At 55.5% G+C, this 461373-nt stretch carries 421 protein-coding genes, 8 tRNA genes, 1 pseudogene and 1 riboswitch (2 of these 431 cut by a window edge); of the genes and pseudogenes, 190 read left to right on the forward strand and 240 right to left on the reverse strand.

Annotation, left to right across the window (positions count from 1 at the left end):
- The 10 genes from J3362_RS05860 to J3362_RS05905 all read left to right on the forward strand — a co-directional run.
- A protein-coding gene (locus tag J3362_RS05860) for a DUF58 domain-containing protein (RefSeq protein ID WP_349518568.1) crosses the window boundary here: on the forward strand, positions 1-836 show its 3' portion. It extends 199 nt beyond the left edge of the window; the window shows 836 of its 1035 coding nt (coding positions 200-1035); its start codon lies beyond the left edge, outside the window; its stop codon occupies positions 834-836.
- A gap of 5 nt (positions 837-841) precedes the next feature.
- On the forward strand, positions 842-2908 hold the full coding sequence (locus J3362_RS05865; RefSeq protein WP_349519255.1) for a transglutaminase TgpA family protein: 2067 nt from the start codon (positions 842-844) through the stop codon (positions 2906-2908).
- Positions 2901-3932, forward strand: a complete 1032-nt coding sequence (locus J3362_RS05870) for a DNA polymerase III delta subunit-related protein (protein WP_349518570.1) — start codon at positions 2901-2903, stop codon at positions 3930-3932. Before J3362_RS05865 ends, J3362_RS05870 begins: the two co-directional genes overlap by 8 nt.
- Positions 3933-4047: 115 nt before the next feature.
- Positions 4048-4398: a PilZ domain-containing protein gene (locus tag J3362_RS05875; RefSeq protein ID WP_008171779.1), complete on the forward strand. Its 351-nt coding sequence runs from the start codon at positions 4048-4050 to the stop codon at positions 4396-4398.
- A 13-nt stretch (positions 4399-4411) separates the two neighbouring features.
- Complete coding sequence (locus J3362_RS05880; protein ID WP_349518571.1) at positions 4412-5362, forward strand: alpha/beta fold hydrolase; 951 nt, start codon at positions 4412-4414, stop codon at positions 5360-5362.
- Positions 5355-6272, forward strand: coding sequence for a DUF4892 domain-containing protein (locus J3362_RS05885; protein WP_502882408.1), 918 nt, complete (start codon positions 5355-5357; stop codon positions 6270-6272). Before J3362_RS05880 ends, J3362_RS05885 begins: the two co-directional genes overlap by 8 nt.
- A 2-nt stretch (positions 6273-6274) precedes the next feature.
- Positions 6275-7489, forward strand: a complete 1215-nt coding sequence (locus J3362_RS05890; protein WP_349518574.1) for a patatin-like phospholipase family protein — start codon at positions 6275-6277, stop codon at positions 7487-7489.
- 88 nt (positions 7490-7577) lie between these two features.
- Entirely contained in the window at positions 7578-8480 is a 903-nt protein-coding gene (gene prmB / locus J3362_RS05895) for a 50S ribosomal protein L3 N(5)-glutamine methyltransferase (protein ID WP_349518575.1), read from the forward strand.
- Between the two features lie 37 nt (positions 8481-8517).
- The gene (aroC, locus tag J3362_RS05900; RefSeq protein WP_349518577.1) at positions 8518-9642 is read left to right on the forward strand and encodes a chorismate synthase; all 1125 of its coding nucleotides are present in this window, start codon (positions 8518-8520) and stop codon (positions 9640-9642) included.
- Between the two features lie 161 nt (positions 9643-9803).
- Positions 9804-10967 carry an MFS transporter gene (locus J3362_RS05905; protein ID WP_349518578.1) on the forward strand — a complete coding sequence of 388 codons (1164 nt, stop codon included), beginning with the start codon at positions 9804-9806 and terminating at the stop codon, positions 10965-10967.
- A 3-nt stretch (positions 10968-10970) separates the two neighbouring features.
- On the opposite strand, the gene J3362_RS05910 is transcribed toward J3362_RS05905, so the two are convergent.
- Positions 10971-11843 (reverse strand): LysR family transcriptional regulator, encoded by an 873-nt coding sequence (locus J3362_RS05910; protein WP_349518579.1) that lies wholly within the window; start codon positions 11841-11843, stop codon positions 10971-10973.
- Positions 11844-12268: 425 nt separating this feature from the next.
- On the opposite strand from J3362_RS05910, the gene leuC reads away from it, so the two are divergent.
- The 20 genes from leuC to cobA all read left to right on the forward strand — a co-directional run bounded on the left by leuC (position 12269) and on the right by cobA (position 37406).
- Positions 12269-13687 (forward strand): 3-isopropylmalate dehydratase large subunit, encoded by a 1419-nt coding sequence (leuC, locus tag J3362_RS05915; protein WP_349518581.1) that lies wholly within the window; start codon positions 12269-12271, stop codon positions 13685-13687.
- A gap of 16 nt (positions 13688-13703) precedes the next feature.
- Complete coding sequence (gene leuD / locus J3362_RS05920) at positions 13704-14351, forward strand: 3-isopropylmalate dehydratase small subunit (RefSeq protein ID WP_349518582.1); 648 nt, start codon at positions 13704-13706, stop codon at positions 14349-14351.
- Between the two features lie 124 nt (positions 14352-14475).
- Positions 14476-15549, forward strand: a complete 1074-nt coding sequence (gene leuB, locus J3362_RS05925; RefSeq protein ID WP_349518584.1) for a 3-isopropylmalate dehydrogenase — start codon at positions 14476-14478, stop codon at positions 15547-15549.
- Positions 15550-15680: 131 nt separating this feature from the next.
- Positions 15681-16796 (forward strand): aspartate-semialdehyde dehydrogenase, encoded by a 1116-nt coding sequence (gene asd, locus J3362_RS05930; protein WP_349518585.1) that lies wholly within the window; start codon positions 15681-15683, stop codon positions 16794-16796.
- Positions 16797-17110: 314 nt separating this feature from the next.
- Positions 17111-20359, forward strand: a complete 3249-nt coding sequence (locus J3362_RS05935; RefSeq protein WP_349518586.1) for a FimV/HubP family polar landmark protein — start codon at positions 17111-17113, stop codon at positions 20357-20359.
- 107 nt (positions 20360-20466) lie between these two features.
- Positions 20467-21375 carry a tRNA pseudouridine(38-40) synthase TruA gene (gene truA, locus J3362_RS05940; RefSeq protein WP_349518587.1) on the forward strand — a complete coding sequence of 303 codons (909 nt, stop codon included), beginning with the start codon at positions 20467-20469 and terminating at the stop codon, positions 21373-21375.
- Complete coding sequence (locus J3362_RS05945) at positions 21372-22001, forward strand: phosphoribosylanthranilate isomerase (RefSeq protein ID WP_349518588.1); 630 nt, start codon at positions 21372-21374, stop codon at positions 21999-22001. Before truA ends, J3362_RS05945 begins: the two co-directional genes overlap by 4 nt.
- Positions 21994-23202: a tryptophan synthase subunit beta gene (gene trpB / locus J3362_RS05950; RefSeq protein ID WP_502882420.1), complete on the forward strand. Its 1209-nt coding sequence runs from the start codon at positions 21994-21996 to the stop codon at positions 23200-23202. Before J3362_RS05945 ends, trpB begins: the two co-directional genes overlap by 8 nt.
- 19 nt (positions 23203-23221) lie before the next feature.
- The gene (gene trpA / locus J3362_RS05955) at positions 23222-24034 is read left to right on the forward strand and encodes a tryptophan synthase subunit alpha (RefSeq protein WP_349518589.1); all 813 of its coding nucleotides are present in this window, start codon (positions 23222-23224) and stop codon (positions 24032-24034) included.
- Positions 24035-24080: 46 nt separating this feature from the next.
- Positions 24081-25007, forward strand: a complete 927-nt coding sequence (gene accD / locus J3362_RS05960; protein ID WP_349518591.1) for an acetyl-CoA carboxylase, carboxyltransferase subunit beta — start codon at positions 24081-24083, stop codon at positions 25005-25007.
- Complete coding sequence (gene folC, locus J3362_RS05965) at positions 24991-26313, forward strand: bifunctional tetrahydrofolate synthase/dihydrofolate synthase (protein ID WP_349518592.1); 1323 nt, start codon at positions 24991-24993, stop codon at positions 26311-26313. Before accD ends, folC begins: the two co-directional genes overlap by 17 nt.
- A 123-nt stretch (positions 26314-26436) precedes the next feature.
- Positions 26437-27114 carry an SPOR domain-containing protein gene (locus tag J3362_RS05970; protein WP_349518593.1) on the forward strand — a complete coding sequence of 226 codons (678 nt, stop codon included), beginning with the start codon at positions 26437-26439 and terminating at the stop codon, positions 27112-27114.
- Positions 27115-27205: 91 nt separating this feature from the next.
- Positions 27206-27775, forward strand: coding sequence for a CvpA family protein (locus tag J3362_RS05975; protein ID WP_008171742.1), 570 nt, complete (start codon positions 27206-27208; stop codon positions 27773-27775).
- Positions 27776-27809: 34 nt separating this feature from the next.
- Positions 27810-29336 carry an amidophosphoribosyltransferase gene (gene purF / locus J3362_RS05980; protein WP_349518594.1) on the forward strand — a complete coding sequence of 509 codons (1527 nt, stop codon included), beginning with the start codon at positions 27810-27812 and terminating at the stop codon, positions 29334-29336.
- A gap of 26 nt (positions 29337-29362) precedes the next feature.
- Positions 29363-30604, forward strand: coding sequence for an O-succinylhomoserine sulfhydrylase (locus J3362_RS05985; protein ID WP_349518595.1), 1242 nt, complete (start codon positions 29363-29365; stop codon positions 30602-30604).
- Between the two features lie 6 nt (positions 30605-30610).
- Positions 30611-33193 (forward strand): DNA translocase FtsK, encoded by a 2583-nt coding sequence (locus J3362_RS05990; protein ID WP_349518596.1) that lies wholly within the window; start codon positions 30611-30613, stop codon positions 33191-33193.
- Positions 33194-33205: 12 nt separating this feature from the next.
- Positions 33206-33853 (forward strand): outer membrane lipoprotein periplasmic chaperone LolA, encoded by a 648-nt coding sequence (lolA, locus tag J3362_RS05995; RefSeq protein ID WP_349518597.1) that lies wholly within the window; start codon positions 33206-33208, stop codon positions 33851-33853.
- Complete coding sequence (locus J3362_RS06000) at positions 33853-35190, forward strand: replication-associated recombination protein A (protein ID WP_349518598.1); 1338 nt, start codon at positions 33853-33855, stop codon at positions 35188-35190. The genes lolA and J3362_RS06000 overlap by 1 nt, the downstream gene beginning before the upstream one ends.
- Before the next feature lie 87 nt (positions 35191-35277).
- Positions 35278-36552: a serine--tRNA ligase gene (serS, locus tag J3362_RS06005; RefSeq protein ID WP_349518599.1), complete on the forward strand. Its 1275-nt coding sequence runs from the start codon at positions 35278-35280 to the stop codon at positions 36550-36552.
- The gene (gene cobA / locus J3362_RS06010) at positions 36549-37406 is read left to right on the forward strand and encodes a uroporphyrinogen-III C-methyltransferase (RefSeq protein WP_349518600.1); all 858 of its coding nucleotides are present in this window, start codon (positions 36549-36551) and stop codon (positions 37404-37406) included. The genes serS and cobA overlap by 4 nt, the downstream gene beginning before the upstream one ends.
- A gap of 27 nt (positions 37407-37433) precedes the next feature.
- On the opposite strand, the gene J3362_RS06015 is transcribed toward cobA, so the two are convergent.
- Positions 37434-38510 carry a 3-deoxy-7-phosphoheptulonate synthase gene (locus tag J3362_RS06015; protein WP_349518601.1) on the reverse strand — a complete coding sequence of 359 codons (1077 nt, stop codon included), beginning with the start codon at positions 38508-38510 and terminating at the stop codon, positions 37434-37436.
- 175 nt (positions 38511-38685) lie between these two features.
- Between J3362_RS06015 and J3362_RS06020 the strand changes: the two genes are divergently transcribed.
- Both J3362_RS06020 and J3362_RS06025 read left to right on the forward strand, forming a co-directional pair.
- Positions 38686-40509 carry a DUF1631 family protein gene (locus J3362_RS06020; RefSeq protein ID WP_502882409.1) on the forward strand — a complete coding sequence of 608 codons (1824 nt, stop codon included), beginning with the start codon at positions 38686-38688 and terminating at the stop codon, positions 40507-40509.
- A 25-nt stretch (positions 40510-40534) separates the two neighbouring features.
- Positions 40535-40939, forward strand: coding sequence for a PilZ domain-containing protein (locus tag J3362_RS06025; RefSeq protein ID WP_349518603.1), 405 nt, complete (start codon positions 40535-40537; stop codon positions 40937-40939).
- Positions 40940-41010: 71 nt separating this feature from the next.
- Here J3362_RS06025 and J3362_RS06030 read toward each other — a convergent pair whose 3' ends face one another.
- The 7 genes from J3362_RS06030 to gloB form a co-directional block, all read right to left on the reverse strand.
- Positions 41011-41796 carry an enoyl-ACP reductase FabI gene (locus J3362_RS06030; RefSeq protein ID WP_349518604.1) on the reverse strand — a complete coding sequence of 262 codons (786 nt, stop codon included), beginning with the start codon at positions 41794-41796 and terminating at the stop codon, positions 41011-41013.
- Positions 41797-41861: 65 nt separating this feature from the next.
- A complete protein-coding gene (locus J3362_RS06035; protein ID WP_349518605.1) occupies positions 41862-43466 on the reverse strand; it encodes an ABC transporter ATP-binding protein in 1605 nt (534 codons plus the stop codon).
- A gap of 1 nt (position 43467) precedes the next feature.
- Positions 43468-44496: an ABC transporter permease gene (locus J3362_RS06040; RefSeq protein ID WP_349518606.1), complete on the reverse strand. Its 1029-nt coding sequence runs from the start codon at positions 44494-44496 to the stop codon at positions 43468-43470.
- Entirely contained in the window at positions 44493-45578 is a 1086-nt protein-coding gene (locus J3362_RS06045; protein ID WP_088828310.1) for a microcin C ABC transporter permease YejB, read from the reverse strand. The genes J3362_RS06040 and J3362_RS06045 overlap by 4 nt, the downstream gene beginning before the upstream one ends.
- Before the next feature lie 15 nt (positions 45579-45593).
- The gene (locus J3362_RS06050; RefSeq protein ID WP_349518607.1) at positions 45594-47417 is read right to left on the reverse strand and encodes an extracellular solute-binding protein; all 1824 of its coding nucleotides are present in this window, start codon (positions 47415-47417) and stop codon (positions 45594-45596) included.
- A gap of 12 nt (positions 47418-47429) precedes the next feature.
- The gene (locus J3362_RS06055) at positions 47430-49130 is read right to left on the reverse strand and encodes a LysM peptidoglycan-binding domain-containing protein (protein ID WP_349518608.1); all 1701 of its coding nucleotides are present in this window, start codon (positions 49128-49130) and stop codon (positions 47430-47432) included.
- Positions 49131-49298: 168 nt separating this feature from the next.
- Positions 49299-50093 (reverse strand): hydroxyacylglutathione hydrolase, encoded by a 795-nt coding sequence (gene gloB, locus J3362_RS06060; RefSeq protein WP_349518609.1) that lies wholly within the window; start codon positions 50091-50093, stop codon positions 49299-49301.
- A 96-nt stretch (positions 50094-50189) separates the two neighbouring features.
- On the opposite strand from gloB, the gene J3362_RS06065 reads away from it, so the two are divergent.
- The 5 genes from J3362_RS06065 to J3362_RS06085 all read left to right on the forward strand — a co-directional run bounded on the left by J3362_RS06065 (position 50190) and on the right by J3362_RS06085 (position 54782).
- Positions 50190-50984, forward strand: a complete 795-nt coding sequence (locus tag J3362_RS06065) for a class I SAM-dependent methyltransferase (RefSeq protein WP_349518610.1) — start codon at positions 50190-50192, stop codon at positions 50982-50984.
- Positions 50985-51012: 28 nt separating this feature from the next.
- Positions 51013-51456 carry a ribonuclease HI gene (rnhA, locus tag J3362_RS06070; RefSeq protein ID WP_219120123.1) on the forward strand — a complete coding sequence of 148 codons (444 nt, stop codon included), beginning with the start codon at positions 51013-51015 and terminating at the stop codon, positions 51454-51456.
- A gap of 38 nt (positions 51457-51494) precedes the next feature.
- Positions 51495-52205: a DNA polymerase III subunit epsilon gene (gene dnaQ / locus J3362_RS06075; RefSeq protein ID WP_349518612.1), complete on the forward strand. Its 711-nt coding sequence runs from the start codon at positions 51495-51497 to the stop codon at positions 52203-52205.
- A gap of 218 nt (positions 52206-52423) precedes the next feature.
- Entirely contained in the window at positions 52424-54130 is a 1707-nt protein-coding gene (locus J3362_RS06080) for a FimL-related protein (protein ID WP_349518614.1), read from the forward strand.
- A gap of 4 nt (positions 54131-54134) precedes the next feature.
- A complete protein-coding gene (locus tag J3362_RS06085; protein WP_349518615.1) occupies positions 54135-54782 on the forward strand; it encodes a multidrug transporter in 648 nt (215 codons plus the stop codon).
- 61 nt (positions 54783-54843) lie between these two features.
- On the opposite strand, the gene J3362_RS06090 is transcribed toward J3362_RS06085, so the two are convergent.
- Complete coding sequence (locus J3362_RS06090) at positions 54844-55158, reverse strand: SCP2 sterol-binding domain-containing protein (RefSeq protein ID WP_008171697.1); 315 nt, start codon at positions 55156-55158, stop codon at positions 54844-54846.
- Positions 55159-55389: 231 nt separating this feature from the next.
- On the opposite strand from J3362_RS06090, the gene sohB reads away from it, so the two are divergent.
- Both sohB and J3362_RS06100 read left to right on the forward strand, forming a co-directional pair.
- A complete protein-coding gene (gene sohB / locus J3362_RS06095; RefSeq protein WP_349518616.1) occupies positions 55390-56451 on the forward strand; it encodes a protease SohB in 1062 nt (353 codons plus the stop codon).
- Between the two features lie 23 nt (positions 56452-56474).
- On the forward strand, positions 56475-57473 hold the full coding sequence (locus J3362_RS06100) for a YhdH/YhfP family quinone oxidoreductase (protein ID WP_349518618.1): 999 nt from the start codon (positions 56475-56477) through the stop codon (positions 57471-57473).
- 195 nt (positions 57474-57668) lie between these two features.
- On the opposite strand, the gene J3362_RS06105 is transcribed toward J3362_RS06100, so the two are convergent.
- From J3362_RS06105 to metH, 4 genes are all read right to left on the reverse strand, one after another.
- Positions 57669-58175 (reverse strand): DUF934 domain-containing protein, encoded by a 507-nt coding sequence (locus J3362_RS06105; RefSeq protein WP_349518620.1) that lies wholly within the window; start codon positions 58173-58175, stop codon positions 57669-57671.
- Positions 58168-59820 (reverse strand): nitrite/sulfite reductase, encoded by a 1653-nt coding sequence (locus tag J3362_RS06110; protein ID WP_349518622.1) that lies wholly within the window; start codon positions 59818-59820, stop codon positions 58168-58170. Before J3362_RS06110 ends, J3362_RS06105 begins: the two co-directional genes overlap by 8 nt.
- A gap of 358 nt (positions 59821-60178) precedes the next feature.
- Positions 60179-60415 carry a DUF2970 domain-containing protein gene (locus J3362_RS06115; RefSeq protein WP_349518624.1) on the reverse strand — a complete coding sequence of 79 codons (237 nt, stop codon included), beginning with the start codon at positions 60413-60415 and terminating at the stop codon, positions 60179-60181.
- A gap of 33 nt (positions 60416-60448) precedes the next feature.
- Complete coding sequence (gene metH / locus J3362_RS06120; protein WP_349518625.1) at positions 60449-64147, reverse strand: methionine synthase; 3699 nt, start codon at positions 64145-64147, stop codon at positions 60449-60451.
- A 232-nt stretch (positions 64148-64379) separates the two neighbouring features.
- Between metH and nfuA the strand changes: the two genes are divergently transcribed.
- The 3 genes from nfuA to J3362_RS06135 all read left to right on the forward strand — a co-directional run bounded on the left by nfuA (position 64380) and on the right by J3362_RS06135 (position 66797).
- Entirely contained in the window at positions 64380-64967 is a 588-nt protein-coding gene (nfuA, locus tag J3362_RS06125; protein ID WP_349518627.1) for a Fe-S biogenesis protein NfuA, read from the forward strand.
- A gap of 220 nt (positions 64968-65187) precedes the next feature.
- Positions 65188-66387 (forward strand): hypothetical protein, encoded by a 1200-nt coding sequence (locus tag J3362_RS06130; protein ID WP_349518628.1) that lies wholly within the window; start codon positions 65188-65190, stop codon positions 66385-66387.
- Between the two features lie 41 nt (positions 66388-66428).
- Positions 66429-66797 (forward strand): hypothetical protein, encoded by a 369-nt coding sequence (locus tag J3362_RS06135; RefSeq protein WP_349518630.1) that lies wholly within the window; start codon positions 66429-66431, stop codon positions 66795-66797.
- Here the strand turns inward: J3362_RS06135 and J3362_RS06140 are convergent.
- The 5 genes from J3362_RS06140 to J3362_RS06160 form a co-directional block, all read right to left on the reverse strand.
- Positions 66784-67110: a TusE/DsrC/DsvC family sulfur relay protein gene (locus J3362_RS06140; RefSeq protein ID WP_349518631.1), complete on the reverse strand. Its 327-nt coding sequence runs from the start codon at positions 67108-67110 to the stop codon at positions 66784-66786. The two genes, J3362_RS06135 and J3362_RS06140, sit on opposite strands and share 14 nt — an antisense overlap.
- Before the next feature lie 3 nt (positions 67111-67113).
- Positions 67114-67398 (reverse strand): sulfurtransferase complex subunit TusB, encoded by a 285-nt coding sequence (gene tusB / locus J3362_RS06145; RefSeq protein ID WP_349518633.1) that lies wholly within the window; start codon positions 67396-67398, stop codon positions 67114-67116.
- Positions 67399-67403: 5 nt separating this feature from the next.
- On the reverse strand, positions 67404-67754 hold the full coding sequence (locus J3362_RS06150; protein ID WP_349518635.1) for a DsrE family protein: 351 nt from the start codon (positions 67752-67754) through the stop codon (positions 67404-67406).
- A 2-nt stretch (positions 67755-67756) separates the two neighbouring features.
- Positions 67757-68161 (reverse strand): sulfurtransferase complex subunit TusD, encoded by a 405-nt coding sequence (gene tusD / locus J3362_RS06155; protein WP_349518637.1) that lies wholly within the window; start codon positions 68159-68161, stop codon positions 67757-67759.
- 103 nt (positions 68162-68264) lie between these two features.
- A complete protein-coding gene (locus J3362_RS06160) occupies positions 68265-68963 on the reverse strand; it encodes a Bax inhibitor-1/YccA family protein (protein WP_148607103.1) in 699 nt (232 codons plus the stop codon).
- 211 nt (positions 68964-69174) lie between these two features.
- On the opposite strand from J3362_RS06160, the gene J3362_RS06165 reads away from it, so the two are divergent.
- Together J3362_RS06165 and J3362_RS06170 are read left to right on the forward strand one after the other, a co-directional pair.
- Positions 69175-69265 (forward strand) — tRNA-Ser (locus J3362_RS06165).
- 136 nt (positions 69266-69401) lie between these two features.
- On the forward strand, positions 69402-69620 hold the full coding sequence (locus J3362_RS06170; protein WP_349518639.1) for a hypothetical protein: 219 nt from the start codon (positions 69402-69404) through the stop codon (positions 69618-69620).
- Positions 69621-69649: 29 nt separating this feature from the next.
- On the opposite strand, the gene hemH is transcribed toward J3362_RS06170, so the two are convergent.
- From hemH to J3362_RS06190, 4 genes are all read right to left on the reverse strand, one after another.
- On the reverse strand, positions 69650-70759 hold the full coding sequence (gene hemH, locus J3362_RS06175; protein WP_349518640.1) for a ferrochelatase: 1110 nt from the start codon (positions 70757-70759) through the stop codon (positions 69650-69652).
- A gap of 37 nt (positions 70760-70796) precedes the next feature.
- Positions 70797-71228, reverse strand: coding sequence for a protein tyrosine phosphatase family protein (locus tag J3362_RS06180; RefSeq protein ID WP_349518642.1), 432 nt, complete (start codon positions 71226-71228; stop codon positions 70797-70799).
- A gap of 97 nt (positions 71229-71325) precedes the next feature.
- Complete coding sequence (locus J3362_RS06185) at positions 71326-71751, reverse strand: DUF6691 family protein (RefSeq protein ID WP_349518644.1); 426 nt, start codon at positions 71749-71751, stop codon at positions 71326-71328.
- 4 nt (positions 71752-71755) lie between these two features.
- A complete protein-coding gene (locus J3362_RS06190; RefSeq protein ID WP_349518645.1) occupies positions 71756-72193 on the reverse strand; it encodes a YeeE/YedE family protein in 438 nt (145 codons plus the stop codon).
- A gap of 346 nt (positions 72194-72539) precedes the next feature.
- On the opposite strand from J3362_RS06190, the gene J3362_RS06195 reads away from it, so the two are divergent.
- Positions 72540-72953, forward strand: a complete 414-nt coding sequence (locus J3362_RS06195) for a phasin family protein (protein WP_349518647.1) — start codon at positions 72540-72542, stop codon at positions 72951-72953.
- A gap of 9 nt (positions 72954-72962) precedes the next feature.
- Here the strand turns inward: J3362_RS06195 and J3362_RS06200 are convergent, their stop codons facing one another.
- The 10 genes from J3362_RS06200 to J3362_RS06245 all read right to left on the reverse strand — a co-directional run bounded on the left by J3362_RS06200 (position 72963) and on the right by J3362_RS06245 (position 81388).
- Positions 72963-73592, reverse strand: a complete 630-nt coding sequence (locus J3362_RS06200; protein ID WP_349518649.1) for a TetR/AcrR family transcriptional regulator — start codon at positions 73590-73592, stop codon at positions 72963-72965.
- Between the two features lie 18 nt (positions 73593-73610).
- Positions 73611-74423, reverse strand: a complete 813-nt coding sequence (gene xthA / locus J3362_RS06205; protein ID WP_349518650.1) for an exodeoxyribonuclease III — start codon at positions 74421-74423, stop codon at positions 73611-73613.
- 81 nt (positions 74424-74504) lie between these two features.
- Positions 74505-75245 carry a hypothetical protein gene (locus J3362_RS06210; protein WP_349518652.1) on the reverse strand — a complete coding sequence of 247 codons (741 nt, stop codon included), beginning with the start codon at positions 75243-75245 and terminating at the stop codon, positions 74505-74507.
- On the reverse strand, positions 75242-75763 hold the full coding sequence (locus J3362_RS06215; RefSeq protein WP_349518653.1) for a DUF2878 domain-containing protein: 522 nt from the start codon (positions 75761-75763) through the stop codon (positions 75242-75244). The genes J3362_RS06210 and J3362_RS06215 overlap by 4 nt, the downstream gene beginning before the upstream one ends.
- On the reverse strand, positions 75760-77034 hold the full coding sequence (locus J3362_RS06220) for a class I SAM-dependent methyltransferase (protein WP_349518654.1): 1275 nt from the start codon (positions 77032-77034) through the stop codon (positions 75760-75762). The genes J3362_RS06215 and J3362_RS06220 overlap by 4 nt, the downstream gene beginning before the upstream one ends.
- Positions 77022-77906, reverse strand: coding sequence for a DUF1365 domain-containing protein (locus tag J3362_RS06225; protein WP_349518655.1), 885 nt, complete (start codon positions 77904-77906; stop codon positions 77022-77024). The genes J3362_RS06220 and J3362_RS06225 overlap by 13 nt, the downstream gene beginning before the upstream one ends.
- A gap of 2 nt (positions 77907-77908) precedes the next feature.
- Positions 77909-79174: an NAD(P)/FAD-dependent oxidoreductase gene (locus J3362_RS06230; protein WP_349518656.1), complete on the reverse strand. Its 1266-nt coding sequence runs from the start codon at positions 79172-79174 to the stop codon at positions 77909-77911.
- Positions 79171-79971 carry an SDR family NAD(P)-dependent oxidoreductase gene (locus tag J3362_RS06235; protein WP_349518657.1) on the reverse strand — a complete coding sequence of 267 codons (801 nt, stop codon included), beginning with the start codon at positions 79969-79971 and terminating at the stop codon, positions 79171-79173. Before J3362_RS06235 ends, J3362_RS06230 begins: the two co-directional genes overlap by 4 nt.
- Entirely contained in the window at positions 79968-80435 is a 468-nt protein-coding gene (locus J3362_RS06240; RefSeq protein WP_349518659.1) for a nuclear transport factor 2 family protein, read from the reverse strand. Before J3362_RS06240 ends, J3362_RS06235 begins: the two co-directional genes overlap by 4 nt.
- A complete protein-coding gene (locus tag J3362_RS06245; RefSeq protein WP_349518660.1) occupies positions 80432-81388 on the reverse strand; it encodes an acyl-CoA desaturase in 957 nt (318 codons plus the stop codon). The genes J3362_RS06240 and J3362_RS06245 overlap by 4 nt, the downstream gene beginning before the upstream one ends.
- 116 nt (positions 81389-81504) lie before the next feature.
- Here J3362_RS06245 and J3362_RS06250 point away from each other — a divergent pair, with 116 nt between their 5' ends.
- Positions 81505-82533 (forward strand): NAD(P)/FAD-dependent oxidoreductase, encoded by a 1029-nt coding sequence (locus tag J3362_RS06250; RefSeq protein WP_349518661.1) that lies wholly within the window; start codon positions 81505-81507, stop codon positions 82531-82533.
- Here the strand turns inward: J3362_RS06250 and J3362_RS06255 are convergent.
- Positions 82523-84007, reverse strand: a complete 1485-nt coding sequence (locus tag J3362_RS06255; protein ID WP_349518662.1) for an HD domain-containing protein — start codon at positions 84005-84007, stop codon at positions 82523-82525. The two genes, J3362_RS06250 and J3362_RS06255, sit on opposite strands and share 11 nt — an antisense overlap.
- Before the next feature lie 114 nt (positions 84008-84121).
- Here J3362_RS06255 and J3362_RS06260 point away from each other — a divergent pair, with 114 nt between their 5' ends.
- From J3362_RS06260 to J3362_RS06290, 7 genes are all read left to right on the forward strand, one after another.
- Positions 84122-85330 carry a PP2C family protein-serine/threonine phosphatase gene (locus J3362_RS06260; protein WP_349518663.1) on the forward strand — a complete coding sequence of 403 codons (1209 nt, stop codon included), beginning with the start codon at positions 84122-84124 and terminating at the stop codon, positions 85328-85330.
- A gap of 14 nt (positions 85331-85344) precedes the next feature.
- Positions 85345-85836 (forward strand): STAS domain-containing protein, encoded by a 492-nt coding sequence (locus J3362_RS06265; protein WP_008171643.1) that lies wholly within the window; start codon positions 85345-85347, stop codon positions 85834-85836.
- A 60-nt stretch (positions 85837-85896) separates the two neighbouring features.
- Positions 85897-86964, forward strand: coding sequence for an NAD(P)H-dependent glycerol-3-phosphate dehydrogenase (locus tag J3362_RS06270; protein WP_349518664.1), 1068 nt, complete (start codon positions 85897-85899; stop codon positions 86962-86964).
- 42 nt (positions 86965-87006) lie between these two features.
- Positions 87007-87456 carry a SixA phosphatase family protein gene (locus tag J3362_RS06275; protein WP_053115346.1) on the forward strand — a complete coding sequence of 150 codons (450 nt, stop codon included), beginning with the start codon at positions 87007-87009 and terminating at the stop codon, positions 87454-87456.
- A gap of 45 nt (positions 87457-87501) precedes the next feature.
- Positions 87502-88398 (forward strand): radical SAM protein, encoded by an 897-nt coding sequence (locus J3362_RS06280; protein ID WP_349518665.1) that lies wholly within the window; start codon positions 87502-87504, stop codon positions 88396-88398.
- A 24-nt stretch (positions 88399-88422) separates the two neighbouring features.
- Positions 88423-88989, forward strand: a complete 567-nt coding sequence (locus J3362_RS06285; protein ID WP_349518667.1) for a DUF1285 domain-containing protein — start codon at positions 88423-88425, stop codon at positions 88987-88989.
- Between the two features lie 198 nt (positions 88990-89187).
- Positions 89188-89649 (forward strand): FKBP-type peptidyl-prolyl cis-trans isomerase, encoded by a 462-nt coding sequence (locus J3362_RS06290; protein WP_148607078.1) that lies wholly within the window; start codon positions 89188-89190, stop codon positions 89647-89649.
- A 153-nt stretch (positions 89650-89802) separates the two neighbouring features.
- Here J3362_RS06290 and J3362_RS06295 read toward each other — a convergent pair whose 3' ends face one another.
- A complete protein-coding gene (locus tag J3362_RS06295; RefSeq protein ID WP_349518668.1) occupies positions 89803-91455 on the reverse strand; it encodes an electron transfer flavoprotein-ubiquinone oxidoreductase in 1653 nt (550 codons plus the stop codon).
- A 418-nt stretch (positions 91456-91873) separates the two neighbouring features.
- Here J3362_RS06295 and J3362_RS06300 point away from each other — a divergent pair, with 418 nt between their 5' ends.
- The 3 genes from J3362_RS06300 (at position 91874) to J3362_RS06310 (ending at position 94515) form a co-directional block, all read left to right on the forward strand.
- A complete protein-coding gene (locus J3362_RS06300; RefSeq protein ID WP_008171627.1) occupies positions 91874-92623 on the forward strand; it encodes an electron transfer flavoprotein subunit beta/FixA family protein in 750 nt (249 codons plus the stop codon).
- Complete coding sequence (locus tag J3362_RS06305; RefSeq protein WP_108018622.1) at positions 92624-93565, forward strand: electron transfer flavoprotein subunit alpha/FixB family protein; 942 nt, start codon at positions 92624-92626, stop codon at positions 93563-93565.
- Between the two features lie 110 nt (positions 93566-93675).
- A complete protein-coding gene (locus tag J3362_RS06310) occupies positions 93676-94515 on the forward strand; it encodes a putative RNA methyltransferase (RefSeq protein ID WP_349518669.1) in 840 nt (279 codons plus the stop codon).
- A 10-nt stretch (positions 94516-94525) separates the two neighbouring features.
- On the opposite strand, the gene J3362_RS06315 is transcribed toward J3362_RS06310, so the two are convergent.
- Both J3362_RS06315 and J3362_RS06320 read right to left on the reverse strand, forming a co-directional pair.
- Positions 94526-94999: a hypothetical protein gene (locus tag J3362_RS06315; RefSeq protein WP_349518670.1), complete on the reverse strand. Its 474-nt coding sequence runs from the start codon at positions 94997-94999 to the stop codon at positions 94526-94528.
- A 28-nt stretch (positions 95000-95027) separates the two neighbouring features.
- Positions 95028-95357, reverse strand: coding sequence for a hypothetical protein (locus tag J3362_RS06320; protein ID WP_349518671.1), 330 nt, complete (start codon positions 95355-95357; stop codon positions 95028-95030).
- A gap of 205 nt (positions 95358-95562) precedes the next feature.
- Between J3362_RS06320 and J3362_RS06325 the strand changes: the two genes are divergently transcribed.
- Both J3362_RS06325 and J3362_RS06330 read left to right on the forward strand, forming a co-directional pair.
- Positions 95563-95979 (forward strand): hypothetical protein, encoded by a 417-nt coding sequence (locus tag J3362_RS06325; protein ID WP_349518672.1) that lies wholly within the window; start codon positions 95563-95565, stop codon positions 95977-95979.
- Between the two features lie 57 nt (positions 95980-96036).
- A complete protein-coding gene (locus J3362_RS06330; protein WP_349518673.1) occupies positions 96037-97278 on the forward strand; it encodes a saccharopine dehydrogenase family protein in 1242 nt (413 codons plus the stop codon).
- On the opposite strand, the gene cydC is transcribed toward J3362_RS06330, so the two are convergent.
- Genes cydC through J3362_RS06350 form a run of 4 tightly spaced genes read right to left on the reverse strand, consistent with a single transcriptional unit; the run spans position 97275 to position 103043 of the window.
- A complete protein-coding gene (cydC, locus tag J3362_RS06335; protein WP_349518675.1) occupies positions 97275-98891 on the reverse strand; it encodes a thiol reductant ABC exporter subunit CydC in 1617 nt (538 codons plus the stop codon). The two genes, J3362_RS06330 and cydC, sit on opposite strands and share 4 nt — an antisense overlap.
- A complete protein-coding gene (gene cydD, locus J3362_RS06340; RefSeq protein ID WP_349518676.1) occupies positions 98884-100596 on the reverse strand; it encodes a thiol reductant ABC exporter subunit CydD in 1713 nt (570 codons plus the stop codon). The genes cydC and cydD overlap by 8 nt, the downstream gene beginning before the upstream one ends.
- Positions 100597-101598: a cytochrome d ubiquinol oxidase subunit II gene (gene cydB, locus J3362_RS06345; protein ID WP_349518678.1), complete on the reverse strand. Its 1002-nt coding sequence runs from the start codon at positions 101596-101598 to the stop codon at positions 100597-100599.
- Between the two features lie 2 nt (positions 101599-101600).
- A complete protein-coding gene (locus J3362_RS06350; protein ID WP_349518679.1) occupies positions 101601-103043 on the reverse strand; it encodes a cytochrome ubiquinol oxidase subunit I in 1443 nt (480 codons plus the stop codon).
- A gap of 183 nt (positions 103044-103226) precedes the next feature.
- Between J3362_RS06350 and J3362_RS06355 the strand changes: the two genes are divergently transcribed.
- From J3362_RS06355 to J3362_RS06370, 4 genes are all read left to right on the forward strand, one after another.
- A complete protein-coding gene (locus J3362_RS06355; protein WP_349518680.1) occupies positions 103227-103868 on the forward strand; it encodes a class I SAM-dependent methyltransferase in 642 nt (213 codons plus the stop codon).
- A gap of 75 nt (positions 103869-103943) precedes the next feature.
- Positions 103944-104030 (forward strand) — tRNA-Leu (locus J3362_RS06360).
- Positions 104031-104181: 151 nt separating this feature from the next.
- A complete protein-coding gene (locus tag J3362_RS06365; RefSeq protein ID WP_349518682.1) occupies positions 104182-105402 on the forward strand; it encodes a GmrSD restriction endonuclease domain-containing protein in 1221 nt (406 codons plus the stop codon).
- On the forward strand, positions 105399-107057 hold the full coding sequence (locus J3362_RS06370) for a cold shock domain-containing protein (protein ID WP_349518683.1): 1659 nt from the start codon (positions 105399-105401) through the stop codon (positions 107055-107057). Before J3362_RS06365 ends, J3362_RS06370 begins: the two co-directional genes overlap by 4 nt.
- A 199-nt stretch (positions 107058-107256) precedes the next feature.
- Here the strand turns inward: J3362_RS06370 and J3362_RS06375 are convergent, their stop codons facing one another.
- Positions 107257-107892, reverse strand: coding sequence for a hypothetical protein (locus tag J3362_RS06375; protein ID WP_349518685.1), 636 nt, complete (start codon positions 107890-107892; stop codon positions 107257-107259).
- Between the two features lie 247 nt (positions 107893-108139).
- Here J3362_RS06375 and J3362_RS06380 point away from each other — a divergent pair, with 247 nt between their 5' ends.
- Positions 108140-108502: a hypothetical protein gene (locus J3362_RS06380; RefSeq protein ID WP_349518686.1), complete on the forward strand. Its 363-nt coding sequence runs from the start codon at positions 108140-108142 to the stop codon at positions 108500-108502.
- Positions 108503-108540: 38 nt separating this feature from the next.
- Here J3362_RS06380 and J3362_RS06385 read toward each other — a convergent pair whose 3' ends face one another.
- From J3362_RS06385 to J3362_RS06395, 3 genes are read right to left on the reverse strand one after another with little or no spacing between them, the layout of a single operon-like run.
- On the reverse strand, positions 108541-109344 hold the full coding sequence (locus tag J3362_RS06385; protein ID WP_349518687.1) for an enoyl-CoA hydratase-related protein: 804 nt from the start codon (positions 109342-109344) through the stop codon (positions 108541-108543).
- A gap of 53 nt (positions 109345-109397) precedes the next feature.
- Complete coding sequence (locus tag J3362_RS06390; RefSeq protein ID WP_349518688.1) at positions 109398-110276, reverse strand: DMT family transporter; 879 nt, start codon at positions 110274-110276, stop codon at positions 109398-109400.
- 38 nt (positions 110277-110314) lie between these two features.
- Complete coding sequence (locus J3362_RS06395; protein WP_167450411.1) at positions 110315-110458, reverse strand: hypothetical protein; 144 nt, start codon at positions 110456-110458, stop codon at positions 110315-110317.
- Between the two features lie 188 nt (positions 110459-110646).
- Between J3362_RS06395 and J3362_RS06400 the strand changes: the two genes are divergently transcribed.
- The gene (locus J3362_RS06400) at positions 110647-111438 is read left to right on the forward strand and encodes an enoyl-CoA hydratase (protein ID WP_349518689.1); all 792 of its coding nucleotides are present in this window, start codon (positions 110647-110649) and stop codon (positions 111436-111438) included.
- Between the two features lie 25 nt (positions 111439-111463).
- Here the strand turns inward: J3362_RS06400 and J3362_RS06405 are convergent, their stop codons facing one another.
- The 3 genes from J3362_RS06405 to J3362_RS06415 are packed head-to-tail and all read right to left on the reverse strand — an operon-like array spanning position 111464 to position 113687.
- On the reverse strand, positions 111464-112015 hold the full coding sequence (locus J3362_RS06405; protein WP_349518690.1) for a DUF192 domain-containing protein: 552 nt from the start codon (positions 112013-112015) through the stop codon (positions 111464-111466).
- Positions 111979-112740: an ABC transporter permease gene (locus tag J3362_RS06410; RefSeq protein ID WP_349518692.1), complete on the reverse strand. Its 762-nt coding sequence runs from the start codon at positions 112738-112740 to the stop codon at positions 111979-111981. Before J3362_RS06410 ends, J3362_RS06405 begins: the two co-directional genes overlap by 37 nt.
- Before the next feature lie 26 nt (positions 112741-112766).
- Positions 112767-113687: an ABC transporter ATP-binding protein gene (locus tag J3362_RS06415; protein ID WP_008171591.1), complete on the reverse strand. Its 921-nt coding sequence runs from the start codon at positions 113685-113687 to the stop codon at positions 112767-112769.
- A 132-nt stretch (positions 113688-113819) separates the two neighbouring features.
- Here J3362_RS06415 and J3362_RS06420 point away from each other — a divergent pair, with 132 nt between their 5' ends.
- Both J3362_RS06420 and J3362_RS06425 read left to right on the forward strand, forming a co-directional pair.
- A complete protein-coding gene (locus J3362_RS06420; RefSeq protein ID WP_349518693.1) occupies positions 113820-114281 on the forward strand; it encodes a hypothetical protein in 462 nt (153 codons plus the stop codon).
- 89 nt (positions 114282-114370) lie between these two features.
- Complete coding sequence (locus J3362_RS06425) at positions 114371-114682, forward strand: hypothetical protein (protein ID WP_349518694.1); 312 nt, start codon at positions 114371-114373, stop codon at positions 114680-114682.
- On the opposite strand, the gene J3362_RS06430 is transcribed toward J3362_RS06425, so the two are convergent.
- From J3362_RS06430 to J3362_RS06445, 4 genes are all read right to left on the reverse strand, one after another.
- Positions 114675-115280 (reverse strand): hypothetical protein, encoded by a 606-nt coding sequence (locus J3362_RS06430; protein ID WP_349519257.1) that lies wholly within the window; start codon positions 115278-115280, stop codon positions 114675-114677. The two genes, J3362_RS06425 and J3362_RS06430, sit on opposite strands and share 8 nt — an antisense overlap.
- A 135-nt stretch (positions 115281-115415) precedes the next feature.
- The gene (locus J3362_RS06435) at positions 115416-116882 is read right to left on the reverse strand and encodes a PhnE/PtxC family ABC transporter permease (protein ID WP_349518695.1); all 1467 of its coding nucleotides are present in this window, start codon (positions 116880-116882) and stop codon (positions 115416-115418) included.
- A gap of 16 nt (positions 116883-116898) precedes the next feature.
- Positions 116899-117549 (reverse strand): phosphonate ABC transporter ATP-binding protein, encoded by a 651-nt coding sequence (locus J3362_RS06440; protein ID WP_349518696.1) that lies wholly within the window; start codon positions 117547-117549, stop codon positions 116899-116901.
- Positions 117549-118430 carry a putative selenate ABC transporter substrate-binding protein gene (locus tag J3362_RS06445; RefSeq protein ID WP_349518697.1) on the reverse strand — a complete coding sequence of 294 codons (882 nt, stop codon included), beginning with the start codon at positions 118428-118430 and terminating at the stop codon, positions 117549-117551. Before J3362_RS06445 ends, J3362_RS06440 begins: the two co-directional genes overlap by 1 nt.
- A gap of 177 nt (positions 118431-118607) precedes the next feature.
- Here J3362_RS06445 and senB point away from each other — a divergent pair, with 177 nt between their 5' ends.
- Entirely contained in the window at positions 118608-119594 is a 987-nt protein-coding gene (gene senB / locus J3362_RS06450; RefSeq protein ID WP_349518698.1) for a selenoneine biosynthesis selenosugar synthase SenB, read from the forward strand.
- On the opposite strand, the gene selD is transcribed toward senB, so the two are convergent.
- From selD to J3362_RS06470, 4 genes are all read right to left on the reverse strand, one after another.
- A complete protein-coding gene (gene selD / locus J3362_RS06455; RefSeq protein WP_349518699.1) occupies positions 119591-121867 on the reverse strand; it encodes a selenide, water dikinase SelD in 2277 nt (758 codons plus the stop codon). The genes senB and selD overlap by 4 nt on opposite strands.
- Entirely contained in the window at positions 121867-122535 is a 669-nt protein-coding gene (locus tag J3362_RS06460) for a helix-hairpin-helix domain-containing protein (protein WP_349518700.1), read from the reverse strand. The genes selD and J3362_RS06460 overlap by 1 nt, the downstream gene beginning before the upstream one ends.
- 40 nt (positions 122536-122575) lie before the next feature.
- Positions 122576-122974: a hypothetical protein gene (locus tag J3362_RS06465; protein ID WP_008171578.1), complete on the reverse strand. Its 399-nt coding sequence runs from the start codon at positions 122972-122974 to the stop codon at positions 122576-122578.
- A 172-nt stretch (positions 122975-123146) separates the two neighbouring features.
- Entirely contained in the window at positions 123147-124667 is a 1521-nt protein-coding gene (locus J3362_RS06470; protein ID WP_008171577.1) for a carbon-nitrogen hydrolase family protein, read from the reverse strand.
- A 147-nt stretch (positions 124668-124814) separates the two neighbouring features.
- Between J3362_RS06470 and J3362_RS06475 the strand changes: the two genes are divergently transcribed.
- Positions 124815-126701: a methyl-accepting chemotaxis protein gene (locus tag J3362_RS06475; RefSeq protein WP_349518702.1), complete on the forward strand. Its 1887-nt coding sequence runs from the start codon at positions 124815-124817 to the stop codon at positions 126699-126701.
- 14 nt (positions 126702-126715) lie between these two features.
- Here the strand turns inward: J3362_RS06475 and J3362_RS06480 are convergent, their stop codons facing one another.
- On the reverse strand, positions 126716-127669 hold the full coding sequence (locus tag J3362_RS06480; RefSeq protein WP_349518703.1) for a type 2 periplasmic-binding domain-containing protein: 954 nt from the start codon (positions 127667-127669) through the stop codon (positions 126716-126718).
- A gap of 186 nt (positions 127670-127855) precedes the next feature.
- Here J3362_RS06480 and J3362_RS06485 point away from each other — a divergent pair, with 186 nt between their 5' ends.
- Positions 127856-128410 carry a YiiD C-terminal domain-containing protein gene (locus tag J3362_RS06485; protein WP_041645218.1) on the forward strand — a complete coding sequence of 185 codons (555 nt, stop codon included), beginning with the start codon at positions 127856-127858 and terminating at the stop codon, positions 128408-128410.
- Between the two features lie 5 nt (positions 128411-128415).
- On the opposite strand, the gene recQ is transcribed toward J3362_RS06485, so the two are convergent.
- A complete protein-coding gene (gene recQ, locus J3362_RS06490; protein WP_349518705.1) occupies positions 128416-130284 on the reverse strand; it encodes a DNA helicase RecQ in 1869 nt (622 codons plus the stop codon).
- Between the two features lie 217 nt (positions 130285-130501).
- On the opposite strand from recQ, the gene J3362_RS06495 reads away from it, so the two are divergent.
- Positions 130502-131698: a lysophospholipid acyltransferase family protein gene (locus J3362_RS06495; RefSeq protein WP_349518706.1), complete on the forward strand. Its 1197-nt coding sequence runs from the start codon at positions 130502-130504 to the stop codon at positions 131696-131698.
- Between the two features lie 33 nt (positions 131699-131731).
- A complete protein-coding gene (locus J3362_RS06500) occupies positions 131732-132391 on the forward strand; it encodes an alpha/beta hydrolase (RefSeq protein WP_349518707.1) in 660 nt (219 codons plus the stop codon).
- Between the two features lie 19 nt (positions 132392-132410).
- On the opposite strand, the gene glgP (J3362_RS06505) is transcribed toward J3362_RS06500, so the two are convergent.
- From glgP (J3362_RS06505) to glgB, 3 genes are read right to left on the reverse strand one after another with little or no spacing between them, the layout of a single operon-like run.
- Entirely contained in the window at positions 132411-134963 is a 2553-nt protein-coding gene (gene glgP / locus J3362_RS06505; RefSeq protein ID WP_349518708.1) for an alpha-glucan family phosphorylase, read from the reverse strand.
- A 32-nt stretch (positions 134964-134995) separates the two neighbouring features.
- Positions 134996-136459 carry a glycogen synthase GlgA gene (glgA, locus tag J3362_RS06510; RefSeq protein ID WP_349518710.1) on the reverse strand — a complete coding sequence of 488 codons (1464 nt, stop codon included), beginning with the start codon at positions 136457-136459 and terminating at the stop codon, positions 134996-134998.
- The gene (gene glgB, locus J3362_RS06515; protein WP_349518712.1) at positions 136456-138342 is read right to left on the reverse strand and encodes a 1,4-alpha-glucan branching protein GlgB; all 1887 of its coding nucleotides are present in this window, start codon (positions 138340-138342) and stop codon (positions 136456-136458) included. Before glgB ends, glgA begins: the two co-directional genes overlap by 4 nt.
- Before the next feature lie 203 nt (positions 138343-138545).
- On the opposite strand from glgB, the gene glgC reads away from it, so the two are divergent.
- From glgC to glgP (J3362_RS06545), 6 genes are all read left to right on the forward strand, one after another.
- Positions 138546-139811 carry a glucose-1-phosphate adenylyltransferase gene (gene glgC / locus J3362_RS06520; RefSeq protein WP_349518713.1) on the forward strand — a complete coding sequence of 422 codons (1266 nt, stop codon included), beginning with the start codon at positions 138546-138548 and terminating at the stop codon, positions 139809-139811.
- A complete protein-coding gene (locus J3362_RS06525; protein WP_349518714.1) occupies positions 139801-141528 on the forward strand; it encodes a glycoside hydrolase family 57 protein in 1728 nt (575 codons plus the stop codon). Before glgC ends, J3362_RS06525 begins: the two co-directional genes overlap by 11 nt.
- Complete coding sequence (malQ, locus tag J3362_RS06530) at positions 141525-143018, forward strand: 4-alpha-glucanotransferase (RefSeq protein ID WP_349518715.1); 1494 nt, start codon at positions 141525-141527, stop codon at positions 143016-143018. The genes J3362_RS06525 and malQ overlap by 4 nt, the downstream gene beginning before the upstream one ends.
- Positions 143019-143118: 100 nt before the next feature.
- Positions 143119-143481, forward strand: a complete 363-nt coding sequence (locus J3362_RS06535; protein WP_349518716.1) for a PilZ domain-containing protein — start codon at positions 143119-143121, stop codon at positions 143479-143481.
- Positions 143482-143501: 20 nt separating this feature from the next.
- Positions 143502-144272, forward strand: a complete 771-nt coding sequence (locus J3362_RS06540; RefSeq protein WP_349518717.1) for an SDR family NAD(P)-dependent oxidoreductase — start codon at positions 143502-143504, stop codon at positions 144270-144272.
- A 30-nt stretch (positions 144273-144302) separates the two neighbouring features.
- Complete coding sequence (glgP, locus tag J3362_RS06545) at positions 144303-146837, forward strand: alpha-glucan family phosphorylase (protein ID WP_349518718.1); 2535 nt, start codon at positions 144303-144305, stop codon at positions 146835-146837.
- Between the two features lie 3 nt (positions 146838-146840).
- On the opposite strand, the gene J3362_RS06550 is transcribed toward glgP (J3362_RS06545), so the two are convergent.
- Entirely contained in the window at positions 146841-148253 is a 1413-nt protein-coding gene (locus J3362_RS06550) for a TrkH family potassium uptake protein (protein ID WP_349519258.1), read from the reverse strand.
- Between the two features lie 250 nt (positions 148254-148503).
- Between J3362_RS06550 and J3362_RS06555 the strand changes: the two genes are divergently transcribed.
- The 4 genes from J3362_RS06555 (at position 148504) to J3362_RS06570 (ending at position 152024) form a co-directional block, all read left to right on the forward strand.
- Positions 148504-149046, forward strand: coding sequence for a porin family protein (locus J3362_RS06555; RefSeq protein ID WP_349518719.1), 543 nt, complete (start codon positions 148504-148506; stop codon positions 149044-149046).
- A 23-nt stretch (positions 149047-149069) separates the two neighbouring features.
- Positions 149070-149645, forward strand: a complete 576-nt coding sequence (locus tag J3362_RS06560) for an acyl carrier protein phosphodiesterase (RefSeq protein ID WP_349518720.1) — start codon at positions 149070-149072, stop codon at positions 149643-149645.
- Positions 149642-150268 carry an ATP-dependent zinc protease family protein gene (locus J3362_RS06565; RefSeq protein WP_502882410.1) on the forward strand — a complete coding sequence of 209 codons (627 nt, stop codon included), beginning with the start codon at positions 149642-149644 and terminating at the stop codon, positions 150266-150268. The genes J3362_RS06560 and J3362_RS06565 overlap by 4 nt, the downstream gene beginning before the upstream one ends.
- A 295-nt stretch (positions 150269-150563) precedes the next feature.
- Positions 150564-152024, forward strand: a complete 1461-nt coding sequence (locus J3362_RS06570) for a TrkH family potassium uptake protein (protein ID WP_349518721.1) — start codon at positions 150564-150566, stop codon at positions 152022-152024.
- Positions 152025-152375: 351 nt separating this feature from the next.
- Here J3362_RS06570 and J3362_RS06575 read toward each other — a convergent pair whose 3' ends face one another.
- From J3362_RS06575 to J3362_RS06600, 6 genes are all read right to left on the reverse strand, one after another.
- Positions 152376-152726 carry a hypothetical protein gene (locus tag J3362_RS06575; RefSeq protein ID WP_349518723.1) on the reverse strand — a complete coding sequence of 117 codons (351 nt, stop codon included), beginning with the start codon at positions 152724-152726 and terminating at the stop codon, positions 152376-152378.
- Positions 152726-154381 carry a TniQ family protein gene (locus J3362_RS06580; protein WP_349518724.1) on the reverse strand — a complete coding sequence of 552 codons (1656 nt, stop codon included), beginning with the start codon at positions 154379-154381 and terminating at the stop codon, positions 152726-152728. Before J3362_RS06580 ends, J3362_RS06575 begins: the two co-directional genes overlap by 1 nt.
- Positions 154381-155301 carry a TniB family NTP-binding protein gene (locus J3362_RS06585; RefSeq protein WP_349518725.1) on the reverse strand — a complete coding sequence of 307 codons (921 nt, stop codon included), beginning with the start codon at positions 155299-155301 and terminating at the stop codon, positions 154381-154383. The genes J3362_RS06580 and J3362_RS06585 overlap by 1 nt, the downstream gene beginning before the upstream one ends.
- Positions 155298-157304 carry a TnsB C-terminal domain-containing protein gene (locus J3362_RS06590; protein WP_349518727.1) on the reverse strand — a complete coding sequence of 669 codons (2007 nt, stop codon included), beginning with the start codon at positions 157302-157304 and terminating at the stop codon, positions 155298-155300. Before J3362_RS06590 ends, J3362_RS06585 begins: the two co-directional genes overlap by 4 nt.
- Complete coding sequence (locus J3362_RS06595; RefSeq protein WP_349518729.1) at positions 157304-157921, reverse strand: TnsA endonuclease N-terminal domain-containing protein; 618 nt, start codon at positions 157919-157921, stop codon at positions 157304-157306. The genes J3362_RS06590 and J3362_RS06595 overlap by 1 nt, the downstream gene beginning before the upstream one ends.
- A gap of 881 nt (positions 157922-158802) precedes the next feature.
- On the reverse strand, positions 158803-159069 hold the full coding sequence (locus tag J3362_RS06600; RefSeq protein ID WP_349518730.1) for a type II toxin-antitoxin system Phd/YefM family antitoxin: 267 nt from the start codon (positions 159067-159069) through the stop codon (positions 158803-158805).
- Between the two features lie 361 nt (positions 159070-159430).
- Between J3362_RS06600 and J3362_RS06605 the strand changes: the two genes are divergently transcribed.
- From J3362_RS06605 to J3362_RS06640, 8 genes are all read left to right on the forward strand, one after another.
- A complete protein-coding gene (locus J3362_RS06605) occupies positions 159431-160072 on the forward strand; it encodes a hypothetical protein (RefSeq protein WP_349518732.1) in 642 nt (213 codons plus the stop codon).
- 65 nt (positions 160073-160137) lie between these two features.
- Positions 160138-161076 carry a ComEC/Rec2 family competence protein gene (locus J3362_RS06610; RefSeq protein ID WP_349518733.1) on the forward strand — a complete coding sequence of 313 codons (939 nt, stop codon included), beginning with the start codon at positions 160138-160140 and terminating at the stop codon, positions 161074-161076.
- Between the two features lie 3 nt (positions 161077-161079).
- Complete coding sequence (locus J3362_RS06615; RefSeq protein WP_349518734.1) at positions 161080-162234, forward strand: patatin-like phospholipase family protein; 1155 nt, start codon at positions 161080-161082, stop codon at positions 162232-162234.
- A gap of 89 nt (positions 162235-162323) precedes the next feature.
- The gene (locus J3362_RS06620; RefSeq protein WP_349518735.1) at positions 162324-162560 is read left to right on the forward strand and encodes a type II toxin-antitoxin system Phd/YefM family antitoxin; all 237 of its coding nucleotides are present in this window, start codon (positions 162324-162326) and stop codon (positions 162558-162560) included.
- A gap of 338 nt (positions 162561-162898) precedes the next feature.
- Positions 162899-163876 carry a DNA-processing protein DprA gene (locus J3362_RS06625; protein WP_349518737.1) on the forward strand — a complete coding sequence of 326 codons (978 nt, stop codon included), beginning with the start codon at positions 162899-162901 and terminating at the stop codon, positions 163874-163876.
- A gap of 39 nt (positions 163877-163915) precedes the next feature.
- Positions 163916-165052: a hypothetical protein gene (locus J3362_RS06630; protein WP_349518738.1), complete on the forward strand. Its 1137-nt coding sequence runs from the start codon at positions 163916-163918 to the stop codon at positions 165050-165052.
- A 127-nt stretch (positions 165053-165179) separates the two neighbouring features.
- On the forward strand, positions 165180-168092 hold the full coding sequence (locus J3362_RS06635) for a UvrD-helicase domain-containing protein (RefSeq protein ID WP_349518740.1): 2913 nt from the start codon (positions 165180-165182) through the stop codon (positions 168090-168092).
- A gap of 187 nt (positions 168093-168279) precedes the next feature.
- Positions 168280-168867 (forward strand): HNH endonuclease family protein, encoded by a 588-nt coding sequence (locus tag J3362_RS06640; protein WP_502882421.1) that lies wholly within the window; start codon positions 168280-168282, stop codon positions 168865-168867.
- Between the two features lie 685 nt (positions 168868-169552).
- Here J3362_RS06640 and J3362_RS06645 read toward each other — a convergent pair.
- Positions 169553-170830 (reverse strand): hypothetical protein, encoded by a 1278-nt coding sequence (locus J3362_RS06645; protein WP_349518741.1) that lies wholly within the window; start codon positions 170828-170830, stop codon positions 169553-169555.
- Between the two features lie 140 nt (positions 170831-170970).
- Positions 170971-171879 carry a helix-turn-helix transcriptional regulator gene (locus tag J3362_RS06650; protein ID WP_349518742.1) on the reverse strand — a complete coding sequence of 303 codons (909 nt, stop codon included), beginning with the start codon at positions 171877-171879 and terminating at the stop codon, positions 170971-170973.
- 115 nt (positions 171880-171994) lie between these two features.
- On the opposite strand from J3362_RS06650, the gene J3362_RS06655 reads away from it, so the two are divergent.
- The 6 genes from J3362_RS06655 to J3362_RS06680 all read left to right on the forward strand — a co-directional run bounded on the left by J3362_RS06655 (position 171995) and on the right by J3362_RS06680 (position 178499).
- A complete protein-coding gene (locus J3362_RS06655) occupies positions 171995-173083 on the forward strand; it encodes a CBASS cGAMP-activated phospholipase (RefSeq protein WP_349518743.1) in 1089 nt (362 codons plus the stop codon).
- Positions 173084-173128: 45 nt separating this feature from the next.
- Positions 173129-174163: a cyclic GMP-AMP synthase DncV-like nucleotidyltransferase gene (locus J3362_RS06660; protein WP_349518744.1), complete on the forward strand. Its 1035-nt coding sequence runs from the start codon at positions 173129-173131 to the stop codon at positions 174161-174163.
- 8 nt (positions 174164-174171) lie between these two features.
- The gene (locus tag J3362_RS06665; RefSeq protein ID WP_349518746.1) at positions 174172-175956 is read left to right on the forward strand and encodes a ThiF family adenylyltransferase; all 1785 of its coding nucleotides are present in this window, start codon (positions 174172-174174) and stop codon (positions 175954-175956) included.
- Positions 175953-176438, forward strand: a complete 486-nt coding sequence (locus J3362_RS06670) for a Mov34/MPN/PAD-1 family protein (RefSeq protein ID WP_349518747.1) — start codon at positions 175953-175955, stop codon at positions 176436-176438. Before J3362_RS06665 ends, J3362_RS06670 begins: the two co-directional genes overlap by 4 nt.
- 41 nt (positions 176439-176479) lie before the next feature.
- Positions 176480-177082: a recombinase family protein gene (locus J3362_RS06675; protein ID WP_349518749.1), complete on the forward strand. Its 603-nt coding sequence runs from the start codon at positions 176480-176482 to the stop codon at positions 177080-177082.
- 148 nt (positions 177083-177230) lie between these two features.
- On the forward strand, positions 177231-178499 hold the full coding sequence (locus tag J3362_RS06680; RefSeq protein WP_349518750.1) for a DNA-methyltransferase: 1269 nt from the start codon (positions 177231-177233) through the stop codon (positions 178497-178499).
- On the opposite strand, the gene J3362_RS06685 is transcribed toward J3362_RS06680, so the two are convergent.
- Complete coding sequence (locus tag J3362_RS06685) at positions 178456-179655, reverse strand: 5-methylcytosine restriction system specificity protein McrC (protein WP_349518752.1); 1200 nt, start codon at positions 179653-179655, stop codon at positions 178456-178458. The genes J3362_RS06680 and J3362_RS06685 overlap by 44 nt on opposite strands.
- On the reverse strand, positions 179648-181180 hold the full coding sequence (locus J3362_RS06690; RefSeq protein ID WP_349518753.1) for an AAA family ATPase: 1533 nt from the start codon (positions 181178-181180) through the stop codon (positions 179648-179650). Before J3362_RS06690 ends, J3362_RS06685 begins: the two co-directional genes overlap by 8 nt.
- A gap of 692 nt (positions 181181-181872) precedes the next feature.
- Here J3362_RS06690 and J3362_RS06695 point away from each other — a divergent pair.
- Complete coding sequence (locus J3362_RS06695) at positions 181873-182160, forward strand: hypothetical protein (RefSeq protein ID WP_349518754.1); 288 nt, start codon at positions 181873-181875, stop codon at positions 182158-182160.
- Between the two features lie 102 nt (positions 182161-182262).
- Positions 182263-183060, forward strand: a complete 798-nt coding sequence (locus J3362_RS06700) for a tyrosine-type recombinase/integrase (protein ID WP_349518756.1) — start codon at positions 182263-182265, stop codon at positions 183058-183060.
- An 89-nt stretch (positions 183061-183149) separates the two neighbouring features.
- On the opposite strand, the gene J3362_RS06705 is transcribed toward J3362_RS06700, so the two are convergent.
- The 4 genes from J3362_RS06705 to J3362_RS06720 all read right to left on the reverse strand — a co-directional run bounded on the left by J3362_RS06705 (position 183150) and on the right by J3362_RS06720 (position 192412).
- The gene (locus J3362_RS06705) at positions 183150-184184 is read right to left on the reverse strand and encodes a GIY-YIG nuclease family protein (protein WP_349518758.1); all 1035 of its coding nucleotides are present in this window, start codon (positions 184182-184184) and stop codon (positions 183150-183152) included.
- A gap of 357 nt (positions 184185-184541) precedes the next feature.
- Positions 184542-185219 carry an AVAST type 3 anti-phage protein Avs3b gene (avs3b, locus tag J3362_RS06710; protein ID WP_349518760.1) on the reverse strand — a complete coding sequence of 226 codons (678 nt, stop codon included), beginning with the start codon at positions 185217-185219 and terminating at the stop codon, positions 184542-184544.
- A complete protein-coding gene (locus J3362_RS06715; RefSeq protein ID WP_349518761.1) occupies positions 185194-191457 on the reverse strand; it encodes an ATP-binding protein in 6264 nt (2087 codons plus the stop codon). The genes avs3b and J3362_RS06715 overlap by 26 nt, the downstream gene beginning before the upstream one ends.
- Before the next feature lie 298 nt (positions 191458-191755).
- Positions 191756-192412, reverse strand: a complete 657-nt coding sequence (locus tag J3362_RS06720; RefSeq protein ID WP_349518762.1) for a tyrosine-type recombinase/integrase — start codon at positions 192410-192412, stop codon at positions 191756-191758.
- Positions 192413-192938: 526 nt separating this feature from the next.
- On the opposite strand from J3362_RS06720, the gene J3362_RS06725 reads away from it, so the two are divergent.
- The 6 genes from J3362_RS06725 (at position 192939) to J3362_RS06750 (ending at position 200132) form a co-directional block, all read left to right on the forward strand.
- A complete protein-coding gene (locus tag J3362_RS06725) occupies positions 192939-193616 on the forward strand; it encodes a hypothetical protein (protein WP_349518764.1) in 678 nt (225 codons plus the stop codon).
- Positions 193613-195529: a TnsB C-terminal domain-containing protein gene (locus J3362_RS06730; RefSeq protein ID WP_349518765.1), complete on the forward strand. Its 1917-nt coding sequence runs from the start codon at positions 193613-193615 to the stop codon at positions 195527-195529. Before J3362_RS06725 ends, J3362_RS06730 begins: the two co-directional genes overlap by 4 nt.
- Positions 195526-196491, forward strand: coding sequence for an ATP-binding protein (locus J3362_RS06735; protein WP_349518767.1), 966 nt, complete (start codon positions 195526-195528; stop codon positions 196489-196491). The genes J3362_RS06730 and J3362_RS06735 overlap by 4 nt, the downstream gene beginning before the upstream one ends.
- Positions 196492-197441: 950 nt before the next feature.
- A complete protein-coding gene (locus tag J3362_RS06740) occupies positions 197442-198092 on the forward strand; it encodes a hypothetical protein (protein ID WP_349518768.1) in 651 nt (216 codons plus the stop codon).
- A gap of 102 nt (positions 198093-198194) precedes the next feature.
- A complete protein-coding gene (locus J3362_RS06745) occupies positions 198195-199508 on the forward strand; it encodes a site-specific integrase (protein ID WP_349518769.1) in 1314 nt (437 codons plus the stop codon).
- A 3-nt stretch (positions 199509-199511) separates the two neighbouring features.
- Positions 199512-200132, forward strand: coding sequence for a hypothetical protein (locus tag J3362_RS06750; protein ID WP_349518771.1), 621 nt, complete (start codon positions 199512-199514; stop codon positions 200130-200132).
- Positions 200133-200383: 251 nt separating this feature from the next.
- Here J3362_RS06750 and J3362_RS06755 read toward each other — a convergent pair whose 3' ends face one another.
- From J3362_RS06755 to J3362_RS06785, 7 genes are all read right to left on the reverse strand, one after another.
- Positions 200384-200809, reverse strand: coding sequence for an anthrone oxygenase family protein (locus J3362_RS06755; protein ID WP_349518772.1), 426 nt, complete (start codon positions 200807-200809; stop codon positions 200384-200386).
- A gap of 546 nt (positions 200810-201355) precedes the next feature.
- Positions 201356-201649: a LysR substrate-binding domain-containing protein gene (locus J3362_RS06760; RefSeq protein ID WP_349518773.1), complete on the reverse strand. Its 294-nt coding sequence runs from the start codon at positions 201647-201649 to the stop codon at positions 201356-201358.
- A 339-nt stretch (positions 201650-201988) separates the two neighbouring features.
- A complete protein-coding gene (locus J3362_RS06765) occupies positions 201989-202678 on the reverse strand; it encodes a DUF1989 domain-containing protein (RefSeq protein ID WP_349518774.1) in 690 nt (229 codons plus the stop codon).
- A complete protein-coding gene (codB, locus tag J3362_RS06770; RefSeq protein WP_349518775.1) occupies positions 202675-203988 on the reverse strand; it encodes a cytosine permease in 1314 nt (437 codons plus the stop codon). The genes J3362_RS06765 and codB overlap by 4 nt, the downstream gene beginning before the upstream one ends.
- A 28-nt stretch (positions 203989-204016) precedes the next feature.
- Positions 204017-205189 carry an ABC transporter substrate-binding protein gene (locus J3362_RS06775; RefSeq protein ID WP_349518777.1) on the reverse strand — a complete coding sequence of 391 codons (1173 nt, stop codon included), beginning with the start codon at positions 205187-205189 and terminating at the stop codon, positions 204017-204019.
- A gap of 13 nt (positions 205190-205202) precedes the next feature.
- Positions 205203-206069: a polysaccharide deacetylase family protein gene (locus J3362_RS06780; RefSeq protein WP_349518778.1), complete on the reverse strand. Its 867-nt coding sequence runs from the start codon at positions 206067-206069 to the stop codon at positions 205203-205205.
- A 10-nt stretch (positions 206070-206079) separates the two neighbouring features.
- Positions 206080-207492 (reverse strand): amidase family protein, encoded by a 1413-nt coding sequence (locus J3362_RS06785; protein ID WP_349518779.1) that lies wholly within the window; start codon positions 207490-207492, stop codon positions 206080-206082.
- Between the two features lie 158 nt (positions 207493-207650).
- On the opposite strand from J3362_RS06785, the gene J3362_RS06790 reads away from it, so the two are divergent.
- Positions 207651-208649 carry a GntR family transcriptional regulator gene (locus tag J3362_RS06790; RefSeq protein ID WP_349518781.1) on the forward strand — a complete coding sequence of 333 codons (999 nt, stop codon included), beginning with the start codon at positions 207651-207653 and terminating at the stop codon, positions 208647-208649.
- A gap of 65 nt (positions 208650-208714) precedes the next feature.
- Here the strand turns inward: J3362_RS06790 and J3362_RS06795 are convergent, their stop codons facing one another.
- Both J3362_RS06795 and J3362_RS06800 read right to left on the reverse strand, forming a co-directional pair.
- Entirely contained in the window at positions 208715-209059 is a 345-nt protein-coding gene (locus J3362_RS06795) for a hypothetical protein (protein ID WP_349518782.1), read from the reverse strand.
- A 121-nt stretch (positions 209060-209180) separates the two neighbouring features.
- Complete coding sequence (locus J3362_RS06800; RefSeq protein ID WP_349518783.1) at positions 209181-210032, reverse strand: LysR family transcriptional regulator; 852 nt, start codon at positions 210030-210032, stop codon at positions 209181-209183.
- Between the two features lie 139 nt (positions 210033-210171).
- Between J3362_RS06800 and J3362_RS06805 the strand changes: the two genes are divergently transcribed.
- The 5 genes from J3362_RS06805 to J3362_RS06825 all read left to right on the forward strand — a co-directional run bounded on the left by J3362_RS06805 (position 210172) and on the right by J3362_RS06825 (position 213194).
- A complete protein-coding gene (locus J3362_RS06805) occupies positions 210172-210876 on the forward strand; it encodes an FMN-dependent NADH-azoreductase (RefSeq protein ID WP_349518785.1) in 705 nt (234 codons plus the stop codon).
- A 130-nt stretch (positions 210877-211006) separates the two neighbouring features.
- On the forward strand, positions 211007-211603 hold the full coding sequence (locus tag J3362_RS06810; RefSeq protein ID WP_349518786.1) for an RNA polymerase sigma factor: 597 nt from the start codon (positions 211007-211009) through the stop codon (positions 211601-211603).
- A 46-nt stretch (positions 211604-211649) separates the two neighbouring features.
- Complete coding sequence (locus J3362_RS06815) at positions 211650-212120, forward strand: nuclear transport factor 2 family protein (RefSeq protein WP_349518787.1); 471 nt, start codon at positions 211650-211652, stop codon at positions 212118-212120.
- Positions 212121-212146: 26 nt separating this feature from the next.
- Entirely contained in the window at positions 212147-212722 is a 576-nt protein-coding gene (locus J3362_RS06820) for an FMN-dependent NADH-azoreductase (protein ID WP_349518789.1), read from the forward strand.
- Positions 212715-213194, forward strand: a complete 480-nt coding sequence (locus J3362_RS06825) for a nucleoside deaminase (RefSeq protein WP_349518790.1) — start codon at positions 212715-212717, stop codon at positions 213192-213194. The genes J3362_RS06820 and J3362_RS06825 overlap by 8 nt, the downstream gene beginning before the upstream one ends.
- Here the strand turns inward: J3362_RS06825 and J3362_RS06830 are convergent.
- The gene (locus tag J3362_RS06830; protein WP_349518791.1) at positions 213191-214084 is read right to left on the reverse strand and encodes a LysR substrate-binding domain-containing protein; all 894 of its coding nucleotides are present in this window, start codon (positions 214082-214084) and stop codon (positions 213191-213193) included. The two genes, J3362_RS06825 and J3362_RS06830, sit on opposite strands and share 4 nt — an antisense overlap.
- A 109-nt stretch (positions 214085-214193) precedes the next feature.
- On the opposite strand from J3362_RS06830, the gene J3362_RS06835 reads away from it, so the two are divergent.
- Positions 214194-215069, forward strand: a complete 876-nt coding sequence (locus tag J3362_RS06835; RefSeq protein WP_349518792.1) for a PhzF family phenazine biosynthesis protein — start codon at positions 214194-214196, stop codon at positions 215067-215069.
- A gap of 165 nt (positions 215070-215234) precedes the next feature.
- A complete protein-coding gene (locus tag J3362_RS06840; RefSeq protein ID WP_167539881.1) occupies positions 215235-215378 on the forward strand; it encodes a hypothetical protein in 144 nt (47 codons plus the stop codon).
- A 115-nt stretch (positions 215379-215493) separates the two neighbouring features.
- Here the strand turns inward: J3362_RS06840 and J3362_RS06845 are convergent, their stop codons facing one another.
- The 4 genes from J3362_RS06845 to J3362_RS06860 form a co-directional block, all read right to left on the reverse strand.
- On the reverse strand, positions 215494-216252 hold the full coding sequence (locus J3362_RS06845) for a BUD32 family EKC/KEOPS complex subunit (RefSeq protein ID WP_349518793.1): 759 nt from the start codon (positions 216250-216252) through the stop codon (positions 215494-215496).
- 191 nt (positions 216253-216443) lie between these two features.
- Positions 216444-217397, reverse strand: coding sequence for a LysR family transcriptional regulator (locus tag J3362_RS06850; RefSeq protein WP_349518794.1), 954 nt, complete (start codon positions 217395-217397; stop codon positions 216444-216446).
- Positions 217398-217449: 52 nt separating this feature from the next.
- A complete protein-coding gene (trxA, locus tag J3362_RS06855) occupies positions 217450-217773 on the reverse strand; it encodes a thioredoxin (protein WP_349518796.1) in 324 nt (107 codons plus the stop codon).
- 117 nt (positions 217774-217890) lie between these two features.
- Positions 217891-218916: a lipid A-modifier LpxR family protein gene (locus J3362_RS06860; RefSeq protein WP_349518797.1), complete on the reverse strand. Its 1026-nt coding sequence runs from the start codon at positions 218914-218916 to the stop codon at positions 217891-217893.
- 292 nt (positions 218917-219208) lie between these two features.
- Here J3362_RS06860 and J3362_RS06865 point away from each other — a divergent pair, with 292 nt between their 5' ends.
- Positions 219209-219460 carry a hypothetical protein gene (locus J3362_RS06865; protein WP_349518798.1) on the forward strand — a complete coding sequence of 84 codons (252 nt, stop codon included), beginning with the start codon at positions 219209-219211 and terminating at the stop codon, positions 219458-219460.
- Between the two features lie 62 nt (positions 219461-219522).
- On the opposite strand, the gene J3362_RS06870 is transcribed toward J3362_RS06865, so the two are convergent.
- The 5 genes from J3362_RS06870 to J3362_RS06890 all read right to left on the reverse strand — a co-directional run bounded on the left by J3362_RS06870 (position 219523) and on the right by J3362_RS06890 (position 226195).
- The gene (locus tag J3362_RS06870) at positions 219523-220374 is read right to left on the reverse strand and encodes a PhzF family phenazine biosynthesis protein (protein WP_349518800.1); all 852 of its coding nucleotides are present in this window, start codon (positions 220372-220374) and stop codon (positions 219523-219525) included.
- A 45-nt stretch (positions 220375-220419) separates the two neighbouring features.
- Positions 220420-220821 carry a hypothetical protein gene (locus tag J3362_RS06875; protein WP_349518801.1) on the reverse strand — a complete coding sequence of 134 codons (402 nt, stop codon included), beginning with the start codon at positions 220819-220821 and terminating at the stop codon, positions 220420-220422.
- 32 nt (positions 220822-220853) lie between these two features.
- Positions 220854-222116 (reverse strand): DUF1302 family protein, encoded by a 1263-nt coding sequence (locus J3362_RS06880; protein ID WP_349518803.1) that lies wholly within the window; start codon positions 222114-222116, stop codon positions 220854-220856.
- A gap of 1 nt (position 222117) precedes the next feature.
- Positions 222118-225267: an outer membrane lipoprotein-sorting protein gene (locus J3362_RS06885; RefSeq protein WP_349518804.1), complete on the reverse strand. Its 3150-nt coding sequence runs from the start codon at positions 225265-225267 to the stop codon at positions 222118-222120.
- A 97-nt stretch (positions 225268-225364) separates the two neighbouring features.
- Positions 225365-226195 carry an alpha/beta fold hydrolase gene (locus J3362_RS06890; RefSeq protein ID WP_349518805.1) on the reverse strand — a complete coding sequence of 277 codons (831 nt, stop codon included), beginning with the start codon at positions 226193-226195 and terminating at the stop codon, positions 225365-225367.
- 244 nt (positions 226196-226439) lie between these two features.
- Between J3362_RS06890 and J3362_RS06895 the strand changes: the two genes are divergently transcribed.
- Genes J3362_RS06895 through nrtS form a run of 3 tightly spaced genes read left to right on the forward strand, consistent with a single transcriptional unit; the run spans position 226440 to position 228417 of the window.
- The gene (locus J3362_RS06895) at positions 226440-226733 is read left to right on the forward strand and encodes a glutaredoxin family protein (protein WP_349518806.1); all 294 of its coding nucleotides are present in this window, start codon (positions 226440-226442) and stop codon (positions 226731-226733) included.
- Positions 226734-226763: 30 nt separating this feature from the next.
- Entirely contained in the window at positions 226764-228185 is a 1422-nt protein-coding gene (locus J3362_RS06900; RefSeq protein ID WP_349518807.1) for a dihydrolipoyl dehydrogenase, read from the forward strand.
- Positions 228172-228417 carry a nitrate/nitrite transporter NrtS gene (nrtS, locus tag J3362_RS06905; RefSeq protein WP_349518809.1) on the forward strand — a complete coding sequence of 82 codons (246 nt, stop codon included), beginning with the start codon at positions 228172-228174 and terminating at the stop codon, positions 228415-228417. The genes J3362_RS06900 and nrtS overlap by 14 nt, the downstream gene beginning before the upstream one ends.
- Positions 228418-228443: 26 nt before the next feature.
- On the opposite strand, the gene J3362_RS06910 is transcribed toward nrtS, so the two are convergent.
- Complete coding sequence (locus J3362_RS06910) at positions 228444-228995, reverse strand: TetR/AcrR family transcriptional regulator (RefSeq protein ID WP_349518810.1); 552 nt, start codon at positions 228993-228995, stop codon at positions 228444-228446.
- Between the two features lie 207 nt (positions 228996-229202).
- On the opposite strand from J3362_RS06910, the gene J3362_RS06915 reads away from it, so the two are divergent.
- The 4 genes from J3362_RS06915 (at position 229203) to dsbG (ending at position 231718) form a co-directional block, all read left to right on the forward strand.
- Positions 229203-229799 carry an RNA polymerase sigma factor gene (locus tag J3362_RS06915; protein WP_349518811.1) on the forward strand — a complete coding sequence of 199 codons (597 nt, stop codon included), beginning with the start codon at positions 229203-229205 and terminating at the stop codon, positions 229797-229799.
- A 46-nt stretch (positions 229800-229845) separates the two neighbouring features.
- Positions 229846-230316, forward strand: a complete 471-nt coding sequence (locus tag J3362_RS06920; RefSeq protein WP_349518812.1) for a nuclear transport factor 2 family protein — start codon at positions 229846-229848, stop codon at positions 230314-230316.
- Between the two features lie 26 nt (positions 230317-230342).
- Positions 230343-230741 (forward strand): VOC family protein, encoded by a 399-nt coding sequence (locus J3362_RS06925; RefSeq protein ID WP_148606968.1) that lies wholly within the window; start codon positions 230343-230345, stop codon positions 230739-230741.
- 239 nt (positions 230742-230980) lie between these two features.
- The gene (dsbG, locus tag J3362_RS06930) at positions 230981-231718 is read left to right on the forward strand and encodes a thiol:disulfide interchange protein DsbG (protein ID WP_349518813.1); all 738 of its coding nucleotides are present in this window, start codon (positions 230981-230983) and stop codon (positions 231716-231718) included.
- Between the two features lie 68 nt (positions 231719-231786).
- Here the strand turns inward: dsbG and ccoG are convergent, their stop codons facing one another.
- Complete coding sequence (gene ccoG / locus J3362_RS06935; RefSeq protein WP_349518814.1) at positions 231787-233181, reverse strand: cytochrome c oxidase accessory protein CcoG; 1395 nt, start codon at positions 233179-233181, stop codon at positions 231787-231789.
- 114 nt (positions 233182-233295) lie between these two features.
- A complete protein-coding gene (locus tag J3362_RS06940; RefSeq protein ID WP_349519261.1) occupies positions 233296-234408 on the reverse strand; it encodes an aminotransferase-like domain-containing protein in 1113 nt (370 codons plus the stop codon).
- 66 nt (positions 234409-234474) lie between these two features.
- Here J3362_RS06940 and J3362_RS06945 point away from each other — a divergent pair, with 66 nt between their 5' ends.
- Positions 234475-234603 carry a hypothetical protein gene (locus J3362_RS06945; RefSeq protein ID WP_349519271.1) on the forward strand — a complete coding sequence of 43 codons (129 nt, stop codon included), beginning with the start codon at positions 234475-234477 and terminating at the stop codon, positions 234601-234603.
- Here J3362_RS06945 and J3362_RS06950 read toward each other — a convergent pair.
- The 7 genes and pseudogenes from J3362_RS06950 to J3362_RS06980 form a co-directional block, all read right to left on the reverse strand.
- Positions 234547-234696: pseudogene (locus J3362_RS06950) on the reverse strand (GntR family transcriptional regulator); the annotation flags it as partial. The gene J3362_RS06945 and the pseudogene J3362_RS06950 overlap by 57 nt on opposite strands.
- Positions 234697-234832: 136 nt before the next feature.
- Positions 234833-235171 (reverse strand): thioredoxin family protein, encoded by a 339-nt coding sequence (locus J3362_RS06955; protein ID WP_349518815.1) that lies wholly within the window; start codon positions 235169-235171, stop codon positions 234833-234835.
- A gap of 109 nt (positions 235172-235280) precedes the next feature.
- A complete protein-coding gene (locus J3362_RS06960) occupies positions 235281-235736 on the reverse strand; it encodes a DoxX family protein (RefSeq protein ID WP_349518816.1) in 456 nt (151 codons plus the stop codon).
- Positions 235737-235748: 12 nt separating this feature from the next.
- Entirely contained in the window at positions 235749-236498 is a 750-nt protein-coding gene (locus J3362_RS06965; RefSeq protein WP_349518817.1) for an HvfC/BufC family peptide modification chaperone, read from the reverse strand.
- Positions 236485-237396 (reverse strand): MbnB/TglH/ChrH family RiPP precursor modification enzyme, encoded by a 912-nt coding sequence (locus tag J3362_RS06970; protein ID WP_349518818.1) that lies wholly within the window; start codon positions 237394-237396, stop codon positions 236485-236487. Before J3362_RS06970 ends, J3362_RS06965 begins: the two co-directional genes overlap by 14 nt.
- A 5-nt stretch (positions 237397-237401) precedes the next feature.
- Entirely contained in the window at positions 237402-237686 is a 285-nt protein-coding gene (locus tag J3362_RS06975; RefSeq protein WP_349518819.1) for a BufA1 family periplasmic bufferin-type metallophore, read from the reverse strand.
- Positions 237687-237770: 84 nt separating this feature from the next.
- Positions 237771-238241, reverse strand: a complete 471-nt coding sequence (locus tag J3362_RS06980) for a YHS domain-containing (seleno)protein (protein ID WP_349518820.1) — start codon at positions 238239-238241, stop codon at positions 237771-237773.
- Positions 238242-238350: 109 nt separating this feature from the next.
- On the opposite strand from J3362_RS06980, the gene J3362_RS06985 reads away from it, so the two are divergent.
- Positions 238351-239220, forward strand: coding sequence for an AraC family transcriptional regulator (locus J3362_RS06985; RefSeq protein WP_349518822.1), 870 nt, complete (start codon positions 238351-238353; stop codon positions 239218-239220).
- Between the two features lie 76 nt (positions 239221-239296).
- Here J3362_RS06985 and J3362_RS06990 read toward each other — a convergent pair whose 3' ends face one another.
- Entirely contained in the window at positions 239297-239467 is a 171-nt protein-coding gene (locus J3362_RS06990) for a hypothetical protein (RefSeq protein WP_349518823.1), read from the reverse strand.
- Between the two features lie 76 nt (positions 239468-239543).
- Positions 239544-240524, reverse strand: a complete 981-nt coding sequence (locus tag J3362_RS06995) for a LysR family transcriptional regulator (protein ID WP_349518824.1) — start codon at positions 240522-240524, stop codon at positions 239544-239546.
- Positions 240525-240708: 184 nt separating this feature from the next.
- Between J3362_RS06995 and J3362_RS07000 the strand changes: the two genes are divergently transcribed.
- Complete coding sequence (locus tag J3362_RS07000; protein WP_349518825.1) at positions 240709-241173, forward strand: MarR family winged helix-turn-helix transcriptional regulator; 465 nt, start codon at positions 240709-240711, stop codon at positions 241171-241173.
- A 7-nt stretch (positions 241174-241180) separates the two neighbouring features.
- On the opposite strand, the gene J3362_RS07005 is transcribed toward J3362_RS07000, so the two are convergent.
- The 3 genes from J3362_RS07005 to J3362_RS07015 all read right to left on the reverse strand — a co-directional run bounded on the left by J3362_RS07005 (position 241181) and on the right by J3362_RS07015 (position 243831).
- Positions 241181-241750, reverse strand: coding sequence for a pyridoxamine 5'-phosphate oxidase family protein (locus J3362_RS07005; protein ID WP_349518826.1), 570 nt, complete (start codon positions 241748-241750; stop codon positions 241181-241183).
- Between the two features lie 125 nt (positions 241751-241875).
- Positions 241876-242718 (reverse strand): NmrA family NAD(P)-binding protein, encoded by an 843-nt coding sequence (locus tag J3362_RS07010; protein ID WP_349518828.1) that lies wholly within the window; start codon positions 242716-242718, stop codon positions 241876-241878.
- A gap of 111 nt (positions 242719-242829) precedes the next feature.
- The gene (locus tag J3362_RS07015) at positions 242830-243831 is read right to left on the reverse strand and encodes an AraC family transcriptional regulator (protein ID WP_349518829.1); all 1002 of its coding nucleotides are present in this window, start codon (positions 243829-243831) and stop codon (positions 242830-242832) included.
- Between the two features lie 151 nt (positions 243832-243982).
- Between J3362_RS07015 and J3362_RS07020 the strand changes: the two genes are divergently transcribed.
- Positions 243983-244144 (forward strand): hypothetical protein, encoded by a 162-nt coding sequence (locus J3362_RS07020; protein ID WP_349518830.1) that lies wholly within the window; start codon positions 243983-243985, stop codon positions 244142-244144.
- 129 nt (positions 244145-244273) lie between these two features.
- On the opposite strand, the gene J3362_RS07025 is transcribed toward J3362_RS07020, so the two are convergent.
- Positions 244274-245137, reverse strand: a complete 864-nt coding sequence (locus tag J3362_RS07025) for a LysR family transcriptional regulator (protein ID WP_349518831.1) — start codon at positions 245135-245137, stop codon at positions 244274-244276.
- Between the two features lie 115 nt (positions 245138-245252).
- On the opposite strand from J3362_RS07025, the gene J3362_RS07030 reads away from it, so the two are divergent.
- On the forward strand, positions 245253-245858 hold the full coding sequence (locus J3362_RS07030) for a LysE family translocator (RefSeq protein ID WP_349518832.1): 606 nt from the start codon (positions 245253-245255) through the stop codon (positions 245856-245858).
- Between the two features lie 222 nt (positions 245859-246080).
- Complete coding sequence (locus J3362_RS07035; RefSeq protein WP_349518833.1) at positions 246081-246215, forward strand: hypothetical protein; 135 nt, start codon at positions 246081-246083, stop codon at positions 246213-246215.
- A gap of 91 nt (positions 246216-246306) precedes the next feature.
- Here J3362_RS07035 and J3362_RS07040 read toward each other — a convergent pair whose 3' ends face one another.
- The 7 genes from J3362_RS07040 to cyoA are packed head-to-tail and all read right to left on the reverse strand — an operon-like array spanning position 246307 to position 252933.
- On the reverse strand, positions 246307-246843 hold the full coding sequence (locus tag J3362_RS07040; protein WP_349518834.1) for a response regulator transcription factor: 537 nt from the start codon (positions 246841-246843) through the stop codon (positions 246307-246309).
- 40 nt (positions 246844-246883) lie between these two features.
- Complete coding sequence (locus tag J3362_RS07045; RefSeq protein ID WP_349518836.1) at positions 246884-248167, reverse strand: ATP-binding protein; 1284 nt, start codon at positions 248165-248167, stop codon at positions 246884-246886.
- Positions 248168-248203: 36 nt separating this feature from the next.
- Entirely contained in the window at positions 248204-249025 is an 822-nt protein-coding gene (locus tag J3362_RS07050) for an SURF1 family protein (protein ID WP_349518837.1), read from the reverse strand.
- Positions 249026-249049: 24 nt separating this feature from the next.
- A complete protein-coding gene (gene cyoD / locus J3362_RS07055; protein ID WP_349518838.1) occupies positions 249050-249391 on the reverse strand; it encodes a cytochrome o ubiquinol oxidase subunit IV in 342 nt (113 codons plus the stop codon).
- A complete protein-coding gene (gene cyoC / locus J3362_RS07060) occupies positions 249391-250014 on the reverse strand; it encodes a cytochrome o ubiquinol oxidase subunit III (protein WP_502882411.1) in 624 nt (207 codons plus the stop codon). Before cyoC ends, cyoD begins: the two co-directional genes overlap by 1 nt.
- Before the next feature lies 1 nt (position 250015).
- On the reverse strand, positions 250016-252019 hold the full coding sequence (gene cyoB / locus J3362_RS07065; protein ID WP_349518839.1) for a cytochrome o ubiquinol oxidase subunit I: 2004 nt from the start codon (positions 252017-252019) through the stop codon (positions 250016-250018).
- A gap of 2 nt (positions 252020-252021) precedes the next feature.
- Positions 252022-252933, reverse strand: coding sequence for a ubiquinol oxidase subunit II (gene cyoA, locus J3362_RS07070; RefSeq protein WP_349518840.1), 912 nt, complete (start codon positions 252931-252933; stop codon positions 252022-252024).
- Between the two features lie 145 nt (positions 252934-253078).
- Between cyoA and J3362_RS07075 the strand changes: the two genes are divergently transcribed.
- Positions 253079-254395, forward strand: coding sequence for an MFS transporter (locus J3362_RS07075; RefSeq protein ID WP_349518841.1), 1317 nt, complete (start codon positions 253079-253081; stop codon positions 254393-254395).
- Between the two features lie 40 nt (positions 254396-254435).
- On the opposite strand, the gene J3362_RS07080 is transcribed toward J3362_RS07075, so the two are convergent.
- A complete protein-coding gene (locus J3362_RS07080; protein ID WP_349518842.1) occupies positions 254436-254846 on the reverse strand; it encodes an ACT domain-containing protein in 411 nt (136 codons plus the stop codon).
- Between the two features lie 261 nt (positions 254847-255107).
- A complete protein-coding gene (locus J3362_RS07085; protein ID WP_349518843.1) occupies positions 255108-255530 on the reverse strand; it encodes a PAS domain-containing protein in 423 nt (140 codons plus the stop codon).
- Positions 255531-255730: 200 nt separating this feature from the next.
- Between J3362_RS07085 and J3362_RS07090 the strand changes: the two genes are divergently transcribed.
- Complete coding sequence (locus tag J3362_RS07090; RefSeq protein WP_349518844.1) at positions 255731-256105, forward strand: hypothetical protein; 375 nt, start codon at positions 255731-255733, stop codon at positions 256103-256105.
- Between the two features lie 91 nt (positions 256106-256196).
- On the opposite strand, the gene J3362_RS07095 is transcribed toward J3362_RS07090, so the two are convergent.
- Genes J3362_RS07095 through J3362_RS07105 form a run of 3 tightly spaced genes read right to left on the reverse strand, consistent with a single transcriptional unit; the run spans position 256197 to position 259383 of the window.
- On the reverse strand, positions 256197-258422 hold the full coding sequence (locus tag J3362_RS07095; protein WP_349518845.1) for a PepSY domain-containing protein: 2226 nt from the start codon (positions 258420-258422) through the stop codon (positions 256197-256199).
- 22 nt (positions 258423-258444) lie between these two features.
- Positions 258445-258915, reverse strand: a complete 471-nt coding sequence (locus tag J3362_RS07100; protein WP_349518846.1) for a DUF2271 domain-containing protein — start codon at positions 258913-258915, stop codon at positions 258445-258447.
- Positions 258916-258972: 57 nt separating this feature from the next.
- On the reverse strand, positions 258973-259383 hold the full coding sequence (locus tag J3362_RS07105) for a PepSY domain-containing protein (RefSeq protein WP_349518847.1): 411 nt from the start codon (positions 259381-259383) through the stop codon (positions 258973-258975).
- A gap of 199 nt (positions 259384-259582) precedes the next feature.
- On the opposite strand from J3362_RS07105, the gene J3362_RS07110 reads away from it, so the two are divergent.
- Together J3362_RS07110 and J3362_RS07115 are read left to right on the forward strand one after the other, a co-directional pair.
- Positions 259583-260248: a response regulator gene (locus J3362_RS07110; protein WP_349518848.1), complete on the forward strand. Its 666-nt coding sequence runs from the start codon at positions 259583-259585 to the stop codon at positions 260246-260248.
- Positions 260238-261569, forward strand: coding sequence for an ATP-binding protein (locus J3362_RS07115; RefSeq protein ID WP_349518849.1), 1332 nt, complete (start codon positions 260238-260240; stop codon positions 261567-261569). Before J3362_RS07110 ends, J3362_RS07115 begins: the two co-directional genes overlap by 11 nt.
- A gap of 14 nt (positions 261570-261583) precedes the next feature.
- Here J3362_RS07115 and J3362_RS07120 read toward each other — a convergent pair whose 3' ends face one another.
- Positions 261584-263317 carry an isocitrate/isopropylmalate family dehydrogenase gene (locus tag J3362_RS07120; protein WP_349518850.1) on the reverse strand — a complete coding sequence of 578 codons (1734 nt, stop codon included), beginning with the start codon at positions 263315-263317 and terminating at the stop codon, positions 261584-261586.
- Positions 263318-263347: 30 nt separating this feature from the next.
- On the reverse strand, positions 263348-264817 hold the full coding sequence (locus tag J3362_RS07125) for a malate:quinone oxidoreductase (RefSeq protein ID WP_349518852.1): 1470 nt from the start codon (positions 264815-264817) through the stop codon (positions 263348-263350).
- Between the two features lie 276 nt (positions 264818-265093).
- Between J3362_RS07125 and J3362_RS07130 the strand changes: the two genes are divergently transcribed.
- The 6 genes from J3362_RS07130 (at position 265094) to J3362_RS07155 (ending at position 273828) form a co-directional block, all read left to right on the forward strand.
- Positions 265094-266278: a thiamine pyrophosphate-dependent dehydrogenase E1 component subunit alpha gene (locus tag J3362_RS07130; RefSeq protein WP_349518853.1), complete on the forward strand. Its 1185-nt coding sequence runs from the start codon at positions 265094-265096 to the stop codon at positions 266276-266278.
- 1 nt (position 266279) lies between these two features.
- Positions 266280-267257 (forward strand): alpha-ketoacid dehydrogenase subunit beta, encoded by a 978-nt coding sequence (locus J3362_RS07135; protein ID WP_349518854.1) that lies wholly within the window; start codon positions 266280-266282, stop codon positions 267255-267257.
- A gap of 26 nt (positions 267258-267283) precedes the next feature.
- On the forward strand, positions 267284-268894 hold the full coding sequence (locus J3362_RS07140) for a dihydrolipoyllysine-residue acetyltransferase (RefSeq protein WP_349518855.1): 1611 nt from the start codon (positions 267284-267286) through the stop codon (positions 268892-268894).
- A 9-nt stretch (positions 268895-268903) separates the two neighbouring features.
- Positions 268904-270748, forward strand: a complete 1845-nt coding sequence (locus J3362_RS07145; protein WP_349518856.1) for a protein kinase domain-containing protein — start codon at positions 268904-268906, stop codon at positions 270746-270748.
- Between the two features lie 213 nt (positions 270749-270961).
- Positions 270962-272827, forward strand: a complete 1866-nt coding sequence (locus J3362_RS07150) for a methyl-accepting chemotaxis protein (protein ID WP_349518857.1) — start codon at positions 270962-270964, stop codon at positions 272825-272827.
- Positions 272828-272943: 116 nt separating this feature from the next.
- A complete protein-coding gene (locus J3362_RS07155) occupies positions 272944-273828 on the forward strand; it encodes a peptidoglycan-binding domain-containing protein (protein ID WP_349518858.1) in 885 nt (294 codons plus the stop codon).
- A gap of 3 nt (positions 273829-273831) precedes the next feature.
- Here J3362_RS07155 and J3362_RS07160 read toward each other — a convergent pair whose 3' ends face one another.
- The 3 genes from J3362_RS07160 to J3362_RS07170 form a co-directional block, all read right to left on the reverse strand.
- On the reverse strand, positions 273832-274083 hold the full coding sequence (locus tag J3362_RS07160; RefSeq protein WP_008171147.1) for a hypothetical protein: 252 nt from the start codon (positions 274081-274083) through the stop codon (positions 273832-273834).
- 234 nt (positions 274084-274317) lie between these two features.
- Positions 274318-274470, reverse strand: coding sequence for a hypothetical protein (locus J3362_RS07165; RefSeq protein WP_008171150.1), 153 nt, complete (start codon positions 274468-274470; stop codon positions 274318-274320).
- A 169-nt stretch (positions 274471-274639) separates the two neighbouring features.
- Positions 274640-274891, reverse strand: a complete 252-nt coding sequence (locus J3362_RS07170) for an HP1242/YdcH family protein (RefSeq protein ID WP_349518859.1) — start codon at positions 274889-274891, stop codon at positions 274640-274642.
- 167 nt (positions 274892-275058) lie between these two features.
- Between J3362_RS07170 and J3362_RS07175 the strand changes: the two genes are divergently transcribed.
- Both J3362_RS07175 and J3362_RS07180 read left to right on the forward strand, forming a co-directional pair.
- Positions 275059-276027: a beta-ketoacyl-ACP synthase III gene (locus J3362_RS07175; RefSeq protein WP_349518861.1), complete on the forward strand. Its 969-nt coding sequence runs from the start codon at positions 275059-275061 to the stop codon at positions 276025-276027.
- A 148-nt stretch (positions 276028-276175) separates the two neighbouring features.
- Positions 276176-276448 (forward strand): YebG family protein, encoded by a 273-nt coding sequence (locus tag J3362_RS07180; RefSeq protein ID WP_349518863.1) that lies wholly within the window; start codon positions 276176-276178, stop codon positions 276446-276448.
- A gap of 30 nt (positions 276449-276478) precedes the next feature.
- Here J3362_RS07180 and J3362_RS07185 read toward each other — a convergent pair whose 3' ends face one another.
- Positions 276479-278935: a YbcC family protein gene (locus tag J3362_RS07185; RefSeq protein ID WP_349518864.1), complete on the reverse strand. Its 2457-nt coding sequence runs from the start codon at positions 278933-278935 to the stop codon at positions 276479-276481.
- Positions 278932-280551 carry an NADH-quinone oxidoreductase subunit L gene (locus tag J3362_RS07190; protein ID WP_349518865.1) on the reverse strand — a complete coding sequence of 540 codons (1620 nt, stop codon included), beginning with the start codon at positions 280549-280551 and terminating at the stop codon, positions 278932-278934. The genes J3362_RS07185 and J3362_RS07190 overlap by 4 nt, the downstream gene beginning before the upstream one ends.
- Before the next feature lie 100 nt (positions 280552-280651).
- Here J3362_RS07190 and J3362_RS07195 point away from each other — a divergent pair, with 100 nt between their 5' ends.
- The 4 genes from J3362_RS07195 to J3362_RS07210 all read left to right on the forward strand — a co-directional run bounded on the left by J3362_RS07195 (position 280652) and on the right by J3362_RS07210 (position 284901).
- Entirely contained in the window at positions 280652-281563 is a 912-nt protein-coding gene (locus J3362_RS07195; RefSeq protein WP_349518866.1) for a LysR family transcriptional regulator, read from the forward strand.
- Between the two features lie 84 nt (positions 281564-281647).
- Positions 281648-283144 carry a flavin-containing monooxygenase gene (locus tag J3362_RS07200; RefSeq protein WP_349519263.1) on the forward strand — a complete coding sequence of 499 codons (1497 nt, stop codon included), beginning with the start codon at positions 281648-281650 and terminating at the stop codon, positions 283142-283144.
- A gap of 80 nt (positions 283145-283224) precedes the next feature.
- Positions 283225-283902: a FadR/GntR family transcriptional regulator gene (locus J3362_RS07205; RefSeq protein WP_349518868.1), complete on the forward strand. Its 678-nt coding sequence runs from the start codon at positions 283225-283227 to the stop codon at positions 283900-283902.
- Between the two features lie 3 nt (positions 283903-283905).
- Positions 283906-284901: a bile acid:sodium symporter family protein gene (locus J3362_RS07210; RefSeq protein WP_349518870.1), complete on the forward strand. Its 996-nt coding sequence runs from the start codon at positions 283906-283908 to the stop codon at positions 284899-284901.
- A gap of 14 nt (positions 284902-284915) precedes the next feature.
- Here J3362_RS07210 and J3362_RS07215 read toward each other — a convergent pair whose 3' ends face one another.
- A complete protein-coding gene (locus J3362_RS07215; RefSeq protein WP_349518871.1) occupies positions 284916-285566 on the reverse strand; it encodes a J domain-containing protein in 651 nt (216 codons plus the stop codon).
- Between the two features lie 130 nt (positions 285567-285696).
- Between J3362_RS07215 and J3362_RS07220 the strand changes: the two genes are divergently transcribed.
- The 3 genes from J3362_RS07220 (at position 285697) to J3362_RS07230 (ending at position 290793) form a co-directional block, all read left to right on the forward strand.
- On the forward strand, positions 285697-287847 hold the full coding sequence (locus tag J3362_RS07220) for a TonB-dependent receptor plug domain-containing protein (RefSeq protein ID WP_349518872.1): 2151 nt from the start codon (positions 285697-285699) through the stop codon (positions 287845-287847).
- Positions 287848-288047: 200 nt separating this feature from the next.
- On the forward strand, positions 288048-288857 hold the full coding sequence (locus J3362_RS07225; RefSeq protein ID WP_349518874.1) for an ABC transporter substrate-binding protein: 810 nt from the start codon (positions 288048-288050) through the stop codon (positions 288855-288857).
- A complete protein-coding gene (locus J3362_RS07230; protein WP_349518876.1) occupies positions 288850-290793 on the forward strand; it encodes an ATP-binding protein in 1944 nt (647 codons plus the stop codon). Before J3362_RS07225 ends, J3362_RS07230 begins: the two co-directional genes overlap by 8 nt.
- Positions 290794-290831: 38 nt before the next feature.
- Here the strand turns inward: J3362_RS07230 and gorA are convergent, their stop codons facing one another.
- The 11 genes from gorA to gspE form a co-directional block, all read right to left on the reverse strand.
- Positions 290832-292193 carry a glutathione-disulfide reductase gene (gorA, locus tag J3362_RS07235; protein WP_349518878.1) on the reverse strand — a complete coding sequence of 454 codons (1362 nt, stop codon included), beginning with the start codon at positions 292191-292193 and terminating at the stop codon, positions 290832-290834.
- A 28-nt stretch (positions 292194-292221) separates the two neighbouring features.
- On the reverse strand, positions 292222-292893 hold the full coding sequence (locus J3362_RS07240) for a GNAT family N-acetyltransferase (RefSeq protein WP_349518880.1): 672 nt from the start codon (positions 292891-292893) through the stop codon (positions 292222-292224).
- A 56-nt stretch (positions 292894-292949) separates the two neighbouring features.
- Positions 292950-293480 carry a type II secretion system protein M gene (locus J3362_RS07245; protein WP_349518881.1) on the reverse strand — a complete coding sequence of 177 codons (531 nt, stop codon included), beginning with the start codon at positions 293478-293480 and terminating at the stop codon, positions 292950-292952.
- Positions 293481-293483: 3 nt separating this feature from the next.
- Positions 293484-294788, reverse strand: coding sequence for a type II secretion system protein GspL (gspL, locus tag J3362_RS07250; RefSeq protein ID WP_349518883.1), 1305 nt, complete (start codon positions 294786-294788; stop codon positions 293484-293486).
- Positions 294789-294790: 2 nt separating this feature from the next.
- Positions 294791-295795 (reverse strand): type II secretion system minor pseudopilin GspK, encoded by a 1005-nt coding sequence (gene gspK, locus J3362_RS07255; RefSeq protein WP_349519264.1) that lies wholly within the window; start codon positions 295793-295795, stop codon positions 294791-294793.
- A gap of 6 nt (positions 295796-295801) precedes the next feature.
- Positions 295802-296581: a type II secretion system minor pseudopilin GspJ gene (gene gspJ, locus J3362_RS07260; RefSeq protein ID WP_349518884.1), complete on the reverse strand. Its 780-nt coding sequence runs from the start codon at positions 296579-296581 to the stop codon at positions 295802-295804.
- Entirely contained in the window at positions 296578-296952 is a 375-nt protein-coding gene (gene gspI / locus J3362_RS07265) for a type II secretion system minor pseudopilin GspI (protein WP_338355042.1), read from the reverse strand. Before gspI ends, gspJ begins: the two co-directional genes overlap by 4 nt.
- Positions 296949-297479, reverse strand: a complete 531-nt coding sequence (gene gspH, locus J3362_RS07270; RefSeq protein WP_014576992.1) for a type II secretion system minor pseudopilin GspH — start codon at positions 297477-297479, stop codon at positions 296949-296951. The genes gspI and gspH overlap by 4 nt, the downstream gene beginning before the upstream one ends.
- 6 nt (positions 297480-297485) lie before the next feature.
- The gene (gspG, locus tag J3362_RS07275) at positions 297486-297938 is read right to left on the reverse strand and encodes a type II secretion system major pseudopilin GspG (RefSeq protein WP_349518887.1); all 453 of its coding nucleotides are present in this window, start codon (positions 297936-297938) and stop codon (positions 297486-297488) included.
- Positions 297939-298006: 68 nt separating this feature from the next.
- Positions 298007-299218 (reverse strand): type II secretion system inner membrane protein GspF, encoded by a 1212-nt coding sequence (gene gspF / locus J3362_RS07280; RefSeq protein WP_349518888.1) that lies wholly within the window; start codon positions 299216-299218, stop codon positions 298007-298009.
- A 3-nt stretch (positions 299219-299221) separates the two neighbouring features.
- Positions 299222-300730 (reverse strand): type II secretion system ATPase GspE, encoded by a 1509-nt coding sequence (gene gspE / locus J3362_RS07285; RefSeq protein ID WP_349518889.1) that lies wholly within the window; start codon positions 300728-300730, stop codon positions 299222-299224.
- 166 nt (positions 300731-300896) lie between these two features.
- On the opposite strand from gspE, the gene J3362_RS07290 reads away from it, so the two are divergent.
- The 5 genes from J3362_RS07290 (at position 300897) to J3362_RS07310 (ending at position 307120) form a co-directional block, all read left to right on the forward strand.
- Positions 300897-301547: a type II secretion system protein N gene (locus J3362_RS07290; protein ID WP_349518890.1), complete on the forward strand. Its 651-nt coding sequence runs from the start codon at positions 300897-300899 to the stop codon at positions 301545-301547.
- A gap of 8 nt (positions 301548-301555) precedes the next feature.
- Positions 301556-302218, forward strand: coding sequence for a transglutaminase-like cysteine peptidase (locus J3362_RS07295; RefSeq protein ID WP_008171198.1), 663 nt, complete (start codon positions 301556-301558; stop codon positions 302216-302218).
- Positions 302219-302341: 123 nt separating this feature from the next.
- Positions 302342-303946 carry an FAD-binding oxidoreductase gene (locus J3362_RS07300; RefSeq protein WP_349518892.1) on the forward strand — a complete coding sequence of 535 codons (1605 nt, stop codon included), beginning with the start codon at positions 302342-302344 and terminating at the stop codon, positions 303944-303946.
- 26 nt (positions 303947-303972) lie between these two features.
- Positions 303973-305571 (forward strand): glycerol-3-phosphate dehydrogenase/oxidase, encoded by a 1599-nt coding sequence (locus tag J3362_RS07305; protein ID WP_349518893.1) that lies wholly within the window; start codon positions 303973-303975, stop codon positions 305569-305571.
- Positions 305561-307120: an FGGY-family carbohydrate kinase gene (locus J3362_RS07310; RefSeq protein WP_349518894.1), complete on the forward strand. Its 1560-nt coding sequence runs from the start codon at positions 305561-305563 to the stop codon at positions 307118-307120. Before J3362_RS07305 ends, J3362_RS07310 begins: the two co-directional genes overlap by 11 nt.
- Here J3362_RS07310 and J3362_RS07315 read toward each other — a convergent pair.
- Complete coding sequence (locus tag J3362_RS07315) at positions 307101-308321, reverse strand: D-amino acid dehydrogenase (RefSeq protein WP_349518895.1); 1221 nt, start codon at positions 308319-308321, stop codon at positions 307101-307103. The genes J3362_RS07310 and J3362_RS07315 overlap by 20 nt on opposite strands.
- A gap of 163 nt (positions 308322-308484) precedes the next feature.
- Positions 308485-308577, reverse strand: a riboswitch (glycine riboswitch).
- Positions 308578-309147: 570 nt separating this feature from the next.
- On the opposite strand from J3362_RS07315, the gene J3362_RS07320 reads away from it, so the two are divergent.
- The 3 genes from J3362_RS07320 to J3362_RS07330 all read left to right on the forward strand — a co-directional run bounded on the left by J3362_RS07320 (position 309148) and on the right by J3362_RS07330 (position 314366).
- Positions 309148-310965 carry a hypothetical protein gene (locus J3362_RS07320; RefSeq protein WP_349518897.1) on the forward strand — a complete coding sequence of 606 codons (1818 nt, stop codon included), beginning with the start codon at positions 309148-309150 and terminating at the stop codon, positions 310963-310965.
- 91 nt (positions 310966-311056) lie between these two features.
- Positions 311057-312535: a DUF3336 domain-containing protein gene (locus J3362_RS07325; RefSeq protein WP_349518898.1), complete on the forward strand. Its 1479-nt coding sequence runs from the start codon at positions 311057-311059 to the stop codon at positions 312533-312535.
- A gap of 124 nt (positions 312536-312659) precedes the next feature.
- On the forward strand, positions 312660-314366 hold the full coding sequence (locus J3362_RS07330; RefSeq protein ID WP_349518900.1) for a putative bifunctional diguanylate cyclase/phosphodiesterase: 1707 nt from the start codon (positions 312660-312662) through the stop codon (positions 314364-314366).
- 11 nt (positions 314367-314377) lie between these two features.
- Here J3362_RS07330 and J3362_RS07335 read toward each other — a convergent pair whose 3' ends face one another.
- From J3362_RS07335 to J3362_RS07350, 4 genes are read right to left on the reverse strand one after another with little or no spacing between them, the layout of a single operon-like run.
- A complete protein-coding gene (locus J3362_RS07335) occupies positions 314378-315004 on the reverse strand; it encodes a condensin complex protein MksE (RefSeq protein ID WP_349518901.1) in 627 nt (208 codons plus the stop codon).
- Positions 314997-316397 (reverse strand): hypothetical protein, encoded by a 1401-nt coding sequence (locus tag J3362_RS07340; RefSeq protein WP_349518902.1) that lies wholly within the window; start codon positions 316395-316397, stop codon positions 314997-314999. Before J3362_RS07340 ends, J3362_RS07335 begins: the two co-directional genes overlap by 8 nt.
- Complete coding sequence (locus tag J3362_RS07345; protein WP_349518903.1) at positions 316390-319332, reverse strand: hypothetical protein; 2943 nt, start codon at positions 319330-319332, stop codon at positions 316390-316392. Before J3362_RS07345 ends, J3362_RS07340 begins: the two co-directional genes overlap by 8 nt.
- Positions 319325-320107, reverse strand: a complete 783-nt coding sequence (locus J3362_RS07350; RefSeq protein ID WP_349518905.1) for a hypothetical protein — start codon at positions 320105-320107, stop codon at positions 319325-319327. The genes J3362_RS07345 and J3362_RS07350 overlap by 8 nt, the downstream gene beginning before the upstream one ends.
- Positions 320108-320248: 141 nt before the next feature.
- Here J3362_RS07350 and J3362_RS07355 point away from each other — a divergent pair, with 141 nt between their 5' ends.
- Genes J3362_RS07355 through J3362_RS07365 form a run of 3 tightly spaced genes read left to right on the forward strand, consistent with a single transcriptional unit; the run spans position 320249 to position 322458 of the window.
- On the forward strand, positions 320249-320776 hold the full coding sequence (locus J3362_RS07355; protein WP_349518906.1) for a CIA30 family protein: 528 nt from the start codon (positions 320249-320251) through the stop codon (positions 320774-320776).
- A gap of 16 nt (positions 320777-320792) precedes the next feature.
- Complete coding sequence (locus J3362_RS07360; protein ID WP_349518908.1) at positions 320793-321635, forward strand: DNA glycosylase family protein; 843 nt, start codon at positions 320793-320795, stop codon at positions 321633-321635.
- 4 nt (positions 321636-321639) lie between these two features.
- A complete protein-coding gene (locus J3362_RS07365; protein WP_349518909.1) occupies positions 321640-322458 on the forward strand; it encodes an SDR family NAD(P)-dependent oxidoreductase in 819 nt (272 codons plus the stop codon).
- Here J3362_RS07365 and J3362_RS07370 read toward each other — a convergent pair.
- Positions 322445-323773 carry an NADH:flavin oxidoreductase/NADH oxidase family protein gene (locus J3362_RS07370; protein ID WP_349518910.1) on the reverse strand — a complete coding sequence of 443 codons (1329 nt, stop codon included), beginning with the start codon at positions 323771-323773 and terminating at the stop codon, positions 322445-322447. The two genes, J3362_RS07365 and J3362_RS07370, sit on opposite strands and share 14 nt — an antisense overlap.
- Before the next feature lie 172 nt (positions 323774-323945).
- Between J3362_RS07370 and J3362_RS07375 the strand changes: the two genes are divergently transcribed.
- A complete protein-coding gene (locus J3362_RS07375; RefSeq protein WP_349518913.1) occupies positions 323946-324203 on the forward strand; it encodes an HP1242/YdcH family protein in 258 nt (85 codons plus the stop codon).
- Positions 324204-324284: 81 nt separating this feature from the next.
- Here J3362_RS07375 and J3362_RS07380 read toward each other — a convergent pair whose 3' ends face one another.
- The 16 genes from J3362_RS07380 to J3362_RS07455 form a co-directional block, all read right to left on the reverse strand.
- Positions 324285-325379 carry a flavin monoamine oxidase family protein gene (locus J3362_RS07380; protein ID WP_349518915.1) on the reverse strand — a complete coding sequence of 365 codons (1095 nt, stop codon included), beginning with the start codon at positions 325377-325379 and terminating at the stop codon, positions 324285-324287.
- Between the two features lie 55 nt (positions 325380-325434).
- Entirely contained in the window at positions 325435-326013 is a 579-nt protein-coding gene (locus tag J3362_RS07385; protein ID WP_349518916.1) for an SOUL family heme-binding protein, read from the reverse strand.
- A gap of 183 nt (positions 326014-326196) precedes the next feature.
- Entirely contained in the window at positions 326197-327543 is a 1347-nt protein-coding gene (locus J3362_RS07390; protein WP_349518919.1) for a protein NO VEIN domain-containing protein, read from the reverse strand.
- The gene (locus J3362_RS07395; RefSeq protein WP_349518920.1) at positions 327501-327995 is read right to left on the reverse strand and encodes an HIT family protein; all 495 of its coding nucleotides are present in this window, start codon (positions 327993-327995) and stop codon (positions 327501-327503) included. The genes J3362_RS07390 and J3362_RS07395 overlap by 43 nt, the downstream gene beginning before the upstream one ends.
- Positions 327976-328596, reverse strand: a complete 621-nt coding sequence (locus tag J3362_RS07400) for a hypothetical protein (protein WP_349518921.1) — start codon at positions 328594-328596, stop codon at positions 327976-327978. Before J3362_RS07400 ends, J3362_RS07395 begins: the two co-directional genes overlap by 20 nt.
- A gap of 27 nt (positions 328597-328623) precedes the next feature.
- Positions 328624-330456, reverse strand: coding sequence for a DUF262 domain-containing protein (locus tag J3362_RS07405; protein ID WP_349518922.1), 1833 nt, complete (start codon positions 330454-330456; stop codon positions 328624-328626).
- Positions 330457-330525: 69 nt separating this feature from the next.
- Positions 330526-331485: a PIN domain-containing protein gene (locus J3362_RS07410; protein WP_349518923.1), complete on the reverse strand. Its 960-nt coding sequence runs from the start codon at positions 331483-331485 to the stop codon at positions 330526-330528.
- A 127-nt stretch (positions 331486-331612) separates the two neighbouring features.
- Positions 331613-334000 (reverse strand): EcoAI/FtnUII family type I restriction enzme subunit R, encoded by a 2388-nt coding sequence (gene hsdR, locus J3362_RS07415; RefSeq protein ID WP_349518924.1) that lies wholly within the window; start codon positions 333998-334000, stop codon positions 331613-331615.
- Entirely contained in the window at positions 333997-335220 is a 1224-nt protein-coding gene (locus J3362_RS07420) for a restriction endonuclease subunit S (RefSeq protein WP_349518925.1), read from the reverse strand. Before J3362_RS07420 ends, hsdR begins: the two co-directional genes overlap by 4 nt.
- Complete coding sequence (locus J3362_RS07425; protein WP_349518928.1) at positions 335217-336692, reverse strand: class I SAM-dependent DNA methyltransferase; 1476 nt, start codon at positions 336690-336692, stop codon at positions 335217-335219. Before J3362_RS07425 ends, J3362_RS07420 begins: the two co-directional genes overlap by 4 nt.
- Before the next feature lie 167 nt (positions 336693-336859).
- Complete coding sequence (locus J3362_RS07430; RefSeq protein WP_349518929.1) at positions 336860-339499, reverse strand: AAA family ATPase; 2640 nt, start codon at positions 339497-339499, stop codon at positions 336860-336862.
- Positions 339496-340620, reverse strand: coding sequence for a metallophosphoesterase family protein (locus J3362_RS07435; RefSeq protein WP_349518931.1), 1125 nt, complete (start codon positions 340618-340620; stop codon positions 339496-339498). The genes J3362_RS07430 and J3362_RS07435 overlap by 4 nt, the downstream gene beginning before the upstream one ends.
- Before the next feature lie 114 nt (positions 340621-340734).
- On the reverse strand, positions 340735-343626 hold the full coding sequence (gene fdhF / locus J3362_RS07440) for a formate dehydrogenase subunit alpha (RefSeq protein WP_349518933.1): 2892 nt from the start codon (positions 343624-343626) through the stop codon (positions 340735-340737).
- Positions 343627-343637: 11 nt separating this feature from the next.
- A complete protein-coding gene (locus J3362_RS07445) occupies positions 343638-345353 on the reverse strand; it encodes an NAD(P)H-dependent oxidoreductase subunit E (protein ID WP_349518935.1) in 1716 nt (571 codons plus the stop codon).
- A 168-nt stretch (positions 345354-345521) separates the two neighbouring features.
- Positions 345522-345595: transfer RNA gene (locus J3362_RS07450), tRNA-Cys, on the reverse strand.
- Between the two features lie 60 nt (positions 345596-345655).
- Positions 345656-345731, reverse strand: a tRNA-Gly gene (locus J3362_RS07455).
- 224 nt (positions 345732-345955) lie between these two features.
- On the opposite strand from J3362_RS07455, the gene J3362_RS07460 reads away from it, so the two are divergent.
- Genes J3362_RS07460 through J3362_RS07475 form a run of 4 tightly spaced genes read left to right on the forward strand, consistent with a single transcriptional unit; the run spans position 345956 to position 349549 of the window.
- A complete protein-coding gene (locus J3362_RS07460) occupies positions 345956-347122 on the forward strand; it encodes an MlaE family ABC transporter permease (protein ID WP_349518936.1) in 1167 nt (388 codons plus the stop codon).
- 2 nt (positions 347123-347124) lie between these two features.
- A complete protein-coding gene (locus tag J3362_RS07465) occupies positions 347125-347958 on the forward strand; it encodes an ABC transporter ATP-binding protein (protein WP_349519265.1) in 834 nt (277 codons plus the stop codon).
- Between the two features lie 2 nt (positions 347959-347960).
- Positions 347961-348899, forward strand: coding sequence for an MlaD family protein (locus J3362_RS07470; protein ID WP_349518937.1), 939 nt, complete (start codon positions 347961-347963; stop codon positions 348897-348899).
- Positions 348896-349549, forward strand: a complete 654-nt coding sequence (locus J3362_RS07475; protein ID WP_349518938.1) for an ABC-type transport auxiliary lipoprotein family protein — start codon at positions 348896-348898, stop codon at positions 349547-349549. Before J3362_RS07470 ends, J3362_RS07475 begins: the two co-directional genes overlap by 4 nt.
- Here J3362_RS07475 and pgsA read toward each other — a convergent pair.
- From pgsA to J3362_RS07500, 5 genes are all read right to left on the reverse strand, one after another.
- A complete protein-coding gene (gene pgsA / locus J3362_RS07480; protein WP_008174472.1) occupies positions 349482-350060 on the reverse strand; it encodes a CDP-diacylglycerol--glycerol-3-phosphate 3-phosphatidyltransferase in 579 nt (192 codons plus the stop codon). The genes J3362_RS07475 and pgsA overlap by 68 nt on opposite strands.
- A 7-nt stretch (positions 350061-350067) precedes the next feature.
- Positions 350068-351930, reverse strand: coding sequence for an excinuclease ABC subunit UvrC (uvrC, locus tag J3362_RS07485; protein WP_349518939.1), 1863 nt, complete (start codon positions 351928-351930; stop codon positions 350068-350070).
- Positions 351914-352576, reverse strand: a complete 663-nt coding sequence (gene uvrY, locus J3362_RS07490) for a UvrY/SirA/GacA family response regulator transcription factor (protein ID WP_349518940.1) — start codon at positions 352574-352576, stop codon at positions 351914-351916. Before uvrY ends, uvrC begins: the two co-directional genes overlap by 17 nt.
- A 99-nt stretch (positions 352577-352675) precedes the next feature.
- Positions 352676-352927 (reverse strand): hypothetical protein, encoded by a 252-nt coding sequence (locus tag J3362_RS07495; protein ID WP_349518942.1) that lies wholly within the window; start codon positions 352925-352927, stop codon positions 352676-352678.
- A gap of 84 nt (positions 352928-353011) precedes the next feature.
- The gene (locus tag J3362_RS07500; RefSeq protein ID WP_349518943.1) at positions 353012-354631 is read right to left on the reverse strand and encodes a methyl-accepting chemotaxis protein; all 1620 of its coding nucleotides are present in this window, start codon (positions 354629-354631) and stop codon (positions 353012-353014) included.
- A 168-nt stretch (positions 354632-354799) separates the two neighbouring features.
- Here J3362_RS07500 and J3362_RS07505 point away from each other — a divergent pair, with 168 nt between their 5' ends.
- Together J3362_RS07505 and J3362_RS07510 are read left to right on the forward strand one after the other, a co-directional pair.
- A complete protein-coding gene (locus J3362_RS07505; protein ID WP_349518945.1) occupies positions 354800-355504 on the forward strand; it encodes an AzlC family ABC transporter permease in 705 nt (234 codons plus the stop codon).
- Positions 355497-355826: a branched-chain amino acid transporter permease gene (locus J3362_RS07510; RefSeq protein ID WP_008174462.1), complete on the forward strand. Its 330-nt coding sequence runs from the start codon at positions 355497-355499 to the stop codon at positions 355824-355826. The genes J3362_RS07505 and J3362_RS07510 overlap by 8 nt, the downstream gene beginning before the upstream one ends.
- 11 nt (positions 355827-355837) lie before the next feature.
- Here the strand turns inward: J3362_RS07510 and J3362_RS07515 are convergent, their stop codons facing one another.
- Positions 355838-356242 (reverse strand): DUF1330 domain-containing protein, encoded by a 405-nt coding sequence (locus J3362_RS07515; protein WP_014576954.1) that lies wholly within the window; start codon positions 356240-356242, stop codon positions 355838-355840.
- Between the two features lie 161 nt (positions 356243-356403).
- Here J3362_RS07515 and J3362_RS07520 point away from each other — a divergent pair, with 161 nt between their 5' ends.
- The 3 genes from J3362_RS07520 (at position 356404) to J3362_RS07530 (ending at position 360295) form a co-directional block, all read left to right on the forward strand.
- Complete coding sequence (locus tag J3362_RS07520) at positions 356404-356865, forward strand: (2Fe-2S)-binding protein (RefSeq protein WP_008174459.1); 462 nt, start codon at positions 356404-356406, stop codon at positions 356863-356865.
- Positions 356862-359195 (forward strand): xanthine dehydrogenase family protein molybdopterin-binding subunit, encoded by a 2334-nt coding sequence (locus tag J3362_RS07525; protein WP_349518946.1) that lies wholly within the window; start codon positions 356862-356864, stop codon positions 359193-359195. The genes J3362_RS07520 and J3362_RS07525 overlap by 4 nt, the downstream gene beginning before the upstream one ends.
- Positions 359196-359347: 152 nt before the next feature.
- Positions 359348-360295 carry an AEC family transporter gene (locus tag J3362_RS07530; protein ID WP_108018901.1) on the forward strand — a complete coding sequence of 316 codons (948 nt, stop codon included), beginning with the start codon at positions 359348-359350 and terminating at the stop codon, positions 360293-360295.
- On the opposite strand, the gene J3362_RS07535 is transcribed toward J3362_RS07530, so the two are convergent.
- Positions 360292-361065: a fructosamine kinase family protein gene (locus tag J3362_RS07535; RefSeq protein ID WP_349518948.1), complete on the reverse strand. Its 774-nt coding sequence runs from the start codon at positions 361063-361065 to the stop codon at positions 360292-360294. The genes J3362_RS07530 and J3362_RS07535 overlap by 4 nt on opposite strands.
- 85 nt (positions 361066-361150) lie before the next feature.
- Between J3362_RS07535 and J3362_RS07540 the strand changes: the two genes are divergently transcribed.
- Both J3362_RS07540 and J3362_RS07545 read left to right on the forward strand, forming a co-directional pair.
- Positions 361151-361426 (forward strand): acylphosphatase, encoded by a 276-nt coding sequence (locus J3362_RS07540; RefSeq protein ID WP_349518949.1) that lies wholly within the window; start codon positions 361151-361153, stop codon positions 361424-361426.
- A 26-nt stretch (positions 361427-361452) separates the two neighbouring features.
- Positions 361453-362055 (forward strand): DUF938 domain-containing protein, encoded by a 603-nt coding sequence (locus J3362_RS07545; RefSeq protein ID WP_349518950.1) that lies wholly within the window; start codon positions 361453-361455, stop codon positions 362053-362055.
- Positions 362056-362144: 89 nt separating this feature from the next.
- On the opposite strand, the gene J3362_RS07550 is transcribed toward J3362_RS07545, so the two are convergent.
- Both J3362_RS07550 and J3362_RS07555 read right to left on the reverse strand, forming a co-directional pair.
- The gene (locus tag J3362_RS07550) at positions 362145-363575 is read right to left on the reverse strand and encodes a peroxidase family protein (protein WP_349518951.1); all 1431 of its coding nucleotides are present in this window, start codon (positions 363573-363575) and stop codon (positions 362145-362147) included.
- A 394-nt stretch (positions 363576-363969) separates the two neighbouring features.
- Positions 363970-364060 (reverse strand) — tRNA-Ser (locus tag J3362_RS07555).
- A gap of 205 nt (positions 364061-364265) precedes the next feature.
- On the opposite strand from J3362_RS07555, the gene J3362_RS07560 reads away from it, so the two are divergent.
- Together J3362_RS07560 and J3362_RS07565 are read left to right on the forward strand one after the other, a co-directional pair.
- Positions 364266-364796, forward strand: a complete 531-nt coding sequence (locus tag J3362_RS07560) for an isochorismatase family protein (RefSeq protein WP_349518953.1) — start codon at positions 364266-364268, stop codon at positions 364794-364796.
- Between the two features lie 66 nt (positions 364797-364862).
- Complete coding sequence (locus J3362_RS07565; protein ID WP_349518954.1) at positions 364863-365522, forward strand: cupin domain-containing protein; 660 nt, start codon at positions 364863-364865, stop codon at positions 365520-365522.
- Between the two features lie 28 nt (positions 365523-365550).
- On the opposite strand, the gene J3362_RS07570 is transcribed toward J3362_RS07565, so the two are convergent.
- From J3362_RS07570 to J3362_RS07595, 6 genes are all read right to left on the reverse strand, one after another.
- A complete protein-coding gene (locus J3362_RS07570) occupies positions 365551-365916 on the reverse strand; it encodes a DUF7352 domain-containing protein (RefSeq protein ID WP_349518956.1) in 366 nt (121 codons plus the stop codon).
- 110 nt (positions 365917-366026) lie between these two features.
- The gene (locus J3362_RS07575; RefSeq protein ID WP_349518957.1) at positions 366027-366926 is read right to left on the reverse strand and encodes a LysR family transcriptional regulator; all 900 of its coding nucleotides are present in this window, start codon (positions 366924-366926) and stop codon (positions 366027-366029) included.
- 20 nt (positions 366927-366946) lie between these two features.
- Positions 366947-367564: a flavin reductase family protein gene (locus J3362_RS07580; protein ID WP_349518959.1), complete on the reverse strand. Its 618-nt coding sequence runs from the start codon at positions 367562-367564 to the stop codon at positions 366947-366949.
- Positions 367564-368760 carry an MFS transporter gene (locus tag J3362_RS07585; RefSeq protein WP_349518960.1) on the reverse strand — a complete coding sequence of 399 codons (1197 nt, stop codon included), beginning with the start codon at positions 368758-368760 and terminating at the stop codon, positions 367564-367566. The genes J3362_RS07580 and J3362_RS07585 overlap by 1 nt, the downstream gene beginning before the upstream one ends.
- 3 nt (positions 368761-368763) lie before the next feature.
- Complete coding sequence (locus J3362_RS07590; RefSeq protein WP_349518961.1) at positions 368764-369591, reverse strand: CheR family methyltransferase; 828 nt, start codon at positions 369589-369591, stop codon at positions 368764-368766.
- A 37-nt stretch (positions 369592-369628) separates the two neighbouring features.
- Positions 369629-370558 (reverse strand): chemotaxis protein CheV, encoded by a 930-nt coding sequence (locus J3362_RS07595; RefSeq protein WP_349518963.1) that lies wholly within the window; start codon positions 370556-370558, stop codon positions 369629-369631.
- Between the two features lie 188 nt (positions 370559-370746).
- Between J3362_RS07595 and flgA the strand changes: the two genes are divergently transcribed.
- The 3 genes from flgA to J3362_RS07610 all read left to right on the forward strand — a co-directional run bounded on the left by flgA (position 370747) and on the right by J3362_RS07610 (position 372426).
- The gene (flgA, locus tag J3362_RS07600; RefSeq protein WP_349518964.1) at positions 370747-371448 is read left to right on the forward strand and encodes a flagellar basal body P-ring formation chaperone FlgA; all 702 of its coding nucleotides are present in this window, start codon (positions 370747-370749) and stop codon (positions 371446-371448) included.
- A 173-nt stretch (positions 371449-371621) separates the two neighbouring features.
- Positions 371622-371948, forward strand: coding sequence for a flagellar biosynthesis anti-sigma factor FlgM (flgM, locus tag J3362_RS07605; protein ID WP_008174429.1), 327 nt, complete (start codon positions 371622-371624; stop codon positions 371946-371948).
- Positions 371949-371955: 7 nt separating this feature from the next.
- Positions 371956-372426, forward strand: coding sequence for a flagella synthesis protein FlgN (locus J3362_RS07610; protein WP_008174427.1), 471 nt, complete (start codon positions 371956-371958; stop codon positions 372424-372426).
- Positions 372427-372464: 38 nt separating this feature from the next.
- Here J3362_RS07610 and J3362_RS07615 read toward each other — a convergent pair whose 3' ends face one another.
- Entirely contained in the window at positions 372465-373214 is a 750-nt protein-coding gene (locus tag J3362_RS07615; RefSeq protein WP_349518966.1) for a cyclic di-GMP-binding domain-containing protein, MshE-related, read from the reverse strand.
- A gap of 227 nt (positions 373215-373441) precedes the next feature.
- Here J3362_RS07615 and J3362_RS07620 point away from each other — a divergent pair, with 227 nt between their 5' ends.
- The 3 genes from J3362_RS07620 (at position 373442) to J3362_RS07630 (ending at position 376662) form a co-directional block, all read left to right on the forward strand.
- Complete coding sequence (locus J3362_RS07620; RefSeq protein ID WP_502882422.1) at positions 373442-374053, forward strand: peptidylprolyl isomerase; 612 nt, start codon at positions 373442-373444, stop codon at positions 374051-374053.
- 4 nt (positions 374054-374057) lie between these two features.
- Entirely contained in the window at positions 374058-375956 is a 1899-nt protein-coding gene (gene mnmC / locus J3362_RS07625; protein ID WP_349518967.1) for a bifunctional tRNA (5-methylaminomethyl-2-thiouridine)(34)-methyltransferase MnmC2/FAD-dependent 5-carboxymethylaminomethyl-2-thiouridine(34) oxidoreductase MnmC1, read from the forward strand.
- 73 nt (positions 375957-376029) lie between these two features.
- The gene (locus J3362_RS07630) at positions 376030-376662 is read left to right on the forward strand and encodes a CBS domain-containing protein (RefSeq protein ID WP_349518968.1); all 633 of its coding nucleotides are present in this window, start codon (positions 376030-376032) and stop codon (positions 376660-376662) included.
- Positions 376663-376674: 12 nt separating this feature from the next.
- On the opposite strand, the gene J3362_RS07635 is transcribed toward J3362_RS07630, so the two are convergent.
- The 5 genes from J3362_RS07635 to J3362_RS07655 form a co-directional block, all read right to left on the reverse strand.
- Positions 376675-379425, reverse strand: coding sequence for a hypothetical protein (locus tag J3362_RS07635; protein ID WP_349518970.1), 2751 nt, complete (start codon positions 379423-379425; stop codon positions 376675-376677).
- A 144-nt stretch (positions 379426-379569) separates the two neighbouring features.
- On the reverse strand, positions 379570-381606 hold the full coding sequence (gene ligA / locus J3362_RS07640) for an NAD-dependent DNA ligase LigA (RefSeq protein WP_349518971.1): 2037 nt from the start codon (positions 381604-381606) through the stop codon (positions 379570-379572).
- 73 nt (positions 381607-381679) lie between these two features.
- The gene (gene zipA / locus J3362_RS07645) at positions 381680-382693 is read right to left on the reverse strand and encodes a cell division protein ZipA (RefSeq protein WP_349518972.1); all 1014 of its coding nucleotides are present in this window, start codon (positions 382691-382693) and stop codon (positions 381680-381682) included.
- Positions 382694-382815: 122 nt separating this feature from the next.
- Positions 382816-386310 (reverse strand): chromosome segregation protein SMC, encoded by a 3495-nt coding sequence (gene smc, locus J3362_RS07650; protein ID WP_349518974.1) that lies wholly within the window; start codon positions 386308-386310, stop codon positions 382816-382818.
- Position 386311: 1 nt separating this feature from the next.
- Entirely contained in the window at positions 386312-386995 is a 684-nt protein-coding gene (locus tag J3362_RS07655) for a GntR family transcriptional regulator (protein ID WP_349518975.1), read from the reverse strand.
- 285 nt (positions 386996-387280) lie between these two features.
- Here J3362_RS07655 and J3362_RS07660 point away from each other — a divergent pair, with 285 nt between their 5' ends.
- Entirely contained in the window at positions 387281-388207 is a 927-nt protein-coding gene (locus J3362_RS07660) for a GGDEF domain-containing protein (protein ID WP_349518977.1), read from the forward strand.
- 3 nt (positions 388208-388210) lie between these two features.
- On the opposite strand, the gene rluB is transcribed toward J3362_RS07660, so the two are convergent.
- The 13 genes from rluB to sdhC form a co-directional block, all read right to left on the reverse strand.
- Positions 388211-389194 carry a 23S rRNA pseudouridine(2605) synthase RluB gene (gene rluB, locus J3362_RS07665; protein WP_349518978.1) on the reverse strand — a complete coding sequence of 328 codons (984 nt, stop codon included), beginning with the start codon at positions 389192-389194 and terminating at the stop codon, positions 388211-388213.
- A 39-nt stretch (positions 389195-389233) separates the two neighbouring features.
- Positions 389234-389872 (reverse strand): SMC-Scp complex subunit ScpB, encoded by a 639-nt coding sequence (gene scpB / locus J3362_RS07670; protein WP_349518980.1) that lies wholly within the window; start codon positions 389870-389872, stop codon positions 389234-389236.
- Positions 389873-389914: 42 nt separating this feature from the next.
- The gene (locus tag J3362_RS07675) at positions 389915-390748 is read right to left on the reverse strand and encodes a segregation and condensation protein A (RefSeq protein WP_349518981.1); all 834 of its coding nucleotides are present in this window, start codon (positions 390746-390748) and stop codon (positions 389915-389917) included.
- A gap of 59 nt (positions 390749-390807) precedes the next feature.
- Positions 390808-392022, reverse strand: coding sequence for a tryptophan--tRNA ligase (locus J3362_RS07680; protein WP_088828551.1), 1215 nt, complete (start codon positions 392020-392022; stop codon positions 390808-390810).
- A gap of 120 nt (positions 392023-392142) precedes the next feature.
- Entirely contained in the window at positions 392143-393015 is an 873-nt protein-coding gene (sucD, locus tag J3362_RS07685) for a succinate--CoA ligase subunit alpha (protein WP_349518983.1), read from the reverse strand.
- A complete protein-coding gene (gene sucC / locus J3362_RS07690; protein WP_088828553.1) occupies positions 393015-394181 on the reverse strand; it encodes an ADP-forming succinate--CoA ligase subunit beta in 1167 nt (388 codons plus the stop codon). Before sucC ends, sucD begins: the two co-directional genes overlap by 1 nt.
- 36 nt (positions 394182-394217) lie before the next feature.
- The gene (gene lpdA, locus J3362_RS07695; RefSeq protein ID WP_008174390.1) at positions 394218-395660 is read right to left on the reverse strand and encodes a dihydrolipoyl dehydrogenase; all 1443 of its coding nucleotides are present in this window, start codon (positions 395658-395660) and stop codon (positions 394218-394220) included.
- A 35-nt stretch (positions 395661-395695) separates the two neighbouring features.
- A complete protein-coding gene (gene odhB / locus J3362_RS07700; RefSeq protein WP_349518985.1) occupies positions 395696-396925 on the reverse strand; it encodes a 2-oxoglutarate dehydrogenase complex dihydrolipoyllysine-residue succinyltransferase in 1230 nt (409 codons plus the stop codon).
- 25 nt (positions 396926-396950) lie between these two features.
- Positions 396951-399788 carry a 2-oxoglutarate dehydrogenase E1 component gene (locus J3362_RS07705; RefSeq protein ID WP_349518986.1) on the reverse strand — a complete coding sequence of 946 codons (2838 nt, stop codon included), beginning with the start codon at positions 399786-399788 and terminating at the stop codon, positions 396951-396953.
- A 312-nt stretch (positions 399789-400100) separates the two neighbouring features.
- On the reverse strand, positions 400101-400805 hold the full coding sequence (locus J3362_RS07710; protein WP_008174383.1) for a succinate dehydrogenase iron-sulfur subunit: 705 nt from the start codon (positions 400803-400805) through the stop codon (positions 400101-400103).
- A gap of 14 nt (positions 400806-400819) precedes the next feature.
- Positions 400820-402592 carry a succinate dehydrogenase flavoprotein subunit gene (gene sdhA / locus J3362_RS07715; RefSeq protein WP_349518988.1) on the reverse strand — a complete coding sequence of 591 codons (1773 nt, stop codon included), beginning with the start codon at positions 402590-402592 and terminating at the stop codon, positions 400820-400822.
- Positions 402593-402595: 3 nt separating this feature from the next.
- On the reverse strand, positions 402596-402943 hold the full coding sequence (sdhD, locus tag J3362_RS07720) for a succinate dehydrogenase, hydrophobic membrane anchor protein (RefSeq protein WP_172408494.1): 348 nt from the start codon (positions 402941-402943) through the stop codon (positions 402596-402598).
- Positions 402934-403311 carry a succinate dehydrogenase, cytochrome b556 subunit gene (sdhC, locus tag J3362_RS07725; RefSeq protein ID WP_349518991.1) on the reverse strand — a complete coding sequence of 126 codons (378 nt, stop codon included), beginning with the start codon at positions 403309-403311 and terminating at the stop codon, positions 402934-402936. Before sdhC ends, sdhD begins: the two co-directional genes overlap by 10 nt.
- A 477-nt stretch (positions 403312-403788) precedes the next feature.
- Between sdhC and gltA the strand changes: the two genes are divergently transcribed.
- Positions 403789-405063 carry a citrate synthase gene (gltA, locus tag J3362_RS07730; RefSeq protein WP_349518992.1) on the forward strand — a complete coding sequence of 425 codons (1275 nt, stop codon included), beginning with the start codon at positions 403789-403791 and terminating at the stop codon, positions 405061-405063.
- Between the two features lie 116 nt (positions 405064-405179).
- A complete protein-coding gene (locus J3362_RS07735) occupies positions 405180-406052 on the forward strand; it encodes an NAD(P)-dependent oxidoreductase (RefSeq protein ID WP_349518994.1) in 873 nt (290 codons plus the stop codon).
- A 60-nt stretch (positions 406053-406112) separates the two neighbouring features.
- Here J3362_RS07735 and topA read toward each other — a convergent pair whose 3' ends face one another.
- From topA to fadB, 3 genes are all read right to left on the reverse strand, one after another.
- Complete coding sequence (gene topA / locus J3362_RS07740; RefSeq protein WP_349518995.1) at positions 406113-408755, reverse strand: type I DNA topoisomerase; 2643 nt, start codon at positions 408753-408755, stop codon at positions 406113-406115.
- Between the two features lie 272 nt (positions 408756-409027).
- Positions 409028-410203, reverse strand: coding sequence for an acetyl-CoA C-acyltransferase FadA (gene fadA, locus J3362_RS07745; protein ID WP_349518997.1), 1176 nt, complete (start codon positions 410201-410203; stop codon positions 409028-409030).
- Positions 410204-410236: 33 nt separating this feature from the next.
- Positions 410237-412384, reverse strand: coding sequence for a fatty acid oxidation complex subunit alpha FadB (gene fadB / locus J3362_RS07750; protein WP_349519000.1), 2148 nt, complete (start codon positions 412382-412384; stop codon positions 410237-410239).
- A 150-nt stretch (positions 412385-412534) separates the two neighbouring features.
- On the opposite strand from fadB, the gene J3362_RS07755 reads away from it, so the two are divergent.
- From J3362_RS07755 to J3362_RS07765, 3 genes are all read left to right on the forward strand, one after another.
- Entirely contained in the window at positions 412535-412750 is a 216-nt protein-coding gene (locus tag J3362_RS07755; RefSeq protein ID WP_349519002.1) for a hypothetical protein, read from the forward strand.
- A 70-nt stretch (positions 412751-412820) separates the two neighbouring features.
- Entirely contained in the window at positions 412821-413639 is an 819-nt protein-coding gene (locus J3362_RS07760; RefSeq protein WP_008174364.1) for a hypothetical protein, read from the forward strand.
- Positions 413640-413790: 151 nt separating this feature from the next.
- On the forward strand, positions 413791-414222 hold the full coding sequence (locus tag J3362_RS07765; RefSeq protein ID WP_008174363.1) for a universal stress protein: 432 nt from the start codon (positions 413791-413793) through the stop codon (positions 414220-414222).
- Between the two features lie 62 nt (positions 414223-414284).
- Here the strand turns inward: J3362_RS07765 and J3362_RS07770 are convergent, their stop codons facing one another.
- The 6 genes from J3362_RS07770 to J3362_RS07795 all read right to left on the reverse strand — a co-directional run bounded on the left by J3362_RS07770 (position 414285) and on the right by J3362_RS07795 (position 419439).
- Entirely contained in the window at positions 414285-414953 is a 669-nt protein-coding gene (locus J3362_RS07770; RefSeq protein ID WP_349519005.1) for a DUF6901 family protein, read from the reverse strand.
- Positions 414950-416902 (reverse strand): ATP-binding cassette domain-containing protein, encoded by a 1953-nt coding sequence (locus tag J3362_RS07775; protein ID WP_349519007.1) that lies wholly within the window; start codon positions 416900-416902, stop codon positions 414950-414952. The genes J3362_RS07770 and J3362_RS07775 overlap by 4 nt, the downstream gene beginning before the upstream one ends.
- A gap of 8 nt (positions 416903-416910) precedes the next feature.
- Positions 416911-417705, reverse strand: coding sequence for an MOSC domain-containing protein (locus tag J3362_RS07780; protein WP_349519009.1), 795 nt, complete (start codon positions 417703-417705; stop codon positions 416911-416913).
- Positions 417706-417840: 135 nt separating this feature from the next.
- Positions 417841-417916 (reverse strand) — tRNA-Gly (locus J3362_RS07785).
- 58 nt (positions 417917-417974) lie between these two features.
- A complete protein-coding gene (locus J3362_RS07790) occupies positions 417975-418691 on the reverse strand; it encodes a murein L,D-transpeptidase catalytic domain family protein (RefSeq protein WP_349519010.1) in 717 nt (238 codons plus the stop codon).
- Between the two features lie 145 nt (positions 418692-418836).
- Entirely contained in the window at positions 418837-419439 is a 603-nt protein-coding gene (locus J3362_RS07795) for a DUF924 family protein (RefSeq protein ID WP_349519011.1), read from the reverse strand.
- A 100-nt stretch (positions 419440-419539) separates the two neighbouring features.
- On the opposite strand from J3362_RS07795, the gene J3362_RS07800 reads away from it, so the two are divergent.
- From J3362_RS07800 to J3362_RS07810, 3 genes are all read left to right on the forward strand, one after another.
- Positions 419540-419914: a sirohydrochlorin chelatase gene (locus J3362_RS07800; RefSeq protein ID WP_349519012.1), complete on the forward strand. Its 375-nt coding sequence runs from the start codon at positions 419540-419542 to the stop codon at positions 419912-419914.
- A gap of 53 nt (positions 419915-419967) precedes the next feature.
- The gene (locus J3362_RS07805) at positions 419968-420894 is read left to right on the forward strand and encodes a TIGR01777 family oxidoreductase (protein WP_349519013.1); all 927 of its coding nucleotides are present in this window, start codon (positions 419968-419970) and stop codon (positions 420892-420894) included.
- A gap of 118 nt (positions 420895-421012) precedes the next feature.
- Positions 421013-421088: transfer RNA gene (locus tag J3362_RS07810), tRNA-Glu, on the forward strand.
- Between the two features lie 50 nt (positions 421089-421138).
- On the opposite strand, the gene ccoM is transcribed toward J3362_RS07810, so the two are convergent.
- The gene (gene ccoM / locus J3362_RS19810) at positions 421139-421291 is read right to left on the reverse strand and encodes a cytochrome c oxidase subunit CcoM (protein ID WP_502882412.1); all 153 of its coding nucleotides are present in this window, start codon (positions 421289-421291) and stop codon (positions 421139-421141) included.
- Positions 421292-421530: 239 nt separating this feature from the next.
- On the opposite strand from ccoM, the gene J3362_RS07820 reads away from it, so the two are divergent.
- From J3362_RS07820 to pta, 3 genes are read left to right on the forward strand one after another with little or no spacing between them, the layout of a single operon-like run.
- On the forward strand, positions 421531-423942 hold the full coding sequence (locus tag J3362_RS07820) for a bifunctional diguanylate cyclase/phosphodiesterase (RefSeq protein ID WP_349519014.1): 2412 nt from the start codon (positions 421531-421533) through the stop codon (positions 423940-423942).
- Between the two features lie 26 nt (positions 423943-423968).
- A complete protein-coding gene (locus J3362_RS07825) occupies positions 423969-425165 on the forward strand; it encodes an acetate/propionate family kinase (protein ID WP_349519015.1) in 1197 nt (398 codons plus the stop codon).
- Between the two features lie 27 nt (positions 425166-425192).
- Positions 425193-427355: a phosphate acetyltransferase gene (gene pta / locus J3362_RS07830; protein WP_349519016.1), complete on the forward strand. Its 2163-nt coding sequence runs from the start codon at positions 425193-425195 to the stop codon at positions 427353-427355.
- A gap of 21 nt (positions 427356-427376) precedes the next feature.
- Here pta and der read toward each other — a convergent pair whose 3' ends face one another.
- The 13 genes from der to trmJ all read right to left on the reverse strand — a co-directional run bounded on the left by der (position 427377) and on the right by trmJ (position 440013).
- Positions 427377-428798, reverse strand: coding sequence for a ribosome biogenesis GTPase Der (der, locus tag J3362_RS07835; protein WP_349519017.1), 1422 nt, complete (start codon positions 428796-428798; stop codon positions 427377-427379).
- A 9-nt stretch (positions 428799-428807) separates the two neighbouring features.
- Positions 428808-429980, reverse strand: coding sequence for an outer membrane protein assembly factor BamB (gene bamB, locus J3362_RS07840; RefSeq protein WP_349519018.1), 1173 nt, complete (start codon positions 429978-429980; stop codon positions 428808-428810).
- Positions 429980-430636: a YfgM family protein gene (locus J3362_RS07845; RefSeq protein WP_349519019.1), complete on the reverse strand. Its 657-nt coding sequence runs from the start codon at positions 430634-430636 to the stop codon at positions 429980-429982. Before J3362_RS07845 ends, bamB begins: the two co-directional genes overlap by 1 nt.
- Before the next feature lie 52 nt (positions 430637-430688).
- The gene (gene hisS, locus J3362_RS07850) at positions 430689-431969 is read right to left on the reverse strand and encodes a histidine--tRNA ligase (RefSeq protein ID WP_349519020.1); all 1281 of its coding nucleotides are present in this window, start codon (positions 431967-431969) and stop codon (positions 430689-430691) included.
- Positions 431970-432018: 49 nt separating this feature from the next.
- The gene (ispG, locus tag J3362_RS07855) at positions 432019-433137 is read right to left on the reverse strand and encodes a flavodoxin-dependent (E)-4-hydroxy-3-methylbut-2-enyl-diphosphate synthase (protein ID WP_349519021.1); all 1119 of its coding nucleotides are present in this window, start codon (positions 433135-433137) and stop codon (positions 432019-432021) included.
- A 35-nt stretch (positions 433138-433172) separates the two neighbouring features.
- Positions 433173-434126 carry a RodZ domain-containing protein gene (locus tag J3362_RS07860; RefSeq protein WP_349519022.1) on the reverse strand — a complete coding sequence of 318 codons (954 nt, stop codon included), beginning with the start codon at positions 434124-434126 and terminating at the stop codon, positions 433173-433175.
- Positions 434116-434889, reverse strand: coding sequence for a type IV pilus biogenesis/stability protein PilW (gene pilW, locus J3362_RS07865; protein ID WP_349519267.1), 774 nt, complete (start codon positions 434887-434889; stop codon positions 434116-434118). The genes J3362_RS07860 and pilW overlap by 11 nt, the downstream gene beginning before the upstream one ends.
- Before the next feature lie 74 nt (positions 434890-434963).
- Positions 434964-436076 carry a dual-specificity RNA methyltransferase RlmN gene (gene rlmN / locus J3362_RS07870; RefSeq protein ID WP_349519023.1) on the reverse strand — a complete coding sequence of 371 codons (1113 nt, stop codon included), beginning with the start codon at positions 436074-436076 and terminating at the stop codon, positions 434964-434966.
- 63 nt (positions 436077-436139) lie between these two features.
- Entirely contained in the window at positions 436140-436568 is a 429-nt protein-coding gene (gene ndk, locus J3362_RS07875) for a nucleoside-diphosphate kinase (protein WP_069184985.1), read from the reverse strand.
- Between the two features lie 68 nt (positions 436569-436636).
- Entirely contained in the window at positions 436637-437785 is a 1149-nt protein-coding gene (locus tag J3362_RS07880; protein WP_349519024.1) for an IscS subfamily cysteine desulfurase, read from the reverse strand.
- Positions 437786-437807: 22 nt separating this feature from the next.
- Entirely contained in the window at positions 437808-438305 is a 498-nt protein-coding gene (gene iscR / locus J3362_RS07885; protein ID WP_008174321.1) for a Fe-S cluster assembly transcriptional regulator IscR, read from the reverse strand.
- Between the two features lie 78 nt (positions 438306-438383).
- Positions 438384-439157 (reverse strand): serine O-acetyltransferase, encoded by a 774-nt coding sequence (cysE, locus tag J3362_RS07890; protein WP_349519025.1) that lies wholly within the window; start codon positions 439155-439157, stop codon positions 438384-438386.
- Positions 439150-440013, reverse strand: a complete 864-nt coding sequence (trmJ, locus tag J3362_RS07895) for a tRNA (cytosine(32)/uridine(32)-2'-O)-methyltransferase TrmJ (protein ID WP_014576900.1) — start codon at positions 440011-440013, stop codon at positions 439150-439152. Before trmJ ends, cysE begins: the two co-directional genes overlap by 8 nt.
- Before the next feature lie 183 nt (positions 440014-440196).
- On the opposite strand from trmJ, the gene J3362_RS07900 reads away from it, so the two are divergent.
- Entirely contained in the window at positions 440197-440997 is an 801-nt protein-coding gene (locus J3362_RS07900; RefSeq protein WP_053115017.1) for an inositol monophosphatase family protein, read from the forward strand.
- A gap of 84 nt (positions 440998-441081) precedes the next feature.
- Here the strand turns inward: J3362_RS07900 and secF are convergent, their stop codons facing one another.
- The 18 genes from secF to J3362_RS07990 form a co-directional block, all read right to left on the reverse strand.
- On the reverse strand, positions 441082-442035 hold the full coding sequence (gene secF / locus J3362_RS07905) for a protein translocase subunit SecF (protein ID WP_349519026.1): 954 nt from the start codon (positions 442033-442035) through the stop codon (positions 441082-441084).
- Entirely contained in the window at positions 442028-443902 is a 1875-nt protein-coding gene (gene secD, locus J3362_RS07910; protein WP_014576897.1) for a protein translocase subunit SecD, read from the reverse strand. The genes secF and secD overlap by 8 nt, the downstream gene beginning before the upstream one ends.
- A 95-nt stretch (positions 443903-443997) precedes the next feature.
- On the reverse strand, positions 443998-444360 hold the full coding sequence (gene yajC / locus J3362_RS07915; protein ID WP_349519027.1) for a preprotein translocase subunit YajC: 363 nt from the start codon (positions 444358-444360) through the stop codon (positions 443998-444000).
- Between the two features lie 29 nt (positions 444361-444389).
- Positions 444390-445511: a tRNA guanosine(34) transglycosylase Tgt gene (tgt, locus tag J3362_RS07920; RefSeq protein ID WP_053115568.1), complete on the reverse strand. Its 1122-nt coding sequence runs from the start codon at positions 445509-445511 to the stop codon at positions 444390-444392.
- 14 nt (positions 445512-445525) lie between these two features.
- Positions 445526-446629, reverse strand: coding sequence for a tRNA preQ1(34) S-adenosylmethionine ribosyltransferase-isomerase QueA (gene queA / locus J3362_RS07925; RefSeq protein WP_349519029.1), 1104 nt, complete (start codon positions 446627-446629; stop codon positions 445526-445528).
- A gap of 35 nt (positions 446630-446664) precedes the next feature.
- Positions 446665-446751 (reverse strand) — tRNA-Leu (locus tag J3362_RS07930).
- Between the two features lie 82 nt (positions 446752-446833).
- Positions 446834-448057 (reverse strand): flagellar hook-associated protein FlgL, encoded by a 1224-nt coding sequence (gene flgL / locus J3362_RS07935; protein WP_349519031.1) that lies wholly within the window; start codon positions 448055-448057, stop codon positions 446834-446836.
- 18 nt (positions 448058-448075) lie between these two features.
- A complete protein-coding gene (flgK, locus tag J3362_RS07940; RefSeq protein WP_349519032.1) occupies positions 448076-450106 on the reverse strand; it encodes a flagellar hook-associated protein FlgK in 2031 nt (676 codons plus the stop codon).
- Between the two features lie 5 nt (positions 450107-450111).
- Positions 450112-451098, reverse strand: a complete 987-nt coding sequence (flgJ, locus tag J3362_RS07945) for a flagellar assembly peptidoglycan hydrolase FlgJ (RefSeq protein WP_349519033.1) — start codon at positions 451096-451098, stop codon at positions 450112-450114.
- A gap of 8 nt (positions 451099-451106) precedes the next feature.
- A complete protein-coding gene (locus J3362_RS07950; RefSeq protein ID WP_349519034.1) occupies positions 451107-452204 on the reverse strand; it encodes a flagellar basal body P-ring protein FlgI in 1098 nt (365 codons plus the stop codon).
- Positions 452201-452845, reverse strand: coding sequence for a flagellar basal body L-ring protein FlgH (gene flgH / locus J3362_RS07955; protein WP_502882423.1), 645 nt, complete (start codon positions 452843-452845; stop codon positions 452201-452203). The genes J3362_RS07950 and flgH overlap by 4 nt, the downstream gene beginning before the upstream one ends.
- A 76-nt stretch (positions 452846-452921) precedes the next feature.
- Positions 452922-453710: a flagellar basal-body rod protein FlgG gene (flgG, locus tag J3362_RS07960; RefSeq protein ID WP_088828590.1), complete on the reverse strand. Its 789-nt coding sequence runs from the start codon at positions 453708-453710 to the stop codon at positions 452922-452924.
- Positions 453711-453792: 82 nt separating this feature from the next.
- The gene (locus J3362_RS07965) at positions 453793-454545 is read right to left on the reverse strand and encodes a flagellar basal body rod protein FlgF (RefSeq protein WP_349519036.1); all 753 of its coding nucleotides are present in this window, start codon (positions 454543-454545) and stop codon (positions 453793-453795) included.
- Positions 454546-454620: 75 nt separating this feature from the next.
- Complete coding sequence (locus J3362_RS07970; RefSeq protein WP_349519037.1) at positions 454621-456519, reverse strand: flagellar hook-basal body complex protein; 1899 nt, start codon at positions 456517-456519, stop codon at positions 454621-454623.
- A gap of 27 nt (positions 456520-456546) precedes the next feature.
- Positions 456547-457224: a flagellar hook assembly protein FlgD gene (locus tag J3362_RS07975; protein WP_088828593.1), complete on the reverse strand. Its 678-nt coding sequence runs from the start codon at positions 457222-457224 to the stop codon at positions 456547-456549.
- 18 nt (positions 457225-457242) lie between these two features.
- Positions 457243-457692, reverse strand: coding sequence for a flagellar basal body rod protein FlgC (gene flgC / locus J3362_RS07980; RefSeq protein WP_104320640.1), 450 nt, complete (start codon positions 457690-457692; stop codon positions 457243-457245).
- Between the two features lie 34 nt (positions 457693-457726).
- A complete protein-coding gene (gene flgB, locus J3362_RS07985; protein WP_349519038.1) occupies positions 457727-458125 on the reverse strand; it encodes a flagellar basal body rod protein FlgB in 399 nt (132 codons plus the stop codon).
- Positions 458126-458364: 239 nt separating this feature from the next.
- On the reverse strand, positions 458365-458916 hold the full coding sequence (locus J3362_RS07990) for a nitroreductase family protein (RefSeq protein WP_349519039.1): 552 nt from the start codon (positions 458914-458916) through the stop codon (positions 458365-458367).
- Between the two features lie 155 nt (positions 458917-459071).
- Here J3362_RS07990 and J3362_RS07995 point away from each other — a divergent pair, with 155 nt between their 5' ends.
- Together J3362_RS07995 and J3362_RS08000 are read left to right on the forward strand one after the other, a co-directional pair.
- Positions 459072-459383 carry an Mpo1-like protein gene (locus J3362_RS07995; protein ID WP_349519040.1) on the forward strand — a complete coding sequence of 104 codons (312 nt, stop codon included), beginning with the start codon at positions 459072-459074 and terminating at the stop codon, positions 459381-459383.
- Between the two features lies 1 nt (position 459384).
- Entirely contained in the window at positions 459385-460824 is a 1440-nt protein-coding gene (locus J3362_RS08000) for an adenylate/guanylate cyclase domain-containing protein (protein ID WP_349519041.1), read from the forward strand.
- A 30-nt stretch (positions 460825-460854) separates the two neighbouring features.
- On the opposite strand, the gene queF is transcribed toward J3362_RS08000, so the two are convergent.
- Positions 460855-461373 carry the 3' portion of an NADPH-dependent 7-cyano-7-deazaguanine reductase QueF gene (gene queF / locus J3362_RS08005; RefSeq protein ID WP_349519042.1) on the reverse strand. 300 nt of this gene lie beyond the right edge of the window, so only the last 519 of its 819 coding nucleotides appear in the window; its start codon lies off the right edge, out of view; it ends in the stop codon at positions 460855-460857.

Here is a 461373-nt window from a genome sequence, read left to right on the forward strand (position 1 = left end):
TTGGGGCGGTCTTTGTTGGCGCGATGCATCAAACCCATCGAAATCTGTCCGGCCTGGAGCTCACGCTGGTTCAGCCGGGAGAGGGCTTTGCCGGTGATGATATTCCGTTTCGATTCCGCCTGAAGGCAGGGCGAGATGACGCCATTGCCATCCTGCTTTCCTGCGAAGAGTCCGGCTTGGCCCCGGTTCACGTCCACTCGGGTCGTTCCCAGGATGTCACGCTTCCGGTTCATTCCGCTCATCGGGGGTATTTGCGGCCCGATCGGGTACGGATTGAAACGCGTTTTCCGTTCGGCCTCCTCAAGGCTTGGTCGTGGGTTCGGCCGGTGTCCGCCGGTGTGGTATTTCCAAGGCCGGTTCCAGCACCTGAGGCGTTCAGCACGGTAGAGGATGGTGAAGAGTCAGCAGAAGCACGATCCGTTGAAGGTAACGATCATGCCGATATCCGACCCTGGCGCGAAGGTGATCTCAGCCAGCGGGTACTCTGGAAACGATTCGCTCGAACCGGGCAAATGGTGGTGGCAGACTGGGAGGGTGAGCAGGGCAGTCCCTACTGGCTGGATTTCAATGCCTACCCCGGCGCAGACCATGAGTTACGGTTGAGTTACCTGGCCTTTCTGGTAAACGAGCGGGGCAAATGCGGTGTGCGCTTCGGGTTGAATCTTCCCGGGCAGATTATCGAGCCTGATTCGGGCCCGGCGCACGTAGCACGGTGCCTGCGCGTATTGGCAACCTGGGGTGAGGAGCGGCCCCGGGATGCCATGACCGAGCCCCATGGAACGCGCAGGAAGCCGATCGGAAACTCACCGCGGTATGCAGGGGAGGGGCAGGCTTGAGTTTCCTGGACAGCATTAGAGGCACCCAATCGGAAGAAGCGTCAGCGACCAATCTGCCTTCGAGAGCCCTGCTCTGGCTGATTGCCAGTTTTGCGTTGCTGCTGTCGCCACAGTGGGACCGGTTACCGCTCTGGCTGATTGCGGCCTGCGCAGTGTTGGCCGCCTGGCGCTGGTTGGCGCAATACGGAAGGGTAAGGCTCCCTGGCCGCCTGTTGCGCACGGGCATTATGCTGGTGCTGATCGGCGTCTATGTTGCAACGGTACAGGGTCGGTTCACGGTGGATACCGCCGCTTCGTTCTTTGTACTGGCGGTAGGTCTCAAGTGGCTGGAGACCCGTTCGGTCAGGGACTTCTACGTTCTTTTTTTCATTCTTGTCTATCTGGCCTCGGTAAATTTCCTGTTCCATCAGGAGATCCTATGGGCACTGGTCAACTTCACCGGTATAGCGCTGCTGCTGGTCGGGCTGCAAGTACTGAACGCACCGGAACTGCCCGGTGGTATGACTTCAGGCTGGCGCAGGCTGGGTGGAATGTTCCTCAAGACACTGCCAATCGTCGTTCTTTTATTCGTGTTTTTCCCGCGGATGTCGCCGCTGTGGAGTGTGCCGCTGGTGTCCGGTGAGGCCCGGACCGGGATCAGCGACACCATGAGGCCAGGGGATATTTCCAACCTTGCCCAGAGCAGTGAGAGGGCGTTCCGGGTAACCTTTGGCGGCGAGATGCCCGCCTACAGGGACAGATACTGGCGAGGGCTTATTCTCGACTACCTGGATGGAGAAACCTGGCGCCAGGGTCAACAAGAACCATTTCGGGCCCTGGGCCGCGTAGCGGTTGATGGTGGCATAGGAGAGCTTGAGCCAAACCAGTATGACGTGTTGTTGGAACCTACGGATCAGCGCTGGGCATTTGCCCTGGAAGGTTCCCTTGCGGTATCAGATAACGTGTTCGAAGACAGCGCGGATCTTTTCCGTTTCCGGCGGCCGGCTGACAGCCCGGTGCGTTACAGGCTGGCACTCGAGAGCGAGGCCTCTGTTGCCGAAACACAAAACGCAGTGGAACTGCGCCGCTATCTGCAACTGCCGCCGGAAGGCAACCCCAGAGCGCGCGACTTCGCAAGGGAACTTCGCCGCTCGATGGACGACGAACAGGTCGTTCGTACCCTGTTGCAGCGTTTTCGAGAACAGGAGTACTTTTACACTCTCAGACCCCCTGCCATGCCTGACGACGGCATCGATTCCCTGCTTTTCGACGAGAAGCGCGGTTTTTGCGCCCACTATGCTGGCGCAACCACCTTCGTGTTGCGCGCTGCCGGTATTCCCTCGCGCGTTGTCGTCGGCTACCAGGGGGGCGAAAACGGGGCGGGAGGCGATTACCTGATTGTGCGTCAGTATGATGCCCATGCCTGGGTTGAGGCCTACATTGACGGCCGCGGATGGGTGAGGATCGATCCGACGGCCGCCATTGCACCGGATAGGATTGAGTCAGGCCTGCGAGACGCGGTGGCAGAGGAGGGATCCTTCCTGGAAAACAACTGGACCTCGCCCCAGCGTTATGCGGATGTGGCCCTGGTGCAATGGGCGAGTCTTCAGCTGGATCGCATCAACTACCAGTGGCAGCGCTGGGTCGTCGGCTATCAGGGCCAGAGCCAGATGGATCTGATGTCCAGGTTGCCCGGTGGCTTCGGCATGCGCGAATTGGGTTACATGACGGCGGGTATCGTTGGTGCCGGATTGCTAATTGCTGGACTCATTTCCGCGTTGCAAACGCGCCGTGGAGAAAGGCGGGACGCGTTCCGGAGGGTGGTGGATACGTGGCACCGTCTGTGCGCGAGTGCAGGCGTGCCTGTCCGTCATGGTGAAACGCCGTCGGTTCTTGCATCAAGGCTGGCAAAAGCTGAACCGGCTGCAGGGGATTCTGCCAGGCTTTTTGCCCGGATGGTGAACAGCCATTACTATAGCGCTGGTAAAGACGACGAGGGCGTTGAGCAGTTGAAGCGAATGCGCCGCTTGCTTGCAACCATGAAGCGCCAACTGCGCAGATCCGGAACCCGCACAGGAAGGTCCAGTGACTGATATTGCCCAAGATATGCCCTGGCTGCGCCGTGCCTGGCAAACTGTTCAGAGCCGGGTCGCAGAAGACCGACTCCCACACGCTCTTATACTTGTTGGAGAGTGTGGTGTGGGTAAGCGGGCCTGGGCAGAGGCTGTCGGCGGGCTGCTGCTGTGCGATCAGCCATTGGGCCGGGAAGCGGGCCAGCCAATTGCCTGTGGCCGCTGTAAACAATGTGAACTTCTGGCAGCCGCCAGCCACCCGGATATCCGGATTTATGCGCCGGAAAAGTCCCGTATGGTCAAGGTGGATCAGGTCAGGGCTCTTTCGTCGTTTGCGGTGGCGTCTCCGCAGGTGGCCCACCATAAAGTGGCGATTATTGACCGGGCGGATCAGTTGAACATCAATGCGGCGAACGCGTTGCTCAAGACCCTTGAAGAGCCGCTGCCCGACGTGACCTTGATTCTGTTGCAGGAGAGCGGTCGTCCGGTGCTGCCTACCATCCGGTCCAGATGCCAGTCATTGACGGTTCCGGTGCCCGGTATCAGCGAAGCGAACCAGTGGCTCGCCAGTCGGGTAAAGAATCTTCCCGAAGAGGCACAACCGTCTGCAGATGTTCTGGCCAAAGCTTTGATGCTGGCGGGTAATGCACCCAGGTTGGCATTGGACTATGCAACAGGTGATTTCATCGGTTTGCGGGACACGGCCCTCGACCGCTTCAAGGATTTCATGAAGTCCAGGATTCCGGTCGGTGAGGCCGCCAGGGCGTTCAAATCCATGGGCCTGGAGGATACGCTTTGGTTGTTCGAAACCTGGGCGGCTGATCTGGCACGTTTGATAGTGGGAGGCAGTGCCCGGGACGCCGATGCCGCCGATATGCTCGGATTTCTGGCCAAAACGACGCCCGGCTGGCGGGCCCATGAGTTGCTCGATATGGTAAAGGAATCACGCGCAGCGGGTGTCTACAACGCCAGCCCCGAGCTGGAAGCCAGTCGTCTTCTGATCGCCTGGCAAAAGCTGATGCCGGTGAAACGCCCGGCGGCTTAGTGGATATCCCGGCAGAATTGCGTCTTTGGGGGCAACAACTGCTATGATTCCGGAATGAAAGGGATTTTCGGATCCCGATAACCGTTCAAAACGATCTAAGAGAAAGGTGTCAGTTATGGGGCCAGGTTTTGGTGCGCGCAGTGGCATACTCACCCTGACAATCAAGGATAAAGCAGTGCTCTACGCGGCATATATGCCTTATATCCGCCAGGGTGGACTGTTCATCCCGACCCAGAAACAGTATCAGCTGGGCGACGAAGTCTTCCTGCTTCTCAACCTGATGGACGAGCCTGAAAAAATTCCGGTCGCCGGCAAGGTAATCTGGATAACGCCCAAAGGTGCCCAGGGCAACCGCGCCGCGGGTATCGGTGTCCAGTTCAACGGTGATGATGAAACCGCCCGAACCAAGATTGAATCCTACCTGGCAGGCTCGCTGAGCTCCGATCGCCCCACCCATACAATGTGAAGGCGGAGCCTGGATGAGCGACATGTCGTTTCCCGCGGACACCCCCGGAAACCAGGTGAAGGACGGGAGCATTGAAAAACCCGCTCGGTCGTTCCGCGAGTCCGATTGGAAACTCCGGCACATCACCCTGGCCGGTCTTAGCTGGCCTGCCGCTGCTGATGCCCACGATAATACACCGATCATAATGCTGCATGGCTGGCTCGATAACAGCCTCACCTTTGTGAAGCTCGCACCGGAGCTGGCGCGACTCGGGCCCGTCTACGCGTTGGACTTTGCCGGGCATGGCCATTCCGGGCACCGCCCTGAGGGGCAGAGTTACCTCTTGATGGACTATGTGGCGGATCTGGCCGAACTGGTTGAACGTTATTTCCAGGAAACACCGGATGGCAGGATCAACCTGGTCGGGCACTCGCTTGGGGGTATTGTCGGAGCGCTCTACGCGGCCGCCTTTCCGGAGCGAATTCGAAACCTGGTGATGATCGACAGTCTGGGCGCATTGAGCCGTCCGGTTAAGGAAACCATTCCCCAGCTCCGAAAGGCTGTGAAAAAACGCATTGCCGGCTCCGGCCGCCAGGTTGTCTATCCGGATATCGCCACGGCCGCCAAAGCTCGGGAGGGCGGGCTGAGCCCGCTCAGCCCCGAGGCCGCGCTGACACTCATTCCGCGCAACATGAAACCCGAGGGAGAGGGCTACGTCTGGCAGACCGATCCAAGGTTACGGCACCCGTCTCCATTGATGATGACCGAAGAGCAGGTGCTGGCTTCGCTGTCTGCTATTGAAACCCGTGTGCTTTTTGTCAGAGCCGATGAAGGACTTCTTTCGTACAGAAAGGATCTGGATCAACGCGCTGACGCTATCGACAACCTCCAGATCGTAAACGTGCCGGGAGGTCACCATTGCCATCTGGATGGCGAGACCGGGCCGGCTGCAACAGCCATCAGACAATTCCTGGAAAATGAGTAATCGCTTGTTGAAAATACTGTTCACACGTTTCTTGGCTCCGATCCTCGGATTATTGGCACTGTCTTCCGGTGTGCAGTCTGCTCCGGAGGATATGCCCGAGGCCTATCAACAGTCGACGCTTGAAAATACGGTCTCGATTCAGTCGTCGGGACACCTGGTATTGTTCAGCCCCGTGCGGGAAGTCAATAACGAGATCCGCTCCGAGACCCTGGCCCGCTTGCCCGTGACCGGGGAAGGGCGCCTGTACCGGATTGCCCGAGACTCAAGTCGCGAGGAAGCGCGGGACCACTACCTGGGTCTGTTGCGCCAGAGAAACGCCCAGATTCTGTTTGAGTGCTCCAGTATCCGTTGTGGAAGAAGCAACGTCTGGGCAAACCAGATTTTCAATCAGGCTGTTCTGTATGGTCGCGATGCAACTCAGGATTATCTGGTGGCGGGCACCGTTGCCGAGGACGGCGCTCGTTGGCTTACCCTGATTTACACGGTGACTCGCGGCAACCTACGGGAGTACGTGTGGGTGGAGCACCTGCGGGTCGAATCCGGAGCGACGGTTCCCGGCTTTGGCACCATGGCCAACCGCGTTGAAGGGCCGATTATCGTTCCCTGGCAGGGCGGTGTAACCTACCGGTTCGACTGGCAAGCAACGGATCGTAGACGGGTGAATGATCTGGCCCGTGAAGAGGGAACGGTGGTTGCACTGGTGGGCTATTCTGTATTGGAAACTGATGAATCTTTCAGTGATGCGATGGAGCGTGCTCGCCAGGCTACCGAGTCGTTGTCGGAGGTTCTGTCCAAAACGGGTGTCTCCCGGGCTCAGCAGGAGATAATCGTTGTGGGGCCGGCAGGTGTCTTCACTGATCCAGACCGGCAGGGCGACCGGGTAGAAGTGGTAGTGATCTCGAGGCAATGATTATGGGCACATCAAAGGATGACGATAAGGATCCAAAGGACAAGCCCTCAGAGAAAGATCCGCAGGACAACGTCTCGAAGGTAATGAGTAGCTCGGATGTTTCCGCTACCCGTGCTCCGGCAAACCCGGAAAAAGTGGATAACCGGAACAAACCACGCAAGACTGTTGCTCTGGCTCTTGGTAGCGGTGGCGCCCGGGGCTATGCCCACATTGGCGCCATCGAAATCCTGGTAGAGCGCGGCTACGACATTGTCGCAATCTCTGGCTGTTCCATGGGAGCGTTGATTGGCGGCATGTTCGGCGCCGGCAAGATGCAAGACTACAAGGACTGGGTTACGGGTCTTGGCCAGTTTGATGTCCTGAAGCTGCTGGATGTCACCTTCAACTCGGTTGGGGCCATTCGCGGAGAAAAGATCTTTTCTGTCGTCCGGGAAATGCTTGGGGACACCCGGATTGAGGATCTGCCCATTTCCTTTACCGCCGTAGCTACGGATCTGCTTGCCCACAAGGAAATCTGGTTCCAGGAAGGTCCGTTGGATCAGGCCATACGCGCCTCTGTGGCGATTCCCAGCGTTGTCACGCCCCTGGTCCTCAATGGCCGGGTTCTGGTCGACGGAGCCTTGCTTAATCCGCTACCGATCATTCCGACCATCTCCTCCCACGCTGATATGATTGTGGCGGTCAACCTGAGTGGTGAGGATGACCGCAGACGCCGGATTCCGGATGCGGCATTTTCTCCTGTGGAGCATGAAAACAAGGACATGGACGAATGGGTGGACACGATTCGTGAAAAAGCATCGCGCTGGTTTGACTGGGATGCCCTGAAATCCCTGACTGCCCGGAAGCCGGACAACGGTGACAGCCCGGAAGAAAAGATCAGCCGGGCAGTGCACAAGAAAGAGCATCAAAAGCAGACGGAGAAGAAGCCGGCTGACAAGAAGAGCCAGGAAGAGCACGAAACCATCGACTGGGACAAGCTCGGGATCGGCAAATTCGATGTGATGAACCTCACCATCGAGACCATGCAGAGTGCGCTTGTGCAGTACAAGATCGCGGGCTACCCGCCGGATTTGCTGGTGAATATCCCGAAGAATGCCTGTCGGAGCTACGATTATCACAAGGCCCCGGAATTGATTCAGCTGGGCCGTGAGCGGATGGCTGCTGCGCTGGATCGCTTTGAAGAAAGCCGGAACAGCTCCGGGCCTCTGGCTATCTGAACAATTTGTTGGCGGGGGCGGGCTGCAGTCGAGCGGGTAAACAGCGTATAATCCCGCGCTAACACGCTCTTGCACAGGATGTACGTTAGTGACCAGCCCTATTGACGACCTTCACAGCGTTCGGGATTACCTCCGCTACGCCTCCTCTCGGTTTGCTGCTTCGCCGCTGTTTTTCGGGCATGGCACGGACAATGTCTGGGATGAAGCCGTTCAGCTGGTTATGCGTAGCCTGCACCTTCCCCTTGAAAACAACACTCTGTTCCTGGATGCCCGTCTAACGCGGGAAGAGCGGGAGCTGGTACTGGAAAGAATCGCCCGGCGCGTGGATGAGCGCATACCTCTGGCGTATCTGCTCGGTGAAGCCTGGTTTATGGGCATGCCTTTTCATGTTGACGAACGGGTGTTGGTACCGCGTTCACCCATTGGTGAACTGATCGAGAACGGCTTTCAGCCGTGGCTCGGAGACAAGACGGTGGAACGCATCCTTGATCTTTGCACCGGGAGCGGGTGCATTGGCATTGGTGCGGCATCTGTTTTCGGCGAGGCGGAAGTCGATCTGTCGGACATTTCTCCGGATGCACTTGAAGTGGCTGAATCCAATATCGACCTGCACGGAGTCCGAGAGCGGGTCCGTACCGTACAATCCGATGTCTTTGACAATATTGAAGGTCGCTACGACGTGATCGTTAGCAACCCGCCCTATGTGGATGCAGACGATCTCTCCAGCATGCCGGATGAGTACCGCCACGAACCTGAGCTGGGCCTTGCCGCCGGTAAAGACGGGCTCGACATCGCTCACAGAATCATTGCCAAAGCGGCCGAACATCTTACTCCTGGTGGACTACTGGTCGTGGAAGTCGGTAACAGCTGGGTTGCAATGGATGAGGCGTATCCGGATCTGCCACTGACCTGGCTGGAGTTCGAGAATGGGGGCGATGGCGTCTTTCTGATCACCGAGCCGGACCTGCGTCAGTGGCAGGCTTCCAGTTAAACTGAATTCTCATAAAAGCTGAACAAGATACTGAATTATGTCGGGAAACTCTTTCGGAAAACTGTTTACGGTTACCTCATTCGGCGAGAGCCACGGGCCTGCGCTGGGGTGCATCATTGATGGCTGCCCTCCGGGACTTGAGCTTTCGGAAGCGGACATGCAGCGGGACCTGGATCGCCGAAAGCCAGGCACATCCCGGCACACAACCCAGCGTCGTGAAGCCGACGAGGTGAGAATCCTGTCAGGCGTTTTCGAGGGTAAGACCACCGGAACGCCGATTGGCCTGCTGATTGAAAACACCGATCAGCGGTCCAAGGATTACTCAAAGATCTCCGAACAGTTTCGGCCGGCTCACGCTGATTACACCTACATGCACAAGTATGGTGTTCGCGACTATCGCGGCGGTGGTCGTTCGTCTGCCCGTGAGACCGCCATGCGGGTTGCTGCGGGTGCTGTTGCGAGAAAATTCCTTGAGCAGCGCCTGGGTATCCGGATTCGCGGCTATCTGTCGCAGCTGGGGCCCATCAAGGCCGAGAAACTGGATTGGGATCAGGTTCACCAGAACCCGTTCTTCTGCCCGGATGCGGACAAGGTTCCCGAGATGGAAGCTTATATGGATGCCCTGCGCAAGGAGGGGGATTCCATCGGTGCCCGGATCAACGTGGTTGCCGACGGTGTGCCACCGGGTCTCGGCGAGCCGATCTTTGACCGCCTGGATGCGGATCTTGCCCATGCACTTATGAGTATCAATGCGGTGAAGGGCGTCGAGATTGGCGCCGGTTTCGACTGCATTGATCAGAAGGGTACCGAGCATCGTGACGAAATGATGCCGGAAGGGTTCCTTTCAAATAATGCCGGTGGTGTGCTCGGAGGTATTTCCTCAGGGCAACCGATCTTGGCCAGTATCGCATTGAAGCCCACGTCGAGTTTGCGCTTGTCGGGTCGCAGTATTGATGTGAACGGCGATCCTTGTGAGGTTATTACCACTGGGCGGCATGATCCCTGTGTGGGGATCCGGGCGACGCCGATTGCCGAGGCGATGATGGCCATTGTGTTGATGGACCATTACCTGCGGCATCGTGGGCAGAATGCGGATGTTTCTGTTTCTACGCCGGTGATTGGGCAGCTCTGGCGGGGGCGGCCTCCCAAAAAACGCCCATAAATACCCCTGCGGGGTCCGGCCAGCAATCGTAGATTGCCGTCGTTCGGCTGTCGCATGAAGCTTCGCTTCATAGACGCTCGGCCTCACCCCTGTAGGGCCTGGTCGCGCCATCCTTGGCGCTCCACATTTTTGGGCAGTGAGTTCCGCCAAAACAGCCGGACTTGCGGGGTATTCCTATCTACTGGCGCCTCTCAAACCTCTATTTCTGGTTCTTCGCCCTCCTTGGCGGGCTCTTGCCGTATTGGTCCCTCTACCTTGAGGGCCAGGGCTTTTCCTACCTCCAGATCGCCACGCTCATGGCGACCATTCAGCTCACCAAAATCGTTGCTCCCAGTGTCTGGGGCTGGTTAGGGGACAAAACCGGCCAGCGGGTGCGTTTGGTGCGGTTCGGTGCCATTACCGGTTCACTGTTTTTTGCCGGTGTGTTCATGGAACCGGGGTTCTATGGCCTGCTGCTGGTCATGCTGGCGTTCACGTTTTTCTGGAATGCGATCTTGCCGCTGTATGAGGTGATCACGCTTCGAACCCTTGGCGAACAGAAAGAGAAATACGGGCGGGTTCGGCTCTGGGGCTCGGTGGGGTTCATCGGGGCGGTTGCGCTGGTCGGCGGTTTGCTGGAACTGGTGCCGATTCAGAATCTCCCGTGGTTGTTGCTTCCGGTGTTTGCGGGCATTGCGGTATCCGCATTTTTGGTGCCAGCGGAGCGGGGTGAGCGAAAGCCATCAGCGCCGAAAGGCAGTTTAAAGGCCATCGTCACGCACCCGGCAGTGGTGACGTTCTTTCTGATGAATTTCCTGCTGCAGGTTTCGCACGGAGCTTACTACACGTTCTTCAGTATCCATCTGGAGCAGCACGGATACGGCAAGCTGTCGATTGGTTTGCTGTGGTCGCTGGGCGTGTTTGCGGAGATCGCTTTGTTTCTGGTGATGCACCGGTTAACGCGCAATTTCACGGTTCGCCAGATTGCGATCGGCGCGCTTACGCTCACCATGATTCGATGGGTACTGATCGCAGAGCTGACGGATGTTGTCCTCGTCCTGCTGTTCGCCCAGCTGCTTCATGCAGCATCTTACGGTGCGCTGCATGCTATCTCTGTTCAGTACATTCAGGGTTTTTTCGGAAAACACCACCATGGTCAGGGCCAGGCCCTCTACAGCGGCCTCACTTTCGGTGCTGGCGGTGCGCTTGGTGCCTGGTTGTCGGGCTTCCTGGTAGACGGGTTTAGTACCTCGGCGGCTTTCTGGGGCGGTGCTGCCGCCATGGCTGTCGCAATCGTGATCACCTGGCGAGGCCTTCGGCCGCCGCCAGCCCATGGCGAGGGTTAAACCTCAGGCGCTTTCTTCTTCCTGCACGATGGTGAGTAACGCTTTGGCCGCGTTGCTGAGCTGCCGCCCGGATAACCCGATCCCCCCGAGGACACGAGAAACCGGCTTGCCCACATCCAGTACCGTAAGGCTGTCGTCAATCATGCGCAGGGGCAGCACACTCCAGCCCAGGCCCACACTGGTCATCATTTTGATGGTTTCCAGGTAGTTGGTTGGCATTTGCGGATTCAGGTGCAGATTCGCCTCAAGAAACAAGCGGCTCACAACCCGATAGGTTGCGGTGCTGGTGTCCGGCAAAAGTGCAGAGTGGTTTGCAAGATCGTGCAGGCCCGGGTTTGCCAAAGACGCCAGAGGATGCTCGGCACCCGCCACAAACACCATCTGGTCCGGCCATTGGGCAAACACATGAAAGCTCGGTTCCATGCTGTCGCTCAGTGTCACGAATGCCAACTCCGCATTACGTTTTCGCATCTGCTCATAGGCGGCATCGGATTCCATGAATTGCAGGTTGATGGATACCTGAGGGTATTCCCGTTTGAACCGTCGCAGCCAATTCGGCAAGTGGTGCAGGCCGATGTGATGGCTGGCGATGATCTGCAGTTCGCCTTCCACCTGCCTGGAATCCGGTGACAACGCCACCCGGGCATTGTGAATTTCATCGAGGATCCGACGTGCGTGGGGAAGCAAACGGCTGCCGGCATCGGTTAGACGAATCTGACGGTGGCTCCGATCGATCAGGCTGGTTCCAAGCTGGTTTTCGAGGGCGGCCAGGCGTTTCGAGATGGCCGGCTGTGTCAGGTGCAGGATTTCCGCGGCTTCTGAGAAGGAGCCCTGATCGACAATGGTCAAAAATGCCTTTAATGCGTTTGAGTCCATATCTGTGTTCCCGGATTTCGAAATATGGTGCAGGTCCCGGCTTGGAACAGCGTTTTCAAAACACGCCGACAAGCACATCCCTGTGGGCTCGAATCGGGCCATCCCTGGCCCTCTACGGTTTTGAAAACGCGGTTCCAACCCGCTCCCCAGAGTGTGGCGAATATCCACAGAGCATGGGGAGTATGGAGGGATGAGCCTCCCAAAACCGTGGAGCGCCAGGGATGGCGCGACCGAGCCCTACATGGATGTATTTACGGGCGTGTTTTGGGAGGCTTATCCCTCCATGCGACCTTCTCAGAATCTTAAAGTATTACCGTAAGGCATGCGATAGATAAAAAACATGAATTGAGGTTATCCGGTCGCAGGCGGTAAGATAGCGGTATCAAACGTCAGAACCAAAAACCCCCAGAGAGTGAGAGAGAACCATGGCGGGCAAGACCTTATACGATAAATTGTGGGACGATCATCTCGTCAAACAGCGCGATGACGGCTCCGCGTTGATCTATATCGATCGTCAGTTACTGCACGAAGTGACATCACCCCAGGCATTTGAAGGCCTGCGTCTGGCGAGGCGGAAGCCGTGGCGGATCGATGCCAACATTGCGACGCCGGACCACAACGTGCCTACCACGGATCGTGATCGTGGTGTCGAAGGTATTGTTGATCCGGTTTCCCGTATTCAGGTGGAAACGCTGGACAAGAACTGCGACGAGTTCGGAATTCTTGAGTTCAAGATCAAGGATCAGCGCCAAGGCATCGTGCACGTTATCGGGCCCGAGCAGGGCGCGACGTTGCCGGGCATGAGCATTGTTTGTGGCGATTCTCACACCTCGACCCACGGTGCCTTCGGTTGCCTCGCTCACGGTATTGGCACCAGTGAAGTTGAGCATGTGCTGGCCACCCAGTGCCTGGTGCAGCAGAAAATGAAGAACATGCTGGTGAAGGTTAATGGCAAGCTGGGTCCGGGCGTTACCGGCAAGGATGTCGTGTTGGCCATCATTGGCAAGATCGGGACTGCCGGTGGTACCGGGCACGCCATTGAGTTTGGTGGCGAAGCCATTCAGGGCCTGAGCATGGAAGGACGGATGACCATCTGCAACATGTCCATCGAGGCCGGTGCGCGGGTTGGTATGGTGGCGGTGGATGACACCACCATCGAGTACGTTCGTAATCGTCCGTTCGGGCCGAAGGGCGACCAGTGGGATGCAGCGGTTGATTACTGGCGAACCTTGCATAGCGATAGCGATGCTGTCTTCGACAAGGTTGTTGAGTTGGAAGGCTCGGAAATCCAGCCGCAGGTGAGTTGGGGTACGTCGCCTGAAATGGTGGCCGGAATTGATGGCAAGGTGCCCGATCCGGAACAGGAAGCCGATCCGATCAAGCGTGAAGGCATTGTTCGCGCTCTCAAGTACATGGGTTTGCAGCCCAATATGGCGATTACCGATATCAAGCTGGATCGTGTGTTCATTGGCTCCTGTACCAACAGCCGGATTGAGGATCTGCGCGAGGCCGCGGCCGTGGTGAAAGGGCGGAAGGTGTCGCCGATTCTGAAGCAGGCCATGGTGGTTCCCGGTTCCGGTCTGGTGAAAGCCCAGGCGGAGCAGGAAGGTCTCGACAAGATCTTTATCGAAGCCGGTCTTGAGTGGCGCGACCCGGGCTGTTCGATGTGTCTGGCCATGAACGCCGACAAGCTGGGGCAGGGGGAGCATTGTGCTTCCACGTCGAACCGGAACTTCGAGGGCCGTCAGGGCTTTGGCGGGCGTACCCACCTGGTAAGCCCGGCCATGGCTGCCGCTGCTGCGGTAAGCGGCCATTTCGTTGATGTCCGTGAGCTGATGAACTGATCCACAGGAGAGAACCATGCGCGCATTAAAGCACCACCAGGGCGTTGTCGCCCCCATGGACCGTTCCAACGTGGATACGGACATGATTATTCCCAAGCAGTTTCTGAAATCCATCAAGCGCACAGGCTTCGGCCCGAACCTGTTTGATGAACTGCGTTATATGGATGAAGGCAAGCCGGATCAGGATTCTTCTACCCGGCCGATCAATCCGGATTTTGTCCTGAATCAGGACCGTTACAAGAACGCCAGTGTGCTGTTGGCACGACGTAACTTTGGCTGTGGTTCAAGCCGGGAGCACGCGCCCTGGGCTCTGGAGGATTTCGGCTTCCGGGTGATTGTCGCTCCGAGCTTTGCCGATATTTTCTACAATAACTGCTTTAAGAATGGCTTGTTACCTATTGTTCTCCCTGAAGAAGTTGTTAATCAATTATTCCGGGAAGTGGAGCAGAACGAGGGCTATCAGTTAGCAGTCGATCTGGAAGCCAGGACCGTGACCACTCCGTCCGGTGAGACCTTCTCGTTTGAGGTGGATGATTTCCGTCGTCATTGTCTGCTGAACGGTCTAGACGATATTGGCGTCACACTGGAGGATGCTGAGCTGATCCGGTCATATGAAGAAAGCCGCCGGAAGACGGCGCCCTGGCTGTTTGGTGCCGGTGAGTGAATAGGCTGTCGGATTACGCTGGCGCTAATCCGACCTACCTGTGACTACGCAGGAATATAAGTAAACGTAGGTCGGATTAGCCCACGGCGTAATCCGACACAAAGGAATGGAACAAGGAAACAACATGTCCAGAACAATCCTGATGCTTCCCGGTGACGGCATCGGCCCGGAAATCGTCGCTGAAGCGGAAAAAGTACTTCGCAAGATCAATGATCAGTTCAATCTCGACCTGAGTTTTGAGTCTGGCCTGGTGGGCGGTGCGGCGATTGATGAAACCGACACACCGCTGCCGGATGAAACCCTCGAGAAGGCGACCAGAGCCGACGCGATTCTTCTGGGTGCGGTTGGCGGCCCGCAGTGGGACAGCCTGCCCATGGCCAAGCGCCCGGAGAAGGGGTTGCTGGGGTTGCGTTCCAACCTGGAACTGTTCGCCAACCTGCGCCCTGCAATTCTTTACCCGCAACTGGCCTCCGCCTCTTCCCTGAAGCCGGAAGTTGTTTCCGGTCTGGATATCATGATTGTCCGTGAGCTGACCGGCGGCATCTATTTTGGCCAGCCGCGCGGTGTGCGGGAGCTTGAGAGTGGGGAGCGCCAGGGTTACAACACCTACGCCTATACCGAATCGGAAATTCGTCGTATTGGGCGTGTGGCTTTTGAGGCAGCCCAGCAGCGGGGCAAGAAACTGTGCTCCGTAGATAAGGCCAATGTGCTGGAAGTGACTGTTCTGTGGCGGGAAATCATGAACGACCTGCGACGGGAATATCCGGACGTGGAGTTGTCCCATATGTACGTGGACAATGCCGCCATGCAGCTGGTTCGCGCACCCAAGCAGTTTGACGTGATTGTGACTGGCAACATGTTTGGTGATATTCTTTCGGACGAAGCGGCTATGCTCACCGGCTCCATTGGCATGTTGCCATCGGCGTCGCTGAACTCGGAAAAGCAGGGCATGTATGAGCCCTGCCACGGGTCTGCGCCGGATATTGCCGGGCAGGGCATTGCCAATCCGCTGGCCACTATCCTCAGTGCTGCAATGATGCTGCGGTACAGTCTGAATGAGGAAAAAGCCGCTGAAGCGATTGAAGCGGCGGTCAGCAAGGTCCTGGATCAGGGTCTGCGAACAGCGGACATCATGTCTGAGGGCGCAAAGAAAGTGTCCACCCGGGAAATGGGTGAGGCGGTTCTGGCTGCGCTGTAAAGAGGCCAGGCCCTGACAGGCGTATTTGAGACCCGACGGCAACGCGATGCAGTTGCCGCGGGATCATCCATCCTGTCCCTGCCAGCGATAAAGGCATGGGGCGGGCATAAAACGAGGTCTGAAGATCGCACATGAAGCGAGTTGGACTTGTAGGTTGGCGTGGCATGGTGGGCTCGGTCCTCATGCAACGCATGCGTGAAGAAAACGATTTCGCCGATATCGAACCGGTGTTTTTCACCACATCCCAGGCTGGCAAGCCTGCGCCGGACGTGGGAAAAGACGACGTTCCTCCTCTGCAGGACGCGTTTGACGTCGAGATTCTGAAAACCATGGATGTCATCGTGACCTGTCAGGGTGGCGACTACACCGGTGCGGTTTATCAGAAGCTCCGGGACGCGGGTTGGGAAGGCTATTGGATCGATGCAGCGTCCACGCTACGGATGGTAGACCACTCCGTGATTGTTCTGGATCCGGTCAACCGTAACGTGATTGATGCCGCGCTCGAGAAAGGCGTTAAAGACTACATCGGTGGTAACTGCACCGTGAGCCTGATGATGCTGGCCCTTGGTGGCCTGTTGGAGCAGGATCTGATCGAGTGGGTATCGCCCATGACCTATCAGGCGGCTTCCGGTTCCGGCGCCCAGAACATGCGCGAACTGTTGAACCAGATGGGCGACCTGAACAAGAGCGTCAAAACCGAGCTGGACGATCCTTCCTCCGCGATTCTGGAGATTGACCGCAAGGTAACCGAAACTATGCGTTCGGATGGCTTCCCGACCGAGCACTTCCAGGTGCCCCTGGCCGGCAGTCTTATCCCGTTCATCGACAAGCAGCTCGATAACGGCATGAGCAAGGAAGAGTGGAAGGCGGGCGTCGAGACCAACAAGATTCTTGGTCGCTCCGACAACCCGATTCCGATCGACGGTATCTGTGTGCGCATTGGCGCCATGCGCTCTCACAGTCAGGCGCTGACCATCAAGCTGAAGAAGGATCTCCCGGTTTCTGAAATCGAGTCGATCCTCGCTAAAGCCAATGACTGGGTAAAGGTGATCCCCAATGACCGTGACGCGACCATTGAGGAACTGACCCCGGCGAAGGTGACGGGTACTTTGAGCGTGCCCATCGGCCGTATCCGCAAGCTGACCATGGGTCCGGAATATATTTCTGCGTTTACCGTGGGTGATCAGCTCCTGTGGGGAGCCGCCGAGCCGCTGCGCCGTATGCTCCGGATCCTCCAGGAGCGTTAAAAATTGTTACACAGAGGCAATAAATGCCAACTGTGTCCGGTTTCGGTGAACCGGTGAAGGGGCGGAGGCTGATTTCAGTCTCCGCCCCTGTTATTTTCAAGAGGGCTAGGCAGTTCCGTGCGATTGATAAAAAAATGGTACAAGGACTGCCGCTGATTGATTGATAAAAGAGGTTTTATCAACAATACTTGCCGGACTGAAAATTAAAAAGAACACATAATAACGAGAATTATCCAGACGGAAGTCATCCAACCTCGTCCGATTCTGTTTGTAAAAGAGCAGTAACGAATAACGGAGACTGGAAAGGAAAAAGCATGAAGGTACGCAAGCTTGCGGTTGCCCTGGCTCTGGCGGGAGGGCTCGGATCCGGCGTCGCACAGGCCCTGGGGCTGGGTGAAATAGAACTTCAGTCCTATCTGAACGAGCCACTGGACGCAGAGATTGTTCTGCCCCAAAGCCGTGGCGTCAATCCAGCGGACGTGTTCGTCAATATTGCCTCGGAACAGGCATATGAGCGGGTGGGGCTGGATCGCAACCAGTTTCTCAGCAAGCTCAGGTTCCAGGTGGTCACAGGCAATGATGGCAGTCTCATTGTCAATGTCTCGTCCCGTGAACCACTGAGGGAACCGTACCTCAACTTCCTGCTTGAGTTGACCTGGCCAAACGGCCGGTTAATGCGGGAATACGCCGTGCTGGTGGACCCACCGGTATACGCGGAAGAGTCTGGCGTGCAGGAACAGGTCAGCACTCCAGCGGTCTCCACGTCTCAGACAACCAGTCAGCCGACGACCACTCGCAGCGCCGAATCAGTTCGTCGCCAGGCTCAGGCCGAGCGGTCGCTGGGTTCCGGATATCAGGCCGATACATTCGGGCCCACCGGACCCTCAGACACGCTGTGGACCATCGCGTCTCAGGTGCGTCCTGACAACAGTGTCTCGATGCAGCAGGTCATGCTGGCAATTCAGGACCTGAACCCGAATGCATTCATTGGCAATAACATCAATCGCCTGAAGCGTGGTGAAGTGCTGCGCGTCCCGTCTCCGGATCAGATCCAGAGTCGCACTCGCGCTGAAGCTACCCGCCTGGTTGCCCAGCAGAATCAGGAATTCCAGGCTCCCCAGCGCACAGTGGATGCAACCGCTGAGCAGCAGGCAGCGTCCGCGCCTCAGCAGCAGGCTGGCGCCGGAGGCGATGAGCTGAAACTGGTAGTCTCAGATGATGCCGGCAATGAGGCCAGCGAAAGTGGCTCCGCAGGCGGTGACAGCGAACTGCCGGGGGGCGTTGATGCCGGCACAGCGGTCGCGATGGAAGAGCTCGAGAGCGCTCGCCGGGAGAACGATGAGCTGAACAGTCGCGTGGAGGATCTGCAGGACCAGGTGCAGACTCTGCAGCGCCTGCTTGAACTCAAGAATACCCAGCTTGCTGAAATGCAGCAGACTGCCGGTGATGAAACGGCAGAGCAGGCTGCACCCGTTGAAAATCAGGTTTCCGGTGACGGGGCAGAGGCGTCTGTCCCCATGGACGATGCCGGTGAAGGTGATACGGCACCCGTCGATGCGGACATGATGGACGGTGAGGCTGGAGATGCAGAAGCTACGACTGAATCAGACGACATGGCCGAGTCCGAGGCCATGGTCGATGAAACTGATGCAATGGCCGGTTCCGGTCAGGCAACCGATGATCAGATGAGTGCCGATGCCGGTGACGCATCTGAACAGGCGGAAATGTCCGGATCGAATGAGCCGGCGGTTGCGGCTACCGATGATGCGGTTGAAGAGACTGCGGCGCCGGAGTCAGCCCCGACACAAACAGAGCAGTCCGCAGAGCCTGCGCCCAAGCCTGCCCAACAGGCTCCGGCTGCCGACAAAGGTTTCCCCGGCAACGTTATTGATGCCATAACCGGTAATCCGATGTATCAGATTGCGCTGGGTGGCGGTCTGATCGCTCTTCTGTTGCTTCTCCTGCTGCTTGCTCGCCGCAATGCAAACCGGGAAAAGGCGTTTTACGAACAGCTGAACAATGAAACCGACGAAGAAACGGATTCCTTTGATCTGAGCCTGGATGAAGAAGATCAGCAATCGGCGGCAGGCGACGCCCTGGCCGAGGCTGACTCTTACATTGCCTATGGCCAGCATGATCGGGCTGCGCAGGCTCTGGAAACCGCAATTTCCCGTGAGCCCAGTCGCACCGATCTGCGCCTGAAGCTGCTGGGTGTCTACGCCGATACCCAGGATCGCGATTCCTTCGAGAAACAATTCGGAGAGGTCGAGGCTCTGGACGATGAAGAAGCGCTGACCACCGCGAACGAGCTGCGCGCGCGGTTGGAAGAGGCGGAGTCGATGCCCAGTATTGATGACCTTGAGTCTCAGCTGCGTTCGGACTCGTTTGCAACTTCCTACGATTCTGAAGAAACCGGTGCTGAGTCAACTGGGGAGCAGGACAAGCCCCAATCTGATGAACTTCTCGCCGATCAGTTTGATTCCGAGAAAGAAGAGCCGGCCGAGAACGAATTTGGCGACTTTGATTCCGACCTTTCAGAGACTGACCTGTCTGATTTCGAGCTTGATGAGCTTGAAGATTCCGAGGCCAGCAAGGAGGACGCGTCTGACGAGGGCAAAGAGGAAAGCCGGGACGACATGATCGAATATGATCTGTCGGGTCTGGAGCTGGAATCGGACGAAGAAAAGCCTTCGACCGAAGACACCTCCGAGCTTGAGGAATCAAAAGACTGGGATCTGTCTTCGGAGTTCGAAGCGGACTCTGACAAGCCATCCGGCGCAGATCAGGAGCTCGACGATTCTGATGACGACCTTAGTCTTGATCTGGAAGAGGGTGATCTGGACGACGGAGACCTCGCGGAGGATCAGCTAGCAGGAAAGCCGGAAACCACATCCGAGGGAGTCTCGGAGCAGGGTGCTGATACTGACGGCGAATCCGATATTGATTCGCTGGACGAGTCATTCCTGGACGAGCTCGATGCGGAACTGGACAAGGTAGCCGGTGAAGAAGACGAGCTTGGTGGCAGTGAAATGGAAGAATCTTCGCTGGATGATCTGGAACTCGATGTCTCCGATGAAGACCTGGCCCTGATGGAAGAGTTTTCCGATTCGGCCGATTCAGCCAACCCTGAGGAGAGCGAAGAAGCGTCACTCGATGAAGAGCTTGGTCTTGAGGACACGCTCGGTGAGGGCGATGCAGAGGAAGCTGATCCTGAACAGACGGTTGAGGACGCAGAGGAGCTCGAGCAACTGGGTGTAACCGATGAGCTCGAAGACTCGGAGACACCTGAGAATGATCTCGATCTCCCAGTTGCGTCTGATGAGGTTTCCGATGAGTCGCGCAAATCGCAGGCTGCGGACATTGAGGAAAGCGAACTCGGTGACGAAGACGATTTCGACTTCCTGGCCGGAACCGATGAGGCCGCGACCAAGCTTGATCTCGCGCGGGCCTACATTGAGATGGGTGACGCTGATGGAGCTCGCGACATTCTGGAAGAAGTGTCCCTTGAAGGAAACGAAGATCAGAAAGCAGAGGCGCAAGACCTCCTTAAAAATCTGTCCTGATCCGTTATAATCGGCTCTGACAGGTAGCAAGCGCCGACCGCCGGGTATCTTCCCGGCAACAAGGTCGGCGCTTTGTTTTTATAGAACCACTCTCTTCGGATTTGCACTTGTTTCTCGAGACTCAGCAGCTCACCACCGATAACGCCGTAGGCGCGGGCCGCGTCGCACTTGCCTTCGAATATGACGGGCGTGGGTTTCATGGCTGGCAACTCCAGAAATCCGGTGTCCGATCGGTAGAAGCGGAACTGACGGCAGCGGTGGCAAAGGTTGCGGACCATTCAGTTGATCTGGTGTGTGCGGGCCGCACGGATGCCGGCGTGCACGCCAGCTATCAGATCGCCCATTTTGACACTCCGTCTGTTCGTAACCTGCGCTCCTGGGTTATGGGTATAAACACGGCTCTGCCCGAGGACATTTCTGTGCACTGGGCCGGAAATGGAGTCGGAGATTTCCACGCTCGATTTTCAGCGACCTATCGGCGTTACCGTTACATCGTTTACAACCATCCAGTACGCCCGGGTATACAGCGGGGCCAGGTAAGCTGGACCTTTCGCCCACTGGACGCCGATCGCATGCACGAGGCCGCTCAGGCATTGGCCGGAGAACATGATTTTTCCTCTTTCCGCGCGGCCGGGTGCCAGTCTCGAACACCGATTCGGTTTCTGGAACGTATTTCGGTAACCCGGAAGCGGGATTTTGTCGTAATAGACGTGCAGGCCAATGCGTTCTTGCATCACATGGTCAGGAATATCGCCGGTGCCTTGATGGCGGTTGGTTCGGGAAAGCAGCGACCGGAGTGGATTCATGAGATACTGGTGGCCAGAGATCGGACAGCTGCAGGTGTAACCGCGCCTCCCCATGGTCTGTATCTGGTCGATGTTGGGTACCCGGACGAATTCGGAATTCCCGCTGTCGAATGCGGCCCGGGCTTTCTGCGGCCCTGGTTTACCCGGGAAGAGAACAGTCCGTTCACCCCAACACACATCCATGTCAAACAGCGGGTTCCTAGCCAATGAGCGCCAGGGTCAAGATTTGCGGCCTTACCCGCCCCGAGGATATCGACGGGGCTGTTCAATTCGGCGCCGACGCCCTGGGTCTGGTCTTTTATGAGCCGAGTCCCCGATCAGTGTCGTTGGAGTTGGCCGCCGAGTTAGCCAAGCGTGTTCCGGCGCTCATGTCAGTGGTTGGATTGTTTGTTAATCCATCCAGGCAGGAAGTCGAGGCGGTTCTCGAGCGGGTGCCACTGGATTTGCTGCAGTTCCATGGCGACGAATCGGCGGATTTCTGTGCTGGTTTCGGCCGGCGCTGGATCAAAGCCATCCGGGTCCGTGAGGCGGGGCAGATTGAAGCCGCTTTCGAGGAGTTTCACAACGCATCCGGCCTGCTGGTTGATGCCTGGGATCCGGACCGGTATGGAGGCACAGGAAAATCGTTTAACTGGGATCTGATCCCTGATGACCGGCCGCTTCCGATCATATTGGCCGGGGGTTTGTCATCTGATAACGTATTCGCCGCTGTGAATCAGGTGAAACCTTGGGCTGTAGATGTCAGTGGCGGTGTTGAACAGGGCAAAGGCATCAAGGATATCCAGAAAATTTCTCATTTCATTAAAGAGGTTCACCGTGTCTGTAAAACTGACTGAAGAAATGCTGAGCGCACTGCCGGACGCGCGGGGTCACTTCGGGGCCTTTGGTGGGCGATTTGTTTCCGAGACTCTGATGGATTCCCTGATGACGCTTGAGAAAGAATACGCCCGCCTGAAGAAGGATCCGGAATTCCAGGCGCGGTTTGACAAGGAGCTGGCGGATTATGTTGGCCGGCCAACGCCCCTGTATTTCGCCGAACGTCTTAGCCGTGAAACCGGCGGCGCCCAGATCTGGCTCAAGCGTGAAGATCTTTGTCACACCGGTGCCCATAAGGTGAACAACACGATCGGCCAGGCGCTGCTTGCCAGTTTCCTCGGTAAAAAGCGGATCATTGCCGAAACAGGCGCGGGTCAGCACGGTGTTGCTACTGCTACTGTTTGTGCGCGTCTGGGCCTTGAATGCCATGTGTTCATGGGCGCAGAGGATGTCCAGCGACAGTCCCTGAACGTGTTCCGGATGAAGCTCCTGGGCGCGACGGTCCATGCAGTTCAGGGTGGCACCAAAACCCTCAAGGATGCCATGAACGATGCGATGCGTGACTGGGTGGCTCACGTGGACGACACCTTCTATATCATTGGCACCGTTGCTGGGCCGCATCCATATCCGCTTCTGGTCCGGGATTTCCAGTCGGTAATCGGTCGGGAAACCCGTCGTCAGGCGCTGGAGAAAACCGGCAAATTGCCGGATGCCCTGGTTGCCTGTGTGGGTGGTGGTTCCAACGCCATTGGCATGTTCTATCCGTTCCTTTCTGATGAGTCGGTACAGCTTTACGGTGTCGAGGCTGGCGGCCTGGGCATTGATACCGGCAAACACGCGGCACCGCTTTGTGCCGGTCGTCCGGGCGTGCTTCACGGTAACCGTACCTACCTGATGGAGGACGAGAATGGCCAGATCGCGAGTACTCACTCGGTGAGTGCCGGCCTGGACTATCCAGGAGTGGGTCCAGAGCACAGCTGGTTGAAGGATATTGGCCGTGCCAATTATGTGTCCGTTACCGATGACGAAGCGATGGAAGGATTCCGGAAATTGACTCGCGTTGAGGGTATTATGCCCGCGCTGGAAACGGCTCACGCTGTCGCTTATGCCATCAAGCTGGCGGCGACCATGGACAAAGACCAGACCGTTGTCATTAACGTTTCCGGGCGTGGCGACAAGGACATTAACACGGTTGCCAAGCTTGAAGGCATCGAGATCTGAAGAATTAACAGGAGCAGGCATGAGCCGAATTGAAGGGGTCCTCAAGGCCCTGAAAGGACAAGGTCGGAAGGCACTTATTCCCTATATTACCGCCGGTGACCCGCATCCCGATGTCACGGTAGATCTGATGCACACACTGGTTGAGGCGGGCGCGGATATTATCGAGCTTGGCGTGCCATTCTCCGACCCCATGGCAGACGGCCCGGTAATCCAGCTTGCCTGTGAGCGGGCGCTGGTGCACGGAACCTCGCTGAGACAGGTCATTGCCATAGTCAAGGAGTTCCGCAAGTCAGACGACGCCACTCCGGTGGTTTTGATGGGCTACCTGAACCCGATGGAAGCCATGGGCTACGAGCGTTTTGCAGATGCTGCCAAAGATGCTGGCGTCGACGGCATTCTGACCGTTGACTTGCCACCGGAGGAGGCCGACGAGGTTGCTCCGCTGTTTACCCAGCGAAATCTCGACGCCATCTTCCTGCTTTCGCCAACTACGACCGATGACCGGATCCGGGCAATCAGTGAGCACTCCTCCGGTTATGTGTACTATGTTTCTATCAAGGGTGTAACGGGATCTGCCACTATCAACGTGGAAGAGGTTGCTGCCAAGGTAAATCATATTCACGAATTGACAGCTCTCCCGGTCGGTGTTGGTTTCGGGATTCGTGACGCGGAAACTGCTGCAGCGGTCGGTCGGGTATCCGATGGTGTAATTGTTGGCAGCGTCCTGGTCGATACAATAGCCAGAAATCAGGCAGATACCGACCAGCTCAAGAGGGCATTGACGGATCTGCTCCACCCGATGCGTGAAGCACTGGACAGTCTCGCCTCCTGAATGAAGAGGAGGAGGGCAAACAGGCGTCAAAGGACAGGATGAGACCATGAGTAACTGGCTGGACAAGATCATGCCGAGCAAGATTCGCTCGGATTCCAAGCAGAGAACCGGAGTGCCAGAGGGGCTGTGGAAGAAGTGCCCCAAATGTGGCGCCTTTCTCTACAAGCCGGAACTTGAGAAAAACCTGGATGTTTGCCCCAAATGCAACCACCATCTGAGGGTCGCTGCCCGCCGTCGTCTGGACGTTTTTCTTGACCCGGAAGGGCGGGAAGAAATTGCCTCTGAGCTCGAGCCTTGGGATCGGCTTAAGTTCAAGGACAGTAAACGTTACAAGGACCGTCTGTCCCAGGCCCAGAAAGGTACCGGTGAGAAAGACGCACTAGTTGCCATGAAAGGCACAACGCTCGGTGTGCCCCTGGTTGCCTGTTCATTTGAGTTTGGCTTCCTGGGCGGCTCCATGGGTCAGGTGGTCGGCGAAAAATTCGTTCAGGCAGCTAACGTTGCCCTCAAGGAGCGAATTCCCCTGGTCTGTTTCTCGGCCAGTGGCGGTGCCAGGATGCAGGAAGCCATTCTTTCGCTGATGCAGATGTCTAAAACTGCCGCAGTGCTAGAGCGGATGAAGCTTGAGGGGATTCCCTACATTTCGGTAATGACAGATCCAGTATTCGGTGGCGTTTCTGCCAGCCTGGCTATGTTGGGCGATCTCAATATTGCCGAACCGAATGCATTGATTGGCTTTGCCGGCCCCCGTGTCATCGAGCAGACGGTTCGTGAAAAACTGCCGGAAGGTTTCCAGCGCAGTGAGTTCCTGCTGGAGCACGGCGCCATCGACATGATTCTGCATCGCCATCAACTGCGCGAGCGCATTGCCCATGTACTCGCCAAGTTTACCGGCCAGGAGCGCCCGGGAACTGAGGACCCGATCGAGTTTGAAGTCTCGGAGAAGCCCGAAACCGATGCCCCTGCCGAGTAACCCTGCAGATCAGCCCCCGGCACCGCCGGGGGCTGATGTCACTGTCGATCAGTGGCTTACCTATCTGGAAGCGATACACCCCACAGAGATTGATCTTGGACTGGACCGGGTCCTTGTGGTTCTGCGGCGGTTGTTCCGGCGAAAGCCGTCCGCCCGGATCATCACTGTGGCTGGCACTAACGGCAAAGGCAGCGCGGTTGCAGCTGTCGAGGCACTTTTACGCGCAGCTGGGCGCCGAACCGGCGCCTATACCTCGCCCCATCTACAGCGCTATAACGAACGTGTGCGGCTTAATGGTGAGGATATCTCCGACGACGCGCTTGTCAGGGCGTTCGAAGCCGTCGAAGAAGCACGCGGAAACGTCTCTCTCACCTATTTTGAATTCGGAACCCTTGCCGCTTTTGTGGCCTTTGCCGATGCCGGCCTCGATGACTGGGTGCTGGAAGTTGGCCTGGGTGGACGGCTGGATGCTGTCAATGTCCTGGATGCAGATTTTGCCATCCTGACATCGGTGGACATCGACCATGTTGCCTTCCTTGGCGACAATCGCGAAGTCATCGGGTTTGAAAAGGCCGGGGTCCTGAGGCCGGGCATCCCCTCGGTCTATGCCGATGCCGATCCGCCACGTTCGGTGCTTCAGCAGGCCACCGCGCAGAAAGTCAAACTTGCTTTACTGGGGCGTGATTATGAGCTGGTGCCGGAGCAGCAGGCAGGCTTTGATGCTCCGGCAGTGGTGCTTCGCCATAGAGGCCAGGCGGTTCGTCTGCCGGCCGGCCCCCTGCCGATCAAAAGTGTGGCAGCAGCCGTGGTCGCCATACGCGAGCTTGAACCGAACCTGTCGGTATCAGTCATTGAGCAGGTGCTTTCAGGTCTGAGCGTGCCCGGGCGTTTCGAGCGTGTTGGTTCCTCACCGGATATCTTCCTGGATGTTGGTCATAACCCCCACGCTGCCGGTTGGTTGTCCGGTCAGCTAAGTCAGCTAAAGTCTCCGGGCAGACAGGTGCATGGTGTTTATGGCGCCCTGGCGGACAAGGACGTGGCAGGTGTGGGCAGAGCCATGGTTGACGTAGTAGATGCTTGGTATCTGGCGAGCCTCAAAGTACCAAGAGGCCTGTCCGGTCGCGATCTGCAGGCAAGACTGGCCGATTCGGGCATCCAGGCGCCGGCGTTCGAATCCGTGCGGGAGGCGTTGGTTTCAGCATTGGACATGGCTGGCCCGAATGATCTTGTGGTTGTGTTCGGTTCTTTCTTCACAGTTGCGGAAGGACGCGAAATTCTGCTCGCAGGCAAGGTAGCCGGAAGCTAGGCAGGCCGTCTTAAACTTTGTCCATGGCTGTGCCCGACACTTTGAGTTCCGGTTGCCGTCCAGTTAGTATCTGCGCATGGGTGCCCGTCGGGGCGCAGTCATAACAGTTGGGAGCCTAACAACGTGGATGGACTGAAACAGAGAATAATCGGGGCGCTGGTACTTGTTTCCCTGGCGGTTATCTTTGTTCCTATGCTTTTCGATGAGCCTCATTCCGAGCGTACGTCCACGACCATCAAGATTCCGGAAGAGCCGCCTTTCCCTGAAGTGGAGGCGCCCGAATCGGAATTGGCGCCGGCGCCGTCTTACGGTCTTGAGTCCAGCGATAGCGACCTGGCAGCACCATCAAGCGCGCAGGGAGCAGATGAATCCCCTGGTTATCGCATCCTCGAAGAGGCTCCTGGCCAAGATTCAGTGCAGGACGCAACAGATTCGTCTGATGCTGGCCAGCCCGAGACCGACAAGGACAACGCTCAGGAGTCCGCCAACGAGCCGGCTGAGACGCCCGATCAAACGTCGGAGAACGCTGCCACAGAAACTGCCGAGTATGAACGGTCGCTGGAGGGCGCCTGGGTGGTGCAGTTGGGCAGCTTTGGCAATGCCGACAACGCCCGCCGTTTGAGGGATCAGGTCCGGGAAAAGGGCTATGGCTCGCATCTTCAAGAGGTTGTCCGCGGCGATACGACGCTTACACGAGTCTTCAGTGGGCCCTTTGCGTCAAAAACCGAGGCGGAATCTGCAAAAAGGGCGCTTGACGATGCCTTTGGTCTTAACAGTCTGGTGACCTCCGGCGAAAAATAACGCCCGGGGTCCGGTTTATGTGTGTCTTGCGGTTTGGCGAACCGGGGTTTCCTGATAGAATTCGCGCTTCCTTTTCTCCACCGGGTTTTCAATGGAAGCGCTGATCTGGATTGACTGGGTCATTATCGCCCTGATTACAGTTTCCACCCTCATCAGTCTGAAACGGGGCTTTGTACGGGAAGCTCTCTCGCTGGTGACCTGGGTGGGTGCGTTCATCCTGGCCAGAACCTTCCACCCCCAGATGCAGTCTCTGCTGGAAAGCACGGTTGAAACGCCGCTTGTCCGGCTTATCGCTGCTTTTGCCATACTTTTCTTTGGAACGCTCATCGTCGGTGCCATCATCAACAACATGATCGGACATCTGATTCGGGCCACCGGTTTGTCGGCTACCGATCGGGTGCTTGGTATGGGGTTTGGCCTTCTGCGGGGCGTGGTGGTGGTGATCGTTGCGATTGCATTTACCCGTTACACACCGCTGGCCCAGGATACCTGGTGGCGCACCTCGATCATTATTGATCGCCTGGCGGTGGTGGAAGACTGGTCCAGACGGACCCTGGGCGATGAATTTGCGCGCTTTCTTGGGCCAGCGCCCGAAAATGCGCCGGAACCGGATTCCGTTACAGAGCAGGAAGGCGTGGAACCCGCGTCCGTGTCCCGCTAACATTCAGTTTTAACACTCGGAGATACACTTATCCATGTGTGGCATTGTCGGCATCGTCAGTACTTCCAACGTCAATCAGTCGCTCTATGATGCGCTGACTGTACTTCAGCACCGGGGCCAGGACGCGGCGGGCATTGTTACTTTTCAGGATGAACGTTTTTACCTCCGCAAGGACAACGGGCTTGTACGGGATGTATTTCACACCCGCCACATGCGCCGCCTGGTCGGTAACGTTGGCATCGGGCATGTACGCTATCCCACTGCCGGCAGTTCCAGCTCCGCCGAAGCCCAGCCATTCTATGTAAACAGCCCCTATGGGATAACCCTGGCGCACAACGGCAACTTGACCAATGCCGATGACCTGAGTACGGATCTTTTCCGGACCGATCTGCGCCACATCAACACGAACTCCGACTCGGAAGTGCTGTTGAACGTTTTTGCTCATGAGTTGCAGAAGCTCGGAAAGCTGGATCCGACCAAGGATGAGATCTTTTCTGCGGTGAGCGCGGTTCACAAGCGCTGCCGGGGTGCCTACGCCGTCATTGCCATGATTACCGGCTATGGCATTGTTGGCTTCCGGGACCCGAATGGTATCCGGCCTGCCTGCTACGGTGAACGCACCGACGAGAATGGCCGCAAGGAATACATGATTGCCTCGGAAAGCGTTGCCCTTAGCGCAGCGGGCTACACCCTCGTGCGCGATATTGCCCCGGGCGAGGCGGTCTATATCGAAACTGACGGCACCCTCTATACCCGCCAGTGCGCCGAGCAGCCGCATCTGTACCCGTGTATTTTCGAGCACGTGTATTTTGCCCGGCCGGACTCCATTATTGACAAGGTGTCTGTTTACAAGGCTCGCCTGCGCATGGGCGAAACCCTGGCGGAAAAAGTGCTCCGCGAGACGCCGGATCACGATATCGACGTTGTTATGCCGATTCCGGACACGAGCCGAACGTCGGCCATGCAGATGGCGCATCGTCTGGGGGTGAAATTCCGGGAAGGCTTTATCAAAAACCGCTACATCGGCCGGACATTTATCATGCCTGGCCAGAAGATGCGCAAGAAATCGGTCCGACAGAAGCTCAACCCGATCGATCTGGAGTTTCGCGGTAAAAACGTGATGCTGGTGGATGATTCCATCGTTCGCGGTACCACCTGCAAGGAAATTGTCCAGATGGCGCGGGATGCTGGTGCCCGTAAGGTCTATTTTGCGTCTGCGGCGCCTCCCGTTCGCTATCCGAACGTTTATGGTATCGACATGCCCTCCGCCAGTGAGTTGATTGCCCATGGCCGCACCGTAGAGCAAATCCGGGAACTCATCGGTGCCGACTGGCTGCTCTATCAGGATCTGGAGGACCTCATAACCTGCGTCAGTGAAGTGAACGATGACATTGAGGGTTGGGAGTGCTCCGTGTTTACCGGCGATTATGTGACCGGTGATGTCGATGAAGCGTATCTGAGCCGCATTGACGGCTTGCGCAATGATGAAAAGCGATCCGAGAGTGCCGGTGGGGCTGACCGGGACAACGGTATTATTGACTTGCATAACGACGAAGACTGAACGCCGCTTTCAGGCAGGAGATGTAGATGACCTTTCGCCGCGAAGAAACTGTCTGGATCCCGGAGTCCGACCTGGACGGGATGTCCGTGGACACCCTGGCCGTGAGGGCAGGGCAGATCCGCACCGGGCAGCTTGAACACAGCGACGCGATATTCCCCACGTCCAGCTTCGTTTATGGCAGCGCGGCGCAGGCGGCGGCGCGATTTGGCGGCGAAGAGCCCGGCAACATTTACTCCCGGTTTACCAACCCTACGGTCCAGGCGTTTGAAGGTCGGATCGCGGCCATGGAAGGCGGTGAGCGTGCGGTCGCCACCGCCTCCGGTATGGCCGCCATACTTAGTACCTGCATGGCGCTGCTTCAGAGCGGCGATCATGTGATCTGCTCCCGGGGTGTATTTGGCACCACCAATGTGTTGTTCCAGAAATACATGGCACGTTTTGGGGTGGAAACCACGTTTGTCAGTCTGACCGATATGGAAGAATGGCAGGCATCGATCCGTCCCGAAACCCGGATGCTGTTTATTGAAACGCCGTCCAATCCGCTTTGTGAAGTGGCGGATATGGAGGTCCTGGGACAGCTGGCCCGAGACAACGACGCCCTGTTCGTGGTCGATAACTGCTTCTGCACACCGGTGCTCCAGCGTCCATTGCAGCAGGGCGCAGACATCGTGATTCACTCGGCGACCAAATATCTGGATGGTCAGGGTCGCTGCGTGGGCGGCGTCGTGGTCGGATCTGAGAAGATGATGGAAGAGATCTATGGCTTCCTGCGTTCGGCTGGCCCCACCATGAGCCCCTTCAACGCCTGGGTGTTTCAGAAGGGCCTGGAAACCTTACCAATTCGTATGCGCGCCCACTGTGACAATGCGTTAGAGTTGGCCCTGTGGCTGGAGCAACAGCCGGCAGTTGAACGTGTTTTCTACGCCGGGCTCCAGAGTCATCCGCAACACGAGCTGGCGAAAAAGCAGCAGACCGGATTTGGTGGTGTGCTGTCATTCCAGCTCAAGGGTGCACGGGAGGAGGCGTGGCGCTTCATCGATGGCACCCGGATGATCTCCATCACCGCAAACCTCGGTGACGTCAAGACCACGATCACTCACCCGGCCACAACCACTCACGGGCGACTATCCCCGGAGGATAAGGCACGAGCCGGGATCACGGAGAATCTGATCCGGATTTCCGTGGGGATCGAAGCCGTAGAAGACCTGAAAACCGATCTTGAACGGGGCTTTCAGGCGCTTCGGAACGAAAGCACCGATAACGTCTGAGCATTCATGGCCGAATCTGCAAAAGCGAAGAAAGCACCACAGGAACTGACAGAGAAGCAGCAGCGGTTTCGCCGGCTGGCCGCCCAGGGCGCTCGCGAAGGCGCCGTCATCGCGCTTATTGCCCTTTGCATCTACCTTTCCATGGCACTGGTTACTTTTAGCCCGTCAGATCCGGGCTGGGCGAGTATCGGTCATGACACCAGCGTGCAGAACTATGCGGGTCGCACCGGTGCCTGGCTAGCGAGCCTGTTCATGGATTTCTTCGGCCACGTTGCCTATCTGTTCCCGGTGATGATTGCCGGATACGCGTTGATGCTCATCCGTCGGCGTAACGAATCCCTGGATCTGCACTGGCCGTTGTTCATGATGCGCTTCGGTGGCTTTTTGCTGATTCTTCTCTCGGCAACCAGTCTGTTGTCGCTGTATTCCGTGTTTGGTCTGGGGGCGTCCTCGGGCGGTGTCCTTGGAACAGCTGTTGCCGACGCGATGGTGCGGTTTTTCAACCTGCCGGCCACAACCTTGCTGCTGATTGCCATTTTCCTGTTCGCGTTAACGGTTACCACTGGTCTTTCCTGGTTCTGGCTGATGGATCAGGTGGGCGGTTTGACCCTCAGAGCGGGCCTTGCCATCAAAGGCCTTTCCAAGGGCAAGCCCAAGTCGGAAAAACCAGAGCCCAAAGCCCAGCCCAAGACAGAGCCCCCCGTGGTCAAGGATCGCGTTCCGCCGTTTGAAAACACCGGTAAAAAAGCCGATCCCACCAGGCCACGTTGGTGGCATCGCATTCCCGGTTTCGGTCCGAAAAAACCGAAGCCAGCGAAGGCCGCGACGAGGCCGGAATCCGGACGGAAAGAGCCTGCACTCGATGGTCTTGCTGCCGAAATTGATCCGGAACCGGCCCGGCTCGAAAGTTTCAGCTCACGGGATGAGGGTGCGGTTGCGGAGGAGAAACCCTCCAGGCCCGAACCAGCCCCACAGCCAGCCGGGCGTTCTCTGAAGATCTCGCCCTTCAAGAAAGACGAACAGCCTGCCCAGTCGAAAGACAAGGGCAGTAAACAGCCCTCGCTGCTGGAAGACATTGAAAGCCCGATTCCGCCGATTTCTCTGCTGGACCCGCCTGAGGAACACAAAGAGAGAGGCTATTCCGAAGAATCCCTGGAACATATGTCACGGCTGCTGGAGGAAAAACTGGGGGATTTCGGGGTGTCAGTGGAAGTGGTCGAGGTCAATCCCGGCCCGGTTATTACCCGGTTCGAAATCAAACCTGCCCCGGGTGTGAAGGTTAGCAAGATTTCCAACCTCGCAAAGGATCTGGCCCGCTCCCTGGCCGTACTGAGCGTTCGGGTAGTCGAGGTGATTCCCGGCAAGTCTGTGGTCGGTATCGAGATTCCCAACGAAGAACGGGAAATGGTCCGGCTGAGTGAAGTGCTTGGCGCGCGGGTGTTCCAGGAGTCCAGCTCACCGCTGACCCTGGCACTGGGTAACGACATTGGCGGCAACCCGATGGTTGCCAATCTCTCTAAAATGCCGCACCTGCTGGTGGCGGGCACCACCGGTTCCGGTAAATCGGTCGGCGTCAATGCCATGCTGCTCAGCATGCTGCTGAAGGCAGGCCCGGAAGAGGTCCGCTTCATCATGGTGGACCCCAAGATGCTGGAGCTCAGCATCTATGATGGCATCCCGCATCTGCTGGCCCCGGTGGTCACCGACATGAAGGAGGCGGCCAATGCCTTGCGCTGGTGTGTGGCTGAAATGGAGCGCCGGTACAAGCTGATGGCCAGCCTCGGAGTCCGCAACCTCGCGGGCTACAACCGCAAGATCAAAGACGCCAGGGCTGCCGGCGAGCCGCTCATGGATCCGTTCTGGAAGCCGGATGAGTATCTCGCCAACGATGAGCAGGAACGGCCGGAGCTGGATACGCTGCCGTTCATCGTAGTGGTTATCGACGAATTCGCCGACATGATGATGATCGTCGGCAAAAAAGTTGAAGAGTTGATTGCCCGGATCGCGCAGAAAGCGCGGGCGGCCGGTATTCACCTGATTCTGGCTACCCAACGCCCTTCGGTGGATGTGATCACCGGCCTGATCAAGGCCAACATTCCCACCCGGATGTCGTTCCAGGTTTCGTCCAAGATTGATTCACGCACAGTACTGGATCAGGGCGGTGCCGAGCAGCTCTTGGGGCATGGTGACATGCTCTACCTGCCACCGGGCTCTGGCCTGCCGGTTCGGGTGCATGGGGCTTTTGTGGATGACGATGAAGTCCATCGCGTGGTCAGTGCCTGGAAAGCCCGGGGCGAGCCGGTGTATGTGGACGATGTTCTCAATGGTGCTGAAGGCGAGAGCCTGCCCGGGGTACCCAACCTGTCGGAAGGCGGTGGCGACAGCGAAGGTGACGCGCTCTACGACGAGGCGGTTGCCTTCGTTACCGAAGGTCGCCGCGTTTCGATTTCATCGGTACAGCGAAAATTCAAGATCGGGTACAACCGGGCGGCCAACCTGGTTGATGCCATGGAAGCATCCGGCGTAGTAAGCGCCGCAGGCCATAACGGGGCCCGGGAAGTTCTGGCACCGCCGCCACCCAGAGATTAGGAGTAACGAGTAATGCAACAGTCTTTTTTGAAATGCCTTGCAGCACTGATCATGGCGGCGTTTATTGTCAGCCCTGCAACTGCCAGTGAAGAAAGCGCGGGTTCAGACGAGCTGGCCTCGCTGCTGAAGGGTTACGAATCCTATCAGGCGGATTTTATCCAGATTGTGGTCAACGAGAATGGCAACAAGGTTCAGGAAACCCGTGGCTCACTGAAGGCCAAGCGCCCCGGGCTGTTTTACTGGGAGACCAGTGCGCCACTGTCGCAGTTTATTGTCAGTGATGGCGAAACTGTGGAAGTTTACGATCCGGACCTGGAACAAGTCACGATCCACAATCTCGACGATCGTGTGCAATCCACACCCGCGCTCTTGCTGAGCGGTGAGGTGGATAATCTGGAGGATACCTACAAGGTTTCCGGTCGCCAGATTGGCGACAACACCCGTGAATTTACCCTGGAGCCACGCAGCCCGGACTCCCTCTTCACGTCGCTCAGGCTGACGTTCTTCAAAGGTGAGCTCCAGGAGATGCGTATGCAGGATTCCCTGGCACAGCTTAGCGTACTGAGTTTCGACCGGATCAGGCTGAACGAACCGGTTGAAGCGGGTGCGTTCACCCTCGACTATCCGGAGGGTGTGGATATTATCCGGGACGGGGCCTGATGCAGGACAGCCTGTTTGCGGAATCTGCAGGCTTCCGCCCACTGGCCGCGAGAATGCGGCCGGCAAGCCTGGACGACTATGTGGGCCAGGCCCACCTCGTAGGGCCCGGCAAACCGCTGCGGCGCGCAGTCGAACAGGGCCAGCTTCACTCCATGATCCTCTGGGGGCCTCCCGGAGTCGGAAAAACCACCTTCGCCCAACTGCTGGCCAATGTCAGCGATCTCAGTTTCGAGACGGTTTCGGCTGTGCTGAGCGGTGTGAAAGAGATTCGGGCCGTTGTTGAGCGGGCACGTAATCGCAAGCAGTCACAGGGTCGGGACACACTGTTGTTCGTGGATGAAGTTCACCGCTTCAACAAAAGCCAGCAGGACGCGTTTCTCCCCCACATTGAAGACGGTACCTTCATCTTCGTTGGTGCCACCACTGAGAATCCCTCTTTCGAGCTTAACAGTGCGCTGCTCTCCAGAACACGCGTCTACGTGCTCAAGAACCTTGAGGAAGAGGACATCCTTCAGTTGTTACGCCGCGCGCTGACAGTTGATGAGGGTTTTGGTGGACGCCTGCGGGTTGATGAAGACGTGCTGACCCTGATGGCCGCAGCCTCTGGTGGCGATGCCCGCCGCGCCCTCAATATCCTGGAAGTGGCGGCTGATCTGGCAGAGCCGGATGAGGCCGGCACGGATCGGGTAACGGCGGATCAGCTTGAGCAGGTCATGCAGACCAGCCTGCGCCGGTTCGACAAGGGCGGTGATGTGTTTTATGACCAGATATCGGCTCTGCACAAATCGGTCCGTGGCTCAGATCCGGACGGCTCGCTTTATTGGCTGTGCCGGATGCTGGATGGCGGCTGTGATCCCCTCTATGTCGCCCGGCGTCTCGTGCGCATTGCCAGTGAAGACATTGGTAACGCCGATCCCCGTGCTCTGCAACTCAGCATGGAAGCGTGGGACGCCCAGGAGCGGTTGGGGTCTCCGGAAGGGGAGCTTGCACTGGCCCAGGCGGTGACCTACCTCGCTATGTCGCCCAAGAGCAATGCCGTCTATAACGCTTTCAACCGCTGTATGGCGGACATCCGCCAGGATCCGGACTACGAAGTTCCGGTACATCTGCGCAATGCGCCCACGAAGCTGATGAAGAGCATGGGCCACGGAGATACCTATCGGTATGCACACGATGAACCGGAGGCCTTCGCCGCCGGCGAGTCCTATCTGCCCGAAGCGATCCAACAGCGCCGGTACTACGAGCCCGTGAATCGTGGGCTGGAGATCAAGCTGGCGGAGAAGCGCCAGCGCCTGGATTCCCGCAACGCTGAAAGCCCCCGCAAACGCTATACCTGAGCCTCCTGCTGCGGTAGCCACGAGCGCCAGTGCAGGTATAATGGCCAGTCATTCAAAACATCGCTAACCGGAAGATTCAGGATAATCATGCTCGATCCCAAACGTGTCCGCACCCAGACAGAAGAGATCGCCCGTCGGCTGACCATCAAGAATTTCGAATTCGATACCGCCACCTTCGAGCAGCTTGAGGAACGCCGCCGCGCCCTTCAGGTAAGCACGGAAAACCTGCAGAGCGAGCAGAACAAACGGTCCAAATCGATCGGGAAAGCCAAGGCAGCCGGTGAGGACATCCAGCCGCTGCTGGATGAGGTGGAAGATCTTAAGAAAAAGAGGTCCGAAGCGGAAGACGAGCTCCGTTCGTTGCAGGAGGAGCTCAACGCTTTCCTGGCCGGAATTCCGAACCTTCCGGACGAAGATGTTCCTGCTGGTGAGAGTGAAGACGACAACGTCGAGATTCGAACCTGGGGCACGCCCAAGAGCTTTGATTTCGAGCCCAAAGACCACGTTGCTCTGGGTGAGGGTCTGAAAGGCCTGGACTTCGAGACCGCGACCCGCCTGGCCCATTCGCGCTTTGCTGTCATGCGCGGCCCGGTGGCCCGGCTGCACCGGGCGTTGGCCCAGTTCATGCTGGATCTGCATACTGGCGAACATGGCTATCTGGAGACCTACGTTCCCTATCTCGTCAATGCCGATAGTCTTTATGGAACCGGACAGCTGCCGAAGTTCGAGGAAGATCTGTTCAAAACTGAAGGCGAACATCCGCTTTACCTGATTCCCACGGCGGAAGTGCCCGCGACCAACCTGGTGTCGGACAGCATTCTTGATGCCAGTGACTTACCGCTGCAGATGGTCTGCCATACTCCTTGCTTTCGCAGTGAGGCCGGCTCCTACGGTCGGGATACCCGGGGCATGATCCGTCAGCACCAGTTCGACAAGGTCGAGTTGGTACAGGTCGTTCGTCCGGCCGATTCGGACGCCGCGCTGGAAGCCCTGACCGGTCATGCCGAAAAGGTACTGCAGTTGCTGGAGCTGCCGTACCGTGTGGTTTCGCTCTGCGGTGGCGACATGGGCTTTTCTGCGGCCAAAACTTACGATCTGGAAGTCTGGTTGCCGGGGCAGGACAAGTTCCGTGAAATTTCTTCCTGCTCGAATACCCGGGATTTCCAGGCACGGCGCATGCATGCACGCTGGCGTAACCCGGAAACCGGAAAGCCGGAACCCGTCCACACCCTGAACGGGTCGGGCCTGGCTGTTGGCCGTGCTCTGATTGCGGTCATGGAGAATTACCAGCAGGTTGACGGCAGTATTCTGGTTCCGGAGGTTCTCAAGCCGTATATGGGAGGCATCGATAGAATCCAATGAGTGATCAGCCAGAACGCGCACCAGGGAAGGGCGTTGGTGCAACCCCTGCACCAGTAAGGTACAGGGTGAACCCGGTCACCTCGAACCCGAACACATCCGCCGGAGAGGTGGCCCTTGTCGGGGCCGGGCCAGGAGATCCTGAACTGCTGACACTCAAGGCCTGGAGGCTGATCACGTCCGCCGAGGTGGTGCTCTACGATCGGCTGGTGTCGCCGGAAATACTGGCCATGATTCCAGACGCTGCCGAGATGATTCATGTTGGCAAGCAGCGGGCCAACCACACCTTGCCTCAGGACCAGATAAATCAACGATTGGTCGATCTGGCCAGGCAGGGTCGGAAGGTGGTCCGTCTCAAGGGCGGAGACCCGTTTATCTTCGGGCGCGGGGGCGAAGAAATTGAAACCTTGGCAGACGCCGGCGTACGCTTTCAGGTGGTGCCGGGTATAACCGCCGCTTCCGGCTGCGCCGCCTACGCAGGAATCCCGCTCACCCATCGGGATTATGCCCAGTCAGTCCGGTTCGTGACTGGCCACCTCAAGAACGATACCTGCGATCTTCCCTGGCGAGACTTTGTTCAGAACAACCAGACTCTGGTGTTCTACATGGGTCTCGTCGGATTGCCGATTATCTGCCGGCAACTGGTTGCGTATGGCATGTCCGAGGATATGCCTGTTGCGCTCGTTTCCAAGGGAACCACAAAGGAACAGCGTGTGGTTACAGGCAATCTCTGTAATATTGTAGAGAGGGTAGAAGCCGAAGCTGTTCAACCGCCGACGCTGGTCATAATCGGCCACGTAGTGGCGCTCAGGGAGCGGCTGGACTGGATAGGTGGGGTAATAAAAACGGGGAGCTGAGGCTCCCCGTTTGGTATCGGGCTCAGATCAGCCGATCTTGCGTTTGGGCAGTACGTCTTTCAGCTTGTCGCGCATATCCCGAATGGCCTTTTCCGTGGTCGGCCAGTCAATGCAGGCGTCTGTCACAGAGACGCCGTACTTCAGATCCGCAAGGTTCTCGGGGATCGATTGGTTACCCCAATTGATGTTGCTCTCCACCATCAGGCTCTGGATCGAGGTGTTACCTTCCAGGATCTGGTGGGTCACATCCTGCATGACCAGCGGCTGAATGGCCGGATCCTTGCTGGAGTTGGCATGGCTGCAGTCAATCATCATCGACTTGCGCAGGCCTGCTTTATCCAGCGCCTGTTCGCACAGGGCGACGCTTACCGAATCGTAGTTGGGTTTGCCACCGCCGCCGCGGAGAACAACGTGGCCGTAGTTATTACCCTTGGTGCGGATAATAGCCACCTGTCCCTGCTGGTCGATGCCCAGGAAGCTGTGGGGGTGAGAGACAGATTTCATCGCGTTGACCGCAACGTCGAGGCTGCCGTCGGTGCCGTTCTTGAAACCGATCGCCATGGACAGGCCGCTGCTCATTTCCCGGTGAGTCTGTGACTCGGTGGTACGGGCGCCGATGGCGGACCAGGCAATGGTGTCCTGCAAATACTGCGGGGAGATCGGATCAAGCGCTTCGGTGGCTGCGGGCAGGCCGAGCTCGTTGATATCCAGCAGTAGACGACGACCGATGTGAAGGCCCTGCTCAATATCAAAGGTGTCGTTCAGGTGCGGATCGTTGATCAGACCTTTCCAGCCAACGGTTGTGCGAGGCTTCTCGAAATAGACGCGCATAACGATCAGCAGGGTATCGCTGACTTCATCGGCAAGCTTCTTCAGGCGCGAGGCGTAATCTCTGGCGGCTTCAACATCGTGAATGGAGCAGGGGCCCACCACGACGAATAGCCGGTGGTCTGTACCATCCATGATGTCATAGATGGCCTGACGGCCCTTTGAAACGGTTTCTGCGGCCTTGTCGGAGAGCGGCATCTCCTTCTTCAGCGCTTCAGGAGTGATCAGTGCTTCCTGGCTCGCCACATTCAGATTCTCTAATTTGTTGCCCGACATGTTGTTCTGCTTCCCCGATTCTGATCTTTGCAGCCCTGGTGGACCATAGAATATGCCAACAGGGTTGCAGATTAACGCGAATAGCGCCGGTGCACGGTTGCGGTAAACCCCGGCGAGTTGGTTATACTGCGTTATTTACAGGGCCTTTTCAACGCTTCTTAGGTATGGGGAACGGATGTCGCAAAACAGGCAGAGACCGAAGGATGTGCCTTCCGTTGCAGCGGTTTCAGGCAAGATAGACGATGTCCTGGCCGGCATTCGTGTTCCTGACCTCCCATACCCGGCTGGCAAGCTCGAACCAGAGGCCGTCAGCGACTGGCGCCCCCTGCTCATTTCCTGCTGGTCGGAGCAGCGCGATGAGCGGGTGACCCATGTTATCCGCTCCGTTCATCTGGAGTGGTCGGCCCGGCAGGTGAACGCTGCCTATGTCGCTGACCGCATTATGGACGTCTTCCTGAAAACCAGCGGGCTGCACCCGAGTCTGGCCCGTCGGGTGGCAAGGCTCCGTTTTTATCTTGCCTGGCGTATGGATCTGGAGGGCAAGAAGGCGTTCAGCAAGGCGCTCCTGGAGTGGCTGGACAGCCTGCAGGAGTGGCGCGGCTGGAGTGATTCCGGAGGCCGCTCCTCCAAAGTTCTTCTGGATCAGCTTGATTCTCTGGTGATAGCGGTTTCTGCCAGTTTCGAATCCGGTAAGACGGATCCGGTAAACGAATTCTGTCATCGCTGGCAGGAAGACGCAGAGAAGAGGAATGCCCAGGTTGGAAAACTCCGCCAACGTCTACTGGAAACGGAGCAGGGTGCTGCCAAGCAGCGCAAGGCAGAACAGTCTTCCCGGGCATTGATCGGCCGTGCTCTCCAGGGGCGCAAACTGCCGCTTTCGATTGTCCGCTTTATCCTTGATCACTGGCAGGGTCTGCTGAAACAGTCGATCTGGGATTCCGGTCTCGACGGCGAGAATTTGCGACATGGCAGCAAGTTGCTGGAGTGGCTGGTCTGGATTGGTGATCCCTCGCTTTCCGACAAGGACCGTAACCGGCTCTATCACGTCGGCGAACAGATCGGTGATCGTATCCTCGACGTCTGGAAGCGGGTTTTTAACGACGCTCTGCCTGCAGAGTCTCTGTCGGGGATCGAGTCCGCCATGGTTTCCAGGCTCAGAGGGGAAGCACCGGACCTGGTGGAGGCTTTGCCGGCGGCGGGGAGCTTCCAGTGGGATAGCAACTGGCTGAGCTTCGAAGTACCCTCCGCGGAAGCGTTTGAACCCTATGAGGGGCAGTGGTTTGTCGAAGGCCAGGGTACCGGAGAGCAGCGACGTTATTTCTACGCGTTTCTGCCGGAATCCGCAGAAATTCTCTGGACCAACGGCGCCGGCGTAAAGCTGGGGCTGCAGACATGGGGGGAATTCCGGGCGGCACTGGAAAAGGAGCAGATCCGGCCCTTGCCGAAGCTCACACCGTTTGGAACGGTATTGGCAGAGACCGTCGAACTGCTTGCCCGCGTCTGCGAAAAACAGCGTCGGCAGAGGGAACAGGCCGCGGAAGCTGCCAGGCTGCGGGCCGAGGAATTGAGGCGCGAAAGAGAAGCTGCTGAGGCACGACGCAGGGCTGAGGAAGCGGAACGGGAAGCCGAGCTTGAACGTCAGCAACAGGCCGCTGAAGCGCAACGTATCGCCGATGAAAACGTTGAAAAGGAACGAATTCGGAAGGAAAGAACCCTGCTGGCCGAGAAGCAGGTGGATGCCATCAAGCTGGGTGGCTGGATTGTCGTCGAACCCGACGAAACGTCCGATGAACCGGCCCGTCTGAAACTGGCCGTGCGCATCAATGCGTCCAGAAAGCTGGTGTTTGTGGACCGCTTGGGCCTGAACCGGCGCGAGTTTCTCGAGGGTGCCCTGGTTGAAGGGATTGTCGAAGGCCGGATCCGGGTTTTGGGAACCTCCGCGGAATTCGACGATACCCTCAGCAGGGTGGTCGGGCGCATTCGCGTTGGCCGCAACTGATATTGCCGAAGCAGGAAAAACAACAATGGCAGATAACGACTATAGCTTTGGAACCCGGAATGAACCGCCTGTTGATCAGGATAATCGGGCCGATTACCGCCTTACGGCCCGAGCCAGGGCGATACTCGAGCTCGAGTCCGGCTTGCCGGAAGAAGCCTCGACCGAAGAACGGGAGCTTGTCTGCGGTATTCGTGATATTTCCACCAGTGGTCTTTGCCTGACCTCTGACGAGCCGCTTTCCCTGGGGGCGTTGCTGCCGGCGAGAGTATTTCTGGGTAACCATGCCCAGCCTTTCGGTCTGATGGTCGAAGTGGTCTGGTGTCGACCCAACGAATCGAGCTTTCTGGTGGGGGCGCGAATCATCGAGTCTGACGAAACCGCATACGTCGAGTGGGTGGAGGCCGTGGCCTCGGCGATGGCCCAGGATTGAATCTTTTCCGTGCAATCCAACGAAAAGAGCCGGCATAGCGCCGGCTCTTTTAGGTTCTGGGAAGGTAAGACTTACTCTTCCAGTTCACCCATTCCGGTAATGTTAAAGCCGCCGTCCACGTACATGATCTCGCCGGTAATACCGGAGGACATATCAGAGCCGAGGAATGCGGCAGCATTACCCACTTCGTCGATGGTAACGTTTCGACGCAGCGGGGCACGCCTGGCGTTTTCGGCCAGCATCTTACGGAAGCTCTTGATGCCAGAGGCGGCCAGGGTCTTGATCGGGCCGGCGGAAATGCCGTTCACCCGAATCCCGTCCCGGCCCAGGCTGGCGGCCATATAGCGCACGTTGGCTTCCAGGGAAGCCTTGGCCAGTCCCATCACGTTGTAGTTCTGCAGAACTTTCTCGGCGCCCAGGTAGCTCAGGGTAATCAGCGAACTGCCTTCGTGCATCATGCCGCGGGCACCCTTGGCCAGCGCGACAAAGCTGTAGGAGCTGATATCGTGGGCCATGCGGAAGCCGTCACGGGTGGTCACGTCCACGTAGTTGCCGTCCAGCTCGTGTCCAGGTGCATAGCCAACAGCATGAACAATGATGTCGATGTTGTCCCAGTGCTTGCCCAGCTCCTTGAAGACGTTTTCAATTTCTTCGTCGCTGGCGACATCGCAGGGGAAGGTCAGCTTGCTGCCCCATTGTTCGGCGAACTTCTCAACCCGTGGCTGAAGCTTTTCATTCTGGTAGGTAAACGCCAGTTCGGCACCTTCGCGGGCAAAGGCCTCGGCGATGCCGTAAGCGATGGACAGTTTGCTGGCTACGCCAACGATCAGTGCTTTCTTGCCACTGAGGATTCCCATGGGTCGTTCTCCCTGTGTTCCTGATTTGGGTGCATTATCCCTGAGTGCTCTGGCCGGGGTAACGCTCAAATAGTCGTAGTTGGTTTCTGGTAAAAGAACGCGGCATTCAGCAGCTCGCGGGTGTACTCCGCTTGTGGTGCATCAAAAATCCTGGCCGCATCACCATATTCCACGATCCGGCCATGTTGCAGCACCAGTAGCTTATGGCTCAGGGCGCGCACCACAGCCAGGTCATGGCTGATAAAGATATAGCTTAGACCATAACGGGTCTGGATATCCCTCAACAGTTCAATGACCTGCTTCTGTACGGTGCGGTCGAGGGCTGAAGTGGGTTCATCCAGGATGATCAGATCGGGCTGCAGCACCAGAGCCCGGGCGATGGCAATACGTTGGCGCTGGCCGCCAGAGAATTCGTGTGGGTACCGATGCCGTGCCTCCGGGTCCAGGCCAACGTCGGTCAGCGCGCGAATCACTTTGCTGTCATGTTCGGCTGCGTTGTCCGCGTCGTGGATCTCCAGACCTTCGCGGACAATTTCGGCAATGGACATTCTGGGACTCAGGCTGCCAAACGGATCCTGAAACACAATCTGCACGCGCTTTCGCCACGGCCTGAAATCCTTCTGGTCAAGAAACGCCAGCTCCTCGCCCCCGAGGCGGATACTCCCGGTACTGGCGGTAAGCTTGAGCAGTGCATGGCCGATGGTGGTCTTGCCGCTGCCGCTTTCCCCAACGATTCCCAGCGTTTCGCCGCGGTTAAGCTGGAAATCGGCGCCCTGCACGGCGTGAAAGGATTCCTTCACCTTGCCCAGAAGGCTCTTGCGTATCGGGAAACGCACGTCCAGTCGTTCAACAGCAAGTAACGGGTCTGCCGGTTTATCAAGCGGTAGGGGCGCTGCCGGGGGCTCAGCATCAAGAAGCTTTCGGGTATAGGCGTGTTGTGGGCTGGCAAACAGGGCGTCGGTATCGGCCTCCTCCACGAGTTTGCCATTTTCCATGACGGCCACCCGGTCGGCGTAACGGCGCACGATGGTCAGGTCATGGGTAATCAGTAGAATCGCCATCCCCAGTTTTTTCTGAAGGTCCCTAAGCAATTCGAGAACCTGTTTCTGGACGGTCACATCCAGTGCCGTCGTGGGCTCGTCCGCGATAAGGAGATCGGGTTCATTGGCCAGGGCCATGGCGATCATAACCCGCTGCTTTTGCCCCCCCGACAACTGGTGTGGGTAGGCGCCAAGCTTGCTTTCCGGGTTCTGTATCCCCACGAGTTGCAGCAGCTCCAGGCAGCGTTGTTTTGCCTGTGGCCCGCGCATTCCCTTGTGCAGTTCCAGGGTTTCGCCAATTTGCTTTTCCACGGTGTGTAGCGGGTTAAGAGATGTCATCGGCTCCTGGAATATCATCCCGATCTCCCGGCCGCGGATCTGGCGCATTCGTTTTTCGGTGGCGGCCAGAAGATCTTCATCACGGTACCGGATCTGCCCGCTGGGGTAACTCGCGTGCCGCGCATCCAGGAGGCGCAGAATCGACAGTGCCGAAATGGATTTTCCGGAGCCGCTCTCGCCCACCAGTGCAAGGGTCTCGCCTTCGCGGATTGCCAGTGACAGTGACTCGACGGCTGGAGATCCGTGATCAAAACAGATGGAAAGATCGGAGATCTGAAGCAATTGGCTCATATCAGCTCTTCCTCGGATCGAAGGCATCGCGCACGGCTTCACCCACGAACACCAGCAATGTGAGCATCAACGACAGCGATACGAAGGCGGATATGCCCAGCCAGGGCGCATGCAGGTTGGCCTTGCCCTGGGCAATCAATTCACCCAATGAGGGCGAGCCCGAGGGTAGGCCAAAGCCAAGGAAATCCAGGGAGGTCAGGCCTGTAATTGCCCCCGTCAGAATAAACGGGAGGAAGGTCAGCGTGGCAACCATGGCATTGGGGAGTATGTGCCGGAACATGATTTTGCGGTTGTCCAGGCCGAGTGCACGGGCAGCTTTGACGTATTCGAAGTTACGGGCCCGCAGGAATTCCGCACGTACCACATCCACCAGTCCCATCCAACTGAACAGCAGCATGATGCCCAGCAGCCACCAGAAGTTTGGCTGCACAATGCTCGAGAGAATGATTAGCAGATACAGTACCGGCAGGCCGGACCAGACTTCGATAAAACGCTGGCCCAGCAGATCAATCTTGCCGCCGTAAAAGCCCTGAATGGCGCCGACCACTACGCCAACAATGCAACTGGCGATTGTAAGGGTCAGGCCAAACAGCACCGAAATACGGAAACCATAGATCACCCGGGCTGCAACATCGCGACCCTGATCATCGGTCCCCAGCCAGTTCTCTGCACTCGGTGGCGCCGGTGACGGAACCTCAAGATCATAATTGATGGTGTTGTAGCTGAACCGGATCGGTGGCCAGACCATCCAACCATTGGCGCTGATTTCATCAGCGATAAAGGGGTCGCGATAATCGGCTTCCGTGGGCAGGAAACCACCGAAGGTTTCTTCCGGCACTGATTGGACGACCGGGAAATAGAGCTCCCCTTTATAGGACACGACCAGCGGCGAGTCGTTGGCAATCAGCTCAGCGACCAATGACAGGCCGAACAGGGCGAGAAAAATCCACAAAGACCAGAAACCCCGGCGGTTTTTCCGAAAGTTCCGCAGGCGCCGCTGTTGAATCGGAGTCAAAGACCGGAAACTCACGCACCCTCCCGGCTTTCAAAATCGATCCGCGGATCGACCAGGACATAGGTAATGTCGCTGATCAGCTTCAGGATGAGGCCCATCAGGGTGAATATGTACAGGGTGCCGAAGATCACGGGATAGTCGCGGTTCAGGGCTGCCTCGAAGCCGAGCAGCCCGAGCCCGTCGAGGGAGAAGATCACTTCAATCAGCAGGGAGCCGGTAAAGAACAGAGCGACAAGGACGCCGGGCAGGCTGGCAATCACGATCAGCATGGCATTGCGGAAAACGTGGCCATACAGCACTTCCTTCTGGTCCAGACCCTTGGCGCGGGCGGTTACCACGTACTGTTTTCCGATCTCATCCAGGAACGAATTCTTGGTAAGCAGGGTCAGGGTGGCAAAACCGCCAATCACATTTGCGGTGACGGGCAACGCCAGGTGCCAGAAGTAATCCCCGATTTTCTGATACCAGGTAAGCTCATCGAAATTCGAAGAGGTCAGGCCCCGGAGTGGGAACCAGTCGAAATAACTGCCGCCAGCAAACAGCACGATGAGCAGTATCGCGAACAGGAAGCCTGGAATGGCGTAGCCCACCACAATAGCTGAGCTGGTCCAGACATCGAACCTGGAGCCATCTGTAACGGCTTTCCGGATGCCCAGGGGGATGGAAATGAAATAGATGATCAGCGTTGACCAGAGACCCAGGGAGATGGAAACGGGCATTTTATCGAGAATCAGGTCGATGACGCTTTTTTCCCGGAAGAAGGAGTCACCGAAGTTGAAGGTGGCGTAATCGCCAAGCATCTTGAAGAAGCGTTCGTGAGCGGGTTTGTCGAAGCCGTACATGACTTCGATTTCTTTCAGAAGCTCATCGGGAATACCGCGGGAACCGCGTGTGTCGCCGGAAGAGTCCGCTACCTCGCCGCCAGTTCCACCGCCGGAAGCCCGGGCCAGGGCGCTGCCGCCGTGGCCTTCCATCTCCGCGATAAGCTGCTCAACCGGGCCACCGGGGGCCGCCTGAACAATCACAAAGTTGAGCAGCATGATTCCGATCAGGGTGGGAATGATCAGCGCCAGACGCCTGAGTATGTAGATGCCCATTTAGCGGCGTTTTCCTCAGGGCTTCGCCCACCAGTTGTCCAGATCGATGCCGTTCTTCGGCGTCTCGGCCGGACGTTGCAGATGGTTCCAGTAGGCGACGCGGTCGCTTCGCAGATGCCAGTGCGGAATCACATAGTGGTGGTGCAGCAGAACCCGGTCCAATGCCCGAACCCGGTAAACCAGTTCCTCACGGTTTGGCGCCTGAATGACCATGTTCACAAGCTCGTCGATCACCGGATCGCTCACGCCCATGTAGTTGCGCGAGCCTTTGGCATCCACGGTGGATGAATCCCAGTATTCCCGCTGTTCATTGCCCGGCGAATCCGACTGGCCGAACACCTGGGTGATCATGTCGAAATCGAATTCCCTCAGGCGCTGTATGTACTGGTTGCTGTCCACGAGGCGCACGGTCACATCGATACCGAGACGACCGAGGTTGTTCTTGAAGGGCAGAACCACCCGCTCGAAGCTCTTCTGGAACAGCAGGATCTCGAACGCCAGTGGTTCGCCGGTTTCGCCGTGTACCATTTTGCCATCTCGAATGACATAACCGGCGGACTTGAGCAGCTCCATAGCAGTTCTCAGGTTCTCGCGCAGGCCCTGCTGTCCTTCGGTGGTGGGTGGCTGGTATTCCTCGGTAAACACATCATCGGGTAACTGATCCCGGTAAGGTTCGAGTATGTCCAGTTCACGGCCTGTCGGAAGGCCCGAGGAAGCCAGGTCGCTGTTTGCGAAGTAGCTGTCAGTGCGGGTGTACTGGTCGAAAAAGAGGTTCTTGTTGGCCCACTGAAAGTCAAAACCATAGGCCAGCGCTTCACGAACCAGCGGGTCGGAAAACACCTTCCTGCGGGTGTTGAAGGCAAAACCCTGCATGCCTGAAGGTCGGTGGTGCTCTATGGCTTCCTTGATAATCGTGCCGTTTTCGAACCGATCCCCGGTGTAGGCCGTGGCCCAGTTCTTGGCGGAAGACTCCAGCCGAAAATCAAAACTGCCGGCCTTGAAGCCCTCCAGCGCCACGGTGTCATCGGTGTAATAATCGTAAGTAATCTGGTCGAAATTGAACCGTCCGTTCCGAACGCCAAGGTCCTTAGCCCAATAGTCTTCAACGCGTTCGTAGGTAATCGACCGACCGGCTTCGAAGTCACCAATACGGTAAGGGCCACTGCCCAACGGTGGGTTGAGGCCATTCTTGCCAAACTCCCGATCAGCCCAGTAGTGCTGGGGCAAAATGGGCATCTGGCCAAGGATCAGCGGTAGCTCCCGATTGCTGGTTTCCTTGAAGTCAAAACGTACCCGCTGAGGGCCCTCTATGGTCACCGATTTGACGTCAGCGTAGTAGTTCCGGAAGAAGGGGTGCCCCTGGGTAGTAAGGGTGTCGAAGGAGAATTTTACGTCCTCAGCGGTAATGGCTTCGCCGTCGTGGAACCGCGCCTGCTCCCTGATATTGAAAACCACATAGCTTCGGTCTTCAGGAGTCTCCAGGGATTCGGCAATCAGGCCATAGGCGGAAAAGGGCTCATCGTCCGACGACTCAAGGAGTGTGTCATACAGATAGTTGCTGATGCCTGCAGCGGCAACGCCCCGGATATCAAAAGGATTGAAAGAGTCGAAGCCGTTGGCAACAACCGCCATTTTCAGGGTGCCGCCTTTCGGGGCGTCCGGATTCACGTAATCGAAATGGCTGAACCCGGCGGGGTATTTGGTTTCGCCATGCATGGCAATGCCATGTGCTGGCATTGCCTCGTCGGCGACGGAAAACGGTGAGATGAGCGGTGTGGCAATAAGCGCCAGGGCTGAAAAAAACGACGTAAGGGATGAGGCTTTCCGTGTTCTTGTCATAAGTCTCGCACGTCAGGGACTGTTTCGGATATCAACGTAGAGTACCAGACTTTGCCCGGGTTGCAGATAACGGGCGGTATTCAGATCGTTCCAGCTTGCGATGTCCCGCACATTCACGGAAAACCTGCTGGCAATCCGGGCGAGGGAGTCGCCTTTGCGCACCCGGTAGCCCACTTTCCTGACCATTGCCTTGCCACGGCCACTGTTGGCCGCCATCACCGTTGGCTGGCTGGTCTTGGACCAGATAACCAGTTCCTTGCCGGGTATCAGCGGATCGCCGGGCGCCATGCCATTCCAGGCAGCAACTTCACGCACGGAAACCCGGTGCTCGCGGGCAATATCCCAGAAGGTATCGCCCTTGCGGACCGTGTAGCGAACCTTGTTTCCGTCCCGCTTCCGCTCCTGTTTGCGTTCAAGCCGCTGGGAGGCGCTCAGGGCATAGGCGTCGCTGCCCTTGGAGGCAGAGGGAATCATCAGGCGCTGGCCGATCCGTATCAGATCGCTGTCCAGATTGTTGACCTGCTGCAGCACTGACGGCGTTGTTGAGAATTTGCGGGAGATCGAATTAAGGCTGTCTCCGGATTTAACCTCATAGTTGCGCCAGGACACCCGTTGATTGGCTGGAATCTCGGCCAGGGCTGCGCGGAACGTTTCGGCATTCTGTACCGGAACGAGCAACCGGTGAGGACCATCCGGCGAAGTTGCCCAGCGATTGTAGGAGGGATTCAGGAGGTAGATCTCGTCGACATCTACCCCGGCCAGTTCCGCTGCCTGGGCAAGGTCGAGCTGGGAGCCGGTATCAACAACTTCGAAGTAGGGCTCGTCCTTCAGCGATGGCAGCTCGATGCCATAGGCCTCGGGATTGTCGAATATTTTCGCGAGAGCGATGAGTTTAGGGACGTAGTGTCTGGTTTCCCGGGGCAGGTGAAGAGACCAGAAGTCTGTCGGCTTGTTGGCATTCCGGTTGCGGCGCATGGCGCTGGAAACAGTGCCGCCGCCGCTATTGTAGGCGGCAAGGGCGAGCGTGTGGTCGCCATCAAACCGGTTTGCGAGGCGCTCAAGATAGGTCAGGGCGGCGTCGGTTGCGGCGATGACGTCCCGACGGTCATCGTGCCACCAGCTCTGTGTCAGACCAAAGTATTTTCCCGTGGAAGGAATGAATTGCCAGAGGCCGGCAGCGCGCCCATGGGAGTAGGCAAACGGATCGAACGCGCTCTCAACAACGGGGAGCAGGGCATATTCGGCAGGCAGCCCCCGCTTTTCGGTCTCGTTGACGATATAGTGAAGGTAGCGACTGCCGCGTTCCACAACCCGGTCAATATAACCGGGATGCCGGGCATACCAGTTCAACTGGTCCCGGACTCGTTCGTTGTCGATATCGTGATCCAGAACAAACCCCGATCGCAGTCTTGACCACAGATCCTGCTCAACCACCTCCGCCTCAGCGGTTTTCTGAACCGGATTGTCGAGCTTCTCCCTGGCATCCCTGGCAGCATCCTTTAGTTCCGGAGCAATAGCTTCGTCCAGCGGCTGGTCTCGGGCAGCATCGCGGTTTTCTCCGGTCTCGACCGCTTTCTTTAGCCCTTCATCGCCCGCGGCGACGGTAACTTCCTGAGTATTCAGCGGGCTTTGCTCGCCCTGGCTGATCAGGCTGGTGCAGCCACTGGCGAGGGCTCCGGCGAAAAACAAAAACGACAATCGTCTGGCCGACATAACAGCATCCGGGTACAGGTTGAGGCCGGATCCAGCATCTGAAAATCCGGCATATTGAACAATTTACGGTCACAATTTTGAAATGATTCTATGGGACCGCTTTAAAAGGGGTCAAGAAACCTCTCGTTACGGCTCTGAGAGGATTTGTTAAGTGCGTATCGCCAGGCGTCAGAAATTATCCTTGCCGTGGCGGATGGCCGCAAAAATGGCGTTCTCGGAATCGGCGGGCAGGCCCCGGCTTGAGCAATAGGTTCGGGCGGAGTCCACTACCGCCGGATCATCCCACCGCAGAAACGGATTGAGCCGTTTCTCGTTTTCGAGGATTGAAGGAACCGTCGGTTCTCCTGCATCGCGGGCGGCCTGACACTCCTGCTCGAACGCCCGGAGACCTTCGTCTTCCGGCAACCAGCTGCGGGCAAAACGCAGGTTCGCGAGGGTGTACTCATGGGCGCAGTAAACGGCGGCCTTGCCAGGCAGCGCCCGGAGAGTTTGAAGAGACTGACGCATCTGCTCCGGGGAGCCTTCGAACAGACGTCCGCATCCACAGACAAAAAGAGTATCGCCACAGAAGAGAACCGGCCGACCATTTACCTCGACGTCGGTGAAGAAGGCAATATGATCGAGAGTGTGGCCGGGAACGCCCAGGACCTGGAAGGTGATATCTTCCCAGATCACCTCATCACCGGGATGAACCAGGTTGGTACTGCCTTTATAGGGCGAATCCGCCGGGCCCGTCACCCTGCAATCCGGAAACCGGGAAACCAGGTCTTTGACACCGCCGACATGGTCGGGATGATGGTGGGTCACCAGAATAGTGTCCAGGGTCAGCCCGTTCTCGGCCAGATGGTCCAGAACCGGTTGTGCCTGGCCCGGGTCCACAATCAGCGCCCTGTCGCTGGCGGTGTCGGAAAGGCACCAGATATAGTTGTCACTGAAGGCGGGTATGGCGGAAATGGTCAGCATAGGGCCCCACATGTGCTTATCGAATGTGACTGATATGATAGAGCATTAAATACAAGGCCCCAACCATGGGAAAGGGCTTCCGGGAGTGGCGCATTGGTGAGTGAATCCGAGGCAGTTGATTATTCCGCCAGACATGAGAGCTTTGAGCGCTGGTTCCAGACCCCGCTTGGTCGGGCACTGTTGGCCGACCAGAGACGATTCGTCGATGCCGAGCTGCAGCGTCTGACAGGCGCCAGGCAGTTGCAGGTGGGTATCAGCCATCGGCTGCCATTGGCTACCGGCACGGATTTCTCCCAGAAGATCATGACAGCGCCAAGATGGTATCCCCATATTCCGGACGGGGTCGCCATCTGCGATGCCGACGAGCTGGCCTTTCCCGGTGATTCGATGGATCTTGTCGTGCTGCATCACACGGCCGATTTCTCTCCTTACCCTCACCAGGTGATTCGCGAGGCGGCGCGCGTACTCCGGGGAGAGGGCACGATGGCCCTGTTTGGTTTTAATCCTTTGAGCCTCTGGGGCGCGCGCAAACTGATCTCCAGGAGTAGCGAAGGCCCGTGGGGCGGTCGCTTCCTCTTGCGCGGACGCATGGAAGACTGGCTGCACTTGCTGGGCTTTAATGTCGAAGCGTCGATTACCCGGTTTTTCAGGCCACCACTGCAGCGCAGTGGTCGCAAGCCGACGAGCCGGATGGACAACCGTTTGTCCGGAAATCGACTCCTGCCAGTAGGCGCCTATTACTGTATCCTTGCCAAAAAACGCGTCCACGCCCGGTTGCCCAGGCGCCCCGTCTGGCGCCAAAGCAAGGTGATTGCTCTGCCGGGCACAGGTACCGTTGGCGCCTCCCGAGGTTGCAGTCGCAGTGGCTCGCCGATTAAAACACCGAAGTGAATCACCGAAAACCAAACCAGGAGGCTGAATGGCCGGCAAGGTAACCCTCTATACGGATGGCGCCTGCAAGGGCAACCCCGGGCCCGGCGGCTGGGGCGTGGTTTTGCGCTATGGCGACAATCGAAAGACCCTGCACGGCGGGGAGACGAATACCACGAACAACCGCATGGAGTTAATGGCAGCCATCCGTGGTCTGGAGGCCCTGAAGCGCCCGTGCGAGGTGGAGCTGTTTACGGATTCGCAGTACGTGCGTAAAGGCATTACGGAATGGATGGCAGGCTGGAAGCGGAACGGCTGGAAGACCTCCGCGAAAAAGCCCGTGAAGAACGAAGATCTCTGGCGCGAGCTGGATGCCGAAGTGGCCCGGCACGAGATTAACTGGCACTGGGTAAAAGGGCACTCTGGTGTTCCTGACAATGAGCTGGCGGATGAACTGGCCAATCGCGGCGTCGACGAGCTTTCCGGCGCATAGATTCAGAGCGCATAAATACAGATAACCAGGTACAGGCAATGAGACAGATCGTACTGGATACAGAAACCACGGGTATCGACCCGGCAGAGGGTCACCGGATCATCGAGATCGGTTGTGTTGAATTGATGGAGCGCCAGCTCACCGGCCGCAACTACCATGTCTATATCAACCCGGACCGGGAAGTAGAGGCTGAGGCGATCACCGTTCACGGCATCACCAACGAGTTCCTTGCCGACAAACCCCGTTTCGCGGAAATCGCCGATGAGTTCTTCGAGTTCATCAAGGGCGCCGAGCTGGTTATCCATAACGCTGCGTTCGATGTCGGCTTCATGGACTCGGAATTCGCCCGCCTCAAGCCGGTACGGAAAACCGCGGATCATTGCGGAATCGTGGACTCCCTCGCCATCGCAAGGGCCCGTCACCCGGGACAGAAGAACAACCTGGATGCGCTCTGCAAACGCTACGGTGTGGACAACAGCAACCGTGACCTCCACGGCGCCTTGCTGGATGCGGAGATCCTGGCCGACGTTTACCTGCTGCTCACTGGTGGCCAGACCGCGCTGTCACTGGACGCCGGATCCGAGAACGGTGGCGGTAACGGCGGCATTCGAAGGCTCCCTGCTGACAGAGCGCCCCTGTCGGTGGTTCGCGCTTCCAGTTCAGAGACCGAAGCCCACGAAGAGTTCATGTCCCTGCTCGAAAAACAGGCGGGCGAAACCGTGTGGGGTAAACTCCAGAGTCCGGAATGAGAACTGGGTCGGGCTGTACCAAATGTTACATTCCGCCTTTCTTGAGGTACTTGAGTTTTATGTTATAAGTAATGATAAGTTCGCCAGTTTTTTGCGAACTGGCTTTGGCCGGAAAAGGGGTTAACCGGCCCAGAACAAAAAGGCCTGGTACGCTACAGCCGGATCAGTGACCACCAAAGAGGATGCGGTAGTCTCCGCAACATTAACGGGAAGCGTTTATGGTTCAGTCGTCTCTCGCGACGAAATCGCAGTCGTTTGATTTGGTCAAAAGTGAAATAGAGCAGACCATCAAGCAGGCAGAATCCAGCCTTGAACGCTTTCAGGAAAACCGCGAAAGGGGTGAGGATCTCCAGAATTGTGTTGATTTCATCAACCAGTTGCGGGGCATTTTCATTCTGGTGGAGCTGCGGGGTGGAACCCTGCTGTGCCAGGAAGCGGTAACTATGGCCAACGACGTGCCCGTTGGCGCCAGTGACGACAAAAACATCCTTCTTACCACCCTGAACAGCGCTCTGTTCATTCTCCGGCGCTATGTCGAGTACTACCATCAACAGCGGGAAGACCATCCCGAGTTGTTGCTCCCCGTGATCAATGACCTCCGAGAGGCCCGCCGGGAAAAACCCTATCCCGAGTCCTGTTTTTTCGATGTCGATGTCAAAGAGAGGCCGGATTTTTGTGCCGGTTTGTCATTGCAGCCGTTTGAGGGCAATGAGGCCGATTACGAAGTTATGGCGCGTCGCATGCGCCTGACCTTCCAGGTGGCGCTTCTGGGAATTCTTCGCGACCGGAACGATGTGGTAAACAAGAAATTGATTGGGCGCGCGTCGAGAGGGCTTGCGCGCCTTTGTCAGGGCGCAGCCATGGGGCAGATGTGGTGCCTCGTCGGCATTGTTTCAGACACCATGCTTGATCGTGCAATGGTCTTTAACAAAGCCCGCAAGCGCATGTTCATGCGGATCGAGAAATACGCCCGGGAAGTGGTTTACGTGGGCAAGGTTGCCACGGGTAAAGACGCGCCGGATTCGCTGATCCGGGATCTGGTCTACCTGCTGTACCGCAGCGGTTCTGCCAACCCTGAAGTTACCGAGGTGTTGTCTGCTTACCATCTTGCGCCGTCGGATTTTCCGGATTCCATGCTGGAAGCCCATGCGCGCAGGTTATACGGTCCTGGCAGTGATGTCCTCAAATCCCTGTCAGAAGCCCTGCAGGATGAATTGAACCAGTTGAAAGACAAACTGGACATTATTGAGCGCGGCATCGAGCCGGATCTGGCGGAGCTGTCTTCCATTGCCGATGCCCTCGAACGACTGGCCAACACGCTGGTAATGCTCGACCTGAACAAACTGGCGGGCGTTTCAAGAGAAGAGGCGAGCAAACTGCGGGGTTGGGAAGCAGAATCTCGCTTGCCCGGTGATGATGAACTTTATCGACTTGCCGATTCCGTGCTGGGAATTGAAGATGCCGTCATGCAGATTGTGACCCGTGGCATCACCTCCGAAACCGATGCGCTGGCCGGCGGTGAACGCAAGCGGGAGGAGTCTGTATACCTTCGAGAGGCGCTCTATGTGGTGGCTGATGAAGCTCGTGGGGCATTGACCCTGGCAAAGCGCGCAATCACCGCTTTTATTGAATCCGACTACGACAAACTGCATCTTGCCAATCTGCCTGCAACCCTGCACAGCATCTGGGGTGGCCTGCAAATGGTGAATGATCCGGGAGCCGCCGGGGTTCTTGAGCGGGTTGCGGCTTCAATCCAGGAGCGCTTGCTGGATGCGAAGGAAGCGCCAGCCGCCCAGGTGCTCGAGGCGCTGGCGGACGCTCTGACTTCGCTGGAGTACTACATCGAGAGTATTGGCAAAACCGAAGACCGCAATGTAGATCTACTGAAACTGGCTGAATCGTCGCTGGACGATGTAGGTTTGTAGTTCCATGTCCCATACGCTCGCTACCATTGTACTGGCCGCTGCCGGCGCTGTGATGGTGATAGCGGGCCTGCTGTTTTTCAGGCATCCTCGTTGGTTGCTCACCTGGCTGAAAGGAATGGTGATTTTCGGTGTCATTCTGGCCGGGCTGTATGTCCTCGTTATCGCGGTAAATCTGACCAGCTACCAATCGCTGGTCGGTATGCAGACCGTGGCGAGCATCTCAACGCAACGACAGGCTGAGCAAATCTGGGAGGTCTCCCTCGAAAGCCAGGATGGTTTGTCTGTGGTGAGGACGCTCCAGGGTGACCAGTGGCAGATTGACGCCAGAATCATCCGGTTCAGCGGACCCTTCCGATGGCTTGATATCGCTCCCGGGTATCGGCTTGAGCAATTGAGCGGGCGTTATACGTCTCTTGAGCAGGAGCGGTCGGCCCCGAGGACAGTTATAGGGCTGTCTGAAGTGATCTGGCCGGACCTATGGCAGTGGGACCTTCAATTCAACTTGCCGTTTGTGGAGGCCGTGGACGGAAACATGACGTTCATGCCAATGCGGGATGGGGCTGTTTTCGAGGTAAAGCTATCCTTCTCGGGCCTGGTTGCTGTGCCGGTCAACGAGCAGGCGAGGGAGGCTGTGCAGTTCTGGAATCAATAGATTTCGTGGCATAAAAAAGCCTGCATCGAAACGCAGGCTTTTTTGTGCTTGCCGGGGGCAATCAGCCCATCTTGAACAGTTCGCCCAGCTTGGTTGCCAGCATCATATCGCCTTCGGCGCGCAGCTGACCTGCCATGAATGCCTGCATGCCGTCGGTCTCTCCAGAAACGATGCCCTGCAGGGTTTCGGAGTTCATGATCAGGGTAACAGAAGGATCGTCGTGGGCGCCTTCGTGCATTTTGCAGGTGCCGTCATTGATGACGAGGTGATAGGTCTTGTCGTCCTCGATGTCGAACTGGAATACCAGGTCCAGGCCTTGAGCTGCGTCTGCGTTGAAATTCTGTTCGAGTTGTTCAAATACCTGAGCTACAGACATTGTTTTACCCTTTTGATGGTTGTCTAGTCATGATCACGACGGCTTGATGTCCCTGGCTGCACGAGCCTGATCGGGTGCCCGGGTAGAGCCGACCTCGCAATCCGACTTTATGGTGAGTGGTCGGCCCTGTCAAGATCGATCGAACGCTTGTTTTAATTTTTTTGCTCTCCTTATCACCATAAATTCGGTAAGTTACACTCTTGTTCCCGCACACTGAGTTGGAGAAGCACTTTGGAGTTCCTGACAGAATACGGTTTGTTTTTGGCCAAGATCGTTACTTTCGTGATGGCGGCCCTGGTGGTGATCTCTGTCATCATGTCCGCGGCCCAGAAGGATCGGGGCGATCATGAGGGCGAGGGAGAACTCAAGATCCGGAAACTCAACGAGAAATACGAAAAGTTGCGTGAAACGATTCAGTCCCGGCTGATGTCTGATCACCAACGAAAGGTGTTCCAGAAGGCCCGGAAGAAGGCTCAGAAGGCGGAGAAAAAAGCGGCCAAGGCCGCGAAGAACACCGATGAGAAGGATGACAGTCGTGGTCGCGTCTATGTTCTGGATTTTGACGGCGATATCAAAGCCAGCGACACGGATCCGCTTCGCAGGGCGATTACAGCCGTGTTGAGTATTGCCGATCCGGAAAAAGACGAAGTTGTTGTCCGTCTGGAGAGTGGTGGTGGGCTGGTTCATTCCTATGGCCTTGCGGCCGCTCAGCTGGATCGAATTCGCAGCAAGGGTGTTCGCCTTACCGCCTGTGTTGACAAGGTCGCGGCCAGCGGTGGTTACATGATGGCCTGTGTTGCCGACCGGATCGTCGCCTCGCCGTTCGCCATTCTGGGGTCTATTGGCGTGGTTGCCCAACTCCCGAATTTCCACCGTTTTCTCAAAAAGAACGACGTGGACTTTGAAGTGCTGACCGCCGGCGAGCACAAACGCACTATGACCATTTTCGGTGAAAACACCGACAAAGGGCGTCAGAAATTCCTGGAAGATCTGGAAGACACCCACGGACTCTTTAAAGAGTATGTGAGCGAACGACGCCCTGATCTGGACATAGCCGCGGTTGCCAATGGCGATATCTGGTTTGGCAAGCGGGCTTTGGAGGTAAAACTGGTCGATGAGATCAAGACCTCCGACGAATATCTCATTGAAGCCTGCGACCGCGCAGACGTAGTCTCAGTGGCATACCAGCGCAAACGGACTCTTCCGGAAAAACTCGGATTGGCCACCAGTTCGGCGCTTGAACACACTGTCTGGAAAGTCCTGGGCGCCTTCCGCAACCAGAAGTTCCAGTAGACTACCGAAAGCGGAGAAGAATGATGACAACGAATTCCGAATTCAAAGCCTGGCGCGTTGAAGAGCAGAACGGTGAGTATGTCGGTTCCGAAAAATCGCTTAGTACTGGCGATTTATCCGATGGCGAGGTTCTGATCCGGGTCAGCCACTCCTCTCTCAACTACAAGGATGCGCTGTCGGCTTCCGGCAACAAGGGCGTTACCCGTTCTTTCCCTCATACACCAGGCATCGACGCCGCAGGTGAGGTCGTTGAATCTGCTACTGGCAAGCCGTCGGACGGCAGCCCCGTTATCGTGACGGGTTATGACCTGGGCATGAATACCGACGGTGGCTTTGGCGAATACATCCGCGTACCTGCAGGCTGGTGCGTTCCCATGCCCGAGGGGTGGAACGCCCGTACCGCGATGATCTATGGCACCGCTGGCCTCACGGCCGGTCTCTGTGTCCAGAAGCTTCTGACCATGGGGGCCAAGCCGGAGCAGGGAACAGTCGCTGTGTCTGGAGCCTCTGGTGCCGTTGGCACCGTTGCGGTTGAACTGCTTGCCAACCTTGGGTTCGACGTCGTCGCCATCAGCGGCAAGGCCGACCATGCGGACGATCTCAAGGCTCTTGGGGCAAAAGAAGTTGTGGGCCGTGAAACCCTGGCCGAGGAAAAGAAACCGCTCGTCAAACCGGCATTTGCCAACGCCGTAGATACGGTGGGTGGCGGCCCGTTGGCCGAACTGCTCAAGCAGATTAAGCCTGGTGGCTCAGTATCCTGTTGTGGTCTTGTAGCCGGTCCGGGCCTTCAGACCACCGTGCTGCCGTTTATCCTGCGAGGCGTGAATTTGCTGGGTGTGGATTCGGTAGAGATTCCGCTGGCGGAGAAAGAAGCCGTATGGAAGAAATTCGCCGGGGAGTGGGCGTGTCCGAAGACCGAGGCTGCCGCTCGTGATATCGGTCGTGGTGAGCTTGATGGGGCGCTGACGGCGTTTTTGAAAGGCGAATCAGCTGGAAAGATTGTTCTGGATCACTCCAAGTAATTCTTTCTGGCTGGTGCTGTTTGTCGGATTACGGCTTTGCCTAATCCGACCTACGATACTGTACTGAGAGATTTGTATAGAAGAGAGGGGATTCACCTTCCGAAACTGTGCGGAGCCCAAGCTTCACAGGGATGTGCCGCAAGGAGCGTGTTTTGGAAAGTGAATCCCCTCTCTTTGTACTCTAGAGTTTGATAACTAAGACGCACGACGCCGGAAGAGCGGAATGTCGGTGTCGGTCGCGGCCTGGTAGCCCTGACTGAAGAAGTTCAGGCACCTTTGGGCCTTGGTGATGTCCTTATCCGCACGCAGCACGTAGGCGTCAAACCCGCAGCGCTTCATGAACTGCAGCTGATCCAGCAGCACGTCGCCGATGGCCCGAAGCTCGTTCTCAAAGCCGAATCGCTCACGGAGTAGCCGGCCAATGCTATAACCCCTGCCATCACTGAATTTCGGAAAATTTACCGCAATTACCGGCAGCTCATTCACGCGACCATCCAGAATCTCCGGCTCATCGTGGCTGTCGAACCACACGCCAATATCCTGCCTTCCTGTGAAGTGCTCGTAACCGGCCAGCCACAGATCCGCCGGAATCAACGCCGGCTGATCCGCCGGAATATCCAGCGATTCGCCTTCGGCCGGGCGGGGGACGACAACCCAGTGGTCCTGACGGATACTGCCATCCGGTGAAATAACGTTAGGCATAAACCCGCTCCTTGAAAGGATCAATTCCGACACGACGATAAGTGTCCAGGAAGGTTTCTTCTTCCGTGCGCTTATCCACGTAGACATCAATGATTTTTGTAATCACCTGGGGCATCTCGTCCCGGGCAAACGACGGCCCCAGAATCTTGCCGATTGAGGCATCGTGATGGGACGAACCGCCAAGGCTGATCTGATAGAATTCCTGGCCTTTCTTGTCGACGCCAAGAACACCAATGTTGCCGACATGGTGGTGACCGCAGGCATTCATGCAGCCAGAGATGTTCAGATCGATATTGCCCAGGTCGTACAGGTAATCCAGATCATCGAACTGCCGCTGGATGGCCTCGGCCACCGGAATGGACTTGGCATTGGCCAGGGCGCAGTAATCACCGCCGGGGCAGCAGATAACGTCGGTCAGGGTATTCAGGTTCGCGGTACCGAAACCCATGGGCGTAATCGCCTGCCAGAGTTCAAACAGCCGATCCTGGCGCACATCGGCCAGCACCACGTTCTGTTGGTGAGTGACCCGGATTTCACCGAAGCTGAACTCGTCTGCCAGATCAGCAATCTGTTCAAGCTGCTTGTCACTGACATCGCCAGGAGGAGTGCCGGTTTTCTTCATCGTCAGGGAGACGATGGCATAGCCTGCCTTCTTGTGGGTGTCCACGTTGTGGGTCAGCCACTGGTCAAAGCCCCGGTTCTCAAACCGCTGGCTGGCCAGCAGGTCCGTGGCATTGTCGATAGCCGCGTAATCCGGTTCAGTAAAGTAGCCCTGGATACGTTGAATCGCCTCGGGCGTCAGCCGGGTCGGGGATTCCTTGATATGCTGCCACTCTGCTTCCACTTTTTCAGCAAAGCCCTCAGGGGTCAGAGCCTTCACCAGAATCTTGATCCGGGCCTTGAACTTGTTGTCGCGCCGACCGTATCGGTTATAGACGCGAAGCACGGCCTCCAGGTAGGTCAACAGATCCAGTTCCGGCAGGAAATCGCGAATTACCGGCCCGACCATGGGCGTACGGCCAAGACCACCGCCCACGTGTACCCGAAAACCGAGATCGCCGGCCTCGTTGCGTACCATCTGAAGCCCGATGTCGTGCACCTGGATGGCGGCTCGATCGGTTTGCTCGGAAGCGTTCACGGCAACCTTGAATTTCCGCGGCAGGAAGGCGAATTCCGGATGGAACGTGGACCACTGGCGAATGATTTCGCAGTAGGGCCGCGGATCCGCAATCTCGTCCGACTGAACACCGGAGAACTGGTCTGTGGTGGTATTACGAATGCAGTTGCCGCTGGTCTGGTTGGCGTGCATTTCCACTTCCGCGAGTTCCGCAAGAATGTCGGGAACGTCTTCCAGCGCCGGCCAGTTAAGCTGCACATTCTGGCGAGTGGTGAAGTGCGCATAGCCTTTGTCGTAGTCCCGGGTGATTCGCGCAAGCCGGCGAAGCTGGTCCGAGCGCATCATGCCGTAAGGAACACAGATCCTGAGCATGGGGGCAAGACGCTGAACGTACAGGCCGTTCTGCAGGCGAAGGGGAAGAAACTCGTCTTCAGCCAATTCTCCGGCCAGCGCTCTTTCGGTCTGGTCACGGAACTGGGCAACCCTCTCGGCAGCCATTTGCCGATCGTGTTCATCATATACGTACATAGTGGGAAGATCCTGCTTGAAAGCGACATATCCAGGCCGGCGGCCTTATATCTGACGGGAAGGATAACAGCGGGTTTTTATTCTTAAAATGATTATTTCAAAATATGTTTATCGACTCAGGCGATAAGCAGAAGGAACAAGGGACTGGACGAATATCAATTAACTGCTTAACTTGGAGGATGACGTTAGCAGTGCGCTGCTGCCGTGATAACAAGAAAAACACGAGACAAAAACTCGGAAAGAGGAACAGACATGAAAAAGACCGCACGTTCTGACAGTCAGGCCGATGCCGTTGCCGCCGTGCTGCTGGTGGTTCTTGCCGTGGCTTTCGCGGTGGTCTGGGTAGCTGGCCAGTAGTCTACTGGCTCGCCAGGACCAGATTTACAATAACGATCAGGCCCACAACAAAGCTGGCTGTGAACAGAATGCCGGCGATGATGTAAGGCCAGGGGCTATGGCTTGAGAAGTCCTCTTCCCGGCGCTTGTCGGACTGAACTCCGAACGCGCCGGCGAGTATGCTTTGCATGACTTTCAAGACGCCAGGTCCACGCGGCTTTCGTTCTTCCCGTTTTTCCGCTTCTGAAGATTCAGTCATACATCCGCCCCTGATCTGTGCTTCACCCGAAGCTTACTCTGCCGGATCGTACGCCAGGCTTGGCGCAAGCCAGCGTTCTGCCTCGGCCTTGGAAATGCCTTTGCGTTCAGCATAGTCCTCAACCTGGTCAGCGCCAATTTTCCCTACTGCAAAATACTTGGATTCCGGATGCGCAAAGTACCAGCCGGAGACGGCAGCGGTCGGGAACATGGCAAAGTGCTCGGTCAACTCGATGCCTGCGGTATCAGTGGCCTCGAGCAAATTGAACAGGGTTGCCTTCTCCGTGTGGTCCGGACACGCAGGGTAGCCGGGTGCCGGGCGTATTCCGCGGTACCTTTCCTTGATCAGGTCATCGTTGGCCAGCTTTTCATCGGCGGAATAGCCCCAGAACTCCAGGCGAACCCGCTCGTGCATCCGCTCGGCAAAAGCCTCTGCCAGACGGTCGGCCAACGCCTTCACCATGATCGCGTTATAGTCGTCGTTGGCGTCCTTGAACTCTACCGAGAATTCTTCAGCACCAATGCCGGTGGTCACCGCGAAACCGCCCACGTAGTCAACGGTGTCGGAGCCCTCAGGCGCCACAAAATCCGATAGCGCCATCATGGGTTTGCCCGGTGCCTTTTCATCCTGCTGACGGAGGTGGTGCAGGGTAGTCAGCTCCTCGGTGCGGGACTCGTCGGTGTAAAGCACGACATCGTCACCGCGGCGGTTGGCTGGCCAGAAACCGATGACGCCACGGGCAGAGACCCGCTTTTCATCAATCATCCGGTGCAGAATCTTCTGGGCATCGTCAAAGAGGTTGCGGGCCGCCTCACCACGCTTCGGGTCATCAAAAATGGCCGGGTACTTGCCGGAAATATCCCAGGACATGAAGAACGGCGTCCAGTCGATGTAGTCCACCAGCTCATTGAGGTCATATTCCTCGAACACCCGGATGCCGGCAAACGCCGGTTTCGGGGGCTGGTAGCCTTCGAATGAGATCTCCGGGGCGCGATCACGGGCTTCCTTCAGGGAAACCAGCTTGGTCCGGTCACCCCGGTTCTTCCGGCGTTCCCGGATCTCGTCGTATTCGGTACGGGCGGCTTCGACAAATGCCGGCTTAGCCGTCTTGCTGAGGAGTTGGGACGCCACATTCACGCAGCGGGATGCGTCCGATACGTAAAGGGCGATGTCGTTCTTGAACTGAGGTTCGATCTTCACCGCCGTGTGGGCTTTTGAGGTTGTCGCACCACCAATCATCAGCGGGATTTTGAAATCCAGTCTTTGCATCTCACGGGCTACGTGCACCATTTCGTCCAGGGACGGGGTGATCAGCCCACTGAGGCCGATAATGTCGACATCATGTTCTTTTGCCGCCGCAAGGATCTTGTCGCAGGGCACCATCACACCCAGGTCAATCACCTCGTAGTTGTTGCATTGCAGCACCACGCCCACGATGTTCTTGCCGATATCGTGGACATCGCCTTTCACCGTGGCCATGAGGATCTTGCCCTTGGCCTTCTGGTCTTCCGTCTTTTCAGCCTCAATATAGGGGATCAGGTGTGCCACGGCCTGTTTCATCACGCGGGCGCTCTTGACCACTTGGGGCAGGAACATCTTGCCATCGCCGAAGAGGTCGCCGACCACGTTCATGCCGTCCATCAACGGGCCTTCAATCACTTCGATGGGATGTGTGGCACGCTGGCGACAGGCTTCGGTGTCGTCCACGATGTAGGTGGTAATGCCTTTGACCAGTGCATGTTCCAGACGCTTTTCCACCGGCCATTCACGCCAGGCGAGGTCTTCCTCCTGGGTTTTGCCACCTTTGCCTTTGTAGCGCTCAGCAATTTCGAGCAGACGGTCGGTGGAATCAGCACGACGGTTAAGGACAACATCTTCCACCAGCTCCTTGAGCTCCGGATCAATCTCGTCGTAGATCACCAGCTGGCCGGGGTTCACGATGCCCATGTTCATACCGGCCTTGATGGCGTGGTAGAGGAACACCGAGTGGATCGCCTCCCGGACCACGTCATTACCCCGGAACGAGAAGGACACGTTACTCACGCCGCCAGAAATTGAGGCATGAGGCAGGTTTTTCCGAATCCAGCGAGTGGCGTTTATGAAGTCCACCGCGTAGTTGTTGTGTTCTTCGATGCCGGTGGCAATGGCGAAGATGTTCGGGTCGAAGATGATATCGCCCGGGTTGAAGCCGATCCCGGTCAGCACGTCGTAGGAACGCTTGCAGATCTCGGTCTTGCGTTCGTAGGTGTCTGCCTGCCCCTGTTCGTCAAAGGCCATCACCACGACGGCGGCACCGTAGCGCATGCAGTCTTTCGCACGTTTGACGAACTCTTCCTCGCCTTCCTTGAGACTGATGGAATTCACCACCGCCTTACCCTGGATGCAACGCAGGCCTGCCTCGATCACATCCCATTTGGAGGAGTCGATCATGATCGGCACCCGGGAAATATCCGGCTCCGAGGCAACCAGGTTCAGGAAGGTGACCATCACCTCCTTCGACTCCAGCATGCCCTCGTCCATGTTGATGTCGATGATCTGGGCACCGTTTTCAACCTGGTCCCGGGCAACGCTCAGGGCCTCTTCGTATTGCTCTTCCTTGATCAGGCGCAGGAAGCGCTTGGAGCCGGTGACGTTGGTTCGCTCCCCCACGTTGATAAACAGAACATTGTCATCCCCGGTAAATGGCTCCAGGCCAGACAGACGCAACGCTTTAGGGCGCTCGGGAATTTTCCGGGGTGGATGCTTGGCCACCGCCTGGGCAATCGCTTCAATATGGTCCGGTCGTGAGCCACAGCAGCCACCGATGATGTTCAGGAAACCGTCACGGGCAAAGCCTTCGATAATCTCGGCCATTTCCTCGGGCGTCTGATCGTATTCACCAAACTCGTTGGGGAGCCCGGCGTTGGGGTGGGCGCTGACATAGGTTTCTGCCTTGGCGGACAGCTCTTCCACATAAGGGCGCAGGGCGTCGGCACCCAACGCGCAGTTGAGGCCCACCGAGATGGGATTGGCGTGCGCTACGGAGTTCCAAAAGGCTTCGGTGGTCTGACCGGAAAGGGTTCGGCCGGAGGCATCGGTAATGGTGCCGGAAATCATGATCGGCAGGGTGGTGCCGCTGTCCTCAAAGTACTGCTGAGTGGCGTAAATCGCCGCCTTGGCGTTGAGGGTATCGAAAATGGTTTCGATCAGGATCAGGTCGCAGCCGCCTTCGACCAGGCCTCCGACTGCCTCGTAGTAGTTATCGACCAGGGTCTGGAAATCGACATTGCGGTAGCCGGGGTTATTTACATCCGGTGAAATGGAGGCCGTCCGCGATGTAGGCCCGACCGCTCCGGCGACAAATCGCGGCTTATCCGGGTTTTTCGCGGTGTATTCGTCGGCAATCTGCCGGGCCAGTTCAGCCGCGGCCACGTTCAGTTCCCTGGCAATCGATTCCAGCCCGTAATCCGCCTGGGAAAGCTGGGTGGAGTTGAAAGTGTTGGTCTCGATAATGTCCGCGCCGGCGTCAAGATAGTCTGCGTGGATGTTGCGGAGCAGGGCGGGCTGGGTCAGGTTCAGCAGGTCGTTGTTGCCCTGGACTTCGCGCTCGTAGTCGGCAAACCGATCGCCACGGAACGCCTTCTCGTCCAGCTTGAGATTCTGGATCATGGTGCCCATGCCGCCATCAAGGATCACAATGCGTTCCTGCAGGGCCTTGTGGAGCTGGTCGAGACGGGTGGTGCGATCGGTCATAGGTTTACTTCCGGATGTCGTTAAAAACGCGGTATTAAATTCAATGGCGCGGGATGATAGCAAAATTGCCACAGCCCGTCTTAGTACGAATGACGATTATCAATTGTCCACTGCAAATACCTGCCAATACGGGAAATTCATTACCTTCGTAAAGCCTGACTATTTTACTGGGTCTTTCATGTTCCGGCGAACTCCCTTAAAATGGATCCAAACTTTCAAACGGGTTGAAAACATGGCTCAGGTTACTGTGACAGATCCCGCTCGGGATTATCTTGCACAACTTATCGAAAAACAGGACGTGGAAGGCATGGGCGTACGTATCTTCGTGACCCAGCCCGGCACCAAAAACGCCGAAACCTGTCTGGCCTACTGCCCGCCCAACGAAGTAGTACCGACGGACGAGCAGGTAGATCTGGACAAGTTCACCCTGTATCTGGACCACAATTCCGTGCCCTTCCTCGAAGAGGCCTACGTGGATTACTCCAAGGACCAGATGGGGGGGCAGCTCACCATCAAGGCGCCGAACGCAAAAGTGCCCAAGATTGATGACGACGCACCCCTGCCGGATCGGGTGAACTATATCCTCGCTTCGGAGATCAACCCGAACCTGGCCGCTCATGGTGGCGAAGTATCTCTTGTCGAGATCGTCGACGAATCCGTGGCCGTACTGCGTTTCGGTGGTGGTTGCCAGGGTTGCTCGGCAGTCAGCCTGACCCTGAAGCAGGGCGTGGAATCAACCTTGAAAGAGCGGGTTCCGGAAATCACTGCAGTGCGTGATGTGACCGACCATTCTTATACCGAAAACGCCTACTACCAGTAAGTCCTTCCTGCCCGGTTTGCCGCGCCCTCCGGGGCGCGGTATCTATTCCGGCCTGCCGCATTACCGCCTTCGCCATGGCTGCTCGGCCAATGTTGTGACATTTCAATTACTTCATCATTTGTCGCATACACAGCAACTGCAGGCAGGTACTATCCTGTCTGTCCGTTAACGGCATTATCACCGCCTTAGAATGGATTACACTCTTCTACCGGGGTCAACCTTGTTCGACGTTGCGCTTCTTTCAGTGCCGCTCATGGCGGCCGTTGTTGGTTGGCTGACCAACTGGCTGGCCATCCAGATGTCCTTCTATCCGGTGCAGTTCATCGGGGTGGGGCTGATAGGGTGGCAGGGCGTTATTCCTCGCAAAGCGGAAAAGATGGCGCATATCTGCATCGACAGGACGCTTCAGCAGTTCGGCGACCTCAACGCTGTCTACCAGAAGCTTGAGCCGCAGCGCATCGTTGAGCAGGTGATTTCCCAGGTGACCCCGCGGATGGATGAGTACATCGATGAGGTAATGTACGAAATCCAGCCGGTCCTTTGGGACAACCTTCCGTTATTTGTCAGAAACCGGATTTATCAGTGGGCCCGTGAACAGCTGCCCTCCAGGGTAGAGGAGCTGGTGGAGGACTTTGGTGACGATCTGGACGAGTTGGTCGACCTCAAGGCTCTGCTCAGCCGCGAACTCGAAAAACATCCGGACATGATGAACCGGATTTTCCAGCAAGCCGGCGCGGTGGAGCTTCAGTCTGTGATCAACCGAGGTGCGGTTATCGGCGGCATTCTTGGTGCTGTCCTTGTGCCGTTATGGACCCGCTATCCGGAACCCTGGCTGCTGCCGCTGGGCGGCTTCGTGGTCGGTTTCGTGACCAACTGGATTGCCATCAACCTGATTTTCGCGCCGCTCAGGCCCCGACGAATCCTATTTTGGAAGGTCCAGGGTTTGTTTTTGCGAAGGCAGCCGGAAATCAGTGATGTCTGGGCCAGGCTGGTGGCGGAGGAACTGATTACTGTAGAGAAGGTTGCCGACGCCATGATCAACGGCAGCCACGGTGACAGAACCCGTGCGATTATCCAAAAACACCTTCGCCCCTTACTGGACAACTCTGTCATTATGAAGCTGACGGCGCAGGTCACCGTTGGCATGACAGGTTACACCGAGCTCAAGAAAGCCATGAACCAGAAGGCGGTACTGGCTACGCGTGACGTGTTCAGTGACCCGGCTTTTAACCGTGAGCGGGCACCTGTGGTAGCCGAAGTTCTGTCCGGACAGATGAAAGCGCTGAAACCCGATGAATTCCAGGACATCCTGCGCCCGGCGTTCCGGGAAGAAGAGGTCCAGTTGATGATTGTGGGCGGTATTTTTGGTGCCCTGGCAGGGTTACTCCAGTTCGTTTCCCTGAACTATCTGAATTTCTAGCCGGAATGAATCCCGTTATCGGGAGTACAAGGAGGAAGGCCATGCCTTTTTGGCTAACACTGACAATCCAGATTCTTGCAACCGTTGGCGCCGTGCTTGTCACTCTCTGGGGGTTCTGGCGTTTCGTGGTCCGTCCATACCTCGATGCCAGGGTGGCGGAACTGATTGAGGCCGGCCGTGAAATCGAACCGGCGGTGACTCGTGGCGTAAAAAAGGGTGTGGCAGATACCATCCGGGAACTGCCAGAAAGCGCCCTTGACGGCACCGTTAAAGAATCGACCCGCCAGTTCCTGAAATTTGGCTCTGGCCTGTTTGAGAACGGCCTGAGCAGCTTCCTTGGCAGTGCAGCCGACCTGGAACGCAACAGGCAGAAGGACGGCGCCGCCTCAAGGGACTCTAAAGACAGTTAGTTGGCCTTGGCAGCCCCGCAATCCTGCAGGCGGTCTTTGCAGGGGTGCCGGGAAACAGCTGCATCAGGTAGATACTGTTCCCCTTATCCTCGCCGAGCGCCTCTTTGACCGCCTTCACAAACAGGCGATTAGAGGGTGGCGACATTTCATGCTCTTCATAAAAAGTCCGAAGAAACGTTATGATTTCCCAGTGTTTTTCTGTGAGATCCACGTCGTCCTCGGCAGCGATGGCCGTCGCTACACTTTCGGTCCACGCCTGGGCGTCTTCAAGAAAGCCTTCGTTGTTTCGTTGTGGCATTGCATTACTGACCATGGTTTACCAACTGATTACCCGTTGTGCCTGCAATGAAAGCGTTACCATCTCCGCAAAGTCCACAGAACTGACGTTGCCACTCAGAACTCCAAGTCCGCGCGCCTTGACGTCCGGAGTGAGCGCAAAGACCTTGCTGGCGCCCGGCAGAAGGTTCCCGCGTGCCAGCAACAGCACGCCGTTGCCTGTCAGAAGAAGCCCGTCTTCCGCAGACATCATTTCAACGCACCGCGCGGCCCGGGGATGATCGGGGGATTTGTTCAATATGTGCAATGTCTGGATGTCAGTCATCTGAGCTAACCTGCAAATGCGGTGTGGTCATAGTCAGTGAGGAGATCGGCATCAGCATCTACCAGGGTGACACCTTCAATCAGCGAATGCTCATCGAGGCCGTAGGCAATGCAGGCAGCCCGATCAGCCAGGATCGCGTCAATGCCGAATATCGGTGCTGCAGCGAGATTCTTCTCCACAGACTTCTGTTCAATGCCTCCGGCGTGCTGAGCCTGTCTCAGCCAGTTAACGCCAGGCCCGGTGAATAGCAGGGATGCCGACTGGTCGAAGGCTGCCAGCGAAAACGCCATATCCAGTGCTTCCCGTCCGGTCCACGCGCCATAGGGAGGCTGGTCAATCATGATCAGTGTGCTCATGGTCAGTCTCCAGCGTGGAAATAAAGCGTGCGCGTGGATTTGATTCGTCCTTCGACCCATTCACCGAGGCCGGCGATTTCAAACGGGGCCCGAAGATTGGCCGAAGGCAATTCATAGCGATTCTGCTCGGTTTCGTTGACCAGGCCTCGACGCAGAGCCGAGGCAATGCATGCCACGCCGGGAATACTGTGCTGGGTGAGAAACCGCGACCATTCGTCTGGCCAGTGGGTTTCGTCAGACGGCGGCGCGCAGAGCGCGGAGGCCAGATGCACACCGTCACCGTAGAGGAACACCCGGTCAATGTGATGGCCAGCATCTACCGCTGCCTTCGCAAAGCCGAGAGCGGTCTGTGGCGCCTGAGACGAGTAGGGCGCGCCGGTAATTACCAGGGTAAAGGTTTCGGACATGGTTCCTGTTCGTTATAAGTCTGCCAGATAATAACTTTCAGTTTACCGAAAGCAAAAACCCCGGCAACTGCCGGGGTTTTCATGCGGCTTGTTCAGACTGTTATCAATCTTCGCCACTGAACGCAGACAGCAGGTGCAGCAGGCTGACGAACAGGTTGTAGATGGAGACATACAGGCCGACCGTGGCGATCACGTAGTTGCGTTCACCACCCTTGATGATCTGGCTGGTCTCGAACAGGATCATGATCGAGGCAAAGATCGTGAAGCCTGCGGATACTGCCAGATGCAGAACAGAACTCTCCATCAGGAAGGCCAGCAGCATGGCACCGATCAGCACAAACGCACCAGCAGTCAGGAAGCTGGACATGAAGCTGAAGTCTTTTTTGGTGATGATGGCCGTGGCAGACAAACCAACAAATGCCACCGCAGTCAGTGTAAGCGCCTGGGCGACAATTGAGGACGCGCCGGCAGCCACAAAGGCCCCAATGATCGGACCCAGGGTGTAACCCATGAAGCCGGTCAGAGCGAAAGTGGTCAGAATGCCCCAGGGGCTGTTCTTCAACTTATAGGTTGCGAACAGCAACCCAATGTATCCCACGATGGTGATCAGGAAGCCCGGGTGGGTTCCGTTCATGTTCAGGAATGCTGTCAGCGCCGAGAAGGCGAGTGTCATGCCAAGCAGCATATAGGTGTTGCGCAACACCTTCATTGCATCATCGCTGATGCCTGTGGTCGCGCGCTCCGTCTGGGGAGTCGAATAGGCTCCCTGAGAGTTCTGAACGCCGAATCGTCTGTCTTCCATTGTCATCTCCGTTTATAACGACTGGATACTGGTTCCCATAATAGTGTCAGATACGCAACTTTCAATCATTTACGACAGGAAACCGTCTCCCGGATTCCATTAAAAACCATTAATGTTGAAAAATGCGGCGGGTTTTATGCAGAGCGTTGACAGCACAGGCAATTCCGGTATCATGCTCACCGCTGTCGCAATGGCGGCGAATGGAAAAACCGGTGGGCTGGCAGAGTGGCTTAATGCAGCGGTCTTGAAAACCGCCGAAGGTTAGTAGCCTTCCCGGGGTTCGAATCCCTGGCCCACCGCCATTTTTCCTCTTACCTTTCTTTCTCCCGAATCTACTGTCTCCCTCGTGCTAATTTCCGGCGTAACGACGTGATTATCCCTACTTGGTTTGAAGCCTGTTAACCCTCATTATCTTAAACAGAGACCGAGAGGGGAGATATGGGCGAATTTCAGAATCATCAGTCATCTGATACCGGTTCGGCCGAGCGCCGGAACCGCAAGTTCTCCGTGTCCGCAAATCGGGGCAGCGCGAGCCATAAGGTGCGTTACGTGGAGGCCGGCGGGGCCGCCGTTGATACAGGCGAATGCACGTTCTGCCAGTCTGTACCGGATCTTTCAGAGGGCTTTGAAGGTAGGGAGGGAAACCGGGACAGCTGACGCAGCCCCGGCTATAAGTCGAGGGCGGATCAGAGATCCCGGCCCGGATAGATTGCTTCTTTCTGCTCGTCTGCCCGCTGCTGGCGAGCTGCCAGAGCCGCTGGCTCGTTCTTTGGTACCTGCCAACCTTCCAGATTCTCTTCGATCAGTTTCACCAGGGCTTCGATGTGCCCGGGTGTGGCGTTCAGCGCCGTGATGTAGCTGAACCCTTCACCGCCGGCCTCCATGAAGTACTCACGGTTTTCTTCGTCGATTTCCTCAATGGTTTCCAGGCAATCGGATGAAAAGCCGGGGCAGAATACGTCGATGGATTTGACGCCTTTGCCTGGCAGGGACTTCAGGGTTTCATCCGTGTAGGGCTTGAGCCACTCTTCCCTGCCAAAGCGAGATTGGAACGTGGTCATGTAGTCCTCTTTGCTCAGGCCCAGGCGTTCGGCCAGCAGCCGCGAGGTTTTGTGGCACTCACAGTGGTACGGGTCGCCCTTGGTCAGGTACTTCAGTGGCACCCCATGATAGGAGAACACCAATTTCTGGTTGCGTCCATGGTTTGCCCAATGTGCCTCGATATGGCGTGCCATGGCTTCGATGTAGGGCGGGTAATCCGGGTAGTGGGAAATAAACCGGAAATCCGGCAGCCAACGCCGCTTGGAGAAATCTTTGGCGATCGCATCGAAGGTAGAGGCCGAGGTTGATGCGGAGTATTGGGGATACAGCGGCAGAACCAGCAGTTTCCGTACGCCCTGTTCCTGCATCTCATCAAGAACCCGGGAAATTGAGGGGTTACCGTAGCGCATGGCAAAGCCGACGACCACATTAGGGCCGTACTTGCGTTTGAGTGCCTCTCGGATGCCCTCAGCCTGCTTTGCAGTGTGCAGCAGAAGGGGAGAGCCTTCCGGCTGCCAAACGCTGGAGTAAGCCTCTGCGCTTCGCTTTGGACGAATTCTCAGGATCACACCGTGAAGGATCAGCCACCAGAGAGGCCGCGGCAACTCGACCACCCGGGGGTCCGAGAGAAATTCAGCCAGGTAGCGACGGAGGGCCGAGGTTGTCGGTGCATCCGGGGTCCCCAGGTTGGTAACCAGCACTCCCAATCGGTCAGATTGGTTGTGGCTGAAATTCTCTGAACCTTTGTATTGCATGCAGTAGATCCTGAACGTTGGTTAGGCGGCAGCAGTGTCAGCCTTTGTCGGCGGCCTGCTGCGCCATTCTTGGTGCAAGGCCGGAAATGTCGTAACCGGCGTTGCGTGCTTTGGTAAAGATCTCATCGGCTGATGTGTTTCTGGCCGCGCTCAGTGCCCAGAGCACGGTGCAGCGGGTCCCGGAGCGACAGAATGCCAGTACGGGTTTTTCGGCGTCCCGGATCATCGGCGCGAAGCGGTTTACGTCGTCGTCAGTGATGTTGCCCGATTCCACAGGCATGTATACCCACTCAAGGCCCTGTTCCCTGGCTGCGGATTCGATATCGGCCATGGCAGGCTGGCCCGGCTCTTCGTGGTCAGGGCGATTTGCTACAAGCGTCTTGAAGCCCAGTTTCGCGGCTTCTGCCACGTCTTCAATGGAAATCTGTGGGGCCACCGAAATGTTGTCGTCGATCTTTCTGATATCCATGGATGTCATTCTCCGAATCGGGTAGTGGAGCTGCCGCCATGATCGCACAGCCCCCGGGCTGTGTCAGAATGGCGGCGGGTAAATTTACAGAAAATACTTACACTTTCGCACGGTTGCGCTCAATGACTTCGAAAATGCCCATGCCCGCAACCATGGCCGCAACGAACACCGCCGCCTTGGTTTCACCGGCACCGAGCGCGACCAGTCCCGGTCCGGGGCAGAAGCCGGCGATACCCCAGCCAACACCGAACATAAGACCGCCGAGTACCAATCGTTTATCGATGTGAGCACTGGTGGGTATTTTCATGTGGAACCCCAGGAAGGAAAGGGTGCGCTTGCGGGCAACGGCAAACGCGATCACGCCCACCATGATGGCGCCGCCCATCACAAACGCCAGTGAAGGATCCCAAAGGCCTGCGATATCAAGGAAGCCGAGCACCTTTTCAGGGTTGGCCATGCCGGAAACAATAAGCCCCATTCCGAAGACAAGGCCAGCAAACAGTGAAGCAAGAGAAAATTTCATGGCATCACACCCCCATCAGATGACGAATCACGTACACGGTGACAAATCCGGCAGCCATGAAGCTCATCGTGGCTGCCAGCGAGCGCAGCGATAGGCGTGACAGACCGCAAACCCCGTGTCCGCTGGTACAGCCGGAACCGTATCGGGTGCCGATTCCCACCAACAGCCCCGCAATAATGAGCGCGGGATAGCCGGCCTCAATTTCAATAGGGGGAAGTTCCGTTGCCAGTATCCAGACTGCCGGTGCACCGATCAGCCCGGCAAGGAAGGCCACGCGCCAGGCAATATCGCCTTTTGCCGGTGAAAGAAGCCCGCCAAGAATTCCACTGATGCCTGCAATCCGCCCGTTGAGAAGCAGAAAGCTGGCGGCAGCTATGCCCACCAGAATGCCACCCGCCAGCGCTGACCAGGGGGTGAAGTTACTCCACGCAATTTCAATCATCTGATACTCCGAATTTTAAAGACTGTCATTTTGGAATAAGCATATATCTTGGGGCAATAATACCAAAAAAAAGCCCGGCAAAGGATGCCGGGCAGAGGCGTGCGAGTAGTATCCATGAAAGACTTCCAGACAAACCGGCATCAGCAGGGACGCCGGTATTGGGAAGTATTGACTATATTTTGAACACTTCAAGCGAGACTCACTTTCGTTTGAAAACATTTTTTCATATTGGATGCGTCTTTATACTGCCGCCTTTCACTGCGCGGGTTCCAGGCCGACTGAAATCCGGGCAAAGCTGTAATACAATGGCGGTTAGAAAGAACCATCCGCACTCCCGAGGTTGTACATGTCTGACGAGAACGACAATAAGCCGGAGAATGATCCGCAACTGGCGGCAAAAATCAAGGGTTCAGCCCGCCAGATCTGGCTGGCCGGATTGGGCGCCTATACCAAAGCCGAGGAAGATACTGGCCGTTTCTTCGAGCGTCTCGTGCAGGAAGGTGAGCAGCTCGAGAACAAAACCCGTGGCGTCGTCGAAAAGCAGATGAAGTCCGTGGAGGATCGGGTTGAAGGGGTTCGGGAGCGAGCCACTGGCACCTGGGACCGGCTTGAGCACATGTTTGACGAACGGGTGTCCGGTGCCCTGAGACGCCTGGGCATACATCGCCGTGAAGAAATCGAATCTATGGAGCGGCGTATTGAAGCCCTTGAATCAGAACTTGCCCGCCTGCGGAAACGTGCCGGTGACGACGAAGAATAACGTTACGGCTCAGAGATAATCCCGGCTCATCAGCCGGGCTTCCTCCCGGTCGGCCGGCGCAAGGTAGGGCAGCACCAGGTGCATCATCTGGTAAACACCCCGACCCGGATCCACTGCCTCCCGGTCATCCAGGTGAGAGAGCGTATCGAAAGCGCTCCAATAACAAGCGGTTAGCGTTAACTGCTCACAAAGAGAATCAAGTTCTTCCTGCCCAATCGCCATAATGCCCTGGCGTCGAAAGCTCTCGCAAATCGTCTTGAAAGCCAGTCTTTTCTTTTTCTGGATGCGCTTGAATCGTACCTGCAGTTGATCGTACCGGGACAACACGTTAACCAGATCCTGATAGAGAAACCGGTAGCGGGCTACGGTCTCGAACAGCAGATGCAAAAAGAATCCCTGCTGGTCGAGGCTGATGTCGGCGTCTTCCGGAACCGCCAACAGGTCCACCATCTCGCGTTCGTACTGGTCGAAGATTTCCTCGACAATGTCGCCTTTGCTCTTGAAGTGGTAATAGAGGTTGCCCGGGCTGATATCCATCTCATCAGAGATCAGCAGGGTGGTGACATTGGGTTCGCCGACGGTGTTAAACAGCGCCAGGCTGGTCTGGAGGATACGGTCGCGGGTTTTGATTTTTTTCATATCGCGCCGGACCAGCCCCTAGAGCTCGAAGCTCGCCCAGACCGGACAGTGGTCGGACGGCCTTTCCATGGCTCGAATGTCGTAGGAAACACCCGCTTTCCGGGCTTTGGGCAGCAGGCTGTTACTGGCCATGATCAGATCAATCCGCAGACCACGCCTGGGGTCTCGTTCGAAACCCTTGCTGCGGTAGTCAAACCAGCTGAAGGTGTCCGCTTCATCGGGGTGAAGGTGCCGGAACACATCGGTATAACCGCGTGATTCAACCTGGCCCAGCCATTCCCGTTCCTCCGGCAGGAAAGAGCATTTGCCGGTTCGTAGCCAGCGTTTGGCGTTGTCGGCGCCGATACCAATGTCTTTGTCGGTTGGAGAGATGTTCATATCCCCCATGACCACCACGTGGCCGCCCGCTTTCTTGAGCGCGTCCAGGTAACGCATCAGATCCGCGTAGAACTTCTCCTTGGCAGGAAACTTCACCGGATGGTCACGGCTTTCACCCTGGGGAAAATAGCCGTTGATCACCGTCAGCTTTTCTCCATTGACGGTGAAATGGCCGGTAATCAGCCTACGCTGGGAATCCTCACCATCCCAGGGGTAGCCTTTGGTCACTTCTTCAGGCTCCGCTTTTGAGAGCAGGGCAACGCCATAGTGGGTTTTTTGCCCGTGGAAATGCACGTGGTAGCCAAGGTCCCGGATCGCTTCTACCGGAAAGTCGTCGTCCTGAACCTTGGTTTCCTGAAGGCCGATAAAATCCGGTGCGAGGGCGTCTATTACGGCTTTCAGCTGGTGCAGGCGGGTGCGGATACTGTTGACGTTGAAAGAAACGAACATCATTTCAAAATACTCTCCGGCGTTGATTCCCGTCGGAGTTTACCATACTGACCCCCGGGGTCTGCCTTGGCAGAGGCGACAGTTTCAGGGGGTCAGTTCACAATCCGGGGTAGTATTCACTTGATAGCGGATATGCGCGGTGTAGTTTTCATCCCGGTTTTTCCGGATATTGGTGAGGCCCAGATAGTCGGAAAGGGCACCAGAGTTGCTGTAACCCAGCACGATGGGGTCGACCAGGAAACGCAGGACCATGCCAGTGGGGCGTATCTGTACCACATGATCGGCATTCACCTGGTCGTTCTCGACCCGTTCCAGCACGAAACCGTAATGCTCGCCCCGGGTAGGCCCGAGAAACCGGAATTCAACCGGCTCGCCAGCCACAACACTCTGCCAATTCTGACGGACGAAGTTATCGAACCCGGCATCCACAACGGTATTTTCCGGGTATGTCACCTCGAATTGCTCTGAATCGCCGCCTGGCGTCTGCCAGTCGATCGCCAAAGTGTCCGTTGCAGGGTAAGTGATCTGCATTTCTTCACTGAATGTCGGCTGAACGAAATTTACGGACGGACGCAGCACTGAAACCTCGTATTCAAGGTCTTTGCGGGCGAACGACTCGTCCACGTCCGGTTTGAAGTAGGTCACCTCGTGTTGCCGGGGCCGAAACACGCCTTCCTCACAGGTGCCATCAACGGAGTGGCGCTCTTCGTAAATGACGCTGCCGTCTCCAGCGCTTGCGGTACCGATGAAACTGTAATCTGCGGCAGCGGCCGGCCATGAGGCTGCCAATAGCGCCACATAGGCGGAACAGGTAACGTGCTTCATCGAACCAGCTCCGGGTAAAGTGTTTTGCGGGCGAACAGCAGCAGCGGAAAAACAACCAGCCAGCCAAACCCGAGAGCAATCAGTGATGGCAACAGTTCAGGCAGCTGCACTGCGCCGAGCTGGCTCGCCGACCAATAGGCGAAGGGGCCGGCAAAGGGCGCAAGCACGAAGGGCAGCCAGGCTTTCTTGCTGATCCAGTCGAGGGAATGGCTCAGGGTCGTCATGAAGATGGCCCAGATGGCGACAAGCCACGGGGGAGTCAGCATCACCTGGCCGGAGCCGTCGTCCAGAATACCGGTCCGGAACCAAATGCCGTCCAGAATTGAGCCGACGACGGTTCCCAGGCCGATGAACTGAAGCTCGGTCATCCGGTTCTGGCTAACCAGGACAAAATGGAGCACCAGAAAGATCACTACGATGCCGGCGCCGATCAGCCCGGGATAAAACACGCAGGCAAACCAGCCCGCCTGGAACAGCAGGAAATTAAGAACGTTTCGGGCAGTCTCGGAGGCGATCATACGCTCACGATGTTCTCGCGTTTGTTGCCGGGCTTGGCGAACACCAGCTGCGCAACGCCAATGGCACGCTCGCTGAAGCCGGCTTCACAGTAGGCAAAGTAAAAGTGCCACAGGCGCCGGAATGCTTCGTCGTAACCCATCGACTCCAGCTTATCCCGCTGGGCCATGAAGCGGTCGCACCAGTCGTGAAGGGTCCGGGCATAGTGAAAGCCGGTATCCTCGGCATGGGTGAGTACCAGTTTGCTTTCCTTTCGAACCGATTCGAGGATTGCTCCGAAAGAGGGAATAAAACTTCCCGGAAAGATAAATCGCTGGATAAAATCCACGTTTTTCAAAGCTCTCTGGTACCGCTGCTCCGGCATGTTAATGGCCTGCACCAGAGCCAGCCCGTCGGGCTTCAACAGGGCATTTATCTGAGAAAAATAGCTGTCGAGAAACTGGGGACCAACGGCTTCAATCATCTCGATGGAAACAAGTTTGTCGAATTGCCCCTCGAGGTCCCGGTAATCGTCAAACAGGAGGGTAATCTGGTCCTCCAGCCCCTCTTTCTGGACTCGTTCTTTCGCCAACTCCAGCTGTTCTCTGGAAATGGTCGTCGTGGTGACATGACAGCCGTAGTGTTTGGCGGCATGGATCGCAAAGCCGCCCCAGCCAGTGCCGATTTCAACAACCTTGTCCCCGGGCTGGAGGTCCAGCTTCCGGCAGATGGTGTCCAGTTTGTGCACGGCCGCTTCTTCAAGGCTCGATTCGGCGCTGGGATAGATCGCCGACGAGTACATCATGGTTGGATCGAGGAATGTCTCGAACAGGTCATTGCCAAGATCGTAATGGGCGCTGATGTTCTTACGGGAGCCTTCCTTTGTGTTCCTGTTCAGCCAGTGCAGACCTTTCAGGGCGGGCTTGGTAACCCAACTGAACCGGTCTTCAAATTCGTTCATGCGGTCGACGTTGCGGGTAAAGAATCGGAGCAGGGCGACCAGATCGGGGGTTGACCAATCTCCGGCGACATACGCTTCCGCCGCGCCGACGCTTCCTCCGGTCAGCAGGTCCCGCCAGGTGCTGTGATCGTGGATAATCAGCTCTGCCGGCTGGTATTGGCTGGCGCCATCGCCGAATACCAGATCCTCGAATCCGGATTCCCGAACCGTCAGTTTGCCCTCGCCCAGCAAACGGAGCTGTTGAATCACCAGGGCACGTGCAAAACGGCTGATAGCCGGCAGGCTGCCCGACTCGGATTTGGTGTTTTCAACCGAAGTATTCAGGTTCTCCATGAACTTACCCTTCCACGAATCTTGTCATTGGTCTCGGAGCTGGTGACATCCAGCCCGGAATCATCGTGCCCACGGCGGTAGGCGGTATCGTCCTCGGAAAGCTTGTCGGGGTGGGTGTAGAACGGTGCCCCCTTGAGCTTGAGGCGGAGGGCGTGCCAGTAAATCCCTGCCACAACCTTGAATGCCTCAAGCGGAAACTTTCGAAGACTTATGTGCACATCTTTACGAGTGAGAGGGGTACGTTGGACTACCAGAGTGGCATCAAAATGCTTGCGGCCCTCTTCCAGAACATTCATGTGAATTCTCAGATCGGGGCCCCGGAAACTGAAAGTCCACTCGTAGTGCTGGTTCATGCCGTTGAAAGGCGACACATGAAAGCGTTTGCTGAAACCAAACTGTTCGGTGCGCCAGCCCGCCTGGTTCGGCTCTGCGCCCGTTGTTTCCAGGCAATAGGCATGACGGTCATGCCACGGGGTGTTGGTAATCTGGGCCACAATGACCTTTGGGACCACGCCATCCGCCGGACATTCCCCGGCCCGGTAGCAGAAATAGAAGCTGACCGGATTGAACACGTAACCAAAGTAGCGCGGATGGGTAATGAGCTCGACTTCGCCATCCGGGCGCCAGCCGGTGGCCCGTTCCACGTGGTCACGCACAGCGCCAGACAGGTCGACTGTCTCCGGACTGAAGTAATCCCTGCGCTTCAGAGACATCCAGTTGAAACGTTCCAGGGAAAATAGCGGGCTGATACCGGAAACCTGGTTCCACTCGTCGGTGTCGAGGGCCAGCATGCCGGTGCTGTAGCTGAATTCGTGCTGCACCGGGTACTTCCGCCTGTGCCGGACAGTACCCACCAGCCATTGGCTGTTCACGGTCAAAGCTCCACCCCGAATGCTTCGGTTACCCGCAGCGCGCTGCGAACGCCATCTTCATGGAATCCGTTGAACCAGTAGGCCCCACAGAAATGGGTGCGGTTTTGGTTACCGATTTCGTCGTAGCGTTCCTGGGCTGCCACCGCGTCCAGCGTGAATACCGGATGGGCGTACTCGAAGTGCTTGATCACCTTCTCAGGATCAATATCTCGGCTGCGATTGAGGGTCACACAGAAGGTTTCCGGGGCATCGTGGAAGTTCTGCAGGACGTTCATGTTGTAGGTGACAGAAACCGGTTCGGTGCTGTGGGTCGGGATGAAGTAGTTCCAGGCGGCCCAGGCCCGGCGATTGTCCGGTAACACGCTGCTGTCTGTATGAAGCACCACATCGTTGTTCTGGTAGGCCATGGCACCGAGTATGTCCCGTTCCTTGTCGGTCGCGTCAGCGAGCATGGCAAGGGCCTGGTCGCTGTGGCAGCCGAAAATCACCTGGTCAAAGTGGTGCTCCTCGCCCCTGACACTAACAGTTACACCATCCTTATGCCGGACAACCCTGTCGACAGGGCTGTTAAGATGCGTGCCATCACCCAGCCGATCCATCATTTTCTTAACGTACTGGGCAGACCCTCCGGAAATCACCCGCCAGGTGGGTCGGTCATCCACAGACAGCATGCCGTGATTGTTGAAAAACTGCAGGAAGAACCGGATTGGAAACTGTTCCAGCACAATTTCTGGTGCTGACCAGATAGCCGCACCCATCGGGACAATGTAGTAGTTCCTGAAATAGCGGGAGTACCCATTCCGGTTCAGGTATTCCCCCAATGTTTCTTCATTGTTGATGTTGCCGGCTTCAAGATCTGCACGGGTTTCTTTATTAAAGCGAAGAATCTCCCGCACCATCTTCAGGAACGGCAGGTTGAGCAGATTCTTTCGCTGGGCAAACAGGGTATTCAGGCTGGTGCCGTTGTACTGCAGGCCGGTGCTGCTGCAGTCCACGCTGAAGCTCATGTCGCTGATTTCCGACGGAACTCCCAGCCGCTCCATCAGTTTTATGAAATTCGGGTAGGTCCAGTCGTTGAATACGATGAAGCCGGTATTGACCGGCCAGGTGCGGCCACCGGCTTCGACCTGTTCGGTGTTGGTGTGACCGCCGGCATAGTCGCCCGCTTCAAAAACCTGAACATCGTGTTTCTCGGCCAGAAGCCAGGCAGCCGTGAGGCCGGAAACCCCCGCCCCAATGACAGCAATCCGCTGACGCTCACTACTCATCCATTGTTTTCCTGTTCGGTTTTGCTTTTACGAGCCATGGAGGCCGACATACGGTCGATCAAGGGCCGGGGAAGGGCGCCCAGCGCTTTCAACATCCAGGTGAAACGCTTGGGGAATGCAATCTCGTTCTTGCCACGCGCCAGACCACTGACAATGCGTTCCGCCGCATCCTCTGCCGAAACCAGAAAGGGCATTGGAAAATCGTTACGGTCGGTCAATGGTGTTTTGACGAATCCGGGGGAAACCACCACTACGTCGATCCCCTCGGCGGCAAGGTCTGCCCGGAGGGCATGGGCAAAATAGGTCAGGGCCGCCTTGGAAGCGCCGTAGCCTTCAGCCCGGCCAAAGGGGAACCACCAGGCGGAAGAGCTGACGATCACCAGGGTCGCCGGCTGTCCTTTGGCCCGGCTGCGCCTGAGGGCAGGCAAGGCAATATCGAGACATCGCGCCGTGCCAATCACGTTGGTGTGAATGTTCTTCTCGATAACGTCGCTGTTATAGCGCGCAATCTCCAGATATTCACAGGTGCCGGCGTTCAGTATCACCATATTCAGGTCGCCGTGGTTTTCCAGCGTTCCCGCAATGGCCTGGAGGTCTTCTTTGCTGGTGGTGTCTGCCGCCGCCGGTATAATCCGTTCTGGCGCTGCGGACGCCAATTCCTCCAGCGTCCCCTGGCGGCGGCCGGTAATCACAAGCCGGTGTCCACCGCGAGCCAGAGCACGGGTTACGGATTCGCCAATACCTGAGCTGGCTCCGGTAATCCAGATATTCGAGGTTTCCTGAAGTCGATCACTCATCCTGCCTGATCCTTGATCCAGCGAATGGCCCTGCCAATCACCGGCAGGTTTTCGTAGAGCATTTCCCCGGCGTCAAAGTAATCACGGTGGTAGCACACCATTCCGTTACGGATTTCGAGGTGGCTGATGCCCTGTACCTGAACTTCTCGGCCCTTGCGAAGGCGCTTGTGACTGAGGTGCATAACCCAGGGTATGGCGGCAAACTCACCCTGAACAACGGCTTCACCGAATTCAAAGCGACAGGAGATGACATTCGCATAGGCTCCGGCGAAATAGTGAGTCAGCTCATCCAGCCCCGTTACGGTGCTCAGTGGGTCCTGGAACCGGATGTCCTCACTGTAGACGCGGGAGAGCTTGTTCAGATTACCCTTATCGAGTTCGTTAAACAGCGCTCTGAAATTATCGAGCGTTGCCGGCACCGCGGAATTACGCGTACCCACTTCGATCTTTGAGGCGGTTGTCATTGCCTGCTCCTCCTCATTTTATCCAGTTCGCGTGTTTCTTCCTGAATGTGCTTGGGTATCGGGTTGAGCTCCCAGATGATGCCAAGCTTCGACATCAGCCATAGCCCATACCAGGTGATGTCAATTTCATACCACCGGAACCCCTGGCGAACAGATTGGGGCCAGCGGTGGTGATTGTTGTGCCATCCTTCGCCCAGGGTGAGCAAGGCGAGCCAGAAGTTGTTCCGGCTGTCGTCCGACGTTTCAAATCGACGTTTGCCCCAGACGTGGGACAGAGAATTGATGGATACCGTGGCGTGAAACAGCACGACGGTTGAAATGAAGAATCCCCAGACAAGCATTTGCAAGCCGTTGGTCCCCAACCCTGGAGCCCACGCGGCCAACGCCTCGCCCAGCGCGTAGATACCAACGGCAGCGAGAGCAGGTACCAACGCATCAAACCGGTTAATCAGCTTGAGTTCCGGGAATTTCAGCCAGTCCCGAATCCGACGCTCATCGGTCGCAAAGCCGGCGTCACAGGTGAACCAACCCATATGGGACCACCAGAAACCGCCCTGATGGGGCGAGTGAAGATCCTGAACATCATCGGAGTGCTGATGATGATGCCGGTGGTGGGCAGCCCACCAGAGCGGGCCTCGTTGGGCCGCGCTGGCGCCGAGCACCGCGAATACAAATTGGGCAGGCCGGCTGGTCTTGAACGTCTTGTGGGCAAAATAACGATGGTAGAATCCGGTAATCGCAAACATCCGCACGAGGAAGAAAGCAATCGCAAATCCGATGGCGAATGCACTTACGCCGGTGTAAAACGCCAGAAGGCAGGCGAGATGGAGCGCAATGAACGGAATAACGCGTAAAAAATTGAATGATCTGGACGTGGTGTCTATGTGATCCGAACCTGCTTCGGAATCGAACCACCTCAGAATGTTTGTAAGCCAATGCTGCATTCGGGTCATACCCTGATTGCCCTTTCTCTTTAATGGAATCTTGATCGCACACTCAGCCTTGTTGCCGCTGATGTTTCATGGAGAGTAGTACGATCTCACTACTGTAATTGGATGCACGATAAACCATGTTTAATCAAACCTTTGATTCGTCACTTATACGCCGTATCGCCATTGTCGGTTCAGGCCTCTCCGGGCTGACCGCCGCTATCCAGCTGCGCGGTCTCGGCCATGACGTCACGGTCTTCGAAAAAAGCCGGGGACCGGGTGGCAGGCTCGCTGCGAAGCGGGTAACCGGCGGATCAGCAGATATGGGCGCGCAGTACTTCACCTCCCGGAATCCGGATTTCCTGCCGTTTCTCCGTAAATTTGCCGGCCCTGAAAGCTTCGGACCCTGGGAAGGACGGTTTGGTTTCCAGACGAATGCTGATAAATGGGAATCCTTCCCGCAGGAGACCCGTTACGTCGGTATTCCCCGCATGACAGCGATTACCCGGGCCCTGTCCGGACACGCTCACGTTGTCACCGAGACACGCGTTGCCAGATTGGCCCGAAACGACCAGTCCTGGTCGCTCTTTTCTACTTCCGGTTCGCACCTCGGCGATTTTGATGCAGTTATCGTTACCGCGCCTCCGGCACAGGCCCGGGAGTTGCTGGCAGACAGCGGCCTCGACGCTCTGGCCTCCCATCTGGACGATCCGGTGAGCAGGGTCCTGCCGTGCTGGGCTATTGCAGCCCATTTTCCGGTGTCGCCCTGGAATCATCATGAAGGCATGCGCTGCCGACACCCGGCGTTGTTCTGGGTGGCCAACAATTCCAGCAAACCGGGCCGGGAGGATGCCGGCCAATGGTGGGTATTGCACGCCAGTCCGGCGTGGACGGAAGCGCATGTTGATACACCCGCCGACGACGTTGCAGAAAAGCTTATTGCTGCTTTTCAAGAGACCACCGGCTTTGATAGAGGCCCGGACGACGTTGTCACGCATCGGTGGCTTTACGCCCGCTCTGAAGGCGGTGACCAGCCAGGGCATTTGTGGTTCCCAGAGAACCGAATCGGGCTGGCAGGCGACTGGCTCAGTGGCGGCCGGGTAGAGGGCGCGTTCGACAGTGCCTGCGGACTGGTTGCCGAACTGACGACCGCTCCCACTACTCAGTGAGAGACTCCTGGCTACCGGTTGTCACATCGGGCCGGGTATAGAAATGCGTGATGGTGCCGTCATTGAACTTGCTGAAGAAGGCGCTGACATCGGTGATCTTCTTCAGCGACCGGGTGCGGTGGATGGGTTCGCGCACGAGCACCTTGATGCCGTTGAAGTTGTCCTGGATGTTCGAGAAGCGCGCCCGCATTGAGCAGGTCACTACCTGGGCAGGGCTGAGAGAAAGCTCTTCGGCCAACCATGTGCTGTGACGTTCGATCCCTCTGGCTGAGAGGTCTTCCCGGGTATCCAGGTGGTTCAGTTTTACCCGGTTTACAATGCAGAACGAGAAACTCTTCGGGTGCCTGCGGGCCACTTTCCGGAACGCCTCCCAAAAGAAGTTGTCGGTCAGTTCTGCAAAGTAGGCCATGTCGCTCAGGCAGGTATCCACCCATTCAAAGTTCTCCGGGTCATCGAGGACTTCGTTAATCGCTTCCCGAAGCAGCCAGTCAAAGCCCAGCGCTGTCTTGTGGGCGTAAACCTTTCGGTACATCTGGTGGCGACTGTAGACAAAGTCCTCGAGCGCCCCCAGCCCTTTCTGAGTTATGGCCAGCCCCAGCCAGGGTTCGGACACATCCCAGCCAAAACGCAGGTTGCTCAAAAGATGATCCAGATTAAAACCGCCGATGGTTACCGACGAGTGGAAGCCATCCCGCAGCATGTAATCGGCCCGGTCAGCGTCGATTTCGCCGGATACAATCGATGACAGCAGATCCATCACCAATCCGGGTATGTTATCGCTGAGCGGTGATCCCGCCGCGGCGTCTTCCCCCGCAATAAACGCCCAGAATGTGCGGGCATGACGACAGAACGTCTCACTGGGTTTGACGTCCGTCGTTTCCATGATGCCAATAACGTCCCGGGCGAAAAGCCCGGCACTTTCCAGATCAACCGCCATGAGCACATCGTGGGCAACACGCACCGAATAATGCTCGTGCTCCAGTTCATCGGGTTCTTCCGGGTGATAGGCGGAATAATCCACGCCGCGCCACAGATCCCGGAAGCGGCCGGGACGGGACATCAGTTCCCGAATGCGCTGGGCCTGGGTGAACTGATGGGAAAAACTTGAATGCCCGCTGTCATGCAGCAGGCAGCCCAACCGGATGGTTTTGGCCAGATAGTCGATGGCGTCAAGCTGGCTCAGGCTCAGGTCGGTTTGCTCGCTGAGCTGGCGCTCCCTGAGGTAGGCGTCGATCATCGAGCGGAACATGCGGGTGCCCACATGCATCACACCAATACTGTGCAGAAAGCGGGAATGGGTTGCGCCGGGAAAAACCAGGCTCAGGATGTCGTTCTGGCAGATGTTTCGCAGTCGTTGGAACAGCGGATGGTCAATCACCTGGATCTCGTGCCGGTAAAGCGGAATGCCTCCGTGAACCGGATCCATGATCAGCTTGTCATAGGCTCCGAGTAGATCGTTTACGGCACGTCGCATCAGGTGGAATCCTCCGATTTCATGAACTTGGCCTTGTTATATCACAGGGGCGTGCCAGAATAGGCTTAATCAAGCCAATTTATCGTTTATCGCTGGTAGTTTAGGGCAGTCGCCATGACCTCGCGCACCGAGCGCATACTTATAATAGACGCCGATGAAAAGGCCCGTACGGATCTCGCCCGTTACCTTGAAGCGAGGGGGTTCTACGTGACCGGCTACCGGGATCTCGCCAGCGCCAGAGCGCTCTTTGACGATAACATTCCCGATGTCATCTTTGCAGACCTGCCTCCGGAATCCATCAGGGATCTCGCTAACCGCCTGGAAGAAGCCGAAACATTCACGCCGATCGTCGCGTGTTCGTCCAGCGAGTCCAGCGCCGATGTGGTCAGCGCCCTCAGGGCCGGGGCGGCGGATTTTGTCCTCAAACCTTGCAACGACGACAAGGGCGCACTGGACGATGTTATCGGGAAATTATTCGACCGGGTCCGGGTCAACCGGCTGAATCAGCTTTACCGGCAGGAGCTTGAAGAGGCAAATCGGGACCTGCGGGATGGCATCGCCGAGCTGCGGGCGGACCAGCGCGCCGGTCGAAAGGTCCAGTTACGGATGCTTCCGGAGCACGAACAGGTGATGAGTGGCCTGCACGTGGACCACATGATCAAACCATCGCTTTACCTGAGCGGTGATTTTCTGGATTACTTCCGTATTTCCGACGACAAGGTGCTGGTGTACATCGCTGATGTCTCCGGCCATGGCGCCAGCTCCGCGTTTGTAACCGTACTGCTGAAAAACCTGACCAACCGATTGCAGCGGAACCTTCGCCGGGGCTCCAGTGAAGATATCCTGTACCCGGACCGATTCCTGGAACGCATCAATTCGGAGTTGCTGGATACCGGCCTCGGTAAACACGTAACCGTGTTCGTTGGCATTATTTCCCTGAGCGAACGTAAATTGAATTATGCAGTCGGAGCCCATTTTCCGATGCCCATCCTGTCTTTTGAAGGGGGGGAGGCCGCGTTCCTTGAAGGAAGCGGGCTTCCGGTAGGGCTTTTCGAAACGCCGGAATGGGAAGTGTACGAGGTTCCCCTGAACAAACCGTTTCATCTGACCCTGTTTTCGGATGGAATTCTGGAAGTTATCCGGGAAAAGGGGCTGGATGAAAAGGAGCGGACACTACTTGAACTCGTATCGGGAGGTCGTCACACTATCGCCTCTCTTAACGAGGCTCTGCATCTGGAACAGATCACAGAGCTGCCGGACGATATCGCTATCGTATCGGTAACTGATACCATGAACGGATCAGATAACACCCCGTCGAATTAGTGGCAGTGTGAAACATGGCTGGTTACAAGATCCTGCAAGCTGAAAAACAGGGCATCTATGTCCTGAAGTTTATTGGGGAAATCCGGCTGAACCTGTGTTCGACGCTGGACAATCTGGTTGAGTCCATCACCCAGGACCCGGAGTTCAAGACCGTGGTGATCGACCTGACCGAAACCGAGATTATCGACAGCACCACGCTCGGACTGCTTGCCAAGATCGCTATGGCGGCCCAGAAGCAGAGCAACTTCCTGCCCACACTTATTTCGACCAATCCCGACATTACCCGCATTATCACTTCCATGGGTTTCGACAAGATCTTTATCATCGTGCGAGAACCCGCGTCCCGAATTGAAGAGCTTGAAGAGATTCCCGTACTCAGGGCCAGCGAACAACAGGTTCGAGACAAGGTTCTCGATGCCCATAAAGTGCTGATGGGCCTGAACAGCCGAAACAGGGAAGAATTCAAGAATCTGGTGCGCGCTCTGGAATGTGAAGAGCCCGGTTAATTGCGCCCCCTTGGCGCGACTGTGCCGGTATCACACCTGATCTGACAGAACGGAAGAACTATGTCTGAACAATCGACGCCCCGGAACACTGACGCAGCCGTTCCAGTACACGATGTGGCGGTTCTGGGCGGTGGCAGTTTTGGTACTGCCATGGCCAAGGTGCTGGGTGAAAACGGTCACCGTGTTCATTTCTGGATGCGTGGCAAAGCCCAGGCCGAAGAAGTCCGCAGCACCCGAGTCAATAGCCGCTACATGCCAGGCATTGAGCTGACCGGTGACATTCAGCCCACCACAGACCTGGCGGACGCTGTCAGCAAGGCCGAGATCGTATTTGTTGCCATTCCGAGCAAGGCTTTTCGGGCCGTTATCCGCGAGAACAGCGACAAATTCCGCGACGAACAAATCGTTATCAGCCTCACCAAGGGGATTGAAGAGCACGGCTTCAAACTGATGAGCGAGATTCTCCAGGAGGAGATTCCCCGCTGTCGTATTGGCGTGCTCAGTGGCCCCAACCTGGCTGGTGAAATCGTAAACCGGGATCTGACCGCCACTGTAATTGCCGCCAAGGATCCAAATGTGCGCCGCTCGGTGCAGGACCTTCTGGGTTGTGAGTATTTTCGCGTTTACGCGAACGTGGATGTGTATGGTGTGGAACTCGCCGGGGCGCTGAAGAACATCTATGCAATTGTTGCAGGTCTTGCCTCCGCCCTGGAAATGGGTGAGAACGCCAAGGCCATGCTGATCACCCGCGGTCTTGCAGAGATGAGCCGGTTTGCCGTCAGCCTCGGCGCCAACCCAATGACATTTATGGGGCTGGCGGGTGTCGGTGATCTGATCGTGACCTGTACCTCATCCAAGAGCCGGAACTTTCGAGTGGGTTACGCCGTTGGCCAGGGCCAGAAACTGGACGATGCCGTGGCGGAGCTCGGGCAGGTGGCCGAGGGCATCTATACCCTGAAGCTCGTCAAGCAGAAAGCCGAGGCCATTGGGATCTATATGCCACTGGTTCGTGGGCTTTACGAGATCCTTTATGACAACGCTTCAATCAAGGCGGTCATCAATAGCCTCATGATGTCGGTCCAGAATTCCGACGTAGAATTTATACTGCCGCGGACCATCAGCCAGTAACAGGCCCGCTGAACCGGGACCAGGCCGGAAAGGAGAGAGCCCTTGCAACTGCTCATCATGCGCCATGGGGAAGCTGGCTGGCATACGCTGGATCAGGAACGTGAACTGACGGAGGCCGGCCGGCTCGGCGTGGCCGAGGTTGCCGCTCGCATCGCGGAGTCGCCCTGGCGACCGAAGCTGGTCTGGAGCAGCCCCTATGTGCGGGCCAGGCAAACGGCGGCGATCGTTTCCGAAATTCTCAATTGTCCAGTTGAAGAAAAGATGTTTATCACTCCGGACGACGACCCGGCAGCCTGCCTTGATGCATTGATTGAGCATCACGAATCACCCCTGTTAATCGTTTCCCACATGCCCCTGGTAGGAGGGCTTGCCACGCTTCTGGTTGACGCACACCGCCGGGGCATTCCTTTCATGACCTCCCAGGCCGTCATGCTGGATATGCCCGTGGTCGGCCCAGGGTGCGCTGACTTGAAAGCCCAGTTTCTGCCCTGATATTTCCAATAAGTCACTTCTGAATCCTCAAATCCGAGCCAGACTATGTACAGCTTTCCCATCGACTACGTGGAACCGGTCTTCCGGCCTCCCAGTGAAGCCAAGTCACTGATCCTGCCGGTCACCAACGGCTGCTCCTGGAATAAGTGCACGTTTTGCGAAATGTATACGCAACCGCAAAAGAAATTCCGGGCCCGCAAGCCTGAAGATGTGCTCCAGGACATCCGTAGTGCGGCTAGCAGCCTGGGTGGCGTGCGCCGGGTTTTCCTGGCAGACGGTGATGCCATGGTGCTTCCTACCCGTCGGTTGCTGGAGATTCTCGGCCAGCTCCGTGAGGCTTTTCCGGACCTTCAACGGGTTTCCAGTTACTGTTTGCCCCGTAATCTTGCAAAGAAGTCTGTGGAAGAACTGGCCGAGCTGAAAGAGGCCGGTCTTCAGATCCTCTATGTTGGTATGGAATCCGGCGACGATGAAATTCTGCGTCGGGTCAACAAGGGTGAAACTTGGGAATCCACCCGCTCGGCGTTGCTGAAGATTCGGGAGGCAGGTTTGACCAGTTCTGTGATGGTGCTGAACGGGTTGGGCGGTGAGAGTCTCTCAGGTCAGCATGCAATCAACACTGCCACGCTCTGCAATGAAACCCAGCCGGATTACCTGTCGACCCTCGTCGTCAGCTTTCCCCAGGGTGAGGAGCGTTTTCGGGAAGGCTTCGGTGATGATTTTGTCCCACTCTCACAGCAGGGACTTTTCGAGGAAATTCGTCTGTTCCTGGAACATCTGAAGCTGGATAAAACCATCTTTCGCAGCGACCACGCCTCGAACTACCTGGTGCTGAAAGGGACCCTTGGCCGCGACAAGCAGAAAATGCTGGACCAGGTTAACCTGGCCATCACCAATCCCGGCGCAGCCCCTTTGCGCGCGGAATGGATGCGCGGGTTGTAATTCACGGAACCGGGAGCCACGGTTATGAGTATGAATCCAGACAATCTTGCAAAGCAGGTGGAGGAAACCGTGAAGAGGCCCGGGAATCCACCCCTTGACCAGTGGGACCCCGAGCTGTCCGGGGATATGGATCTTCGCATCAGCCGTGATGGTCAGTGGATTTTCAAAGGGGAGCCGCTGGCTCGCGAAGCGATTGTGCGTCTGTTTTCCACCATTCTCCGCCGGGAAAGCGACGGCCAATACTATCTGGTGACGCCCGTTGAAAAGTGGCGAATACAGGTCGAGGATGCGCCGTTGCTCGCCCATTCCCTCACCGTGACTGGCGAGAGCGACCGACAGGTGATTTCCCTGACTACCAATGTTGGCGAAACGCTCGAGATCAGCCAGGAGCATCCACTGGAAGTGGGAACCTATCCTGATTCGGACGAACCCCGCCCCGTTGTGCAGGTTCGTCATGGAGTCGAAGCACGACTGGTAACTGCGGCCTATTACGACCTGGCACAGCATGTGGTCGAGCGAAACGAAGACGGTCACCCGGTTCTGGGCGTCTTTAGTCACGGAATTTTCTACAAAATCGGGCAGGGTGGTTGAAAACCGGTACCGCGGCCCCAGAATTACGGTAGAAAACGCATTAGCTCAGTTGTTAAACTGTGTTTTCATACTTGTTATGAGCCTGGCTCTCTAACGAGGCCCGGTGGTCGTTAGTCCCTCTGTGCAGTCTGGCTGTTCACGATCACTTTCGATTGCCTAAATCAATTAAACAGTCATTGCGACACGCAAGGAGATCACATGGCCCAACCTCGTGTTGTCACCATCCATTACACGCTCACCAACGATCAGGGAGAGCAGCTTGACTCCTCCCGTGTAGAAGGTCGCGAGCCTCTGTCTTATCTGGAAGGTGCACAGAACATTATCGGTGGACTGGAAAGTGCACTGAACGAAAAGAATGCAGGCGATCAGGTTAAGGTGTCTGTAGAACCTGGCGAAGGCTACGGCGAAGTCAACGAAGAGCTGATCCAACCGGTTCCTCGTTCTGCGTTTGAAGGCGTCGATACCATCGAGCCGGGCATGCAGTTCCAGGCGCAGACCCCGGGCGGCCCCCAGGTCGTTCGTGTGGTAGAAGTTGGCGACGAGACCGTCACCATCGACGCCAACCATCCGCTTGCCGGAGAGACTCTGCACTTCGACGTAGAAGTGGTAGAAGCTCGCGAAGCGACTGATGAAGAGCAAGAGCACGGCCACGCTCACTAAGCTTTTCTGAAGTGCTACAAAAACGGCTCCCGAGGGAGCCGTTTTTTTATGCCCGGAAATAATGATGTCGTATTAGGCGAAGCCGTAATCCGACATTCCGATAGCCCAAAAAAAACGGCCCACACGGGGCCGTTTTATCACCGGAAGCCGAACTTACATGTTCGGATAATTCGGGCCGCCGCCCCCTTCCGGAGTTACCCAGTTAATGTTCTGGGCAGGATCCTTGATGTCGCAGGTCTTGCAGTGAACACAGTTCTGGGCGTTGATCTGGAAGCGTTTGCCGCTTCCGTCGTCTTTCTCGACAACTTCATAAACACCAGCCGGGCAGTAGCGCTGCGCAGGCTCATCGTATTTAGGCAGGTTGTCGCGGATCGGAAGGTCCGGATCGGTCAGTTTCAGGTGAACCGGCTGATCTTCCTCGTGGTTGGTGTTCGAAATGAACACCGAGGACAGACGATCGAAGGTCAGGGTGTTGTCCGGCTTGGGATAGGTCACCTTCTTGCACTCCGCCGCCGGCTTGAGGGTGGCGTAGTCCGGAGTGGTGTCGTGGAAGGTGATCGGCAGGCTGCCACGCAGGATGTTCTGCTCGAAGAAGGCGATGGCACCGCCAACAATGTTGCCGAACTTGTGCATGGCCGGGCCGAAGTTACGCTCGGCGTAAAGCTCCTTGAACAGCCAGCTGTCTTCAAACTTCTTCTGGAAGCTGCTGATTTCTTCGCCGCTCTTGCCGTCCTTGAGTGCTTCGAAAACCGCCTCGGCGCCCAGCATGCCGGACTTCATGGCAGTATGGGAGCCCTTGATCTTGGAGCCGTTCAGGGTGCCTGCGTCACAGCCAAGCAGCAAACCACCCGGGAAGCTCATCTTGGGCAGAGCGTTGTAGCCACCTTTGGTGATTGCACGGGCGCCGTAGGATACGCGCTTGCCGCCTTCCAGGTGTTTCTTGATCTCCGGGTGATGCTTCAGGCGCTGAAATTCTTCAAACGGGCTCAGGTGCGGATTGCTGTAGGAAAGATCGGTGATCAGGCCCACGTACACCTGGCCATTTTCAAGGTGGTACAGGAAGGAACCACCGGTGGAGCCGGTTTCTTTCAGGGGCCAGCCAGTGGTATGAACCACCAGGCCCGGCTCGTGTTTGGCCGGATCAATATCCCACAGTTCCTTGATACCGATACCGTAGTGCTGCGGGTCCTTGCCTTCATCGAGCTTGAATTCGCTGATCAGGCGCTTGCCCAGGTGACCACGGCAGCCCTCGGTAAAGAGGGTGTACTTGGCACGCAGTTCCATGCCCGGCATGTAGCCGTCTTTTTCGGATCCGTCACGGGCAACGCCCATGTCGCCGGTAATGATGCCTTTCACCTGACCGTCTTCAACGATGGTCTCAGAGGCGGCGAAGCCGGGATACACTTCTACGCCCAGGCCCTCGGCCTGTTCGGCCAGCCAGCGGCAGAGGTTGCCAAGGCTGATGATGTAGTTGCCATGGTTGTGCATGTTCTTGGGCACAAACGCATTGGGGATCTTGGTGGCGCTTTCCTGGTTCTTGAGCAGGAAAATGTCGTCCCGGGTAACCGGCGTGTTGAGCGGAGCACCTTTCTCTTTCCAGTCCGGGAAGAGTTCGTTGAGGGCAGTAGGCTCGAATACAGTGCCTGCCAGAATGTGGGCGCCGATCTCAGAACCTTTCTCTACAACGCATACGGTGAGTTCCTCGCCAGCTTCCTGTGCCAGTTGCATGACACGGCACGCTGCCGACAGGCCCGCCGGGCCGCCGCCGACGATCAGAACATCAAATTCCATCGATTCGCGTTCCACGTTGGTCTCCTCAAACATCTTTAATGGATATTATGTGCCCGCAGGCCAATTATTCTGGGTCGCCATCATACCGGTAAAACTGCCTATAGACGACTGCCCAAAGCCGGTCTTGCCGACTTGCATAACCAAAAGGATACCGTATTTGAAGAATCAAACAAACGTTTGTTTGAAATTCGCTCTGTCCTTTGGCATTGTAAGAGCACACTGAAACATCGTGTGTTTTGAGTCGAAATCTAGTATCGTCTCATTGCCGTCCCCGGTCAATACCGGGGAATTGGCTGAAAGTTCAGTCCTGGCGCGTCGTTTGAGGCTATTGATTCTGCTGAGTGTTGCCTCCATCATTAGTGCGCATTGAATTCAGGCAGGCTCTGCGCGAGGACTGCAAGTCATAAACCCATCGTAGAAGAACGAGGAATCTATGAAGGTTCTGGTCGCTGTAAAACGAGTAATCGACTACAACGTAAAGGTGCGCGTCAAGCCGGACAACACCGGTGTTGACCTCGCCAACGTCAAGATGGCAATGAACCCGTTCTGCGAAATCGCGGTAGAAGAAGCCGTTCGCCTGAAAGAGAAGGGTGTTGCCAGTGAAATCGTGGTGGTATCCATTGGCCCGAAAGCCTCCCAGGAGCAGATCCGTACTGCGCTGGCGCTGGGTGCTGACCGTGGTATCCACGTCGAAACGGACGAGGAGGTTCAGTCTCTCGAAGCGGCCAAGCTGCTCAAGGCTGTTGTTGAGAAAGAAGAGCCGAAGCTGGTCATTCTTGGCAAGCAGTCCATCGATTCCGATAACAACCAGACTGGCCAGATGCTGGCCGCACTGACCGGCATGGGTCAGGGCACTTTCGCCTCCGAAGTGGTTGTTGAGGGCGACAAGGTTAACGTAACCCGTGAGGTAGACGGTGGTCTGATGACCGTTGCCCTGAACCTGCCTGCGGTTGTCACTACCGACCTGCGTCTGAACGAGCCGCGCTACGCTTCTCTGCCGAACATCATGAAGGCGAAGAAGAAGCCGCTGGACAACATGAGCCCGGCCGATCTGGGTGTCGACATCGCTCCGCGCCTTTCCACCCTGAAGGTTGAAGCGCCTGCTTCCCGTCAGGCGGGTGTGAAAGTGGCCGACGTTGCCGAGCTGGTCGATAAACTGAAGAACGAAGCGAAGGTGATCTAAATGAGCATCCTTGTAATTGCTGAACATGACAACAGCAGCCTGAAACAGGCTACCCTGAATGTTGTAGCGGCTGCCAAGGCCATCGGCGGAGACATCGACGTACTGGTTGCCGGTGAGAACTGTGGCGCCGTTGCTGAAGCAGCTGCCAAGGCCGAAGGCGTTAACAAGGTACTGGTTGCCGATAATGCCGCTTATGGTCACTTCCTGGGCGAAAACCTGGGTGAGCTGGTTGCCGAAGTAGGCAAGGGCTACAGCCACATCCTGGCCGCCGCTGGCACCGTAGGCAAAGACTTCATGCCACGTGTTGCTGCGCTGCTGGACGTTGCCCAGGTTTCCGACATCATGCGTGTGGAGTCCGAAGACACCTTCGTTCGCCCGATCTACGCTGGTAACGCCATTGCCACTGTTAAATCCAGTGACAGCATCAAAGTCGTCACTGTTCGGCCGACCGCGTTCGACCCGGTTGCTGCTGAAGGTGGCTCCGCTTCTGTCGAGCAACTGGACGTTGTCAAAGACGCTGGCCTGTCCCAGTTCGTTAGCGAAGAGCTGGCCAAGTCTGACCGCCCTGATCTGGCAAGTGCCGGTATCGTGGTTTCCGGTGGTCGCGGCATGCAAAACGGCGACAACTTCAAGATGCTTGAGCAGGTTGCCGATCTGATGGGTGCCGCCGTTGGCGCATCCCGTGCTGCTGTTGACGCCGGTTTCGTACCGAACGACATGCAGGTTGGCCAGACCGGTAAGATTGTTGCGCCGCAGCTGTACATCGCCGTGGGCATTTCCGGTGCCATCCAGCACCTGGCCGGTATGTCTGACTCCAAGGTGATCGTTGCGATCAACAAGGATGAAGAAGCGCCGATCTTCCAGGTTGCCGATTATGGTCTGGTAGCGGACCTGTTCGAAGCCGTTCCACAGCTTGAAGAAGAGCTGAAGAAAGTTCTGTAACTTTCTGCCTGGCTTGAGAAAAGGCACCTTCGGGTGCCTTTTTCTTTTGGGCGAAGCCAGAATACCTGCCATGATATCCAGCCCTGATTGTTGACCCGGATACGAAACCCATGACTACTAAGCCGTTTGATGCCTTAGCCTGCCCACTGGACGGCTGCGCGCTCGTGCCGGGCGAAAAGACCTGGCGGTGCGAGAATGGACACAGCTTTGATGTTGCGCGGCAGGGCTACGTGCATCTGTTACCCGTTCAAAAGAAACGTTCCCTGGACCCGGGTGATAGCAGGGAAATGGTTGCGGCAAGGCAACGATTTCTGAGTGCAGGGTTCTACACAAAGATCGCCGAGGCCGTGAGCGATCAGGTATTGCAGTGGCTCCCGAGCGAGGGCACTGGATCGATTCTGGACGCAGGCTCTGGCGAAGGTTACTACCTTCGACACCTCGCGAGCTTCGCTGGCGCCAGAGATGTTTCCATGATCGGAGTCGACATCTCCAAGTGGGCGGTTCTGGCCGCCGCCAAACGGGACAAACAGACCCGTTGGGTGGTCGGCAGCAATGCCAACCTGCCAATTCTGCCGGAATCCCTGGATCTCGTGCTTTGCCTGTTTGGTTTTCCGGTTTACAGCGAATTTGCGCGGGTGCTTAAGGCTGGCGGGAGGGTGATACAGGTGGATGCCGGTGCAGACCACCTTCGGGAGCTGCGTGAAATCATTTACCCCGAACTGAAACCGCCTGCAGGCACTGAGATTCCCGACCCCGAGGGTTTCCGGACCCTTGATTCAACCGTGGCAAGGTTCCCACTGAGCCTTCCGGACCAGGAAAGCATTGCCGATCTCCTGGCCATGACACCCCATCTTTATCGGGCCAGCTCGGAGGGCCTTGAGAAGGCTGCGGCGCTCGAATCACTGGAGGTAACGGTCGACGTGGTTCTGAAACGTCTGGAAAAGCGCTAACCGCTGAATTTCATTGACCGTCATCGGAACCCTGAGCCTTGTCGCGCTTGCGGGAAGCGAGCCGCTTTTCTGCTTTCCCTATGATCAGGGTATCAGCGAGGATGTGCAGGGCCTTGTTGGTCGTGCGCACGGTTTTGTAGATCTGTTGACTCGTCTGGTCATGGGTAGCCCGTGCTTTACGGGCAGTCTGTCGGAACTCCTCATCCTTCGAGAACAGATCAATCAGCCCGAAAGTCGTGTTCGAGATTGCCTTGTGGAGCTTTTCTACCGCGCTCGCGCCACCCGAAACCGAGTCCTCCAGCAACCGCGCCCGATTCCGGATTTCGAGAAGATCCATTCTGCTTTTCTGGATGGCACTGTGCGCCGACACACGATGGGAATTGAGAATCCGTGCTTCACGGCGACAAAGTAGCAGCTGCCAGTAGGCGATGCAGAATCCGCCAAAGGCCATTAGCAGCAACAATACGATTGCGGCCAGATTCATGAGAGGGCCCTCCAGTCACTCATTGCGATCACCGATACTCAATCTGCATATCCACGTCGATTTCGCGCTCTGTCATCTCTTCCTCGAGTTCTTTCATCACTTCCTGGTACACCATTTTGCGAACCATCACGGGAAGTTTGTCGGCAAGTACGCGGGCAGAGCGCGATTCACGCTTGGCAAGGGCAATCGGATCCAGTACCCGAAGCGTAATAACCAGCTCGGGTTCCTGCTCGGGATCTGCGATATCGTCGTTCTCCATCATTCGGGCGATCACTTTGCGCTGTTCAAGAACCTGCCAGCAGACGAAGCCACTGAACAGGACAAGCAGGATGCTCAAGACTGTTAAAAAGGTGATCAATTCGAACCTCCGGAAATCGTTTCGTGCACTGCCGCAGTGTGCCCTATGAAGTATGACAAACGATTGGCCGTGAAGACGGATTTCCCAGTGTAGCCGGGAAAGTAGAACGAGCGCTCAAAACTGTTAACATTGGTTGCAGTTGTTCAATGAGCTACGCAGAATCAACGGGTTAAGGCCGACTATTCATACCAACAGAGGATTGTTCATGGTTTGGTTCAAGGCGTTTGCAAGTGGTTTTCTCGCAACCCTGGTGTTTCATCAGGGTCTGTTCGCGCTGTTCTGGCTCGGGGGCATCGTGCCCGCAGCGCCCTTCAACCTGTCACCGGTGCCGCCGCTGGGTGTGCCCCAGGTTGTGTCACTGGCGTTCTTTGGTGGCCTTTGGGGCATGTTGTTGTGGCTGATTCTTGGGCGCCTGGCAGGGGTGAAGTTCTGGCTGGGGCATGTCATTGTAGGGGCTGTAGGTCCCACAGCAGTCGCCATGCTGGTGGTATTCCCCCTGAAAGGGCTTGATGTCTCGGCCCAGACCTGGGTGGGCGGCTTGCTCCTCAACGGTTTCTGGGGCCTGGGTGTTGCCGTATTCATGCGTCTGATGGGCGAGAAAACGGTTGCCGGGCTCCGCTGAAATACCATTGATTCGATATCAATTTCTGTTGTCATCACTGTTTACTAAGGAAGAGCAATGACCAAATCCGCAGAAACAGCCCATGATCTGGTGGTGTTCGGTGCCACCAGCTTCGTCGGCCAGATTCTTACCCGTTACTTGCTCGAGACCTACGGTGTAGGCCAATCGGTAAAGTGGGCGATTGCCGGACGCTCCGAGAGCAAGCTGAACACGCTGAAGAGTAACCTAGGCGACAAAGCCACGGATCTGCCGGTGATTCTTGCCGATGCCGCCGACGACGCAGCCCTCAAGTCCATGTGTGAGCAGACCCGCGTGATTATATCCACGGTCGGCCCTTATGCGCTTTACGGCGAGCCGCTGGTCAAGGCTTGCGTACAGACTGGCACGGACTACTGCGATCTCACCGGCGAAGTTCAATGGATTCGCAAGATGGTGGAGCGTTACGAGGCGGAGGCGAAAACCTCCGGAGCGCGAATTGTCCACTGCTGCGGTTTCGACTCGATTCCCTCTGACATGGGCGTCTGGTTCCTGCAGAATCAGGCGGAGCAGACCTTCGGTGCGCCTTGCCAGGATGTTCGCATGCGGGTCAAGACCGCCAAGGGCGAGTTCTCGGGCGGCACGGTTGCCTCCATGATGAATGTGGCGAAGGAAGCGGCGGCCGATCCGAAGCTGCGCAAGGAACTGGCCAATCCGTTCTCCATCTGCCCGCCGGAACATCGCTCCAAGGCCCGGCAGCCCAGCCTAAAGGGCGCCGAGTTTGATAAGACGTTCAACGCCTGGCTTGCTCCCTTCGTGATGGGTGCCATCAATACGCGGGTCGTGCATCGTTCCAACGCCATGCAGAACGCGCGGTACGGGAAGGAATTTACTTACGATGAAGCGATGATGACCGGTCGTGGCACCAAGGGCCGGCTGGCTGCTTATGCGATCACCGGTGGTCTCGCGGCATTCTTTACCGCTTCGGCCATCAAACCGACTCGCTGGCTGGTGGAGAAGTTTGTCCCTCAGCCGGGCGAAGGCCCCAGCCCCGAAGCCCAGAAAGCCGGGTTTTATGATCTGCGCTTTGTTGGTCGCACCGAGGACGGCAAGACCATCATCACCAAAGTGACCGGGGATCAGGATCCTGGCTACGGTTCCACCGGCAAGATGTTGGGCGAAGCGGGCATGTGCCTGGCGTTCGATATTCCGGCGGATCAGCCGGGTGGGTTCTGGACACCGTCTTCTCTGCTGGATGGCAAGCTGATGGACAGGCTTACCAGCAAGGCGGGACTGACGTTTGAGGTTCTCGAAACCCGCTAACCACTCAGGTAGATCACACGGTCGGTGCCCGGAAGGGCATCCGACCCGTGTGCGAGACTGACCACGGTTTTCCCTTCCAGAAGCGATTCCATCCGTTTTGCTATCCTCGACCGGGTCTCGGCATCCAGGCCAGTGAACGGCTCATCCAGTATGACCAGGGGAGCTGGATTCAGTAGCACCCGCGCCAGTGCCACTCTTCTTGCCTCGCCGCCTGAAAGCCTGCTTCCGGCGCTGCCCAGCCAGGTATCGAGTTGATCCGGTTCGGTGGCGAAGCGCTCAGCCAGTTCCATCTGCTCCAGCATGCTCCAGAGTTCCGTCTCCGAAGCCTCCGGAGAGCCCAGTAACAGGTTGGCCCGCAACGTGTCTTCAAACAGCACGGTTTTCTGGGTCAGGTAAACGCAATCCCTCCGCGCCAGGCTTCCCTGAGCAACCGGCAAAAGGCCTGCGAGCACATCGGCGAGTGAAGACTTTCCACTGCCGGAGTGGCCCAGAATACCGATGCGTTTGCCATTCTCAATCTCAAGATTGAAGCGCGTGAACAGCGGTGCGTAACCGGCGTGCTTCACCGCAATATTTTCTGCAAGAAGGGCGGTTTCCGGCGGTAACTCTTGCTTTTCGTTGACAGCCTGTCGTTCCTCTTCGCGGCAATCGCGGTTCAGACGCGCCGCGGAAGCGATGGTGGCTCCGAGCTTGCCAAAGGCATCAGGCAGCATGGCATAAACCTCAGCCAGTCCGAGCAGAGCGATGGGCAATAAAACCAGCACAGGCCCGGATAGCGTGCCCGCCTGGAACAGCGCAAAGCCCGCCCAGAGCGCCAGGACCGCAGAGAGATTTACCAGCAGATGGGTTCCGGCCAGATGCCAGCCCACGCGGGTGTCCGTTTTTGCCTGCTCTGAGGTTACCCGATGAGCCTGGCGCATGAGCCAGGCAGCATGTTTGCCAGTGCGACCGGCAGCAGTTAGTTCGGAGAAACCTTCAATATGTTCAATGACCGCCGTTCGCAATTCTTCCTGCCGGTCGCTTTGCCGTGCCGCAAGTTGCCAGGTTCTGAGGTAAACACCAACCGTTGCGACCGCCAGAGCAATCACAAGGAGCAGGCCTACCAGTACAGCAGTTCCAACATCAAACAGAATGGCTGCCAGCACCACCACCAGGAGGGTTACCAGGCCAGCCAGAGCCGTAGGCGCGATCAACCGGAGGTACAGGGTATCAAGGGCATCGACATCGCTGGTCAGGCGCGAGAGCCACTGGGCACCACTCAGCTCTCCCCGGCGTACGCGCGTGGCGCGGGACAACCGAGAGAACAGGTTCACGCGGATATCTGTAAGCAGTCTCAGAACCGTATCGTGGTTATATACCCGTTCCAGATACCGGAACACCGTACGGGAAACAGCGAAAAACCGGATAGCGCCACCGGGCACGTAAAGGTTGATAGTGGCCGCCACCCCGGCAGCCAGGAGCAATCCCACCAGCGCCGTTTTGGTAAGGAACCAGCCAGACACGGCCAACAGCGCAATGCCGGAGAGCAGGGTGGCGAAAATCAGGATACCACCTACCACCAAGCGTCCGGGCCGCTTGAAGATCAACTCCAGCCATGGTTTCAGCTCACGCATCCCGAACCTCCCCGCCGGATACCAGCAGAACCCGGTTTGCCAGGGTGAGCAACGCCTGGTGATGGGTGGAGAAGATCAGAGTTTTGCCGGCTACCGCCAGTTTGTGCAGCGCCTCCAGCACAAACACCTCACTGTCGCTGTCGAGGCCTGCGGTAGGTTCATCCAGCAGAATCAGGTCATAATCCGCCAGGAAAATACGTGCCAGGCTCAGCCGCCGAGCCTGTCCGCCGGAGAGACCCTGACCCTCTTCGGATACCGGGCTGTAGATACCCTGTTGGCGGCTGTCCAGCATGGAACCAAGGCCGACGTTGCGCAGGGCGGTTTCAATGGCAATATCGGAGGCATCTGGCGTAGTCAGCCTGAGGTTATCGGCCCAGGTACCCTGAACCAGGAAGCCTTTCTGCCCCAGCCAACCGAACCGGAAACTTCCCGCTGATTCGCCAAACAGGTGGAGCTCACCGGTATCCGGTGCCATAAAACCGGCCAGCAGATGCAGCAGGGTGGATTTGCCGCCGCCCGAGGGACCGGTCAGGGCAATCACTTCGCCTTTCTGAATGGTCAGCGAGAGATCCTGGATCACGGGCTGATCCGACCGAAAGCGTTTACTGACGGACCGTAACTCGATGCGATCATCCGCGCCCGCCACCGGCTTGCTATCCGTGGACGTGTCGAAGTGCGCTGGCGAACCAAGCCGTTCAAGAATTTCTGTGCCCGCGCCCATGGCTGCGGCGCGATCGTGATAATGCTGTGACAGCGTCCGTAAGGGCTGGAAGAACTCCGGGGCCAGCAACAGAATCAATAGCCCGGAAAACAGCGTGAGATCTTCGGACGGGCCATAGGTGATGTAGCCCAGCAAACCAAAACCGATGTAAATGGCGATAACGGCAATGGCCACTGAGGCAAAGAACTCCAGGACCGCGGACGAGAGAAACGCAATCCGCAGCGTTTTCATGGTAACGCGCCGATAGTGATCGGACCGTTTGCGAATGAGTTCTGCAGCACCCGTCGTCTGGCCAAACAACTGGAGGGTGGTTAGCCCGCGCACCTTGTCCAGAAACTGCCCGGAGAGGCGGCTGATGGTCTCAAAGTGCTGCTGGTTTAGCTTTTCCGCGCCCATGCCAACCAGCGCCATGAACAGCGGAATCAGCGGTGCAGACAACAGCAGGAAAATACCGGCCAGCCAGTCCAGCCAGAACACGAGAACGAGGATCAGCAGGGGCACGATCATCGATAGCGTCATTTGCGGCAGAAAACGGGCGAAATAACCGTGCAGTGCTTCCACGTGGTCAATCCATTCCCGGGCAAGGGTGCCTGCGGAGGATTGGCCCAGCTCTACCGGGCCGGTGGCCTGCCAGTGTTTGTAGAGCTGACGCCTGGCATCCCGCCGCACCTGTTCGCTGCAACGGGCAGCAAAACGCGTCTGAAAGCCTTGGCCAAGTGCCCGAACCACCAGTGCGAGAATCAGCGCAAGGAAGAGGGGAGTGAGGTCCGCGATCGGGACCTCGTCAATCACGCCCAGATGAATTATCCGGGCCAACAATACCATCTGGATGACGGTCGCTATGCCGGCCACTGTGCCCGCAGCAACAGCACTGCGGATCCAGAGGCGATTGCCGAGGGCAAGCTGCGCGAGCCAGCCTTTGACGGCTTTCTGGTCAGTGGCGGGGGAATCTCCCCCGCCATCATTGGCCAGAGGCTCCGCCACTCAGTGGTATCCCTCGCCGGCGCGCACCTTGCCGCGGAAGACCCAGTAGGTCCAGGCGGTGTACACCAGCACGATCGGGATCACGAACAGCAGGCCCAACAGCAGGAACAGCTGGGACTCGTAGGCAGACGCCGCCTCCCAGAGCGTGTAGTCCGGTGGAACCACATAAGGCCAGCGGCTTACCACCAGGCCCAGATAGGTGGTGATGAACAGCCCCATGGTAGCCACGAACGGCATACCGTCCTTACGATCACGAACTGCTCGGTAAATCTGGATGGCGCAAAGCAGTGTCAGAACCGGCAGAACCCAGATGATACTCAGGTTGGAGAACCAGCGTTCACGGACCATTTCGTCCACGAACGGCGTCCACACTCCAATGATGCCAAAGACAACCAGCACCGCCAGCAGCAACGGCAGGGTGATCTTGTAGGCCCACTGCTGCAGGTAACCCTCGGTTTTCATGATCAGCCAGGTGGAACCCAGCAGGGCGTAGCCTGCCAGCATCCCGAGTCCCGTGAGAACGGTGAATGGCGTCAGCCAGTCCAGCGCGCCGCCTACATAAACGCCGTTGGCGGTTTCGAAACCCTGGATATAGGCACCGACGACAGCGCCCTGGGCAAAGGACGCAACGGTTGAACCGCCCGCGAAAGCCCAGTTCCACAGATAGCGGGAGGTGCGGGCCTTGAACCGGAACTCGAACGCCACGCCCCGGAAAATCAGCCCGGCCAGCAGCAGGAACACACCAATGTACAGTGCCGGCAGGAAGATGGAATACACCATCGGGAACGCAGCAAGGAGGCCGGCACCACCCAGCACCAGCCAGGTTTCGTTGCCGTCCCACACCGGTGCCACCGAGTTCATCATGGTGTCTCGGGCTTCCTCGTTCGGGGCGAAAGGAAAGAGAATTCCGACGCCAAGATCGAAGCCGTCCATCAACACATACATGATGATGCCGAAGCCAATAATGAATGCCCAGATAAGAGGCAGATCAAACAGTTCCATAATCAGTGACCTCCCTGGTTTGCGGGCCTGGCAGTACCAACGGTATCGCCGGAGTTGTGATCGATTTCGAAAGGTACGTGTGCGGCAGAGAACGGACGCTTCGGCCGATCTGCCTCGTGCTCGTCTTCATCCTGGTCTTCGAGACCGACATACAGCACGCGCATCAGGTAATACACGCCGGCAGAGAACACCAGAGCGTACACAACGATATAGCCGATGAGTGTGAACAATGCCATGCCGCCCGTGAGCGAGGGAGTCAATGCCTCGGCCTGGGTCATCTGGCCGTACACCAGCCAGGGTGCGCGGCCTGTTTCAGTCACAAACCAGCCGGTCAGTACCGCAAAGAAGGGGGCAATACTCATGAACCGCATGCCCTGCAGGAACCAACTGGTGCGCCAGTAACGTCCTCCGGCCCGCAAAACCAGGCCGGTGACTGCGAAAGCGATCATCAGCAGGCCAATACCAACCATGATCCGGAAGGACCAGAACACGATCGCTACCGGCGGCTGCTCTTCAACGGCCACTTCGTTCAGGCCCGGGACCTCACCATCCCATTCATGGGTCAGGATGAAACTGGCCAGGCTGGGGATGCCGATCTCAAACAGGTTGCGCTGGTTTTCCTGGTCGGGAATGGCAAACAACAACAGAGGCACATTGCGGGAAGTTTCCCAGTTGCCTTCCATCGCTGACACCTTGGCCGGCTGGTGCTCCAGAGTGTTCAGGCCGTGGAAATCCCCCAGGACTGCCTGGGCAGGCGCAATGAACAGCAACAGCCAAAGGCACATAGAAAGTGCTTTCTTGTTGGCCTCAACCTCGCGACCGCGCAGCAGGTACCAGGCGCTGACGCCGGCCACGACAAAGCCGCCGGTAAGGAAAGAAGCCAGTGCCATGTGGGCGAAGCGATAGGGGAATGAGGGATTGAAAATCGCCTCGCTCCAGGAAGTGACGTAGAACACGCCGTCGCGAAGTTCGGTGCCGGCCGGAGTCTGCATCCAGCTGTTCGCCGAGAGAATCCAGAACGACGAAATGAAGGTGCCGGTGGCAACCATGATAGCGGCAAACAGGTGAACACCAGCGGGCACCTTGTCGCGACCAAACAGGAGCACGCCGAGGAACGCTGCCTCAAGGAAGAACGCCGTGACCACCTCATAACTCAATATAGGGCCAAGGAAATTGGCAGAGGCCTGGGCGAAGTTACTCCAGTTGGTTCCGAACTGGAACGACATCACGATGCCTGATACCACCCCCATGCCAAACACCACGGCAAACACCTTGGTCCAGAAGGCAGAGAGCTTCACCCACAACGGATTCTCGGTTTTGAAGGCGAGGCCCTCGAGTACCGCGATGTAGGAAGCGAGGCCGATGGTAAACACCGGAAAAATGGCGTGAAATGACACCACGAACGCGAACTGGATTCGCGATAAGATGAGAGGATCAAGTTCCATGGGAACCCTCCGGTAACGATCACATCATAACAAACGGGCCCAGCGAACCCGTTCAGCCGCTGCCTTAGCTCTGATTGTTATATTGTTATTACCGGCAGATGGTTACTATGCTACTAAATAAGCTAGCAGTTTCGATAGGGCCGATTGTCGCACCCTTGATTTAAAACAATTATGGTGATGCCGATGAGCTTTTACGAAGACAGAATACTGCCTCACATCATAGACCGGGCTTGCTCAATGGGCCAGGTGATGAAACTTCGTAGCCAGGTGGTTCCCCATGCCAAAGGTGTGGTTCTGGAAGTGGGCATGGGCTCCGCCATCAACATGGAGTTCTACAACGCCAACAACGTCGATATGGTGTACGGCCTGGAGCCCTCAGAAGGCATGCGTAGAAAGGCCCAGCCCAACCTCGCCAAAACTCCAATAAAGGTGGAATGGCTGGATCTGCCCGGGGAGAAAATCCCTCTGGACGACAACTCCGTGGACACCGTTCTGCTAACCTTCACGCTGTGCACCATCCCGGACTGGAACGCCGCTCTTCAACAGATGCGCCGAGTGCTCAAACCCGGCGGTGAGCTCCTGTTCCTGGAACACGGCGAATCGCCCCACGATGGCACGCGGAAATGGCAAAACCGCATCACGCCGGGCTGGAAAAAGCTGGCCGGCGGCTGCCACCTGAACCGACACATCGCAGACCTGATCCGTCACGCCGGCTTTGAAATCCAGGAACTTGAAAACCTCTACATCCCCAAGGCACCGAAAATCGCGGGATACATCTTTAAGGGCAGGGCGATCAACCCGCAAGAGACCAGCCCGGCAGCCTGATAGTGCGGGCAGAATCCGAATTGCGTTACCCCACGCAGACTTATACAATTCTGCGCGTCAAAACCTCCCCCGAATGCTCCGGTGGTGAAATTGGTAGACACAAGAGACTTAAAATCTCTCGACCGCAAGGTCGTGCCGGTTCGATTCCGGCCCGGAGCACCAAATATTTCAATGACATACGTGATTGTTTCTGTTTTAGAGAACGAAAGCGGAATTCAAAAACACAATGTAGTCGTTTCGAGGCTTCCTCGGGTTGACCCTCATTCCTCGTCCATCTACCTTAATCGCTTGTTCCACTAAATCTGGAAGTTACATGCACCTCCAAGGATCAGACCCCGATATTCAGACACTCATATCACGTATAAGATCGGAGAAGCTCGAGCTTCAGCCGGACTTTCAACGGGGTGAGGTTTGGACAACCGAAAAGAAACAGGCGTTGATTGATACGATTCTTCGAGGTTGGCATATACCTCCTATCCATATAGTGGTTGTTGAGGAGACGAAGAGGCAGCAGGTTTTAGATGGTCAGCAAAGACTGACTGCAATTAGGGATTTTGTGAACGATAGATATCCTTTTAATGGTTACTGCGATCCGCTCTCGAGAGAAATGCACGAATTGGATGGCCTTTTCTACTCGCAGCTGCCAGAGACTTACCGCAATGAATTTGACGATTATCCAATTCGCCAGTTCCTGATTACTGATTACGACATCGGTGAGCCAGGAGAGCTTTTTCACAGACTGAATCAGCAAGCCAGGTTAACGCCATCAGAGAAACGGAATGCGTTCTTTGGACCAGTGAGAGCGCAGGTAAAAGAGCTCGTTGCCTTTATGGACAAGCTTGGTCTCGACAAATCAACAATCGGGTTCTCGAATGCAAGGATGGCTTATGATGACGTGCTATCAAAATCATTAATATTCATGGAACGGAAAAGTATCAGAGAAAAGGTAACTGAGGCGAATGTAACAGAACGATACCGCAACCCAGATCCGTTCCCTGATGCGCTGATCTCAGAAATGAAAGAGGTTCTCTATAGTATTAACGAACAGTCTTTATTTTTTAACTCGAGGGTAAAGTTTAATAAAGCAACTCTGACATCTTGGATTCTATTTGTTTATAGGAATCTTGACCGAATTTACGACTCCGGAGAACTTGGCCGTTACATAATGGACTTCGAGTATGGTCGAATAATAAATAAAAAGCAGATTATGGATAGCAATGAAAATATTATTGCAACCGATGCGGCGCTTGCAATCGCAGAACAATACCAGCCCCTTATCACTATTTTTAACGACCGAGCTACGTCTAGAGTCGCGGATGCATCGTCAGTTGTTCTAAGGGATGCCGTTATCAATATAATTTTTAGCGATTATCAAAAAGTCGATGGTTTTAGAGGAAACGGTAAGCTTTCTCTTGATGAGAAGGACATGCTAAACCTTGTCGCAAATGAAATGAAGCGTCCGTCAGAATCAGATTTTCTCTCGTTAGTTAATCTCATTTCGAACTATTGGGGTGACTGGAGGGAGGTTGAATGAGGGTTGCTCGGAGTCAAGACTATTGGAAGAAGGCTCGACGCGGATGCTCCCAAAATACTCTCAGCCTGATAACTTTTTCCAATGTAGCAGGAATTGGTACGGGGTCATTGGAGTTCAAATCATCCATAAACGTTCTGTGTGGAAAGAATGGTCTTGGTAAATCTACTCTCTTAAAGGGAATTGCTGCCACTTTAAATTCTGACCTGAAAGTCCGCTTTCGCCGAACGGAATCTAGAATTCAGGCAGGGAAACTAAAGGCTTCCATTACAGATATTGAAGGGAATAACTCGGTTTATGATTTTAGCTGTGATTCCAATGATGCCCAAGTTGCTTATCTAGATACATCCGAAGCTTGCCAGATTTATCTTGATGCAATCAATTCTGAGAAAGACCTCGAAGGCGCAGTATCTCAAGTCGGTTTTGGCCCATTGGGTAATAATGATCAAAAGCAAATAAAGAGGATTCTGGGACGTGACTACACACAGATTGAGTACGCAGAGCTAGACGATATTAAAGATGAAGAGGTGATTCCCTATTTTCGTGTCACAAGGAGGGGAGTTGTATACGAATCGCCTAATATGGCACTCGGCGAATTATCAATCCTTTACCTGTGTTGGTTAATAAATCGAGAGCCCAGAGGCACAGTTTTTCTAATCGAAGAGCCGGAGAACTTTTTAACACCTCATGCTCAACGTTATGTATGTGACTATTTAGCTTTCTGCTGCGTCAGTAAAGGAAGTTGGTTTCTTATTAGCACTCATTCAGAGCACATCGTGGAGAGAGTCGGGCTCGATAATACACAGGTTTTGGTTGAGGGTGATAATTCTTACCCGGTAGTTATTAAAAGCCCTAGGCATAACTATGAATACTTGCAACATCTCGGTCTATCACCAAAAAAGAAGGGTATCATTTTAGTAGAGGACACTTCGGCCAGAATTGCCGTTAACACTGCATTTCAACATTTTGGTTCTTTTATAAAACACGACTATGAAGTGGTCAAGATCGGCGGAACAGCAGCAATCCATGCCATATTGAAAAACTTTCCAGAAAAATCTGAGTTCAACGTCGTTGGAATTTATGATGGCAATGAGCGGGAAAATTTTAAGTACGATGATGCTGTAGTATATAGTTTTCTACCGACTGATCTTTCCCCCGAGGAGGCACTTAAGGAGTTGGTCCTGAAAGATACTCCTGCAGCTGCTGATCATCTGCGCGTTCGATTTGAAGCGCTCAGAGATGCGCTTAGCGTCGTAGAAGGCGACGAGCCTCATGACTGGCTTGGTAACCTCTCGACTCTATTGGGTATGGATTACCCTGAGTGTCTGAAGGGGCTTTGTTCTCAATGGGTTGCTACAGAAGAGCAGGAATTCTCTGAAATTCTCAGGGTAATCGATTCGAGTGAATCAATGTATGGTTCGATGAGAGAGGCTCGCGAGAGGCCATCCGGTTCAATTAAATTTTATGATCGGAAAAAAGGCTTCGGTTTTATTCAATCTGATAGCCATGGGGATCTATTTTTCAGAAAATCTTCCATCAGCCCCGATACCAACGTTGGTTCCCTAGAGAGTGGAATTACGGTTGATTTTGACTTCGAGCTCTCCATCGATAAGCCCAACCATTGTGCGATAAACGTCTCACGGAGTGATCCAGAGTAATCAGTGGTTCAAGGTCAGACAACTGACAACTGAGTCCAGTTATTGGCAGAACTCCAAGGAGCCCGGTGAATACCGCAGTTTTCACGTTTTTCTACTGGCAAGGTGTCGATAGGGAAAGGGTCTATCCCGTTTGTTCACTTCCCGGGCCTCTGTAAGTCACGAAAGGGAGCCTAGGCATGAACTTTCCTTTGGCATTGGCTCACCAGCTAAAACTGTAGCCAAGCCCATATCCTCTAATTCCCTCCGCATCGGTGTATTCAAACGATAGGCGGTGATGGCGCATTGCCCAGGCAGCCAGGCCGATCTTGTAGTAGGGATCAGACCCTTCAAGTGTATTGTCATGAACGCCCAGCCTTAGCTCCAAGGTATCGGGTATGGCAAAAACGCGAAGCTCTGCTCCAAATACAGCTGCCATATCGCTATCTGAAAAACACCGAGTGTCGCCACATGCTTCAGCGTTGAATTCGCCGATACCTATTGTCGGGACGAGATCAACGTTTTCGCTGGCATCCAGAGGCACCCCCAGAAACAAAGTGCCAGAAGAAACCTCCACTTTCGAACGCTGCTTTTTCTCGTCGGCGCGAAGGAGCTGCGCTCCAATGAAGAAGTTCTGTGCGATTTGATAAGAACCAGTGAATTCGACAGCGTCGACCTTGTCGTAGGTTCCATCTGGGGTGGGAATGTCCGTCTTAAAATCGATGTAGCCATACTGAAACCCGATCTGTGTATAGCTGAAGGTCGGTCTAGTGAAGCCTTCGGGTAATCTATTGGTTTCAGCCGCGAGGTATGGTGATAGACAAACTGTGAGAACGACGCTTGGCAGAAACTGCTTCATAAAAAACTTAATACTCCAGGCTGGTTCGAGGTTGTATATATGTTCCACCCGAAATCAGAAAGATCGCCTAAGTGCCTATATTTTCGAAATATTCCAGGGCAGGCGCAAGAAAGATGGCAACATAACCTGAGAGATATCTTTTTTCAATCTCCATCCAAATTGATGACTCAAGCAGCGCAGTGATCGACGTTCCCACCCCCGGCGTAAGCTTTAACTCAATGCTTTCCGCACGAGGAGACAGAACGCCATGGCCGAAGTTGAAGCTATCGGTAAGCAAATCGCAGATTATGTGAACGATCCCATCGAGAAAGCCAAGAGGCTGATAGTAACGCCAGTGGGGCAGGCCAGAATGATTGTGTGTACGCCATCACCCGGCCAGGGTGCCTCGTCGGCGATTGAAGCGGCAAACAGTCTGCTTTCGGACGATGATCAGATAGCGCTGGTCGAAGATGTCAGTGAGCTGACAGATCCTGCGCAGGTGGTTTCCATCATCAATGATGGTGGTATCGAGACCGAAAAGGGGTTCCATGTGGCTTTCAGTCTTTCTGACGAGACGATTGCAAGGCAGGTGGAGAAAGAGCTCGACCTCAAGGTCTTTACGGGGCAATAGCCCCGTCTGTTGGATAGGCGGCCATTTGGCCGCTGCCACTATTTTTTCGACATTGCTTCCAACATCTTGTTAACCGCTTCCAGGTGCTCAGGCTCGTTGTGGCACATGCCCTGGAAGTTGGCGCACACATCCAAAAAATCCTTCAGCTCCATCCTCGGTGCCATTTTCATCAGGCGTTTGGTGAGGCGAGTGGCTTTCGGTGGCTGGCTGGCCATGCGGCTGGCCATGGCATTGGCGGCGGTTAACAGTTCGTCCGCTGGCACCACTTCCAGAACAATGCCGAGTTCCTTTGCTTCGGCTGCGTCTATTACACGGCCGGTGAGCGTTAGTTCGAAAGCGCGTTGGTAGCCGATCAGGCGCTGCATGAACCAGGCGCCGCCGTCACCCGGAATGATGCCCAGGTTGAGAAAGGTTTCGCCGAACTTGGCGCTTTCCGAGGCAATGCGGATATCCGCCATGTTGGCAAGATCGAAGCCGGCGCCGATGGCGGGACCGTTGACCGCGGCGATGATGGGCACTTCCACATTCTGCAGGGCCAGGGGAATGCGCTGGATGCCTTTGCGGTAGCGGTCAGCGCATTCGGCCACGTCACCGGCGAAGTCGCCACTGCGGTTGGCCATGTCCCGGATGTTGCCGCCGGCACTGAACGCAGAGCCCGCCCCGGTGACCACCAATACCGACACATCGTCGCACTGGTTCACCCATTCCGCGGTAGTCACGATGTCGTCGATCAGGTTTGAGCCAGTCAGCGCATTGCGCAGGTCGTGACGGTTCAGAGTAAGCGTGGCGACGCGGTTTTCGAGGGTCAACAGGGCATCGGTGAGCTGGGGTACGGTGGTCATTGTTGCGGTTCCTTGTTTTTGATCAGCGCGTATCTTCGCGCGTGGGAACCGGGTTAATCAACTGCCACCCGCGCTTTTCGGTACCGGCTTACTTCCGTCCAGCCATGCACCGCCAGGGCGGAGAATACAATAACGCCGCCTACCAGGCTGAGCTTTGGCGGTACTTCGCCGAGGAATAGCCAAACAAGGAAAGACCCGAACACGGTTTCCAGAAGCAACATCAGGCTGACCTCCGCCGCCGGAATATAGCGGGGGCCAATCTGGATCAGGATGCACGCAGTGGGCAGGAACACAAGACAGAGCAGGGCGATAAAGAAGAAATCACGGGCCGAGGGCATCTGCGCACCACCAAGCAATGCCGCAACACCTGCCAGCACCAGCGCGCCGAACATGAGCATGACACTCATATCGCTGTCGGGTTTGGAGCGCGCTACGTTGAGGTTGGAGGCCAGGGCAGTGGCGGCAACCACGGCCATCAGCAGGCCCAGCGGGTCGCCCTTGCCGAATTCTCCCACGGCCATGAAGGTGGCGCCGGTGACGCACACCAAAATGACTACCCAGGTGCGAAGAGGCAGCGTTTCTTTCCATACCGCCCAGGCAATCACGGCCGCGATGACCGGGGCGGTGTTCAGGATAACCAGCACATTGCCGGCGGCTGTGTTCTTCATGCCAACCACGAACCCGAGGGTACTGATGGCAAAGGCACCGGCACAGAACAGGCCTTTACGGCCGCATTTTCGAATTTCAGGCACCAGCCGGGAACGGTATCGCGCCCAGCTGATCACAAAAAAACTGATCGCCAGTAACAGGCCGCGCCAGAACAGAAAGACCACAGGTTCCACAGAGGTGATTTTCACCAGCAACGCATCGGGCACGATGAACAGCACGCCCAGAGCTGCGATGGTCAGTCCTTTGATTCTGGTAGTCTGCAACGTGGCTTCGCCTGTTCCGGTGTGGTGGTTCGGTTAATTTATGGGTTGTCCTGTTCCGGCAGCGGCTGGATGCTGTTGATGTCGCCGGTTGGTGTTGCTGGCTCGTCTTTTACGATTATGAAGACTGCTCCGCCGATAACCGCGATGGCGAAGATGGCTTTGAGGATCATCGATTTTGACATGCGTTATTCCTCTCTGCAGTTTTGGCTTCTACCAACACCCTATGGGCAGCAGAGGTCTATAACAACCGCAACGCCTTGAAAACTGAGCATCCTACAAAAGTCGCTTCGACAGTATAGACGCAGTCAGCAATACTCTGGGTAAGATTCCAGAATGCCCGGTGCAGCAACGATTCAAATGGAGTGTCCACATGACTGAACAAACACAAGAGCTGGTGCACAAGTACAGCGAAAATGGCATTACCACGCTTACACTGAACCAGCCGGAGAAGAAGAACAGCCTTTCCATGGCGATGCTCGAGGCGTTGTCTGAGGAGTTGGAGATCATCGCCTCCGATTCGGAAACGCGGGTTGTCGTCCTGGCGGCTCATGGCAACGTGTTTTGTGCCGGACACGACCTCCGGGAAGTGCGTGAGCAGTTTGATAGCCATGAATTCCAGCTGGCTCTGTTTAACCAGTGTAGCAAGGTGATGCAGCAGATCGTGAACCTGCCCCGGCCAGTCATTGCGCGGGTGGCGGGTGTTGCGACCGCCGCCGGCTGCCAGCTGGTGGCCAGCTGCGACCTGGCCGTGGCGGCCGATACCGCCCGGTTTGCGACGCCTGGCGTGAATATCGGGCTATTCTGTTCCACGCCGATGGTGGCGCTGTCCCGGAATGTGTCACGCAAGCACGCGATGGAAATGCTGCTGACAGGTGAGATGATTGGTGCCGTGAAAGCTGAACGCATCGGACTGGTCAATCAGATTGTTGATGAGCAGCACCTGGACGAAATGGTTTACAAGCTGGCGCGTACCATTGCCGACAAGTCTGGCCATACTCTGAAGATTGGTAAGGAAGCCTTCTACCGGCAACTGGAAATGCCGTTGGAGGACGCTTATGAGTACACCTCACAGGTGATGGCAGACAACATGATGGCGAACGATGCGCAGGAAGGTATCTGCGCATTTCTGGAGAAGCGCAAGCCAGAGTGGCAGGACAGCTGAACCGGCTGCTGAGACATTGCCCGGCCTAATTTGCCGGGCAATTGTCCTTTCCGATGGCAAGCCGGTCGCCCGTTCCGATTCCATGTTCCAGGAAAAAGCCGGCGTTCATCTCCACGGCCTCGATGAATGGCACACCGGCCGGGTAGGTGGGGCAACCGGAGCCGCTGGCCGAGGGGCAGGGCACCATCTTGCGAATGCTGCCAATCTTGCCATCCTCGTTCAGGTAGGCGATGTCGAGGGGAATCAGGGTCTTGTACATCCAGAACCCGTGGCTGGCTGATCTCGGCTCGCGGTATTTAAACAGCATCCCGGCATCGGCTGCCATGGACGTACGGCCCATCAGTCCTTTCTGGCGTTGCTCGGAAGTGCTGGCAATCTCGAGTTGCACTGGCACCATGCCCGACGCAGACACAAAGCAGGCCTCGACAACCGGCAGGCCGTCCTGAGGAGCCGCAATGCCTGAGGAGCAGCCGTAAATCAGCGAGCTGGCTGCGAGGAGGGCCCAGACTCCCGGCCCCCGAACAGGCCCTGATGTGAAGGTCACGAGCGCAACCGGTAGCCGGTCTTGAAAATCCACCAGATGCCCACCATGCAGGCCGTGAGGAACACGAGGGTCATCCCCACACTGATGGCAATATGAACATCAGACACGCCGTAAAACGCCCAGCGGAAACCGCTGATCAGGTAGACCACCGGATTGAACAGGCTCACCGTCTGCCAGACCTCTGGTAGCATGTCGATTGAATAGAAGGTTCCGCCAAGGAAAACCAGCGGTGTGACAATCATCATCGGCACGATCTGGAGTTTTTCGAATCCGTCGGCCCAGATGCCGATGATGAAACCGAACAGGCTGAAGGTCACCGAGGTGAGCACCAGGAAGGAGAGCATCCAGAAGGGGTGCAGTACGTCGTAGTCCACAAAAAACCTGGCGGTCGCCAGAATGATGAGTCCCAGGATAATCGACTTGGTGGCAGCAGCACCGACATAACCCAGCACCACTTCCACATAGGATACCGGTGCAGAGAGGACTTCATAGATGGTGCCCGAGAACTTGGGCATGTAGATGCCGAAGGAGGCGTTGGAAATGCTCTGCATCAGCAGCGACAGCATCACCAGGCCGGGGATGATGTAAGCGCCGTAGGCGATGTTGTCGATGTCGCCCATCCGCGAGCCGATGGCTGAGCCGAACACCACGAAATACAGGCAGGTGGAGATAACCGGCGAGAGCACACTTTGCATCACAGTGCGCTTCATGCGGGCCATTTCAAAATTGTAGATTGCGCGGATACCGTACAGGTTCATGCATTTCTCCAGAATAGCCGGCAGTTTTATTCGTGCACCAGGCCGACAAAAATCTCTTCAAGGGAGCTTTCCCGCGTTTGAAGGTCGCGGTATTCGATACCGAGATCGCCAAGCGTGCGGAGCAATCGGGTTACCCCTGCCTGCTCTCGCTGGGAATCGAAGGTGTATATCAGCTCGTAACCATCCTCTGACAGCTCTATCGGCTCGAGAGTCAGTTCACCGGGCACCTTGTCCAGTTTGTGCTGCAGCTGCAGTCGCAATTCTTTCTTGCCCAGTTTGGTCATCAACTGGGCCTTGTCCTCGACCAGAATGATTTCGCCACCGCGGATAACACCGATGCGATCCGCCATTTCCTCGGCTTCTTCGATGTAGTGGGTAGTCAGGATGATGGTCACGCCATGTTCCCGAAGTTTGCGCACCATTTCCCACATGTCCCGGCGCAGCTCAACGTCAACGCCGGCCGTGGGCTCATCGAGGAACAGTATCTGGGGCTCATGGGAAAGCGCCTTGGCAATCATCAGGCGGCGCTTCATGCCACCGGAGAGAGACATGATCCGGTTGTTGCGCTTGTCCCAGAGAGAAAGATCTTTAAGGACTTTCTCGATGTGCGCAGGTTTCGGCGCCTTGCCGAATAGCCCACGACTGAAGGAAACGGCATTCCAGACAGTCTCGAATGAATCGGTGTTGAGTTCCTGTGGCACCAGCCCGATGGTCTCGCGGGCCTTGCGGTAATCTTTGACAATGTCGTAACCGGCGGCCGTTACCTGTCCGGAGGAGGCATTGACGATACCGCAGATGATACTGATGAGCGTGGTCTTGCCGGCGCCATTGGGGCCGAGGAGGGCGAAGATCTCGCCACGGCGGATGTCCAGGTTGATGTCTTTCAGGGCCTGAAAACCGTCGCCATATACCTTGCTCAGGTGCTTTACGGAAATATCCGGCTGCACGGGCGTGTCCTGTGGTCAGAATGGGTCGAATTGAAGGCGCAGTATTTTCTCATGAGTAGCGCCAGTTTAGAAACCTTTGCCTCGGCCGGAGAAAACCCCATAATGCCGGCCAGGTTTGCTCGGGAAGCGGTTATGTTACGCGCTATTGCTGTTACAGGATTGATTCTGGCCGTGGTTGTTGCCGGTGTGTTCGGTTGGCGCCTGCTCGGAGACACTGGCGAAACGTTCGGCGGAGAAAGTCAGACCGTTCAGTGTGATCTGCTGGAAAGCGGTCCGTGCCAATGGTCAAATGGTTCCGGAGATTGGCAGGTTGCCCTCAACACCATGGGAGTGGGCGCTCAGGGCACCGAATACCAGCTAACCGTTGCTACACCGGAACGTCCGGAACGTTTTCTGGCTGTTCTCCGGGGCGAGTCCATGTACATGGGCGAGTACCCGGTGCCACTCGGCAAACAGGCGGAAAACCAGTACTCCGCCCGTTTCACAGCCCCGTTTTGCACGGTGGATGGCACAATGATCTGGCGCATTGATCTGCAACAGGGCCAGGAACCCATCGAAAATATTCCGGTTAAGCTGGTTTTTCAGGCCGAATAGCACCGGGACAGCTGAACCGGAAACCGGTCGGCTGACAACGGGCCGGGATTGTGTAAAATCATCTCATCGCCATTTGCAGGGACAACGTGATGGATTACGGAGATAGCGTTCAGAAGGTTCTGCTCAGAAAAATCCGCAAAGCCGAACAGGATCTGATTCAGCTAAAGCTGGATTACTGCCGGTTTGTTTTCGGCCTGACTCATCGCGCCAAAGTGCTGGCCGGCGGCGTAACCTATGTGGTTCGTTCCGTGGATGTAAACAGCATGGCCAATACGGATGATGGCGGCTTCAGCCGGCCTGAAATAACCGGAACCCGAGTGGACGAGCAGGATCATGCGGAACCCGTTGCCCTGGGTACCGACTGGGTACTTGAAACCGCAAACAGACAGGCTGCTAAATAAACGCGTTGGCAGTAATGGCGTCGTAAAGACTCGACGTGGGCGGTACGAAATGGTTGTATCGCCAGAACTCCGCACCCTCCAGACCCGCCCGGAAGCAAGCCAGGTAAACCGCACTGTCTGTTAATGTGCTGATTGCCTGAATCGCCTCCGGTTGCCGGATCCCCGTCTTTCGATTGATGGTCTGGGCAACAATTCCGGCCAGTGCCTCGGAATGCCGACTGCTTTTGTCGCTCAGGGCGCAGCCGGCACCGTACAGCCAAGCCGTGGCATAGGCTTTGACCGCATCGGGTGCGGTCGATAGCACCAGACCCTTTACACGGCAATCCCGCTCCTGGAGGCCCGCCAGAATGTGCAATCGGGTGATGAGCTCAGCCCGGTCCGGCGCAGCCTCAGTAACCGGCCTTCTGCTGGCGACCGGCCATTCGGAACCGTTTGGGGGCAGGTCGGTAGCCACCGTGTCCTTCGTTGCTGGCCAGATTTCCTGGCGACCGACTGCGATGGGTTCTGAACGCACCAGCGAGATAACCCGCACAGCCAGCAGGACAAGCAGCGCCAGCAGCCCGACCTGAATGAAGAGAATCAACCCGTTAACCATCATCACCAGAACTCTGAATGTTGCAATAGGTGATCAGAGTGTAACGGAATGTATCTGGACAATACCGCCAACCGGTCGCCAATTACCGGATTAGGGTTGGCCGAAATGACGGAACTGTGATGGGGATCGCAGTGCGGGCTAGCAGGTGGGCATGGTCTGCAAGGCCAGCTTGCGGCGAATATAGCGGCCGAGGGTATCAATGCCGATGTTCAGCAGTGCTGTGATGAGGATCAGCACCATAGCCCGGTCAAACCGTATGTTCTGGATGGCGCTGTCGACGTAGAAGCCCAGCGTGTAGATCCCAAGTATGCCGAGAATCGCGGTTTCCCGCATGATGATTTCCCACCGGTAAAACAGAAACGCCAGGAACGATCGATATACCCGCGGTACCAGCTCCCAGCTGTAGCGATTGAAGCCGGTCGGCGCATCGGGCCGCAGGCGAATGCCGTTGGTCTGGCGGCCAATCAGATGGCCGATGATCCCCCCATTGTGCAGCGCGAGCGCGACAACAGCTGGCAGCATTGAGGGACCCCAGAGCTGCAGCAGAATATAGGCGAGGATGTATTCCGGTGTCGAACGGGCTATGACCAGCAATATATGCCCCGATGTGCGCCGAACCGGGCCACCGAAGTGGTTGGAGATCAGAGGGAATGCCAGGAGCGTCAGGATGCCCGTTGCGACCAGAGCGATCTGGGTGAGTATCACGGTATTCCAGATGCCGGGCATGGCCTCGTTGACCATCAGATCGTTGAACCATGGGATCAGACCGGCGACCCCTTCATCATTTCGCAGTGGGCTGGGAACGATGTCCTCGGTAAAGAAACGAGCCACATTGCCCCAGACAATCGGCAGGCCATCGCCCAGAAAAAAAGGCGCTCCGAGAATATAGACGGGCAGAAGTTTGGGCCTGACCCAGAGGGGCATGGTGGCAATCAGCACGTAGAAGAGGATCAGCATGGCGCCAGCATCTGAATAGAGCCCCTGGGAGAACGAGGTTTCCAGATAGAAACCGAGTGTCGGCAGGCCCACGAACCCGAGGATAGCGCTGGAACGGAGGCCGCACTCCAACCGATAGGCCGTATAGGTACGAAGCTGAACCCAGCAATCGGGGATCTGGGTGTAAAGAAACGCCGCTATCGTACCGGTGCCGGGGGGCAACAACCGTCCGGGCTCCGGATCCGTCTCATCCAGGATTTCGGAATACACTTTGGCAAAGATCCCGGAGTAGGGAATGGCAATTGCCAGTACACCAGTCAGCGGATGAAAACCGAAAAACTGAAGGAAGATCAGGGCCCAGAACAGCTCATGGATAGCCCGGATGAACGCGCAAAAGATGCGAACGGGCAAGAAACGGTAAACCAGCGACAGCAGGAAACCGCAAACGCTGCCCAGGGCTACCCCGACAAACGCAAACGCAACGGTCCTCAGCAGGGCCGTCATCAGCCCTTCGCTGCTGAAGAAGTTGGGTGTCACAACGCCCAGGAAAAAGTTGCCAAGGTCCCGCCATGGGTTGGACGCAGTAATCGCGATGTCTGCGAACAACAGGCCGACTATGGCCACGGCAACGAAAATGAAGCTGGTGCGGACCGTTGGGGAAGAGAACATGAGCGTGGCCGTTTCCCTAATACAGCGACGTAATGTCGGTGGCCGACAGGCGCTCAGTGGATTCGTCCAGCGCAACCTGGCCGTCCTGAATGCCGACAATGCGACTGCAGTATTTCAACGCCATCTCGACATCGTGCAGTGCGATCACACTGGTCTGGAAACGTTTTTTCAGCAGTTCCATTACCAGATGCGCCATCGGTCCGTCGAGCGCTGAAATGGGCTCGTCCGCCAGGAGTACGGGCGCCTTACGATAGAGGGCACGTGCAATGGCGACACGCTGGCGCTGTCCACCGGAGAGCGACGCGGTGGGTAGCCACAGTTTTTCAGGCATACCCAGGGCCTTCAGCAGTTCACGCACTTCGTCGCGATTCTTTGAAAACGGGCGGATCAGGGTAAGGGTGTTGTACCAGGTGGAATGTTTATCCAGCTGCCCCATAAACACGTTGTGGAACACAGGCAGAGCATTCACCAGTCCCAGGTCCTGAGGAACGAGCGAGGACTCCCGGTTTACCCTTTCATGAATCAGCCGGATAAGCGTGGATTTTCCGGCACCACTCTTGCCCACGAGGGCAACCTGCTCTCCCTCTTTGACTTTCAGCGACAGCGGGCCAATGACCCGCTCGCCGCCAAAAGAGGCCGTGAGGCCTGAAAGATCAAACCCTGACATCAGTCCAGGATTCCAATCTCTTCCGCAGTTTTGCGAATGGGCTCATAGTCATCGTTGGAGGCCGGAATGAATCCGGACCGGGGGAAGCTCTCGAGCAGCGCCTGATCGTCGAGGTTGAGCAGGGCCTCGGTTACACGTTCCTTGAAGCCATCACCGAAGCGCTCGTTAACGTCACCACGAATTGTCCACTGGTAGTCCGGGTAGGGCGGTGTTTCCCAGATGACCTGAACGGCATCGGTATCGATGTTGCCGTCCGCCAGCTCTTTTTCCCAAACCTGGAAGTTCAGGGCGCCGACCTGGTAGGTGCCGGCCTCAACCAGGCGCAGGGTGCGCGTGTGGTTGCCGCTGAAACCAACCCGGGAGAAGAAGTCATCCGGCTGGGCGCCGAACACGTCCCGGATGTAGAACTCGGGCATAAGACGACCGGAAGTTGACCCTTTCGAGCCGAAGGTGAAGGTTTTGTCTTTCAGGTTGTCTTCCAGAGCGGAGAGCTCGTCGGCAGGCTCGATGCCGGTGCCGGTGCTGGTGTTGGCGATAAAGTAGGTCTGGAATGCTTCATCCTCGACACCCTGGGCGATGGCCTCGGAGCCGGGAACCAGCCGACGCGCCTGAACACCGGACAGCCCGCCAAACCAGGCCAGCTGAACCTGATTGTTACGGAACGCGGACACTGCGGCTGCGTAGGATTTAACCGGGATGTACCTTACTTCAACATCCAGTTCCTGGGAGAGATAATCGGCCACACCTTTGAATCTCTCGACCAGCTTGGTTTCGTCTTCATCGGGTATAGCGGTGAACACGAAGGTTTCAGCCGTGGCCGAAGCCGCGGTAAAACAGAAAAGACTGGAAACCATCAATTTCCGTATTAGATTAAGGGCCATTGGAGTTCCTTACTTTGCCAGACTGTGTGGAATGTGACTCACGGGAAGTCGGGGCTCCCCAGTGCCTTGCAGGATACCTTGATTTACGTTAACTCTGAACAGCTATACGGTTTGCGGGTTTAATTGGCTCAGGACCGAACATTCCGCTTTTCAATCACCTGGGTCACGGCCAAGACTATGCGCATCACAATGATCACACCCGCTCAGCCGGGTTCAAGAGCCGGAAACCGGGCTACGGCTGAGCGCTGGAAAACCCTGTTGGAGAATGCCGGCCATGCGGTGGACATCCTGACTGACTATGGCGGTGAGCCCTGCGACGCTTTTATCGCTCTCCATGCGTGGCGAAGCGTTGATGCCATCAGACAGTTTCGGACAACCTGGCCTGAAAGGCCCCTGATTGTTGCGCTGACCGGTACGGATATCTACCGCCATCAGCACGAGTTTCCGGAAGAGACCCGGTATTCCATGGAGGCCGCGGATGCCCTGATCGGCCTTCACAATCTTGTCGCCCACGATATTCCGACAGAGTTGGCTGACAAGCTCACGACAGTTTACCAGTCTGCAGACGGGCCGGAATCATATCCCGCGCCACGCGAGAATGCGCAAAAGAGGGAATTCGGGGTTTGTGTTATCGGCCATCTCCGAGAAGAAAAGGATTCACTCAGGGCGGCTTACGCAGCCCGCCTGTTGCCCGACGACTCCCGCATTCAGGTTGTCTGCGCTGGCAAAGCTTACAACGAAAATTGGCGCGCCAAAGCGGAACAGGAGATGGCGGGTAATCCTCGCTTCCAGTGGCTTGGGGAATTAGATAAAGGCGAAGCCCGGCAGTTGATGGCCGATAGCCAGGTAATGGTGATCAGCTCGGTGATGGAGGGTGGCGCGAACGTGGTATCCGAGGCCTGCCGTGCCGGTCTTCCGGTGATCGCCTCGGACATCCCCGGGAATGTTGGGCTGCTGGGCAACAATTATGCTGGCTATTTTCCGGTCGGGAAGGAGCGCGCCCTGGCTGATCTTCTCTACAGAATAGAGCAGGATCCGGAATTTCTGGGCACTCTCAAGGATCAAGTCAGTCAGCTTGCCGGGCATTTCATGCCGGAGAAAGAGCAGGCGGCGCTCGAGCAGGCGCTGCGCCAGGCGGTGCAACGCTGCCCAGAGCGGCACTAATCCCGCAGGGATATGGGCTCGATCGGTCCGGTCTCGTCCTGGGCGGTAATTCGCCCGATGATAGCAGTATGCGGGTAACCCAGGGCTTTGAGTTCCCGTATACATTCTTCCGCCTTGTCGGAAGAGACGCTTGCCAGCAGGCCGCCCGCCGTTTGCGGATCAAAGATCAACGGGTAGCGTGCATGGTTGACCCACTTTTCCTGATCCCGGATGCCGCGGCGCAACCGAATGTTGGCGGGTTGCAGCGAACTGAGGATCCCTGCTGCTGCTGTTTCCTCCGCGCCCGGAAGGATCGGGATGGCAGAAAGATCGAGCTCGGCATCCACACCCGAGGGTTTGGTCATTTCAACCAGATGCCCGAGGAGACCGAAGCCGGTAACGTCGGTACAGGCTTTTGAGCCAAATTTCCTGAGGCAGTCAGCGGCCGCTTTGTTGGACTGGACCATGGAAGCGAGGGCGGAATCGATCCAACGACCTTTGGCGGCGAGCTTTGCGTGAGCGGCGAACAGGGTGCCTGTGCCGATGGGCTTGGTGAGAATCAGGGCATCGCCGGCCTTCAAGCCACCTTTGCTCATGACTTCTTCAGGGTCGATCAAACCGTTGACTGCAAAGCCCAGGGCCAGTTCCTTGCCCTCTCCGGTGTGCCCGCCAACAAGCGCGCATCCTGCCTCGTTCAGCACTTCAACAGCACCAGACATCATCTGATAGACGACATCCTCAACCTTGGATTCAATGCCGTAAGGCACCGTGGCAACGGCCGTGGCACTCTGGGCTTCGGCGCCCATGGCAAAGACGTCACCGAGGCTATGATTGGCCGCCACCTTGCCGAAGATGTAGGGGTCGTCAATGAACGCACGGAAGAAATCCACGGTATGAACCACGGCTTTGCCGGGTGGTACTGTCAAAACGGCGGCGTCGTCCGGGGCGTGAAGGCCGATCAGGATATCGTCCCGCTCGATGGGCTTCAGCTCTCCCAGGGCACGAGAAAGAACGGTGCTGCCCACCTTGGCGCCACAACCACCACAACGCATGGCAACCGCCGAAATGGCCTGGGAGGCTTCCTCGGCATTCTGTGCGGCAGCCGTATCCGGAAGTTTGGATTCTTCCTCCATTGGAGGCAGATCATTGAACTTTTTCATGAAGCGGCGATCGATCCAGTCTTTCCAGCGCCAGACCCAGGCGCCGTCGAATTGCAGATCTCCCCGGGAGGCCACCGCGTATTTGTCCCCGGTGCTGATTAGCGCCAACCACTTTTTCTGAGGGTGAAAATCCTTCGGGTCCTTGCCGGTTGCAAACCGCTTGAGGTTGTCGGCGAGGGGAGGTCCCTGTCTTACCGCAAATACCCCCGCTTTTTCCCGGGGGTGGTTCATTACATTGGCGATGTCGCCGGCCGCGAAAATGCTGTCGTCGTTCTCCACCTGCAAGGTATCTCGTACTCTCAGGAACAGGCCATCATCGAGCGCCAGGCCTGTATCCTTGAGCCATTCCGGGCCACCAGCCCGGGTTACCCAGAGCACTTCGTCGGTTTGCAGGGTTTCGCCGGATTCGGTAATCAATAACCCTTCCTGAACCTTGCTGACTGGCGATCCCAGATGGACCTTCACACCACGATTCGACAGGGTTTTTCGGAAAACCTCACGCACCTTGGGATTGTGTGTTGGCAGAATTTCATCGGCGGCGTCAAAGAGGTGGAAATGCAACTGACCGGGATCTTTACCACGCTGTTTCAGTTCATTCTTCATGCGAAACTGCATGGCGAGCGTCAGCTCAACGCCACCGGCGCCGGCGCCAACAACCGCAACCGCCAGCGGCCCGTCGTGATTCTCGATACGGGAGAGCAGTGCAAGCCAGCGGTTGTTGAAGCCGGTGATCGGCTTCACCGGAACTGCGTGGTCAGAAGCGCCTTCCACTTCATTGACCCGCGGAGACGAGCCAATATTGATGGACAGTATGTCGTAGGGCACATCCGGGCGACCGCGGCAGATAACCCGCTTCCGATCCCGGTCGATGCCCATGGCTTCAGCCCTGTAAAAGCGTGCACCAGCGTATTCCGCCAGGCGGCTCAGATCGATGTGGACATCGTCGTAGCTATAGTGGCCTGCCACGTAGCCAGGCAGCATGCCGGAATAGGGGGTGTGGGTGTCGCGGCAGATCAGGGTCAGGCGCACGCCGGGGAGAGGGTTCATGGCGAACCGTTTAAGTACCCCGACGTGGCTGTGCCCGCCGCCAATCAGGACAATGTCCCGTAAAACAGGCTGGTCAGGCGTTCGCATCAGCCGATTTTCTTGGCTTCAGCGCTGAATTGGCTGTATCCCTTGACGTTTGAGAAGGCCTTCAGCTTTTCCTGGTCTTCTGCAGACGGATTGGCGATCTGGTCGATTGAGGTAATGCCAGCGTCCTTCATCTTCTTGGCGGTTGCCGGGCCGATACCCTTAACCAGCGTCAGGTCACTCTTGTCGACCGGCTTTGCAGCCTTGGCCGCTGGTGCTTTCTTGGCTGCAGGCTTTTTAGCAGCCGGCTTTTTCGACGCAGGCTTGCTGGTCGCGCCTTTGGCTTTGGAAGCTGTTTTGGCGGTTTTCTTCGGCGCTGATTTCTTGGCCGCTGTGCCGGCCTCTTTACTCACTTCATCTGTGAGTTTCTTGACCTCTTGACCCGCTTCCTTGGACGCTACGCCAAGCCGCTCGAGAATGCTGCTCTGCAGTTCATGGAACTCTTCCAGGCGACGCTCAAATTCTTCGTGGAAACGCTTCATCTCGCGATCGCGAAGCTCGTCGATTTCCTTGAGCAGTTTGCGGACAGGCTCCTGAACCTGGTTTTGCAGGCTGTCGAACTGCTTCAGCGCATCGTTCACCAGGCCTTCGATCTGGGAAGAAGTCTTTTCGAACTCCTTGTTGACCTTTTTAACGATTTTATCAACGTTCTGTTTGGCTTTCTTCGCCATGGAATGTCTCCTTACGGGCAGGTTTCAACGAAAATCAATATCAGGCCATCTGCCGGAAACCGGACATGGAGCCTGGGGAACGACGTGATTTGAGCGACTGTTTCTTGGATAGCACTTCCCGGATTCTGCGGAGCTTTTCCGCCAGCGACGAGCTGCCGTTGGAGTCGAGCTCTACAAAATCGATTGAATAGAAGAAATTGCTGCAGTGTTTTCTTCGTTCGGTCACCAGGCCGGCGAGCCCTTCCGCGCGGATTTTGTCGAACGGCATGTCCATCACGAGATCCAGCACCACGGTATCACCCGGGTTGAACACTTTGTCGGTTTTCATAACACAACCGTAGCCGTCCAGTTCATAGAGGGCGGCCTCGACAAGTTCCTTTCGAAAAAGGCCCTGTCTGACTCGGAATCGTGCGACAAGGTCCGGCAATGCTTCGTTCATGAATCGGGTTCTCTGGTGATTTCCGTATCCACAGCAACCTGTCTCATTGGGAGACAGGCTGGATATTGGTTAAACAATAGACACTGAATTTTAGTTTTGCAACGCCATCAGTGCCATACGATCGACCGCTAACGCAGTTATTTAACAATTTCACCTGGCTGATCGGGCCAGTTTACTTGGTCTTCAATTCATACATATCAACGCGGCGATCCTTCAGGTTGGTGACAGACCCCTCGTTACGCACCAGTTTCAGCTTTTCCAGGTCCATATCGGAGAACATGATCATCTCCGTATTCGGCGTGGTTTCCGCCATGACTGCATCGTGCGGGAAGGCAAAATCCGACGGTGAGAATACGGCAGACTGGGCGTACTGGACGTCCAGGTTCTCGACTTTCGGCAGGTTGCCAACGCTACCAGTGACTACCACATAGCATTCGTTTTCGATTGCGCGAGCCTGGGCGCACTGGCGAACCCTGAGGTAGCCGTTTTTGGTGTCGGTCCAGAACGGCACCATGATGATATCAACCTCCTGGCTGGCAGCAATACGGCCAAGTTCAGGGAATTCGATGTCATAGCAGATCATGATGGCAACCCGGCCGGCATCGGTCTCGAATACCTCAAACTGGTTGCCGCCCTCGATAACCCAGTCGCGGCGTTCGTGGGGCGTGATGTGAATCTTGCGCTGCTCATCAACACGACCGTCCCGGTGGCAGAGATAGGACACGTTATACACCCGATCGTTTTCGATCAGTGGCATGGAGCCGGTGATAATGTTGATGTTGTAGCTCACCGCCATTTCAGACATCTCTTCCCGGAACTGCTGGGTAAATCCGGCGAGGAAACGGATGGCCCGGGTCTGGTCCATCTGATCGGTAAGCCCCATCAGCGGCGCGTTGAAAAACTCCGGGAAGATAGCGAAGTCACTTTTGTAGTCAGACAAGGCATCCACGAAGTACTCAACCTGCTCGAGCACCTCCTCAACCGAGGTGAATTCACGCATCTGCCATTGCACAGCGCCCAGCCGTATCTGGGTTTTCTTGACGCTCAGAACCGGGGAAGGTGGGGTGTAGAGAATGTTCCGCCATTCCAGCAACGTCGCGTAGCCCTGGGATTTCTCATCCTCGGGCAGGTATTTGTGCATCAACCGCGTAACCTGGAAATCATTCGAAAGCTGGAAACTCAGAATCGGATCGTAGATTTCCTTGCGATCGACCCGCTGAATATACTCTTCGGGTGAATACTGTTCGGCGTATTTGAAGTAGCTCGGTATGCGCCCGCCCGCCAGGATGGCACGCAGGTTCATGGAGCGGCAGAGTTCTTTTCGCGCTTCGTAGAGTCGGCGACCCAGGCGGTAGCCCCGATAGTCCGGGTGGATAAAGACATCCAGCCCATAGAGCGAGTCACCATTGGCGTTGTGCCAGATCTTTTCGTTACGGAGGATCAGATCGTCGTAGGTATGCGGGTTGCTGAAACGCTCGTACTTAACGCAGACCGTCAGCGCAACCGCAATAAGCTGGCCACTTTCCTCAATGCAGATCTGGCCGTCGGGGAACTGCTCCACCAATGCCTTGATGGTGTCCTTCGGCCAGGAGCCTCCGATGTCGTCGTATACCCGATCCATAAGCTTCTGAAGCTGATCGTAGTCATCAAGCCTCAGGTTCCGGAGATTGAGGTGCAGTTCTTCATGGGCCATTCAGTTCGGCTCCCGTTCGTTATGGAATGAGGACAATCTCAGCGTCTGCGCCAATAATTAGAAAGTTTAACAGAAGCCGCTAAAGACTTCGCACCATGGGCCGAAACACACATTAACGAATATCAATTTATTGCTGAGGACTCGACCGTGCAGCTGACATTCGGGCAAAAGCTCCTGACTGCTTTCGGTATTCTGTTGCTGTTGGTTATGGGGGCTTTTACGCTCTCTGGCGATTTACGGCTACAAAACACCACAGAAACCTATGTGAACGCGTTGATTGACGACACCGTGCAGCAGAGCACGTCGAGCATCGCCGAGTGGCTCAATACCCGGCTGGTGATGACTGAAGCCACCGCAAAAGCCTTGGAGAATGCCGAGAACGACGAAGAGGCGCGGGTTATTCTTCAGGCTATTACCACCGGCGGCGGGTTCCGGGATGTCTATGTAGGGCGTACCGACGGCTACATGCTGATGAAATCACCCGAGGCGAATGCCACGCTGCCAGCGGATTACGATCCCCGCCAGCGCCCCTGGTACAAGAAGGCGATGAGCCTCGGCAGCGCCTCGTTCACCGAGCCGTATCAGGATGCCAGCACCAACGACATGATCATCTCCACACTTGCGCCCGTTAAGCGCGGTGACTACGAGGGCGTGGCCGGTGCTGATATAGGACTGGGCGCCATAGCAAAAACCCTGAGCACAGTCACCCTGGCGGACACCGGTTACGCCGCTTTGATCAATGAGCGGGGCACCATACTGTTCCACCCACGGCAAAACCTTGTCGGCAAGAACATCAGTGAGCTCATTGGCGGCAAGCCGGATCTTGGCGGGGATGCCCACGAATACACTAATGATGATGGCAACTGGGAGGCCAGTTTCCATCCGATCAGTGAAGCGCGCGGGGTACAGTGGTATCTGGGGACCTTTGTAAACGCGGACAAGATCAACGCACCGGTCCAGAGCGCCAGGATGACTGGATTGATCATGGCCGTGATCGGCCTGATCTTTTCTCTGGTGATCCTGCATCTGGGCATCAAGGTTCTGATGGCGCCGGTTCGCCGCTTGAACAAGGCCATGGCGGATATTGGCAGTGGTGATGCCGACCTGACCCAGCGCCTGGACGACAGTGCAAAAGATGAGTTCGGTGAGTTGGCCCGGAGCTTTAACCAGTTTGCCGAGAATATCCAGACGGTCGTCCGGGATGTCCAGAAGGGTAGCGCCGAACTCGGGGATAATGTCAGCTCGCTTAGAGATACCGCCAGTACCAGTCGTTCGAGCGTGGAAAGCCAACAGGCCGAGATCGACATGGTGGCGACGGCAATCAACGAGATGTCGGCCGCTGCCGGTGAGATCGCCCAGAACGCACAGCAAACCGCAGATGCCGCCAACACCGCGGATGCGGACAGCAGGGCTTCGCTGGAGACAGTCGCTGCCTCCCGGGACGCCGTACAGAAGCTCTCGAAGGAGATCAATGCAGCCGCGGAGGTCATCAACACGCTTGGCAAGGACGTTGCGTCCATCACGACGGTTCTTGAAGTTATTCAGGGTATTGCAGAGCAAACCAACCTGCTGGCATTGAATGCTGCCATTGAAGCGGCTCGGGCCGGTGAAGCAGGGCGAGGCTTCGCAGTTGTGGCAGACGAGGTACGCAACCTTGCCCAGCGTACTCAGTCCAGCACCGAGGAAATCAACAACATGATTGAGCGTCTGCAGAAGGGCGCCAATGATGCGGTCGATGTCATGAATGCCTCAACCGCGGTATCCAATGTCAGCATGGAAAAAGCCCAGGACGCCATGGAGGCTCTCAACCGGATTGCCGAGGCCATCACATCCATCAGCCAGATGACGTCGCAGATTGCCACAGCTTCCGAAGAACAGACGTCGGTTACCGAGGAATTGAACTCGTCGATTACCCGGATTGCGGATCAGGGCCAGGAAGCGGCCGCCGCGGCCACCGAAAACGATGTTTACAGCGGGCAGATTGAACGCATCGGCACCGCACTGAACCAGAACGTGTCGAGGTTCCGGGTGTAAGCGAAGGGCGACTGCTAGCGACTGAGGACTTCCAGTCGACGGCGCAGGTTCTCGAAGGTTTTGCGCCCAACGTAACGGGATTCTTCGCTCAGGTACGGGTTTTCGAGGGTAATGACCGTACGCTCGTCGAGATCAAGCTCTTTCACCGCGCGGGCGTAGTAGTGCCTGAGGAAATCATTGAAGCTGCCATCGAGGATGGCGCGTTCGATTCCCAACTGCAGGCGATGCGCGGTTTCCTGGTCTTCGGGACCGACAAAGAGATAAGACGGCATCGGGTAGGCGATCAACAGATCAGGCTCAATTATCAGATTGGGATCCTGCTCCAATTCCAGATCGTAAAGCACTTCGCTTACGCCCCTGGCAAAACACTCAAAGCGTTCATTACGCAACATTCCGAACAGTATTTCGTATCGGGAATGAGTGACCACCGGAATGCCGTTGGCTTCAAGCACCGGTGTGTCTGGCCAGTGGGCGCCCTGGCCAATCCGAATCTGACTGTCTCTCAAGTCATCCAGAGTCTTGATTCCCGCAAACCTGGGCAGGGATTCCGGCATGACCACGCAAACCCGAAAACCGAGCAACCCGCCATCGACCGGAAACGGTATGGCGGTCAGGGACTTCTCCCGTTCTGCGGAGGTAGCGACATTGGCAATGTCAACTAATCGTGACTGGCCATCTGTCAGTTCCCTCAGTACGCGGCCCTGGCTCAGCTCTTCACTTCTGATGATCTGAAATTCTCCGTACTCGGGCGTTTTCTTGAGAGCAAGCTCCACCAGGGCCCGGATGGCAGGGCTGTCGTAGTTCCGGTACCAGAGTACGTAACCGCGCACGGCTGCCTGCGACGCAGTGGTCGATGACGCTGCGGCTGAGAGGGGTCCCGCTGCCAGGCAGAAACCCAATAGCATCAGGCAAAGAACCAGTTTTCGGAACCGGTGGAAGACCAGGGAAGCGGGCAGAGAATATTCCAAATGAGAAATCCTTTCTTACTACTGGAAAAACCGGCTAACAAGTAGTCATGATTCAGGCACGCATCCTCACTTTAGAACAGAAACTCAAAAATAAATCGGACAACATCCAAAAAAATTGTAAAACCTTCTTGCGAGCACTGGAGTCCGTTGTAATCATCAGTTCCCAATCAATTTCGGAGCTTGGTAATGGCAATTATCGACAATCTCATCGGAGCGACCGGTCAATGGGTGGCAAGTACCGACCCCAAGGCCACATTGGCCAGCCCTCTGGCCTGGCTGAAGAAGACGGGCGGGTACGCTGCGGTGAACAAGATCATCGGTCTGTCGATTCCGTTTGCACCGCGGAACAACTTCAGCGTTGAGGAGGTCAGGCCAGGCTATGTAAGAGCGAAAATCCGCTTGAAAGGCAACAAAAACCACTTCGGCAGCCTTTATGCGGGCGCATACTTTCTGGTAGCCGAAATTCCCGGTGGCGTGCTGACCTTATTTGATCTGGGGCCTTCGTACACGCCGATTCTCAAGGAAATGACGTTGCAGTTTCTCCAACCAGCCAACAGCGATGTCACCGTAGAATTCACCCTGGATCCGGAAACCGTGGCAGCCATTCTTGCCGACGCTGACGAGACCGGGCGGGCGAAATTCTCCCTGGAAGGCAAACTGGTGGACGAAGAGGGCAATCATGTAGCGACCTCCATCGCCCATTACCGCGTGCGGAAGAAAGGGTTTAAAGCAGAGGCCTGAATAGTTTAGGCCTGTTCGAGACCAGCGATGGTTTGCAGGAAAATCTCGCCGTATTTCTCAAGCTTGGCGGCGCCCACGCCGCTGACTTCCGCCAATTCATCCAGGGTGCGTGGTTTGCGTTCCAGCATTCCAAACAGGGTAGTGTCATGGAAAATGACGTAGGGCGGCACGCCCTGTTTGTCAGCCAGCTCCTTGCGGCAGGCTCGAAGCGCCTCCCAGCCGGCCTTGTCGGTAATCTGTTCTGAGACCGGCGAACCCGACCGGCTGCCGTTTGCCCGGCCGGTTGTCTTCTTGATTTCCGGGTCCTTGCGCAGCTCAATGGTCTGACGTCCTTTCAGCAGTGGCCGACACTGCTCGGTCAACTGGAGCGCACCATAGCCTTCCGGATCTGCGCGGAGGTAACCATTGGCCACCAGTTGCCGGTAGACCGATTTCCACTCGTTGGCACTCAGTTCGGTTCCAATGCCGTAGGTTGACACCTGGTGGTGCCCGGATTGGAGAATCCGCTCGTTTTCCGAGCCTCGCAGAACATCAATCAGATAGGTGACGCCGAAACGCTGGCCCGTGCGGAACACGCAGGAAAGGGCTTTCTGGACGGCGACGGTTCCATCCCAGGTGTCCGGTGGATTCAGGCAGGTGTCGCAATTACCGCAGGGTTGCTCAAGCTCGTCCCCGAAATAGCGCAACAGCACCTGACGGCGGCAACTGGTGACCTCACAAAGGCCCAGCATCGCATCCAGCTTCTGCCGTTCCACGCGCTTGAAATGATCGTTACCCTGTGAGCTTTCCAGCATCTGGCGCAGTTTGATGACATCCTGCAGGCCATAAACCATCCAGGCCGTAGACGGCTTGCTGTCCCGCCCGGCCCGACCGGTTTCCTGATAGTAGGCTTCAAGGCTCTTCGGCAGATCCAGGTGGGCGACAAAGCGCACGTCCGGTTTATCGATACCCATGCCGAAGGCGATGGTGGCAACAATAATCACCCCGTCTTCACGCAGGAACCGCTCCTGGTGATGGGCACGCTGTTCCGAGGACAGGCCTGCATGATAGGGCAGAGCGGTATAGCCTTTCTGGGCCAGGGTTTTCGCGGTGGCGTCGACCTTGTTCCGGGACAGGCAGTAAACGATGCCGCAATCGCCCTCATGTTCCGCTTTAATAAAGTCCAGTAACTGCTTGTTCGCGTTTATTTTTGGCGCTATACGGTACTGAATGTTAGGGCGATCGAAGCCACTGACGAAGTGTCTTGCCTCTGTCAGTGACAGTCGTTCCGCAATCTCCTTTCGGGTACGCTCGTCGGCGGTTGCCGTCAGCGCAATGCGCGGAACGCCGGGAAACTGTTCTGCCAGCATGCTGAGCTGAAGGTAATCGGATCGGAAGTCGTGACCCCATTGGGACACACAATGGGCCTCGTCGATAGCGAACAGCGAGATGGAGGCGTCATAAAGCAATTCGATGGTGCGCGGCTGTATCAGTCTTTCAGGGGCGCAGTAGAGAAGGTCAAGCTCACCGGTCATGAGCGCGTATTCGGTCGCCCGGGCCTGCTCGAAATCCATGGTTGAATTCAGGAACGCAGCCCGGACCCCTAGCTCTTTCAGTGCTGCAACCTGGTCCTGCATCAGCGCAATCAGGGGTGAAATCACGATCGCAGTGCCCGAGCGAACGAGCGCCGGCACCTGATAGCAAAGAGATTTACCGCCGCCTGTTGGCATGAGCACAAGTGCATCGCGGCCTTCCGATACTTCCCGGATGATGTCACCCTGAAGCGGACGGAAGGATTCATAACCAAAGACTTCGTGCAGCACCTGTTCCGGATCACGGCCCGAGGTGGTTGGTCGCTCGGTGGAAAGCTGTTCGAAATCCTGATCAAGATACATAGAATAACCGGTTGCTCGGCCTGAAGCCGCTGTATTGATTCGGGTGGAGCGCCGGGTTTGGCGCAGGGGCGAATGATACCAGATTAACCCTGATGATTGGCCAGCAAACCCAAGTGCCGGGTGGAGGCAAAGTAGTGTAAGAAACGCTACAATACCGCGTTTTTGAACCACCATTTCACGCCATACTGTGACAGACACTGATAACAACAGGGCTTCCATGCAGGAATTTGATGCCATCCGTCCCTATTCGGACGAAGAAACCGGCGCTGCTATCAACCGCCTGGTCAACGATCAGGAATTTCTGGATATGGTCGGTCGCTTCAAGTCACCGACTCTCGCCCGCTGGGCGCCGGCCATGTTGCGTGTGTTTACCCGTCGCTGGTTAAACAGCCATTTTGGTCACTACACACGAGTCGATGATCTCCAGGCCGGGCTTTCCGGCTACGTGGGTGAGCTGGTTGAGAGCACAACCACTCGAGTAACAACCAGCGGGCTGGAGAACCTCGACAAGCGCGGCGCCTATCTGTTTATTTCGAACCATCGGGACATTGTTTTCGACCCCATGGTGGTGAACTACCAGCTGTTCCAGAATGGTTTTCACACCACCCGGATTGCCATTGGCGACAATCTGCTGGCCAACCGGGTGTTCGCTGAAATGATGCGACTGAACAAGAGCTTTGTGGTGCGTCGCAGCATGACAAGTCCCCGCGAGATGCGTGATGCCTACATCACGCTCTCCGGCTTTATCAACCACAGCATCGATACCAATCACAGCATCTGGATTGCCCAACGTGAGGGCCGGGCGAAGGACGGGCTGGATTTTACCGACCCCGCCATCATCAAGATGTTTTATATGAGCCGCAAAAAAAGCGGGCTCGGTTTTGACGAAGCCATGAATCGACTGCATGTGGTGCCAGTTTCCATTGCCTACGAGTACGATCCCTGCGATGCCGACAAAGCCCAGGAGCTGGAAACCCGGGCCCGGACCGGCAAATACATCAAGCGAGAGGGCGAGGATACCGAGCAGATCATGAAGGGACTGACCGGTTTCAAAGGGCACGTGCATGTGCACTTTGGTGCGCCCATCCATGATTCACCGGATAACCCGAAAGATCTGGCCACCCGTATAGATCGGGAAATGCATGCGAACTATCACCTGCATGCCTCAAACCTGGTGGCTTATCAGCAGCGTGGTCTTCATCCCCAGGCCCACGATACGCCGGATACCGTCAGCGATTCGGTGGTCACTGCTGAAACCTGGTCACCGGCGGAAATGGAAGCTGCTGAAGCCGAGATGGAGCGGAGACTGGAAGCCTGCGATCCGGCCATCCGGCCTTATCTGCTGGATATGTATGCCAATCCAGTGGTCACCGCGCTCGAGGCTAATGCCGAAAAATCCGGTTATTCCGAATAAACCGGCACATAATTTTCTGACATGAGGTAAACCGTGCAGGATCTTCAGTACATTGAGATTGAAACCGGGGAAAACCCGACAGCAGCCGTCATCTGGCTTCATGGCCTTGGTGCGAGCGGCCACGACTTCGAGCCCGTAGTGCCGGAACTGGGCCTGCCGGAAGATACAGCGGTGCGCTTCATCTTTCCCCATGCGCCCAATCTGCCTGTCACCATCAACGGTGGCATGTCCATGCCCGCCTGGTACGACATCAAGGCCATGGATATCGACCGTGTGGTGGATACGGAACAGTTGCGGGCGTCTGCCGATGCGGTAGCCAAACTGGTCGAGCAGCAAAAAGAAAAAGGCATCCCGTCGGAGCGTATTATCATCGCCGGATTCTCCCAGGGAGGCGCCGTTGCCTATGAACTGGGGCTCAGCTACCCGGAACGGTTTGGCGGTGTCCTGGCGCTTTCAACCTACTTCGCCACCGCGGACACGGTTCAACGCTCAGAGGCCAATGCCGATGTGCCGATCAGCGTGTATCACGGAACCTTCGATCCGATGGTGCCGGAATCACTGGGTGTGCGCAGTGTCGAAACCCTGAAGGAGATGGGCTACGACCCTTCGTACCAGACGTTCCCCATGGAACACAGTGTGTGCCTTGAGGAAATACAGGACATCGGGCGATTCATTCGCCGGCACCTGCTCTGAGGCACCGCCATGCCCCGGATCAGACCCAGAGCATGGCACCCATCTCCAGCGGATGCGTCAGTGATTCGTGATAGGGGTACATCCTGAGCCTGAGAGTCTGCAAGCCGGGATAGGGTGGTTGCACGCGGGTGGAGAACACGGTTCGCCCCTCCGCTTCACTTTCCTTATCCAGCAAGAAACTGTCGGGCCCCGGGCTGTTATGGGTGCCGGTACATTCTGGGCTGACCAGGCACTCCACCCGCACATCCTCCGCTGACAGGCCATTGAGCCTTGCCTCGACTCTGAGTTCTACGCCGCCATCATGGGGGCAGGCAGCTTCGACGCAGCCAACCACGTTTAATTCCACTCCCGGCCAGGCATGCTTGACCCTTGCCTTCCAGTCTGCCAGTTCGCTGGCAACCTCGCCGTTGTCGGCCATCAGAAAAGCACCCTGGGTTGATGCCGGCTGGTAATAGTTATTGACGTAATCCATCACCATACGCCGGGCGTTAAACCTTGGTGTGATCGACTTCATCGAAGCCTTGGAGCGCTGGACCCAGCCTTTTGAAAAGCCCTGGGAGGCGCGCTCGTAGTAGAGTGGAACCACTTCGAATTCGAGCAGATCGATCAGGTCCCGGGCCTCTTCCTCATTCCGGAATTCAGGGTCCAGTCCGGTATCCCTGGGAGGGATGCCCCAGCCATTCTTGCCGTCATAGCCTTCGCCCCACCAGCCGTCGAGCACGCTGAGATTAAGAGCACCATTGAGGGCTGCTTTCTCGCCGGAGGTGCCACTGGCCTCTTTCGGGTATTCCGGTGTGTTCAGCCACACATCGACGCCACTGAGCAGCCTGCGGGCCATGGCCTGGTCATAGTCCTCCAGGAGAATCAGGTGCCCCATCAACGAAGGGTGCATGGAAAGGTCGTGGATTACCTTGATCAGTTGCTGACCGGGTTTGTCCTTGGGATGGGCCTTGCCGGCAAATACCAGCACCACCGGGCGGTCCGGATCGGTCAGGATGCTTTCGAGGCGTTCCAGGTCCGAGAAGATCAGCGTCGCGCGTTTGTAGGTGGCGAACCTCCTGGCAAACCCGATAACCAGCGTGTCTTTTTCCGAGGAAACAAGCTGCCGGGTCATCCTGTCAGTGACGGAATGGCCGGTGCCGTTGCGTTTATGCTGGCGCTTGAGCCGCTGGACAATGTATTCGCCCATTTGCTGTTTCAGGGCCTTGTGAACGCTCCAGTAGTGATAGTCCGGGATCTGGTCGATAAACTTCCAGAATTCCGGGTTCCGGAGTTCACTTTTCCACGTGGGCGCCTGTATATCGAACAGGCTGGACCATTCCGGCGCCAGAAACGTCGGTACGTGCACACCGTTGGTAATGTACCCGATAGGGTTTTCTGCAGGCGGCACCTGGGGCCAGATATCGCCCTCCATCAACGAGGCGACACCACCGTGAATCCGGCTCACCCCGTTATGGAAACGAGAGCCGCGCAGGCCCAGACTGGTCATATTGAAACTGTCCCCACCGTCCTTCGAGCCCAAGGCAAACACCTGATCAAAATCCAGGGCAGATTCCTCGATATATCGCCCCAGGGCATGATGAACGAGGGAGCGGGGGAAGATGTCGTGGCCGGCCGGTACCGGTGTATGCGTTGTGAACAGCGTAGCGCCGGCAACGGCTTCAAGCGCGGCCTCGAAACTCAACCCGGAGACCATGGTGTGCCGGCAGCGTTCCAGAATCTGGAATGCGGCATGGCCCTCGTTGATATGCCAGACGGTCGGCTTGAGGTTCAGCGCCTCTACAACCCGGGTTCCGCCAATGCCTAGCAGCATTTCCTGGCTGATCCTTGTGGACTCGTCGCCACCGTAAAGCTGGAGCGTCAGATCCCGGTCTTCCGGGCCGTTTTCTTCGGTATTGCTGTCCAGCAGGTATAAGCGGATATGGCCGACGCGGGCTTCCCACACCCGTGCCACAACATCACGCCCGGGGAAGGGCACAGACACCTTGAGCACCTTGCCGTCTATCTCCACCGGTGTAATAGGCAATTCATCGCTGGAATGGGACTGGTAGCGTGCAATCTGCTGACCGTGGGCGTCGATACTCTGGATAAAGTAACCCTGCCGATACAACAGACCCACAGCCACAAAGGGCAGGGCCAGGTCACTGGCGGCCTTGCAGTGATCCCCGGCCAGGATGCCCAGGCCGCCGGAATAGATCGGAAAACTTTCGTGAAAGCCGAATTCGGCACAGAAATAAGCCACCAGAGCCTGCTCGGGGTCCAGTTTTTCCGTCACTTCCGGGCCGGGGCCAGCCTCCAGATAGGCATCGTAGCTGCTCAGCACTCGACGATACTCGGTCAGAAACGCCCGGTCTTCAGACGCTTCATCGAGTCGATCCTGGGCAACCCGACGCAGGAACAGCTTCGGGTTGTGCTCGACTTTCTTCCAGAGCGGTAAGTCAATACGGGCAAAAAGGCTGCGGACCCCGTGGTCCCAGCTGTAGAACAGATCGTTGGCAAGCTCTTCCAGTCGCTCCAGGGGTTCGGGAATCAGGGGATGAGCTTCAAGTCGGAATTCGGTTGCTTTATGCATGTTGGTTGCCTCCAGGCGGGCAAACGCTCGCACTAATCCAGCTGTTGTTGGTCACGTTCTTTGAGAATTCGCTGATAAAGATCACCATAGGTACGAGCCCGCTGCTTCCAGGAATAGTCGATTGCCATGCCATTTTCCTGCAATCGCCGCCATTGCTTACGCTTTTCAAAAACCTGTAGCGCGCGGTTTACGGCAGCCAGTAACGAATCGGCATTGGGACCGGCGAAAACGAATCCGTTGGCCTTGTCGATTCCAGCCTCCTGAGGATCCTGAACAGTGTCTGCCAGTCCGCCAACACCGTGCACCACCGGAATCGTGCCGTACCTGAGGCTGTACATCTGGTTGAGCCCACAGGGCTCGAATCTCGAGGGCATCAGGAACAGGTCACAGCCGGCCGTGATGCGATGGGAGAGCCCCTCGTTATAGCCCAACGTGAGAGACATTTGCCCCGGCCATTGCCGGGCCAGGAGTTTCAGTGGCTCCTCGTAACTGGCTTCGCCGGAGCCAAGAACTACAAACTGGCAGCCCTGTTCCAGCAAATGCGGCATCACCGAAACCAGCCAGTCCACACCTTTCTGTTCGACCAGTCGACCGATGAAGCCCAGTAGCGGGCCGCCGTTTACCTCCAGCCCAAGCTCGTGCTGCAGGCTGGCCTGGCACTGCGCCTTGTTCTTCAGGTGATCCCGGCCATAGTGGAAGGCCAGTTCAGGGTCATCCTCAGGATTCCAGACCCGGTTATCGATGCCGTTGAGAATGCCGGTGAGTGCGTCCTGCCGGTGCCGGAGCAAACCATCAAGTCCATGACCGAATTCCGGGGTCTGGATCTCGAGCGCATAGGTCGGGCTGACGGTGGTGATTCGGTCACTGAAAACGAGGCCGCCCTTGATGAATGAAAGCTGCCCGTAGAATTCAAGCTGCTCGAGGTTCCAGAGTGAATCAGGCAGACCCAGGGCACGGAAAGTCTCATGGGAGAACAGTCCCTGGTAGGCGAGGTTATGGATGGTAAACACAGTGCCGGGCCTGTCGTGGTAGGCCTCGAGAAATACCGGTATCAGCCCGGTTTGCCAGTCGTTGCAGTGCACCAGGTCCGGTCTCCAGGACAGGCCAGCTTCTCCCATGGCGATCATGGCGCCGACCCTTCCGAACAGCTCAAAACGATGGGCATTGTCCCACCAGTCTCTGCCTTCCTCGTTCTTGTAGGGGTTACCTGGGCGATCAAACAGTGGCGGACAGTCCACAAGCCATAGCGTGACAGCGGTGCCCGGCAGTCGGGTCTGCCAGAGGCTCACATTGTATTGCCCCAGCTGAAACCGCGCCTTCCTTCGGGAGCCTGCCTTTCTTGCCGCTTTCAAGGCATCGGGATAGCCCGGTAGAAGTATCTGTACGTCGTATTCCAGGCGGCAGAGCGCTTCCGGCAAACTTGCTGAAACGTCGGCAAGACCGCCGGTTTTCATCAATGGATAAACCTCACTGGTTGCAAACAGCACCCGGATCATAAAGCCGGCCTCAGAATGATCGCGCCCAGTGGTGGTAGCGTCAGCTCCACTGACCAGTCACGGTTCATCCAGGGCTGCTGATCTGCAGGCATGGGGTAGGGGTTACCGAGGTTGCTGCCACCATAGTATTCCGAATCGGAATTGAAAATTTCCCGCCAGTTGCCGCCTTGGGGTAGCCCGATCCGGTAATTGTGTCTGGGCATGGGGGTGAAATTGACCACAATCACCGAAGTTTCGCCCTTGCCCGTACGCAGGAAGCTGATCACTGATTGGGGGGAATCATGGCAGTCGATCCACTCGAAACCATTCGGCGTGAAGCAGGCACCGTGCAGGGAGACCTCCCGCCGGTATATGCCGTTCAGGTCCTGAACCAGCTTTTTGATTCCCTGATGCTCCGGGTAGGCCAGCAGCGACCAGTCCAGCTCCCGGGATTCACTCCATTCCCGTCGCTGCCCGAATTCACCGCCCATGAAAAGAAGTTTGGCGCCGGGGTAACTGAACATGTAGGTAAAAAGTACCCTCAAGGTAGCCCTCTGTTGCCATTCATCGCCGGTCATTTTGTTGATCAGGCTACCTTTACCGTGAACCACTTCGTCGTGGGAAAGCGGCAGCAGGAAATTCTCCGAGAAGGCGTAGAGCAGCCCAAAGGTCAGCTTGTCGTGATGATACTGACGATACACCGGATCCTGCGCCAGATAGTCCAGGGTGTCGTGCATCCAGCCCATGTTCCATTTCAGATTGAACCCGAGTCCGCCAATTTCCGGTGGCCGGGTTACACGTGGCCAGGAGGTCGATTCTTCCGCACAGACCAGCGTTCCCGGAAAGCGGCTCTGGCAGACCTGGTTCAGTTCACGCAGGAACTCAATGGCTTCCAGGTTTTCATGGCCTCCATGTACGTTAGGCTCCCACTCGCCTTCCTTGCGGGAGTAGTTGAGGTACAGCATGGAAGCCACGGCATCCACCCTGAGCCCGTCGATATGAAAGGCGTCCAGCCAGAACAGCGCGCTGCCGATCAGGAAGTTCCGCACCTCATGCCGACCATAGTTGTAGATGAGCGTGCCCCAGTCCTGATGACGCCCTTTGCGGGGATCTTCATGTTCATAAAGCGCGCTGCCATCAAACCGGGCAAGGGCGTGTTCATCGGTGGGGAAATGCCCCGGAACCCAGTCCAGGATTACACCAATGTTGTGACGATGGCATTGGTCTACGAGGTATCGGAGATCGTCCGGGCCGCCGAAACGACTGGTCGGAGCGTAGTAGCCGGTGGTCTGGTAGCCCCAGGACTCATCGAGGGGGTGTTCAGTCACCGGCAAAAGCTCAATGTGGGTGAAGCCCAGTTCGAGCACATAGGGAATGAGTTGGTCCGCCAGTTCCCGGTAGGTCAGCCATCGACCTGAACCGTGGTGTCGCCAGGAGGCCGCGTGAACCTCGTAGATGGAGATGGGCGAATCCTGCCAGTTCCAGCGACCCCGCCGGGCAAGCCAATCGCCATCGCCCCAGCCAAAATGCCCGCGCTCAGTTACTACGGCGGCAGTAGAAGGCCTCAGTTCGAAGGCTTGCCCGTAGGGATCTGTTTTCAGGAGCTGATGGCCTTTCTCAGTGGTAATGGCAAATTTGTAGAGGGCGCCGGTGCCAATGCCAGGAATAAAGCAGGACCAGACCCCCGTTTCAGCGTGCGGAGCCATTGGGTGGGAGCCAGAACTCCAGTGGTTGAAATCCCCGGCAACACTGACGGCGTTGGCATGGGGCGCCCAGACTGCAAACCGGACACCTTCCACACCTCGGTTCTTGCAGACATGGGCACCGAGCACATTGTAAATGTGCCAGTGGCGACCCTCGGAAAAAAGGTGGAGGTCGAATTCGCTGAGCGTTGGACTGTCCATAGACCGTGCTGTTCCTGACCAGATGAGGCGCTTTGAGCGTCCCTTCATTGGACGCGAAAGGGCCTGTTTAAAAAATGACCCAAAACAAGTTTACGTCATAATTCCGTGCTAGTGTTCTACTATAGTTTAAGGCGTCAAAAACGTGGCAAACCCTAGCGGTTAAACGACCGGTCACAGGGAAGGTTTTCTTCAGGGAAGCAGCTATGCAAACGGCCAAGCGTTTCGTCAGTCGTCTCACTCGTCAGACTCTTGCTCTGGTACTTGCCGGAGGGCGGGGATCCCGCCTCCATGATCTCACCAAATGGCGGGCCAAACCGGCGGTGCCCTTTGGCGGCAAGTTCCGGATTATCGATTTTCCCCTTTCGAACTGCATCAACTCCGGCATCGGGCAGGTTGGTGTGGTCACCCAGTACAAATCCCATTCCCTGATCCGCCATATCCAGCGGGGCTGGGGGTTTCTCCGGGGGGAACTGGATGAGTTCGTAGAGCTTTTACCTGCGCAACAGCGGATCGAGACTTCCTGGTATGAGGGAACGGCAGACGCTGTGCTTCAGAACCTCGACATCATTCGCAGCCACCGGCCGGAGTATGTGCTGATTCTTGCGGGTGATCACGTGTACAAGATGGACTACGGCACCATGCTGGCCCATCACGTGGAAAACGATGCCGATATCACCGTTGGCTGTATCGAAGTGCCGATCGATGAAGCCTCTGCGTTCGGCGTTATGTCCGTAGATGATGAGCTACGAGTCACGGAATTCGTAGAGAAGCCGGAGCAGCCTAAGCCGATGCCAGGCCAGCCCGGCAAGTCACTGGCTTCGATGGGTATTTACGTGTTCAACACCCAGGTGCTTTTTGATGAGTTGATGCGCGACCAGCAGTTGGACGGCGAATCTTCTCACGATTTCGGCAAGGACATCATTCCTTCCGTGATCAAACGCCTGCGTGTGGTCGCATTCCCGTTCCGCAATCCTGTTCAGAACAAGCCTGCCTACTGGCGGGACGTGGGCACCGTCGATGCACTCTGGCAGGCAAACCTCGAGCTGATCGGCATCAGCCCGGAGCTTAACCTCTACGATTCTCACTGGCCGATATGGACCTACCAGGAGCAACTGCCACCGGCGAAATTCGTGTTCGACGATGATGATCGGCGGGGGATGGCCGTGGATTCCATGATTGCGGGAGGCTGCATCGTGTCCGGCGCTCTGGTTAAACATTCCCTTCTATTCTCGCAAGTTAAGGTGCATTCTTTCAGTGAAATATCAGATTCGGTTATCTATCCGGATGTGGATATTGGCCGTCACTGCCACATCCGCAACGCGCTGATTGATCGAGGCTGCCGTATTCCCGAAGGCACGCGCATCGGGTTTGACGACGCCGAAGACCGGAAACGGTTTTATGTTTCCCCCAAAGGTATTGTGCTGATCACGCCCGAGATGCTCGGGCAGGATTACCCCCATGGCCTCTGACACAAAAACGCCGGTTGTCCTGTGCTGGCATATGCATCAGCCCTCATATCAGGATATGCGTACCAATCAGTTCCTGTTCCCCTGGGTGTACCTGCATACCATCAAGGATTACAGCGACATGGCCGCGCATCTGGAAGCGAATCCGGAGGCGCGAGCAGTGGTCAATTTCGCGCCCGTTCTGCTTGAGCAGATCGAAACCTACCTGATCCAGATAGAACGTTGGCGCCATGGTGCCGGAGAGATTGGTGACCCTCTGCTGTCCGCTTTGGTAGCGGAGAAACTTCCGGAAACCGGTACACCGGCGTTTCTGGGTCTGATGGAGAAGTCCCTGCGGGCCAATCGGGAGCGAATCATCAATCGTTATCCCGCCTACGCAAGGTTGGCAGAGTTGGCCGAACTCTACCGCGGGAAGCCGGAACTCCAGAGGTACATTTCTGGCCGTTTTCTGTCGGACCTGTTGGTCTGGTACCACTTGGGCTGGATGGGGGAGACCATCCGCCGAAAAAGCCACTGCATACAGAGTCTTCAGGAAAAAGGCCATAACTTCTCGATGGATGACCGGCGCGCACTGCTGGACGTGATTTTTGATGTGTTATCCGGCATCGGCCCCAGGTACCGTCATCTTGCCGAGAAAGGCCAGGTTGAACTCTCTGTCAGCCCCTATACCCATGCCATGCTGCCGTTGCTCATTGACCTGGCGTCCGCCCGCGAGGCCATGCCGGACATCGCCTTGCCGGCGCACAGCCATTATCCGGCTGGCGAGGAGCGGGCTGGCTGGCAGCTCAAACAAGCAAAGGCCGTATTCAAGCGGTTCTTCGGCGTTGAACCATCCGGCTGCTGGGCCTCCGAGGGCGGCCTCAGCCAGGCCACCCTGGGCTTGCTGGACCAACATCAATTCCGATGGACAGCAAGTGGGGATTCCGTGGTCCACAACAGTCTTAACCGCGCCAGGGCGACGAACCCGGAATTGCCCGATTACGGCATCCACCGGCCCTATACCTTTGGTGAATCGGCCACATCTGTGTTCTTTAGAGACGACGGCCTGTCCGACCTTATCGGGTTTACCTACGCGGACTGGCACGCCAAGGATGCCGTTGGCGACCTGGTGTATCACATGGAAAATATCGCCGGGCAGAGCAAAGGTAAGGCGCGCCCTGTGGTCTCCGTGATTATGGATGGCGAGAACGCCTGGGAATACTACCCGGAAAACGGGTTCCATTTTCTGGACGAGTTGTATCGGGTACTTGCAGACCATCCGAAACTGAAACTCACTACCTACAGTGACTTGGTCGCGACCCCAGTCGTTGAGCCGGTTCATCTGCCACACCTGGTGGCCGGCAGCTGGATTTACGGCACCTTTTCAACCTGGATTGGTGACCCGGACAAGAACAGGGCCTGGGATCTGCTCTGTGAAGCCAAAATCCACTTCGACCGGGTGATGGACAACGGCAGCCTCAATTCAGAGCAGAAAGCAGCCGCCATGCAGCAACTGGCGATTTGCGAAGGCTCCGACTGGTTCTGGTGGTTTGGCGACTACAACCCGGCCCAGATCGTTAGCGACTTCGAGCATCTTTACCGCCGCCACCTGGTAAACCTTTATGAAATGATCGGGTTCCCCGCACCGCCTTCGGTATTCCAGCAGCTTAGCCAGGGCAGCGGAGAGCCGGCTCGCGGCGGTACCATGCGACCGGGCCATGAGGCGGATAGTCCTGCATGACTTCAGCGAACGACAAGGATCTGTTCAGCGCTCGCAGGGCCGGTGTCCTGCTTCACCCGACCTGCCTGCCCGGAAGCCTTGGTGTTCTGGGCGCCGGTGCCCGCCGGTTCGTCAATTTTCTGGCAGACAGTGGCATCACTGTCTGGCAGACACTGCCTATTGGACCAACACACCGGGATCTCTCACCGTACCAATCCCTGAGTGCCCACGCAGGCAACCAGGATTTCATTGACCTCGCTGAACTGCTGCAGACTGGACTGCTGGCCGACGCTGAACTGGCCCAGCCCATCGGCGAATCCCGCCAGCAGCTGCTGGCTATTGCCGCTCGACGGTTTTACGAGGGCCAGGGCACAGGCCGGAAGGGCCTCGATCTGGCCGGATTTGACGCTTTCCGGGCAAGGAATGATTACTGGCTGGATGATTTCTGTCTGTTCTGCGCAATCCGGGAGGTTCAGGAGTCGCCAGGCTGGCTCCAGTGGCCAGAGCACTTCCGGGACCGGGAGCCCGTTGCCTTGCAGGCATTCGTCGACCAGAACCAGGCCAGACTGGCTCGCATCAGGTTTGAGCAGTTCCTCTTCAATCACCAGTGGCAGGCGCTCAGGGACTATGCAAGAAGCCGCGGTGTTTTGCTGTTTGGTGATATCCCCATTTTTGTCGCTCAGGACAGCGCCGATGTCTGGGCCAACCGACAGTTCTTCAAACTGGACGCCCGGGGCGAACCCACTGTGGTTGCCGGTGTCCCGCCGGACTATTTTTCCGCGGAGGGTCAGCACTGGGGCAATCCACTCTACAACTGGCAGGTCATGGCGGAAGATGGCTACCAGTGGTGGCTGCAACGGCTCGAAAGCCAGCGCCATCTGTTCGATCTGATCCGGATAGACCATTTTCGTGGGCTTCAGGCCTATTGGGAAATCCCGGCTGAGGCGCCTCAACCACGAAACGGCTACTGGGTTGCCGGCCCCTCTGACCATTTTTTGCAGGCCTGCTTCGACCGGTTCCCGGATTTGCCCCTGGTGGCCGAAAACCTCGGTATCATCAGCGACGATGTAGAAGAACTTCGCCATCGCTTCCGACTGCCAGGGATGACTGTGATGCAGTTTGGCTTTGACGGCAGCCCGAACAATCCACATCTGCTTCACAACCACCATCCCCGGGATCTTGTCTACACCGGCACCCACGATAACGATACAACACTGGGGTGGTACCGAAGCCTGGATGATCGTACCCGGCGCTATGTAAACGATTATCTGGCAACCAGTGGTGAGGGGATGCCATGGCCGTTGATTGAGGCGGCGTTCCGTTCGGTCTGCTCATTGGCCGTGGTGCCGATGCAGGATGTCCTCGGCCTTGGAACCGAGGCAAGGTTCAATACACCGGGCACCATTACAAATAACTGGACGTGGCAACTCGACTGGAATTTTCCCGAGAAAGACTTGTCGAAAACTATTGCTGAGGCGGTAAAGCGACATGGGCGCCTTCCTCCGGTCTGAGTATTTTTTGATCAGCATCAAAGAGGCGGGACCCAACCTTCGATATAACACACAAGCAGTATCAACATTTGGCGTTCTTGATGAGTCACGAGGGGGGAACATGGAACACAGACTCAGTAAACGCGTACAGGGAAAGCTTGGGCTGTTGGTATACAAGCGCGGGATGCCGGTTGCAACCGGGCTGATCCGCGATGCCTCCAAACGTGGTCTGTTCATTGCCACAGACTACACTGACGTTCAGTTAAACCAGACTGTGGAGCTGGAATTCCGCTTTCCGGATACGCAGGAGAAGCGGTTCCGTCGTCTGAAGGCCCACGTTGTCCGTAAGTCAGACAAAGGGCTGGGTGTCGATTTTGAAGGGGTTGAAAACGACAGTTTCACCATCTCCTCACTGATGCACTGGCTGAAAAGCCATAATATGCCCGTCAACTATTTTCCGGTTCGCCGGCAGCAAGCCTATTGAATTGATCAGGGAGATCTCTCATGGAACGGCTTAAAGGTAAGGTTGCTTTAGTCACCGGTGGCTCTGTCGGCATCGGAGCCGCAACCGCGATCCGTATGGCAGAGGAGGGCGCCGCGGTCGCCATACTGGATTGTCAGGACTCCGAAGGTAGAGCCCTTGCAAAAGAACTTGCAGATCGGGGTTTCAAGGCCGGTTACTGGCACTGTGACGTTAGTAAGGAGCAAGAGGTAAAGCAGGTTCTGGATGACGTTGCCAAAAACTTCGGAAGTCCGACAGTACTGGTCAACAACGCCGGAATCGCGGGTGCCAACAAGCCCACCCATGAGCTGACCGAGGAAGAGTGGGATCATGTGCAGGCTGTAAACGTCAAAGGTGTATTTTTCTGCACCAAGCACGCCATTCCCCTAATGAAAAAAGCGGGCGTTGGTAGCATTATCAACCTGTCTTCGATATACGGCCTGGTGAGTGCGCCGGATATTCCGCCATACCATGCCTCCAAGGGCGCTGTGCGGCTGATGTCGAAAACCGACGCCTTGTTGTATGCCACTGAAAACATTCGCTGCAATTCCATCCATCCCGGATTTATCTGGACCCCACTGGTTGAGGCTCATCTCAAAACCACAGGGCAAGACCCGGAAGAAGCCAGACAAGCGACAGCGGCAATGCATCCTGTCGGTCATATGGGCGAGCCGGATGATATTGCCTGGGGCGCTGTGTATCTCGCCTCGGACGAATCCAAGTTTGTGACCGGCAGCGAACTGGTGATTGATGGCGGTTATACCGCTCGATGATGTCCCGACCAACCTGAGCGGAGTTCAAATTTGACCCTGGCAGCCTACACCCCGCGGTCCTTGCCGGAATCCCTGAGCGGATTGTTCCAGTTGGCACTGGACCTGCGGTGGACCTGGCATCACGGTACCGATGAGCTCTGGCGCGCCCTTGATTCGGACATCTGGGACACCACCCGGAACGCGTGGCTGGTGTTGAACAGCGTGTCCGGGGAGCGGCTGGAAGAGCTGGCCGCAGACCCCGACTTTCAGCAGCGGTACCGTGAGCAGATCCACGCCCATCGGGCTTTTACAGAGGCTGCCACCTGGTATTCGTCCGATTGTCCGGGCGATCTGGGCGAGGGCGTTGCCTATTTCTGCATGGAATATGGTCTCAGCGAATCGCTGCCGCTCTACAGTGGTGGACTGGGCGTCCTGGCCGGCGATTTTCTGAAGGCGTCCAGCGATCTGGGTGCACCGGTAATGGCGGTGGGTCTGCTGTATCAGCAGGGCTACTTTCGCCAGGCCATCAGCACCGATGGCGAACAGCTGGAATTCTACCCTTACAACGATCCCACCATGCTGCCCGTCTCGCCTCTGCGGGATGCTGACGACCAGTGGGTGAGGGTGATGGTGCCTTTCCCGGGACGACACGTGCGCCTTCGGGCCTGGAAGGCCCAGGTGGGCCGGTGCGAGCTGTTGCTGCTCGATAGCAACGACCCCCGAAACGAACCGGGCGACCGCGGTATCACCAGCGAACTCTATACCGGCGACCCGGAAAAGCGCCTGCAACAGGAAATGGTATTGGGCATCGGTGGCTGGCGCCTGCTGGAACAACTGGGGAAATCACCCTCGCTCTGCCATCTGAATGAGGGCCACTGCGCCCTGGCGCTGATAGAGCGGGCTTTCAGTTGGCAGGATGGCCATGAAAGTGACTTCCAGACGGCTCGGACCGCAACCAGGGCGACCAATCTGTTTACCACGCACACTTCAGTTGCGTCCGGCTTTGATCATTTCTCCCGATCGCTATTGCGACTGTATCTGACACCCTGGCTTGAGGGCCGCGACCTGAATGTCGATCAATTGCTGGCATTGGGAAGCCAACCTTCCAACGCAGATAATCCGTCGACTGACCATAAACTCAACATGGCCTTGCTGGCCCTGAATATGAGCGGTCGGTTCAACGGTGTCAGCCGCATTCACCAGAAGGTCACCCAGACCATTTTTCAACCCTTCTTCCCGCGCTGGCCAGCCGAAGACATTCCGGCGGACTATGTGACCAATGGCATCCACACGCCGAGCTGGGATTCTCCGGAATCCGACGCCATCTGGACCCGGGCCTGTGGCAAGGATCGTTGGCTCAGGCCTCTCCAGAAGACCTGCCCGATGACAGACATCGCTGACGAAGCGTTATGGGAAATGAGGCGTCTGCAGCGCGCAAGGCTGATCACCTACCTCCGGCGAAGGCTTGCAAGCCAGCATTGCGAACAGAACCCCGGGAACAACCATGAAGCCGCGTGTGGTCTTTTGCTAGACCATGAAACCCTCACGTTGGGCTTTGCCCGACGGTTTACGGAATACAAGCGACCAGATCTCCTGCTCAAGGATCAGGAGCGCCTGCTCAAGCTGCTTGCCAGCCGCGATCGTCCCATGCAGATCGTGCTTGCGGGCAAGGCCCACCCCTACGATCTCCCGGGCAAAGACATCATCCGGCGCTGGAAGGCCTTCTCCCGGCGACCGGATGTCGAGGGGAAGGTGGTATTTATTGAAGACTACGATCTGGGCGTGGCCAACCAGCTTATCCAGGGCGTGGATGTATGGCTCAACTGCCCGAGACATCCGTGGGAAGCCTGCGGTACCAGTGGCATGAAGGTGCTCGTGAACGGGGGGCTCAACCTGTCACAGTATGATGGCTGGTGGGCGGAGGCATGGAACCAGGATGTGGGCTGGGCTATTCGCCCCGGCGCTACCTTTGACGAGCTGAGTGGATCAAACAATCACGACCACGATCTCTCAGACATGGAGGAGCTCTTTGCTTTACTGGAGAACGAGGTGATTCCGGGGTTCTACGATGTCGACAGCGAAGGTATTCCCCGGAAATGGGTCGGGCGTATGCGTGAGAGCATGGATCAACTGACGGCCGCCTATTCCGCCAACCGGATGGTGCGGGAATACGTCGAGCAGTTTTATCTACCTATGGCAGAGATGGGGAACCGGCGCAGCTTCGAGACTGCACGGGAGCTACTTGATGAGTACGGAGAAATTTCCAGGCACTGGTCCCGGTTGCGCTTCAACAGTTTCAATACAATCGAAGCTTCGGGAAGCCAGACTTTCACCGTGGAAGTCTATCTGGATGGAATTGACGAGCAGCGGATTGCGGCAGAGCTTGTGGCAGAGCACTCCGAGCATGGCCCAAGAACCATTACTGCCATGCAGATGAAGCATCCGCTGGGTGGTTCCCCTCATACCTATCTTTATGAATGCACAGTGCCTTCACGCCCCGAAGGACACTACACTCCAAGGCTGCGAGTGCGGGATGAACGGCTGAACCTTCCCCTGGAAAACCCCGCCATACTCTGGCTAAGGTAGGCCTCAGCTACGCCAGAACGCCGGCGAAAGAACGATCACCACGCTCAGTATCTCCAGACGTCCCATCAGCATACCCACAGACAGTACCCATTTTGCGGCATCGGGCAGCGGCCCGAAGTTACCTGCAGGGCCAATTATGTCCCCGAGGCCGGGGCCGACATTGGTCAGCGAGGTGAGGGCGCCGGACAGTGCCGTCACAAAGTCCAACTGCATGGCGGCCAGGGCAACCGTAATCAACAAGAGACAGAGCAGGAAGATAAACGTGTAGGCAATCATCGACGAGATAATCTCATCGCTCACTGCCCGGCCGTTGTAATTACGGGTAAGAACCGCCCGAGGGTGCAGCAGTCGCATCAACTGCTCTCGCAGAATGATCAGGGAAAGCTGGAATCGGAAGATTTTCATGCCGCCGGCAGTGGAACCGGAGCAGCCGCCCACGAACATCAGGAAAAAGAACAGCACGAACGCCAGGGGGCCCCAGGCCGAATAATCTTCGGAAGCATAGCCGGTGGTGGTTACCACAGAAGTGACGTTGAACAGGGTAGAGGCATAGTTATGGATGGGATCGAAGGGAACCGGTGACACCATCCAGCGGTAGAGGGTCAGAAGCAGCGGTACAAAAAACAGGATCGCGAGAAATAATCGCACCTGCTGATCCCGGAACAGAACGCCGTGTTGGCCATGCAGTTCACGCACAAACAGGAAGAAGGGCAGGCTGCCGATAATCATGAACAGCGTGGCTTCCATGAGGATCAGATCATTGAACTTGCCCATGGACAGATCCGAGGTGGAAAAGCCACCGGTGGCGATGCTGGTAAGACCATGATTGAAGGCATCGAAGAGCGTCATGCCAGAAAACCAGTAGGTAACCACCGCAATGATCGAAAACGCGAGATAGACCACCAGCAGGCCGCGGCTGAGCGTTTTCATTCTTGGCAGAGCCTTATCGGTCCATTCCGAAGACTCGGTGGCGAACAGCCGCATGCCGCCTACCCGCAAAAACGGGAGCACGGCAACGAACATACCGATAATTCCGATACCACCAATCCATTGCAGAATGGACCGCCAGAGCAATACATCCCTGTCCATGTTATCGAGGCCACTGAGCACCGTTGCGCCAGTGGTGGTAATGCCCGAGGCGCCTTCGAAAAAGGCGTCTGCGGCAGAAATGCCGAGGTCACTCAAATAGAAGGGAAGGGATGAAAACAGGGCAATAATGAACCACGAAGATACCGTGAGCACGAACATGTACCGGGGCTTGAGATCCCTCGGTTTGCGGAAGGTGGCAGCCATTCCCAGTATACCGAGGACCCAGACAATGGCGGCCGATTCCGCAAACGCCATGGCATTCGGCGCTTCAGAGCCCGCAAGCAGGATGACAGGTAATGTCATGAAAATGCTCAAAAGCACAAACATGACGCTGACAATGAAAATGACGGGGTAGAGATTTCTCAATGGATGCTCGAGCCAGCTGATACCGGGAGACGGCGTCAGAATACCTTTGGGGTCGGCCTTCCGCAAGGTAACACCGCGCGGATGCTGAAATTACCGGCGAATTAAATCGGTGTAAATAACGCGTAAATGCGGATCTTTCTGATGGCAAAACGCGTGAGTCTGGTGCAAGTTCAGCGATGTACACCGAACAATTCGGTTAAGGAGATAAAAAATGAAACACGTACGTTCAATTGCCGTTATCTTTGCCACCGGTATGGCTGCTGCAGGAACCGCGTCCGCCCAGGATATGTACAAGTCTGGCGTTGGCGGGCTCTACACAGGCCTGAACTACACTTTCATGAACCTTGAGAGCGGTAACGCGGATGCCGACGTAGGCACGCTGTCTGCCAAAGTTGGCGTGATGGCGACGCCGTATCTGGGCATCGAAGCGCGTGGCGGTTTTGGTGTGGATGATGACCGCATCGGCGGAGTCGATTATTCACTGGATAACTTTTTCGGCGGCTACGCCACGTTCAATCTGGCCAACGAATCACCTATTACGCCATACGCCATCCTCGGCTTCACCCGGGTTGAAATCGAAGCTTCTTCGTTTCTGGGCACAGCCACCGAGGATGAAACGGACGTGTCCTACGGCATCGGCATGAATATGGAATTTGCGCCGAACCTGTCCGGCAACCTCGAATACATGCGTTACTATGAAGACAGCGATGCCGAAATCGATGGTCTGGGCGTCGGCATTCAGTTCAACTTCTGAAACCAGGCCACCGGGGAGACTGTTTGAACCATCTGGCTCATGTATTTCTCGCGCCGGACTCACCTGAAGCCCGGGTGGGGAGCATCCTCGGTGACTTTACCCGGGGCGTCGATCTCTCGACGCTGCCGGACCCGGTGAAGCAGGGCGTCCGCCACCATCGGGCGGTCGACAGCTTCACCGACCAGCACCCCGACGTACTTGCCAGCAAACAGGTCTTCTCCCGTCAGCGTCGTCGATTTGCCGGCGTTGCGCTCGATATTCTCTATGACCATTTTCTTCTCAAACACTGGGACCGGTTCAGTGAAATTGAGCAAGAGGCGTTTATTCGCCGTATATACAACGAGTTGCAGCAGAAAGAACATCTAATGCCGGACAAAATGGCCAGAGTTACCCGAATGATGGTGTGGAACGACTGGTTCGGGGCTTATCAGGATCTTGAAAACATCGGGAAGGCACTGGACCGCGTTGCAGGGCGCATACGGTTCAGAAATGATTTCGCCGGTATGATCACGGAAATCCGCGCAAACCAGGAAGAACTGGAGCACAAATTTTTATCATTTTTCCCGGATTTACAGGAATTTGCAGGAGGTATTGAATGAGGTTTATGAAAACGGCGTTGTTGGCCACTACTTTGGCTTTGCCACCGGCTATCGCAGTTTCCGCTGAAAACGATGCCACCGGTGAAGGGCGGGCGCCGGAGACTCTGGGATACGTGGAATGGGTTGTCATGCAGGATACCAGTCTTCGTCTCAAGGCACGGCTTGATACGGGAGCAAAAACTTCATCGCTGCACGCGGTAAACGTTGAACCCTTTGAGAGGGATGGCGATGAGTGGGTCAGTTTTCAGATTCCGCTTGGCGACCACGAGGACCAGCCAACAGAGGGTGAATTGGACCATGAGGACGTGATCCTTGAATTTGAAAGACCGGTTGAGCGAACCGTTCTGATTAAAAGAAAAGGCGCGCCTTCGCAAAAACGTTACGTGGTAATGATGGATTTCTGCATCGCCGGGACCACCCATACCACCCAGTTTTCGCTCACGGACCGCAGCAAATTTTCCTATCCAGCACTGTTGGGACGCCGTTTCATGCGGGACGATAATATCCTGATCGATTCTGCGGACGCGTTTTTGGCAGAACGAGACTGCGAATACATGACCCTGGAAGAATTAGCTGCCAGACACGCAGAAGATGTGGTTGAGGAAACCGACCCGGATACTTGAAAGTAGATGCTGGTAGGTTAATCCTAATACACGAGAGCCGAGCTGCCCGGCGCGCATGGCTTCAACAGGGACCGGATTCACCTGGAACAGGTCAATCCGGTCCCGAAACAGCTTTCGGAAGTTTGCCAAATCAGATGTGGTGATGTCGGCATTAACCTCGCCACTTACTCACGCCATCGAAAAAAATACAGTAAACTTTCTCTTCCTTACGCCCTTCGACGCGAACATTGACGAAAGTAGGGCGTTTCTTCACCTCTGTCTTCAAATTAATCCGTAAAAGATCCAGGCATCTTCGATGATGGGATTGTTTAACATTTTACCAGTAATTCAGATACTTGGGTTCTTGCTCATCCTGCTCAGCTTTCTAATGACACTGCCGGTGAACCTGTCAATGTTCGGCGATACTCCAGACTGGCTGGCTTTCGTGAAATCAGCAAGTATCTGTTTTGGAGTTGGTTTGGTGTGCTTCCTTAGCGCCGGGGGTAAGCGGCGACATGCGTTGAAACAAAGACAGATGTTCATTCTCACGGTCTCGGCGTGGCTGTTCATTCCTCTGTTTTCAAGCCTTCCTTTACTACTCAGTGATCTTAACCTCACTGTGACTGACGCGTTTTTTGAGAGCATTTCGGGTGTCACAACCACCGGTTCCACTGTGTTGACCGGCATTGATCATCTGCCAGGTGATATTTTGCTTTGGCGTTCCATTATGCAGTGGATGGGGGGCATTGGAATTATTGGCATGGCCGTCGCCATTCTGCCATTCCTCAGAATCGGCGGAATGCGATTGTTCGCCACAGAATCCTCCGAATGGACCGAAAAAGCGGTGCCGCGAACAAATCGGCTGGCCAGAGGGCTGGTCTTCAGCTATCTCGCACTAACTTTCGGCTGCATACTGACGTATTGGCTTCTCGGCATGGACTTGTTCAACGCCATAAATCATGCCCTGACCACCGTTTCGACCGGAGGTTATTCGACTTCGGACAGCTCAATGGGCCAGTTTGATCAACTTTCCATTTTATTTGCCTCGAGCATTTTTATGATGTTGGGCGGCATCCCGTTTTTTCTGTTTGTAAGGCTGTTGAATGGCCAGGCGCAGCCTCTTCTTCGCGATCAACAGATTCATTTCTTTCTTAAATTTCTCCTTGTAATCGCTGTTCTTATTGCTTTCTATCAGGTCCTAAATGATGACGTGTTGCCTCTGGACGCTTTCGTTCATGCTTTATTTAACGTGACGTCGGTTGTAACAACCACTGGCTACGCTTCCCAGGATTACACGCTCTGGGGTCCCTTTGCGGTCGTTCTGTTTTTCTTCCTAACATTTGTTGGTGGCTGTTCCGGATCTACAAGTGGAGGCATGAAAATCTTTCGATTCCAGTTGTCCATGCTCTTATTGCGAGAGCAGGTGATAAGACTGCTTCATCCAAATGCAGTCATTGGAAGGCGCTACAATGGGCGAATCATCAGTGACGAAATCGTAGCCTCCAGCGTCGCATTTTCATTCATTTTTTTGGCAACACTGGCGGTAGTCGCTGCGATTCTTGCGGCCCTGGGGCTGGATCTTGTCACTAGCTTAACCGGTGCCGCGACCGCCTTGGCGAACGTAGGGCCGGGCCTTGGTGACATTATTGGCCCCGCTGGAAACTTCCAACCCTTACCGGATGCGGCGAAATGGGTATTAATGCTGGCGATGTTACTCGGGCGATTGGAGTTACTCAGCGTTTTTGTGATGTTTTCTCCGCAGTTCTGGAGAAGCTAGGTTCGAAAACGCTGGTGTCTTATATGATGTCGTGTAGGAAAAACTTTGAGTTGAAAGTCGCCGCTCTCCTAATTCAAAGGGTTACGAAAACTTCCAATTTTACTGACAGAAAAACTGCAACGTAATTTTGAAAGTATTCAGAAAATGCAGGCTAAAGATGGAAGTTCGTAAGTCATAAAGCATACAAGATACTGATAAATATGAAAAACCTGAAAACAGATTAGTAGAAAGTCTGATGGAAGTAAAACGGCAAATCGCTGGGCAGGATTGGTGTGGTGGTGTCGAGTTGATTATGCGGAAATTAAAGCGGTCGCTGAAGCAAGTTGGGGCAAGCCGATGATGGGCAGCATTTTATTTGAGGGGTGAAGTACTCCACGTATCAATGAGGTCATCGTATCCTGGATCATCCTGCAAACCCTCGCCGATCTCATCAAAGTTTACGTAGAATCTCGTCCGGCTATACCCGACATCTGTGATCACAAGAATCTGACTGTTCTTGTTCGCCATTTGGTCGAGGTTGGCAAACAACAGCTGCCTACCTTCAATGGCAAGCTTTTCATCGTAGACGAAAATTAGTGATTGAAATTGTTGAGAAGGACTTGGCAGCGACTGAACCCAATCTTTTGCGGCATTAAACAGGGATCGTCTGGAACGATAGTCCGACAGAGACACCACTTTTTTGTCGCGCCAATGATTTGCCACTATGCATTACTCCTCAGTGAAGATGACGAATGGGAAGGACGGGAGTGGAGCACCTTACTCAAATGTACAATTTGATGATCATCGAGAAGATCGGGATGAATTGATTTCACGACTTTGGATTGAACTCCCAAGATCGCAGCTTCTCTCCTGGTACTCCGAAATCGTGAGAGGAAACTCTTGATCGTCCTGATTTCAAATTGTGCTCCATGACCGGACCAACGCTTAGATGGCAGAAGCCCCATCTGAGAAACCTGATGCAGTGCATCGTCTGAAAGGCAGGTGATGTCTCGTACCTGTTGTCGAGTGAGCACCTCATCATCACTACGATTGTGGAATTCCTCTTCGCATCTTCGAACAAGCGAGGTCCGTTCTAGGTACACGCATTTCAGTGCCCCGTCATTTTTAACCGACGGAGCGATCCAGAACGGTAATTTTGCGTCGAATGCCCAAATCACTGCATCGATCATTGAAAAGCCGAATCGTTTTAGCACCTTCTGCGTTGAGTTCAGACTGAGGCCAGTAGAGGGGGCCTTCGGTTTTTCCGCCTTTTTGAAGAATTGCTCAACCTGTGCATTTAACGCTGCAAGGCTGTATACCCGGTCTCGAAGCACCGTCGAGTTTCCCAAACAGTCAATGATGCCAGTATCGACCAATCGATTGAGATCATGAACCGTGATACCCAACACTTCGCTCGCAGTAGTACTATCAGCCAGATCGTTAATAGTTCGGTTGTCGCGATACCGGCGATATTTGGGAAGGACCATGGCCCAAAGCTTCTCTGGATCAGGCCTCATGAAGTCAGTTCTTGGAAATATCGAACTTTCAATACCGGCTGCATCTTCATTTAACAGGTTGCGAATCCGAGTCTTTCTCAATCGATCGAGCTGCTCCCCGACAGCGGTTTGGCTTGAATTACTATCGACTGAAAAATCCGTCAAGAACTTCTCACTGAATTCCGGCGATGAAGCCAGAGCGTAAGCAGTTAGCATCACATCATGATGAGTTCTCGGATCGAATTTAATGTTTTTTTGGAGCCAAATTGAATGACCTTCTGGATTTATCGCATGCAAGTAGGCTCGGTAGACAGATTCGGGGCAGATGCTGGATTGCAGATTTGCGAGTAGCTCGTATGCGGCTGTCGAATTTGTTTCCTTGGCTTGCCATTCGTGCCCGCATTTTTTGCAGCCTTTAAAGAGAGACCTTTCCCACACGAAAGGACTCTGACAACTTGGACAGCAATTTAGAAGAGGAGAGTAGTGCACGGGACAAGCGAGATGATGTGCAATTTGCCATTCTTTGTTGAAGCGACCATGTTGCGCTACGCAATGCTCACACAGCCGAGGAGAACGAACTCTGACATCCTGGATCAGCCTGGATGAGCCGAGCGTAAACTGCGTTGCCGCAGACGAGGCCCATCCTGGAGAAAGCTCATGCGGCCCGATTCGCAATGCAGCCTCTAAGTGCTCCAGCCAACGCTGTCCAGACGTGGACTCGGCGTCCAAATATTTCGGAAGAGTCCACTCAAAGACATTTTTAGCAAACGTGGTATGGTTCTTATAGCCGTACCACGAAGCCAATCGCAACGTGAATCCTTGAATGTCCTCCTCGCTGCGGGGACGTGGCCTGTAAGGTAGAACGGTTTGAATGGGATCCATCACATCGCCCCCGTAATGCGTCGTAATTCCTGTGGCGTCAGGTCAAAAGGGTCCCTTGCGAATGGTGCGGACCCTTTCATCCGGCGGCTTCCCTGCCTCGCTAATCTGTGTGCCCGAGTGAAGTCTTTTAACGTCACCGCACTCTTACCATCATGAAACTCTACGAGCATTGTCATCAGGTCGGAAATTAGCCCCGGAACCCCCTTTGTAGCCAGAAAGATACGAAGCAACATGTTTCTTTCCAGAAGCGATGGACAACGGAACGGCAGGTTTTCCTCTATCAATTCCATGTAACAAGCGAAATCCTCCATCTCGTCATCCGTGGTGATAGAGAATGCATCAAGACTGTACGCTCCGTGCCATCGACGCTGAATCTGATCATCGGATCGGTCCATGAAGTCACAAACTTCTTCAATGCCCGCGAGCACCCAAGGCACATTGGTGTCATCCATCATTTGTTTGATGAAATGAATGATGTCTTCTGAATCTCGACTTCGCTTCAGAATGTCTTGAAATTCATCAAGTAATACCATTTGAACATCAAGATCTTTGAAGCTTTGTGCTAAGGAATCCGTGAGGTCCGCTTCCGTATCCCGGCCCTTGTAGGGTATCCCCATTGTGCTCAATACCCGCTGTTGCACCATCTTGGTCGTTGGCGCGCGTCCGAAACGTCCTTTGAAGTACACAATTGGCTTGGTGGTCCGGTCGGGGAATTCTTCATCCGGAAACTGCTTTTTGTAGGCCTTCAAGAGTGTGCTTTTACCAACGCCTGGGTCTCCGTAGATAACCGTTCCTCTGGCGTCAAAGCCGGAAGTCTTATGGCACATGCGCAGCGCATCCATTGCCACCTCAAAATCCGGATGGAGAATGATCGTGTTTTGAAGGTGAACAGTTTCAGGCTTCAGTCTTGGTCTATTCATGATGCGCTCCAGGTTTTAAAACGCTTCTTCCCGGACTTCTTCGGTTTCGAAGATGTTTCCGCTTCGGGGGCAGATACAGTGCTCTGTTGGTATACCTCAGTCATTTCAGCGGCTTTCGGGTTCAAATCGATGTTCGCTTCGTTTAGCTGGGCATTGAGTTCCATCGTAGATAGCGTCTTAAGTCCGGAGGGTGCTGGCTGGTTCCGCACTTTTTTGTCAGCTTTTCTTTTCTTTTGCCGGTCTTTAGCCCCTGCGATAACGGGGTTATTGTTATTAATGACATTTACTCTTGGGCCGTAAGACACCTTTTTCTTTCCAGCCATGTATTCCTCTTCGCTGGTGCCTTCGCGTAATGCTGGGAATTTCGATGGAACGACGATGTACTTTTTTTCAAATGGATCGTAAACCTGGATTTTTGAGATATCGTGAGTGCATCGCAGAAGATCGACACGACATTTACCATTAGGTTTTTGTAGCCGTAGGATCAGGTCTTGAAGTTCCCGGGAGTTATATTTGACCTCTTTGATGCCGACACCATCCTTCACTGTGGCGGCGTACGTGAGTTGGTTCGCAGCAAAGTTCATCAAGAAGTCCATGTTGTGGACTAGTTCCGGAGCGCCGTGATCTTGAATCCCCTCAAGCCATGCTTCATGAGGTGTTTTGCCGCCGAGTCCTCGATGCTGAGCCTGGTGGTACACGTCGACAATATACCTCGTCAAGCAGTATTCGAATTCCTGAACCGTCATGCATGCGTCTTTTGGGAGCTTATAGTCGACCAGATATTTTTCTGTCCTTTTCCGAGCGTATCCAGGAAGAAGTTCCATCAACTCGCCACGAAGGGTTCGGAAAAACCGTTCAATAAAGGGTTTGCGCCAAGGGCTGCGTGATGCAGTAGTTTCCCGATGCACTCCAAGGCCCCCGAGGAACATTGTCATGGATTTCGCAATCAGAGCGGTGCCTGGATCGACGACAACGGTGTCAATTTTGCCGCTCATTTCCCACTCATTAACTAGCTGGAAAGGGAAGCTATTCTTTGGCTTGAAACGCATTGCCATTTTCAGGCATTCAATGGCAGTTTCTCCGTCCTCTGAAGGCTTAGGCTTTACTTTATAGGAGTATCCAAGCACACACCGCGTATAGACATCTATTGCGATGAAGAGCACTACCATCCCAATGTAATCGCCTTTTTCATTCAGCAATCCCAAGTTGAGATGAACGGCATCGAGTTCTACGCGTTCCAAAGGTCTACGCGGCATGTAAACACCGTTTACCGTGCGTCCAGCCATCCGAGCCGCAGCGGCCCCCTCCTGCGACTGCAAGACCTCTAGCGGGTGAATAGTTTTTACGCGCTTTCGAAAGGTCTCGTACGTCGGAATGGTTTTGGGATCATAATTTCGGGACAGGCAACGAGCGTAAAATTGAGCGTAGGCACCCGTAATGGACATGTGGTTTCGGCACATGTAGTGCTCGTCGATCATCTCATCCATTAACTCCAGATAGACTTCGGCGACCTTGCTTGTGCGCTTCCGGTGCTCATGCTTGCGCACTAGGCTCAGTGGGTTTCGCCCAGATTCCTCAAAGCGTTGTCGCCAACGACGAATTTGCGATAGCGAAGGCGCTTTCTCTCGCGATGTTTCATCCTTTTCGCTTTTGGCCAACGAATCACCTCGTTGCTTCGCAACGATCTCAATGACCCGCCGTCTTTCCTTTTCGCTGTTCGGAAATTCAACATCAAGAAGAGGCTTGATATAGGCGAACTTTCGCTCGATTTCACGCACTTGTTTTTCTGAAAGAAATGGAAGACCAGTTGAGTCTGAGCCGGGTGGGTCTAAATCCGGCACAAGTCGGCCTTGGTTAACCGCAGTCTGTATAGCGCATTTTGGTACCGACTCCGTTTCCCCACCCTTGAATCGGAGGAGAAAGGCGTTACTGGCTTCTGATGCAATGGTCGCCTTCCGGTTTTCGTAGACGATGTTCGAGCCAAGTCGAAGAAAATTCTGCATCACTGACCCCTCCAGACGATGGAGTCATCATCTACGCGAACTTTTTTGTCGAATCTCAGCAGACCCTGCGCAAGTGCAGCGAACGCTGCGACCTTACTCAGACCTCGACAAAGCAATTGCCTGTGAATTTTCTGCAAGGCAGTCGGTTGACGTACGCCTTGAAACAGATCTAGTTCCTGATCATCGAATCCGTGCTCCAGAAACCGGTACAAGTACTTTAGATTTTGCCTGTAAGTGCAGCGGTGGGGTGCATCGGAGATTCTCAACTTTAAGGGAACACCCGTACCCTCAAAAAGGGCCGAGGCATGGAAGTGATGGTCTTCGATGAATTTTGGCGACTTTGCTTTGTTCTCGCTCTTTACCTCCTCGTACCAGAAACTTCCGTCTTGTGCTTTAACCAGAATGTCAGGTGTATACCTGGTCTTTCTTTTGCCACGATACAGCTGAAAGGAAATAGGCTGGGTCACATATCGTGAGATGGTTGGATCGAACTCCAACTCCAGCAATGCGCCTACCTCTACGTAACTTTCGCAAAACATCAATGAGCGGTTCTTCTTCGAGTAGAAGTTGATTGTTGGTTTGACCTGTGAAAAGCGGTCAAGATTTTTTCGTGCCATGTCTTTTTCTCCAGAATTTGGGAGAAGACTAGCGGCAGAAAACAGGGACGTCCATACTAGAAAATCTAATAACAAACCCTAAAAAATGCATATAAAACAGATATTTAATTTTTCTGATATTAATGAGGTACGATGGTTTTTGGACTACCTAAATGAATTTCAAAAGGAAAACTTCCACCCAATTAATAATAACCAAATTATTGGATATCACGTTTTGATATAACAAAAATTGTTCAGATATCGAATCAGTCATAGAAAATTTTTGTGAGCTGAGAAATGAAACAGGATTTAGCAGCAGACACAGTTATTGATAATTAGTTTTCGATTGATTGTGGGTATGGCGGCGAGCTAACCAACAAGCCGTTGTTGTGGGGAATCCTCGTCCAGGATCTAAAAGGGAGGTGGGTACCGGGCGTTTATTGCTGCACAAGCCTCGGCTCAATGACTGAGGGATCGGTTTTTTTCAGAGGAAGAACCGTCTTTACCGAGGCAAAGGCCCAGGCAGGCAGGTAACTGCCCCAGCGGAAGCTATCTACGCGCTTAGGGCAGGGCACTCGCCAGAGGAATTAGAAGTGATGGCCGACCTTCAAACACAGCTCTCGGATTCGCATTGACCGACGGAATAATCCATGAGCGATGATTGCTTCATTCAGAGGTACTGCCCATGCTATCGTTCTAGCATACACTGGTACTGAAAATCATGACTCGCTAGGATCAGGGGCCAGATTTCATAGACGTCGCGGGGAGAGGGAAGGAAATGGTTGGACCCAGAGTTATCTAATTTCAATGCCTTACGGTTTCGCAAAGATTCCCCAAGCTCACTTTGAACTTGGCAGCACTCTCAATGCGGATGGCCTAGGCGGTCTCAGCTCGGAGCCAACTTACGGTTGGCCTGGCTCGCCCACACTTTTTAGCCAAGAGTCAGTAAGTCCCAGTTTTTCTTTAAGAACTTCCGGATCCTCAACTTGAGCAAGGATTTTCAGACCGATTTCGAACTGCTCTGAACTCATCAAATAACCTACCTTTTCTCCTCTGTAGGTCACCTCTACCGTCGCATCTGAGAAGCAGCGTGTCGGATTGCGACGTAGATCGCTAATTGTCACTGTTTCCGGAACCGACAGGGGCGATTGTGATTGCTGCTTGGTCATTGAACTGGCTTCCTGGTTTCGAGTGGATGTCAATTTGAGCCGAAAGCCTCAGCGAGGCACATCATAAGCAATTCATCTCAAGGGTATAGCACAAAACCGGGGCCTCACATCGGAGTTCTCTTAGCCTTCCTCAATTGCAGTTGTTACGAAGGAACTAGCTGTTCCGTGTTTCGTCAATGACTCGTTCAAGCGACACCTGAATAATTATTTCAAGCCATACCGTGGCCGAGGGTGTGCATTATTGAAAATAATGAGTAGTCAGACTACGTTTAAAAATGACTACTGACCCGTACCCATGGACCTTTTGGTTCCACTCTCCATTCGCAGTGTTGAGTTATATCGTCTCAGGGAGTGAGATTTTATGACTTCCCATCGATTTTTGGCTTTTGTTGAGGACGCTTCTGCTTCAAGTTCTATCGCTGATGAATCCAGTGAGGCAGGGAGAGTCATTGAATTATATCGAAAAAACTTAGGACAAGAGCCGACTCATCTGGTGTGGCTAGATGGTATTGAAAAACCTTATTTTGAATCTTTGACATGGATTGACACCCCATGTGACTCCAATTCCCAATTAGATCGAGAGCAACGCAAAGATCATCTCAATTCCTTGGACCCAAATAAGTTATCCGTATTCTTGTTGGCCCTTCATAAGGACGATAACTCGGCATTTTTCGACGAGTTGGTTGAAACCGCCTGGCTTGAGGTCAGCATTTGTGATTCGCAAGAAACTGACAGTGTTCCGGGCCTCCAGTCGCCTGACTACGAGCTGGAAAGGATCGAGGAGGTTTGGATTGTTTTTGAAAGGCGTGTTGAAGGGAATGAGCTATCAAAATTAAGGAACGTTTTTAGCTTGGACCATCTGGCAGAGGCTGACTTTAATATTCATAAGCCAATTTATTATCAATTTACACCTTACCAGAATCTCAGAATTAATTTTTTTGAGATCAGTGTTGGGAATGAGACAGGCACGAATCATCCTGCCAATCGGCCGAGAGAGGTCTAGGCCCAGGACATTTTGCAGCTTACCCCGGATTGTGCTTTTCCATACAACATGGAGAAAACCAAATCATGCCGAGACACCACACCATCGTCACCTCGCTCGAATGTTTAATGCAATTGGACGGTGAGCTGCATGACCATCTCACTACGAACCTGGCGGATGGTCACATTACAGGTATTAGGCTTGTGGACGTGGGGCAAGGCGACTGCTTCGCAATCGTTGCCACAAGAGACGGCACCTCGTTCCCTCTAATGTATGTTGATTATGGAGGGGTAATGGATCATCCGGACCGAGAGAAAATTGAACGCACGAAACTTCGAATGCCTATAGACCACGAATTTGGTAACAGCGTTATCGTTCTCTCCCATTGGGATAAAGATCATTACTGGTCTGCCAAAAAGAAAAACACCGATGCAAAAAAGTCGATGTGGCTTGTTCCGAACCAATGGATTTCGCCCCAGGCCGCTAAGTTCTCTGCTGAGCTTGAAAATGCGTTCAGGTGGCCGGAGGATTATGAGGAGAAGCTTGTTGGAGTAAATCTTCGGGATCACACGCTTCTTATCAGGAAATGTGGTAGACACGACAAGGAGATTCCCTATGAAGATCGAAATTCAACCGGCCTGGCAGTTACGATTCACAATTATCAAGTAACTGAGTCGTCGCAAGTCGTCCTTCCTGGTGACTGCCCGCTACATCGAATACCTCACTTACCGAGTACTAGAATTTCACTACTTTCTGCACCTCACCATGGCTCTAAAAAAGGGTTGGGGGACTTCACAATTTGCTGCCGGATATACATGGATGCGGACTCATTGATGTTGGTTTCGTACGGAAAGAATCATTACGGACATCCGAACCCTTCTGTGATAGCAGTTTTCCCAGGACAAAACATCCCGAGTAATCAAGCCCGCCATTCTGACCAAGAGCCTCTGTACACAGAGATTGACTTATCCAATTATCTGCCTGCTTGGCCTGAAACAAGACATTGGCCTGACATCGGAAGGTGATTCATGGACGAACTTAAAATTGGTTTAGCGCTTTCAGGCGGCGGTTATAGGGCAACTCTGTTCTGTCTTGGCAGCCTCTGGCGTTTTAATGATGCTGGGTTGCTCCGCCGACTTGACACAATCACCAGTGTTTCCGGTGGGGCAATTACGGCGGGCTATCTTGCTTTGAGGTGGGACGATCTCGATTTTGAAGAAATAGGAAGTAAATCAGTAGCGACGAATTTCCAAGCAGTAATCGCGAAACCACTGATTCGATTCACACAGAACAACATCGACATTCCGTCAGCCATAAAAGGGATGATCTTGCCGACCAGTAGCGTTGGGGACCAACTTTTGAAGCAATATGAGTCGCTTCTATTCGGTGACACCAGGCTCGACAGTATTCTCAACGAGAGAGCACCTCAGTTCGTGTTTTACGCGACAAACTACGACACGGGCGTCAGTGTCCGAATAAGTAAAGAGTGTCTCAGGGACTGGCGTCTCGGGAAGGTCGTAAATCACGGCCTGACCGTCGCTCAAGCCGTCTGCATTTCCAGTAGTTTTCCTCCATTCTTCGCCCCGATCGTTGTAAAAAACGAAGACTGGATATGGGAGAACACTAAATATTCCGATCTTCACGATATGGAGCAACTCAAAAGGGAACTTTACCTATGCGATGGGGGCCTTTACGACAATCTTGGTCTTGAGATGCTTTGGAAAACCGGATCTGATCGAGAGTACGACACGGTGTTTTCTTGCGACGCAGGTGCTCCATTTGCAGCGCCGGTGAAGCAATCAGGCGGACTTTGGGGAAAATTCCTTAAAGGAATTGGTTGGCGCAAAAATTGGGGTTCACAGTTCAGGCGAATGACAGACATCATGATTTATCAGCAGAGGGCTTTGCGCAAACGTTGGTTGATGAAAAATTTGATGTCTGATGACAGTTACAATGGCGCGTACTGGGGAATTGATGTCGATATAGGCAAGTACCCGGTCGATTCGACACTCGTTCGATACACGCCTACTTTTCAAAAGCTTCAGACGTTGGGTACACAGCTCCGCCCCTTCAGTGAAACGGATACTGAGAATCTGATTCATTGGGGCTACGCCCTTGCTGACGCAGCATTGCGTGGATACTACGACAAAGAACTGCCACAGGGGACTCTGCCGGAGTTGTAGAGCTTTTTGGTCATTATTCGTACAGAACTCTTGCTCTCAGAGTTGAACTGTATGTATGTTCATGTCTGGTACAGCATTGAAGAATGAAGATGCAGACTATCAATGTACGCTACATGCGACAAAAGCTCGCCAGTTTGCTGGACGAGGTAGAGGCAGGGAAGGAATTTATCATCATGCGCCATGGAATAGCTGTGGCTCGCCTCACCTCCGTTGTCTCGGAACCGGTAGTATTTCCTGATAGGTCTGAATTGAGATCGTCCCTTCCACCCGGAAAAGAAAGTGCTACGGAGGCCTCCCGCGCCTTGCGCGACGAAGAACGCTACTGATGGTCAATTTTTAACCTCGCCGCAGCGTTTGTAGTGCCGCGATGCATGATTTGTGGTCGGGGACATTCACTATCCCAGCCACCAACTAAATAAAACTAATCATCCTCTTAACACGGTGTTGGCCTCAGACCTATTACCGCGTTTGCACCTGGCGCGCGTCTATCATCCGCCTAGAACCGGGAAAACTTTGTTCTTGCTGTTGCCCCTGCTGACAGACCGAACGGCTCCCGCCGCAGCAGTTTGAGAGAGCCTCATGTAATGCTCTTCTTTAAGTGCATGAATTACAGTACCCTTTGAACGTTAGCCACCAACGAAGTGATGGATTAGGAATTTCCAGCGTGAACCAAAATGCTGAATATTGGCGAAATGAGGTCGTGGCGTTTCTGGCACTTTCGACGATTAAGGGCGTTGGATACTGGACCCTGTATCGCCTCGACTTGAACGAGGGCGGTTTCAAGGACTTCTTAAAAAATTCTCCCATTTCGGTTCTCGAAAGAGAGTTGAAAGTATCCAACTTGTTAGATGATGAAACGCCAGAGGAGTGGCAGCGTCGAGTCTGGGACGCTGGACTTCAACTTGCGAGGGACTTAGGTCAGGAGCGCGTACGTTTATACTTCAGGGACCAGAACGAGTTTCCACCCCAGCTGAGAGCAATTGAAGATGGGCCTCGATGGATTTTTGTGCAGGGCGAGGTCAACAATCTTCATCGTCGCTCAGTTGCTGTGGTCGGGACCCGAAAACCCTCTCAGGATGGGGAGTTTTTGGCTCGATATATCTTGGCCTTGTTGGCGAATACAGAGTTTACTGTTGTCTCTGGACTCGCCTTCGGTATCGACCAGATTGCACACAGAGAATCACTGAGGTTCGGCTTATCAACCGTCGCTGTTTTGGGGACGGGCATATTCCTGGACTACCCCAAAGGGTCACAAGAAGTACGCGATGAAATCCTGAGGAACAGAGGGACAATAATCACAGAATATCTGCCTTCGCAAACGTACTCCGGCGAGAATTTTGTAAGGCGCAACCGGATTCAAGCAGCACTGGCAGACTTGATCGTTCCCGTGGAGTGGAAAATCAAGAGCGGCACTGCTCACACTGTAGAGTACGCCTACAAATACGGTAAGAAAGTGGTCAATGTTTTTTTGCCTGGAACAGCGTTAAATCGCCCTGAGTTGGCATTCTCCGAGCGATTACGCGGAGCCAAATCTTTTGAGGTGCCGAAGCAAAACTCATCGCTTGCAGATATGTTTGACCCATCCCTTCTGGAAACAAACGACTCTTCTCAAGAGCCTCAACAGCAAAGTCTCAATATTTAGAAAATATTTGCATTAAAGGATGACACTCAAAGGAATTTTATGTTGCTCGTAACTTCCCCCAGTGCATTGTTGGTTGACGGAAAGGCTGACAAGGCAATTGCTGAGGTTCTGATAGAAGCAGTTCAAAATGGCTACATTGTAGGAGTAACCTCAAATCGACCGAAACCGGACTGGTTCGACGGGTTGTTTGATGGAACGGGTGTTCAATTCCAGCAATCGATTGGTCGTAGAGATGGGGGAATCGTCAAAAGGACCGCAGAGAAACAGGGGTTGGCACCCCAGGACGCGTTAGTTCTTGCCGCTTCAGAGAACGACATCGCCATGGGGAAAAATGGCAAGGCGGTCTTGGTGGCGGCTGGCTGGTCTACTGCGCCTAGAGTATCTGATTTGGGGATTCAAGTGGATTCTCCATCTGCTCTCCGGGAAGTTCTTCACCTTACTTCGGAATGGGACGGTAGATGGTGGTTTAGTGGAGAAGGCTCGTCATACTCAGTTCACGCTTTGTCCGACCTGTCCACGTATGGTAAAGACTTTGATCAACAGCAATTCCGGGCTCATCTGACTAACACAATAAAGAACGGAGGCCCCCGGCTAAATGCGCTACTTGCAATTACAGCAAGGTCAATGCTCGCCGAGGGCATTGGCACCCTTCCACGCCTGCTTTGGGGCGTATTTCCGTCGTCTAACAGCAGTAACAACGACACCGAAGTGCTGAGTGACTTCACTCATCGCTTGAGGACAACGGTCTCAAATGTCCGAATGGCGAGGCGCGAGGAGCCTCTTTTCATACGCCACAAACCTTCGACAAAGCGCTCATCAGCAGGCGCAGGTGTCAATCGGCTTGACCCGCAAGATCAGATTGAATCGCTTCACATTAACCCAGTCTACTCACCAAACATCTCGGGACGGAATGTGGTTTTGGTTGATGACTGCACAACTTATGGGGTGTCATTCGGTGTCGCCTCAAGCTTGCTACACAAAGCAGGCGCAAATTCAGTGATATGCGTTTCTCTCGGAAAATTTGGGAGGGCATTGAGAGACTTCCAAATTGAGATAACAGGCGATCCCTTTAAACCTCTCAATTGCAATGAGGATGCTGTACTCCAAGGCAAACCGTTTTTGGAGGGCAGTGAGAATAATGCCGCGCAGGCATCGCTGAGAGGACTCCTCGGTTAAATTGGAATGGAGTGGTGATTTCTCACCGACCAATCCCCGTGGTGGTTGCATTGACACGCAATCTAGATTCAGGTTCTCCGCTCAACAAAGCGTGCAGAGCTAAGGATTCTCGGTAAGGGGCTGTCTGATGAGCGTTTTTCGTCAATCGTGGTTCATGAGACTCTTAGGGCGATCACCTCTGAAATTAGAGCTTTCAGACGAGGGCCTTTTCCTGGAGCCAGGAAAAGGCGTTGTTCGTCGCGTCCCCTGGGAAGCCTTTTCTTCTTCTCCGGTTGTCAGAAAAGGGCTTTTTTTCTCAAGACTCGAATTCACAGCCAATAATCAGAAAGAGAGCATTAGCTGGCTCAGCAAAGCCTCTACCAGAGCGCTTAGAGAAAGCCTCTGTAGCCGACTCCTTGAGTTGCATGGCGTGCGTGCAACGGCAGCTCTCCAACGAATCCACGATCTCGTCGAAAAAGCAGGCTATCTTCGATCAACCCATGCAGCAGCAATAGCCCGCTTTGCAGAGTCCCAAAGACATCGCTTGATCCTTCCCCCTGAAGATATCGATTTCCCTGAAAATTTAGTTCATCCCTATAAGAGGCTCCGGCAATGGGCCGAGTCGGACCCGGTTCTCATCGAGCACACGAGAGACAATTTCTTGCGCGATGAACTCACCAGATTCCGGGATTTATTTGACGCTGTTGAATCCAATCCTCTTACGGAGAAGCAAAGGGAAGCTTGCGTCATCGATGAGGATAACAATCTGGTTCTTGCTGGTGCCGGGACGGGCAAAACCAGCACTATGATTGGACGAACCGCCTATCTTTTGGAGAGTAGACGAGCCCAGGATAGCGATATTTTAATGCTGGCCTTTGGACGCAGGGCAGCGGAGGAAATGGAAGAACGGGTCGCAGCAAAAATTCCAGGGGCCAAGGTGAAAGCCGCCACCTTTCACTCCCTCGGCTTGAAAATTATCGGCGAAGTCGAGGGCGGGAAACCTCAGATAAGTAAACTATCTGAAGATGAAAATTTGCTGGCAAAAACTGTCGATGATTGGCTCCAATCGCTCTTAGAGGATAAAGGCTATCAGGAGAAGGTGGTACGCTACTTTTCCGACTATCTCTACCCCGAAAAGAACTGTTTCGACTTCGCTGATGAAGGCGAATATTTCGAATACATTCGGGCCAACAAAATCTATTCTCTGAAAGGCGAAAACGTCAAAAGCCTTGAAGAGGCACTCATTGCGAACTGGCTGTTTCGAATGGGCGTCGAATATCAGTACGAATCGCCTTACAGGGCAGCGCCAACTCGGACACCCGACTTTCGGTCCTATCTTCCGGACTTTTACCTGCCTGACTACGATATCTATCTTGAGCACTTTGGAATAGGACGCGATGGTTCCACAGCTCCCTATATTGATGCCGAGCTTTACCTGGAGGGGATCCGCTGGAAACGCGAATTACACAAAGAGCATCAGACAACGCTCGTTGAAACCTTTTCTTACGAGAGAAGTGAAGGGTGCCTACTGAGTGAACTTGAACGGAAGCTCTCCGTATTGGGTGTGAAATTTGAGCCTCTGCCCAATGAGGCGATTCTCAACACGCTCAGGGAAAGAGGGGTGATCAATGAATTTTCTCGTCTCATGAGCCAGTTGGTAGGAGCGTTTAAAGGTAGCCACGAAACATGGGAGGAGGTGAGAGCACGCGCCAGCCGCACACCAAACCCAGCTCAGTTTCACGCGGCTATGGACCTTCTGAAACCTATTGTGGATCAATACAATACCTATCTTGAATCAAATCAATGCATTGATTTCAACGACATGATCGGTCGAGCAATTCATTATGTCGAATCGGGACGCTTTACGCCCGCGTGGCGTTATATTTTGGTGGATGAGTTCCAAGATATATCACGGCCACGAGCGAGACTGGTAAAAGCGCTAAGGGATAAAACCAAAAACTGTACCGTGTTCTGCGTTGGTGATGATTGGCAGGCGATTTATCGATTTACGGGCAGCGACGTAACACTGACAACAGGGTTCGAAAAGGAGTTTGGTTCCACTAGAACGACATCATTGGACAAAACCTTCCGGTTTAACAATCGAATTTGCGACGTCGCGTCAAAATTTGTCATGAAAAATCCGGCACAGGTCAAAAAGGAGCTGAGGACCCACAAAATTGTTTCCCAAAACGCGGTGTCGATACTCCGACGGGGACAAGCTGAGCGCGGACGAGATTCAGAACTGGACGAGGTGTGTCAAGCAATCTCGGATCAGGTGGAGAGTAAAGCAAAAGTTTATATTCTGGGGAGATTCTGGTTTCGACTACCTGATAGCTCTGCCGTCCGAGGACTTGAGCGAAAATTTCCCAAGCTGAGCATCGAACGTTTAACCTTTCATGCGTCCAAAGGGAAAGAGGCAGACTTTGTGATCGTAGTAGGGCTCGATAAGGGCCATTACGGTTTTCCCTCCACCAAAGAGACGCACCCATTGCTGAATGCATTGCTGCCGCCCGACGAGCCATATGATTTCGCAGAAGAACGCAGACTCTTTTACGTAGCATTGACGCGAGCCCGTCACCGAGCCTATCTGATCACCGATATGAGCGTCGCCTCAGTCTTTATTAAGGAACTTCTAAACGAGAATTATCTGGTAGAGACCGCTGAGTTCTCAACCTCTCTCAATCAAATCCATGCAACCGAATTGTCTTGCTCTCTCTGCAAATCAGGGACGATGGTGCCACGAAGTTCTTCCAGCTCTGCGTTCTTTGGCTGCTCAAACTACCCGCACTGCTCGAATACAGAACCTGGTTGCACTTCATGTGGAAGTGCCATGAAAAAACAGGGTGGTTTCAAAATTTGTATCAATGACGCCTGCGGTTCGTGGGTGCCACTCTGTTCAACCTGTGGTGCCCCAATGAAGAAACGCCATGGCCGGTACGGAGACTTTTGGGGATGCAGCAACTATCGGAGTGACGGACCGAGCTGCTCGCATACAGTGAATAGAGTTACCCCACCACGCCTCGATAACGGAACGCGCTCGGCAATTTCTCAACAACGATAAAAAGGAAAAGAGACTTTTGAAGTTTAATGCCAGGAATACCGTGCTCTGCTTTCTCGGTGTGTGCTTAATTTCATTTACACAAGGCGTATACAGCAATTCGGTCGTGAAAAAGTCAGGTTCGGGACTCTGCCATCCTCCCGAAAGTCGCTGGTACGAGCGCACGACGGATTTTCAAGACTTTGATTCAGTGGAGAGCTGCCTTAAGTCGGGAGGCCGGTTACCCAAGGGCCTCTCCGAAACTCTGTTATCTGACCTGGGAAAAGATGAACACGCACCCAATGGAGCTGAAACTTATGCCAGGGAACGTTTCGGGCACGGCTGGTCCGATACTGATAACGACTGCCAAGACAGTCGCGCTGAGGCACTGATTGAAGCTTCGAGCACGCCCGTTATGTTTGATAGTTCCAATGGCTGCCGAGTCGTGAGAGGGCGCTGGGTGAGCCCCTTCACGGGAGAAGTTATCCAAAATTCTTCTTCAATCGATATAGACCATGTTGTTCCACTCCGATGGGCTTGGGATCATGGCGCGCGAGATTGGCCAGATGGGAAAAGAGAGGCCTTTGCGAATGACCCACGCAATCTTTGGCCTGTTGAAGCCCGCTTGAATCGCAGCAAAGGGGCTAGGGGACCAACGGAATGGTTACCACCAACGGGCAAATGCCAGTACATTGCAAGGTTTTTGCGCATCACCAAGCTTTATGGTCTCGATTCCACAGCACCAGGATCGAACAATCAAAAGGAGGAGCTTCGACGTCTTCTTGAACGCGAGTGTTAGTTCAATGCGTCCCTGAATCCACCTCTTGAGATGTCTGCTAGCTTGCTACAGACGGAAAAATCACTTGAAGCTCGACGTTGAGTTCACAGGGAGTTTTCTCGGCTTCGGCCTTGATATGGCAGAGCTTCTTAGGTCGACGGAGCCAGTTATACGTCAAAATTCAAAACGCGTATAACTCCAGTTGAAACGACGGTAAGAACCTCGCTAAAAGGATTTCTTCGGGCTCATCAGTTCGCTTCGAATGCAGTGCGCGGAGTAATCCTCCGTCCTTCTGCGAAACGTACTGGCGATCGGTAACAGCTACAGCTCCAAACCAAATATGCTATGATCGAGGAAAAGTCAACGGCGATAACGGAGAGATGGAAGATGGTTGGTCCAAAGGTTATCTAGTTCAATGGGTTACTGACCCTGACCCAGTATTAGGTCCACCCAGAGTTGGAAAAATCCGGCTTTAGCTGGGTTCACAGTAAAACCGGGACTGGTTGATCTTGGCAACAGCGCATTTGGCGACCGGCTCCGTCCAAAGACTGTGACCATCAAATATCGAGACATCTATAGGCGAAAATGGGTATTCATAGTGAGAAACTTTGTAGGCCACACATTGCGGGTTAACAGTCCGAGCTACTTTTTTTGGCAACGGTTCCGTTTTCGGAAGTACCTCGGCTGAACGTCACTCAAATTCGCGTTAATTACGCGGTTTTTTCGCATCGTAGATCTCCTCGGGCGTCTTCCAAGCCTTTAAGACCTCTAATACATCCGGTATCCGCGCTAATGCGCGAGCCGAACGCAAGCGTTCATGCAGCAGTGCTTTGTCTTCTTCGCTGGAGTGACCAATCGCAGTTTCCAGCTCGTCGAAGAATTCATGGATCCTCTTGAATCGACCCCATTCCGCAATGATCCCTTCGAGCGCTTTTGTGCTTTCGGTTACAGCCTCCTGCCTGATCTTATTGTCTTGTTCTATTCGCCACTTCTCTCGTTGGCGCGCCCATTCTTCTCGCTCTCGGCGAATTTGTTCCGAGGCCACTGCGAACTCTTCAGAAATCTCGGTTGTCGCTTTCCGTAATTCTCGTGCCACAGTTTTCGCGAACCGGCTCAAATCTTGCGCATCTCGAATTGTCCATTCCTTCTGCCAACTGGTTCTGAGATAAGGGCTGTAAGCTCGCAGACGGAATTGCCCAGATGGACGGTCTTGCTTGCTAGGCCAGCGAGACGCCATCCATCGCTGCGACTTTTTCAGGTCAGTGACGGGAACATGTTTGCCGTCCGTGTAAACGACTTCAACTTCGTGACTGTTCTCAATAAGTGTCAGCCCGATGACAACAGATTCGAGGTAGACGAGAGTGGAGCGGCCAGGTGACCAATGGTTAACGTCGTAGCGGTCTTTGCCACCTTGAGGTCGATCATCAACCTGAGGTCTTTGAAACTGCTTGGTCGAGGCCTCAAGCCTGACCGCCCAACCGCGATTTTCAAATTCCTGGAACAACGTATTTGCGATACACAGTGCCCTATCAAGCTTCTGTTCTGAGGTGATGATATCCACCAGGTTCCACTTGAACGGTTTCAAATATCCGTTGCCGGTCTCACGGCCCCGAAGAAACAGATCCTTCGCACTTCTTATGAGTGGATGGGGTGACCCATCACGAATTGGGCTACGGCGCTTGGTTCGACGATTGTGCGATTTGAGTGGCTTTGGCTTAACAACGTTTTTCGTGGGATCGATGATTCCAGAGCGGCACCAGACCAGATCGTGATCGGGTGTGGGCGCAGGGAGAGGAAAAACCGGAACTTTGTGACCCGCAGCCAACTTACTCCAGTAGCCTCGCTCAGGTCGCGGGACATTAAGGCTTGTGCAGACGCGAGCCAAATAGCTCGAGGACACACCATATTTTTTCCCGAGCGAAGTCATGGGCTCCCGCCAAACCTGCTCATACAGGGTTTCGCGACTCACGTCCTCTTTACTCACCTGTGTCACCATCTCAGAGTTTTGCTGGAATTCCTTTGATTTTCAGAGGCATCGCAGTTCGAGATTCGAATACGTGCGATAGGCATTGCTCCCATGCTTTGGACACCTGAGCGCAAGCTCGTGACTAAATGCCAATATGTTCAGTTCGGGCTCTGGTATCCAGGTGCTAAAAAGGCATTCTTCACACCGTATAGCGCAAGAGGGTCTTTCAAACAGAGCATATACTCTGGACCGGTTAGGCTGCGGTCGGGTGAGCAATCCACTTGCCAGTGTCGCAGTATGTAGCCCGCATTAGCAGCTCGAACTCTCACGTGTTTCACGCCATTCGTCATTCCGAAGTCACGCTCAATAATATCCGGTGATTTCTGCGCTGGGTGAGGAATGAGGTCTATATCTACAATTCGGTTCCACTGATCATCAGCTGGCATAGTCTCGTGACGCTCAATCTTCGAATTCTCAACAACTTTAGTCCCCTCCATCCGCGTAAACACGAAATCTCGGAACTCTCCTGATTTTCTATCGAAAGCCCGAGCGTGCCAGCGCAATCCGTCATTCACCATGGCGAATGGCACTATTTCTCGCTGAGAAAGGCCGCTTGTATGGGAATGGTACCTGAGTGAAATGACTTGTCGCCTATGCATTCCTCGGGTGACGGGGGCTAGCACGTCCAGATCAGGCTTATTCAGCGCGGTTGGTAGTTCGCAACGGATCAGTGCCTCACCAGCTGGATTCGCGCCATCTCCGAATCCCTGTGACAACGCAGTCAATACGCGCTCTGGGATATGAGGAAAGCCTGGCTTGAAGAGGGGGCCCGTCACATAGGATTTTTCCCGTCCATCAAAACTGATGTTTTTGGGAAAGAGGTCACGATAAAGGCCGAAATCCCTGGTTGCCATGGCAGGGGCTATACCGAAGCGCTTCATTAGATCTTGGCGACCGATGTCCCCAAGAAAATAAAGGCGAAGGTCTATGTACGAGAGTCGCTCAAGCTGCTTCTGCGTCAACTCTGAGAGTGCATCGGACTGAGGTTCATTCGTCGAATTTTCCATGTAGACATTCTGCCACGTTCCCCGTGGCAGTGAAATCGTTTTTTTATCGCTTGCCATCATCATTATGATTATGTAAGGTGATCAATAGTTGATCAATGCTTAAGAGAGGGCGGTGATGCGACCTTACAGAGTTTTATCAATCGATGGCGGTGGCATTCGAGGCATATACAGTGCGGTGCTTTTGGATGGCCTCGCCAAACGGATAGCAGATGCCAATGGTGCCCCGAAAGAAAGGCTGGATGTTGGAAAAGCTTTTGACCTGGTGGTAGGCACCAGTACTGGTGCGCTGTTATCTACAGCCCTTGCCTCGGGGGTGGCATTAGAAGACGTCATAAAGCTCTATAAAGAGCAGGCCGTCCGAATCTTCTCAAATCCTACGCCGCCAAGTAATCCAAAGATGAAGTTTTACAAGTGGATAGGTAGGTGTCTCCGCAAACCTGCAAATGGCTCAAACGCACTCGAAGAAGCATTGCTCAGCGTACTTGGGAACGAAACCGTCGCTGAGATGTACCAGAGGCGAGGAATCTCACTCTGTATTCCCTCCATCAATGCAGAAACCCACCAGGCATGGGTTTGGAAGACACCGCATGACAATCGCGAGCATCGACTACAACGAGACAACGATTACCGGTTGGTCGATGTTTGCATGTCCTCTGCGGCTGCGCCACTGATCCTTCCAATTCATGGAGTGGAAAAACCTAAGGACGCCGCAGGACATGTTAACTGGTTTGTGGATGGCGGACTCTGGGCCAACAATCCAATTATGGTGGCATTGGTTGAGGCATTGAGCTTCGCGCCGGAAGACGCCCCGATTGAAATTATCTCTGTCAGCACTTGCCCACCATTCAAAGCGCCAAGGGTCGATTCGACCTCTTGTAATCGCGGATTAATGGGTTGGTCTGGCGGTATTGGCATGATGGAAATGGCTCTAGATTCTCAATCCGGTGCATACGACTACATGGCGAAAGCCCTATCCACCAGTTTGGCGGGCAGGGTGAAATATGTCCGTCTCTCAGACCCTCCTGTTAGCACGGAAATTGCCAGCGAATTGAGGATGGATAACCCGTCCGAGAAAAATATCAGCGCCCTAGTAGGGCTTGCCCATCAAGCAATCGACCTGAATATCAGTGAAGCAACCACAGGAGATAAGAGTAAGGCACTCTGCGCACAGGTTTTTTCAAATTTGCAGGCAGTTGCGGGTTAGAAGAACCCGTTTTAGACGCCGGTAATCCGAGTGAGGTGACTGAATATGTTCGACAGCTCAAACCAGATATCGAAGTACCACAACGACCAGGTCAACCTACCGAAAGCTGAGCGGGACAAGATGCGTTCGCGTCGCGACGCGAATCGGAAACGACTGAAGAAGGGGTTGGCTAAAAATCAGAAGCCTTCACCCGTTGGTTGTCATTCCCAGGGTTCTTACGCCATGTGGACCATGGTACAGGACGCAAACTGCGACTTTGACATCGACGATGGCGTGTATTTTGAAAAGGCTGATCTCGTTGGTCGCAATGGAGGAGTGATGACTGCCCTTCAGGTACGCCAGATGGTCTGCGATGCTTTGGGGACAGAAAATAATTTTTCCCGCCCGCCAGAGCTTCTCAAAAACTGTGTCCGCGTTTATTACAAGGAAGGGCACCATGTGGATGTGCCCGCCTACCGCCGCATCGCGACCGAAGACTTCTTGAGCGGAGAGACGACCTATGAATATGAGCTAGCCAGTGCTGACTGGAAAAGTTCAGATCCACGAGCGGTTACCCGATGGTTCACTCAGGTAAATCAAGAGATGAGTCCAGACCCTAGTTCGAACGGTGGGCAGTTCCGTCGGGTCGTTCGTTTGCTGAAGAAATTTGCTCGCAGCAGGCCATCATGGAAGTCCAGTATGGCCTCGGGGTTTATGCTCACCAAATTAGCGCAGGAAGAGTTCCGGGCCTCGGATGGGCGGGACGATAATGCGTTGCGTAACACGATGAAGGCAATTTCGAACCGCTTGTCCTTCAATGAAACCGTCAATCATCCGGTTCTTTCAGGGGAAACCCTGACAAACGATAATGATGGACGTCCGGCCTTCCTAAAAAAATGTCTCGATGAAAATCTGGCGCACCTTTCCGTTCTCGATGACCAGGGCTGTACTCACAAGGAAGCAATGAAGGCCTGGGATAAGGTTTTCAAATCAGACTGGTTCATCCATCAACCCGAATCGGGGGAGGCTGTTAAAAAGGCGTCCGTTTTCGGGGTTCCAACGGAGGCAGTGGATAAGCGCGGTGGTGGGCGGTTCGCCTGAGATGCCCTATGAATCCCATTGAGAAGCGGCATACAACGGCAATATCCGAAATTGATGAGTGGCTTCAAGGATTGGAGCTGCCCGTCGAACGTCTCGCTCAATCGGAGCTATCTCGCTTAGGCTTTGGTCGGTTCAGCGAGGGCTGGTCCATGCCGGTACCGATTGATGGTGGCGGCTCAATGCTCCTATTGCTCGACAGTCGTTTTCCATATTCCGTTCCTCGAATCGCCGTTTTAGAACGCGATGACATTTTGATTTGGCCTCATGTCGAGCACAACGGACTCCTCTGCATCGCAGGTGACAACGCAAACGTTGCGACATGTCAGCCACTTGAGATAGTTCGGAACACCCTGTGCGAGGCTGAAACCCTGCTTCAACAAAACGAGCGCGGGGAACTCGAAGATGACTATTTGATCGATTTTCATGCATATTGGCGCAGGAACATCGATGCATCAGAATCCACGATTTATTCGATTACCGACCACCTGGATCAGAGTCGAATCGTCAGTGCCTGGCATGGACAGAGCGGGTACTGGGTAGGAGAGACACCGGGTGACCTTCTGGGCTGGTTCAAGAACCGAAATGGAGAGCCCCCAGAGGGAAAAACGAAACCAGCTGGGTTAATAAAGTTAATTCGCCTACCCGAGCCTGCGGAATACCCATCGACGGTCGTGCAACTCCGTCATATGCTCGCTCATTTATCCCATGGTGGCCTGAGCGTTCTTGATCGGCTGCTACAGCAGGAGCCACAGCGCGTGGTTGTGTTGCTAGAAGGTTTAACGGCAACAGATGAGATAGTCACTGCTGGCCTAATCATCCAGAGGGCGAGTAACCCCCGAAGCAACTCCAACCGTGTGAGAAAACCTCTTTCAAAAGGGTTCCGACCTGGCCGTGTTCCAGGGAATATTTTGGCCATTCGGTATAGCTTAAGGCGGGCACAGGTCACGGCATTGGATTCCAGTCGTACTCGTATGGATCCGTCTATCAGTTCCGTAATTGCCTCGAAAAAAGTGGCCATTATTGGCTGCGGGTCCGTGGGTTCCTCAGTGGCGCGAATACTCGTCCAAAGTGGCGTAAACAATTTGGTCTTGGTCGACCCGGAGTTACTTGGGTGGGAAAATATAGGAAGGCATGAGCTTGGCGCTCAATATGTCGGAGATCGTAAAGCAAGAGGCTTAGAGAAGCACCTTCGCAGGCGCTTTCCCCACGTAAAAGACATTCGCTCAGTGAACAAAGATCTCATTGGTGCGATTTCTGAGGATTCGCGGTTATTCGAGGGCTGTGATCTCATCATATCAGCGACAGCCGACTGGAATTCTGAAAGCGCCCTGAACGACTTGCAGATCGAGGGTGAGATTCATTGCCCGATCATCTACTCTTGGCTCGAAGAAAAAGCAGCTGCTGCCCACGCTCTTGTCGTTTTTAGGGAGAACCGTGGTTGCTTTGCATGTGGGTTTGGGTCAACGGGAAAAGCCAACGTGCCCGTCACCCGATGGCCCGAGGCTAAGGCAGACCTCCAATGTGGCGGAGGTGTCAGTGTTTATGGGAGCGCGGAACTCGCCAATGGTCACGCGCTCACAGCCTCCTTGTCGATTGATGTCTTGACGAATAAGGTCTCGGAAACAACAAGGCGAGCATGGATTTCGGGGGAAGACGCTCTTTTTCGGTATGGTGGTTCCTTGAATCAAGACTGGCTCGCAGCGCACGGTGCGCCAGAGAAGTTTGGACAGATAGTTGAAACCAATTGGGACGCAAATGGGGGATGTGTCAGTTGTCTGAAGAGAAAAGGATGATCTACCGATTCAAAATCGATAACACCTTCCTGACCGTCGAATTATCCGATTCGGTCCTGGCCCACTTCAACAAACATGCGCAACACACAGACGAGTCCCCTGAGGCTGGAGGACAATTGTTTGCAAATATTGCCAAGGACGGAAGTCACTGGGTCGTTACAAGTGCCACCGGGCCAAGACCCAGTGATAAGCGGTCACGGTTTCTCTTTAAACCTGATAGGCGAATTGAGCGACGTGAAATACACGCAGAGTTTGTACGAGGTAACCATTACGTAGGAGATTGGCACACACACCCGCAGCGGTCTCCGCAGCCCTCTGCAAGCGACACCCTGAGCATGGCAGAAATATTTGAAAAGTCGATCCATCAGCTGCCAGGGGTTTTAATGATTATTGTTGGTATTCATCCACCGCCCGAAGGAATCTGGATCTCGTTGCACAACAGTAGGGAAGCGGCGCTACCACTGAGCGAGCAAAGACGTTAGGGGTGTCAGATCTCTGATATGTAAACTGAAATGTGGACAGAATGATGAAGATCGGTTATGCCAGAGAAGGGTATCATATTATAAGTATTGAAGATCAACTTGATTATATATCACAATCAAAATGCCAAAACTACTTTTTAGATAAAACGACTCTTGACTTAGAAAATCGTGACGAAATTTGGAAGTGTATTGATTACTTGAGCAGCGGCTCCACACTATACGTTTACAGCTTAAGCATTCTATCCACATCGATTTCCAATTTAGAAACAACTTTAAATAGCTTAATCTCAAAAAATATATCATTGGCCGTAAAGGATGCAGGTTTATTCTCGAATAAAGACCTAAAACGATTGGCTGAAAATTTGAAACTGTTTTGTAGGTTCGAGCGACACTTACTCAGTGAACGAACATCAATCGGAATAAGGAAAGCTAGGGTTGTCTCTGAATCAAGGGGCCGAAAGCCAAAGATAACCTTAGATGATGCAAGAGCAGCTCGGAAGCTCCTTCTACAGGGAGCAAAATCCAAAGCTGAGCTTGCAAGCTATTTTCAAGTGCACAGAGCCACACTTAATGCTGCTATCAAAAGGTTGGAACGTTATGAGGAAGCAAAAGAGTTCAGCGATAATGATGCCGAAAAGCTCTGATTTATATAACAAAAGGAAATTACAATTCCGCATACAGGCCGGTTTAGCACTCGCAAACAATGGATCAGTTGGAGTATAATGTTAATCCTTTTTTAACGCGTCTATTTTAAGAATCTATTTTTAGACTGAAGTTCGATTGGAGAGTGAGTTGACAAAAAATATCGACATCCTTCCAGATATTAAGCCTCAAACACCAATTAGTGTTTTTAAACGTGATGATTTTTTCTCGGTGGAGGAAATCTTTTCAATTGAAAAGGTTGCTGCTTTAGTCGGCATGTCAGAAGGATTTTGTAAAAAAGTCTGTGGCCGAAAGAGATTTCTCAATGCGGCAGATGTTTTAGACCTTCTCGATCAAGATGCATTTTCCGAAACCTTTGTACCGCGCAGCAAGATACTTGACTATCTCCTGAAAACAGTACAGGAGGAAAATTTCTACGAAGAACCTCCGCTAAAAGTTGTGCCCGAAAAACATCAGCTCTATCGAGCTAACGCTAAAGATCTTATCAAGAAACTCCCCTTGAATAGTATCCAGTGCGTGGTTACATCAACCCCTTATTGGGGAATGCGAATCTACAAAGAGGCGAGCGCTGTTCAATGGGCGGATGGCGAGTATTGTCCGTTTGGTCACGAACAGACCCCGGAAGGTTTTATTCGGCACACAATTGAAATTCTTTATCTTCTGAAGGCGCTTCTTAAAGAGAAAGGTTCGATCTGGTGGAATATTATGGATACATTCAATACCAGGACACAAATCCGAGGAAATGCCGCTGAGGCTTTAGCCGCAATGAAGGGAAACGATAAAAGATCATGGTCGGAGCACGACTGTCGTCGTTACAGCGCTGGACACTCCTATCTAAAAGATGGCGAGCAATGTCATATACCCACTGCTATAGCACAACGTGCTGCGAGAATTGGGTTTTACGTCAAATCACTTATTACTTGGTCCAAGGTAAGTACTACTCCTGAGCCGCAAAACTCAAGGGTAAGTAGAAGTCTTGAGTACATTATACACCTAAGTAAACACCGCACGCCGACGTTTTCAAAAGATATTTATAGAAGCTTGCCTTCGACCATGGGAGGCCGCAACAATGGTTGGGAGACCGACAAACTATCAGATGTGTGGACTCTCCAAACCTCAAGCGGTAGGGACGGTCACGGAGCACAATTTCCCGTGTCGCTTCCAGCCCGTTGCATTGCTCTGACTACCACTGAGAATGACTTCGTTCTGGACCCCTTTGTCGGTTCAGGTAATTCTGGAGTGGCGGCTCGTGCACTCGATCGTTCTTTTATTGGCGTCGATATTAGCCAAGAGTATTTAGATATTGCAGAACGCAAAATATCAATGGCAGAAAAGGTTCAATTCGAAGATTTGACTAAGCAAATTTCTGAATCACCGAACCTAGAAATGCCTCTGTGATCATAAGGTTTCCCAACGGGATGTAAATTTCTCGAACAACAATCCCTGACGGAGTCATATATTCTTTAACTTTGACTTCGTCGGATTCCATATTTGGCGATATCAGAAGGCCGCTTCCTAGCTTGTAATTATTTAGGTATGCTTGAAGCTGATAATGATCGGAAGAAGTTGGTGTTTTATATTTGGCGTCAATTAATAGAACCAATTTGTTTTCCTGAAATATCATAATATCAGGATTCAACTCAAAACTTCCGTCGGTGTACAGGCTAACTTTGCTTCCGGAGGAACTCGAAACTACATATCCCTGTTCTTTAAAGATATTTATGAACGTACTTCTCAAATATTTCTCAAAAATATCGGCTGTATTTATTAAAAAGCTATCTGACTCTTTTTTCGAGCTTCCATCAATACTTATTCCGTCGCTACCTAAAATTATCCTGGCCAACATCAAAGCTTGCCGATAATACCCCCTTGCTCCCCCATACCTTTCTCCAGACAATCCCTGATCAACGTGATTGAGGTCTGCTCTGACATTTTTTGAACGAGGGAATTTCGATAGCCATTTCTGCAATATCTGTAAGTAAAGTGACTGGTTCGTTTGCGACTTCAAAGTCCTTAACGCTATTGCCACTGCTTCTGAAATAATCCTGTTTTCCGGTATGTCTACGGTCTTCTGTTTTGTAGTCCCACAAACCGGATCCTCAGCTCTTCGCGCAATGTTAAAAGAGGTTTTTATTGCATCGATGGTACCATTGAGATAAGTTCCACTGTATTTTTTACTCACTCTTCCTTGTATTGCGCTTTTCCGCATTATTTCTTCTGTGGAGCTTATAAATCTACGAATTACGACAGCGGATAACGTTTCATCTGAATCATGCCCAACCTCAACAAATTCATCGCGCCCCAGTTCATTGAGAGGGTAATATCCTTCTGCTCGGAAGAGCATCTTTAAAAAATTTGCTTGCCCAACCTTCGGCAGGATTTGCAAAGTATCTCCATTTTTGAGGGGAAGGGCACCAATCAATCCCTGAGATTCAATGCCAATCACTGTCCCACGAATATGAAGTGATAGCCCTTTAGGCAACGGCGATGGCAATTCAGAGCTTTGTATACCCGGGAGCCAGCCTATTTCGCCTTCTTTGATGATTCTAATCATGGCTAGAGAACAGATTGTCTACCAAGTTGTCTATATTAGAAAGTTCGTTTGTGCGAAGTTCGCCTAAAAAATTCATCAATACGGGACGTATCCTATATTTATAATGAAAAATTATATCAGGACCTGACGCTTCCTCTGGCAAAGTCGAAAAGTAACCGTGTCCCAGGGGATAAATGGGCTGAATTTCAGAAAATAGCTGCATTATCTTTTCTTGAATTTCACTATTGAGATTTTTATTCCTCAAAATTCCAGCTAGGCTTTCAGCTTTTGGTGGGCATTCGATACTAGCCACTCGCCCCATTAGTGCGTCGTCAACTTCCTCTGTTGATTTATCAATAGTATTCATTGTCATGAAAATTACTACGTCTTCTGGAATAAAAAATGGCTTTTTACTCCTTAACAAAACCGCATTTTCTTGTCCTCTGTATTTATTTTCCAATAATAAAAATATTTCGCCAATTGCTTGTGAAATATTAGTTCTATTAATCTCTTCGAGAATGATATATTTCTTACCATTTTCAATGGCCTCTTTGAGCGGACCGTCGACCCAATCCCATTTCCCGTCCCCATCAGGCTTAAAACCTTCGATTAAATGATCGTATCCCCATCCGTCATGTATCTGTATTGTAACTCTATCGGTAGAATTTCTTGGAGCCAAATTATCAACCAGGAAAGTTTTTCCGGTCCTGGGAGGACCAAAAAGAAGAATGTTTTTCTCTCCCTTTGCGATCAACTCCTTCACTTCGCTTTCCGGATCAAAACGCATCCATGCCGGGAGTTCTAGATCAGATACCATGCTCTTAACTCTCCTCTGATAGTCCTGAGTTTCTTCTTGAAATACTGTTTGGGTCGGCTTGGCATCGCCATTCAAAAAAGGTGTGCATACGCTAAAGATATCATCATCACTCAATGGCGTTGCCTGAAAAGCCAATGGTAGATCGAAATCGGAAAAAACTAATTTTGACTCGGCTTCTGATAAGTTTAAATCGCGACAAAAGCGTTCAATAATAAATTTTTTCGGCTCCGGCTCATCCGGTATGCTGGCTTGGCGACAATACCAAACTGCCATCGGCAATAAAGGAACTCTTAGACTCTGGCCGTCCGAAGACGCAAAACCTGACTGATCGTGACCTAAACCGAGGGGATAGGTGCGCTTCGTACCTACCAGGAGCCGTCCATCTGCTGATTTCGTGACATTAAGGAAACTGGTGGGGTCACAAGTTACTACTGAACCACTCGAACACCAACGCTCTATATTGGTCTGGACGATGCTCCTAGCAGCATCGCTCTTCATGCTCGCATAGCGCTTGGTATGGGCAAAAGGAATAAAGAATGATCCGTCTGGCGATCCACACGAGAAAAGTTCGGTCAGAGCTGGGGTGGAGTTCGAGGTGGTTATCTCAACCGGGGCCGCATCTGTTTCCAAGCCCATGTGTTTTAATACCAACCATAGCTTCAAAAAATGACTGGCGGTACCTTGAGTAGCGTGAAGGGCGTTCTCTAGGGTTTCGCGATTGATAAACATGTTTGTTCCAACAGTCAGGGAAAAGGCTAACGGGCAGGAATTAAACGACTAAACGTTGTGTAAGGCTTCGGAACGATTCCTGAAATTTATTGATGAAAATATCAGATCGAGCAGTCGCAAGCTACTGTAATGCTTAAGCATGTCGTGACGCGTTTCTGAGCTTTTGGAGGCCGTTGACCCCAGGGGTAGCAGGTGGCTAAGTTACCGATCGATAGTTTTTGCTGGAATTGTACCGACATTTGCGGCCAAGCAGGTTAGCGCAATCAACCCTGATAGTAATCTATTCAGTGCCGATTCCAAGGTAATCAATAGGTTATGGAACTTTCCTCTAAACTGCTTTTTTTCACCGCCGAGATGTTTCTACAGTCGGAAAGTGGCTAAGCGCGGTACGTTGGTTATCATATTTAACATAATATACATTATGCGCAGTTGTGGTAGCCTTTATGCAACAGACCTGAGCACTTTGTGGGCGACCACAGAAAGTGCTAAAGGATGGCCACAGAAAGTACTAAAATTCCACAAGAACCGCTAAAACGGTCGCCCACCTGTCTATCTATATGATTCTTCGGAATTTTGAGTTATCTGTCTTTCAAGTCACTTTACGGGTGTGCAAGAGATTCGATACTGGCCACCAAGTTCGCTTCAGTGGCACTATCGCTATTCGGATCTGAGAATTTTTCGGGGTGAATTTTATGAGTACCAAAGCATCGATTACCGCTGGCGAACGACACCATCTCTATTTCCAGGAGTATTTGGATACCGAACCACAGAACGTTTTCTTTGAACTCATCCGGCCCCGCGAATTCTCCTTTGCGAAAGAAACGACGCGGGACGGAGTCATCGATAACTTGGTTGTGGAAATTCCAGCAGAAATTATGGACGACATTGCGATCGCCTGGATAAAGAAGCGGAAACTGCAAGGTGCCCTTGGCGGCCCTGTGGGTAATGAGCTTGGGAGTCCCGACAACCCTTGGTATTGATCTTCCGGTGTTGTTTGCTCATAAATCCGTTAAAATAACATTATTACGGATTTTATACTTGCCCTCTCCTCGCATCCTAGCGGCTTACCAGGAGGTTTTCCGATGAGCAAAACCGGCCAGGCACGCGTGCTCACGCCCGAACAGTTCGCCCACCTCTTGAGTGAGATCAAAGAGCATCGTTACCCGGAAAAGAACACCGCTCTGGTTCAGATCAGCTTTAAGCTTGGACTGCGAGTTCAGGAAATCGCGCTTCTTCAGATCAAGGACGTCGCCGAGCTCGGCCCTGAAAGGTCTGGTCAGCGCTCTTTCAAGCTTAAGGAAATTCTTGCGTTGCCTGCGGCTTACACTAAGGGTGCTGATGCGTTGAAGCGATCCAAATCTACATATCAGCGGCGCCGGATCAGTTTCAGCATTCACGATTTTGACCAGTTGGTGCGGCAAATTGAGACTATGGCCAAGGCGGGTGCCGAGATTAACCCAGAGGATTTCTATCCTGAGGTCAAGAAGCATCGTGGAAAATCGCGCGATCTTCCTTTATATGACGCTGCGCTGAGAACGGCTATAGAAAATCATCTTGCGATCCGCCTGGCAGCACATCCTTCAGTGAAAAAGACCGACCCCCTATTCCTGACTCAAAAAGGAGGCCCCTACTCTCCCAATACTCTCCAGGAACACTTCGCTCTCATGCAGCGGCACTGGGCAGGAATTGAGCGAGCAAGCTCCCACAGCGGGCGCCGGACATTGATGACAAATATCATTCATGATCAAAAAAAATCCGTAAAAATTGCACAAAAAATCGCCGGCCATGTTTCACCGTCAACAACGCTGATTTATGAAGAGCCTCCAGAAGAGTCACTTAAGAAAGCGCTTCAGGACGCTGGGTACAAATATGTTGATTAGCCCATTAGACGAGTGTAACTGGGCCACATTGATCATTTAACAATGGTTTGATGGCCTGAGTGAGTGTGACGCTAAGTCCTCGGACCTTCTCATCGCTGACTTCCCGCATCTGGGGATTGGGCATTGAATGTAAAGTTGCATGAGGGCCACGAAGAGCAGCCTAAAAACGGCTGTCCATCCCTTTTCCTCCGTCTCATGACAAGATTGCCATCCGCGCATGACGGACACTGCAGACCTTCTTTAACTTCCTGTTTCAGTCTTGAAAATTCGCCAAACCGGTTTTTCCATTCATTCGCCAGGTCCTCAAAACCTAGGTTGGAAAAGAATTCAGCCAAGGTTTTGGGGAATACGCTGTGTCCGAATTGATCGTTTACGACGTTAGCATCTTCCCTAAGTGACTCAATCTTTCCGCTGTGCAGCATGTAGGAGACAGCAAAAAAACCTCCATAATTGCGGGTTTCACCAAAAAGAGGCTTTGTTGTCACAGCAATAAAAATGTAAATTTTTACTTGATCCTCTTGCAACTCTCGAGGAATCTTTCCCCGATTAAACCCCAAGAATGTCGATTTCAGCTCCCATCCAGAATGAGAAACAAGTCGACCGTTCATCTCTTTTTTCTTCGAAGGGTAAATAAATCTGACTACCTGCTCTGCAGGAACTATTCTTTCCAGTTGAGACTCAATACCTTTGCTTTTTTCGTTAATCCTATTAACGAGTTCATTAACACCGTCTATTATTTCACCCTCAAGCTGCCTTCTTATTTCAAGCGCACGCTGAATTCGGGCTTCTTTGGCAGCTGCTATTTCCCGTCGCTGCTCTCTTTCTATCTGAAGATTACTGATTTTCTTAAAATAACCCTCAATTTCAGATCTAGCTTTCTCAAGTGATATTTTGAAAAATTCACGGTTCTTCTGATAACGATATGGATTAAGCGTTCGGTGAATATCTCTCTCAGATTTGCGCAAATCATCAGGGCTACATTCCCAATACTCCTCAACTACAAACTCACCCGGGACGCCCGTAGTCGACAACTGAGCTGCTCGCTCCTGCGGCGAGTTAGTGGTCATCCCGACCTTCAAAAGCCCCGGCATAGACTTATTTGAAAGGATATAAAGGTAAGCCATTAATCTCACTCTATAGTTGGTCGAGGACCTTTTGAGAGGAATCTCTATCAAGCATCAGTCATGATCCCGGAGATTGTCCCAGTCGAGAAGCCGCTGTGGAAAATATCCCTAGGTTGGTCCTCGTCTTTGTCCTTTTTTGACTTTCAGTTTCTAAACTTCGAATGTCTGTGTTCTTTTTAGTTTTTGCTGATCCGATATCAGCCGGATTTCTGTACCCGGTTCTGTCCTGCCCTGTTGCCAATGCTTCAAGGCCAAATCTATCTCGTTATATTGGAACGAACGCTTTTTGCCGCCTGCATTGGGGGGACTGCCAACGTACTTAACTTCCACACAAATTGCATAGATGCTTCGGCGAGACTAGCCGTCTTCATTCTTCTTTACCCCTAATTCCTCGCGCAATTCATTAGCAAGACCGGATGAAAGCTCAGCAAAACTCTCGAGGCGAGACAAACGCTCTTCCCATTTTTCAGTTTCGTCCGGCTTTTCTCCGGAAAGTTCGTTATCGCGAATAAATCGCACAACTGGAGCTTCATATCCTTCGTCCGCCCCCGCCTCTCGAGCTAATTCAACCCAAGCCTCTGCATCAGAAATACTGCTTTGAGCAGCAGATCGGAGCGCAAACTGAATAAGAATGCGCGCCGAATAGTCCAACCCCATTGCTAATTCAAGCCATTTCTTTGTTGCTTCGTCTGCCTCTGCGGTGGCAGCCCTTCGGAGAACTTCCGGATAATATCGATAACTTGCCTGGTCCAAATCCATAGAAGCAATAGTGCGAACTATGGGTTCCAGCTCGCGCAATGGTTGAAGGTGTTTTGGTATCGCGCTGCGATGCTCCCACAGTTCAAATATTGCCCTTGCGCAAATATTATGCGCTTCCTCCTTCTCACCCGGAGCGGCCGTTCGTGCATCTTCGATTCTCTGTGCGATGTCATGTGCCATCCAGGAAGCTAGTAGATCATCGCTCGCGTCGAATTGTTTAACGAGACGTTTCCCAAGTTGAATAACTGCTTCAGAGCGCGTAAGCGACACCATCATCCTCCATCAGATAGTAACGAACGTAGGGCCAGGGATATGACTCGAAGACATCCCTGTCAGTACCGTATTTCGGGGGAAAGCGACGGACCGATACACTTAAAATGAGCCGCTCATCAGGATATGAGGCCAATAGCTCACGTAGAAACCCCCGGTTTGCACAAAGTCTGGTCCCTGGTACCGTTTCTTCATTCAGGCCATAGCCTTGCTTTCGGGTCCAGGTTTCACTCCGTAGCACTGCCCCGTCGTTGGCTTTCCATATACGCCCATCATTGGAGGCTTCTAGTTTAAGGCGTCCAATAATGCCCTCAGATGGTGCTGGCCCCGGGTACTCCAATTTTTCAGACCACGGGTCTCCTCGATCAAGGCCTGGCGCGGCAACATAGTCAGTTACCCATCCCCACAAGTTGAACGGCGCACGCCCCATACCGTCATTCATGTCAAAACTAGGAAGGGAAAACCTATCCAACTCCGTCGCGGTCTGCAGTGCTGCAACGAGCGCCTCAGCAACTGATTTTGAGACGAAGGCACTACGAATTGAGACCGTCTCATCGCGATTTTCCTCTCCTCCAGTCCAATGCCCCCAAAGCACAGTAGAACCATCATCAGCAGAATGTTTTTGGTCGATATACCCTTTCGTCACCTCCCAGCACCAGTTGCTGTCGTTATAGCCGCTTCGAGGGGGAGGGTCTTCGACGAGTCTTGGATCGCGGCGATCTGAAAGCCATCCTCCATCGTTGCGAGCTGGGAGATAGCGCGACAGCCAATCATTAAACTCGTCTTGAGGATCATCGACATTTCGTCGCACTGGCTTCTCTTTTAATAAAACCGCTGCCGCAAACATCATCGCGTGATATCCATGGTAAGAGCACAAGTCGTCTGTTCGGGGTAGCTCTCCATGTGAATGACTTGTTTCTCTGTCTCCAAAAATTCTCCTGAGGTACCGAGGATCACCTCTTCGAGTATTCTCTCCCTGCCAACCCATATGCTTCCGCAAAGCTTGACGTGCGCGTCTTTCGGTAGCTTTTTGTGTCAGTCCGAATGCGCGTCCAAGAGGGGCTAACCAGTAGGGGCCGATATCAATGCCGAAATAAAACCTTTCGTCATCGCTAAGTACCTCTTCCTCGGAGGATTCTTCATCGTCCGCTGGATCACGCCATCCTTCATAAACTTCTTCAGGTAAGCTGGGACTATTGATGAGGGCCAGCTCCTCTAACTCGCGCATTTGGACTTTCTCGGCCTTCAAGACATTCCGAAGCGCTTGAGCGGAAAGGTCTCTGATCAAAACATGCTCTTCATTGAGCCATCGTCTTAAAACTGGCGCTATCGGCAGCAAGGCAGACGGATTTTCGATTCCACCCCTTGTAAGTCCGATCAGTAGCCACATGCGTGCATGCCACAAATAGAATGGCAGTGACTGATCTATGAAGGGCCCGCCGGCTTTTGATTCAGCAATGCAAACGATCTCCTCGACAAACTCCGTCCAGCCAAGCTCGACAATTGATCTTACAACGTGCGCGCACTGCCAACGCTCTGACGATTCTGGCGCTCCTAAGCCTGCCCAAACATAACCGGCAAGAGCGGATAACAGAGATTCCGGAGGTTCCAGTTCTGGGCGCCATGCACCATCTCCGTCCTCTGGTCGAAGCACTTCTTCAAGAAGGTCAAAACCGAAATTCAGTGCTTCATTGGCCTCTTCAGGGGAAAGGCAGTCCGCAAGAGGGTCAACCAACTGAAATAATCCTCTAGCGTCGAGCTTGTCTAACCGCAAGAGGAAGCCTTCCAGGATTGCTTGAACAACTTCTGAATCTGGAACCAGACCCTCGTTGTCGAGTTTTTCGAAGGGCAAGAACACGCCCCAGCCACGTCTTTGTATAAACTCGGGTTCACGTCGACACACCGAAAGCACTGAATTTTTTAGAGCATTTTTAACTGATAACTGTTTGAGCGCTTGCTGGGGTATTGAATCCAGCAGATATCTTAACTCGAAGATTCTGAAATCTGGCCAAGAGCTTATACAGCCAATCAACTGGGGCTCTTGACCTACTTTCAATCTTGCAAAAGCTTCTCGAAAAAAGGTCTCAAATTCAAAAGGCGGATCAAAGTTTCGCAACTCAGCATACGCTGCTCTAAGGTCTCCAGGGTCCGTCAAATCAATGTCCTGGAATATGGTGTCCCAGTTTGGTGAGCGTCTCTCAGTATCCGTATCTGTGGGCTCAAATGTCTGCGCTTCGGACGCTTCAACCGAGGCTTTTCTCTTGCGGGCAGCAATAAGACGGTCAATGTCCGGAAACTCCAGTCCATATTCAACGGCGAGATGCTTAATTTCACTCGAAACTGCCGGAGCGGATTCCTGAACTCGAATGTAGCGATACGCAATCTGAGCAAACAATGTGCGCTTTAAACTATCAGTTTCTTTGATCACCAGACGCTCTAAGTCTGATACCCGATCCCATCTAGCTTCTAGCCCTACGAGTGCTAATGGAGTGATTTCCGGCAGTTGTTCTTGGGCAACAAGACGGTATATTACTACCGGCAGAAGGCGCCCGGTTTCACCGAATCTTCGATCACGCCACCGACTGAGGATGGACAATGCTGACGAAGCGCAAAGGTTGGCCAAAGCACCAGTGGTTCCGTTCCAGTCAAAATGCTTATCACGTGCCACGTACTCGTATGTAAGTTCGGCTATGCGTGAAAGTCGGTACGCCGTATGCGGAAGTGGTTTGCTCTGCCCACCTGCAGATTCTGCGAGATGCAGAAAAGCTGTCCAGCGATCAAGGTTCTCATCACCAATACGGCTTGCAATATCCACAGCGCGATCAAAATAGACCCGGGCTTCTGCTGGATTTACCGCTAATATCGCACGCGCCAAGTCTAGGTACGCATCAGAGCGTGATTCCGCAGGTTCTCGCGAAACTTCTAACACCTGGTATGCCTGAGAAGCAAAGTCCACCGCTAATGACTCGAATCCAGGCACCCTGGCAGATTCGTGGCATAACGCAGTAAGTGTATTTGGCCAGAGTAGGTCTTGCTGGCTATCCAACCATGACTTGAAGGTTCCTATCTGTGGTGAGGGGTTTGCGAAGGAAGATACTCGTAAGATGCGTAACCACTCAAGTACCATCGCTTGTCGGAGACTCTTGTCTTCTCGGTAAATTCGGGACTCCGATGCGGAGGTCTTTTGAAGAGCATGTTCTATTGTCTCCGCCAAGTTTTCAGGCCGACGGCCACAAATAATCTCAGCGGATAGAACAATCCACGGCAATAGCCCGCCAACCTCTCTCTGGAAAGTATCCACCTCACGACTGTGGCCATAATGGTGTGAGGAATCCAAGTGCTCACGCACATTTGAGGGAGCGATATCTTTCAGGCTAAGTCGCTTTTCTCTGAGCGCTGCGTCAAGTGCATAAGCTCGAAGCAATGGCATCCGGCCAGATCCAAAGCGGTCGTAAAGATCGGGAGGTGGCTGATCAGGAAGGTAACGTTGAAGTGTCCTAGCCCATTCATCTGGCTTCGTCGGCAACACACGGACAGCCACTTCAATGACGGATCGAATGGCGTCCAGAATGGTCCATTTCGTATTCCAAGTCTCGGATCCTGTCAGGTCGACACGCCGATCAGAAAGCAAATGTATCAGCCTCGTTAAAGGAGAAGTGGGAATAGAATGATTAGTATTACTCACGCTCGAAATCAGGCCCAAAAGCAACCAAATATCGTTGCCTGCAGCCTCCGCAAGAGCATCGATTTCCTCGTACTGACAGAGATCCACAAGGCGTTTCCCCAACCGGCACCCGACTTCAAAAGCAATCCGGCGGGGCCTCCAGCGTCTCAGAAAACTCGCTGCCTCCTCAGGACCGCGTAATCGTAGAATTGCCAGCGCAATCTCTGTTTTATCTTCGTCGCTGACATCCTCATGTCGTCGTTCCTGTTCCGGCAATCTTGCCCAAGTCCAAAGCCAATCCAGTGCCATTCGAAGTCGGCTGGAGGCAAGAGCAAAAAATTCTTTGGGTCCGGAAAGGATGCCAGCATAGTAAGCATGGTGAGACCCCATCCAGGTGGAGGCAAAGATTCTCCGTGAGACAAGTTCCTCCACACGATCAGGAGCCAAAAGCTCAGCCGCAATATCAGTGTTTTCTTGAATCAGATTGTTCTGCCGATGTTCTCCTGCACATTCAGCACCACTCTTAATAGCAAGCTTGGTAGCTGCCAAATATTGCTTCTGTTGCAGGCAGGCTTTCAGTGCGAAAGTAAGGCGCTGCAGCTCAACATCCCTCTTTTCAAGAGGATTCTCAGAGGGTAAGCCCTCTCCAGAAAGGGCCAGCTCTACAAGTTCGCTCATGTTCCCAGCTTCCAAAAGAAGATGTGGAAGTGTCGCAGCGGCGTAAGAGCTCTGTGTCGCAATTGGCCTCAGTCGTTCAAGAAATCGAGGCAAGTCTGAGCTTTCTGGCTTAAACCGTTCACGGAACCAAGTTTCGCTGGGCTCATCACGAAAATGCAGGCTATTTCCTTTCACCAACAATGGACGACTCAAGCTCAGGGCAAAAGTTCTGACAGCGCTTTCTGAGGTTCCAGAAAGTTTGGCAAGAACAGGGATAGGTACCAGCGGGCGCAGGATCGCCAGTCCTTGGCAGATCACCTCAATCTGAGAAGCTTCGATGGCACCTTCTTTATCACACAGTCTGGCCACTTCACGGTCAAGCAGCTCACCTATTGCACGGTCGACAGTCGTTGGCTCAGGGCCCAGTCGTTTAAACATTTCTTGAAGGGGTAAGTCTTGTGAGAGTGCCAATGCCTGCACACGCGGATTCGAGCTGCTCAGAACAGCGAATTCCAAAATATCTTGCTCGGTTGCCGAAGGATAGGAACCGCGAAGATGCCTCCCAGTTTCCTCGTCACTGAACGGACGCAGTTTTATCTCTTGAGCATCAGGGGGTGCTTCAAGCATCGAGCAACGATGGGTCCGACAAGTAAATGCAAGACGCACTCCCTCCGGTAGAGGGGTTCGGATAAGGTCTTTAACAAAGCTGGAAGAATCTCCTTTTTCCTTTGCCGCCATTTCTGCATTGTCAGCAGCATCAATAATTAGACAAAGCTTTGCGTCTGAACTCCTGGCCTGCAACAACCCAATAGCCTGGGCGAGTCGGTGTATGAAAGCGCGCATATACTGCTTAGTGCCAGCATGCGCAGTCGGTATCAGCGGATGACACAATCCCCTCGCCGCCAACTCATTGGCCATTTGCACGAGGGCGTCAGCATGAGTATGACGAGAATAAAGAGAACTTCGGTAAAGACCATCACCGAAACAGTCATAAAGAACAGCCTCAGAATCGGGAGGAATTTCAGCCGCCAATCTAGAAGCGAGCACCGACTTTCCAACACCGCCTTCGGCATGAATTACAATAGGGGATGTTGCGGCAAGGAACGCTCTAAGAATTTCATTTTCTTGATCGCGAGGAAGGGTGCCTGAGGGATCCGGAATTAAACAAGGAGCAGGTTGTAGATCATCTTCTGATGACTTCAGGGCGCGAAGCACATCGTGTCGGCGAACGGACGGATTTGACTCAAATTCTGTAGTCGCCTTGCGCGTGATGAGGTCTTTCAACTGCAATGGAGCGTCGCAATCTGCGTCTGGAAGATAAGAGGTAAGATCCTGCACCAAGAGATTTCGCTGTCCCCAGAGATCGTCCTCTTCACCGTCAACTACAAACAACTTAAAGAAAAGCGCTGCCCGATTTTCTTCCAGGCCGGTGTAATTTAGTAGAGCCTTATGCACTGCCTGATGGCGCTTCTTTGTTCCTAAAGCGAAGTCGGCTAAAGCTTCTTGAAGCTTGGGATCTATTGGGCGATTCGTTGTAAATTCGAATCGAAACCTCCGCGCTACATCTTCATCGGAGAAATCTTCCGTAAGCTCTCTGTAACGGCCGGCGAAGCCTTGGATCGTCTTTTTCAGTCCGCCAACGGTCCAGGGCACAGCATTCGCTCGCGTGGAATGTTTCAACTGAACATAGCGGATTAAATCAGCTTGATCGATGTTCTCGGAACCAAAATAGAGCCCGACATCAATCAGCTCTTCTCCCTCATCAATCTCACCACCTTTTGCTTCTTGCGTCGACGCTCCTTCAATTGTGATCGCTACAAGATCCGTCTGCCCGGGCAATAGTTGCAGGCACTGACGTGCTGCCCAGTGATAGTGAAATTGGTCTCCATCCCTGCTAGGTCGAACGAGGTCTACCTTGGACATAAATTCCTTAAGAACAGCTTCTTACGGATTGAACCGTTATTTTAATGTTTTTCTTTGAGACTCACAGATTAGTGAGTTCCGCTGACAGAGAGCTCGGTTGACCACAACCGACTTAGATAAACATATGCTAACTACTCGGTTTAAGTAACCCCTGTTTCTGAGGACCTCGTTAAATACATTTGCTGAGCGTTACTTAACAGAGCGGCCTCCATCTAACGTGGAGAGTAGCAATTTGGTTAACAGCGAAAGAGCGATACTTGGTCCAATTTCTAACCTCGGCTTGGATGGTAGGCGCCCGCTAATGAAACTCCACGCCTTCCAAAAAATGTGCTCCGTCGAACGTTAACACATTTGTGTAAACCTCTGTGGATTCGACACTTCTGTGTCCTAGAAGCTGGCTCACGAACTTCAACGGCCGGCCGTGCAGGAGCAAGTGCACCGCAAAGCTGTGTCGAAAGGTATGACAGCCGATCTTGAACGGCGGCTCTCCCCCCACCTGGTCAATCAACCGATCGATGTTGGCACTGACCGCCTGGCGCGTGATCGGAAAGATCCGCTCGTCCTTCCGAAACTTCCCCATCCACAGGTAGCTCTGGATCCGGGTCTGGAAGTCCCGATCCAAGATGGGAATAAACCGCTTGGGCGAGCGTTGCAGGCTGCGTTTGCTCGGCCGCCCTGCCCCTTGCTTGAGCGTCTTGAGAACCACCCCGAAGTCGTAGCCGTCGTCGTGGAAACTCGCCGGTGTAATCGCCAGCACCTCGGAGACCCGGGCGCCGGTGCACCACATCAGATCCAGGATCAGCCGGTGCATGGGGTGGGTCTCGGCCTCCAGCAGCGTCAGCACCTCGGGCTTGAGCAGGTACTTGGGCATGGTGTCGAGGGTTTCCAGCAGCAACGGTCGCTTGTCGATGAGCCGGTCCCAATCGATGGTGACTTCGGTGATTGGGAACGACACCAGAGGACGCTCCTGAAAGCCGAGCGAACGCTTGTTTCGGGACGGGCGGGGAAATGACCGCGCGCTGGTGATGTATTTTGACATTTCCCCTCCGGGGTTCTGTCAATTTTGGGCTGGAATTAAAGGCCTGAACAAGCGCCCTCTTCCGGTCTCATAAGTATGGCAACCAGCGGGAAAACCGCAAGAAACGGGGGTCGGTTGACGAACTACCAACTGAAGTCAACGTGATCAAATATTGACCAATTTGGAATTTAGGGCGATAATAAAGTTGTGCGTAATTGACTTGTTTAGTGCGTAAAACATTCTCTAAACGCCGGTCTCGGCGCCTTCGTCTGGATTGTAGGGATCCCTGGCGTGGCGACAATCGGCATAGGTTGGTTTTATGCACACAAAATCCAACGGGCCTAAAGTGTCCAACCCATATGTGGCTGGTCACTCGCCCTCGCCTGGGCTCCTTGTCAATGACCGATCAGGTCCCTCCGAAACGCCAACGTTGCCCGGACATGACCACCGCAGTGCAGCGCAGTTGTCTTCCGAGCGACCCCGCAAACCAGGACTTGGGACGACGATTGGCGCCCGATCGCTAACCCCCTGCCAGCAGACCACTGCCCGCGATTTCCGGACGGCCGCCGATTTCCGAGTCGCGCAAATGCTCAAGCACCAGCCCCCCAGCGAATTCCATTCCCTGGCGGAGTATTTTCATGCGGCTCTGCTTGAGGGCGATCCCACGGTCTCCCACTACGTGCCACAGCCGTTTGTCCTCAAGATCGGCAAAGAACACTACAAACCCGACTGCTATGTGGTTCGTGACCATCGTGTGGACGTGGTGGAGCTGAAACCGAGGGCGAAATTCGATCCTCAGAAGCGAAGAACCCTGGAGGCGTTTTTTCGGGATCACCACATGCACTTTTCGGTCCTGGCGAACGAAGCGGTTCTCGCGCGGCGTATCGAAGCCTGTAACTGGCTCACGATCGTACAGATGCTCGTTCTCCATCGGGACGTCGACACGTGGGTTGACGAACAGGCGATCCTCGATCAAGTGTTTCGGGCCGGAGGGGGACGAATCGGCGATTGGGTCTTGGCGAAGGATCGTTCCGCCACCCGAGTTCAAGAAATCGCCCTATTCCGCCTCTTGCATCAAGGCAAACTCCATACCGACCTGTCGGATCATCGTGTGAGCTTTGAAACGGAGGTGTTGCCATGAACCTAACCTGGCGCGAACGCCTTCGCCAATGCCCTCGATTAGCCGAGTTCTCCGCGTGGCCGCCGTTGGACCCCGGCGTGATCCCGAAGAAGGAGCGCAAAGCGTTCTTGCGCAATCAACGCATCGTCAAATCGGTCCTTGCGGGCTCTCCCCTGTCCGAGGTCGCTACGTTCCACGGGGTGAGCCCCGGCCGCGTTACGCAATTGCTTGACCGCTGCCTCGGGGGGCCGGTGAACGCACCACCGTCGTTGCTCCGGGGCTTAGTGCCCCATCAGGTGCTGAATACGCACCATCCGGATCGCTCCGAGCGGGGTCAGTTTGCCCGTCTACTGCAAGACGTTCCCGGGCTGCGGGTGGGACTCGATGGCATGCTATTGGATCGGCTGAAAGACTCCCGCTGGGCCGAGGTGCCTTCCCCGGGGAGCTACCATGCCTTGTTCAAGCATCTCTTGGCGCAAGCCAATTGGCCTCTGGACCGCTATCCCTACACAACCGATTCGCTGGCCTACGAATCGGTGCGCCGGGATCTGCACGCCCGTTGGACGCTGCTTTGCCAGGCGGCCAAGACCCACCGCACCGCCTTCAAAACCCTTCCTGGTCCGGCTCCAGCCTTGCAGCTCTATGACCGCATTGAAATCGACGAACAGATCATTGACTGCCAGCAGTCGGCCGTGGGGATTGAGATTTCCATCGGGGAACAACTGCCGCCCATGAGACTGCCTCGACTGACACTGCTCGCGGCTATTGATGTGGCGACGGACTGCATCCTGGGCTTTCGGTTGGCGTTGACCAAGCATCCCACGCAGGACCACCTGCTCGGTTTGCTTCAGGAATGCCTTCACCGCGGCGCGAAGCGGCAACTGAGCACGCCCGGGCTGACCGTGTCGCCGGAAAGTGGCTTCCCAAACACACAGACCAGCCTGCCCTTACCGCTACCCCGTGAGATTGCGCTGGACAACGCCTGGATGCATCACGCCAGTAGCGTCGAGGTCTTCGTCACCCAAGAGCTGGGCGCCACGCTGAGCTATGGGCGTCCCGGCTCCCCCACCGTGCGCAGAGCCATTGAGCAGGCTTTCAACCGCGTTAATCAGCAATTCACCCATCGACTGGCGTCCACGACCGGCTCCAGTGTGACCGACCCCAAACGTGAATCGGCTAAAAATCGGAAGGCACCGCCCGTGGTGTCTTTGCCGGTTTTCGAAGAGGAACTCTATGTCACCCTGGCCGAAGCCAATAACCGCCCGAGGGCGAATCGGGCCACGGCAACGCCGTTATCGGCGATGCACTTTCAGGCGGACCGGGTGTTCGGTGTCGCTGTGGACGATGACATCCGGGCTCAATGGAATCCTTTCAGCCAGGTCAAGACCGTCACGCTCCACGATCAATCGAACCCCGAGCGCAAACCTTACATCAACTTCGAGTATTTGAAGTACAAGGGTCCGGGCTTACTCGCGGTTCCACCCGGCGAGAAGAAGATCGTCGTTCGTTACGACCGCCGTGATATTCGCGAACTGGAGGTTTTCCGGCGCAATGGTCAACCCCTCGGTCCCGTGCGCTGTCCCGGAACATGGCAGTCGTTCGCCCATGGCATAGGAACCCGGCGCTACCTGTTTCAACGCCAACGGGCCATACTCCGGCGCAGCCTGGACCCGTTGACTGATCACCTTTATCGGCAGCGGGAGCAAGCCCGAAGTCCCACCGCCCTGGCCAGGTTCCTGAGCACCTATCAGGAGTTCATCGGTGGCTTCGGGCTGCCAACCTACCTGTGGCCCAATCCGGCGCAAGATATTGACGCCGAGAGTCACCAACCGCTCCCGGTTAAGGGTCCGAGCACCGAACCAGCCGCAAAGGCCATGGCACCCCCACGGAAACGTTACTGGTCCATCAGCCTCAACCCGGGAGCCAAGCCATGACTAACCGCAAACGACCCTCCCTTGCCGATCACCCGCTCTTGGCGCTGAAAGCGGTTCAATTCGAAACACCGGCGTACTTGAACCTGGTCAAGACATTGACGGAGTGGCTATGGCAGGGCACCACCGGGGGGTTCATCGTAGGCACACCACGTATCGGCAAGAGCTGGGCCATGCGGTCATTAAAAGATCAGCTGCAGCTGCGAGATGGATCGACGGTGCCGGTCACCTACATGGCGATGGTCGATCGCGATCGTAAATCGGTCGCCGAAGTCCCTCGTCGGGCCTGCATTGATACCGGCCTGCCAGTCAATCCACGTGCGAATGCCGATCAGCTCTCTGAGCAGTTTGTGACACACATCTGTGACTTGCAGGCGCAAGCCGGCGTTCGAACGTCGGTGCTGATCGTCGATGAATTTGATCATCTCGAACCTCGCCAATTCAACGCGTTTGCCGAATTCTTCAATCGATTGGATTACTTACATCGCTCAATCATGGTCGTCTTTGTGGGTAATCAGGACGAAGCATATGCGTTGCTTGAGCAGATGATTGGCGAGAAGTACCAGCGTATCCGTGGCCGGTTTTGTAAACGACTGGTTGAGTATTTCGGTCTTCGCAATCGCGAGGAGTTGGCGTTTGTAATGGAGCAATACGACACACGTCGGTTTCCTGCCGATGGACCGACCTACACAGCCGCCTTTCTGCCGGCGGCTACCGATGCCGGGTGGCGGTTTAAAAGCTTAGCCAAGGACCTCTGGCGGGTGTACGCGCTGATTGCTCGTGAGTACAGCCTCGACTCCTGGGGCATGGAATACGCGGTGGGCACTCTCAACCTCTTGGTCACCGACCTGCTGCCCCGATATGGCTGGCAGGACATTGAGGACGATCTCCTGCGCGAGGCCGTGTTAATAACGCATGTGGCCGATGATTTCGTTCAACAGCGTTTCCGGAGAAAGGGGCCGTGAACATCTCAAGCTTGAGAAAAAGCGTCCTAAACGAAGGGTGGGCTTTTGCCCACCCTCTGGAGAGCGCGTATTCCCGGGGTCGTCGATGGCTGAACGCCAACCCGGCCTGTAGCCGACATAGGATTCGACAGCACTTCCGGTCACAGGAAGTTGAGGGCAACGCTGATTCTTGGCAGCAGGCCGTTTATTGGCAAGGGCCGAGGCAATGCCCGATCTGTGCAAAACACCTCTTTCACACGCTGATCTACGAACTGCCAAGCGTTCAGCAATGCCCCATCCATCACAGGGCGTTTACGAGCCGTTGCCCCGGGTGTGGGCTGCCGTGGGATCGCCCACTCACAGCGCTAGAGCCTATTTGCGAGCTGTGTGGGGTGCTGCCGTTTGAACAACGCGGACGGGTTCAATTGCCGTCGAAGACTTACCGGCGATTGGGGTGGCTGAACCGACGGATTCAAGAGTGCTGGCAAACTCAGGCCTCTCGCAATTATGCAAGCATTTGCGACCGGCGAGCCACTCTCGCTTGGACCAGCGATGCCGAAAAAGCCCGTTTTACAGTGCCAGTGCTGTCCGATCCCCTGTTTCTGGCCTTTGAATCCGCCAGACGGCACGGACGTTGGGATCGAAAACTCGAGTCGCTCGAGGTGAAAACGGTCAGGGAGACCCTGAAAACCAGGTCGGCCAAGCTTCATCCGTGGACACCCCCAGCACCTGGAGTGTCCAGGGCTCGAAACGAATCCTTGAGGCCTAGTGGCGTGAACATTACGCCTTTGAGCCGCACACTGCTCTGTCTGGCACTTCGTCGCCTTCTGGTGTGGCATCGGAGTCAGATTACTCAACCTCACCGGCTCAGTTGGCGTGACTTTCGCCATGCCCGGCCAAAGCACTTTGGTGCCGAGGGAACAGTCTGTTTGCTGTGTCTCGCGTTCAGCTTGTGGTGCCAGGCGATTACCATGAAATACTTCGCGCCCGGGCAGGTTGCGACGCCCGGACAGCATGAAATTTGTCGGATGGGACGTTATTCAAGCTTCTCTCAGACACCGGAGCAGGTGTTCGTAGCGAGTAACGACGGCCGTCTGTTTCGGCCGACCCCAAATCTGGATCGATGGTTCTACCTGCGAGCCTCGGATTTCCTGTTCCTGGAACTCATCAGCCTGGTGACCAGTGTCCACGACAAGTTGGTGAAGACCCCCGCCGACTTTTCAATGACGCAATACCACTCGCGTTACCGAACGGTTTTTCCCCAATTTGCCTCTCGACTGATCGACTACCAGTTAACTCATCACGGGCTCGATCTGATGTACTGGTTCAAGACACCACTACAGGAACTCCAACTTGCCCAGTCAATCAGGGACTCTGTAGACCGATGTCACGGTGAAAAAGAAGGCACAGCTCCCCTTCTCTGGTCCGCTGATTCGGCCCCTCGGGCTCTGAAGCTTAAGCACGTGGCTGCGTTTCTCTCTAGCGCCGCGCCATCCATGCACTGTGGGCGAGCAGCGTTTTCCAGCTGGACGACGCACCACTGGGACTGGCCGGGGGATCCGCTCCAACGTTATTCGAACGCGTCCGTTGTGCAAGCTCCGAGCAGTCAGAGGTTCTTATGAACAACCATTGTAATGTCATTCACTTCGTCCCCGGTCACCCGTGCTGCTTAACGGCGCCGTCGCGTGCAACGTCGACGAAAAAATGATGATAGGAGACGAGCCATGCCTGCCAGGGAAACCGCTTTGCGCCCCCACCCACTCTTTGATGTGGCCAGACGATGTGACGATCAACATCAGGTTGAGCGCTACCCCACGCTGGCTCATTTCATTGAAGGGCTTACCATCGAAACCGCCTTCGAGGAGTTTAAATGGATTCTGGAGTTCCTCTCGGGCTATCAGCAGACCAAGGGTACGTTCAACCTATACCGAACCGAGAGCCAGCGGCTCTTGCTGTACTTGTGGCTTGTCGAGAGCGTGTCGTTAAGCCAGATAAACTCAGAAAGCCTCTCCCGGTATCTACGTTGGCGCCAAGACCCGCCGGTCGGCTGGATTGCTCCCCACAACGTCTGCGCCTTCCGAAGGAACGGTGTGGCCTTCGAAGCCAATCCGGCGTGGCGGCCGTTCGTCCATCGTCAAAATACCAAGCGCAGCGGCAATCTGTCTTCAGAACCCACGACCTATCACATGACTCCCGGCAGTTTCGAGGTAACCTGTGCCGCTCTCCACACCACGTGCCATTGGCTTTTAACACGGGGGGTCTTGTCACAGAATCCGATGGAAACCCTCCACTCGAACGACCGGCGGCTCAACCCGGTTTTTATTCAAAGAGCTGCCGGCAAAGATCAGGCATTGACCCGCGAAGACTGGTCTGTCTTTTTAACAACCCTGATGTCCCTGGCCAACGATAACCCGGTCATTGAGCGAGAATTGTTTATCGTGGTCACGATGGAAAGCCTGCAGTTGCACGTAAGCGAGCTCGCCGTTTGGCCGGTCGCCGGCGGGGAGGATCGTGTTCCTACTTTCGGAAGTTGCATCAAACAGCCCAGCCACCGTGACGGCCAGTGGCTGTTCTGCGTTACGGGAAGAGCGGATGTCTACCGAGAAATCGCCATCCCGGATGATTACTTTCCCTTCCTTCGCCGGTATCGCTGTTACCGGAGGCTCAGTCCGCTGCCTTCGCCCCGAGAAGCCATTCCTTTATTAACCAGTCGAGCAGGGAAACCATTGCGTCGTCGACAAATAACACGCTTGGTTGAACAGGCTTTCTGTCGGGTCGCTGATCGCCTGGAAAGAGTTACGCACCGTCCAAACCGCGAGCACACTGACCATGGAAAGCTTTTGGCACTGGCCGCTTTGCTTCGCGAAATGTCAACGAAATCCAACGCCCTTCGACACACCGGCGCGACCCAAAAGCTGTCAGCTTCGGACTTGCACGACGTCCCGGCTCTTGCGCGAGAGCTGGGGTTCTCGGAACCCGGAGCCCTAATCAATGCCTATGTAGACGGACAAACCAAGGGTAGGAATAAAAGGAGCTAAGCGATGGCCACAAAACTACCCCTAACCAAAGCCGATGTTTCCCTGATGATCGAGCTCGGCGCCTCAGCTGCCTACCTCTCCAGCCTTCTGAAAGCCTCTGGCCTTGATGTCAATTGGGTGCCCTTGAGAAGTACTCGGAAGACCAATTCTGCTCTGTCGCGCTCTGAGCGTGCCGTTCTACGTTCCGGTGGAGCCCGCTTAGATAACGGGAGCCTCGATCAAGTCGTAGCCCAGGCCCGCCTCCTTGAACTTGTGACTGAGAGCCGAAGGCTGGTTTCTGAGGCGTATGACACAAAGGCCGTGGCAAAACTACTGGGCATGTCGGAATCTGCCGTAGAGCGGCATGTGCTTCGTGTTCCTCCACGCTTTCACGGCATTCAACTCAAAGATAATCGCCTTGTCCTGCCGGGCTGGCAATTCACTGAGTCTGGCCCCATACCGCACTTACAGTCCGTGCTGAACTGCATGGCCCCCTTGAGTCCATTAGCCTTCTCTCGTTTTATGCTCACGCCCCATCAAGACTTGGAACACGAGGATCAAAAATTCAGCCCTCGGGAGTGGCTCGTGCGAGGCTATGAGCCCAAGCCTGTGCTTGATCTTGTTAAGTTCCTGATTGGCGACTGAGCCGGATTTTTCCAACTCCGGATGGGCCTAATACGGAGTCAGGGTCAGTAACGGATATTACTGGGGAGCAGTTGGATTAAAGACTAGGGGCAGGTCACCGAAAGTTTAGTTCTTTGTGTGGTCGTCTAACATTTAAACGACCTCTCACCGTCCCACAACCATGTTCCTGCCGGCAGGTTCTTTCAGAGCCACAGCAACACAAACATCAATAAGACGCTAACCACCGAAGCGACTACAGTCCTGACCAGGTTCTATCGTACCCAGCGATGTTCGAAAGAGCGCCGTGCTGAGTCGAGCGTGAATTCATCCATGACATCCACATTCAACGTTTGCAACGCGTTATTCAGCGGAACATTTATTCGAAAGGTTGGTAGTTGTACCCCAAGGATATAAGCGATCGCACTGGCAACAACCAGGGTTGGGACTATGCCATCGTGTTGCAGGACTGCCAGAATTACCGCCGCCATTAAAGCAAAGACGGAGCCTATCCATACAAGACCAAAGATGTGATGACCGGCCTGAATCACGCCGTCGATAGCCTGAAAAGCACGGATGAATTCCTTATCCGGCAAGTTTCCAATTCCTGGCATAATCACCGATGCAAAGGAAAAGACAAACCCGGCCGTCAAGGCAGATAGCAATGTAGCCACGATCAATGCGAGTTCAAGCAAAGTCATGATCTATTCTCTATTAGACGCGCAATGAACTTTAGTTGGTTTAAGTGCAAGTCAATTTTCGTGGAACAATGCCGGTTGTTATTGCCGCAGCACGCCAGAGTTTGTGCAGAGGGCGACAACCTCAAACTCAGCCTCGGCGAGTCGACAGTAGATAAGACTGCGGAATTTGCCCGGGCCAATGCTTGAAAGCCTGTGTATCCACCCTGCTCCGACTATCGTGGCCTCACAGCCAGTGGCAGCCGCTCTCGAATGAACTCGGCTAAGGCTTTTGTATGTGGTGGCACACCCAGGCTTGATGGCATCAACAGGCTGAGGCTTGCGTACTGGGATACCCATTCCGGCAGAACAGCCGTTCGAGCTGGCCAGCTTGAACGGCTGTTCTGCAGACATAATCAGGCAATGCAGTAACGCCCAGGCCATCAATCGCGGCTTGTCTGATTGTCGACATATCTTCTGAGCAAAGCCCGATATGGGTATTTTGATGGGTTCGAAGGCCGTCTTTGTGCTGTAAGGGAATCGCCTCTTTCGCGCCGGCTCTCCCCACCTTTAAAAACGACAACTGGCTAAATCATAGGGTGTTTCCAGTTGTTCTAGTTGCTCCAGATAGCACGGCGAGTAATAAAACTGCCATTCCACATTGGCGATAAACCGCTGGACCAAGCTCGAATCAGGCAATTCGCCACTATGGCCTCGAATGGCGATGTCTATCCCTTCAGTAATCAGGTCGACCATGGTGTTGGAGACACGTTGTTCGATAAGCACTTTGGGATGCTGCCTGGCGAAATCAGTAACGATATCAAGCAGAACAAATTGCGCCACACCGAGCGAACAGCTGATCACGACCTTTCCTGAAAGGCAGCCTCAGCATTTCAAGCTTCTTTGATAACTTTGATGTCGATCGCGGCGAGCTGACGAATAGCGATCTGGTTGAAAAGCTTGACCATTTATTGAGTGCCTTTGCCTCTGAACCCCAGACCGCCTAAAAGCACCAGCGACCAAGCGGGCGGATGTGCTATTTTGCTTTACTGAAAACCAAACAAGCACCTTTGACTCTGATGAACAGTGCCAAAGGTGCTTGCTTCTCTCTCGCGTAATTAGCGGCGAACGAATAATACCATCGGAAAATGCTGCGAAGGTTTCGCGCTACCAATTAAAACGCTTTGCGATTTCTCCATTGCCTCAGAAGACCCTGAAATTGAGGTCATAAATTTCTCTATCGTCACCGTTAACCGGTGTGATGTCCTGCGGACAGGCAGACATTGCAACGATCAGATCCTCTAATGCCTCAAATTCGATTACATCTCCCGGCTTTGAAATCGGTGCAAGAAACTCAATGGCACCATCCTCACCAAGCCCTACGTTCATCCATAAGTTCAGAGGCGATGGAAGATGCGTGGCAGTCTCACCGAGTACTGCGAGTGCCATCCTCAGGTTGTCAGTACAGTTATCGTGATAGCCATTAACCCCGAGCCCTTTGTACCGATTGAGATCACAGGAAGCGATGAGCATGTCATGAACACCCGGAGAGGTGTCACTGAGCACCTTCAACACGGGACGCCGCCAGTTCGTGACCAATTCGTCCTGTTCCTTGATCGAGTTCCTTCCCAGATGAGTCCTGCAATGCTCCATAGATAACGATTCATGCAGGTTATCTTCCTTAAACGCCCAGAAATCACAGACCTGGCTCCCGCTGTCATTCCTTAACTCGAGCGTGTTGCCTTTTTTCAGGCGCACGGCCACACCACAACGAGCCGGAACCCTGTACCATTGTCCCGGACTGGGGGTGCCATCCGAGGCAATTGCGCTAGTCAGAGAATCGTTACTGCCCTCGGATATCCCTGGAGCAAAACTGAGAAAGGTCTCGTTCATGATGATTTCAACGCCTCTACTGATTTTGGAATGGCCCTTTTTGCTACCTTCTCAAGGGCGGCGGTCAGAACTGCATAGCTAACGATGGTCGCAACGATGGCATTCAAAGGTGCGACACTGAAAACACCCGTGTCTGGCGATGCCACCGAGACGGCAATTGCAATTAGCCAGGCAACGATCGCAACTCCGTTGAATCTTTGTGGCTTAAAGCTCTCAACGGATGGGTAATTTGTTCTGGCGCGGAAGAAGAAATCGGCAATGATGATTCCACCGATCGGTGGCAGCGACACGCTCAGGAAACTGAGCCATCCTATGAAGTTGTTATAGAGAAAATCCGATGCGACAGTGCCGAAAATGCCAGCAGCCCATACCAAGTGGGATCGCTTCAGGCCAGTAATATTCACCAGTCCGAGACCTGAGGCATAAAGTGCGTTGTCGTTGGTTGTCCAGATATTGAGGACCAGCAAAATAATCCCGGCACCCAACAGGCCTTGAAGAGCCAGAACCTCTGCAATGTCCGAAACCCCTGTGGCGATTGCGCCGACAGCGCCAAAAATGAACATCAGGCTGTTACCGAAAACGAACCCGATTGCAGTAGAAAAGACACCGATTCGCTTATTCTTTGAGAAGCGCACAAAGTCCGGAGTAAGCGTCGCCCCACTGATGAAAGAACCAACCGCGAGTGACATCCCGACAGCAATAGTCATAGACCCGCTGGGCTCTGAGAAAAGGATCGTATCGATGCCTTCGGGCGCGTCAAATATGGCCTTGAAGACAGAAGTAAAGCCGAGAATGAGTATGGCGGGAACCGCAATCATGCTGAGCAATTCAATGGCCTTGAAACCTACCGCAACGGTATAGGTCATTGCCAGACCGCCGACCAAGAGAAGAGGAACATAAGGGATGCCCACATACTTGGTAATGGGGGCAGACAACATCGCTATCCCTACACCGAACCATCCGATTTGCGTTATGGCCAGCATGAAAGAGGGAAGCTTCGATCCTTTAACTCCGAAGGAATGCCACAATAGAACGTGCGTTGAGAGGTTGGTTTTAGATGCAGCGTACGCCAGGAGTGAGCCGTATATCCCAAGTAGCAGGTTGCCACCAAGAATAACCAGCAAAAGATCGGGCCAAAGACTGAAATTCTGGCCTAGCGTGCCGCCGGTCCACATGCTCGACGCAAAGAATGTGAATCCCAGCATCACCGCTGTCATAGAAATAAAGCCCCTTCTTGCATTAAGAGGGACCGCTGTTAATGCGTAGTCACCATGACTCTCCAGCTCGTCTTTGTTAGTTTGACTGTTCATAGCCTTATCCTTGTAATTTGATCAAACTTCATTCTTGGACGTCCAACCATCGTCTTGAGAGATAGTTGTGTTCGTCCATCACCGAATTCCAAATTGCTATATTTGATCTACGCTCGAGATAGTTTCCGCCTTCGTGCACCTCCCCTGGGTCAATGATTTTGTTGCCAAACGGGTCTTTAAGAGATTTTTTGGTCTCGCGACCTTCGTACCAATAATTCCATTCATCCTTTTCCAGAAACTTCTTGGTGCTTTTCGGGTTCGCAACATATGCACCGTTTCTGGTCATCGAAGCGCCGGCAAATCCGTCAAGCCACCAATTCAGGTACCGATATGCCATATCAAGTTTGCTACCTTGCGCTTCACTGGATATTGAGAGCCCACCAAACCAGCCTCGGTATCCCTCCTTTGGTGTGCACATATTGACGTTTATTCCGAGGCGGCGAAGATAAACAAATCCTTGCCACCACATACTTGATATTTGAACTCGTTTAGCATTGATTGCATTAGCCACTTCGGATTCTTCTTTCCAGAACTGTGCAAAATGCTTTTTCTTTTTTAATCCCAAAAGAAAATCGATCAATTCGTCTATTTCAGGAATTTCAAAGTTTCCCGCATCCTTAAAACTTTTCCCGGAGTACGATTGGTAGGCGAGATAACAGTCGATGACACCGATTGCCGCATCATTCTGGATGCTCACTTGGCCGGAGAATTCGGGATCAAATAAAGCTGCCCAACTATTGGCGTAGTGCGTTTCCTTGCCGACCATGGCAAAAGTGTCGGCGTTGTACACCGTTGGCAACATGCTCAGATTTTCCGTGCAATCTCCGGTTAAACGGTCCGCTGAATCGATAAAAAGTCTTGAAAATGGACTTCCTCCGGGAGTTCCCTTGGAGTCGCAAGAAACTCTTAAACTATTGAGGGACTCAGATATGTCATCCCAATGAGCAATCCTGTTGATGTCTATCGCTTGTAAGCTTTTAGTTGGCCAAATCAAATCCAAGTCGTGAAACCACTGATCATATACATCGAACTTTTGGGGACTTAGCGCAGCAACCCGCTGCGCCTCGGTTCCGTCCAATGTAATGTACTTAATGGGAAACCCAAGATCGGATTCAGCCTTCTTCTTTATTACTTCCAGGTGCGTAACTGATGTTCCCAAGACTGTTAATTCTTCTGTGTTGCTATTTTTTATAGTCTTCATCACATACTCCATTTCACATATAGGACGGTGCTTGTTCCATAATTTCTTTAAAAGTACAGAACTCCACACCCTCGTGGCTTAACATGTAATCAATTAACCTTTCGTGCATAAGAAGGACTTGAGGCCTTCCCGAAACATCTGGATGGATCGTCATTGGAAAAACCGCAAAATCGTATTCTCGATAAACCCAATCAAACTGGTCCTTCCACAACTCTTCAATTTGCCTTGGCGTGACAAACCCATGGCTGTTTGCCTGGTTTTTCACAAACATCATTGGGACTTCATCGTCCAGGTACCAATTTGCAGGGATCTCAAGGAGGTCAGTCACCTGCCCTCTTTCGATCGGTTTCATCCACTCTGCGGCATCCTTTGAGTAGTCGATCTTCGTCCAACGATCATTCTTTCTTAAGTAATAGGGTTGGAAGTCGTGGTGCATCAGGCTGTGGTCGTACTTGATTCCGCGAGAAAGCAAAAGATCGGCGGTGTTTTTGCTGAATTCCCACCATGGTGCGACGTACCCAACCGGCCGCTGTCCGCTGAAGCGTTCCACCAATTTGATGGATTTATCCAAGACATCACGCTCTTGCTCGTAAGTCATTGAAATCGGGTTTTCATGACTGTAGCCGTGCAATCCAACCTCGTGCCCTGCCTCGACTATTTCCATAAATTGACTGGGAAAGCTTTCAATCGAGTGGCCGGGAACGAACCATGAGGCTTTGATTCCGAAACGATCGAATAGATCAATCAATCGTGGAGTGCCGACTTCACCAGCGAAAACGCCTCTGGAGATATCGCTGGGTGAGTCCTCGCCTCCGTAGGAACCAAGCCAACCGGCAACGGCATCAAGATCTACTCCATAGGCAACCATTATTTTTTTCATCGGTATCACCTCAATGAGACACTGTGTCAGGTGTGTAAATGTTGTGGTTTGAAAGCGCCGCTTCTAGAAAGAGCGCGGTTTTTAGAAGGAAGTCATCCTTGCCGGACCCGGCGGCCAACTGGATTGAAGTCGAAAATCCATTTGGGGCATGACCATTCGGAATGGCTATCGCTGGCATCCCGAGGTAATTCGCGTACATCGTGTTGCCGAGGATGAGTTTATTGAACGCCTTGAACTGCTCGACGCCCTGCTGCACCGATGCAATAGCAGGCGGTAGAATTCTTACTGTTGGCTGGAGAAGGATCTTGTTACCAATGCTGGAAGGCAGCTCTGCTCGCAGGTTTCTTTTTGCCTTCTGAAGGAGTGCATAGCTCCTGCGGTTGAGTAACGTTCCTTCTTTTAGCCTCTGCAAGATCTTCGGGTCGAGATACGAAGTGAGTCCGTTCTTAAATAATTCTTCGTACTGCTCGGCCGCCTCATGAGCGACCAGGCTTCCATGTATTTCGAAGAGCCGGTCAACTTCTGTGTAGGGTGAAAAATCAACTTCGTGAATCTCGAACCCAAGGTTGGACAACAAGTCCAGGCTTCTATCGAAATTGTCTTTGATGTGCGAATCACGTGGCTGGATCGACTTATTGCGTGGTACCAGGAACTCGGTTTGCTCGGAGAGCATTCGAACTTTCGGTATAGGGGCCAGACCTCTCAGGGCCTGATCCAGAATGATGCAGTCCTGTACTGTGAGAGAATTGATGCCCAAATGATCCAGTGAGGGTGCTAGAGGAGCCACTCCCCTCAAAGGGTATCTATTGAAAGATGGCTTGAATCCGACGACGCCACAAAACGCAGCGGGAATCCGGGACGATCCCGAGGTATCAGTACCCAGTGACACAGGCCAAAGTCCTGAGGCGACACCTGCGGCACTTCCCGAAGACGAACCACCCGTGATGTATTTACCGGTAGTTGCTCTCGGATTAATGGGACTGCCAAATAAGTCGTTTGTCCCGACTCCTGAAAACGCCAACTCGGACAGATTTGTCTTCCCGCCGAAAACCATTCCCTGAAAACCAAGTCTCTCGACGGCCTCAGCGCTTCTCTTCGCAGGCGGCGTATTCCTATATACAAGAGAACCGCGAGAGGTAGTGCACCCTTCAACATCGATAAGATCTTTTACTCCAAAAGGAATGCCGTCGAGCAATCCAAATTGCTCATCGTTCAGATACCTTTTTTCACTGGAGCGAGCTTGGACCAACGGAGTTTCGCCCAGAGGCTCCACCAGGATCCCCTGGTTCTTGGAATACCCCTGTTTAAACCGAGTTTCCCTAAAGACATCGACGGGAGTTAATCGACCTGATCTCATCCCAAAGCTAAGAGCCTCAATTCGACTTTTCAGGGACCCCTCACGAAGAATTTCGCTGATTCTCATCACAGTGCCTTCCACGTATTGTTCTATTTTTGAAAGATAGCTTAAAATGACTATTGGATACAATACCTATTCGTGATTAACGTGTCTCTGTTAGGTCCAATTTGCATTACAGTGCAAAGTCGCTATGCTCCGACAAGCGTTTCGGGAGGAAAAAGGCATTGGCAAAACAAAGGGCTAGTGGAAAAAAACCGAATTTTGAGGTCATCAAGAACGCACTGGAGGCGGCGCTTGAAAGGGGCGCCTTCCCGGAAGGACAGGTTATTCTCGAAGGACACATTGCCGAGATATTCAACACAAGCCGAGCACCGGTACGACGCGCTCTGGCCGAGCTACATGAAGAAGGCAAACTCTTTAAGTTCGAAGGGAGAGGCTACAAAACCGACAACTCTGACATTATCCATAGGCAGGAAATTCGACCAGACACGCTTGGTTTGGACGAAAAAGCTCAGGCTAGCGCTCCCTCAGAGCCTAGTATTATTGACGATGCCTACAAAGCAACTAAACGATCCATCTCAATCGCTATGACGTTTGGTCAATTCAGGATCCGCTCTGAAAATCATTCCCAGCATTTTGGAGTCAGCAGGACAATCTCCAGGGAAATTCTCGGCAAACTGATGGACGAGGGTCTTGTTGGAAAAGACAACACCGGGCACTGGATTACAGGGCCGCTTACGGCTCGGGACGTAAAGCAGGATTATGAAACAAGAAGGCTGTTAGAACCGTACTCCCTGGAAACCTGCGGACCATTAATTCCGATGGAACTCCTTGAGCAAATGAAACTTCGCCTCGAGGAAGCACTTACGAAAAGCCCTGACAACAAAGATCAGAGACTTTTGGAAACGATTGAAGCTGACCTTCATCAGCGATGCCACTCATTCAACCAGAATAAAAAGATCGCCAAGTTTATCAATCAAAGTTTGACACCCTTGGTGGTAGGTCTAGTGTTCAGCGACGCCGTGAAAGCGTCAGTTGAAAAACCTGGCATACGGGAGCACCTTGCCGTTATTGAATCGCTGATCTCTGGGAAATACTCCGATGCATCGGAGCATCTTCATAACCATCTTTTGAATGCAGAGATCAGGACCCTTGAAAGGATGAAGTCCTTGTCCGTTATTCCAGAACCTTCTTTGCCGACCTACCTAGTAAAAATATCGTAGAAAATCGGGCGAATAGTGGCAAACTCCCGTCCTCACAGATCATAAAATATATGCAGTTTGCAGAGTCACATTTGGTGGTTGATCAGCGGATTTTTTTGATTCAGATATGAGTCGTTTAAAAAGCCGGAATCCAACCCCGCAGGATTTACTGAGTCCTTCAGATACGCGTGGCAGTTCTGAACAAAAATGAGCCTTTTCTTTCCCACCACTTGAGAGATCATCTGCTCATCAACGTCCAGCAGCGCGACAATACTCAACGCGCTTTTATTGCGAAGATCGCAGGCTGTGGCCATCAATTCAACGGTGCTCTTTTTCTGGACGAATTTCAGATAAAACCACCGCCGCAAAAGCTCCTTCATTCCTTCTGTCGGTATATAGTTTCCCTGCGATACCTGAGTTAAACCGGTCATGGAGCCCTCCCGAACTTAATCAACGATAGTCATTACTTTGACGATCAGGGCGGCCAGAATGTTACAGGAAGGTCTCTTCAATGATCTTGACGCCGAATTAAGAAGTTTACTTACGTACGAACTACTGGTTCAAAGTATCTTCCATCCACTTCAGAAACCTGACTGCACCGCGGGTCTCAAAGCTGTTCTTGTTTGGTACGTAATAGCAAAGGTTTGACTCTACCGGCTGAGTTTCAAACTGGTGTAGAAGTTTGGCCTTTGACAACCTTGCAGCCAGCGTTGTCGAACAAAACACCAGTCCGTTTTCCGCCATTGCCTGCTGGATTCCGAAAATCTCTTGATCAAACTTTTTGAGTCTTATATCGGCCCCACCCAGTCCATTTTTTTTCAACCAGGCGCCGAATGGAGGATCCGGTAGCGATCTATTTTTCCACTCGGTTGAAAACACGGTAATGGTCTCATTTGCCCACGCGGGCGGCTCCTTGCCATACGCGCCAAACACATTGAACGACTCGGATTTGACGACATCAGCTTTCTGAACAGTCAAGGCATCGCCGAGCCGGATCGGAATAATGTAGGGCTGGTTTTCTACAGACTCGCCTGTCGAAATTTCGACAGAAATATCCGGGTTGGCTTGCTCAAACTCATGCTGGTAAGGGATCAGCACCATGGCTGCCAAGGATGATGTTGTTGTCACCCTGACCGCACTGCCCGCCTTCATCACCTCCTCCAGTGCACTGTCAATTCTCTGAAATCCCTCCGAGGTGGCTTTTGCCAATCTTGAACCTGTTCCCGTAAGGGATATCCGTCTCCCCTGCCGATGAAACAAACTTATGTTTAACCGATTTTCCAGGTTGCCGATGTGGTGCGAAATAGCGGCCGGCGTCAGCGAGAGCTCCTCTGCGGCCAATTTAAAGCTTCCCAGTCGGGCAGCCGCCTCAAAGGCTTTCAGTGCCTGTAACGATACCTGCACACGTAATCTCCGAATCCACCACCAAGTTAGGAACATTATAGGTGAACTTAACTCATCTGTAAGTGCATTCTTTTCGTTTGTCCCGGTCTCCATAGGCTCACAAAATAGCCACTGTTAATCACCAACCGAGGCAAGCAAAATGGGCACACTATTACACATCGACTCAAGCGTCAGAGCCGCAAACAACCCGAACCCGGATCACGATTCCATATCGAAGAACATCGCTCGTCGATTTATTGAGACCTGGCGACAGAAACGGCCCACGGATGACTATATCTATCGTGACGTAGGGATGAATCCACCTGATTTCATTAGCCAGGATTGGATAGGCGCGGTGTTCACTCCTGAAGAAAAGAGGACCCCCGCGCAGCGGGAAAGACTGGCGTTGTCCGACACGTTGATAGCTGAGGTGGCCAAAGCCGACGTTATCCTCATTTCCTCACCAATGTACAACTACGGCATGCCTGCTCACCTGAAGGCCTGGTTCGATCAGATCGTGCGCATCGACAAAACGTTTGATTTTGATCTCTCACGAGGAGACTTCCCCCTGCAGCCCCTGCTCTCAGGTAAAACTCTGATCATAGTGACCTCCAGCGGAGAGTTTGGCTTTGAAAAAGGTGGAATACGAGAGGTGGCTGGTCACCTGGCACCGCACCTGCGCACGCTGAGTAAGTATCTCGGCGTAGACACAGTCTACGAGATTGCCGCCGAGTACCAGGAATTTGGGGACGAGAGGCATCGGATATCAGTCGCCAATGCCAGGCAGCGAGCCGAGGAGCTCGCCCTTGAACTAGGCATTTCAAACCTGGCTCAACCGTCGAATCATCAGATTGCCGATGTGTAAGGCGATTAACGAAGAACGTCTCTACTTCAAGAAATACCACTCGGCGTAGTGACTCAGGGTGTTTTTGGACTGGCGGTGTTGTCGGTTCCATTTATGAACCACCAGCGTACACGGCATGGAGAAGAGCACGATGGACATTCAAATCAAAACCACCCGAAAGGCGCCCGTGTTTGGGCATGAAGCTGATTTGATAGATGGCTTGCAGACCGGGCACCCACAAGCCTTTGCGGAAGCTTACCGGCGATATCATCCAGTGATGCTGAGGGTTGCGGCCAAGTACACTTCTGCAGCCATGGCCGATGATATCGCCCAGGAGGCCTGGATGGCGGCGATTGGAGCCATTGGTTCTTTCGAGGGCCGTTCGTCACTCAAGACCTGGCTGTGCCGGATTGTCACCAATAAAGCCTTCAACACGTATCGGGAAAACCGTAAGGAATTTCCTGCCACGCCAAGCCTCGCCCTGTTGTCCGATAACTCACCGGACAACCAATTTAATGGCGCCGCCGGGCATCTTAGCGAACCGGAGCTGGCTACCCAGACTGCAAAGGTTCAGGAACGCATTCGCGTTGAAATGAAGAATATGAACCGGGATCACGCCAACGCGATTCTGCTCAAGGGCATGAGCCCACTCACCGGCTCGCAGGTGTCCGATGTGCTCGAGATTTCCCACGGAAACCTGCGGGTCATCCTGCACCGTGTACGAAATGAACTGGCCGCCCTGCTCTGATCCAGGCGGCCTGTTCACTGTGTTTTGCTAAAACTGGAGAACGCCTATGAGTACCCAACGTCCACCACTACCTCCGTTTACCCAGGAAAGTGCCATTGAAAAGGTCCGCCTTGCCGAAGATGGCTGGAACAGCCGGGACCCGGCGAAGGTTGCCCTCGCCTACACAGCGGACACCCGCTGGCGCAATCGGGCGGAGTTCGCCAATGGCCGCGAACAGGTCGAGGAATTCCTTACCCGTAAATGGAATCGTGAACTGGATTACCGCCTTATCAAGGAGCTCTGGGCCTACACCGACAACCGGATTGCTGTGCGCTATGCCTATGAGTGGCACGACGGTAGCGGGAACTGGTTTCGGTCCTACGGAAATGAAAATTGGGAATTTGATGATAACGGGCTGATGCAGCGACGATTCGCGTGCATTAATGACAGCCCTATGAAAGAAAGAGATCGTCTTTTCGCTTGGCCCCTCGGTCGCCGACCAGATGGTCACCCCGGCCTCAGTGACCTGGGTCTCTGATCTCTAACTGATTCAGGAGATACCACATGTCTGATCTCACCCAAGGCACGCACCATATCGGCCTGACCGTATCCAAGCTGGAAGATAGGCGCGGTGTTCACTCCGAAGAAAAGAGAACCCCAGCGCAGCGGGAAAGACTGGCGCTGTCCGACACGTTGATAGCTGAGGTGGCCAAAGCCGACGTTATCCTCATTTCCTCGCCAATGTACAACTACGGCGTGCCTGCTCATCTGAAGGCCTGGTTCGATCAGATCGTGCGCATCGACAAAACGTATGATTTTGATCTCTCACGAGGAGAATTCCCCCTGCAGCCCCTGCTCTCAGGTAAAACTCTGATCATAGTGACTTCCAGCGGAGAGTTTGGCTTTGAAAAAGGTGGAATACGAGAGGTCGCTGGTCACCTGGCACCGCACCTGCGCACGCTGAGTAAGTATCTCGGCGTAGACACAGTCTACGAGATTGCCGCCGAGTACCAGGAATTTGGGGACGAGAGGCATCGGATATCAGTCGCCAATGCCAGGCAGCGAGCCGAGGAGCTCGCCCTTGAACTAAGCATTTCAAACCTGGCTCAACCGTCGAATTATGAGATTGCCGATGTGTAAGGCGATTAACGAAGAACGTCTCATGGAGTGTGCTGACATCGCCATTGATTTGGCTGTCAGCAATGTAAAGGCCAATGGCTTGCCCTTTTCGGCAATTATTCTGGATCAAAATGGGGACCTGATTGGCCAAGGCGTGAATCAGGTCGCCAAGCAACTGGACTGTACCGCACACGCTGAAATCCAGGCGATCAGAGAGGCTTCACGGACTGTAAAAAGGGTCTCACTCAGCGGGACAACGTTGATTGCGTCAGGAGAGCCTTGCGCCCTCTGCTATATGGCAATTCGTATGGCGGGGATTCAGAAAGTCGTTGTGTTGTCGAGTCGATATGAGGCGGAAGAACAGGGGTTTAATTATCTATGGACATACGAGTATCTCAACGAAAGCATTTTTCATGAGTTCGAGGTTCTGGCGCTGGATAATGAGAGGAGGTTACTCCCATTCCAAATAGCCAAAATGAACATGGGCGATTAAGAACCTACTTCGCCCAAAATCCACGATACAAATGCGCGAACCTTGTCCGTGCGGAATTTCGCTTCCGGTGCAACCAGGTAGTATTGGTACTCTGCCGGGACCGAAATTTCAATCGGGCTCTGAAGCAAGCCGGCTTTAAAAAGATCGGCAACGAGGCTGTATCGCATCAATGCTATCCCCCTGCCAGCCAGCACAGCCTCCACGAGCGTCGATCCCTCTGTTACCCGAAGCGTTATGGAGCTGTCAGGTATTTCGATGCCGAGTTCTTCCTGAAACGCTCTCCACGAGCTTTCCAGGTCGCTTGATTCATCGATAAGCCACGGAAGTTTTGCCAGACTCTCAGGCGTTACAGGCTCACTGTCAGTGAGCATGCTGTGACACACCGGCAGCAGTTTTTCTTCGAGCAATAGCCTGGACTCGAGCCCGGGATAATTACCGCTGCCATACCGGATCGCGAGATCCACGCCATCACCCTGAAAACCAACCAACTGCAAATTGGGTTGAAGACTTAGCTGGATCTCAGGATGAGCTCTTTGAAACGAATCGATTCTGGGCACAAGCCACCGACTCGCGAAGGATGGCACTGTTGCAACGGTCAGTCGTCCAGGATCGGAGTTTGGTGCAAACAGCGCAATGCCTCTCTCCAGCTCCTGAAAGCCAGTCTCCACATACCCCGAAAGTGCTCTGCCTTCATGCGTCAGCCTCACTTCGCGGGTTAAACGAACAAAAAGCTTCAACCCCAGAAAATCCTCCAAGCCACGAATGTGGGTGCTGACGGCCGCCTGGGAAATGTTCAGGGCCTCTGCCGCCGATTTGAAGCTTAGCTCTCTCGCAGCGTACCGAAATGCCTGCAATGCCCTAAGCGGAGGTAGTTTCTGCATTGGTTCCATTCTGCTCACGGTTAATTTTTAATTAAGCATAGACCAGGTTTACCCGTTTGTTCGGGGAACCGTTGACTGAAAACATAAGGTGACTAAATCAACGGTAGGAATACTCATCATGAAAATTGAAGTCCCAATCATCAGTGCTTTTGTTGACGGCGATTCCGGCGGCAACCCTGCAGGTGTTGTGTTGAATGCCGACCTATTCAGCTCCGAGCAAAAACAGAAGATCGCGGCGGCTGTCGGCTTGTCGGAAACGGCTTTTGTGTCTGCGTCGGAGTTGGCAGACATAAAACTGGAATTTTTTACACCAACCCAGCAGATCGCTCACTGTGGCCATGCAACGATCGCGACATTCAGTTTTCTAAAGCAAAAAGGTCTGTTAGCCCATGATCAGTCATCAAAGGAAACCATTGATGGCCTGAGATCGGTCAACATGGAGGACGAAGCCGCCTATATGGAACAGAGGGCTCCTCGCTTTGAGGCGCTGGACGAGAATGATCTAAAGACCGCCCTGCTGTCCCTTGGAATAACCACCGACGATCTGATCGAGGGTGCCGAGCCGATGCTGGTCAATACCGGCAACAGCTTTGTGGTGATTGGCATTCGAGACGGCCAGACAGTCAAGGGTCTTCAGCCAGATTTCGGCCTCATCGAGAGGCTTAGCGAAGCTCTGGATCTTATAGGATTTTACGTATTCTCCTTCGACGGCGTTGGCGATGGGAGAGACGCAGGAGCCCGCATGTTCGCACCCCGATATGGCATCCTGGAGGAGTCTGCGACAGGAATGGCTGCTGGCCCGCTGGCCTGCTATCTGCGTGAGCAATTGGCTATCCAGAAGCAGGAGTTCACTATCGAACAGGGTCGCTGGATGCCCGCACCCTCACCTAGCGTCATAAACGTGCGGCTGACTATTGGAACCGATAGCAGGATCAAGAACCTGTTCGCGGGTGGTCGGGGCGCAATCAGAAAAGTTATTGAAGTTGATTTTTGATGACCCTTAGGCGAGCACTAACGCGCTCGTCTAAACCCATCACCTGAGCTGATGTGTTGTATACCGCAAAGCAATTTTTTCTGTAGACGGGAAACCAAGAGAATAACCATCAAGCCAATACGGCGATGCTGTTTAACTTAACTCTCTTACAAGGTGGAATATCACATGAACGCAATCAACAAGTTCTTTCTCGTTTTCTCTGTAATCGCTTTCTCTGCATTCGCACAGGCCGAGGGTGTCAGCCAGGAAGATATCGAGCGTGGAAACAATCCAGCGATCGAAACAGTCGATCTTGGTATCAGCAACTAAGCTGATCACAACGAAAAGGGGCGGTCATCATGACCGCCCCTTTTTTATGCCTGTGACCCGTCCAACAATTGTCGCCCATCGGAAAGCATTAAATTGAGCGGCAGAACGCCGCTCTTCAGGTGAAAGATACCAGTACCAGTAGCCCGAAAAACACACTGATCACGGTCGCCACTCCGGACAGGTCTTCAGCGCCAGCGCCGCTTGTTACCCAGCGCCTTAACGCCTTCAGAAAACGCGTGGGCGTGTAGATATTTTTGCGGTAATTGCTCTGGTAATAATGTTGAAGAAACAGTGGCATAGATTCACTATCGAAGCGATGCCAGAGCTTCAGAACACCAAGAATATCCTTGCGGCAGGCCCAGCTCTGGACAGATGATGGCAGCCAACTCAAGGGGATAGCTGAGCCAAAATCAATGATTGCAGGGTCGCCGCGTCCCGACACCAGAATGTTTCCGGAATTGCCGAGGTCCATGTGGGCAACCCCATGCTGGTGCAGGGTCTTCACATCACTGAAAAGTCGTGAGAAAAAGTTGTGCGGTACCCCCTTGCCCGCCGCAATTTCCTTCACCGGCCTTCCCTCTATCAGACGATAATGGATGGTAGGCGAAGGGTCTGATGGCCGGCTGACTTGATCAGGCGTGAAATCCAGGTGCTCGACTTTTCTCAGCATCCTGAATTCGTGGGACGCGAGAAACCGGAAGTAATTCCCGAGCAGGCCCCGGGAGAATCTGAAAGCCTTGTAGACGTGCCGGTTGCCGCTGTTGTCGGCGTTTACAGAGATGATTGGCTTGTACCATTTCTGGTCAGCGGCATCGGTAATTGCAGCAGGCTGCCAGCTGGAACCCATCGACGGGCAGTTCGTTTGGCCGTTCATTCCCCCTCCCAACTCCAAGATATGCAGATTATTGGGCAAGCTGGCCGGATCAATCCTGGTTTAACCAAGCCCTTGCCGATGCCGCAACTCGCGACATCTGCAGAGGATTATTGGAAGTTTTCGGGAGGCTGAATAATTCCGTTGCGGTATCTTTGTCATCATGAAAAATGATGACTGCACTTTTACTCGTTTCAGGCGATGGCTTTTACCGCCGAATGGCCACAGGGCGAGTTGGTCATAATGTCATGCCAGCGCTCGCGAAGGAGCCGCTCCACGTGGTTTCGCAACCAGACAATTCCGGGATCACGGTCGTGGCGGGTGTGCCAGATGAGATACAGACTGGTCGGGTCTACTTCGAAGGGCAACTGCCCCATCCAGAGCCCATCCACGAAGCCACAGTCCTGGCTGATCAGTTCGGGTACCGCTGCAATGAGGTTCGAATCCCTGAGAACCTGGGGAACGATCGAAAAATGGTTGACCGTCGCTGCAATGCGTCTGCTCTGGCCCTTCTGATCAAGGTAGCTATCCACGAAACCGTGCGCATCGCCCGACATCGTCACAAGCAGGTGCCGCGCGTTGAGAAATTCATCCATTGTGATTGACCGGCCCGCAAGCGGGTGGTCCGCGCGCATCGCCAGTACATAACCACCCTCGAACAGCCATGTGCTCCGCAGACTGCGGTCGTGTTGATTCAGCATACCCACAGCCAGATCAACATGGGCTTCCCGTAAGTCGTCGTAGGTTCCCTCCGGCGTGTAGGGAACAGCGTGTACATCCACGCCCGGCGCCTCCCGCTCGAGAAGTTCAATCAGCTGACGCCAGATCATTTCAACAATCACATCCGTTACCGCGATTCGGAATCTCCGCTTGGAAGTAGCCGGATCGAACTGCGTTGCACTGACCGCATTGGTGAGCGCATACATGTGATCGCCAACTTGGTCCCACAGACTCAGGGCATAGGATGTCGGTTCAATGTTTCGGCCTTTGCGCACGAACAGCGGGTCGTTCCAGATCTGACGCATTCTCGAAATCGCATTGGACACAGCCGGCTGAGTCATGGCGAGCCGATCTGCTGCACGGGTGACTGATCGCTCAGTCATAATGGCATCGAAGATGTACAACAGCTGGAGTTCTTGCGTTTTCATTCAACGTTCCTGGTCAGAAGAAGCCTCCCGTTCGGGAGGCTTTGGATGTGCGCTATAGGTGTCCTTTTACAAATGCCCTTAGCTCGCTCAGACTGCCAGCCCCTGTCTTCTGGGCAATAACACCGCCGTCCTGGAACAGTGAAAGGGTCGGGATACCCCGGATACGCATTTTGGCAGTAATGTCCGGGCTGTCATCCACGTTCACTTTGGCAATGGTCAGTTGCTCACCAAACTCTTCTGCGATTTCCTCAAGCATAGGCCCGACCGTCTTGCATGGGCCGCACCAGGGTGCCCAGAAGTCCACCAGTACTGGGCGATCACTCTTAACAACCGCTTGCTCAAAATTTACATCTGTTACTTCAATCATGTTGCTCATCGGCAAACCTCCTCTATACAAAAACTTGCTTCAAACACTGAAGCCTTCTGCCAGTGAAAACCAATTGCAGGACTGTATAAGCTCTATTTTCTGTGATGATGATTCCGTACCTGGCCCTCACAGTCGCTTGCTAAATACCAGCCCACCCCACGCAAGCGTGCGATTTCCTGTGCCGGATTTGATTTCCGAACTCTGAACACGCAGGACATAACTCAGTTCGGTGCCCGCAAAGAAGCTGTGGGTATACCCAGCCCAGACCTCTGCCAAAAGAATGTTTAGCTCGTTGGCATCCAGTTCATGGTCCGAATCCCGGAATTGGCCCTGCAAGAAGGCGTTGAAGGCGCGGGCTTTGACTGACATTCCGCCCCAGAAATAGTTTTCCCGTCCACCAGGAGCTGACACCCCGGGCGCGCGCTCACCGTAAGCCATCAATTCAGGGTTAAAGCGGTTATCGGGTGAAGAGATCAGGCCATCCCTGAAAACCAGGGCCGCACCAAACTCAGTCAGGTATCCGACCGATCCGAAATACGTCACTTTGAACTGCCGATTCGGCTGGCTGGCATCCAGGTATTGGTGGTAGGCAGCCGAGTAGCGGAAAGTCGGCTCTCCGCCATTGGAAATCTGGTTACCCCAGCCGTTTGCACGGTCGCTACCGACAACCTTGTGAACTGCATTCTGGCCGGATTTAAAAACATCCAGTCCCAGCACGCCCACAGTCGTCGATGTCGTCCAACCCGATTTTGCGCCTAGGGCCTGGTAGCTCTGGCTCGAGGATACGTAGACCAAGCTGCTGTACGGACGATCGTTCCGGTCGATGGCCGACTCCTTGATTTCCTCCGGGGTGAAGCCATAAACACCAAACTCAATTGCAGCACTCTGTGGTTTTTCAACCTGTCCCCCCAGGTAGGGCAGCACATACCCGTCCAGCCCCTGAGTGATACTCGAAACCGGGTTATTTATAAATCCCTCTGAATTAGAGGAATAAGTAATGGCCACACCAGCGGTGTAATCGCGATCTGTCTGCGTTGGCGCAAAGAGATCGTTATCCGTAGACAGAGCTATTACCGAGTCGGAGGACTCGGCGTGCGCGGTAAAAGCCAATATGGAGACCGCAAGGAACGGTGCAAAAAAACGAGAATTCATAGCCAACTCCGAAAAATGTGTCGGTAAAGTTGGCTGCTATTTTTCGGTTGGCTGGCACTCAGGACTAATTAAGCGTCGGTATTCAAAACATCATCAATGCTTATGAATAAGTAATTCTACGGGCATTTTCTTTACTCTCCAGGCTAAAGCCCATCACCCTAAATGATGTATTGCATACCGTTTGGGAATTATTCCTCGCCAATCTTCAGCTCCATAATTCGCTGCATCTGATATCGAGTCGGTTGGCGACTCCGGTATTAGCATCAACCCATCGAACTTTGGAGAAAATGTTATGCGTAAATTTGTATTGATCACTCTGGCTTCACTTTTTGCCGCCACCGCCCTGCCCGCAAACGCTACCCTGGCAGACCGTAAATCCGATGAGCCCCGCTCCGAACAGGCTCAGCCCGCTCCTTACAGCGGCCAGATTGTGATTCGTGGTGAAATTCAGGATCGCGACGCCAAGAACGATACTGCCGAGCCGGCCCCGTACAGCGGTCAGATTGTTATCCGCGGCCAAGTGCAGCCTGAAAACCACGGCTGAATTCTAGATGTTTCATTTGCGTCTTGGCGCCAGGGACGGTGCGTTTTAAGCATGTCTACAGATCAACTGTTAAATCGAATGTCCGCCACATCGACAACGTTCCCGGAAACATCAACGTTTGATATCGTTGAGCTATCAAACTCCAACAACACTTCAATCTCACTTGGCCTCCCGCAGAAACGCCCCTGAAAGATCGTGAGTGGATTCCTCTGCATCAGACCTTGCCGAAATAAATAAACTGCCGCAGGCCCTGCAGCGCTTCCGGTAGCAATATCTTCAACCTTGCCAGCATTGTCCCAGGTTCGCCCTTCAAAGGTTCCTGTATCCAGCACATAGATGAATTTTGCTCCGTATGAAGCCAGCAGAGAACTCAGGTCCGGGACGTTGAACTTGATAGCATCCAGATGTCCGTTAACCGGCAGAATGAGGTATGGAAGACCGGTAGTGATTACTTCTGCCGGATACGGCACGCCAGCCTCTGGCGATAAACTCAAAGCCTCGTAGAACCCTGCGGCCTCATCATAAGACAGGGTCTTGAGATGCACCGGTTTGCCTTGGGACATGGAGGCTCTAAAGGCTCCGTCGTCTTCCCAACGACTCGACAGGGTCACCTCTCTCCCATTCAAATCAATCTGCCATTCTTGGGACTCCGTCGCTGAGCCATGTAATTGGTGCAGGTGATATGCAAGCCCCAACAAAGGGTGTCCTGCAAACTCCAGTTCCTCTTCCATAGTAAAAATTCTGGCTGACCAGCCCCCGGGACTTCCACTGAGAAATATCGATTCAAACTGTCGCATTTCCTGGGTAAGCATGAGCATTTCCTGCTCGTTCAGCGGTTCAAAATCGTAGAAAATTGTGAGTCCGTTTCCATGAAATTTCTGGTTGGCGAAGACGTCCACTAATCGGCATTTCATAATTGGATACCTCGGGGGATTGAATTCGTAGTGGGTCTTGTTCGCTCAGACATTGCGCCGCCCTGCTCGTGTGAACGTAAACAGAGAGCTCAGGAATACCCAGCCAAATCCAAGAACACCGACGTTGATGCCAAAGGCCGTTTTCTCGCTCCCATCCGGGTGTACCATCGATCCGCCATAGACGTCTTGTAAAGCAAAGGCTGCAAGAAATCCTCCGGTGACCAAAAGCGCGATCAGGCTCGCTTTACCTCTTCCTTCCGGAGTAAACCATGTAAGCCACAATGCGATAACTCCGAGTGATGAATTGGTGAACAGTTGCCACACCTCGTGCAATCGCGCATGAGCCACCCAGGCCGGGTTAAATACATGGCTGTCGTTGATCTCAAGATAGGGAACAACAGCCGCGTAAAGTAAAACACCAATGGTTAACAGCACCTTATCCAGCATTTCTCACCTCAATTCGACAATGTTAGTTTTGTTTAAAGGCTCAGAGTAAACCCGGTCACCAGGCGGCTCTCTTCGCGGTACCGGCCAAAAGCGCCGGACCGATCACCGAAAAACAGGTCGGCACCCACTCTCAGGACCACGTTGGTGGATGCGGTGTACTCGGCCTCCAGTTGAACCAGTGAATCTTCTTTATCCAGGTCGTATATGCTCAAGGCCTCCAACCTGAGCGCGTTATTCATTGCCTCGTGCCTGATCAACAAAGTGATCTGCTCATTTGAACGGGTGTCTTCGCCGGTGCTGGCAAAACGATAGGTCTGGAAAAACTGTGAGCTGATGAACCAGTCAGTCAACCCACTGTAATCCAGGCCGATAACGTAAGAGCCGATCTCTGTATCTGTTGTTTGGCCGGTCACGGAGTCCTGAAAACGCTTCTTGCTCTCCACCCCGACTTCGCTTCGAAAAGTGATATCCCCGAACGGTTTTGACGCGGTGCCGCCGACCAGGTGCGAGCGGTTATAGTCCGCTACCACCCGTTGATCAGAACTATCGATCCGGATCAGTGGATCATCAATCGTGTGATACAGGTAGTTCAGCGATAGATCCCAGCCATCCCGAAAGCTGGAGAACTTCACCCCCAAATCACTGTCTTTCAACGATTCAGGGCGATCGACCTGCAGGCGCCCGCCTCCATAAAGACCCGGAATCAACGAATAAGTGGCCCCCGGCAAGGTACTTTCCGTCACCGTGGCATCCGGAACCCACACCAACTGGGCCGTCCAGGTATCCAGCGGAAACTCGACGAGTGCGGACCAGAGCGGAATCCGACGGTGTTCTATATCGGGCAGGATGAACTCCCGATAGCTCAGTGGGTTGATAACATCAAGTACTCGCAAGCCGTCGGCCTGCCCCCACACAATCTGCTGTTTGCCCAAACGTACAAAGGCGTCACCAGCGTAGTGATCCAGAAAAAACTCTCTCAGCTCAAGATCAACATGATCACTGGGAAAACCTTTCTCTGTATTCCGTGCACGAAAGGGTTGATCCGGCCGGCCAGGGTCCAGCTCATCCTTTGCATCAAGACGCCCTTCCCCAAGGAGCGTGAGCCGCATTCCTGAATCAAAACGCATCACCCATTCCGGACGCCACACGATTTCCTGTTTCTGCCAGCTCCCGGTCTCGTAAGCATAGGCCGCCCCCACGTCGACGAGAGAAGAATGCTGAACATCCAGCGCCGAGACGGGCGTGCTGACCAGCAACCAGGCGATCGCGATCCCTGAATATCGTAGCCGCTTCATGTCAGTAACCCCGCTTCAGCGCGTTCTGCTCGAACAATCGTGGCGGAACGGATGCCTCGTAATCGGTGTTCTCGAACTGAATGCGGGTGCTGTGGCCGGTTTTGCGGTTGGTTGCCTTGATGTCAGTGATGGCCCAGATTTCGTCAATGTTTTCTATGGCTCTGGCACGCACCGTCTTGAGAAAATTTCCGTTTACATCCCAATATTCCGTCAGCCGTGGAATCCATAGTGTGGAGTCAATCCGCAGCAGTACTCGTCCATATCCCAGAGCCTTACTTACCTCAGGATCAACCGGAGTTGCCTCGACTTTCCAGGCGTGATGACCGTCTACTTCCTCTTCGCCGATCAGCAAGAACTCGTAATCCTCGGCAGCGATTTTGCTCTCTTTTTTGATCTCCTCGTAGGTGAAGTCTGTGCCCAGAAAGTAATCCCCGCGGTCAGAAGCAGAAATTCTGCGCACCTTCCTCAAGGCGGGAAGGTAAAGCCACTGATCGTCGTCTCTCTCCTGTTCGGCATAGTCCCAGGTCAGGAATGCGGTACCTGCTACAGTTCCCGGGTGGGTGTAGAAGATGACGGTCTTCTTGGTTTCTCCGAAATAACGGCGGAACGCTCGCGTATGCTCTTCACGGGTGTTACCTCGGCGGTCTGTCATTGTGATGAACATATCTCGCTGAACAGCGACACCCTCAGGGCGGTTGTTCATCTTTTGAATAATCTCATCCGCGGTGGGAGGGTTTTCATCAGCTAACGCTTTGCTGGTCATCGCACCCACCGCTAGAAGGGCTAGCAAAATCACTCCGGTTTTCCAGAAGCTTCCGTTTTCGCCCAGCATGAATGCTGGGCGAAAAACCAGAGTAAAGGCCGGGAGCAAAATCAGGCTGGCGACAAACGCAACCGATACAGACAAGGCCACCAACATGCCAAAGTTAACCAGCGGAGGGACCTGGCTGGTCATCAAAACGCCAAACCCGAGTGCAACCGCCAAGAGATTGAACCAGAGTGCCCGCCCGGTAGATTCAAAAACACTGGTGATGCGCTCTGAGTTGCTCATGTTGCCGGGCTTGGACATCACTTCGCGGAGCCGATCAATCGTATGAATGGCAAAATCGACACTCAAACCAATCGCGATGGCCGCAAACATGGATGTTCCCACACCGAGCCAAATGCCCTTTATGCCCATCACGGCGTAGATCACCAGAATGGACAAACCGACCGGAATCGCCGCCATCAGACCGCCCATAATTGACCGAAAAAGCAGAGCGGCCATCAGGAACACCGCCAGGAAGGACACGATGACGCTGTTAAAGTGCGTTTCAGCAATGCCATCAATCCAGTGGTAATCGACATTGATCCGGCCGCTTATTTGCGCGCTCACTTCGCCATCGAACTTGGAAGCAAGGTGACTCTCCAACCTTGGGATCAGAGACCGGCTAACCTGGTATGAGCCTGTCTTCAGGTTTGCCCTCACCAGTGCCGTTTTCCGCCGGGAATCCACTCGCTCTTCGAAATCGGTAGGATCGCCAGACGCTGTATAGAGCAGAAAGAGCTGGGCAATCAGGTTTCTGTCATCAGGCAAGCGGTAGAATGCCGGATCGTCTTCATTGACGGCCTTGTACATCTGTTTGATGTAATCAGCGATAGAGGTGGTTCCATGAATCTCCGGCTGCTGCTCTAAAAAGCCCTGCAATTCGCTGATAGCTCTCAGAACGGATGGATCATAGATGCCCTCCGAATCAGGGGTCTCGATCACGACATCAAGGTAGTAGGTGCCGTTCATCGACGCATTGATCATCTTGTCAGCAACGTAGATGGGTTCATGCGGCTGAAAATTCTCAATTCGCTCTTCATTGACCACCACGTTAGCAGCGCCGATGACGGCCAGGGCTGCAATCACAGCCCCGGACAGAAGAACCTTCTTCGGGTGGTTTAGCGCAATATGACCAAGCACACCCGCCAGGATTTGCTTTGAGAAAGCACTGCGCTGGCGCCGAAAAAGACGACTCGGCCGGGTGCGGAAAAAAGACAGGAGTGCGGGCGTAACGAATAGCGTCAGAATGCCGGCAATCGAAACGGCGAAAGCACCGAAGATGCCGAAGTACTGAAGTGGCGGCATGTCGTTGGTGGGATACAGCGCAAGGAATCCCGCTGCTGTGGTCAGAGTTGTTAGAAAGACCGGGCGCCACATGCGGGCCATTGCCAGGGCAATTGCATCGATCTCGGATAGCGCCGGATCCGCAGCTTGGACCTCGTAATACTCGGAAAAAATATGAATGGAATCTGCAACTGCAATTCCAATCATGCAAACGATCAGGCCATTGGTAATGACATAAAACTCAGCGCCGGCGACTGCCATGGCCCCAAGTGTTCCTGCCACGGTTCCAGCGACAATCAGATTGGGAATAATGGCTGCCCGGGCGGTGAAGAACGCAGCAATCAGTACAATGGCAATGATGAGTCCGGCTAGCGGATTCAACCGTTTGGCGTCGCGGTCTATGTATTCAGACAGGTAACCCGCGATGGCTCCCTCGCCTGCCACATGGATTTCATTTTCTCCTGCCGGTGCTTCCTCGACTAGCTGCATCACAGCCCGATAGGTCGTTTCCGCCTTTTCCTGGTCCAACAGTTCAGCGATGATTAACGTCATTGAACCGTCGCCAGCTACGAGACTTCCTTCGTAAAGGGGGAAACTCTCTATGCTCGTTTTAATCCACTGGATGTGGCCTTCATCCAGCGGCCCGTCCAGGAATTCCCGGACCTGCATTCCATAGGTGTCTCCCTGGATATTGGACTCAGTAGCGAGACTGGTTATGCCCTGTGGATCTATGTTCGGCACAGAGATCAGGCGGTCGCTCAGCCAGTTCACCACTTCAAGGCTTTTCGGGTTGTAGATCCCGTGGGGTCCTGTGTTCTGTATCGCTATAACCAGGGGATCCTTGAGGTTAAAGATATCCTCAACAGCTCGCCTGTAGACGAGAGCTGGTTTATCGGCATCAATAAAGGCGTCAGCTTGGGTGTTCTTCTTCAGTTCCCCCAACTGACTTCCAAGACTGCCAATAACCAGCAATGCCAGAATCAGCGAGATCCAGCGATAACGAATCAGCTTCTTAAAAAAGCTAAACGCCGTTGAACGATGCTCTTGATGTTCAGCCATTACGATCCCCTTTCCAAGATGTATCTACACTTCATAAGTTAATAAAAAAGACACTGCTACGTCCGCTCGTTTTCCAGTATTCACGCAGGTGTTCGGGCTAAGGCCTGAACGGTGTGTGGGCAAAGTCGACAATTTCGCGGACCACTTCAGGATTTTGCAGAAGCCGGCTATGCCCGTATCCCGATGTATGGGTCAAACGGCTTCGCGGAAAAACCTCATGCAGCGCTCTGGACTCGGCGACAGGAACCTCTGAATCCAGTTCATCATGAATCAACAACACGGGTGCCTCGATTGAGGGAGCCAGCGTAATCAGATCCAATCGATTAACATTCAACCCCACCGTTTCTTCCATATCGCGAACGAAAAGACGTTTGCTCCGCGCACCAAGATTCACAAACCGGGCGAATCGGCTCAGCACGCCTTCAATCGTTGCCGGCCCAGAAACCAGAACCAGACGCTCGAAACAACTTCTCGTGGATTGGGCATAAACCAGCGCAGCGGCACCGAGTGAGTGACCGACTCCAATATCAAAAGCCCCACCAACGTATTCATGCGCTGCGAAGACTGCTTCGATGAAGCGCCCCGGATGAGATTCGGTGGCTTGGGACTCTCCGTGGCCGGCCGGATGCAGGGCATAAATGGTGTATTCGCCGGGATCAATCTCACTCATTAGATCCTTGAATTGCCCGACCCAACCTGACCAGCCATGCAAGAACAAGATTTTCTTTGGGCCGTTCCCGGTGATCGACAGCAAACCGTCATTGCTTAGCGGCACGACTTTCTCAAATAACTCTCGGGATGAAGCCCGTCGTTCTGCCTTTATTCGGGGACTTGTCATGAGTTCGACGGCTTTCAAGGCCGCCCTGGATGGCAATATTCGGCTGTAAACGCCAAAAATTGCCTGGAAAATATTAAGAGAAAGGTTCATGCCCCGTTTCCTCATTTTGGTGGCCATTGACTAATCGACACAGGAACACCCCTTCCGATATCGAATCGATTTATATAAAGTGTATATACATCTCTATGGGGGTTGCAAGCGTTTGTTGATTGTTTTTTGAGCACGCCCAACCGATTCGTCAAACAGATGGACAACTATTCCAACCGTCCTGCCGCCTCAACTCTGGCCAAAGAACAGAAAATTGCAGGCACATTCATTACGAAGGAGACAGACCATGTCCGTCAGTTCGCAAACCACATCGTTCTCTCTGTACCACTTTCGCTCATGCCCTTTCTGCGCATACACCCGCTCTGCGATGAAGCACATCGACATCGAGGTGGAAGAGCGGGACATCGCCAGAAACCCTGCCTACCGAGCGGAGTTGATCAAAGGTGGCGGTCGAGCCCAGGTTCCATGTCTGAGAATCGAATCCAACGAAGAAGTTAGTTGGCTGTATGAATCCCAGGATATCGTCCACTACCTGCAGCGCCATGCAGCCCAGGCGGCTGATCACGAACAAACCTTGTGAACGATCCTCAAAACGTACAGGAGAGTGAAAATGCTCAAACGAAAAGTTGATGTTGCCATCATTGGCACGGGCACAGCCGGTATGGGTGCCTATCGCGAAGTTCGCAAACATACCAACAGCATCGCACTGATTGAGGGAAGCCACTATGGCACCACTTGCGCGCGTGTCGGCTGTATGCCCAGCAAACTTTTGATTGCCGCCGCAGAAGCCGCACACGGCGCAAAGCACGCGGGGATTTTCGGACTCAATGTTCCGACGGTTGAAACTGACGGTGCGGCGGTTATGGATCGGGTAAAAAGAGAGCGCGACCGTTTCGTCGGGTTTGTTGTCGAAGATGTCGACGAGTTTGATGATAGCCACAAGGTCCGTGGATATGCCCGATTCGTGGACTCCCATCGTTTACTGATTGATAACGGTCTTGAAATCACTGCCGACCGAATCGTTATTGCAACAGGTTCCAGACCGTTCATTCCTGAAGCACTTGAGGGCGCCGGTAACCGCCTGCTCGTTAACGACGATGTATTCGAACTGGAGCACCTTCCGACATCCGTACTTGTTGTCGGGGCCGGTGTTATCGGTCTGGAATTGGGACAGGCTCTAAGCCGGCTCAACGTTAACGTTACGATGCTGTCGCGGAACGACTCGATTGGTGGAATTGCTGACTCCGAAATCCGGAAAATTGCGGCGGATACTTTCCGGTCCGAATTTGATCTGGTCCTTCACGCGGAAGTCCTCGCAGCAAAAGAAACCCTGAACGGCGTGCAGGTAACCTACCGGACGTCCGGAGGCATCGTTCACACAGTAGTGGTTGACTATGTTCTGGCGGCAACCGGTCGCACTCCGAACACTGACAAACTCGGCCTCGAGAATACCGGCATTGCCCTGGACGCCCGCGGCGTTCCTGACTCCGATCGGTTCACCATGCAGACCAGTGCACCGCACATCTTTATTGCAGGTGACGCTAACAATGAGCTGCCCTTATTGCATGAGGCCTCAGATGAAGGGCGTATTGCGGGCAGCAACGCGGGAACCTTTCCCACTGTGGAAGCCGGCCATCGACGTGCCGGGCTGGGCGTCGTCTTTTCAGACCCGCAAATTGCCAGTGTGGGCAAACGAGCGCACGAACTGCTGCCATACACCTTCATCACTGGGAAGGTCAGCTTTCACAATCAGGGAAGAAGCCGCGTAATGGCCAAAAACCAGGGCATGCTGAACATCTATGCAGACAAGCACACCGGCATTCTACTGGGCGCAGAAATGTTTGGGCCGGCAGCGGAGCATATTGGTCACCTCCTGGCCTGGGCCGTGCAGCAGTCTCTTACGGTAAGCGAGATACTCGGGATGCCTTTCTATCACCCGGTCATTGAAGAAGGTGTTCGCACCGCTTTCCGAGATGCTGCAGAACAGCTCAAAAGAACACAACGTGAGGAGGCGCCCCATGCAGTTGCTTGAATTGTTCAGACGGTACCACATACAGGCGGCAAAGATTGCCCTTGTAGTCGGTACGATTCTATTGCTGATCAACCAGCATGATGCGCTGTTCGGATACCAGGAAATACAATGGCTGCCGGCAGTTTTGACCTACTGCGTTCCGTTCTGCGTTTTCATGCTCGGGAAGCTGTCCAGCGAGCGGGATTGCCAGAAATCCTCCGGGCTCAATGTGCCCGTTTCAAGGTATCGTTAACCATCTGGATTTCGCCGCGCTGTATCTCAGTGCGGCGAAATCATCCTTGAGGCAATCGCCTTCGCCTTCAGTGCCGCGTCCAGATCGCCTTCAACGTGCGCCTTAACAATGGCACCCTCTTTCAATAAAAACAGCGCGTTAGCCAATTCTTCTGCATCAGTTACTGAAGTGCAGATTTCCAGAGAATGCCGCTTCAGGAGCTCGAAAACACGGGTCTTGTGAGCCGCGCATCTTTTGTGTACCGGGTGCTCGGGATCACTGTACTCACCGCAGGTATTGATAAAGAAGCAACCATAGAAACGATGCAGTGTTGGTACGCGGTTATTAAACCAATCGTGAACTGCATCAAACATCTCCATAAGAGCCTCTCTCCCCGCCGGCCGACTGTTCATTCGCGACTCCAGCCATTGGAAAAACAGCTTGTCTCGGTGCTCGACGGCAGCCTCTACCAGCTTGTCCTTGCTCTCGAAATGGTTGTAGAGGGTTTGCTTTGCTACGCCCGACTCCTGCAGCACCTGGTTGATACCGATTGCATGGATCCCATGCTCGTAGAACAGTCGCAATGCCGTATCGATCAAATCCTGTCTTCGCCCCATTTGCAGACCTCCGTTTTTTTCATTGAATATATCTTGACCAATTTAGACAGATCTGTCTAGAATTAAAAATAGACCGACCTGTCTACTTCAAGAAATACCTCGGGCGTTATTAACAGGGTGTTTTTTGACTGGTGTTGTTGTCGGTTCCATTTACGAACCACCAGCGAACACGGCACGGAGAAGAGCACGATGGACATTCAAATCAAAACCACCCGAAAGGCGCCCGTGTTTGGGCATGAAGCTGATTTGATAGATGGCTTGCAGACCGGGCACCCACAAGCCTTTGCGGAAGCTTACCGGAGATATCATCCAGTGATGCTGAGGGTTGCGGCCAAGTACACTTCTGCGGCCATGGCCGATGATATCGCCCAGGAGGCCTGGATGGCGGCAATTGGAGCCATTGGTTCTTTCGAGGGCCGTTCGTCACTCAAGACCTGGCTGTGCCGGATTGTCACCAATAAAGCCTTCAACACGTATCGGGAAAACCGTAAGGAATTTCCTGCCACGCCAAGCCTCGCCCTGTTATCAGACAGCTCACCGGACAACCAATTTAATGGCGCCGCCGGGCATCTTAGCGAACCGGAGCTGGCTACCCAGACTGCAAAGGTTCAGGAACGCATTCGCGTTGAAATGAAGAATATGAACCGGGATCACGCCAACGCGATTCTGCTCAAGGGCATGAGCCCACTCACCGGCTCGCAGGTTTCTGATGTGCTCGAGATTTCCCACGGAAACCTGCGAGTCATCCTGCACCGTGCACGAAATGAACTGGCCGCCCTGCTCTAATCCAGGCGGCCTGTTCACTATGTTTTGCTAAAACTGGAGAACGCTTATGAGTACCCAACGTCCACCACTACCTCCGTTTACCCGGGAAAGTGCCATTGAAAAGGTCCGCCTTGCCGAAGATGGTTGGAACAGCCGGGACCCGGCGAAGGTTGCCCTCGCCTACACAGCGGACACCCGCTGGCGCAACCGGTCGGAGTTCGCCAATGGCCGCGAACAGGTCGAGGAATTTCTTACCCGTAAATGGAATCGTGAACTGGATTACCGCCTTATCAAGGAGCTCTGGGCCTATACCGACAACCGGATTGCCGTGCGCTATGCCTACGAGTGGCACGACGACAGCGGGAACTGGTTTCGGTCCTATGGAAATGAAAATTGGGAGTTCGATGCTGACGGACTCATGCAGAGACGTTTTGCATGCATCAACGACACTCCGATCAAAGAATCAGATCGGCTGTTCCATTGGTCCCTCGGTCGCCGACCGGATGATCACCCCAGCCTCAGTGACCTGGGTCTCTGATCTCTAACTGATTCAGGAGATAACACATGTCTGCTCTCACCCAAGGCACGCACCACATAGGCCTGACCGTATCCAAACTCGAAGAAAGTGCTGTCTTTTTTACTCAGCTTCTGGGTTGGAAAGAAGTGTTCCGTAAGCCCTCATACCCTGCCATTTTCGTCAGTGATGGCTCGATAATGCTGACCTTGTGGCAGGTTAAATCCAATCATCGCGTGGAGTTCGACCGTAGATCTAATGTCGGTCTTCATCATCTGGCTCTGGAGGTGGCAAATGAGGAAACGCTTCAGCAGATCCACCAGAGAGTTTCTGATTCAGGCCTTCGAATCGAGTTTCCTCCAGAGGACGTCGGCGACGGGCCTTCCAGGCATATGATGTGCTACGAGCCCAGCGGAATTCGCATCGAATTTTTCTGCAAGGGCTCTTAGCAATAGCCTATAAGGGCGGACCGGTCATCGTTCTCATTAAGCGCACCGGACCGCCCAGCTCCTGGCAAAGCTGACCAAAAATTCCTCCAAATCAACTCCTCCAGACATCCTGCCGAGTTTTCAGCACGATTCGCCGCCTCCCCGGCTTTGAAAAGCACTAGATTAGAGCCCTCAACGACTCGATCCACCTCTGTATAAGGGTAAACGTCATGGACAAAACGATCTCGGGGCTGGCGGCAGTGATCAGCGCGGCCTTTCTTTTCTCGGCAACAGCTCATGGCTCCGCAGGTCATGCTCCGATTATCAAACAGGTAACGGATCGTGGGCTGAAGGTTGTCTCTTCCTTCAAGGCCGTTGATGGTATGACCGGCTATATACTCGATTCGAACGGTTCTCCGGTCACTCTGTACGTTACCCGAGACGGAGAGCATGCATTTGTTGGAACGCTGATCGATAAGAAAGGTTCAAATCTCTCTGCTCCCAGAGTTCAAGAGCTTTTCCATGACGCAAAAAATCAACAGGCCTGGGCAGAGCTTGAAAACAGCCATTGGATTCAGGACGGTGATCCGAACGCAGAAACCGTGGTTTACGCCTTCGTAGACCCAAACTGCCCATATTGTCACAGGTTCCGGACAGCCGCCTTGCCATGGATTAACGAGGGCAAAGTTCAAATCAGGCATATCGTAGTCGGAGTGCTTGCCAGCGACAGTGTCGCGAAAGCTTCGACAATCCTTGGTTCGAAAAAGCCCCACGGCGCGTACATCAAGAACTTTGAGACCTTCAGAAGTGGAGGCATTGTGCCGGTACACGATGCTTCAGAGCGTGGCAAAGCCCAGGTTGAAACCAATAATCGCCTGATGTCGGAACTTGGCGTTAGCGCCACCCCCGGTATCTATTACAAAGATGGCAGCGGCAATGTGAGGATGCGGCTTGGTCTGCCGCCAGAGAGTGAGCTTAATCGCATCATGAATCCTTGAAGCTCAAGGGACGACTCGCCGGACTGGCAGTCGTCCCTTTTTAAGGTCTTCAAAGGAGCGCAGCGCCATCAGTCTTTCCGTGGGCCAAGAAACGTAGTGGTTTCCGTGATTAGAGCCCCTTTTCCATTCAGCGTACTGATCTCAAATACTATGTCGTTGGGGCCAGCATCGAGGGAAGTCGATGGCAAGGCTACGGAGAACGGAATCTCGATCTTCTCACCTGCTTCCACCACCACACCTCCGGGACCTGTGGTTGAGAATTCTTCAACACCGCCAACCTCGACCACCAGGTATCTCGGGCTGCTGTCTTTGTTGGTAAGCTTGAGCAAATAACTATTTTCAATGTTGCCCTCGCTTGTATAGCGATACATACCGCGGTCCCTTTCCACATCGAGGGTTACCAGTGGTCTGGACGCCACGCCCCAGGAAAATAGCGCAATCATCAATGCGAGGAACGCGAAATACCCCACCAGTCGTGGCCTCAACAGGTTTGTTTTTCCGCCCTTTAGTTCGCGCTCGCTTGCGTAACGCACCAGGCCGCGTTCATACCCCATCTTGTCCATAATCGAGTCGCATGCGTCTATGCACGCCGCGCATCCGATACACTCCATCTGCAAACCGTCGCGAATATCGATACCGGTCGGGCACACCTGGACGCACATCTGGCAGTCAATACAATCACCAAGCCCGCCTTCTGACAGCGCAGCGTCCTTTCTCCGCGACCCTCTCGGCTCACCTCGGGCGGCGTCATAGGAGATAACCAGGGAGTCCGCATCCACCATGGACGACTGAAACCGCCCATAGGGGCACATGTGAAAACAGACTTTTTCGCGTAACCAACCGGCATTCAGGTAAGTAGCCGTGGTAAAAAACAGGACCCAGAACACGGCCCAGCCGGATGCTTCCATGGCAAAAAGATCACTGACAAGATCCCGGATCGGCGTGAAATAGCCTACAAACGTTATTGCAGTTAGCAGACTGATAACCAACCAGAGCCCATGTTTGGAACCCCGGCGAGCGATCTTGCGCAGACTCAGAGGCGCGGCATCAAGCTTGATTCTTCTTGAGCGGTCCCCCTCTGTTAGTCGCTCTGCCCACAAGAAGACCCAGGTCCAAACGCTCTGGGGGCAGGCGTAGCCACACCATACCCGCCCGGCCAGCACGGTAAGAAAGAACAGACCGAAGGCACAAATCAGGAGGATTCCAGAAAGCAACACGAGGTCTTCTGGCCAGAACGTGGCTGAAAATATATGGAATTTCTTTTCGGAAAGGTCCCAGAGTACGGCCTGCCGGCCACCCCAGTTCAGCCAGGCTACGCCAAAATACAGGGCGAAGAGTACAAACCCGCCGGTTATCCTCAAACGGCGGTAAAGCCCAGAAAAGCTTCGCGGCTGAATTTTCTGTTCAGCCTCACGAGTTGTTGATGAAGATTCAATTTGCTTAACAGAGATCAGGCGACTCATTCGCTGCGCACCTTGCCACATTCGATCAGAAACGGATGGCACGAGGATAATCGCTCGCTTTAAATAGGGGCAGGACCACTTTTTTAATAAACAATAGGGACAGATAAGGAGTCTTCAGGACACCAGTTCGGATAACCGGTGCAAAGCGGCAATCCGGGCGCCATTCCAGGGATGGGCAAAACTGATTCTCAGGCAGTTTGAAAACTTTCCTGATACCGAAAAGAGGCTGCCAGGGGTGATGACAATGCCCTCTTTCAGCGTTTCGGCGTAAAGACTCAAGGTGTCGACCTCCGGAGGCAGCTCTACCCACAGGGCCAGGCCTCCATTCGGAGCCGTTGCACGCAAAGGCACCGGCCAGTCTCCCAGAAGAGTCAGCAAATGATCTCGCTGCTGGCGCAAACTTTGACGATAGCGCCGGAGGAAGGATGAGTAGCCACCCTCTGCAATAAAATCCGCCACTCCTTGTTGTAAAAACCGACTACTCGCCAACTGGGACGTCAGTTTGAGTTGCACGATTTGCTGGTGCCATCTTCCTCCCGACACCCACCCCAAACGGAGATCTCTCGAAAGCACCTTGGAAAAAGAGCTGCAATGGATGACCCGGTCAGATTCATCAATCGCTTTCAAAGTGTCGGGTACGTTTAACCAACCCGAATCGCCGTAAATGTCATCCTCAATAATGGCAAGCTGATGTTGGTCGGCTAGCGCGAGCAGCCGCACGCGGGTTTCATGAGGCATCACAGCGCCGGTCGGAGTAGCAAATGCCGGTGAAACCACGCAAGCTTTTACGTCCCAGGTCTGAAGAGTCTCCTCGAGCGTCTGTATATCCATACCACTGTTCGGCGATGCAGGTATCTCGACTACCTTGAGCTGAAGTTGTTCAAGTAACTGAAGAACTCCATAAAATCCCGGAGCTTCCACTGCAACCACATCACCGCGCTTGCAAACGGCCATCAAGGCCAGAAACAGGGACTGTTGGCAGCCAGATGTGATGCAGAATTGATCGGCATCAGCCGCCCACCCTCTTCGGGCTGATCGCAGGGCAAGCTGGGATCTCAGCTCAGGGTCACCAGCCGGCTCGTCATAGTATTGAAAGCTTGCCGATTGACGCCTCAGTGCCCGCCCGATCGACCGATTAAGTTGAACAATGCCTGGCAGCGTTACTTCGCTGCGGTGATCAGGGAGCAAATCAAAAGCAGCGCTTCGGGTCATGATGTCCTGAAACACCTGGCTCACCGAAACAGGTTTGGGTGCGGCGAGAGTCGAGGCTTGACAGGGAGTCTCGAATTCGCAATGACCAGGCGCAACGAAAAAGCCGCTGCGCTCTTCGGCCTGGACCAACCCTCGGGCCTCAAGTCGTTGCAGTGCATGCTGAACGGTAATCTTGGAAAAGCCGTGCTGGCGACAAAGTGTCCTGATTGAAGGGAGTCGTTCGCCAGGTTGCCAGCGGCCACTTTCAATACTCTGTCGCAGAGTATTCTCAAGTTTCTGGTATCGCGGCAATTCGACCGTCATTGTTTAATTCTTCTCCAAGGCACGTTCAAACGATTCATCTGAGTTACGAAAAGAGTACAAAACACTCCCTATCCCCGCATAAAAAAGCCGGGCTTGAGCCCGGCAAAATGAGTTTACTCTGAAAATCGCCAACAACTCACGCCAACTGCGATACCTTCTGTTTCAGACCGTCTATCCAGTTGGTCAGATCCTTCAGGGATTTAGACCCGGTTTCCTGGCCCATGAACTGATCTCGTCTCAGCAGAACCAGGGTCGGAATGGCCCTGACGCCAAATTTGGCGGCAAGATCATGTTTCTGGTCCACATCCACTTTTACCACTGCAGTTTCAGCGTTCAATTGACTGAACTGCTCCAGAACCGGGTTCATAACCTTGCACGGCGCACACCAGGGAGCCCAAAAATCCAGTAGGAGCCACTCGTGCCTGTTGGCAAGATCTCCCAGTTCGTCAAATGTATTCAGGTTTACGATCGGCACAGCGGATATCCTCCGGACAAAAACTTCAATTAAGAAAAAGGGCGTACTCGGCGAACACTATCGATGCGAGGGTGAATGCCGAATACGCCAAGGGGTGAACAATTCTGGATCAGGCTCTTCTCAAACGGTCGCCAATAAACTTATCCAGCGAGAACAGCCCGGGCCCACACATGGCTAAAGCCATCAGGATCAGGCCCCAGACCACGTGATACAGCTCGGCTGCCGGGGCGATCATTGCCAGGCTGATTACCGCAACAATGTTGATGACAAACAGCCCCAGGGAAGACACCAGCGAGAACAGGCCAAGGACGAGCAGGACGGGAAACACCAGTTCCCCGAATGTGGCCAGAAAGGCAGCCAACTCCGGGCTTAACAACGGCACGCTGTATTCCTCTTCAAACAAAAACAGCGTCGTTCCCCAGTCGTCAATCTTGGTGAGACCGGCTTTGAAGAACACCCATGCCACGTAGAGACGCCCAAGCAGCAGTGCAACAGGTAGCAGGCCTCGGACGATTCGCTGAACCGAATCGTTTAATGCGTAAAAACTGTAAGCTAAGGTTTTCATATCAATCTCCTATCAATAGATGGTTCTGGCACCAACGATGACTCTTTTTGAGATCATGTCCTGCAGCCAACCGGTAAAATTCGTTTCATTCAGAACACCTTCACCGAAGGCTTCGGCAATACTTGGCTGTTTTCTGAGACGCTCGAGCAGCGCAAGATCCTTTTCAGAAATGGCTTCTGCCATCCCTCGCCAACCCGCTCGATAAACCAGGGCGTTCTGGCCTCGGCCTTTGGCGATCATTCTTTTTGCTTGAGCAAAACTGAGTGTGTCTTGAGGGGTATGGCTTTTGTGTGCTTCCCATATGCCGACGATTGGATAAACGGACCTGAAAAACTGAAGCCCGCTATTGAGAATGAGCCGACAGGACGAAAGATTCTCTCCAATCGCAGAAAAGCTCTCGAAGTCCACATCTTGATACTGGCTACGCTCAACCTGCCCAATGTACTTGTCGAGTCGCGCCACATCGGAGAGATAGTGAATCCGATCTGAAATTCGATGCGAGATTATCCAGCTCGGAAATCCCCAGCCAAAATCGCTCCAGTCGCCGCTCTGTTTGCGGATCATTCTGAAGTAATCCAGGGCCAGTTCCTCAAAGGCCGCCGGTCCTATCAGTGCCTTCACCGTCGGATAACTGTGCTCAAGGGCCCGGACCGCCTTGGCCTCCACCCCGAATCGATACACCTCCGAATTGGGCAGCGCCTGTTCGTCGGTACCGCCGAACAGGAACGTCAGAAACTGGCTCTGGTAATCAGACAGGTTCATAGCTACGCTCCCTGCTCAACACACGGCGTTGAGCTTTTCTGGCTTTGGTGGCTTCCCCCAGAAGTTCGCGCCACGACGGGAGGTTGTTGTCCCATTCGATCAACGTGGGCCTTGGGCCGATCTCTCGAACCACTCGCCCATAGGCGTGCCACCCAGCCTCCGATACAGGGCAGGCATGGTCATCGATCAGTAGCGCTTCCCTATCCACGGGCGTAGAACCTGCAAGATGAATTTCCGCAATAGCGGCCTGATCGAGAGACGCAACGTAACGGTCAACAAAATCCGCCGGTTCGGCGACTTGCACATTACGGGCGTTCACCATCACGTTATTGATATCAAGGATTAAGCCGCAGCCCGTGCGGGCAACGATTTCACTGAGAAAAGCGGCCTCGTCGAAGTCACTGTGGTCAAACTCGATGTACGCACAGACGTTCTCCACCGAGATCTGGCGGCCCAGGGCCTGTTGCATTCGGTCAATGTTGTTCACCGCATGCCTGAGACTGTCTTCGGTGTAGGGGATGGGTAGAAGATCACCACCGTGAAAGAGGCGTCCACCAATCCTTGCCCAGGTAAAACACAGGTGGTCTGACACCAATATCGGGTTCACCCGGTCCACAAGACGTTTGAGTTGCTTGAGGTAATCGTCAGGGATAGCCTCAACGGACCCGAGGCCTGCCGACGTACCATGAAGGCTGATTGGCGTGCTGGCCGAAACCTCCTTCAACAGATCGACAGCGATTCCTGCCTCCGCGAAGAAATTCTCCGAGTGCACCTCAAGAAAATCTACCGAAGGGGCGTGTTCGAGAACGTCCTGATAGTGGTCTGGTCGTAACCCTACCCCAACAGTGCTGTTTCCGAGTTCCGGCCTGGCTGGGACTATTTCCTGACGATTACCCATACGACTTAACCTTTGCTTTTCTCAGCAATGATTGTCAGGGCCGTTTCCTTGTCAAAGCCACCCAGATCCTCACAAGTGCCCTTCTCGACAATCTTGTACTCACCCGGGTCGTTGGCGACTTTGGACTGCCCTGCACAGGAGTGCGTTCCCGCAAGGTTCGCACAGTCGTTCCCGCCAACCGGTGAGATGCCGTAACACTTTTCCTTGCCGCCTGCGTGAGCCAGGGGAGCAGACATGGCACCGGCCAAGGCCGCGGCCAGTGCCGCGCTGAAAAGAAGCTTTTGGTTCATATCGATCACCTTCAAAGTTTGTTTCAGGGTCCCTGACCGAAAACGCCAAGGACCCTGGGACTTGCTCATATCATTCGCAGAGGATTACAGCTCGGCTGCTTCCACAGTTTTGATCTCGGGCCAGATGTCGTTGGCATTGGCGATGAAGCCAGGTACATCAGTGAGCCAGCGCTTCTGAACATCTTTGTTCAGGTTCAGGTAAAGCTTGTTATCGACGATTCGCCAGGCTTCGGGATCAACGTCGAACTTCTTCTCCATGGTTACGCCAAACGCGCAGTAACCACCGTACTGGGGCGCATAGGCACTGGGGTCAGCACGGAACAGATCACGATTCTCTGCATTGGAGAAGTGGTAGATTGCGTTCTTGTAGGTCGCTGTGTATTCCGCAGAACCCATGGTGGCTTCTGAATCGGAAAAGTAAGCAACCGGATCGTAGCCGCTGATGGCGACATCATTGGCATTGGCGTTCATGTCGATATCGGCAGCAAAAGCACCAAAAGCGGCGCTCATGGAGGCAATAGCAACGAAGGCACGAAGTTTCTTGAAACGAGTCATTGGGTATCTCCTTTGAATGAATGATGACTACGTTTGAAACAATAAGGCTTCGAGCGGTACTGAATGCGTACGATCGTTCAAACTTCTATGCCAATTATCTGGAGTGCTTATGGACAGGCTTTCTTACATTCTCGACCAACTTAATGTGAACGCAGGCGTATTCTTTCGGGGCCAGCTCTGCGGGCTGGCCTCCTTTGAGGAGGAAGGAACCGGCTACATTCATGTACTCCGTTCAGGAGTGCTCGACATCACGACAGCTAACAGGGAGAAGATAACGTTAAAGGAACCGACCATGATCTTTTCGGTGCGCTCTGAGCCGCACCAGCTTTTCGGTGGTAACCGCGAAGGTGCAGAAATGATCTGTGCTTCAATCAAGTTTCAGACCGGGTCCCGAAACCCAGTCGTAGAGGCACTTCCATCCTCTGTAGTGCTTCCACTTTCGTCGGTTCAGGGTCTCGGCTCCTTTGTGGACGTTCTATTCACTGAAGCGGAAGAGGCGCAAGAGGGACGCGATGCTGTCATGAACCGCCTGGTGGAAGTCATCTTTGTGAATGTACTTCGGCACATTGTTTCGGAAGGAGATACATCGAAAGGTGTCTTGTCGGCCCTGGCAGACAAACAACTGAGCAAGGTACTTAGCTGGGTTGACCGAAACCTGAATGGGGATCTTTCCGTAGAAAGGTTGGCTGAGATTGCGATGATGTCTAGATCAACATTCATTCAACATTTTAAAAACGTGCTTGGACTGGCACCCGGGGAATATGTTCAAAACGCCCGGATATCTTCAGCCAAGAAACTTATCCTGAGAGACAAGCCGATGTCGATTATCTGTTTCGAGGTGGGATATGAGGACGCATCAGGCTTTTCTCGGGCATTCAAAAAGAACACCGGAATGACGCCGAGGGAATGGAAGAAGCTGAACGCGACAGCCGCCGAAGCTGAGAACACAGTAGTTGAGGAAAACGCCAACGTGGCCTGATAGCTATTGCAATGAAAAAGGGGCAAGGATTCTGAATCCTTGCCCCTTTTTTTTGGTAAAGCATTTGTACAACGTTTTACTTCAGAACAACCTGCCCGCGGATTACCTTTTGGCCGCTGTATGGGCTGCTCACGGAGTGGCTGTAATCGTCGATGTCTGACTTGCGGTCCGCCAGAGACGCGCTGGCGGAAGCGGCAATCAGGGCGATGGAAACAAAAAGCAGTGCTTTGGCAGTTACGTTTTTCATGATGGGTTTCTCCAGTGGTTGATGTCTACGAGAGAAATAGTAACCACTGGAGCAGGCGCACAAATGGACAGGCGTTCTAGTTAATGGGCCGATTGTCTAAACCAGGTTCAATAACCGTCAGTGGGCCGCAATCAAGCTCTCTGGCGGCCATCGCTTTTGCCCAACACTCCTTGGCAACTCGTTCGATCACGCTCCGAATCCAGATAATGCCAGGATCCCGGTCGTGGCGGGTATGCCATGCGAGATAGAGACTGGTCGGCTCCACCTCAATTGGCAGATTGGTTATCGAAATACCAGCGCAGAATTCGCAGTCTCCGGTAATAACTTCCGGAATCGTTGCAACCAGATCAGAGTTCCTGAGCAGATTCGGGACCGCAGAAAAGTGGTTCACCGTCACCGCTACCCGTCTCTCCAGGCCCCGCCTGTGGAGCGTATCGTCGACAACACCGTGAGCCTCACCCGACATAGTTGCCAGCAGATGTTGAGCATTCAGAAACGAATCAAGGTCCACTGGCTGACCGCTCAGATCATGGCCGCTTCTCATGGCCAACACATAACCAGTGTCGAACAACCAAAGGCTTCTCAGGCTGTGATCATGTTGCTCGAAAAAGCCGATCACGAAATCGACACTCGCTTCGCGCAGATGGTTCGCTGCGGTGGCGGGCGAGAAAGGCACCGCATGCAGATCAATACCCGGCGCACTTTGCTGCAACTCGGAGACCAGCGGTTGCCAGACCATCTCGAGTATCAAATCAGTGACAGCTACCCTGAACGTCCTGCGGGATTCGCTCGGTGTGAAGCGGGTGGAATTTACCGCATTGGACAGTTCGTACAGGGGATTGCGGATCTGGTCCCAAAGACTTTGGGCATACGACGTCGGTTCTACATGCCGTCCCCGCTTCACAAACAGAGGATCTTTCCAGGCCGTTCGCATTCGGGAAACAACATTCGAAACTGCCGGTTGGGTCATGCCGAGGCGATCCGCCGCTCGTGTAATCGAGCCTTCCGTCATGATGGCGCTGAACACGTGTAATAGGTTGAGTTCCTGGTTTTTCATGGTGCCTCCCTCGTGTTTGATGAGGACGTAAAAGAGTGATCCTTACTGCACAGACGTCCTGGAGGCCTATCTGTTACTGGAACTACACGAGATTTCCGTCAACTCCATGAGCTTGATTGGCTGGACATTGCCCGGGTTACAACCTAGCATAATGCATATACACTTCAGGAAGCGGGAGCCCATCATGTCTAAGCAGTCATTTGATCAGGAAACAACGCCTATTGACGTTGCCAGAACCTGCGCGGCGCTCTACTCCCGTGTTTTTTCCAGGCTGGTAACCCGTCACTACAACCATCACCTTTCCGATACCGGCCTCAGGATTACCCAGTTCTCAATTCTCAATGCCATTAAGCTGTCGCCCCCAAATTCCATTAACGAGCTGGCCGAGCTTCTCGGCATGGAGCGGACATCACTCCAGCGAACGGTCGAAAAGCTGATTGCCAAGGGCTTGCTGCAGTCCCAGCCAACCGGCCATAAGCGCTCACTGGGCCTTTCGCTGACACCGGAAGGCGAAGAAATTTACCAGCAGGCCTTGGCGCGATGGAAGGAAGCCCACGGTGAGTTCACCGATATGGTAGGGGCAGATGACTGGTCAGAAACCGTGGGCAAACTCCGACGCTACAGCAGTAAACTCCAGTCTACCCTTTGATATCGGTTCAAGCTCCGTCGCGCATAACCTCAAGCAGGGCTTCGACCTCTGCCTCACTGTAGCGGGGGGTTATATGTTGCGGACAATTCCAGTCAAAGGCTTCGACCCGAATGACCATGCCCTTCTCTACCTTTGCTTCATAGCTGTCGTCCTGCAGGTCGTCGAGAATCGACGACTGGTCGGGACCCACAAGCGACATCCGTCCAAGGAGTTTCAGTCTTCTACGGTTCGGATAGTCCATCAGGAACAGCGCCACGCGGTCATTGTTCAACACGTTCCCCGTTGTGACGTACTGACGGTTGCCTGAGTAATCCGCGAATCCGATGGTCGACTGGTTTATTACCTTCAAAAAACCGGCTGGCCCACCCCGATGCTGGATGTAGGGCCAGCCTGTCTCACTGACGCTGGCAATGTAGAAGCTGTCACGAGCTTCAATGAAGCTGCGCTCCCGGTCCCTGAGCAGATGATTTCGGTCTGGGCCGGTCTCAATGGATGAGTAACCCGACCGGCTGCCCATCTCCTCCTGAACCTGCTTAACGGTCCGGGTAAAAGCGATTTCCGCAAACTTGTGCGCCATGATGGGCTCCTAAGATTCTCTGAAACCTGTCTTCCTATTAGTTATCAGTAACCCGGCCGGCTCAAGTGTTACATCGCGTCGCCTTTATTTTTAAACAGCCTCATATTCAAATTCTGTAGCCGACTTCAGCGTCCTTCCCAGATACCGGTCTTCGCCACTTCATCTGCGAACACAGCAAAGTCTTTCGGTCGGCGACCAAGTGCCTGCTGAACACCATCGGCCAAATGGGCATTGCGGCCGTCAAAAACCGTTGCGAAAAGATAATCCAGCATCCAGACCACATTCTCCGGCGCTCCAGAGTTCTCCATCTCAGCGATAAAGCCGTTGTGAGGTAAATCGATGAATGAAATCTCGCGGCCGGTCGCGCGGGATAGATCGTTGGCCACATCCGCGAAGGTCATCAATCTTGGCCCCGTCACTTCATAGATCTGCCCGCTGTGATTGTCCTGAGTCAGCGCAGCGAAAGCCACATCGGCGATGTCATCGACATCCACGAAAGGCTCGACCTGGTCACCTGCTGGCAGAGTGATGGCACCATTCAACACCATGTCGATGAATGCGCCCTCAGAGAAGTTCTGGTTGAACCAGCTTGCGCGGACGATTGTCCATTCGAGGCCGGATTCCCGAACAATATCTTCGCAGGCTTGTGCCTCGGATTCGCCACGCCCGGACAACAGGACGAGCCGCTTCACTCCGCGTCGTTTGGCCAGGCTGACAAACGCCTGAATAGCGTCGGTTGCGCCGGGCATGGCCAGATCTGGTGAGTACGTGATATAGGCTGAAGTTACACCGGTGAGGCACGGGTCCCAGCTTTTTTCGTTGCCCCAATCAAAAGGCGGGATGGCTGAGCGGGATCCAACTCGAACCTCATAACCGCTGTCTTTCAGCTGATCAACGACGCGTTTGCCGGTTTTTCCAGTACCGCCTACGACAAGAATTGTTTGATGTGCCTGGTTGGATGGTTTCATTGACTTGCTCCCTTTGATGTAAGTGCAAGTCTATTTTCGTGAAACAACGTCGCTTGTTATTGCCTCAGCATGTCAAAGTTTGTGCGGAGGGCGACAACTTCAAACCGAGCGTCAACGCTTCGAGAGTCGATAGGATCGTGGGGTCTGCCCCGCCCAGCGCTTGAAAGCCCTCGTGAACCCACTCTGGTCCGCAAACCCCGTCAGGAAGGCCACCTCGGCAAGGCTGTAGTCTGTTTCCCGAAGCAATCTCAGCGCGAGATCCTTTTGCGCCATGTCGACAACGTTTTGAAAGGAATAACCCTGCTCTGACAGTCTTCTTTGCAGTGTCCGTGCGCCCATATTCAGTTCGGACGCAATCCGTGACAGCTTCGGTACCCCTTCGCTCAGCACGTTAGCGACAGCACGCCGAACTTGTTGTTGCAGGTCAATGTCGCCCTTAAGCGAATTCAGTTGCTGTTCAAGATGGCGGTCAAAAAACTGGGCAATGGATTCATCACCCAGTCTGTTGGGAGTTTCGATGCTTTCTTTACTTACAAGCACCGCATCTCGTCCCGTCTCAAAATGGACCGGGCAACCGAAATGATTCTCGTAAACTCTGGTATCGCCTCTCGGCGCATGCTTGAAATAAATGGCAAAAGGAATGAAATCTGAGGAGCTGACTTCTTTGCTGATGGTATATACCGCCGACATGCTGGCTTCATTAGATAGCAGCATGCCGGGACAACCATCCCCTGCTTTTTCAAGGTTGAATAGGAATCCCTGTGTCGTTTCCTCAAGCGAATACGTTTCTGCACTGCCCAGAACATGCCCGTACCGCTCTGCCCTTGTGAATGAGCCGCGCAAGGTCGGCGCGGATTTCCAGGCCAGGCCGAAAGCGCCGTACTCGTCGCATCGCATGGCAGCGCCGATCCTCAACGGCAATAAAAGGCCGTTGGGATCTCGATCAACCAGTTCAGCAAAAAAGTCGTAGTACTCCGATGAAGACACCATCTGAGTTGGATCGATGGGGCCGTCCACGGCAAGGCCAAGTTTGCGTATCAAGTCCCGCGTTTCGACGCCTGGGCTCGCCTGACTGACGACCTTATAGACATACAGTGACGTTATTTGAGCCATGGCGATATAGATAATCTATATTCGGTCGGTTGCGCAACTTCTTCCAGAGTGGCGAGGTAGCCGCGTACTACCAGGCCGACAAATTGGGCACCTCACTTATCGACGTCCATCCGCCAAGGTCCTTAAGCTTACCGCAGGATAAAAGTCTGCAATGAGCAACTTCACCGAGGGACCGCTCTTGGCCGATTCCAGGTCCACAGTCCTGAAAACCCAAGGTCGGCTGACCGGCAGATTGCTGACGTTCAAACCTTGCCACCAGGACGAGTACGTGGGTCGCCTGAACCGTTTCTACCCCAAAAACCCCCATTACTGAGCTGGACGCCGAATTTAGTACTTTGTGTGGAAACTGGAATACGCTCGCTATTCTAGAATTTACTTTAAGTCTGTTTAGCACTTTGCGTGGAATTCGTGCCGCAACCTGCTGATTTTTCGTTTCAGAGATTTAGCACTTTCTGTGGTCGTCCACTTTGCTAAGAAACTGCCTGAGCAAATCCACCGCTTTCAGCCCTCGTGAAGCCTGGCTTCGGTAAAGAGAAACCTCCATGGGTTCCAAAGGACCAAGATTGTGGTGCTCGCCCAGTATCTGTAAAGATTCGGGAATGCAGCAACGGGTCAACGCCGCCACAGCAAGCCCGCTTTCAACGGCAGCGATCTGGCCCGCCAGGCTGGAGCTGTTGTAGACCACCTTATAACGACGCCCTTGCAGTGCCAGGGAGTTCACTGCGTTGCGGCGAGCCAGGCTCTCAGTCTCATATGAAGCTATGGGCAGCGGATCGCGGCGCCAGAGCTCGAACTGCGGAGACCCTACCCACATCATCGGTTCACGGAAGAGTACCGGGCCCTGGCGGGCACTGTCTCTCGAGATCAAGGCCAGATCCAGTTCACCCTCTGTGACTCGTGGAATCAGGCCGGTCGATTGCTCGCAATCAAGTTCAATCTCTATCCCGGTATGGTTCTGAGTAAAGCGCCGGAGCGCCGGTGTCAGATAAGGCGCAGCGTAGTCCTCGGCAACACCTAGCCGGATTCGTCCTGTAAGCGATGAATAGAATGCTGCCTGAGTTTCAGCGTGCAGGGAGAGCATTCTGCGTGCATAACCCAGTAGCTTCTGGCCATCACTGGTGAGTTGCAGATGATGGGGGCTGCGAGTGAGCAAGGTACGGTCGAGAGCGCTTTCGAGCTTTTTAAGTTGCATGCTCACTGCGGATTGAGAGCGATTGACCTCCAAGGCAGCATTCGAGAGCGATCCGGAATCGACCACAGCAACAAAACACTTTAACCAATCGATTTGAAGATCCCTGGGCACCATGACGAACCGTTCATTCGTTTTTCGAATAGAAGCGTCTATAAATATACGTTTTAAAAGAGGCTTTGCAAGTCGGATAATCCCTTCTCAACGCGCCTCCTAGCCCAAGGAAATCAATATGGATCTGCAGATCTGGCTGCTGTACTTGCTGACTTGCTTCGGTATCTCTGTTGTACCGGGCCCTAATGCCTTGCTGGTTCTGACCCACGGTGCACTCCACGGCCAACGCAAAGCGCTCTTCACGATTTCAGGCGGAGTACTCGGGCTGATTGCCATGCTTTCTTTGTGTGCCCTTGGGCTGGGAGCGGTGATTCAGGCATCAGTCTCGTTGTTCACATTTCTGAAGATACTGGGCGGTTTATACCTGATCTGGCTTGGAATCAGTCTGTGGCGGGCTGCCCCCATGAGCATCGACGTTACGGGCATGGTCAGTGGCAGCAATGGTCAGTTGTTTCGTCAGGGATTACTGGCGGCGATATCAAATCCAAAAGCGTTACTGCTGTTTACAGCCTTTATTCCACCGTTTCTGGACCCAACGCGCAACCTGTTCATACAGACTGTCGTGATCGCCCTCACCTACGCGACCACCGAGTTCCTGGTCGAGTTCGCTGTCGCTTTAGCCGCCCATCGAGTCAGGCCGTGGCTGGCCCGCATGGGTCAACGGTTCAACAAACTGTGCGGGGGATTTTTCATGATTTTCGGAGCGGCGCTGCCGTTTCGGTGAATTCGGCAGGCTACGGACGAGTGGCGCTCGCCTAAGGGTATTTGCATACCCGTAATAATGGTTTCTGCCTACGCCCATCACAGCCTCTTCGTCGTAGACTAATAGTGAGCTTGCACATAACCTGTCGTGCAAAGATCGGGGTCAGACATCGCTGATGTTCAGGCCCAGAACGCTGACAACAGACGACAGGCCGCAATTAGTCCTACTGGAGGTTTCAATCCTATGAACATTGTTCCTGTAATTACTCTCTTTGGCGGCTTGGCGGCATTTTTCACCCTGGCGGTAGCGCTGACATATGCAGCCGGAAAAACTGAAATGTTTCAAAAGCAAAACCGAGATAGTCTTACCGGCTCATAATTCTCTTTTAGCCTCGATGCCACCGGTTTGTCCCTCAGCACGGCCAGATTGATGTTTTGGCGAGAATTCGGCGCTCTTCCGGCATCTAAGGTTACTTGACCGGCCTCTTTTCCAGTTTGCGGGCCAGAGTGCGGCGGTGCATGCCGAGTCGGCGAGCGGTTTCGGAGATGTTAAAATCTGTTTCTGCCAGCACCTGGTGAATCTTCTCCCATTCCATTGTTTTGATGGACGTGACACGGTTGGTCATTTTCAGGCTGGTGCTGCCCGCCACGTGTTCAAAGGCTGCTTCAATATCATCGGTGTCTGAGGGTTTGGCAAGATAGTGGCAGGCGCCGAGTTTGACCGCTTCGACTGCAGTATTGATGCTGGCAAAGCCTGTCAGCACCACAATCAACATCTCCGGGTCATGTTTGTGGAGCAACTGCACGCACTCCAGCCCGGACGAACTGCCCTTCAGCTTCAGATCGACTACCGCATAGCCGGGAGAGCAGGTCTCCAGCAGCGCGGCCGCCTCATCATAGGTTGCGGCGACCACAACCTCATAATGGCGCCGCCTGAAGGAGCGCGTCAGAGTACGGGCAAGTGCCTCGTCGTCTTCTATTAACAACAGCAAACGCGTTGCTGACATCAATGTTCCTTCCTTTCTGAAAAGTGCTGCATCGAGTCCTTTATTCAGAGGCTATTGCCGACAGTGGTAACGTCAGCGTAACACTGGCGCCCCCTTCAGATTTATTAAACGCCGTCACGGTGCCGCCCAGTCTGCGAGCAACATTAACGCTGAGGAAAAGTCCCAGGCCACCACCTGGTTTGCCTTTGCTCGATTGGTAGGGCTTACCGAATTCCGCCAACATCTCCGGCGGGAAGCCCGGCCCCCGGTCCGAAATCTCCAACTGCAGATTATCTGAATCCCGACGAGCTTCCACCCTCACCCACTTTGGAGACGCTTCCAGAGCATTATCAAGTACATTCCATATCATCTGTTTCAGTGCCGTATCGAAAACCACTGAGCAGTTCTGGGTGATACGATTGTGATACTGAAACGTCTCAATCGATCGTATTTCCTGCCATTCGTCCACCAGATCCTGCAAAAAATCGTCTAGGGTGGTTTTTGTGGACGACTCGCCGCGCGTTTCGCCTGCGGATAGCAAAATTCCGCTGACGATGCTTTTACATCGTTGGAGTTGGGTCTGCATTTCCTCGATTTCGTCCTGCATCTCGGTTTCTCCGACAAGCTCCGGCATCCGTCGCCAGTCCCCGAGAATAACCGAAAGGGTGGCCAGTGGCGTGCCCAACTCGTGGGCCGCTCCAGAGGCCAACAACCCCATCCGGACAATATGTTCCTCTTCAGCGGCCCGCTGTTTCAAGTCCGCCAGTTGGGCATCGCCTGAACGAAGATTGCCAATGATCCGGGTAATAACGTAGGCCACCAGAATGGCGTTCAGGGTAAAGCTGATCAGAAGACCTTCGAGGTAAGGACCGGAAAACTTACCGGGGCTGCTGGTCGGAGGTGCCAGCGGCACATAATAGAATGCCATTACGGCAAGGCTGGTACTGGTGAGGCCAACGATAATCCAGGTCGCCCACACTTCCAGTAGCACAGCGCTGAGGATAACCTGGAGCAGAAACAAAAAAGCGAATGGGTTGGTGATGCCTCCACTCAGATACAGAAGCGCGGTCAGGCCACTGAAATCCACCAACAAGGCCAGGAAAAGGGCCCTGTTGGTAACCGAACGTCGCCACCGCACCCGCCAGAAGCTGACGACATTAAACAAAGCCAGCAGGGCAATGACCAGGAGCATTGGCGTCAGTGGCAGCTCATACCCAAAATGCAGGCTGACTACGCCAATGATCGTAATCTGCCCCAGCACGGCGATCCAGCGTAGTTGAATCAGCAATTGCATGTTCTTGTGGCGACCGGCGCTGCTGATCGCCTGGTGCCATTGTGCTATCAAATTGGTCTCTCTCAGGCTTTGTATTCAGGGTTTGGTTCAGGAGTATTGATGCTGCTTGCGCACCAGCCGCTCTTCGCGGGCAAACCAGAATGTGCCCGCTGCGACCATCAGGGCCAGTGTAAACCAGGTAAGAGCGTATTGCAGATGATGATTGTAGAACGAAATCACCGTAAGGCCGCCGACGGGTTCACGATAGACCTGTTTCAGGGAATGAGGTGCCCGTGGCTTTCCCCGGGCGTCGGCGTCGATAAAGTACGGTGCGACCCTGGCCGCAGGCAAACCCCGGGCGTTGGCAATCGCCTGTAGGTCACGGGAATACCAGCGATTATTGCCTGGATCATTGTCCCGCAAGACGCCGCCCCCGCTTTCGCTGAGCCTCAGCAGGCCGGTCACGGTAACCGGTTTTGTGTCCGACTGCCCTGCTGCGTTGCCACCGGTAAGCTCTGTCACGAATCCCCGATTGATCATCACCAGATGACCGTCGGCTTGCTGCAATGGCGTCATCAGCCAGAAGCCCTGCCCCAATTCGGTCGACGCCTGTACCGGGGTGGTTTTTTTATACAGTAGCCGCCCCGTTACCTGAACATGGGTGTAGGCATCGTCCTGCTCATTGATTGCGGGCCAGTCATCAGGGCCGGGAGCAGCCGATGCGGGCGCTTCGACCCGCTGGTTGACCCGCTCTATCAGCTTCTGCTTCCAGTCCAGCCGTTGCACCTGCCAGACGCCCAGCGCCAGAAACCCGCTGAAGGCCAGGATTGCAATCAGTCCCCAGACAACCATAAAGGCCAAGGAGCGAGGCTGCCGTGCGGTGTCGTAAGTCGACGTTCTGGTGTCGGCGTGAAACGGTTTGCCTTTCACGATCGCTGCAGTTCCATGACCGGCTCAGGCATCAGACATGAGGCCGGGCATCATGTTGATATTAAGGTTGTACATAACCCAGATGGAGCCTGCCAGGGCAATAAACACCAGGATAAGTGTGAATACCAGAGCGAGCAGGTTCCAGCCACCTTCTGATTTCGGGCTCATGTGTAGAAAGTAAATCATGTGCACGAAAATCTGCACCGCGGCAAAAGCCAGTATGATCAATGCGGTAAGGCCCGCGCTTTCAATAACGTTGGCCATAACCAGCCAGAACGGAATTGCCGTCAGGATCACGGATAGCACGAAGCCCGTCATATAGCTCTTGAAGCTGCCGTGGTCAGGATGCGTGTTATGTTCGCTCATTACAGAACTCCCATCAGATAGACGAAGGTAAAGACGCCGATCCAGACCACGTCAAGGAAGTGCCAGAACATAGACAGGCACATCAGGCGTCGGCCGTTCTCCGTTGTCAGGCCATAACGCTTGACCTGAATCATGAGAACAATCAGCCAGATGATGCCGACACTAACGTGCAGGCCGTGGGTTCCCACCAGTGAGAAAAACGCGGTCAGAAAGCCACTGCGCTGAGGTCCGTACCCTTCGTGGATAAGGTGCGTAAACTCAAAGAGTTCCAGGCCGATAAAGGCGGCACCGAAGAGGCCGGTAATCGCCAGCCAGAAGAGCGTGCCTTTGACCCGTTCAAGCTGCATCTGCAGCATCGCAAAGCCATAGGTGATGGACGAAATCAGCAGAAAGCCTGTGTTCACAGCGACCAGGGGCAGCTCGAAGATCTCGGCCCCGGTTGGGCCGCCGGCGTAGCTGTTGCCCAGCACGGCATAGGTCGCAAACAGACCCGCAAACAGCAGGCAGTCGCTCATCAGGTAGAGCCAGAAGCCCAGCAGCGTTCCCTGCTCAGGGTGGTGTTCCCGCACATAAAAATGGGAGCTTGGCAGCATTGAATTGGCATCGGTCGCGTTCGTGGTCATATCAGGCGTACCTATCCAGTAGTTGTGACCGTTCGTCCTCAGCCCGGGTAACGTCTTCCGCCGGGATGTGGTAGTCACGGTTGTAATTAAAGGTATGAATGATGACCCCGGCCACAAGGGCGATAAAGGACGCGCCTGCCAGTGGCCACATGTGCCAGACCAATCCGAAACCACACACGGCACTGAGCATCGCCAGCACGAAGCCAGCTGCCGTGTTTTTCGGCATATGGATAGGCAGAAAGCCGTCTCTCGGGCGCTCAAACCCGTGCTTCTTCATGTCGGTCCAGGCATCGTTGTCATAGACAACCGGAGTAAAGGCAAAGTTGTACTGTGGGGGTGGTGATGACGTGGACCACTCCAGTGTGCGGCCATTCCAGATATCACCGGTGACGTCGCGGAGCTGATCGCGGCGACGATAGCTGACCACAAACTGGATAATAGAAGCGATAATGCCTCCAAGAATAAGCAGAGCGCCGAACGCTGCAATCACGAACCAGATCTGCAGCGACGGATCATCAAAGTGATTCATGCGCCGGGTGACCCCCATCAGGCCCAGAACGTAGAGCGGCATGAAGGCCACGTAAAAGCCTACCGTCCAGAGCCAGAATGACCACTTGCCCCAGTATTCATCGAGCTTGTAGCCGAACGCTTTTGGAAACCAGTAGTTAATGGCGGCGAACATCCCGAACAGCACGCCACCGATGATGACGTTGTGGAAATGGGCAACCAGGAACAGACTGTTGTGCAATACAAAGTCAGCGGGTGGCACGGCCAGCAGAACGCCGGTCATGCCGCCGATGGTAAAGGTCACCATGAACGAGATCGTCCACATCATGGGCAGCTCGAAGCGGATACGGCCGCGATACATGGTAAACAGCCAGTTGAACAGCTTGGCCCCGGTGGGGATGGAAATGATCATCGTGGTAATCCCGAAGAAGGAATTCACGCTGGCCCCTGCCCCCATGGTGAAGAAGTGATGCAGCCATACCAGGTAAGACAACAAAGTGATCACGATGGTGGCGTACACCATGGAGGTGTAACCGAACAGGCGTTTGCCACTGAACGTAGCAACCACTTCAGAAAACACGCCGAAGGCAGGCAGAATCAGGATGTAGACTTCCGGGTGGCCCCAGATCCAGATCAGGTTGACATACATCATCATGTTGCCGCCCATATCGTTGGTAAAGAAATGAGTTCCCAGCATCCGGTCCATTGAGAGCATGGCCAGCACTACGGTCAGGATTGGAAAGGCGGCAACAATAAGGATGTTTGTGCACAACGCTGTCCAGGTAAATATGGGCATTTTCATGAGCGTCATGCCGGGCGCGCGGTTCTTGATGATCGTTACCGTAAAATTGACCCCCGATAACAGGGTCCCCACCCCGGCTATCTGTAACGACCATATGTAGTAGTCGACGCCGACACCGGGACTGCCCTGTATGCCAGAAAGTGGAGGAAAGGCCAGCCAGCCGGTTTTGCCATACTCGCCGATAAACAGCGAAACCATGGTCAGGCCTGCGCCGGCGGCGGTCATCCAGAAACTGAAGTTGTTCAGGAATGGAAACGCGACATCACGGGTGCCCAGTTGCAGCGGCACAATGTAGTTCATAATGCCGACGATCAATGGCATGGCGACAAAGAAAATCATGATCACGCCGTGGACCGTAAACAGCTGGTCGTAGTGCTCTGGCGGCAGATAGCCTTCGGACCCACTGAAGGCTATCGCCTGCTGCAGGCGCATCATCATGGCATCACTGAAGCCCCTCAGGAGCATAACGAAGGCCAGAATGATGTACATGATGCCGATTTTCTTGTGGTCGATACTGGTTATCCAGTCACGCCACAATGTGCCCCAGAACTTTTTGTAGGTGACGAAACCTGCCACCGCCAGGCCTGCCAGTGCGGCGACGATAAAGGTGACAACCAGTATGGGTTCATGGTAAGGGATCGACTCCAATGAAAGCCGACCGAAAAGCAAACTTGTCAGATCTGTTTTATCCTGCATTCTCAGTCTCTTGAGTCAGTTCGGGTGATCATCTCGTCCATGCACATTTTCCCCTCGACAACGCACCGGTTCAGGATGGCGTGGTAAAGATCCGGTGCCACTGTGCTGTAGTAACTGACCGGTTCGTCGGAGCTGGGTTTGGCCAGTTTCAGATACTCCGGGCGGTCAAGGATGCTGCCTTGTTGTTTTGCCTTGTCGACCCAAGCCTGAAATTCATCGTCCGGCACGCCGAGGTACTTGAAACGCATATCTGAGAATCCCGCTCCGCTGTAATTGGCAGAGAAGCCCTCATAGACCCCGGGTTCGTTAATGACCGCGTTTAGCGTCGTTTGCATGCCGCCCATGGCGTAGATCTGGCCCGCCAAGGCTGGGATGTAAAAGGAGTTCATGGTGAACGACGACGTGATATGGAAGCGGATGGGTACATCAACGGGCGTTACCAGCTCGTTGACTGACGCCACACCCTGCTCTGGGTAAATGAACAGCCACTTCCAGTCGAGCGATACCACCTCAACAGTTAATGGTTCATGATCTGCCGCCAGGGGCCGGTTCGTGTCGATCCGGTCGAGAGGTCGGTAGGGATCCAGCTTATGGGTGCTGATCCAGGTAACCAGACCCAGCGCCATGATTATTAGCAGTGGCACACCCCAGATCACCAGTTCCAGTTTGGCGGAATGGTCCCACTCCGGGTCGTAGGTTGCGTCCTTGTTGTTCTGCCGATAGCGCCAGGCGAAGAAGAACGTCAGAAGGATCACCGGCACAATCACAATCAGCATCAGAAGCGTGGAGACGATGATGAGGTCCGCCTGCTGAGCGGCAATGTCCCCCGAGGGATCCATGACGACCATGTCACACCCGCCGAGCAAAGCCAGCGGAAGAAGTGTTAATCCGTGTCGGAATCGTGGAAAAAGCATGCAAGCAAATCCGGTATCGAGATAAGGGATTGCCCATTATGGCGACCGGAAATCGCCCTCGCGATTGGACATGTTGTCCAATACCTTATCCGTGGAAACCGTCTTACACTGGTAGTTGATACGTTCTGTTTGAGGCACGACGACCATGACGACTACCCAGAGTCACAGCCAGGCCCGGCCTGCCAACACCGCCGGTCATCAGGCACCGATCACACCCGGTGAAATCGCTGTGGGTGTGAGCATCGGGCGGGCGTCGGAGTATTTCGACTTCTTCGTGTACGCCATCGCGTCTGTGCTGGTATTCCCGGCTTTGTTCTTTCCATTCGAGACGCAGCTTGTCGGCAGCCTTTACTCCTTTGCGATTTTTTCGCTGGCATTCATCGCCAGGCCCTTTGGCACCGTCATGTTCATGAGGTTGCAGGAACGCTTTGGGCGCGAGGCCAAGCTCACACTGGCGTTGTTTGCGCTGGGCACCACCACTGCTGGAATTGCCTTTTTGCCAACCTACAACGACATCGGTTTCTACGCCATCGTATTGCTGGCACTGTTCCGGCTGGGCCAGGGGGTTGCGCTCGGGGGCACCTGGGACGGGCTGCCTTCGCTGCTGGCCCTGAATGCACCCGCCAACCGAAAAGGCTGGTACGCAATGATTGGCCAATTGGGAACTCCGGTCGGCTTTATCGTCGCAGCCAGTTTGTTTGCCTACATGCTGTCCAGCGTGTCGGAAAAAGACTTTTTTGAATGGGCCTGGCGATATCCTTTCTTCGCGGCCTTCGCCATCAACGTGGTCGCCCTGTTCGCGCGCCTGCGACTGGTTGCCACTGACGACTACGCCCAATTGCTCGATGAAAGAGAGCTTCAGCCATCCAGAGTCGGAGAACTGATGAGTCATCAGGGGCGGGTCGTCCTGATCGGCGCCCTGGCAACGCTGGCCAGCTATGCACTGTTCCATCTGGTGACCGTTTTCCCGTTATCCTGGCTGAGCCTTTATTCTGACAGGGCCATCACTGACATTCTCATGATCGAGATCATCGGGGCGGGCTTTGCAATCGCGGGGGTTATTCTTTCAGGTGTGCTGGCTGACCGTATTGGTCGGCGCACCATGCTCGGTTCCCTTTCCGTGCTGATAGCCGTATTCAGTCTGTTCATCCCGACCCTACTGGGAGGCGGCGAGTTGGGCGAGAATCTGTTCATCACTATCGGCTTTGTACTACTCGGGCTTTCCTATGGGCAGGCTTCCGGCGCCGTCACCGCCAACTTTGAGACGCGTTTCCGGTACACCGGAGCCGCCTTGACGTCGGACATGGCATGGTTGCTGGGCGCTGCGTTTGCACCATTGGTTGCATTGGGCCTGTCGGTACAGTTCGGCGTCACCTCAGTGACGCTCTATCTGCTTTCCGGTGCCGTCAGCACACTGGTGGTTCTTGGCTTCAATAAGGCAACCTATTCGCGGGACAGGTAACCGGCAGGTTCGAATCCCCGCCGAGCATCGTCAACAAGGGTCAGCCGCCAGGTTGGCTGGCAAGCTCCCTAAGGGCTTTCATGGCCTCATCGGTTCGATCGCTGGGCACAAACATGTGGTCATGATAAAACCCTGCAATAACGTTCGTGGTAATGCCCCGTTCGGCCAGCAGGCTTGTTACCACCGATGTCAGGCCCAACGCTTCAAGGCTGGAATGCCCTTCGAGAGTGATGCGCCGGAAGATTCTGTAGTAGTCCAGGCCCTCGGCTTTTGCCTGCTCAAGAGGAATTACCAGTGTCAGACCTTCCAGTTCGGCAATGCTGACAATCGGGTTAAGGTGTTCCAGTTCGCCATACCTGGCCTTGGGAACCGTGCAGTAGACGTAGGTTGTTGCATCCAGTTTGGGCGAGAGCTGCTTGATCAATTCCTGAAGAAACTCAGTCCGCATCATCTCTACTATCCTTTATAAGAAGGTCATGTGGATAACAAGAACTTAGCATTTTCTGACGACTTACAAAGCAAAATAATCGTTTTCTTGTTGTCGCAGCCAGTTCGAGGCGGGCGATTTGACCGCTCTCGAAAACTCAGAAGCCTTCCAACGACAGACTCTTGGGTTTTACCCTCATGAAGTCCAGAGAATCCGGATCCTCGATCATGGTAACTCTGCCGAAGGGCGAAAGCACCCGGACCTAATTATCAATAAACTGCTTCCTTATGATTCGCTTATAAGTGCAATGACTCGCGTAGCCACGCCCTGCTCTCCCTTCACCGGCGCGTAGCGAGCCTCGAACAAGACTTCATTCCCATCAGCGTGAACGAATGCAAAACTGCCCTGCTTCACATTGCCAGTAACCAACTCTCGCCAGAACCGGATGTAGTCTTCGCTTTTCGCATAGTCGCTGGTGCAAAGAACCCGATGGTGCTGACCAATCAGAGCCTCTGGCTGATAACCGACCATCTCCAGGAACCTGTGGTTCGCCCGCTCGATAATGCCATCCTGCGTCATAACAAGAACCGCCATGGCCTTCTCGACAGCCTGGAAATCCGATTCCAGCTCCTGAACGCGGCTTTTGGCAGCCTCAAGCTTTGCGAGCGCTTCCTGTAATTCCAGTTTCTTTCGGTTGTAAAACGCCATCGAGTAAGGCTCCTGTCTCCAAGGTCTATTCGTCGTCACAGGGGAGCAAAGTATTTGCTGTCGCATCCCACAACCTTACGTTGCCGCCCTCGACCGGATCAGATCAAGAAGGACCTCAGCCAGGAAACAGATCCCTACGAGTGCACAGCGCGTACGCTTTAACTCGCACTTCTAATTCCGAAGACAACAAGGACATCACTATGAATCGCAGCGCAAGACAGACCATTGCAGTACCCATCGCATTTGCGGCAGCTGGGCTACTAGGCGTAAGTGCGGTTAGCGCATCGGAAACACTCAGCGCTGAAGAGATTGCCCAAGCGGTCAGCGATCACTCATACCAGGGCAGCATGCTTGAACCGAACTCCGGCTTTAACGAGTACTATGCTCCGGACGGGACCATTCATGGCGTGGACTACAAAGGCGAGTGGACAACCAAAAAGGGCGAAATGTGCTTTGCCTATGGTCAGGAGCCCACTTGCTACGCGGTCAGCATCGATGGGCCATCCATGGTGCTTCGCCAGGATGGCGTTATCAAGGGCAACGGTATGCTGATTCAGGGCAATACCGTCAAGTAAGGTTCAAGAGTCGGCGCTCCACTGATTCCAAAGGTCAGTGGAGCACTACAGAACCGTCTTCCGGGTCATATTCCGTGGCGATGGGTGTGCATCAGTAAACATCCTCCAGATACCGCCCCTCGTCTCTGAGCGTCTGCACATCGATTGCCAAGGGCTTGAGAATCTCTTCAATAACCTGTGTTACCCCAGCCGCCATATCCCTGCCACCGCAGACGAGGATCTGAGCCCCCGCCTTGACCATCTGGCGTACAGCCGTTTCATCCTGCCTGAGCTTATCCTGAACATAAGCGCGTTCATCAGACCGAGAGAACGCTGTATTCAACCCGGTCAGCCTTTGGTCCTCAAGGTATCGCCCCAGCTCGGGTTGATACAGAAAATCAGATTGCGAACTGCGCCCTCCCCAATAAAGATACATTGGATTGAGCTCGGTATTTTTCCTGATAAAACCGGTCAATGGACCAATCCCGGCACCGGCTCCGATCAGGATGACCGGGGTATTTCCAGTGGCGGGCCGAAACCCGGGATTATGGCGAATAAAGCCATCAATACGGTCCCCTGATCTTAAGTCGTGCAAATATCCGGAGCACAGACCATTTGGCTGCTTGCGGACGCATATCTCCAATACCCCTTCTGTGGCAGAGGATGCCAGAGAGTAGAACCGCGGTGCTTGCCCATCAGGAGGCATGACTCCCAGCAAATCACCCGCCTCGAATGGTGGTAGACTCTTGCCCAATCGGGGAAGAAACTTCGGCCAACAGCGCCGTTCCGGCTCCGCCGCCTTGAAACGCAGGATACTGGTAGGTGCCTGCACTGCGACCCCATAATCTGCTCGCTCTATCAGCTCAAGCTCTACCGTGGAAGGCGGCAACGGATCGTAGGTCAGCTCAAGAGGCGCCCCGATAAGTTTACCGACCTTGCCTCCCCACTCCCTGAAGTGCGAAGCGGAACACCGATCAACGAGCTCTGTGGGCTGCAGGCGGCTCAATCCTTTGCTGGCGAGCGCCGCATCCACGTCCAATGCAAACTGACAGAAGTTCGGGAACTGTCGGTCACCAAAGCCCAGCACAACGAATTTCAGCCTCTTGTCGCCCCGGAAATCACGAAGTTTCGCCATAAACCGATTGGCTGACGCCGGAGCATCGCCGTCGCCGTACGTCGAGGTCAGCACGAAAACCATGGAGGCTTGCGGATATTGGTCAGGCAACGCGTTCATCTCGCTACAATGCACCCGAAACCCCGCCTTGGTCAGACTGACGTGGAGTGCCTGGGCAAACCCCCAGGTGCTATTGCCTTCGGAGCCAACGAGGATAATAGTATCCGCCTGAGAGATATCAGCATTGTCGGCAACCTGCCCTGATGCCCGGCGACGCTGCCACCAGATTGTTATCCCCGTCACCGAGAGCACCGGTACCGTCAGAGAAGCGACTCCAAGAATGAGGCCGAGCCACCACAGGCCCTCGCCGGTGTGCAAACTGACGATCCATTGCTGGAATACGCTACCTTCAGAGCGAGGCTGATACTTCAGCAGCTCACCGGTAGCCTGATCAACAAATCCGGACCCACCGCTGGTTGTCAGGGAATAGACATCCTGCGGGTCATCAGGATAGGGAAACACCAGTTCGCGCAGTGCAGTGAGATCAACCTGAGAAAGTGCGCTCAGGGTGTCCACGGAAGCCGGTTGCCCACCAGATACTTCAGCAGGAAAGGTTGGCCCGATTTCGGACGTTCCGGGCAGCAAACCAAAGCGCTGCGCCGACATATAGCTTCCGGTCAATGCCGACAACAACAAGCCGAGAACGGCAAACCGTGCCAGCTCGGCGTGGATTCGTTTACCGCCGCTACCAACCAACGGCCGGAACAGTGCCTTCCAGCCACCGGTGCGACGGACCAGCAGCAGAATTCCCGAGATACATAGCAGTACCATCACTGCGGCCATCACTCCGGCCAGCGCCCGCCCGGTGTTATCCAGCAGAAACGAGCGATGAAGGTCCTTGATCCAGATGAAAAAAGCCGATGGCTCGTAGGGTGCAACGCCTTCGCCGGTTAAAGGATTGACCAGATCCGCACCGGGCTGGCCGTCACGGCTGTAATAAACGATCACTTCCCCTGAAAGCCCGCGCACAATCTGTTCGGTTCCCGGGTAGTGTTCCACCACCCGTCCTGCCAGCTCCGCTACGCTCACTTCGCCGGCAGCCGGGATTACCGCAGCTGCCCTATCCATTGCGGGCACCAAGGCCAGAACCGCGCCGGTGACGGCAAGTGTCATCATGAACAAAGCTGCGAGCAGGCCCGGCAAACCGTGCAATTTACGTAACATCGCCTAAGCTCCTGCCAGTCCGTTAAAAGTCGTAGCGAAATGAGCGAACATAACCACGCCCGGTGACCGGTTTACCGGATCCGTCGGCGGTCAATGGAACGGCGACATCCGCCCGATTATCCCGCATATCTTCAACGGCAGTGTCGACACGGATTTCGTAGCCGTTGTCGATCAGGGCATCATCCAGATTCAGGGTAATTTTCAGGGTTCGTCCACTGGTTACACTGGCTCCGGTCAGGCCGTCGTACTCTGCGGAATTCAGCCTGCTGCCACGTGCCCAGCCACTCAGATGCTTGTAGTACTTGGATTTTTTCCCTGCGACCCAGAGGGTTCCGTGATATTTCCCGGAAGCATCTGTGAGGTAAAGCGCCAGGTAGGCACCATCGCCGCCATAGTTAAGTAATTCGGTCGTGAACGTCACTTCACGGGCCTGGGCAAGGGCGGGCACAGAAACTGCGATCGCCAGGCCCAGAGCAAAAAGGATTTTTTTCATATCGTGTCTCCGGTAAAACGTGAGCTGCGTGAAAGATAAACAGAAAGCACTGGCGGGTTATTCAACCGTTACGCTCGGGCGACCCTTGACAATGCCATTGCTTGGAGCCGGCGCCTGGCCATTATTGCCCTGAGCACCTTCCCGCATTTGGTTGCCGTAGCCGCGATCGTCGTCATCGTGCTCATAGTCATCATCGTCATCGTCTTCACGTTCCAGTTCCATCAACTGCAGGGAGGCCGGTGCAAAAGACGCCTCTGCGCGGAAACCCGCCGGTGCCAGGCCTTTTACCTCATAGCAACCGTCATCCACCTTGATGCGGTATACCGTCCAGCCCTCGCCTTCCAGTTTCTGGCGGAGGTTTTCCCTGGGCTGCCAATTGGCCACCGGATCATCACAATCGTCGTCAGCCAGCAGCGGAGTGCCCACCAACAATAAAGCGAGGCTTAAAATCACGGGATTGGTCTTCATGAGCTTTCTCCTGTTGAATCCACGATGAATACTTTATGACCTTTACCTGACAGTGACCTGAACGCGCCCTCACCCCGTTTGATTGGCCGTCCATTTGTGGGTGCGATAGATCTCACCTCATCCCCGTTCAGGGTCATTCAGGCTGCTGTCAGTTTGCGGCTGTAGTATCTTTCTCTCAGAACTGGATCAGAGGTGAACTATGCGGGTACTTTTGGTTGAGGATACTGCGGGGCTGGGCGAGGCAGTGCGGGATCAAATCACCGATGACGGCCATGCAGTCGACTGGGTCCAAACTCTGGATTTTGCCGAAGGCAGCGTTCAGACCACAGCCTACGACCTGATTCTACTCGACCTGATGCTGCCCGACGGCCATGGCTTCGGCTTTTTGAGGAAGCTGAGAACAGCGGGAAACACAACACCCGTTATCATACTGACCGCTCGGGATCAGGTGTCTGACCGAATTGAAGGGCTGAACGCCGGCGCCGACGACTATCTGGTAAAGCCCTTTGATCTTTCCGAGCTGTCAGCCCGTGTGGCCGCGGTAGCCCGCCGTTACCGCGGCAACCCGAGCCCGCTTATACAGGTGGGTCAGCTGGAAGTGGATCTTGGTGATCACCGCATCAGTCGCGACGGCCAGCCGGTAGAACTGACTGCCCGGGAATGGGCCCTGTTCGAAGGCTTTATCCAACGACCAGGAATGCTATTATCGCGATCCCAGCTGGAGGATCGCCTTTACGCCTTCGGTGCAGAAATCGAAAGCAACACCATTGAGGTTTATGTCAGCCGTTTGCGTAAAAAACTGGGGCGCGACACCATCATAACCGTCAGGGGGATGGGCTATCGCCTGGGAACACATGAGCAATAAAACGAGCCTACAGAAAAACCTGAGTATCGGCCTCACGCTCGGCGTCACCGTTCTCTGGCTGCTGGGCGTTACCGCTTCGGGGCTCGTGGCACAGCACGAAATGAATGAGGTGTTCGACAGCGCACTGGAAGAAACCGCTCAACGCATTCTGCCCCTGGCCGTTACCGACATCCTTAACCGGGAAAATGGTACCGGGAATCAAACAGCCCCTGCCCTTAAAGACCATGACGAATACCTCACCTACCTGGTCAGGGACAGGGACGGAAACCTCCTTCTTCAATCCCATGATGCTGATCCCAGTGTTTTTGGGGAACTGCGGCCGGAAGAAGGTTTTTCGAATACATCGACGCACCGGATATACGGCGCGTCGGCCGTCAGCGACACGATCTACATTGAGGTGGCCGAACCCCTGGCGCACCGTCGCCAAGCCGCCCTGGAGGCGGGTCTGGCATTGTTGATGCCTCTAATTGTACTGATCCCGATCAGCCTTTTGGGTGTCTGGTGGATCGTACGGATTTCCCTGCGAAAGGTGGTCGAATTCCAGCAAGCGATAGAATCCCGAGGCGCGGGTGATCTCTCCCCCGTTGACGGGGATCGGCTGCCAACAGAATTTGAACCGATTGCCGTTGCTGTTAACCGATTGCTGGAACGCTTGCACCGTGCTCTCGATACAGAACGGAGTTTTACCGCCAACAGCGCCCATGAATTGCGGACTCCTCTAGCAACGGCGCTTGCCAAAGTTCAGCGGCTGAAGACCCAGATACAGAACGATCAACTCAAGAACAATGTTACTGAGATTGAGGAAGCGCTGCGCGATCTGTCTTTGCTTTCTGGAAAGCTGCTTGAGCTGGCGAAAGCCGAAGGTGGAGGTGCAATATCACAGGATTCGCACAATCTTGTGCCAATACTGGCGATGATCGTTGATGATTTCGAGAATCAGGTACCTGGGCGAGTTAAACTGACCCTGCCCGAACAGGAAGTGAACTCGTTCCTGAATCCCGATGCCTTCGCCATCCTGATGCGCAACCTCATTGAAAATGCACTCAAGCATGGCTCCAAAACACAGCCTGTTGAGGTAAGCATCGTCGACGATGGTACGTTGGAAGTCTGCAATGCCGGGGAGATTGTGCCGCCGGAACAGCTCGCCCTGCTACGGAACCGATTTGCGCGCGCAAAGACAGATGCGGCCGGATCTGGCCTGGGCCTGGCGATTGCCGACGCAATTGCCACTGGTGCAGGTATGACACTACACCTCCGATCTCCGGCAACAGGACGGCAGGACGGTTTTGAAGCGACGCTTAATGTGGCAAACGCCCGGTGAAACGGCTCAAGCTGTTAGAGCGCGTTCTCCACAGCCTCGATAAAGTTAATCATATCGACCACCTGCTCCGAATCCGGATCGACGGTCTTGCCCTTGAGATCAGCAGTGACAACGCCACGGTCGACCGTATCCGTTAACGCGGCCTTCAATTGAACGGCGTATTGACTCAGTGGTTCGTTACCTTCGCGCTCACCGAGAGTTTCAAGCGCGTTGGCAAGCGCGAAGATCAACGCCGAAGGATTGAAATGGGCGACCTTCCCGTCGCTCTCCAGATACTTTAGATACAGATCATGGGCGGTGCCGTGAGGCGCCTCGAAAAGCATGGTTCCGTCCTTGCTCTCGATGATTGAACTGGCTGTCGCCAGGCTTCCCCCGAGAGCGGCGGAAATGTCCGAGAAGATATCCCCGTCGAGGTTCTGGGAGGGATAAAGCGCATTTCTCGGTGGATCCGTGATCATCTTTTTAAGCTGGCTGGACGGCCGCATGATCATGAACGAGGGCGGCGGTGTATGTTCGCTGGCCAGCTCCCGGCGCACTTCGGTAATTACATCGCTGTAGACTTCATCGTATTCCATGTACTCGCGTTTGAGGCCAAAATACACCTCTTTGTCCTTGCGCGACGCATCGCGGAAGACCTGCAGAACCCAGTCCTTGATGGCTTCGCGGTCATTGGACATAAGCAACATTGGATCGCCTTTCCGGACCGGGCGGGCATGCTTCTCGTCACCATCGACGATCACCTTGAGAATGCCGTCCTCCTTGGCCGCCATGTTGAAGCTACCATACTGGTCGCCGCCGCCAGCGCTCATTCGTGAGATGGACACATGGGCCCCGCGGCCTGGAATGCCAAATTCCTTGAGTTGGTTCACCAGCTTGAGCAGTTTGCGCCCGGTGGTGTTATCCGGCACGCCCCAAAGCGCGCGCTCCGGCGGGTTGGAAACAATGCGGGCCGCCTGGGCATCGATCAGTTCGTAGTAGTAATTCAGCCCCAGGGCTTCAATCTGCTTCTTGTAGTCACTGTGATAGACATCCTCGATCACCGAGCGCATTGCCCCATCATAGCCGGGGATCACCGTATCCTTAAGGCCGAGGTATACGTCCCGTTTTTCTGCGATTGCACGCTGGAAAAAGCGATGCGCCCAGGCTTTCACGTCCTCGATGTCATTCGTGGCAAGCAGCCAGGGATCGCCCTTGCGAATCTCTCGCCGATGAAGCTCTACCGGGTCGCCACTGCTGCCTACAAACATCAGCTTGACCACGCCGGTTGCCAGGGAAAGCTGGTTAAAGCTGTCCTTGATGCCACCGAATTCCATGGTATCCACCTCAATGTCGCGCCCTACCCATTGGGGGCGGCGGATGTTGAGGTTTCGGAACTGGATGTCCTCGCGGGTAATATTCCCACTGATGCCCTTGCGGATAGCACCATTCGGGGACTTGGTCGCCAGCGGGTGCAAGTTGTCCCCATCCACATCCGGGTGTTTCCTGAGCAAGTCCTCCAACTGCTGGCGGTTTACCGTCATGCCGGCGTTCTTTACACCCACTCCGTGGCGTTGGAGCGAATCGATGGCATCAATAACCACCTGGCCATTGGTCAGCAGCCGGTTTTCCGCAGACAGATCGATTTCCTCAAGCTGAATATCTAGCCGTGAGCTCACAAACTTCTTGAGAATGTGTTCAAACGCAACCTGAGCCATCTCGTCGCCGTGAAGGATGACGAGGGGCGAGGTCACACTGATTTTACTGTCCATGAAAATCTCCCTGCTGTTTTGTTGGCCTGGTCAGTCCTGCTGCGATGCCGACTGCTTGATCCCTAGCCGTTCATTGACGGCATCCCGGATCTCCCGGTAACGCTCGGGATTTTTCGCCAGGTAATCCAGATTGTCTTCGGGGAATATCTCTTTTTTCTTTTTGCCGGCTTCCTCACTGGTAAAAATAGACGGCAAAAGCTGTTCAAGGCAACGTAGCATGACTTCCGGCGATACCGACGCACCGGGCGATGCACCCAGGAGCGTACCGTAGGTCTTGTCTTTCGAGACGAGTATCTCTGTGCCCATCTGCAGATCTCCGTCGCGTATGATCTGCACTCGCTGCCCGGCGTCAACCGCTTTCCAGTTGAACTTCTTGCTCATGCCCGGTGCGAAACTGTCCAGCTCCTCGAACATGCTCTTTTCACCCTTGAAGGTCTCTGAAACCAGGTATTTGACCAACGGGAAGTGCTCAATGGCGACATTCAGCAGGCTCGGGATGTCGTGGAGGCGCATTGAGCGAAGGTAGTCCAGGAAACCCCGGCCCCTTTCCAGCACCGGTTTGAACGAGGCAAAGGGACCAAACAGAAGATAATACTTTCCATCCGACACCCGTAGGTCCAGATGCGGAACGGACATTGGAGGTGCACCCACTTTCGCCTTTCCGTAAGTTTTGGCTCTGTACTGCTCGGCCTGCTCGGCGGTGATCTCGGCCTGCAGGAACCGGCCGCCAACGGGAAAACCGGTGAAGCGGCGCGCGAAAGGCAAGTGGCTCTTTTTTAGGATCGGGAACGCACCGCCACCGGCACCGACGAAAAGAACGTCAGCCTTGTACCTGCGATCAACTCCCTTGCTTTGTGTCTCCACGAGCCAGCTTCCGGCCGGGCTGCGATGCACTCGCTTGACGTGCGTCCCGTATTCAATTTTCACCCCAAGATCGTCAACAGCATGCTTGGCCATTTGCTCTGTCAGGGTGCCAAAGTTGACGTCTGTACCCGTTTCGATAACCGTCGCCGCCATTTTTTCGTGGCGTGGGCGTTCCTCCATGGTGTAAGGAATCCAGCTTTTGATCTCATCGAAATCTTCCGAGTAGCGCATCTGTTCGAAGAAATGATGAGCCGACATCTCATTGAAGCGGAGTTTCAATTCAGGGATAGATGGCTCGGAGACGATGGTGCAGTGTTTGGTCTGGTTAATAAACGATTTGGGGTCTTTGATGGCGCCTTTCTGGATCAGGTATGCCCAGAACTGCTTGGCCACATTAAATTGAGCGTGAATCTTCTCAGCCTTTTCAACCGAAATAACCTCTTCGTCTACCGGCGTGTAGTTCAGCTCACAATTCGCTTCGTGCCCTGTGCCGGCGTTATTGAACACCCAGGAATTGCCCGCCCCGGGGCCATCCAGTCTTTCGAGAATGGTGATATCCAGTTCCGGTGCCAGTTCTTTCGCGAGAGTCGCGAAAGTGGTGCCCATTATCCCTGCGCCAATGATGATTACATTCATTAAAACCTACCCGCGTGAGTCGAATGTCTGAACAAGGTTGAAAACGTGTGTGTAATGACGGTAGCACGCTTCGCCAGGCACGGAAAACGCGTGGCGAGCGGTCCCTCTATCCGGAAAATCTCGATACGAGGGTCTACCCCTATCTTACAGTTTACGTTAAGGTAAACATCACTTGGCACGAATCACACCAGATTTTGCCAGGCTGTCTACAATGACATTAACTACACTCCCACAAGGAGTGTTTGTTCCTCAGGCCATTACCCCAGGAAGAGGATTATGACAACAACAAAGTCCAAAGTTGTGTATTCCCCAGTGTTTACCGACGGTGCGGAATTTCGGATTCCCACGTTCAAGCTTCTTAAACAGGACGGCAAGCTCTACAAGGGTGCCAAAGCTCCTGATCTCGACAAAGACAAGGCCCTTCGTATCTATCGGGCCATGGTCACCACCCGAATACTCGACGAACGCATGCTTGCAGCCCAGCGCCAGGGCCGCCTGAGCTTTTACATGCAGTGCACCGGCGAAGAAGCTGCCGTGATCGGCAGTGCGGCAGCACTGGATGATGGCGACATGATCATGGCGCAGTACCGGGAGCAAGGTGCCCTGGCCTACCGCGGCTTTACCATTGATGAATTCATGAACCAGTTGTTCGGCAACGAGATGGACTACGGCAAGGGCCGCCAGATGCCGGTCCACTATGGTTCGAAGAAGCTGAACTACATGACCATTTCCTCGCCGCTGGCCACCCAGATTCCCCAGGCCGCGGGCTATGCCTATGGTCAGAAACTCAGGGGCGAAGGTCTCTGCACCATTACCTATTTTGGTGAAGGCGCTGCCTCGGAAGGCGACTTTCACGCTGCCCTGAACATGGCTGCAGTTCATCGGGTTCCGGTGATTTTCCTGTGCCGCAACAACGGGTACGCCATTTCTACGCCGGCCGCCGAGCAGTTTGCTGCCGACGGTGTTGCACCGCGGGCCTATGGCTACAAGATGGACGTGATCCGCGTGGATGGAAACGACATTCTTGCCATGTACCAGGCCACTCAGGAAGCCCGCAAACTGGCCGTGGAACACAACCGTCCGGTATTGATCGAGGCCATGAGCTATCGCCTGGCCGCCCACTCCTCCTCGGACGACCCCTCCGGCTATCGCAGCAAGGATGAAGAAGCAGTTTGGCGCGAGAAAGATCCTATCCTGCGTATGCGCCTCTGGCTGGAAAGCAAGAAATGGTGGAGTGAGGACGACGAAAAGCAGCTGCAGGAAAACATGCGCCGCGAAGTACTGGAAACGATGAAACGCGCCCAGAAGCGTCCACCACCACCGCTCGAATCCCTGGTAAGCGACGTCTACGACGAAGTGCCACCTGCCCTGGCTGAACAGTTCGACAAACTGAAGGCGCATATCCGCAGATATCCGGACGAATATCCGAAGAGTGCCGAACACGCCAAGGGAGGAGCCTGAGATGTCGAAGATGAATATGCTCCAGGCCATCAACAATGCCCTCGACACCGCCATGGCGGAGGACGAGCGGGTTCTGTGTTTCGGTGAGGATGTGGGCGTTTTTGGCGGCGTATTCCGTGCCACCAGTAACCTGCAACAGAAATACGGCAAAGCTCGCTGCTTTAACACGCCTCTGGTAGAGCAAGGCATCATCGGGTTTGCCAACGGCCTTGCGGCCCAGGGTTCGGTGCCAGTGGCCGAGATCCAGTTTGCCGACTACATCTTCCCGGCATTTGATCAGATCGTGAACGAATCCGCCAAGTTCCGCTATCGCTCAGGCAACCTGTTCAACGTTGGCGGTCTGACCATTCGTGCTCCCTACGGCGGCGGCATTGCAGGTGGTCTGTATCACTCGCAGTCGCCAGAAGCCTATTTTGCCCACACGCCGGGTCTCAAGATTGTTGTGCCCCGCAACCCGCACCAGGCCAAAGGGCTGCTGCTTGCCGCTATCCACGATCCCAACCCGACCCTGTTCTTTGAGCCCAAACGTCTTTACCGGGCATCGGTGGGTGACGTGCCGGATGAAGACTATCGCCTGCCTCTGGGCGAAGCCGAAGTCACCAAGGAAGGTACGGACGTGACGATCCTGGGCTGGGGCGCCCAGATGGAAGTCATCGACCAGGCGGTGGAACGGGCCGAGAAAGACGGCATCTCCTGTGAGGTCATCGACCTGCGGACCATTCTGCCCTGGGATGTGGAAACCGTGGCCAACTCCGTGTTCAAGACCGGACGGCTGGTGGTCACCCACGAAGCTCCCCTGACCGGCGGATTCGCCGGTGAAATCGCCGCCACGATTCAGGAACGCTGCTTCCTGTATCTGGAGTCTCCGATCGCAAGGGTAACCGGGATGGACACTCCCTTCCCGCTGGTGCTGGAAAAAGAGCACCTGCCCAACCATCTGAAGGTCTACGAGGCCATCAGGGCGAGCGTTGAATTCTAGGCTGATATCAGGACAGGAGAGCGACTATGAGTGATTTTATACTGCCCGATATCGGCGAAGGTATCGTGGAATGTGAACTGGTCAAATGGCTGGTTAGCGAAGGCGATGTGATTGAAGAAGATCAACCGGTCGCCGAGGTAATGACTGACAAGGCCCTGGTGGAGATTCCTGCACCCTACAAAGGCCGCGTGACACGTCTCTACTACAAGGAAGGCGACGTCGCCAAAGTCCATGCCCCGCTGTTTGAGCTGGTGGATGAAAGCGAAAGCAGTGGCCAGGCGCCGGTGGCCAGTTCTCCGGAACCTGCCCAAGCAAAGCCCGTCCCCGAGGCGGAAAAACAACCCGCCTCCGGCGCCGAGTCGGACGATAACGCCACCGAAGACTTTATTCTGCCGGATATCGGCGAAGGCATCGTTGAGTGCGAGGTGGTGGAATGGCGCGTTGCCGAAGGTGACGAAATCGAGGAAGACCAGCCTGTTGTGGACGTCATGACCGACAAGGCCATGGTCGAGATTACCGCCCCTAAAGCCGGGCGCGTCACCAAGCTTTACCACCAGCAGCAGGCCATGGCCAAAGTTCATGCCCCGCTGTTTGCGTTCATTCCCCGGGATCGGGAAGAACCGGCTGAGCCCAAAACCAAACCGGAGCCCGCGGCTCAACTCTCAACGGCGACGGCCCCGCCTGTAGCTACGGCCAGCCGACAGCGTATTCCGGCCAGCCCTGCCGTTCGCCGCCTGGTTCGGGAGCATGAACTCAACCTCTCGGATATTCAGGGATCCGGCAAAGATGGCCGCGTACTGAAAGCCGATGTACTGGCTCATATCGAGGAAGGCCCGAAACAGGCCCACGTCCAGGCCCAGAACCAGGCTCCCGCCGACGATGCGCAAACTGCCACGGCCAGCAGTGCCCGCCGGGCGCCTGCCGCCAAACAGGAAGCGCGAGTCGAACCCATCCGCGGAATAAAAGCTGCGATGGCGAAAAGCATGGTGAAATCGGCCACCACCATTCCTCACTTTATCTACAGCGAGGATATTGATGTCACCGATCTGCTCAAGCTGCGGGAACAACTGAAACCGGAGGCAGAAGCGCGGGGCTCAAGGCTGACGCTCATGCCCTTCTTCATGAAGGCCATGGCCCTGGCGGTTCAGGAATTCCCGGTACTCAACAGCCAGCTCAACGAGGACGTCACGGAGATTCACTACCTGCCCCAATGCAATATCGGTATGGCGGTGGATGGCAAAGCCGGCCTGACGGTGCCGAACATCAAAGGCGTGGAAAGCCTCTCGTTGTTGGGCATTGCCGACGAGGTTGCGCGCCTGACCGAAGCGGCCAGATCTGGCCGCGTCAGCCAGGAAGACCTCAAGGGCGGCACCATTACAATCTCCAACATTGGCGCATTGGGCGGAACCTACACCGCGCCCATTATCAACGCGCCGGAAGTGGCCATCGTTGCCCTTGGGCGCACCCAGAAACTGCCCCGGTTTGACGCCAACGGCCAGGTGGTTGAACGCGCCATCATGACCGTGAGCTGGGCCGGCGATCATCGAATTATCGATGGAGGAACCATTGCCCGGTTCTGCAACCGCTGGAAGGGCTACCTGGAATCGCCACAAACCATGCTCCTGCATATGGGCTGACGGTTCATCATGGCGCAGAAGACGCAACTGCAGCAGTTCTACATTCCTGAAGAGCAGTCGATCTATCTGCTCAGCCATGATGATGCCAAGAAGCTCAAGGACTGGGTGGCGCTCTGCGCTGCCCAACTCCGCCAACTCGGCTACCAGGACATCGAGCTAATTGGCAAGGGCGCTTACGGCTTTGTATTCGCCGGTCGCCTGCCGGGCACGGCCATCGGCGGCCCCGAACATGTTTTTAAATTCACCCGCATCAACCTGCCCAGGCATCTTCAGGACCGGCTTGAAGATGAAGCCTACATCCTGGAGCAGGTCCGCCACCCCAGAGTCCCGCGGCTGATTTCCTACCAGCGAGCCAATAACCAACCGATTCTGGTGATGGAGCGTGCTACCGGCCTGAACCTGGAAGAGGTTTCCCTGCGGGAAGGCCGCCTGAAACCACGGCTCATCATGCGCATCGCGGACCAGTTGGCCGACATCCTGCGAAACCTTCGCCGTGAAAATGGTCCGGGCGGCAGGCCAATCGTTCATGGCGATATCAAACCTTCCAATCTGGTCTTCGACGCCAGCACCGAAAACATTGCCCTGATTGACTGGGGCTCCTCCGTGTTTGCCCAGTTGGACGCCAACCAGCAGTTCATTACCGCCAACGTGATGGAGCTGATGTCCGATAACCTTCAGCAAACCAACGCCCGGCTCGGCGATGTGTATTTTATCGGCGAGGAACAGCTCAACGGAGGGCTGTCGTCTCCCCGTTTCGACGAACAGGGAGCAGCCGGCACACTCTATGCCCTGGCGTCAGCCCAATCCTGCCGCTTTGGCCATCGGGCCATCCCGGCCACCTCCCTGGGCCTGCCCATGGAATTCGCCCGCATGCTGGATGGCATGCTATCCCCGGATCCGGACACTCGCCGCAAAGCCGGCGATTACTACCTGACAGAGATGCCGCGTATGGCCCGAACGGTGATGATCGATCTGCCGGAAACACCGGTCGCGGCCCAGGTACCCGTGTGGGTGCGTGCCTCCGACCAGGAAATTGACACCGTGGTTTACAGCTCTCGTAAATCCTTTCTCAGGGAGGAAGGGGCACCGGAAACCCTGAACGACGTCAACGATGTGCAGCTGGACCGCTACTATAAGAACTTCATGCAGGGCATGGGCGAAACCGAAAAAGCGTTTCTGGCAGCCGTCAGCCGGCTCGGGCGCTACCCGGTAGAAGGCGGCCTGGCCGTGAGATGGGAAACCGATGGCATCTACATCGACACATCTCTGAATCTGCATGATCCAGCATTGAAATCCGCGTTCGTGCAGGCCGTCAACAACATGGTTTACCTGGCCCAAGCTATTTACCGAAAGGGGATTTTCAAAAGTTGTCTGTTCAACGCCCGCAATACCTTGCACGTTGATCGCGATGAACCAACCCACCCCTTTGTTGTATCACCGGATATGAAATTGCACTACGAGATAAGCCCCGCGCCTGAGGTTGAAGACGAAAGCCGGGTCCACTCTTACTTCGAGGACGGCCCGGACCCGGAGGAATTCCTAGTGTTACCCGACACCATTATCCATGCCCTGGAAGAGCTTAACGCCATTCATCATACCGGCATGATCATCTTCGAAGCCCTGCCCCGCCACCTAAAAATCCACAGCCACTATCGGCTACTCGATCCTGAGCAAGAACCTGAATTCAGCCGGCTGCTGGATGAAATTCTCTCGGCAGTCGAACAGATAACCGGCCTTGGGGTTTCAGGGTTCATGAAAATGCCTTACAAAGACACCCGGTTCTTTCCCCACATAGAGCGCCTGCCGGAACGCTACTACCCGCGAAATCCAAGGACCGGGCACGCCTCCACCTGAGGAAGAACACAGCTTCAGTTTTTAGAAACCGTGCCGTTAACTGTTAAAACAAATTAATAGAAGGGCTACGCTTTGGCTTCCTCTTTCCTCGAATCCGTAGAACGAAAATTAGGTGTTCCCGGCAAGCTGTTGATTGCACCCGCTTTTATTCTCGTTCTTTTTGCAGCGGTTACGTTTTTCAGCGTATTCGGGTTCCAGCAATTGGACCGTCGAATGAATACGGTTGCCCGGGATCTTGCGCCAGACACCGCCATTGGCACTGAGTCGGTCATCAGTGTTTACCGCATGCGCCTGCGGGTGTTCGATTATTTCTCCACTGGCAATGAGAAAACCCTGGAACGCTTCGACGAAATGGAAACGGATTTCAGAGCCGTCATGGCCAAAGCGCAGGACAACATTCAGGAGCCCGAGCGAGCCAAGCTGGTTGATCGAATTGAAAAGACAACCAATCAGTATATTGATGCTTTCAGAAGCGAATTGGTTCCGGCAAAACGTCAGGTACTCAGCATTATCTCTGAAAAGCTGGATGTACACGGACCCAACGCCACAAAGGCCCTCAGACTTGCGCTAAATGGCGTGGCCAACCGTGAGCCAGACAGTGAACTGAGAGCTGGTCTGGAGCAACTCCTCAACGATGCGTTGATCATGCGGATGACTGCCGAGCGGTATCTGGCAAACGGCGACGAGGATTCCCAGAAGGCCCTCGGTTGGGCCATTGAGGACCTGTCTGACGCCCTGGAACTAATTGATGCCGAAAATGGTCCGGAATTTGTTCAGGTGTACCTGAATACGGTCGTTGAAGAGCTGGAAGCCTATCGGGCTGCTGTTCAGAATATCCTTGAGCAGAAGAGCATTCTCGTTGGCGTTAAATCCCAAAAGCTGGACGTTCTGGGACCGGAAATTGCGAGCATGGCCAGGGAACTTGAAGCAAGTATATTTGCCTCCCTGGACAAAGAGGCCGATGAGGCAACCGCAGAAACGGATCTGGCTCTGAAATTTACCCTGGCAGCTTTCCTGGTTTCTGCCGTACTCGGATTGATTGTTGCCATTGTGATGAGCCGTTTGATGGGCAACAGCGTGAAACGCGCCAAGGCTGAAATTCTCGGTTACCTCGATGACATCGCCAACAACAACGGCAATCTCTCCACCCGACTCACTCCGGGCCGTCCCGATGAGATCGGTGACTTCATCGACGCAGTCAACACGTTCCTGGAAACGCTTGAGGAAACGATTTCCCGTATTGTAACGGCGTCTCGGCAACTGACTGGCGAGTCCGAATCCCTCTTCGGAATCACGGAGCGCACAACCGCCAACTCTGAGCAACAGCGCGACCAGATCACGCAGGTGTCTGCCGCCATGCAGGAAATGGTCTCCACCTCCGAAGAGATCGCCTCGAACACCAGCGAAACTGACGAATCGGCCCGTAAGGCCTCATCGCTTGCGGATTCCGGACAGGAAACCGTTGGCTCTGCCATTCGGGCGGTTACGAACCTGGCCAATCAGGTTGAGAAGGGGTCTAACCGGATCCAACAACTGGAGAACGAGTCGGCCGAAATCGGCAATGTGCTGGCTGTTATCCAGAGCATTGCTGAGCAAACGAATCTCCTTGCGCTCAATGCCGCCATTGAAGCGGCTCGAGCCGGTGACGCCGGGCGGGGATTTGCCGTGGTTGCCGATGAAGTTCGAGGACTGGCCAAGCGCGTTCAGGAATCGACCGTCGATATCGAGCGGATTGTGTCCCAGCTCCAGAGTGGCGCGGCCGGCGCAGTAGTGGACATGAGCAAGGCCAAGCAGATGGCCGAAGAGGCCAGCGAGGAGGCAAGCAAGTCGGGCGAAGCTTTGACGGACATTCTCGCGGCGGTTAACAGCATCGTTGAAATGACCACCCAGATTGCAAGCGCGACCGAGCAACAGCGAGCGACCGCCGCAGAGATGACCCAGAACGTGGAAATAAGCAGCGGCGCAATTGAGGAACTGGCCGGAGACATTTCCCAGGTGAATCAGTCAAGCCGCTCTCTGGCGAACATGGCTGATGAATTGAATACGCTCGTGCGACGCTTCAGGGCCAGTGAATCCTGAACACACAATGGTTGCAGATGTTAACCAATTCACGAGAGCGCAGATGATTACCTGATACCTTTGGGTTTCAAGTTACACAATGTAACCGGAAACGGACTGCCCGGAGGTATTTCGCCATGACGCGCTCTCAATCACTTAGGAAGCAAGGCGCTCGCGGCCCTGCCATTGTCATTCTAACAGCGGCTGCCTGCCTCGGCACTGCTCAAGCCGCCGAACCCGAAAAAGTCATTTTCGCCGCCGAAAATGCACTTTACGGTGCCGGTCATGATATCGGACGCGCGGATGGATGGATTGATGAGCAACTCCGAGCGGCCATACGCGCCTATCAAGCTCAAAATGGGCTGCAAACCAACGGCAACCTGGATACGGCAACACTGAAAGCGCTCGGCGTGACCAAAACATCCAGCGCAACCATCACTGCAAATTCAGTCGGCAGTCGAAAGGCGTCAGTGGCACAGCTCGGTTTGTCCCTTCCCAAGCCAGCGTCCAATACCCCGACCATTGCCAGGGCTGAACCAGAGCCTGCGCCCGCGCCAGAACCTACCCCGGACCCCATTCAAAAATCATCCGAACAGGGCGAGCCAACAACTTCACTCGATGCCGAACCTGATGAAAACCAGATAGATACTGAGGGAACTTCGAAAAGCACTGAAGTGAAGCCACAAGAAAAAGTGGCGGAAGCAGCCCCGACAACACCCGAACCGGTGGCTTCAGAGCCTCCTGCGCCACCTTCAGCTCCAGGCCCCGCGCCGGAACCTGCGGTCGCCGAGGAAACAACACCGGAAGCCACCAAAGAACCAGCCCCGGTGCTGGCCCAGCTCCCTGCAGAGCCCACCAGTGCGGGACCTGCCGAGCCGAAAGCAACGGATACGAAGAAAGCCCAGCCAATCGAGGGAGAAACCACTGCATCGACTAATTCCGCGGTTGCCGATAATTCTCAGAGCACCGGCGGAGGCTTTTTCAGCGCCCTGTTTGATTTCTTTTTCGGCTGGCTGGTATGAGCGTCAGCTCTGCAACCGGTCTTTAAAGACTTTCCAGTCAATCACGTTGCCATCGGAATCGAAATGGACGTATCCGCGGAAACTCGGGTCATCTTCCCAGGCCTTCACAAAGCCTACGGTTTCACCGGAGTCCGAGACGATCTCAAAGGCTTCGCTGCGGGCGTTGGCAATGTCTTTATCAGGCTCGGTATCTGAACGCTTGAGGCTTACGGAGGAGTCTAAGGGCAAATTGCTTTGAAGGAATTCCTGGATCATCGTCAAGCTCTCCTTTCAGGGTGAACCGGTCTGGTTCTGGAGGTAGCGTAACTATAGGACGATCCGCTAGAAGAGAATACAGATTCAGATCAATTTTCTTAGATTTTTTCGAGATAAAAGGGCTTTAAGAACAATAGGATATTTCATTATTGTGACAGTCTGCAACCTTCTGGTCTGATTATTTTTCAACCAGTTCAGAAGGTTACCGAAAGCAGAGTCGATCAGTCACGAGAATCAGAATTTCCAGAACGGAGTGCTCAGTTTCTGTTCAACCAGTTCAGGAGAGAATCCCACATCGTTCAGCAACCGACGATCCATAGTCATCACCAGATGGATAAAGTTGCGCTTCATCCGCCAGCCTTTGTAAAGCGAAGCAGCTCTTTTCATTTCATTACTCCTTAGTCAACCCAGAATATTGGTCTCTAAAAACCGGGACCTTGTTTAATTAGGGTCCTATTCTAAGCTTGACGAGGAGCTTTCTGAATACTTGGAAACCCCTATACACAGGGGCTCCCAGCATTTTCAGGCTTCAATGTGTTTCATTTCAATTACGATTTCATGAAGCCTTGGCGTTTGAAATCAATACCTGATAAAGATCGTCTTTGAGCTGCGCCCGCTTCTGTTTCATGCGGTGCAATTTGTCGTCGCCAACAGGAGAGTCCCTCTTTTCCAGCCCTTCAATTTCGTGATCGAGATGCGTGTACTCCTGAAGCTTTTCGTTGAACTTGAGATCATTGTTTTTGAGTTCCTGAATGAGGTCTCGGTACTGCGGGAATTCTACGTGAAGCTCATGGCTGGAAATGCCCATCGTAATACTCTCCTCTTCTTTGCAGAGTGTTGATCAAGGCTGATCACCTTCATCATAGACGAGCGTGCCAGTTTCTGGGCGTCTTTGACAAATCGCTAATTACGCACGACGTTGCATGGGTATAGCATGTTAGTACGTTATCCAGTTACGCCTCGGGACACTTGCGAATGACCTTTGCACGAATTACCGGCACCGGTTCCTACCTGCCTGAAAACATTGTTACCAACAAAGACCTCGAAAAAATGGTCGACACCACCGACCAGTGGATTCGCGAGCGCACGGGAATCGAAAGACGCCATATTGCCGTTGAAGGCCAGACCACAGTGGATCTTGCGGAGCAGGCTGCCAGGAATGCGATTGATGCCGCAGGCATCAATGCGCAGGACATCGATCTGATCGTGTTTGCCACCTCCACCCCGGACAAGATTTTTCCGAGTTCCGCCTGCATCCTGCAGGCGCGTCTCGGCATCCATGGCTGCCCCGCCTTCGACATACAGGCGGTATGCAGCGGATTTGTGTACGCCCTTGCAACGGCAGAGAAGTTCATCAAGACCGGAAGCAGCAAGAAAGCCCTTGTTATCGGCGCTGAGGTCTTTTCCCGCATCATTAACTGGGAAGACCGCGGCACCTGTGTTCTCTTCGGAGACGGGGCCGGTGCCGTGATTCTGGAAGCCGACGAGGAAACCGGGATTCTTTCCACCCATATTCACGCCGACGGTCAATACGAGGATCTGCTCCACGTGCCTTGCGGTATCTCGGACAATTACGATCAGGTGAAGGCGGGTCGGGCCTTCGTCGAGATGAAAGGTAATGAAGTGTTCAAAGTGGCGGTGAACACGCTAGGCAAGATTGTTGATGAAACCCTGGCAGCCAACCAGATGCAGAAATCAGAGATCGACTGGCTGGTTCCCCACCAGGCCAACCTTCGAATCATCTCGGCCACGGCCAAGAAACTGAACATGTCCATGGACCAGGTTGTCGTGACAGTTAATGAGCACGGCAACACATCGGCTGCGTCCATTCCCCTGGCCCTCGATGTCGCCGTTCGTGACGGACGAATCAAACGCAACGAAGTACTCCTCCTTGAGGCCTTTGGTGGCGGATTCACCTGGGGCTCTGCACTGCTCCGTTACTGATCGGCCATCTTTCGGATCGCCACTCGTTTTCAACCATAGACGGGCTCCAACTCTTGTTGAAGCCCGTTTTTTCATTGTGTTTACCGCACCCGGTCAGATAGACTGTATTTTTATACAGTACCAATAACGCTCACTGCGAGGAATAACCATGGCAGTACAAGCAGTCTACTTTTCTGATAGGGACGGCCTGGATATGGCACTGAAAAATCCTGAGACGATGCTGTTCACTTCAAAAGCCGAAGCCGATGCCCGGGACAAAGTGCTCGAACTGGCGGAGGAAATTCAGGTATTCCTTGGCCGCAAGGTTGAAGGCCTGAGCGACGATCTGGCCGAACGCTGTGCCATGGCCATAGCGGAGGACAAAGACCTGTTCCAGAAAGCGCTCAAGAAGCCCGAGCTTCTGAACGCAGAACAGGAATAGCTGGACAGGGGCGGCGCGGCCGCCCTCCTCTCATGCCACGGCTACCCAGCTGCCATTGTCATAACGCGCTACGCCCTGGCCAGACATCCGATGCAAACTGACCCACTGATTCTCCACCAGAGCCGCCACATCTGGCTGGCGACGTAACACGGATTCAATCCGATCCTCCGGCGCATCAATCAGAACAGTAAGACGAACCGGTTCATGGCGCCAATGAGTGCCATCGTGGACGGACTGCAGCGGCAGGCCAATTCTCAACCGCGCGCTATCACCTTCCACAACGCCGACATTCCCGCCAACCGCGGAGTGCAGGAGTTTGTTACCAGAACCATATACGTCGGGAACCGTTACCGAAGCAAAGTACTGAAGGTTGATCCAGTTGGCGACGATCATCGGTGCTGCCAGCAAAGCCTCCAGGAGACCGCCATCTTCGTCCAGAGTCGGATCGTAATCGTGCAGGAATACGCGCCCGGACAGGTTGCAGCCCCTTGTCTTGCTGCGCTTCGCGAAAATGATTGCCGCGTTGTTGGCCAGCCCCCACTCCGGACGAACCTCTGACCAGTCCCGGGTCCGGGTTTCCATGGCCTGCTTAAGGTTATCGTCGCCCAGTCCGTTCAATTTCAGTGGCGTTGCCCGCTCTTTTCGCGCCCGGATACCGGCTGCTTCGAATCCGGCTTCCAGATCTGCCAGATGCTGCATGTGCGAGTCCGGGATAAGATGGCGATCAGCAATCGTTACCTTGTCCGTTGCTGTGCAGTGCTCAGCAGCGACCGCCCAGGTGAAGTCCGGAATTCTGATACCCGCGTCAGCAAGCCCTGTCCTGACCTGTGGATCATTGACCAGGCTTGCTGCAAGCCGGGCGTTTACGCCGCCGCTCTGGCCGCCACACGCACCACAGTCGAGACCAGCCTGGTTCGGGTTGTTATCGGTATGACTGCCATGACCAACAAGCACCAGCAAAGGCGCGAAACCACTGGTCAGAGACATCCCCCGGAGCATATTGGCCGCCAGCGCAACCCTCTCGGCATCAGAGAGCGGATCGCCTCCGTGGCTGTGTACCAGGCGCCCCTCTACACTTTGGTCAGGGCGGGTTTTGTGGCCCTTTTTCAAAGTGTCTTTCACCAGTTTCCAGGCCCAGGCCAAACCGGTGGTCTCAACCAGTGTGAACGTCGACAAGCTGGTATATTTCGCCTTTCTGACGGATTCACGGGCGATCTCTCTCTGATCGAGAGAGCGATTCACTGCCAGATCCTCTCGCAGGCTGCCCTTGGTATCAATCAACCGGAAAGACGCGGGCAACAGGCCCGGCAGTCGGCGGGCCGGGGCAAGCGGTCCGTGTTGCTGATGATCGATTGGCATTCCGAAAAAACCGGCGAATCCGAGCGTCTGCACGTCGGGATACACTGCTTCAAGGTGGCGGCGCATCACTTCGGAGCGAACATCGATACAGAAGACGGCCTGGGCTGCCGGTATCCCACGCCCGGAGTCTGGCCACGCCTGCTTTACCGGCGCAGATTCAAGTGCCTGCCACAAGGTGCGCTGGTAACCAATTTCGAAGGCTCGCTGCCACACCCACAGCCTGCTGCGATCATCGTAGTCCCCCCTGCGACTCGCGCGGGCTCTCTGCCTCTGCCACTCTGCTTTCTGTGCCGTCGAGGCGAAGGCTACCCCTGCGGACTCCCAGACCAGCATGATCGCCAGAATGTCCTCACACCGATCGGATGAACGCCCCTCAAGGCCTGCCCGCCAGTCTTCTCCGCGACACCAGGAGGCCCAGCCGTTCACTCTCAACAACAGGCTATGGCACAGCGCTTCCAACTCATCTCCACGAGCGCCGATCCGATTCAGCGCCTCCTGTACTGCCTGATCCCTGCCGTCCGGAACCGTCTTGAAGAAAGCACGGCTCCCTTTCAACCCGGTCGTAAAATCAAGCGCCAGGTCCTGCCTGACTGATTCAAGCCAAAAACCGAAAAGCCCCCCATTGGCCTGGTTGCCCGAAACGGACCATCGGCTCTGGCGCTGATCGAAAAAGGCGCCGCAAACGCGAGAAACCTGGTCGCAAACGGTGTCAGTCAGAACACCGGCCTCCTCGTGGGCGTTCGCAACCGCAAAGGTATCCAGAATGGAACCGCGCAGTCGCGCAGTTATCGCCCCCTTTCGTCCCAGCCAATCAAGGTACCAGGCGGTATTCCGCTCATCACCACGCTCGGCAATACTTGCCCTCAGATCGTCTTCTCGAATCCGGCCACCTTCCCAGGCTTCCCGGTAAAACTCGGTCGGCATAAGCATACTGAAACCCGCGCGCTCGTTGAGCACCTGATCTACCCGCGGGGCCGGAAAGTGTCTCAGCCCCCAGAACGGATTCACCGCTATCCATTGATCGAGAGGCCAAACAGGAGCGATCAGGTCGCAGGCCTGTTTAATCGGCTTCCGCCAGTCATCGCTCAGCCACTGCAGTTCCGGCAATGGCGCGCTCGCATCGCTCATGATCTCTCCTCCCGTCGGAACGGATGATGGGGAACCCTGCGGAACATGGCCGGCACCTTCAAAGCCTCCGCCGCCAGGAAGCGGGTCAACCGATCAAAGGGCAATTCTAGGTAAAGCCCCTGACGAAAATGAACGCCCAAAGCACGGGTGGCCGGGAAGCGAGCACCGAATACAATCATCAAAGAGCACACGGCGAGCAGCGTTACCAGAGTGGCGCCCGTTCCCAGAGCAATGCCGGGGATAGCAAACCCTTCCTGCTCGGGAACGGCCGGGCCGATGAGAAGATGCAACAATGCGTACAGCGGAACCAGGAGCACCGCCAGACCTGCAAGCCTCAGCTTCACCGCTCTTGTCGCTCCGGCCGGGACGCCCATGCTAGCCGCAGATACCGCCAGCACCAGCAATGCTCCGAAAACCGGATTGTTTTCCACGATCCACGGGAACTGAACCAGGATCGCCGCCGCCAACAGGCCGGTAAGCCCGGCCCAGGCGAGCCGGTTAGCAGAGGGAGATTCGGGAAAACGCGTTGCTGCCGATACGGCCACCGTGCGACCAGAAGCCAGGAACGAATGCGCCTTGTACAGCGAATGGGCCAGTAGATGCAGCAGTGCCAGTGTGTAGGCCCCCATGCCGATTTCGAACAGCATAAAGCCCATCTGCGCACAGGTTGACCAGGCAAGAGCATGTTTGACCGAGTATTGGGTCATCATGGTGAGAACCGCAACGACCGCGGTCATGCCGCCGATCACGAGCAGAATCATGTGGCCGGCGGTAAAGCCATCAAACACCGGGAATAAACGCAGCCAGAGGAAACCGCCAAGATTGATCACCCCGGCATGGAGCAGCGCAGACACGGGCGTCGGAGCTTCCATAACGCGGATGAGCCAGCCGTGAAAGGGAATCTGGGCGCACTTGAGAACCGCCGCCAGAGCCAGAACCACCGAGGCAACTGTCAGCGCTGTTGAGCCACCGGCTCGGGCGTCCTCATTCTGGATCATGTCTGGCAGGTAAAAGGTGCCGTAGTGCAGGTAGAGCGCCACCACACCCGAGACCACCAGCGCATCTCCAACCCGGCTGACGATGAACTTCTGCACCGCCGCCATTCGCGCCTGGGGCCGGTCCTGATAGAGGGTGAGCAAATGATGCAGGGCCAGACTGACACCAATCCAGGCGCCTGCCAGAATCAGCAGATGGTTGGTAAACACCAGTACCAGAACAGAGGCAACCGTCACCAGAAACCAGGGAAGAAAACGGTCACGGCCAGGGTCCTGGCTAAGGTAGTTGTCTGCAAACCGAAGAATGACCCAGCCAATAAACGCCACCATCGTGGCCATCCAGACCGCTATCCCGTCTGGATACAGGCCGAAGCGCCCACCCAGGGTCGCCAGACGATTGCCATCGCCTCCTACATGGGACTGAATCAGGAGCAGGATTCCCATCACGACCGAAACGGCCATGGAGGCCAACAGCGCCCACCCGGCAAGTCGCCAACAGTGGTTCACTTTCAGTGGATTCTTCAGCCAGCCAGTCAACCCGGCAAGCAGGAAGAGACCGACCGGCAGCAGCAGCCAGAGTGCGAGGATCGAGAGCAATGAAAATTCGGCGATTGGATTCATACTTGCAAACCTCCTGGTTGCCAGTACTTTGCCGATCTTCGTCACATATAAAAAATGGTTTATACTTATCAGATCATTCGTTTTTAGAGAACGAAATTACATGAAGCTGAATTACCATCACCTTTACTACTTCTGGAAGGTCGCCCGAACCGGCCACCTGACGCGAGCTGCTGATTCGCTGCATATTTCCCAGTCGGCGCTGTCGGGCCAGATACGCAAGCTGGAAGACAGCCTGGGACACGACCTATTCATTCGTGAGGGGCGTCGTCTCAAGTTGTCTGAAGCCGGGAGAATGGCATTCTCCTACGCCGAGGAGATCTTCCGCCAGGGTGAGGAGCTGACGGCATTATTTGCCTCCGGCGCTCAGCCAAACCGCGAGATGCTCCGAATTGGAGCGGTGGCCACCCTCTCCCGTAACTTCCAGGAAGGCTTCCTGCAACCGCTGCTGAATCGGGAAGACCTCGAGCTGAGCCTGCAAAGTAGCCACATGGATGAGCTGCTGAGACGCCTCTCGGCGCACCGACTGGACTTGATCCTCGCAAACCAGGCGGTACAGGGAGATGAACAGAATCCCTGGCGGTCACGGCTGATCGCCAAACAGCCGGTCAGCATCATCGGGCCGCGGGGAATAGACGTTCAGGGCGATTTTGTCGACGTACTGCGTGGCCGAAGCTTGATTGTGCCGGGCCCGGACAACAACATACGCCAGGCCTTCGACCAGTTGTGCGAGTATCACAGGCTGCGTCCCAACATCGCCGCCGAGGTGGATGACATGGCGATGATGCGACTTCTCACCCGGGATACCGGTCATTTCGCCATCATGCCTCCGGTGGTCGTTCGCGATGAAATGAAGAGCGGAACCCTTGCAGACTACGGCGCTTTGCCGGGCGTCTTCGAGGAGTTCTATGCCATCAGTATCCGGCGCCAGTTCGAGACGCCAGCACTGAGGGAGCTTCTATCCCAGACCCAGGACAATTTTCTGACCCGAACGCCGATTGGTCATTCTGACTAGCCCGAGTGGCGAAAAATGTCATCCATAAGGCTGACTTACATCCGTATACTGAAGCAGAAAGACCACAATAATAACGCCGGACATATGATCATGAGCCAAGCCAGCCTGCGAGAACACCCGTCCATTCTGATTATCGGTAGCGGTTTTGGTGGTCTGGGCATGGCCATCAAACTGAAACTGGCCGGGTTCAATAACCTGACCCTGCTGGAAAAAGCCGACCGGGTCGGAGGTACCTGGCGTGATAACACCTACCCCGGTGCCGCCTGCGATGTGCAATCCCACTTTTATTCGTATTCCTTCGAACCGAAGCACGACTGGTCCCGGAAATTCGGGTTGCAACGCGAAATACTCGGTTATATGGAGCACTGCGTTGAGAAATATCGCCTGGGCAGTCACATCCGGTTTAACTCCGAGGTGCAGGAAGCCGCGTTTGACGACGAAACAAATCAATGGTCGGTGACCCTCGCAAACGGTGAGCAACTGACCGCCAACGTACTCATCACCGCCACCGGACAGCTCAATCAACCTGCCTGGCCAAACCTCAAGGGCCTGGACCGTTTTCAGGGCAAGATGTTCCACTCAGCCCGTTGGGATCATGATTACGACCTGTCCGATAAACGGGTAGCGGTCATCGGTACTGGCGCCAGTGCCATTCAGTTTGTTCCGGAGATTGCATCGAAGGTAAAGCAGCTGGATCTGTTTCAGCGCTCGGCGGCCTGGGTCCTGCCCAAGCCGGATCGGCCCTTCAAGCGCTGGGAGCAGACGCTGTTCCAGAAAGTGCCGGCCTGGGATCGCCTCTATCGGTACCTTATTTACTGGAAAAACGAGAGTCGCGCCCTCGCTTTCACCAAATTCAGTGGCCTTCTCGAGTATTACGCGAACATGGCAAAGCGGGAGGCCAGAAAACAGGTCACAGATCCCGCCAAGCTGAACAAGATCATTCCGGACTACAAGATCGGCTGCAAACGGATCCTGATTTCCAACGACTGGTATCCGGCCATCAACCGGCCGAACGTGAACCTGATTACCGACCCTATTGATCACATTGACGAGTCCGGCGTTGTTACGCACGAAGGACACCACCATGAGGTCGACGCCATTATCTGCGGCACTGGTTTTCGGGCCTCGGAGTTCCTGTCACCCATCCGGATAACAGGCCGGGGCGGAAAGACCCTGAACGAGGCCTGGCAGAACGGCGCCGTAGCGTTCAAAGGTATCACCGTCAGCGGCTTCCCAAATATGTTCATGCTCTATGGGCCCAACACCAACCTGGCCCATAACTCGATCCTGTACATGCTAGAGTCCCAGTTTCGCTACGTTCTGGACTGTCTGGAGGCGCTCGAAAAGTACCCTCACTCCGCCATGGACGTCCGACAAGACCGACAGGACCGCTTCACCCATGTGGTCCAACAGGGCCTGGAAGACACGGTCTGGAGCTCCGGCTGCACCTCCTGGTACCTGGATGAACATGGCCGGAATACCATCAACTGGCCGGGATTCACCTTCACCTACCGGTTCGCCACCCGCCGGGTAGACACCGCTGATTACCAGTTTCTTTACCCCGGCCAGACCGTGGGTTAATCGGGTGACAGCCCTTTGCGCTTGAACCTCGGCGATATTCATAGGATGATTGGGTTATCGGTTGGAAGGATGATAAACACATGCTGGAACGTATTCGTAAAGGCTCGCTGGTAGAGACCGCCATCGAGAGCCTCAGAAACGCCATCGAGAAAGGTGACTGGGCGGTTGGCAGTCGCCTGCCCGTCGAATCAGAACTTTCCGAATCCCTCGGAGTAAGCCGCAACACCGTTCGCGAGGCGGTTCGGGTGCTGGTACATGTGGGGATGCTGGAAACCCGCCAGGGAGATGGCACCTATGTTCGAGCGACACGGGATGCCGGCGAAACACTGCGGAGAATTGCGCGCACCCAGCTGGCGGACCAGCTGGAAGTCAGGATCATGCTGGAAACGGAGGCCGCCAAGCTGGCAGCGCACAGGCGTACAGAACAGGATCTCCGGCACATGACCGCAGCCCTGGATGCTCGCGCCAAAGCGGGGGATAACCTGCGGGCTCGCATCCGGCACGATGAAGCCTTCCACCATGCTCTGGTTGCGGCTTCTCATAACTCAGCGCTGGTCGAACTCTACGATTACTTTTCCCACGCTGTCAGCCAGACCATCGAGCAGACCGAAACCGATGCAGACCTGCCGGAACCCTCCCAGGAAGACCATGAACTCTTGCTCGCCGCGGTCCGGCGCCAGGATGAGGGCAAGGCAGAATCCCTGGCCCGGTCGCTTTTGAAACCCAGCCTCCACGCCTTGAAGCGTCGGGAGTCCTGATTCATGAAGTTCCGGATCGATACCTTTACCCTGCTGCTCCTTGGCGCCATCGTATTGGCTACCTTCCTGCCTGCAACTGGCCAGGCTGGCGAGGCACTGGCCACTGCCGGAACGGTCGCCGTCGCCCTGCTCTTCTTTTTTCATGGCGCAGCGCTGTCCCGGGAGCAAATTATTGCCGGCGCTACCCACTGGCGACTGCACATTCTGATCACCTCGCTCACGTTCGTATTTTTTCCGCTGGCGGTGCTGCCGATTAATGGCCTCAGCAATATCGCACCCACATGGATGCCGAAAGATCTTGGTCTGGGGTTTCTTTACCTGGGCGTCCTGCCGTCGGCGGTGTCCTCCTCCATCGCCTATACCGCAATGGCGCGGGGCAATGTTCCGGCGGCAATCTGCAGCGCGGCCGCCTCCAATGTCTTTGGCATGATGCTGACGCCATTCCTGCTGTTGCTGTTGGTAAGCACATCCGGCGGTGGGGATTTCTCCGTAGCGGAAGCCCTGAAAGACATCATTCTGCAACTGTTAATGCCTTTTGCGGTCGGGCATGCGCTCAGACCATGGCTAGGCGGGTTTCTTGGCAGAAACGAAACGCTGATGGCCCGCTACGATCAGTGCGTGATCTGGCTGATCGTCTACTCCGCTTTTTCTCATTCGGTAGAGAGCGGACTCTGGGAGAATCTGCCGCTGCAGGCCATTCTTTTCGCCATTGTGCTATGCCTGGGCTTACTGCTGCTATTTATGGTGTTCGCCAGATTCCTGGTGCGGCGATTCGGGTTCAGCCTGGAGGATGAAGCCGCGGTGGTGTTCTGCGGATCAAAAAAGAGCCTGGCATCTGGCCTGCCCATGGCCAAGGTCCTTTTCTCGGGGCACCCCGGCTTCGGCATGATCGTGTTGCCGATCATGTGCTACAACCAGATACAGGTTATCGTCGGAGCCTTCTTGGCCCAGAAGTACCGGGAAAGAATTGAAAGGGCGAATGCAGAGAAAACGGGTTGATCCGGGAGGCGGGTTCAACCGCCCCCCATTCCGCCAAAGAGTGTGGCGAGAATCGCCAGCCCGACAATCCAGCCAATCACCGCCGGCCAGAAATTGACCATTTGCGGTGGCTGTTCGCCCTGTTCTTCAGCCATGTCGGGTTCCGGGTAATTCCGATCGTCGGCCGCCTCAGGCGCTTCTTCCATAGTGAACCAGCCGAACCACTCACCGAGAAACTGGGCCACCGGTGCCGGAAAGGTGCCGTTTTCCGCCATCGGACGTATCTGGGGCTCCAACTGGCGACCAATCTCGCGTCGCAACCGCGGCTGATCGGCGGGCGGCTCGTCCAGAATGGCTTTCCAGATGCCCGGGTCCTTACTTCTTGAGGGGTCATTGAGCAAGGCCTTGATCTGGATAACCACCTCACGAACCACCTGGCCCTCGTTGGCATCCAGCGGACGATCCGGCTCCTGGTTCTGGTCCTGCGCCTCGCGATACGTTTCAGTCTGAACCGTGTCAGAAGCCCCCTTTACCGGGCCCGGGTCGTCCCCCACTGCCTCGCGGAAAGCCGCTTCCAGGCTCTTCGCCTCGTCTTCCGAAGCAAATTTGAGCTGTTGCTCATACGCATCCTGGATTTTCCGACGATCGCCGGTCGGCTCAATTCCAAGGATTTCCCAACAATTCATAAAGCTGCAACTCCCGGGCCTAGATTCATTACATTTCAGAGAGACAAACCGTCTGTAGTCCCTTACGATAGGACCCAAACATAATAAAAGTGCTTTATCCTTTTTCTCGGCAGATTATAGAACGTCAACCATGCATCAATCGACAAAAACGGCAACGGTATGTAACGGCCGCACCCTCGCAACATGCCTCGGCGTCAGTATCGCTTTTTCCGCTCTGCTACCAGCCACCGTAATCGCACAGACTGACACACCTGATTTCATGCCCGGATTACTTGCCCTGGAAGGCGAACAGAGCGAAATTCCCGAAGTGCTGACCACAACACGACTGCGCCAGTCCAAGCTTCGGGTTCCCGGCACGACCACTATCATTACCGGCGACATGATCCGTGATCTCGGAGTCATGAACCTGGTAGAGGCGCTCAGGCTGGTGCCGGGTATGGTTGTTGGTCATTGGGGAAGCACCAATCCGGTGGCAACCTACCACGGTACGTCTCAGTACGAACAGCGTCGGCTGCAGGTTCAGATTGACGGACGAACCGCCTACCGGATCAGTCTGGCCGATGTGGACTGGTTCGGGATGCCCGTGGCATTGGAAAATATCGAGCGCATTGAGGTTAGCCGGGGGCCAAATTCCGCGGCCTATGGCATCAACGCGTTTCTTGGAAGCATCAATATCATCACCCGCTCACCCCAGGACACGGCCGGCATAGAAGCCTACACTTCGGTCGGCTCGCGGGGACATCTGCGAACCTTCACGTCAGTGGGCGATACCGATGCCAACAAGAGTTGGCGGCTGTCTTACGAAAAGCGCAAATCCAACGGCTTCGATAACCAGATTGACGGCGGCGAGGAAATCCCCTTCCACGATGGCCATGACATCAACAACTTCAATTTCGACAGCGTGTTCCGGATTGACCGTCAGCATTCCATCGACGTTCGCGCCGGCGTGCTGGATGGCGTAAATGAAGAGGACTTCGAGAAGTCCGGCAAGCTGGGGGCGATCACCAACCCGGATATCATCATGGACGACTATTATCTCCATGTCCGGTTCGACGGGGCGACCTCTCCCAGTCACTTCTACCATATTCAGGCAAGCTATCAGAACCAACGGCAACGCCAGCGTTGGACGGTTTCCGCCCCGGCAGCAGAAATCAACGCGCTTCTGCCATCCGGGTTCCCGCCCTTCCCCGAAGACCAGGGTCCGTTCATTGCTGATTTGAACGAAGACCTCGAGGAAACCCGGCAGGAAATCGAACTTCAGGACACCATCATTTTCAGCGATGAATTCAAGTTGGTCTCCGGCGTGGGCTATAGAAAGGATTCTTTCAATTCCGAGACCTACTTCAACGGAAAAGGAGACAATTACCAATCCCGGGTATTCGCCAATGCCGAGTACTCGCCCTTCCGATGGCTGACCTTTAACGCCGGGGGGAACTGGGAGCAGACCACCACCACTGATGAAGATTATTTCTCGCCCAGGGCCGCCGCGAACTTCATCCTGAACAACAACCATGCCCTGCGTTTCGTGTTTTCTCGGGCGGTGCGCACACCGGACGCCTTTGAACAGAATCCTGACTGGGGCTATACGCCGAGAAATGTGCAGGCCCCGTTTGAAGCACTGGACGGAGAGAGAATCGAAGTGGCCGACATTCTGGACCCGACAACATCCACCTACGGCCAGAAACTTCAAGAGGAATGGATCACCTCACGTGAAATCAGCTACTTCGGTCAGTTCCATCTCGAGAGCGCCCTGCTGTCGGTGGAAGTTCGCTACTTCAACGACGACTTCCACGACATGATCAGTGGCGTTATCAATGAAGAAGAATGGTATATCGCCAACAACGTGGATCTGGAGCAGGAAGGCGTTGAGCTGGAAACCTCACTGCAGTTTTCCGGAACCAAGCTCCGGGCCACCTACGCCTATCTGGAACAGGAAGGCCGTTACACCGGCGATCCGGCTGCACTACCGGTAGACAAACAGGAACGGGCTGTCGATCTTCTGGCCCGCCTCTCGGCCCGGGATTCAGGTAGTTTTGCCTGGATCCAGGATCTGCCGAAGGGTTTCATGACGTCAGCGGCGATGTACTGGACCAATGAAGTCCGTGAGACCCGGTTCGAACGTGCAGATTTCCGATTGGCCCGCCGGGTGGACAAAAGCGATTACAGTTATATGCTGGCACTAACGATCCAACATTACCTCAATCCCAAGCCATGGATCAGCCCGGATAACCGGATTGAAGATCAGAACCAGTTTTTTGTTGAGGCTGGTATTCGTTTCTGAAGTTAACAAGGAAAGCGCGAGCCCTGGACGGTATGGAGCGAAGGACAGGCACGATTCACCGAAACCGGCATAGATGCGGAAATCCGGGCCTTTTACTCAAGGCCCTGTGCATTCTGCTTTTCGCCGTTTGCGCCACGGTTGCCAATGCCCAGGAAGCAACGGCAAGGGTCGTTTATTTTGTCGGCTCAGGCAACGCACCTTTGGATCAACATCTGATTGAGCTCCTGAAACGGCAACTGGGGCCAACGACCTCCTTGACCGAAGTCTCCGACGACCAGCTGTCCACTCTGGAAAACAGCCCGATAATTACGGTTGGCCCCGCCGCCTTCTCCCGGGCACGTCAAGCCAACCGCTCCGCAGCGATCCTGGCCATGCTGGTCGACCGATCCTTTATCTCCGCCTTTGCCGAGCGATCACCGGGCCAGATCTCGGCGGTATTGTACGACGTGCCGCTGATCCGCCAGGCTCTGACGGGAAAGGCCATTTTGCCCCAGGCCAACAAGATTGCCCTGCTGGCAACTGCAGATTCCGTCGAACTGTATGAGCCCCTGATTGATGAACTGCCGGCCTACGGCATGTCGGCTAAGATCTTTCTGGTCGATAGCAACGACAAGCTGATCCCGACGCTTGTCCGCGCCCTCGGTTATGGTGATTTCTTGCTCGCAGCACCAGACAGCGCCATTTACAACCCCCGAACCATCAAACATATTCTGCTGACTGCCTACCGCCGTAATCAGATCGTCATCGGCCCCACTCAGGCTTACGTTAAAGCAGGTTCCCTGGCCTCCAGCTATGCCCCTTTCCCTGAAATGGTTGAGATGGCGGGCGACTTTTTGTCGACGTTTTTTGAAACCGGCACATATCCGAAGCCCTCGTATCCGGAAGAGTTCCGGGTCGAGGTCAATGCCCAGGTTGCGCGCTCTCTGAACATTCCATTGCCCAGCCGTGAGGATATCGCCACACGGGTGGACCGACAATTAACGATCAATGGGGAGGCGTCTGATGAATAACAGCCACAGACAACAGCGCCCCATGTCCCGAAAGCTGCTGCTCCTCGGAGCTCTGCCAGCCATCGTCATGTTCATCGTGCTGATGGTGTTCTTCACGTCTGTGCGTCTTGAGGATGCACGCCGGGATCTGTCCGACAGCAGCCAGATGCTTGCCGACAGCCTCGCCCCTGCCCTGGAGTACGCCGTTGTCTCTGGCAACACTCTGGCACTCGACCAGATCCTTTCCCAGTCGCTGCGTCGCAGCAAAGCCGACTGGATCCGGGTCTCCGACGTTATGGGAGACCAGATTGGCTTCGTTTCCCGCGAACCGATCAAGCCCCATGAGATACCCGAGCGCGACCAGATCTATGAAGCCGAAATTCTCCAGCAGCCCCTGGAATTTGGTTCGGAACGGACTGCAGAGTGGTTTGAACCGGACTATGGCTTCGGTTCCGGTTCTCTGCGAGTTGGCACTGTTCAGGTTGGCGTGAGCCAGGATGTTCTTGCGGAACGGCGGCAGGATATTCTGTGGACATCGATCGCCGTTGGTGTGGCCCTGCTGCTGTTCAGCATTCTGATCATCAATCATTTCCTCGGAGCAATTCTGGCACCGATACGAGACCTCGCCGGGCGAATCGGTCAACTCACCGATGGTGACTACCAGGAGCGTCCCCTGAATACTCACCAGAGTTCGCAGGAGATCGTTGCCATTGAAGAGCAACTTAACCAGCTGGCTAATCACCTGGCCGGCCTGAAAACAGCCCGGGACCAAACCATCGCCGCCTCCGAAGGTGCCCGGGAAAAGGCCGAGATGGCAAATCAGGCGAAATCCGAATTTCTGGCCACCATGAGCCATGAGTTGCGTACGCCCTTGAACGGGGTGCTTGGGATGGTCGATCTGATCCAGGAAGAACCGCTTACCCAACGCCAGCGCGAATACCTCAACACTGCCCGGCAGTCCACCGAGGATCTGTTGACGGTCATAGCAGACATCCTCGATTACTCGCAAATGGACAGCGGCACCCTGAAACTCGACAGCCAGGCGTTTAACCTTCGGGAACTGATTTCCAACTGCACCGCCACCTACCGACACCTCGCCGAGCAACAGGGCCTTGCCCTCAATCTCAAGTTCTTCGGCGACTGGCCGGACAACCCCGTCGTCATCGGCGACCCCGCGCGTCTGCGGCAAATTCTGGCGGGGCTGGCTGACAACGCCATCAAGTTTACTGGCGATGGCTTTATCAATATCCAGGCGGGCTTTTTCGCTCTCGAAGACAACTGCATCATTCTGAACTGCTCGGTAAGCGACTCAGGATCCGGCATTCCGACCGAGCGCCTTCAGGACATTTTCAACTCGTTTGAACAAATCGACGCCGGAAACAGCCGGCTATACGGAGGCACCGGACTTGGCCTGTCCCTGGTCCAGCGACTGGTTGAACTCATGGGCGGACACATTCAGGTAGAAACGGATCTGGGCAAGGGTTCCTCGTTCCGGTTTGAGCTGCCGTTCGAGCTGGCGAATCGGCCCAGACAACCCGAGCCGACCGGGACACCACCAAGGGAAACGATCAATGGCACCAGCCATGCCCTGGTGGTGGAAGATAACCCGGTGAACCAGCGCGTAGCCACGGCTATGCTCAAACGATTGGGTTTCCATACCGATTCCGCCAACAACGGCAAGGAAGCGCTGGACAGGGTGACCACCAATCACACGGGCTATGACATCATACTGATGGACTGTCAGATGCCCGTGATGGACGGATACGAGGCCACCCGCTATATCCGGGAATGGGAACAGAGCAACGGCCAGATGGGGACACCGATCATTGCATTAACGGCGGACGTGCTACCCGGGACAGAAAAGAGTTGTCTCGACTGCGGTATGAACGATTATCTGGCCAAGCCCGTTCGCAAGGAAATGCTGCGCGAAGTGCTCAGCCGCTGGATCAAGCTCTAGGAAGGTGCCGGCGCCCTGAACCGGACGCCGGCACTAAATCACGCCACCGGCTCGCGCATGGTGACAAACTCCTCGGCAGATGTCGGATGAATGCCCAGGGTGGAATCGAACTGAGCCTTGGTCGCACCAGCCTTGATGGCAACCGCCAGCCCCTGGGTAATTTCACCAGCGTCCGGACCCACCATGTGGGCACCCAATACGCGATCAGTCTCGTCGTCTACCACCAGCTTCATCAAGCTCCGTTCGTCACGACCACTGAGGGTGTATTTCATCGGGCGGAACTCAGAGCGGTAAATCCGCAGTTGATGTCCCGCTTCCCGGGCCTCTTCCTCGGTCAGCCCAACCGTCCCGATGTTTGGCTGGCAGAATACCGCCGTTGGAATCGCCGAATAGTCCATCTCGCCTTTGCCATCGCCAAACAAACGTCTGGATAGCACCATGCCCTGCGCCAAGGCAACCGGCGTAAGCTGAGGAGTTCCAATCACATCACCCAGCGCAGTAATTGAGGGCACGGCAGTCTGGAAGTGATCATCCACCACAACATGTCCCGAGGCGCTGAGCTGAACACCAAGATCGGTCAGACCGAGACCGTCAACCAAGGCACGACGACCGGTTGCCGCCATCACAAGGCCAGTCTCCAGGGTTTCGCCATTGTTAAGTTGAACCCGGTAATGGGCATTCTCGGCTTCAACCGATTCAATGGTCACACCGAACTGCAGGTTTACGCCTTTTTTCCGCATTTCCTGTTCGGTAAACCGTCGGATGTCGCCATCAAACCCGCGCAGGAACAGATCACCGCGATACAGCAAGGTTGTATCAACACCCAACCCGGCCAGGATGCCGGCAAACTCCACAGCGATATAGCCACCGCCCCAAACAACGGCCTGCTTCGGCAGCTGCGGCAGGTAGAACATCTCGTTGGACGTAAGAATGCATTCCTTGCCGGGCACATCGGGAATTACCGGCCAGCTGCCGGTGGCAATCGTGATGTGTTTGGCCCGATAGGAGGTATCCCCGACGACCACGGTATTGGCGTCTGACAATGACGCCGTTCCTTCGATGATGGTCACACCGGCGTTTTCCAGCAACCGACCATAAATGCCATTCAGACGCTCGATCTCGGCATTCTTGTTGGCAACCAGCTTCGGCCAGTCGAAACTGACATCGTCGAGTGGAACCTGCCAACCGTAGCCGGCTGCATCTTCCAGCTCATCGTGAACGTGGGCGCCGTACACAAACAGTTTCTTGGGCACGCAGCCAACGTTTACGCAGGTTCCGCCAAGATACCTGGATTCAACCACAGCCACCTTGGCGCCGCGCTGGGCAGACATGCGCGCGAGGCGAACGCCGCCGGAGCCGGCTCCGATAACGATCAGATCAAAATCCTGCTGGTCAGACACAGCTTCTCCTGTTGTAGATTAAGAAAAATCAGGTTTGGCCGGACGTGGCCGTTTTGGTTTCCGGATGCACTTCCCTGAACAACACATGATCTTCGAAGTCGCCGAGCTGAATCTTGCCAAGGCTCCGGAAACCCTCGGATTCGTAAAACGGCAGATAACGGTTGTTACCGGTATCAAGCACCAACCCGCTGCCACGCGGGTTTTCGGCACAGAGTTTTTCAACAGTTTTCAGCAGCAAACGACCGTAGCCGCGATTCTGGTATTTGGGATTCACTCCCATCATGGGCAACTGGTGCGCCAGTGGTTGTGGCAGCATGTCGCGAATTTTCTCGTGGTAGTCCAGATACCGACGTGTGGAGGCAAACCCCGTAGTCAGGACCATACGAATCCGCCAGCTGATCTGATCAGCCAGGTTCATCCTTAATTCGGGATCCCCGATGAACGCCACGGCCACCAGCGTGTCGTCAACCATCACTCCGATCGAATCCTGATCAAGCTCAAAATAAAGGTCTATCAATTCCCTTATGGTCGCCCGCACCCTCTGATCGTAGCCGGGACGCCGGTGATCGAACAGATACTGGAACGTTGGCTCGTTCCGGTAGGCGTGAAACAGAATGGATCTGGCTTCATTCCGCGCCGTTTCGTCCAGGCGAACAATGGCTGGCTCGGATTTGTTCTTGTTGTCGCTGCCGTTACTCATCGCTTCCCTCTCCTGCGTCAGTTCCGGACAAAAGGCCCGGAATCTGGTTTTCAGAATCAGATGGCCAGTGTGAGACGAACGGAAACCCGCCCCGGCTCACTGGCCCTGTCCATGGCCGCCTGGTCAATGACGACACCATGGTTACCATTCAATCGCTCTAACCATGCGGCAACCTCTGCAAAAGGCGCATTCTCAAGCCAGACCCGGATGGCGTCTTCACCGCTGGGCTCAAAGCGCTGAAGGGACAGACCCGCCTCCCCGGCGGAGCGGGTCACCAGAGCCATCAGGGCTCTGCCATCCGCTGGCTTGTCTGCCGACGCCGTGGTGCTGGCACCGCCTGTATTGCCAAGACGCTGAATCGTCCGTTGGTTCGCCTGCATCCAGGCCAACAACTCGCCGGCGTTGTCTCGGGCAGCTTCCGCCTGGTCGTAGAACCCGGCCGCCGGTCGCCAGACGGCAAAATACAGAAGGCCAAGAAACACAGCGATCGCCAGCACCACCAAAGCCTGCTGGTCGCGACGGGGCAAATGATCATACTGAGCAATGAGTTTGCCGACCGCCGGCTGATCCTTGATTCGGGAAAGCATACCTTAACCTCCTGAGACCGTCAGGCGGCCGCGGGCGCCGCTCGCTTCGTTCACCACCGAACCAATCTGCGCCTCCAGCCCCTGGTTCGCGAGGCCGTTGCGCAGAGCGCTCAAACGGTCATAGCTATCGGCTCTTACGTCTACGACCAGCTCACCCCGTGAGCGGCTGTAATTCACTGAATTGAAATTCACTCCCTGGCTGCCCGGCAGACGGGAATACTGTTGTCCGGTGTATTTCATCAGGGTGATAAAGTCCACCTCCGGCCCACTGGCGCCGGCAACCCGCAACTGGCCTTCGATCACGCGCCGGACGTTGCCGGCATGGGTACGCCGGTCATTCGGAAACGCATCGCGGTAGATTGCCATGGCCTCGTTTCGCAGTTTTTCTGCCTGATTCTGATAGTAGAAACCCATTCCGGCATTCAACGCCACCTGAACCACGAACCAGACGGCGGCAACTGCGATGAGGGGCTTCCATGGTTTGAGCGGACTCGCCTTGCCCGATTTGGACGAGAACATGCCCTGGCACAGGTTTACCGGTTCGCACAGATGATGGTGATGGGCGTAGGCCAGCAGTTCCAGAGGCATGAGCTCAAGAACTTCCTTGCGAACCGCAAGCCGACCAGAACCGTTCAACTCCGAGATGGCCGATTGCTGGAGATCAAATTCATCAGCGGTGCCGTAAAGCGTGACCGGAATTTCAGCCACCACTTCCTCCGCAGACGGAGCAGTCAGCGTGTGGGCAAACATTCCCAGGTTCGCAGACTGCATACTCAGCCACTCGCCGCGTTCGCTCACCATCATTGCTGTTTCGCCGTCCAGACAGACCGACCAGCCGCCTTCCGTGCGCGGCAACAAGGAGGCATCGGGAAAAATGGCTTCCAGCCGAGCATACGCCCAGCCGCTAAACAGATTCACCCACTGCCCCATCCGTTCGCGATCAATGGCCGCTACGCGGTAGCCGTGATCGGTATGGGCGCCCAGCGCCAGGTGAACAGAATCAATGTCCTGGGCGATTTGCTCCTCAACGGCGTAAGGCAAGGCCTGGTTAATGAACCGGCTTTGTTTTGCGGGAATGTCGGCCAGACAGTAAATGGCTTCCTCGCCAGGAATAAGGCCGATCAACAGAACATTATCCAGTGCATTCTGGCCGAGGGTATGCTCGATGGTTTCCCGACTGTCGCCTGCGCCGCGAGCCTGCGCATCGCCACTGGCATCGTGCAGGACCCAATTGAACATCTGGGCACCGGGGTCCTGGTCAGCGTCCGCAAACGGCGGTATTGGGCGGACGTAAAGGCGATAAGACATGATTATCCTTCTGAAATGGTAAAAGGCTCTTTGGTAATTCGGTTCTTCTGCCCGATATCCCTGTTAACCGTCTGGACTTCGCCCTCCGGAGTCCGGAACACGGTACTGACCATATTCACGACACGGTTATCGTAGGTAATCCGCGAGGCAACTTCAAAAAACCGTGTCTGCAACCCTAGTCCAACCGACTTGAGCCCGAGCCCTGCGAACTCCGGTAACGCCAGAAAGTCCTGAAGATTCTCGAACCGTTCCTCTTCCCGCTTCTCAAGAATAGACGCAGCCTGGGCGTCCGTCAGCTCTTCATGGAGAGAGCGGATCACCATGGCAGTCGCGGTGTTCACATTGATCCCCGCACCATTCACAGGTAGCGCCGCCACGTGGGGCCGCAGGGCCCGATAAATCTCTTCGGTCATGCCCTCGATCAGGCGCAATTCGGTCACCGTCGTAAACGGCTGGTTGGCAGCCCGATAACCCTGCTCAGCCATCAGATACTGGCCATCCTCGGCGCCATAGGCGGTAACCGTCTGGTCGTTAGGGTCGATCCAGTCCACCAGCGAATCTACAGAAACTGCAGTAATCCCCAGTGCAGCAAACAACTGAACGAAACGATTCCTGACGATGGGGTCCACCTGTCCATTGGCGCCGACCAGGTCGTTCAGATTGAGCCGACCTCCGAGGTCGTCAATCTGAACCTCAGCCACGCCATTATCATCCAGAGGCAGAACGGCCGCATTGGCGGCCCAGAACTCGTCTAGGCTGTCGACCATCAGGTTCTCTTGCTTGTCCTCATCATAATCCCTGCGCAGGATCTGACGGGCAAAAGCCTCGGCGCCAAGTGCAATACTCTGGCCCTGCTGTTGAGCCAGATAATGCCCCGCCTTGAACACCCGCAAGCTCTGCTGCTGAGTCATCCCGGAAGCAAGCATGACCACCAGAGCCATGGCCAACAGCACCATGATCAAAGCGACGCCGCGCTGACGATTCGGTAATCTCGGGATCTGGCCCATCGCCACCTAGCCCCCCTGCCCCGTTGTGCCGGTATTCTCTCCGGTCTGTTCTGCGGCAGGCTCTTCTTCTGTGCTTTCTTCTTCCGCTTCGCTGGCAGCCTGGTTGGCCTGGTTCACGGCACCCTGGGCAACAGCCGGATCAAAATCCGGCAAGGCAAAGGTCCGTACCAGCGTTCCGAAACGCTCATGCTCCAGAGTTACTTCCATGCCCAGCGGCATTGGAATATCCGGGCGGCTACCCGGGGTCAGTCCGGCCATCACCTCATCGGTTGGCCATTGGGGCTGCCAGCTCCGGTTGGCATCCAGAAACCGTACCTCCAGGCGCTTTACGCCTTCCAGCAGCAGCACGTCGCGGCTGTCATCCTCCTGGCCCTGATCCACCATGGGCCAGTACCGGCGCCGCAGTTCGCTGCCAGTATATTCCCAGCCGACACGCTGCAGGCCACTGCGGCGAATGCCCAGGGGGTTCCGCCAGCCCTGCCGGGTCAGCAACAGGGAAAAATCATCCTCACGACTGGAGAGCGCTGGCTGGAAATCCCCGTAAATGTCCCTGGCCGGCCGGTTGACCACCTGCATGACATCCCGCTCAAGCAGGAGCATGGACCGCTGCAAACCGTCGAACTGTTCCGCCAGTTCGTTCACCCGATCACGGGAATTGACCACTCCGTTGATAACCTGCCAAACGCCAAGCCCGATGACGGCGGTGATGGTTACCGCGATCAAGACCTCAAGCAGGGTGAAACCACGTTGTTGCGGATGGCGGCTGTGTACGGACGTGAACGTCATTGTGCCCCCACGAACGCCGACAGGGTATGAATCGGCTCCGGCGCTGCGCCTTCCTCGCGATAACGCGCAACCGTGACCTCCACACGACGCATCTTCGCCTCGGCGGTTGCAAGAATCGCGGTGGTCACCCGCCAACGATACGGCCCGAAGTCGGTATCCTTGGAGTTCTCGGAGATGCCCGGGATGTTTTCCTGGAGTCGAATTTCGTTAATTCGGTTATCTGCCAACCAGCTCGCCAGGGTTTTGTCCCGAACCCGTTCGTAACTGGAAATGTACTGGCTTCCAACTTCGGCCGCAGCCGTTGCAATCAGGCCGAACACAAGCAGGGCGATGAGTACTTCGATCAGGGTAAACCCTTTTTGCGTCCTCACCCGCTGCTCCCCTCATCGCCCGGTTTGCGCCACTCCATGGGCGACACCCCATCCGAGGCCAGAACGTGCATGGTGTCTGACCCGTTTCCGATGGTGAATTCAAGCTCAAACGGCGTTGTCTCGCCACTGGAGAAAAAAACCACGTCCGGTAACAGGGTATCCTCGGATGACGCCAGCCTGGGCGCGTCGCTTTCGATGAACTCGGTTACCGTCAGCCACTCCGGCAGGCTCCGAGCCCGGAACATACGCTCACCGGAGGCCTTCCAGTCGCCGGTCTGATCCTGATAGGCCACGAACTGGTAGCCGTCTTCCTCCAGCTTCAGGCCCAGCTCCAGGTTATTGAGAACGGCCTGCTCCGAGGCTGTCTGCATAAGCAGGTAAAGCTCCCGGACCTCATTTTCCAGTTCGCGCTGCTGGGAGCTTCCCCCCATGGTAAACACGGCAAGCGAAGCCAGCAGACCCACAACCACCAGGACCACCAGTATTTCAATCAGGGTGAAACCGGTCTGTCGGGATCTGACCTGCACAGTGATTTAGCCCTCGGTGTCCCAGACGCTGATATCCGCAGCGTCGCCGTCGCCACCTTCCTGGCCGTCAGAGCCATAGGAATACAGATCGTAGGGACCTTCGGTACCCGGGCTTACGTACTGGTATTCAAAACCCCAGGGGTCTTCCGGCACGCTCTTCAGGTAACCGTCCGAATTCCAGTTCCTGGGCTCCGGACTGCCACTTGGCTTGGAGACCAGCGCCTCGAGACCCTGTTGGGTCGAAGGATAATGACTGTTATCCAGGCGATAAAGGTCCAGCGCATTGGCTATGTTGCTCAACTGGGTTTCCGCCACGGTGACCTTTGCCTGGTCACTCCGGCCCATGATGTTTGGAGCCACGATGGCCACCAGCAGGCCGAGGATCACCATCACCACCATGATTTCGATCAGGGTAAAGCCGCGGCTGTTGTTGTGTGTATTGGGGTTATTGATGGTCATTGTCTCACTCGTCATTGGCATGGATTGCTTTCGGTCCGGATTCGTCTACTGACGCTCCGGCGCGGGTTTCATCCCACGAGATTACTCATATTCAGTATCGGCAGCATGATGGCCAGAACGATGATGAGCACCACCACGCCCATCACCAGTAGCATCATCGGCTCGAACAGTCCCACAATCGCAGCGATCTTTGATTGAAGGGTGTTTTCCTGCATGCGCGCGGTTCGTTCCAGCATGCTGTCCAGCTCACCACTGGCCTCCCCGCTGGCGATCATGTGCAGCATCATCGGCGGGAAATATCCAGTCTGATCAAGAGAGCGATGAAGCGAGCCGCCCTCACTGACTTTTCTGGCCGCGCCCCTCAATTCCTGCCTCAGAAAATCGTTGGAGAGAACCTCACCGGCAATGCGCATAGCCTCTACAAGCGGCACACCACTGGTGGTAAGGATGCTCAGGGTACTGGCATAGCGAGCGGTATTCACCCCACGTACCATCCCGGAAAACAGCGGCAAATGCAGCAACCGTTTGTGAAACCGGAGCCGGAACCCGGGCTTGGTCAGGAAAAACCGGAACACCATCAATGCAGCGACCAGCAGTATAAATAGATAGACACCGTAATCCGCCAGAAATTCCGACACCGCAAGCATGGCCATGGTCAGCGTTGGCAGCTCCTGCCCCTGCTTCAGAAACACATCGATGATATCCGGCACCACGTAAGTAAGCAGGAACACCACGATGGCAATCGCAACAATACTGAGAATGATGGGGTAGATCGCCGCCAGCTGAATTTTCTGGCGAGCCTCCTGACGGTTTTCCGTGTAATCCGCCAGCCGGTTCAGAACCAGATCGAGGTGGCCAGCGTGCTCCCCGGCAGCAACGGTAGACCGGTACAGCCTCGGAAATGCCCGGGGGAACTCACCCAGGCTGTCTGCCAGAGTGTAACCTTCCATGACTTTGGCCCGGATAGCGATGAGCATGCTGCGAATTCTTGGCTTTGGGGACTGCTGCGCCGCCGCAGAGAGTGCCTGCTCAATGGGGATGCCAGACTGAATCAGCGTTGCCAACTGGCGGGTAACCAGCGCCAGATCGGCAGCGGCCAGTGAACCCCGGCTGCTCAGGGGATTGCTTCGGGCCTGTTTTTCCGCCGCAGGCTCAACCGCCAGCGGCGTCAGGCCACGTTCCCGGAGCTGCTGGCGGACGGCTCTTGGTGCATCGGCCTCGACGACACCATGCCTCTGCTTGCCCCGGGCATCCAATGCCTTGTATTCGTAAGCTGGCATGGTTTACTGACCCCGGTGCGTAACGCGGAGTACTTCTTCCACCGTGGTCACACCATCCAGGATTTTCTGCACGCCGTCTGCGTGAATACTGGGCCCACGCTGACGAGCCACCTTTTCCAGGTCCAGCTCCCCGGCCCGTTTGTGGATCAGGGAACTGATTTCCTCGGAGATCTCCACCACCTCATAAATACCAATACGCCCACGGTAACCAAGCTGGTTGCAATGGCTACAGCCGGTTGCCCGGTAAATGGTCGGCGGGTTAGCGGGATCCTGCTGCAGGAACTCGCAGTGCTCTTCTGTAGGTGTATACGGCTCCCGGCATTCCTTGCACAGAACCCGAACCAGCCGCTGGGCAACAATGCCCACCAGGCTTGATGAAATCAGGAAGGGCTCGATGCCCATATCCATAAGCCGCGTAATCGCGCCAACGGCGGTGTTGGTGTGCAACGTGGAGAGGACCAGGTGGCCAGTCAGACTCGCCTGTACGGCAATTTCTGCCGTTTCCAGATCCCGGATCTCACCGATCATGACTACATCGGGGTCCTGACGCAGAATGGCACGAAGACCCCGGGCAAAGGTCATGTCCACCTTGGTATTCACCTGGGTCTGGCCGATGCCGGGCAGGTTATACTCGATGGGGTCCTCAACAGTCAGGATGTTGCGGCTACGATCGTTGATTTCCTGAAGCGAGGCATAGAGTGTGGTGGACTTACCGGAACCCGTCGGGCCAGTGACCAGCAAAATGCCATAAGGCCGGTAAATCAGCTTGCGCAGAAGCTTCAGGTCCTGCCCCGCCATGCCGAGGGATTCCAGCCGTATGGCACCTGCCTGTTTGTCGAGCAAACGCAGAACCACGCGTTCACCGCTTGAAGACGGCATGGTCGACACACGAATATCCACTTCCCTACCAGCTACCCTCAGCGCAATACGGCCATCCTGGGGCACCCGTTTCTCGGCAATATCCAGCTTCGCCATAACCTTGATCCGGGACACCAGCAACGGGGCCAGTGCGCGCTTGGGCTCTACCACTTCGCGCAACACACCATCCACCCGGAAGCGAACCACAAGGCGCTTTTCATAGGTTTCAATGTGAACGTCCGAGGCGCTGGTTTTCACTGCTTCAGTGAGAATGGCATTGATCAGACGGATAATTGGAGCATCGTCTTCCTGCTCCAGCAGATCCTCGGTTTCCGGCACGGAGTCAGCGAGGGAGGCCAGGTCCATGTCATCGCCGATGCCTTCCACCATCTGCATCGCTTCTGCAGAATCGTTCTGATAGGCGGAATTCAGGGCCTGGTCGAAACGGTCCGGATCGATGGTGGCAAAACGGGCACGACCGCCACTGATACGGTTCGCTTCCGCCAGCGCAGAATGGGACGCACCGGGCCGCACCAGAATAACCGGCTCGCCGGCGTCCGAACGGGTCAGGATTACTCCGTTGCGCTTGGCAAAAGTAAACGGAAGACGGCCCAGCGGAGCATCCTGCGGCTGAAGTTCAGTGTCTATGGTCAAGGTCGTCCTCGTTCGTGAAACCCTTTTCGATTCAACTAATTCAGAAAGGCTACCACAGGATATGGACCCGCTGAATAACTCTATACACTATACTCCCAATAAAACGTTGCAGTCTGATAACCTGTGAGCTTTTTCCCGGCCCACAAACTTGCATTCAGGATGATCAATGCTCCTAAACAATGAACGGTTTCCCCTGATTCTCGCGCTCGTGGCAGGGGCCGCCATGGTCGCCCTGACAGCCTGGCAGGGTTACCGTTTCTGGCAAATGGAAGGCCAGCAGGGACAGTACAATAACGTGCAGCCACTGGTCTCCGACCCGGCCGCCGGTCGTGAGCCACCCAGCGTGGACCTTTCCTCCCTGGAATTGTTCGGAGCTGCATCCGGCGAAAGCGAGCCGGTAGAAATGAATACCGAGAATCTCCCTGAAACCAACCTCCGACTGTTCCTTCGGGGCGTGCTGGCCGCGGATGGTGATTTCCCGGGCAGCGCGCTGATCGAAGATGACAAGAGTAAAACCGAAGCCTACCTGGTGGGTGACGAACTGCCCGGTAATGCCACACTTCGCTCGGTTCATCCGAACCGGGTGATCATTGAACGCTCCGGCAAACTCGAAAACCTCTACTTCCCGGAATCCGAAGACCGCAGCGGCATATCCTTCACGGCCGACCAGCAGGCAGAGCCCTCGCCCGCCGTCCAGCAGGCTGCATCCCCCTCACCCTCGAGAGCGCCCGCTTCCGCCACCAGCGATGAGCAGCGCCGGGAGGAAATCCGCCGGCGCCTTGAGCAGCTCAGGGAACGCCTACGGAACAATAACTGAGGCGCGCTATGGAAACGGCCGCCCTTCAGATACGCCGCCGTTCCACGCTTCTGCCTGCGTTATTGCTCGTGGTCTCTCTTGTGAGTGCCTTTGAGCTGGGCTCGCGTCTGATGAACTATGTTCAGGAAGAATTCGGAACCGAAGCCCACCAGCGCCTGGAAAACTGGCAACGCCTGCATGCTCTTGCCGCAAATGCCCCCATCGACCGGCAGCTCCGGCTGGTGAACTCCTTCTTCAATCGAGTCACGTTTGTCAGCGATATACGCCACTGGGGCGAGGAAGACTACTGGGCAACCCCTGTAGAACTGCTGACCACCAACGGAGGCGACTGTGAGGATTTCTCGATTGCCAAATACCTGACCCTCAAGTCCATGGGCGTGCCTGATGATCAGCTCCGGATCGTGTATGTCAAAGCGCTGGAACTGAACCAGGCCCACATGGTGCTGGCATGGTACCCGGAGCCAGACGCCGATCCGTTGATTCTGGACAACCTTATAAATGACATTAAACCTGCATCTCAACGCACTGATCTTGAACCCGTTTACAGCTTCAACGGCGAAGGCCTCTGGCTGAACCAGTCCGGCGGAGCGCGCACCCGGATCGGCGAAGCGGGCAAACTCTCACGGTGGCAGGACCTAAACAGCCGACTGACGGAATCGCTCCGACCCTGAGCGGGTTGCCAAAGCCAGCCAATGGCGGCAAATGACAGGAACCATGGCGCCAAGCGACAGCGGCGAACGACGCAGAGCCTATAGAATGCGCCACATTCGTTTTTAATCTGGAGAATAAAATACATGCGACGCTGGAACGGCTGGGGCGACGAGGGATTCAATCTGGCAATGCCGGAACAGGGCCAGGACTTTCTGGCATCACGGATCGGTACTGGCCGGCCTCTGGCGGACGCGACCCTGGATTCTGTTTGCGCCAAAGTACCGGCAACCCGCCTTACCCGGCCGGCAGAGCTGGAATCACTGATCGATACAGGCCCGGAAGCACGAGTGCGGCATGCCCGCGGCCAGAGTCTTGCGGACTGGCTGGCCATGCGCAGCGGCGAGTTTGGTGTGTTCCCGGATGGCGTGGCCTACCCCACCACCAGCGAAGAGGTTCAAACCCTGCTCTCCTGGGCCGCGAAGCAACACATTCACCTGATTCCCTACGGTGGCGGCACCAGTGTGGCCGGGCACATAAATCCCGTGGATAAAGGCCAGCCAGTACTGACGGTGGACATGAGCCGGATGAACCGCCTGATCGACCTGGACACGGACAGCCAGATCGCGACGTTTGGCGCGGGAACGCCCGGGCCACTCGTTGAGTCGCAACTCCGGGCCCATGGCTACACACTGGGGCATTTTCCGCAGTCTTTCGAGCTTTCAACCGTTGGCGGCTGGGTGGCCTCCCGATCCAGTGGCCAGCAATCCCTGCGCTATGGCCGCATTGAACAACTCTTTGCCGGGGGGCGGGTCGAAACCCTGCAAGGCACTCTTAACCTGCCCACGATACCGGCCTCCAGCGCAGGTCCGGACATCCGGGAAATGATTCTTGGCTCGGAAGGCCGCATTGGGCTGATTACAGAGGTGAAGGTGCGGGTTACTCCGCTGCCCGACCACGAGAGCTTTCATGTGGTCTTTTTTCCGGATTGGGAAAGTGCCCGCACCGCCAGCCGCCTGCTGGTGCAGAACCGAACCCAGTTATCCATGCTCAGGCTCAGCAATGCCGTAGAGACCGAGACCCAGCTCGCGCTGGCCGGCCACCCCCGGCTTATCGGCATGCTCGAGCGTTTCCTTTCGCTGAGGGGCGCTGGTGAGGGCAAATGCATGATGACCTTCGGGATCACCGGCTCCCGACTGCAGACCCGAAACGCCCTGAAAGAGGCCCGAAGCATCTGCAAGGCCCAAAACGGCGTCTATACCGGCACGCGGCTCGGCGACAAATGGGCGGCCAAGCGTTTTACCATGCCCTATCTGAGAGAGGCCCTCTGGCAGATGGGCTATGCTGTCGACACTCTGGAAACGGCCACTGACTGGGACAACGTCGACAATCTGCTGGGTCTGATCGAGACCAGCCTGCGTGACGGGCTGAAAGACCAGAACGAGAACACCCATGTGTTCACCCACCTCTCCCACTTCTACAGCCAGGGCTGCAGCATTTACACCACCTACGTGTTCCGGGTGGGCGACAGCTACGAGGAAACACTCGCGCGCTGGCAAACGCTCAAAACCCGCACCTCTGAACTGATCGTGAACAACCGCGGCACCATCAGCCATCAACACGGTGTCGGTAAGGATCACGCCCCTTATCTGCCGGTGGAAAAAGGCGAACTGGGCATGTTGGCTATACGCTCCCTGTGCAGCACCTTTGACCCGGACGCGATCCTGAACCCGGAAACACTGGTGAAATGAGCGCAACGCCGAAAGGGAGCCCCAATATGAACCGGACTGAAATCCTCAATGCGCTGCGTTCAGGGACCAACGAATTTGATGTGGTGGTGGTCGGCGGCGGAATTACCGGCGCCGGCGTGGCACGGGAATCAGCAGGCAGCGGGCTGCGCACGCTTCTGGTAGAACAAAAGGACTTTTCCTGGGGTACATCCAGCCGCTCCTCGAAGATGGTGCACGGTGGCCTCCGATACCTGGGCAGTGGACATTACGGTCTTACCCGGGACGCCGTGCGCGAGCGGGAACGACTGATGGCGGAAGCACCGGGGTTAATTGAACCCCTGCGATTCATCATGCCGCATTTCAAAGGCCAGTTCCCCGGGCCGCGCCTGTTCCAGACACTGCTTCGGGTTTACGACTTTATTGCCCGCAACCGAAGCCGCCACTTTCTGACCCCGGCCGAATCCATGCTCTGGGTGCCGGGCCTGACGAGCGAAAAACTCGCCGGCGCCAGCGGTTTTACCGATGCAGTCACCGACGACTCGCGCCTGGTCCTGCGCCTGATTGCCGAAGCCCGGCGGGACGGAGCCATGTGCCTGAATTACACGCGAGCCGATGAAATAAAGCGCAGCAACGGTGATGTATCCGGCTTGCTGATTCAGGCAGAGGGAAACGATACGCCCATTGAGGTCCTTGCGCCCCTGGTCATCAATGCCACCGGTGCCTGGGCAGATCGGCTGCAGTCCAGCAAGACCTCTGAAGACGCCATGCACATCCGACCCCTGCGTGGCAGCCATCTCGTGCTGCCCTGGTCCAGTCTGCCTGTGTCCTGTTCGGTTTCCCTGCTTCATCCGGAAGATGGCCGCCCGGTGTTTGCCTTCCCATGGCTGGGCACCACCGTTCTCGGCACCACCGACATCGACCATGAGGGCAACCTGGATCAGGAGCCGGTGATTTCTGAATCCGAGACCGCCTACCTGCTCGAGATCGCTTCACGATTGTTTCCGGGCAGCCCCATTACGCGAAACGACATCCTCTCAACCTGGGCCGGTGTAAGGCCGGTGGTAACCGATGGCACGGGTAAGGCACCGTCCAAGGAAAACCGGGAACACGCATTTCGGATGGATCGGGGGCTGGTCAGCATTGCCGGCGGCAAGCTCACCACCTTCCGGGTCATCGCCCGCGAGGCGCTGGTCCAGGGGCTTGGAGAAGCCGCCAGCAAGGTTCTGCGGCCAGCATCCAAACCGGTGTTTCAGGGCACAGAACACCCCTCAAGGCCAGCCACCATTAGCCACCAGTGCTGGCAGCGACTGCAGGGGTTCTATGGCCCCGAGCTTGATCAACTGCTTGCTTCGGGCCCACTGGAGCCTGTCACTCCCAATCGGGCTTCCGACCTGCTCTGGGCGGAGCTTTGCTGGGCGTGCCGGAGAGAAGATGTGCAGCATCTGGATGACCTGCTTCTGCGACGAACGCGGTTAGGCATGGTACTACCGAATGCGGGCGAAGCCCTTCTACCGCAGATTCGTAACCACTGCCAGCCCCTGCTTGGCTGGGCTGACCAGCGTTGGGAGGAGGAACAGGCCCGCTACCTGTCGATCTATCACAACGCCTATTCGCTGCCACCGCAGGAGTCCTCCGATGCCAGCTGAGCCGCTCATCCTGGCCATCGACAATGGCACCCAGAGCGTTCGGGCGCTGCTCTTCGATACCAGTGGCAATCTGGTGGGCAAAGGCAAGCAGGAAATCGAGCCCTATTTTTCGAGAGAACCCGGCTGGGCCGAGCAGCATCCGGACTATTTCTGGGAACAACTCGGGGAAGCCTGCAAGCTGCTCTGGAATTCCACAGACGCGACTCCTGACCAGGTCGCCGGTGTCACCGTGACCACCCAGCGGGGCACGGTCATCAACCTGGATGAAAACGGCCAACCTCTGCGCCCGGCCATCATCTGGCTCGACCAGCGCCATGCAAGGGTCGAAGGCCCGGTCAAAGGGCCCTGGGGATGGCTGTTCAAAGTTGCCCGTCTGGAAGACACTATCAACCGGTTCCGGGAAAAAACCCAGGCCAACTGGATCGCCCAGAATGAACCCGAGATCTGGGCCAAAACCCGGTATTTCCTGCTGCTGTCTGGCTATCTCAACTACCGACTCACAGGGGAATTCCGGGACTCCACCGGCAGCCAGGTGGGATACCTGCCATTCGACTATAAAAAGCATCGCTGGGCCGGCCGGCGGGATTTCAAATGGCAGACGATGCCGGTCGAGCCTTCCATGCTGCCTGAGCTGGTGGCACCCGGCGAAACACTGGGCCATTTGACCGACGAAGCCTGCAAGCACCTCGGCCTGGCCAAAAGCCTGCCCGTGATCGCCGCGGCTTCCGACAAGGCCTGCGAGATTCTAGGCTCCGGCGGGCTGACACCCGACATCGGCTGTATGAGCTATGGCACCACCGCCACCATCAACACCACCAGCCAGCGTTACGTGGAGCCGATCCGGCTGATGCCGCCCTATCCTTCCGCATTGCCCGGCCACTACTCCACCGAAGTGATGATCTACCGGGGCTTCTGGATGGTGAGCTGGTTCAAGCGGGAGTTCGGGCTGAGGGAACAGAAACTGGCCGAAGAACGAGGTATCGAGCCGGAAGCGCTGTTCGATGAATTGGTCAAGGCAGTGCCACCAGGCTCCATGGGCCTGATGCTGCAGCCCTACTGGTCACCCGGCGTACGCCAGCCGGGGCCGGAAGCGAAAGGCTCGATCATCGGGTTCGGGGACGTTCACACCCGTTCCCACATTTATCGCGCCATCCTCGAAGGTCTTGCCTACGCGCTCCGGGAAGGAAAGGAAAAAATCGAGAAGCGAAGCGGTGTGAAAATCAGGAAGTTGCGAGTGGCGGGTGGCGGTTCACAGAGCGATGCGGCCATGCAGCTCACCGCCGATGTGTTCGGGTTACCGGCCGAGAGGCCTCACACCTATGAGACCTCCGGGCTCGGCGCCGCCATTGATGCGGCTGTAGGGCTGGGGCTGCATCCGGATTTCGACACCGCCGTGGCGAAGATGACCCGGGTTGGCGACGTTTTTCATCCCAACGAAGAAACCCGGGCGCTTTACCAGCGGCTGTATTCCGAGGTTTATCTGAAGATGTACCCTCAGCTTCAACCCCTGTACCGGAAAATTCGGGAGATTACCGGCTATCCCCGGTAACGCTCTCGGCGACCAGTTCAGCGGTAATCGCTGACAGCGTCCAGCCCAGGTGACCGTGACCGGTGTTGTAGAACACGGTCGGCAGGCGGCCTGGCCCAACCCTTGGCATCATGTTGGGCAGCATTGGCCGCAAGCCGGCCCAGGGAACTACCTTGCGTGTACAGACTCCGGGGAAGCACTGCTCAACCCAACGGGTCAGCGGGCGGATCCGGTCGTCCTTAATATCGCGGTTGTAGCCGCTGAACTCGGCGGTACCGGCAACCCGGAAACGGCCATCGCCCAGGCGACTGGTTACGATCTTGGTGGCGTCGTCCAGCAAGCTGACCGTTGGCGCCGCCTTCTGCGAGGCCTCGTCGTCCAGCTCAACAGTGATGGAGTAACCCTTAACCGGATAGATGTTCACCCGGTCGCCCAGCTTTTTCGCCAGCCCGCGACTGCCGACACCGGCACAGATCACCACGCCATCGAAGGTATCCCGGGATTGCTCGGTGCCGTCGTGAGCAGTAACCCAGGCATTACGCTCGTCGGCGCTCAGCTCGGTCACGGTATGGCCATAGCAGGTTTTAACGCCAAGGCGCTGGATGGCGTCAGCCAATCCATTCGTGAACTTGTGAATGTCACCGGTGGAATCGCTCTCCGTGAAAAAGCCTCCGTAGTAGGTTCCGGCCAGAGTCGGCTCGATGGATTTCATTTCCTCGGGCGAAACGGAGCGGCGCTCCAGACCGCCTGCGGCCAGAAGTCGTGACACCTTGGCGGCGTGATCAAACCCGGCCTTATCCCGATAAATATGCAGGATGCCCTGTTTCTTGAGATCGAAATCGATGCCCTCTTCCTGCGCCCACGCAAACAGGTGGTCGCGGGCGGCAATGGCCAGTCGGGCGGTTTCCGTGGTGTTTTTCTCATACTGGGGGATAGCGGCCATGAACTCGGCGAACCAGCTCAGTTTGTGCCAGGACGGCTTGGGGTTCACCAGCAAGGGCGCATCACGGCGGGACATCCACTTGATGCCCTTCATGACGGTCTGCCAGTTGTTCCAGACTTCCGCATTGGAGGCGGAGAGCTGACCACCGTTGGCGAAGGAGGTTTCCATTGCAGCGTAACGGTGTTTCTCGTAGACCGTTACATCAAGCCCGCGTTTGGCGAGGGTGTAAGCCGTGGTAATACCAGTGATACCACCGCCAATGACAGCGATTCGCTTCATACATTCTCCGTGAGGCGCCCAGGGTTTCCTCTCTGCTCGAAATGGCAGAAAGCACCCCTTCCGTCACGGGACCTGAGAGATTCACAGGCCGGTTTACAAAAACCGGCCGCTTGCTCCTTCGGTGTGCCGACTGACGCAATTGTCGGCAGCTCTTCGGAAAGTATTCATGTCAGCGGTCCTTTTGCCTGAGAGTTTCCGGGGCAGTTGCTCCTTCGGCGCTGATCGCAAGGGATTCAGTCTCTCCCGCAGACATGTCTGATTGGTAATAATCGCCAATCCACGGACGTAAACATAGCAAATAACCGGAGGGCATGGAACTACCGCGCCTGTCTTTAAAAAATGACAAAAATTGATCAATGTCAGACAATCCGGCATGAGACATGTATTACGCTTGAATATACACAGAACCAGATCGTCTAAGATAGGCGTAGCGATACGGACGCTCCACCAGGTTGTTATACGGCGATTGCATTCTGTCCGGATTTTCCCTTTGCGGTCTCCGGCGCATTCTTTCAGGAGTCTGGTTATGTCTCGCAGAAAACAGCTTAAGTACGTGGTAACTCCAGCATTGATCGCGTCATTGGCCGTCGTCAGCGGGTGCGATCTGAATGGATCTAACTCAAGTTCAAGCACTAGCCCAGGTACAACCCCCTCAACTGAGCAACCTGAAATATCAGAAAAGGTACTGGACAGTGCGGCCTCTTTCCTTGGAGCCGCAACTGGTAAAGAAGTACCTTTAACGATTGATTCCGTCGTATTTGTAAACTCCGCACTGGGGCTCAACGACGTTCCTACAGATCCCAAAAACCTATACGGCGATCTCTGGATGGTGTTGCGTGATGAGTACGGTGTGCCGGTACTGGATGGCAACGGGTGTATACAGCCAATCGCGTCCGAAACCGTAACCTGGCCGGACGGCACTGAACACGATACCGTGCCAATGGTCGTTGAAGAATTCGACGACTCCGAACTGGACTTCGCCTGTACGGTGGTAGAAGGCTATGAAGGCTATACCATCGAGCTCGAAATCGGGCGCCTGAACATGATCAGGACCGTGACCCAGAATCCAACCGTTTTTGCCCGGGCACTGGCCGAGGCGATCGACAACATCAACGCCTCAACTGCGATCAAAACCGACCCCGCCGGGAGACTGGTAATGATCACGGAAGTTGATGGAGAGCTGGTTGAAAAGACCATAGACTCACCCCGGGAAAATCTTGCGCTCTATCATGCACTCCTCAAGGAAGGGCGAATCGCGGGTTATGGCCCCGAGGGCCGCGAGGGCGGTCAGGTGGTCCCGCCGGAATGGAAGGAAATCCGCGATGATCTGGAACTGGGCGACCTTTCCTATCTGCGGGACGGAACGCCGGGCCGTACCGGTGGTGTGAGTCTGCATGAGGGTTATGCAGATCTTTCAAACATGACGCATAACCGGATGACCGATTATGTCACCCAGTTTGTTTCCTATGTTCAGTACATCGACTCAGGCTCCACCTGCCTGTATGAAGATCAGGTTGCGAATGCCTGGAGCCGTATTTTCAACATGGAAGACTACTACGGCGAGAACATTGCCGGCTTCACAACGCATGCCGACGATGCCAGACGGACTATCGTCTTTACCCATGATGTCATTCAGGACATGCCGGAAACCCCGCTGGAAACCCTACCACCCAACAGCTTTGATCTGATGCATGCGGCGGCGGCCTTCCTCGGTGGCGCTTCCAACAAGAGCGTGCCGCTGACCATTGATGGACTGGTCTTCCTGAACACGGTACTTGGGCTGAACGAAGGCGTTGAGTTCACCTACAAAGGCGAGGTGTTCGGCGATCTGTGGCAGCTGGAGCGGGATGAAAATGGTGTACCCGTCCTTGACGAGAACAATTGCCCTCAGCCGATCTCGGTGAACGGCGGTTTTGTTCCCATGGAGCTGGACGAAACCGGAGAATGCATCATAGTGGCCGGCTTCGAAGATGATGTCATTGAGCTGGAACTCGGACGTCTTAACGTGGCACGGGTTGCACTCAGCAATCCCCGCGTACTCGATCGAACCCTGAACGACGTGATGAACTCCATCAACGCCTCCGTGGGCCTCAAGCTGGACCTATCCGGACGCCTGGCCTACGGAGTTGATGACGGAACCGGCACCGCTAGTTACTACCAGACCGTGGACTCTCCCCTGGCCGGCCTGGCTTTGTACTGGGCGCTAATGCGTTGGGGCAAGCTGGAAGGCACTATTGAAGTTATGGACGAGGGCACCTGGGTTACCAAGCAGATCGCCATTGAGCTGCCGGATCAGGTACTGGCTGATGAAGGCCTGCTGTTTCTCAAGCATGGCACCGCAGCATGCCAGGGCAATGCCGCAGACTGCGGAGCCAAGCGTCTTGGCAATGGCTACGTTGATTACAGCAACTTCACCCATTCAACCGAATCAATCTATTCTGGTGTAGACGTAAGTTACGTGGAACGCCAGCCGGATAACCTCAGCTGCGCCTATACTGACAAAACAGATGACCTCTGGATTCGTGTGCTTGGCAGCGATGGCTACACAGGCAGCAATATCGAGGCTTTCGTCAAACAGGCGGAAGATACTCGTAACGTGATTCAGTTTATCCATACGGTTATTCAGGATCCCGTGGCGATCTGATAGCCGACTGGTCCTGGACCCGGTTCAGAGAGCGACCCCTGCTTCGGCGGGGGTTTCTTTTTTCCCGCCAGGATGAGTTAAGGTAAAAGGCATGAAACACGCCTCGAAGACCCGCAAACAGCTCCAGCAGAAACTGGAACAGGCCCGCGACTATGAGCAATGGTGCGAGGCCGCTACCGCGCTCGATGATATGGACGGGCTGCTGGCTTGGCGCGAGCAGGAAGAAACCGGGATGCTGCATGAAAGCCTGATGCGCAAGCACATGGGCCTCATGGACCATTGTCGGCAAAACGGCGACACACGGCGATTAATCCGTATCCTTCAGGAGAGCCTCTACCGTCACCTGGGCGAATTATCCAATCCCGATCTGTACACAGTGGCGCGCAGCGGCACCAACCGGTTGGTAGGTGAATTTCTGGATGCCGTCGAGACGTCCATGGAATTCATTTGTGACCACCCTATTCCCGAAGTGACAACCGCTCGAAAACTGAAAATGTTTCAGGACGCCGAGCGGGTCTATGGCCGGCCGGCCCTGATGCTCAGCGGTGGTGCGGCCTTTGGTATTTACCATATCGGTGTTACCCGGGCGCTCTGGCGGCAGGACCTGCTGCCGGATGTTATGGCCGGTTCCAGCATGGGTGCCATCGTGGCGGGTGCCATCTGCACACGGGACGACAAGGAACTGGCAGAGTTCTTTAACCATCCGGAACGGATTCACCTGAATGCCTTCCGCTGGCTCGGCGTCGCAGAAGGCTTGAGGGCTGGCCATGCCATGGATCCGCGCCAGCTTCAGGAGCATCTCCAGCACAATCTGGGCAGCGTCAGTTTCAAGGAAGCGTATGAGCACAGTGGCCGAACACTGAATATCTCCGTCTCCCCCACCCGCACCCAGCAGAAGCCACGGCTGCTGAACTGGCTGTCCTCGCCGGCGGTGCTGGTGGATTCGGCAGTCATGGCCTCTTGTGCAGTGCCGGGCATATTCCCGCCTGTGGTTCTTCAGGCCCGGGAATCAAACGGTAGCCGGGACAGCAGCGTGCCCTATATGCCCACCGAAAGCTGGATTGACGGCAGCGTGCATGGCGACCTGCCACTAATGCGAATGGCACGCCTGCACAACGTGAACAAAACCATCGTTAGCCAGGCCAACCCCCACGTGGTGCCGTTCATCAGCCATCACGACCAGAGCGGCGTAACCGCCTGGGCCAAAAGGGCCGCGCTGTCTCTCGCCCACGGCCAGATCGCCACGGCCGTGAAACTGACCAAACAGAGCCCGCATCCTGGCATCATACGGCCGCTCATCGAGCAGGCCTACGCCATGACCAGCCAGCAATACCTCGGGGACATCAACATCCATTTCCCGCCCAGGGCGTCCCTCTATCGCAAGGTTCTCTCCAATCCGACCCCTGAAGATCTCGAGATGTATATCAATCTCGGTGAACAGGCCACCTGGCCACGGCTGGCCATGATCCAGGACCAGACCAGGATCAGTCGGGCATTCGATCGCTGTATCGCCCGGCTGGAACACGAGCTGGAGCAGGAAACCCCGGAGCAGAACGCAGCGCCTCTCTAAATAAAGCGCCGGCTTAGCGATGTGTAAATCAACTAGATAACCCTGGGATCCCGAACTATTCTCATTCTATTGCATCATCGCTTTGCGGTGCGTTCATCGCTAACCAAAAGGATGCTGACTCGCAATGACAAATAGACAAGGAATTCGATCAGCTACAGAGGACAGTGAAAACAGGTTTTACGAGCTGATCGAGAGTCTGCCAATGGTGGCTGTCCAGGGTTACGACAGACACCGTCGGGTAATTTATTGGAATGAAGCAAGCGCGCGCATTTACGGCTACTCCCGCGAGGAAGCTCTCGGACAACTCCTGGAAGACCTCATCATCCCCGATCACATGCGTGCCGGTGTGATCGAAGCGCATCGCAATTGGCTTGAGAATAACATCAGTATCCCCGCCGACGAGCTTGAGCTTAAACATAAACTGGGACACCTGGTTCCAGTTTACTCAAGCCACGTGATGATCAAACAGGAAACCGGTGCCTGTGAGATGTTCTGCATCGACATCAGTCTCGAAGAGCAGAAGCGTGCAAGAGATGAGCTTTATCGGCGAGCGAGTTTTGACGACCTGACCGGGTTACCCAACCGGCATTTCATGGAAGCCGAGTTGTCGAGTCGACTGGATGAGGCTGATCGCCTGCAACAGGAATTGGCAGTCGTCTTTATCGATCTGGACAATTTCAAGATCATTAACGATACGCTTGGCCATCATCATGGTGACAGCCTCCTGAAAGCGGTATCCGAAACCTTGAGGGCGGAACTGCGAGGCGGAGACCTGTTGAGTCGCTTTGGCGGGGACGAATTTGTCTTGTTGATCTTCGATTTCGAAGGCCCTGAAGGTATACATGAACTTGTTTGCCGGTTGATAGACGCTCTGGAACACAGAGTGCATCTGGAAGGCGACTGTTACCAGGTTACCGCCAGTTTTGGTGTGAGCCTTTTTCCACAGAATGGCACTACCGTGGCTGAGCTTATGGGCAATGCAGACGCCGCTATGTATCAGGCCAAAGAAACCGGCAAGAACGGCGTGTGTTTCTATACCCCGGACATCAATGACAGGCTGGTCCGTTACCAGGAAATCACCAACCTGCTCAGAGACGCCTTGAATAACGATGGGCTGGAATTGTTTTTCCAGCCCCAGATCAGCCTGGCTGATCGAAAAAGCGACTCCTGCGAGGCACTTCTCCGCTGTTTTCACGGTCAATCCCGGGCAGTGTCGCCAGCTACTTTCATTCCGGTGGCTGAAAAGTCCGGTCTCATCAACCGGATTGGCGAATGGGTAATCGAAGCAGCCTGCAAGCAACTCGACGCATGGCAGGAAACCCCTCTAAAAAACCTGCGGGTTGATATCAACCTCTCGGGACGACAGCTCACCAATCCACACCTTGCGAGCCATATTCTCGAAACGGTGGAACGTTACAACCTTCAGCCTCACCAGCTTGGGGTGGAGCTGACCGAGAACGAGGTTTTCGGGAGCGATGAAAGCCAGACAAAACAGTTGGAAAAACTGAAACAGGCAGGCGTGCACATTTCGATCGATGACTTCGGTACCGGACACTCCTCGCTGGTCTATCTCAGAAAGCTCCCGGTTTGCGGAATAAAAATCGACAGGAGTTTTCTTCAAAATGCGATGCAAAACAGCGCCGACATGGCCATCATGGAGGCAATGGTTACCGTCGGCCACAGTCTCGGTTTAAGCGTGCTGGTCGAGGGCGTTGAGACGGATGAACAGGCCCAATTGGTAACGGACCTTGGATGTGACTTCGCTCAGGGTTTCCTCTATGCCAAGCCCATGCCGGCGAACAAGGTTGAAGAATTCCTGGCCAGCTTCTGACCAGGAAAACACTACCCCTGCTCAAACTCCCGAACCAACTCCTGCAGAAAATACAGCCCGGCGGAACTCAGGAAACAGCGCCCTGCACCGGCGCGAAACAGAAGATGGCGTTTTTCCAGGTAATCCAGGGCTTCCTGCAACCCTTTTTCAAAGCGGGCGGCCCTGAGAATTTCCTGATATTCCTCATCGCCCGCCAGAGCTTCGAGATCCTGCTCGTTCAGACCGGCATCGGGCCGGCCAAGGTATTCCAGATCCCGACCGCTGCGCGCGAAATATCGCCCGATCAGTAGCAGGATCACCTGCACCCGAAAGGCATTTTCATCGTGCTCTTCATTCTCGTCGTCACTGCTTTCCTTGAGAAAGAAAAACGCACCGGTTTCGTTGAACACCAGTTCGCTGCCCAGATGCTCGTAAAAAGTCCGGAAGTGGGACAGATGGTTATAGAGCAGGTTGTAGAGCGGATTGGCTCGCAACTCGGAGCGGTTGCTGTCCCACACATCACGCACAATCACCCGGCCGGCCTGGAATTCCCGGTAGATCGCCGCGCTATGGGCCGGCAGGATCTGCTCGAAGCTGCTAGAACTTTGGGAATGCTCCACGGATTCGTTGGTTTCCATGGCTTCAGAGAATTCAGGCATGGTGTTGCTCCAGGCGTCGTTTGCGGTAGACGAACTGCTCGCTGTCGGATGACTGATCGAGGATTCGGAAGCGGTTGGTGGTAACCACCTGCAGACCCTCCGGCGGCGAATTCACCAACTTGTTCAGGGCCGCCAACAGGTCCGGAAAGCGGTAACCGGGGATAAAGCCGTCCAGGCGTCCGTGCAGCTCCCGCACCAGGTCCGTGGTCGGCCGCAGTTCCAGGGTCTCCAGCCACTGGTACAGCTGGTTGATGCGCTGAACATCAACCCGGGTGTGGCGACCGCTTCCATCCACCGCCTGCAGAACCGGTACCTCGGCCTTGCGGCGAAGATCGTTAAGGCGCAGGTCCAGTTCGCTGAACAACAGCTGGTAGTAGCTGGATGATTCACCAAAGGCATAGTGTTTCGGGCGCTGCTGGGCCCGTAGGCCGATCAGGAAGCCGGTGCTGCGGGCAAAGTCCCCGCCTTCGAGCCACTTGCGTTTCAGGCTGAGGGTTTCGGTTTCGCTCTTGAGTTCCTGCAGTTTGCCGTAGAAATGCTCCATGGCGTTGTACTGGACCATGCCCTGGCGCGTCTTGCGCAGGAAGTGCTCCACCTCCTGGGCCACCGCCTGAATTGGCTTGTACAGGGCGTTTAGGCTGATGGATGAACGGAACAACTGGTCCGCCAGGCTGTGGTCGTCGTGGCTTTCCAGCAGCCGGACCATGGCTTCCAGGGTCTCGAACAGGTTGCTGCCATCGGGCAGTCGTGTGTCCGGGTTCAGAAACACCAGGGTCGGCTTGATGTGGCGCTCATACAGGGTAACGATCTGCTCAAACAAGTTCTGGCGGAACTCAAGATATTTCTCCGGCGCCCGGCTGGCGTCGCCGGACAGATCCGCGAGCTGGGCACTGATGGTCTGCATGCGCAACACATTCTGGCGCAACAGCCCAATAAGCTGACTGACCCGCTCGTTCAGGTCGTCCCGCAGTTCGGTGTAGTCCGGGTCCGCATCGCTGAAGCTGCTGGTTTCCAGGCGATTACGCACATCGCGCAAGGTCACAAGATGTCCCCTCAGGCGGGCATCGGTCAGTTCCTGGTACAGTGACGCGTTGCAGGCCCGCATCAGATTGATCAGGGCATCCTGGAACACCAATCGTCGCTCACCTTCGGCCTTGATGATGTCGATCACCAGGCCACTGCGGAACAGATTGTCGGTATTCAGCGCAAAACGTACCCTGTCCCGGTCGGCGTTGCCGAGGGTTCGGGTGTAGTCCATCACCTCGGCCACCAGATCGCTCTCAAGGATATACCGGGTTTCGTTCCGGTCCATCCGTTCAATCATCCGGAACAGGATCTTCGGGTGCTCGAACAGCAGCCGGGTGGTATCCAGGGTGCTGAAGCGTTTACTCATCCACAGGCTCCAGCAGATTGTTTTGGGTCTGGTCGGCCCAGTGGCTCAGCGATTCGCCGTTGGTGAAACCCTCGGCACCGCCCCAGAACACCAGGGTGCGCTGCGGGCTGTATGGCCGTGCCGTGCGCATCTGCCCGACTTCCAGATGCCGTCCGATCAGGTAAATCACTTCCGCGCTGGCACTGTGAGTGGCGGCAGAGAACAGGTTGAAGCCCTGCTTGCGCAATCGGTCCAGCAGCGAGGGCATCTGGCTGATGTCCACGCTGGCCAGCTCGTCCAGCACCATGGGAAACGACAGCTGCACACCGGGATACAACACCCGCTTCAGCAGCCGGTACACCAGTTCCAGATTGATCAGCGCCGTGGTGGAGGTGGACTGGCCTTTTTTGTCCAGGTTCGCGGCGTTTTCCTTGCGGGTGCGGTAGGAAATGCCGGTGATCACCCTGTCCATGGTCAGGCGTTTGCTGCCGCCCTGCTCCCCGAAAAAGTCTGCCACAAACACCCGCAAACGGTCATAAAACGCATCGGACTGCAGCTGGTTGCCATAAGGGTCGATGTTGTTGGCTTCTTCTACCAGATTGCGGAATTTCGGATCGGTGTGGATATCCACGCGAATTTCCACCAGATCGTTGATGCGCACGCCTTCCAGCTCACGGTTCAGCTGCGCCTCGAAACGGGCAATGTGCTCGTGGTTGGATTTCAGAGCCTGCCGGTAGCTGGCCACGGTTTCATTGTGGATACCCACCTGCTGCTCCAGCACATTCCAGCGCTCTGCCATGCCGGCAAACAGATCTGAGAGGCCTTTGAACGTTTCCCGAATAGCCGATGACGCGGGGCTGTCTTTCTGCAATTCGCCTTCGGTATCTTCGTGGATGCCGAGGTACACGAACTGGCGAAGGTGGTCGAGGATGCTGCGACGGCGTTCTTCCAGGTCGTCCAGTTGGGTTTGCAGGTCGTCAAATGCCGCCACAGACACCTGTTCAATGCCCAACGGCTGTTCCGCTTCCACCGCTTTCAGATGCGGGAACCGATGCTCTACCGTGCCAACGCTCCGGCTGAGGCCTGCCAGCTCACGCTCCCGCTCCTCGATACGCTCTTTTTCGGCCCTGGCTTTGGCGGCCTTCTGCTGCACCGCATCCTGCTTTTCCTGCTCCAGCCGGGCCTGCTCTTCCAGTTTGGCCAGCTGCTCCTCCGCCGCCTGCTTTTCGTCGGTAGCGTCCCGAAGAGTGGTCGCGGCGGCCGGGTAGCGCTGGAGCGTTTCGAGGTCTTTCTCGATGGCGCGGATTTCTTTCTCGGTGCGCTCGATCAACCGTGGCCGATCATGTTCCTGATTGGCGGTGTCCGCCAGCTCGGCCCGCTCCTTTTCCAGCCCATGAAGTTCACCCTCAATATGCCGGCGCTGCTCTGCAAAGTCGGTCTGCCGGGCTGGCTGGGCCTGATATTCGGCATCGAACCAGTCAAAGCCTTTATCGGTGGGCACAAACAGCCGGGCGAATGCCTCGATGGCCGCCTTACTGTCGGCGTCCAGATCCTGGCCCGGGCTCGCCATCACCAATCGGGGGTCCACGGCCCGCAGCGGTGCGGCGGTGGCCTCGTCCAACTGGTTCTGAAGCTGCCAATGTTGCTTGCTTTCCCGTTCCTTCAGGGATTCCAGCTTGCGCTCAAGCTCCTGCTTCTTCTTCTGGATCTGTTCTAACCGGATCTCGGCCTGGGCGGCACTTTTCAGGGCGGCCAGGTGCCCTTTCTTGCTATCGAGCTCCTCTTTCTGGATCTCCTCGATTTCCTGAAGAGTCATCTCGCCGTATTGGGAAACCAACAGATCGCCATCTTTCTGATTCTGCTCGGCCTGCTTGATACGCCGATCGGCGGAACGGTTCTCGCCTTTGAGGCCGCTGGCGTCCTGCTCCAGCTTTTTCAGAGCCTGCAGCACATGGCGCAGCGTCTCGTTCTGCTCGTTGAAGGCCTCCACCGCGGCTTTACACCTGGCGCCAATATCCTGCAGGGCATGGCTCACACCATCCCGAAACGCGGCAAAATCATGCTGGCTGCGAAGCAGCGTCTGGTAGGCCTGGTAATCCTTCTGGAGCTTTTCAAACCGTGAGCGCTCTTTCTCGATTCTCGTGAGCTGGGTTTGTTGCTGCTTCAACTGGTCATGGCGATTGAGAAAGTCGTCGATGTTGAAATCAAAGGCATCGTCGGCGAATTTCTTGTCTGCCTCGATGATGCTGGCCACCGCATTGGACATGGCCTGATCGTCCGCCTTCATCTCAAACAGCAACAGGATCAGCGTGCGCAGCGACTGCACCCGGCGCTCGTCCGACTCACCCAGGGGCAGCACGGAATAACGCACCGCATCGGCGTTCATCAGCTCGCTGCTGTACAGCATCTGTTTGAGTTTGGCCGGGTCATTCACCAGCCGGGTTTCCCTGGAGAGCTTTTTCAGCTTTTCGGACAAGCGGCTGAACGACAGCTCCGGCACCGCCTGGCCAATGCCGTCCTCATCATTTCCATCCCAGAACAGCGGCCGCAGCTGATCGTACCCCACCGGCACAAAAGCACGGCCATAGCTGAGCTGGCTGGCGCTGTCCCGATACAGGATCTGGCAATGCACCCCGGCCGGGTTCTCGGCCTCCATGATCAGGAAACTGAACTGGCTGGGAAAGTAATGCTGGTAGCTTTCCTCGTTGGTGTAAAAGCTACCGGCGCTGGCATTGCGGAAGGCAAATTTCTTGCGGCTGTTCTTGAAGTTGTTCTCCGGCAGCAGGAACAGCCGCAGACTGTTTAAGAGGCTGGATTTGCCAAGGTTCCCCGGGCCAAGAATGAGGCCATGGTTATCCACCGGAATTTCCACGTAACAGAAGCCGGCGGAATCCACCAACACCAGACGGCGAATACCAAAATTGAAATTGCCTGGGCTCCCCTGGGAGTCACTCATCCAGAATCATCTCCTGTTCCATGAATTTGCCGGTTGCCCGGAAGGCCTGTGCGAGGGCAAAGAAGCCATGCCCCTCCGCCAAGGAAATCGCCCTCGTGAACCGTTCGGTGGTGTCCGGTAGTTTGCGGAACCGGCCCAGCCATGGTTGCCAGTCGCTAGGCTGAACAAAGGTGGCTTTGTCACCAAGAGAGGCTGCGACCGTCGAGAACATTTGCAGACCACCCGCATCATAATCGAATGCGCAGAATACTTCTTCATAGCCCTTCAACCAGTCAAGAATTGCGCCCCGAGTTACCCGGTTGCCACCACCCAACAGCACGTCGCACTCCGAAAATGCCAAGCGCTTGCCCAATGTTTCACTGCCGAAGTCGAGCATCTGCGCATACTGGAAGAAATTCCGCTCGTTCTCCACCACCAGCACCGAACGGGCCGGCTGGAAACCTATATCTACCGATTGCGAGCCTACAACAACTACGTCCGGCCGGCTGGACGCCAAACCCTGATGGTAAACGAGAAGAAAACTGACCTCGGTGCCATGGCGGTGGGAATTACCCTTTTTCGCGGCGTCGAGCCGGCTCAAAGGCGTTTGCGCCACATTCTGCAGCTCAGCGAAAGCGCTTTCATCCAGAATCGTGACAAGCCAACGGTTGGTTTTTACCTTTTCCGCCGCAAACAATTCCCTATGCCGGCGCCGAAACGAATCCGGAAGTTTCTTCAGGAAAGCTTCATAGTTGATGGGCTGGCCACGGAGGATTTTGTCGAGATAGTCGTTCAACAGCTCACCACAATCACTCTTAAAACAGTTTATGAACGTAGATTTGAGGATGAGTGTAACGCTATCAGGCGCCTACTGTATCGGGAACATTGAATCCAGACTGTTACCCGGAATCTCTGAAAAACGGGTGAAGGAAAGCCAATGAAAGACACGCACAGTAACAGCCGAGGCAGACATACCCTGGTTACGTTCGATACCAAGGGCGAGCGATTGGAATGGGACTCCCTGGGTGACCAGGTCATGGGCGGACAGTCTGATGGCGAGCTGATTCATTCTGACGAAGGAATCGGCCTCTTTCACGGCATCGTGCGGTTGGATAACGGCGGCGGCTTTGCCTCCGTCAAAGCGGACCTGCCGGAACCCATCGATGCTACCGACTTCACAGGAATCGAATTGCTGGCAAAAGGCGACGGAAAGACCTATAAAATCGGCCTTCGAAACAGCACCAACCGGCGAAGCATTGTTTACCAGCATGCATTCACCCCGGGTACAGAAGACTGGAGCCGCATACGCCTGCCGTTCAGTGAATTCATCCCTACCTGGCGCGGCAAAACATTGACCGATGAGGCAGCACTGAATCTTTCGCATCTGGCTTCAGTCAGCCTTTTCGTTTCCGGGCGACAGGTTGGTGAATTCGAACTGAAGATGCAGGACTGGGTTCTGTACTGATGGAGCTCAACCGGCGATGACCACAAATACCTTTGCCCTGGATCTACAACGGCCATTCAATCTGCGCATGACTGTGGAGAGCCACGGCTGGTGCCAGCTTGCGCCCTGGCACTGGGACGGTGAGAGTCTTGAGCGAACCGTAAGAGTAGGCACCAATGCGGAATGGGCCCGCGTTCACCAGCCCTCTGAGGATCAGCTTCTTATCGAAACTTCCTCATCAAGCACCGCGGCTGTTTCCGAAAGCGTCGCCCGCTGGCTGCAGCTGGACTGGGACCCCTCCGAGTTTCTTGCCCTTTGCGACAGGAACGATCCGGACATTGCCCACTTCATCCGCTCCGGTGGCGGGCGATTCCTGCGCGGCGACACCTTCTTTGAGGATCTCATTAAAACGGTTTGCACCATCAACACGACCTGGAAGCAGACCAAATCCATGGTCGCCTCCCTGGTTGATCTGGGCGACGGCCTTTTCCCTGAACCCGGGGAAATCCAGAGGATTGGCCCCGACCGTTTGGCCGAAGAATGCAAGCTGGGTTTCAGAGCCAGGACCGTCGATACGGTGACCGATCAATTACTCCAGGATCAAGCCATCCAGACCGATGGTTCTGCCCATGGTGACATGGTCGATTACGACTACTTGATTTCCCTGAAGGGCATCGGCCCCTATGCCGCCGCACACACCATGATGCTCATGAGAAATTTTGAGACGCTGCCGGTGGACTCTGAAGTCAGCGCCTATCTGCGCCAAAAAGGGTTTGACCCGAAGCATGCCCAAAGCGCTTTTCAACACTGGGGCAAGTATCGGTTTCTCGGCTACAAGCTGAAGCGAATTGTCGATAAAGCAAACTGGATTGGGGATTGATGCAATGACCAAACTCGCTCTGGTGACCGGTGCCAGCGCCGGCATTGGCAACGAGACCTGTGCCCTCTTTGCCCGCGAAGGCTACAGGGTTGTCGCCCTGTCGCGAAAGCCAACCGGCGTCGAGTCTGCTGATCTGGAGCTGTCGCTGGATCTTGAGTCCTTTGAGCAGATCGAAGGCCTTGCCGGCACGCTGGAGGCAGAAATTGCGGCAGCCGAGCGAGTAATTCTAGTGAACAACTCCGGTTACGGGCAATTCGGCGCGCTTTGCGACCTCTCCGAATCCATGTGGCAAAAACAGTTCAGTACCCACGTATTCGGCCCCATCAAACTGGCCGCCGTCTGCCTGAGACTCTGCGAACAAAACGGCACACCCTTACGGGTCATCGCGGTTAGCTCCGTTCTCTCCATTGCGCCCCAAAAAATGAAAGGCGCCTACTGTGCCGCCAAATCCGCGATGAACACGGCCCACGAAAGCTTCTGGTTTGATGAACAGGGCAGCAAAAGCCTGGAAAGCGTTTCCCTGGTGCTCCCGGGGCCCGTGAAAACCCGGTTCAGGGAGCATGCCCTGGCCGCGTTACAGCCCGTGCTTGGGCGAACCAGCGCAGTGCACCGGGAAAAGTACGAAGCCATGGAAGCCGCTCTCGCGCCAGGCGCCAGCATCAAACCGTTTACCGCCAGTGCGTCGGATGTCGCCCAAAAGATTGTCAGGGCTGCAGAAGCTAACCGGCCAAAGCCTCGATACCTGGTGACACCTCAGACCTACGCTGCCGAATTTATCACCCGGTTTATCCCCCGGTCGATCCAGAGAATCATCTTGCGCTAGAGCGGGCCTTCTTCACCCGCCGGGCCTGGCCCATTTCATCCTTCAAATAAGCCCCAATGGCCTTGAAAATTCCCAGGTCCGGATCAGACTTACCATCATCCGCCAGCCGGAAAATCTGCTGGTAGTACCACGCCTGGCCGCCCAACACGTTAATGACTTTAAGCGGCATCAGCGGACTCGCCGGCGAGAAGAAACCTCGTTGAGCAAGCTTGATGTGGTCTTCATGGCAAACCGTCTTATCAATGCGCCCTTCAAGCAGATCTTTGGGCGTATCGGGATCCGTGCAGAGCGGCCGGCCAAGGCCAATTACGTCGGTTTCACCATTGGCGACTGCCTCTTCCATAAACGCGCGCGTCCGGAATCCACCGGTGACCATCAGCGGGCAATCGCAAACCTCGCGAATGGTCTGGGCGTAATCCAGGAAGTAAGCCTCCCGCTTGCGCGTGCTTTCCCGCATGGCCGGCCCATCGCTTGCCGTGTCGGCATCACCGCTGTACCCGAGCAGCCGCGGCTGTTCGTAGGTGCCGCCGGACACCTCCAGCAGATCAATACCCTCCTCATTGAGCCAGCGCACCACCTTCACAGACTCATCGAGCGTAAAGCCGCCCTTGCGGAAATCGTCGGAATTCAGCTTTACCGCCACCGGAAACTCCGGCCCCACAGCGGCACGCGTCGCCCGCACCACCTCAAGCAGGAAACGGGCGCGATTCTCCAGCGACCCACCCCAGCGATCCGTGCGCTGATTGGTGACCGGAGACAGAAAAGACGACAGCAGATACCCATGAGCCCCATGCACTTGAACCCCGGTGAAGCCCGCCTCTTTGGCAACCCGGCCAACATTGGCAAAGCGCTGGATAAAGTCGAGGATCTCTGGCTCCGTGAGTGCCCGTGGGCGGGCATAGTTGCCCATCAGCGATAGCTGCACCGCCGACGGCCCCATCGGGCGCGTAGTAACGTAACGCGGCGACTGGCGACCGGCATGTGAGATCTGCATCCACAGATGGTTCCCGTTACGGGTTCCCGCTGCGGCCCAGGCACGCAACTGCGCCATACCCTCCGGCTCGCCGTCAGCCGGAGCGGGATCAATGGCCACGTTACCCGGCCGCTCCAGCACCCGGTGATCAATCATCACATTGCCGGTAATCAACAGCCCCGCTCCGCCTTCGGACCAGCGGCGATAGAGGGTTTCATGGCGGTGGGTGGCATGCAGTCGATCGTCTGCCAACCCTTCGGTCATGGCAGCCTTGGCAAGTCGGTTCGGCAGCACTGCTCCGCAGGGTAGCTTCAGGGATTGAGCGAGGGGCGATTGGGGCATGAAATCATCCTGATGTTTGTGAATTGTTGGCTTTTCCAGGTTAAGAAACAAAGCCAATCATAAGCATAAATGCCCACGCTGGCACCGGTTGTCCCCGGTCATCACCTTGCCGTATCGTTTAGCGTTGACAGTGCAGATTCAAACACACAGCGCAATCAAAGGGATTGTCTTTATGTCACTTGAAAAACACGACCTGATTCATGAATTCCCCGAATCAAAAGAAGCCATTCATCACCTGAAAACCAGCGACAATCATTTCGCGAAACTGTTTGAACAGTACCATGAGGTAGATCATGCAGTTCACCATTTCGAGGGTGGTGCAGAGAACACCTCTGACGAGCATCTGGAGGATCTCAAGAAACAACGCCTCAATCTGAAAGACCAGCTTTCTGGCATGATTCGCGAGTACGAATCCTCAGCTGAGAAATAGAAGTAACCCGGCAACTGTTCCCCGGGCACGGGCGGGCTCTCTAAGCTCGCGCCGGGGCTCCACCCCTTTCCGCGAATATTCCTAAAAAGAGTCTAAACCGCGATTTACCGCATCAATAGCGCCGGCCAGATACCCCGTAAACTCGCGTGACCACTCACTGCCAATTCCGGTTACTCGGTTAGCCCATTCACCTGAGCTCGGCGACAAGGCAGGCATAGGGTGATTGCCAGAGGATATTTCATCTTTATGGGTGGCGGTGTAAATCTCTTTAGCCCAGTCCTTGATGAATTCCGCCTCTGGATTCTCCGCTTGCGAACCGAACAGTCGCACGAACTGTGTGCGGCAAGCAGCAATAAGCTCTTCCTCAGAAACACGACGGCGCACGTCCGCAGGCACACCCAGGAAACCAAACAAGGCCGCCTTCCCTCCCTGGGTAGAGGCATCGTGGATCTCAACCATTGGCCCTAGCGCACTTCGAGCTTCCCCGGATAACCCTTGCTCTCGCCAGAAAGGCTGATCAAACACGGCAATATATTTTGCGTGAGGGGCCATCCAGGTATCAGTCGCCTGCCATTGCCTGGCAAGTTCATCCGGTAAGGCAGGCGAAAACGTTAGCTGAGACTCAACTAACCGGGGCGGCATTGCCAGCAACACATGGTCAGCGCTGTAGCTCACGGTTTGCCCTTGAGCATCTTCGCTCAGTAGCTCAATAGAGGGCTCTGAAATGCTCAGGCTGCGAACCGTTTGGCCCGTCACAACCCGCGCTGGATCAAGCCGCTGATACAACGCATCAATGAGCGAATACATGCCACCGGCGATTCGCATTGAAGGTGGCGAGTTAACGTACCCACCCGTTCGCTGAGGGGACTGATTGGATGAACGTTCCAGAAGCATATCGCCGGTTTCAAATTGCTGAAAGGTCTCTAACCCGAGCTCATCCACCAGCCGCGCCATATCGGTCTGGAAGGCAGGCCAGAACCAGGCGGGCCCCAGATCGAAGCCCTCACCCGACACATCAAATTTACCCTCAGAGTGGATCGTAGACGCAATGCGCCCACCGAGAATGTCCCTCGCCTCAAGAACGACATAGTCTTTGATGCCTTTTTTCTCAAGGACATAGGCGGCATATAAACCCGCCAGGCCGGCGCCAACAATGGCGACGCGCACGTTTTGCATGAATAAACTTCCCATGATGATCGTTATGCTTCGGTGAGTAGCCTGATACGCGCTATCACTGCAAATGGTCTATTGGGATCAAAACTTCGTTTCGCCTCAGAAACCAGGGCATGAACGGTGCGTTATAACGTGCCCAGACTGGCTTGCCCTGAATAATGAATCCCTTTTTGTTGATCCATTCCTCCAACGTCGCCTTATTCTTTTGATAGCCTGATTTGCTCCAAAACCCGGAGTACTCGATGGCTGCCATCGTCCGTTCTGGCACCTGGCGTATAGTGATCCTCTCGTCCCTGGGTTTCGGAGTGGTCTGCATCGTAAATGATCCCGGCATCATGAAACTGACCACCCATTTCCCGTCGACCTCCGTCTGGCCTACCGGTGCCGTCATGTCGATTTCCTCGCTCTCTATTTCTTGACCCCCAGCCACCTGGCCAACGGGCGCGGTCATGGCGATTTCCTGCTGGGATTGGTTATTGCCGGAAATGTATTTAAACAAGCGGCCAAACGCTTCACTGCCCGCGTCTTCGAATTCCGTATCGACGACTGTCTCTGCAACAATATGCGGCTCGTAAAGACGCACTTCCAGATTCTGCTCCTTCAGGAGGACTGTGTATTCCGCTTCTTCCGTCGCCATGGTGGTTGCCGATAGGAACATTGAGCAAAGGGAGATTAAGAGCGCGGCGTTCCGTCTAAGCATAATGTTTCCTTTCATGTTTACCTTCAGGATCGAGGTCTACCTGTAGACATCCCTTTGGAATCAGCGCTTGGCTAATAGAGTTTTCTATCTTCGGATAAGGCGCCTGGAAAATGTCTCGCATTAAAAACGAGCTCTGTAATTTTGCGGCAACAGATGAACATGTTGCTCAATCGCCCCCGGCAAGATGAAGAATTTCGGAGCAGTGGTAAATTCGTAAACCCGATACAAGCGGAACGCGTCTGAGTAGTCGTTAGAAAACGCCCGCTCGTTCTCGCTAATGAAAAACGGCAGATACTTCCCTGAGTTCGTCGCCTTAACTTCCAGGAAGCGCTCTTGATCGCCAGCCGCATCAAAGGAGCGAATATCAAAACCCAATCCATCGCCACGCTCTTTGCTAGACCACTCAACCTCTGCCGCCAAGTCAGGCCTACCTTGCGCAGTGAGCCTTTGCCGTTCCATACGGAGTACAAATTCTTCAGCCCTCTCCCCCAACTGGCGATTGCGGCGTTCACGTTCGGAGAAGTCGATACGTTTAGCTAGATAACTGGGCCTGCCCTCGGCCACATGAGGAATACGCTCTGGCGGTTCCGGATCAAACACCGCATCCCAGCCACGATCATAATACTCTGGCTCATCGGCGACTTTATCAGCGACCAGGTTTACGTCATCAACGACCTTCTGATTGCCGGCAAGATAGGACAGAACTACCTGCTTGAGCTGTTGCTGATAGTTAAACGCGGGTTTGTAGCCAGGGATATATGGGAGTCCGAGTTCCAAAAGCACAGCACTGACGTTCTGGTGTTTATATTCGATTGATCCATCGGTGCGATTATTCAAATGCGGCTGCAGTGCCCTGCGGTGTGCTGCCTTACTGTAGGACGCGCCGACGAGGTGTTTCTCCAACATCGTCACGTAGTCATTGACCAGAAACTCACATTCCAACCAGTCCCAGCCGCCACGCTCAGGTTGAAGAAGATCACGAATCGACTTCTCGTCAAGGCTAATCAGCAGCGCGGATCTCAGAAGCTCTCGGGCAATCCGGTTGCCCAGGAGTTCAAACAACTCATCGTCCAAAAACGCATGATCGATATGGTCGTTAATAACGCCTTGCGATGTCGCCGTTGTCAGTTGCTCATATGACTCATGCTGACCGGGTCTGACTTTGTGGTGCCAAAACCCTTCGCTCCGAAGGTGGAAGAACGGCAAGTGGGGATTGTTCCGATCCGAAGGAGACGCCAGTTCTTGAAAGCGCTTGGTAAAGTGACCTCTAAGGTTGTCGTCAAAATAGAAACGATTATTCGCAACTTCACCCGACTCGACGAGATCCATCACCGCCTGCAACATGGCAACCTTATGAGGGCTCTTATTAGCGGCACCCCTGTTCACTCGGAGCGTTGAGAAGCGCTTCTCGTAATCAAGCAAACTCACCGGCCACTCCAGTAATCCGCTTTCTCCGGGATGACCCATCGTACGCCACCACGCGGATCTTGCTGATCGCCCGCATACCTGGGAATCAGGTGACAATGCATATGCAACACCGTCTGCCCTGCCGCCGTTCCGCAGTTCATACCAATATTGTAGCCATCCGGCTGGTAGCGTTCTTCAAGCCACTGCTTCCCTTGCTCGACCAACTCCATGATCGCTTGTTGTTCAGCGGCGGTAAGATCAAACCAGTCGGCGGCATGGCGATTGGGGACGATCAACAAATGGCCCTGAGAAACCGGAAAACCATCCAGGCGGATATGAGCCAACGCATTGGACGGCATTGAATCACGCTCTGATGTTTCATTTGTGGCGCAAAATGGACAGCTAGGTTTCATCGCAAACTTCCAGCTAGGGATTTCGGGCACGCGCGAGTTTTGAACAATCCACAGCCTCTCCAAGGATTTTGCCTGCCGCTCACGATGTGGCGCTGGCATGAAACTCCGGCCGAAAGCCTGTGGCCAAGACGTTCACCACCGAACGTGGAGTCAGGACATCAACCTTCTCAGGGATTGTTTCCTGATCTACTGAGCTATACCCGTCAAAACTCCATTCCAGAATTTTGCCGTCGCAAATAGCGTAGCTCTTTTGATCAACCTCAAACATGGCGCCATGGGGCAGATCCAACAACCGGCCACTCCAGGTTACTTTGTTCTCGCCCTCAATTCGTTCTCGATGAAGAACTTCATCCATTTCCGGAGCACGGATGGCCGAACGCCCATCCCACTGATTTCCGCTCATCCAGGCCTTACGAAATTCGTTATAGCGACTGCGCCTGCACTCCGCACAAGGTCGATGGCCTGCCGCAAGCGCCGTCACTTCGTCGAGAAAGAAAAGCTCTGTATAGGTATTAGGTGACATCAACTCCCGCTTCCGACCTTTGAACTCCAGCAGGCAAATGATCCAGGCCTTGGTTTTGAACAAGCGCTTGAGCTCTTTGTTGCTGCCATGAAGAACGCCCCGATTTCCCATGAACGTGCCTCTGGCACGGTGGCGTTCAATGAATCCCTGAGGGAGGACTCGGTTTTGTAAAGGCATTAATGCTAGCTCCTAGTCCGCTTAGAGTTACTGCCAGACGACCGACGCTATTTTGAACAGTAGTTTCTGCCGCGCTTCTAGTTCTTCAGGGCCAAAGTGATCGATAGGCTCCAACTGGAGGCCAAACCGCTCCTTGAGCTGAGTCATGTCCAGCTTAGATTTATAGGCATCCGCTCGTAGAGTTTCATTCCAATAAAGAGTATTGGCATACGTCTTGAGCTTATCGGAGTATGCTTCGTTGTTACTTGATATGTTGTCTTTGCCTTTCAGGAGTAGGATGCCGCCCAGACGGTTTCGCTCCATATCAAAACGCTCTTCATCACCTTCAAAAAGCGCCATATTTTCCTCGTTATGGGCCAAGATATGTTCAATATGAAACCCTGTTTTCGAGCCGGTTTTCGAAACGAGGTCAGAAATACTGTGTTTCATATTGAGGTTAAGTTCCCTCGCAAGGAACTCGTCAATTCGGGCAAAAAAGTACCGTTTGAAACGAGTATTTAAGCTGATGCCCGTCTGTTTGAAAAAGGCGTATCGGAATGGCTCCTCAACCTCTGTTAGGCGTCTCTTTGCCAAGGCAGTTATCAACTCATGATCAAAAGCGGTACGAATCTCCCCGATTCGCTTATCTCGAATTCGGGACGAGATCCTGAAAAGCATTTCTTGAAAGGCGTTGCTGTCGTAGGCACCTTGTAACTGAAGTAACGCAAACAGGCGATCTAACTCGGCAGGGATTAACTTGAGCTTATTTTCCTCATCTTCGTCTTGCCTGCCACAAGACGATAAGATAAGCATCAAAGCACCATCGAGGTCATTTACTCTGTTGTAGGTAAACGCCGTTTCCTCATCATTGGCATACGCGCTACGGGCCTTTCGATAAAGCTCCGCATAGTATGAGAATTCGTAATCGAGGAACCGGATCACCCCAGCTTGGTTGTGGGCAATAGCTAGTTTATCGTCAAACTCGGCGGTAAAAATCAGTCGATGATAATCACCATCAAACCGCTGACCCTCTGGCCTAGAATCTGCGAACTTAGCCTTCAAATAGAACCTAAAGAATCGATCTGCCTCATCCTCATCAAAAGCGTTGATAGCTCTAATATTCTCTTCCCAGAGCCGATTATAATTTTTAGAGGCCATGACCGTTTTATCGATTTGCCCAAGTAGCTTGCCTTTAAGAATCTCATAAGGCTTCAAGCGCACGCCACGATCATTGATTACCTCAAAAACCATCGGGACATCGGTTTGCTCAACAGTAAGATTGATAAGCACAAGGCGGCGCAGATAATAGAAGATGAAGGTTTCTAACTTATGTTTGCTAGTCAGGTCCCTGTCCAACCATCGACTTATAGTCTGGAAGTTCTTCACCATGTTGACCGAGGTGATGCCTGTTGATGTATCAACATGCTCAAACTCATTATCGTATAGCGCCTGCTGCGTTGCACGATGCGCCTCATGATTCATCCAGAAGCGACTTTCGAAACCGGATTGTCCTGAAATTTTGGTGTCAAGCCATTTAACGGCCTTAGAATCATTTGCTTTTGCCATATGCAAAAGCTTAATGAGAATCAAAGATAAAGTGGTAAGGCGCTGCTGGCCATCCACTATAAATACCTTCCCATCAACCTTATTAGTCACATAGGTGTTGAGATAATACCAGGAGTATTTTGCGTCGATCACTTCTGCGCTTGGAGGCAATGAGCTATTTTCTTCGTAGTGCTCATTAAATTTATAGAAAATATCGTCCAGTAATCGAAGCACCGGCTCATCATTCCATCGATAGTCACGCTGATAGAAATCGATGTGATAAAGCGTGTTCGAAAACACCGCATCTATATTCTGTTTGTCCGGGGAAATATCCATAACAACCTTATAGAATCAAAACTGGGAATATCATGAGTTGTTGCTAGCACGCCCTTTCAAATTTTTATGCTATCGGCGAGCATTGCAGTCTTCTGGATCAGCATCACTAACGTCACTTTTTTGGAGTTCTTTCATCGCGCGCTCGAGGTGTGCTTTTGCGAGATTCTGTTGGTCCTGCATAAGTGCCATGGCTGCAGCCAACTCCTCAATGACATTTGGGCTGACACCACGAATGCCGTCCAATGCAACTTTGAATTGACGCATCAAATATTCTCTAGCCCCTTGATGTGAGGCAGCAAAAACACCTCCAACCACCAGCGCGAATTTCACCCATTCAGGGGCACGATTCAGGCTCTCAATCAATGCCCTGCAACCAAAGAATAAGCTGCGAATAGCCGCCATCCCGACAAGCGTTAAAACTAGCCCATTTACTTTGACTGTCAGCTCAATAGCCATTGCTCGAGAATAACCACGAAGCGAAGCGATAGTTTCTATGGAAATCTGATTGCCACCCATCATGGTGATATGTTTGTCCTTGCTAAAAATTCCAGCAGCGGAAATGGCTTGCTCTAAGGCGACAAAATCAGCGTCGTCAGGGTCGACGCCGTTTGCATGGGCATTAATGCTATCTTGACCCGGATCTATAACCTCGAGGTTAGTCCGATAGTTTTCCCATTCAGCAAACAGCTTCTCCCGGTCTAGACCTTTCTCCGCGGCAATTAGAGGTATCTGTTCCTGAACCTCTTCCAATAACCGAGGGGGCACATACACCACTGCTGTCCCCGCATCGATAATTTCCATCAGCTCCGTTCTCGCCTCTGGATTCCGGCGCTTGACCACTAGCCACAGGAGATCGCCAATCACCACGTTAGTATCTATAACAATGGAAAATGTTGCGGCGCCCTGAATCATTCCGTTAAAACCACGCCATGAATCAATAAGACTTCTTAAATCTTTAAGGACATCTGATCTGACTTCGAGCAACTGGACCAAATTCTGAAAGCTCGGTTCCGATGTTATAGATTTCACACTGACTCCCTGCCCCGGATTCTCATCACACTCTTTTTGCAGCGACCGAGTTCTGCCATGTCCATTTAATAATCACTAAACGCGCATTAACTGCGATTAAAAACCATTCACCAAACCGTTTAATTGCTCAATACAGGTCTTTCTGGAACCCAACAAACACCTCCCGAATATTGCCCACAGGTCCCAGTTCACGCACGGCATCACCGACAGAGTGATATTTCAGTTCAATCAACTGTGGCAGTTTTTCAGGATCCAACTCACCAACACCACGCTCCACATAGTGGTTCAGAACGAAATGTAGAAAGTCTTGCTGACGATAATCGTAGTGGCCGAAAATCTGTTCTCGATGAGCCTCGACCCGTTCCGAGCGAGTGACTGGTGGCTGATTAAAGGCGATGAAGGCAAGCACATCGTAAATGTCACTTTTTTCGGCCTCGATCATACGGCCAATTTCCTGGAGATGGTCCGCGCCGTAGCCTTTCTCCTCCAGCCCTTCCATCAGCTTTTTCCGAGTATCTGGGCGACTCCATAGTTCGCGGAGTTTGTCTTCATCGGCAAACCACCCGGGCAGATCGCCATAAAGGCGTTGGATAAACTCAGCGGCTGACATGGGCTTGCCATCCGGGCCCCAGAAGGTCGTTGCAACCATGTGCTGAATGATGCGCTCCTTGCCATCGGCCATTTTTACTTTCACCTTGCGCTTCTTCTGGCAAATGCAGGGGCGCTCTCCGCACTTCGAACACGGCTCCGGTGGTTCCTTCTCACACACACAGGGTCGTTGCCCACATTCAGAGCAAGGCTGTGGTGGCTCTACTGCGCAGATGCATGGAATCTGACCGCACTGACTGCAAGGTTCTGGCGCGAGCGGCTCACCGTCCCATTCCTCGTCGTTAAAGTGCTCGTAGGCCTTCACAAAGTCGTAAATGGTGAAGTATTCCTTGCCATCGAAAAGCCGGGTGCCACGACCGATGATCTGCTTGAACTCAATCATGGAGTTCACAGGGCGCATCAAGACAATGTTGCGAACGTTGCGCGCATCTACGCCGGTGGAGAGTTTCTGAGAGGTGGTCAGGATGGTAGGGATGGTCCTCTCGTTGTCTTGAAACTGTCTGAGAAACTGTTCGCCAGCCTTACCGTCGTCCGCCGTTACTCGCTCACAATAATGCGGGTTCGTGCTGGTCTTCATCTGGTTGATCAGATCACGCACTGCCAGCGCATGTTCCTGCGTCGCGCAGAAGACAATGGTTTTCTCCCGCTGGTCGATCTGGTCCATGAACACCCGAACTCGGTATTTTTCCCGTGCCTCGATTTCAATTACACGGTTAAAATCTGTCTCGGTGTAACGCCGTCCTTCCTCGATCTCACCTTCAACCACGTCGTCGTCACTGGTGTAGACGTAATCATCGACGGTAGTGGCAATCTGCTTCACCTTGAAGGGCGTCAGGTAACCGTCGTTAATGCCCTCTTTGAGGGAATAGATGTAGACCGGTTCACCAAAATAGGCGTAGGTGTCGGCATTGTGGTCGCGCTTTGGCGTTGCAGTCAGGCCGAGCTGAACAGCGGGGCTGAAGTATTCCAGAATGCCGCGCCAGTTGCTCTCATCGTTGGCGCCACCCCGATGGCATTCATCAACGATGATGAAATCGAAAAAGCCCCGCGGGTAATCGCCGAAATTCGGTGCGGGTTCGCCATTTTCGTCCCGACCGGTCATAAAAGTCTGGAAAATAGTAAAGAAGATGCTGCCATTCTTCGGCACCCGGCCCCTCTTGCGAATAGTCTCCGGGTCAATGCGTACCAGCGCATCCTGCGGGAAAGCCGAGAAGTCATTAAAAGCCTGATTGGCGAGGATGTTTCGATCCGCCAGAAACAGAATGCGTGGCAACCGCCCCGGCTCCCCGGAAATCTGAGCCGACCGGCTCCAGCGGGCATGGAACAACTTCCAGGTGATCTGGAACGCAATGGCGGTTTTGCCCGTTCCGGTAGCCAACGTCAGCAAAACACGGTCACGCCCATCCGCGATGGCTTCGAGAGCTTGAGTGATGGCATTGTGCTGGTAGTACCGCGGTTCCCAGAAACCGCCTTTGTCTTCAAAAGACACGGCACCGAAGCGCTCACGCCAGACGCTCTGTTCGGCGAAGGTCTCCGTCCAAAGCTCCTCTGGCGTAGGGTAGCTCTCTACTGGGCCTTCCTCACCCGTCGCCAGATCCACTCGGTAGATGCCATTACCGTTTGTACTGTAAGCAAATCGAGCCTGCAAACGCTCGGCATAGCGTTTGGCTTGGGCCAGCCCCTCGGTCACTGGCAGCACACGTTTTTTGGCTTCGATCACCGCCAGTTTCTGACCTTTATAGATCAGTACATAGTCAGCAATGTCCGATTGACCACGCCGGCCGCCGCCCTTTAGCCGTCCCGGCGCGATGACCTCGCGGCGTATGCGGCTAGCACCAATCACACCCCACCCTGCGACTTTCAGGGCGGGATCGATCAGTTCGGCGCGGGTTTCGGCTTCGTTCATGCTACCGCCTCTTCCATTTTGATTTCAGCGGAATCTCCTGTGAATTCACCTGAAAAGGCTTTGTGCAGAAGAGACTGCCTAAGCTCAGTCAATGATGCGAGTTTAAGTTGTTGTACCTCTTCAAGCCGGCGCGTTTCCGACAAGAGTGTGTTGAGCTTGGCACTCACTTCAACCTGCTCAGTAAGAGGGGGAACAAGAACTTCTATAGCTCCAAGTTTGCCCGGTGATGTATGGCGCACCTTCACACCGGAGGCTGTCGCTTGCACTGCCGACCTGAACTTGGATGTGTTGAACTGGTGAAAAAAGAAATCGTTGTGCCAATCGACCCCATTATGCACCTCAACTAAACCAAGACGTTGGTTATGAAGAAACCGTCCTGATTCAGGTACTTCAAGGCAGCTACCCAGAAGACCCACAGCTTGTTCAGTCATTGCTATTAAAAAATCCCCCTTTTTCAAGACGTATTCGGCTGGAGGATTAGCTACATAAAACTTGGTCTTCTTACCCTGGTCTCTGAAACCACCCGACTCATGAAATGAACCGGGGGTTAGTACGATATAGGGCCCCTTATCTGAAAAATATTCACTTTTGAAGGCAAACCCATGCTTGATAGAGCAAATCTGTGCCAACTCAATCTTTTGCCAGTGAGAGGGAGCTAATGAAAAAACTGAACTCGCATAACTCTCAAACAGCTCCCGAGCATTGGCGAGGTTCTTTTCGGTGTTGGCGATCGCCGCGTCGATGCCCGCTAAGGCTTCATCGAGGATAGCGACGATGCGTTTTTGTTCAGAGACATTGGGAACAGGGATTTTAAAGTTTTTCAGGTTCGCCTGAGTGACATGTACGATCCCTACTGCACCACTAACACTTTTTTCTATTTCGCTGGTTATCTCAAGCAGCGCATAGTATGCATACCGTTTTTCGATACCATCTTTGAGTGCCACACGGAAGATATGCTGATTTAAAACGCCCGTCTCTCCATTCCATATATGTGGCCCGAAAGATGAACCAACGGTGCCTGACCATGAAAATAGAAGGTCCCCTTTTTTTACTTCAATTCGCTCGTCATAACTTCCTGAATAATAGTTAAAGGAAGCACGTGAGTTGTTCAAATTTTGTATTCGAATAATTGGCAGGCCAGAACTAGACCACTCGGTCTTCTTAAAAGCTCTTCCATTTTTGAAATCGAAAATATCTCCCAAACGAACCTGATTGCTCATAACATCGCCCTAATTCCTTCCAGAATCTCTTCGCTTTCCTTATCGAGCGTCTCAATCTCGTTGATGATCACTTCCGGATCGCGCAGCGGCTCTTCCTCTTCCCTGTTCGGGTTTTTTACCGACAGGTCAAAAGTCTCCGGGTCCACATCGTCGATGCTGACAGCCCAGGAATTCTCAGAACTTTCAAAATTCGCCTGCTTGGCAACAAAGTCCCTCAGGTCGTCGTCATTCAGCGGGTTGGTCTTGCCGAGGCTGCGACCAGGATCAAGCTGGTAATACCAGACCTTCTGAGTGGACTTGCCTTTCTCGAAGAACAGCACCACGGTTTTCACACCGGCCCCTAGAAAGGTGCCACTAGGGCAATCGAGGATGGTGTGCAGGTTGCAGCTTTCTAGCAGTTCTTTGCGCAAGGCCTTTGAAGCGTTGTCCGAGTTGGACAGGAAGGTGTTCTTAATTACTACCGCTGCACGGCCACCCGCTTTGAGGTACTTGATAAAATGCTGCAGGAACAGGAACGCCGTTTCGCCGGTTTTGATGGGAAAGTTCTGCTGGATCTCTTTACGCTCTTTGCCGCCGAACGGCGGATTTGCGAGGATGATGTCGAAGCGGTCCTTCTCCTGAATATCGCTCAGGTTTTCAGTAAGGCTGTTGGTGTGGACGATATTGGGCGTCTCAACGCCATGCAAAATCATGTTCATGATCCCGATGACATACGGCAGACTCTTTTTCTCCTTGGCGTAGAAGGTGCAAGTCTGGAGGGTTTCCAAGTCCGTCGTGGACAGTCGCTTGTCATCGCCCTGCCCGTCCGGACCATAACGCAAAAAATCGTGCGCTTCGCAAAGGAAGCCCGCAGACCCCGCTGCAGCGTCGTAGATCCGCTCGCCAATGGTCGGATTAACCACTTTGATCATCGCGCGGATCAGCGGGCGCGGCGTGTAATACTCGCCGCCGTTGCGCCCGGCGTTGCCCATGTTCTTGATCTTGGCTTCATAAAGATGTGACAGCTCGTGTTTCTCGGCCTGGGAGCCAAAACTGAGTTCATCGATCAGTTCGAGGGCGTCCCGCAAACTATAACCGCTCGCAAACTTGTTGCGGATCTCGCCAAAGATTTCCCCGATCTTGTATTCAATCGTATCGGTGCTCGCTGCCCGTTCCTTGAATCCGTGCAGGTAGGGAAACAGTTCAAAACTGACGTACTGGATCAAGTCATCGCCGGTCAGGGCATTGTCGTGGTCAAAGCTGCCATCCGACTTTTTAGGCGCGGCCCAACGGGACCAGCGGTGGGCTTCATCGATAATGAACTCATAGGACTGCCCGCGAAGTTCTGCTTCCTGGGAACGCTCAAACTCGAGGTCGTCGAGGTACTTGAGGAATAGCATCCAGGAGGTCTGTTCAGTGTAGTCCAGCTCGGTTGCACAACCGGCCTCTTTCCAGAGGACGTTATCGATGTTTCTGAAGGTTTGTTCGAACATTATGTTTCCGGTAATGGGTGACTATTTTCGTAACCTGTGTCCGCTTAGGGATGGTCGTCGCTGGCCTGAGAAACGTCAATACAAACTGACTGGATATTGTGGTCTTCAGGTCGCGCCGAATGGGTCGAATGGTGACGGAGAAGACCTGCCTTGTTTCACCCCGACGACTACACCCTCTGCTCCTTCGATGCCTGAATATCCACAGGCGGCACTCCCAGGTCCTGCCACTTCTCCGGATGGCAGGTGAACAGCAATATCTGATGCCGGCTGGCCGCATCAAACAGAATGCGTTTCATATCTTCCAGGCGCTCTCTGTCGCTGTGCACCAGGGTGTCGTCCAGTATCACCAGCGTCGGCCTTCCTGCTTCCCGCAGCAGATCGGCATATGCCAGGCGGCTGATCAGTCCCATCTGTTCCCTGGCACCAAAACTCAGTTCAGTAATTTGCCCCAGTTCGGAGCCCCTGCTGAAAGTCCCGGGCCGTAGCTGTTCGTCGACTTCCAGCGAGGCTTCCGGGAAAAGCACCGACAGGTAATGGTTGAGGTGCTTTTGCAGCGGTGCCTGCAGGCGCCGTGTGAGGGCCTGGCGTTTTTCTGTGAGCAGGGTCAGCAGCAGATCCAGAGCCTGTGCACGGCGGTGCAGTTCCTGAAAGCGGCGGTTGCATTGGTCGAGTTCCGCCTCTTTCTCGTTGAGCTGTTCTTCCAGCCCTTCGGCACCCCAGGCTTCCAGCCGGACTTTGATATCGCGAAGCTCACGCCCGCGGTTTTCCTGGGTCTGGCGCAGTTGATTGACCGCATTCTGGTAGCGTTCGATGTCCTGCTTGAGAAACTCCGGGCGGGCCTCGCGGATTTCCCGGTCGCGGCGTTCGAGGCTGGCTTCCAGTTCGGTCTGTTGCTTTTCGAGGTTCGCCAGGTCGGTGGTTATCTGGCGAAGTTGCTGCTGCCTCTCGGGGCTCTTTTCTTCATCGGCCAGCCGCTGCCATTCGGTTGTGGCGTTATCCCGGGCCTGCTTCAGAGTCGAGAGCGTTGCCTGGTGTTCGCGCTCATCAGATTCGACCTTATCCAGCGCGGTGCCCGCCTGAACGAAAGCGGCCTCCGCTTCTTCCAGGGTGGGCACGCTCGCTTTCTGGTCCGGTTCTGGCGTGGCCTGCAACTGGCTTTTGGCTTTCTCCAGTTCGCTTTCTGCCTCGCTTTGTTCGGAGACAAGCTGCTCAATGCCGGCCGATGCTACGGATTTCAGCAAATCTTCGGCGTGCTTCTGGGCTCTTCCGGCACTTTCAAAGGCTGAAAAGCGGTCCTCCGCCTGTTCCACCGATGCCACACCGAGGGTCTTCAGCTGTTCTGCAAAGCTGTCCTCGAGGGTTTTGAGCTTCCGGCGGGTGCTGGCCAGCTCTTCGCCACCGGGCGTTATTCCCAAGGTACCCACGCCGGGGATCACCAGAGTGGATTCTTCCAGGAGTTGCTGCTCGCCTTGCCCGGTCAGTTGCTCGTTGTTCAGGGTTAATGATGCACTGGGCTCCAGCTGCCAGCTCAAACGGGTGGCGATGGTTCGTGAACGGATGGTTTCTTCGTTCAACTGGTTCGCGGTGGCTTTCAGGTTTTTGACCGCGGCGGCATCAATCCGGTTGTCTCTGGCCTGCTGCCTGGCCTGCTCCAGCTGCTGGTGGTAGTCCCTGGCTTTGGCGAGGTTCTGGGTCAGCACCTGTGTTTGTTGCTCAAGCCTCCGGACATCCTGCTCCAAGCGTTCTCGGGTTTGCAGCAAGCCGGCGAGCTTGCGTTGCTTTTCGGCTTGCTCATAGGCGGTTCTGACTTCTTGCAAACGGCCTGCAATCATCGGCGTTTGCGCCTGGGCGGTGGCGAGGTCTCGTTCCGCACGGTCCAGGTCGGCTTTTCGGCCCTCGAGCTGGCGGCTCAGGCCTTCCAGGTGTTCCTTGTTCTGTTGCAACAATCGGTGGTTCTGCTGCAGCTGGCCGAGCGTTGCTTTCTCCTGGGCTTGCTGTTGTTCCAGTCGCTCCACCTGTTGATAGCGCGCCCGGGCTTGCTCCAGTTGTCGCTGGGCCTCTTCCCAGGGGCGCTCGGCCTCGGCCTGGTCGTAATCCTGGGTCAGTTTGCCAAGCCGGTCGACCTGTTCCTGGTATTTATGCACCCGCTCCTTCAGTTCTTCGATTTCAAGTTCATACTGGGCGCGGTCTTTTTCCAGTTGCTGGTAGTCTCCCCGGGGTTTGCCGGTACCGGTCAGCAAGGTGTCCCGCTGGCTACGGACGGTCTCGATCAGGTCATCGCCGCCGGAGCTGGCCACCTCACCCACCATGGAGTTCAGGGCAGACTTCAGGTGATCACCAGCGTGTTCTATGGCCTGCTCGATGTCCTGCCCGGTGCCCTGCTCCACCCAAAGCAATCCCGGTATGCCCCAATGTTCGGCTTTGCTGGCGCCGCGTTTCGGGTACTGGTAGCCGAGCAATTCCGCCAGCTTTTCTTCCGCGTCGTCTTCGCTGTAGGTCTCGGTGCCGACTTTCAGGTCACAGCGCTTACGCTGAAGGAAGCTCTTGGTGAGATGCCAGGAACGGTTCTCGTGCTCAAAATCCAGTTCAACGGTGGGCGCCGCGGCGGAATCGCCCCAGGGCCGAAGGTCGTCAACGGCGGTTGAGCGATAGCGCTCGAAAAACGCGGCACGGATGGCGCGCACCAGGGTGCTTTTGCCGGACTCGTTGGGGCCGTGAATCAGGTTGAGGCCGGGTTGCAGGTTGTCCAGAACAAAGGGTTTGCGGAACTGGCGTAGCTGCTCAATGCGCATGCGCTGCAGTATCATTGGCTGGCCTCCTGTTCCCGCTCTCTGAGCAAGCCAGCCAGAATCGCCAGAGCATCCCGGGCGGCGTCATCCTGCGAGCCCTCTTGTTGACGCTCGCGCAGGCTTTCGACGACTTCGCCCACGTAGCCGTCCGCCTTCAGGGCTGCGATGTCCTCGTCGGTCGGCGCAAGCTGAAGCCCACTCCTTTCGCATCGCAGGCTACGGAATCGGGCTTCAGCCACCGAGAGCGCCTTCAGTAGTGTTTCCTCGCCAGCCAGGGTTATCGAACCCTCAAGCCGCAGATCAACAACGGCGGATTCGGGCAAGGCGTTCAACCGCTCCAGCAGTTGGTCCAGATCAGACTGCACAGCGACGGTTTCCCGCCACTGGTGCCATTGATACCGACCGGTGGGTATTCGGGTTGCCGTCGGCGTTGCCCCTGCCTCGGGCACTTCAACAATCAGGGCGTTGCCGGCTTCGTTGTTCCGAAAGCGTTCCGGCTCGGGGGTGCCGCTGTACCAGGTGCGTTCATCAATCTGTTTGGTGCCGTGCCAGTCGCCCAGGGCGAGATAATCGAGCCTGCTGGCTTCGGCACGGTTCGGCGCTATGGGGTTGGTGGAATCGATCTCGTCCGGCAACAGGCCCTGGACACTCCCGTGGGCCAGGCCGATCCGTAGGAAGCCTTCCGGTGACTCGTGGCCGCTGAATGGCTCGGTGAGATCGCCGTAGGTATGCCGTTGAGTGAGCGGCGCGCATAGGATGCTGAGGCGCTGCTGCTCCAGATTGATAACGCAGGGCTGCAGCGCCAGGTGTACGTTCTCAGGTACTGCACCCAGGCGCTGGGCTCGCGTCCAGACGCTCTCTGCCAAGGCGGCGTCGTGGTTGCCGGGTAGCATGACCCAGGGGCCGGCAAACCCCTTTGTGGCGTTGAATACCCGCCGGATGGTGCGATCAGACACCGTCTGGGCATCAAACACATCACCGGCCACCAGCACGGCATCGCACTGATGTTCATTGGCCAGCCGGGCGAGCGTTTCAATGGCCTCGAACCGGGCTTCGACCAGGGCTGCACCGTCTTCGGTTTCAAAACGGGTAAACGCCCGGCCCATCTGCCAGTCTGCCGTGTGCAAAAACTTTGGCATTTTATCTACCTGAGAATTCGGGGAATTTTGGCGCCATTCTAGACCAACCAATGATACTTTACAGACGCGAGGCGACAATGGGCGTCGCTCCGCGCAAGTCGAACTGCCCCGGCACTAGGCCGGGGTCAGCCGGCAGGCGGCGTATTTGAATTCCGGAATCTTCCCGAACGGGTCCAGAGCCGGATTGGTGAGCAGGTTGGCCGCCGCTTCCACAAACGCGAAAGGTACGAACACCATGCCTTCGGGCATGGTCTGATCGGCCCGCGCCGTAAGGGTGATGCTGCCCCGCCGGGTGGCTATGTGGATGTCCTCTCCAGAGGCCACGCCCAGGCGCTCCAGCTCTGAGGGCGCCAGGAACGCCGCCGCTTCGGGTTCCCGCTCGTCCAGTACCCGGCTTCTGCGGGTCATGGCGCCCGTGTGCCAGTGCTCCAGCAAACGCCCCGTGGTCAGCACCGTGGGATAGGCCTCATCCACCGGCTCGTCGGGTGGCAGGGGGCTGGCGGGAGAGAACTTGGCTTTGCCCCCGGATCTGGGAAACGCATCGGCGAAGACCACATCATCGCCCGGCGCGTCGTCAGCCTGGCACGGGTAGGTCACAGACCCTTCCCGCTCCAACCGGGACCAGGAGATATGATCCAGTGAGTGCATGCCCTGCTTCATCTCGGCAAACACCTGCTCGGGGCCGCTGTAGTTCCACCCCAACCCGAAACGCCGGGCGACTTCCTGGATAATCCACCAGTCCGCCTTTGCTTCACCCGGGGGCGTGAGCGCAGCCCTGCCCATTTGCACCTGCCGGTTGGTGTTGGTGACGGTGCCGGATTTTTCTGACCAGGCAGCCGCCGGCAGGATAACGTCGGCAAACTGGGCGGTCTCGGTAACGAACAGATCCTGAACCACCAGGTGCTCCAGGGCGCCAAGCGCGGCCCGTGCGTGGGTGAGATCCGGATCGGACATTGCAGGGTTTTCACCCAGGATGTACATGCCCTTGATGGTGCCAGCCCTGATGGCGTCCATGATCTCCACCACGGTCAGCCCCGGCTCCGGGTCCAATTCGGTACTCCAGAGTTCTTCAAAAGCGGCCCGCAACTGGGCATCCCCAACGGGCTGGTAGTCTGGCAGTACCATGGGGATCAGGCCGGCATCGGAGGCGCCCTGCACGTTGTTCTGCCCCCGCAGAGGGTGCAGACCGGTGCCGGGCCGGCCAGTATGGCCACACGTCAGCGCCAGGGAAATCAGACAGCGGGCGTTGTCGGTGCCGTGTACATGCTGGGAAATGCCCATGCCCCAGAAGATCATCGCGTTCTCGGCCTGCGCGTAGGCGCGGGCCACTTCCCGGATCGTGTCGGGGTCGACGCCGCATACGGGGCTCATCACCTCCGGCGTCATGCCCTCGATACTTGCCGCCAGCGCCTCGAAGCCTTCGGTATGGGTATCGATGTAATTCTTGTCGAAAAGCCCCTCGCTGATGATCACATTGAGCATGGCGTTGAACAGCGATACGTCGCCACCGGGCGAGAAACGCACGCTGCGCCAGGCATAGGCGTCCAGCGACTGGCCCCGGGGATCAATGATGATCAGTTTGGTGCCGTTGCGCGCTGCCTGCTTGAAGTAGGTAGCGGCTACCGGGTGATTCACCGCCGGGTTGCAGCCGGTCAGAATCACCACGTCTGCCTGGAGCGCCTGCATGAAGGAGGCGGTTACGGCCCCGGACCCCAGGCACTCCATCAGCGCCGCGACGGAGCTGGCGTGGCAAAGCCGGGTGCAATGGTCCACATGGTTGGAGCCGAAACCGGTGCGCACCAGCTTCTGGAACAGCCAGGCTTCTTCGTTGGCGCACTTGGCGCTGCCGAAGCCGGCCAGGGCGCTGGGGCCGTGCTGGTCTTTCAGTGTAGTTAATCCAGTTGCCGCCAGTTCGAGAGCTTCTTCCCAGCTTGCCTCTCGAAAGTCCGTTAACGGATTGGCCGGATCAAAATTGGGATCGAGCCCTTTGGGGACGCCCTCCCGGCGAATCAGTGGCCGGGTGAGCCGCGCAGGGTGAGACGGATAATCAAACCCGAAGCGGCCTTTCACGCAGAGCCTGCCCTGGTTGGAGGGGCCGTCTTTACCCTCCACAAAGAGAATGCGCCCTCGCTGCTCGCCCGCTCCTGATTGGGCGTTGGCAGGCTCGTCTTTCACGTGATAGGTCAGTTGGCAGCCCACGCCACAATAGGGGCAAACGGAATCCACCATGCGGTCGGCCGTGGCGGAGTCTCCGCGGCCCTGGGCATCCATCAGGGTGGCGGGCATGAGCGCGCCCGTCGGGCAGGCCTGCACGCATTCGCCGCAGGCAACACAGGTGCTGTCGCCCATGGGATCATCAAAATCAAAAATCACCTTCGACGCGGCACCACGGTGAGCCAGCCCGATCACGTCGTTGCCCTGAACTTCCCGGCAAGCCCGCTCGCACAAGCCGCAGGTGATGCAGGCGTCCAGATTCACGTTCATGGCCGAATGGGTGGCGTCGTGGCCGCCGGCGTGAGGCAGTGAATCGGAGCGGGGTTCAACATGGTGAACGGTGGGCCCGTCCCGGTCTGAACGTGCCGGCAGGCGCTGGCGCACGATAGCGGCATCGATGGCCAGCTGGTCCGCCGTGTCCCACAAATGGCTGGACCGATCGGGACTGCTCTCCCGCTCAGGCTGGTCGGCCAGCAGTAATTCCAGAACGCCTTTCCGGGCCGCCTGAACCCGTGAAGAGCCCGCGCTTCGCACGACCATGCCGGGCGCAGCCTCCCGAATGCAGCTTGCGGCGAGTACCCGCTCGCCTTCCACTTCCACCATGCAGGCCCGACAATTGCCATCGGCACGGTAGCCCGGCGCGTCTTTGAAGCACAGGTGCGGGATGGTTTCTCCGGCCCGCTTGGCGACCTGCCAGAGGGTTTCGCCGGGGTAGGCCTGAACCTCCACGTCGTCGAGGGTGAGGGTGAACCTTGTGCTGGAATCACTCATGGCTTTTTTCGGTTCGCTCATGGCTGCCTTCCCTACCCTTTGGCGATCAGGTTTTGGCTGGCCAGTTCGCTGCGGAAATCCCGCAGCAGGCTCAGCACCGGATTGGGGGCGGCCTGGCCAAGGCCACAGATGGACGCATCGGCCATCACGGCGGCCAGTTGCTGGAGCGTCTGTTCATCCCAGGTATCACGCTCCAGCAACGTCAGCATTTTTTCAGTACCCACACGGCAAGGCGTGCACTGCCCGCAGGACTCATCCGCAAAGAAACCCAGAAGGTTGGCGGCTGCGGCCTGCAGATCGTCCTGATCAGACAGAACAATCACGGCGGCAGAGCCGATGAAACAGCCGTGTTCCTGCAGGGTGTCGAAATCCAGCGGAATATCGGCTTTGCTGGCCGGCAGTATGCCGCCGGAAGCGCCGCCGGGCAGATAGGCCAGAAGGCGATGACCTTCTGCCATGCCGCCGCAGTATTCTTCAATGAGCTCATTAAGCGTGATGCCCGCAGGCGCCACATGAACGCCGGGGCGAGCCACCCGGCCGGAGACCGAAAAGCTTCGAAGCCCTTTTCGACCATGCCGCCCCTGGTTCGCATACCACTCGGCGCCCTGGGCGTGAATGCGGGGGATCCAGTAAACCGTCTCGACGTTGTTGACCAGGGTGGGCTGACCAAACAGGCCTTTCTGGGCTACAAAAGGCGGCCGGTGGCGGGGCTTGCCGGGTTTGCCCTCCAGAGACTCGATCAGGGCGGATTCTTCGCCGCAGATATAGGCACCGGCACCACGGCGCAGGATCACAAAGCCCGGCTCTACGATGCCGGCAGTTTCCAATTCGGCAACGGCGTCTTTGAGCACAACAAGGAGGCCGGGATACTCGTCCCGAAGGTAGATGTACAGAGCCTGAGCCTCAACCGCCCAGGCACCGACCAGGGCGCCCTCCAGGAATCCATGGGGTTCACGTTCGAGGTAATAGCGATCCTTGAACGTGCCAGGCTCTCCTTCGTCTGCGTTAATTACTGCGTAACGTGGCCCGGGTTCGGCGCGCACGGCCTGCCATTTGCGATAGGTGGGGAATCCGGCGCCGCCGAGGCCCCGCAAGCCGGCGTGCTCCAGCTCTTCCGCAAGGGAATCAACGGTAACCCGGCCCTCGCGGCAATCCTTCAGTAACTGGTAGCCACCCGCGGAGCGATAATCCGCCAGCTTTTGCCAATGAATCTCGTCGGGTTGTACCTGCTGTTGTTCAACGGCGTCGCCAACGGTTTCGGAAGTTGCGTTGCCCACATGATGGTGCCCTACGGCCACCACCGGCGCCGTATCGCAGCGGCCCATGCAAGGCGCGTGGACCACACGCACCTGGCTCGGGTCAGCCCCATCCGCCAGTGCCTTGTGCAATGCGCTTGCACCCGCCAATTGGCAGGAAAGCGAATCGCAGACCCTCAGGGTTATTGCCGGTGGCGGCGTTTGTTCATCGTGAACAACATCGAAGTGGGCGTAGAACGTGGCCGTTTCGTAAACGGCGACCATGGGCAGGTTCATGAAAGACGCAAGGGCCCGCAGACGGGGCATGGAGAGGTAGCCGTCGGCATCCTGAATCAGATGCAGGTGCTCGATCAGTCGATCGCGATGACGCAATGACGAATCAACGCATTCGTCACCGATCAGTTCCCGAAGCCCCGACAGCACAGTGGGCTCCAGCTGTCGGCCACGAAGGCCGGAACGCCTGCGTTTGACCTTCTGTTCGTCTGTTTTCATTATTTTCGACCACGCACCGAGACACAGCAGACAGCCGTGGTGGCTGGTCTGACAAGATACAAGTCATTGAAGCATATCAGGGTGTTGAGGCGCCAGATGATCGCAAATTTGCTGCATAGCGAGACGAATCTGGCCTGAAGCTGAAATGATAGAAAGAAGGAAAAATAATGGAGGCGCGGGTCGGAATCGAACCGGCGTACACGGAGTTGCAGTCCGCTGCATAACCACTCTGCCACCGCGCCGGAAAAGATCGAAGGGATCGGATCTTTGTGCTCTCAGGTGGGCAATGAGAGACTTGAAATTGGAGCGGGAAACGAGATTCGAACTCGCGACCCCAACCTTGGCAAGGTTGTGCTCTACCAACTGAGCTATTCCCGCTCTTTGTTTTCGGGGCATTGCCTCGTCAACGGCTGCGTATTCTACGGATTACCGTTCGGGCGTCAATAGTTTTTTATCAAGTTTTTGTTTTACTGGAGATTGTGGGCAAAGTTTGGCCAATTGCGCGGCAGCATGCAAACATGCAGCTTCGTCACTGGCAGAGATCCCCCGCACTCTTTAAGCTAGGGATTGGCAGGCAACATCACTCAGGGATTCGACAGAACGTGCCCAGTCCTGATTCATCCGAGCAGACCGATCCACAACAACCGACGTCCAGCCCCGGCTCCGTCACTGTTGAAGCCGGCACTCTGAGTGTGAACGGCGACTGGCTGTTGAGCCATTACCGGTCTCTGGCGTCCCTGGCTTCATCCATGTCCTCCAGGGATACGAATAGACTGTCGATCGACCTCTCGGGGCTGACGCGGATTGATACCGCCGGAGCCTCACAACTGGCCACCCTGATCGGCCCGGAGCGTTTGCTCGAAGCCGCTACGGCCGATAGCGAATTGCCCCGGGAAACATCCGCCCTGATCGCTGCTGTTTGCGAGGCCATGAAAAATCAGCCCGAGGCGGATCGGCGCGCGCCTTCCCTCGTTTGGAGCTTTGTGACCGGAACCGGCCAGAAGGTGGAAAGCATCTTCCGGCTGCTGTGGATCCTTGTGGGCTTTATTGGCCAGACGCTCGGTACCCTGGCCTGGAACCTTCCCCGACCCTGGCGCTGGCGCATGACGCCCTTTGTGGCTGCGGTTCATGACACGGGCCTGAATGCCCTGCCCATCGTGGCACTGCTGACGTTTCTGGTGGGCGCTGTGGTGGCTTTTCTGGGTGCGACCGTGCTGGATGATTTTGGCGCAACCATTTACACAGTGAATCTGGTGGCGTTTTCCTTCCTGCGCGAATTCGGGGTGCTGCTGGCCGCGATCCTTCTGGCCGGTCGAACCGCCAGTGCATTCACCGCCCACATTGGCGCCATGAAGGTTAACGAGGAGCTGGATGCTATCCGCACCCTGGGCTTGAACCCCATTGAACTGCTCGTGCTGCCTCGGGTGATGGCCATGATGGTGAGCCTGCCCATTCTCACCTTTGTGGGCATGATCTCGGGTATGGTGGGTGGCGCAATGGTCTGCGCGCTGGTGCTGGATATTTCGCCGACGCAGTTCATGGCCATTGTGGAGCGGGACATCGCCCTTCAGCATTTCGTTGTGGGCATCGTTAAAGCGCCGATCTTTGCCTTCCTGATTGCCGTGATTGGCTGCCTGGAAGGGTTCAAGGTGGCTGGCAGTGCCCAATCGGTGGGTGAGCACACCACCTCCAGCGTGGTTCAGTCAATCTTCATGGTAATTCTGCTGGATTCCATTGCTGCACTATTCTTTATGGAAATGGGCTGGTGATCATGGCAGATATGGCAGCGTCTCCGAATCCTCAAACAAGCAATGAGCCAGTCATCGAGGTGCGGGACCTGTGCAACCGCTTTGGCGATCACATTGTGCACGAGGACCTGGACCTGGATCTGCTGCGTGGTGAGATTCTGGGCGTGGTCGGCGGTTCCGGCACTGGCAAGACGGTACTTTTGCGCAGCATCGTCGGCCTGAATACGCCAGCCTCTGGCCACATCCGGGTGTTTGGCGAGGATCTTATCCAGCTTTCCGCACGCGCGCGTTCGCGCATAGAGCAACGCTTCGGTGTGCTGTTCCAGGGGGGCGCCCTGTTTACGTCCCTGAACCTGCAGGAGAATATCGCCGTTCCGCTGATCGAACACGCGGGCCTGAAACGGCCCGAAGCGGAAAAGCTGGCGCGCATGAAGCTGGCGCTGACCGGGTTACCGCCTGACGCAGCGGTTCGGTATCCGTCCGAGCTTTCCGGCGGTATGGTGAAACGCGCAAGCCTGGCACGGGCCCTGGCCCTTGATCCTGAGATACTGTTCCTGGATGAGCCCACCGCGGGGCTGGATCCAATTGGCGCAGCCGCCTTCGACCGACTCATCGTCACGCTGCGGGACGCGCTGGGGCTGACGGTGTTTCTGGTCACCCATGATCTGGACACCCTCTACTCAACCTGTGACAGGGTTGCGGTACTGTCACAGCGCAAGGTGCTGGTAGCTGATACGCTGGAAAAGGTCGCAGCCACGGAGGACGATTGGGTTCAGGACTACTTTAACGGGCCCCGTGGCCGGGCAGCGAGTTACGCATTCAGGGATCATCTGGAAAAACGGAATCAGGAGCAGTAACCATGGAGCCAAGGGCCCACCACCTGATCATTGGCCTGTTTACCATCCTGGCCTTTGCCGCCGCCTTGATCTTTTCTCTGTGGCTGGCGAAATCCTCCGCCGATCGGGAATGGGGCTACTACGAGATTGTGTTCGATCACGCCGTCGGTGGCCTGTCCGAAGGTAACCCTGTGCTTTACAGCGGTGTTCAGATTGGCGATGTGGTGGAGCTGAGGCTGGACCCGGACAATCCGGGCCATGTGCGGGTTCTGGTTCGGGTGGATCAGTCGGTTCCCATTCGGGAGAACACGAAAGCCGGCCTGGTGCTCGCCAATATCACCGGCAGCATGAGCGTGCAGTTCAGTGGCGGAAGCCCGGACAAACCCGCGTTGAAAGGCGATGAGAACAACCCGCCGGTGATCATTGCCGAGCCCTCGGCGTTCACCAGCCTGCTTTCCAACGGCGAGCAACTCCTGGCCAAAGCCGACCAGCTGCTTACCAGCACGACGGCGCTGTTATCTGCTGACAACATCGACAACGCATCGGCCATCCTGCAAAACACACGGGAAGCCACAGATGCCCTGCTCGACCGCCGGGAGCAGCTGATCGCCCTGATTGAGCAATTCGATGCCGCCGCCATTCGCGCCGAAGAAGCTGCGATCAAGGTGTCCAACGTGTCGGATAACGCCAACGAACTGCTGCAAAACGATGGCCAGCGGGTTCTGCAATCCATGGACAAAGCGCTCACGGTAATTACCACCACCATGGAGCGAATTGATGAGTTGACCCGAAACAACCAGGGGGCGATGGATGCCGGTCTTCAGGGTATGGGAGAGTTGGCGCCCGCGCTACGGGAGCTCCGGGCAACGCTGCGCAGCCTGAATCAGTTTACCCACCGGCTGGAGCAAGATCCCACGGGCACTCTGTTCGGCAATGAAACCATGAAGGAGATGGCACAGTGACATTGAGGTCAATCAGAAACCTGACGCTTCTTCTCGGTGCTGCCCTCACCAGTGGCTGCACGGTGTTTCCAAACCCGGAGCCACCCAGGGTGATGGACCTGGCTGTGGTTCGGGCGGTACCGGCGGCCGGGCAACCCGTTATGGCATCGCTTCGCGTTGACACGCCCTACGCCTCTGAGCCTTTAGCCGGATCGCGGATTCTGGCAAAGCCCACACCCAGTGAATTCCGGGCCTATGAGGGGATACGCTGGAGGGACACCGGGCCAGTGGTGGTTCGGGATACCCTGGTCAACAGCTTTCGTCAGAGTGGTGCCTACTCAAACGTCATTACCGATACCAATCCGGCGCAGGCTGAGTTAACCCTGGTCACCGAACTCTCGGCGTTTCACTCGGAAACCCCGGAATCCGGACCGCAGGTGGTCATTGAACTTCATATGCAAATGATTCACGACCGCTCGAAGGACACCCTGTGTACTCGCAGCGTCCTGATCGTAGAGCCTGCTTCCGGCACATCGGTTGACCAGATTGTTGAGGCCTTCGGTACCGCGGGCAGCGAATTGGCCGCCCGGGTCATTGAATGGGCTAGGACGTGTGACTATCCGTCTGGCCTGAGGCCTTCTCCGGAAACAGATCAGCCCAGGCAGCCTTGAGGTAAAGCCCCATGGACCAGAGCGTGAGAATCGCAGCGATATAGAGCAATCCGAGAGCAACGTTGGCCCAGAGCACGCCTGGAGGAAACGCCAGAAGGCCCACAATGGCGGCCATTTGCGCGGTGGTCTTGATCTTGCCGATGTAGGAAACCGCTACGCTGGCGCGGCTGCCAATCTCTGCCATCCACTCACGCAACGCGGAAATGACAATTTCACGGCCGATGATCACTGTGGCCGGGATCGTCAGCAGAATCGCCGAGTGCTCCTCGATCAACACCGCCAGCGCAACAGCCACCATCAACTTGTCAGCAACCGGATCGAGAAAGGCGCCAAAAGGCGTGCTCTGGTCGAGTTTGCGGGCCAGGTAACCGTCCAGCCAGTCCGTGGCCGCCGCCAAACCAAAAATGGCCGCGCTCACGAGGTAGCTCCACCCCACCGGAAGGTAAAAAATCACCACAAACACCGGAATCATGATGATGCGGGAAAGGGTGAGGATGTTTGGTAAATTCATGCTGTCCTTACTCGTCGTGCAATGCTGCGTATATGGTTTCGGCCAGTGATTTGCTGATGCCCTGCACCTTGGTCATCTCATCAACCCCGGCCTTGCGGAGTTCCTGTATCCCGCCAAAGTATCGAATCAGGTCGCGTCGCTTTTTTGGTCCCACGCCCTCAATGCCTTCCAGTGTAGACTGCCGGCGCTTTTTATCACGGCGCGCCCGGTGCCCGGTTATCGCAAACCGGTGGGACTCGTCCCGGATGTGCTGGATCAGGTGCAACGCGGGCGAATCAGCCGGCACCCGGAAGACATCGCCGGTCATGGCGTCTATGAGTTGCTCCATGCCTGCACGACGGGTCACACCCTTGGCGACACCAATCAGTGGGATATCCGAAATCTCAAGCTCGTCAAACACTTCCCGGGCAATGTTCAACTGCCCCTTACCACCGTCAATGAAGACCAGATCCGGGCGCTTGCCCTCACCGGCCACCATCCGTTTGTAACGGCGGGAAAGCACCTGGCGCATGGCAGCGTAATCATCGCCGCCGGTTACGCCCTCGATATTGTACAGGCGGTAATCACTCTTCAGGGGGCCATTCTCATCGAAAACCACACAGGATGCGACGGTATTTTCCCCGTGGCTGTGGCTGATATCGAAACATTCCATGCGTGACGGCGTCTCAGCCAGCTCCAGAAGATCCCTCAGGGCCAGCAGGCGCCGGTATACGGTCTCCTTGCTCGCCAGATGAGTGAGCAGGGTCTGGCGGGCGTTGGTCATGGCCAGTTCCAGCCACCGGCGGCGTTCACCGCGAACATTACCCCGAATCCGGGTTTCCCGGTTTGCGGACTCGCTGAGGGCCTGGGCCAACAATTCCTGACCTTCCACCTCAACCGGCACCAGGATATCCCGCGGAATCTCCCGTCGGGTGTTGCCGCCGAAATAATACTGCCCGAGGAAGGCACTGAGGAGTTCGCCCTCGGTCTGCTCGATGGAGTAGCGGGGGAAATAGTCCTTGGTGCCGAGCACACGGCCACCGCGCACGATGATCACCACAATGCAGACGATACCCGCGTCCTGGGCAATGGCGATGACATCCGCATCACCACCCTCGCCGTCTACCGACTGCTGTTCCTGAACATGGCGCAGGTGGTTGATCTGGTCGCGATAGGCTGCCGCCTTCTCGAACTCCAGGTTCTTGGAAGCGGCCTCCATGGCATTCATCAGATCGTGGAGGATCGCAGGGTTTTTCCCCTCCAGAAACATGGTGGCGTGGCGGATGTCCTGCTGATACTCCTCGGGCGTGATGTATTCAACACACGGTGCCGTGCAACGATTGATCTGGTACTGCAGGCAAGGCCTCGTACGATTCCTGAAAAAGCTTTCACTACAGTTTCTTATGCGGAAAATCTTCTGTAATACATTAAGACTTTCCTTGACCGCACCCGAGCTCGGAAACGGCCCGAACCAGGTGCCGCCACCCTTTTTCGTGCGCCCACGGCGAAAGGTCAGCGAGGGGTAATCGCTGTGCGACGACAAATAGATATAGGGATAGGACTTATCGTCACGGAGCAAGATGTTATAGGGCGGCCGTAACGATTTGATCAGATTCTGTTCGAGCAGCAGCGCCTCGGTTTCACTGCCGGTAATCGTCACCTCGATAGAGGCAATCTTGCCAACCAGGGCTTCGGTCTTGGGCGCCAGGCCGGTCTTGCGGAAGTAACTGCCAACCCGCTTTTTGAGATTGCGGGCCTTGCCCACGTAAAGAACCGAGCCACCCTCGTCGTACATTCGGTAGACGCCGGGCCGCTCGGTCAACTGTTTCAGGAAGCTCTTGCTGTCAAACTCCCCGATGTGGGTGCTCTCAGGGTCAGACCTTGTCGGCATCAAGCAACCCGAGCCGCACTGCCATCAGGGCCAATTCGACATCACTGGAGATTTCCAGTTTCTCGAAGATCCGGTAGCGGTAGCTGTTCACGGTCTTCGGACTCAGGCACAGCTTGTCCGAAATGTCCTGCACCTTCTGGCAATCCACCACCATCATCGCGATCTGCATTTCCCGCTCGGAAAGCCGGTCGAACATAGAGAGCTCGCCGTCTTCATCGCGATCACCGCCGCCCAGTTGTTTCAGGGCCATCTTCTGTGCAATTTCCGGGCTGATATACCGCTGGCCGGTGTGGGCCATACGAATGGCGCGGACCATCTCTTTGATATCCGCGCCCTTGGTGATGTAAGCGGTGGCGCCGCTTTGCATGACCCGGGTCGGATAGGGGTCGTCCGCGCAGGCCGTTACCACGATCACGCGAATGGAATCATCAATGCGGAGTATGCGACGGGTCGCCTCGAGGCCTCCGATGCCTGGCATGCGGATATCCATGAGCACGATGTCCGGCCGCTCCTGGCGGACGAAATCGATGGCATCCTCTCCGGATGGCGCCTGCCCGAGGACTTCAATGTCCGGGTTGTCAGCCAGCATCCGGGTAATACCGGACCTCACCAGCTCATGGTCATCTACAACCAGTACCCTGATCAAAATTCACCTCGCACACGGCTTTCGGAAAACAGCGCGATTGTAACGTTTAGTTCTGGCCCCGGGTAGGTGCAAACTCAAATACCGTGACACACCTGACGCCTAAGCCGGCACACCCAACCCGGCGGTGTTTTCCACGGGATCGAACCAGACCACCAGATCGCCCCGGCGCACCGCAGACATTACCCTGCTCTGCTCGCCCATGGGGTTTTCGGTGTCGTTCAGTCCGTGGTAGCGGGTGCAGTACTCTTCCACCAGGCCCTGGAGCTGGTCTTCGGTCAGCAACTCGGTGTCGACAACGAATTTTTCCTGTCTGGGGTCTTGCTCGGGCTGGTTTTCGGTACTGTCAGTCATACTACCTCCTGCGGAATCTCCATGGTAAGAGTAATAGCGCTGAGGTAGAAGCCCGGAGGACGGTTCCGGGCAAACAATTCTTGATCAGGCAGGTTCTGAGGCCGTACGGAAACTTGCAATCAACTGCCGCATGGAGACCGATTCCTGCCTGAGAGCATCGCTGATGGCCCGGGTTTGGTCGACGGTTTCAATGAGGAAGTCGGCGCTTTCGTCCAGTGCGGTTGAACGGCGGCCTACCCGCCCGATCTCGTCCCGTTGAAACGTAACCGCAGAGCTGATCTCGGCGCTGTGGTTCTCAAGATCCACGAACTGGCCCTGCAGGGATTGAAGGTGTCCCTTGAGTGCAGCCAGATGCTCGCGGTTGCTGCTGCCGGCATCGCGCATTTCCTCCAAAAGCGCATCGACGCTGCTTACGCCGGATACAAGGTCCTGCACCCACTGGGATATATCCCGGGTAGAGTCGGAGGTGCGACGGGACAGGGTCCGAACCTCATCAGCTACAACCGCGAAGCCACGACCGTGCTCCCCTGCTCGAGCCGCTTCGATCGCTGCGTTCAGTGCCAGCAGGTTGGTCTGCTCGGCAATATCAGCAATCACTCCGATGACCTGCTCAATCTTACCCGTGGATTCGTTAAGGACATGAATGGATCCTGAAACGCGCGAAATGACATCCACCGTATGTTCCGCAGCGCCCTCGCTAATGGTAAGTCGGTGCTGGACTTCTTCGTTAGCTGCCACCGCAGATTTCACGGTGTTGGCCGACTCATCTGTGGCTCGCTCAATGGCCGAGGCCTGATCGGCAATAGCGGCCATGGACTGGCTGACGTCGTGGATCTGCGACCGAGTCTTCTCCGATGCTGCTTGGAGGGATTCCGCACCGTTATCCAGGGCGCCGGAACGCTCATCCAGACCACCGGCAGCCGACCGGATGTCTGCGATAAAGTGCTCGAACCGGGAAACCAAACCACCCAGAGCATTCGCAACACCGGCTACCTCGTCCCGCCCTTTCAGGACTGGCACGCGTGTAAGATCGGCATTTTTCTCCATGGCAACCAAGTCGTTTTGCATACCCTGCAAGCGCAGAATCACCGACTGCCTCAGCCACCAGGTCATGGCGATAACGATAAGCAGAAAGGACACGGAACCGGCAATCACAAAGGTCTGCTGGCCAGCCAGAAACGACAGCAACTCGTCTGCGCCGTCAGATACAGACTTCCTGCTTTGAAACTGGCGCCCAGCAATCGCTTCGAGCATCGGCTCCATGGCCGGGAAAAGATCGAAATCCACCACCTGCCCGACGCGGTAATAGCTTTTCTCTGCAATGCCCTCTTTCATCCGGGCAATTAGCGCAAGTACCCGCTCGAAACCCTCACGATGCGCCTCTGCCCACTCGCTCAACCCCGGATCCGTTTCCAGACTCCGCCAATGTGCCGGCAAAGCGGTCTCCAAACGGCTGAACTCGGTCTCGATTTCATCCCACAGCAGAAGCTGGGCCTTGATCTTGTACGCAAGATCCTGAAGGTGCCGATGGTCCTGTTCGAGGTCCGCCAGTAGCCAGGCTTCGTTGAGGTTGGTCTGGATCAGGGTTTTGGAGGCGTCTTCCGCTTTCAGGATGATGCTCCAGGACAGAGCGGAAAGTCCTGCGACGGCAAAGACCGAGAGAAAGGCGAAAAAAAGGATGCGGGTTCTTACTGTGCCGAACATGACAACTCCAACAGCGGGCTATGCCGCGGATGGTATGCCGATTTTGTGACACTTTTATTGCGCTCTCAGCGTCAGCTTTTCATCGCCCGCCCTCGTTAATGGTGTTAACCACTTCAAAAAATTCCACCGATTCTCTATGATCGCCGCTTTCTGACCGTTTGGATGCTAATGAACCAGTCCGTCTTCAGACTCACGCTGCCCATCTTGTTCGGCTATCTTCCGCTGGGCATGGCCTTTGGTGTGCTGTTCTCAACCCAGCTCGACTACGCTTGGTGGGCTGCGCCGTTGATGGGAATCGTGATTTACGCCGGAGCCGGCCAGATACTGGCCGTCAGCCTTCTGGCCGTTAACGCGGGCCTGCTGGAAGTCTTCATTGCAATGTTTGTTCTGAACGCCCGCCATTTGTTCTACGGGCTTTCATTGCTGGGCCAGTTCAAGGGCGCGGGCTGGCGAAAGCTGTACCTGATTTTCGGTTTGACCGATGAAACCTATTCCCTGCTCACCAGTCGCCCACGAGGAGGTGACCGGGCCCACGAACAGGAAGTGGATTTCCGAATTACCGGCTTTAACCAGTGTTACTGGGTGGCGGGGTGCGCAATCGGTGCATTGCTTGGCGACAATGTCGCCTTTGACAGCACCGGCATCGAGTTCGCGCTGGTGGCTCTGTTCATTGTTCTGACTCTGGAGCAATTCAAAGCCCTGGGAGAAGGTTTCCCGATCTGGCTCGGGGCGGTGGCCGCGGGCGTTGCCATGCTGATTTTGCCTCCGGCACACCAGTTGATCGGTGCCATTGCTTTGGTAACTGCCGTACTGCTGTTCGAATACCGTAAGCATCGCGGGCAGGCACCGGGCGAGGAGAGCAGACATGGGTGAATCCGGCTATCTGGCGGCATTCATTGCGGTTGCGGCAGTCGCGACCTTTGCCACGAGGGTGATTCCCTTCCTGTTTTTTGAGAGGCACACGGAGCATCCGCTGGTGCGCCATCTGGGGCGCTACCTTCCTGCGGCCGTGATGGCGTTGCTGGCTACGGTATTTCTGCAGCGCTCGGCGGATTGGTCCGGCTCATGGATGGGATTCGATGCCCTGCTGCCTGGCGTGCTCGTGGTGATCATTCACCTCTGGCGCCGCAATGCCCTGCTCTCTATCGCCGCAGGAACCATCAGCTATATGGCCATCCAGCAAGCCGGGCTTTGATCCGGCTTTAATCACATCCGTGTTTCAAGATTGGCGACGAGCCGTGAATCCTGAAGGGCAGCGGTGCGGTGCTTGACCACGCCTTTGTATTCCCGGCTTTCGATCATGGCCATGAAGGCATCGATTGAGGGATACCTGACCAGAAGCACCTGATCCCAGGATTCATCCGGGGGCGCAATGAGCGATCCAACACTGCGGCCAGACCAGATGACTTCTGCGCCGACCGATTTTACACAGGCGGCAGCCTCCTCCATATAAAGCTTGTAGGCTTCGCGGCCGCTTCGCTCCGGCGCCTCTTCCTTGTAATTGGCCCGATCACGGAAGCGCAGCAGATTCAGCATAACCACGGGCTGGTCTTTCGGGGTATCCGCCAGGACTTTTTGCAGTTGTTCGGGGGTGGGATTAACGGCGTCCATCCTTATCCTCTTCTTCTCTTGTTTCCGGGGCCTACTATAGCCCAGGCCCGAGGCGAGCGTGCAAGCGATTTTATTACCTTTCATCCAGATTGCTCTTTTTACTCTGCCAGTTCGTAGGGCTACAGTGAAGGAGACGCAAAACTCATAAACGAGAGGACGTTATGGCTACCCTCACGATCAACGGCGAGCGCTACGAGCTCGACGTGCCCGACAACATGCCCCTGCTCTGGGTAATCCGCGACGTTGTCGGCCTCAAAGGAACCAAGTTCGGATGCGGGATGTCCCAGTGCGGCGCCTGCACAGTTCACCTGAACGGAACGGCAATCCGCTCCTGCGTCACACCGGTCTCTGCGGCCAGTGGCGAGATCACCACCATTGAAGCCATGGCCGACGACCCGGTTGGCAGCAAGGTTCAGCAGGCCTGGCTCGATCTCGGGGTGGCCCAGTGCGGTTACTGCCAGGGTGGCCAGATCATGAACGCCACAGCGTTGCTCAAAAGAACACCGAATCCCGAGACCGGGGAGATTGTGGATGCCATGGCAGGGAATCTCTGTCGCTGCGGCACCTACAACCGCATTCTGGCGGCGATCGAACGAGCTTCCGGCAAGGAGGGTGAAGCATGAGCGCCGATGACAACTTGATGATAGCCAACGTGAGCCGCAGGCGCTTCCTGATGGGCCTGGCGGGTGGCTCTGCCCTGGTACTTGCAGCCCGTTGGGATGTGGCCCTGGCTGGCAATGAAAAGGCTCAATTCGGTGCCGGAGCCATGCCCGGCGGCTGGGTGGACGACCCGAACGTGTTCATCCATATCGATGCTGATGGCCTGGTTACAATTGTGAACAACCGCTCCGAAATGGGTCAGGGTATCCGGACCAGCCTGGTGATGGTCGGTGCCGACGAGCTCGGCGCAGACTGGGACCAGGTGAGGGTCGAGCAGGCGGAAGGCGATCACGACAAATACGGCAACCAGAACACCGACGGCTCCCGCAGCATGCGCCACTGGTACCAGCCCATGCGCCGAGCCGCAGCGGCGGCCAGGCAAATGCTGGAGCAGGCGGCCGCCAATGAGTGGGGCGTGCCGGTCAGTGAGGTGCAGGCTGGCGTACACACCATCATTCACAAGCCTTCCGGCAAGGAACTCGGCTTTGGGGAACTCGCAGCCAAGGCACGGGAACTCGACGTTCCCGGGCGCAATGCACTGGTACTCAAGCGCGACGATGAGCTGCGGTTTGTCGGCAAGGAAACCGGCCTCATTAACGGCGAGCTGAAGTCCGCATACCCGAAAGCCATCGACGGTGAGGATATTGTCACCGGTAAGGCGGTGTATGGCGCTGATGTTCCCTTCGAGGACCTGCTCTATGCGGTGATCGCCCGTCCACCGGTTTACGGGGCTACTGTTGGCGATTTCGACGACACCGAGGCACTCAAGGTGCCCGGTGTTGAGAAAGTACTCCAGGTTGAGGGCACCGGCCAACCGGCGGGCTTCAGCCCGCTCGGCGGTATTGCCGTGGTGGCATCGAATACCTGGGCCGCCATGGAGGGTCGCAAGGCTCTGAAGATCGACTGGAATCTGGAGCCTGCCGGAGACAACGCAAGCTATACGTCGGCCGCCTACAGGGAATCCCTTGAGAAAGCGGCGGAGCAACCCGGCAAGGTCGTCCGTCAGCATGGCGATCTGGACACAGCTCTGGAAAACGCCGACAAACGGGTTTCCGCCACCTACTACATGCCCCACATGGCCCAGGCTCCCATGGAGCCCCCGGTGGCGACCGTGCGGATCAAGGACGGCAAGGCTGAGGTGTGGGCGCCCGTCCAGAATCCGCAGGCGACCCGCGATACCGTGGCCGGGCGACTGGGCCTGGATGCGGAGAACGTGACCGTTCACGTTACCCTGCTTGGCGGTGGCTTTGGTCGCAAGTCCAAACCGGATTTTGCCATTGAAGCGGCCAGTATCGCCGAGGCCTTCAAAGGTCGGCCGGTCCGGCTGCAGTGGTCACGGGAAGATGATATTCACCACGCCTACTATCACGCCGTGTCTGTGGATTACCTGGAGGCGGGACTGGACAACAACGGGCAGGCCACCGGCTGGCTGCACCGGACCCTCTCTCCCAGTATCGGCTCGCTGTTTGCGCCCGACCCGAAACACAAGGGCGAATTCGAACTGGGCATGGGTTTTAACACCATGCCTTTCTCGGTGCCGGCCCTGAGGCTGGAGAATCCACCTGCACCCGCCCATGTGCGAATCGGCTGGTTCCGCTCGGTCTACAACCTGCCCCATGCCTGGGCGATCCAGAGCTTTGCCCATGAGATGGCTGTAGCCGCCGGCAAGGACCATCGCGATTACGTGCTGGACCTGCTCGGCCCGGACCGTGAGATCCACAATCTCACGGTGGGAGATGGCTGGAATTATGGCGAAGACCCGGATCTATACCCGATCGACATCGGGCGTATGCGCAATGTGATTGAGCGTGTTACTAAAGAGGCAGACTGGGGTAAATCCACCGGCAAGAATCGGGGTTTGGGCCTCGCCTTCCACCACAGCTTCGTGTCGTATACTGCGATTGTCTTTGATGTGGAAGTGGATGATCAGGGCGAGCTCACCATCCACCGGGCAGACATCGCCTTCGACTGCGGCCCGCAAGCCAACCCGGAGCGGATTCGCTCCCAGCTGGAAGGCGCCATAGTGATGGGCATTGGCATCGCGCTGCAAAGCGAGGTGACATTCGAAGACGGTGTGGCGCAGCAGGGTAACTTCGACAAGTACCTGATCCCGCGCATGCCGGATGCACCCAAAACCCTGCGGGTTCACCTGGTCGACAACCCGGACGAGGCCATGGGTGGTGTTGGTGAGCCAGGGCTGCCTCCGGTAGCGCCGGCGTTGTGCAATGCGATCTATGCCGCAACCGGCAAACGCATCCGGCGCCTGCCCGTTGGCGACCAACTGAAAGCCTGAAAGTGATCAGGGCCCCTCGGGGCCCTGTTTTTTTTACGCCATTCCCCCTCTCCGCCCCATACCTTCGTGGTATTCCCATAGCATCCTAGCTTTCTCCCCGCTTATAATTCAGGAGAACCCAGTCACTCTCCTCGACCCGACGGCCACCCTTGATGACCCTGATCGATCTGTTCCTGCAAACCATGGAAACAACACTGCCCGTGTTTGCCATGGTCTTTATCGGCCTGGGACTTCGCCGGATCGGCTGGATCGACAATGCGTTTGTGAATACTGCTTCGGCGCTGGTGTTCAAGGCCACCCTGCCGACCCTGGTATTTTTGAGCATCATCCGGGCGGATCTGGATACCGCGTTCAATCCTGGCCTTTTGGTCTTCTACCTGGTCGCGACTCTGGGAAGTTTCGCCATCACCTGGCTCTGGGCCCGCTGGCGTGTGGTTCGGGAGGATCGTGGCGTTTACGTGCAGGGCGCGTTTCGGGGTAACTGCGGTATCGTCGGCCTGGCGCTTGCCGCCAATCTCTACGGAGACTTCGGCCTGTCGGCAGGTGGCATCCTGCTTGGCCTGGTGATCATCTCCTACAACATACTTTCGGTGATCGTGCTGGTGGCCTACCAACCGGGGCAAACAACGGACTGGACGAAGATCTTCCACGACATCATCCGCAACCCGCTCATCCTGGCAGTCTTCGTGGCGATCCCCTTCGCCGCCCTGGACATCTCACTGCCGGGCTGGGTCATGACCAGCGGCGATTACTTTGCCTCACTCACGCTGCCCCTGGCGCTGCTTTGCATCGGCGCCACCGTATCCCTGAGCGCCATCCGGAGTGACAGCAAAACGGCCTTGGGCTCCAGCCTGTTCAAGATGGTGATACTGCCGGCGCTTTGCACCGCCGCAGCGTGGCTGGCCGGTTTTCGGGGTTCGGAGCTCGGCCTGATGTTCCTGTTCTTCGCCAGCCCGACGGCGGCCGCCAGTTTCGTGATGGTGAAGGCGCTGGGCGGTAATGACCGGTTGGCGGCCAATATCATCGCCCTGACGACCCTTCTGGCAAGCATCACTGTCACTCTGGGAGTCTTCGTGCTTCGCAGTACCGGCCTGATCTAGGCCCAGCCACGGCCTATTGCTTCAATCGCGGAAAAACCCGCCTGGCAACCCTCCAGGTAACCACCTCCAAACAGGTTGTAGTGGTTCAGGTAATGGTAGAGGTTGTAGACCTCACGCTTGATGCCATAAACCGGTGTTCGTGGGTAACACGCGTCGTAGGCCCGATAGAACGCTTCGCCGAAACCACCAAACATCTGTGTCATGGCGATATCCGCTTCACGATCACCGCAGTAGACGGCCGGATCAATCAACCAGGGGCGGTCAGTGCCATAGAGCACGTTACCATTCCAGAGATCACCATGGAGCAGGCTCGGGTGCTCACAGTGGGCGTTCAGCCAGTCCATCAGCAAGCCCCCGTGCTGGTCCAATACCTGTTCGAAGCGAGTCCTCTGGCTGGCGTCACGAATACGTGAGACCTGGTAGCCAAGGCGGTCGTGGACAAAAAACTCACCCCAGTTGTCGCACCAGCGATTGGGTTGCGGTGCCAGGCCAATGTAATTGTCCCTGCCCCAGCCGTGCGCCCCCTGACGCAGGGCATGCATTCTGGCCAGCCCTTCACCAAGCACCTCGCGCGCCCGATCTGAGCCACCGGAAGACCGGATGGCGGTGATTTCGAGTTCGGTTTCGTTCACACGATGAACGTGCGGCACACCGACGTCGGTCACCCCGGCCTCATCAAGCGCGCCTGCAAGGCGCTCCAATCCCTCCGCCTCGCAGACCAGGGCATCGGCATAACTAGTCGCATTGTGTTTAAGGTGGGTGGAGGCCATCGGCGTTCTCTCTCCTTGAAGTGGTCGTGCCCGAACCGGTAGATTGAAATAAAGCCTGACACGACAGAACGAGCGGGAGCAAACCATGGATACCAAACGCTGGCAACTTCTGATATCCGGCCGGGTACAGGGGGTCTACTATCGCGCCTCCACGGAACAGAAGGCCTCTTCCCTGGGCTTGACAGGTTTCGCTCGCAATCTGCCCGATGGACGAGTTGAGATTGTGGCCGAAGGCCCGGAGGAACGCCTGAACGAACTCAAAACCTGGTGTGCCGAGGGCCCGCCGGATGCGCGGGTAGATGCTGTGGACATTGCTCCGGAATCGCCAACCGGCGAGTTCAAGGATTTCATCATTCGATGAACACCCCTCTTACGAAAGGTCGGAGCATGCAAAAAGACAAGCCATTTTCCCAAGCCTGCGAAAACAATAAGGCGCCGATTCTGGAAAAACTTGCCGAGCTTTTCAAACAGCCGGGCACCATTCTGGAAATCGGCACGGGCACTGGCCAGCACGCCGTTCACTTTGCCGCTCACCTACCCCACGTGGTTTGGCAGCCCACCGATCACCCTCAGAACGCCCAGCTTTCCCGGGCGTGGATCGACGACGCCCACCTTACGAATATCAACCCGCCCATTGCCCTGGAGGTATTGAACGGAGATTGGTCCAGCCTGCCCGCCATCGACGGCGCGTTCTCCGCCAATACCGCGCATATCATGGCCTGGGAAGAAGTGCAGGCAATGTTTCGCGGCCTGGCGGAAGCCCTTCCCAAGGACGGAATCCTTTGCCTGTATGGGCCTTTCAGCTATGAAGGGCGGCACACCAGTGAAAACAATGTACGGTTCGACCTGTCGCTGAGAACACAGGCGCCGCATATGGGAATTCGGGATATGGAGGATCTCAAAGCTCTTGGTGAAGAAACCGGTCTGAAGCTTGAAAAGGATTTCGGGATGCCGGCTAATAATCGGTTGTTGGTTTGGCGGCGAACTTGATAACAGAGCGCAATTGCATAAGTGGTCCGCCACCGGTTCCATTCATTTCCAGGGCGCAGCGACGGACCAGTTTTCCTTATGGGTACTGGCTACAACAGGTCAGAATTGACAGAAGACAGTATCTTCCCAACGGTATCGTAGGCACTGGAGGGCATCCAGTTACGATTCGAGCCCAGGTAGCTTTCCGGGTCAAGCTCCAGGAGCCCGATCAGGACCTCAGCAACGATCCTGGCGCCGACTGGCCCGAGCCCTTCGCCCGGCTCGAAGTTGCCGGGTGAGGATTCCCTGCCAACAACCTCTGCCTCGGCCAATATGTATAGCCAGAGGGGTGCTCCAGACGTCACTTCGCCGTTCGATATGGCGTTGATCCTGGCCATGACGGCGTTGATTTCAGCGTCCGCCCGACCCATTTCCCGAGCGATCGTGTCACCCCCGGGAAGCCTGAAGCTGTTACCCCTGAGAAGATTCCGTGTCGCCAGGGACTTTTCACCGCCGTCAGGAACGAAAGGAAGCTCCAGAAGATCGCCTGCCATTAACGTGTCGAGCTTTTCAGCTCTCTGAACAACGCGGTTTTCAGCCGTAAAAAACAGCTCATGCCAATCGACCACGGCCCGGGTATCACCCACCGGGGAAAACCCGCGGCCGAGAATCTGTCCAAAGAATTCGAAAGCGGTATCCCCTTTTTGGACCTGTATCTTCATCGGCACCATAGAGTGCCCAAAACGATAGGCGGCAACAGCAAACTCAATGGGAATAAACGGTGCGCTGCATTTGTAGAACCGGCGCCCCTGGCTCAGAACATCATCCACGACCGCCTTGCCGCACATGGAAACGAGAAAATCATTCACAACCACCCATTGGTAATGCCAGGTGACCTCGCGACGGGCTTTCTCGAAAAGCTCTTCACCTTTCAGGTCTTCACCCTTTGCCGTGGCCTCAGCGCGGAGCTTGTCGCAGATGGCGTTATGAAACTTGATGAAGCCCAGCTGCATCTGGCTGATGATACGGTTTTCATCGTTCCGGGGGTCACCAATGATGGCACTCCCTGTTGGAACCCTTAACAGGTCGTTTTTGCGCCGGTCATCTGCGCCAACTTCATCGGCTCCCGTGAGCAATTTGGCGTTGTTGAAAGGAGCCGTTTGATTGTAAAGATAGGGCTGCGCTTCCGGACCGTTGCCGTAGATCGAGTCCAGATCCAGGGTCGGTGTGCGGACATTGGCAGTTTCAGTGGGATGATTCACTGAAGCAAAGCTGGAGCTGGTATCCAGCGTTATATCGTGATCAATAAACTGCCCAAAAATAACCATCCCGACAGGCACCGATGACGTCCGATCGCTCGATCCGCCATTGTCCATCGGGCCACCTGCCTTGCCGATGCTTTGCAAAACGGTTGGTGAAACGTAGGAATGCGCCAGATGAGGAAACATCCATCCAAAACGGTCTTCCCTGGAAGGCTGGTAATCGACCCTGCAATGCTCGGGCAGCCCGCTAAGATCTTGCATACCATGGTAATGGCTCATTGTCTCTCCCTCGATAATCATCAGATAAGGCGTGGAGACACCCTACTAGCCCCAATTGCTGTCCTTTGCATATTGACCAATCGGTAATTCAAGGTATCTGACAACGAAACGGTAGCTCTTAAAATGGTTAGCATCAAGAACTAAAGCGGGGGAGTTTTCTGGAATAGCGTGGAGGTATATCGGGCAATAAAAAACCCCAGCATTTCTGCTGGGGTTTTGTATTGGCGGAGAGGGAGGGATTATTCGGGCCTTTGGCCCTCACCCCTTCGGGGCCGTCGTCGCTTTGCTCCGACGTTCCTCAGCCTGCTTTGCAGGCTTCGGTCGAACCCGCGAGGGTTCTTCTTACCCTACCAATCGGCCAATAAAAAACCCCAGCAATGCTGGGGTTTTGTATTGGCGGAGAGGGAGGGATTCGAACCCTCGAAACGCTATTAACGTTTACACACTTTCCAGGCGTGCGCCTTCAGCCACTCGGCCACCTCTCCAATAAACTGTTTCAAATCAGCAACGTCGTCGCTCATTTGAGGGCGCAAACTTTAATGGTTTTACGGGCGCTTGGCAACTCCCCCGGGGAAAATCGTCAAAAAAATTCGGGCGAGACGGGTTTTCTCTTTACCGGTTGAGCAGATTCAGGACTATCGTTAGTACAACGCCTAGTATAATCATCCAGTTTGTGGGGAGAGACTATTCATGCTGATGAAAGCCGAGCAATCGACGTTGTTGCTCATCGATGTCCAGGAAAAGCTGATGCCGGCCATTAGCCATGGCGACGAGGTGGTGGATCGCTGCATCGTGCTGGCCACCATTGCCGGGCTCATGAAAGTTCCTGTGCTGGGCACCGAGCAGCTGCCGGACAAGCTGGGACATAATGTTGAAGCGGTCCGGGAGCTCTGCAACCAGACCCTGGCCAAGCACCATTTCGATGCCTGCCCCGATGGGCTCGTTGACCAGTTGCCAGAGGGCCGGCAGCACATTGTCATCGGTGGCTGCGAGACCCATGTGTGTATGATGCAGACCGCCCTTAGCTTGCTGGATGCCGGTTACAAAGTATGGGTGGTGGCCGATGCTACTGGCTCACGCAACGAGTTTGACCGGGACGTCGCTCTGGACCGCCTGAACGAGAGCGGCGCCAGGATTGTAACGCTTGAGATGGTGGCGTTTGAATGGATGCGTCATTGCAAACATCCGCAGTTCCGGAACATTCAGGCCCTGATCAAATAGAGGCATCCGGAAAGCTGGCGCCCACGTAACTAGTCACTTCATTTTCAGGTGGTTTTGAGGTTCGCAATGCTCAACATGGACTTTTCCAAGAAAGTCATCATCCGCACCGAAGAGCAGGATTGGGTGCCCAGCCCTGCCGGTGGTGTTTTGAGAAAGCCTCTTGCCCGCGAGGAAGCAGAGCGTGGTCATGCGACCAGTGTGGTCCGGTACGAGCCTGGCGCCTCCTTCAACCGGCATGAGCACCCCCTGGGCGAAGAAATCCTCGTTCTGGATGGGGTGTTTTCCGACGAGACCGGCGACTACCCGGCCGGCACTTATCTACGGAACCCGCCAGGCAGTGGACACGCCCCTTTCAGCAAGGAAGGCTGTACGCTGCTGGTCAAGCTGCATCAGTTCGACGAACACGATGGATCCACTGTGCGCATCGATACGCGCACTACGCCGTGGCTGCCGGGTATGGGCGGGCTTGAGGTGATGCCGCTGCACGAATTCGAGCACGAGCATGTGGCCCTGGTGAAGTGGCCGGCCAACGAGGTTTTCCAACCCCATCGGCACTTCGGCGGCGAGGAGATATTCGTGCTGTCCGGTGAGTTTTGCGATGAACATGGTCGATACCCGGCGGGCACCTGGATTCGGAGCCCCCACCTGAGCCAGCATCACCCGTTCGTGGACAAGGAAACAATCATCTGGGTAAAAACCGGCCACCTGCCGATCGAGAGGCCATAAAAAAGGGCCCCGAAGGGCCCTGAAGTGGTCAAGAGATCGCTGTGTGTTGCCAGTTTCGCCTGCTGAACGCGTCGTTGCTTGCACCGTCAGATGCCGTGTTGAAGAGTTCTTCTTCACCGGCAGGTATTGCAAACACGTGGTACGCCTCAGGGCCAAATGGATCCAGTGCGGTATCGAGATATTCGAAGCTGTCAGGCACTGGTTCGCCCGAGTAAGCGACTCGGAACTGCCGCTCAAGGGTTGGTGTGGTTACGTTCAGGGGCTGCTCCACCCAGAGGTAGACGGCCTTATGGGGCACGATGTATTCGCTGCGCACCACCCTGTAACCCTCTTTGAGCGTGAGCGTGGTCGGCTCTTTGCCCAATTCCAGACGGAATTTGTGGATGGTCTTCATAGCTACTGCTCCTCTTCGGGTTGCTGCCTTTCACAGCACCATAATGAACAGGAACAGACTTCGATAAAATAAGCTTTTGTGAGCTTTTATAATCGATATTTTCGATGCACTCAGGTTCCCTGATCACCCACGTGGGCATCGACAATCGCACGGACGCCTTCATGGGCGGTTTTCCGGCCGCGGGTGATAGCGAACAACTCATCCATAACGTCTTCAATTGAGGCAATCTGCTCAACCTCATACTGACGGCAGACCTCCTCGCGAATCGACGTTGGAGCGGCAAACACGCCATAGCCCTGGCTGCCGAATACCTTGATCAGGGCGCTGTCATCTACCCGGGCAACAAGTTTCATTCGAACCCCATTCAGGGAAAACCAGTTCATCAGTCGCTCGAAATAGGGTGCATCCGTGGCGTTGGCCAACAGCGGTTGGCCATTCAGCGATTCGGGAAACCCCTTTTTGAGCTTTCTTGCCAACTCTGGTGCGGCGAACAGGCTCATGCTGGATCCAGCCAGAGGGTGCACCGTGAGATTGCCCTCCTCCTGCAACCTTGGCACCCGGTCGGTCAGAACCAGATCCAGTTCCTTGCGCTTCAGGCTCAGCACGAGATCTTCGGTGCGCCCGGTCTGGCATTCCAGCTGGATGGACCGCTCGCCCGCCATCGCTGGCTGCAGCAGGTAGTAGGCAATCAGTTTGTGAATGGACGCGGAGACGCCGGCTCGGAGGGTCAGCGGACGCTCGGAAGGATCAAGCCGCAGGGTTTCGGCGAGCTCACCGGTCAGGGCGAATATGTCGTCGGCGTAGCCGAGGATCAGCCTGCCGTAATCTGTGAGGATCAGCTTGCGCCTTTCCCGGGAGAACAGGCGCCCACCCACGGAGGCTTCAAACGTGGCGAGCTGGCCACTGAGGGTCTGCGGCGCCAGTTCCAGGACTTCACTGGCTCGGGCGATCGAACCTTCCCGGCTGATCACCCAGAAATAGTAGAGATGGCGGAGGTTAAGCTGTTCCATTCCTTTGCCCTGCCCCCGGTTCAGGATGGCCGCGGAATTTTGAGGATTTCACCGAAGGTGACGTACTCGCTTCCCCCGAGACGGCCGATCGGATCAATCGCAGCGCCATTGAAGGTCAGGCGATTCTTGTCATCGTAACGGGCTGCATCATCAGATACCCATACCCGGGTGACTTTTCCGAATACCAGTGACTGCGGCCCAGCGCCGATTTCTTTGATGTCGTAGAGCTCGCAGGCAAAAGCCACGTGGCAGTCCTTGAGCCGAGGCAGACTCGATCCTTCGAAATCCACCAGCTCCAGATCAAGATTTTTCAATTCGGATTCGCCATGGGGCAAGGTTCGCGAGGATTCTGTAACCGCCGCGGCGAGATCCCGGTGAGCGATATGAACGACGAAATTCTTTCTCGCTTCAATGTTTACCCGGGTGTCTTTCGAAACGCCCTCCGCCGGTTTTTTTCCAACGGAAATCATCAGCAAAGGGGGATTGCTGGTGATCGGCGTAAAAAACGAGAATGGCGCCAGATTGAAGTCCCCATCCGGATTTTCACTCAGTACCCAGGCGACCGGCCTCGGAATCACTGTCTGAGTGAGGATGTGGTAGGCATCCTTCGGATCCATACCCTCGAAATCTATAAGCATCACTCTCTCCCGTTAACTGCAGCTTCGGGCGTTCGCTCCCGCAATAGCCACAAAGTCATCAATAAGCCGTGAAGTATCAGGAAGGGCACGGCAACCGTGACCAGCCCGCCCCAGCCCAACCAGCTCAGAATTGCGCCGGCAGACAGCGCCGCGGTCGCCTGGGAGCCAAAGACCATAATGTCGTTAAGGCCCTGGACGCGGAAGCGTTCCGCATCCCGATACCCCCGGGGCAACAGCGTTGTGCCACCAACGAACAGGAAATTCCAGCCAACGCCAAGCAACAACAGTGCTGAAAGATAGTGGTGGAAGCTGACACCACTGGCAGCGAGGGCAATACAGCCCAGATAGGCCAGCAGGCCCGCCGCCATCATCAGGGGAATGCCTACCACGCGTGTCAGCCAACCGCTGATCAGTGACGGAAGATACATGGCCATTATGTGGAGCTGGATCACTCGCTTGGCATCGTCGAGGTCATGGCCGGCCATTTCGGTCATGCTCAGCGGCGTCGCGGTCATTATGAAACTCATCACCGCGTAGCCAATGGCCGCAGAACTCATGGCAGCCCAGATTAAAGGGTTCGCCATAATTTCCCGCAGGGGGCGGCCTCCTCCCGGCCGGGATTCCTGAACGCGCTCAGCCCCTGCCCGGTAACCGATGGCAAGGATCAGCAAAGCCGTGCCCTGTACGGCCGCCAGTGCAATCCAGCTGACCAGAAACGGATATTGCTCGGCGGCACCGCTGCCCAGGCTCGCGACTTCCGGCCCGAGCCAGGCCGCCACCAGACCACCCAGTAACACGCGAGCAGCAGCAGAACCAGCCATTCCCGGTGCCACGGATTCCATGGCCGCAAACCGATATTGGTGAACCACCGCAAGCCCGGTACCACCGACCACGGCCGCAAGACAAAGCAGGGAAAACAGACCAGTCCAGGACGCCAGGCCTCCGATAAGACCGGCCACAACGCCCATGATGGCACCCAGCAGCATCACGCGCTTGCGCCCGATGCGCTCCATTAACCAGGTTGCCGGTTTGATAGCCAGAACGGTGCCTACGACCACCAGTCCGACGGGAAGTGTTGCGTACTCGGGCGCCGGGGCGAGCATTCTGCCCTGAATGCTGCCTATAAAAACGATAAAAGGCGCTGTGCACATGGCCAGCGCCTGAGCGGCAACCAGGACCCAGACATTGAGGGGCATGGATTATTTTTTCCTGTAGATGATTCCGGGGTGGCACTGAACCATCTCGTAGAGATGGGGCAGGCCGTTGAGCGATTCCGAGGCACCAAGAACAAGGTAGCCGCCCGGGTTCAGGGTGGCGTGCATCCGGGTGAGAATGTCCTTTTTCAGGTCCGCCGAAAAATAGATCAGAACGTTCCGGCACATCACAATATCGAACTTGCCCAGCATATAACGCTCAAGCAGGTTCAACTCCTTGAACTCCACCATGCTCTTGATCTGGGGTTTGATCTGCCAGCCACCGTTCAGGGACGGCGTGAAAAACTGCTTCTGGCGCTCTGGCGAGAGCCCCCGACCAATGGCAAGCATTTCATACTCACCCTTGCGAGCCACATCAAGAACGCTTTTGGAGATATCCGTCGCGGTGATCTTTACATCCCGGAGCTTCCCGGGCCTCGCCCGCCGAAACTCCTCAATGATCATAGCAATCGAGTAAGGCTCCTGGCCGGTTGAGCAGGCGGCAGACCAGATACGCAAAGGCTGTGCTGAGTTGCGCTCCGCGAATTCAGGAAGCAGTTTTTCCTGGAGAATCCGGAAAGGGTGATTGTCACGGAACCACAGGGTTTCATTGGTTGTCATCGCGTCGATGACAGTCTCTTTCAGACCGCCCCGCCCGGGGCGTTTAAGGCGCTCGAGCAGCTCACCCAGGGTATTCAGGCTGTTCTCTTCGAGAATCCTGCGCAACCGGCTTTTAACCAGGTACTGTTTGTTATCGCCCAGTAAAATCCCACAGGCATTCTGCAGGAACGATTTGAAGGCTTCATATTCCTGTGGCGTTATTTCCGCTTTCATTGGGTCTCTGTTCTGAGTGAATCTTTGAGCGGCTCCATCAACCCTGGTCGATGATTTCCATCACGCGCTCTGCCAGTTCGTCCGGACTGAACTTTGCCATAAAGTCGTCGGCCCCGACCTTCTTTACCATGGCCTGGTTGAACACACCGCTGAGTGAGGTGTGAAGCATAACAAACATATCCGAAAGCGCCGGGTCCTCTTTCACCTTGGTGACGAGGGTGTAGCCATCCATTTCAGGCATCTCCACGTCCGAGATGATCAGAGAGAAGTGATCCTTGGCCCGGGAACCGTCCGCGGTGATTTCCTTCAGATGTTCAATAGCCTGCTTGCCGTCGTTTTTCAGCACCACTTCCATGCCAATTGCGGTGAGACACCGCTGTATCTGGCGCCGGGCCACGGACGAATCATCCACCACCAACACGGGCAGATGCCCCGGCACACGCTCCGCGCTCTTGCTCAGAACGGCTTCGGTTACGTCCTCCCCAAGCGGAGAAACTTCTGAAAGAATCTTCTCTACATCAATGATTTCAATAAGTTTATCATCAATTTTCGTGACAGCGGTAAGATAGACATCCTTGCCGGCCCCTTTGGGTGGAGGCAGGATTTCTTCCCAGTTCATGTTCATGATTCGCTCTACGCCGCTCACCAGGAAACCCTGCGTTTTGCGATTGTATTCAGTGATGATGACGAAACTGGTCGACAGGTCTTCTTGCGGGATACCGGGCAGACCGATTGCCATGCTCAGATCAATAATGGGGATAGTCTCACCCCGGCTGTGGGCAACGCCTCGAACGACCGGCCGGCTATTGGGCAGGGAAAACAGCTTCGGACACTGCAGAACCTCTTTCACCTTGAACACGTTGATCCCGTAGATCTGACGCCCCCTGAGACGGAAAAGAAGCAGCTCGAGGCGGTTCTTTCCGACCATCTGAGTACGCTGATTAACACTGTCCAAAACCCCTGCCATTTCGATTCTCCTGGCTTGCCGGAATTACAACGGCATATATCTTGCTGTTCACTGAATAATAGCCTGATCGACGGAAACCCGTCATATCAGGGGTGGGCTAGCCCATTTAACGGCCATATTTACCGAATCCTTAGCCTGATTCGGGCTTTTCTGCCCTGTTGTTGACAGCATAGGACAAACTGACACGTATGCGCATCACGAATTTCGCCCTACTACTGCTAATGTCTGGCCTGAGCATGTCACTCCAGGCTGGAACGACGGCCGACCAGATTCAGAAAGCAACGCTGGCGTTTCTGGACAGCTTCGCGTCTGAACAGGCCGAGCATGGCTACACCGTTTCCTTCGAACCCGGTTCCATCGACAGCCGCCTCGCTCTCGCCGAGTGCGAAAAGCCTTTGAGTGTAGAGTTCAGCGGTGACCCCTGGAAAAGCACCAGCCCGTCGTTGCAGGTAGCCTGCGAAGGAACCCGCCCATGGCGAATGTTTGTTACCGCTTCAGTCTCTATCCATGGGCCAGCCCTGGTGGCAGCGAGGCCACTCACGCGTGGAGAGCGAATTACCGAAGGTCTTCTTGCAAAGCAGTCTGTTGAAATCAATTCATCCAGGCGTGGCGTGATAACGGATGCGAAACAGGCGATTGGCATGGAAGTGCGGCGCGCAGTGAATGCGGGATCGCTCGTTACACCAGACATGCTTTCGGCACCGAATGCGGTCGAACGGGGCGATCATGTTATCATCACCGCCAAAACCGGCGGATTTTCAGTGCGTTCCCGGGGCAAAGCCCTGGCAAGCGCCAGTGTTGGCGAACAGGTTCTGGTTGAGAATCTGCGGTCATCCCGCACGATAAGAGCCAGCGTTGTCGCGCCGGGCCACGTGGAAATTCCGATGTGAGCCAAGTGCGGCACAGGCTTGCCGGAGCGGCAAGTGAATGCCGCAGAACCGGTCGTAAAATCAGACGAAAAAAAGTGCTAAAAGTACTAAAGGTTTTCGCGGCGCCGCCGTTAAGAAGACATAAACTCGAGTAAGCGCCGCATTCGTGGCGCGACAGGCAAGCAGGTACAGATATGTCAGTTGACTTAAATGGAATTGGCCCCGGCCAGGTCAACACCCAGAGAACCACGGCCGACAAAAGCTCCGGCGCACAGAACACCCAGCCGGCATCCAACGAACAGGCAAAGACACAGGCCCAAGGGGCCCGTGGTGAGAACGTCAGCCTGAGCAATCAGGCCAAGAACCTGAAGCAGCTCGAACAAAAGCTGGGCGATTATCCGGAAATGGATGACGACCGCATCGAGCAGATCCGTTCCGCCCTTGAAAATGGCACGTACAAGATTGATGCCGAGAAACTGGCCCAGAAAATGCTTGAGATGGATGAAAGCATTTTCGGGTGAGTAGACCATGGCCGCAATTGATGATTTGAAGACCCTTCTTTCCCAGGATATCAGCCAGCTTGAAACACTGGCTGACGTTCTCGGCAAGGAAAAGACCTGCCTTGCGAATTCCGACCTCCGCCAGCTGGACGCCCTGACCAGAGAGAAGAATGATCTCCTCGGTGCAGTCCGCGAACGCGCCAAACAGAAAATCCGAACGCTGGTACAGATGGGATATCGCCCCGAAAGTGGCGAGCCTTCCCGCTTTATCCGCAGCGCCGGATTCTCGGATCTCTTCGAACTCTGGCAGGAGGCGGACCAGAAGCTGCGAACCTGTCAAACGCTGAACCAGACCAATGGTCGCGTGATCAGCCACTTGCAAAAGCGTTTGTCGAGACTCACCGATATTTTCCGTGGCGCCACCGGCCAGCAAAAGCTGTACGGTGCACAAGGTCAGCAGACCACGGTATCAAGCAGCACGGTACTCGCCAGCGCCTGACCCCGAAAGCATGGCTCTGCCGAGCCATGCTTTGCAATTCATCGGGTGTAGATGGTCATCTGGGAGTCGGGATGAAACCGGATGTCGTGAATGCTCACGTTGCCAATTGAAGCTCCCTGGCCTCCCGTAACCCGTATATTGTCCATCCGGATTTCCTCGATGCGCTCAGGGAACGCCAGCATCAGGGCGCCATCTTCTCTTACCCGATAACGCGGCTCCCCTTCACGATAGTGCACACCGGAAATGCTGAGATCTGAATCCAGGAAGTTCAGAACCGGCACGAAGATATTGGCGGAAAGCTTGAGACCTTCAATAACATCTGCGGATGCCTCAGTGCCTTGCTCCCCATTTCCTGCGGGGTTCTCCGCCATATTGCTGACAATACCAATGCGCTGCAGCAGGGTCGGATCGCCCTGACCCGAAATCGCCGCCAGCTCGGCTTCACTCATGAGGGCAAGATTGCCTCTCTCATAAAGTTCGCCGGCTTCCAGCGTTGCCTGAGACGCCTCGGCCGAATTGCTGGCCGCAAAGGTTACCAGGGGCTGGAATGGCAGCGTGACCGCTGTTACCAGGGCGGCAGCGTTGCGATAGCGGGACTGGTGCTTGAGGACACGATGCAGCTCCTTCTCGCTGATCCAGCCCGCCTGGATAAATACCTCACCCAGGCGCTGTCCCGTTTCGCGCTGAAGCCTGAGGCCTTCGTTAACCTGCCCCTCAGACAGATACCCACGATTGATAAGCAATCGCCCGAGGCGTGATTTCTCTTCAAATCCCTGACGGATTCTCACCCAGTGTCTCCTTTTAAACAGTGAAAACCGTACAACCCGGCCCGGCCAGTGTGATCCATGACTTCCGATATCGGGAAGGTTAGCCGATCACACAACGATGTGCGTGGATGCAGTGCCCGTTTTACCATCACCATCTGGTAAGATCTGGCACCTGATAACAGAATTCGCCGAATTGTCGCAGGAAACACACCTGCTAATAACACGGAGAACGGCTGCAAATGACAAACATGGTAAAACCCCTGAAAACTGTGACACCCGTATTGCTTATGGCATTCGCCCTGCTCATGCCGACTGCCGCGGTGCAGGCGCAAACCAATGAGCAGCCGGCCAGTGATCCACTTCCAAAGGTCCGCATGGTGACCAGTGAAGGCGCTATCGAGCTTCAGCTTCGCCCGGATGTTGCGCCCGAAACGGTCGACAATTTCCTGCAGTACGCCGAAGACGGTTTTTTCGACGGCACCATCTTCCATCGGGTTATACCCGGGTTCATGATCCAGGGCGGCGGTTTCACCCAGGATCTCTCCCGCAAGTCCACTCGGGCCCCTATCCGCAACGAAGCGAAAGAGACACTGCCCAACCTTCGTGGAACCATTGCGATGGCTCGCACCAGTGCGCCTGATTCCGCCACGTCCCAGTTCTTTATCAACCTTTCCGACAACGGGTTCCTGAACGCCGGAGTTCGCGGCCCGGGTTATGCGGTTTTTGGCAAGGTGACCGAGGGCATGGGCGTTGTCGATGCCATTGCCCGCAAACAGACCACCCGCAAACAGGGGATGGCCGATGTGCCGGTTGAACCTGTGATCATCGAAACCGTCACCGTGGTCGACCCCGAAGGCTGACACCGTGGACCGTGATCCCCTGCCGCCCGAAATAGAGCCCGCTGAACTGGCTTGGCACGACGGCGTCCCGGAGTCCATCCGGTTCGGCGATGTCTATTTCAGCCGTGACAATGGGCTCGAGGAAACACGCTACGTTTTCCTGCAACACAACCAGTTGCCCGAACGTTTCGCACAGATTCCCGAGGGCGGCAATTTCGTTATTGCCGAAAACGGCTTTGGAACCGGCCTGAATTTTCTCGCTGCCTGGCAAGCCTGGCAGCGACACGCTCCGGCCCATGCGGCGACGCTGCACTTCGTTTCCGTTGAACGTTTCCCCCTCACCCACGAGGACCTGGCCCGGGCCCTGGCACAGTGGCCCGAACTGGCTGCGCTGGCCGACGAACTGCTTCTGCATTACCCACCTCTGGTGCGCGGAGTGCACAGGCTCGTCCTGGCCGGGGGGCGGGTTCGACTGACGCTGTTTTTCGGCGACATCACCAAGGCCTGGCAATCCCTCGATTTTCACGCCGACGCCTGGTTTCTGGACGGTTTCGCCCCGTCCCGCAACCCGGATATGTGGCTGGAAAACATCATCAACAAGATCCGTGCGCACAGCAGGCCGGGCACAACCCTGGCGACCTTTACCTCCGTTGGCCGGATTCGTCGGGCTTTGGTGGAGGCCGGATTCCGGATGGAAAAAACTGCTGGATACGGTCGCAAACGGGATATGCTGAAAGGCGCTCTCGTCTCGGAGAACCCCGTACCAATCAGTACGGCTCCAACCGACAAACAGAAATCCATCGCAATCATCGGCGCCGGCATTGCCGGCTGCGCACTGGCGAGAAACCTGGCAGACCGGGGCTATCCGGTAACACTGATTGACGCCCATGGCCCCGGAGCAGCAGCCTCAGGCAATGCCCAGGGCGCTCTGTATGTGAAACTGGGCGTAGAGTTCAACGACCAGACCGAGCTGGCGCTCACAGCCCTCACGTTCGCGCAGCGTTTCTACCAAAACTGGCGCGATCAGCACTGGCATCCGACTGGCCTGCTACAGTTGGCCCACAACCCTCAGGAAGCGGACCGGCAGCGAAGGTTTCTCCAGAGGAACGACTATCCCCGGAGTATCTTTTACCCGGTGACCCCGGAACAGGCCAGCGCCCTGACAGGCGTGCCCACGGAATCCGCCGGGCTCTGGTTTCCTCGCAGTGGCTGGCTCGAACCCGCAAACCTTTGCAAGGAACTGGCAGACCACCCGCTGATATCCACGCTGTTCCATAGCGAGGTCAACAACCTTCGGCCTTCGGATGGAACATGGAACATTTCGACGGTCGACAACAGATCGATCGCGGCCGACCGGGTGGTCATCTGCTCGGGCCATCTCAGCCCGGAGCTTATCCCGACAAAGGGTCGTTTCCGGCTGAAAGCCATTCGTGGCCAGGTTAGCCACCTGCCAGCCACAGCTCTCAGAGGCCCAACGGCCGTTATCTGTGGGAACCGGTATCTCAACCCTGCAATGGGCGAGTTTGCGGTCACCGGCGCAACCTTTGACCTGCGCGATAACAACCCATCGGCCACCGTGGAAAGTCATAACGAGAACATCGACGAACTCGGCTCGATGTTGCCTAAGGTGTTTTCCAGTGAAAGCGATTCGCTTCGTGGCGAGGAACTGAGTGGCCGGGTTGCCTTCCGATGTACCACCCATGACTACCAGCCGGTGGCCGGACCCGTTTTCGACGGCGAGGGCGACGATCTCGATAACCTTTACCTGCTCACTGGCCTTGGCAGCAAAGGACTGACCTACGCGCCGCTCCTGGCCGAGTATCTGGCCGACCTGCTTACCGGACAACCGCCCTGCCTTCCCGCGAACCTGGCCAAACGCCTTGAAACCCGACGCCTATACCAGACGGATGTGGTGGTTTCGTAATAAACTCCAGCTGAAGTTTCCGGTCAGACTGCCGATAACCACTGAAATGGTGGCATAGTCACGGAGAGAACCCATGGCCATTTTTGTCAGCGAACCCGGCCGCCCGGTCGGAACCCGGCTACCGGAAACCTTCCGGGCAAGGCCCGTGGGCGACGTCACAGAGCTGGCAGAAACCCAGAGCATCAATCCTGGCCGAAGTGAGGCAACGGACGCCGAGTTCCAGCAGGCCGCCAATGCCGGTCGCTACAAAGCACTGGAGGAATACGGCGCTGCGGCCGCTGGCGAGCGCCGCGAAGACCGCCCGTATCTGCCGGTATCCAGCATCTCGTCTCAAACCCTGTATTCCGTTCCGGCGTCTGCAACCATTTCTGAGGCTTTAACCGTCATGGACGAGCACCAGGTTCATCACCTTGTGATCATGGCGGATAACAACGTTGCTGGCCTTGTCGATTTGCGTTGGCTCTTGGGCTGGCTTCACGAGAATGAAGCCGATGCCATGAGCCAGAGCCTGGTTCACATCGAGTTGCCCGCCTTCCTGACAGCCTCACCCGAAACCGATGCCCACCAGCTCGCCAGGCTTATGCTGGCCCACCAGCTCAACGCAGCCCTGGTGGTAGATGCGAAAGGCGCCGCCTCCGGAATTGTAACCAGCACGGACTACCTGCGACTCTATGCCAGCGCCGGCCGCCACCAGGGAACGGTGTAGTTCCCACATTGCCTAATTCAGAGGCGTCAACAGTTCTCCCTCTGGACTGAAGAGAAGCACATACCAGTTACTGCCTATGCGGGTTAATGCCGGTATTTCGTCATCACGGTAATTTTCGAGATCCAGTATTGCAGAGTCATCGGCGGCAAGCTGGTAGCGCCAGTTGCTTCTGAATTCTGACTCTTCACCTTCCGTCTCCGGTTCTGGAACCAGCGATACCCGGGCAGCGATGCCCTGCTCCATTCCGGACACCACACCCCCTCTGGCAAAGTCACCGTTTGTGGTACCGGCCAAAACCATGTCGCCATCGAAAGCAACCAACCCCAAAAATGCCTCACTGGACTGGTCGTCTTCGTCATTCAGGGTAAAGGCCCGACTGACATTCCCAACGGCGGAATATCCCAGCAGGAACCCGGCAGCACTGGAAAGCGCCTCCCTCTCCAGAACGGGGTCTTCCTCGTCCTGCTCCAGCACAGAATAGGATCCATCGCTGGCACCAATCAGCCAGAGCGTGCTACCGGTATACAGTCCGTTGGAAACCGGTTCATCGCCGGTGGTGCCAACCTGTTTGATATCAAGTTCGCTGGTGGCACTGGAGGCGTTAAAGAAGAAGGCATCAATGCCGCCAATGACTGAAGCCCCTTCCACAGATCCCGCGGCCGAACCAAACAATCCGGGGTTAACAGATTCCGTGCTGCCGCCGGCAACACGGTCATCGGCTGCTGAGCCGGCCTGGCGGGTCCAGGCAACCGCAGGCTGCTGCGTGTTGCCGTCCAGTTCGGTATCAATTCGCTGCAGGAAGCTGTCCCTGCCGCCCGATCCCTGCTGCTGATCAAACACACCTTCCGTTTCCCCGGCCAGGATGACATAGCCGGTGTCACGGTTGATTCCGGCCCAGCGAACCTGATCATCAGCATCCGTTCCGGTCCGGATGGTCCAGGTGGGAACGTATTCGCCACCGTTGGTGGCGGAATCAAACCAGTAAAGCGATGTCACTGAATCCAGACCGCCAAGACCGGACGTTCCCGCCACCGACTGATCGGTGCTGTAGGCAACGACAAATTCGAACCGGTCTACCTTGGTCCCACCCTGGGTCACCTTCCGCTGCACCACGTTAATGACCGGATCCGGAGCGCTCAGGCTGTCGCTGGCGGAGGATATGTCAGCCTGCTGCAACAGGGTGCCTCTTTGGTCAAAAATCCGCACCAGAACCCTGTCGTTATCCTGGGTGTCGTAGCCGGCAACGAACAGTCTGCCGTCATGGCCCATAGAGATGTCTGTGGCAACAAAGCCATCACCGGGGTTCAGAGCGAGTGGAGAGGTCAGCTCGTTGAGGCTGATCCGGATCAGGTTTTCAGTCTCTGCCCGGGCATAATCCTCGCGACCGGCCTGGAAGTTCGCGTTGAGGCCCAGCAGGATAAACCGGTCGCTGAAGGCCGGATTGGCATAGCCGGCCTCCGGTACCCGTATCCGAAAAGGCACTTCATCGGTCCCCTCTGGAAAAACCAGTTCGTCATTCTCAACCCAGTTTCCGTCTTGCAGGCGCTCGATAACGAACTCGGATTCGAGGCGTGCGGTGGAGTCTTCGGTGTGGCTGAGCTTGGCAAAAATATCCCGGTCTCTCTCTCCAGAAAGTCTGGCGAGGTATTCACGCACAGCACCAACGTTCAGAGTGTCCCTGCCGCCACCGTTTACAGTTTCCAGCGACAGAACCGGTTCGTTGTCCTGAATGGACAAATTGGTAACGACACCACCGTTACCGCTTCCAAGACCCGCAAGACCAGATCGCACCTCTGTCAGTGCCAGGCGAAGGGATTCCACGGGCTCCGCAAAACTGTCCTCGACCACCTCCAATGGCAGATAGCACTCGGTAATACCCGGATCGAGTGTGATCACGCCGCGCGTATAGAAACCCTGTTCATCAAGCTCATAATCGATATAGTCCAGCTCGCTTTCCCCCGCCTCATCGCGAGGCATTGAACTGTTGCTCCCCAACCCGACAATGTCCTTGCCGAGGATGGCGTCACCTGCGTTAGAGGCACTGTAATCGCAATTCTGATGTGGAGGCGAGAATCCGACGTCGCAGCTGGATGCGTCATAGTCAGACAAAAGCTCAAAGGCTACCGCTACCCGGGTTACCGACGGTTGATCCAGGGTAACCTTGACGAAGACGCGGCGCGTCGGAAGTGTCAGATCCCTGGTACCGGATACGGAGCCGTCATCGTTGTAGAGATTGATGGTAAAGCTGTGCTCACCCTCGGTATCCAGATCGGGCAAAGTGCACTGTTCACGATTACTGACAGGGATTTCCGGGCTTTCTCCTTCTGTAAACGGCTCTGCATCCAGAGACATGACGTTGTACTTCACATCGATATCGAACGGCTGTGCGCCTGCCATCCGGCCGTCAGTTGTTACCAGGTTGATGCCTTCCGTCTTGCCCAGATCCGCCTCGCCTCTGCTACCGCCGGTGAGGCCGGGAACGCCGCGCATAATGATGCCCTGGCGGGCCTTGTTACTGGTGTCCTCGAGCGCCAGCCAGGACGGCGCGTTGGTGAGAGAGTAGTCGAGGATATCCTCACCACCGTAGGCCCCGAAATTGTATGAGTATTCAACGCCGAGATAGGCAAACACCGGGGGAACGCCAAGAATGGTCGGCTGATCAGGATCTTTTTCGGTCTTACAGGCAGACAGCCCAAGACAAAACAGGACCAGAACGACAAGTTGGCGAACAGAATGAATGCGGGAGTTTAAATCGGCGCCCATGAAAAAATCCGTTTCAATCGTTGTTGTTATGGCAGCGACCGCCCGGATGAAACATGAACACCGCGCGGTTTACACACCGTTACAGAACAACGCCATGGTAGCCAATTTGATACGCAGGGGATCTGCGCGAGTTCTCAGATTCGGTTAGCCTGCGCCCGGACCGTACTCTTCCAACAACGCAACCAGGCCGGCTTCATCGAGAACAGGCACCTCTAACTGTTCAGCCTTGGCCAGTTTGGAACCGGCGGCCTCACCCGCAACCACGCAGGCCGTCTTTTTGGAAACGCTGCCGGCCACCTTGGCACCGAGGGATTCCAGCCTCTCTTTGGCTTCGTCCCGGGTCATTCCGGAAAGCGTACCGGTCAGCACCCAGGTCTGGCCTTTCAGGGGTTTGCTTCCCTGCTGGATTTCCTCTTCCTGCCACTTCACACCGGCTTCACGCAGGGCATCCAGGGTTTCGCGATTGTGGGTCTGCTCGAAAAAGCTACGGATATGACCCGCAACAATCGGCCCAACGTCGGGTACAGTTTGCAGGCTCTCCTCATCGGCTGCGGCAATGGCCTCCAGGGTTCCGAAGTGGCCCGCGAGGGCCTTGGCAGTGGCCTCACCCACCTCACGAATACCAAGCGCGTACAGGAAACGCCACAGAACCGGTTCCCTGGCCCGATCAATTGCAGCAACCAGGTTGGCGGCCGACTTTTCCCCCATTCGCTCAAGTTTGACCAGGTCGTCGGTGGTCAGGCGATACAGGTCGGCGACGGTTTCCACCATGCCCTGATCCACCATGATGTCGATCCACTTGTCACCCAGGCCCTCAATGTCGAGGGCTTTCCGTGAAGCATAGTGGCGGATGGCTTCCTTTCGCTGGGCGGGGCAGAACAGGCCGCCGGAGCAGCGGGCAACGGCTTCGCCTTCGATCTGGATAACATCCGAATCACACACCGGGCACTGTCGGGGCAATTCCACTTCCCGCGCGCACGAGGGGCGTTTTTCGGCCACCACTTTAACCACCTGCGGTATCACATCACCGGCGCGGCGAATGAACACGGTATCGCCGATACGGACATCCAGGCGGCGAATTTCGTCCATGTTATGGAGGGTGGCGTTGCTCACCGTCACACCGCCCACAAACACGGGTTTTAACCTGGCAACCGGGGTAACCGCGCCCGTACGACCGACCTGGAATTCCACGTCCTCGATAACCGTGAGTTCCTCCTGAGCCGGAAACTTGTGGGCAATCGCCCACCGGGGGGCTCGGGATACAAAGCCCAGGGCCTTTTGCTGGTCAAGCCGGTTCACCTTGAAAACGATACCGTCGATTTCGTAGGGGAGACCGTCCCGTTTGTCCATCAGCTCGCTGTAGGCTTCAAGGCACTCCTCCGCGCCCCTGGCCTTGCGCATCTCGGGATTTATGCGAAACCCCCAGCTCTGGACCCTCTTGAGCCCCTCCCACTGGGTATCCGGCAAGAGGCTTTCATCGGTTACCGCAACGCTGTAAGCGCACATTTCGAGAGGGCGCCTGGCCGTTACCGTCGACTTTTTCTGCCGGAGGCTGCCGGCCGCTGCATTACGGGGATTAACGAAGGTCTTCTCGCCCCGCTCCGCCAGGCGGCGATTAAGTTGCTCGAAACCGTCCTTCGGCATATAGACTTCTCCGCGGACCTCCACCAGATCGGGCACGTCATCGCCACGGAGCTTCAGCGGCACTGAGGGAATGGTTCGGATATTGGCGGTTATGTCCTCCCCGGAATAGCCATCCCCCCGTGTGGCGGCGGTAGTCAGGGCGCCATTCTCGTAGTGCAGGCTCACCGCCAGCCCGTCCAGCTTGGGTTCACAGACATACTCAACATCTTCACTCATACCGAGCCGATCTTTTACCCGCCGGTCAAAGTCACGGAGTTCGTCCTCACTGAAAGCATTGTCCAGCGACAGCATGGGCAGCCGGTGAACCACCTCTTCAAAACTGGTTTCCACAGCGCTGCCAACCCGCCGCGTGGGGGATGTGTCCGAAGCCAGCTCCGGATAATCGGTTTCCAGGGCCTGCAATTCCCGGAACAGCCTGTCGTATTCCGCATCTGGAATACGCGGGTCATCCAGCACGTAATAGCGGTAGTTATGGTCATCAATCGCCGAACGGAGTTCTTCAACACGCTGAATGATGTCGGGCGTGGCTTTGCTCATGGACTGGCACTCTCGTTTCTCAAAAAAATGCCCGGAACAAACCGGGCATCTGGCCGTCTTATACCGCCTGGTTTCAGACTCGGTGGGAACGTTGCTTGCGCTCGAACTCCCGAATCCTCTGGCGGCAGTGCTCGATTGTTTGAGGGGTCATCACGCTGCGGCGCTCATCCTTTAGCTCGCCGCCAAGGTTACGAACCACGGCCTGAGCTGTCTCAAGCATGAAGTCAAACGCCTGCAGCGCATTGGTGGGCCCGGGCATACTCATGAAGAAACTGATACCGGGCGTGGCCAGGGCCGGCATATCGCCCGGTTTGAACGTGCCTGGTTCCACGGCATTGGCAACACTGAACTGGACCGGACTGGTGGTATCGGACTCCTCGTGTCGGTGATAAATGTCCATATCACCATGCTCCAGACCACAGGCTTCGAATAACTTCTTCAGGGCCAGCCCCTTGAAGTCTTCACCGCTCTTGGCCAGGACGTTGATCACAATCACTTCCCGGGCCTCAGGGCGATTCGCACCTGCCAGAGGCTGACCACTGACCGCTCGGGAAGGTTCACGCCGTGCTGTATCTTCCTCTACTTCGGTTGTCACCGTAGGCGGGACTGCTTCAACCTCATCTTCGATGGCCCCCCAACCTGATTCGAGCTCGGTTTCTTCAGGCTCTTGGCTGGACAACCCGAAATTGGTATCGGACTCAACAGGCTCATCGTGATATTCGGCGACCGGTTCGCTTTCCGGTTCCGTATGCAGATCCGGTTCTGGCGACTCTCGATGTTCTTCCTTTGCAGCGGCCGTTACCGGGCGGGTCGGCTTGGGTTTCGGAAAACCAAATCGGCTGGTCTTTTCACGCTTTACATAGCCCCGCTCTTCGAGGGTGTCGCGGGAGATGGTTCGTGCGCCCCCGTTCGGCAACTCCGGGTTGTACTCGTCATCAAGTGGTGAATCCTCGAGCTCATCGGCGCCCATACCCGATGAGATTGCCATGGATTCCTTCCGGGCACGCCGCATGCGGCGCACGCCATCAATGACAATGCCGATGATAACCAGGGTACCGATGGCAATTAACCATTCCCTAAGTGACATAGTGCTGCTGTCCTGTTTGCAGATCCTGTAACGTTGCTACTCTAAGAAAAGCCCGTAATGAATACAACGCACACCCGGGCCAGATGGCGTTATTGTCATGGTCGCCTGAATTCTGAACAGCCTCAAGCCTCTGCGAGAGCCGCTGCCTCGTCGACATCGACCGACACCAGGCGCGAACACCCCGGTTCATGCATGGTTACGCCCATCAACTGATCCGCCATCTCCATGGCAATCTTGTTGTGGGTAATGTAGATGAACTGAACCTGCTTGGACATTTCCTTGACCATGTTGGCATAGCGGCCCACGTTGGCATCATCCAGCGGCGCATCCACCTCGTCCAGCATACAGAAGGGTGCCGGGTTAAGCTGGAAAATCGAAAACACCAGTGCGATCGCCGTGAGGGCCTTTTCGCCGCCTGACAGCAGGTGAATGGTGCTGTTCTTCTTGCCGGGCGGCCGCGCCATGATCGCAACGCCGGTTTCCAGAAGATCCTCACCGGTAAGCTCCAGGTAAGCGTTCCCGCCCCCGAACACTTTGGGAAACAGAGCCTGCAGACCACCGTTCACCTGGTCAAAGGTTTCTTTGAAACGCTGCCGGGTTTCCCGGTCTATCTTCCGTATGGCGTTGTCCAGTGTTTCCAGGGCTTCCATCAGGTCTTCATGCTGGGAATCCAGGTAGGTCTTGCGCTCACTCTGAACCTGATATTCCTCGATGGCCGCCAGGTTAATCGCGCCCAGGCGCTGAATTCGATTGCCGATTCGCTCCAGCTCGTCTGCCCAGTCTTTTTCGTTCGCGCCCTCAGCTAACTGGGAGAGGATCTCCTGCAATTTTACGTCCAGCTCCTTGAGCTGGTCGATATGGTTCCCGGAACGGATTTCCAGAGCCTGGGACTCCATTTTCAGTTTTTCGAGTCGGGACCGGACTTCCTGAATGTGATGATCAGTTCCGCTTCTGCCCTGCTCCTTTTCCCGCACTTCCCGATCGATCTCTTCCAGGGCGTCACGGGCAGCACCCAGCTTTTCCTCTTCCGCCAATCGCCGGTCCAGCAGCCCTTCGAGCTGCATCTGCAGGTCCTCGATGGGCTCTTCGGCGCTTTCCCGGGATTCCCTCAGAATCTCCAGGCGCTCGTCGATTCGCTCCTTCTGCAACTGCATCCGATCAATAGTCTGCCTGAGGCCGTCACGTTGACTGTTCAGGGTCTGCAGCTGGAGCTGCAGCTGATGCGCGTGGTCGCGGTCGTGCCGGGCCTCCTGGCGAAGCCGGTCGAGGCTCTCGCGCAGGGTGTCCCGCTGCTCCAGCAACCGCTCTTTCTCTTCATCGCTGTCTTCGGTGGAAGCCAGCGCCAGTTGCCATTCTTCACGGGTCTCCTGCAGGCTGTCTTTCTGGCCCTCGAGGTTTTCGGACACGTCCTGGATATCATCCCGGATTCGCTGCAGCCGGGCATCAATCTGCTCGGCACGTGCTCGCAGGCCACTAACCCTGGACCCCAGGGTGCTCAGTTCACGATCTGCCTCGCTCAGACGGGTCTGCGACTCATCCCGGGCTGCTTCCGAGCGTTCTGCCCGTTCCTGAAGCTCTTCCAGCCGTTCGGTAGCCGCCTCCAGCGCCTCCTCCGCCTCGGCCAGTTGCGAGGTCAGTTCGGTCACCTTCTTCTGCCGCTCAATCACCCCGACCTGGCCGGCGTCAGAGTCCGGCATCAGGACCCACTCCCGGGATACCCAGACGCCTTCGGGTGTCATCAGGCTTTGACCGTCCCGAAGCCCCGCTCGCATACCCATGGCGTCAGAGACAGTTTCCACAGTGTCGATGCCGCGAAGCAGCGAGGCAATTCCCGGCACTCCGGATACCTTGACCGCCAGCCCGGAAAGCTCATTGCTGTCTGTGGCTTCAGCCTCCACCAGCGCCAACCCCTTTGGAGCTTCTTTCATTGCGGATGAGAGCTGATCAAGATCGGGAAGGCAGAGGCCCTGGGTAAAACGCCCGATAACCTGTTCGACAGCAAACTCCCAGCCATCGGTAATCTGAAGCTGACTGGCCACCCGGGGCATATCACTGAGGGCGTTTTGTGACAGCCAGGATTGCAGAACGTCATCCCCGGCCCCCATCTGCTCGCCCAGAAGGGATTGCTGGGACTCCAGGGAGGCACGAAGGCTCTGCACCCGTTGGCGCTCTTCAGAGAGCGCCTGCTCGGCATCACGCTGTTGCTGCCGGGCTTCGTAGAGCTCGTCCTGAACTGATGCAATCCGTTCGGCCGCCTCTTCGCGCTTCAGCTCCAGGGTTTCCTGCTGTTCCAGCAGCTCTTCAAGCTCGGCGCGGTCCATCTGACCTTCCAGCAATTCCTGTTCGTCCTGAAGCTTGCGTTGGCGGGCCAGCAGTTGCTCAATGGCATCCTCAAGCGAGCGGATTCTGGACTGGGCCAGCTCTGCCTGGCGCCGCGCGTCCGATGAACGGGCACTGAAGTCTTCCCACTGGTGCTGCCAGTCGCTCATGGCGTCTTCGGCCTGCTGTAGCTTCTCTCCAGACTCCTCGGAGCGTATTGCCAGCGCTTCCTGCTCGGGCTCCATCATGTCGAGTTCTTCCTGAATACCCGCAAGCTTGTCTTCATCCTGCTCCAGTTCTCTGGCCAGTTCGCGCTGGTTGGCCATTGCCTGGTCCAGTTCAGCCGCCATTTGCCGGCTGCGTTCACGCTGGTGCTCGAGGCTCTGCTCAATACGGGCGATATCGGCACCGGCTTCGTAATAACGGGCCTGTGCCCGGTTAAAATGCTCGGTGCGTTCGTGATGGTTGTCTCGCAGGGATTCCAGGGAGGTCTCCAGGCTGACTCGCTCGGTGAGGTATTTCTCAAGCTCGAGTTCGGTATCCCGGATCTTGCCGCGCCAGGCTTGCAGGTCATTGTCGAGGGATTGCCAGCGAAGCACCGTCAGTTCGGCTTTTTTCTGGCGCTCTTCCTGCTTGTAGGCCTTGTACTTCTCCGCCGCTGCCGCCTGGCGTTCAAGATGTTGCAGTTGCCGGCCAAGCTCTTCCCGCAGATCCGTCAGCCGCTCCAGGTTTTCCTGGGTGCGACGGATACGATTTTCCGTTTCCCGGCGCCGCTCCTTGTATTTCGATATACCGGCGGCTTCCTCAATGTAGATCCGGAGCTCTTCTGGCTTGGCCTCAATCAACCGGGAGATCATGCCCTGCTCGATGATGGCGTAGCTCCGCGGACCCAGACCCGTACCCAGGAACAGATCAGTAATGTCACGGCGGCGACACTTGGAGCCATTCAGGAAGTACTCGGACTGCCCTTCGCGGGAAACCCGGCGACGAACGGAGATTTCGTTGAATTTCACGAATTCACCGGGCGCGGAGCCATCGCTGTTATCAAACACCAGTTCGATGGAGGCCTGTCCCACAGGCTTTCTTGCACTGGAACCGTTAAAGATAACGTCCGTCATGGATTCGCCACGCAGGTACTTGGCGGAGCTCTCCCCCATGACCCAACGCACCGCATCGATGATGTTGGACTTGCCGCACCCATTGGGGCCGACCACGGCCGTCATGTTGGAGGGGAACGGAACCGTGGTGGGATCTACGAACGATTTGAAGCCGGACAGTTTGATGGACTTCAGCCGCATATCAGGCGCCCGCTTCCTGCCGGAGGATCGTCAACACTTGCTGCCGCTGGTGCTCCCCAAAGGCCTGGATAACGGCTTGCAGCCGCTCAGTTTCGTCGTTGACGGCGGCATCCGCCAGCTGCCGAAAGAAGGTGGCAGTTTCACCAATTTCTTCCCGGAAGTGTTCCAGCGCGACAAAATAGGTGCGGCTGATGGCCGGGCGGAAATTCTCGAGGGTTTCTTCCAGAAACGGGTTCTCGACCAGGCCGTAGGCGTAACGCATCACCCCGAAACCCGCATCAATGACCTGCTCGGCGGCGTCGGCGCTGGTGGCGTTCAGGGCATCAATGACTGCCTGCAATTCACGGACCTGGCCCATGACACCGTCAAGCTCCCTGCCAGACCAGCGCTCAAGTACCTTGCGCCCGAGCATGCAGAGGAGGTCGATATAGATGTCGTAGAGGCTGTTGACGCTTTCTGGCGTCAGGCTGGAGACCACCGCACCCCGCCGGGGGAAAATCTCGATCAGATGGCGGCGCTCCAGAATGAGCAGTGCTTCCCGAACGGAGCCACGGCTGACATTCAGTTCTCCCGACACCTTCAATTCCTGAATGCGTTCGCCGGGCTTGAGATCTCGCGTGATGATTCGTTGCCCCAGATGCTGGGCAATTTGTTCAGACAGACTTTCCGGGGCCTGAAACCTCATAAAGTTGGTCACTCATTCCTGAAGACGGCACGATTTCAAACGCAGAAGTTTACCACAGGGAATCTATAGCCCCACCCCTTGTCTGACATTTTGCGTAGCTCAGAAAAAGTCGCGGCAATTCACTGCCGGTTTTTTGACGACCGTCTGTGAACTGCAGCCGGAAAAGCAGAATTTAAATGACCTTAGCATTATTAATATATGTTTTTATTGACTTTTATTGATTAGGCACGGTTTCTGCTTTGGACAAGCAAAGCACTGTAAACTTCTGCGACAGAGTGAACCGTAGTGAAAAACATACCGTCGATCAAGCAGTCTCCCGCCCAGCCCCAGAAGCTGGCTGCGCTGCGTCAGGCACATCAGGAGTGGAGTAACACGCCGGATGTGCTCACCAGGCTGACCCGTCGTCTGTCCACCACGCTGTCGCTGGAACAACAGCTTGCGATTCTGGCCGAAGAGCTGGGTGCCATTGTCCCATTCACTGCTCTTAACTATCGTCACCGGATTGGCAAACAGGATTTCGTCTACGCCACTGGCATGGGCGGCCCTCACCGGTGTGAATACCGGCTAAGCCTGGAAGGGATCAATTACGGAACTCTCACTCTTCAACGCCGCCAGAGATTCTCGGAACAGGAACTGGAAGGCGTCGAGATGATTCTCAGTGCGGCGATCTGCCCGATTCGCAACGCCTGCCAGTACGTGGCCATTGAGCAGGCTTCGCTGACCGACTCACTGACCAGCATCCCCAACAAGCGCGCCCTGGACGATGCCCTGCAGCGCTCAAGCCTGCTGTCGGAGCGACATGGCGAGCCCTACTCGCTGATACTTTGCGATCTCGACCATTTCAAGGCTGTCAACGATACGCATGGCCATGTGGTGGGAGACCATCTACTGCAAATCGCGGCCGCCGAACTTGAAAACTCTGTTCGAACGTCCGATACCGTTTACCGGTTTGGTGGCGAGGAGTTTGCCATTCTGTTGCCGCACACCCCGGAACAGGATGCCAGAGACGTGGCAGAAAGGGTTCGTGAGGCCATAGCGGCCATTCGGGTGGATGGCGGAGAGAAAGAGCTGAAGATAACGACCAGCTGCGGCGTTGCCACCTTCCTGCCCAAAGAATCACCCCAAGCGTGGCTGGCAAGGGCAGACGAGGCACTTTACCGTGCCAAACACCAGGGCCGGAATTGCACCCGGGTGTTTGCCACCATTTCGTAACGATCAGCCCCGGGGCGTCTTACTTCTGGCTCTATCTGGCCTGGAAGCACGCCCGGCCGGTTTGGCAGGTTTGGTGTCGCTGACAGCCCATTTGTTGCCGGGGGTCTTCTTGCCGGACCGGCCAGGGCTTTTCCGCCTCTGGCGGTCGTGGGCCGCTTTCTCATTTGGCGTTTTCTGCGGAATCTCAACCGCGTCCAGACCCACTGTCCGACTCAGGGTATCTACCGCCCTCTGATCCAGCTCTTCCCATTTGCCAACCGTCAGCCTGCTCGGCAGGAAGATCGGCCCGTAGCGTACTCGCTTCAGCCGACTGACCCGGACTCCCTGGGATTCCCACAGCCGCCGCACTTCCCGATTCCGGCCTTCCAGCAGGGTGACATGAAACCAGCGATTGATGCCGCTGCCGCCGGCCGGGGAGATATCGGTGAACTTGGCCATGCCGTCTTCCAGCAGAACGCCCTGAAGCAGTCGCTCAATCATGGCGTCGTCCACTTCCCCGAAGATCCGTACCGCGTATTCCCGATCAATCTGGTTGGACGGATGCATCAGCCGGTTTGCCAGCTCACCATCTGTGGTAAAGAGCACCAGGCCCGTGGTGTTGATATCCAGCCGCCCAATGGAAATCCACCGATGCTCTTTGAGCCTCGGGAGACGATCGAACACCGTCGGCCGGCCCTCGGGATCCTTTCGGGTGGTGACTTCGCCCTCTGGCTTGTTATAGATCAGCACACGGCGCAGCACTTCCGCCGCCCCGGACACTTCCAGGCGCTTGCCGTCGAGCTCGAAACGGTCTTCCACGGTTGCCTTCTGGCCCGGCGCTACCGGCTGGCCGTTGACCACCAGGCGGCCGGCTTCCATCCAGCCTTCAATTTCCCTGCGCGAACCGATGCCCGCCCGGGCAAGCAATTTCTGAATACGCTCTGGCCCACCCAGGCTAACTTTGTCCTGGGCTGGCCTGGCTGGTTTGTTGGGGCGTTCTGCCGCCATGAAATCAATCCTTAGTATCTGACTGACACCCGAATGGCATCAGTGAAGTGTCTGGCTCGAAGATTCGTCGTCGTTCTGGGCAGTCGTCGATTCGAACTCGATCTCCGCCTGCATGTTCTTTTCAATTTCCCGGCCGATCTCTTCAAGATCGCGGACTTCATTCAGGGGCGGCATCTGGTCGAGGCCCGTGAGGTTGAAGTAGTCCAGAAACTGTTTCGTGGTCGCGTACATGGCTGGTCGACCGGGAACATCCCGATGTCCTACGACGCGCACCCACTCTCGCTCAAGCAGCGTACGAATGATATTGCTGCTTACCGTAACACCCCGGATGTCCTCGATTTCACCCCGGGTGATGGGCTGCCGGTAGGCAATCAGTGCCAGGGTTTCCAGCAACGCCCGGGAATAGCGCTGGGGCTTTTCCTCGAACAACCGGCCTACCCAGGGCGCGAATTCTTCGCGTACCTGAATACGGTAGCCACTGGCGACCTTTTTCAATTCAAAACCACGCCCCTCGCAGGCCGCTTCCAGAAGCACCATGACATGTTCCATCACCTGGCGCGCGGGACGTTCCTCTTCACTGAACAGTTCCCGGAGCTGGTCGAGAGACAAAGGTTTGCCCGCAGCCAACAGGGCCGCTTCGGCAATCGCCTGTATTCTCAGCAGGTGTTCTTCGTTCATGGTGTCTAATCCGTATTTCCGTGCTTTGAACGTTGGGAGGCCCTAGCTGGCTGCCCTGGCTCGAACATGAATCGGGCCCAAGACCTCGGCCTGAACAACCTCGATCAACTGCTCTTTGACCAGCTCAAGCGTGGCCAGGAAGGTCACCACGACGCCGAGCCGGCCCTCTTCAATCGTAAACAGGCTCTCGAATGTCACGAAATGATCATCCTGAAGCGCCGACAGGATTGCGGACATGCGCTCCCGGGTCGAAAGCCTTTCCCGTTCAACATGGTGACTGGTGAACAGGTCTGCACGCTGAAGAACGCCCTGCAGCGCCAGCAACATTTCCCGCAACTCTACATCCGGATGGGGCTGACTTGAGGGCATCTTGGGCAGGGCGGCCGAGGCGGCAAAGGTATCGCGCTCCAGACGTGGTAATTCATCAATATCCTCGGCGGCCTGCTTGAAACGTTCGTATTGCTGAAGCCGGCGAATCAGTTCGGCCCGGGGATCAACCTCTTCCTCATCATCGCTTTCCTGTCGAGGCAACAGCATCCTCGATTTGATCTCCGCCAATGTGGCCGCCATCACCAGGTATTCCGCAGCCAGCTCGAAGCGCATGGACTCTACGGCACCGATGTAATCCATGTATTGCCGGGTAATTTCGCTGACGTCGATGTCCAGAATGTTCATGTTCTGGCGACGGATAAGATACAGCAGAAGATCCAGCGGCCCTTCGAACGCTTCAAGGAAGACGGCAAGGGCGTCCGGCGGTATGTACAGGTCTTTGGGAAGATCCACCACCGGCTTGCCGGAAACCCGCGCAAGCGGCGACTGCTCCGGGGCAGCGTCCTGAGCTTCGGGCGTAGCCTGATCGGTGGATTCTTCGGTCATAACCTTTCACTCCGGATCGGCGCCCCGGCTGTATGCGCGCGGCACCGATTCCTGCGAATTCAGCGGTAATGAAGCCCCATGGCTGCCCGGACTTCCTCAAGGGTATCGCGAGCGGCATCGCGAGCGTGTTCGCGGCCTTCCTGGAGAATGGAATGCACCAGATCCGGATTGCTCTCATACTCCCGGGCGCGTTCGTGGAGCGGCCGCTGCTCCTCGACAATCGCGTCGATCAACGGCTTCTTGCAATCCAGGCAACCGATGCCCGCACTGCGACAACCGGTCTGCACCCACTCCTGGGTGTCGGCATCGGAATAGATCTTGTGCATTCCCCACACCGGGCACTTCTCGGGTTCACCCGGATCCGTGCGCCGGACCCTCTGGGGATCGGTCTGCATGGTGCGAACCTTCTGGGCAACGCTGTCCGGATCTTCCCGCAAACCGATATAGTTGTTGTAGGACTTGGACATTTTCTGACCGTCCAGCCCCGGCAACTTTGACTCCGGCGTCAGCAGTGGCTGCGGTTCCGGCAAAATCACCTTGCCGCCACCTTCAATGTAGCCATACAGGCGCTCACGATCGCCAAGGGAGATATTCTGTTGCTCTTTCAACAGAGCACGGGCCGTTTCCAGGGCATCCATGTCGCCTTCTTCCTGGTATCGCCTCTTGAGATTGCGATAGAGCTTCGCATTTTTCTTGCCCATCTTGACGATGGCGCCTTCCGCCTGCTCCTCAAATCCCGGCTCACGACCATAGATATGGTTGAAGCGGCGCGCGATCTCCCGGGTGATTTCGACATGGGAAACCTGATCGGCACCAACCGGCACCTTTCCTGCCCGGTAGACAAGGATGTCTGCGCTCTGAAGCAGCGGGTAACCCAGGAACCCATAGGTCGCCAGATCTTTCTCCCGCAGCTTTTCCTGCTGGTCCTTGAATGTGGGCACACGCTCCAGCCAACCGAGGGGCGTGATCATCGACAACAGCAGGTGCAGTTCGGCATGTTCGGGCACCTGTGACTGAATGAACATCGTCGACGAGCCCGGGTTCACGCCTGCCGCGAGCCAATCGATGACCATATCCCAGACGCTCTGTTCAATGCCGGAGGGATCGTCGTAATTGGTGGTCAGCGCGTGCCAGTCTGCCACAAAAAAGAAGCATTCGAATTCATGCTGGAGTTTAACCCAGTTTTTCAGCACACCGTGGTAGTGGCCAAGGTGAAGCTTGCCGGTCGGACGCATGCCGGACAAAACCCTTTGCTGGGAATCTACAGAACTCAAAGCACGAACTCCTTATTTTGTATTGGAACCGCCATCATAGTTCAGGCGACCCGGCATTATAAATAAAAAACCCCCGCTCTGCAGGGCAGAAACGGGGGTTTTTACTGAAAGAAGGCCAGCTTACCAGCCAGTGACTTCCTTCAGGGCCTGGCCGATCTCGGCCAGACTGCGCACAGTGCGAACACCAGCGTCTTCCAGAGCAGCAAACTTGTCGTCTGCTGTACCCTTGCCACCGGAAATGATGGCGCCAGCGTGGCCCATACGCTTGCCCGGAGGCGCAGTAACACCAGCGATGTAGGAAACCACCGGCTTGGAGACGTTCTCCTTGATGTAGGCCGCAGCTTCTTCCTCGGCGGTACCGCCGATCTCGCCAATCATAACAATGGCTTCTGTCTCAGGATCTTTCTCGAGCAGGGCCAGAATGTCGATGAAGTTGGAGCCCGGGATCGGGTCACCACCGATACCGATACAGGTGGACTGACCGTAGCCGAAGTCAGTGGTCTGCTTGACCGCTTCGTAAGTCAGGGTGCCTGAACGGGACACGATGCCAACCTTGCCCTTCTTGTGGATGTGGCCTGGCATGATGCCGATCTTGCACTCGTCCGGCGTAATAACACCCGGGCAGTTGGGACCAATCATGCGAACGCCCTTGCGATCCACGTATTCCTTGGCGTACAGCATATCGATGGTCGGGATACCTTCAGTGATACATACGATCAGCTGAATGCCGGCATCCGCCGCTTCGATGATGGCGTCTTTACAGAACGGCGCCGGTACATAGATAACGGTTGCTTCTGCGCCAGTTGCTGCAACAGCGTCACGCACGGTGTTGAACACCGGCAGACCCAGATGCTCGGTACCGCCCTTGCCGGGGCTAACGCCGCCAACCATCTTGGTGCCGTAGGCAATCGCCTGCTCTGAGTGGAAGGTGCCCTGTGCGCCGGTAAAGCCCTGACAGATAACCTTGGTGTCTTTGTTAATCAGGATGCTCATTATTTACCCCCTGCGGCTTTAACAACTTGCTCTGCCGCATTCGACAGACTGGTAGCGGCAATGATGTTCAGGCCGCTCTCGGCGAGTACCTGAGTACCCTTCTCCGCGTTGTTGCCTTCAAGGCGAACCACAACAGGAACCTTGACGCCGACTTCCTTCACGGCACCGATAATGCCTTCTGCAATCATGTCGCAGCGAACGATACCACCGAAGATGTTGACCAGAACCGCCTTGACGTTGGAGTCAGACAGGATGATCTTGAATGCCTCGGAAACACGCTCCTTGGTTGCACCGCCACCAACGTCCAGGAAGTTGGCAGGCTGGCCACCGGACAGCTTGATGATGTCCATGGTACCCATGGCCAGGCCGGCACCGTTGACCATGCAGCCGATGTTGCCTTCGAGGGCTACGTAGTTCAGTTCCCACTTGGCCGCTTCCGCTTCCCGGGAATCTTCCTGGGAGGGATCGTGCATTTCGTGGATTTTCTTCTGACGGTACAGCGCGTTGCCGTCGACGCCAACTTTGGCATCCAGGCAGTGCAGATCGCCGGCAGGGGTAATAACCAGCGGGTTGATCTCGACCAGTGCCAGGTCGCACTCTTCGAACAGTTTCGCCAGACCAACGAAAATTTTGGTGAACTGACCGATCTGCTTGCCTTCCAGGCCCAGCTTGAACGCGAGCTCACGGCCCTGGTACGGCTGTGCGCCAACCAGCGGATCGATTTCCGCTTTCAGGATCTTCTCGGGCGTTTCTTCGGCAACCTTCTCGATCTCGACACCACCTTCGGTGGAAGCCATGAACACGATACGGCGAGTGCCACGGTCAACAACCGCACCCAGGTAGAGCTCCTGGTCGATGTCGGTGAGGGATTCAACCAGAATCTTGCTGACCGGCTGGCCGTTCTCATCTGTCTGATAGGTTACCAGGTTCTGACCCAGCCACTTCTCGGCAAACTCACGGATCTCGTCTTTGCTCTTGACCAGCTTTACACCGCCAGCCTTACCACGGCCACCTGCGTGAACCTGGGCTTTTACAACCCATGCATCACCGCCGATTTCACCAGCTGCGTCTACAGCTTCCTTCGGAGTATCACAGGCAATGCCCTTGGATACTGGCAGGCCATATTCAGCGAAAAGCTGTTTGCCCTGATATTCATGCAAATTCATAGTTAATGTCCCGAATTAAAAAATTCCTGGTTTGCGTTACTTCTTCTTGCGGCGGTTGGCGATATGGATCGCGCCACCACCGACGGCCAGAGCTGCTTCATGCACGGACTCGGACAGAGTCGGGTGTGCAAAGCAGGTCAGGGCCAGATCTTCGGCGCTGGAACCGAATTCCATGGCGATTACGCCCTGGGCAACGATTTCAGAGGCCTGGGGACCAACTACATGGAAACCGACAATGCGGTCAGTTTTTGCGTCAGCAATGATCTTGACCAGACCGGACGCCGAGTTTGCAGCCATTGCACGACCGTTGGCCGCAAACGGGAAGGTACCTACGTTGTACTCCTCACCTTCTGCCTTCATCTGCTCTTCGGTTTTGCCAACCCAGGCAACTTCCGGGAAGGTGTAGACAACGTTCGGGATGCAGTCGTAGTTCACCTGAGGCTTGTGCCCGGCGATACGCTCCGCAACCATGATGCCTTCTTCAGACGCCTTGTGGGCCAGCATGGGTCCACGAACCACGTCACCGATCGCCCAGACACCCGGGGCTTCGGTTTTACAGTTGTCATCAACAAAGATGAAGCCGCGCTCATCCATCTGGACGCCGGAGTCTTCCGACAACAGGTTGTCGGTGTAGGGTCGACGACCAACAGCCACGATCAGCTTGTCGAACTTGGCTTCGTGCTTGCCCTTGGAATCTTCATAGTTCACGTTCACCAGCTTGCGCTTTACTTCCGCGCCAGTCATACGCGCACCCATGACGATGTTCAGTCCCTGCTTCTGGAACTGTTTCAGGGCATCTTTTGCTACCTGCTGGTCAACGGCCGGCAGGAAGGTGTCCTGGGCTTCCAGAACGGTGACTTCCGCGCCCAGGCGTGCCCAGACACTGCCGAGCTCCAGGCCGATAACGCCGGCACCAATTACACCCAGACGCTTCGGCACCTCGGTGAACTCGAGGGCACCCTCGGAATCCACGATGTATTCGCCGTCGAAGGGCGCGGGCGGAATCTGGATCGGCTTGGAACCGGTGGCCAGAATGATGTTTTCGGCTTCGTAGGTCTTTGACTTGCCGTCCTTGTCGGTTACTTCCACCTTGCGGTTGGCCAGCAATTTGCCGTGGCCATGGATGGAAGTCACGCCGTTGGACTTGAACAGGCCTGCGATACCGCCGGTCAGCTGCTTAACGATGCCGCTCTTGCGCTCCATCATCTTGCCGATGTCCATTTTGACATCCTTGGCAATGATGCCCTGCATCTCAAAATCGTGGCTGGACTCCTCAAACTTGTGGGAAATCTCCAGCAGCGCCTTGGAGGGGATGCAGCCAACGTTCAGGCAGGTACCACCGAGCACCTGTGCCTTGCCGTCTTCTGAAGTCCAGGACTCGACACACGCGGTCTTGAGACCCAGCTGTGCCGCTTTGATGGCAGCTACGTAGCCCCCGGGGCCTGCACCAATGACAATGACGTCGTACTTATCAGACATACTTTTATCCCGTTTCCGATTCGTTAAATGTCGGCTCAGACGTCCAGCAGAATACGTGCCGGGTCTTCAAGCATTTCTTTGATGGCAACGAGGAACTGCACCGCTTCCTTACCATCAATCATTCGGTGGTCGTAAGAAAGCGCCAGGTACATCATCGGCTGAATTTCCACCTTGCCGTTCACGGCCATCGGACGCTCCTGGATCTTGTGCATGCCCAGGATGGCTGTCTGCGGCGGGTTCAGGATCGGTGTGGAAATCAGCGAACCGAAGATGCCGCCGTTGGTAATCGTGAAGGTACCGCCGGTCATGTCTTCAATGGCCAGCTTGCCGTCTTTCGCCTTGGTGCCGTACTCGACGATCTTCTTCTCGATGTCGGCCAGACCCATGGCGTCGGAATCACGCAGAACCGGGACCACCAGGCCGCGATCGGTGGAAACCGCCACGCCGATGTCCTGGTAACCGTGATACACCATGTCGTTACCGTCGATGGACGCGTTCACCGCCGGGAAGCGCTTCAGGGCTTCGGTGGCGGCCTTGGTGAAGAACGACATGAAGCCAAGCTTGATACCGTGACGCTTCACAAAGCTGTCCTGGTACTGCTTGCGCATCTCCATGATCGGCCCCATGTTCACCTCGTTAAAGGTGGTCAGCATGGCTGCGCTCTGCTGCGCATTAACCAGTCGCTTGGCGATGCTCGCACGCAGTCGGGTCATCGGCACGCGCTTCTCGGGACGTTCGCCCTGGCTGACGTTGACTTCCGGCATACCCGCCGCAGGCTGAGGCGCAGCAGCACCGCCGGAGGACTTGGCACTGTCCACGTGGTTCTGAACGTCTTCCTTGGTTACGCGGCCATCTTTGCCCGTACCCTTGATGCTGTTCGGATCGACGTTATTTTCCTCAGCCAGCTTGCGGGCCGCCGGGCTCAGGATCGCTTCGCCGGAAGACGCCTCGCTCTTGGCTTCTTCCTTCGGAGCCTCTTCCTTGCTTTCTTCTTTCTTGCCCTCGGCAGGCTTGGAATCGCCCTTGGCGCCTTCCTTGAACTTGCCGACTACCTCACCACTTTCAACGGTATCGCCTTCATTCTTGATGATTTCTTCAATCACGCCGTCTGCCGGCGCAACAACCTCAAGAACGACCTTGTCGGTCTCGATATCGACAATCAGCTCGTCACGGGAGCAGGCTTCACCCGGCTGTTTGTGCCAGGTCGCGACAGTACCTTCCGCGACCGACTCCGGGAAAACGGGGGCTTTAATCTCAGTTGACATTACAGATCCTTAGTTCGGTAGCTCGTCAAATTTCAAACGCGTCGTTGACCAGTTTCTTCTGCTCTTCAATGTGGACCGACATATGGCCACAGGCGGGAGCAGCCGAAGCGTCACGACCGGCATATTGAAGGTACAGCTTGGGATTCTTGCGATGCAGCGCATTACGCATATGATGCTGACTGCAATACCAGGCACCCTGGTTCATCGGTTCTTCCTGACACCAGACAACGTGCTTGAGCTTGGTGTATTCGCTCAGAAGTTCGTCAAGGTCGTCTCCGGGGAAAGGATACAGCTGTTCGATCCGAACGATGGCAACGTCATCACGCTCGTCAGATTTCTTCTTCTCCAACAGATCGAAATACACCTTGCCAGAGCACAGAATCAGGCGGGTGACCTTCTTCGGATCGGACGGTTCTTTCTCGGGCAGCACCGTCTTGAACGTACCGCTGGTCAGATCATCAAGATCAGACGTCGCTTCCTTGTGCCGCAGCAGGCTCTTGGGCGTAATAGCAACCAACGGCTTGCGCAACGGGCGTTTAACCTGGCGACGCAGCATATGGAATACCTGGGAAGGCGTGGTCGGCACGCAGACCTGGATATTATGCTCGGCACTCAGTTGCAGGAATCGTTCGAGGCGCGCCGAACTGTGCTCTGGCCCCTGCCCTTCGTAACCATGGGGCAGCAGCAGGGTCAGGCCGCAAAGGCGTCCCCACTTGTGCTCACCACTGGTCAGGAACTGGTCGATTACAACCTGGGCGCCGTTGGCAAAATCGCCGAACTGCGCTTCCCAGACCACAAGGCCATCAGGCGCGGTGGTCGCGTAGCCGTACTCGAACGCCATTACGGCTTCTTCCGACAGCAGCGAGTCGTAGATTTCAAACTTGGGCTGGTCCTCGGACAATTCAGCCAGAGCGATGTGGGTCGAGCCGTCTTTCTGATTGTGAAGCACCGCATGACGGTGAGAGAACGTGCCTCGACCAATATCCTGCCCCGTAAGGCGGATTGGGTGACCTTCGTCCAACAGCGTCGCGTAGGCCATGACTTCACCGTAGCCCCAGTTGATAGGCAGGGCGCCGGCGGTCATTTTTTCGCGGTCAGAAACAATCTTGGAGACCTGACGCTGGATGCTGAAACCTTCAGGGACCGAGGTCAGTTTCTTACCCAGCTTCTGAATGGTCTTCAGCGCAACGCTCGACTTGCACTTGGCAGTCCACTCGTGGCCGAGGTAAGGGGTCCAGTCAACGTAGAGCTCTTTGTTAGGCTCCTTGACCAGAGATTTGACCACGTGCTCGCCGTTGTCCAGGGCGTCACGGTAGTCGTTCTCCATTTGCTTGGCTTCTTCCTCGGTAATAACACCGGCTTCCACCAATTGATCCACGTACAGGTTGCGGGTGGTCTTCAGCTTACGGATTTTCTCGTACATGACCGGCTGGGTTGCTGCCGGCTCATCCGCCTCGTTGTGGCCGCGGCGACGATAGCAGACCAGGTCGATCACAACGTCGTTCTTGAATTCGTTGCGGTAATCCATGGCCATCTGTGTCACGAACATGACCGCTTCAGGGTCATCCGCATTCACATGCAGAATGGGCGCCTGGATCATCTTGGCAACGTCGGTACAGTATTCCGTGGACCGCGCATCTTCCTGCTTGCTGGTGGTGAAACCAACCTGGTTGTTGATGACGATATGAATGGTGCCACCAACGCCGAAACCGCGGGTCTGGGACATCTGGAAGGTTTCCATCACCACGCCCTGGCCGGCAAACGCCGCGTCGCCGTGCATGATAATCGGAACGACCTTGGTGCCCTCATCGTCGTTACGGCGGGTTTGACGAGCCCGGACAGAGCCCTCGACAACCGGAGAAACGATTTCAAGGTGCGACGGGTTAAACGCCATTGCCAGATGGACTTCGCCACCCGGCGTCATCACGTTGGATGAGAAGCCCTGGTGATACTTCACATCACCGGAGCCGGAATCCGCGAGTTTCTTGCCCTCGAACTCGTCAAAGAGCTCCCGCGGATTTTTGCCCAGGGTGTTAATCAGGACGTTGAGGCGGCCACGGTGAGCCATACCCAGGACAATTTCCTTGGCGCCATAGGATCCGGCGCGCTGAATCAGCTCGTCCAGACAGGGAATCAGACTCTCGCCACCCTCAAGGCCGAACCGTTTTACGCCCGGATAGCGGGACCCCAGGTACTTTTCGAGGCCCTCGGCGGCTGTCAGGCGCTCAAGGATGTGCTTACGGGTGTTGTCTTCGTACGCAGGACGTGAACGAACCGGCTCCATGCGCTGCTGGAACCAGCGCTTGATGCGGGTATCCACCACGTGCATGTATTCAGCACCGATGCTTTCGCAATAGGTCTGGCGCAGGCCATCGACAATGTCTCCGAGCTTCATGGTCTCGGAACCGAGGTTCAGGGAACCCGTCTGGAATTCGAGATCCCTGTCAGAGTCGGATAGCTCATGAAATTCAGGGTCAAGGTCTTCGACCTGGGGACGCTGCCATACGCCGAGCGGGTCCAGCTTCGCCTCCTGATGACCGCGGAAGCGATAGGCGTTAATCAGCTGAAGAACACGAATCTGCTTTTTGTCCGCATCAGACGTGGCACTGGCGGGAACGCCGCCGCTGGCAAGAAAGCGCTGATTGCGGGAAATGTGTTCAAACTGTTCGCGGATGGAAGAGTGGACAATGTCACGGCCCTTGTAGCCATCGACACTGGGAAGCTTGTCGAAATAGCTGCGCCACTCTTCGGGAACGGCGTTGGGGTCTGTCAGGTAGGTTTCAAAAAGCTGTTCAACATAGGCGAGATTTCCACCCTGGAGGTGGGAAGTCTGCCATAACTGCTCCATTATGCTTTCGTGCATCTTGAATAGCTCACCTTGGGCTGGTGCGGGGAGCCCGATATGGTCGGCCAGGGGTATTTCTCAGTCAATACGGGTTTTTACGGGATCGACTTTGGCCACCACACCCGACATGGATGTTTTCCATTCCCCGGTGGTTTTTATACTCAGCAAAACAGGGAGAAAACTTTATAAGTTCCCGCCACGGCTTGCGTAGTGTGCACCCGGGTAAGACCTTTGACTATAAGCCATTGGTTGAAGGCCCCGCAAATTTGCGAGGCCTTCCGGGTACTAACCTGATCAGAATAGTATAGCGTCTGTCGCAAATCCTGCTGCTTAAGTCGCCCGTTGCAGCAGAAGATTACGAATGTGGCCGATAGCCCTTGTGGGGTTCAGGCCTTTCGGACAGACACTCACACAGTTCATGATGCCCCGGCAACGGAACACGCTGAACGGATCATCAAGGTTGGCAAGTCGCTCTTCCTGGGCTGTATCCCGGCTGTCTGCCAGGAAACGGTAGGCCTGAAGCAGGCCGGCAGGACCGATAAACTTGTCCGGATTCCACCAGAATGACGGGCAGGAGGTGGAGCAGCAGGCACAGAGAATACACTCGTACAGGCCGTCCAGCTTCTGGCGATCTTCCGGAGACTGCAGACGCTCGATTGCGGGAGCAGGCTTGTCGTTAATCAGGTACGGCATGACCTTCTCGTACTGCTTGTAGAAAAGGCTCATATCAACAACCAAATCACGAATAACCGGCAGGCCCGGCAGTGGGCGAAGAACCAGCTTGTCGCCCTTCACCACCTGGGAAACCGGCGTGATACAGGCCAGGCCGTTCTTGCCGTTCATGTTCATGCCATCAGAGCCACAAACGCCCTCGCGACAGGAACGACGGTAGGCCATTGAAGGATCCCGTTCCTTGACCAGGTTCAGCACGTCAAGAACCATGAGATCCTTGCCTTCCGGAATCTCGACATCCACGTCCTGCATATAAGGCGCGTTGTCCGTCTCCGGGTTATAACGATAAAGGCTTACTAACATTTTCGGAGTCCCCCTTAGTAAGTCCGGACCTTCGGCTGAAACGTGTCCACAGTCTTCGGCGCGAAATTCACGTCACGTTTACCAACACGCTTTTCCAGCGGGAAGTAGATGGAGTGCTTAAGCCAGTTTTCGTCGTCACGCTCGGTGAAATCGTTCCTGGCATGGGCACCACGGCTTTCCTTACGCTCGAACGCAGAGATGGCGGTAGACAAGGCAACCTCGAAAAGGTTGTCCAGCTCGAGCGCTTCAATACGAGCGGTGTTGAAGGCGTTGCTGGTATCCGCCAGTTTGGTGTTGCGAACACGCTCACCAATCGCTTCCAGCTTTTTGAGGCCCTCTTCCATGCTCTTGCCGTCACGGAATACACCGAAGTAAAGCTGCATGCAGTTCTGAAGATCCTTCCGAACCTCTGCAACACTTTCGCCCTCGGACGCATTGTTCAGGCGGTCAAGCCGCGCCATGGCGCGCTTGATATCATCCTCACTGGCACCGTCCACCTCAAAGCCGCCACGAAGCTGCTCTTCAATGTGCAGACCCGCTGCGCGACCAAAGACCACCAGATCCAGCAGAGAGTTGCCACCCAGACGGTTGGCACCGTGTACAGATACACAGGCGGCCTCGCCACAGGCAAACAGCCCGGGGATTGGCTTGTCTTTGCCATTCTCGTCCTGGGTCAGCGCCTGACCACCAACGTTGGTCGGAATACCGCCCATCATGTAGTGGCAAGTCGGAACAACGGGGATCGGCTCTTTAACCGGATCAACGTGCGCAAAAGTCCGGGACAGCTCACAGATGCCTGGCAGGCGCAGGTTCAGGGTTTCTTCGCCCAGATGATCAAGCTTCAGCAGCACGTGATCCTTGTCGGGACCGCAGCCGCGACCTTCCAGGATCTCGATGACCATGGCGCGAGCAACAACGTCCCGGCCTGCCAGGTCTTTCGCGTTCGGCGCATAGCGCTCCATGAAACGCTCACCTTCGGCGTTGATCAGATACCCACCCTCGCCGCGGCAACCTTCTGTTACCAGCGTGCCGGCACCGTAGATACCGGTCGGATGGAACTGCCACATTTCCATATCCTGCATCGGGAAACCGGCGCGCAGCGCCATGCCGATACCGTCGCCCGTGTTGATCAGGGCGTTTGTTGTGGAGGCGTAGATACGGCCCGCGCCACCGGTAGCCAGAACGGTTGCCTTGGACTTGATGTAGGCAACTTCGCCGGTCTCGACTTCGATGGCGACCACACCAACGACTTCGTCCTTGCTGTTCTTGACGAGATCGACCGCGTACCACTCGTTCAGGAACGTGGTGCCGCCCTTGATGTTGGCCTGATACAGAGTATGCAGAAGCGCGTGACCGGTACGGTCGGCAGCGGCACAGGTACGCGCTGCCTGAGTCGGGTTATCCGGCCCCTTGGACTGGCCACCGAAAGGACGCTGGTAGATGCGACCCTGCTCGGTGCGAGAGAAAGGAAGACCCATGTGCTCAAGCTCGAACACCGCCTGAGGACCTACGGAACACATGTACTCGACGGCATCCTGGTCGGCGATGTAGTCCGAGCCTTTCACCGTGTCATACATGTGCCAGCGCCAGTCGTCGTTCGGATCAGCACTGGCGATAGCACAGGTGATACCGCCCTGCGCAGAGACCGTATGAGACCGCGTAGGGAAAACCTTGGTGATACACGCGGTATTGACGCCGGATTCGGTCAGCTGAAGCGCGGCACGCATGCCGGAGCCACCGCCACCGATAACAATTGCGTCAAAGGACATGGTCTTGATATTAGCCATCGATTAAAGCCCCCAAATAATTTGAATACCCCAGACGACGTACACAAAAACACCGAGGATAACCACTGCCTGGGCCAGCAACCGTTGTCCAGCGGATTTCATGTAATCCGTTGTAACTGTCCACAACCCGACCCATGCATGCCCCGCAATCGACAACAAAGCCAGAAGCGTGAATATCTTCATCCATGCCTGATCGAACAGAGCAGACCAGGTTTGGTAGTCGACATCGGTGGAGATGAAAAAGCCAAGTAAAAACAGTGTGTACAGGGCTAATACGTAGGCCGAAACGCGCTGGATGATCCAATCCTGAATTCCATTACGACCGATATTCGTGACACTGTTCATGCCCATACCCAAACTCCTGCCAAAAGGATGAGAATGACGGAAACCGCAATCGTGATCTTTGATGCCAGGCGGCCGCTTTCCAGCTCTTCACCAATGCCCATGTCCATGAACAGGTGCTTGATACCCGCAACCAGGTGGTACAACAGAGCAGACAAAATGCCCCAGGTAATCAGCTTGGCAAGGAAGCTGTCCAGCAATTCACTTACGCGACTGAAGCCCTCTTCCCCGGACAGGGAAAGCTGGAGCCCGTAGAGCATGAACGCAACAGCAACAAACAGAATGATGCCGCTGATGCGGTGCAATATGGACGTAATGGCTGGCAGCGGAAAATGAAACTTGCCGAGATCGAGATTTACTGGTCGTTTGCTATTCACAGCGCTCTCACACTCTCTCTTAGTTCCGCGGGACCGGAAAACCGGGTGCGGATGGTTGGTATGTAAGGATCGGCATGCCGCTACGAAACCGGCATACGATTGGCTTGGAAGAGAAGAAACCTTTTCCACAACCGGCTGTCTACAAGCTGCCACAAAAGGTTTATCCCCGATTCCGGGCTAGGGATTATAAGGAGTACCCTAACCAATTACAAACCTGCAACGTCGCTCAGGCCGCGTATTTCAGGGGGTTAAGCCAGCTATAAGGATGATTGACAAATCGTTTTCCTCCACGAATCCGTTGTCATTCGGGATATCCCTGATTTACAGCCACTGTCAAATTATGGGTTTTCCCGACTCTTCCATTGACAAAAAAAGCCAACGCCCTATATTTTGCCGCCAGTTTTGCGATAATACGCGCCTTCTAGCGCATCTATAACTGTAGATAAAGCTGTCAAAGCTGATAAATAGGAGAGCACCATGACCGACAGGAAAGCCACGCTCTCGGTGGGGGACAAGTCCATTGAGCTACCGGTTTATTCAGGCACCGTCGGCCCTGACGTTATCGACGTACGAGGCCTAGTCCAGGAAGGCGTTTTCACATACGATCCCGGATTCGTATCCACGGCAGCCTGCGAATCGGCCATTACCTACATCGACGGAGCAAACGGCGTTCTCCTGCACCGCGGCTACCCGATTGAACAGCTGGCCGAACATTCTGACTACCTTGAAGTCTGCTACCTCCTCCTTCACGGCGAACTCCCGAGCGCCGAGGAAAACCAGAAGTTCCACGACACCATCAAAAACCACACCATGCTGCACGACCAGATGCGGAACTTCTTCCAGGGTTTCCGGCGTGATGCACACCCGATGGCGATCATGTGCGGTGTGGTTGGTGCTCTGTCTGCCTTCTACCACGGTGAGATGGACGTTGCCAGCCAGGAGCAGCGGGAAATTACCGCGCATCGCCTGATTGCAAAGATGCCGACCATTGCCGCCTGGTGTTACAAGTATGCCATTGGCCAACCTTTCATTTATCCGCGCAATGACCTCTCGTACTCCGAGAACTTCCTGCAGATGATGTTTGGCGTTCCTTGCGAGGAGTACAAGCCGAACCCGATCCTGGCCAAGGCCATGGACAAGATTTTCATCCTGCACGCGGATCATGAACAGAACGCCTCAACGTCTACGGTGCGCCTGGCCGGCTCTACCGGCGCCAACCCCTACGCCTGCATTGCCTCCGGCATCGCGGCTCTGTGGGGACCCGCTCACGGGGGCGCCAACGAAGCGGTTCTGGACATGCTGGCCGAGATCGGCGACGAATCCAACATCGAGAAATTCATCGCCAAGGCAAAGGACAAAGACGATCCGTTCCGCCTGATGGGCTTCGGCCACCGGGTATACAAGAATTTCGACCCGCGCGCCAAAGTAATGGCCGAAACTGCCCACGAAGTGCTGACCGAGCTGGGCCTGGAGAACGACCCGCTGCTGAAGATCGCCCAGCGTCTCGAGAAGATCGCCCTGGAAGACGAATACTTCGTCAAGCGCAAGCTCTACCCCAACGTGGATTTCTATTCCGGCCTGATCCTCAAGGCAATCGGAATCCCGACGTCGATGTTCACCGTTATCTTCGCTCTGTCGCGTACCATTGGCTGGTTCTCGCACTGGAACGAAATGGTAAGCGGCGACTATCGCATCGGCCGTCCGCGTCAGCTCTACACCGGCTCGGACTCCCGCGATTATCCGACCGAATAAGTCCGATCTTTCGGGCGAAGCACGCAAAGGCCGCTGATTCAGCGGCCTTTTTTATTGCGTGCTGCCCTGCCCTTATGTGCTAAGTTAACCCGATAAAAACATAAGAGGAGAAAGCGATGACTACAGCAGCATTTATCGGCCTGGGCGTCATGGGTTACCCGATGGCCGGCCACCTGGCGAAGGCGGGGCTCGACGTCAGGGTCTGGAACCGGACCAATGCCAAAGCCGAGCAGTGGGCAAACGAATACTCGGGAACGAGCTGCACCACGATTGCTGAGGCCGTGAGGGGCGCGGATATTGTTTTGACCTGTGTTGGGGCCGATACCGACCTTATGGCCGTTTACGAGGGTGATGAAGGTATTCTCGCTAATGCCTCTGAAGGCGCTGTGCTGGTCGATCACACTACGGCTTCTGCCGGCATTGCCGAGTATCTCGCTGAAGCTGCCAGTAAAAACAACATGGGATTTGTGGACGCGCCTGTATCCGGCGGCCAGCAAGGCGCTGAAAACGGCAAACTGACCATCATGTGCGGCGGCTCGGAACAGGACTATGCGAAAGCCGAGCCGGTTATGGAGCACTATGCGCGGGCACTCAATCGAATGGGCCCAGCTGGCAGTGGCCAGAAAACCAAGATGGTGAACCAGATCGCGATTGCCGGTCTCGTCCAGGGGCTTTCAGAGGCCCTGCACTTTGCCGAGCAGGCTGAACTGGATGTGGCGAAAGTGGTGGACGTGATTTCAAAAGGCGCAGCCCAATCCTGGCAGATGGAAAACCGCTCGGGAACCATGATTGCAGGAGAGTTCGAACACGGCTTCGCCGTTGACTGGATGCGCAAGGACCTCGGGATTTGCCTTGAGGAGGCGAGAAAAGTGAACGCGTCTCTGCCGGTGACCGCACTGGTCGATCAATTCTATGCGGATGTCCAGTCGATGGGCGGTAAACGGTGGGATACCTCATCTCTTATACAGAGACTGAGGAAATTCCGCTAAGGTATTGAATCCGGGGTCATTTGACAGCAATCAGCCCACGACCCCGGAAACCAGCTGACGTTACTTTTTCTTGTCCTGTGGTTGCCACTTACCGTTCACATACCACGCAGACCAGCCCGTCGCCTTGCCATCCTTTTCGGACATGACGTACTGCTCCTTGCTCTTGCGGCTGTAACGAATCACCGTCGGATTGCCCTCGGGGTCACGCTCGGGCGCGTCCATGAGGTAATCGTATTTCGGATCAACTTCCTTGCGGTGCGGTTTGATCTCCATCACGAGGGGCGGCCGCGTTTCCCGGTTTTTCGGGAACTTACTGGCGGCCAGGAACAATCCGGAGGCGCCGTCCCGAAGAACGTAGGTGTCATCCACCTTCTGGCACGGAAGCTCCGGCATGGGCACCGGGTCCATCTTGGGCGGGGCTGGCTCGCCATTTTTTAACAACTTACGGGTATTCTTGCACTCGGCATTGGTGCAACCGAAATACTTCCCGAACCGTCCCGTTTTCAGCTGCATCTCGGAGCCGCACTTGTCACACTCGAGAGTCGGCCCATCGTAGCCCTTGATGCGGAACGTGCCCTTTTCAACCTCGTAGCCAGAGCAATCCGGATTATTACCACAGACATGCAGCTTCCGGGTCTCGTCCACCAGGTAGCTGTCCATGGCGGTGCCACACTTCGGGCAGCGACGCTTCTTGCGCAGCAGGCGGGTTTCGCCCTCACCCTCGACGTCATCGTCGGCGCTGACAACCTCATCACCGGAAACGAGGTTAATGGTAGTCTTGCAACGCTCCTTCGGCGGTAAGGAATAACCTGAGCAACCCAGGAAAACACCGGTGCTGGCCACCCGGATCTGCATGTTCCGTCCACAGCTCGGACATGGAATGTCCGTTTCAGTCGGGGTGTTAGCGCGCATGCCGCCATCTTCACCACTCTCGGCTTTTTCCAGCTGCTGCCGAAACCGACCGTAAAAGTCATTCAGGACTTTCTTCCACTCGACATCGCCCTCGGCAATCTCGTCGAGCTCATCCTCCATTCTGGCGGTGAAGTCGAAGTCCATCAGGTTCGGAAAAGATTCCGACAGGCGCTCGGTAACGATCTCGCCCATCTTCTCGGCGTAGAACCGACGGTTCTGCAGCCTCACGTAGCCGCGATCCTGAATCGTCGAAATAATCGACGCATAGGTCGACGGCCGGCCAATGCCCTGTTTCTCGAGCTCTTTGACCAGGCTGGCCTCGGTATACCTGGGCGCCGGCTTGGTAAAGTGCTGAGTGGGATCCAGCTTCCTGAGATCCAGCATTTCGTCCACCTGAATATCAGGCAGAGCGATGTCTTCGTCTTTCTTGGCGGACTGGGGCGCTGCCTTCAGGAAGCCATCGAACTTGATGATCCGGCCCCGGGTACGGAGCTCGTAATCGCCGTTAGCAACCACGATGGACGTACTCAGGAATTCGGCGTCGGACATCTGACAGCCAATAAACTGGCGCCAGATCAGGTCGTAGAGCTTCTCGGCATCCTTCTCAAGACCGCTGATATCAGCCGGACGACGGCTGACTTCGGTCGGGCGAATGGCCTCGTGGGCCTCCTGGGCACCCTCTTTGCTGCCGTAAACGCGGGGCTTCTCGGGACGGTATTTGTCGCCGAACTGCTTCTCGATGTAAGTTCGGCAACTGTTAATCGCATCCTGACTCAGGTTGGTGGAGTCAGTACGCATATAAGTAATGAAACCGGCCTCATAAAGACGCTGGGCAAGCATCATGGTCTTCTTGACGCTGAAACCCATCCTGTTACTGGCAGCCTGCTGCAGCGTAGACGTGATAAACGGCGCTGAGGGGCGCGAACGGGTCGGTTTGTCTTCCCGCTTGGCGACCTTGAAGGTGCCGGCCTTGAGGCGGCTGACGTGTTCACTGCTCTGCTGCTCATTGACCGGCCGATACGACTTGTCATCGTGCCGGGTAACCTCGAAGCGGACCGGTTGATCAGCCTTGGCAGACGCAAGATCGGCGTGTAACTGCCAGAACTCCTCAGGAACAAACTTCCGGATTTCACGCTCCCGCTCGACGATCAGCCGCACGGCGACTGATTGCACACGGCCGGCGGACAGGCCACGGGCAATCTTGGCCCAAAGCAGAGGCGACACCATGTAGCCCACAACCCGATCGAGGAAGCGGCGGGCCTGCTGGGCATTCACACGGTTATTGTCCAGATTGCCAGGATCCTTGAAGGCCTCCTGAATCGCACGCTTGGTGATTTCGTTGAACACAACGCGCCGGTACTTCTCGGGTTCGCCACCAATGGTCTGCTGAAGGTGCCAGGCGATCGCCTCCCCTTCACGGTCCAAATCCGTTGCCAGATAGATATGGTCTGCTGATTTGGCCAGACGCTTGAGTTCGCTGACCACTTTCTCTTTGCCGGGAAGGATCTCGTAACGGGCACTCCAGTCCTGGTCCGGGTCGACACCCATACGGGCGACCAGCTGTTCACGGGACTTGCGCTTTTTGTGCACCGCCTTTTCTTCAGGGCTCATCTTGCGGGTGATAGCAGCCTGCTTTGCACGCTCCTTGGGATCGGACTGGGATCCGCTGCCACTGACGGGAAGATCACGAATATGCCCGACGCTCGATTTGACGATGAAGTCAGAGCCCAGGTACTTGTTGATGGTCTTCGCTTTCGCTGGTGACTCGACAATTACGAGACTTTTACCCATATCGGAATTCTGTATCCTTGGCGATAAATCGGTCAATTAATCAGCAAACCGTAAACTCGCTGTAAAATCAGTCGGCTAGAAAACACATATACGCCGCCATCTTGTATAGGCTCACTGTTTTACAGGGTCAAGAATAGCAAGACAACCCATTCTTTGGTTTCAATCCTGCTTTTTTTCACATTCGGGAACCCTGTTGGGGCCGCCTACTGAAACAGAAAGGCCCGGCATTTGCCGGGCCTTCTGAAACCGCGTACTGCAACCCGCTTAACGGATTACAGACGCTCCCAGACCGTTGCGATGCCCTGGCCCAGGCCGATACACATGGTGGAAACACCAAGCTTACCGCCTTTGGCCTGCATCACATTCAGCAGGGTTGTGGAGATACGTGCACCAGAGCAGCCCAGCGGATGGCCCAAAGCAATCGCGCCGCCGTTCAGGTTCACTTTCTCTTCCATGACGCCCAGCAGTTTCAGGTCCTTGAGGACGGGTAGAGACTGGCCTGCGAAAGCTTCGTTCAGTTCCCAGAAGTCGATATCTTCGACTTTCAGGCCTGCACGCTTCAGGGCTTTCTTGGTAGCAGGCACCGGGCCATAACCCATGATCGCGGGATCACAGCCGGCAACGGCCATGCTGCGGATCTTGGCAATCGGCTTCAGCCCCAGGGCTTCAGCACGCTCTGCGGACATCAGCACCATTGCAGCCGCACCGTCAGTCAGCTGGGAGGAGGTCCCGGCAGTCACGGTACCGTTCTTCGGATCAAACGCCGGCTTGAGCTGGCCCAGGGATTCCGCCGTGGTCTCCGGACGGATGGTCTCGTCCTCTTCGATCAGCTTCACAAAACCATTCTCATCATGGCCTTGAATCGGCACGATCTCGTTCTTGAAACGGCCTTCTACGGTCGCTTCATGGGCCAGACGGTGGGAGCGAGCACCGAACTCGTCCTGCTGCTCACGGGTAATCCCGTGCATCTTGGCCAGCATTTCCGCGGTCAGGCCCATCATATTGGAGGCCTTGGCAGTGTACTTGGATGCCGCCGGGTTGTGGTCGAAGCCTTCAGTCATGGGTACGTGCCCCATGTGCTCGACACCACCAACGAAGAACACATCACCGTTACCGGTCATGATGGCCTGTGCAGCAGTGTGAATCGCACTCATGGCCGAGCCACACAGACGGTTCACGGTCTGAGCTGCAGATTCATGGGGGATGCGGGTCAGCAGGGAAATCTGACGCGCTACGTTGAAGCCCTGCTCCTTGGTCTGGTTTACGCAGCCCCAGATAACATCTTCAACTTCTCTCGGGTCGAGCTTCGGGTTGCGCTCAAACAGTGCTTCGATCAGATTGGCGGACAGGGTCTCTGCACGCACGTTCCGGAAACAACCGTTTTTGGCACGACCCATCGGAGTCCGCACGCAATCGACGACGACAACGTCTCTCGGATTAAGGCTCATAGATCTTTCTCCGTTCGGAAATCTCGTTCAGGGTTAGCCAAAGAACTTTTCGCCAGTCTTGGCCATTTCACGCAGGTTCTCGGTCGGGTGGTAAAGAGGACCAAGGTCTGCAAACTTGTCTGCCAGTTCGACGAACTTGTCTACACCCATATCGTCGATATAGCGCAGGGCACCACCACGGAACGGCGGGAAGCCGATACCGAAGATCAGGCCCATGTCTGCATCGGCGGGGTCTTCAACTATGCCGTCTTCCAGGCAGCGAACGGTTTCCAGGCACAAAGGCAGCATCATACGGGCGATGATGTCTTCGTCGCTGAACTCGTTCTTACCCTGAACAACAGGCTCGAGCAGCTTGTAGGTCTCTTCGTCGACAACCTTCTTCTGCTTACCCTTGCGGTCCAGTTCATATTTGTAGAAGCCCTTGTCGTTCTTCTGTCCGTAACGGTTGTTATCGAACATGACGTCAATGGCGGTTGTACCCTCGTGCTTCATCCGATCCGGGAAGCCGTCGGCCATTACCTCACCAGCGTGCTTGCCGGTGTCCATGCCGACAACGTCAAGCAGGTACGCAGGACCCATGGGCCAGCCGAACTTTTCCATAACCTTGTCAACGTGCTGGAAGTCAGCACCATCACGTACCAGACCGATAAAGCCACCGAAGTACGGGAACAGAACACGGTTGACCAGGAAGCCCGGGCAATCGTTTACAACGATCGGGGTCTTGCCCATGGCCTTGGCGTAGGCCACGGTGGTCGCGATTGCGCGATCGCTGGTCTTCTTGCCGCGGATGACCTCAACCAACGGCATCATGTGCACCGGGTTGAAGAAGTGCATGCCACAGAAGTTTTCCGGACGCTTAAGGTTCTTGGCCAGAAGATCGATGGAAATGGTCGAGGTGTTGGAGGTCAGGATGGCGTCGTCGCGAACCGCATCTTCGGTTTCACGCAGGACCGCATCTTTCACCTTCGGGTTTTCAACAACCGCTTCAACCACCAGATCCACATTCTTGAAATCGCCATAGTTCAGGGTCGGCGTGATGCTGTTGAGCACGTCGGCCATCTGATCCGGCTTCATCTTGCCTTTTTCAACACGCTTGGCCAGAAGCTTTTTGGCCTCTTTCAGACCCAGGGCGATACCGTCCTGGTTGATGTCCTTCATAATGATCGGCGTGCCTTTCAGGGCAGACTGGAATGCAACACCACCGCCCATGATACCGGCACCCAGAACGGCAGCCAGGTTCACGTCGTTGGCTTCTTTTTCCCAGGCCTTGGCCTTCTTCTTCAATTCCTGATCGTTCAGGAACAGGCCAACCAGGCAGGCCGCGACATTGGTCTTGGCCATCTTGGCGAAGCCTTTGGCTTCCACTTCGATCGCCTTGTCGCGCGTCATGCCAGCATGCTTCTGCATGACCTTTATGGCCTCGACAGGCGCCGGATAGTTCTTGCCAGCCTTACCAGCGACGAACGCCTTGGAGATCTCGAACGCCATCATGCTTTCCATGGCATTGAGCTTGATCTTGCCCTTCTTCTCTTCACGACGGGCTTCGTGGTCCAGCTTGCCTTCGTTGCACTGATTGATAATGGCAACAGCAGCATCGACCAGCTTGTCGGACTCGAGCACGGCATCGACAGCGCCAACTTTCAGAGCGACATCAGCACGGTTCTCGGTACCGCCGCTGATCCACTCAACGGCATTGTCCACGCCGACCAGACGGGACAGACGCACGGTACCGCCAAAGCCCGGGAAGATGCCAAGCTTCACTTCCGGAAGACCAACCTTGGCCTTTTTGTCCATCACGCGGTAGTCGGTTGCAAGACACATTTCGAAACCGCCACCCAGCGCCATGCCGTTGATCGCGGTAACGGTGGGGAACGGCAGATCTTCAACAGCGTTGAAGACTTCGTTGGCCTTGAGGTTGTTGGCTACCAGATCCTCTTCCGAGCCCGCAAAAAGCTCGGTGAATTCGGTAATGTCGGCACCAACAATGAAGCTGTCCTTGGAGCTGGTGACTACCAGACCCTTCAGGTTCTTCTGCGCTTTCAGTGCGTCAGTCGCGGCGCGGAGCTCTTCAATAGTAAGACGGTTGAACTTGTTTACTGACTCGCCCTGCAAGTCGAAGTTCAACTGAGCGATCCCGCCTTCGATCTCTTTAACCGTGATGGCTTTACCTTCGTAAATCATCAACTGATCTCCAGTCTGTGTTTGGAACTGCTTCCAACCGGGCGGTACTTTTGATTTACCGGCGCGGCTGTTTGTGCAGCGAGATTTCGGTCACTGCCCGATCATCCGATCCAAAAATTCATACAGTCGTTTGAATCGTGAGGGCACACGATGAAAAAAAACGGCGCATTTGTCAATTTGTTTCTTTCGGGAGGGCTGCAAAAGTCCCCGCAATACCGGGGGCAACCGAAGAAAATTGGAGCGGAATTGTTATGTTTCAGTGAACTGGAAGCCACTGCTCAGAAAAAACCGGAACTTCGTCACGCAAATTTCAAAGTTGTTTACATTTACGGGCTACACCGCCGCCAAAACTGCTTGATTGGCTGACGGAGTTACTTTACCTTCGATCTACGACTTTGGTCCACAATAATAAAACCGCATTACGGAGACCCATCCGATGAAAGACGCAAACCTGCGGATACGTTCCCTTGTAGCCGCACTGATTCTCCTTGCACTCACGTCCATGGGTGCCCGCGCTCAGGACAGTGCCGACGGATTTCTCTCCGATCTTCACAATTTCCGCGTCAGCAACTACATGGCTCTGGACGCCTACTACCGTTTCAGCGGAACCGGTGATACCGGCACCCTGAACGAGATTGTACAGGGCATCAACTCGGCCAACGACTCCATGAATTCCATCGCGGGCAGCGATTCAGGCGTGCTGTCAGCCGAGGAAGTTGAGGGGCTGAACCAGGAATTTGACAAGTTCAAGAACCTGATGCGGGACAACATCAACGATGTGCGCAACCAGGGCTACCCCGATTTGCGACTGGTCTCAGACATGGCCAACCAGGCACTCACGATGAACGAGAAAGCCACAGAGCTATACAAGGTGGCCCAGGAGAGCTCACAGACCGAGACCAACCCAAGGGTAGAAGCGGCCCGTTCGGCTGCCGTAAAAATGGCCCAGATGATGGCGAAGTACTCGGTCAGGACAAACTCCTCTGTCGCCCAGACCTTCCAGGGCTCCTCAACCGAAACCCCGCTTGATGAACAGGCTCGGGAGCTGGACCAGTTGCTGGCGTCCGTTATACAGGGCCAGGGAACACCGGAGCTCAAGGACGCGCTGAATGACATCTCCGCCAAATGGCAGTTTATCCGTGGCTCCTACATTAATTACAACGAAAACAACGTGGGCTTTGTAATCGATCGCTATTCCAAGGGTATCCTCAAAGGACTTGCGACAACCATTGAGTTGCTCAAGGGCAACGCCTGACCGCCCTGCTTTTCTGGCAGGCCTAATTGCCTGCCAGAAAAGCACTTTTCCGCCTCTGTTTTTGATACCCGTCAGTTTCCCGCTACACTTTCCCGACCCGATTTAAGGTACTATCCTCAGAATAATATCCCGTGTGCGAAGGAGCGATACGATGTCTGCCTATAAAAAGATGCTTGTTGCGATTGACCTGACAGAAGAAGCCCCACAGGTACTGGACAAGGCAAAGGCCATAAGCGAAGCCCATGGTGCGGAGCTGATGCTGGTTCATGTGGTTGAGCCTGTCGGCTATGCCTATGGTGGCGATATTCCGATGGATCTGACCGAGCTACAGGACCAACTCGACAAAGCAGCTCGCGAGCAATTGGGAACCTACGGCGACAAATACGGTGTGGCCAAAAACAATCAGGTGGTGACGGTCGGGCGCCCCGAGTCCGAAATCCACAGGCTTGCGAAGGAACAGGAAGTCGACCTTGTGATCGTGGGCAGCCATGGCCGGAAGGGTTTTCAGCTGTTGCTGGGCTCCACCGCAAACGGGGTCCTGCATGGAACCGAATGCGATGTTCTGGCCGTTCGCATTCATTAATGCTTTGGCCAACAAAAAGGCCCGGGGCGTGAACCCGGGCCTGTTGAGAACGAAAGCGGCGTTCAGCCCCCCTCCCCCTCCATTTTCGCTTCAAGTTTGCGAAGCTGGCTTTCCAGCGAGAAACTGACACTCGAGGCCATCGAAAAGAAGTTCAGTAGTGCCTTCAGATTGCTGTCACCCTTGCAGACTGAGTGAATTCTCTGCCACAGGGCCTGGTTGACCAACTGCAGCCTCTGATTCCTCTCCACCAGCCCCTTCAACTCCCAGTCTGGCGCCTTATGATTCCGTTTCGCAAAGTATTGCTGCAACAGGTAGTGGGAAACGCTGCGCATAATGAATTCATCGGTGTTTGCGAACGGCAGGTGATGAACCGCCATGGGCTTGAGCTCTGACAGAACCGGACACCCGCTGGTCGCCATTTTCAGCCCGAGCAACGATCGAAGTGCCTCCTCAAGCGCCGTCTGCTTCTCATAGCTTCGACGATCATCGGTTACCTTCACTTCCACCTTCTGGTAGGCATCCTCATCCCGAAAGGCCTCCACCACCGGCAATATCTCGATTGCCGCAGGACAGTGGGAGGATTCGGAAGTCTTCAAAGGACAGTTGCTGCACTGGCAATGTTCCAGCTGTGTCCAGGACGGAAGTTTTCCGGAAGGCCGGGACGGCTTGTCCGTTACTTTAAACTCAACCCTACGGCCGTCCTGAAATCTGAAATCGTAATGTACATTCATTGATTTGCCTGTTCTTCCAGCTCCATCCACCGCTCAATGACCTGCTCCAGACGGTTTTCCTTTTCCGTCAATGCTTCCAGAGTGGCCGAGACTTCATCCGGTGGGCCTGAATAAAAATCAGCCTGGGAAATTTTTTCCTGCAGGCCGGCGACTTCCTGCTCAAGCCCTTCGATCTGCCCTGGCAACTGCTCCAGCTCGAGCTTGAGTTTGTAACTCAGTTTCACGGGTTTGCCCTTTTCAGATTCTGCCCGCGGTTTTGCGTTCTCTGCCGGTTTCTTTGATACGGCCTTTTCGGCGCTACCGGATGTCTTGCCGTTTTTATCCTGCTTGTCCGGCCGGTTACCCGTGGCTTCTGAGGGGAAGCAACCGCCCTGCCTACGCCAGTCTGTGTAACCGCCAACGTACTCACGCACTTTGCCCGAACCGTCCAGGAAAACCGTTTCGGTGATCACATTATCGAGAAACTCACGATCGTGACTGATCACGATCACTGTGCCGGCAAATTCCGCCAGCTGTTCTTCCAGCAATTCCAGTGTTTCAACGTCCAGATCATTGGTCGGTTCGTCGAGCACCAGGATATTCGCGGGCTTGCTGAAGAGCTTGGCCAGAAGCAACCGGGCCCGCTCGCCACCAGAAAAAACACTGACCGGAGATCTGGCTCGCTCCGGGGTAAACAGGAACTCCTGCAAATAGCCGAGAACGTGTTTGCTCTGGCCATTGATGTCGATGAACTCGCGACCCTCGGAGAGGTTGTCCAATGCGTTCCGCGTCAGATCGAGCTCTCCGCGCAACTGATCGAAATAGGCAACCTGCAGATTGGTACCAAGACGAATGGATCCCTCGGTTGGTTCCAAATCCCCCAACAGTAGTCGAACAAGCGTGGTCTTGCCTGTACCGTTTTCCCCAACAAGCCCGATCTTGTCCCCTCTCAGAATGGTGAGATTCATGTCTCTGATGACCGGAGTGCCATCGGGATAAGCAAAGCCCGCATCCCGGGTTTCAACCACAAGCTTTCCTGAGCGCGCCGCGTCCTCCACCGCGAAAGTTGCGGTTCCGCCCCGCACACGACGCTGCCTGTGCTCCTCACGCATGGCCTTCAGGGCACGAACACGCCCCATATTACGAGTCCTGCGAGCCTTGATGCCCTGCCGAATCCAGGCCTCTTCCTGCTTGAGGCGCTTGTCAAACAGCGCGTTCTGCCGTTCTTCTTCCTCCAGCGCTTTTTCCTTGAGATCCAGGTAGCGGTCGTAGGTGGCAGCGAAGCTCACCAGCTTCCCGCGGTCCAGTTCTACAATCCTGGTCGCCATACGCCGGATAAACGCCCGATCATGGCTGACAAACAACATGGCGCCGCGAAACTGGCCCAGGGCCTCTTCCAGCCAGGCGATCGCGGGAACGTCAAGGTGGTTCGTAGGTTCGTCCAGCAATAGTATGTCCGGATCGGCGACCAATGCTTTTGCCAGGAGAACACGGCGCTGCCAGCCTCCCGAGAGGGTATCGAGGGTCTGATCCGGATCAACGCCATACTGGCCGAGAATGGTGGTTACCTTCTGATCCAGTCTCCAGCCGTCCAGGGCTTCAAGACGCTCCTGGACTTTCATCAACCGGTCCAGGCTCGCCTCGTCACCCTGCTGGGACAACTGATGGAACTCTGCCAGCAACTTGCCGGTTTCAGGAAAGGCCCCGGCGACGACTTCATAGGCCGTGCGGATGTCCTCGGAAGGCAGATTTTGCGGCAGCACCGACAGAACAGCGCCCTCATCGAGACGAACCACGCCACCATCGGGTGTCACCTCGCCGCTAACAATCTTCAGCAGGGTCGATTTTCCCTCGCCGTTTCGTCCCAGCAAACACACACGCTCTCCGGCATCGATAACCAATGAGGCCTGGTCAAGCAGCGGATGCATTCCATAAGCCAGGGAGACTGAGTCCAGCGTTAACAGTGGCACGTTTGGTTTTACTCCGATTGATTGACAGTAACGGGTTCACCAACCCGGATAAGTCCTGGTGATTCATGAATCGCGTTCTGGCCGAAGATCACGCCCTCACCGGTCCTGCGATAGCGGGACAGGGTTCTGAGCGGCTGCACGGCAGCATCCTTCAGGCCGGTCGAGGGGTCGACGGTCGTCATTACGCAGCGTGAACAGGGCTTTACGATACTCAGACGGTTATTGCCAATGCTCAAGCTCTGCCAATGGTCCTCATCCCAGGCGTCCGCGCCCTCAATCACTATGTTGGGACGGAACCTCCGCATCTCCACGGGCACCTCCAGCCGGGTGTTGAGGTCTGCCAACGAGGCGGTGTTGGTAACCAGGAAAGGAAAACCATCAGCAAAGCCCACTCGCCGGTACTCATCGACCCTGCCCGCATCAACGCGGCGGAAGGAGCTGTCCGGCATGAATACCAGGCTAACAGGCTTGCGGCAAAACCGACTGAGAGCATCACTGGCTTCTGGCAAGCCGGCCAGAGCCTTCACCCAGTCCCGCCACACCAGTACGCGAAGCTCGTCATTGGAGGCTGTCAGACCAAACTCACCTTCACCGGGAATGTTGATAACAACCTGATCGCCATCCAACTGCGTTTCCACGCGGGCGAGTTCGGGATGCTCTCTCTGGGTGACAAACCGCAGCTCATCATCAACGATCATCCATCGCCTGTCTCCGACTGGACCGAAATCGTCAGTATGAAAACTGGTCACCTCAATACCGGAAAGGGATTTGACAGGGTATACGAACAGCGAATGGACCTTCATGGAGGCAACCTCCCACAGAGAATCGGGACTCGAAACAGGCTGATGAGTATACCTGACCGCAATCCCCGGCGCCGAGGTTGCAGGTGCCCGAAAACGAAAAAACCCGGCCCTTTTCAGGACCGGGTTTTCGAAATCTGGAGCGGGAAACGAGATTCGAACTCGCGACCCCAACCTTGGCAAGGTTGTGCTCTACCAACTGAGCTATTCCCGCAATGCTGTTCGGCTGTTGCCGACAACGGAGGCGTATTCTACGGATCCCGACGGAACCGTCAACCACTTTTTTTAAGGTTTTTTCCTGCCAGTGTACGGTTATCACATTTCAGGAATCCGGAACTGTGCAGCCACTCCTGATCCGGATAGTACTTGAACACCAACTGCCCCCCCTTGAGATTGTCGACAACTCGCTTGATGATCTGGTTATCAACGGCCGGGCACCCGTGACTACGCCCTATGCGGCCGTATTTGGTCACCCAGTCATCATTCACATAATCCGCACCGTGTATAACGATGGCGCGCTGCCGGGCGAGATCGTTGATCCCGGGCTCGAGACCATCCAGCCTTAACGAATAGCCGTGCTTGCCGTAATAGGATTCCCTGGCCTGGAAAAGCCCGATACTGGACTGGTAACTACCTTCCACGTTGGAGAAAGCGGTCGATTTGAAATTCCCGGAATTTTTGCCGTGAGCAACCAGGTCCCGAAGCAACAGCTCGCCCTTCTCGAGATCGAAGATCCACAGCCTTTCCTGACTGGACGGCAACGAGAAATCAATCACCGCAAGCCGCTCGGGCATCTGAACACCACTGGAGACAGCGCACCGGGACGCGCTGATTGCGGTCCTGAGAACCTTTGTGTCGAGCTTTGGAGCGGCGGCACTCAGGCGACCTAAGAGGTCGTCGTCCAGAGAGGCGCCAAACGATGACAGTGGTAGCCCAGCCAAAAAAGCCAAAAGCAGGCCAGCGGGTAAAAGCCGCCGCGTCTTTTTCATTCCAGATCCCCGGTAAAATGATTGCAAGCCAAAGAAGGATCGATATCCCATGCAATCTCAGTGTTGCGCATTTTATCAGGGAAAAGTGCCAACTCCGTCTGAATGTACGTTTTCTATACAAAACTTTAAGGAAGGGGCGCTCGCGCTACTGGCCGAACCGGCGACCACCCTCCAGGTATTCGCGCTCTTCCGCCGTAGAGGTTCTGCCGAGTGCCTTGTTGCGATGAGGGAATCGCCCGTACTTCTGTATGATCGCCCGGTGATCCTTCGCGGACTGCAGAAAGCTGCCCATGAAATCGGAAAGGATTCCTTCAGTTGACCGCGCCAGTTGCTCGTAGCATTCCACGGACATGTCCTGGTCGTCCTTGAGCTCCGAATGCTGGAGCGGCATATAGAGAAACGCTCTGTGCACAGGCGGCAGCATCGTATCGTGCCCTCTATGCATCGCTTGCCGGCAGAGCTTGCGCGCCTGGCGATCCTGGTCAAACGCCATGGCACCGCCGCGAAAGATATTTCGGGAAAACTGGTCAAGGAGAATGATCTCGGCAAGTACCCCGCCGGCCTCACTCCGCCAGTGGTCCAACCCCTGTTCGGAAGCAAACAACACCATTGAAAGGAAACGCCGGCGTATCTCCTGGTCAAACCTGCGGTCCGATCGGAACCACTTGTTCCGGTGGTCGCTGTCTGGCAGCCCATGTTCGTCAAGTTCGCCAAACCAGAAATCCAGAATCTCTTTCCAATCGAACATTAACCGTCACCCTGTTACTTTAATGGTACCGGCCCTTCTATGAGGCCGGCTTTCCCGACTTACGACAGGCCCTAAAAAATTGACTACTTCAGGAGCGGTAATGAGCAGCCCCCGCATTATTCTGTTGGCACATGGAAGCAGTGACAAGCGCTGGTGTGAAACCTTCGAAAAGCTTGCGGCGCCGACTCTCGCGTCTGTCGACAACGCCAGAGTCGCCTATATGGAACTGGCGGAACCATCCATTGATGCGATCATCGAGGAAGGTGTGACTCAAGGCATCACCGAGTTTACGATCGTTCCACTGTTCCTCGCGGCCGGCCGGCACTTGCGCAAGGATGTTCCGGCAATGATCGAAGAACTTGAAAAAGCCCACGGCGTATCCATTCAGCTTGCACCTCCGATTGGGGAAAACCCTCTCCTGGGACAGGCAATTCGCGATGTTGTTATGCTTCAACTGGAAGAGACACCCGCCTGAACCGGGCGTTCTGAGACAGCGCCAGAGGCCAGTGCGCGACAGGAGTATCGATTATGTCGAAACGGATTCTGATTACCGGAGGAACCGGGTTCATTGGCCACGTTCTCTGCCGTGAATTGTTGGCACGGGATTACGAGCTGACGGTTCTCAGCCGGCAGCCGGCCGAAACGGTCAAATCAAGCTGCGGGCGGGTCGAGGCAATCCGTGATCTTCAGCAGCTTCGCTCTCACCCCGGATACGATGCCGTCATCAATCTTGCCGGGGAAGGTATCGCGGATAAACGCTGGTCGGAGTCCCGAAAGCAGGAACTCCGTGATAGCCGCATTGGCGTCACCGAAACCCTGGTTGACGTCATCCGAAGTTGGGAACAAGTTCCGAATGTGGTCGTTTCGGGATCGGCCGTTGGCTTTTACGGGGACCAGGGATCAGCCACGGTCACCGAAAGCACCAGCCCGAATGACGAATTTACGCATCAGCTGTGCCGCGACTGGGAAAACGCCGCCAAACCACTTGCCGACGATGGCGTTCGCCTGTGCTTCTCCCGCACAGGCGTTGTGGCAGGCCCGGATGGTGGCTTCCTCGAGCGGATGTTCCTGCCCTTCAAATTAGGTCTGGGCGGACGCCTGGGCAGCGGTACCCAGTACATGCCGTGGGTCCACCGGGACGATGTGGTCAGCGCACTTATATGGATGATGGAAAACCCGGACGCATCAGGCCCATACAATGTCGTAAGCCCGAACCCGGCAACGAACGCAGAGTTCACCCGGAGCCTGGGCAGGGTTTTACACCGCCCCACCCTCTTCCCGGCACCTGCTCCGGTGCTCAAGGTGGCTCTGGGGGAGATGGCGAGGCTTCTTCTGACGGGCCAGCGGGCAATTCCGGAGAAGCTGGTCAGCCAGCAATTCCAGTTCCGGTATCCGGACCTGGATCAGGCATTGACCCAATCCGTTGCTCCAGGGGCAGCCGGACAAAAAGGATGACCCCAAGGGGGTGCCCTGTTCAGCCCCCCTGATTTTTTTCACAAAAGACGTTGACAGCGTTTCGAAGCTTTCTTAATATACGCGCCACCTCGACGAGGCAAGGTGTTGAAAACGTTGCGTCCCCTTCGTCTAGTGGCCTAGGACTCCGCCCTTTCACGGCGGCAACAGGGGTTCGAACCCCCTAGGGGACGCCAATTTTTCTGCCCTGGTGTGTCAGGGAAACCGCAGTTTCCCGACTTCATCGTCATACCGGCTTATGGCCGTGCTTCTCTTCTTTTCTATCCTGGTGTCCGTGCGCTTTCTGATCTTTCATCACGAAGATGCCAACACCCACAAAAAAGCCAAGCATCAGCAGTACAGTGGCAATACCTGCGATCACAACGGCGTCCATATACATTTTGTTTCTCCTTCCGGCAGTTAACTTGATTAAACTCAGGTTACGCCCGGGCCGCCCGCAAGGTATTGATCCAGGTCAACGTACCTGTCAGACCGGATGTACGCATAAATACTGAACCACAACACATTTCCTTCGATTTTTCCTGTATTTGCAAGGCATTCGAAAGAAACTGCTGCTATAGTCGGAAACAAAGGAAGTGTCCGATCTCCTAACCGGTCTGGGTGGCTGAAGTTCAAGACATGCCAAAACTGTCGACGCGTCTTCAACGTTTTCGCACAGGCTCGCCCCTGTCCTTCAGGCTGTTAGCGTGGATTCTGCTATTCAGCTCGGCCTTTACACTGGTGGCATCCGCGCTCCAGATCTACTCCGATTATCGAAAAGATCTCTCTCAAATCGACAACCGCATGCAGGTTGTAGAGTCGGGCTACGCCTCCAGCCTTGCCAGAAGCTTGTGGGCCCTGGACCAGAAGCTCCTGCAAACCCAGATGGAGGGCATACTCAGCCTGCCGGATGTGGTGCACCTTCGCTTGCGAATAGAACCCGATTCCGAACTCGTTATGGGCGAGATACCGAGGGACGCGAAAACCACTTCTCACAGCTTCAGCCTCATCCATCAGGGCGATGAAATGTTCAAGCTGGGCGAACTGACGGTGACCGCAGACCTTGATCGCGTCTACGACGAACTGAAGCGCAAGGTGGGTGTCATTCTGCTGACCCAATTCCTGAAGACGTTCTTTGTTTCGATACTGATCATCTGGATATTCCAGCATTTCGTTGCGCGCCATCTGACCACCATGGCGAACTACGCCCGCGACTTCTCACTGACAACAACGTCGAAGCCACTTACCCTCGAAAGGCCCAACACGCCGTCTAATCGGAACGATGAGCTCGGCCGTGTCACGGACGCCATCAACCAGATGCGTGAACGTCTCAACGCGGACATGGAACGGCAACAAAAGGATGCGGCGGAAATTCGCAAGTTTTCCAAAGCCATTGAGCAGAGCCCGTCCTCCGTTCTGATCTGCGACCGCCAATGGCGTATCGAGTTTGCCAACCAGAAATTCACCCAGTTGACCGGTTATGAGGCTGCCTCCATCATCGGCAAACACCCTGGCGCACTGGGTGAAAACGACATAGAGAACCGTGATAGCCGACACCTGTGGCAGTCCATCCGCTTGCAGGTGCAACGAGTCGGAGTCTGGCAGGGTGAAGTAAACAGTGTGCGCCGAAACGGAGAACGTTTCTGGGAGCAACTGATTGTCACCCCGATCAAGGACGAGGCCGGCGGCACCACCGGGTACCTCATCCTCGGTGAGGACATCAGCATTCGGAAACGCTATGAACAACAACTGCTGCGTCAGGCCAATTACGACATCCTTACCGGGCTGCCCAACCGGATGCTTGCCCTGGACCGGCTGAAGCTGGCACTGGCCCAGGCACGCAGGGAAAGTACGCTTGTGGGGGTCATGTTCCTGGATCTCGACAACTTCAAGCACATTAACGACACTCTTGGCCACGATGCCGGCGATAACTTGCTGATTGAGGCTGCCCGTCGAATTTCCAGTTGCCTTCGCGGTACCAGCACCGTTGCCCGGCTGGGTGGGGATGAGTTCCTCGTGATCCTGCCGGGCCTGACTGGCCCGGAGGCGTCCTCGCAGGTCGCCGAGCGTATCCTTAAAACCTTCTCGCCACCGTACATACTGAATGGGCAGGAGGTGTTTGTAACCACGAGTATCGGCATCGCCATTTTCCCGACGGACTCCGACAACAGCGGCACGCTCCTGCAGCACGCTGATGCCGCCATGTACCAGGCCAAGCACAAGGGCAAGAGCTCGTTTGCCCATTTCGCGCCAGAAATGACCGAAGTCTCCCATGAACGCCTGAAGATGGAGTCCAGCATGCGCAGGGCTCTGGAGCTGAAGGAGTTCGAGTTGTATTTCCAGCCGATTGTTAATACCGACTCGGGCACGCTTTGCTCGGTTGAGGCGTTGCTGCGGTGGAACAATCCGGCCATGGGCATGGTAATGCCTGATCGATTCATTCCCCTGGCTGAGGAAACCGGCCTGATTACACCGATCGGTGAGTGGGTTCTCCTGGAGGCCTGTCGGGCCGCCATGGGCTGGAAGGAAGCCACCGGGAAAGACATTGGCATTTCCGTCAACGTGTCGCCCCGTCAGTTCCGTGATCCGGGTTTTACCGAGGCTGTTATGCACGCTCTGGCGACCAGTGGCCTGGCGCCCGAACAGCTGGAACTCGAAATTACCGAACGGCTGATTCTGGACAACTCGATCGAAACCGCCGAAATCCTTCGCCAACTGGACAAAGCCGGCATCCGGTTGTCAGTAGACGATTTTGGTACCGGCTATTCAGCGCTCAGTTACCTCAAGAGCTATCCGTTTGATACCCTGAAAATTGACAAGTCGTTTGTTCAGGACGTCATGAAGGAGCCTGAGGACGCCTCACTGGTAAGAGCCATTATCAACATGGCTCATAGCCTGGGCCTGCGCGTGATCGCCGAAGGGGTTGAGGAAGAGGCTCAGACCCACTTCCTGAAGAAGGAAGGCTGTGACTTCTCCCAGGGGTATTTCTACAGTCGCCCGCTGCCGGCGGCAGATTTTGATGCCTGGCTGACCAGCAATCATCGCGTATAGCTTAAAACCGTTGGACGCCCATTCCCATGGAAGACACCGTACTTGTCGTGAACTGCGGCAGCTCATCACTGAAACTCGCACTGTTCAACGACCAATTCGGGAAACTGGCATCCGCTCAGGCCGAGCGCCTCGGCCAGAACGATGCATTTGCTCGCATTGAAGGCCAGGAAGGAACGATTCCTCTGGACGCTGGCGCCGACCATGATCAGGCGCTTGATACACTGGTCGCGGCTTTCCGGGACCTGGGGCTGATGACAACAGCTCCCTGGGCCATAGGTCACAGGGTCGTTCATGGTGGTGAAACCTTCCATGAGGCCGTACTCATTGATGGCGAAGTGCTCAAAGCCATTGAAAGCTGCGCAGGCCTTGCTCCTCTTCACAACCCGGTTAACTTGTCCGGAATTCGGGCAACCCTGGCACAGTTTCCCGATGTATCGCAGACGGCGGTTTTCGACACCGCGTTTCATCAAACCTTGCCCAGGCGGGCCTTCCTCTATGCGCTTCCGGAGGCCTGGTACCGCGACTGGGGGATTCGGCGATACGGATTCCACGGTACCAGTCACGACTTTATGGCATCAGAAGCCGCCCGCTTGCTGGGCAGAACGCCGGCAACCACCTCTGTCATATCGGCCCATCTGGGCAACGGATGCAGCATTACCGCCATCCGTGACGGAATCAGTGTGGATACCAGCATGGGCCTGACGCCACTTGAGGGTCTGGTAATGGGCACCCGTAGCGGGGATGTCGACCCCGGCCTGTTCGACTTTCTCCGCAGCAAGGGCATCGCCGCGGAGGAGGTTCATCGGGTTCTGAATCAGGAGAGTGGCCTCCTTGGACTGTCCGGCCAGACGAACGACATGCGCTCACTCTGTGAACTCGCGGACCATGGCCATGAACCGTCACAAACCGCTATTGATGTGTTCTGCTTCCGCCTGGCCCGCTACGTTGGCGCGATGATGGCGTCCCTGAGCCAGCTGGACGCTCTGGTTTTCACCGGCGGCATCGGGGAAAACAGCCCGCGGATCAGGGAAGAAACCATTCGCCATCTCAAACTGGCGGGATTCGAGCTCAGCCAGGACCTCAACATCCATCATGGCCAATTCAGCGACGGACATATTGAAAGCCCCGACTCGCGATTCCCGGTTTTGGTGATACCCACCAACGAGGAACTGGTCATTGCCCGGGAAGCAGCCCGGCTTGCAGGCTCTGACATTCAGGCCTGACCCAAACGCATCATCAGGAATACCACTATGGCAAAGAGTCTCTTTTTTGCACCGACGTCCATGGACTCAGGCCTGACCTCCGTTTGCCTGGGCCTGTTGCGCGCCCTTGAACGGGTAGGCGTCAGCGTTGGCTTCTACAAACCCTTCTGCCAGGCTGTTCACCGCGCCGAATCCATGCACAACGCTGGCCAGGACTCCTCGGTGGCGTTTGTGAGGGCCAGCAGCCACCTGAACCCGCCAGACCCGATTGCCCTCAAGGAAGCGCAACAACTGCTCAACAAAGGCAAAGCCGACTACCTCCTCGAAACAGTCGTGGGTGAATACCAGAAGGTTGCCCGGGATGTCGATGTGGTGATCATCGAAGGCCTGGTTCCAGACCGCAGCGAAGCCTATATCGCCAGGCTGAACGTGGAAGTTGCCCGTAACCTGGGTTCCGAAGTAATCCTGGTGAGCACGCCCAAAAACCTGGACGCCAGGCAACTGGACGAAGAACTGGACTTCTCATCACGCCTGTTTGCCAGTCCCAGCGACCCGGATGTTATCGGCGTCATCCTGAACAAGGTTGGGGAGCCCGAGCAGTCGGGTCTTGAGCCTCGTTCCAACAGCAACCACCCTGCCCCCGTCACTGTCGACTACCAGACGGAGTGCACGGTATTCAGCGAGGGCCGATTTCACCTCATAGCCGAGATTCCATGGCAAGCGGATTTGCTGGCCCCCCGGGTGTCCGACATCGCCAGGGAATTGGGGTTGCCGGTCCTCAATGAGGGGCAGATGCACGCCAGACGGGTTCAGAAGGTGTCGGTTTGCGCCCGCAGCATTCGGAATATGACGGAAACTCTCAGGCCAGGCACTCTCCTTGTAACGCCCGGAGATCGCGAAGACATTGTGGTAGCCACCGCTGTTGCCGCTCTCAACGGGGTCCCCCTCGCCGGCCTGATGCTGACCGGTGGCCTGATACCCGACCAGCGAGTGATCACCCTGTGCCACAGGGCCCTGGAAACAGGCCTGCCGGTTCTGGGGTCAGACGCCAATACCTATGAAACTGCTCACATGCTGGCCAACCTGTCCGCGGCCATCCCGATTGATGACCCCAACCGGATTGAAAAGGCGATGGAAGCGGTGGCAACCCGTATCGACACCAACTGGTTGCAACAGCATCTCAAGGTTGCTCGTCAGGACAGGCTTTCCCCTCCCGCCTTCCGATACCAGCTGTCGGAGCGAGCACGGGCAGCGAATAAGCGCATCGTATTGCCAGAGGGCAGCGAGCCAAGAACCGTACAGGCCGCCATCATCTGCCATCAACGCAGGCTGGCAAGGTGTGCCCTGATCGGGAATGCTGCAGAGATAAAACGGGTAGCGGATTCCCAGGATCTGGAACTGCCCGGGGATATCGAGATCATTGATCCAGGGGAGGTGCGACAACGCTACGTCGCTCCGATGGTCGAACTTCGCAAGCATAAAGGCCTGACATCGGATATGGCCGAAGCCATGCTCGAAGACAACGTCGTTCTCGGTACCATGATGGTGGCTCTGGATGAAGCTGATGGACTGGTATCCGGTGCCATTCACACGACTGCGAATACGGTGCGCCCTGCCTTACAACTGATCAAGACCCATGAGCATGCAAAGGTAGTCTCTTCCGTGTTCTTCATGTTGTTGCCGCAACAGGTGGTGGTCTACGGGGACTGCGCAATCAATCCAGACCCTAACGCCGAGGAACTGGCCGACATCGCCATCCAGAGTGCAGAGTCTGCGGAAGCCTTTGGCATCGAGCCTCTGGTCGCCATGATCAGCTACAGCACCGGAGACTCAGGCAGCGGTCAGGATGTCGAGAAGGTAAGAGAGGCAACAAGGATAGCTCGCGAACGCAGGCCTGATCTGCTTATAGACGGACCACTTCAATACGATGCAGCAGCCATCGAAAGCGTCGCAAGAAGCAAGGCGCCGGACAGCAAAGTTGCAGGCAAGGCAACGGTCTTCGTATTCCCGGATCTGAACACCGGCAATACCACTTACAAGGCGGTTCAGCGAAGTGCCAATGTTGTCAGTGTCGGGCCAATGCTTCAGGGCTTGCGCAAGCCGGTGAACGACCTTTCACGCGGGGCTCTGGTGGAGGATATCGTGTTTACGGTTGCGTTGACCGCTGTGCAGGCCAAGCAGGTGGAAAGTGCGGGGCCGGACCAGGAATAAGTCCTGAGCCCGGCCACTCACTCAGCGCTTGAGGCTCTTCTGGCGCTGTTTTTTCGGACGACGGCCCTTCTTCTCGTCGTTGTCCTTCTTGACCTTCTGACGCGGAGTCAGCCGATCCACTTTACCGGCAAACGGATTTTCACCCGATTTGAACTCGAAGCGAATTGGTGAACCCGTTACTTTAAGAACCTTACGGAAGGTATTCTCAAGATACCGCTTGTAGGCGCCCGGCAGCGAATCCACCTGATTACCGTGAACCACAATCACGGGCGGGTTGGAACCGCCCTGGTGCGAGTAGCGCAGCTTGATCCGGCGACCGTGCACCATGGGTGGCTGATGCTGGGCTATGGCATCCTGCAGAATCGCAGTCAGGCGGTTGGTTGGCCATTTCGCCATGGCAGACTCGTAGCAGGCTTGCACCGACTCATACATCACGCCTACACCGGAGCCGTGAAGCGCCGAGATATAGTGCTTATCAGCGTAATCCAGAAAGTCCAGGCGACGCTGAACCTGTTCTTTCACCCGGGCGCGGTCTTCCGGGTCCATGCCGTCCCACTTGTTAACGGCAATGACAAGCGAGCGGCCGGCATCCAGCACAAACCCGATCAGGTGAAGATCCTGATCAACCAGGCCTTCCCGGGCATCAATAACCAGAATAACCACATGGGCGTCATCGATCGCCTGCAGCGTTTTTATAATGGAAAACTTCTCCACCACTTCGCTGACATTCTTTCTTCGACGGACACCGGCGGTATCAATCAACGTGTACTGGCTGCCCTGGCGCTCGTAGGGTATGTAAACGCTGTCCCGGGTGGTGCCGGGCATGTCGTAAACCACCACACGGTCCTCACCGAGCATACGGTTGACCAGTGTGGACTTGCCCACGTTCGGCCTGCCCACCACGCCAATGCGTATGCCGGGATAGCGATCTGCACGGTCCTCTTCCTCCCGCTCCTCTTCAGAGGGCAGCAGGATTTCAAGCATTGAGCGGATTCCGCGGTTGTGGGAGGCTGCGATCAGGAACGTGGATTCAAAGCCAAGGCTGTGGAAATCCGACGCGGCAATGTCCGGATCCTGTCCATCGGTTTTATTCACGACCAGATGCGCCTGCTTGCCCGAGCGGCGAAGACTGTCGGCAATGAGTTCATCGCCTGCGGTCAGGCCGGCACGGCCGTCCACCAAAAACAGCACGATATCGGCTTCTTCTACCGCCTGCATGGACTGCCGGGCCATTTCGAGATCAAGGCCCTGCTCGTCACCGGTAAGACCACCGGTATCTATGACGATGAAACGCTGCCCCTCGTAGCTGCCCTCACCGTATTTGCGGTCTCGGGTAAGCCCCGGAAAATCCGCAACCAAGGCATCCCTGGAACGGGTCATCTGATTAAACAATGTCGATTTGCCGACGTTAGGGCGTCCGACAAGGGCAATAACTGGGGTCATAATTGGGGATCAATCCTGCGGCTTAACCTGGAATACGGCCATCTTTCCGCTGTTGCCAAAAACCAGCAGGTTACCATTGGCGAGGCGCTGTGCCGGTACGCGGATACCCTCATCGTCGAATTCGCGCTGCCCAACCAGGCTACCGTCCTCACGATCCAACGCATGGAGGTAGCCTTCGAAATCGCCCACCACCAGGTAGTCTTCATAAACCATTGGCTGGGTCAATTGGCGCCAGGCAAGACGATCCTGGGTCCAGACCTCGCGACGGTCCGAGCCTCTGAGGGCAACGATCTCGCCATTAGCAGCGGCAAGATAGATCTGACCACCACCAATCATCGGAGAGTAGAGGCTGGAGGCCTTCCGGCTCCAGATCTCCTGCCCGGTACGAATATCAACGAGGGCGAGTTTGCCCTGGTAACCAACCACCATTACAGCAGTCTCAATGACAAGCGGCTGGCCGGTTACGTCCACCAGTCTCTCAAGCTCCGTACGCCCCTGCGGCTGACCGACGTCGTATTGCCACATGGGTTGGCCCGATGCTGCCGTCAGCGCGATCAGCTTGCCACTGGCAAAAGACGCAATAACAACATCACCGCCAACCAGGGGAGCAGCAGCAGCGCGCATGGACAGCACCGGAACGGCGCCATCATACTGCCAGAGCTTCTCGCCATCGGTGGCACTGAAGCCAAGTACCTTTCCGTCTGTCGTCTGGGCTACGACCAGTGAACCGTTGGATTGTGGCGAAGACAACACTTCCGTCGGCAAAGACGTACGCCACACCTCAGAGCCATCCTCTCGGGAAAGGGCCACCAGATCGGCATTCTCGGTGGTCAGGTACAGATTCTGCCCATCACCACCAAGCCCTGAGAAGATGCGATCCCCGAACTCGGATTCCCAGACAACCTCTCCGGAATCCGTCGCTACCGCGTAGAGCTCACCGTCTGCAGAGGCCGCGTAGATCAGATCACCGGTAACCAATGGCGCAAGGTAGAGAAAATCACCATCATGGCCATCGCCAACCGACATGCTCCACACGCGCTCGAATTCGACGGAAGCCTCAATCTCGGGAACCGGTACAGGTTGCTCAAACGTATCCGTGCTGCTGCAGCCGGAAAGCGCAGCCAGAAGCACCAGCCCCAGGAAAAATCCGCGTCTCGAGATCCTGTCGCGGAAAACCGGCATCAGGCATCCTCCCCGACGCCAAGGTCTGCCAGTTTCAGTTCCAGAATACCGCTACGGCCCTGCTGACTCTGCTCACGGGCAGAGAGGTAGGCCTCACGCGCACCCTCGCGGTCGCCCTGCGCAAGCAGGATATCGCCACGAAGCTCGGAATACATGGCATCAAACGCATCGGCATTACCGGCTCCGTCGATGGTGGCCAGAGCATCTTCGTACTGGCCTGCGGAAAACTGGGCGCGCGCCAGACGATTGCGTACGACAAGTGCCAGTGCCTCGTGTTCACCGGTGTTCTCCAGGGCCCACTTCAGGGACTCAATGGCGGCCTCGGCGTTGCCCTCCTGCATCTGTTGCTGACGGGCCAGGATCAGGTTGCCGTAAACCGCATAGGCGCTGTCTGTGTAGTCTTCCCGGAGAGTCTGCGCCACAAAAGCGACAGTCTCGCCACTGGTTTCATCGGCATGATCGCTGAAGGCATTCAGCAGGTTGGCAAACTGATTGGCCGCTTCGGTACGCTGCTGGGCCTGCTGGTTCTGCCAGGCCTGCCAGCCGAACACAATGGCCAGGGCCGCACCAATACCGATGAGCAGTGAGCTGCCGTTCTTTTTCCACCAGTCCTTGATCGCCTGGATCTGTTCTTCTTCGGTGCGCAACTCTGCCATGAGGACTCCTGTAGTCGAATTTTTGCTTTTATATCAGTAAATTTGTTCAGGCTCAGCCGGCCAGCGCCGCTGCCAGCGTGTCCGCAAGCTTGTCCTGGGCGATCTCGGCCTGCGGCTCGTCGGCTCGCAAGGGTTTAAGCCCGGCCGTGCCGTTTGCCACTTCGTTCTCGCCCAGAATCACCGCGTACCTGGCACCACTGCGGTCTGCCTTTTTCATCTGGCTTTTGAAACTGCCACCACCACAATGGGAAACAATCACACGTTCTGGCAAGGCTGCCCGGAGCTTTTCAGCCAGAACGAGTGCAGGCGCCAATGCGCCCTCGCCCATCGCCGTTACGTAGATATCGGCATTGCTGTTCACGTGCCCAGGAACCAGTTCCAGCGTTTCCAGCAGCAGGATAAGGCGCTCAAGGCCCATTGCAAAGCCCACTGCAAAGGTCGGCTTGCCACCCAGCTGCTCCACCAGGCCGTCGTATCGACCACCGGCACACACCGTACCCTGGGCGCCGAGGCTGTCGGTAATCCATTCGAACACCGTCTTGCCGTAGTAATCGAGGCCCCGCACCAGCGCTGGGTTCACTGAATAATTCACCCCTGCGGCCTCAAGAAGCGCCTTCAGACGCTCGAAGTGCTCGCGGGATTCTTCGTCGAGATAGTCGTCAAGGCTGGGCGCGTTTTCCAGGATTTTCCGCGTCGAAGGATCCTTGCTGTCCAGGATGCGCAGCGGGTTTGATTCGAGGCGACGCTGGCTATCGGCATCCAGGTCTGACTTGAACTGACCGAGGTAATCCACGAGGGCGGACCGGTAAACCCGACGGGACTCCGACGTTCCGATGGAATTGATCTCCAGCCGCGTGTGCTCGGCAAGCCCGAGCTCTTTCCAGAGCCTTGCCGTCAAGATGAGCAGTTCGGCATCAATGTCCGGACCGTTCATGCCAAAACATTCCACGCCAATCTGATGGAACTGGCGGTAGCGGCCTTTTTGCGGACGTTCATGCCGGAACATCGGGCCGGTGTACCAGAGACGACGGGTCTGATTGAACAGAAGACCGTGCTCTTCGGCAGCCCGAACACAACCGGCGGTGCCCTCCGGGCGGAGGGTCAGACTGTCACCGTTACGGTCTTCAAAGGTGTACATTTCCTTTTCGACGATGTCGGTCACTTCACCAATCGAACGCTTGAACAGATCGGTCTGTTCCACAATCGGCATGCGGATTTCCTGGTAGCCATACTGCGCCAGTACCCTGCGAACCGTGGATTCCACAAACTGCCAAACCGGCGTCTGCTCCGGCAGGATATCGTTCATCCCGCGAATTGCCTGAATCTTTGCCAATGTTAACCCTTAACTCTGTCTGGATGGTTGTGCCGGGAACTGGAAACAATCAGTTGTCTGACCGGGCAATAATCGAATCTTCCTGTTCCTTGCGCCGTGCCACTTCCTCGCGAATCAGGCGCTCCAGATCATCCGTCAATGTCGCGTTGTCCAGCTTCTGGTTCGGCTTGCCCGCCATGTAAAAGAGGTTCTTGGGGCTCCCGCCGGTAAGTCCGAGGTCCGCCACTTTTGCCTCACCCGGACCGTTCACGATGCACCCGATGATCGCCACATCCAGAGAATCGTTTACATCCTCAAGCCGGGCCTCCAGATCATTCATGGTCTGGATGACATCGAAATTCTGCCGGGAACAGCTGGGACAGGCGATAAAGTTAATACCGCGACTGCGCAGCCGCAGGCTCTTGAGGATATCGAAACCCACCTTGATTTCCTGCACGGGATCCGCCGCAAGCGATACCCGGATGGTGTCACCGATGCCATCCATCAACAGCATTCCAAGGCCAATGGAGGACTTAACGGTTCCGGATCTCAGCCCACCGGCCTCGGTGATACCAAGGTGCAGGGGCTGCTCAATCTGCTGGGCAATCTTACGGTAGGCATCGACCGTCATAAACACTTCTGACGCTTTCAGGCTTACCTTGAAATCCTGGAAGTCATGACGATCCAGAATATCGATGTGGCGCATGGCGGACTCCACCAGCGCGTCTGCCGTGGGTTCGCCATATTTGCGCTGGAGAGACTTTTCCAGCGAACCGGCGTTCACACCGATGCGAATGGGAATGTTGCCGTCCCGGGCTGCACTGATTACGGCACTGACGCGGTCATCACGGCCGATATTGCCCGGATTGATCCGGAGACAGTCAACACCCAGTTCTGCTACCCGAAGAGCGATTTTGTAATCGAAGTGGATGTCGGCAACCAACGGCAGGGAAACCTGCTCCCGAATCTTCCCGAACGCCTCAGCGGCGTCCATGGACGGAACGGAAACACGCACTATGTCCGCACCCGCCTCCTGCAACGCCTTGATCTGGCCAACGGTGGCCTGTACATCACAGGTTTCGGTGTTGGTCATGCTCTGCACCGCAATCGGCGCGTCACCACCCACAGGAACATTGCCCACCATGATCTGGCGGGATTTGCGTCTGGTAATCGGGGAATCCTGTTTCATGTCTTACTGACCGATATGGAAAATTTGATCAAACTTCAGATTGTCAGGGTGAATTCTGACCGGTTGTTGACAACCCGGTAGCCACCGATATCCACTGGCTCGCCCTGGAAACGGATGGATTCAACCGCATCGACTGCGCCAATCACAACCCTTAAGGGCGTCGGCCCCTCGATATCAATCAGATCCCCGTTACGCTGTAGCGAATTCACCAGGCGGTTACCGTCTGCGTCACTGATCTGGACCCAACAATCGTCACTGAAGCGAATCTGGAGCCGACCGCTGTCCGACACATCCGACAGCCCATTCGGGTCTTCCAGAACCGGCTCGGGGGTCTGGACGACTGCGGGAATCTGGTCGGTTTCAGGCGCTTCAGCCTCAGTTTCCGGCTGTAGCACGGTCGGCGCTTCCGCCTCCATGGCTGTCGATTCCGGCTCCTCAGCACTGGCAACAAGCACAGGTTCGGAACGTTCTGGCTCGACCAACGCAGCCGATTCCTCGGCGTCAGCAGGAGCAGGCTCTTCCGGCACTGATTCCGGCTCTGTCACCGGCTCGGAAGGAGCCGGGCCCTGCTCAGGAACCAGAAAGGTGAAAGCAAGGTAACCGGCAATGCCCAGCACCACCAGGAAAAACAGAGCCTTGGCCAACTGACGTTTACGACGTCTGCGACGCTCGATATCCACCAGCGGATTGGCTTCCTGCTCCTGTTCCCGCTGTTGCCGGATGGGTTCCAGTTCCTGGTCGAGGTCGGCAATCACTGCGTCTGCGTCCAGCCCAACCTGTTTTGCATAAGCCCTGACATACCCTTTCAGAAAGAGTTCACTGTCAATCTGGCTGTAATCTCCCGACTCGATCGCCTGGATTACCGAAGGACGCAAATGCTGCGCTGCTGCGACATCACCGGTACTCAGACCGGTTCTCTCCCGTGCCTTTTGAAGCTGCCGCCCTACGGGCTCCTTCATAGCTGGCTGTGAGTTTTCTTCAGTTGCCATTAGAAATCAGCACCTTATATTGTTGGTATTCGACTGACTCCGGAAATTTGTTTCTGAGTTGAAGCGCAAGACTCGCCTCCTGGTTTTCATCACTGTAGAAGCGGGCAATGCGGATTCCGGTAAAGAGGCTCTCCGGTGAGTGGACCAGACGCTGATTTCGTTGCATCAATGAAATCAGTCGCGAGTAGTAGCGTGCCGCGTCGTCGTAGTCGCCAGTCTCTACGGACACCCGGGAAAGCGCCAGCAGGGAACGTGCATCGCCTCGCGTCAGCTCCACTGCCCGGCGATAGGATGTGGCCGCAGCCTCCAGCTCTCCGAGCCGCTCCTGCGTCATGCCCAGGTTAAAGAAAACAGAGCCGCGATCCTGATAACCGGTATCCCGGGACGCAGCACGGAATTGATCTCTAGCGTCTTCCATCCGGTTCTGGCCAAACAGGAATGCTCCGTAATACACCCGTGCCCTTGTGTACCCCGGATCCTCGGAAATGGCCTGTTTGAAATTACGCTCAGCCAGTTCTGGCTCACCCTCGGCGTTATAGACAAGCCCCATCGCAGCCCTGGCGCCCGGGTCATCTGAATCCAGTTTCAATGCCCTGTCGAGGTGATGGCGCGCACGTTCAAGGTTGCCCTGCCCAATGTAGGCCGTGGCAAGTTTCACATAGTTATCGAGCGCTTCCTGCTGATCTGCTTCCCGTGAAAACCGACTGTCGGTGGTGGTAACGCAACCTGTAACCAGCAGGGTCAGCAACAGGGTGGCCAACACAAATGAACGTCGGTTTGCTGGTGGTGTTATCACGGGTGTCCCCTTCCTCGATTGGGCTGCAAGACGTATCTGGCTCAGGGATTAACCTGCTGAACCTGAATATACCTCTGACTACGCCGGGTCCTGTCCTCGACACGTCCGACCAACTGACCACAGGCAGCATCAATGTCGTCCCCCCGCGTGGTCCTGATGGTGGCGATGTAGCCGGCCTCGTTCAGAACCGTCTGGAACCGTCGGGTCGCATTCATACTCGGCCGCCGGAAATCGCTTTCCGGGAACGGGTTGAACGGAATCAGATTGATCTTGCAAGGCAGATCCCGCAACAGCACCGCGAGCTCACGGGCGTGCTCCGGTTGATCATTCATCCCCTCAATCACGGTGTACTCGATCGTCGCCTTTCGCTTGTCCGGTAACCGGGCGAAGTAGCGCTTGGTCGCGGCCAGCAATTCGGCAATCGGGTACTTTTTATTCAACGGAACCAGTTTGTTACGCAGTTCATCATTCGGCGCATGCAGGGAAATGGCCAGTGAAACATCGGTAACTTCCGACAGCCGGTCCAGGGCCGGTACAACACCAGACGTGCTCAGGGTGACCCGGCGCTTGGAAATCCCGTAGGCCAGATCCTCCATCATGAGGTTCATGGCATCCACGACATTGTCGAAATTGAGCAGGGGCTCGCCCATGCCCATCATCACCACATTGGTAATCGGCCGATCCGGACCCGGTTCAAAGGGCATGAAGGCCTTGCGCGCAACCCAGACCTGGCCGATGACTTCTGCCGCGGTGAGATTGCGGTTGAACCCGCGCTTGCCCGTGGAGCAGAAGGTACAGTCGAGACTGCAGCCGATCTGTGAGGAAACACAGAGCGTGCCGCGCTCCCCGTCCGGAATCAGCACGGTCTCGACACTGTTGCCATTGTCCATGCGCATCACCCATTTGCGGGTACCGTCTTTGGACGTTTCGTCGTAAACCACTTCAGGACCACGGATCTCGGCAACCTGCTTCAGCTTTTCCCGCAGCGCCTTGCTCATATTGGTCATTTGATCGAAGTCATCAGCGCCACGCTGATGGATCCACTGTAGAACCTGAGTGGCACGAAAACGCTTCTCCCCCAGGGTTTCGAAGAAAGCCTCGAGCTTTGCTTTCGGCATCCCCAGAAGGTTGGTTTTTTCAGCGGCCGCTGTCATTTCATAACCTCGATCAGATAATCAATTCGGAGGCGACCGAACGATCGCCTCCGATCAACGCAATCAGCCCCGCGGGCAGATCTCGTTGTCATTGAAGAAGTAAGCGATTTCGCGCTCGGCAGAAGCCGCGGAATCAGAGCCGTGAACGGCGTTCGCGTCGATGGACGATGCGAAATCCGCACGGATAGTGCCGGCGTCGGCTTCTTTCGGGTTGGTCGCGCCCATCAGATCACGGTTTTTCAGGATCGCGCCTTCACCTTCCAGAACCTGCACAACCACCGGACCGGAGGTCATGAATGCAACCAGGTCGTTAAAGAACGGACGCTCTTTGTGCTCTGCGTAAAAGCCTTCTGCCTGCTCCTGAGTGAGGTGCATCATCTTGGCAGCAACGATGTTCAGCCCAGCTTTCTCGAAGCGGCTGTAAATTTCGCCGATCACGTTCTTTGCGACCGCGTCGGGCTTGATAATCGAGAGCGTGCGCTCAGTTGCCATGGTATTTCTCCAGTTTGTGGATGGTTAAAATTCTGGCCTGCGATTATACGCAGTCCGGGGCAAACTTCCTACCGCACTGCGCGGAGGCGACTAACAACATCAACTATTTGCGCGCTGGCAAACGCCACTTCCTCTTTCGTGGTGTAGCGGCCGATGGAAAAGCGCAGCGCACGATGGGCCTGCTGTTCACTCAACCCGATGCCACGAAGCACATATGAGGGCTCTACCGTGGCTGAAGCGCAGGCCGAACCGGAGGATACCGCCAGATCCCGAAGGCCGAGCATGAGGGACTCCGCATCGACGCCTTCAAAGGAAAGATTCATTATGCCCGGGACGCGCCGGGATTCACTGCCGTTGAGAGTGACACCCTCGAGAGGCCGGAGCCCCGAAAGAAACGCCTCCCGCAGGGCTTCCAGCTCCTCCACTTCCTGTTCAAGCGCGGACTGGGCGATCTCGAACGCCTTCCCCATTCCGACAATCTGATGGGTGGGGAGCGTTCCGGAGCGCATTCCTCGCTCATGACCACCACCATGAATCTGCGCCTCGATACGAACATCCGGCGACCGCCTGACGTACAGGGCGCCGACGCCCTTCGGGCCATAAACCTTGTGGCCGGAAAGCGCCAGCAGATCCACCGGCATGGAGCCGACATCAATTGCCATCTTGCCGGCAGCCTGGGCGGCGTCCACGTGAAAAAGAATGCCTCTCTGGCGCAATTCGGCACCAATGGCGGCAATATCATTGATCGTTCCAAGCTCGTTGTTCACCAGCATCAGGCTGACGAGCACGGTATTTTCCTTGAGCGCGTCCAACACCTGATCAAAACCGATGGTTCCGTCGGCTGCCGGCTCCAGCCAGGTGACTTCAGTACCCTGATGCTCCAGCCACTTGCAGGTATCAACAACCGCTTTGTGCTCGATCCTGGAGGTAACGATATGAGCGCCCTGCCGGCCGGCAACCGCCCCTTTGATGGCGAGGTTGTCTGATTCCGTTGCCCCCGAGGTCCAGACAATCTCCCGCGGATCAGCGTGAACGAGACTGGCGACCTTCTTGCGTGCAGCTTCCACTGCGGCTTCTGCCTGCCAACCATAGGCGTGGGTGCGGGATGCCGGATTACCGAATACACCATCCAGCGTGAGGTATTTCATCATTTCATCAGCAACGGCTGGATCAACGGGCGTGGTGGCCGCGTAGTCCATATAAACGGGCTTTTTCATGGATTCCGGAAACTTGTTGGTGTCAGGCCGGCGCCTGATCGGACAGGCGTTCGGTATTGATGGTTTCAGAGCCACTGTCGGACTGGCGGCGATTTTGCCGGTCCGCAACCTGGCGAATTTCATGCTTCCTCATCAGGTCTCCGAGACTGATCTCGCTGAGAAACTGATGAATCTGATCACTGAGATCAGACCAGAGGTGGTGGGTCAGACATTTCTCGCCATTCTGGCAATCGCCTTTGTTGCCGCACCGGGTGGTATCCAGCGATTCACTGACGGCATCAACAACTTCGGCAATGTAGAGATCAGCCGCAGGACGACTGAGCCTGTATCCACCACCGGGACCGCGAATACTGACAACCAGTTTCTGGCGGCGGAGACGGGAGAAAAGCTGCTCCAGGTAGGACAGTGAGATTTCCTGACGCGCCGATATATCGGCCAGACTCACCGGCCCCTGGTCTCCATGCAGAGCCAGATCCAGCATTGCCGTAACGGCATAGCGGCCTTTGGTGGTCAACTTCATAGCGTCAGCCCCATGGCGGGATTGAATCTCAAAAATGCAGAACAGAGTATGAATTGACCAACCATTTCAGTCAAGTATTCAGCGCCGCACCTCTTCGTCGTCTCGCACGCAATCGAAATCTTCCTCGTGGAGCGGTGGCAGTTCGCCATTCTGGTATTCACTGTTCACCTTGCGCAACGCCTTGCACATATTCTCTATGCGGTCATCCACGGCATGCATGTGATCAAGCAACGAGCGCATGGCCCGTGCGACGGGGTCCGGCATTTCTTCCGTAACGCCGTATGCATCGAAGCCCATGCGCTCTTCCATCTCCTTGCGGCGGGCATCGTCTTCGCCCTGGCGTTTGACAATAACGCGGCCAGGGATACCTACAACGGTTGCTCCCTCTGGCACTGCCTTGGTAACCACCGAGTTTGAACCAATCTTGGCACCCTCGCCTACTTCAAAAGGCCCCAGAATCTTGGCGCCGGCACCAACCACCACACTGTTGCCAATCGTGGGATGCCGCTTACCCTTGTTCCAGCTGGTTCCGCCCAGCGTAACCCCCTGATAGAGGGTTACGTCGTCGCCAATCACCGTAGTCTCACCAATAACAACACCCATGCCATGGTCGATGAAGAAGCGACGACCGATGGTTGCGCCTGGATGAATCTCAATGCCGGTAAGCCAACGGGCGATCGTCGAAATGGTCCTCGCAAGCCATTTCAGCCCCAAACCCCACAACCAATGGGAAAACCGATGGAAAAGCAGTGCGTGCAAACCCGGGTAGTTGGTAAGCACTTCAAAGGTGTTCCTGGCGGCGGGATCCCGATGGAACACGCTGTTAATGTCTTCCCGCAAACGCTCAAACATGGCCATTATCCTGTTCCGTCGCCGCAGTATCGGCCTCGGTTGATTTGCTATTGTTCCGTGTGCCTGCCGCTTTCTGCACAGCGGTGAGGATGCCCCGGAGGATATTGATTTCCATCTGATCAAGTCTGGCTCGCTGGAACAGCCGCCGCAAGCGCGTCATAAGCTGCCTGGGGTTCTCCCGCCGATGGAAATCAACATCGATAAGCACCTGCTCAAGATGCCCGAAGAAGCCTTCAACATCGTGGACTTTCGCCGGCGGCACATCCCATCCTTCGTCCCCGGGCCGGGTCATCGACTTTAAGTATGGGCTTCCCTCACCGCCTTCAAGGCTTCGGAGGTAATACATCCGCAATTCATAGCACATGACCTGCACCGCCATGGCCAGGTTGAGAGAGCTGTAATCCGGATTGGAGGGAATATGGATATGATAATGGCAACGCTGCAGCTCATCGTTGCTGAGACCATGATTTTCCCTACCGAATACCATGGCCACCGGGCCGCTTCCGGCATGTTCTGCGGCCGCGGCCGCAGCCTCCGGCGGCGCGCACACCGGCCACGGGACTTTTCTGCCCCGGGCACTGGTACCCATAACCAGAACGCAGTCGGCGAGCGCCTCATCGAGCGAAGACACCACGTGGGCGCTATCAAGCACATCCGAAGCCCCCGCCGCACGGGCGTATGAAGCCTCATCGGGAAACGAAGACGGGTTTACCAGCCACAGATTGCCGAGCCCCATATTTTTCATGGCACGGGCGACTGCGCCGATATTGCCTGAATGGGATGTCTCAACCAGAACGATCCGGATCTGATCCTGGAATGTTTCCGTCCCTTCCTGTGGAAGTGCGCTTTTATGCATTGTTAGCAGGCCCAAGGTTATTGATCAGGGCGGCAATGATAGCAGAAAGCAAAGGCACCCTGCCCCTCCGGAGTACCCGTAACCTCTGGTTATCCGTGCTATTGCTGAGTCAAAAAACATACAAGCGGGGTGATCTTTTGCTATGATACCCGGCCTTCACACACCCGGATAATGAACACTCAGATGCAACCAGCTATTAAAATGGCCCTGCGCGTCGCGCGTCAGGGGTCTGATTATCTGAAAGCCCATTTCGAGCGCCAAGAACCTACCGGCAAGGACGACTCAGAACGCCGTCGTCAGCTGGAACGGGTTGAGCAATCTATTTATGACAATTTTGCCGAACAGCTCGAAAAAGCCTATAAGGACCACAGCATCGCGCCCCTGAACGAAGCGGATGCCGGAACCAGCGAAAAGAGCTGGCACATTTTCCCTGTCCTGGGCCGTGAAAATTTCCTGCGGGGCATTCCGGAGTTCGCTCTGGCCCTGTCCCAGAAAAAGAATAACCGAACTGAAAACCTGCTGCTGGTTAACCCCGTTACCGGCGAGGAATACTCGGCCAGCCGAGGCCATGGTGCGGCGCTCAACAGCCGCCGCGTGCGCGCTTCGGAAATCAAGCTGCCGGAGAAAGCCGCCATCGCTACCAACCTGCTGGACCAGGCTCGAAAGAGCGAGGATCCGATGCTCTGGGGCGAAATGGCCGCTGTACTGGCCAGGGATTCCGGTATGTTCCGCACCTCCGGCTGCGTGGTGCTGGATATCGCCCGTGTGTCCGCCGGATTGATGGACGCAGCCATCATCTTTCGTCCGGAAGCGGCCGAGCTGGATCTTGGCGTCACACTGGCTATGGAATCCGGTGCCCTGACCGGTGATTTCTCAGGCAATCCGTCCACCGGGAACGCCCGCCAGCTGGTGGTTGCAAACCCGAAGCTGTTCCGCGAAGTGCTCAAGGTCCTGCATCCGTTCCGGGGCCGTCTGCCTCGCTGAACTCCCGGGCTCTCTGAGACACAAAAAAAACCGCCACATTGTGTGGCGGTTTTTTTATGCCCGGAAATCGGGGAACAACTACGATTACATCCGGTTCAGCCACTCCGGCGGCTGCTCTTCTTCTTCGGCATTTTCCGCGCCTTCTTTTGCCGGCACGATCAGGTCATCTCGAGACACGCCCATCACCATCAGCAGATTCGCAGACACGTATATGGAAGAGTAGGTACCGACGACCACACCAATAATCAAAGCCAGGGCGAAATTGTTGATTGCCTCACCACCCAGAAAGTAGAGCGCAAGCAGCACCACGAGCGTCGTACCCGAGGTATTGATGGTACGCGCAATGGTCTGGTGAATTGATTCGTTAATAATGTCCCAGGGCTCTCCCACACGCATCTTGCGGAAGTTCTCCCGAATTCGGTCAGCTACAACAATGGTGTCGTTCAGCGAGTAGCCAATGACCGCAAGCAACGCTGCCAGAACGGTAAGATCGAAGGTCCACTGGAACAGCGCGAAAACACCCAGAACAATAATGACATCGTGGGCTAGAGGCACCACCGAGGCAATACCGAACTTGAACTGGAATCGCATGCCTACATAGATCAGCACTACAGCAAGGGCGATAAGCAAACCAAGACCACTGTCTTCCTTGAGCTCCTCACCAACCTGGGATCCTACGAACTCGGAACTGACCAGTTCAAGATCTGCGCCACCCTCTTCCAGGGTTCGGGTAACCTCCGGTGCCAGCTGATCATTGTCGGCCTCGGCCATCCGCACCAATACCGTCGTGTCGGCCCCGAAGTTCTGAACAGAAAACTGCTCGTATCCGGCCTCCGTAAGCCTGGAGCGGATTTCGTCAAGTTGCGGGGCCTCTGCGTATTCGAATTCAACGGAGGTGCCACCGGTGAAGTCCATCCCGAAATTCAGGCCACGAGTGGCCAGCAGCGCGATAGACACGACGACCAGCGAAATGGAGACTATGGAAGCAATCTTCCGTAACCCCATGAAATCAAACGGTTGCTTTTGATCTTCAGACATTGGCGAGCTTTCCTCCGATCGACAGCTTCTCGACCCTGCGGCCGCCGTAAACAATGTTAACGATGCTCCGGCTGACCATCAGGCCAGAGAACATCGACGTCAGAATCCCGATGCAGAGTGTCACCGCAAACCCTTTCACCGGGCCGGACCCCATCGCGAAAAGAATCACGGCAACCAGCAATGTGGTGATGTTTGCGTCAAAGATGGACACAAAGGCCCGGGAGTAGCCTGAGTTGATGGCCGTCTGGGGCGGCACACCCGATTTCAGCTCTTCCTTTATCCTCTCAAAGATAAGCACGTTGGCATCCACCGCCATACCGACGGTCAGAACGATACCGGCGATGCCTGGCAGGGTCAGTGTCGCCGAGAGGATCGACATGCACGCAACGAGCAGCATCAGGTTCAGTGTCAGCGCAATGTTCGCTACCACGCCAAATCCGCGGTAGTAAACAAGCATGTAGAGCAGCACCAGCCCGAAGCCAAGCGCAACGGACATCATGCCGGCGTCTATATTTTTCTGGCCGAGGCTCGGACCAATGGTCCTCTCCTGAACGAAGTACATCGGGGCCGCAAGTGCACCGGCGCGCAAGAGCAGCGCCAGTTCTGCGGCTTCCGGAATGGAATCAAGCCCGGTGATCCGGAAACTGCTGCCCAGAGCGGATTGCACTGTGGCAAGGCTGATTATGCCTTTCTCCACAACGCGGTTCTCCACCTCCTGAGGCTCGCCGTCTACCATTCTGGTTTCGGTTTCTGTGCGGTACTCGATGAACAGCACGGCCATCCGGCGACCAATGGCATTGCGGGTGGCCCGGTTCATCAGGTCGCCACCGACGGAATCCATGGTGATATTGACCTGGGGTTGGCCGTTTTCGTCAAACGCCTGCTGGGCATTGGCCACGTTATTACCGGTAGCAATCACCTCCTGCTCGAGGCGCGCGGTGCGCTGTGGCTGGTCCCGGAAACCAAACTCCTCGGTCTCGCTGCTGGGGGCGTCCTGGCGGGCCTCCATGCGGAACTCAAGGTTCGCGGTTGCACCAAGTACGCGCTTGGCCTGTGCGGTGTCCTGTACGCCAGGCAACTCAACAATAATCCGGTCGGCACCCTGCTGTTGAACGAGGGGCTCAGCAACACCGAGCTCATTCACCCGATTACGGATCGTTGTGAGGTTCTGCTCCAGAGCATAGTCCTGAATCGCAGTGACCTCAGCCTCGGAGAGCGTCAGGACGAGGAGGAATTCATCACCCTCGGTCTGCTCATCGAGAAGGAATTCGTTGTACTGGTCACGCACCATGTTGAACGCTTCGGTGCGGGAGGCTTCATCACGAAAGCTGAGAACGATCTCGCGGTTATCCTGAACATCTCCGCCACGATAGCGGATCCGCTCTTCCCGCAGCTCCCGCTTGATCTGGCCAGACATGGCATCCAGACGCTGGCTGACTGCGGTTTCCATGTCGACTTCCAACAGGAAGTGGACACCGCCACGAAGATCCAGACCCAGCTTCATCGGGCCGGCACCCAGGCTCTTCAGCCAACCGGGCGTGGAGGCGGCCATGTTCAGTGCAACCAGGTACTCATTTCCCAGAGCAGCCTGCACCAGGGGACGGGCCTGCAATTGGTCTTCAGAGTTGGTGAGACGGATCAGAGCATCCCGATCCTGAAGAGTACTGCTTTTCACCTCGATGCCCCGGCTTTCCAGCACACCAACGGCCCTGTCGAGCACACCGGCATTCACCTCGGTGCTACTGCGGGCGCCGGTAATCTGGATGGCGTAGTCGTCGGGGAAGAGGTTGGGCAAAGCGTAGATAAACCCGATCACGAGCGCGACCAGGATAACCAGGTTTTTCCAAAGCGGATACTTGTTCAGCATGGGATCCCTTGTAGCCGGCCTAGCGGCCAGACTTGGTGTTTCAGCCAGGAAGATTCAAACCGGCCACCAGGGATGGCCGGCTAAATGGCCCCCGCTCAGATGTCCTTGAGCGTGCCCTTCGGCAGCGCCGCAGCAACGGCTACTTTCTGGACCTTGATCTCAACGTTGTCAGCAACTTCCACAACGATGAAATCGTCAGTCACCTTGGTAATTTTGCCGGCAACACCACCAGAGGTCACAACTTCATCACCTTTATTCAGGCCGGACATCAGAGCCTTGTGCTCTTTCGCACGCTTGGACTGCGGGCGCCAGATCAGGAAGTAGAAAATCAGGATGAAGCCGGCGAAAAAGATCACCTGGCCCATAACACCCATTCCCTGAGCAGCCGGGTTCTGCGCCATGGCAAGAGCAGGCATCAGAGCCAAAAGGCCGGCAACGAGCATTTTAATAGCTTTCATTGAATATCTCCGTTGGTTTAGCGAATAGATCAAACATTGCCCAGGGGCGGAACGGTCTCTCCGCGCAGAGCATAGAAGTCGGTTACAAAGTCCGACAATGTACCTGCTTCAATGGCCCCACGCAATCCAGCCATCAGGTTCTGGTAGAACCGGAGGTTGTGGATGGTATTCAGTTGTGAGCCAAGCATTTCTCCACATTTATCCAGATGATGGAGATAACTTCTCGAAAAATTCTTACAGGTATAACAGTCGCAGCGATCGTCCAGCGGCGCGGTGTCATGACGGTGCCGGGCATTGCGGATTTTTACGATCCCGGTTGACGTAAACAGATAGCCATTCCTGGCGTTGCGGGTCGGCATTACACAGTCGAACATGTCGACACCGCGACGCACCGCCTCGACGAGATCTTCCGGCCGGCCCACGCCCATCAGATACCGCGGCTTGTCTTCCGGCATTTTCGGCGGCAAGTGGTCGAGAATCCGGATCATGTCTTCCTTGGGCTCGCCAACCGACAGACCGCCAATGGCGTAACCATCGAAGCCGATCTCTGTAAGCCCTTCCAGAGAACGGTCCCTCAGGCCTTCGTACATGCCGCCCTGAACGATGCCGAACAACGCCGCAGGGTTGCCCTCGTGGGCATCTTTGCTTCGTTGCGCCCATCGCAGCGACAGTTCCATGGAATCTTTTGCCTGACGCTCGGTGGCCGGATAAGGCGTACACTCGTCAAATATCATAACGATGTCCGACCCGAGATCCCGCTGCACCTGGATCGCAATCTCCGGTGACAGCTCCACCGGCGAACCATCTACCGGAGAACGGAAGGTAACGCCGTCCTCGGTGATCTTGCGCATCTCACCCAGACTGAACACCTGGAAACCGCCGGAGTCGGTCAGGATAGGCCCATGCCATTGTGTGAAATCGTGAAGGTCGCCATGGGCCTTGACCACCTCAGTACCGGGCCGAAGCATCAGGTGAAAGGTGTTCCCCAGAATGATTTCAGCACCGATTTCGTGGATATCGCGGGGCAGCATACCCTTGACCGTGCCGTAAGTACCGACAGGCATGAACGCGGGGGTCTCAACGGTTCCGCGGGGAAACGTCAGCCGGCCACGGCGGGCGCGCCCATCCTCGCCCAGTTTTTCGAACGACATGAAACAGGTTTGTGTCACAAAGCCTCCCCGGCATTATCGTTACCGGCTTCATTGGATTCCACGGTCGCCCCGAGCAACATGCCCCGGCTGGGTTCCTGACCGTTGATAAACATGGCGTCACCGTAACTGAAAAAGCGGTAGCGTTCCTTTACCGCTTCCCGGTAGGCCGACATGACGTTGTCATAGCCGGCAAACGCGCTGACCAACATGATCAGGGTGGATTCCGGCAAATGGAAGTTGGTAATCAGGGCATCCACAGTCTGAAACCGGTAACCCGGGTAAATGAAGATGTCGGTCTCGCCCGTGAACGCCCTCAGGCGACCACCACGGCTGGCTGACTCAAGGGAACGAACCGACGTGGTACCTACGGCAACCACACGCCCTCCCCTTGCACGGGTTCGTTCGATGGCGCCGACGGCATCCTGGGGAACGTTCACCACCTCACTGTGCATGGTGTGATCCTCGATTTTATCGACCCGTACCGGCTGGAATGTGCCGGCACCGACGTGCAGGGTCACAAAGGCACTTTCAATGCCGCAAGCGGCCAGTTTCTCCAGCAAGCCCTCATCGAAATGCAGACCCGCCGTGGGGGCGGCTACGGCACCCGCCTCCCGGGCGTAAACAGTCTGGTAGCGTTCCCGATCGGTGGATTCGTCCGGACGGTCCACATAGGGCGGCAGTGGCATGTGGCCAATCCGCTCAAGCACCTCAAGCACTGGCTCCTCAGACTCACAGACGAGATGAAACAGCGCTTCGTCCCGCCCCGCCATTCTCAAAGAAGTGCCGTCCTCAAGGATAACCTTCTGCCCCTGTTTCAATGCTTTTGAGGCTCGAACATGGGCGATGATGTCATACTCTCCGGTTACCCGCTCAACCAGAACTTCTACCTGCCCACCGGTCTCCTTCTTGCCAAAAAGGCGCGCAGGAATCACCCGGGTGTTGTTAAACACCAGCAAGTCGCCGGGTTGAAGCAAGTCAGGGAGTTCACTGAATATCCGGTGGTCAAGCTTGCCAGAGAGGCCGTCGAGACAAAGCAGCCTGGACGCACTGCGATCCTTGAGTGGATAGCGGGCGATCAATTCGTCCGGCAGGTCAAAATGAAAATCGGAGACATTCATGGAATGGACTGTTAACGACGCCGAAGGAAAGAAGATGGTAGCGGCGGGCGGACTCGAACCGCCACGGGTTTTACCCCAACGGATTTTGAATCCGTCGTGTCTACCAATTTCACCACGCCGCCATCGAAGAGTGTTGGGGATTATACTGAGCTAAATCGCGAAAGCAATAAGCCAGCGGACACAACTGTCCGCTGGCTCAGATATTTACAATCGATCGAACAGCGACAGTTGCGAAACCTGGGCAAACGACTGCTGGGCTGCCTGCAGCACGAAGCTCTGGAAACTCAGGGTGCTGATGGCCTCTGCGTAGTCCACATCCTGCAGTTGCGATCGGATTTCATTGGTATAAACGGAGGAATCTTCAAGAAAGGTCTTGGTGGATTCCACGGCGTTCATCCGGCCGCCCAACTCGGTTTGCTTGAGGATAATGCTTTCCTGGGCGTTATCGAGGTTGATCAGGGAATTGGCAATCAGGTCGTCGTACTGGGCCTGCCCATCCGGACTGCTCTTGTCGATGTTATTCAAACCGGAAATCAGGTTCTCAATGGTGCCGAACACCGACTGTTTTTCGTTGATCTTCAGCGTAAACACATCCCCCCCACCGGGAACTGCATCTGTCAGAGTCACTTCAACACCGGCAACTTCAAAGGGTTCACCACTTTGATAGGTTGCTGGATCCACCGTCAACACATCACCCTGGCTGTCCGTAGCGATAATATTGCCACCGGCATCAACCTCAACCGTGATGTCGTCCGGGAATGAGTTGGGGTAGGCGGCAGCCAGATCTGCCTCGTTAACCAGTTTGACGCCTGAAATAGAAGCGCCCGGCGTGCTCACTGTGCTGTGTTCGCCGGTGATGGCCGCAGGAACCCGTACGAAAATGTCCTTGCCGTTATCGCTGATCGGAACGGTGACACCATCATCGATTTCGAGGACTCGCTGCCCCTCGTCGCCCTGGTAAACCCAACTCCCTGAGGGATCCTGCTCAAAGGCCTTTACCGAGCCCTGGAATCCGCTAAAGATGTACTCGCCGGAGGCATCACGGGTATTGGCAATATTGGCGAGCTGCCCCAGGCGCTCCTCCAGCTCCGAAGAAATCGACCGCCGGTCGTTGGCCGACAATGACCCATTACCCGCCTGAACCGTCAGCTCCCGGATCCGCTGAATCACATCGATCGAACTTGAAAGAGCATTTTCTTCCTGTTTCAGACGGCTGTCCGCCAGGTCGACGTTGCGCTGATAGGTTTCAACCCGCGAAAGCTCCTGATCCAGCTTCAAAATCCGCGCTGCAGCGACCGGATCGTCGGAAGGTTTGTTTACCCTCTGGCCAGTCGAGATCTGTTGCTGGGTGTTATTCAGGCTGGTATTGAGCTCCTGGAGCCGATTAATTCCGCCTGAAAAAATCTGCTGTGATGAAATTCTGATCATGTCACATCACCTCAACCGTTACCGGAAACTCTGCAACAGGGTATTGAACAAATCCTGGGCTACCGACATTACCTGGGCCGAGGCATTATAGGCGGCCTGATACTGGATCAGGCGGCCAGCTTCCTCATCCAGGTTAACGCCGGATACAGATTCCCGCTGATTGGTCGACTGTTCCAGAAGGGTTTTGCCGGCATCCACGTCCAGTTGGCTCTGGCGCGTCTTTACCCCGATATCTTCGACCAGCCCGGCATAGCCTTCGGAAAAGTTCTGGCTGCCACCATTCAGCGTGTTGGCCGTGCCAAGCGCCGCCAGCAGTTCCGCATTCCTGTTGTCCGAAACACCGTTGGAGTTGTAATTGATCTCGAAGGTGTCACCGTCAGCCGGCTGGCCCGTTATCTTGAACTGGAAACCCTGGTACTCGGCACCATCCGCCGGATTGTCGCTGAACAGCTCATTGGCAACGCCCGGCGTGTAGGGCCGGTTTGCCGGACCTATCGGGTTTCCACCGCCGTCCGTAACCGTGAACACCAGGCCGGTTCCCGGATCGTCGAATGTTACGGTAATTGGCCCGTTCGCCAGTTGCCCGGTCGATTGGAACGCGGGCAACAGGGAGTTGGTGAACGGGTTCCTGACGTTAAGCATGATGCCCTGATCGATCTTGCCCGTTCCGATATTGTCATCGCCGGTGGTAGCGCGAACCGGACTTGCGAAAGCCAGGTCCTCCTCCCGATTGACCACCAGCCCGATGCTCTCCGCCGCATTCCGGCTAGGTTGAATCAGATATTTGTCCCCGGCATTGAACGTGCCGCCCTCCACCCGGATGTTGAAACCGGGCATGGAAATCTCAGACTGGACCGGGTCCGGGAGACGGCCCTGGTTCACGGTCTTGCCCGTGCCCTGGTCGATCAACTCGTAGCTCCGCCCGTCACCACTGAACTGCAGGGTCCAGCGCCCTGCGGGAAGCCGCGAGCTGTCGGTGATTTCGACGGCCAACTGCCCTGTCGTGGACGGAGCGTTGTTGCCATTGGGAACCACCCGGCTGCGCTGGGCCTCCAGCGAATTAATATTGGTGAAGAACAGACCACCGAGTTCACCCTCCAGATCCATCCCGATTTCATGCTGGTGGTTCATGGTGTCGGAGAGGGCAATGGCAATCCTGCCAAGTTCATCGAATGCAGGTTTCAAACCTTCGGTATCGAAACGCAAAAGACCACCCAGCTTGCCGCCGGTAATCTGTTCATCAATATTGAGAAGGCGTCCACCGTTGCTCAGCGTGAACTCCAGACGTGTCGGATCTTCGGCATTTTCCCGGGTGCCGAGGGTCGAAGCGTTACTGCCAACCACCAAGGACAAACCGTTCGACAAAGACACGTTAACCTGGCTACCGTCCGCCGGACTGACTTTTATGCTAACAAGCTCCGACAGCTGACGCAGTTTCTCATCCCGCTTATCCAACAATTCATTGGGCATTTGCCCCTGGGCAATGCCGGGTGATTCAGAAATCGCAAGGTTCAGCTCCGCAATGCTTTTCAGCAGCGTATTCGCGTCTTTCACACCCTGCTGCATCTGGGTCTTGATGGATTCCCGCTGCTGGATAAATTCCTGATTCAGGGCCTGGAAACGGTTTACAACCTGTTGTGCCTCACTCAGGACCAACTGGCGCTGCGGCAAGGAAGTCGGATCTTCGGCGGCATTCTGAAGGCTTGCAAAAAAATTGTTCAGTGCGTTGCTGAGGCCGGTAGATTCACCCCCGAGCAGGTTATCAAGCCTGGTCAGCTCCGAATTAAGGGCTTCCTGCTCACCATACAGGGTGCTGTCTTCCCGCACCTGTTGAACCAGATATTCACTGGCCAGACGGCGAATGTCCGCCACATTCACGCCGCTGCCGATGGTGCCGGCACCGGTGCGCTGGCCTTCCTGGGTTTCAAACAGCACTTCCTGGCGACTGTATCCCGGCGTGTTGGCGTTGGTTATATTGTTGCCAGTGGTGTTCAGCGCGGCCTGATGACTGAGGATGCCGGTCAGACCAATACCTATGAGCCCTGCCATAAGCTTTACTCCTTCATCCCGTCACTGCCCATGGACAGTGTCATCAGTGAGTCACGGTTCATGATCTGGCGGATCTTGTTGCCGTAGTTAGGGTCGGTTGCATAGCCGGCTTCCTGCAGTTTCTCTGCGAAAACCTCAGGCTGATCTGCTACCGACAAGACGTCCCGGTAACGGGGATTGGATTCCAGGAAAGAGACATAATCCCGGAAGCTGGATTCATAATCCCTGTAGGCCCGAAAGTTGGCCTGCTCTTTCATGGGCAGCCCTTCCCGGTATTCCGTGGTGGTAATGGAGACCGCATCGCCCTGCCAGCGGCTATCCGCCTTGATACCGAAGAGGTTAAAACTGGGCTCGCCCTGCTCCCCACGGATCATGTGCCGGCCCCAGCCTGTTTCCAGGGCCGCCTGGGCTACCATCAGTTTCGGGTCTATTCCGGAGTCCCTGGCAATCCGCTCGGCTACCGGCAGAAGCTCTGCCACGAAGTGCTCCGGAGATTCAAATTGATGCGGCAAGTCCGACGGTGTCGACGTCACTGCCGAGGACGCTTTCTGTGCAACAGACATTACCTCCCGAACCCGCTCGGGTAACTCGGTATTGAGGGCGGGCAGGCTTCGGTCGTAATCCGCAAGGCTCGCCTTGTGGCCGGCGAGCCTGCCACCTTCATCGTCCATGCCCGGAATCTGTTTGCTCAACTGTTGCACCAGTGCCTCGGCAAGGCCGCTGCCCTTGCCCCCAGCCATTGTCAGGCTCATCTGGCTGTCGAACATATCCCGGTAAAGCTCGGACTGGTTGCTCTTCAGGTAGTTGCCCTCGGCTAAAACATCACCGGCCTTGCGCATGGACTTCAGCATTTCAGACAGGAACAGACTCTCGAACTGGCGAGCCACCTCTCGAAGAGCGGACTCCTTATCAGTGCGAGCCTGGGCCTTCAACGCATTGAGACCGTTGAAGTCGGTGTAAACCTGGGCCTGTTGAACCTTGTAGTCCTGCATCACGACACCTAGATCACTATCAGCTCGGCACGCAGTGCACCCGCCTGCTTCAAGGCTTCAAGCACCGCCATGACGTCACCCGGCGCCGCGCCCACCTGGTTCACCGCCTGAACAATCTCGTTCAGGGTGACGGCGGGGCCAAACTTGAACATCCGCGCCGGCTCCTCGGTAATGGCAATCTGGGTATCCTGCTCGATGGCAGTGTCTCCGCCAGCAAACGGATTCGGCTGCTCCACATTCGGATTTTCCTGAATGGTTACCGTCAGATTGCCGTGAGTAACGGCAGCGGCGCTGACCTGAACATTCTGGCCGACCACGATGGTGCCAGTACGACTGTTGATGACCACTTTCGCGGCATCCTCGGCCGGATCCACCTCAATATTTTCAAGGATCGACAAAAAGCTGACCCGTTGGGAAGGATCACGCGGCGCACGAACGGAGACTGACGTGGCATCGTGGGCATAAGCCATATCCGGGCCGAGCCGATCGTTAACAGCCTCGACCACCCGGCGAGCCGTTGTGAAGTCCGGGCGAAGCAAATGGAAGGTGATGGTGTCGCCCTGACTGAACGGCGAAGCCACCTCCCGCTCAATGGTGGCGCCATTGGGAATCCGGCCAACGCTGGGGACATTTACGGTGATTCGGGACCCGTCCTGTCCCTGGGCACCAAAGCCACCCACCACCAGACTGCCCTGGGCCATGGCATAAACCTGTCCATCAGCACCTTTCAGCGGTGCCATCAGCAAGGTGCCCCCGCGCAGGCTGTCGGCGTTGCCGATGGACGACACAGTGATGTCGATTTCCTGTCCCGCTTTGGCAAAGGGCGGCAATGTCGCACTTACCGTAACGGCCGCAACGTTGGCAAGGTTCGGGTTGACGCCTTCCGGAAGGGTCACGCCAAACTGATTCATCATGTTCCGGAAGGTCTGATTGGTAAACGGTGCCTTGTCACCGGTTCCATCAAGACCAACCACCAGGCCATATCCCACCAACTGGTTGTTGCGAACACCCTTGATTCGTGAGAGATCCTTCAGGCGGTCCGCCATTACCGGGGCAGAAACAACTGCCAGGGCAAGTACCCAGACAATGACACGGCGCATGCTCATAGCGGCCACCACTCACTGTTAAAGAAACGTGCCAGCCAGCCCATCTGGTTTGCCTGGTCAAAATCACCAGTGCCTCCATAGGCGAACCGGGCATCCGCAATGCGATTGGATGCCACCGTGTTATCAGGCTGGATATCCTGAGGGCGGACAAGACCCGTCAGGCGGATATACTCATCGCCATTGGTCAACGACAGCCATTTCTCGCCACGAATGCGAAGAACACCATTCGGCAGTACTTCGGTCACCGTAACTGTAATGCTACCTGCAAGGCTGTTGCTCTGGTCGGCTTCTGCCGCGCCCTGGAAATCCCGTTCATGGTTGAACGACGTGTTTATCCCAAAGTTGTCCTTGCCCAGAATGGTCGGGTTCGGCAAAGTCGTTTCATTGTCCTTGGTGATGCTGGTCTCGGCATTCTTGCTGGCGCGTGTGGATTCCTGCAGATTCACGGTCAGCACATCACCCACGTTCAGCGCCACGGTATCGCCGTAGAAGTTGTAGTTTCGGGAGACCTGGTAAATAGACCCCGAAGCGCTATCACGCTGCATCATGGCCTGGGGGCGGACCGGCGCAAACTCCGGGTCATCCGGAACCGCCCGCGGGCGACTCATCGCTGTGCACCCCTGCAACAGGATCAGAAGCATCACAATCACCAGGGTGCTGGCTCTTCGGACTGTCTGATGGGTTGTGATCAGTTTCATGACCTCACCTCTGGCCGCATTAGCCAATGTTCTGAGTGATGAACTGGAGCATCTGGTCCGTGGTGGACACCACTTTCGAGTTCATCTCGTAGGCCCGCTGGGTGGTGATCATGTTCACCAGCTCTTCCACCACCTCAACGTTGGACGCCTCCACGGAGCCCTGTTCAATACTGCCCAGTCCGGCCAGCCCGGGCTCACCTTCCGCAGGATCGCCACTGGCGTTGGTTGCCTTGAACAGGTTGTTGCCGATGGCCTGCAGTCCCTGCGGGTTGATGAAATCCACCAGCGTAATCTGGCCGAGGTTTACCGGTGCCGCCTGATCGTCCGTCACTGCCGTTACGGTGCCATCTTTACCAATGGTGATATTGGTGGCGTTCTCTGGCACGTTGATAGCAGGCTCGAGTGGGTAGCCATCCGGGTTGACCACATCGCCATCAGCGTTGAGCTGGAACTGGCCGTCGCGGGTGTAGGCAATCTGGCCATCCGGTAGCTGCACCTGCAGGAATCCACGGCCATTGATGGCCATATCCAGGGGCTGCTCGGTAATCTGCAGGTTGCCCTGGGAAAATTGCTTGGCCGTACCCACAACCCGCACGCCGGTACCCAGCTGCAGGCCGGATGGCAGTTCCGAGTTCTGGGTTGTCAGACCACCGGGCTGCCGGTTGATCTGGTACAGAAGGTCCTGAAACACGGCCCTGTCCCGCTTGAAGCCAGTGGTGTTGACGTTAGCCAGGTTGTTGGAAATGGTGGACATGTTGGTGTCCTGAGCGCTCAACCCGGTCTTGCTGACCCATAGTGCTGGATGCATGCTGTTTACTCCTTGCCGGGGGGTTGTCAGGCGGCCATTCTTTGCCGCTTCAGCCCGCCAGGCCAATGTGTTCAGTCGTTACTTAAAGGTTCTGCAACAGCCGTGCCGTTGCTTCGGAATTCTCGTTCGCGGTGGTCATAACCTTCACCTGCATCTCGTATTGCCGGGACAGTTGAAGGTTCGAGATCATCTCTTCCACCGCGTTGACGTTGGAGCTTTCAAGGAACCCTGAGGCAACCCGCTGGTTTGCATCCGGCGGCTCGGGCCCATCCAGAGCCTGATCCGGCTTTCGACGCATGTGTCCGTCAAGACCTTTCTCCAGGGTTTCCGGCGGCGGGCTGACCAGTTTCAGCCGGTCCACTTCAACCAGCTGGTCTGGCGGCCCACCGACAGGAACAATTGAAACGGTGCCATCGGCGCCAATCTCAACGTTGTCATAAGGAGGAAGCGCGACCGGCCCACCGTTGCCAAGTACCAGTTCGCCGTTGGCCAGGCGCACCAGGCCATTGACATCCATTTGGAGACTGCCACTACGGGTGAAGACTTCTTCGCCCTGATCGTTCTGGATAGCAAGCCATCCCTCACCTTCCACAGCCACATCCAGTTTGCGCCCGGTTTCCATCAATGCCCCGGCGGAAAGGTCCGTGCCGGGCCTCTCAGTCATGGCATAGGCACGAGTCGGGTGGTGCTCCCCGTAGACAGGCATACTGCGGGCCTGGGCGAAGTCTTTCTTGAAGCCGGTGGTACTGACGTTCGCCAGGTTATTGGCGTGGGCCTGCTGGGCCAGCATGTTCTGCTTGGCACCAGACATACCGATGTAGAGGGCTTTGTCCATGGGAAAACTCCTGCCGGAATTTTGACTGTTTCCAGTCTTCCTGCAGGAGTCATGCCATTTCGCTAGATTGCTGGATTAACGGAGGTTGATGATGGTCTGGGTGACCGCATCGGAGGTTTCGATGGTTTTGGCGTTGGCCTGATAGTTCCGCTGGGCGATGATCAGGTTGACCAGTTCCGCCGATAGGTCGACGTTGGATTCTTCCACCGAGCTGGCCTTGATGGAACCGAGCGTGCCGGTATCCGGGGCACCAATGATTGGCTGACCGGATTCGAACGTTTCCACCCAGGAAGTATCGCCTACGGGAGACAAACCGTTCGTGTTATTGAACGATGCCAACGCGACCTGGCCCAGAGCCTGGGATTGGCCGTTGGTGTATCGGGCAAACAGGACGCCTTGATCCGATACGTCCAGGCCAGAAAGACGGCCGGTGGTATAGCCATTCTGCTGTTGGTCGTTCACGCCAAACGCAGCGCCATATTGCGTTGTGCCACTGAGGTTGATCACGAAAGCCGATGTTGTCGGTGGCTCAGGAATCGGTGTTACTACCACCTCGCCGGCAGCTGGAGGGCCATCTGCCCCATTTGGTTGCCCGGCGCTGTCTTTGGGTATCCAGTCATCAATGAGGATTTCGCCACTGGGGTCGCCGTTTATCGACTGCAGAGCACCATCCTGATCGAATCTTGCCGTGTAGGGAGTCACGTCCGTGCCGCCAACAAACTCGCCATCAATCTGGGCATACACCGACCATTCACTCACCCCGACACCATTGCCTGGTGACGGATTTTTTACAAAAAACTGAGTCAGTTCGTGCGAATTACCCAGACTGTCGTAAACCGTGGTTGATGTGGCGTGGTTATAGGTACGCTGATCCAGCGGATTGAATTGATTGGTGACGCGGATTGGTGAGGCGTTGAACGCAACCTCAAAATCATTGTCAGCCGTGGTTGATGTGATCCCTGCCACCGACCGATCCGCAGTCACGTTAACATCACCTTCAACGGTACCGGTGTCGCCGTTGCCATTACCATCGGCAAAAGTAAAGTCGAGCGTCTCACCCTGGTTATGAATTACTCGCAGAACATCGCTGCCCCCACCTCCGGTGACAATCGAGGCGGAAATCGCGGTCTCGCTGGAGTTGTTGACTGAATCAACCAGATCCTGCAGAGAATTGATATTTGAGGTGTCCAGGGTCAGCGGCGAACCATTGATATCGAGGCTGAATGAAAACGAACTGGCTCCGGAGATGAAGGCGTCATCAAGAGCCGGCGTGCCGTCGAAAGTCGCCGTCGTCGTGGCCGAAGCACTCAATCCAGGCGCATCGTTTATAGTGGAGGCCGCTTCACGAGCACTGGCTGCAGGGTCGATATTCACGTTGAAGGCAGGTGAGCCGTCCGAATACTGCACATCAAAGCTCTCGCCCTGTATGGAAGCAAGAGTGAGAGGCCCGACATCCCTAACACGGGTCTCCAGCACGGACTCCCTGGAATCAAGATTCAGATCGGAGTCGAGGTTCGTCGTCCTCCTTGGAGCCAGGTTATCTGTTGCAATCTGCAAATCTCCCCGAATGCCAGACAAGTTGCCATCCTCGTCTGCGGTGTATCCCTGTACCCGCATATTCTGGTTGTTCGTCACATAGCCTTCCTTATCGATGCCGAACTGTCCTGCACGGGAATAACGAATCTCGCCGCCGTTATTCAGGATAAAGAAACCATCGCCGGCAATCGCCATATCCAGACCGTTGTCTGTGAAGCTGATATTGCCCTGGCCAAAGGACTGCTTTACGTCCTGAACCCGGACACCGTCACCGATCGGGTTGGTGCCTGCGCTCAGGAAGCCGCTGGCGTAGAGGTCGCCAAACTGGGCCTTGCTGCCCTTGAAGCCAACAGTGCTGGCGTTCGCAATGTTGTTGCCGGTGACGTCCAGATCCACCGATGCCGCACGAAGGCCGCTCAAACCTGTATTAAATGCCATGGTTCACCCCTTGGTGTTTCACCGGTATCAGTTAATTTGTTTCACATCAGACAGGGCAATGGAGCCCATGCCTGCAAGATTCAGGGTTATCGAGCCGCCCTGGCCCAGGGATACGCTGTCCACATTGGCGCTCACCATGGTGCCCAGCTGCTGCGGGCCGTCCGGATAGGAAGCCTCTGCCACAATGCGGTAGGGTCCCGGCGGCAAGGGATTGCCGTTGCCGTCCTGACCGTCCCAGCGGAAAGACGCCACACCCGCCTGACTTGCACCAAGATCAATCTGTCGCACTCGTTCACCGTTTTGCCCCTCGATGGACAAACGGAGACCGCCAGTGGACGCTGGCACCTCGATGGTTCCGGTAATTTCGCCCTCAGCGCCCAGGATCCCGATCTGCGAAGGCGCCAGCACGGTTTTGCCAACCATGGCCGACGCCTGCAGCGCTTGGGTGGAGCGGAACTGGCCAACCACATCCTCAACCGTACCGGAGAGATTCTGCATCTCCTCCAGCGAGCTGAACTGGGCAAGCTGGGAAATGAATTCGCCGTTGTCCTGGGGCTCCAGCGGGTTCTGGTTTTTAAGTTGCGCCAGCATCAGTTCCATGAACTCGTTCCGGCCCAGCTCACTGGTGCCCTGGCCGCCATTCTGTTGCTTCAGCTGGTACTGGCTCAGAACATCCGACGCGTCTGTTGCATTTACTGCAGTCATGTTGTGCTCCTCACCCTGTTACTGCTGACCAAGAGTCAGAATGCGCTGCATCATGGACTTGGCTGTGTTCATGACATCCACATTCATCTGGAAACTTCTGGACGACGACATCATGTCCGCCATCTCTTCGACCACATTCACATTCGGGTAGAAGACATAACCGTCTTCGTTGGCCGCCGGGTGGTGGGGCTCGTACCGCATTTGCAGCTCCGCATCACTCTCAACGATCCCTTCAACCCTCACGCCGGCACCCGGGCCCTCATCGGCGGCCATGGGCAAGCCACCCTGCCCCGGATTCATCAGAGACTGCTGAATCGCCGAGAAAACCGGCTTCCTGGCGCGATAGGTTTCACCCGTGCTGGAACTCGCCGTCTCCGCATTAGCAATATTGGACGCGGTTGTATTCAGCCGCAGTGATTGCGCGGTCATGCCGGAACCGGCGATGTCAAAAATGCTGCCCAGTGACATGAAAATTCTCCTTCGCTAATCCTGTGACTGCGGCTTACTCACCCTTAAGGGCTTTGGTCAAACCGCTGAACTTACTGTTCAAAAACTGGAAGCTGGCCTGGAAATCCATGGCGTTGCGCATGAAGCGGGTCTGCTCCTGCTGAGCGTCTACCGTATTGCCGTCAACCGACGGCTGATGGGGGACCCGATACATCAAATCGCTCTCCGAGGCCGATGCCGAGGTATCCATGTGCGCGTCATGGGTTTTGGCCATCTGGAATCCGCTTACCTGCTCCTGGGCCTTCTGCATCATTGCCTGGAAATCCAGGTCCCGCGCCTTGAAACCCGGGGTGTCAGCGTTCGCCAGGTTGTTTGCCAGAACTTCGGCGCGCTTAACCCGCGCTTCAACCGCGTGTTGATGAATGCCCAGAGCCGAATCAAACGTAATTGCCATGTTGCCTCCCGAAAACTGCACTGGTATGCCGAGCTGTTTTTGCCGGCAGTGCTCTTTGACAGGACTAAAGCAAGCTGGATGCCAGATTTATGGCCAGGTGTTAATTTGTCAGGAAACCCAGTATTGGCAGGCCCCGCGAGGATACCAAGGTGTGGTCACGGGAAAGAAAAAAGGAAAGGGACAAGAAAAAGCGGCAAGCTGCTTCCCCCGGCAGAAGCCGGGGGCATTCAGACAAGATCTCAGGGCCAATGGCGCACAAACTCGTCCACCGCCGGCCTGGGCACAGGCGGTTTGGATGCCGAGACCGTTCCGGTATAGAGAAAGCCAACGATCTGCTCATGCTCTTCCAGCCCCAGCCCCTGGTGAACCGCGGAATGATAGGCAACGCCGCCCGTTCTCCACATTACGCCGAAACCGGCGTCCTGAAGAGCAAGCTCAACAAAACTCATGCCGGCAGCGGCCGACATGACCTGCTCGATCTCCGGTACTTTGGGATGCGTCCTGGGCGACGCGATACCAACTATGACCATGGGTGCGCGAAGGGGGGCACGCCGGAGCTTCTCGATTTCTTTCTCGTCGCTGTTATTGGCACAGGTGGACGCAAACAGCTCCCCCAGGGCTTCAAGGCCCTTACCCTTGATCACCAGATAGCGCCAGGGCCTGAGCAGTGCATGGTCCGGTGCACGCGCTGCGCAGGAAAACACCTTTTCGAGGGTTTTCGAATCCGGCGCGGGTGATTCCAGCCTCGGTTCAGAGGAGCGGTTCAGGAGGAAATCGGTAACTGCGGTCATATCTGCTCGCTGTTTGAAGACTGTTGAAATGTGGGTACGAATACAATTCATGGCTGTGAATTGTGGGTTCTACGTAATGCTGTTAACCTTTAGTCGTAGTCGGGTCTACCAACAATTATAAATGACGCGGTCGTACAACGTTGAGTGGCATCACAATGAGTAACCAGCAAACCTTCAATAACTTTTCCGAATTCTATCCGTACTACCTCGAAGAGCACAGCGACGTCACCTGTCGCCGTTTGCATTTCGCTGGAAGTCTTCTGGTTCTGTTAGTCGCCCTATGGGCTCTGACTTCAGGCAAGCTCTTATGGCTTCTGGCCTTGCCGGTCATAGGCTATGGCTTTGCGTGGGTTGGTCATTTCAAGTTTGAAAAAAATCGCCCCGCCACCTTCAAATATCCACTGTACAGCCTAATGGGTGACTGGGTCATGTTCCGCGACATGCTCATTGGCAGGATCCGTTTCTGAAATGATGAGTGCCCCGGCAGACCTGCGTAATGCCAGCAGCTCAGCTGGCAGAGCCCTCTCGTCCGAGTCGGCGGGCAACCCGATCGCCATTCCCCCGATGCCCGATTACAATGGCCGGGTACTGGCATACACTTCAACGGCCGCCATTATCGTAACCGGGGCTCTCCAGGGCGCCTTTCCGCAATGGCTTCTCTGGCTGGTTGCCGGGGCCCTCACCTGGCCCCACATCGCACACGCTTTGACCCGCCGCACTTTTCTGAGGAATTCGCCACGCATCCGTCAGAAAGTGCTGATATTCGATTGCGTTGTTGGTGGCGCTTTCATTGGCTGCATCGGACTGATCGTCATCCCCTCCCTCGCCGTTGCACTGATGCTGATGTTCAGTTGCCTGATTGTTGGTGGTATACGTCAGTGGGTCCTGGGCACCGGCTTCATGGCGGCTTCCATTGCGGGTGCGGTTGCGATCGTCGGTCCGGCGGATGGGCCACACTCGCCTCTGCTGACCAGCATCGTGTCGATTTTATCCACCGGGCTTTATATTTGCGTCACGGCTTACTACTCCCACCAGCAGGCACGGGCGCTGATGCTGGCAAAGACCCAGATCCAGAACCAGCGGGAGCAGTCCATCGCGCTTTCACACAAACTGTCCAAATACCTGTCGCCTCAGGTCTGGCAGTCAATCTTTACCGGTGAGCGGGACGTTAGACTGGAAACCCAGCGCAAGAAACTGGCGGTGTTTTTCTCTGACATCAAGGGCTTCACCGAGTTGTCTGAGGAAATGGAACCCGAAGCGCTGACCGAGCTGCTGAATCACTACTTCAATGAGATGTCGGAAGTTGCTCTCAAGTATGGCGGCACCATCGACAAATTCGTCGGCGATTCCATCATGGTGTTCTTTGGCGACCCGACCAGCCGAGGCCAACGCGAGGACGCGTTCGCCTGTGTCTCCATGGCCATCGATATGCGCAAGCATATGAAAATCATGCGGCAGAAATGGCGCAGCCAGGGCATCAAGACCCCACTGGAAATCCGCATGGGCATAAGCACCGGTTATACCACGGTTGGCAACTTTGGCGCCGAGAACCGGATGGATTACACGATTATCGGTAAGGAAGTAAATCTGGCCAGCCGGCTTGAGTCCCTGGCGGAGCCGGGCGAAATCCTCGTTTCCTACGAGACCTTTGCGCTGATCAAGGACAAGATCATGTGCAGAGACAAGGGCGAGATTACCGTGAAGGGCTTTGGCAAGCCGGTGCCGATTTACGAAGTGGTCGACTTCCGGCGCGATATGGGGCCCAACCGAAGCTTCCTGGAACACGAACACAGCGGCTTCGCCATGTATCTCGATTCGGACAAGATCACTGAAAAAGAGCGTCAAGCCATCCTGATCGCTCTGGAAGACGCCGCAGACCGCCTGCGGCGGGAAGAGGATGTTTCCTGAGGCGCTTCCCTACGCTCGGAAAGAAGCCTGCTACTGACGTATCAACCTTGGCCCGGCATCGCCACGGATTTCCGTGCTTCGCCACGGATTGATATCCAGCCCGCCCCGCCGTGTATACCGGGCAACCACTGTAAGCGACTCCGGGTTGCATCGCCCCATCAGATCGGTAAACACCGTTTCTACGCAATGCTCGTGGAAATCCTGTTTCTGCCGGAAGCTCACCACATAACGCAACAAACCGCCCCGATCAATTTTCGGTCCGGTGTAGCTTATGAGGAGGGTCGCCCAGTCAGGCTGCCCGGTTACCGGGCAGTTGCTCTTCAGCAGATGGGAGCAGAGCCGTTCTGTCACCACCCCCCCACTCACTGCAAGCGCCTCAGGCGCGTATTCAAAAACCACTTCGCTGACCGGCTCGTCATCAATGAGCTCGAAGCCCTCTGGCCGGCCAATCGCTTCACCGGATTCGTCAACGCTCAACAGATTAACCTGAACAGCTCCGCCGCAGGCGCTGGAAAGATCCTGGGTAATCACCTCCGCGACCTGCTCCCG

This window comes from Marinobacter sp. NFXS11 (assembly GCF_040148675.1).
Taxonomy (GTDB): Bacteria; Pseudomonadota; Gammaproteobacteria; order Pseudomonadales; family Oleiphilaceae; genus Marinobacter.

Coding starts and splice junctions, on each gene's coding strand:
- J3362_RS07735 (WP_349518994.1), top strand. CDS start 405,180: ATGACTACAGCAGCATTTATCGGCCTGGGCGTCATGGGTTACCCGATG.
- J3362_RS07820 (WP_349519014.1), top strand. CDS start 421,531: ATGCCAAAACTGTCGACGCGTCTTCAACGTTTTCGCACAGGCTCGCCC.
- J3362_RS07100 (WP_349518846.1), bottom strand. CDS start 258,915: ATGAAAAAAATCCTTTTTGCTCTGGGCCTGGCGATCGCAGTTTCTGTG.
- J3362_RS07765 (WP_008174363.1), top strand. CDS start 413,791: ATGTCTGCCTATAAAAAGATGCTTGTTGCGATTGACCTGACAGAAGAA.
- J3362_RS07320 (WP_349518897.1), top strand. CDS start 309,148: ATGGTGTTGCGTGATGAGTACGGTGTGCCGGTACTGGATGGCAACGGG.
- J3362_RS06350 (WP_349518679.1), bottom strand. CDS start 103,043: ATGGAACTTGATCCTCTCATCTTATCGCGAATCCAGTTCGCGTTCGTG.
- J3362_RS06465 (WP_008171578.1), bottom strand. CDS start 122,974: ATGAACGAAGCATTGCCGGACCTTGTCGCACGATTCCGAGTCAGACAG.
- J3362_RS07325 (WP_349518898.1), top strand. CDS start 311,057: ATGAAACACGCCTCGAAGACCCGCAAACAGCTCCAGCAGAAACTGGAA.
- J3362_RS07990 (WP_349519039.1), bottom strand. CDS start 458,916: ATGACCGCAGTTACCGATTTCCTCCTGAACCGCTCCTCTGAACCGAGG.
- J3362_RS05945 (WP_349518588.1), top strand. CDS start 21,372: ATGAGCGCCAGGGTCAAGATTTGCGGCCTTACCCGCCCCGAGGATATC.
- J3362_RS07900 (WP_053115017.1), top strand. CDS start 440,197: ATGCAACCAGCTATTAAAATGGCCCTGCGCGTCGCGCGTCAGGGGTCT.
- J3362_RS05890 (WP_349518574.1), top strand. CDS start 6,275: ATGGGCACATCAAAGGATGACGATAAGGATCCAAAGGACAAGCCCTCA.
- J3362_RS07030 (WP_349518832.1), top strand. CDS start 245,253: ATGGATCTGCAGATCTGGCTGCTGTACTTGCTGACTTGCTTCGGTATC.
- J3362_RS06265 (WP_008171643.1), top strand. CDS start 85,345: ATGGCTGGTTACAAGATCCTGCAAGCTGAAAAACAGGGCATCTATGTC.
- J3362_RS07115 (WP_349518849.1), top strand. CDS start 260,238: ATGAGCAATAAAACGAGCCTACAGAAAAACCTGAGTATCGGCCTCACG.
- zipA (WP_349518972.1), bottom strand. CDS start 382,693: ATGTCACTTAGGGAATGGTTAATTGCCATCGGTACCCTGGTTATCATC.
- glgC (WP_349518713.1), top strand. CDS start 138,546: ATGCAAACGGCCAAGCGTTTCGTCAGTCGTCTCACTCGTCAGACTCTT.
- tusD (WP_349518637.1), bottom strand. CDS start 68,161: ATGTCCGAAACCTTTACCCTGGTAATTACCGGCGCGCCCTACTCGTCT.
- fdhF (WP_349518933.1), bottom strand. CDS start 343,626: ATGAGCGAACCGAAAAAAGCCATGAGTGATTCCAGCACAAGGTTCACC.
- J3362_RS07550 (WP_349518951.1), bottom strand. CDS start 363,575: ATGAGCCATTACCATGGTATGCAAGATCTTAGCGGGCTGCCCGAGCAT.
- J3362_RS07880 (WP_349519024.1), bottom strand. CDS start 437,785: ATGAAAAAGCCCGTTTATATGGACTACGCGGCCACCACGCCCGTTGAT.
- J3362_RS07860 (WP_349519022.1), bottom strand. CDS start 434,126: ATGGCAACTGAAGAAAACTCACAGCCAGCTATGAAGGAGCCCGTAGGG.
- J3362_RS06540 (WP_349518717.1), top strand. CDS start 143,502: ATGGAACGGCTTAAAGGTAAGGTTGCTTTAGTCACCGGTGGCTCTGTC.
- J3362_RS07385 (WP_349518916.1), bottom strand. CDS start 326,013: ATGGCGACGGAAGAAGCGGAATACACAGTCCTCCTGAAGGAGCAGAAT.
- J3362_RS06210 (WP_349518652.1), bottom strand. CDS start 75,245: ATGAAGCACGTTACCTGTTCCGCCTATGTGGCGCTATTGGCAGCCTCA.
- odhB (WP_349518985.1), bottom strand. CDS start 396,925: ATGTCAACTGAGATTAAAGCCCCCGTTTTCCCGGAGTCGGTCGCGGAA.
- J3362_RS07020 (WP_349518830.1), top strand. CDS start 243,983: ATGAGCAACTTCACCGAGGGACCGCTCTTGGCCGATTCCAGGTCCACA.
- J3362_RS06805 (WP_349518785.1), top strand. CDS start 210,172: ATGGGCACACTATTACACATCGACTCAAGCGTCAGAGCCGCAAACAAC.
- J3362_RS07200 (WP_349519263.1), top strand. CDS start 281,648: ATGATCATGAGCCAAGCCAGCCTGCGAGAACACCCGTCCATTCTGATT.
- J3362_RS07580 (WP_349518959.1), bottom strand. CDS start 367,564: ATGCTTATAGATTTCGAGGGTATGGATCCGAAGGATGCCTACCACATC.
- J3362_RS05985 (WP_349518595.1), top strand. CDS start 29,363: ATGACCTTTCGCCGCGAAGAAACTGTCTGGATCCCGGAGTCCGACCTG.
- selD (WP_349518699.1), bottom strand. CDS start 121,867: ATGCGAACGCCTGACCAGCCTGTTTTACGGGACATTGTCCTGATTGGC.
- J3362_RS07075 (WP_349518841.1), top strand. CDS start 253,079: ATGACGACTACCCAGAGTCACAGCCAGGCCCGGCCTGCCAACACCGCC.
- J3362_RS07170 (WP_349518859.1), bottom strand. CDS start 274,891: ATGGGCATTTCCAGCCATGAGCTTCACGTAGAATTCCCGCAGTACCGA.
- J3362_RS07825 (WP_349519015.1), top strand. CDS start 423,969: ATGGAAGACACCGTACTTGTCGTGAACTGCGGCAGCTCATCACTGAAA.
- J3362_RS06670 (WP_349518747.1), top strand. CDS start 175,953: ATGATCTACCGATTCAAAATCGATAACACCTTCCTGACCGTCGAATTA.
- J3362_RS07500 (WP_349518943.1), bottom strand. CDS start 354,631: ATGTTCGGCACAGTAAGAACCCGCATCCTTTTTTTCGCCTTTCTCTCG.
- J3362_RS07540 (WP_349518949.1), top strand. CDS start 361,151: ATGGATACCAAACGCTGGCAACTTCTGATATCCGGCCGGGTACAGGGG.
- gspJ (WP_349518884.1), bottom strand. CDS start 296,581: ATGACGTTCACGTCCGTACACAGCCGCCATCCGCAACAACGTGGTTTC.
- fadA (WP_349518997.1), bottom strand. CDS start 410,203: ATGAGCCTTAATCCGAGAGACGTTGTCGTCGTCGATTGCGTGCGGACT.
- accD (WP_349518591.1), top strand. CDS start 24,081: ATGAGTAACTGGCTGGACAAGATCATGCCGAGCAAGATTCGCTCGGAT.
- J3362_RS06620 (WP_349518735.1), top strand. CDS start 162,324: ATGCAGACTATCAATGTACGCTACATGCGACAAAAGCTCGCCAGTTTG.
- leuB (WP_349518584.1), top strand. CDS start 14,476: ATGTCCAGAACAATCCTGATGCTTCCCGGTGACGGCATCGGCCCGGAA.
- J3362_RS06970 (WP_349518818.1), bottom strand. CDS start 237,396: ATGGGTAATCGTCAGGAAATAGTCCCAGCCAGGCCGGAACTCGGAAAC.
- J3362_RS07160 (WP_008171147.1), bottom strand. CDS start 274,083: ATGATCCAGGAATTCCTTCAAAGCAATTTGCCCTTAGACTCCTCCGTA.
- tgt (WP_053115568.1), bottom strand. CDS start 445,511: ATGTCGTTCGAAAAACTGGGCGAGGATGGGCGCGCCCGCCGTGGCCGG.
- J3362_RS07305 (WP_349518893.1), top strand. CDS start 303,973: ATGAACCGGACTGAAATCCTCAATGCGCTGCGTTCAGGGACCAACGAA.
- J3362_RS07950 (WP_349519034.1), bottom strand. CDS start 452,204: ATGAGCATGCGCCGTGTCATTGTCTGGGTACTTGCCCTGGCAGTTGTT.
- J3362_RS06750 (WP_349518771.1), top strand. CDS start 199,512: ATGGCCACAAAACTACCCCTAACCAAAGCCGATGTTTCCCTGATGATC.
- J3362_RS06025 (WP_349518603.1), top strand. CDS start 40,535: ATGGCAGATAACGACTATAGCTTTGGAACCCGGAATGAACCGCCTGTT.
- J3362_RS06920 (WP_349518812.1), top strand. CDS start 229,846: ATGAGTACCCAACGTCCACCACTACCTCCGTTTACCCGGGAAAGTGCC.
- flgK (WP_349519032.1), bottom strand. CDS start 450,106: ATGGCAGGGCTCATAGGTATTGGTCTGACCGGCATCCTCAGTCATCAG.
- J3362_RS06810 (WP_349518786.1), top strand. CDS start 211,007: ATGGACATTCAAATCAAAACCACCCGAAAGGCGCCCGTGTTTGGGCAT.
- J3362_RS07620 (WP_502882422.1), top strand. CDS start 373,442: ATGGTAAAACCCCTGAAAACTGTGACACCCGTATTGCTTATGGCATTC.
- yajC (WP_349519027.1), bottom strand. CDS start 444,360: ATGAAAGCTATTAAAATGCTCGTTGCCGGCCTTTTGGCTCTGATGCCT.
- J3362_RS07515 (WP_014576954.1), bottom strand. CDS start 356,242: ATGGACGCCGTTAATCCCACCCCCGAACAACTGCAAAAAGTCCTGGCG.
- J3362_RS06850 (WP_349518794.1), bottom strand. CDS start 217,397: ATGAAAACGCAAGAACTCCAGCTGTTGTACATCTTCGATGCCATTATG.
- J3362_RS06000 (WP_349518598.1), top strand. CDS start 33,853: ATGCAGGACAGCCTGTTTGCGGAATCTGCAGGCTTCCGCCCACTGGCC.
- J3362_RS07395 (WP_349518920.1), bottom strand. CDS start 327,995: ATGCCAGCGCCACATCGTGAGCGGCAGGCAAAATCCTTGGAGAGGCTG.
- J3362_RS06615 (WP_349518734.1), top strand. CDS start 161,080: ATGGACGAACTTAAAATTGGTTTAGCGCTTTCAGGCGGCGGTTATAGG.
- secD (WP_014576897.1), bottom strand. CDS start 443,902: ATGCTGAACAAGTATCCGCTTTGGAAAAACCTGGTTATCCTGGTCGCG.
- metH (WP_349518625.1), bottom strand. CDS start 64,147: ATGACCGATCGCACCACCCGTCTCGACCAGCTCCACAAGGCCCTGCAG.
- J3362_RS07130 (WP_349518853.1), top strand. CDS start 265,094: ATGACAACAACAAAGTCCAAAGTTGTGTATTCCCCAGTGTTTACCGAC.
- J3362_RS07120 (WP_349518850.1), bottom strand. CDS start 263,317: ATGGACAGTAAAATCAGTGTGACCTCGCCCCTCGTCATCCTTCACGGC.
- malQ (WP_349518715.1), top strand. CDS start 141,525: ATGACTTCAGCGAACGACAAGGATCTGTTCAGCGCTCGCAGGGCCGGT.
- J3362_RS06695 (WP_349518754.1), top strand. CDS start 181,873: ATGAGTACCAAAGCATCGATTACCGCTGGCGAACGACACCATCTCTAT.
- J3362_RS07430 (WP_349518929.1), bottom strand. CDS start 339,499: ATGATACTGCAGCGCATGCGCATTGAGCAGCTACGCCAGTTCCGCAAA.
- ccoG (WP_349518814.1), bottom strand. CDS start 233,181: ATGAGTCGCCTGATCTCTGTTAAGCAAATTGAATCTTCATCAACAACT.
- J3362_RS06860 (WP_349518797.1), bottom strand. CDS start 218,916: ATGAATTCTCGTTTTTTTGCACCGTTCCTTGCGGTCTCCATATTGGCT.
- J3362_RS07110 (WP_349518848.1), top strand. CDS start 259,583: ATGCGGGTACTTTTGGTTGAGGATACTGCGGGGCTGGGCGAGGCAGTG.
- tusB (WP_349518633.1), bottom strand. CDS start 67,398: ATGACTGACATCCAGACATTGCACATATTGAACAAATCCCCCGATCAT.
- J3362_RS06895 (WP_349518806.1), top strand. CDS start 226,440: ATGTCCGTCAGTTCGCAAACCACATCGTTCTCTCTGTACCACTTTCGC.
- J3362_RS06115 (WP_349518624.1), bottom strand. CDS start 60,415: ATGACTGAATCTTCAGAAGCGGAAAAACGGGAAGAACGAAAGCCGCGT.
- senB (WP_349518698.1), top strand. CDS start 118,608: ATGCGCATCACAATGATCACACCCGCTCAGCCGGGTTCAAGAGCCGGA.
- J3362_RS06735 (WP_349518767.1), top strand. CDS start 195,526: ATGACTAACCGCAAACGACCCTCCCTTGCCGATCACCCGCTCTTGGCG.
- J3362_RS07420 (WP_349518925.1), bottom strand. CDS start 335,220: ATGAGCAATCAGGTTCGTTTGGGAGATATTTTCGATTTCAAAAATGGA.
- J3362_RS06215 (WP_349518653.1), bottom strand. CDS start 75,763: ATGATCGCCTCCGAGACTGCCCGAAACGTTCTTAATTTCCTGCTGTTC.
- J3362_RS07525 (WP_349518946.1), top strand. CDS start 356,862: ATGAGCGCCGATGACAACTTGATGATAGCCAACGTGAGCCGCAGGCGC.
- rlmN (WP_349519023.1), bottom strand. CDS start 436,076: ATGACAGCGGCCGCTGAAAAAACCAACCTTCTGGGGATGCCGAAAGCA.
- J3362_RS07210 (WP_349518870.1), top strand. CDS start 283,906: ATGAAGTTCCGGATCGATACCTTTACCCTGCTGCTCCTTGGCGCCATC.
- J3362_RS07995 (WP_349519040.1), top strand. CDS start 459,072: ATGAGTAACCAGCAAACCTTCAATAACTTTTCCGAATTCTATCCGTAC.
- J3362_RS06705 (WP_349518758.1), bottom strand. CDS start 184,184: ATGGCTTACCTTTATATCCTTTCAAATAAGTCTATGCCGGGGCTTTTG.
- flgA (WP_349518964.1), top strand. CDS start 370,747: ATGCGCATCACGAATTTCGCCCTACTACTGCTAATGTCTGGCCTGAGC.
- J3362_RS07380 (WP_349518915.1), bottom strand. CDS start 325,379: ATGCAAAACGTGCGCGTCGCCATTGTTGGCGCCGGCCTGGCGGGTTTA.
- J3362_RS06085 (WP_349518615.1), top strand. CDS start 54,135: ATGTCCCATACGCTCGCTACCATTGTACTGGCCGCTGCCGGCGCTGTG.
- J3362_RS06300 (WP_008171627.1), top strand. CDS start 91,874: ATGAAGGTTCTGGTCGCTGTAAAACGAGTAATCGACTACAACGTAAAG.
- pgsA (WP_008174472.1), bottom strand. CDS start 350,060: ATGAATTTACCAAACATCCTCACCCTTTCCCGCATCATCATGATTCCG.
- J3362_RS07165 (WP_008171150.1), bottom strand. CDS start 274,470: ATGAAAAGAGCTGCTTCGCTTTACAAAGGCTGGCGGATGAAGCGCAAC.
- J3362_RS06690 (WP_349518753.1), bottom strand. CDS start 181,180: ATGTTTATCAATCGCGAAACCCTAGAGAACGCCCTTCACGCTACTCAA.
- J3362_RS06285 (WP_349518667.1), top strand. CDS start 88,423: ATGAGTATGAATCCAGACAATCTTGCAAAGCAGGTGGAGGAAACCGTG.
- J3362_RS07125 (WP_349518852.1), bottom strand. CDS start 264,817: ATGAATGTAATCATCATTGGCGCAGGGATAATGGGCACCACTTTCGCG.
- J3362_RS07290 (WP_349518890.1), top strand. CDS start 300,897: ATGCTCCTAAACAATGAACGGTTTCCCCTGATTCTCGCGCTCGTGGCA.
- J3362_RS07795 (WP_349519011.1), bottom strand. CDS start 419,439: ATGTTCGATTGGAAAGAGATTCTGGATTTCTGGTTTGGCGAACTTGAC.
- lolA (WP_349518597.1), top strand. CDS start 33,206: ATGCAACAGTCTTTTTTGAAATGCCTTGCAGCACTGATCATGGCGGCG.
- cyoD (WP_349518838.1), bottom strand. CDS start 249,391: ATGAGCGAACATAACACGCATCCTGACCACGGCAGCTTCAAGAGCTAT.
- J3362_RS06380 (WP_349518686.1), top strand. CDS start 108,140: ATGGCCGAAGTTGAAGCTATCGGTAAGCAAATCGCAGATTATGTGAAC.
- J3362_RS07435 (WP_349518931.1), bottom strand. CDS start 340,620: ATGCCAAAGTTTTTGCACACGGCAGACTGGCAGATGGGCCGGGCGTTT.
- J3362_RS07565 (WP_349518954.1), top strand. CDS start 364,863: ATGCTCAACATGGACTTTTCCAAGAAAGTCATCATCCGCACCGAAGAG.
- J3362_RS08000 (WP_349519041.1), top strand. CDS start 459,385: ATGATGAGTGCCCCGGCAGACCTGCGTAATGCCAGCAGCTCAGCTGGC.
- J3362_RS07575 (WP_349518957.1), bottom strand. CDS start 366,926: ATGGAACAGCTTAACCTCCGCCATCTCTACTATTTCTGGGTGATCAGC.
- J3362_RS07345 (WP_349518903.1), bottom strand. CDS start 319,332: ATGAGTGACTCCCAGGGGAGCCCAGGCAATTTCAATTTTGGTATTCGC.
- J3362_RS06835 (WP_349518792.1), top strand. CDS start 214,194: ATGAAAATTGAAGTCCCAATCATCAGTGCTTTTGTTGACGGCGATTCC.
- gspK (WP_349519264.1), bottom strand. CDS start 295,795: ATGGGCCAGATCCCGAGATTACCGAATCGTCAGCGCGGCGTCGCTTTG.
- sucC (WP_088828553.1), bottom strand. CDS start 394,181: ATGAATTTGCATGAATATCAGGGCAAACAGCTTTTCGCTGAATATGGC.
- J3362_RS07370 (WP_349518910.1), bottom strand. CDS start 323,773: ATGCCCCAATCGCCCCTCGCTCAATCCCTGAAGCTACCCTGCGGAGCA.
- J3362_RS06865 (WP_349518798.1), top strand. CDS start 219,209: ATGCGTAAATTTGTATTGATCACTCTGGCTTCACTTTTTGCCGCCACC.
- cyoB (WP_349518839.1), bottom strand. CDS start 252,019: ATGCAGGATAAAACAGATCTGACAAGTTTGCTTTTCGGTCGGCTTTCA.
- J3362_RS07090 (WP_349518844.1), top strand. CDS start 255,731: ATGAATCGCAGCGCAAGACAGACCATTGCAGTACCCATCGCATTTGCG.
- J3362_RS07470 (WP_349518937.1), top strand. CDS start 347,961: ATGGAGCCAAGGGCCCACCACCTGATCATTGGCCTGTTTACCATCCTG.
- J3362_RS06375 (WP_349518685.1), bottom strand. CDS start 107,892: ATGAAGCAGTTTCTGCCAAGCGTCGTTCTCACAGTTTGTCTATCACCA.
- J3362_RS06470 (WP_008171577.1), bottom strand. CDS start 124,667: ATGGCCCATGAAGAACTGCACCTCAATCTCCGGAACCTGAGGCTTGAT.
- J3362_RS07190 (WP_349518865.1), bottom strand. CDS start 280,551: ATGAATCCAATCGCCGAATTTTCATTGCTCTCGATCCTCGCACTCTGG.
- J3362_RS06840 (WP_167539881.1), top strand. CDS start 215,235: ATGAACGCAATCAACAAGTTCTTTCTCGTTTTCTCTGTAATCGCTTTC.
- J3362_RS06245 (WP_349518660.1), bottom strand. CDS start 81,388: ATGACCCGAATGCAGCATTGGCTTACAAACATTCTGAGGTGGTTCGAT.
- J3362_RS06715 (WP_349518761.1), bottom strand. CDS start 191,457: ATGTCCAAGGTAGACCTCGTTCGACCTAGCAGGGATGGAGACCAATTT.
- J3362_RS07205 (WP_349518868.1), top strand. CDS start 283,225: ATGCTGGAACGTATTCGTAAAGGCTCGCTGGTAGAGACCGCCATCGAG.
- J3362_RS06630 (WP_349518738.1), top strand. CDS start 163,916: ATGTTGCTCGTAACTTCCCCCAGTGCATTGTTGGTTGACGGAAAGGCT.
- ccoM (WP_502882412.1), bottom strand. CDS start 421,291: ATGTATATGGACGCCGTTGTGATCGCAGGTATTGCCACTGTACTGCTG.
- J3362_RS05880 (WP_349518571.1), top strand. CDS start 4,412: ATGAGCGACATGTCGTTTCCCGCGGACACCCCCGGAAACCAGGTGAAG.
- J3362_RS06990 (WP_349518823.1), bottom strand. CDS start 239,467: ATGAAAAACGTAACTGCCAAAGCACTGCTTTTTGTTTCCATCGCCCTG.
- J3362_RS07140 (WP_349518855.1), top strand. CDS start 267,284: ATGAGTGATTTTATACTGCCCGATATCGGCGAAGGTATCGTGGAATGT.
- J3362_RS07330 (WP_349518900.1), top strand. CDS start 312,660: ATGACAAATAGACAAGGAATTCGATCAGCTACAGAGGACAGTGAAAAC.
- cysE (WP_349519025.1), bottom strand. CDS start 439,157: ATGTTTGAGCGTTTGCGGGAAGACATTAACAGCGTGTTCCATCGGGAT.
- J3362_RS07790 (WP_349519010.1), bottom strand. CDS start 418,691: ATGAAAAAGACGCGGCGGCTTTTACCCGCTGGCCTGCTTTTGGCTTTT.
- J3362_RS07080 (WP_349518842.1), bottom strand. CDS start 254,846: ATGATGCGGACTGAGTTTCTTCAGGAATTGATCAAGCAGCTCTCGCCC.
- J3362_RS06765 (WP_349518774.1), bottom strand. CDS start 202,678: ATGAACGAGACCTTTCTCAGTTTTGCTCCAGGGATATCCGAGGGCAGT.
- J3362_RS06650 (WP_349518742.1), bottom strand. CDS start 171,879: ATGGAAAATTCGACGAATGAACCTCAGTCCGATGCACTCTCAGAGTTG.
- J3362_RS06585 (WP_349518725.1), bottom strand. CDS start 155,301: ATGAATAGACCAAGACTGAAGCCTGAAACTGTTCACCTTCAAAACACG.
- J3362_RS05975 (WP_008171742.1), top strand. CDS start 27,206: ATGGAAGCGCTGATCTGGATTGACTGGGTCATTATCGCCCTGATTACA.
- J3362_RS07965 (WP_349519036.1), bottom strand. CDS start 454,545: ATGGACAAAGCCCTCTACATCGGTATGTCTGGTGCCAAGCAGAACATG.
- J3362_RS07760 (WP_008174364.1), top strand. CDS start 412,821: ATGAAAGACGCAAACCTGCGGATACGTTCCCTTGTAGCCGCACTGATT.
- J3362_RS07405 (WP_349518922.1), bottom strand. CDS start 330,456: ATGGATATTTCCCCGGACAAACAGAATATAGATGCGGTGTTTTCGAAC.
- J3362_RS06665 (WP_349518746.1), top strand. CDS start 174,172: ATGAATCCCATTGAGAAGCGGCATACAACGGCAATATCCGAAATTGAT.
- J3362_RS06565 (WP_502882410.1), top strand. CDS start 149,642: ATGAGGTTTATGAAAACGGCGTTGTTGGCCACTACTTTGGCTTTGCCA.
- topA (WP_349518995.1), bottom strand. CDS start 408,755: ATGGGTAAAAGTCTCGTAATTGTCGAGTCACCAGCGAAAGCGAAGACC.
- J3362_RS07970 (WP_349519037.1), bottom strand. CDS start 456,519: ATGGCATTTAATACAGGTTTGAGCGGCCTTCGTGCGGCATCGGTGGAT.
- J3362_RS06885 (WP_349518804.1), bottom strand. CDS start 225,267: ATGGCTGAACATCAAGAGCATCGTTCAACGGCGTTTAGCTTTTTTAAG.
- J3362_RS06495 (WP_349518706.1), top strand. CDS start 130,502: ATGCAGGAATTTGATGCCATCCGTCCCTATTCGGACGAAGAAACCGGC.
- J3362_RS06430 (WP_349519257.1), bottom strand. CDS start 115,280: ATGATGGTTAACGGGTTGATTCTCTTCATTCAGGTCGGGCTGCTGGCG.
- J3362_RS06230 (WP_349518656.1), bottom strand. CDS start 79,174: ATGAGTAGTGAGCGTCAGCGGATTGCTGTCATTGGGGCGGGGGTTTCC.
- J3362_RS07530 (WP_108018901.1), top strand. CDS start 359,348: ATGACCCTGATCGATCTGTTCCTGCAAACCATGGAAACAACACTGCCC.
- J3362_RS07355 (WP_349518906.1), top strand. CDS start 320,249: ATGAAAGACACGCACAGTAACAGCCGAGGCAGACATACCCTGGTTACG.
- J3362_RS06845 (WP_349518793.1), bottom strand. CDS start 216,252: ATGAACGGCCAAACGAACTGCCCGTCGATGGGTTCCAGCTGGCAGCCT.
- J3362_RS06975 (WP_349518819.1), bottom strand. CDS start 237,686: ATGAACCAAAAGCTTCTTTTCAGCGCGGCACTGGCCGCGGCCTTGGCC.
- J3362_RS06250 (WP_349518661.1), top strand. CDS start 81,505: ATGTTTAATCAAACCTTTGATTCGTCACTTATACGCCGTATCGCCATT.
- J3362_RS06420 (WP_349518693.1), top strand. CDS start 113,820: ATGTTACGCGCTATTGCTGTTACAGGATTGATTCTGGCCGTGGTTGTT.
- ligA (WP_349518971.1), bottom strand. CDS start 381,606: ATGAGCAAAGCCACGCCCGACATCATTCAGCGTGTTGAAGAACTCCGT.
- J3362_RS06150 (WP_349518635.1), bottom strand. CDS start 67,754: ATGAGCACACTGATCATGATTGACCAGCCTCCCTATGGCGCGTGGACC.
- ndk (WP_069184985.1), bottom strand. CDS start 436,568: ATGGCAACTGAGCGCACGCTCTCGATTATCAAGCCCGACGCGGTCGCA.
- J3362_RS06410 (WP_349518692.1), bottom strand. CDS start 112,740: ATGAACCTGTACGGTATCCGCGCAATCTACAATTTTGAAATGGCCCGC.
- J3362_RS07135 (WP_349518854.1), top strand. CDS start 266,280: ATGTCGAAGATGAATATGCTCCAGGCCATCAACAATGCCCTCGACACC.
- J3362_RS06020 (WP_502882409.1), top strand. CDS start 38,686: ATGTCGCAAAACAGGCAGAGACCGAAGGATGTGCCTTCCGTTGCAGCG.
- uvrC (WP_349518939.1), bottom strand. CDS start 351,930: ATGCCGACAAGGTCTGACCCTGAGAGCACCCACATCGGGGAGTTTGAC.
- J3362_RS07295 (WP_008171198.1), top strand. CDS start 301,556: ATGGAAACGGCCGCCCTTCAGATACGCCGCCGTTCCACGCTTCTGCCT.
- glgA (WP_349518710.1), bottom strand. CDS start 136,459: ATGATCCGGGTGCTGTTTGCAACCAGTGAGGTTTATCCATTGATGAAA.
- J3362_RS06180 (WP_349518642.1), bottom strand. CDS start 71,228: ATGGATATCAGAAAGATCGACGACAACATTTCGGTGGCCCCACAGATT.
- J3362_RS07560 (WP_349518953.1), top strand. CDS start 364,266: ATGCTGATGAAAGCCGAGCAATCGACGTTGTTGCTCATCGATGTCCAG.
- flgG (WP_088828590.1), bottom strand. CDS start 453,710: ATGCATCCAGCACTATGGGTCAGCAAGACCGGGTTGAGCGCTCAGGAC.
- J3362_RS06795 (WP_349518782.1), bottom strand. CDS start 209,059: ATGACCGGTTTAACTCAGGTATCGCAGGGAAACTATATACCGACAGAA.
- asd (WP_349518585.1), top strand. CDS start 15,681: ATGAAGCGAGTTGGACTTGTAGGTTGGCGTGGCATGGTGGGCTCGGTC.
- J3362_RS06015 (WP_349518601.1), bottom strand. CDS start 38,510: ATGTCGGGCAACAAATTAGAGAATCTGAATGTGGCGAGCCAGGAAGCA.
- J3362_RS06290 (WP_148607078.1), top strand. CDS start 89,188: ATGGCCCAACCTCGTGTTGTCACCATCCATTACACGCTCACCAACGAT.
- J3362_RS06965 (WP_349518817.1), bottom strand. CDS start 236,498: ATGAACCTGTCTGATTACCAGAGCCAGTTTCTGACGTTCCTGTTCGGC.
- J3362_RS07975 (WP_088828593.1), bottom strand. CDS start 457,224: ATGACTGCAGTAAATGCAACAGACGCGTCGGATGTTCTGAGCCAGTAC.
- J3362_RS07805 (WP_349519013.1), top strand. CDS start 419,968: ATGTCGAAACGGATTCTGATTACCGGAGGAACCGGGTTCATTGGCCAC.
- gspL (WP_349518883.1), bottom strand. CDS start 294,788: ATGTCTTATCGCCTTTACGTCCGCCCAATACCGCCGTTTGCGGACGCT.
- J3362_RS05990 (WP_349518596.1), top strand. CDS start 30,611: ATGGCCGAATCTGCAAAAGCGAAGAAAGCACCACAGGAACTGACAGAG.
- gltA (WP_349518992.1), top strand. CDS start 403,789: ATGACCGACAGGAAAGCCACGCTCTCGGTGGGGGACAAGTCCATTGAG.
- J3362_RS07495 (WP_349518942.1), bottom strand. CDS start 352,927: ATGACTGACAGTACCGAAAACCAGCCCGAGCAAGACCCCAGACAGGAA.
- J3362_RS06525 (WP_349518714.1), top strand. CDS start 139,801: ATGGCCTCTGACACAAAAACGCCGGTTGTCCTGTGCTGGCATATGCAT.
- aroC (WP_349518577.1), top strand. CDS start 8,518: ATGTCGGGAAACTCTTTCGGAAAACTGTTTACGGTTACCTCATTCGGC.
- J3362_RS06315 (WP_349518670.1), bottom strand. CDS start 94,999: ATGAATCTGGCCGCAATCGTATTGTTGCTGCTAATGGCCTTTGGCGGA.
- J3362_RS07675 (WP_349518981.1), bottom strand. CDS start 390,748: ATGACCGAAGAATCCACCGATCAGGCTACGCCCGAAGCTCAGGACGCT.
- J3362_RS05935 (WP_349518586.1), top strand. CDS start 17,111: ATGAAGGTACGCAAGCTTGCGGTTGCCCTGGCTCTGGCGGGAGGGCTC.
- J3362_RS06745 (WP_349518769.1), top strand. CDS start 198,195: ATGCCTGCCAGGGAAACCGCTTTGCGCCCCCACCCACTCTTTGATGTG.
- J3362_RS07195 (WP_349518866.1), top strand. CDS start 280,652: ATGAAGCTGAATTACCATCACCTTTACTACTTCTGGAAGGTCGCCCGA.
- cydB (WP_349518678.1), bottom strand. CDS start 101,598: ATGGAACTGTTTGATCTGCCTCTTATCTGGGCATTCATTATTGGCTTC.
- J3362_RS06460 (WP_349518700.1), bottom strand. CDS start 122,535: ATGGCGAAGAAAGCCAAACAGAACGTTGATAAAATCGTTAAAAAGGTC.
- trxA (WP_349518796.1), bottom strand. CDS start 217,773: ATGAGCAACATGATTGAAGTAACAGATGTAAATTTTGAGCAAGCGGTT.
- J3362_RS06675 (WP_349518749.1), top strand. CDS start 176,480: ATGATGAAGATCGGTTATGCCAGAGAAGGGTATCATATTATAAGTATT.
- J3362_RS06830 (WP_349518791.1), bottom strand. CDS start 214,084: ATGGAACCAATGCAGAAACTACCTCCGCTTAGGGCATTGCAGGCATTT.
- J3362_RS07465 (WP_349519265.1), top strand. CDS start 347,125: ATGGCAGATATGGCAGCGTCTCCGAATCCTCAAACAAGCAATGAGCCA.
- J3362_RS06170 (WP_349518639.1), top strand. CDS start 69,402: ATGGGCGAATTTCAGAATCATCAGTCATCTGATACCGGTTCGGCCGAG.
- J3362_RS06980 (WP_349518820.1), bottom strand. CDS start 238,241: ATGACTCGTTTCAAGAAACTTCGTGCCTTCGTTGCTATTGCCTCCATG.
- gloB (WP_349518609.1), bottom strand. CDS start 50,093: ATGCTGACCATTTCCGCCATACCCGCCTTCAGTGACAACTATATCTGG.
- ispG (WP_349519021.1), bottom strand. CDS start 433,137: ATGAAACAGGATTCCCCGATTACCAGACGCAAATCCCGCCAGATCATG.
- J3362_RS07035 (WP_349518833.1), top strand. CDS start 246,081: ATGAACATTGTTCCTGTAATTACTCTCTTTGGCGGCTTGGCGGCATTT.
- J3362_RS07635 (WP_349518970.1), bottom strand. CDS start 379,425: ATGGGCGCCGATTTAAACTCCCGCATTCATTCTGTTCGCCAACTTGTC.
- J3362_RS07375 (WP_349518913.1), top strand. CDS start 323,946: ATGTCACTTGAAAAACACGACCTGATTCATGAATTCCCCGAATCAAAA.
- scpB (WP_349518980.1), bottom strand. CDS start 389,872: ATGAACGAAGAACACCTGCTGAGAATACAGGCGATTGCCGAAGCGGCC.
- J3362_RS06045 (WP_088828310.1), bottom strand. CDS start 45,578: ATGGGCATCTACATACTCAGGCGTCTGGCGCTGATCATTCCCACCCTG.
- J3362_RS06605 (WP_349518732.1), top strand. CDS start 159,431: ATGACTTCCCATCGATTTTTGGCTTTTGTTGAGGACGCTTCTGCTTCA.
- J3362_RS06660 (WP_349518744.1), top strand. CDS start 173,129: ATGTTCGACAGCTCAAACCAGATATCGAAGTACCACAACGACCAGGTC.
- J3362_RS07520 (WP_008174459.1), top strand. CDS start 356,404: ATGGCTACCCTCACGATCAACGGCGAGCGCTACGAGCTCGACGTGCCC.
- J3362_RS06110 (WP_349518622.1), bottom strand. CDS start 59,820: ATGTACGTATATGATGAACACGATCGGCAAATGGCTGCCGAGAGGGTT.
- purF (WP_349518594.1), top strand. CDS start 27,810: ATGTGTGGCATTGTCGGCATCGTCAGTACTTCCAACGTCAATCAGTCG.
- J3362_RS06355 (WP_349518680.1), top strand. CDS start 103,227: ATGAGCTTTTACGAAGACAGAATACTGCCTCACATCATAGACCGGGCT.
- J3362_RS06880 (WP_349518803.1), bottom strand. CDS start 222,116: ATGAAGCGGCTACGATATTCAGGGATCGCGATCGCCTGGTTGCTGGTC.
- J3362_RS07390 (WP_349518919.1), bottom strand. CDS start 327,543: ATGGGTCATCCCGGAGAAAGCGGATTACTGGAGTGGCCGGTGAGTTTG.
- J3362_RS06190 (WP_349518645.1), bottom strand. CDS start 72,193: ATGATTGAAATTGCGTGGAGTAACTTCACCCCCTGGTCAGCGCTGGCG.
- J3362_RS06235 (WP_349518657.1), bottom strand. CDS start 79,971: ATGAGTGATCGACTTCAGGAAACCTCGAATATCTGGATTACCGGAGCC.
- J3362_RS06055 (WP_349518608.1), bottom strand. CDS start 49,130: ATGTCGGCCAGACGATTGTCGTTTTTGTTTTTCGCCGGAGCCCTCGCC.
- trmJ (WP_014576900.1), bottom strand. CDS start 440,013: ATGCATAAAAGCGCACTTCCACAGGAAGGGACGGAAACATTCCAGGAT.
- J3362_RS06755 (WP_349518772.1), bottom strand. CDS start 200,809: ATGACTTTGCTTGAACTCGCATTGATCGTGGCTACATTGCTATCTGCC.
- J3362_RS06740 (WP_349518768.1), top strand. CDS start 197,442: ATGAAATACTTCGCGCCCGGGCAGGTTGCGACGCCCGGACAGCATGAA.
- J3362_RS07145 (WP_349518856.1), top strand. CDS start 268,904: ATGGCGCAGAAGACGCAACTGCAGCAGTTCTACATTCCTGAAGAGCAG.
- J3362_RS07755 (WP_349519002.1), top strand. CDS start 412,535: ATGAAAAAAAACGGCGCATTTGTCAATTTGTTTCTTTCGGGAGGGCTG.
- J3362_RS07180 (WP_349518863.1), top strand. CDS start 276,176: ATGGCAGTACAAGCAGTCTACTTTTCTGATAGGGACGGCCTGGATATG.
- J3362_RS07365 (WP_349518909.1), top strand. CDS start 321,640: ATGACCAAACTCGCTCTGGTGACCGGTGCCAGCGCCGGCATTGGCAAC.
- J3362_RS07510 (WP_008174462.1), top strand. CDS start 355,497: ATGGGTGAATCCGGCTATCTGGCGGCATTCATTGCGGTTGCGGCAGTC.
- J3362_RS06995 (WP_349518824.1), bottom strand. CDS start 240,524: ATGAAAAACCAGGAACTCAACCTATTACACGTGTTCAGCGCCATCATG.
- J3362_RS06445 (WP_349518697.1), bottom strand. CDS start 118,430: ATGGCCCTTAATCTAATACGGAAATTGATGGTTTCCAGTCTTTTCTGT.
- J3362_RS06105 (WP_349518620.1), bottom strand. CDS start 58,175: ATGCCTAACGTTATTTCACCGGATGGCAGTATCCGTCAGGACCACTGG.
- J3362_RS06050 (WP_349518607.1), bottom strand. CDS start 47,417: ATGACAAGAACACGGAAAGCCTCATCCCTTACGTCGTTTTTTTCAGCC.
- J3362_RS06870 (WP_349518800.1), bottom strand. CDS start 220,374: ATGAAATGCCGATTAGTGGACGTCTTCGCCAACCAGAAATTTCATGGA.
- nfuA (WP_349518627.1), top strand. CDS start 64,380: ATGGCTCAGGTTACTGTGACAGATCCCGCTCGGGATTATCTTGCACAA.
- J3362_RS07780 (WP_349519009.1), bottom strand. CDS start 417,705: ATGAAGGTCCATTCGCTGTTCGTATACCCTGTCAAATCCCTTTCCGGT.
- J3362_RS06325 (WP_349518672.1), top strand. CDS start 95,563: ATGGTTTGGTTCAAGGCGTTTGCAAGTGGTTTTCTCGCAACCCTGGTG.
- J3362_RS06365 (WP_349518682.1), top strand. CDS start 104,182: ATGCACCTCCAAGGATCAGACCCCGATATTCAGACACTCATATCACGT.
- J3362_RS06890 (WP_349518805.1), bottom strand. CDS start 226,195: ATGAACCTTTCTCTTAATATTTTCCAGGCAATTTTTGGCGTTTACAGC.
- J3362_RS07310 (WP_349518894.1), top strand. CDS start 305,561: ATGCCAGCTGAGCCGCTCATCCTGGCCATCGACAATGGCACCCAGAGC.
- sucD (WP_349518983.1), bottom strand. CDS start 393,015: ATGAGCATCCTGATTAACAAAGACACCAAGGTTATCTGTCAGGGCTTT.
- sdhD (WP_172408494.1), bottom strand. CDS start 402,943: ATGGGCATGAACAGTGTCACGAATATCGGTCGTAATGGAATTCAGGAT.
- J3362_RS06550 (WP_349519258.1), bottom strand. CDS start 148,253: ATGTTTGTGCTTTTGAGCATTTTCATGACATTACCTGTCATCCTGCTT.
- J3362_RS06440 (WP_349518696.1), bottom strand. CDS start 117,549: ATGTCAGGGTTTGATCTTTCAGGCCTCACGGCCTCTTTTGGCGGCGAG.
- J3362_RS07340 (WP_349518902.1), bottom strand. CDS start 316,397: ATGAGTAAACGCTTCAGCACCCTGGATACCACCCGGCTGCTGTTCGAG.
- J3362_RS06280 (WP_349518665.1), top strand. CDS start 87,502: ATGTACAGCTTTCCCATCGACTACGTGGAACCGGTCTTCCGGCCTCCC.
- J3362_RS07240 (WP_349518880.1), bottom strand. CDS start 292,893: ATGAGTAACGGCAGCGACAACAAGAACAAATCCGAGCCAGCCATTGTT.
- J3362_RS06820 (WP_349518789.1), top strand. CDS start 212,147: ATGTCTGATCTCACCCAAGGCACGCACCATATCGGCCTGACCGTATCC.
- J3362_RS06260 (WP_349518663.1), top strand. CDS start 84,122: ATGACCTCGCGCACCGAGCGCATACTTATAATAGACGCCGATGAAAAG.
- J3362_RS06555 (WP_349518719.1), top strand. CDS start 148,504: ATGAAACACGTACGTTCAATTGCCGTTATCTTTGCCACCGGTATGGCT.
- J3362_RS06925 (WP_148606968.1), top strand. CDS start 230,343: ATGTCTGCTCTCACCCAAGGCACGCACCACATAGGCCTGACCGTATCC.
- J3362_RS07095 (WP_349518845.1), bottom strand. CDS start 258,422: ATGTTACGTAAATTGCACGGTTTGCCGGGCCTGCTCGCAGCTTTGTTC.
- J3362_RS07425 (WP_349518928.1), bottom strand. CDS start 336,692: ATGTTCGAACAAACCTTCAGAAACATCGATAACGTCCTCTGGAAAGAG.
- J3362_RS06100 (WP_349518618.1), top strand. CDS start 56,475: ATGACAACGAATTCCGAATTCAAAGCCTGGCGCGTTGAAGAGCAGAAC.
- J3362_RS07155 (WP_349518858.1), top strand. CDS start 272,944: ATGACGCGCTCTCAATCACTTAGGAAGCAAGGCGCTCGCGGCCCTGCC.
- smc (WP_349518974.1), bottom strand. CDS start 386,310: ATGCGGCTGAAGTCCATCAAACTGTCCGGCTTCAAATCGTTCGTAGAT.
- J3362_RS06685 (WP_349518752.1), bottom strand. CDS start 179,655: ATGATTAGAATCATCAAAGAAGGCGAAATAGGCTGGCTCCCGGGTATA.
- J3362_RS07215 (WP_349518871.1), bottom strand. CDS start 285,566: ATGAATTGTTGGGAAATCCTTGGAATTGAGCCGACCGGCGATCGTCGG.
- J3362_RS06535 (WP_349518716.1), top strand. CDS start 143,119: ATGGAACACAGACTCAGTAAACGCGTACAGGGAAAGCTTGGGCTGTTG.
- J3362_RS06270 (WP_349518664.1), top strand. CDS start 85,897: ATGTCTGAACAATCGACGCCCCGGAACACTGACGCAGCCGTTCCAGTA.
- J3362_RS06140 (WP_349518631.1), bottom strand. CDS start 67,110: ATGGTCAGTAATGCAATGCCACAACGAAACAACGAAGGCTTTCTTGAA.
- J3362_RS07585 (WP_349518960.1), bottom strand. CDS start 368,760: ATGCCCCTCAATGTCTGGGTCCTGGTTGCCGCTCAGGCGCTGGCCATG.
- lpdA (WP_008174390.1), bottom strand. CDS start 395,660: ATGTCTGATAAGTACGACGTCATTGTCATTGGTGCAGGCCCCGGGGGC.
- J3362_RS06200 (WP_349518649.1), bottom strand. CDS start 73,592: ATGAAAAAAATCAAAACCCGCGACCGTATCCTCCAGACCAGCCTGGCG.
- J3362_RS07175 (WP_349518861.1), top strand. CDS start 275,059: ATGACCTTTGCACGAATTACCGGCACCGGTTCCTACCTGCCTGAAAAC.
- queA (WP_349519029.1), bottom strand. CDS start 446,629: ATGAATGTCTCCGATTTTCATTTTGACCTGCCGGACGAATTGATCGCC.
- J3362_RS06785 (WP_349518779.1), bottom strand. CDS start 207,492: ATGAGAATCAGCGAAATTCTTCGTGAGGGGTCCCTGAAAAGTCGAATT.
- J3362_RS06875 (WP_349518801.1), bottom strand. CDS start 220,821: ATGCTGGATAAGGTGCTGTTAACCATTGGTGTTTTACTTTACGCGGCT.
- recQ (WP_349518705.1), bottom strand. CDS start 130,284: ATGTATCTTGATCAGGATTTCGAACAGCTTTCCACCGAGCGACCAACC.
- leuD (WP_349518582.1), top strand. CDS start 13,704: ATGCGCGCATTAAAGCACCACCAGGGCGTTGTCGCCCCCATGGACCGT.
- J3362_RS06580 (WP_349518724.1), bottom strand. CDS start 154,381: ATGGATCCCATTCAAACCGTTCTACCTTACAGGCCACGTCCCCGCAGC.
- der (WP_349519017.1), bottom strand. CDS start 428,798: ATGACCCCAGTTATTGCCCTTGTCGGACGCCCTAACGTCGGCAAATCG.
- J3362_RS06590 (WP_349518727.1), bottom strand. CDS start 157,304: ATGCAGAATTTTCTTCGACTTGGCTCGAACATCGTCTACGAAAACCGG.
- J3362_RS07360 (WP_349518908.1), top strand. CDS start 320,793: ATGACCACAAATACCTTTGCCCTGGATCTACAACGGCCATTCAATCTG.
- flgH (WP_502882423.1), bottom strand. CDS start 452,845: ATGCTTCTGATCCTGTTGCAGGGGTGCACAGCGATGAGTCGCCCGCGG.
- J3362_RS07610 (WP_008174427.1), top strand. CDS start 371,956: ATGGCCGCAATTGATGATTTGAAGACCCTTCTTTCCCAGGATATCAGC.
- J3362_RS07010 (WP_349518828.1), bottom strand. CDS start 242,718: ATGAAACCATCCAACCAGGCACATCAAACAATTCTTGTCGTAGGCGGT.
- gspG (WP_349518887.1), bottom strand. CDS start 297,938: ATGACCATCAATAACCCCAATACACACAACAACAGCCGCGGCTTTACC.
- J3362_RS07220 (WP_349518872.1), top strand. CDS start 285,697: ATGCATCAATCGACAAAAACGGCAACGGTATGTAACGGCCGCACCCTC.
- pta (WP_349519016.1), top strand. CDS start 425,193: ATGGCAAAGAGTCTCTTTTTTGCACCGACGTCCATGGACTCAGGCCTG.
- J3362_RS06960 (WP_349518816.1), bottom strand. CDS start 235,736: ATGAAAACCTTAGCTTACAGTTTTTACGCATTAAACGATTCGGTTCAG.
- J3362_RS06985 (WP_349518822.1), top strand. CDS start 238,351: ATGGACAGGCTTTCTTACATTCTCGACCAACTTAATGTGAACGCAGGC.
- J3362_RS07630 (WP_349518968.1), top strand. CDS start 376,030: ATGGCCATTTTTGTCAGCGAACCCGGCCGCCCGGTCGGAACCCGGCTA.
- J3362_RS07400 (WP_349518921.1), bottom strand. CDS start 328,596: ATGCCTTTACAAAACCGAGTCCTCCCTCAGGGATTCATTGAACGCCAC.
- J3362_RS07545 (WP_349518950.1), top strand. CDS start 361,453: ATGCAAAAAGACAAGCCATTTTCCCAAGCCTGCGAAAACAATAAGGCG.
- xthA (WP_349518650.1), bottom strand. CDS start 74,423: ATGATGTTCGTTTCTTTCAACGTCAACAGTATCCGCACCCGCCTGCAC.
- glgB (WP_349518712.1), bottom strand. CDS start 138,342: ATGGACAGTCCAACGCTCAGCGAATTCGACCTCCACCTTTTTTCCGAG.
- cyoC (WP_502882411.1), bottom strand. CDS start 250,014: ATGACCACGAACGCGACCGATGCCAATTCAATGCTGCCAAGCTCCCAT.
- J3362_RS06220 (WP_349518654.1), bottom strand. CDS start 77,034: ATGGAGAACCTGAATACTTCGGTTGAAAACACCAAATCCGAGTCGGGC.
- avs3b (WP_349518760.1), bottom strand. CDS start 185,219: ATGATGGTGTCGCTTACGCGCTCTGAAGCAGTTATTCAACTTGGGAAA.
- serS (WP_349518599.1), top strand. CDS start 35,278: ATGCTCGATCCCAAACGTGTCCGCACCCAGACAGAAGAGATCGCCCGT.
- J3362_RS06370 (WP_349518683.1), top strand. CDS start 105,399: ATGAGGGTTGCTCGGAGTCAAGACTATTGGAAGAAGGCTCGACGCGGA.
- rluB (WP_349518978.1), bottom strand. CDS start 389,194: ATGGCGGCAGAACGCCCCAACAAACCAGCCAGGCCAGCCCAGGACAAA.
- J3362_RS06305 (WP_108018622.1), top strand. CDS start 92,624: ATGAGCATCCTTGTAATTGCTGAACATGACAACAGCAGCCTGAAACAG.
- J3362_RS06775 (WP_349518777.1), bottom strand. CDS start 205,189: ATGAAGACTATAAAAAATAGCAACACAGAAGAATTAACAGTCTTGGGA.
- J3362_RS07000 (WP_349518825.1), top strand. CDS start 240,709: ATGTCTAAGCAGTCATTTGATCAGGAAACAACGCCTATTGACGTTGCC.
- J3362_RS06310 (WP_349518669.1), top strand. CDS start 93,676: ATGACTACTAAGCCGTTTGATGCCTTAGCCTGCCCACTGGACGGCTGC.
- gspF (WP_349518888.1), bottom strand. CDS start 299,218: ATGCCAGCTTACGAATACAAGGCATTGGATGCCCGGGGCAAGCAGAGG.
- J3362_RS06600 (WP_349518730.1), bottom strand. CDS start 159,069: ATGACCAAGCAGCAATCACAATCGCCCCTGTCGGTTCCGGAAACAGTG.
- J3362_RS07085 (WP_349518843.1), bottom strand. CDS start 255,530: ATGGCGTTTTACAACCGAAAGAAACTGGAATTACAGGAAGCGCTCGCA.
- dnaQ (WP_349518612.1), top strand. CDS start 51,495: ATGAGACAGATCGTACTGGATACAGAAACCACGGGTATCGACCCGGCA.
- hemH (WP_349518640.1), bottom strand. CDS start 70,759: ATGCAATACAAAGGTTCAGAGAATTTCAGCCACAACCAATCTGACCGA.
- J3362_RS06425 (WP_349518694.1), top strand. CDS start 114,371: ATGGATTACGGAGATAGCGTTCAGAAGGTTCTGCTCAGAAAAATCCGC.
- J3362_RS07770 (WP_349519005.1), bottom strand. CDS start 414,953: ATGAATGTACATTACGATTTCAGATTTCAGGACGGCCGTAGGGTTGAG.
- flgM (WP_008174429.1), top strand. CDS start 371,622: ATGTCAGTTGACTTAAATGGAATTGGCCCCGGCCAGGTCAACACCCAG.
- J3362_RS05910 (WP_349518579.1), bottom strand. CDS start 11,843: ATGGACTCAAACGCATTAAAGGCATTTTTGACCATTGTCGATCAGGGC.
- flgL (WP_349519031.1), bottom strand. CDS start 448,057: ATGATCAGAATTTCATCACAGCAGATTTTTTCAGGCGGAATTAATCGG.
- J3362_RS06915 (WP_349518811.1), top strand. CDS start 229,203: ATGGACATTCAAATCAAAACCACCCGAAAGGCGCCCGTGTTTGGGCAT.
- J3362_RS06780 (WP_349518778.1), bottom strand. CDS start 206,069: ATGAAAAAAATAATGGTTGCCTATGGAGTAGATCTTGATGCCGTTGCC.
- cydC (WP_349518675.1), bottom strand. CDS start 98,891: ATGCGTGAGCTGAAACCATGGCTGGAGTTGATCTTCAAGCGGCCCGGA.
- J3362_RS06570 (WP_349518721.1), top strand. CDS start 150,564: ATGATGGGATTGTTTAACATTTTACCAGTAATTCAGATACTTGGGTTC.
- J3362_RS05875 (WP_008171779.1), top strand. CDS start 4,048: ATGGGGCCAGGTTTTGGTGCGCGCAGTGGCATACTCACCCTGACAATC.
- trpA (WP_349518589.1), top strand. CDS start 23,222: ATGAGCCGAATTGAAGGGGTCCTCAAGGCCCTGAAAGGACAAGGTCGG.
- J3362_RS07300 (WP_349518892.1), top strand. CDS start 302,342: ATGCGACGCTGGAACGGCTGGGGCGACGAGGGATTCAATCTGGCAATG.
- J3362_RS07705 (WP_349518986.1), bottom strand. CDS start 399,788: ATGCACGAAAGCATAATGGAGCAGTTATGGCAGACTTCCCACCTCCAG.
- J3362_RS06730 (WP_349518765.1), top strand. CDS start 193,613: ATGAACCTAACCTGGCGCGAACGCCTTCGCCAATGCCCTCGATTAGCC.
- J3362_RS06330 (WP_349518673.1), top strand. CDS start 96,037: ATGACCAAATCCGCAGAAACAGCCCATGATCTGGTGGTGTTCGGTGCC.
- flgJ (WP_349519033.1), bottom strand. CDS start 451,098: ATGCAGGACTACAAGGTTCAACAGGCCCAGGTTTACACCGACTTCAAC.
- J3362_RS06610 (WP_349518733.1), top strand. CDS start 160,138: ATGCCGAGACACCACACCATCGTCACCTCGCTCGAATGTTTAATGCAA.
- J3362_RS06195 (WP_349518647.1), top strand. CDS start 72,540: ATGTCTGACGAGAACGACAATAAGCCGGAGAATGATCCGCAACTGGCG.
- J3362_RS07505 (WP_349518945.1), top strand. CDS start 354,800: ATGAACCAGTCCGTCTTCAGACTCACGCTGCCCATCTTGTTCGGCTAT.
- J3362_RS06945 (WP_349519271.1), top strand. CDS start 234,475: ATGACCAGGCGCAACGAAAAAGCCGCTGCGCTCTTCGGCCTGGACCAA.
- hsdR (WP_349518924.1), bottom strand. CDS start 334,000: ATGAACGAAGCCGAAACCCGCGCCGAACTGATCGATCCCGCCCTGAAA.
- codB (WP_349518775.1), bottom strand. CDS start 203,988: ATGAACAGTCAAACTAACAAAGACGAGCTGGAGAGTCATGGTGACTAC.
- J3362_RS07655 (WP_349518975.1), bottom strand. CDS start 386,995: ATGAGGTTTCAGGCCCCGGAAAGTCTGTCTGAACAAATTGCCCAGCAT.
- J3362_RS06700 (WP_349518756.1), top strand. CDS start 182,263: ATGAGCAAAACCGGCCAGGCACGCGTGCTCACGCCCGAACAGTTCGCC.
- J3362_RS06135 (WP_349518630.1), top strand. CDS start 66,429: ATGCCTTTTTGGCTAACACTGACAATCCAGATTCTTGCAACCGTTGGC.
- J3362_RS07800 (WP_349519012.1), top strand. CDS start 419,540: ATGAGCAGCCCCCGCATTATTCTGTTGGCACATGGAAGCAGTGACAAG.
- leuC (WP_349518581.1), top strand. CDS start 12,269: ATGGCGGGCAAGACCTTATACGATAAATTGTGGGACGATCATCTCGTC.
- J3362_RS07445 (WP_349518935.1), bottom strand. CDS start 345,353: ATGAAAACAGACGAACAGAAGGTCAAACGCAGGCGTTCCGGCCTTCGT.
- J3362_RS07710 (WP_008174383.1), bottom strand. CDS start 400,805: ATGTTAGTAAGCCTTTATCGTTATAACCCGGAGACGGACAACGCGCCT.
- J3362_RS06185 (WP_349518644.1), bottom strand. CDS start 71,751: ATGAAATTTTCTCTTGCTTCACTGTTTGCTGGCCTTGTCTTCGGAATG.
- J3362_RS07230 (WP_349518876.1), top strand. CDS start 288,850: ATGAATAACAGCCACAGACAACAGCGCCCCATGTCCCGAAAGCTGCTG.
- J3362_RS07845 (WP_349519019.1), bottom strand. CDS start 430,636: ATGGCAGAGTTGCGCACCGAAGAAGAACAGATCCAGGCGATCAAGGAC.
- J3362_RS07535 (WP_349518948.1), bottom strand. CDS start 361,065: ATGGCCTCCACCCACCTTAAACACAATGCGACTAGTTATGCCGATGCC.
- J3362_RS07570 (WP_349518956.1), bottom strand. CDS start 365,916: ATGAAGACCATCCACAAATTCCGTCTGGAATTGGGCAAAGAGCCGACC.
- J3362_RS06635 (WP_349518740.1), top strand. CDS start 165,180: ATGAGCGTTTTTCGTCAATCGTGGTTCATGAGACTCTTAGGGCGATCA.
- J3362_RS06080 (WP_349518614.1), top strand. CDS start 52,424: ATGGTTCAGTCGTCTCTCGCGACGAAATCGCAGTCGTTTGATTTGGTC.
- bamB (WP_349519018.1), bottom strand. CDS start 429,980: ATGCCGGTTTTCCGCGACAGGATCTCGAGACGCGGATTTTTCCTGGGG.
- J3362_RS07040 (WP_349518834.1), bottom strand. CDS start 246,843: ATGTCAGCAACGCGTTTGCTGTTGTTAATAGAAGACGACGAGGCACTT.
- J3362_RS07185 (WP_349518864.1), bottom strand. CDS start 278,935: ATGAGCGATGCGAGCGCGCCATTGCCGGAACTGCAGTGGCTGAGCGAT.
- flgB (WP_349519038.1), bottom strand. CDS start 458,125: ATGGCAATTACGTTTGATTCGGCTCTGGGCATTCATCAACACGCGGTT.
- J3362_RS07105 (WP_349518847.1), bottom strand. CDS start 259,383: ATGAAGACCAATCCCGTGATTTTAAGCCTCGCTTTATTGTTGGTGGGC.
- J3362_RS06255 (WP_349518662.1), bottom strand. CDS start 84,007: ATGCGACGTGCCGTAAACGATCTACTCGGAGCCTATGACAAGCTGATC.
- J3362_RS06595 (WP_349518729.1), bottom strand. CDS start 157,921: ATGGCACGAAAAAATCTTGACCGCTTTTCACAGGTCAAACCAACAATC.
- J3362_RS05885 (WP_502882408.1), top strand. CDS start 5,355: ATGAGTAATCGCTTGTTGAAAATACTGTTCACACGTTTCTTGGCTCCG.
- J3362_RS07245 (WP_349518881.1), bottom strand. CDS start 293,480: ATGCTTTCCCGAATCAAGGATCAGCCGGCGGTCGGCAAACTCATTGCT.
- J3362_RS07590 (WP_349518961.1), bottom strand. CDS start 369,591: ATGAAAGCGGAAATAACGCCACAGGAATATGAAGCCTTCAAATCGTTC.
- folC (WP_349518592.1), top strand. CDS start 24,991: ATGCCCCTGCCGAGTAACCCTGCAGATCAGCCCCCGGCACCGCCGGGG.
- J3362_RS06090 (WP_008171697.1), bottom strand. CDS start 55,158: ATGTCTGTAGCTCAGGTATTTGAACAACTCGAACAGAATTTCAACGCA.
- J3362_RS06900 (WP_349518807.1), top strand. CDS start 226,764: ATGCTCAAACGAAAAGTTGATGTTGCCATCATTGGCACGGGCACAGCC.
- J3362_RS06655 (WP_349518743.1), top strand. CDS start 171,995: ATGCGACCTTACAGAGTTTTATCAATCGATGGCGGTGGCATTCGAGGC.
- J3362_RS06385 (WP_349518687.1), bottom strand. CDS start 109,344: ATGACCACCGTACCCCAGCTCACCGATGCCCTGTTGACCCTCGAAAAC.
- J3362_RS06240 (WP_349518659.1), bottom strand. CDS start 80,435: ATGACAACCGCCTCAAAGATCGAAGTGGGTACGCGTAATTCCGCGGTG.
- J3362_RS06395 (WP_167450411.1), bottom strand. CDS start 110,458: ATGTCAAAATCGATGATCCTCAAAGCCATCTTCGCCATCGCGGTTATC.
- J3362_RS07595 (WP_349518963.1), bottom strand. CDS start 370,558: ATGGCAGGGGTTTTGGACAGTGTTAATCAGCGTACTCAGATGGTCGGA.
- J3362_RS07315 (WP_349518895.1), bottom strand. CDS start 308,321: ATGAAGCGAATCGCTGTCATTGGCGGTGGTATCACTGGTATTACCACG.
- J3362_RS06400 (WP_349518689.1), top strand. CDS start 110,647: ATGACTGAACAAACACAAGAGCTGGTGCACAAGTACAGCGAAAATGGC.
- nrtS (WP_349518809.1), top strand. CDS start 228,172: ATGCAGTTGCTTGAATTGTTCAGACGGTACCACATACAGGCGGCAAAG.
- J3362_RS06815 (WP_349518787.1), top strand. CDS start 211,650: ATGAGTACCCAACGTCCACCACTACCTCCGTTTACCCAGGAAAGTGCC.
- J3362_RS06825 (WP_349518790.1), top strand. CDS start 212,715: ATGTGTAAGGCGATTAACGAAGAACGTCTCATGGAGTGTGCTGACATC.
- J3362_RS06485 (WP_041645218.1), top strand. CDS start 127,856: ATGGCAATTATCGACAATCTCATCGGAGCGACCGGTCAATGGGTGGCA.
- J3362_RS07335 (WP_349518901.1), bottom strand. CDS start 315,004: ATGCCTGAATTCTCTGAAGCCATGGAAACCAACGAATCCGTGGAGCAT.
- flgC (WP_104320640.1), bottom strand. CDS start 457,692: ATGTCACTGGGCAGCATTTTTGACATCGCCGGTTCCGGCATGACCGCG.
- iscR (WP_008174321.1), bottom strand. CDS start 438,305: ATGAAGTTGACCACCAAAGGCCGCTATGCCGTTACGGCAATGCTGGAT.
- fadB (WP_349519000.1), bottom strand. CDS start 412,384: ATGATTTACGAAGGTAAAGCCATCACGGTTAAAGAGATCGAAGGCGGG.
- J3362_RS07025 (WP_349518831.1), bottom strand. CDS start 245,137: ATGGTGCCCAGGGATCTTCAAATCGATTGGTTAAAGTGTTTTGTTGCT.
- J3362_RS06160 (WP_148607103.1), bottom strand. CDS start 68,963: ATGGAAGACAGACGATTCGGCGTTCAGAACTCTCAGGGAGCCTATTCG.
- sdhA (WP_349518988.1), bottom strand. CDS start 402,592: ATGGCTAATATCAAGACCATGTCCTTTGACGCAATTGTTATCGGTGGC.
- J3362_RS06435 (WP_349518695.1), bottom strand. CDS start 116,882: ATGTTCTCTTCCCCAACGGTCCGCACCAGCTTCATTTTCGTTGCCGTG.
- J3362_RS07015 (WP_349518829.1), bottom strand. CDS start 243,831: ATGGCTCAAATAACGTCACTGTATGTCTATAAGGTCGTCAGTCAGGCG.
- J3362_RS06030 (WP_349518604.1), bottom strand. CDS start 41,796: ATGGGAATCCTCAGTGGCAAGAAAGCACTGATCGTTGGCGTAGCCAGC.
- J3362_RS07150 (WP_349518857.1), top strand. CDS start 270,962: ATGAATACGGTTGCCCGGGATCTTGCGCCAGACACCGCCATTGGCACT.
- cyoA (WP_349518840.1), bottom strand. CDS start 252,933: ATGCTTTTTCCACGATTCCGACACGGATTAACACTTCTTCCGCTGGCT.
- cobA (WP_349518600.1), top strand. CDS start 36,549: ATGAGTGATCAGCCAGAACGCGCACCAGGGAAGGGCGTTGGTGCAACC.
- glgP (WP_349518708.1), bottom strand. CDS start 134,963: ATGCATAAAGCAACCGAATTCCGACTTGAAGCTCATCCCCTGATTCCC.
- rnhA (WP_219120123.1), top strand. CDS start 51,013: ATGGCCGGCAAGGTAACCCTCTATACGGATGGCGCCTGCAAGGGCAAC.
- secF (WP_349519026.1), bottom strand. CDS start 442,035: ATGTCTGAAGATCAAAAGCAACCGTTTGATTTCATGGGGTTACGGAAG.
- J3362_RS06035 (WP_349518605.1), bottom strand. CDS start 43,466: ATGAGCCAATTGCTTCAGATCTCCGATCTTTCCATCTGTTTTGATCAC.
- J3362_RS07005 (WP_349518826.1), bottom strand. CDS start 241,750: ATGGCGCACAAGTTTGCGGAAATCGCTTTTACCCGGACCGTTAAGCAG.